This is a genomic window from Gemmata palustris (genome assembly GCF_017939745.1).
Taxonomy (GTDB): Bacteria; Planctomycetota; Planctomycetia; order Gemmatales; family Gemmataceae; genus Gemmata; species Gemmata palustris.
Genome location: NZ_JAGKQQ010000001.1, coordinates 632033 through 1093405, shown reverse-complemented (window position 1 = coordinate 1093405; position 461373 = coordinate 632033). Strand labels below are relative to the sequence as shown.

The 461373-nt window shown below is 64.9% G+C and carries 362 protein-coding genes, 6 tRNA genes and 17 pseudogenes (1 of these 385 running past the window's edge); 180 read left to right on the top strand and 205 right to left on the bottom strand.

What is annotated here, in order from left to right; translation table 11 throughout:
• Positions 1 to 3407, top strand: partial view of a hypothetical protein gene (locus J8F10_RS04470; protein WP_210652661.1) — the 3' portion only. It extends 2773 nt beyond the left edge of the window; only the last 3407 of its 6180 coding nucleotides appear in the window; the start codon falls outside the window, past its left edge; its stop codon occupies positions 3405 to 3407.
• A 1-nt stretch (position 3408) separates the two neighbouring features.
• Here J8F10_RS04470 and J8F10_RS04465 read toward each other — a convergent pair whose 3' ends face one another.
• Both J8F10_RS04465 and J8F10_RS04460 read right to left on the bottom strand, forming a co-directional pair.
• Entirely contained in the window at positions 3409 to 4689 is a 1281-nt protein-coding gene (locus J8F10_RS04465; protein WP_210652660.1) for a TIGR02996 domain-containing protein, read from the bottom strand.
• A gap of 83 nt (positions 4690 to 4772) precedes the next feature.
• Positions 4773 to 5861, bottom strand: a complete 1089-nt coding sequence (locus J8F10_RS04460; RefSeq protein WP_210652659.1) for a DUF3500 domain-containing protein — start codon at positions 5859 to 5861, stop codon at positions 4773 to 4775.
• A gap of 441 nt (positions 5862 to 6302) precedes the next feature.
• On the opposite strand from J8F10_RS04460, the gene J8F10_RS04455 reads away from it, so the two are divergent.
• Positions 6303 to 9182 carry a cadherin domain-containing protein gene (locus J8F10_RS04455; RefSeq protein WP_246522900.1) on the top strand — a complete coding sequence of 960 codons (2880 nt, stop codon included), beginning with the start codon at positions 6303 to 6305 and terminating at the stop codon, positions 9180 to 9182.
• A 301-nt stretch (positions 9183 to 9483) separates the two neighbouring features.
• Here J8F10_RS04455 and J8F10_RS04450 read toward each other — a convergent pair whose 3' ends face one another.
• Positions 9484 to 10401, bottom strand: a complete 918-nt coding sequence (locus J8F10_RS04450) for a transposase family protein (RefSeq protein ID WP_210652657.1) — start codon at positions 10399 to 10401, stop codon at positions 9484 to 9486.
• A 218-nt stretch (positions 10402 to 10619) separates the two neighbouring features.
• Between J8F10_RS04450 and hisH (J8F10_RS04445) the strand changes: the two genes are divergently transcribed.
• The 5 genes from hisH (J8F10_RS04445) to J8F10_RS04425 all read left to right on the top strand — a co-directional run bounded on the left by hisH (J8F10_RS04445) (position 10620) and on the right by J8F10_RS04425 (position 15897).
• Positions 10620 to 11315 (top strand): imidazole glycerol phosphate synthase subunit HisH, encoded by a 696-nt coding sequence (hisH, locus tag J8F10_RS04445; RefSeq protein WP_210652656.1) that lies wholly within the window; start codon positions 10620 to 10622, stop codon positions 11313 to 11315.
• Entirely contained in the window at positions 11293 to 12543 is a 1251-nt protein-coding gene (locus J8F10_RS04440) for an N-acetyl sugar amidotransferase (protein WP_261363042.1), read from the top strand. The genes hisH (J8F10_RS04445) and J8F10_RS04440 overlap by 23 nt, the downstream gene beginning before the upstream one ends.
• A 102-nt stretch (positions 12544 to 12645) precedes the next feature.
• Positions 12646 to 13740: a nucleotidyltransferase family protein gene (locus tag J8F10_RS04435; protein WP_210652654.1), complete on the top strand. Its 1095-nt coding sequence runs from the start codon at positions 12646 to 12648 to the stop codon at positions 13738 to 13740.
• Positions 13737 to 14720 carry an SDR family NAD(P)-dependent oxidoreductase gene (locus J8F10_RS04430; RefSeq protein ID WP_210652653.1) on the top strand — a complete coding sequence of 328 codons (984 nt, stop codon included), beginning with the start codon at positions 13737 to 13739 and terminating at the stop codon, positions 14718 to 14720. The genes J8F10_RS04435 and J8F10_RS04430 overlap by 4 nt, the downstream gene beginning before the upstream one ends.
• Entirely contained in the window at positions 14704 to 15897 is a 1194-nt protein-coding gene (locus tag J8F10_RS04425; RefSeq protein WP_210652652.1) for a LegC family aminotransferase, read from the top strand. Before J8F10_RS04430 ends, J8F10_RS04425 begins: the two co-directional genes overlap by 17 nt.
• A 908-nt stretch (positions 15898 to 16805) precedes the next feature.
• Here the strand turns inward: J8F10_RS04425 and J8F10_RS04420 are convergent.
• A tRNA-Lys gene (locus J8F10_RS04420) sits at positions 16806 to 16878 on the bottom strand.
• 182 nt (positions 16879 to 17060) lie between these two features.
• Between J8F10_RS04420 and pheT the strand changes: the two genes are divergently transcribed.
• Entirely contained in the window at positions 17061 to 19694 is a 2634-nt protein-coding gene (pheT, locus tag J8F10_RS04415; RefSeq protein ID WP_210652651.1) for a phenylalanine--tRNA ligase subunit beta, read from the top strand.
• 326 nt (positions 19695 to 20020) lie between these two features.
• Here the strand turns inward: pheT and fae are convergent, their stop codons facing one another.
• The 7 genes and pseudogenes from fae to J8F10_RS04380 all read right to left on the bottom strand — a co-directional run bounded on the left by fae (position 20021) and on the right by J8F10_RS04380 (position 26141).
• Positions 20021 to 20575 (bottom strand): formaldehyde-activating enzyme, encoded by a 555-nt coding sequence (gene fae, locus J8F10_RS04410; protein WP_210652650.1) that lies wholly within the window; start codon positions 20573 to 20575, stop codon positions 20021 to 20023.
• Positions 20484 to 21971, bottom strand: a complete 1488-nt coding sequence (locus J8F10_RS04405; protein ID WP_210652649.1) for a hypothetical protein — start codon at positions 21969 to 21971, stop codon at positions 20484 to 20486. Before J8F10_RS04405 ends, fae begins: the two co-directional genes overlap by 92 nt.
• A 56-nt stretch (positions 21972 to 22027) precedes the next feature.
• Positions 22028 to 23167 carry an SPFH domain-containing protein gene (locus tag J8F10_RS04400; RefSeq protein ID WP_210652648.1) on the bottom strand — a complete coding sequence of 380 codons (1140 nt, stop codon included), beginning with the start codon at positions 23165 to 23167 and terminating at the stop codon, positions 22028 to 22030.
• A 120-nt stretch (positions 23168 to 23287) separates the two neighbouring features.
• Positions 23288 to 24364 carry an ADP-ribosylglycohydrolase family protein gene (locus J8F10_RS04395; RefSeq protein ID WP_210652647.1) on the bottom strand — a complete coding sequence of 359 codons (1077 nt, stop codon included), beginning with the start codon at positions 24362 to 24364 and terminating at the stop codon, positions 23288 to 23290.
• 22 nt (positions 24365 to 24386) lie between these two features.
• Positions 24387 to 24620 carry a hypothetical protein gene (locus tag J8F10_RS04390; protein ID WP_210652646.1) on the bottom strand — a complete coding sequence of 78 codons (234 nt, stop codon included), beginning with the start codon at positions 24618 to 24620 and terminating at the stop codon, positions 24387 to 24389.
• Positions 24621 to 24837: 217 nt separating this feature from the next.
• A pseudogene (locus J8F10_RS04385) lies at positions 24838 to 25923 on the bottom strand (hypothetical protein); the annotation flags it as partial.
• The gene (locus J8F10_RS04380) at positions 25872 to 26141 is read right to left on the bottom strand and encodes a hypothetical protein (protein WP_210652645.1); all 270 of its coding nucleotides are present in this window, start codon (positions 26139 to 26141) and stop codon (positions 25872 to 25874) included. The gene J8F10_RS04380 and the pseudogene J8F10_RS04385, both read right to left, overlap by 52 nt.
• A 200-nt stretch (positions 26142 to 26341) precedes the next feature.
• Here J8F10_RS04380 and tatC point away from each other — a divergent pair, with 200 nt between their 5' ends.
• Positions 26342 to 27529, top strand: a complete 1188-nt coding sequence (gene tatC, locus J8F10_RS04375; protein ID WP_210652644.1) for a twin-arginine translocase subunit TatC — start codon at positions 26342 to 26344, stop codon at positions 27527 to 27529.
• A gap of 53 nt (positions 27530 to 27582) precedes the next feature.
• Positions 27583 to 29133: a uroporphyrinogen-III C-methyltransferase gene (gene cobA, locus J8F10_RS04370; protein WP_210652643.1), complete on the top strand. Its 1551-nt coding sequence runs from the start codon at positions 27583 to 27585 to the stop codon at positions 29131 to 29133.
• Between the two features lie 73 nt (positions 29134 to 29206).
• On the opposite strand, the gene J8F10_RS04365 is transcribed toward cobA, so the two are convergent.
• On the bottom strand, positions 29207 to 29437 hold the full coding sequence (locus J8F10_RS04365) for a hypothetical protein (RefSeq protein WP_210652642.1): 231 nt from the start codon (positions 29435 to 29437) through the stop codon (positions 29207 to 29209).
• Positions 29438 to 29757: 320 nt separating this feature from the next.
• On the opposite strand from J8F10_RS04365, the gene J8F10_RS04360 reads away from it, so the two are divergent.
• The 5 genes from J8F10_RS04360 to J8F10_RS04340 all read left to right on the top strand — a co-directional run bounded on the left by J8F10_RS04360 (position 29758) and on the right by J8F10_RS04340 (position 34382).
• Positions 29758 to 31326: a UxaA family hydrolase gene (locus J8F10_RS04360; RefSeq protein ID WP_210652641.1), complete on the top strand. Its 1569-nt coding sequence runs from the start codon at positions 29758 to 29760 to the stop codon at positions 31324 to 31326.
• Positions 31327 to 31336: 10 nt separating this feature from the next.
• Positions 31337 to 31600: an addiction module protein gene (locus J8F10_RS04355; protein WP_210652640.1), complete on the top strand. Its 264-nt coding sequence runs from the start codon at positions 31337 to 31339 to the stop codon at positions 31598 to 31600.
• Complete coding sequence (locus J8F10_RS04350) at positions 31597 to 31902, top strand: type II toxin-antitoxin system RelE/ParE family toxin (RefSeq protein WP_210652639.1); 306 nt, start codon at positions 31597 to 31599, stop codon at positions 31900 to 31902. The genes J8F10_RS04355 and J8F10_RS04350 overlap by 4 nt, the downstream gene beginning before the upstream one ends.
• Positions 31903 to 32020: 118 nt before the next feature.
• Entirely contained in the window at positions 32021 to 33391 is a 1371-nt protein-coding gene (locus J8F10_RS04345) for a DUF1501 domain-containing protein (protein ID WP_246522892.1), read from the top strand.
• Positions 33392 to 33440: 49 nt separating this feature from the next.
• Complete coding sequence (locus J8F10_RS04340) at positions 33441 to 34382, top strand: hypothetical protein (protein WP_210652637.1); 942 nt, start codon at positions 33441 to 33443, stop codon at positions 34380 to 34382.
• Between the two features lie 121 nt (positions 34383 to 34503).
• Here the strand turns inward: J8F10_RS04340 and J8F10_RS04335 are convergent, their stop codons facing one another.
• The 3 genes from J8F10_RS04335 to J8F10_RS04325 form a co-directional block, all read right to left on the bottom strand.
• Positions 34504 to 35697 carry a sensor histidine kinase gene (locus J8F10_RS04335; protein ID WP_210652636.1) on the bottom strand — a complete coding sequence of 398 codons (1194 nt, stop codon included), beginning with the start codon at positions 35695 to 35697 and terminating at the stop codon, positions 34504 to 34506.
• Positions 35698 to 35994: 297 nt separating this feature from the next.
• The gene (locus J8F10_RS04330) at positions 35995 to 37014 is read right to left on the bottom strand and encodes a hypothetical protein (RefSeq protein WP_210652635.1); all 1020 of its coding nucleotides are present in this window, start codon (positions 37012 to 37014) and stop codon (positions 35995 to 35997) included.
• Between the two features lie 217 nt (positions 37015 to 37231).
• Entirely contained in the window at positions 37232 to 39940 is a 2709-nt protein-coding gene (locus tag J8F10_RS04325; protein WP_210652634.1) for an ABC transporter substrate-binding protein, read from the bottom strand.
• 235 nt (positions 39941 to 40175) lie between these two features.
• Between J8F10_RS04325 and J8F10_RS04320 the strand changes: the two genes are divergently transcribed.
• A complete protein-coding gene (locus J8F10_RS04320; RefSeq protein WP_210652633.1) occupies positions 40176 to 40496 on the top strand; it encodes a hypothetical protein in 321 nt (106 codons plus the stop codon).
• A gap of 202 nt (positions 40497 to 40698) precedes the next feature.
• Positions 40699 to 41136 (top strand): hypothetical protein, encoded by a 438-nt coding sequence (locus J8F10_RS04315; RefSeq protein ID WP_210652632.1) that lies wholly within the window; start codon positions 40699 to 40701, stop codon positions 41134 to 41136.
• 132 nt (positions 41137 to 41268) lie between these two features.
• Here the strand turns inward: J8F10_RS04315 and J8F10_RS04310 are convergent, their stop codons facing one another.
• Positions 41269 to 41655, bottom strand: a complete 387-nt coding sequence (locus J8F10_RS04310) for a hypothetical protein (RefSeq protein WP_210652631.1) — start codon at positions 41653 to 41655, stop codon at positions 41269 to 41271.
• Between the two features lie 235 nt (positions 41656 to 41890).
• Between J8F10_RS04310 and purB the strand changes: the two genes are divergently transcribed.
• Entirely contained in the window at positions 41891 to 43381 is a 1491-nt protein-coding gene (gene purB, locus J8F10_RS04305) for an adenylosuccinate lyase (RefSeq protein WP_210652630.1), read from the top strand.
• Between the two features lie 305 nt (positions 43382 to 43686).
• Here purB and J8F10_RS04300 read toward each other — a convergent pair whose 3' ends face one another.
• The 4 genes from J8F10_RS04300 to proB all read right to left on the bottom strand — a co-directional run bounded on the left by J8F10_RS04300 (position 43687) and on the right by proB (position 47683).
• Positions 43687 to 45246 carry a DEAD/DEAH box helicase gene (locus tag J8F10_RS04300; protein WP_315854226.1) on the bottom strand — a complete coding sequence of 520 codons (1560 nt, stop codon included), beginning with the start codon at positions 45244 to 45246 and terminating at the stop codon, positions 43687 to 43689.
• A 176-nt stretch (positions 45247 to 45422) separates the two neighbouring features.
• Complete coding sequence (locus tag J8F10_RS04295) at positions 45423 to 45890, bottom strand: hypothetical protein (RefSeq protein ID WP_210652628.1); 468 nt, start codon at positions 45888 to 45890, stop codon at positions 45423 to 45425.
• The gene (locus J8F10_RS04290) at positions 45887 to 46477 is read right to left on the bottom strand and encodes an RNA polymerase sigma factor (RefSeq protein ID WP_210652627.1); all 591 of its coding nucleotides are present in this window, start codon (positions 46475 to 46477) and stop codon (positions 45887 to 45889) included. Before J8F10_RS04290 ends, J8F10_RS04295 begins: the two co-directional genes overlap by 4 nt.
• A gap of 72 nt (positions 46478 to 46549) precedes the next feature.
• Positions 46550 to 47683 carry a glutamate 5-kinase gene (proB, locus tag J8F10_RS04285; protein ID WP_210652626.1) on the bottom strand — a complete coding sequence of 378 codons (1134 nt, stop codon included), beginning with the start codon at positions 47681 to 47683 and terminating at the stop codon, positions 46550 to 46552.
• A 339-nt stretch (positions 47684 to 48022) separates the two neighbouring features.
• On the opposite strand from proB, the gene J8F10_RS04280 reads away from it, so the two are divergent.
• From J8F10_RS04280 to J8F10_RS04245, 8 genes are all read left to right on the top strand, one after another.
• Complete coding sequence (locus J8F10_RS04280) at positions 48023 to 49384, top strand: ABC transporter substrate-binding protein (RefSeq protein ID WP_210652625.1); 1362 nt, start codon at positions 48023 to 48025, stop codon at positions 49382 to 49384.
• Positions 49381 to 52527 carry a response regulator gene (locus J8F10_RS04275; RefSeq protein ID WP_210652624.1) on the top strand — a complete coding sequence of 1049 codons (3147 nt, stop codon included), beginning with the start codon at positions 49381 to 49383 and terminating at the stop codon, positions 52525 to 52527. The genes J8F10_RS04280 and J8F10_RS04275 overlap by 4 nt, the downstream gene beginning before the upstream one ends.
• A 48-nt stretch (positions 52528 to 52575) precedes the next feature.
• Positions 52576 to 53541: a response regulator gene (locus tag J8F10_RS04270; RefSeq protein WP_210652623.1), complete on the top strand. Its 966-nt coding sequence runs from the start codon at positions 52576 to 52578 to the stop codon at positions 53539 to 53541.
• Between the two features lie 515 nt (positions 53542 to 54056).
• Positions 54057 to 55730 (top strand): S41 family peptidase, encoded by a 1674-nt coding sequence (locus J8F10_RS04265; protein WP_210652622.1) that lies wholly within the window; start codon positions 54057 to 54059, stop codon positions 55728 to 55730.
• Positions 55731 to 56364: 634 nt separating this feature from the next.
• Positions 56365 to 57240, top strand: coding sequence for a carboxylating nicotinate-nucleotide diphosphorylase (gene nadC / locus J8F10_RS04260; protein ID WP_210652621.1), 876 nt, complete (start codon positions 56365 to 56367; stop codon positions 57238 to 57240).
• Positions 57237 to 58037 carry a biotin--[acetyl-CoA-carboxylase] ligase gene (locus J8F10_RS04255; RefSeq protein ID WP_210652620.1) on the top strand — a complete coding sequence of 267 codons (801 nt, stop codon included), beginning with the start codon at positions 57237 to 57239 and terminating at the stop codon, positions 58035 to 58037. The genes nadC and J8F10_RS04255 overlap by 4 nt, the downstream gene beginning before the upstream one ends.
• 153 nt (positions 58038 to 58190) lie before the next feature.
• Complete coding sequence (locus tag J8F10_RS04250) at positions 58191 to 59474, top strand: phenylacetate--CoA ligase family protein (RefSeq protein WP_210652619.1); 1284 nt, start codon at positions 58191 to 58193, stop codon at positions 59472 to 59474.
• A 164-nt stretch (positions 59475 to 59638) separates the two neighbouring features.
• On the top strand, positions 59639 to 60823 hold the full coding sequence (locus tag J8F10_RS04245; RefSeq protein WP_210652618.1) for a hypothetical protein: 1185 nt from the start codon (positions 59639 to 59641) through the stop codon (positions 60821 to 60823).
• A 173-nt stretch (positions 60824 to 60996) separates the two neighbouring features.
• On the opposite strand, the gene J8F10_RS04240 is transcribed toward J8F10_RS04245, so the two are convergent.
• Together J8F10_RS04240 and J8F10_RS04235 are read right to left on the bottom strand one after the other, a co-directional pair.
• Positions 60997 to 61167, bottom strand: a complete 171-nt coding sequence (locus tag J8F10_RS04240) for a hypothetical protein (RefSeq protein WP_210652617.1) — start codon at positions 61165 to 61167, stop codon at positions 60997 to 60999.
• 54 nt (positions 61168 to 61221) lie between these two features.
• Positions 61222 to 62100 carry a DUF1559 domain-containing protein gene (locus J8F10_RS04235; RefSeq protein ID WP_210652616.1) on the bottom strand — a complete coding sequence of 293 codons (879 nt, stop codon included), beginning with the start codon at positions 62098 to 62100 and terminating at the stop codon, positions 61222 to 61224.
• A gap of 416 nt (positions 62101 to 62516) precedes the next feature.
• Here J8F10_RS04235 and J8F10_RS04230 point away from each other — a divergent pair, with 416 nt between their 5' ends.
• The 9 genes from J8F10_RS04230 to J8F10_RS04190 all read left to right on the top strand — a co-directional run bounded on the left by J8F10_RS04230 (position 62517) and on the right by J8F10_RS04190 (position 74745).
• Positions 62517 to 63953, top strand: a complete 1437-nt coding sequence (locus tag J8F10_RS04230; RefSeq protein ID WP_210652615.1) for an aldehyde dehydrogenase family protein — start codon at positions 62517 to 62519, stop codon at positions 63951 to 63953.
• Positions 63954 to 63972: 19 nt separating this feature from the next.
• Positions 63973 to 65079 carry an iron-containing alcohol dehydrogenase gene (locus tag J8F10_RS04225; RefSeq protein ID WP_315854066.1) on the top strand — a complete coding sequence of 369 codons (1107 nt, stop codon included), beginning with the start codon at positions 63973 to 63975 and terminating at the stop codon, positions 65077 to 65079.
• A 17-nt stretch (positions 65080 to 65096) separates the two neighbouring features.
• Positions 65097 to 66209, top strand: a complete 1113-nt coding sequence (locus J8F10_RS04220) for an outer membrane protein assembly factor BamB family protein (RefSeq protein WP_210652613.1) — start codon at positions 65097 to 65099, stop codon at positions 66207 to 66209.
• Between the two features lie 30 nt (positions 66210 to 66239).
• On the top strand, positions 66240 to 67565 hold the full coding sequence (locus J8F10_RS04215; protein WP_210652612.1) for a coproporphyrinogen-III oxidase family protein: 1326 nt from the start codon (positions 66240 to 66242) through the stop codon (positions 67563 to 67565).
• Positions 67566 to 67865: 300 nt separating this feature from the next.
• Positions 67866 to 68330: a glycine cleavage system protein H gene (locus J8F10_RS04210; protein WP_210652611.1), complete on the top strand. Its 465-nt coding sequence runs from the start codon at positions 67866 to 67868 to the stop codon at positions 68328 to 68330.
• Positions 68331 to 68394: 64 nt separating this feature from the next.
• Positions 68395 to 70698: an NYN domain-containing protein gene (locus J8F10_RS04205; RefSeq protein WP_210652610.1), complete on the top strand. Its 2304-nt coding sequence runs from the start codon at positions 68395 to 68397 to the stop codon at positions 70696 to 70698.
• Positions 70695 to 71750, top strand: coding sequence for an ATP-binding protein (locus tag J8F10_RS04200; RefSeq protein WP_210652609.1), 1056 nt, complete (start codon positions 70695 to 70697; stop codon positions 71748 to 71750). Before J8F10_RS04205 ends, J8F10_RS04200 begins: the two co-directional genes overlap by 4 nt.
• A gap of 40 nt (positions 71751 to 71790) precedes the next feature.
• The gene (locus J8F10_RS04195; protein WP_210652608.1) at positions 71791 to 72741 is read left to right on the top strand and encodes an HDOD domain-containing protein; all 951 of its coding nucleotides are present in this window, start codon (positions 71791 to 71793) and stop codon (positions 72739 to 72741) included.
• A 141-nt stretch (positions 72742 to 72882) separates the two neighbouring features.
• Positions 72883 to 74745, top strand: a complete 1863-nt coding sequence (locus J8F10_RS04190; RefSeq protein ID WP_210652607.1) for a prenyltransferase/squalene oxidase repeat-containing protein — start codon at positions 72883 to 72885, stop codon at positions 74743 to 74745.
• Between the two features lie 253 nt (positions 74746 to 74998).
• On the opposite strand, the gene J8F10_RS04185 is transcribed toward J8F10_RS04190, so the two are convergent.
• Positions 74999 to 75955 (bottom strand): ThuA domain-containing protein, encoded by a 957-nt coding sequence (locus J8F10_RS04185; RefSeq protein ID WP_210652606.1) that lies wholly within the window; start codon positions 75953 to 75955, stop codon positions 74999 to 75001.
• A 220-nt stretch (positions 75956 to 76175) separates the two neighbouring features.
• Here J8F10_RS04185 and J8F10_RS04180 point away from each other — a divergent pair, with 220 nt between their 5' ends.
• Both J8F10_RS04180 and J8F10_RS04175 read left to right on the top strand, forming a co-directional pair.
• Positions 76176 to 77975, top strand: a complete 1800-nt coding sequence (locus J8F10_RS04180; protein ID WP_210652605.1) for a polyprenyl synthetase family protein — start codon at positions 76176 to 76178, stop codon at positions 77973 to 77975.
• 228 nt (positions 77976 to 78203) lie between these two features.
• Positions 78204 to 78752: a hypothetical protein gene (locus J8F10_RS04175; protein ID WP_210652604.1), complete on the top strand. Its 549-nt coding sequence runs from the start codon at positions 78204 to 78206 to the stop codon at positions 78750 to 78752.
• Positions 78753 to 78826: 74 nt separating this feature from the next.
• On the opposite strand, the gene J8F10_RS04170 is transcribed toward J8F10_RS04175, so the two are convergent.
• Positions 78827 to 79615 carry a PIG-L family deacetylase gene (locus tag J8F10_RS04170; RefSeq protein WP_210652603.1) on the bottom strand — a complete coding sequence of 263 codons (789 nt, stop codon included), beginning with the start codon at positions 79613 to 79615 and terminating at the stop codon, positions 78827 to 78829.
• A gap of 130 nt (positions 79616 to 79745) precedes the next feature.
• Here J8F10_RS04170 and J8F10_RS04165 point away from each other — a divergent pair.
• Positions 79746 to 79826, top strand: a tRNA-Leu gene (locus J8F10_RS04165).
• A 431-nt stretch (positions 79827 to 80257) separates the two neighbouring features.
• Positions 80258 to 80575, top strand: coding sequence for a hypothetical protein (locus J8F10_RS04160; protein WP_390891130.1), 318 nt, complete (start codon positions 80258 to 80260; stop codon positions 80573 to 80575).
• 17 nt (positions 80576 to 80592) lie between these two features.
• Here J8F10_RS04160 and J8F10_RS04155 read toward each other — a convergent pair whose 3' ends face one another.
• Positions 80593 to 80781 carry a hypothetical protein gene (locus J8F10_RS04155; RefSeq protein WP_210652602.1) on the bottom strand — a complete coding sequence of 63 codons (189 nt, stop codon included), beginning with the start codon at positions 80779 to 80781 and terminating at the stop codon, positions 80593 to 80595.
• A gap of 849 nt (positions 80782 to 81630) precedes the next feature.
• On the opposite strand from J8F10_RS04155, the gene J8F10_RS38405 reads away from it, so the two are divergent.
• The 3 genes from J8F10_RS38405 (at position 81631) to J8F10_RS04120 (ending at position 89735) form a co-directional block, all read left to right on the top strand.
• Entirely contained in the window at positions 81631 to 86346 is a 4716-nt protein-coding gene (locus tag J8F10_RS38405) for a PAS domain S-box protein (RefSeq protein WP_246522881.1), read from the top strand.
• A 687-nt stretch (positions 86347 to 87033) separates the two neighbouring features.
• Positions 87034 to 89103 carry a catalase gene (locus J8F10_RS04125; protein WP_315854065.1) on the top strand — a complete coding sequence of 690 codons (2070 nt, stop codon included), beginning with the start codon at positions 87034 to 87036 and terminating at the stop codon, positions 89101 to 89103.
• Positions 89104 to 89183: 80 nt separating this feature from the next.
• Positions 89184 to 89735, top strand: coding sequence for a hypothetical protein (locus J8F10_RS04120; protein ID WP_210652600.1), 552 nt, complete (start codon positions 89184 to 89186; stop codon positions 89733 to 89735).
• Here J8F10_RS04120 and J8F10_RS04115 read toward each other — a convergent pair.
• The 9 genes from J8F10_RS04115 to J8F10_RS04075 form a co-directional block, all read right to left on the bottom strand.
• The gene (locus tag J8F10_RS04115; RefSeq protein WP_210652599.1) at positions 89732 to 90016 is read right to left on the bottom strand and encodes an EF-hand domain-containing protein; all 285 of its coding nucleotides are present in this window, start codon (positions 90014 to 90016) and stop codon (positions 89732 to 89734) included. The genes J8F10_RS04120 and J8F10_RS04115 overlap by 4 nt on opposite strands.
• A gap of 381 nt (positions 90017 to 90397) precedes the next feature.
• The gene (locus J8F10_RS04110; protein ID WP_210652598.1) at positions 90398 to 92452 is read right to left on the bottom strand and encodes a hybrid sensor histidine kinase/response regulator; all 2055 of its coding nucleotides are present in this window, start codon (positions 92450 to 92452) and stop codon (positions 90398 to 90400) included.
• Positions 92453 to 92491: 39 nt separating this feature from the next.
• On the bottom strand, positions 92492 to 93112 hold the full coding sequence (locus J8F10_RS04105; protein ID WP_210652597.1) for a chemotaxis protein CheC: 621 nt from the start codon (positions 93110 to 93112) through the stop codon (positions 92492 to 92494).
• Positions 93109 to 93483 carry a response regulator gene (locus tag J8F10_RS04100; RefSeq protein WP_210652596.1) on the bottom strand — a complete coding sequence of 125 codons (375 nt, stop codon included), beginning with the start codon at positions 93481 to 93483 and terminating at the stop codon, positions 93109 to 93111. The genes J8F10_RS04105 and J8F10_RS04100 overlap by 4 nt, the downstream gene beginning before the upstream one ends.
• Positions 93483 to 94520 carry a chemotaxis-specific protein-glutamate methyltransferase CheB gene (cheB, locus tag J8F10_RS04095; protein ID WP_210652595.1) on the bottom strand — a complete coding sequence of 346 codons (1038 nt, stop codon included), beginning with the start codon at positions 94518 to 94520 and terminating at the stop codon, positions 93483 to 93485. Before cheB (J8F10_RS04095) ends, J8F10_RS04100 begins: the two co-directional genes overlap by 1 nt.
• 17 nt (positions 94521 to 94537) lie before the next feature.
• Positions 94538 to 95374, bottom strand: a complete 837-nt coding sequence (locus J8F10_RS04090) for a CheR family methyltransferase (RefSeq protein WP_210652594.1) — start codon at positions 95372 to 95374, stop codon at positions 94538 to 94540.
• Positions 95375 to 95426: 52 nt separating this feature from the next.
• The gene (locus tag J8F10_RS04085; protein WP_210652593.1) at positions 95427 to 97502 is read right to left on the bottom strand and encodes a methyl-accepting chemotaxis protein; all 2076 of its coding nucleotides are present in this window, start codon (positions 97500 to 97502) and stop codon (positions 95427 to 95429) included.
• A 49-nt stretch (positions 97503 to 97551) separates the two neighbouring features.
• On the bottom strand, positions 97552 to 98013 hold the full coding sequence (locus J8F10_RS04080) for a chemotaxis protein CheW (protein ID WP_210652592.1): 462 nt from the start codon (positions 98011 to 98013) through the stop codon (positions 97552 to 97554).
• A gap of 19 nt (positions 98014 to 98032) precedes the next feature.
• The gene (locus J8F10_RS04075; protein WP_210652591.1) at positions 98033 to 100003 is read right to left on the bottom strand and encodes a chemotaxis protein CheA; all 1971 of its coding nucleotides are present in this window, start codon (positions 100001 to 100003) and stop codon (positions 98033 to 98035) included.
• Positions 100004 to 100284: 281 nt separating this feature from the next.
• Here J8F10_RS04075 and J8F10_RS04070 point away from each other — a divergent pair, with 281 nt between their 5' ends.
• The 4 genes from J8F10_RS04070 to J8F10_RS04055 all read left to right on the top strand — a co-directional run bounded on the left by J8F10_RS04070 (position 100285) and on the right by J8F10_RS04055 (position 106125).
• Positions 100285 to 100866, top strand: coding sequence for an RNA polymerase sigma factor (locus tag J8F10_RS04070; RefSeq protein ID WP_210652590.1), 582 nt, complete (start codon positions 100285 to 100287; stop codon positions 100864 to 100866).
• Between the two features lie 83 nt (positions 100867 to 100949).
• Complete coding sequence (locus tag J8F10_RS04065) at positions 100950 to 103196, top strand: protein kinase domain-containing protein (protein WP_210652589.1); 2247 nt, start codon at positions 100950 to 100952, stop codon at positions 103194 to 103196.
• Positions 103197 to 103717: 521 nt separating this feature from the next.
• Complete coding sequence (locus J8F10_RS04060; protein ID WP_246522880.1) at positions 103718 to 105112, top strand: DUF1501 domain-containing protein; 1395 nt, start codon at positions 103718 to 103720, stop codon at positions 105110 to 105112.
• 158 nt (positions 105113 to 105270) lie between these two features.
• Positions 105271 to 106125: a fumarylacetoacetate hydrolase family protein gene (locus J8F10_RS04055; protein ID WP_210652588.1), complete on the top strand. Its 855-nt coding sequence runs from the start codon at positions 105271 to 105273 to the stop codon at positions 106123 to 106125.
• 97 nt (positions 106126 to 106222) lie between these two features.
• Here the strand turns inward: J8F10_RS04055 and J8F10_RS39705 are convergent, their stop codons facing one another.
• Entirely contained in the window at positions 106223 to 106600 is a 378-nt protein-coding gene (locus J8F10_RS39705; protein ID WP_210652587.1) for a response regulator, read from the bottom strand.
• A 317-nt stretch (positions 106601 to 106917) separates the two neighbouring features.
• The gene (locus tag J8F10_RS04045; protein ID WP_210652586.1) at positions 106918 to 107562 is read right to left on the bottom strand and encodes a response regulator; all 645 of its coding nucleotides are present in this window, start codon (positions 107560 to 107562) and stop codon (positions 106918 to 106920) included.
• A 1045-nt stretch (positions 107563 to 108607) separates the two neighbouring features.
• Here J8F10_RS04045 and J8F10_RS38400 point away from each other — a divergent pair.
• Positions 108608 to 109978 (top strand): CCA tRNA nucleotidyltransferase, encoded by a 1371-nt coding sequence (locus tag J8F10_RS38400; protein WP_246522877.1) that lies wholly within the window; start codon positions 108608 to 108610, stop codon positions 109976 to 109978.
• 226 nt (positions 109979 to 110204) lie between these two features.
• Here J8F10_RS38400 and J8F10_RS38395 read toward each other — a convergent pair.
• A pseudogene (locus J8F10_RS38395) lies at positions 110205 to 110696 on the bottom strand (glycosyltransferase family 2 protein); the annotation flags it as partial.
• Between the two features lie 179 nt (positions 110697 to 110875).
• On the opposite strand from J8F10_RS38395, the gene J8F10_RS04030 reads away from it, so the two are divergent.
• The 10 genes from J8F10_RS04030 (at position 110876) to iscX (ending at position 117661) form a co-directional block, all read left to right on the top strand.
• Positions 110876 to 111367, top strand: coding sequence for an RrF2 family transcriptional regulator (locus J8F10_RS04030; protein WP_246523909.1), 492 nt, complete (start codon positions 110876 to 110878; stop codon positions 111365 to 111367).
• A 64-nt stretch (positions 111368 to 111431) separates the two neighbouring features.
• On the top strand, positions 111432 to 112649 hold the full coding sequence (locus J8F10_RS04025; protein ID WP_210652583.1) for an IscS subfamily cysteine desulfurase: 1218 nt from the start codon (positions 111432 to 111434) through the stop codon (positions 112647 to 112649).
• A 50-nt stretch (positions 112650 to 112699) separates the two neighbouring features.
• Positions 112700 to 113134, top strand: a complete 435-nt coding sequence (gene iscU, locus J8F10_RS04020; RefSeq protein WP_210652582.1) for a Fe-S cluster assembly scaffold IscU — start codon at positions 112700 to 112702, stop codon at positions 113132 to 113134.
• Between the two features lie 74 nt (positions 113135 to 113208).
• The gene (locus J8F10_RS04015; protein ID WP_210652581.1) at positions 113209 to 113622 is read left to right on the top strand and encodes a HesB/IscA family protein; all 414 of its coding nucleotides are present in this window, start codon (positions 113209 to 113211) and stop codon (positions 113620 to 113622) included.
• Between the two features lie 80 nt (positions 113623 to 113702).
• Positions 113703 to 114227 carry a Fe-S protein assembly co-chaperone HscB gene (gene hscB, locus J8F10_RS04010; protein ID WP_210652580.1) on the top strand — a complete coding sequence of 175 codons (525 nt, stop codon included), beginning with the start codon at positions 113703 to 113705 and terminating at the stop codon, positions 114225 to 114227.
• Positions 114228 to 114239: 12 nt separating this feature from the next.
• Entirely contained in the window at positions 114240 to 114542 is a 303-nt protein-coding gene (locus J8F10_RS04005) for a carboxymuconolactone decarboxylase family protein (RefSeq protein WP_210652579.1), read from the top strand.
• 8 nt (positions 114543 to 114550) lie between these two features.
• Positions 114551 to 114623, top strand: a tRNA-Val gene (locus J8F10_RS04000).
• 31 nt (positions 114624 to 114654) lie between these two features.
• Complete coding sequence (locus J8F10_RS03995; RefSeq protein ID WP_210652578.1) at positions 114655 to 115365, top strand: DUF4282 domain-containing protein; 711 nt, start codon at positions 114655 to 114657, stop codon at positions 115363 to 115365.
• Between the two features lie 150 nt (positions 115366 to 115515).
• Positions 115516 to 117426 (top strand): molecular chaperone DnaK, encoded by a 1911-nt coding sequence (gene dnaK / locus J8F10_RS03990; protein WP_246522868.1) that lies wholly within the window; start codon positions 115516 to 115518, stop codon positions 117424 to 117426.
• A 19-nt stretch (positions 117427 to 117445) separates the two neighbouring features.
• The gene (gene iscX / locus J8F10_RS03985; RefSeq protein ID WP_210652577.1) at positions 117446 to 117661 is read left to right on the top strand and encodes a Fe-S cluster assembly protein IscX; all 216 of its coding nucleotides are present in this window, start codon (positions 117446 to 117448) and stop codon (positions 117659 to 117661) included.
• 3 nt (positions 117662 to 117664) lie between these two features.
• Here the strand turns inward: iscX and malQ are convergent, their stop codons facing one another.
• Positions 117665 to 119182, bottom strand: coding sequence for a 4-alpha-glucanotransferase (malQ, locus tag J8F10_RS03980; RefSeq protein ID WP_210652576.1), 1518 nt, complete (start codon positions 119180 to 119182; stop codon positions 117665 to 117667).
• A 176-nt stretch (positions 119183 to 119358) separates the two neighbouring features.
• On the opposite strand from malQ, the gene J8F10_RS03975 reads away from it, so the two are divergent.
• Both J8F10_RS03975 and J8F10_RS03970 read left to right on the top strand, forming a co-directional pair.
• Positions 119359 to 119631: an acylphosphatase gene (locus tag J8F10_RS03975; protein WP_210652575.1), complete on the top strand. Its 273-nt coding sequence runs from the start codon at positions 119359 to 119361 to the stop codon at positions 119629 to 119631.
• A gap of 178 nt (positions 119632 to 119809) precedes the next feature.
• On the top strand, positions 119810 to 121708 hold the full coding sequence (locus tag J8F10_RS03970; RefSeq protein WP_210652574.1) for a hypothetical protein: 1899 nt from the start codon (positions 119810 to 119812) through the stop codon (positions 121706 to 121708).
• Positions 121709 to 121774: 66 nt separating this feature from the next.
• Here J8F10_RS03970 and J8F10_RS03965 read toward each other — a convergent pair whose 3' ends face one another.
• The 3 genes from J8F10_RS03965 to J8F10_RS03955 all read right to left on the bottom strand — a co-directional run bounded on the left by J8F10_RS03965 (position 121775) and on the right by J8F10_RS03955 (position 128174).
• Positions 121775 to 123043, bottom strand: coding sequence for a Gfo/Idh/MocA family protein (locus tag J8F10_RS03965; RefSeq protein ID WP_210652573.1), 1269 nt, complete (start codon positions 123041 to 123043; stop codon positions 121775 to 121777).
• A 210-nt stretch (positions 123044 to 123253) separates the two neighbouring features.
• On the bottom strand, positions 123254 to 124738 hold the full coding sequence (locus J8F10_RS03960; RefSeq protein ID WP_210652572.1) for a DUF1501 domain-containing protein: 1485 nt from the start codon (positions 124736 to 124738) through the stop codon (positions 123254 to 123256).
• Between the two features lie 184 nt (positions 124739 to 124922).
• Positions 124923 to 128174, bottom strand: a complete 3252-nt coding sequence (locus tag J8F10_RS03955) for a DUF1553 domain-containing protein (protein ID WP_210652571.1) — start codon at positions 128172 to 128174, stop codon at positions 124923 to 124925.
• 198 nt (positions 128175 to 128372) lie between these two features.
• Here J8F10_RS03955 and J8F10_RS03950 point away from each other — a divergent pair, with 198 nt between their 5' ends.
• The 7 genes and pseudogenes from J8F10_RS03950 to J8F10_RS38385 all read left to right on the top strand — a co-directional run bounded on the left by J8F10_RS03950 (position 128373) and on the right by J8F10_RS38385 (position 135865).
• Positions 128373 to 129989 (top strand): NAD(P)/FAD-dependent oxidoreductase, encoded by a 1617-nt coding sequence (locus J8F10_RS03950; protein ID WP_210652570.1) that lies wholly within the window; start codon positions 128373 to 128375, stop codon positions 129987 to 129989.
• A 126-nt stretch (positions 129990 to 130115) separates the two neighbouring features.
• The gene (locus J8F10_RS03945; protein ID WP_210652569.1) at positions 130116 to 131066 is read left to right on the top strand and encodes a DUF1559 domain-containing protein; all 951 of its coding nucleotides are present in this window, start codon (positions 130116 to 130118) and stop codon (positions 131064 to 131066) included.
• Between the two features lie 87 nt (positions 131067 to 131153).
• Positions 131154 to 131594 (top strand): hypothetical protein, encoded by a 441-nt coding sequence (locus J8F10_RS03940; RefSeq protein ID WP_210652568.1) that lies wholly within the window; start codon positions 131154 to 131156, stop codon positions 131592 to 131594.
• Between the two features lie 132 nt (positions 131595 to 131726).
• A complete protein-coding gene (locus J8F10_RS03935) occupies positions 131727 to 133013 on the top strand; it encodes a metallophosphoesterase (RefSeq protein WP_210652567.1) in 1287 nt (428 codons plus the stop codon).
• A 79-nt stretch (positions 133014 to 133092) separates the two neighbouring features.
• A pseudogene (locus J8F10_RS38390) lies at positions 133093 to 134039 on the top strand (ISAs1 family transposase).
• 391 nt (positions 134040 to 134430) lie between these two features.
• A tRNA-Ser gene (locus J8F10_RS03920) sits at positions 134431 to 134519 on the top strand.
• 1133 nt (positions 134520 to 135652) lie between these two features.
• The gene (locus tag J8F10_RS38385; protein WP_246522865.1) at positions 135653 to 135865 is read left to right on the top strand and encodes a hypothetical protein; all 213 of its coding nucleotides are present in this window, start codon (positions 135653 to 135655) and stop codon (positions 135863 to 135865) included.
• Between the two features lie 370 nt (positions 135866 to 136235).
• Here the strand turns inward: J8F10_RS38385 and J8F10_RS03910 are convergent, their stop codons facing one another.
• From J8F10_RS03910 to J8F10_RS03805, 22 genes are all read right to left on the bottom strand, one after another.
• Entirely contained in the window at positions 136236 to 136604 is a 369-nt protein-coding gene (locus tag J8F10_RS03910) for a hypothetical protein (RefSeq protein WP_210652564.1), read from the bottom strand.
• Positions 136605 to 136607: 3 nt separating this feature from the next.
• Positions 136608 to 139094 carry a DUF3854 domain-containing protein gene (locus tag J8F10_RS03905; protein ID WP_210652563.1) on the bottom strand — a complete coding sequence of 829 codons (2487 nt, stop codon included), beginning with the start codon at positions 139092 to 139094 and terminating at the stop codon, positions 136608 to 136610.
• A gap of 80 nt (positions 139095 to 139174) precedes the next feature.
• Positions 139175 to 139489 (bottom strand): helix-turn-helix transcriptional regulator, encoded by a 315-nt coding sequence (locus J8F10_RS03900; RefSeq protein ID WP_210652562.1) that lies wholly within the window; start codon positions 139487 to 139489, stop codon positions 139175 to 139177.
• 2 nt (positions 139490 to 139491) lie between these two features.
• Entirely contained in the window at positions 139492 to 139752 is a 261-nt protein-coding gene (locus J8F10_RS03895; RefSeq protein ID WP_210652561.1) for a helix-turn-helix transcriptional regulator, read from the bottom strand.
• Between the two features lie 244 nt (positions 139753 to 139996).
• Positions 139997 to 141472: a hypothetical protein gene (locus tag J8F10_RS03890; RefSeq protein WP_210652560.1), complete on the bottom strand. Its 1476-nt coding sequence runs from the start codon at positions 141470 to 141472 to the stop codon at positions 139997 to 139999.
• Complete coding sequence (locus tag J8F10_RS03885; protein ID WP_210652559.1) at positions 141423 to 142643, bottom strand: hypothetical protein; 1221 nt, start codon at positions 142641 to 142643, stop codon at positions 141423 to 141425. Before J8F10_RS03885 ends, J8F10_RS03890 begins: the two co-directional genes overlap by 50 nt.
• 617 nt (positions 142644 to 143260) lie before the next feature.
• Positions 143261 to 144247, bottom strand: coding sequence for a redoxin domain-containing protein (locus J8F10_RS03880; RefSeq protein WP_210652558.1), 987 nt, complete (start codon positions 144245 to 144247; stop codon positions 143261 to 143263).
• On the bottom strand, positions 144244 to 145653 hold the full coding sequence (locus tag J8F10_RS03875) for a hypothetical protein (RefSeq protein WP_210652557.1): 1410 nt from the start codon (positions 145651 to 145653) through the stop codon (positions 144244 to 144246). Before J8F10_RS03875 ends, J8F10_RS03880 begins: the two co-directional genes overlap by 4 nt.
• A gap of 63 nt (positions 145654 to 145716) precedes the next feature.
• Positions 145717 to 146685, bottom strand: coding sequence for a DUF1559 domain-containing protein (locus tag J8F10_RS03870; RefSeq protein WP_210652556.1), 969 nt, complete (start codon positions 146683 to 146685; stop codon positions 145717 to 145719).
• A gap of 87 nt (positions 146686 to 146772) precedes the next feature.
• On the bottom strand, positions 146773 to 147780 hold the full coding sequence (locus tag J8F10_RS03865; protein ID WP_210652555.1) for a DJ-1/PfpI family protein: 1008 nt from the start codon (positions 147778 to 147780) through the stop codon (positions 146773 to 146775).
• A 97-nt stretch (positions 147781 to 147877) separates the two neighbouring features.
• The gene (locus tag J8F10_RS03860; protein WP_210652554.1) at positions 147878 to 148852 is read right to left on the bottom strand and encodes a DUF1559 domain-containing protein; all 975 of its coding nucleotides are present in this window, start codon (positions 148850 to 148852) and stop codon (positions 147878 to 147880) included.
• Positions 148853 to 148922: 70 nt separating this feature from the next.
• Positions 148923 to 149957: a DUF1559 domain-containing protein gene (locus J8F10_RS03855; protein WP_210652553.1), complete on the bottom strand. Its 1035-nt coding sequence runs from the start codon at positions 149955 to 149957 to the stop codon at positions 148923 to 148925.
• A 61-nt stretch (positions 149958 to 150018) separates the two neighbouring features.
• Positions 150019 to 150429, bottom strand: a complete 411-nt coding sequence (locus J8F10_RS03850) for a hypothetical protein (RefSeq protein ID WP_210652552.1) — start codon at positions 150427 to 150429, stop codon at positions 150019 to 150021.
• The gene (locus tag J8F10_RS03845; RefSeq protein ID WP_210652551.1) at positions 150426 to 151418 is read right to left on the bottom strand and encodes a DUF1559 domain-containing protein; all 993 of its coding nucleotides are present in this window, start codon (positions 151416 to 151418) and stop codon (positions 150426 to 150428) included. Before J8F10_RS03845 ends, J8F10_RS03850 begins: the two co-directional genes overlap by 4 nt.
• Before the next feature lie 18 nt (positions 151419 to 151436).
• Entirely contained in the window at positions 151437 to 152207 is a 771-nt protein-coding gene (locus tag J8F10_RS03840) for a DJ-1/PfpI family protein (RefSeq protein WP_210652550.1), read from the bottom strand.
• Positions 152204 to 153049: a hypothetical protein gene (locus J8F10_RS03835; RefSeq protein WP_210652549.1), complete on the bottom strand. Its 846-nt coding sequence runs from the start codon at positions 153047 to 153049 to the stop codon at positions 152204 to 152206. The genes J8F10_RS03840 and J8F10_RS03835 overlap by 4 nt, the downstream gene beginning before the upstream one ends.
• Positions 153046 to 153765 (bottom strand): redoxin domain-containing protein, encoded by a 720-nt coding sequence (locus J8F10_RS03830; protein ID WP_210652548.1) that lies wholly within the window; start codon positions 153763 to 153765, stop codon positions 153046 to 153048. The genes J8F10_RS03835 and J8F10_RS03830 overlap by 4 nt, the downstream gene beginning before the upstream one ends.
• Before the next feature lie 29 nt (positions 153766 to 153794).
• Positions 153795 to 154334 carry a hypothetical protein gene (locus J8F10_RS03825; RefSeq protein WP_210652547.1) on the bottom strand — a complete coding sequence of 180 codons (540 nt, stop codon included), beginning with the start codon at positions 154332 to 154334 and terminating at the stop codon, positions 153795 to 153797.
• Between the two features lie 35 nt (positions 154335 to 154369).
• Positions 154370 to 155242: a hypothetical protein gene (locus J8F10_RS03820; protein ID WP_210652546.1), complete on the bottom strand. Its 873-nt coding sequence runs from the start codon at positions 155240 to 155242 to the stop codon at positions 154370 to 154372.
• Positions 155243 to 155509: 267 nt separating this feature from the next.
• Positions 155510 to 156115, bottom strand: coding sequence for a hypothetical protein (locus J8F10_RS03815; RefSeq protein ID WP_210652545.1), 606 nt, complete (start codon positions 156113 to 156115; stop codon positions 155510 to 155512).
• A gap of 204 nt (positions 156116 to 156319) precedes the next feature.
• A complete protein-coding gene (locus J8F10_RS03810) occupies positions 156320 to 156898 on the bottom strand; it encodes a hypothetical protein (RefSeq protein WP_210652544.1) in 579 nt (192 codons plus the stop codon).
• Positions 156899 to 157103: 205 nt separating this feature from the next.
• Positions 157104 to 158018 (bottom strand): hypothetical protein, encoded by a 915-nt coding sequence (locus tag J8F10_RS03805; protein WP_210652543.1) that lies wholly within the window; start codon positions 158016 to 158018, stop codon positions 157104 to 157106.
• Between the two features lie 218 nt (positions 158019 to 158236).
• Between J8F10_RS03805 and J8F10_RS03800 the strand changes: the two genes are divergently transcribed.
• A tRNA-OTHER gene (locus tag J8F10_RS03800) sits at positions 158237 to 158328 on the top strand.
• A gap of 169 nt (positions 158329 to 158497) precedes the next feature.
• Positions 158498 to 159046 carry a hypothetical protein gene (locus J8F10_RS03795; protein ID WP_210652542.1) on the top strand — a complete coding sequence of 183 codons (549 nt, stop codon included), beginning with the start codon at positions 158498 to 158500 and terminating at the stop codon, positions 159044 to 159046.
• Positions 159047 to 159291: 245 nt separating this feature from the next.
• Here J8F10_RS03795 and J8F10_RS03790 read toward each other — a convergent pair whose 3' ends face one another.
• On the bottom strand, positions 159292 to 159477 hold the full coding sequence (locus J8F10_RS03790; RefSeq protein WP_210652541.1) for a hypothetical protein: 186 nt from the start codon (positions 159475 to 159477) through the stop codon (positions 159292 to 159294).
• Between the two features lie 253 nt (positions 159478 to 159730).
• Here J8F10_RS03790 and J8F10_RS03785 point away from each other — a divergent pair, with 253 nt between their 5' ends.
• Positions 159731 to 159883: a hypothetical protein gene (locus J8F10_RS03785; RefSeq protein WP_210652540.1), complete on the top strand. Its 153-nt coding sequence runs from the start codon at positions 159731 to 159733 to the stop codon at positions 159881 to 159883.
• Between the two features lie 179 nt (positions 159884 to 160062).
• Here J8F10_RS03785 and J8F10_RS03780 read toward each other — a convergent pair whose 3' ends face one another.
• The 6 genes from J8F10_RS03780 to J8F10_RS03755 form a co-directional block, all read right to left on the bottom strand.
• Positions 160063 to 160926 (bottom strand): CheR family methyltransferase, encoded by an 864-nt coding sequence (locus J8F10_RS03780; protein ID WP_210652539.1) that lies wholly within the window; start codon positions 160924 to 160926, stop codon positions 160063 to 160065.
• 1 nt (position 160927) lies between these two features.
• Positions 160928 to 161998: a chemotaxis-specific protein-glutamate methyltransferase CheB gene (gene cheB, locus J8F10_RS03775; RefSeq protein ID WP_210652538.1), complete on the bottom strand. Its 1071-nt coding sequence runs from the start codon at positions 161996 to 161998 to the stop codon at positions 160928 to 160930.
• A gap of 1 nt (position 161999) precedes the next feature.
• Positions 162000 to 164258 carry a HAMP domain-containing methyl-accepting chemotaxis protein gene (locus tag J8F10_RS03770; protein ID WP_210652537.1) on the bottom strand — a complete coding sequence of 753 codons (2259 nt, stop codon included), beginning with the start codon at positions 164256 to 164258 and terminating at the stop codon, positions 162000 to 162002.
• A gap of 91 nt (positions 164259 to 164349) precedes the next feature.
• Positions 164350 to 164826 carry a chemotaxis protein CheW gene (locus tag J8F10_RS03765; RefSeq protein WP_210652536.1) on the bottom strand — a complete coding sequence of 159 codons (477 nt, stop codon included), beginning with the start codon at positions 164824 to 164826 and terminating at the stop codon, positions 164350 to 164352.
• Complete coding sequence (locus J8F10_RS03760; RefSeq protein WP_210652535.1) at positions 164819 to 167713, bottom strand: hybrid sensor histidine kinase/response regulator; 2895 nt, start codon at positions 167711 to 167713, stop codon at positions 164819 to 164821. Before J8F10_RS03760 ends, J8F10_RS03765 begins: the two co-directional genes overlap by 8 nt.
• A gap of 2 nt (positions 167714 to 167715) precedes the next feature.
• Positions 167716 to 168426 carry an Hpt domain-containing protein gene (locus tag J8F10_RS03755; RefSeq protein ID WP_210652534.1) on the bottom strand — a complete coding sequence of 237 codons (711 nt, stop codon included), beginning with the start codon at positions 168424 to 168426 and terminating at the stop codon, positions 167716 to 167718.
• A 294-nt stretch (positions 168427 to 168720) separates the two neighbouring features.
• Between J8F10_RS03755 and J8F10_RS40225 the strand changes: the two genes are divergently transcribed.
• Positions 168721 to 169926 carry a fused response regulator/phosphatase gene (locus tag J8F10_RS40225; protein WP_315854063.1) on the top strand — a complete coding sequence of 402 codons (1206 nt, stop codon included), beginning with the start codon at positions 168721 to 168723 and terminating at the stop codon, positions 169924 to 169926.
• 190 nt (positions 169927 to 170116) lie between these two features.
• On the opposite strand, the gene J8F10_RS03745 is transcribed toward J8F10_RS40225, so the two are convergent.
• From J8F10_RS03745 to J8F10_RS03735, 4 genes and pseudogenes are all read right to left on the bottom strand, one after another.
• Entirely contained in the window at positions 170117 to 170407 is a 291-nt protein-coding gene (locus J8F10_RS03745) for a transposase family protein (protein ID WP_210652533.1), read from the bottom strand.
• A 153-nt stretch (positions 170408 to 170560) separates the two neighbouring features.
• Positions 170561 to 170665, bottom strand: a pseudogene (locus J8F10_RS41085) (transposase-like zinc-binding domain-containing protein); the annotation flags it as partial.
• Positions 170666 to 170767: 102 nt separating this feature from the next.
• Positions 170768 to 171928, bottom strand: a complete 1161-nt coding sequence (locus tag J8F10_RS03740) for a LysR family transcriptional regulator (RefSeq protein ID WP_210661683.1) — start codon at positions 171926 to 171928, stop codon at positions 170768 to 170770.
• A gap of 88 nt (positions 171929 to 172016) precedes the next feature.
• Entirely contained in the window at positions 172017 to 172397 is a 381-nt protein-coding gene (locus J8F10_RS03735) for a hypothetical protein (RefSeq protein WP_210651472.1), read from the bottom strand.
• 269 nt (positions 172398 to 172666) lie between these two features.
• Here J8F10_RS03735 and J8F10_RS03730 point away from each other — a divergent pair, with 269 nt between their 5' ends.
• Together J8F10_RS03730 and J8F10_RS03725 are read left to right on the top strand one after the other, a co-directional pair.
• The gene (locus J8F10_RS03730; protein WP_210652532.1) at positions 172667 to 173587 is read left to right on the top strand and encodes a DUF1559 domain-containing protein; all 921 of its coding nucleotides are present in this window, start codon (positions 172667 to 172669) and stop codon (positions 173585 to 173587) included.
• A gap of 27 nt (positions 173588 to 173614) precedes the next feature.
• Positions 173615 to 174139, top strand: a complete 525-nt coding sequence (locus J8F10_RS03725; RefSeq protein WP_210652531.1) for a hypothetical protein — start codon at positions 173615 to 173617, stop codon at positions 174137 to 174139.
• Between the two features lie 148 nt (positions 174140 to 174287).
• Here the strand turns inward: J8F10_RS03725 and J8F10_RS03720 are convergent, their stop codons facing one another.
• Entirely contained in the window at positions 174288 to 176777 is a 2490-nt protein-coding gene (locus J8F10_RS03720) for a hypothetical protein (RefSeq protein WP_210652530.1), read from the bottom strand.
• 215 nt (positions 176778 to 176992) lie between these two features.
• A complete protein-coding gene (locus tag J8F10_RS03715; RefSeq protein ID WP_210652529.1) occupies positions 176993 to 177733 on the bottom strand; it encodes a hypothetical protein in 741 nt (246 codons plus the stop codon).
• A gap of 314 nt (positions 177734 to 178047) precedes the next feature.
• On the opposite strand from J8F10_RS03715, the gene J8F10_RS03710 reads away from it, so the two are divergent.
• The gene (locus J8F10_RS03710; RefSeq protein ID WP_210652528.1) at positions 178048 to 179184 is read left to right on the top strand and encodes a sulfotransferase family protein; all 1137 of its coding nucleotides are present in this window, start codon (positions 178048 to 178050) and stop codon (positions 179182 to 179184) included.
• Positions 179185 to 179191: 7 nt separating this feature from the next.
• On the opposite strand, the gene J8F10_RS03705 is transcribed toward J8F10_RS03710, so the two are convergent.
• From J8F10_RS03705 to J8F10_RS03695, 3 genes are read right to left on the bottom strand one after another with little or no spacing between them, the layout of a single operon-like run.
• Positions 179192 to 179452 (bottom strand): acyl carrier protein, encoded by a 261-nt coding sequence (locus J8F10_RS03705; protein ID WP_210652527.1) that lies wholly within the window; start codon positions 179450 to 179452, stop codon positions 179192 to 179194.
• Entirely contained in the window at positions 179449 to 181185 is a 1737-nt protein-coding gene (locus J8F10_RS03700) for a fatty acyl-AMP ligase (protein WP_210652526.1), read from the bottom strand. Before J8F10_RS03700 ends, J8F10_RS03705 begins: the two co-directional genes overlap by 4 nt.
• A 12-nt stretch (positions 181186 to 181197) precedes the next feature.
• Complete coding sequence (locus J8F10_RS03695; RefSeq protein WP_210652525.1) at positions 181198 to 182466, bottom strand: SGNH/GDSL hydrolase family protein; 1269 nt, start codon at positions 182464 to 182466, stop codon at positions 181198 to 181200.
• A 1226-nt stretch (positions 182467 to 183692) separates the two neighbouring features.
• Here J8F10_RS03695 and J8F10_RS03690 point away from each other — a divergent pair.
• The 5 genes and pseudogenes from J8F10_RS03690 (at position 183693) to J8F10_RS40590 (ending at position 188787) form a co-directional block, all read left to right on the top strand.
• On the top strand, positions 183693 to 186389 hold the full coding sequence (locus J8F10_RS03690) for an SNF2-related protein (RefSeq protein ID WP_210652524.1): 2697 nt from the start codon (positions 183693 to 183695) through the stop codon (positions 186387 to 186389).
• 161 nt (positions 186390 to 186550) lie between these two features.
• Positions 186551 to 187930 carry an AIPR family protein gene (locus J8F10_RS03685; RefSeq protein ID WP_210652523.1) on the top strand — a complete coding sequence of 460 codons (1380 nt, stop codon included), beginning with the start codon at positions 186551 to 186553 and terminating at the stop codon, positions 187928 to 187930.
• 160 nt (positions 187931 to 188090) lie between these two features.
• Positions 188091 to 188411: pseudogene (locus tag J8F10_RS40600) on the top strand (transposase); the annotation flags it as partial.
• Positions 188412 to 188452: 41 nt separating this feature from the next.
• Complete coding sequence (locus J8F10_RS40595) at positions 188453 to 188596, top strand: hypothetical protein (RefSeq protein WP_390891092.1); 144 nt, start codon at positions 188453 to 188455, stop codon at positions 188594 to 188596.
• A complete protein-coding gene (locus J8F10_RS40590) occupies positions 188593 to 188787 on the top strand; it encodes a transposase (protein ID WP_246522963.1) in 195 nt (64 codons plus the stop codon). Before J8F10_RS40595 ends, J8F10_RS40590 begins: the two co-directional genes overlap by 4 nt.
• A 686-nt stretch (positions 188788 to 189473) precedes the next feature.
• On the opposite strand, the gene J8F10_RS40585 is transcribed toward J8F10_RS40590, so the two are convergent.
• Complete coding sequence (locus tag J8F10_RS40585) at positions 189474 to 189860, bottom strand: IS1 family transposase (RefSeq protein WP_210652522.1); 387 nt, start codon at positions 189858 to 189860, stop codon at positions 189474 to 189476.
• 452 nt (positions 189861 to 190312) lie between these two features.
• Between J8F10_RS40585 and J8F10_RS03670 the strand changes: the two are divergent.
• From J8F10_RS03670 to J8F10_RS38355, 8 genes and pseudogenes are all read left to right on the top strand, one after another.
• A pseudogene (locus J8F10_RS03670) lies at positions 190313 to 190989 on the top strand (DNA methyltransferase).
• A 63-nt stretch (positions 190990 to 191052) separates the two neighbouring features.
• Complete coding sequence (locus tag J8F10_RS03665) at positions 191053 to 191436, top strand: DNA methyltransferase (protein WP_210661734.1); 384 nt, start codon at positions 191053 to 191055, stop codon at positions 191434 to 191436.
• Between the two features lie 125 nt (positions 191437 to 191561).
• Positions 191562 to 191777, top strand: a complete 216-nt coding sequence (locus J8F10_RS03660; protein ID WP_210652520.1) for a hypothetical protein — start codon at positions 191562 to 191564, stop codon at positions 191775 to 191777.
• Positions 191774 to 194441 (top strand): annotated as a pseudogene (locus tag J8F10_RS40580) (DEAD/DEAH box helicase). Before J8F10_RS03660 ends, J8F10_RS40580 begins: the two are co-directional and overlap by 4 nt.
• A gap of 330 nt (positions 194442 to 194771) precedes the next feature.
• The gene (locus J8F10_RS40220; protein ID WP_210652515.1) at positions 194772 to 195440 is read left to right on the top strand and encodes a phosphatase domain-containing protein; all 669 of its coding nucleotides are present in this window, start codon (positions 194772 to 194774) and stop codon (positions 195438 to 195440) included.
• A gap of 174 nt (positions 195441 to 195614) precedes the next feature.
• Positions 195615 to 195920, top strand: a pseudogene (locus J8F10_RS40575) (2'-5' RNA ligase); the annotation flags it as partial.
• A gap of 8 nt (positions 195921 to 195928) precedes the next feature.
• Positions 195929 to 196294 carry a hypothetical protein gene (locus J8F10_RS38360; RefSeq protein ID WP_246522860.1) on the top strand — a complete coding sequence of 122 codons (366 nt, stop codon included), beginning with the start codon at positions 195929 to 195931 and terminating at the stop codon, positions 196292 to 196294.
• Positions 196258 to 196989, top strand: a complete 732-nt coding sequence (locus tag J8F10_RS38355) for a hypothetical protein (protein ID WP_246522858.1) — start codon at positions 196258 to 196260, stop codon at positions 196987 to 196989. The genes J8F10_RS38360 and J8F10_RS38355 overlap by 37 nt, the downstream gene beginning before the upstream one ends.
• Here the strand turns inward: J8F10_RS38355 and J8F10_RS03615 are convergent.
• From J8F10_RS03615 to J8F10_RS40570, 6 genes and pseudogenes are all read right to left on the bottom strand, one after another.
• Positions 196955 to 197305 (bottom strand): nuclear transport factor 2 family protein, encoded by a 351-nt coding sequence (locus J8F10_RS03615; RefSeq protein WP_210652513.1) that lies wholly within the window; start codon positions 197303 to 197305, stop codon positions 196955 to 196957. The genes J8F10_RS38355 and J8F10_RS03615 overlap by 35 nt on opposite strands.
• A 145-nt stretch (positions 197306 to 197450) precedes the next feature.
• On the bottom strand, positions 197451 to 197801 hold the full coding sequence (locus J8F10_RS03610; protein ID WP_246522856.1) for a hypothetical protein: 351 nt from the start codon (positions 197799 to 197801) through the stop codon (positions 197451 to 197453).
• A gap of 29 nt (positions 197802 to 197830) precedes the next feature.
• A pseudogene (locus tag J8F10_RS03605) lies at positions 197831 to 198584 on the bottom strand (SDR family NAD(P)-dependent oxidoreductase).
• A 12-nt stretch (positions 198585 to 198596) separates the two neighbouring features.
• Positions 198597 to 198935, bottom strand: a complete 339-nt coding sequence (locus tag J8F10_RS38350; RefSeq protein ID WP_246522854.1) for a hypothetical protein — start codon at positions 198933 to 198935, stop codon at positions 198597 to 198599.
• Positions 198922 to 199146: a hypothetical protein gene (locus tag J8F10_RS38345; RefSeq protein ID WP_246522852.1), complete on the bottom strand. Its 225-nt coding sequence runs from the start codon at positions 199144 to 199146 to the stop codon at positions 198922 to 198924. The genes J8F10_RS38350 and J8F10_RS38345 overlap by 14 nt, the downstream gene beginning before the upstream one ends.
• Before the next feature lie 140 nt (positions 199147 to 199286).
• Positions 199287 to 199388, bottom strand: a pseudogene (locus J8F10_RS40570) (RNA polymerase sigma factor); the annotation flags it as partial.
• Positions 199389 to 199670: 282 nt separating this feature from the next.
• On the opposite strand from J8F10_RS40570, the gene J8F10_RS03595 reads away from it, so the two are divergent.
• Positions 199671 to 199979, top strand: coding sequence for a thermonuclease family protein (locus J8F10_RS03595; protein WP_246522849.1), 309 nt, complete (start codon positions 199671 to 199673; stop codon positions 199977 to 199979).
• Here the strand turns inward: J8F10_RS03595 and J8F10_RS03590 are convergent.
• A pseudogene (locus J8F10_RS03590) lies at positions 199980 to 201106 on the bottom strand (IS3 family transposase).
• Between the two features lie 61 nt (positions 201107 to 201167).
• Here J8F10_RS03590 and J8F10_RS40565 point away from each other — a divergent pair.
• From J8F10_RS40565 to J8F10_RS38325, 4 genes and pseudogenes are all read left to right on the top strand, one after another.
• Positions 201168 to 201302 (top strand): annotated as a pseudogene (locus tag J8F10_RS40565) (transposase family protein); the annotation flags it as partial.
• 130 nt (positions 201303 to 201432) lie between these two features.
• Positions 201433 to 202344 carry an ISAs1 family transposase gene (locus J8F10_RS03580; protein ID WP_210652511.1) on the top strand — a complete coding sequence of 304 codons (912 nt, stop codon included), beginning with the start codon at positions 201433 to 201435 and terminating at the stop codon, positions 202342 to 202344.
• Positions 202345 to 203218: 874 nt separating this feature from the next.
• Positions 203219 to 204236: pseudogene (locus J8F10_RS40560) on the top strand (IS701 family transposase).
• A 258-nt stretch (positions 204237 to 204494) separates the two neighbouring features.
• On the top strand, positions 204495 to 205430 hold the full coding sequence (locus J8F10_RS38325; protein ID WP_315854062.1) for an IS701 family transposase: 936 nt from the start codon (positions 204495 to 204497) through the stop codon (positions 205428 to 205430).
• A 340-nt stretch (positions 205431 to 205770) separates the two neighbouring features.
• Here J8F10_RS38325 and J8F10_RS03565 read toward each other — a convergent pair whose 3' ends face one another.
• Positions 205771 to 206094 carry a hypothetical protein gene (locus tag J8F10_RS03565; RefSeq protein ID WP_210652510.1) on the bottom strand — a complete coding sequence of 108 codons (324 nt, stop codon included), beginning with the start codon at positions 206092 to 206094 and terminating at the stop codon, positions 205771 to 205773.
• 293 nt (positions 206095 to 206387) lie between these two features.
• A complete protein-coding gene (locus J8F10_RS03560) occupies positions 206388 to 206558 on the bottom strand; it encodes a hypothetical protein (RefSeq protein ID WP_210652509.1) in 171 nt (56 codons plus the stop codon).
• Positions 206559 to 206798: 240 nt separating this feature from the next.
• Between J8F10_RS03560 and J8F10_RS41080 the strand changes: the two are divergent.
• A pseudogene (locus J8F10_RS41080) lies at positions 206799 to 207430 on the top strand (GP88 family protein).
• A 184-nt stretch (positions 207431 to 207614) separates the two neighbouring features.
• Here J8F10_RS41080 and J8F10_RS41075 read toward each other — a convergent pair.
• From J8F10_RS41075 to J8F10_RS03530, 6 genes and pseudogenes are all read right to left on the bottom strand, one after another.
• Positions 207615 to 208942: pseudogene (locus J8F10_RS41075) on the bottom strand (IS701 family transposase).
• 97 nt (positions 208943 to 209039) lie between these two features.
• Positions 209040 to 209225: a hypothetical protein gene (locus tag J8F10_RS03550; protein ID WP_210652508.1), complete on the bottom strand. Its 186-nt coding sequence runs from the start codon at positions 209223 to 209225 to the stop codon at positions 209040 to 209042.
• Between the two features lie 78 nt (positions 209226 to 209303).
• On the bottom strand, positions 209304 to 214502 hold the full coding sequence (locus tag J8F10_RS03545; protein WP_210652507.1) for a DEAD/DEAH box helicase family protein: 5199 nt from the start codon (positions 214500 to 214502) through the stop codon (positions 209304 to 209306).
• 120 nt (positions 214503 to 214622) lie between these two features.
• On the bottom strand, positions 214623 to 215219 hold the full coding sequence (locus J8F10_RS03540) for a hypothetical protein (RefSeq protein WP_210652506.1): 597 nt from the start codon (positions 215217 to 215219) through the stop codon (positions 214623 to 214625).
• A gap of 736 nt (positions 215220 to 215955) precedes the next feature.
• Positions 215956 to 216492, bottom strand: coding sequence for an IS630 family transposase (locus J8F10_RS03535; protein ID WP_210652505.1), 537 nt, complete (start codon positions 216490 to 216492; stop codon positions 215956 to 215958).
• A 7-nt stretch (positions 216493 to 216499) separates the two neighbouring features.
• Positions 216500 to 217027, bottom strand: coding sequence for a helix-turn-helix domain-containing protein (locus J8F10_RS03530; RefSeq protein WP_210652504.1), 528 nt, complete (start codon positions 217025 to 217027; stop codon positions 216500 to 216502).
• A 451-nt stretch (positions 217028 to 217478) separates the two neighbouring features.
• On the opposite strand from J8F10_RS03530, the gene J8F10_RS03525 reads away from it, so the two are divergent.
• From J8F10_RS03525 to J8F10_RS03495, 7 genes are all read left to right on the top strand, one after another.
• On the top strand, positions 217479 to 217955 hold the full coding sequence (locus J8F10_RS03525; protein WP_210652503.1) for an RNA polymerase sigma factor: 477 nt from the start codon (positions 217479 to 217481) through the stop codon (positions 217953 to 217955).
• A 909-nt stretch (positions 217956 to 218864) separates the two neighbouring features.
• On the top strand, positions 218865 to 219110 hold the full coding sequence (locus tag J8F10_RS03520) for a hypothetical protein (RefSeq protein ID WP_210652502.1): 246 nt from the start codon (positions 218865 to 218867) through the stop codon (positions 219108 to 219110).
• 159 nt (positions 219111 to 219269) lie between these two features.
• On the top strand, positions 219270 to 219455 hold the full coding sequence (locus tag J8F10_RS03515; RefSeq protein WP_210652501.1) for a hypothetical protein: 186 nt from the start codon (positions 219270 to 219272) through the stop codon (positions 219453 to 219455).
• Positions 219452 to 219871, top strand: a complete 420-nt coding sequence (locus J8F10_RS03510; protein ID WP_210652500.1) for a hypothetical protein — start codon at positions 219452 to 219454, stop codon at positions 219869 to 219871. The genes J8F10_RS03515 and J8F10_RS03510 overlap by 4 nt, the downstream gene beginning before the upstream one ends.
• Positions 219872 to 220016: 145 nt before the next feature.
• Positions 220017 to 220346 carry a hypothetical protein gene (locus J8F10_RS03505; RefSeq protein WP_210652499.1) on the top strand — a complete coding sequence of 110 codons (330 nt, stop codon included), beginning with the start codon at positions 220017 to 220019 and terminating at the stop codon, positions 220344 to 220346.
• 79 nt (positions 220347 to 220425) lie between these two features.
• On the top strand, positions 220426 to 220617 hold the full coding sequence (locus J8F10_RS03500) for a hypothetical protein (RefSeq protein WP_210652498.1): 192 nt from the start codon (positions 220426 to 220428) through the stop codon (positions 220615 to 220617).
• 30 nt (positions 220618 to 220647) lie between these two features.
• Positions 220648 to 220845, top strand: a complete 198-nt coding sequence (locus J8F10_RS03495; RefSeq protein WP_210652497.1) for a hypothetical protein — start codon at positions 220648 to 220650, stop codon at positions 220843 to 220845.
• 6 nt (positions 220846 to 220851) lie between these two features.
• Here the strand turns inward: J8F10_RS03495 and J8F10_RS03490 are convergent, their stop codons facing one another.
• On the bottom strand, positions 220852 to 222186 hold the full coding sequence (locus tag J8F10_RS03490) for a tyrosine-type recombinase/integrase (RefSeq protein WP_210652496.1): 1335 nt from the start codon (positions 222184 to 222186) through the stop codon (positions 220852 to 220854).
• Between the two features lie 1457 nt (positions 222187 to 223643).
• Here J8F10_RS03490 and J8F10_RS03485 point away from each other — a divergent pair.
• Positions 223644 to 223877 carry a hypothetical protein gene (locus J8F10_RS03485; protein ID WP_210652495.1) on the top strand — a complete coding sequence of 78 codons (234 nt, stop codon included), beginning with the start codon at positions 223644 to 223646 and terminating at the stop codon, positions 223875 to 223877.
• A gap of 60 nt (positions 223878 to 223937) precedes the next feature.
• Here the strand turns inward: J8F10_RS03485 and J8F10_RS03480 are convergent, their stop codons facing one another.
• The 3 genes from J8F10_RS03480 to dapA form a co-directional block, all read right to left on the bottom strand.
• Complete coding sequence (locus J8F10_RS03480; protein ID WP_246522837.1) at positions 223938 to 224939, bottom strand: acyl-CoA desaturase; 1002 nt, start codon at positions 224937 to 224939, stop codon at positions 223938 to 223940.
• 159 nt (positions 224940 to 225098) lie between these two features.
• A complete protein-coding gene (locus tag J8F10_RS03475; RefSeq protein ID WP_210652493.1) occupies positions 225099 to 225479 on the bottom strand; it encodes an RNA recognition motif domain-containing protein in 381 nt (126 codons plus the stop codon).
• Positions 225480 to 225888: 409 nt separating this feature from the next.
• Complete coding sequence (gene dapA, locus J8F10_RS03470) at positions 225889 to 226776, bottom strand: 4-hydroxy-tetrahydrodipicolinate synthase (protein WP_210652492.1); 888 nt, start codon at positions 226774 to 226776, stop codon at positions 225889 to 225891.
• A gap of 284 nt (positions 226777 to 227060) precedes the next feature.
• Here dapA and J8F10_RS03465 point away from each other — a divergent pair, with 284 nt between their 5' ends.
• The 4 genes from J8F10_RS03465 to J8F10_RS03450 all read left to right on the top strand — a co-directional run bounded on the left by J8F10_RS03465 (position 227061) and on the right by J8F10_RS03450 (position 230008).
• Positions 227061 to 228215, top strand: a complete 1155-nt coding sequence (locus J8F10_RS03465) for a DNA cytosine methyltransferase (RefSeq protein ID WP_246523894.1) — start codon at positions 227061 to 227063, stop codon at positions 228213 to 228215.
• Between the two features lie 368 nt (positions 228216 to 228583).
• The gene (locus J8F10_RS40215) at positions 228584 to 228853 is read left to right on the top strand and encodes an IS1 family transposase (RefSeq protein WP_210652490.1); all 270 of its coding nucleotides are present in this window, start codon (positions 228584 to 228586) and stop codon (positions 228851 to 228853) included.
• Positions 228850 to 229257 carry an IS1 family transposase gene (locus J8F10_RS40210; protein WP_210652489.1) on the top strand — a complete coding sequence of 136 codons (408 nt, stop codon included), beginning with the start codon at positions 228850 to 228852 and terminating at the stop codon, positions 229255 to 229257. The genes J8F10_RS40215 and J8F10_RS40210 overlap by 4 nt, the downstream gene beginning before the upstream one ends.
• A gap of 181 nt (positions 229258 to 229438) precedes the next feature.
• A complete protein-coding gene (locus J8F10_RS03450) occupies positions 229439 to 230008 on the top strand; it encodes a hypothetical protein (RefSeq protein WP_210652488.1) in 570 nt (189 codons plus the stop codon).
• A 16-nt stretch (positions 230009 to 230024) separates the two neighbouring features.
• On the opposite strand, the gene J8F10_RS03445 is transcribed toward J8F10_RS03450, so the two are convergent.
• From J8F10_RS03445 to J8F10_RS03400, 10 genes are all read right to left on the bottom strand, one after another.
• On the bottom strand, positions 230025 to 230285 hold the full coding sequence (locus tag J8F10_RS03445; RefSeq protein ID WP_210652487.1) for a type II toxin-antitoxin system RelE/ParE family toxin: 261 nt from the start codon (positions 230283 to 230285) through the stop codon (positions 230025 to 230027).
• On the bottom strand, positions 230282 to 230638 hold the full coding sequence (locus J8F10_RS03440) for a ribbon-helix-helix domain-containing protein (protein ID WP_210652486.1): 357 nt from the start codon (positions 230636 to 230638) through the stop codon (positions 230282 to 230284). The genes J8F10_RS03445 and J8F10_RS03440 overlap by 4 nt, the downstream gene beginning before the upstream one ends.
• Positions 230639 to 232087: a (Fe-S)-binding protein gene (locus J8F10_RS03435; RefSeq protein ID WP_210652485.1), complete on the bottom strand. Its 1449-nt coding sequence runs from the start codon at positions 232085 to 232087 to the stop codon at positions 230639 to 230641.
• A gap of 186 nt (positions 232088 to 232273) precedes the next feature.
• Positions 232274 to 232675, bottom strand: coding sequence for an endonuclease domain-containing protein (locus tag J8F10_RS03430; protein WP_210652484.1), 402 nt, complete (start codon positions 232673 to 232675; stop codon positions 232274 to 232276).
• A complete protein-coding gene (locus J8F10_RS40205) occupies positions 232675 to 233844 on the bottom strand; it encodes an FAD-binding oxidoreductase (protein ID WP_210652483.1) in 1170 nt (389 codons plus the stop codon). Before J8F10_RS40205 ends, J8F10_RS03430 begins: the two co-directional genes overlap by 1 nt.
• A gap of 108 nt (positions 233845 to 233952) precedes the next feature.
• Positions 233953 to 235584 carry an HD domain-containing phosphohydrolase gene (locus tag J8F10_RS03420; RefSeq protein WP_210652482.1) on the bottom strand — a complete coding sequence of 544 codons (1632 nt, stop codon included), beginning with the start codon at positions 235582 to 235584 and terminating at the stop codon, positions 233953 to 233955.
• 328 nt (positions 235585 to 235912) lie between these two features.
• Positions 235913 to 236233: a hypothetical protein gene (locus J8F10_RS03415; protein WP_210652481.1), complete on the bottom strand. Its 321-nt coding sequence runs from the start codon at positions 236231 to 236233 to the stop codon at positions 235913 to 235915.
• A 73-nt stretch (positions 236234 to 236306) separates the two neighbouring features.
• Positions 236307 to 237797: an FAD-binding oxidoreductase gene (locus tag J8F10_RS03410; protein WP_210652480.1), complete on the bottom strand. Its 1491-nt coding sequence runs from the start codon at positions 237795 to 237797 to the stop codon at positions 236307 to 236309.
• A gap of 149 nt (positions 237798 to 237946) precedes the next feature.
• Positions 237947 to 238528: a hypothetical protein gene (locus tag J8F10_RS03405; RefSeq protein WP_210652479.1), complete on the bottom strand. Its 582-nt coding sequence runs from the start codon at positions 238526 to 238528 to the stop codon at positions 237947 to 237949.
• Between the two features lie 45 nt (positions 238529 to 238573).
• Entirely contained in the window at positions 238574 to 239896 is a 1323-nt protein-coding gene (locus J8F10_RS03400; RefSeq protein WP_210652478.1) for a purple acid phosphatase family protein, read from the bottom strand.
• A gap of 441 nt (positions 239897 to 240337) precedes the next feature.
• Here J8F10_RS03400 and J8F10_RS03395 point away from each other — a divergent pair, with 441 nt between their 5' ends.
• On the top strand, positions 240338 to 242050 hold the full coding sequence (locus tag J8F10_RS03395) for a hypothetical protein (RefSeq protein ID WP_210652477.1): 1713 nt from the start codon (positions 240338 to 240340) through the stop codon (positions 242048 to 242050).
• Between the two features lie 113 nt (positions 242051 to 242163).
• Here the strand turns inward: J8F10_RS03395 and J8F10_RS03390 are convergent, their stop codons facing one another.
• The 3 genes from J8F10_RS03390 to J8F10_RS03380 all read right to left on the bottom strand — a co-directional run bounded on the left by J8F10_RS03390 (position 242164) and on the right by J8F10_RS03380 (position 245043).
• A complete protein-coding gene (locus J8F10_RS03390) occupies positions 242164 to 243534 on the bottom strand; it encodes a fatty acid desaturase family protein (protein ID WP_210652476.1) in 1371 nt (456 codons plus the stop codon).
• A 7-nt stretch (positions 243535 to 243541) separates the two neighbouring features.
• Positions 243542 to 244024, bottom strand: a complete 483-nt coding sequence (locus J8F10_RS03385; RefSeq protein ID WP_210652475.1) for an HD domain-containing protein — start codon at positions 244022 to 244024, stop codon at positions 243542 to 243544.
• 221 nt (positions 244025 to 244245) lie between these two features.
• Positions 244246 to 245043, bottom strand: coding sequence for an SDR family NAD(P)-dependent oxidoreductase (locus J8F10_RS03380; protein WP_210652474.1), 798 nt, complete (start codon positions 245041 to 245043; stop codon positions 244246 to 244248).
• Positions 245044 to 245330: 287 nt separating this feature from the next.
• Between J8F10_RS03380 and J8F10_RS03375 the strand changes: the two genes are divergently transcribed.
• From J8F10_RS03375 to J8F10_RS03340, 8 genes are all read left to right on the top strand, one after another.
• Positions 245331 to 246602 carry an O-antigen ligase family protein gene (locus J8F10_RS03375; protein ID WP_210652473.1) on the top strand — a complete coding sequence of 424 codons (1272 nt, stop codon included), beginning with the start codon at positions 245331 to 245333 and terminating at the stop codon, positions 246600 to 246602.
• Positions 246603 to 246882: 280 nt separating this feature from the next.
• A complete protein-coding gene (locus tag J8F10_RS03370) occupies positions 246883 to 248442 on the top strand; it encodes a DUF4129 domain-containing protein (protein ID WP_210652472.1) in 1560 nt (519 codons plus the stop codon).
• Positions 248439 to 250016, top strand: a complete 1578-nt coding sequence (locus tag J8F10_RS03365; protein ID WP_210652471.1) for a hypothetical protein — start codon at positions 248439 to 248441, stop codon at positions 250014 to 250016. Before J8F10_RS03370 ends, J8F10_RS03365 begins: the two co-directional genes overlap by 4 nt.
• A gap of 261 nt (positions 250017 to 250277) precedes the next feature.
• Positions 250278 to 251288 (top strand): AAA family ATPase, encoded by a 1011-nt coding sequence (locus J8F10_RS03360; RefSeq protein ID WP_210652470.1) that lies wholly within the window; start codon positions 250278 to 250280, stop codon positions 251286 to 251288.
• Between the two features lie 701 nt (positions 251289 to 251989).
• Positions 251990 to 254059 (top strand): DUF58 domain-containing protein, encoded by a 2070-nt coding sequence (locus J8F10_RS03355; protein WP_210652469.1) that lies wholly within the window; start codon positions 251990 to 251992, stop codon positions 254057 to 254059.
• A complete protein-coding gene (locus J8F10_RS03350; RefSeq protein WP_210652468.1) occupies positions 254056 to 254982 on the top strand; it encodes a hypothetical protein in 927 nt (308 codons plus the stop codon). Before J8F10_RS03355 ends, J8F10_RS03350 begins: the two co-directional genes overlap by 4 nt.
• Before the next feature lie 18 nt (positions 254983 to 255000).
• Positions 255001 to 255342, top strand: coding sequence for a hypothetical protein (locus tag J8F10_RS03345; RefSeq protein WP_210652467.1), 342 nt, complete (start codon positions 255001 to 255003; stop codon positions 255340 to 255342).
• 1 nt (position 255343) lies between these two features.
• Positions 255344 to 256036: an HAD family hydrolase gene (locus J8F10_RS03340; RefSeq protein ID WP_210652466.1), complete on the top strand. Its 693-nt coding sequence runs from the start codon at positions 255344 to 255346 to the stop codon at positions 256034 to 256036.
• Here J8F10_RS03340 and J8F10_RS03335 read toward each other — a convergent pair.
• The 6 genes and pseudogenes from J8F10_RS03335 to J8F10_RS03310 form a co-directional block, all read right to left on the bottom strand.
• Positions 256008 to 256442: an alkyl hydroperoxide reductase gene (locus J8F10_RS03335; protein WP_210652465.1), complete on the bottom strand. Its 435-nt coding sequence runs from the start codon at positions 256440 to 256442 to the stop codon at positions 256008 to 256010. The two genes, J8F10_RS03340 and J8F10_RS03335, sit on opposite strands and share 29 nt — an antisense overlap.
• Before the next feature lie 2 nt (positions 256443 to 256444).
• A complete protein-coding gene (locus J8F10_RS03330) occupies positions 256445 to 257161 on the bottom strand; it encodes a Uma2 family endonuclease (RefSeq protein ID WP_210652464.1) in 717 nt (238 codons plus the stop codon).
• A 34-nt stretch (positions 257162 to 257195) separates the two neighbouring features.
• A complete protein-coding gene (locus J8F10_RS03325; RefSeq protein ID WP_210652463.1) occupies positions 257196 to 258782 on the bottom strand; it encodes a 2-isopropylmalate synthase in 1587 nt (528 codons plus the stop codon).
• Between the two features lie 433 nt (positions 258783 to 259215).
• A complete protein-coding gene (locus J8F10_RS03320; RefSeq protein WP_210652462.1) occupies positions 259216 to 260421 on the bottom strand; it encodes a hypothetical protein in 1206 nt (401 codons plus the stop codon).
• Positions 260422 to 260793: 372 nt separating this feature from the next.
• Positions 260794 to 262146 (bottom strand): annotated as a pseudogene (gene thiC / locus J8F10_RS03315) (phosphomethylpyrimidine synthase ThiC); the annotation flags it as partial.
• Between the two features lie 297 nt (positions 262147 to 262443).
• On the bottom strand, positions 262444 to 263466 hold the full coding sequence (locus J8F10_RS03310; protein WP_210652460.1) for a hypothetical protein: 1023 nt from the start codon (positions 263464 to 263466) through the stop codon (positions 262444 to 262446).
• 342 nt (positions 263467 to 263808) lie between these two features.
• Here J8F10_RS03310 and J8F10_RS03305 point away from each other — a divergent pair, with 342 nt between their 5' ends.
• The 7 genes from J8F10_RS03305 (at position 263809) to J8F10_RS03275 (ending at position 273196) form a co-directional block, all read left to right on the top strand.
• Positions 263809 to 265302 (top strand): hypothetical protein, encoded by a 1494-nt coding sequence (locus J8F10_RS03305; RefSeq protein WP_210652459.1) that lies wholly within the window; start codon positions 263809 to 263811, stop codon positions 265300 to 265302.
• 191 nt (positions 265303 to 265493) lie between these two features.
• Entirely contained in the window at positions 265494 to 266783 is a 1290-nt protein-coding gene (locus tag J8F10_RS03300; RefSeq protein ID WP_210652458.1) for an ABC transporter permease, read from the top strand.
• A gap of 164 nt (positions 266784 to 266947) precedes the next feature.
• Complete coding sequence (locus J8F10_RS03295) at positions 266948 to 269173, top strand: ABC transporter ATP-binding protein (RefSeq protein WP_210652457.1); 2226 nt, start codon at positions 266948 to 266950, stop codon at positions 269171 to 269173.
• 44 nt (positions 269174 to 269217) lie between these two features.
• Entirely contained in the window at positions 269218 to 270069 is an 852-nt protein-coding gene (locus J8F10_RS03290; RefSeq protein ID WP_246522835.1) for a 3'(2'),5'-bisphosphate nucleotidase CysQ family protein, read from the top strand.
• 147 nt (positions 270070 to 270216) lie between these two features.
• A complete protein-coding gene (locus J8F10_RS03285) occupies positions 270217 to 270975 on the top strand; it encodes an SIR2 family NAD-dependent protein deacylase (RefSeq protein WP_210652456.1) in 759 nt (252 codons plus the stop codon).
• Positions 270976 to 270982: 7 nt separating this feature from the next.
• Entirely contained in the window at positions 270983 to 271858 is an 876-nt protein-coding gene (locus J8F10_RS03280; protein WP_210652455.1) for a bifunctional 5,10-methylenetetrahydrofolate dehydrogenase/5,10-methenyltetrahydrofolate cyclohydrolase, read from the top strand.
• A 57-nt stretch (positions 271859 to 271915) separates the two neighbouring features.
• Complete coding sequence (locus tag J8F10_RS03275; RefSeq protein WP_210652454.1) at positions 271916 to 273196, top strand: AI-2E family transporter; 1281 nt, start codon at positions 271916 to 271918, stop codon at positions 273194 to 273196.
• A 300-nt stretch (positions 273197 to 273496) separates the two neighbouring features.
• Here the strand turns inward: J8F10_RS03275 and J8F10_RS03270 are convergent, their stop codons facing one another.
• A complete protein-coding gene (locus J8F10_RS03270) occupies positions 273497 to 276145 on the bottom strand; it encodes a tetratricopeptide repeat protein (RefSeq protein WP_210652453.1) in 2649 nt (882 codons plus the stop codon).
• A 1224-nt stretch (positions 276146 to 277369) separates the two neighbouring features.
• On the opposite strand from J8F10_RS03270, the gene J8F10_RS03265 reads away from it, so the two are divergent.
• Positions 277370 to 277786 carry a hypothetical protein gene (locus J8F10_RS03265; RefSeq protein ID WP_210652452.1) on the top strand — a complete coding sequence of 139 codons (417 nt, stop codon included), beginning with the start codon at positions 277370 to 277372 and terminating at the stop codon, positions 277784 to 277786.
• Positions 277787 to 278185: 399 nt separating this feature from the next.
• Positions 278186 to 279625 (top strand): type IV secretory system conjugative DNA transfer family protein, encoded by a 1440-nt coding sequence (locus J8F10_RS03260; protein ID WP_210652451.1) that lies wholly within the window; start codon positions 278186 to 278188, stop codon positions 279623 to 279625.
• A gap of 56 nt (positions 279626 to 279681) precedes the next feature.
• Here J8F10_RS03260 and J8F10_RS03255 read toward each other — a convergent pair whose 3' ends face one another.
• From J8F10_RS03255 to rlmN, 5 genes are all read right to left on the bottom strand, one after another.
• Positions 279682 to 281070 (bottom strand): patatin-like phospholipase family protein, encoded by a 1389-nt coding sequence (locus J8F10_RS03255; protein WP_210652450.1) that lies wholly within the window; start codon positions 281068 to 281070, stop codon positions 279682 to 279684.
• Positions 281071 to 281330: 260 nt separating this feature from the next.
• The gene (locus J8F10_RS03250) at positions 281331 to 281759 is read right to left on the bottom strand and encodes an EamA family transporter (RefSeq protein WP_210652449.1); all 429 of its coding nucleotides are present in this window, start codon (positions 281757 to 281759) and stop codon (positions 281331 to 281333) included.
• A gap of 10 nt (positions 281760 to 281769) precedes the next feature.
• On the bottom strand, positions 281770 to 283515 hold the full coding sequence (locus tag J8F10_RS03245; RefSeq protein ID WP_210652448.1) for a hypothetical protein: 1746 nt from the start codon (positions 283513 to 283515) through the stop codon (positions 281770 to 281772).
• 8 nt (positions 283516 to 283523) lie between these two features.
• Positions 283524 to 284207, bottom strand: a complete 684-nt coding sequence (locus J8F10_RS03240; protein ID WP_210652447.1) for an RNA polymerase sigma factor — start codon at positions 284205 to 284207, stop codon at positions 283524 to 283526.
• 87 nt (positions 284208 to 284294) lie between these two features.
• Entirely contained in the window at positions 284295 to 285419 is a 1125-nt protein-coding gene (gene rlmN, locus J8F10_RS03235) for a 23S rRNA (adenine(2503)-C(2))-methyltransferase RlmN (RefSeq protein WP_210652446.1), read from the bottom strand.
• 393 nt (positions 285420 to 285812) lie between these two features.
• Between rlmN and J8F10_RS03230 the strand changes: the two genes are divergently transcribed.
• Positions 285813 to 287078, top strand: coding sequence for a patatin-like phospholipase family protein (locus J8F10_RS03230; RefSeq protein WP_210652445.1), 1266 nt, complete (start codon positions 285813 to 285815; stop codon positions 287076 to 287078).
• 126 nt (positions 287079 to 287204) lie between these two features.
• Here J8F10_RS03230 and J8F10_RS03225 read toward each other — a convergent pair whose 3' ends face one another.
• Complete coding sequence (locus J8F10_RS03225) at positions 287205 to 287561, bottom strand: hypothetical protein (RefSeq protein ID WP_210652444.1); 357 nt, start codon at positions 287559 to 287561, stop codon at positions 287205 to 287207.
• 219 nt (positions 287562 to 287780) lie between these two features.
• On the opposite strand from J8F10_RS03225, the gene J8F10_RS03220 reads away from it, so the two are divergent.
• Complete coding sequence (locus J8F10_RS03220; RefSeq protein ID WP_210652443.1) at positions 287781 to 288470, top strand: cysteine peptidase family C39 domain-containing protein; 690 nt, start codon at positions 287781 to 287783, stop codon at positions 288468 to 288470.
• A gap of 351 nt (positions 288471 to 288821) precedes the next feature.
• Here J8F10_RS03220 and J8F10_RS40555 read toward each other — a convergent pair whose 3' ends face one another.
• Complete coding sequence (locus tag J8F10_RS40555) at positions 288822 to 289517, bottom strand: hypothetical protein (protein WP_390891129.1); 696 nt, start codon at positions 289515 to 289517, stop codon at positions 288822 to 288824.
• 564 nt (positions 289518 to 290081) lie between these two features.
• Here J8F10_RS40555 and J8F10_RS03210 point away from each other — a divergent pair.
• The 5 genes from J8F10_RS03210 (at position 290082) to J8F10_RS03190 (ending at position 295843) form a co-directional block, all read left to right on the top strand.
• Positions 290082 to 290675: a hypothetical protein gene (locus J8F10_RS03210; protein WP_210652441.1), complete on the top strand. Its 594-nt coding sequence runs from the start codon at positions 290082 to 290084 to the stop codon at positions 290673 to 290675.
• Between the two features lie 692 nt (positions 290676 to 291367).
• Positions 291368 to 292459: a hypothetical protein gene (locus tag J8F10_RS03205; protein WP_210652440.1), complete on the top strand. Its 1092-nt coding sequence runs from the start codon at positions 291368 to 291370 to the stop codon at positions 292457 to 292459.
• A 78-nt stretch (positions 292460 to 292537) separates the two neighbouring features.
• Positions 292538 to 293437: a DUF1559 family PulG-like putative transporter gene (locus tag J8F10_RS03200; protein ID WP_390891091.1), complete on the top strand. Its 900-nt coding sequence runs from the start codon at positions 292538 to 292540 to the stop codon at positions 293435 to 293437.
• Positions 293438 to 293862: 425 nt separating this feature from the next.
• Complete coding sequence (locus J8F10_RS03195) at positions 293863 to 294690, top strand: hypothetical protein (RefSeq protein ID WP_210652438.1); 828 nt, start codon at positions 293863 to 293865, stop codon at positions 294688 to 294690.
• Between the two features lie 46 nt (positions 294691 to 294736).
• Positions 294737 to 295843, top strand: a complete 1107-nt coding sequence (locus J8F10_RS03190; protein WP_210652437.1) for a tagatose 1,6-diphosphate aldolase — start codon at positions 294737 to 294739, stop codon at positions 295841 to 295843.
• A gap of 144 nt (positions 295844 to 295987) precedes the next feature.
• On the opposite strand, the gene J8F10_RS03185 is transcribed toward J8F10_RS03190, so the two are convergent.
• Positions 295988 to 297157, bottom strand: coding sequence for an FG-GAP-like repeat-containing protein (locus tag J8F10_RS03185; protein ID WP_210652436.1), 1170 nt, complete (start codon positions 297155 to 297157; stop codon positions 295988 to 295990).
• A gap of 429 nt (positions 297158 to 297586) precedes the next feature.
• On the opposite strand from J8F10_RS03185, the gene J8F10_RS03180 reads away from it, so the two are divergent.
• Complete coding sequence (locus J8F10_RS03180; RefSeq protein WP_210652435.1) at positions 297587 to 299365, top strand: hypothetical protein; 1779 nt, start codon at positions 297587 to 297589, stop codon at positions 299363 to 299365.
• Positions 299366 to 299412: 47 nt separating this feature from the next.
• On the opposite strand, the gene J8F10_RS03175 is transcribed toward J8F10_RS03180, so the two are convergent.
• The 5 genes from J8F10_RS03175 to J8F10_RS03155 form a co-directional block, all read right to left on the bottom strand.
• Positions 299413 to 300480: a S66 peptidase family protein gene (locus J8F10_RS03175; RefSeq protein ID WP_210652434.1), complete on the bottom strand. Its 1068-nt coding sequence runs from the start codon at positions 300478 to 300480 to the stop codon at positions 299413 to 299415.
• 35 nt (positions 300481 to 300515) lie between these two features.
• Positions 300516 to 301190, bottom strand: coding sequence for a M15 family metallopeptidase (locus J8F10_RS03170; RefSeq protein WP_210652433.1), 675 nt, complete (start codon positions 301188 to 301190; stop codon positions 300516 to 300518).
• A gap of 26 nt (positions 301191 to 301216) precedes the next feature.
• Positions 301217 to 301669, bottom strand: a complete 453-nt coding sequence (locus J8F10_RS03165; RefSeq protein WP_210652432.1) for a carboxypeptidase-like regulatory domain-containing protein — start codon at positions 301667 to 301669, stop codon at positions 301217 to 301219.
• Entirely contained in the window at positions 301666 to 302595 is a 930-nt protein-coding gene (locus J8F10_RS03160; protein WP_210652431.1) for a DUF1559 domain-containing protein, read from the bottom strand. Before J8F10_RS03160 ends, J8F10_RS03165 begins: the two co-directional genes overlap by 4 nt.
• A 370-nt stretch (positions 302596 to 302965) precedes the next feature.
• Complete coding sequence (locus tag J8F10_RS03155) at positions 302966 to 304381, bottom strand: serine/threonine protein kinase (protein WP_210652430.1); 1416 nt, start codon at positions 304379 to 304381, stop codon at positions 302966 to 302968.
• 316 nt (positions 304382 to 304697) lie between these two features.
• Between J8F10_RS03155 and J8F10_RS03150 the strand changes: the two genes are divergently transcribed.
• The 3 genes from J8F10_RS03150 to J8F10_RS03140 all read left to right on the top strand — a co-directional run bounded on the left by J8F10_RS03150 (position 304698) and on the right by J8F10_RS03140 (position 309930).
• The gene (locus J8F10_RS03150) at positions 304698 to 308369 is read left to right on the top strand and encodes a PVC-type heme-binding CxxCH protein (protein ID WP_210652429.1); all 3672 of its coding nucleotides are present in this window, start codon (positions 304698 to 304700) and stop codon (positions 308367 to 308369) included.
• A gap of 89 nt (positions 308370 to 308458) precedes the next feature.
• The gene (locus J8F10_RS03145; protein ID WP_210652428.1) at positions 308459 to 308995 is read left to right on the top strand and encodes a hypothetical protein; all 537 of its coding nucleotides are present in this window, start codon (positions 308459 to 308461) and stop codon (positions 308993 to 308995) included.
• Positions 308996 to 309261: 266 nt separating this feature from the next.
• Positions 309262 to 309930, top strand: a complete 669-nt coding sequence (locus tag J8F10_RS03140) for a hypothetical protein (protein WP_210652427.1) — start codon at positions 309262 to 309264, stop codon at positions 309928 to 309930.
• A gap of 447 nt (positions 309931 to 310377) precedes the next feature.
• Here the strand turns inward: J8F10_RS03140 and upp are convergent, their stop codons facing one another.
• From upp to J8F10_RS03115, 5 genes are all read right to left on the bottom strand, one after another.
• Positions 310378 to 311007 carry a uracil phosphoribosyltransferase gene (gene upp, locus J8F10_RS03135; protein ID WP_210652426.1) on the bottom strand — a complete coding sequence of 210 codons (630 nt, stop codon included), beginning with the start codon at positions 311005 to 311007 and terminating at the stop codon, positions 310378 to 310380.
• Between the two features lie 9 nt (positions 311008 to 311016).
• A complete protein-coding gene (locus J8F10_RS03130; protein ID WP_210652425.1) occupies positions 311017 to 311418 on the bottom strand; it encodes a cytidine deaminase in 402 nt (133 codons plus the stop codon).
• A complete protein-coding gene (locus J8F10_RS03125; protein ID WP_210652424.1) occupies positions 311415 to 312728 on the bottom strand; it encodes a thymidine phosphorylase in 1314 nt (437 codons plus the stop codon). Before J8F10_RS03125 ends, J8F10_RS03130 begins: the two co-directional genes overlap by 4 nt.
• A 373-nt stretch (positions 312729 to 313101) precedes the next feature.
• Complete coding sequence (locus J8F10_RS03120; RefSeq protein WP_210652423.1) at positions 313102 to 316023, bottom strand: aldolase/citrate lyase family protein; 2922 nt, start codon at positions 316021 to 316023, stop codon at positions 313102 to 313104.
• A gap of 100 nt (positions 316024 to 316123) precedes the next feature.
• Complete coding sequence (locus tag J8F10_RS03115) at positions 316124 to 316675, bottom strand: thioredoxin family protein (RefSeq protein WP_210652422.1); 552 nt, start codon at positions 316673 to 316675, stop codon at positions 316124 to 316126.
• Between the two features lie 132 nt (positions 316676 to 316807).
• Between J8F10_RS03115 and J8F10_RS03110 the strand changes: the two genes are divergently transcribed.
• Together J8F10_RS03110 and fdhD are read left to right on the top strand one after the other, a co-directional pair.
• Positions 316808 to 319156, top strand: a complete 2349-nt coding sequence (locus tag J8F10_RS03110) for an FdhF/YdeP family oxidoreductase (RefSeq protein ID WP_246522833.1) — start codon at positions 316808 to 316810, stop codon at positions 319154 to 319156.
• A gap of 155 nt (positions 319157 to 319311) precedes the next feature.
• Positions 319312 to 320142 (top strand): formate dehydrogenase accessory sulfurtransferase FdhD, encoded by an 831-nt coding sequence (gene fdhD, locus J8F10_RS03105; protein WP_210652421.1) that lies wholly within the window; start codon positions 319312 to 319314, stop codon positions 320140 to 320142.
• A 72-nt stretch (positions 320143 to 320214) separates the two neighbouring features.
• Here the strand turns inward: fdhD and J8F10_RS03100 are convergent, their stop codons facing one another.
• The 19 genes from J8F10_RS03100 to J8F10_RS03010 form a co-directional block, all read right to left on the bottom strand.
• Positions 320215 to 320556 carry a hypothetical protein gene (locus J8F10_RS03100; protein WP_210652420.1) on the bottom strand — a complete coding sequence of 114 codons (342 nt, stop codon included), beginning with the start codon at positions 320554 to 320556 and terminating at the stop codon, positions 320215 to 320217.
• 117 nt (positions 320557 to 320673) lie between these two features.
• Entirely contained in the window at positions 320674 to 321777 is a 1104-nt protein-coding gene (locus J8F10_RS03095; RefSeq protein ID WP_210652419.1) for a DUF2252 family protein, read from the bottom strand.
• 79 nt (positions 321778 to 321856) lie between these two features.
• Positions 321857 to 323182, bottom strand: coding sequence for a DUF1501 domain-containing protein (locus tag J8F10_RS03090; RefSeq protein WP_210652418.1), 1326 nt, complete (start codon positions 323180 to 323182; stop codon positions 321857 to 321859).
• Positions 323183 to 323473: 291 nt separating this feature from the next.
• The gene (locus tag J8F10_RS03085) at positions 323474 to 325048 is read right to left on the bottom strand and encodes an NADH-quinone oxidoreductase subunit N (RefSeq protein WP_210652417.1); all 1575 of its coding nucleotides are present in this window, start codon (positions 325046 to 325048) and stop codon (positions 323474 to 323476) included.
• Between the two features lie 138 nt (positions 325049 to 325186).
• Positions 325187 to 327094, bottom strand: a complete 1908-nt coding sequence (locus J8F10_RS03080; protein ID WP_210652416.1) for a complex I subunit 4 family protein — start codon at positions 327092 to 327094, stop codon at positions 325187 to 325189.
• A gap of 112 nt (positions 327095 to 327206) precedes the next feature.
• Entirely contained in the window at positions 327207 to 329168 is a 1962-nt protein-coding gene (gene nuoL / locus J8F10_RS03075) for an NADH-quinone oxidoreductase subunit L (RefSeq protein ID WP_210652415.1), read from the bottom strand.
• Positions 329161 to 329586 (bottom strand): NADH-quinone oxidoreductase subunit NuoK, encoded by a 426-nt coding sequence (gene nuoK, locus J8F10_RS03070; RefSeq protein WP_210652414.1) that lies wholly within the window; start codon positions 329584 to 329586, stop codon positions 329161 to 329163. Before nuoK ends, nuoL begins: the two co-directional genes overlap by 8 nt.
• Positions 329583 to 330815 carry an NADH-quinone oxidoreductase subunit J family protein gene (locus tag J8F10_RS03065; protein WP_210652413.1) on the bottom strand — a complete coding sequence of 411 codons (1233 nt, stop codon included), beginning with the start codon at positions 330813 to 330815 and terminating at the stop codon, positions 329583 to 329585. The genes nuoK and J8F10_RS03065 overlap by 4 nt, the downstream gene beginning before the upstream one ends.
• A 145-nt stretch (positions 330816 to 330960) precedes the next feature.
• On the bottom strand, positions 330961 to 331530 hold the full coding sequence (locus J8F10_RS03060; protein ID WP_210652412.1) for a NuoI/complex I 23 kDa subunit family protein: 570 nt from the start codon (positions 331528 to 331530) through the stop codon (positions 330961 to 330963).
• A gap of 74 nt (positions 331531 to 331604) precedes the next feature.
• Positions 331605 to 332846, bottom strand: coding sequence for an NADH-quinone oxidoreductase subunit NuoH (gene nuoH, locus J8F10_RS03055; protein WP_210652411.1), 1242 nt, complete (start codon positions 332844 to 332846; stop codon positions 331605 to 331607).
• A 50-nt stretch (positions 332847 to 332896) separates the two neighbouring features.
• Positions 332897 to 334594 carry a molybdopterin-dependent oxidoreductase gene (locus tag J8F10_RS03050; RefSeq protein ID WP_210652410.1) on the bottom strand — a complete coding sequence of 566 codons (1698 nt, stop codon included), beginning with the start codon at positions 334592 to 334594 and terminating at the stop codon, positions 332897 to 332899.
• A gap of 95 nt (positions 334595 to 334689) precedes the next feature.
• The gene (locus J8F10_RS03045) at positions 334690 to 335418 is read right to left on the bottom strand and encodes a hypothetical protein (RefSeq protein WP_210652409.1); all 729 of its coding nucleotides are present in this window, start codon (positions 335416 to 335418) and stop codon (positions 334690 to 334692) included.
• A 97-nt stretch (positions 335419 to 335515) separates the two neighbouring features.
• Positions 335516 to 336883: an NADH-quinone oxidoreductase subunit NuoF gene (gene nuoF, locus J8F10_RS03040; protein WP_210652408.1), complete on the bottom strand. Its 1368-nt coding sequence runs from the start codon at positions 336881 to 336883 to the stop codon at positions 335516 to 335518.
• Between the two features lie 99 nt (positions 336884 to 336982).
• Complete coding sequence (locus J8F10_RS03035) at positions 336983 to 337465, bottom strand: NADH-quinone oxidoreductase subunit NuoE family protein (protein ID WP_210652407.1); 483 nt, start codon at positions 337463 to 337465, stop codon at positions 336983 to 336985.
• A 133-nt stretch (positions 337466 to 337598) separates the two neighbouring features.
• Complete coding sequence (locus J8F10_RS03030; protein WP_210652406.1) at positions 337599 to 338828, bottom strand: NADH-quinone oxidoreductase subunit D; 1230 nt, start codon at positions 338826 to 338828, stop codon at positions 337599 to 337601.
• A 104-nt stretch (positions 338829 to 338932) separates the two neighbouring features.
• Positions 338933 to 339436: an NADH-quinone oxidoreductase subunit C gene (locus J8F10_RS03025; RefSeq protein WP_210652405.1), complete on the bottom strand. Its 504-nt coding sequence runs from the start codon at positions 339434 to 339436 to the stop codon at positions 338933 to 338935.
• Between the two features lie 69 nt (positions 339437 to 339505).
• Positions 339506 to 340111, bottom strand: coding sequence for an NADH-quinone oxidoreductase subunit B (locus J8F10_RS03020; RefSeq protein ID WP_390891090.1), 606 nt, complete (start codon positions 340109 to 340111; stop codon positions 339506 to 339508).
• Entirely contained in the window at positions 340102 to 340542 is a 441-nt protein-coding gene (locus J8F10_RS03015; RefSeq protein ID WP_210652404.1) for an NADH-quinone oxidoreductase subunit A, read from the bottom strand. The genes J8F10_RS03020 and J8F10_RS03015 overlap by 10 nt, the downstream gene beginning before the upstream one ends.
• Before the next feature lie 210 nt (positions 340543 to 340752).
• Complete coding sequence (locus tag J8F10_RS03010) at positions 340753 to 342714, bottom strand: hybrid sensor histidine kinase/response regulator (RefSeq protein ID WP_210652403.1); 1962 nt, start codon at positions 342712 to 342714, stop codon at positions 340753 to 340755.
• A 227-nt stretch (positions 342715 to 342941) separates the two neighbouring features.
• Here J8F10_RS03010 and J8F10_RS03005 point away from each other — a divergent pair, with 227 nt between their 5' ends.
• From J8F10_RS03005 to J8F10_RS02980, 6 genes are all read left to right on the top strand, one after another.
• Entirely contained in the window at positions 342942 to 344018 is a 1077-nt protein-coding gene (locus J8F10_RS03005) for a GHMP family kinase ATP-binding protein (protein ID WP_210652402.1), read from the top strand.
• Positions 344015 to 344995: a GDP-L-fucose synthase family protein gene (locus J8F10_RS03000; RefSeq protein ID WP_210652401.1), complete on the top strand. Its 981-nt coding sequence runs from the start codon at positions 344015 to 344017 to the stop codon at positions 344993 to 344995. Before J8F10_RS03005 ends, J8F10_RS03000 begins: the two co-directional genes overlap by 4 nt.
• A gap of 77 nt (positions 344996 to 345072) precedes the next feature.
• Positions 345073 to 346038 carry a thiamine pyrophosphate-dependent dehydrogenase E1 component subunit alpha gene (locus J8F10_RS02995; protein WP_162668930.1) on the top strand — a complete coding sequence of 322 codons (966 nt, stop codon included), beginning with the start codon at positions 345073 to 345075 and terminating at the stop codon, positions 346036 to 346038.
• The gene (locus tag J8F10_RS02990; RefSeq protein WP_210652400.1) at positions 346013 to 347119 is read left to right on the top strand and encodes an alpha-ketoacid dehydrogenase subunit beta; all 1107 of its coding nucleotides are present in this window, start codon (positions 346013 to 346015) and stop codon (positions 347117 to 347119) included. Before J8F10_RS02995 ends, J8F10_RS02990 begins: the two co-directional genes overlap by 26 nt.
• A gap of 210 nt (positions 347120 to 347329) precedes the next feature.
• A complete protein-coding gene (locus J8F10_RS02985; RefSeq protein WP_210652399.1) occupies positions 347330 to 348541 on the top strand; it encodes a DegT/DnrJ/EryC1/StrS family aminotransferase in 1212 nt (403 codons plus the stop codon).
• A gap of 23 nt (positions 348542 to 348564) precedes the next feature.
• Positions 348565 to 350160 (top strand): B12-binding domain-containing radical SAM protein, encoded by a 1596-nt coding sequence (locus tag J8F10_RS02980; protein ID WP_210652398.1) that lies wholly within the window; start codon positions 348565 to 348567, stop codon positions 350158 to 350160.
• Positions 350161 to 350333: 173 nt separating this feature from the next.
• On the opposite strand, the gene J8F10_RS02975 is transcribed toward J8F10_RS02980, so the two are convergent.
• From J8F10_RS02975 to lysA, 12 genes are all read right to left on the bottom strand, one after another.
• Entirely contained in the window at positions 350334 to 351863 is a 1530-nt protein-coding gene (locus J8F10_RS02975) for a glycosyltransferase family 2 protein (protein WP_210652397.1), read from the bottom strand.
• A complete protein-coding gene (locus tag J8F10_RS02970) occupies positions 351794 to 352948 on the bottom strand; it encodes a UDP-galactopyranose/dTDP-fucopyranose mutase family protein (RefSeq protein ID WP_210652396.1) in 1155 nt (384 codons plus the stop codon). Before J8F10_RS02970 ends, J8F10_RS02975 begins: the two co-directional genes overlap by 70 nt.
• A gap of 13 nt (positions 352949 to 352961) precedes the next feature.
• A complete protein-coding gene (locus J8F10_RS02965; RefSeq protein ID WP_210652395.1) occupies positions 352962 to 354098 on the bottom strand; it encodes a glycosyltransferase in 1137 nt (378 codons plus the stop codon).
• A gap of 334 nt (positions 354099 to 354432) precedes the next feature.
• Positions 354433 to 355374, bottom strand: a complete 942-nt coding sequence (locus J8F10_RS02960) for a glycosyltransferase family 2 protein (protein WP_210652394.1) — start codon at positions 355372 to 355374, stop codon at positions 354433 to 354435.
• A gap of 24 nt (positions 355375 to 355398) precedes the next feature.
• Complete coding sequence (locus J8F10_RS02955) at positions 355399 to 356370, bottom strand: glycosyltransferase family 2 protein (RefSeq protein WP_210652393.1); 972 nt, start codon at positions 356368 to 356370, stop codon at positions 355399 to 355401.
• Positions 356371 to 356383: 13 nt separating this feature from the next.
• Entirely contained in the window at positions 356384 to 357328 is a 945-nt protein-coding gene (locus J8F10_RS02950) for an NAD-dependent epimerase/dehydratase family protein (protein WP_210652392.1), read from the bottom strand.
• Between the two features lie 501 nt (positions 357329 to 357829).
• Positions 357830 to 358813, bottom strand: a complete 984-nt coding sequence (locus J8F10_RS02945) for a DUF1559 domain-containing protein (RefSeq protein WP_210652391.1) — start codon at positions 358811 to 358813, stop codon at positions 357830 to 357832.
• A 99-nt stretch (positions 358814 to 358912) separates the two neighbouring features.
• The gene (locus J8F10_RS02940; RefSeq protein WP_210652390.1) at positions 358913 to 359362 is read right to left on the bottom strand and encodes a hypothetical protein; all 450 of its coding nucleotides are present in this window, start codon (positions 359360 to 359362) and stop codon (positions 358913 to 358915) included.
• A 938-nt stretch (positions 359363 to 360300) separates the two neighbouring features.
• Positions 360301 to 360906 carry a hypothetical protein gene (locus J8F10_RS38305; RefSeq protein WP_246522828.1) on the bottom strand — a complete coding sequence of 202 codons (606 nt, stop codon included), beginning with the start codon at positions 360904 to 360906 and terminating at the stop codon, positions 360301 to 360303.
• 154 nt (positions 360907 to 361060) lie between these two features.
• On the bottom strand, positions 361061 to 361822 hold the full coding sequence (locus J8F10_RS02930) for a hypothetical protein (RefSeq protein WP_210652389.1): 762 nt from the start codon (positions 361820 to 361822) through the stop codon (positions 361061 to 361063).
• Positions 361823 to 362251: 429 nt separating this feature from the next.
• On the bottom strand, positions 362252 to 365191 hold the full coding sequence (locus J8F10_RS02925) for a response regulator (RefSeq protein ID WP_210652388.1): 2940 nt from the start codon (positions 365189 to 365191) through the stop codon (positions 362252 to 362254).
• Between the two features lie 243 nt (positions 365192 to 365434).
• The gene (gene lysA / locus J8F10_RS02920) at positions 365435 to 366748 is read right to left on the bottom strand and encodes a diaminopimelate decarboxylase (protein WP_210652387.1); all 1314 of its coding nucleotides are present in this window, start codon (positions 366746 to 366748) and stop codon (positions 365435 to 365437) included.
• A 110-nt stretch (positions 366749 to 366858) separates the two neighbouring features.
• Here lysA and J8F10_RS41070 point away from each other — a divergent pair, with 110 nt between their 5' ends.
• Entirely contained in the window at positions 366859 to 368061 is a 1203-nt protein-coding gene (locus J8F10_RS41070; protein WP_210652386.1) for a phosphodiester glycosidase family protein, read from the top strand.
• Positions 368062 to 368224: 163 nt separating this feature from the next.
• Here J8F10_RS41070 and J8F10_RS02910 read toward each other — a convergent pair whose 3' ends face one another.
• The 3 genes from J8F10_RS02910 to argH all read right to left on the bottom strand — a co-directional run bounded on the left by J8F10_RS02910 (position 368225) and on the right by argH (position 370415).
• Positions 368225 to 368575 (bottom strand): hypothetical protein, encoded by a 351-nt coding sequence (locus tag J8F10_RS02910; RefSeq protein ID WP_210652385.1) that lies wholly within the window; start codon positions 368573 to 368575, stop codon positions 368225 to 368227.
• A gap of 88 nt (positions 368576 to 368663) precedes the next feature.
• Positions 368664 to 369014 carry a hypothetical protein gene (locus tag J8F10_RS02905; protein ID WP_210652384.1) on the bottom strand — a complete coding sequence of 117 codons (351 nt, stop codon included), beginning with the start codon at positions 369012 to 369014 and terminating at the stop codon, positions 368664 to 368666.
• Positions 369015 to 369035: 21 nt separating this feature from the next.
• Positions 369036 to 370415, bottom strand: a complete 1380-nt coding sequence (gene argH / locus J8F10_RS02900) for an argininosuccinate lyase (RefSeq protein ID WP_210652383.1) — start codon at positions 370413 to 370415, stop codon at positions 369036 to 369038.
• A gap of 151 nt (positions 370416 to 370566) precedes the next feature.
• Here argH and J8F10_RS02895 point away from each other — a divergent pair, with 151 nt between their 5' ends.
• Complete coding sequence (locus J8F10_RS02895; protein ID WP_210652382.1) at positions 370567 to 372189, top strand: hypothetical protein; 1623 nt, start codon at positions 370567 to 370569, stop codon at positions 372187 to 372189.
• Between the two features lie 86 nt (positions 372190 to 372275).
• Here J8F10_RS02895 and J8F10_RS02890 read toward each other — a convergent pair whose 3' ends face one another.
• A complete protein-coding gene (locus J8F10_RS02890; RefSeq protein ID WP_210652381.1) occupies positions 372276 to 373031 on the bottom strand; it encodes a PP2C family protein-serine/threonine phosphatase in 756 nt (251 codons plus the stop codon).
• 344 nt (positions 373032 to 373375) lie between these two features.
• On the opposite strand from J8F10_RS02890, the gene J8F10_RS02885 reads away from it, so the two are divergent.
• The 13 genes from J8F10_RS02885 to J8F10_RS02825 all read left to right on the top strand — a co-directional run bounded on the left by J8F10_RS02885 (position 373376) and on the right by J8F10_RS02825 (position 390072).
• Positions 373376 to 374536 carry a glycosyltransferase gene (locus tag J8F10_RS02885; protein WP_210652380.1) on the top strand — a complete coding sequence of 387 codons (1161 nt, stop codon included), beginning with the start codon at positions 373376 to 373378 and terminating at the stop codon, positions 374534 to 374536.
• Between the two features lie 61 nt (positions 374537 to 374597).
• Positions 374598 to 374960 carry a PilZ domain-containing protein gene (locus J8F10_RS02880; protein ID WP_210652379.1) on the top strand — a complete coding sequence of 121 codons (363 nt, stop codon included), beginning with the start codon at positions 374598 to 374600 and terminating at the stop codon, positions 374958 to 374960.
• A gap of 209 nt (positions 374961 to 375169) precedes the next feature.
• On the top strand, positions 375170 to 376705 hold the full coding sequence (gene fumC, locus J8F10_RS02875; RefSeq protein WP_210652378.1) for a class II fumarate hydratase: 1536 nt from the start codon (positions 375170 to 375172) through the stop codon (positions 376703 to 376705).
• 550 nt (positions 376706 to 377255) lie between these two features.
• Entirely contained in the window at positions 377256 to 378305 is a 1050-nt protein-coding gene (locus J8F10_RS38290; protein ID WP_246522826.1) for a DUF1559 domain-containing protein, read from the top strand.
• A 41-nt stretch (positions 378306 to 378346) separates the two neighbouring features.
• Positions 378347 to 378556 (top strand): hypothetical protein, encoded by a 210-nt coding sequence (locus J8F10_RS02865; RefSeq protein ID WP_210652377.1) that lies wholly within the window; start codon positions 378347 to 378349, stop codon positions 378554 to 378556.
• A gap of 482 nt (positions 378557 to 379038) precedes the next feature.
• Positions 379039 to 379968: a hypothetical protein gene (locus J8F10_RS02860; protein ID WP_210652376.1), complete on the top strand. Its 930-nt coding sequence runs from the start codon at positions 379039 to 379041 to the stop codon at positions 379966 to 379968.
• A 121-nt stretch (positions 379969 to 380089) separates the two neighbouring features.
• Positions 380090 to 380929 (top strand): hypothetical protein, encoded by an 840-nt coding sequence (locus tag J8F10_RS02855; RefSeq protein ID WP_210652375.1) that lies wholly within the window; start codon positions 380090 to 380092, stop codon positions 380927 to 380929.
• Between the two features lie 179 nt (positions 380930 to 381108).
• Entirely contained in the window at positions 381109 to 381990 is an 882-nt protein-coding gene (locus J8F10_RS02850) for a hypothetical protein (RefSeq protein WP_210652374.1), read from the top strand.
• A gap of 224 nt (positions 381991 to 382214) precedes the next feature.
• Positions 382215 to 385703, top strand: a complete 3489-nt coding sequence (locus tag J8F10_RS38285) for a hypothetical protein (RefSeq protein ID WP_246522824.1) — start codon at positions 382215 to 382217, stop codon at positions 385701 to 385703.
• Positions 385704 to 385854: 151 nt separating this feature from the next.
• Complete coding sequence (locus tag J8F10_RS02840; protein WP_210652373.1) at positions 385855 to 386682, top strand: hypothetical protein; 828 nt, start codon at positions 385855 to 385857, stop codon at positions 386680 to 386682.
• 144 nt (positions 386683 to 386826) lie between these two features.
• Entirely contained in the window at positions 386827 to 387876 is a 1050-nt protein-coding gene (locus J8F10_RS02835) for a hypothetical protein (protein WP_210652372.1), read from the top strand.
• Positions 387877 to 388074: 198 nt separating this feature from the next.
• A complete protein-coding gene (locus J8F10_RS02830; RefSeq protein WP_210652371.1) occupies positions 388075 to 388896 on the top strand; it encodes a hypothetical protein in 822 nt (273 codons plus the stop codon).
• Positions 388897 to 389187: 291 nt separating this feature from the next.
• The gene (locus J8F10_RS02825; RefSeq protein WP_210652370.1) at positions 389188 to 390072 is read left to right on the top strand and encodes a hypothetical protein; all 885 of its coding nucleotides are present in this window, start codon (positions 389188 to 389190) and stop codon (positions 390070 to 390072) included.
• 343 nt (positions 390073 to 390415) lie between these two features.
• Here the strand turns inward: J8F10_RS02825 and J8F10_RS02820 are convergent, their stop codons facing one another.
• The 11 genes from J8F10_RS02820 to amt form a co-directional block, all read right to left on the bottom strand.
• On the bottom strand, positions 390416 to 392197 hold the full coding sequence (locus J8F10_RS02820) for an outer membrane protein assembly factor BamB family protein (protein ID WP_210652369.1): 1782 nt from the start codon (positions 392195 to 392197) through the stop codon (positions 390416 to 390418).
• 119 nt (positions 392198 to 392316) lie between these two features.
• Entirely contained in the window at positions 392317 to 394635 is a 2319-nt protein-coding gene (locus J8F10_RS02815; RefSeq protein WP_210652368.1) for a PQQ-binding-like beta-propeller repeat protein, read from the bottom strand.
• 291 nt (positions 394636 to 394926) lie between these two features.
• The gene (locus J8F10_RS02810; protein ID WP_210652367.1) at positions 394927 to 395388 is read right to left on the bottom strand and encodes a chemotaxis protein CheX; all 462 of its coding nucleotides are present in this window, start codon (positions 395386 to 395388) and stop codon (positions 394927 to 394929) included.
• On the bottom strand, positions 395385 to 396212 hold the full coding sequence (locus tag J8F10_RS02805; RefSeq protein ID WP_210652366.1) for a CheR family methyltransferase: 828 nt from the start codon (positions 396210 to 396212) through the stop codon (positions 395385 to 395387). The genes J8F10_RS02810 and J8F10_RS02805 overlap by 4 nt, the downstream gene beginning before the upstream one ends.
• Positions 396209 to 397312, bottom strand: a complete 1104-nt coding sequence (locus J8F10_RS02800) for a protein-glutamate methylesterase/protein-glutamine glutaminase (RefSeq protein ID WP_210652365.1) — start codon at positions 397310 to 397312, stop codon at positions 396209 to 396211. The genes J8F10_RS02805 and J8F10_RS02800 overlap by 4 nt, the downstream gene beginning before the upstream one ends.
• A 2-nt stretch (positions 397313 to 397314) precedes the next feature.
• Positions 397315 to 397689 carry a response regulator gene (locus J8F10_RS02795; protein ID WP_210652364.1) on the bottom strand — a complete coding sequence of 125 codons (375 nt, stop codon included), beginning with the start codon at positions 397687 to 397689 and terminating at the stop codon, positions 397315 to 397317.
• A 322-nt stretch (positions 397690 to 398011) separates the two neighbouring features.
• Positions 398012 to 399994, bottom strand: coding sequence for a methyl-accepting chemotaxis protein (locus J8F10_RS02790; protein WP_210652363.1), 1983 nt, complete (start codon positions 399992 to 399994; stop codon positions 398012 to 398014).
• A 22-nt stretch (positions 399995 to 400016) separates the two neighbouring features.
• The gene (locus J8F10_RS02785) at positions 400017 to 400448 is read right to left on the bottom strand and encodes a chemotaxis protein CheW (protein WP_210652362.1); all 432 of its coding nucleotides are present in this window, start codon (positions 400446 to 400448) and stop codon (positions 400017 to 400019) included.
• Between the two features lie 49 nt (positions 400449 to 400497).
• Positions 400498 to 402699, bottom strand: a complete 2202-nt coding sequence (locus J8F10_RS02780; RefSeq protein WP_210652361.1) for a chemotaxis protein CheA — start codon at positions 402697 to 402699, stop codon at positions 400498 to 400500.
• 187 nt (positions 402700 to 402886) lie between these two features.
• Positions 402887 to 403240, bottom strand: a complete 354-nt coding sequence (locus tag J8F10_RS02775; protein ID WP_052560035.1) for a P-II family nitrogen regulator — start codon at positions 403238 to 403240, stop codon at positions 402887 to 402889.
• Between the two features lie 119 nt (positions 403241 to 403359).
• The gene (amt, locus tag J8F10_RS02770) at positions 403360 to 405873 is read right to left on the bottom strand and encodes an ammonium transporter (protein ID WP_210652360.1); all 2514 of its coding nucleotides are present in this window, start codon (positions 405871 to 405873) and stop codon (positions 403360 to 403362) included.
• A gap of 482 nt (positions 405874 to 406355) precedes the next feature.
• Between amt and J8F10_RS02765 the strand changes: the two genes are divergently transcribed.
• A complete protein-coding gene (locus tag J8F10_RS02765; protein ID WP_210652359.1) occupies positions 406356 to 407750 on the top strand; it encodes an outer membrane beta-barrel protein in 1395 nt (464 codons plus the stop codon).
• 62 nt (positions 407751 to 407812) lie between these two features.
• Here the strand turns inward: J8F10_RS02765 and J8F10_RS02760 are convergent, their stop codons facing one another.
• Complete coding sequence (locus tag J8F10_RS02760; RefSeq protein WP_390891089.1) at positions 407813 to 408145, bottom strand: antibiotic biosynthesis monooxygenase family protein; 333 nt, start codon at positions 408143 to 408145, stop codon at positions 407813 to 407815.
• A gap of 471 nt (positions 408146 to 408616) precedes the next feature.
• On the opposite strand from J8F10_RS02760, the gene J8F10_RS02755 reads away from it, so the two are divergent.
• A complete protein-coding gene (locus J8F10_RS02755; RefSeq protein ID WP_210652357.1) occupies positions 408617 to 409576 on the top strand; it encodes a WD40 repeat domain-containing protein in 960 nt (319 codons plus the stop codon).
• On the opposite strand, the gene J8F10_RS02750 is transcribed toward J8F10_RS02755, so the two are convergent.
• Positions 409557 to 409772 carry a hypothetical protein gene (locus J8F10_RS02750; protein ID WP_210652356.1) on the bottom strand — a complete coding sequence of 72 codons (216 nt, stop codon included), beginning with the start codon at positions 409770 to 409772 and terminating at the stop codon, positions 409557 to 409559. The genes J8F10_RS02755 and J8F10_RS02750 overlap by 20 nt on opposite strands.
• 248 nt (positions 409773 to 410020) lie before the next feature.
• Between J8F10_RS02750 and J8F10_RS02745 the strand changes: the two genes are divergently transcribed.
• Positions 410021 to 410269, top strand: a complete 249-nt coding sequence (locus J8F10_RS02745; RefSeq protein ID WP_210652355.1) for a hypothetical protein — start codon at positions 410021 to 410023, stop codon at positions 410267 to 410269.
• Between the two features lie 142 nt (positions 410270 to 410411).
• On the opposite strand, the gene J8F10_RS40200 is transcribed toward J8F10_RS02745, so the two are convergent.
• From J8F10_RS40200 to J8F10_RS02720, 5 genes are all read right to left on the bottom strand, one after another.
• Positions 410412 to 410975, bottom strand: a complete 564-nt coding sequence (locus J8F10_RS40200) for a YcxB family protein (RefSeq protein ID WP_210652354.1) — start codon at positions 410973 to 410975, stop codon at positions 410412 to 410414.
• Positions 410976 to 411134: 159 nt separating this feature from the next.
• Entirely contained in the window at positions 411135 to 412661 is a 1527-nt protein-coding gene (locus J8F10_RS02735; RefSeq protein WP_210652353.1) for a HEAT repeat domain-containing protein, read from the bottom strand.
• 129 nt (positions 412662 to 412790) lie between these two features.
• Entirely contained in the window at positions 412791 to 414080 is a 1290-nt protein-coding gene (locus tag J8F10_RS02730; RefSeq protein ID WP_210652352.1) for a glutamate-5-semialdehyde dehydrogenase, read from the bottom strand.
• 9 nt (positions 414081 to 414089) lie between these two features.
• Complete coding sequence (folP, locus tag J8F10_RS02725) at positions 414090 to 414938, bottom strand: dihydropteroate synthase (RefSeq protein ID WP_210652351.1); 849 nt, start codon at positions 414936 to 414938, stop codon at positions 414090 to 414092.
• A gap of 68 nt (positions 414939 to 415006) precedes the next feature.
• Positions 415007 to 415582, bottom strand: a complete 576-nt coding sequence (locus tag J8F10_RS02720; RefSeq protein WP_210652350.1) for a glutathione peroxidase — start codon at positions 415580 to 415582, stop codon at positions 415007 to 415009.
• 135 nt (positions 415583 to 415717) lie between these two features.
• On the opposite strand from J8F10_RS02720, the gene J8F10_RS02715 reads away from it, so the two are divergent.
• Positions 415718 to 415945: a hypothetical protein gene (locus J8F10_RS02715; protein WP_210652349.1), complete on the top strand. Its 228-nt coding sequence runs from the start codon at positions 415718 to 415720 to the stop codon at positions 415943 to 415945.
• Here J8F10_RS02715 and J8F10_RS02710 read toward each other — a convergent pair.
• Complete coding sequence (locus J8F10_RS02710) at positions 415942 to 417744, bottom strand: outer membrane protein assembly factor BamB family protein (RefSeq protein WP_210652348.1); 1803 nt, start codon at positions 417742 to 417744, stop codon at positions 415942 to 415944. The genes J8F10_RS02715 and J8F10_RS02710 overlap by 4 nt on opposite strands.
• 158 nt (positions 417745 to 417902) lie before the next feature.
• Here J8F10_RS02710 and J8F10_RS02705 point away from each other — a divergent pair.
• The 7 genes and pseudogenes from J8F10_RS02705 to J8F10_RS02675 all read left to right on the top strand — a co-directional run bounded on the left by J8F10_RS02705 (position 417903) and on the right by J8F10_RS02675 (position 423628).
• Positions 417903 to 417973 (top strand) — tRNA-Gly (locus J8F10_RS02705).
• Positions 417974 to 418381: 408 nt separating this feature from the next.
• Entirely contained in the window at positions 418382 to 418741 is a 360-nt protein-coding gene (locus J8F10_RS02700; protein ID WP_210652347.1) for a cupin domain-containing protein, read from the top strand.
• A gap of 72 nt (positions 418742 to 418813) precedes the next feature.
• Positions 418814 to 419764, top strand: a pseudogene (locus tag J8F10_RS02695) (nitrilase-related carbon-nitrogen hydrolase); the annotation flags it as partial.
• Positions 419738 to 420184, top strand: coding sequence for an ACT domain-containing protein (locus J8F10_RS40540; protein ID WP_210661718.1), 447 nt, complete (start codon positions 419738 to 419740; stop codon positions 420182 to 420184). The pseudogene J8F10_RS02695 and the gene J8F10_RS40540, both read left to right, overlap by 27 nt.
• A complete protein-coding gene (locus J8F10_RS02685) occupies positions 420181 to 421251 on the top strand; it encodes a GNAT family N-acetyltransferase (RefSeq protein WP_210652346.1) in 1071 nt (356 codons plus the stop codon). Before J8F10_RS40540 ends, J8F10_RS02685 begins: the two co-directional genes overlap by 4 nt.
• A gap of 129 nt (positions 421252 to 421380) precedes the next feature.
• Positions 421381 to 422166 carry a hypothetical protein gene (locus J8F10_RS02680; RefSeq protein ID WP_210652345.1) on the top strand — a complete coding sequence of 262 codons (786 nt, stop codon included), beginning with the start codon at positions 421381 to 421383 and terminating at the stop codon, positions 422164 to 422166.
• A 151-nt stretch (positions 422167 to 422317) separates the two neighbouring features.
• Positions 422318 to 423628 carry a PKD domain-containing protein gene (locus J8F10_RS02675; RefSeq protein WP_210652344.1) on the top strand — a complete coding sequence of 437 codons (1311 nt, stop codon included), beginning with the start codon at positions 422318 to 422320 and terminating at the stop codon, positions 423626 to 423628.
• Between the two features lie 59 nt (positions 423629 to 423687).
• Here the strand turns inward: J8F10_RS02675 and J8F10_RS02670 are convergent, their stop codons facing one another.
• Together J8F10_RS02670 and J8F10_RS02665 are read right to left on the bottom strand one after the other, a co-directional pair.
• On the bottom strand, positions 423688 to 424812 hold the full coding sequence (locus J8F10_RS02670) for an ISAs1 family transposase (RefSeq protein WP_210652343.1): 1125 nt from the start codon (positions 424810 to 424812) through the stop codon (positions 423688 to 423690).
• Between the two features lie 39 nt (positions 424813 to 424851).
• The gene (locus J8F10_RS02665; protein WP_210652342.1) at positions 424852 to 427263 is read right to left on the bottom strand and encodes a sigma-70 family RNA polymerase sigma factor; all 2412 of its coding nucleotides are present in this window, start codon (positions 427261 to 427263) and stop codon (positions 424852 to 424854) included.
• A 179-nt stretch (positions 427264 to 427442) separates the two neighbouring features.
• On the opposite strand from J8F10_RS02665, the gene J8F10_RS02660 reads away from it, so the two are divergent.
• Both J8F10_RS02660 and J8F10_RS02655 read left to right on the top strand, forming a co-directional pair.
• Entirely contained in the window at positions 427443 to 427763 is a 321-nt protein-coding gene (locus tag J8F10_RS02660) for a DUF971 domain-containing protein (protein ID WP_210652341.1), read from the top strand.
• 68 nt (positions 427764 to 427831) lie between these two features.
• The gene (locus J8F10_RS02655; protein ID WP_210652340.1) at positions 427832 to 428641 is read left to right on the top strand and encodes an Mrp/NBP35 family ATP-binding protein; all 810 of its coding nucleotides are present in this window, start codon (positions 427832 to 427834) and stop codon (positions 428639 to 428641) included.
• Between the two features lie 528 nt (positions 428642 to 429169).
• On the opposite strand, the gene J8F10_RS02650 is transcribed toward J8F10_RS02655, so the two are convergent.
• Entirely contained in the window at positions 429170 to 431254 is a 2085-nt protein-coding gene (locus J8F10_RS02650) for a HEAT repeat domain-containing protein (RefSeq protein ID WP_210652339.1), read from the bottom strand.
• Between the two features lie 70 nt (positions 431255 to 431324).
• On the opposite strand from J8F10_RS02650, the gene J8F10_RS02645 reads away from it, so the two are divergent.
• Entirely contained in the window at positions 431325 to 432872 is a 1548-nt protein-coding gene (locus J8F10_RS02645) for a reverse transcriptase family protein (RefSeq protein WP_210652338.1), read from the top strand.
• Positions 432869 to 433849, top strand: coding sequence for a formylglycine-generating enzyme family protein (locus tag J8F10_RS02640; protein ID WP_210652337.1), 981 nt, complete (start codon positions 432869 to 432871; stop codon positions 433847 to 433849). Before J8F10_RS02645 ends, J8F10_RS02640 begins: the two co-directional genes overlap by 4 nt.
• Before the next feature lie 274 nt (positions 433850 to 434123).
• On the opposite strand, the gene J8F10_RS02635 is transcribed toward J8F10_RS02640, so the two are convergent.
• From J8F10_RS02635 to J8F10_RS02625, 3 genes are all read right to left on the bottom strand, one after another.
• A complete protein-coding gene (locus J8F10_RS02635) occupies positions 434124 to 435452 on the bottom strand; it encodes an outer membrane protein assembly factor BamB family protein (protein WP_210652336.1) in 1329 nt (442 codons plus the stop codon).
• Positions 435453 to 435504: 52 nt separating this feature from the next.
• On the bottom strand, positions 435505 to 436080 hold the full coding sequence (locus J8F10_RS02630) for an AAA family ATPase (RefSeq protein ID WP_210652335.1): 576 nt from the start codon (positions 436078 to 436080) through the stop codon (positions 435505 to 435507).
• 85 nt (positions 436081 to 436165) lie between these two features.
• Entirely contained in the window at positions 436166 to 437407 is a 1242-nt protein-coding gene (locus J8F10_RS02625) for a competence/damage-inducible protein A (protein ID WP_210652334.1), read from the bottom strand.
• 60 nt (positions 437408 to 437467) lie between these two features.
• On the opposite strand from J8F10_RS02625, the gene J8F10_RS02620 reads away from it, so the two are divergent.
• Entirely contained in the window at positions 437468 to 439735 is a 2268-nt protein-coding gene (locus J8F10_RS02620; protein ID WP_210652333.1) for a hypothetical protein, read from the top strand.
• Positions 439736 to 439837: 102 nt separating this feature from the next.
• Here the strand turns inward: J8F10_RS02620 and hisH (J8F10_RS02615) are convergent, their stop codons facing one another.
• Both hisH (J8F10_RS02615) and J8F10_RS02610 read right to left on the bottom strand, forming a co-directional pair.
• Positions 439838 to 440458 carry an imidazole glycerol phosphate synthase subunit HisH gene (gene hisH, locus J8F10_RS02615; RefSeq protein ID WP_210652332.1) on the bottom strand — a complete coding sequence of 207 codons (621 nt, stop codon included), beginning with the start codon at positions 440456 to 440458 and terminating at the stop codon, positions 439838 to 439840.
• 16 nt (positions 440459 to 440474) lie between these two features.
• Positions 440475 to 441656 carry a prepilin peptidase gene (locus tag J8F10_RS02610; RefSeq protein WP_210652331.1) on the bottom strand — a complete coding sequence of 394 codons (1182 nt, stop codon included), beginning with the start codon at positions 441654 to 441656 and terminating at the stop codon, positions 440475 to 440477.
• Positions 441657 to 442219: 563 nt separating this feature from the next.
• Here J8F10_RS02610 and J8F10_RS02605 point away from each other — a divergent pair.
• The 3 genes from J8F10_RS02605 (at position 442220) to J8F10_RS02595 (ending at position 447537) form a co-directional block, all read left to right on the top strand.
• Positions 442220 to 444187 carry a sigma-70 family RNA polymerase sigma factor gene (locus tag J8F10_RS02605; RefSeq protein WP_210652330.1) on the top strand — a complete coding sequence of 656 codons (1968 nt, stop codon included), beginning with the start codon at positions 442220 to 442222 and terminating at the stop codon, positions 444185 to 444187.
• A 264-nt stretch (positions 444188 to 444451) separates the two neighbouring features.
• Positions 444452 to 445879: a DUF1501 domain-containing protein gene (locus J8F10_RS02600; RefSeq protein ID WP_210652329.1), complete on the top strand. Its 1428-nt coding sequence runs from the start codon at positions 444452 to 444454 to the stop codon at positions 445877 to 445879.
• 263 nt (positions 445880 to 446142) lie between these two features.
• Positions 446143 to 447537: a DUF1501 domain-containing protein gene (locus tag J8F10_RS02595; protein ID WP_210652328.1), complete on the top strand. Its 1395-nt coding sequence runs from the start codon at positions 446143 to 446145 to the stop codon at positions 447535 to 447537.
• 32 nt (positions 447538 to 447569) lie between these two features.
• Here the strand turns inward: J8F10_RS02595 and J8F10_RS02590 are convergent, their stop codons facing one another.
• Positions 447570 to 448361, bottom strand: a complete 792-nt coding sequence (locus J8F10_RS02590; protein WP_210652327.1) for a 2-keto-4-pentenoate hydratase — start codon at positions 448359 to 448361, stop codon at positions 447570 to 447572.
• Positions 448362 to 448676: 315 nt separating this feature from the next.
• Entirely contained in the window at positions 448677 to 448826 is a 150-nt protein-coding gene (locus J8F10_RS02585; RefSeq protein ID WP_210652326.1) for a hypothetical protein, read from the bottom strand.
• Between the two features lie 493 nt (positions 448827 to 449319).
• On the opposite strand from J8F10_RS02585, the gene J8F10_RS02580 reads away from it, so the two are divergent.
• The 4 genes from J8F10_RS02580 to J8F10_RS02565 all read left to right on the top strand — a co-directional run bounded on the left by J8F10_RS02580 (position 449320) and on the right by J8F10_RS02565 (position 455562).
• Complete coding sequence (locus J8F10_RS02580) at positions 449320 to 451368, top strand: serine/threonine-protein kinase (RefSeq protein WP_210652325.1); 2049 nt, start codon at positions 449320 to 449322, stop codon at positions 451366 to 451368.
• Positions 451369 to 451452: 84 nt separating this feature from the next.
• Entirely contained in the window at positions 451453 to 451941 is a 489-nt protein-coding gene (locus J8F10_RS02575) for a hypothetical protein (protein WP_210652324.1), read from the top strand.
• Between the two features lie 82 nt (positions 451942 to 452023).
• Positions 452024 to 454552, top strand: a complete 2529-nt coding sequence (locus J8F10_RS02570; RefSeq protein ID WP_210652323.1) for a class I SAM-dependent methyltransferase — start codon at positions 452024 to 452026, stop codon at positions 454550 to 454552.
• A gap of 44 nt (positions 454553 to 454596) precedes the next feature.
• Positions 454597 to 455562 carry a C45 family autoproteolytic acyltransferase/hydolase gene (locus J8F10_RS02565; RefSeq protein ID WP_210652322.1) on the top strand — a complete coding sequence of 322 codons (966 nt, stop codon included), beginning with the start codon at positions 454597 to 454599 and terminating at the stop codon, positions 455560 to 455562.
• A gap of 15 nt (positions 455563 to 455577) precedes the next feature.
• Here the strand turns inward: J8F10_RS02565 and J8F10_RS02560 are convergent, their stop codons facing one another.
• Both J8F10_RS02560 and J8F10_RS02555 read right to left on the bottom strand, forming a co-directional pair.
• Complete coding sequence (locus J8F10_RS02560) at positions 455578 to 457227, bottom strand: ABC transporter permease subunit (RefSeq protein ID WP_210652321.1); 1650 nt, start codon at positions 457225 to 457227, stop codon at positions 455578 to 455580.
• Between the two features lies 1 nt (position 457228).
• On the bottom strand, positions 457229 to 459151 hold the full coding sequence (locus J8F10_RS02555) for a hypothetical protein (protein WP_210652320.1): 1923 nt from the start codon (positions 459149 to 459151) through the stop codon (positions 457229 to 457231).
• Between the two features lie 160 nt (positions 459152 to 459311).
• Here J8F10_RS02555 and J8F10_RS02550 point away from each other — a divergent pair, with 160 nt between their 5' ends.
• A complete protein-coding gene (locus tag J8F10_RS02550) occupies positions 459312 to 459569 on the top strand; it encodes a hypothetical protein (protein WP_210652319.1) in 258 nt (85 codons plus the stop codon).
• Positions 459570 to 459602: 33 nt separating this feature from the next.
• On the opposite strand, the gene J8F10_RS02545 is transcribed toward J8F10_RS02550, so the two are convergent.
• On the bottom strand, positions 459603 to 460616 hold the full coding sequence (locus J8F10_RS02545; protein WP_210652318.1) for a serine/threonine-protein kinase: 1014 nt from the start codon (positions 460614 to 460616) through the stop codon (positions 459603 to 459605).
• A gap of 168 nt (positions 460617 to 460784) precedes the next feature.
• A complete protein-coding gene (locus J8F10_RS02540) occupies positions 460785 to 461285 on the bottom strand; it encodes an NUDIX hydrolase (RefSeq protein ID WP_210652317.1) in 501 nt (166 codons plus the stop codon).
• Positions 461286 to 461373: the final 88 nt, after the last annotated feature.

Sequence of the window (461373 nt, the reverse complement as noted above, 5' to 3'; positions counted from 1 at the left end):
TCGTGCTCGGTACGGTCGTGGGCGCGTTCCTGATCCTCAATGTAGTCGCGGTGTTGCCGGATGTTCGTGCCGAACTGACGCCCATCGGGTGGCGCGCGTCCGTGATCCCGGCGTTCGTGCCGGTGCCGGAGTACGCTCACGCATTCGGACCAAGTGCGTGGGTACTGCTCGGATTACTTGTGAGCGCGGTGGCGCTCTCGTGGCGGCTGTCGAAACTGCCTTACGACACCGACGTTCACGCGATCGGCCTCGTGCTGCTCGCTCTCGCGGCCCCGGTCGTGTGGGCCGGGGGGTACGCGGTCGATGTCGCATCCGCGTCCGCACTGCGGTGGGGAACGGCGCTCGTGTTCGTCGCGGGTTCGGCACTCGTAGCGCTGCGCGTTCCGGCACGCCGAGGCGCGGAGGCACTCGGTTTCGTGGTACGGCCGGACCCGTGGACCAAGCTGTGGGTGCTCGGGTTGTTTGCGGCCGCGGCGGGTGTGGTGGTCGTCCTCTCCGCGAACGTTGCGGAACTGGGGCTGAATCGCTTGGTGCCCAGTGGCCCGCGCGCGGAATCCGTGTTCGCCCGGATGGGGGTGATGGCGTCGAACCTCGTGCCGCTTGCACTAGTCGTGACCGGCCTCGCAGCGACCGCCGGGCGCGAGCGCTCGTCCGGGTACGCGCTCTCCGGCGGGCTGGTGTTCGTGGCCACTCTCACCGCGGGGTACGCCCTGTCGGTCGTCACGGCCGGGAAACCGCTCGATGGCGCGGAGCAAATGCGGCTCCTACTCATCGTTGCGAGCAGCGCCGCAGTGTGGGCGCTCCTGTGGCTCGGGTGCGAGAAGCGCGTACCGGGCGGCGTTCCGCTCACACTCCAGGTGCTGATCGGAGGCAGCGCGCTCGCGTTCGCGTGTCTCGCGCCCGCTGCCTACTCTTTGGCGAAGCCTTACGATCAACTCCCGGCCGCATTTGCTCCACTTGAAATGTTCGGTTGGGGCGCGCTCGCGCTCGTCGCCGGTGCGAACTGTTGGCACGCCCGCCGGTTGGCGCCCAATCTGGAGTGGCTTGTCCTGGCGTCGGCGGGCGCGGTCGCGGGAGTTTTGGTCGCGGTCGGCGCGCGCGGTTGGGACGAACCCGGCCGGTGGGTTTCGTTCCACGCGATGGCGCTCGTGTGGGTCGCGGTGGGTTTTGGTTTTCTCGCGGTCCTGAATCGCGTGCGGTTCGGCCCCTGGATCGTCGGGAGCTTTGCATCAGTGCTGGTGCTGTGCGCGCTGCGCGCCGGGTGGCACGATCCGTGGCGGCCCTGGTTCCCGGCCGGGCTCGCGCTCGCGACGGCGCTGTTTTTCGGCGGAATCGCGCTGCGCACGCGGGCCGAAGGGTTCGCCATCATCTCCGGCTTGACGGTGAATCTCGCCGGCATCTTCGCGGGGATCGCATGGGGACCGGATTCGACCTCCGGGTTCGCACTTACGAACGCCGCGGGGATCGCGATCGCGGCAAGTTGCTGGACACTGGTTCGCATTCGGCAACAGAGGGCGCCGGTGGGCCGAACGTGGCTCGAGTCCCTCGACGTGGCGAGCATCCTGGCCCTGATCCTGCTGGCACTCGGTTTAGGCCCCACCTTCGACGACCCGCGCACCGACCCGCGCTTGCTGACGTGGGGCGCGCTGGTCGCCGTCGCGGTCGCGTGTGGAGTCGCGTTGTGGGACCGCGTTGCCGTGTTTTCGCGGCCCGGGCTATTCGGGGTCGGTGTACTCGCCGCGCTGCTCGTCATCGCGGAAGCCGATCCGCGAACCGTTTGGGACGTCCCCGCGACCTCCCTCGCACTCGCGGCTTATGCGTTAGGCGTCGCGTGCATCGCACTCGTGCATTCACGCCGCCCAACGCCACTCCTCGGAATGCCCGAGCGCGGCGATTTGTGGCCGTGGTTAATCGGGGGGTTAGCGATTCTCGCAGTGTTCGCGTGCGCGCTCGGGCTGCGTACCGAGTTGACCGCGCCCGACCTATGGGACCGACTCGCGAGCCCGGCCGGAGTCGCGCTCTTCGCGCTCGCATTCGCGGTAGTGGCCCGCGTGTACCCGGAGCCGGTCCGCGATTCTTTGCGCACGCTCAGCGCGACACTGGGAGTGCTTTCCCTCGCGACTCTGGCCTGGGCAGCCCCGGACCCGAACGACCCATTTGTCTGGTTGCACCGGAATGCGTGGCTGTTCGTCGCACTGGCCGCCGCTGCCATCGGTGGGAGTGAAGGCGCGCCGCGTTTTGGTGCCGACTGGCGCCGGTCCGTGCGCCGGGTCGCGGGTTGGACCTCGATCGCGGCCCTCGCGGTACTGTGCCTCAATCTGTTCCAGCAAGTCCCGGCGTTCAGCCCGGCCGACCGGCGCACGCCACTCACGCGCGTGGAATCGCTCTCGATGCTCGCGGGAATCGCGGGGCTGTTCGTGCTCGCGCTGCGGTTCGCACTCAAAGCCGATCGCGACCCGTTCCGACTGCGGCCCGCGCGCAAAACCGCTTACGTCTACCTCGCCGAAGTGCTGATCGTGCTGTTCTTCACGCAGGTCAAGTTCAACGTGCCGGAACTGTTCCGCGGCGACGTCGCGAAACTCTGGACGTTCGCGGTGATGGGCCTCGCGTATGCCGGCATCGGCCTCGCGGAACTGTTCGAGCGGAAGAAGATCGATGTGCTGGCCCTCCCGCTCCGGCGCACCGGGGTGCTGCTCCCGCTGATCCCGCTGATCGCGTTCTGGGCGAAGCCGCCAGTGTTCGTGAGCGAGTTCGCGCGCGACACGGCCCCCGGCCTGATTCCGCTCCTCGGCTACCTCGAGAAGTTGCCCCAGCACTTCGATGCGTATGCGTGGCTGTGGTTCCTCGCGGGCGGCGTGTACGGGCTGGTCGCGCTCTCGAAGAAGTCGTTCGGTTGGGCACTGCTCGCCGCACTCGCGACCAACGCGGCAATGTGGGCACTGCTCGTACACCACGAGGTACCGTTCTTCGTTCACCCGCAGGCGTGGGTGATCCCGCTCGCGCTCATTATTCTGGCGTCCGAGCACATCAACCGGAACCGGCTCTCCGCGGACGTTTCCAACGCGATGCGGTACGCGGGCGTTTCGATGATCTACGTCGCGTCGGCCGCGGACATGTTCATCGCGGGCGTCGGCGCGTCCACGTGGCTCCCGGTGGTGCTCGCCGTGTTCTGCGTGTGCGGCGTGCTGGCGGGGATTCTCCTGCGGGTGCGCGCGTTCATTTACCTCGGCGTCGGGTTCCTGCTACTGGACATCTTCTCGATGATCTGGCACGCGGCCGTGAACCTGGAGCAAACGTGGGTCTGGTACGCATCGGGGATCGTGCTGGGTGTGGTGGTGCTGGCGCTGTTCGCGTACCTGGAGAAGCGCCGTGGGCACCAACCGAAGGAACCGGCCGAGGGCGAGTAGGTCACAGGATCGCGTATTCGGGGTGAAGGATTTGATTCGTCTTCGGATCGCGGTTGGAATCCCGACCGAGATAGTGATACCCGCTACCGTCCATCAATCGGTAACGACCACGAATCCGATCCTCGACGCAGACCGGTGGCGGATCGTGAATCATCCCTTCCACGGTGAACGTTCCGAAACGATCCGCGAGCCTCTCGCTCAACTCCTCTGGCAACTGCTGTTCTTCTAAGCTGTGGATGTACAACTCGCGCAAACCGCGAAGATGCGGCGAGTCAAGCAGACGCGCGATTGCTTGCGGTTCGAGTTTATAACCTTCGATCACAAGCCGGCGGAGATTCGTGAGTTGGCGGCAGCGGCTTAATTCGAGCAACCCTTCCGCGCCAACTTGTGTTCGGGATATCTCAAGCACTTCGAGTTGTCCGATGTGGCCCCAATGCAGCAAGCGCCGCACTGCCTCGTCATCGAATAGAACTTGGCCGTTCAGAACGAGTTGGCGCAGATTCGTGAAGCACGGAGACTGAACCAGAGTCTGAATCTCGTCGGGCCCGATGAAACCTTCCACGTCGTTGGCCATACCGAAACGAAGAGCCACGAGCGATCGCAAATGTGCGGCCCCAACCAACGGACCGACCGTCGCTTTGCAGTCAAATTCCCACGCGGCAGAGCAATCCAGGACGAGGAGGCTCGTGAGATCTTTCGCGGTCGCGATCCGTTCACAGTCCCAAACGCCCGCGCACGGTCCAAAGTCGAGCATACGCAGAGCAGACGCGCGAGGCGACTGAAGAAGCTCTTCGGCAAAATCAGCGAGAACATAACGATTATCGGACGCGCCCAATCCAGTCAAGCCTCCGAGAATAGGAAGCAATTCTGCAAAGGCTTGGGCGCGCTCGTTGTCATCTTCTTCAGTCGTTAACCAGCCCTCGTCCAGATATAGAACTCGAACAGGTTTTGAGCCGAATACGCTCGCGCCGTGCTCGCGCAAGTCAGAACATTCTCTGAACGCCGCCACCGAATCGAAGCCGCGCTCGAAAATCGCGCCTTCTGTCTTCAACCCGGCGGCCTCCCACGCGGCGATCAACCTGCGCTTCAAGTCTTCGTTCGGAGGCGCGTAGTGCGGGCGCCGGTCCCATTCGATGTGGAGGCGGATGAACTCGGCGCGGGCGTCGTTGCCGTTCTCCTGGAGCCAGTCCGCGTACATCAGGCGCGGGGTGTCTTCGTCCGGGGTGGCAATGATCGCTGCCAGAAGTTCCGGGTTCTCCAACCGGGGTGCGTCCGCGGACATGCTCTGGTCCTCATGGGGCTGCGACCACAAACGACACGGGCCGCGCCACCATTGGCGCGGCCCGTGTTCGCGTTCCGAGTTGGTTAGCTCAATTTGCTGGTGACGTTCACGAACGTGTGGACGTGCGGCAGTGCGCGGAAGCTCCACACGAAGCCCGGGCCTTCCAGCCGCCAGTGGCTCCACGGCTCCTTGTCGTTCGTCTTCCCCTCCTGGTAGAAGGCCATCGCCAGCTTCTCCATCCCGCCGTTCGCCTTGATGATCTCCATCACCTCGTCGCCGTCTTCTTTGCGGTACGGGCCGACCAGTTCCGTCATCACCTTTTGGGTCAGTTCCTTCTGCTCCCGGCTCATGTCAGCGTAGCCGAGTCCCGGAACGGTCGAATTCTTGCCCGGTACCGGCACGCCGGTGTGCTCGTCCTTCCACTTACCCGGCATCACCGCGGTCTTGCGCTGCTCCGTGCTGAGGGCGCTGAACAGTTCGTTCGCGGTCTTGGTCTGCCGGTAGAACACGTTGGTGGTCGCGTACCCGCTCGGGCTGTGGCCGTAGTACAGCGGGCCGCCGAACGCGGTTTTCTCTTCGGAGTTACCGTCGCACCGGACCGTGAGGTGGTGCCCGCAGAACACCAGCGAGAACTTCTTGCCCTCGGCCGCTTCGCCGTAGATCAGCGCGCCGATGGTCTCGAAGTCGTTGCTCGCATCGAACCGCCCGTTGCGGCTCAGTTGCTTGTACCCCTCTTCCCCACTACCAATCGCCCGGAAGATCCGGTCGAGCAACTCGACCTGCTTCTTGGTGTACTCGTCGCCGATCCGGGATTTGCCGTCGGCGGCGTTGTGGGTCAGGAGCCGGGCGGGGGTGCCCTTCCCGTTCACCACGCCGTGGTCCCACGCGCGCACCAGTTTCTTCTTCTGGTCCGCGTCCATCGACTTGAACAGATCGAAGATCATCGCTTCGGCCTGGGCCTGCTTCTCGGCACGGGCGGCGCGGGCCTTTTGGAGCGGGGTCAGGCCACCGGTCACGGCAACAGCGGCCGTGGTACCGAGCACGCGGATGAAGTCGCGACGGGCCAGAAACGGGCCGCGGAGCGAAACGCTTGGTTCCGCAGAGCCCGGAGTTGAAGGAACGGGCGCGGATTCGCAATCGGGGCACGACGGGTTCTGTTCGGCGGGCATCATGGGGACGCGCTCCGGCAGGAGGGGAAAGGGACGGGCGAGGCCAAGGTGTCACTCGCGCCATTAGACCCGATCCGCGCGCGGTTGTCACGCGCGAAGGAGGCGAGCGTCGATAGCATGGCCCGACCGAATCGCGATCACAATGAGCGAATTTCCGAGCGAGTGCCCATCCGTGCGCCGTGTCGCGGCTCGGATCCTTGATTCCGCTAAACCCTCATTATTCCTACAGACTGTTAATATGGATATTTTGGGCAGTTTACGTCGAGATATGAATTGACTTAAGTCGTTGACGCCCTTAGATGTGGCTCAAGAGCACAGCGCGCCGAACCGCCGAGGGGGGTGCTGACCGCGCCCCGGGCGTTCTGGCTGTGCAGCTCCTCTGTTTACCCTCGTCGGCCCGGTCGAGCCCGCGAGAATATGCCCCCGCACCTAGTGGAAGCACCGATGCAACTCGCACGCTGGATGAAAAGCCTGCTCGCCAAACCCGCCCGCTCTCTCCGGAGCACAGCGCCCGCCGCGCCCCGCGGTAAGTTCTGGGTCGAGGTTCTGGAAGACCGACTCAACTTGGCGGCGAACTTCGCCACCGGGGTCGCGGTCGGGGACGCCCCGATCGTGCGCGTGTTCGACGCGGACACGCAACAACAGGTCGCGGCCATTACCGCTTACGGCGGCGGGTTCACCGGGGGCATCAACGTGGCCCTCGGGGACGTGACCGGGGACGGCGTCGCGGACATCATCACCGGAACCGCGACCGGAACCACGCACGTCAAAGTGTTCGACGGCTCGACGTTCCAGGAAGTCCGCAGCTTCCTCGCGTTCAGCGGGTTCCCCGGCGGCGTGAACGTGGCCGCGGGCGACATTGATGGCGACGGTAAGGCCGACATCGTGGCGGCCGTGGCGGGCGCGGGGGCTCCGCACGTGAAGGCGTTCAGCGGGGCCGACGGCACTCTGCTGAGCAGCTTCTTCGCCTACGACGCGGGGTTCACCGGGGGGGTCCGGGTCGCGGTCGGGGACGTGGACGGGGACGGCAAGGCCGACATCGTCACCGGCTCCGGGCCGGGTGCCGGCGGGCACGTGAAGGTGTTCAGCGGGGCCACCGGAGCCGAGACCCGCAGCTTCTTCGCCTACCCCGGGTTCAACGGCGGCGTTAATGTCGCGGTCGGGGACGTGGACGGGGACGGCAAGGCCGACATCGTCACCGGCTCCGGGCCGGGCGTTTCCCCGCACGTGAAGGCGTTCAGCGGCGCCGACGGGAGCCAGATCGCCAGCTTCTTCGCCTACGATCAGAACTTCAAGGGCGGGGTTCTGGTGGGCGTCAACGCGGACGGGGACATCGTAACGGGCGCCGTCGGCACCTCGCACGTCAAGACCTTCGATGGCACCACCCAGGCGCAACTGACCAGCACCGCGACCGGCCGGACGCTGAGCGCGATCGCCACCCCATCCAACCCCAATGAGGCGCCGGTCATCACCTCCAGCGCGACCGCCAGCGCCGCGGAGAACCAGACCGCGGCCTACACGGTCGTCGCTACCGACGCGGACCTGCCCGCGCAGACCCTCACCTACAGCATCACCGGCGGGGCCGACGCCGCCAAGTTCGCCATCGACGCCGCCACCGGTGTGGTCACGTTCCTCGCCGCGCCCGACGCCGAGACCCCGACCGACGCGAACACGAACAACGTCTACGAGATCACCGTCCGAGTGTCCGACGGGTTCCTCACCGCGACCAAGGACGTCTCGATCACGGTCACCGGCGTGAGCGAGTTCGCACCCGTAATCACGAGCAACGGCGGGGGCACGATCGCGCCGATCAACGCGGCCGAGAACCAGACCGCGGTTACCACCGTCACCGCCACCGACGCCGATACCGGTGCCGGCGGTACCCTGACCTACAGCATCACCGGCCCCGATGCCTCGAAGTTCGCCATCAACGCCACCACCGGCGTCCTGACCTTCCTGGTCGCCCCGAATTTCGAGGTTCCGGGCGACGTGGGCGGTAACAACGTCTACGACGTGACCGTCACGGTGTCCGACGGAACCATGACCGATACGCAGGATCTGAGTGTCACCGTCACCGACGCCAACGACGCGCCCGTAATCACGAGCGGCGGCACCGCGAACGCGGCCGAGAACCAGACCGCGGTCACCACCGTCACCGCCACCGACGAAGACGCGGGCGCCACTCAGGCCTACTCCATCACCGGCGGGGCGGATATGGCCCTGTTCACCATCAACCCCACTACGGGGGTTCTGACCTTCCTGGCCCCGCCCAACTTCGAGAGCCCGGCCGACGCGGGTGCCAATAACGTCTACGATGTCATCGTGCAGGTGTCCGACGGGACCGCGACCGCGACCAAAGCCATCGCCGTCACGGTGACCAACGTGAACGAGGCCCCGACCATCACTAGCGATAGCGGCGGGCCGACCGCCTCGGTGAACGCGGCCGAGAACCAGACCGCGGTCACCACCGTCACCGCCACCGACCCGGACGCCGGCACCACGCTGACCTACACCATCACCGGTGGGGCGGACATGGCCCTCTTCACCATCAATGGAGCGACCGGGGTGCTGACCTTCGTCAGTGCCCGCGACCGCGAAGTGCCGACCGACGCGGGCGCCGACAACGTCTACGACGTGATCGTCACGGTGTCCGACGGCACGCTCACCGACGCCCAAGCTATCGCCGTCACCATCACCGGTGTCAACGACAACAACCCCGTCATCACGAGCAACAGCGGCGGCGCGACCGCAACCGTTAGCGTTACCGAGAACCAGACCGCGGTCACCACCGTCACCGCCACCGACGCCGATCTGCCCGGGGACACGCTGGCGTACACCATTATTGGCGGGGCCGATGCCGCTCTGTTCAGCATCAACCCCACTACGGGAGTTCTGATCTTCCTGGCCGCGCCCAACTTCGAGAGCCCGACCGACGCGGGCGCCAACAACGTCTACGACGTCATCGTGCGCGCGTCCGACGGCACGCTCACCGACGTGCAAGCGATCGCGGTTACCGTTACGGACATCAACGACGCACCCACGATCACCAGCAACGGAGGAACGGGCACGGCCAACATCCCGCTCACGGCGGGCGGAACCGCGGTCACCACAGTTACCGCCACCGACGAAGACCTGCCCGCGCAAACGCTCACGTACAGCATCACCGGTGCAGACGCCGCCATGTTCGGCATTGGTTCCTCGACCGGGGTTCTGACCTTCAATTCGACCTCGACACCGGGCACGTACAACGTGACCGTGGTGGTGACCGACAACGGTACCGGCACCCTGACCGATAGCCAAGCCCTCACGATCGTCGTCACGTAAGTCCAGCCCCACCCCGATGGAACTGCCCAAGTCCCGTCGGGGGTCGGCATTGAACGAAATGTGAGGTTCTGCGCGGTCGTCGAACGAATAAAACGACCCGGGGCGCCCGATCAATCAAGTTGATCGGGCGCCCCGGGTCGTTTTTGATTTTCGCTTCTTACGCCGACCGGGCCCGTATGTGGGAACGCCCGACCCACGTCACTTCGTGAGTTTCTTGAAGTCAATAGACGCGCTGCGAAATAGTTATTAGACCTTATTCACGATAGCGGGTCGAGTGTTCTGCCCCTTCCCCAGAGCCGGTTCAGGAGGCTCGGTGTTTGAGCATCCGGTTGACCAACCCGGCAATGGCCCGGACCCGCATCGCGTGCCTCGGTCGCGGGTGTCGGTTTAAGTGCGCCACCGCCCGGAACCGGCGCAACCGCCCGATCGCGTGTTCCACTACGATCCGGCGCCGGCTGAACGCGCGGTTGTACTTCCGGTCTTCTGGCGGACGGTCCTTCCCGCGCGGCTTGCGTCGCGGGGCCGCGCCCAACCCCGTTGGGTGCAGTTCGCCCATCCCGACGTAACCCAGATCGCCGATCCCGCCGACCCCCTTCGGGAGCCGCTTCATGAGCCGCGACTTCTTGAGCCGTTTGATGTCCGCCCACGGCCCCGGCACCGAGTCCGAGACGTCCACGATGGCCCCGGACTCCTCATCTACGGCCACTTGGCTCTTGAGCGTGTGGGCCTTCTTCTTCCCCGAATAGTACGCCCGCGGACGGCGCTTCGGGCGCGGGGTCCTTTGCTCGAACGAGTCGATTACCACCGCCAGACCGGGCGTGCCGGCGAGCAACGCCGGCAACCGCTTGCGCCGGGCCGTGCCGGGGTCGGGCGTGCGCATCGTGTCCCGGCCCGCTTGCTCCAGTGCCGGCAGGCACCGGGTGCGGGCGCGGCTGGCCGTCGAGTCGGACACCCCGAACAGGAACCCGAGTACCTCATTGGTCGGGTACTGGCGCAGCCAGATGACCGTCAGCAGCACCTGATCGGCGGTCGACAGGTCGAAGTCGTCGCCTCCTCCGACCGCCCGTTGTCGGTTGGGCCGCTCGAGTGCCTTCTTGTGCGCGGCTTCAACGGCCGGGACCACATCAGCCGCCAACGCATCGAACGCGGCAACGGTCAACCCGGTCAGGTGACCAAAAACGACCGAGGACTTCCGCAGGTTCTCAAGGCGCGCGATCATCGGCATCATCCGACAGGGCAAGATTCGTCCCGACATCCTACGAATCAACTGCTATCGTGAATGAGGTCTATTGGGTGAGGAAGCAGCGTTCCACCCCGTCTGCCCGATCGATCACGCACACATGCGATTGTGGAATCCGGCGACGTTTTTCACCTTGCAACGATTCCGGGCGCGTGGTATCCACACGGCGAAACCGACACGCACGGCGGGCAGGAGAGATGAGCGTTCCGACACGACCCACGGTCGCCGTGGTCGATTACGGCATGGGCAACCTGTTCAGCGTGTGCCACGCCTGTGAGCGCGCCGAGATGGGCGCGTTCGTCACGGACCGCCCCGCCGACGTCGCGTCCGCCGACGCCGTCCTGCTACCGGGCGTCGGCGCGTTCGGCGACGCAATGGACCGCCTCCGGGAGCGCGGGCTGGTCGAGCCGCTCCGCGAGCGCTCGCGCGCGGGCCGGCTCGTGGTCGGGATCTGCCTGGGACAGCAGCTCCTGATGACCGAGAGCCACGAGTTCGGGCGGCACCGCGGGTTGGGCCTAATCGAGGGAGACGTGGTGCGGTTCGCCGAAACGGACCGCGCCGGCCGACCGGTGAAGGTACCGCACGTCGGCTGGGACCGCGTCCGGCGCCCCGCGGGCGCCGGCGACCCCTGGGCCGGGTCGCCGCTCGCCGGGCTGCCCGACGGGACCGCGATGTACTTCGTTCACTCGTTCTACGCGCGCCCCGCGGACCCGCGCGTGGTCCTCGCCTGGGGCCGGTACGGGGGCACCGAGTTCTGCTCCGCGCTCCGCGCCGGGAACACGTTCGCGTTCCAGTTCCACCCGGAGCGCAGCGGCCCGGAGGGGATGCGGGTTTATCACACTATTGCCGCGCTCGCGCGCGGCCGCTCCGATGAGGTGCCACGTGCCGCCTGAGAACCTGGAAGCGTACTACGGGCTGCCGGAGCAGGTGCGGTTCTGCGCGCGCTGCACGATGTCGAACCAGCGCCCCGCGTCGACCCCGGAGTTCCGGCACACCCCGGCCAGCAAGAAGGTCACCCTGCACCTCGACGCCGAGGGCGTCTGCGACGCCTGCCGGCACGCCGAGCACAAGTTCCGCATCGACTGGGGCGCGCGGGAGGCCGAACTGCTCCAACTGCTCGACGCCCACCGGAGCGCGGACGGCAGTTACGACTGTCTCGTGCCCGGCAGCGGCGGCAAGGACAGCGCGTACCAGGCGCACGTCCTCAAGTACAAGTACGGCATGCACCCGCTGACCTGCACGTGGCCGCCGATCCTGTACACCGACATCGGGTGGAAGAACTTCCGCAACTGGTGCGAGGTCGGCGGGTTCGACAACGTCACGTTCAAGCCGAACGGGCGCGTGATGCGGCTGCTCACGAAACTCGCCATCGAGAACCTGCTGCACCCGTTCCAGACGTTCATCCTGGGCCAGAAGAACCTCGCGCCGAAGGTCGCACTGCAGCACGACATCAAACTGATTTTCTACGGCGAGAACGAGGCCGAGTACGGCAACCCGCTGGCCGACAACAGCACCTCGCTCCGCGACCGGTCGTACTTCACCGCGCAGAACGTCGACGACATGTCCCTCGCCGGGCTGCCGGTGTCCGAGTTGATCGGGCGCTACGGGCTGAAGCGCGCCGACCTGCGCCCGTTCCTCCCGGCCGACCACAACGAACTGGAGCGGTCGAACATCGAGGTCCGCTACCTCGGCTACTACCTGAAGTGGACGCCCCAGGAGTGCTACTACTACGCGGCCGAGCACTGCGGGTTCGAGGCGAACGCCTTCCGCACGGAGGGGACGTACAGTAAATACAACAGCCTGGACGACAAGATCGACGGGTTCCACTATTACACGACGTTCATCAAGTTCGGGCTGGGGCGCGCGACCTACGACTCCAGTCAGGAGATCCGGAACCGCCACCTGACGCGCGAGGACGGCGTCGCCCTGGTGCGGAAGTTCGACGGAGAGTTCCCGAAGAAATACTTCCAGGAGATCATGGACGCGCTCGAAATGGAGCCCGACCACTTCCTCGGTTTGTGCGACCGGTTCCGCTCGCCCCACTTGTGGAAGAAGGACGGGGGAGAATGGAAGTTAAGACACGCGATCGGGGCGGTCGATGAAGAACACCGAGCGGCTTAATAGGGGTCCGCGCGCCGAAGCGGGGGCGCCGCGCACGGCCCCGGGTACCGACCGCGCGCACCGTGCCCTCCAGACTTGAGGCCCCAAAGGGGACGCACTCCCATGCCACCTCGGGACAGCGCAGCGCCCGCCCCCACAACGGACGGCCTGCGATTATCGGCGAACGTGTCCCTGCGGCAGGCGCTCGCGCAACTCGACCGGACCGGGAAGGGTATCGTTCTGGTCGTCGACACCGACGGGCGGCTCGAAGGCACCATCACCGACGGCGACATCCGCCGGGGCATCCTCGCGGGGCTGACGGTCGCGCACCCGGTGCGCGACCTGCTCGCGGGCAAGACCGCGGCCGCGCGCCCGGTCACCGCGCCCGCTGGCACCAGTTCCGACACGCTGCTGCGACTCATGCGGGAGCACGGCGTCCGGCAGGTTCCGCTACTCGATGCCGCCGGGCGCGTGACCGGGTTGACCACACTCGACGAGCTCCTGCCCAACGTACTGCCGGACGCGCAGGCGGTTATTATGGCCGGAGGGTTCGGCACGCGCCTGCGCCCGTACACCGACGACACGCCCAAGCCGATGCTCCCGGTCGGCGACACGCCGCTGCTGGAGCGCACCGTCCGGCAGCTCCGGGCGGCGGGCATCCGGCGCGTGAACATCAGCACGCACTACCTCGCAGAAAAGATCGTCGATCACTTCGGCGACGGGCGCGACTTCGGCGTAGAGTTCACTTACCTGCGCGAAGAAACGCCGCTCGGCACCGCCGGCGCGCTCGGGCTCATGGGGCCGCTGACCGAGCGGTGCCTGGTCATGAACGGCGACATCCTGACCCGGGTCGATTTCCGGGCGATGCTCGCGTACCACACGGAGCACGCCGCCGCGCTGACGGTGGGCGTCCGCGCTTACGAGATGAAGGTTCCTTACGGCGTCATCGAGGCCGACGGGCCGCTCGTGCGCCGCGTCGTGGAGAAGCCGGCCCTGCAGTTCTTCGTGAACGCCGGCATTTACGTACTGGAACCGTCGGCCCACCGGCTCATCCCCGCCGACCGCCGGTTCGACATGACCGACCTGATTACGATCCTCATCGCCGAGGGGCACTCGGTCGTCAGCTTCCCGATCGTCGAGTACTGGCTCGACATCGGCCAGCAACCGGACTACGAGCAGGCGCAGCAGGACGTTCGCACCGGGAGGTACGCGGCTTGAACTGGAACGGCAAGCGCGTGCTGGTCACCGGCGCGGGCGGGTTCATCGGCAGCCACCTCGTCGAGCGCCTGGTTAACGAGGGCGCCCGCGTCCGCGCACTGGTCCACTACAACGCGCTCGAGAGCCGCGGGTGGTTAAACGACGCCTCAGTGCGCGAAAACGTCGAAGTGGTCGCGGGCGACGTGACCGACCGCGACAGCGTGCGCCACGCGGTGACCGGGACCGAAGTCGTTTTCCACCTCGCGGCACTGATCGCCATCCCGTACTCGTACCAGGCGCCCGCGTCCTACGTGCGCACCAACGTGACCGGCACGCTGCACGTCCTCCAGGCCGCACACGAACTCGGCGTCGAGCGCGTCGTCCACACTTCGACGAGTGAAGTGTACGGCACCGCGCGCTACGTCCCGATCGATGAGGCGCACCCGTTACAAGGGCAGTCGCCGTACTCCGCTAGCAAAATCGGCGCGGACAAGATGGCGGAGGCGTTCGCCTGCTCTTTTGAAGTGCCGGTGGTGACCGTGCGCCCGTTCAACACGTTCGGGCCGCGGCAGTCGGCCCGCGCCGTGATCCCGACCGTCATCACGCAGTGCCTGACCGGGTCGGCGGTCCGTCTGGGGAGCCTGACACCGACGCGCGACCTGAACTTCGTTACCGATACGGTGGACGGGTTCGTGCGGGCCGCGTCCGCGCCCGGTGCGGTCGGGCAGACCATCAACCTCGGCAGCGGGCGCGAGATCAGCATCGGCGCGCTGGCACAACTCATCGGCGAACTCGCCGGGCGCCCGGTAACGGTCGAGTGCGACCCGCAGCGGTTGCGGCCCACCGGGAGCGAGGTCGAGCGCCTCCTGGCCGACAACCGCCGCGCTCGCGAGCTGCTCGATTGGGCGCCCGCGATCGGACTGGAAGAGGGCCTGCGGCGGACCATCGCGTGGGTCCGCGATCACATCGAGAGGTACCGGCCCGGTGTCTACGTCAAGTGAACCCGGCTCCGCGCCGACCGGCTTCGTCCCGCTCTGCGTACCGGAAATTCGCGGTAACGCCTGGGACTACGTCAAGCAGTGTCTCGACAGTAATTGGGTCTCGACCGCCGGACCGTTCGTGGACCGGTTCGAGCAAATGGTCGCGGGGAGCGCCGGCGCGAAGTACGGCGTCGCCACCGTAAACGGCACCGCGGCCCTGCACGTCGCGCTCCTCGCCGCGGGCGTCCGGCCCGACGACGAGGTGCTGGTCCCCGCGCTCACGTTCATCGCGACGGCGAACGCGGTCCGGTACGCCGGGGCGTGGCCCGTGTTCCTCGACGCCGAACCGGTCCACGGCCAACTCGACCCGCAAAAACTGACGGACTTCCTGGAACGCGAATGCACCTCCCGCGGGGGCGCTCTCGTCAACCGCACAACGGGGCGGACCGTTCGCGTGGTGCTGCCGGTTCACGTGCTCGGCCACCCGGTCGATATGGACCCGGTGTGCGAAGTGGCTGAGCGGTTCGGCCTCGCGATCATTGAGGACGCGGCGGAAGCGCTCGGCGCGAAATACAAGGGCCGGCCGGTCGGTCGGTTCGGCGCGGCCGCGTGCTTCAGTTTCAACGGGAACAAGCTGTTGACGTGCGGCGGCGGCGGAATGATCGTCACCGACGATCCCCGCCTGGCGGAGCGCGCGCGGTACCTGACCACGCAGGCAAAAGACGACCCCCTAGAGTACGTCCACGGAGAGGTCGGGTTCAACTACCGACTGACGAGCCTGCAGGCCGCTCTCGGCTGCGCCCAGATGGAACTGCTGGACCAGTTCGTCGGTGCAAAACGGGCGACCGCGGCGGTGTACGACGCGGCGTTCCGGGACGTACCGATGATCGAGCCGTTCGCGGAAGCGCCGTGGGCGTTCAGCACGTCCTGGATGTACACGGTGAGGGTCGGGAGAGATCAAAGTCGCCCGCTGATGCGCCACCTGGACGCGCACCGCATCCAGACGCGCCCGCTGTGGCAGCCGCTCCACTGCTCGCCGGCGCACGCGGGCCGCCAATCGTACCGCGTCGAGGTCGCGGACCGCTTGTACCGCGAATCGCTCAGCCTCCCGTGTTCGGTCGGTTTGACACCACAGCAGCGGGAGCAAGTGCTCGCCACAATAAGCGCGTTCTGGCGGAGCGAGCGAGCGACCGCATAAAATGCACCTCTTCCGCGTCAGGAAAACACAGCCCGGAATGAGGCGTTGTCGAACGTTTGAAACCTCGGTTGGCGTCCAGCAGCATCGGCTCCGCCTCCTTACCAGTGCGTTCGGGCTAAAATTCTCTAACATTTTCGGCCCGCGAGCGTTACAGTGGCAAATACCTCAGCGCGTGCCGACTCATTCTCACACTGAAAATCGCCGCACATCCTCGTTCTCCCGCGACGCGCGGCTAACATTCGCTGACATTTTGGCTCTCATCCGACTTCGCCTCGCGGAGTGTGCTACCGCGATCCCGGTGCCCGGAAATGCACAAATTCCGCCCGCTGACTTATATCGCGTTCCACTAGTGATCTAAGTGTCATTTCTGGGATTTGTGTAATGCCGCGCGCAGCGTTACGATTTGCCCAGTACCAACTCCAACGCGCGGCCCCGCGCATCGCAAGTGGTTCCGGAGGTTGTCGTTATCGCATTCGGCGCCCTGAATCGCGTCGGCCGGAATGGGAGGCGGCCGAACGCGCTCTCGCTGTAGATACCCGTCGCGAGGGCGCGGTGGCGGTAAGCCACACGGAGTCAAATGTGATGGGGCAGAGGGGATTGCCAAATATGTCTCGAAGTAAGTGGACTTACTTCATCTCTTCTTCAGCTCTCTGTGCCGACTCCGAAGCGGCAAGTTGTTCATCACAAGCAGCATACACGTTATGATCCCCACCACCTGACACTACCTCGACGCAGTGAGGGCGTCAGACCGGTGGGATACCCTCAAGGGGCCGCCTGTTTGCTATTTCCGCCAGAGCAGCCCCCACCGTCCGAAAAATAGTGTGGCGATAATGTGGCGATTCTGGGGATAAAAAAATGAGGGGTTCCGGTTTTCACCGGAACCCCTTGCTATTTCAGACCTTGCTAAGTGCCCCCTCTCGGGCTCGAACCGAGGACCCGCTGATTAAGAGTCAGCTGCTCTACCAACTGAGCTAAAGGGGCTAACTGCTTATTATCTTGGGAAATCCGACCCCGCCATTCAAGGGGGCTTCGCCGAAAACTTCACCTCTCGGACACACGATTTTGCGCCCCGGTTCGCGCCGGAGCCCGAACCACTGACGCCAACGGACCCGTCTCCATACGATGTCCGCATTCGATCTTCAGTGAAACACAAGGCTCCCGCCATGCTCGTTCCGCTGTCCTGGCTCAAAGATTATGTCCCGCTCCCGGCCGATCCGGGCGCGCTCGTCGAGCGACTGACCATCGCCGGGTTGGAATCTTCCGGGGTGAAAGTTTTTGGGCTGCCGGTGCGAGGAACGCTCCGGGTGAAACCGGAGGACGCGGGCCTGGTGTGGGAGCGCGACAAACTCGTGGTCGCGCAGGTGCTCGAGATCACCAAGCACCCGAACGCCGACACCCTCAAACTCGTCAAACTCGACCTCGGCACGGGCGAGCCGAAGACCGTGATTACCGGGGCCGAAAACATCGCTGTCGGTCAGAGCGGGATGAAGATCATCCTCGGGCTGTGCGGGTCGCAATATTTCTTCACCGGCAAGGACGGCAAGAAGACCGTCATGACGCTGGCGCCGAAGGAGTTGCGCGGCCTCCCGAACGACGCGATGTGCATGTCTGACTTCGAGTTGGGCATCGCGGAGGAGAGTGAGGGCATCATCATTCTCGACGACGCGGACGCGGTCCCGGGCACCCCGGCCCAGGACGTGCTCGGCGAGATCGTCGTCGAACTCGACATCCTGCCGAACATGGCCCGGTGCCTCTCGATGATCGGCATCGCGCGCGAGGTGGCCGCGCTCACCGGCGCGAACGCGACCATCGCCGAGCCGAAGGTGGAGACGGTCGCGGAGACGATCGACGGCAAAGTGCGCGTCGAGATCGCCGACCCCAAACTGTGTTCACGCTACACCGCGACCATCGTTCGCAACGTGACGCTCAAAGCGGCCCCGCGGTGGATGTGTTCGCGCCTGCACTACGCCGGGATGCGGCCCATCAGCAACGCGGTGGACATCACCAACTACGTGATGCTCGAACACGGGCAACCGCTGCACGCCTTTGACTACGACGTGCTCGTGAAGCGCGCCGGTGGTAAAGCCCCGACGATCCTCGTGCGCCCGGCGAAGGCCGGGGAGATGCTCAAAACGCTCGACGGCCAGGACCGCGAACTGTCGCCGGACAACCTCGTGATCGCGGACACGGCGGGACCGATCGCGCTGGCCGGCGTCATGGGCGGCGCGGAAACCGAAGTGAGCGCCGCGACCACGACGATTCTGCTCGAGAGCGCGTGCTTCGATTTCGTCAGCGTGCGCAAGACCGCCCGGCAGTTCAACCTGTTCAGCGAGGCGAGCACGCGGTTCAGCCGCGGCATTCACCCGGAACAGGCGCTGCCGGCCGCGGTTCGTGCCGCGCAACTGTTCCGCGACCACGCCGGGGGCGAAGTGCTGGCCGGGGTTGTAGATGCGTACCCCGCGCCGCTGCCGCCGCAAGTCATCGACCTGGACCAAGCGGAAATTCGGCGCCTTCTGGGTTTCGATATCCCGAGTGCCGAGGTCGTCCGCGTGCTGACCGCGCTCCAGTTTCAGGTGGAACCGGACGGCGAGGACGCATGGACCGTAACGACCCCGCAAACGCGGCTCGACATCCAGGCCGGCACCGCGGACCTCATTGAAGAACTGGCCCGTGTGTACGGGTACGACAACCTGAAAGAGCGCCTGCTCCCGCTCGAGCTACCGGAACCGAAGGGTAACCGCGATATCGAGGGCGAGGACCGCGTTCGCAACTTGCTCGCCGATCAGGGGTTGCAGGAAGCGATCACGTATTCGCTGAGTAGTGTGGAAGCGGAGACGAAACTGGCAGCAGAAAAGAACCCCTCCCCAACCCCTCCCCTAAACGGAGAGGGGCTTAAAACCGCCGATGGCTCTGCTCCCCCTTCCTTCCTAGGGAAGGGGGTTGGGGGGTTAGGTTCTTCCCCCGACGATTTCGTCGCCCTCATGAACCCGCTGTCGCCGGAACGCGCGGTAATGCGGCGCACGCTGCTTCCCGGCTTGCTCGCGGTGGTGCAGAAGAATCTCGAAGCGACCGACAGCGTAGCCATGTACGAACTCGGGTTCGTGTATTTGCCGAAGGCCGACGAGCGATTGCCGAGCGAACCGCGGAAGCTCGCACTCGTGCTGAGCGGTCGGCGGACGGGAGCCGCGTGGGACGACCCGCAGGGCGCGGCGCCGGCGCGCTACGACTTCTACGACCTCAAGGGCGTGGTGGAATCGCTCGCCGGTGACCTGCACCTGCCCGGCGTCACGTTCGCGGCCGTGCAAACCGTACCGTGGTTGCACCCGATGCGCGCCGCGGAACTGCGCGTGAACGGTACCGCGGTCGGCGTGTTCGGCGAACTGCACCCGAAGGTCGCGGCGAACTTCTTACTCGGGGACCGCGCCGTTCAGGTGGCGGAACTCGACCTCGAAGCGGTCCTCGCGGCCGTTCCCGCGCGCTACGGGTACAAGCCGTTCAGCACGTTCCCGCCCGCGAAGCGCGACGTGGCGGTCGTGGTCGCGGACGCGACGCCGGCGGAAGCGGTGCTGGCCGAGATCCGCGCCGGCGGGGGGGATCTGCTCACCGACGCGACCCTCTTCGACGTGTACCGCGGGACCGGCTTGCCGGACGGCACGAAGAGCCTCGCGTTCGCGCTGACGTATCAGGCCCCGGACCGCACGCTCGGCGAGAAGGAGATCGTGAAGGCCCACGAGAAGGTCGAGGGCCGGCTGCGCCACGTGCTGAAGGCGCAGATCCGCGGCAAAGACCTGGCGTGATGGGGAGGCGCCCGTGATCGGAGCCGAAAGGCCGACGTGCGAGGTAGCGGACCTAATGCCCGACGTGTTCGGGCATTAGGCCGGTTCAGGCTCTGGAACGAACCGCGACCACAGGGAGCGGTTCGTCCAACCCGTTAGGATAATCCCGAAACGAGGCGGGCGACAGAAGCCCGCGGCTATTCACTTGCGCGTGCGACAGACCCGTCCCACTCACAAAACCCTTCCGCGGGCTTCTTGGACATGGTGGCGGCGGCACGCTTCAACGAGCGAAAACCATCACACCCGGAGCGTGCAGCGCTCAGAAAATCCCCACCGATCCCTCGGGTTTACAGTTTCCCGTCGACCCCGAGTTGGTGGAAGTAGTGGGTCACTTTGTCCTGGTTTTCGAGGAGCCAATCGATGCTCGGTTCGTTTGCCAGCGCTTTGCGGATCGCCTTGACGGTCGCTTCCCGGTTGACATCGAAAAGCCCTTGATAATCGACCTCCTTGGGGTCGACGGCGAGGACCGCGGGGTCGAGCCAGACCGAGTAAATGATGCCCAGATCGTTGGCACTTTCCTTCGGAATGATCCCCGCGCGGACCGCGTCCAAAACGCCGTTGGCGATGCCCGCCTGGACGCTCCCCATGAGGATGTTCGTGTACCGCGAACTGGTCACCGTCACCTTGCTCACCATCAGCGTCGCGGGGCGCACCTGAACGTCGCTGTTCAGGATCGCGAACACCTTCGTGTGTCCCTTCGTCTGATCGCCGACGAGCGTGGCGAGTGCCGTTCCCACCGGGCCGTCTAATTCACCGATGACGATTTCCGGTTCGGCGCAGAGGTAATCCTTGTCGCCCTCGACCAGTGCCTCGCCCGTCCGCATCCCGATCCGCCCCGCCATGTCGCCTCCTCGAACTTGGTAAACTTCGGTGCCCGGTGTGCGCGTCAACAAGTGCGAACGCGGGCGGCAGTGTTTCCAGCGCTGCCTTCTGGTTTTGCAGGGCCTTTGGCGCGGGGTCGCGCCCGCCCTTCTTCGTCGCCATCACCACGGCGGCAATCACCCCGATGACGATCAAAATAGCCGCGACGAGCCGGAAGATCTTCCAGAAGCTCCACGGCCGTTCGCCAGAGACCTTGCCCGACCGCCCGTTAATGAGGATCTGGAACAGCTTCTGTTGGTAGTGGTAATTGGCCAACCACACGGGAAGCAGACAGTGCTTGAACGTGATACCGAGGTACCGCGTATCGGTCGTCTCGATGCGCTGGTGGTCGCCGCCAATGTCCCGCACGATGAGGTGGCGGATCTTCGGCTCCATCATCTCCTTCGCGACCACCAAGCCGGCCTTCAGATCCACCGCGTACCGTTCCGTCTTCAGACCCGCGAGGAACGAATCCTGAAAAGGCTCGAGTTCCCCCGTATCCCACGGTTCGAGCCCGCTGATGAGGTGCCCGGGAATGCTCTTCGACCCGCACACGAGCACGTCGTCGAAGAAGTGTTGCACCTCGCCGGTAACCGGGTACCAGTTCGTTTTCGTCACCGTGCGACTGCGCTCGACCTCGTTCCCGTTGTTATCTTTCTCGGTGTAATACTCCGTTTCCTGGTAGTTGTCGCCGCGCATCCCGCGGTACCGCGTGTACGTCATCGCGTCGTAAGTCCAGTACGGCAGGTACACGCCGGCGAGCTGACCGAGGTTCGCGAGCTTCTTCAGCTCCGTGGGGGCGAACCAGAGCCCGTGGAGCCACGTGTCGAACGACTCGCGGGCGGCCCGTAAGTCCACCGCGAACGGGATCACCGACTCCGGCGGGAGCATCCCTTCAACGACTTCGGGCTTGTTCTCCAGGTGCGTGCTGCAGAACGGACAGGTGTCCGTGACGACCTTGTCCTCGAGGAGCACCATCGCCCCGCACCCGCTGCACTTCGTCTGCGTGGAGCGCCCCGCGATCCCGCCGACGTTGCCCTTCACGAGCTTGCTGGCGTACTCGTTGAAGTCGCGCTCCTCGACCTCCGCCCCGCCCTCTTCGACGTCCGACGTGTGCCCGCAGTACGGGCACTTGAGCGCGCGCGAGCGCGGGTCGAACTCGACTTTCGCCCCGCAGTTCAAGCACGGAAAGAGTTTGCCCTTCGGGGGCGCGCTCGAAACCGTCGGCTCCTTGTCCACCTGCGGTTGGGTCGCGGGGGGCAGCGGGGGCGGATCGGACGACGGGAGCGGAGGAGGTTGGGACATGCGCAAGTCCAGGCGAACGGCCGGCGCGAGCCGGCTGGTGAGACGCTCGCGCCCCACGCCGCGAGCCGTCATGAGTATGAATTAACCGCTGGGGTCGGTCACCGGCCGGCTCACACCGGCCGTTCGCCTCAACTGGGAAGCGGCGGCGGTACCGCGGCGAAGAGTGATGCCAGTTCCGGCACGGTTTCGGCGGCGGCCCAGCCCGCCATGCCCGCCCTCCACACTAGCGAGGTGCGGTTGATAGTGCCCGAGTTGATGTGTGCCGCGAGCGCCGCCAGATCGAACGGCCCGGCCTGAGCGCCGTTGATCGCCGCGTGGAAGGTGACCGCGGTCGGGAGCGGCGGCGGCGCGCTCGCTCCGGCCGGCGGAGCGGTGTTCGCGGGGGTCACAACGCCCGGCGCCCCGGCCGCACCCGCGAACGCGCCACCCATTTGTTGACCTACGGCAAGCCCCGCACCGAGGCTCGCGCCCATTCCGGCCAGCCCGCCCGGGTTCGCCGCCGCTGTGGGAATGGCCTCCGCGGTCTGGAACTTCGTGTACTGGTCGAGGTTGCCGAGTACCGACATCTGCGAGCGCTTGTCGAGGGCCGCTTCGACTTCGGGCGGGAGCGAAATGTTCTCGACGAAGAACTGCGTGAGCGACACGCCCATCTTCGCCATTTCCGGCGCAATGCGCTCGAGCGCGATCTTCCCGACCTTCTCGTAGTTCCCCGCGAGGTCCAGCATCGGGATGCGCGACGCACCGAGCGCGTCAATGAAGCGCGACACGACCACGTTGCGGAACTGCGCGGAGATCTCGTACAGCTCGAACGACGGGTCGGTCGAGACGAGCTCTTTCAGGAACGTGCCCGGATCGGTGACCTTGAAGGCGTAGCTCCCGAACGCCCGCAGCCGCACCGGACCGAACTCCGGGTCGCGGTACATGATCGGGTTCTGCGTGCCCCACTTCTGGTTCGTCCACTGGCGCGTGGAGATGAAGTACACCTCGCACTTGAACGGCGACTCGAAGCCGTACTTCCAGCCGAGGATGGTCGAGAGGATGGGCATGTTCTTCGTGTCGAGCGTGTACATGCCCGGCACTTTCACGTCCGCGAGCTGCCCCTCCTTCACGAACCCGGCGGCCTGCCCCTCGCGCACGACGAGTTTGGCGCCGTTCTTGATCTCGTTCTTGTGGCGCGTGAACCGGTGCGCGAGGATCTCGTTCTGGCTCGGCTCGGTCCACTCGATGATGTCGATGAACTGACCCGACACCCAATCACGCAGCCCCATGACGGACCTCCGGCTAACGAGTGACGTGCAGCGGATACGCTCATGGTGCGCGCCGCACTGTAAGAAGGCAACGAAATCCTTGTCCGGGCCACATTTCTCCCGAGCGACCGAACCGGCCGGTCAATACGGGGGGAGCAGTCGTCGGGCGGCGTGAACGAGTACCCACGCGAAGAACGCCGCGTTCCGCGCCGGTAGCACCCACACGGCGAGCGGTTCGGCGCATTGGGGCGCACTCAGCCACGCTCCCTCGGCGACGCGCCCGGCGAGTTTCTCCACCCAGCGCACCGAGCGCGGCCAATCAATCGCACCGCGGAGCCACTCCGCCGGGATGCCCGCTTTGCCGACTCGCGCGCCGACGAGCGCGCCGGCAATCGCCGCAACCGTGTCCGTGTCCCCGCCGCATCGGATCGCTGACTGAACCGCCGTGCGGAAATTATCTGGGTACCGCAGCCACGCGTACAGCGATACCGGAACCGTGTGGTACATGTAGCCGGTGGCGCCGCGCTTTAATCCGAGATCGAGCGCGAACTCTTCTGTGGTTCGCTCTAAAAGCAGGCTCTTCACCGCACCTTCGAGCGTCTCGAGTAACGGCCCCGAGGCCGGCTCGGTACCGAGTAGTTCGCGGAGTTCCGCTAAGAATTGCGCAGGTTCTGGCAAAGTGCCCGTTCGCGTTTCGGCCGCACGATGAGCCGCCCACGCGACCGCAAGTGCGCCAACTTCGGCTTTGGGATCAGTGTGTGTGAGGCGAGTGGAAATGCGCGCGAAGTGCTTCAATCGCGCAGGATCGGAGCCGAAACAGAGGCCCAGAATCGGCGCGCGCATCGCGGGGCCGTTACCGGCGGAAAACACGCCGCTGTGCTCAGGCGACCAGCCGAGCCACAGCTTCGCGCACGCGCGGATCGTGGCGCGCCCGGTCCCCGCAGGAACCCCCGCAGACCACCAGCGAAGTCGGCGCGCGAGGTCGTGCTGAAATTCCGCTGCGTCGCCGCCGGAAACGAGCAGCGCCTGGCCGGTTAGACAGGCGTGCTCGGTGTCGTCGGAGAACAACCCGCGGCGAAAGAAAAATTGGTAACGATCGAGGTGCGGAAACAGCTTCTTCGCGCGCCGGGGAGACAAGTTCTCGCACGGCAAGCCCAGCGCGTCGCCGACCGCGAGTCCGAGCATGGAACCGGTAATTGCGTCGCGGTCGGGGGGCATGCGGCAATTCTACCAGCGCCGGTTAGCGCCCGATAGGGCTGGGGCGATCAATGTAACCCTTCGGCCCGATGCGGAAGTCATCTTCCGAGATCGAGAGCCGTTCGCGGCCGCGAACCTTTTGTTCTTCGATCGAGTAACGGGTACCGTCTGGCGCGCGCCCGTCGGCGCGGTCCAACTGACGGGTTTCCCGTGGTCCCGAGAACCGGTTACAGCCGGCCAACGCGATCAGTGACAACACGAGTAAGCGCCGGCGCATGAGAAGCTCCTGGAACGCACGAATCCGTTCGCAAGAGCATTATCGCACCCGGGTCCATAGCCACTCTACTCCGTGGTCGCGCCCCGCCCCCCACGGTACCGCACAGCGCCCGCGCGACCGGAACGACTCGCGCCGGTTACCCAGCGCACCTTCCCCATCTTCATTCGCGCCCTTTCAAGCCCGTCTTGTGGGGTGTCCCTGTAGATTTTGGCAACGCTCAAGCGGCGGTCCAGAAGTCGTGCCAGTCTGGGGTCTCGATGACGGCCGCCAGTTCCACCAGCGGCCCGACGTGTTCCACGCGCCACCGCGCGCCGGTTAGTTTCATCCGGCGATTCACCAACTGCTTCACCGAACCCTCGATTAACCCGCTGCCGATACTCCGACCATTTGCCAGCCGTTGCGCGTAGCCCAACCGCGTCGGGTGCGAGCCGAGGTAACGCGCCAACGCCCGCAACACGTCTCCGTTGGATTCCGACGGCAACGCGCCGAACGTATCGGCGATCCACCGCTCGATCCCGGCTTTCCCATCCGTCACCACGGCCAACAAGGCGCTCTGCCGACGAGCGGTCGCCTCCGCCGTCTCACCCCAGATCGCCTTCACCGCAGTCCCGATGTGCTCGATCGCGTGATACACGTCCAATACACCGGCGGCCTGGGGCAACACATCGGCCGCCAGATTCCAGATCCACTCCGCGCCGTCACCCAATACCGTCACGTCGCTGGCGGTGGTCACCTTCAGGCGATCCGCCTCCGCTCGCACGCGCTCCGCGAAAATGCTCGCGCCCTCGACGTTGGCCACCACGGTCCGAATCGTTGGGGGCGGCAACACGCGGTCGCTCCACTTTTCGGGCGTCGCGGACTTCCCCCGCTCTCGCTTGCAAACCACGCCCAACTTGATGTCCCGCCATCCGGTCGTGGTGTTCACCTTCCCGGCGTCGATTTGCACCTCGACGACTCCCCCGGCCGTTGCGAATCGTTCGGCGTCGGCGCGATGCTCGCGGGAGGCCCTCAGACTCTTCGCGGCGGCGTGTGTGAGTTGGCGAATCACCTCGTCGTCTAACTCCCAACCGGCCAACTCACGCAGCGTTACTTCCGCACGCGCAAAGGAATCCCTCGCACCGGCCAGAACCGCCATCCGCTGTGCGGCGGTCGTTACATACCCCTCGGCTCCCAGAACGGCATCGGCCGGGAACGCTCCGCCATCGGCGCGGATGGCGTACTGACGGCGGAGGCGGATGCGCCCGAGTGCCGTCAAGAGCCAGCGGGGGCGTCGTCCTTTGAGCCTGCTGCCCGACTTTTTTGGGAAGCATCGGTGGTGTCGGCGCGACTCTGGACGGCGGAAGCCAACGTGTCGCGGACGAGTTCGCGTCCGGAGTCGAGGGCGACTCGTTCACAAGCGGCCAGTACCGTACCATCGGGAGCGGTGGCACCGACGTGTCGCATCTGAGCGAAAAACGCCAGCGCCTGCTCCAAAATCAGTCGTTCCGCGTCGGTCTGGTACTCGATGGTTAGCGTCGGCATCCGTGCCTCCCAGAGTCAAAAAGTGCAAGGACCAACAGCCTAACCACTACCGCCTGCCAAAATCTACAGGGACACCCGTCTTGTGTACTCGTGCCGCGCTCCATACGATGATCCGTGACCTTCCGCATTCACCCACTTTTGCCAACCGGTCGGGCACCTTCGCCTCGGGTTGGGTTATCCCCAGCGCGGGGTTCGGCGTCATGCCCACCAAAGCGATTCAAACGCTCGCGAAAAAGTACGACGAGTACCCCGATGACATGTTCAAGGACACCCGGATGTCCCTGGGCGAGCACATCGAGGAACTTCGGTACCGGATGCTCAACGCGCTAAAGTGGCTGCTGGTGTTCTTGGTTCTGGGCTTCATCCTGGACGCCATCGGGGGCTCGATCGGGAACCCGAAGGTCGGCATCGGCAAACCGATGCTCAAGGTGATTACCGAACCGGTCGAGTCCCAGACGCGCGACTTCTACTACCGACGGGCGATGAAGATCGCCGACGAGAAGCTGGCAAAAATCACCAAGGGCGAGCCGACCGAAATTGCGCGCATTCGGCAAAAGCTGAAGGATAACGATAACAACCTGACGGCGCTGACATCGGAAGAGAGAGAGAGTTACCTCGGCGCGCCTGCCGACCTGCGCACGACGTTCAAGGTGAAACAGCTAGAAGCGGCTTTCGGACCGGCCAAGTCCGGCACGCCCGACGAAGTGTCGCTCGTGCTTCAGGTGTACCCCGCCGAGATCAGCTCGCTCAGCGACACGGGGCAAGCGCTGATCGAGAGTAAACAGTACCTCACCACGCTGAGCGCCCAAGAAGCGTTCGTGGTGTACTTTAAGGTCCAAATGCTGTGCGGGGTCGTGCTCGCGTGCCCGTTCATCTTGTACCAGTTCTGGGCGTTCGTCGGGGCCGGGTTGTACCCGCACGAGAAGCGGTACGCGTACCTCTTCTTCGGGCCGAGTGTGCTGCTCTTCATCGCCGGCGTGGTGCTCTGCCAGTTCATCGTCTTGCCCGGGGCGGTCAAAGCGCTGTTGATGTTCAACGAGGTGCTCGGGTTCGACCCGGACATTCGCCTCAACGAGTGGCTCAGCCTCGCGATCATTCTGCCGCTGGTGTTCGGGGTCTCGTTCCAGACCCCGCTCGTGATGGTGTTCCTGAACCGGATCGGGATCTTTAGCGCCGAGGACTACCTCACCAAGTGGCGGTACGCGTGCATCATCATCGCGTTCTTCGCCGCGATCATCACGCCCACGCCCGACGTCATCACGATGCTCTACCTGTTCGTACCGATGTTCGGGCTGTACATGGTGGGCATCCTCATCTGTCACCAGTTCCCCGGCTTCGACCCGAGCGAAGACACCGAGTCCGAAGCGGCCGAGGAAGTGGCCGTGTAATCGAAGGCGGAGAGCGACGGGGGCGACACGTCCCCGACCGCCTTCTGAGCGCTATGACCCAAGACCCTGCGAACCCGTTCGTGTTTCTCGTCGGCGCCGGCCCCGGCAGCCCCGGACTACTCACCGTCCGCGGGGCCGAGGTGCTGGGGCGCGCCGACCTCGTGCTCTACGACCAGCTCGTTCCCGAGCGCTTGCTCGACCTCGCGCCGGCGCACGCGGAGCGCATCTGCGTGCGCGACCTCCCCGGGAGCCACCCGGACAAGTACCCGCACATCCACAAGAAACTCATCGAGACCGCGAGCGCGGGCCGGACCGTCGTGCGGCTCAAGGGCGGCGACCCGCTCATCTTCGGGCGCGGGGGGGAAGAAGCCGAAGCGCTCCGCGCCGCGGGGCTCGCTTACGAGATCGTGCCCGGCATCACCGCGGCGCTCGCCGCCGGCGCGTACCTGGAGATCCCGCTCACGCACCGGATGTACGCGAGCAGTATCGCCCTCGTCACCGGGCACGAGTTGCCCAACAAGCCCGGCAACAAGCTCGATTGGAAGGCCCTCGCCGCGTTCCCCGGGACGCTCGCGATCTACATGGGGATCGCCCGGCTCCCGGTGATCGTCGGGGAGTTACTCAAATACGGGAAAGCTCCCGATACGCCCGCGGCGATCGTCGAGCGCGCGTCACTCGGCGAACAGAGATCGGTGTACGCGACGCTGGGCGCCCTCGAAGAAGCCCGGCGGCACGCGGGACTGGAGGCGCCGGGCCTCATCCTCATCGGCGAAACCGTCGCCCACCGCGCGGACCACCCGTGGTTCGAGGCCCGGCCGCTGTTCGGGCACCGGGTACTGGTCACGCGGCCCACGCACCAGGCCGGGGGAATGGTGCGGAAGCTCGAGCACCTCGGCGCGGTCGTTTCGCGCATGCCCGCCGTCGAGATCCGCGCCCGCGCGGACGCTGCTCCTATTGATCGGGGACTGGAGCAGCTCCGGCGCGGGGAATGGGACTGGCTCGTCTTCACCAGCGCGAACGGGGTCCACGCGCTCCTGCGGCGGTTGGACGCGCTCGGGCGCGACCTGCGAGACTGGGGTCATGTGAAACTCGCAGCGATCGGCCCAAAAACCGCCGACGCGCTCCGCGAATACCGGCTGCGTGCCGACCTCGTCCCGCCGGCCAGTTTTTCGTCCGAAGGGCTGGTCGAAGCACTGAAGCCGCACGTTGCCGGTCAGCGGGTGCTGCTCGCGCGAGCCAACCGCGGGCGCGAACTGTTGCGTGACGAACTCGCGAAAGTCGCGACCGTGGACCAGATCGCTGTGTACGATCAGGTGGACGTGACCGCACCCAGTACGACCGTTCTCGACGCACTACGGCGGGGAGAAATTCGATACATCACGCTGCCCAGCTCCAACATCGCGCGGGGGGTGATTAACAGCTTCGACGAAACGATTCGCGGGCGGGTCGAGCGCGGCGAAATCCATCTCGTCGCGATCAGCCCGGAAACCGGCAACGCGATCCGCGAACTGAGGCTCCCGGTCGCGGCCGAGGCGAAAATTTTCACCGAAGACGGGTTGATTCAAGCGGTTGTGGAACTGGCGCTCGCGGAAGGCAAGCGGTAAAAACGAAACAGGAAGCAGAGCCACTCGCGCTCTCTTCCTGTTAGGCCTTAACTCCAACCCGTCGGCGGTCCGGCTATTTCAAATCGCGTGCGGCGTTCCACCCGAGGTAGACCACGACCCCGGACGCGATGAGGCCGAAAATATCGACGATGACGAACGGCCCGCCGCCGAACGGAACCTTGGCGACAAGATCGAGCAGGAACACCAACAGCATGAGGGCACCAACACCAAGTGCCCCAAAGCAGAGTGCCTTGTCCATCGCCCGACCTTTCCGCGACCCGCGGCCGATTGATAATGCGCCCATGACAACTAACCCCGTGTTGGCCGTCAAGATAGAAAGACGCGCCGAGATCGGACACGGTGGGGGTTACGGAGTTTTGATATTCTACCCCCCGTCCGCCTTATCGCAACGCGCCCCCTCCCGCTCGGGTGTCACTGTTTTCTTTTCGCCGCCGGGCGAGCGCTACAACCGTTAGTCCCGACACAACGGGTAGATGCCCCACCGCGGGAACCTGAGCTGGAATCGCCCCGCGGTTCCATTTACACACCCGCTCGCGAACCGCTAAGTTGAACTCACACACCATTCGAGAATGTTCCCGGACGTTCTCCCCCCTGGAGCCGGAAATGGCCGTTCCGATCAGTGATTTCGCCGTTCACCTTCGCCCACAAGATAACGTCGCGGTCGCTCGCAAGCCGATCCCGTCCGGCACCACGTTCGCTTTCGATGGCGGTACGTTCACGCTCCCCAAGGGGATCGGGATGGGCCATAAGTTCGCGCTCGTGGCGATCAAAGAAGGCGACCCGATTCACAAGTACGGTCAGGTGATCGGGTTCGCGGGCCGAAACGTGGCGCCGGGCGAGCACGTCCACGTTCACAACGTCACCGCCGGCGCGTTCGAGCGCGACTACGCCTTCGCGAGCCAGATCCCCGCCCCGTTGCCACCGCCGGCCGAGTACCGCACGTTCATGGGTTTCGACCGCGGCGCGGGTAAAGCTCCGCACCAGCGCTACGGCACGCGCAACTACCTCGCGGTCATCAGCACCGTGAACTGCTCCGCCAGTACGAGCAAGTACATCGCGGACCGCGTCCGGTCGCTGGGGCTGCTGAAGGACTACCCGAACGTGGACGGCGTGATCGCGATCGTTCACCGGCAGGGCTGCGGGATGCAGTTCGACGGCCCGGACCACCAGCAACTCGACCGGACGCTCGCGGGCTTCGCCCGTCACCCTAACGTCGCGGCGTACCTGCTCGTTGGACTGGGGTGCGAAATCGTTCAGGCGTCCCACCTGATCGAAAACGAGAAGCTGAACCTGCTCCAGCTCGACGGTAAGAAGGGCACGCCGCTCGCGCTCTCGATCCAGGAGTGCGGCGGGATCGGCAAAACCGTCGAAGCGGGCGTTCAGGCGGTCGCGGAGATGCTGCCGCGCGTGAACGACGTGCGCCGCGTGCAGCTCCCCGCCAAGCACCTCATTTTGGGCACGAACTGCGGGGGCTCGGATGGCAACAGCGGCGTGACCGCGAACCCGGCCCTGGGCGTCGCCAGCGACATGATGGTTCAGCAGGGCGGCACGAGCGTTCTGGGCGAAACGACCGAAATCTACGGGGCCGAGCACATCCTCACGCGCCGGGCCGTATCGAAGGAGGTCGGCGAGAAGCTGGTCGAGCGCATCAAGTGGTGGGAGTGGTACACGTCGATGTTCGGGGCCGAGATCAACAACAACCCCAGCCCCGGCAACAAGGAAGGCGGCCTCACGACGATCTACGAGAAGTCGCTGGGCGCGATCGCGAAGGCCGGCGGTACCGCGATGGTGGACGTCTACCGCTACGCGGAACCGGTCACGGCGAAGGGGTTCGTGGTGATGGACACGCCGGGCTACGACCCGGTGAGCATGACCGGCATCGTGGCCGGCGGCGCGAACGTGTGCGTATTCACGACCGGGCGCGGAAGCGTGTTCGGGTGCAAACCTGCCCCGTGCGTTAAGGTCGCCACGAACACCCCGCTCTACACGCACATGATCGGCGACATGGACATCGACGCGGGCAAAGTTCTCACCGGCGTGTCGGTGGAGGCCGTGGGCCAAGAGATCTTTGAGAAGGTGCTGTCGGTCGCGAGCGGCGAGAAGACCAAGAGCGAACTCAACGGCGTCGGCGAAGAGGAGTTCGCCCCGTGGTCCATCGGCCCGACCCTGTAAGGAGAGCGCGATGAGCGAAACTGCGACCCGGTTGCTCGACCAACTCCTGCAACTCCCCGAATCCGATCGCGTCACAATCGCCGATCGGCTCTGGGAGAGTTTGAGCGAGGCCGCGCAGCAAAAGTTGGCTGCCGAGGAACCGGAAGATCCGGCGTTCGAGGTGGAACTCGAACGGCGACTGGAGTCCGTTGAAAACGGGACGGCCGAACTTCTCGAAGCGGACACCGTGTTCGCGGCCGTGCGGGAGCACCTGCGCCGGAAACGGCAGCAATGAGATACCGTTTTCTCGCCCTCGCTCTGTTGGATCTCCTGGATCTCGCTGATTTCTACGAAGATCGGCAACCCGGCTTGGGCGGCCGGGTCACCGACGCGGTCGAAGCCCGGGCGCGCGACATCGGGGCACAGCCCCACGCGGCAGCTCGGGTCCGCGCACCCCGGAACCGAGAAATCCGCGCGTGCCTGGTGAACCCGTACCTCGTCACAATCACCTACGAGGTCACCGCCACCGAGGTCGTGATCCTTTCTGTTCCGCACGCGCGGAGCGCCCGCCGGCCGTGGCGCCGGCGGTTGCCTTGAATTCTGTGAAACGCGGATGAGTCCCTGTGCCGATAACCGGGAACGGGCTTGCCCCCGCACGGGCACATGCTCTAATAGACTCATCCCGCCGAACCTCCGCGTTTCCGAGGGGTCACCCTTGCCCGTCACACACCGCCACACCATCGGCATCAACCGCCGCGAACTCCTCCAAGTCGGTTACTCCGGGCTGCTCGGGTTGGGCTTGTCGTCGTTCGCAGGCGCCCGCGCGAAAGATGCTCCCTCACTGGCACGAGGTAAGAAACCGAAGTCGGTTCTGATCGTGTTCCTCACCGGGGCGGCCAGTCACCACGAAACGTTCGACCCGAAGCCCGATGCGCCGCCGGAAATTCGCGGCGAATATAAGGCGATCCAGACCCAAACACCCGGGCTCCTCGCGAGCGAGCACATCCCCAAACTCGCCGCGCGCTCGAAACTGTACTCGGTCGTGCGCTCGCTCTCGCACCGGGAGAACAACCACCTCGTCGCGACGCACCACGTGCTCACCGGCCACGTGCAGCCGGGGGCGTTCTTCGACAAGATCGCGTCCCGCGACGACTTCCCGAACTACGCCGGCGGGTTGAGCTACCACCGCAGTCCGCCGGAGGGGACGCCGTGCGGCGTGAACCTGCCGACGTACCTGATGGAAGGCCCCCTGCTTTGGCCCGGTCAGTACGCCGGGTTCCTGGGGCCGAAGCACGACATCATGCAGATCACGCAAGACCCGAACCGCGCCGACTTCAAGGTCGAGAACCTGCGGCCGGCCTCGGGCATGGACGTGACGCAGATGAAGGACCGGATGGCGCTTCTCAGCGCGGTCAACGACCAGCGCAAGTGGCTCGCGGAGCAGTCCGAAACCAAGAAGATGACCGACCAGCAACAGCAGGCCCTCGCGGTGCTGACGTCGGGCCGGGTCGCGAAGGCGTTCGATATCGACAAGGAACCCGCGGCGGTCCGCGACAAGTACGGCCGGCACGCCTTCGGCCAGTCGTGTCTGCTCGCCCGGCGGCTCATCGAAGCGGGCGTGCCGGTCGTGCAGGCGAACATGGGGCGCGTCCAGAACTGGGACAGCCACGGCGGGCTGTTCAAGCGGTTGAAGAACGACCTGCTCCCGCCGCTCGATAGTGCCGTCTCCGCGCTCCTCGACGACATGAGCGACCGCGGGTTGCTCGAAGACACCTTCGTGATGGTGCTCGGCGAGTTCGGGCGCGAGCCGAAGATCAACAAGGAGGGCGGGCGCGAGCACTGGGCGCCGTGCTTCAGCGGGCTGTTCGCGGGCGCGGGCGTGCGGGGCGGTCAGGTCATCGGCAAGAGCGACAAGAATGCGGGCTACCCGACCACGACGCCGTACTCGCCCGACGACATCGGCGCGACGGTGTACTCGGTCCTCGGGGTCGATCCGCACGCCGAGGTCCGCGACCGCCTGGGCCGGCCGGTGCAGCTCAACCGCGGCCACGTGATCCGCCCGCTGTTCGATGGGACCGGTGACTGAGTCCCGCCCAACTTTTCGCTCCGTCGTTCCCCTACATTCGGACCCGGCTATGCGCCCCCGTTGCTCGCTGATGCTTCTGGCCCTCGTCGCGCTCGCGGCCGCTCCCGTGCGGGCCGACGATCCGACGTCGATCGATCTCGCCCCCAAGTGGAAAAAGGGCGACACGGTCCGGTACGAAATGCTCGGCACCCAGGTGCGCGAACGGGACGGTAAGGAGGTCCGCAACGTCTCGACGCGCACCCTGGTCGTCGTCGAGGTCGTCTCCGCCGGCCCCGATGGGTCCGTCCTGCGGTGGACCCAGGGCACCACGACCTTTGAAGACCCGGACCAGGACAACGAACCGCTCGCCAAGTCGATCAACATGATCCTGAAGAACAACGATCTCGATCTCGAACTCGACGAGGACGGCGACTACACCGGGGTGCGCAACTGGAAGGCGCTCCGCACCTCGGGGACCAAGGTCCGCGACGAGGTACTGAGCCAGATGAGCAAAGCGGGCACGCCCAAAGCCACGATCGAAATGGCCCGGCTCGCGACAGACAAAATGCTCGCCACGAAGGAAACGATCGAAGCGACCTTCACGCGCCAGCCGATGTTGATTCTCAAACCCTTCGGCAAGAGCTACGAACTTGGTACCCCCTTCGAGTACGAGGACGAGCTGCCCAACCCGCTCGGGGGCGACCCGTTCCCGGCCAAAGGCGTGTGCGTGGTCAAGTTCGACAAAGACAAGGGGATCGCACACATCTCGTTCAAGCAGACCCCGGACCCGAAGGACGTGACCCGCTACGTCCAGAAGTTCGTCGAGGATCTCGCCAAGAAAACCGGCGTACCCGCCCCGGACGAACTCCCGGAAGTCAAGGTGAACGACGCCACGGACTACGTGGTGGACGTAACCGCCGGGTGGATCACCTCGGTCAAGCACACGCGCGTCTTCACGATCGACAAAGTCACTCAGACCGAAACCACCACCCTCACGCGGCGCGAGAAGTAGCACCGATTCGTTCGGGCGGTCGGTTGCACTCCTGGGCGGGGCCGGACACCCAATTGTCTGGCGCCGCCCGTAGCATTTTGTGCCTACGATCCGCCGGGAATCGAGCTCACGTCGCCCCGCTCTACTTCGGCGGGAGCGTGAACGTGAACGTGGAGCCGACCCCGACCGCGCTCTCGACCGACACCGCACCGCCGTGCGCCTCGACGAACGTCTTCACGATGGCCAGCCCGAGCCCCATCCCGCCCTGTTTGTTGGGGTCCGTCTCGAAGTGGTCGAACACTTTGTCGATCCGGTCCGGCGCGATCCCCTCGCCGTTGTCGCGGACCGCGCACTCGTACCCGGTGTCCATTCGGCGGGCCGAAATCACGACCTCGCCGCGGGGCGTGTACTTGATCGCGTTCGCGATAAGGTTCTGGAACACGCGCTTCAGGAGCCCCGCGTCGGCGAAGACGACCAGGTCTTCGGGGATCGTGTTGACGAGCCTCGTACTGTCCGTGCCCGCGACCGGGTGGATGTCGTGAACGAGCGACTCCACGAGCGGCCACAGATCGAAGTCGCGCCGCTCCAGTTTAACCCCGACCTCGGTTTGAAGGTTGGTGTTCTCCTCGAGCACCTTGTTCACGAGCGCGCCGAGGTGCTGAACGTTCCGGCGCAGGGTTTTGACCATCCGGGCCGACGAGGAACCCGGATCCTCCCCCGCGTGCTTCACCTCCAAAACGCTCGCGGCGAGCGAGATCGCACTGAGCGGGGTTCGCAGGTCGTGGGCGACAAACGAGAGGTACTCTTCGCGCCGCCGCTGCACCTCGAGCGCCTTCTGTGTGGCGTAGGTCTTGACCGCCGAGCCGATGGCCCCGTCGAGCACGCGGTTCACGATGTGGAACGACCGGCCTTGCAGGGTCAGCTTGTTCGCGTCGGCGATGTCGTGAATGCACTCGCGGAGGATGTTGTACTCGGCGACCACTTCCACGATGTCGAAGCCGTCCTGGGCGCGCTGCAGTCCGTGGGCCGGCGGGGTGCCCTCGCACACCGCGTCCTGAATCGTTTCTTCGGACCGGGTTCGGAGCGCCTGTGCGAGTTCCTCGAAGAACGCGGGAATGTGGTCATTGAGCGTCGGCGTGTCGAGGTGGCGCGCGGACGGGAGTTTTCGGACCTGTTCGCGCCAGCGCGAGAGCAGAGTGTCCCGTTCCCGGATGACGAGCGCCGCGAGCTGATCGAGATTGTTGATCGCCTTTACCTCACCAAATGTCCAAATACTAGCTGTATCCGGTGCGTTCGGCCGTGCTCGTGAACGCCCCACGCTAACAATGGCTAACATTTCTGGCCACTGAGCCGGCACGGGCAGCGATGCGGGGGTCAAAACGCATCAACCACTGATATTTCAGAGGTTTTGATTCCTTACCCCCCGACAGTAATCCTTTGCAGACAGCTAACAACGGATAACATCTCGCTCACATCGTGCCAGCGCAGAAGTGCGCGTTTCCGTGGGAGCCCCGGCCTTCACTACCTAGCACGTGCCCTTGTATTGGAAAATGATATTCAGCGCTCACGTTTGTGTGGTAAATTATACTCCAGTGAACAGAAAGCCACAAACAATTCCGGCACGCGCGAGGAGTTACTTCCGGGCACGTTCGGCGGTGAGCGCGATGCAGAACGGCGTCGCCGCGGTGGTGCCCTCCGAAACGTAGTCGATGGACGCGATCTCGACCTCGGGGCGCGGGTTCGGCCACGTCGTGAGGTACACCCGCAGTGTGGTTCCCTCGCGCGTGGCAGACGTGTTCCTTCCGGTCCACGCGACCACCCCGCGGTTGGTAGCCCGCGACCGGTCCCAGTTCCACACGTCGCGCACGTCTTCGCCGTAAACGACGGGTATCACCTGCTCGCTCTTGTCGGCGAACTGCACGCGGTACTGGCCGATCTCCGTCCCATCGGGAACGTGAAAGCGGTGCGTGGCGTCGCCGAACGCACCGAACTCGGTCCCGTGGAAGATATGCAGTTTATCGAGCTTAAACCCGACACGGATGCCCTTCGCCTCACTCGGCAGTTCCGGGTGATTGTTCCCGCGGAGCCGAACGTAGCCCGGCCCGATCTGAAACGGCACGCCGCGAAGCTCCTGGCGCTTCTGCGGCATCGTCGCGAACGAGTGCCCCCGGTCGCCCTCAACTCCCGCGTTCAATCGCTGGTTCGCGACCGACTGCAGATCGAGGACCATCGCGTCCCCTCGAATCGGATCGACGTGTGCGCCCAACAGCGGATCTTCCAGATAAGGCTGCTGAGCGACGGGCGCGTGACGGACACTCGACCAGTACGCGGCCCCGTGAATCGCCCCGGCGATGCACGATACGCCCACAGTAAACGCGATGACGAAGCCCACAATGATCCCGGCCTTCGTTCCGCCGCTGAGTGCGCCGAACTGATCGATCAGTCCGCGGCGCACGGGCACGCGCGGGCTAACCGTGCGTTCGACTTCGGGGATCGGGAACCCCTGTTCGATGAGCCGCTGTTTGTACTCCAGTTCCTGCTCGGCGATCCGAATCTTCCGCCACTGCACGAGCCCGATCGCGGCCAGCGCGCCTACAACGAGTACCACCGCGGTACCGTTCGCGATCAGGAACGCGGAGACTTCGGGATTCATGGTCGGCCTCACTGCCGGACGTGGGTGTCACCGAACAGATTAACCGCAGCGAATCGAAGATGCAATTATTGCCAACCAAGGCGCGGGCAGCTCTTTCGGAGTTTTTGAGTGCGGTATCCGTTAACGTGCAATTCGCCAAAGACCGTGAAGTATTTGGCGAATTCGCGAAAAATGTTAAAGACGGGCCGATTCACGTGAATGAATCGCGCGATTGCCATCACTCCAGGCGCCAGCGTGCGATTCCCTGGAACAGCGTTGTCGGGTTGAGCACACGGGGGCTAACGGGGGTGTCGGAGTCGTCGATGTAGACCTTCACGCTCTCGTGGAACAGCATGTGGCGGTCGATTTGCCACAGCGGGATGAACGGCACGCACTCGTTGAACAGCTTGTGAACCTCACCCGTTTTCGAGGCGAGGGAGTTGAACTCCCGGTAGGCACGCAGTTCGTTGAGCAGTTGCCCCAGGCGCGTGTCTTCCGCATCAGCGGCGGTGTTCTTCGTTTGAAACCCGGTCCAGTTGCGCCCGCCGCGCTCCCCCGCGGCCGGATCGAGCATCGCTCCCAAGGCGAACGGGTACCAGTCGTCCGGGTAGTCGAACGGCACGTAGGCGAGGTCGAAGCGGTGCTCGTCCTCGACGCGGAGCATCAGTTCGCGGAACGCGAGGGGTTCGAGCTTGATTGTGAGCTTCCGGCCGGGGGCGTCCTTGAACAGCGACTCGACCTGCTCCTTGATCTTCGTACACGCCACGGCCGCCTGCGGGTCGTCGGTGGGGTACAGCAGTTCGATCTCGGCCTTCGCGCCCATATCGAAGAGGTAGTTCCTGAACCGCGTCAGCGCGAGGTCGCGGTTCAGGAGCGGCGCCCCCGGCCCGTTCGATCCCTTCGGAGTGGCCCAGCACTGCGACGGGAACGGCCCGGTCATCGCGCGGTGGAACTCAGTTTTTCCGGCCCGGTACACGTCGTTCAGAATCGCCTCGCGGTCGATCGCGAGCATCAGCCCCTGGCGCAGCAACTTGCTCTGGAGCGCGGGTCGGCGCTGGTTCACCGCCAGCATGTGAACGCGGCGGGAGTTGGTCGGGGTGTAGTCCTTCACCTTCCCGCCCAGCGCGGCGCGGTACTTCTCGACCTCGGCCGTGGGCACGTCCGTGAGCACGTGCAACCCGCCCTGCTGGAACGCCTCGATCACGTTGTGGACCTTCGCGACCTCGAGCAAGCGGACCTCTTTGATGAACGGCTGGTTGGCGCGGTCCCGCCAGCGCCCGTAGAGCGGGTTGTCGACGAACACCATTTCGCGCGGGCTGTTGCCGTCGGACCGCGGGTTCGCGTGCAGCTTGAACGGCCCGGTGCCGAGCGGCTGCTCCGCGAACCCGCGGTCGTCGAGCGCCATGTTCTTGGACTCCATCCAGCGCGCCGGGAGCAGCTTGAACGTGAGGGCCGCGCGCGGGTCCGGGTGGCCCTGTTTGAAGGCCATCCGCACAGTCGTGTTGTCCCGCGGCGTGGGCAGGTCGTCCAACCACGGCAGCGCGAACGCCCCCCACGTGTCCGGGCGCGTGGCGATCAACTTCATGGTCCCGACGACGTCGTGAGACTCGAACCCGTAGCGCCCGGTGGCCCCGGCGTCGAACGTCCGAAGGGCGAACTCCCGCGCCCCCGGCACCACGGCCGGCATCCCGATCGCGCCGGCGGGCCGGTACCGTGCCCCGCCCCCGTCGTCGGGCACTTCTGCGAGCAGTCCCTCGAAGATCAGCTCCACCGCCTGCTTCTCACTGTCCAGGCGGGCGGTGCTCGGCGACATCAGTTCCGGGTACTGCCGCACGCCGACGTAGAGCGTCTGGTAGCCGGTCTTTAGCTCGCGCTGCAGGTCGCGTGCGCCGGGGATCGTGGGATCGAGTGCAACGGCCCGCGTGAGCGCGTCGCGTGCGCCGGACGTGTCGTTGGCCGCTTTCCGCTCCTTCGCAAGTGCGAACGCCAGTCCCGCCCGGCGCGTCAATTCGACGCGGATCGCGCGCACCGGTTCACCGCCCCCGCCAGGGAAGCTCGCTTCAAACTCGTCGAGCAGTTCCCGCGCCTTCACGTGGTCGAAGTGCTTGTCGGACGCCAACAAGCGTTTGGACTCCAGCACGCGGGCGGTGGCCACCTCCGTCGAAACTTCCGCGTCCTTCGGGTACGCGAGGATGAGTCGGCTACCGAAGTCGCGCACCCGGAGCCAGTCGCTGATCGCGACCGCGCTCTTGAGTTGGAGCAGGCGCACTTCGCGCAAGCGGTCCACGAGCGGCTTCCGCATCTCGTCCCACCCCCGGCCCCGGCGGATGTTCCGCTCGCGCGCGTAATCGTGGAACCGGATCGCCGCACTCAAAAGGCGTTCCGCGGCGCCGAGCTGATCGAGCGCGGTCCACCCCTGCGGTCCGTTCGCGGTACCGAGCGGTTTGGCCATGAGCGCCTGGTTCGCCTCCGTGAGCGCGATTTCCTCGAAATAATCGATCCGCTTTACTTCGACCGCGTTGACCGCTTGGGGCGCGGTCGGGTTCCCCTCACGGTCGAGTTCCTGGATGCCGAATTGGGGCGGGAGCCGCTCGCCGCGTGCCAGCGGGATCGGCTTGATGCGCACGCTCCCCTTTGTGGTGAGCCGGTCGAACGGGACGAAGTGTTTGGACAACAGTTCCTTGACCCCGGCGTGGGTGGCCTCGTCCGCCGCGCGCACGAGTTCATCGAGGCGCACGTCGGGCGTCGAAGCGGCACCCGCGACCGGTCCCTTCGGCTTCACGACGGGATCGTCCTCGACCGTGATGCGCTTCTTGAGACCGGCCTTGGGGTCTTCGACTTCGACCGGCGGTTGCGCAACGACACCCAGAGCGAAGGCCGTGAGCAGGCCCGCGAGTGCGGCGGAAACGCGGTGCCACGAACGACAGGGGGGCGCGAGATCTGGCATCGAGTGCCTCGAAGTTGGCACGGAACTCTCTGTGGGCCGATGTGTTGATGATAACACGTTGGCGCGGAGAAGCGGCGCGAACCGCGCAAGGAGCACACGATTCCGGGTCCGGCCGCTTGACCCGCAGAATCTCTTAACGTTCAATACCAAGCGCCGTTGGTCGTCCGCTCGCTTCTCCGGGCTACGGTGCCGGACGAGGTGGGGCAGGTGCCCGTCGCTCTCCAGGAGTTTGTCGATGAGGAAGCTACTACTTTCGCTCGTTTTCCTATTCAGCATGACCGGACTGGTCACGGCCGTCGAAGTGACGCTCGTAAAGTTCGATAAGAATACGAAAGAGATCAAGGTCAAGGAAGGCGACAAGGAGAAGACCTACAAAATCACGGACAAAACAAAGTTCACCGGCGTGGACAAGAACGGTGACGCGAAGGAAATGACCTACGAGGACGCGGCGAAGGGTTTGGGGAACGCCAAATCCGAGGGCAAACTGAAATTCGACATCACGGTGAAGGAAAACGAGATTGTCGAAGCGAAGATGAAGGCCCGCAAGAAGAACTGACTCTTCCGCTCCATAGTCACAAGTCGTAAGGTCACAAGTCGTAAAGTCGAAGACCTCGTGTTTCTGGGTCTTCGACTTTACAACTTGTGACCTTACGACTTGTGACTACCGCCACGACTTTCAACCATCCACCGACCTTACGACTTGTGACTTTCGGGTGGTGAACGTAAGATGATGTAATACGACACACACGAGGCCCGTCATGGCGAAGGACAAGAAGGAGAAGACGGAGAAGTCACAGATCGTCGCCTTCAAAGTCGATGACGATTTGGCCAACTTCCTCGATAAGCTCCCGAACAAGAGCGAGTTCATTCGCCGGGCGATTCTGGCGCAGTTCAACATGACGTGCCCGCTCTGCACCGGCTCCGGGGTGGTACCCGCCGGGTTGCACACGCACTTCGAGCACGTGATCGAACACCACTCGGCGCGGCCGTGCGAGAAGTGTAAGACGCTGGTCGCGTTCCCGCTCTCGGCCGAAGGGGTCGTGCCCGCCGATAAGAGCCGCCTGGAGCAGTTCCTCAAGGGCGGCCCGCTGTACTGCACGAAGTGCTACCCGTCGATTCCGCCCTGCGACGACTGCGGCTGGCACGTCATGATGGAGAAGGTCGCCGAGCACTTCAAGAAGGTACACTCTCACTAATTCTTTGGTCGCAAGTCGTAAAGTCGCAGGGCATAAGGTCAGCGAAATAGTCGCAAGTCATAAGGTCGAAGACCACACCAGTGGAGTCTTCGACCTTATGACTTGCGACTTTACGACTTGCGACCAAAAATCTTAGAACTGATCCAGCCAGAAGTGGTTCCCGCGGTAGTACCGCATCGGGGTCCACAGTTCGTAGCGCCAGCCCGGTTCCTTGAACGCGGGGTAGGCCATGTACGCGGGTGGGCGGACGTAGGGCTGCCCCTTCGCTTCCGGCCACTGGGGGCTGTTCTGCGGCCAGTAGCTGTGCGGGTAGTAGTAGTACGGGTAGTAGGACATCCGCGGCAGCGACGATTCCGGTCCCTGCGGGAAGTCGGTCCGCTGCTGCGGGGTGGGCATCGTGTAGAACGCGGGGGGCGGGGGCTGAAGCCCCGGCTGTTGAGCAGACGCCGATTGCTCGGTGCCCATCCACAGGGCCACGCCCAGCGCCGCGAACCCGAGTCTCGGGAGCCATGTGCGCATCGATCGTCCTCCGTGTGCGCGAAATGCGACAGTCGGCCCAGTATGGGGCCGAACGTCCTGTCGAGGGAAGCATACCCCACCCTTCTCCGCCGGGTCCCCGCGCCGCCCCGACAGCGCGCAGAAATCGTACAACAAACAGCGCCCTGTGCCACTTCTGGCGGGCGTTCAACAAGCACCGAGTTGAGGTGCGGACCCCGGGCCGAATACCCGTTCCGCGCGAAGAATCATTCAAGTTATGACGCAACCCACCGACGTGTACGACAACCCGCTCATCGGCCGCTACGCATCCCCCGAGATGGCCGAGCGCTGGGGACCGCTGCGGAAGTTCCGCACCTGGCGCCGGCTCTGGCTGGCACTGGCGGAGGCGGAAGCCGAGTTAGGCCTCCTCGCCGACGACGGGAAATCCCCGCGCATCGCCCAGGCGCAACTCCAGGAACTCGCGAGCCACCTCGACGATATTGATCTGAAGCGCGCCGCGGCCCACGAGAAGCGCCTGCGACACGACGTGATGGCGCACATCCACGCGCTCGGCGACGTGGCCCCCGGGTGCAAGGAGATCGTTCACCTCGGCGCGACCTCGTGCTATGTCACCGACAACGCCGACCTCATTCTGATGCGCGAGAGCCTCGACCAGCTCTGTACGGCGCTGGCCAGCGTCATCGACGCGCTCGCGACGTTCTCGAAAACCTGGAAGGACGAGCCGACGCTCGGGTTCACGCACTTCCAGCCCGCGCAGCTCACCACCGTGGGGAAGCGCGCGACGCTGTGGCTGTTCGACTTTGTGCTCGACCTTCACGAACTGGAGCGCCGGCGCGACGAACTCCCGTTCCGTGGCGCGAAGGGCACGACCGGCACGCAGGCGAGCTTCCTCGCGCTCTTCCGGGGCGATCACGGGAAGGTAAAAGCGCTCGACGCGCTCGTTGCGAAGAAGATGGGCTTCAACAGCGTGTTCCCGGTCACCGGCCAGACGTACTCGCGGAAGATCGACACGCAGATCCTCGACGCACTCAACGGCCTCGCGCAGTCCGCGCACAAGTGGGGCACGGACCTGCGGTTGCTCGCACACCGCCAGGAAGTGGACGAACCGTTCGAGGCCGATCAGATCGGTTCGAGCGCGATGGCGTACAAGCGGAACCCGATGCGCGCCGAGCGCATGTGCAGCCTCGCACGTTTCATCTCGGGCCTACCCGCGATCGCCGCGAACACCGTTTCGACGCAGTGGTTCGAGCGCACACTCGACGACAGCGCGTGCCGCCGACTGTACATCCCGCAAGCGTTCCTCGCGACCGATGCGGTGCTTCGCATCGCGCTGAACTTGGTCACGCAGCGAACCGGACCAGAACATCGCGGGCTGATGGTCAACCGCCCGGTGATCGCGAAAAACGTGCGCGAGCACCTGCCCTACATGGTGACCGAGAACCTGATGATGGCCGCGGTCCAGGCGGGCGAAGACCGTCAGGAGGTCCACGAGGTGGTGCGCCTGCACAGCCACGCGGTCACCGCGCGCGTGAAGGCCGGTGAAGGCACCACCGCGGAACTGTTGGAGAATTTGAAGCGCGAAGCCGCGTTTCAGAAGGTGGACTTTGCCGCGATCGCGGGGCAGTCTTCGCGCGAGTTCGTCGGGCGCTCGCCGGAGCAGGTCGAAGAGTTCCTCGCGGACCACATCGAGCCGATCCGCAAGCGCTACGCGAACGTGCTCGGGAAGACAGCCGAACTGCACGTGTGAGCCGGCGTCACGAGCGTTTGAGAGCATCGTTTTGCGTTCCGAATGGCTCCGGTCTTGGGACCGGAGTCACGATTCGGTGCAAAACGATGTAAGCGCCCACGGCTGTCAAAAGAAGCACGGCGGGAATAACAGCGCGGTTGGTGAGGATCAACAAAACCGCGCCGACCGTGCAGCCAAGAACGGACCGCTTCGAGAGATCCGAAGCGGTGGGTGAGTGCCAGTGGCGCACGGCTAACCAACCGACCAGCGCCAGAAGAATGAGCCTGTACGGGATCTCTCGTACCCACTCCATTCGCGACCCCGAATCAGAGCCGCTGACTGTACCGCTTGTTCCGGCGCCCGAAGACCGGCTTCTTCGTCGGTTCTTCCGCGCCGCCCGTGCCCGCGTCGGGGTTGGCGGGGGGAGCGTCGTCGCCCCAGCCGTCGTCTTCGCCGTCGGGCTTCGGCGGAGGCTTCACTGAATCCAGGCCGGTGAAGATCACTTTCACGTCGCGGGCCGGGCCTTTCGCGCGGGGCGCAGCGGACTCGAACCCCTCGATGTTATCGGCCTCGATGAGCCGGTTAATCATCATCTCGATGTTGGTGAGCTGCTCGCCCTGCTCCGGCAGCGCGAACGAGATCGCGATCCCGTCCTTGCCGATGCGCCCGGTGCGCCCGATCCGGTGGACGTAGTTCTCGATGTCCATCGGCAGGTCGTAGTTGATGACGTGCGACAGGTTCGACACGTCGATGCCGCGGCTCATCACGTCGGTGGCGATCAGGTACTTGATCTCGCCCGTGCGGAACGCGGCCATGATCTTTTCGCGCTGCGATTGCGGCAGGTCGCCGTGGATCACCGCGGCCTTCGGGACCGCGCGCTTGAGGTCGCGGTACAAGTTGTCCGCCCAGCGCTTGCGCTCGACGAAGATGAGGCACTGGCGCGGCTTCTCGCGCTCGACGACGCGCTTCAGCAGCTCGAACTTGCGGTCCGCGTCCACCGTGAAATAGCTCTGGCGGATCTTGTCCACCGTCGGCGTGTTCGGCGTCATGTGCAGGTGAACCGGGTCCTTCATGTACCGGTTCACGAGGCGCTTGATCGAATCGGGCACGGTCGCCGACATGAGCAGCGTTTGGCGCTCGGTCGGGCACCGCTTCAGGATGCGCTCGATGTCGTCGCGGAACCCGATGTCGAGCATCCGGTCCGCTTCGTCCAGCACCGCGTAGCGGACCTGCGAGAGCGACATCGATCCGCGCTGCAGGTGATCGAGCATCCGGCCCGGCGTGCCCACGACCAAGTCGCACCCGCGGGCGAGGCCCGTCAGTTGCCGCTGCATCCCGGTGCCGCCGTAGACCGGCACGCACCGGAACCGGCTGCTCGGCGCGAGCTTCTCGGCCTCGGTCGCGATCTGGAGCGCGAGTTCGCGCGTCGGCGTCATCACGACGCCGATCGGCCCTTTGAGGGTGTGCGGGCGCCAGCGATTGAGGAACGGGATCAGGAACGCGGCCGTCTTCCCGGTGCCCGTTTGCGCCTGCCCGATCACGTCTTTGCCGCGCAGGGCCGGCGGAATGACCGCTTCCTGGATCGGCGTCGGGTGCTTGTACCCAGCCGAGTTGATGGCGTCCATAAGGGGGCGCATCAACTGCAGGTCCGCGAAGACCATCGCGGGGTCGGTTTCCGGCGGCGGGGCGGATTCGTGATCGGGGTCGTCCGCGGGATCGGCTTCGCCTTCGTCGCCTTCATCAGCGAAATCGTCGTCCGCGGTCGCGGCTTCGTCGGGCGGGGGGGCGTCAACCGGCTCGTCGGAAGGCGGCTCATCGGCGGGGACGTGAGTTTCTTCGGATTCGGGAACGGTCCAATCGTCCCCGTCAGTTGGGGGAATCAACACATACTCCATCAGTAAGAATGCGTGAATGTGCGGCGCAGCAACGCCGGGAGAAACGATTCTCTACCACACATGGTAAGCCAAAAGGTGCGGAATTGTCTACTCATCTTACGAAATGACCGGAAAAGCCGAACACCCGGCCACGCAATGTGGCCGGGCGTTCGTGTTGAAACTTCGGCTCACTCGCCCTTGTTGAGATCGAACTTGGTTCCGCCATCACCGCTCTTGGCCTTGTCTTCGCCCATTTTCTTGAGCGGAAGGTGAGTATCGCCATCGGCGCCACTGCCGGGCAACATCCCCGGTCCGTTCGTCGCCGGCACGGGGCACCCGATCGACCGGGTACCCGGTTCGTAACCGTTCGTCATCAGCCAGCCGGTGCCGAGCAGCAGCGCGACGGATGCGGCGAGTGTGAACCGGGCGCGAGCCGTATTGTCGCGGGGCTTCGCGGGCGCTGGCGGAGCGTTTCGCGGGGCTTCGGTGGCCCGCATCGCGATCAGCTCGGACGGCTCGGCCGTTGCGCGGGGCGCGGGGATCGGCGCCTTCGGCCACGGCTTCTTGAGCTGGGACTTGAAGAAGTCCGAAAACAGCCGGTCGAGTTCGTCCGCGGCGTGTTCGTGGTTGTCGTGTTTAGGAGAGGTCGTGTTCATGTGTTAGTTTCGCTCGCGGAATCACCGGAAGCGAAGTCTCCGTGAATCGAGAGCCGTTCGGCGAGCCGCTGGCGCGCCCGACTCAACCGCATGTGGACCGCCGTGACAGCCACGTTGAGCTGTTCGGCGATGGTGTTCGCATCGAAATCTAGGGCGTATCGGAGCGTCAATATTTCTCGGTCCGCGGGCGCGAGTTCGTCGAGAACCGCGCGCAACTGGGCGAACTGCTCCTGCCGTTCCAGTTCGTCGACCGGGAGCGGTTGCGAGGACCGCACCCCATTGAGTAGTTCCGGGGGCTGCGTTCCGTTCCGCCGAAACGCGCTTTTCGCATAATCTTCCGCAAGGTTACGCGCGACCCGCAACAGCCAGGCGCGCGGGTTTTGGATGTCCTCTCCGCCGGCCTCCCACTGCTTCCAGAGCCGCAGGAACGCCTCTTGGGTGATGTCCATCGCGAGATCGGAATCCATCCACCGGGCGTAAGCGAGCGCCCAGACTTCTCGACTGTATTGTTGGTGAAGCGCCTCAAACTCCGCCCGCCTGGTGGAGCCGCCGGGCGGGTCCGGGGGATTCGCTTCGCCTTTCGGCATCGTCACTTGTCAGCCGCGGGAATCGCGTTCAGCGGTCGTCCGTCCACATAAAGACGACCCCCAACCGGCATTCTAACTCGTCAGTACGAGATTGTCGCGATGAACCAGTTCCGGGTACGGGACGCTCCCCAAAACGGCCGCGATGCGTTCCGTGTGGAGCCCGCAAATGCGCTGGGCCGCGCTGGAGGAGTAGTTACTCAGCCCGCGCGCCACTTCGGTACCATTCGGAGCACAAATCGATACCACGTCACCTTTTCCGAACTCGCCTTCGACAGCCGTGACGCCGATCGGGAGTAAACTTCGCCCGTCGAGAACAGCTTGCCGCGCCCCCGCATCGAGCCGAAATACCCCCTTCGGGCGTACCGTCAGCCCGAACCACCGCTTTCGCGACGAAACCCCTTCCCCGTGGGGCAAAAACAGTGTCCCCACCGGCTCCCCGGCGAACACGCGGTCCAAAATGCCATCGAGGGAGCCGTTCGCCATGATGACGGCTTCGCCCGCGACCGTCACCAGGCGCGCCGCTTTCAGTTTGCTCTCCATTCCCCCCGTACCGAGGGCACTTTTCGTATCGGCCGCCAGCCCGGTCACGGATTGATCGATATTCGGCACGGTCGCGACGAGTTTGGCGTCCGGGTTCACCCGGGGGTCGTCCGAGTACAGACCGTCCACATTTGTTAAAAGCACCAGCAGAGGCGCGAGCAGAAGGTTCGTGACCATTGCGGCGAGGTGGTCGTTGTCGCCGAACTTGATCTCCGCGACCGAAACCGTGTCGTTCTCGTTGATGATCGGCAGCGCGCCGTACTCGAACAGCGTGACAATCGTGTTCCGGGCGTTCAGGTACCGGGCGCGGTTCTCGAAATCGCTCGCCGTCAGCAAAATCTGCGCGGTGTGGATGCCATACGGGGTGAGGCTCTCCTGGTAGAGCTGCATCAGTGTCGATTGCCCGACCGCGGCGCACGCTTGTAAGTGCGACAGGTCGGTGGGGCGCTTCCCGAGTGCCAGCTTCCCGACCCCCGCTCCGATGGCCCCGGACGTAACAAGTACGACCCTTCGTCCGCTCAGCCGAATACGGTGGAGCTGGTCCGCGAGCGACTGAATGCGGTGCCGGTCCAGGTGCCCGGTCGAATCGGCCAACACGTTCGTACCGACCTTGATGACGACCGTACTGGCCGCCGACACGACATCCTGGCGAACCGAATCGACCATTATCTGCCCCGCGCTGCAACCGAATGAAGTTGTCGTCTTGGTAACCGCAAGAGCGAAACCGGACAACGGGAATTCTTGAGGTGCGAGATCCCGGAAGCCCCGGCGCGTTCACGCGCATCAACACCCCTCTGTACGAAGGCGCGATTTTTTCCTTCTCGCACGCACCAAAGTGCGCCGATTCGGGTGGCGAACGGAAGTTGACGTCGGGAACTGAAGAGTTTTGCAGGGGGGCGAAAAAAAGGCCCGCACGCGCGCCCCACCCGAACTAGAGTCCTGTCGAGCACAGGCGAACGATCTCCACCCAATCAGATTCTCAAGAACAAACGCGGGGCACGAACCATGAACCAGGAGGCCCGCGAACGGACCGGAGCGGGCCGACTCCGCGCACTCCTGATCGCGGGAGCCCTGGCCCTGGGCGTCGGAGCGTCGGCGTGGTACGTATTTGTTGGCGCCGGGGAGTGGAGTTCTGCCGACGCGGGCCAGTCGGCGCCCGAAGAGGCGCAACTCGCCCCGCGCGGCCCTTCTGGTCCCGTGCGCGAGGACGAAATCGCGTTCGGCATGTCCGCCCCGTTCTCGGGTCCGAGCCGCGGACTGGGCATCGAACTGTACCGGGGATCGAAAGCGTACTTCGACCACACCAACGCCCGCGGCGGGGTCCACGGCCGAAAGATCGTCGTCCGGGCCTACGACGACGGGTACAACCCGGGGCCGGCGATCGATAACACGGTCCGGCTGATCGAGGAGGACGACGTGTTCCTCCTGTTCAATTACGTCGGCACCCCCACCACGACGCGCTGCCTCCCGCTCCTCAAACGCGACCGCGACCGGTCCGTCTTCCTCTTCTGCCCGTTCACGGGCGCGCAGCCCCAGCGCCAGCCGCCCTACGGCGAGTTCGCCTTCAACCTGCGGGCGTCGTACTACCAGGAAACCGCCGGGCTCGTGGACCACTTCGTCCAGGTGGGTCGGAAACGGATCGCGGTCTTCTACCAGATCGACGCCTACGGGCGCAACGGGTGGGAGGGCGTTCGGTCCGCGCTGGGTCGGCACGGGCTCAAGATGACCGGGGAAGCGACCTACCGGCGCGGCACGACCTTCGACGCGAGCCTCGCGCAACAAGTTGAGATCCTACGAGCGGGCGAACCGGACGCGGTCATTTGCATCGGCTCGTATGCGGCGTGTGCGGCTTTCGCCCGGGACGCGCGCGACACCGGCTGGGACGTCCCCATCGCGAACGTCTCCTTTGTCGGCAGCGAGAGCCTGCTCGCCCTGCTCCAGGAGGCGGGCCGCGCGAGCGGAACGGATTACACCCGCGGGCTGATTAACTCCCAGGTGGTGCCGAGCTACGACGACCTCACGCTGCCCGCGGTCCGCGAGTACCGGGAGCTGATGGCCCGCTACGAGCCGCGCCCCCCCGACCACCTGATGTCGAGCGATTACAAGCCGGTCCCGCACAGTTTTGTGAGCCTGGAGGGGTTCCTGAACGCCAAACTCCTCGTCGCCCTCCTGGAGAAAATGGGCGCCCCGCTCGAGCGCCAGCGGCTCCGGCAAGCGGCCGAATCCGTCCGCGCCCTCGACCTCGGCACCGGGGTGCCGTTCTCCTTCGGACCCGACCGCCACCAGGCGTCCGAGCGCGTCTACTACACGGTGGTGCGGGACGGGGCGTTCGAGCCGCTGACCGACTGGGGGGCGTGGCGCAAATGAAACTCTCCGGGCTGTTACCGCGGACGCTGCTCGTTCTGGTCGGGTTGTTCGGCGTCACCATGCTGGTCCTGGCCGTCTTCCTGGGCCGGAGCATCGACCGGACCCTGACGGCCGAGTTCGAGACGAAGGGGAAAGGGGTCGCCGAGAACATCGCCGGCGCCGGCACCGAAACCCTGCTCAACCACGACCCCGCCACCGTCCAGGCGATGATCGACGAGCGCCGGGACCGGACCCCGGGGCTCGCCTACGTCCTGGTCGTGGACGCCCGGCGCGAGGTCGTTGCCCACACGTTCGTGCCGAGCGTCCCGGAGCACGTGACACACCTCCCCGGCAACCCCCACCGGACCACCGTCCAGCGCACGCACGTCGCGGGCATTGGCGACTGCATCCACGTGTGCAGCCCCATCCTCGCGGGCCGGGCCGGGTACGTTCACGTCGGGATGGACCGCGCGCCGATCCGGGCCACCGTCTGGCGGAACATCCGGCAAATGGCCGCGGTGCTGTTCCTGTTGTTCATCACCAGCGCGCTGGCGACCGTCGCGCTCATGCAGCACGTCACGCACCCGCTGCGCCGGCTGACGACCAGTGCCCAGCGGCTCGCGTCGAGCGACGGCCTCGCCGCGAGCGCCCCGGGGACGCTCCCGGACTGGTTCCCGGCCGCCCGGGGCAACGGCGAGGTCGCCGAGCTCACCCAGGCGTTCCGCTCGATGGCGCTCGAGGTGACCGCGCGCGAGGTGGGACTCAAAGAGCAGTTCAAGCGACTGCTCGACTCGACCGTGGAAGCGATTTACGGGATCGATCTGGCGGGCACCTGCATCTTCTGCAACCCGGCGTGCGCCCGGCTCCTGGGGTACGCCAGTGCCGCGGACCTACTCGGCCGCAACATGCCCGAACTGCTCCACCACAGCCGCGCCGACGGCAGCCCCCGCTCAGCCCTGAAGTCCGCGATTTATCGCGCCCTCCAAATGGGCCAGGGGGCGCACGCCGACGACGAGGTCTTCTGGCGCGCGGACGGGACCAGTTTCCCGGTGGAATACTGGTCCAACCCCATGTACCGGGACGACGGTCAGATCGTCGGCTCGGTCGTGACCTTCGTGGAGATCAGCGAGCGCAAGCGCCTGAACGCCGAACTGCGCCAGGCGAAAGAGGCGGCAGAGGCGGCGAACCGCGCCAAGAGCGAGTTCCTGGCGAACATGAGCCACGAGATCCGCACACCGATGAACGGCATCATCGGGATGACGGAACTGGCCCTGGAGACCCGTTTGGCGCCCGCCCAGCGCGAGTACCTGGAGCTGGTGCGGTCCTCGGCCGACGCGCTCCTGACCGTCATCAACGACATCCTGGACTTCTCGAAGGTCGAGGCCGGGAAGCTGGACCTGGACCCGACCCCGTTCGCCCTGCGCGACGCCCTGGGGGACACGCTCAAGACCGTGGCCGCGCGCGCCCAGGGCAAGGGGCTCGAGCTCGCGTGCCAGATCGACGACGCGGTCCCCGACGGGCTCGTCGGGGACGTGGGGCGCGTGCGCCAGGTGGTCATCAACCTGGTGGGCAACGCGATCAAGTTCACGGACCGGGGCGAGGTCGTGGTGCGCGTGTCCCTGGAGGAACCGGGCGACGCGGCCCCGCTCCTCCACTTCGCGGTGACCGACACGGGGATCGGGATCCCCGCGAACAAACTCGGGGCCGTCTTCGAGCCGTTCGTGCAGGCCGACGGGTCCACCACGCGCAAGTACGGGGGCACCGGGCTCGGGCTCACGATCTCCGCGCGCCTGGTCGAACTCATGGGCGGGCGCATCTGGGCCGAGAGCGCACTCGGGCACGGGAGCACGTTCCACTTCACGGCCCGGTTCGGGCGCGCCCAGGGCGCCCCGTCGCGCGTGCGGCGCCTGGGCGGGGCGGCCCTGGACGGGCTCCCGGTGCTCATCGTGGACGACAACGGGACCAACCGGCGCATCCTGATCGAGATGCTCCGGAACTGGCGCATGCACCCGGTCGCGGTGGACGGGGGGCAACTGGCCCTGGACGCGCTGCGCGAGGCGGCCGGGCGCGGGGAGCCGTTCCCCTTAGTGCTCCTCGACGCGATGATGCCCGAGATGGACGGGTTCGCGGTCGCCGGCGCGATCCGCGCGGACCCGGCCCTGGGCGGCACGAGCGTGGTCATGCTCTCGTCGGCCGGCCCCCAAGAGGGCACCCGGTACCGGGAGTGCGGGATCGACCGGTACCTGATGAAGCCGGCCAAGCAGTCCGAGGTTCTGGACGCGATCGCGTGCGCGGTCGGGGGGCCTCCGGCCCGGACGGCGCACGCGATCGCGCCCCCGGGCGCGACCCCAGCGGTGCGGTTGCGCGCCCTGGACATCCTGCTCGCCGAGGACAACCCGGTGAACCAGAAGCTCGCGGTCACGGTACTCGAAAAGAGCGGGCACCGGGTGACCGTGGCCCCGAACGGGCGCATCGCGGTGGACCTGTCGGGCGCGCGCCGGTTCGACGTGATCCTGATGGACCTGCAGATGCCCGAGATGGGCGGGCTCGAGGCGACCGGGGCGATCCGCGCGCGGGAGGCCGGGACCGGGTGCCACCAGCCGATCGTGGCGATGACCGCGCACGCGATGAAGGGCGACGCGGAGCGGTGCCTCGCGGCGGGTATGGACGGGTACGTGTCCAAGCCGGTCCAGTTCGAGCACCTGAACCGGGTGCTCGCACAGGTACTCCCCGGGGCCGTCGTCGAGACCCAGCCGGGCGCGCCCCCGGAACCCGCGGCCCTCCCGTCACCGACGGACCCCACGCCGGCACCCGTGGCGCGGGCGCGCGGGGCCGTGGTGGACCGGGCCGCGGCGCTGCGGTGCATGGCCGGGGACGAGGACCTGTTGCGCGAGATCGCGGGGCTGTTCGTCCGGGAGTGCCCGCGCCAGCTCGGGGAGCTGCGCGCCGCGCTCGGGGCCGGGGACGCCCCCGGGGTCCGGCGCGCGGCCCACACGATCAAGGGCGCGGTCGGGAACTTCGGGGCCAAAGGCGCGGTCGAACTGGCCAACCGGATCGAGGCGCTGGCCAAGACCGGGGCACTGGACGAGGCCCACGGGCTGGTCCCGGGGCTCGAGCAGCAGCTCGGCTCGGTGACGGCCGAGCTCACCGTCTGGAGCGCGTGAGCACTGTTTATTACCTTCTTCTCCGATCCGAAATTGAGGGACGAACATATGGTGTCGGCACATTCGCCCACGGCACCCGAAACGGTATCCGACGCGGCACCGGTCGAGGGGTCCGAGGTTCCGACGGTTCTGGTCGTGGACGACTCGGCCATCGACCGCCGGGTCGCAGGGCGCCTGGTCGAAAAGGACTCGGGCCTGCGCGCCGTGTACGCCCCCGACGGGCTCGCGGCCCTGGACCTGATCGCACGGTCCGCGCCCACGGTGGTGCTCACGGACCTGCAGATGCCCGGGATGGACGGGCTCGAACTCGTGCGCACGATCCGGGACCGGTTCCCCACGATCCCGGTGGTCCTGATGACGGGCAACGGGAGCGAGGAGATCGCGATCGAGGCCCTGCGCAACGGGGCCGCGAGTTACGTGCCCAAGCGCACCCTGGCGAAGGACCTGGCGGCGACCATCGAGCAGGTGCTCAACGCGGCGCGCGGGGACCGGCGCCAGCAGAAGCTGTTCGGCTCGTTCGCGTCGGTCGAGAGCCGGCTGGAACTGGAGAACGACCCGGCGCTGGTGCCCGCACTGGTCACGTACCTGCAGGGCCAGGTGACCCAAATGGGCGCGTGCGCCGCGTCGGACCGGACCCGGGTCGGTGTGGCCCTGGAAGAAGCTCTGCTCAACGGGCTGTACCACGGGAACCTGGAACTGAGTTCGGACCTGCGCCAGGACGGGAGCGGGGAGTTCGAGCGCCGGGCCAAGGAGCGCCGGTACCAGCCCCCGTACCGGGACCGGCGCCTGCACGTGACGGCCCGGGTGCGCCCGGGCGAGGCCGTGTTCGTGATCCGGGACGAGGGGCCGGGGTTCGACCCGGGCACGCTGCCCGACCCCACGGACCCGGCCAACCTGGAGAAGGCCAGCGGGCGCGGGCTCCTGCTCATCCAGGCGTTCATGGACGCCGTCTCGCACAACGCCACCGGCAACGAAATCACACTCGTCAAACGGGCCGACCCGCAGCCCGCCTAGCGCAGGTGGCCAACGAATATTCCGCCCGAGGTCCGCTCTCGGACGGGGCTCTGAAAGTGGTTTCGGCCCCTGCCGTTTGAAGACCGCAGGCCGCCTTTTCGCCCTCCGAAAACGATCCGAGAACTTCGGTACGTGTGGCGCCGAGTTCAAGCTAGAACTCAGCGTTCCAAGAAAAAAAGGGAACAACCAAGCGTCGGCAATCGGCTCTTCTCGACGAACTTAAATCGCATCAGGTTTGCAATTTACGGCGATTCATGTGGATGCACGCGCCCTCAAATCGCGCGCCGCTGCCGGCGCACCACGGTACTACCGCAGACTAGCGACTCCGCGCTCAGTCAAAGGCAGGCGCTAGAATAAGAGCGTCGCACGTCACCCTTGTGTAACGTCATTCATAACTTTCGTTTGACGCGCCCACGGGCGTGTGGTTAATATCTTTCCACAGGTGGCCATTCGCTTCTCTCCTCGAATGTCGCGCCGTTGCGTTCTTCGCGAATCGACCATCGGAGATTACCGCAATGACCGCGTGGGCGACAATCCGCCGGTTCGGAGGGGCGTGCGTGCTCGTTCTGAGCGCGTTCGTGTTCACCTCCACCCCGGCCAGCGGTACACCGGAACCCAAAATAGCGCGCCCGACGAAACCCACCCCGGCCCAACTGCGCGAGATCGCAGAGAAGGCGGAGAAAGCTGGGGACTGGGAAGCCGCGTTCAACGCCTACTGCCACCTGTTCGTTTCCGACCGCAACTCGCCCGAGTTGCGCGAGAAGCTCAATGTCGCACTGCGCTACACGCAGCAACTCCGCCGGCACCGTGACCCCGGGTTCCAACAGTTCGTGAACGGGATGCAACTCGACAGCGGGTTGGATCTGTTCGTCGAAGTGTTCCAAAAGCTCCCGGCGGTCTACGCGGACCGCGAAAAAGCCGCGGTACAGAACTTGTGGGGCTTCGCGATCGAAGAAATCGACCGCGCGCTGGGCAACCCGGCGTTCAAGCGGGCTTTTCTCGACAACCCCCGAACCGACAAACTGGACCAGTTCCGCTTGGCCCTCCGTCAACAGTGGGCCAAGCGCACCGTTACCGACCACAAAGAAGCGCACAGCGGGCTGCGGCGCCTGATCGCGTCCGCACAGGACCATTTCACAGTGCGAATCCCGGCCGCGTTCGCGATCGAAGCCGCTTGCGGTGCGTGCAGCGGGTTGGACGAGTACACGGTCTTCCTCGCCCCGAGCGCCGATACCACTGCGGTTCCGGACCTTTCCTCGGCCGGTCTGTACCTCGGTATCGACAAAAACACCCTGGTGATCGAAGGGATCGTCCCGAATTCGTGGGTCGCGTTGACGTACCCACAACTGCGGCGCGGGGACCGCATCACGCGGTTGAACAATCGCACGATGGACGCGGCCGGGTTGTCCGGGGCGGCCGGGGCGCTCCGCACCCCGATCGAAGGGCTCCACCAACTCGACGTGAGGGGGGCCGGCGACGATGCGAAAATCGAAGTGCGCATTCCCCTCACGCTCCCGTCCGTCTACGGCACGCGCATGGTCCCGGACAAGTTCGTCGGCTACGTCCGCATCGGGAACTTCCAAACCAGTACCCCGCGCGAACTGGACGAAGCCATTTCTGGACTGAAGCTGAGCGGCGCGCGCGCGATCGTCATCGATTTGCGGGGCAATCACGGCGGATCGTTCTTGGCGGGTGTCGAGACCGCCCGGCGCCTGCTCCCCACCGGGTTGATCGTTACGACCCAGGGCCAGGTGAGCGAAGTCGCCAACCAGGTCTTCAGTTCCTCAACGGGAATGAGCGCACACGACATTCCCGTCGTGCTCCTGATCGACACCGAAACCGCGTCCGCGGCCGAAGTGCTCGCGGCGGCCCTGAAGGACAACAACCGCGCCACCCTCGTTGGGGTGCCGAGCTTCGGCAAGGGAACCATGCAGCACTCGCTGCGGCTCGTCACACTCGACGACCTCGACCCCGCGACCGGCAAGAAGGTGAGCAAAACGGGCAGCGTGCGCGTGACCATCGCGAAGCTGGTCGCCCCAACGAGCGGCCCGATCAGCGGGAGCGGCATCAGCCCGCACTTCCTGGAAGCGGACCCGACGCTCCAGCTCGAACTCGCCGCGGACAAGGCCCAGGAACTGGCGACCGGCCGGATGATGCAGCCGATCCCGGCCCCGCCCATGATTCCGTGAGGAACCGTGCCACTTAACCCTCCTCTGGATCTCATCAGCACAATTCCAGAGGACGCGCACCGTGTGATCGAGCGCTGGTGGGCAACTCTCGCCGAAACCGAACAGCGTGAGTTATCAGAGTTGTGGGACTCGCGCCGCGAATCGTATTTCTTTACCCCTCAATCCGCCGCCACCGATCGTCCCGACGACTGGGAACACCTCCCCACAGTGATTGGCGGGCGTTTCGTGCCGCACGATGATTCCGTGCGAATGGCCGACTGGATCGAGGACTGGACTACGTACCTATCGGGGCACGAAGAAGTTATTCTCCTGCCGCGAGTGGCCGCAGTATTTCGCACCTTCGGCATCTGCCAACTCGAACCATCGGCGCGGGCTGTCACGTCTTGCGGGTTCTTGCCCGCAAGTTTCCGTTGTCCCGCGGGGCGCCCCGAGTGCCCCATGAAACGGGTTCAATCGATCGCTCCCGCACAATCGCTCCACCTCGCTGCTGCCGCGTCCGGTGGGTGGTGGATCGTTGCTCCGTGGTCGCGCACCCAAAACTGAACGACGTGCGTTGCTCACCAAGTGCGGGGTCACCATCTCGTTTTTTCGCAGAAGGCTCGTCACCACAGGTCCGGCCGATTACCGTAACGGCATGAGCACGTCCTCTCTCACCGCCGCAGAAACGGATGCGGCGGACGCGATCATTCGGCTGGCGCTCGCGGAAGACCTGGGCACGACCGGCGACCGCACGAGCCTCGCCACGATCCCGGAAACAACGCGCGCGAAAGCCGCGTTCGTCGCGCGCTCGGTGGGCGTGGTCGCGGGTTTGCCCGTTGCGGAGCGCGTGTGCCGCGCGATCAGTGCGGACCTGGCCTTTGTTCAGGCGGTCCCCGACGGCACCGCCACGGAACGCGGAACGCTCCTCGCGACGATTTCCGGGCCGCTGCGCGCGGTCCTCGCGGCCGAGCGCACCGCACTGAACTTCCTGCAGCGTTTGAGTGGCGTGGCGACCCTGACGCGCCGGTACGTTGACGCCGCACGCGGGTTCCCCGCCCAAGTGCTCGACACGCGCAAAACGACACCGGGTTGGCGGCTCCTGGAAAAATACGCCGTTCGCGCGGGCGGGGGGACGAACCACCGGATCGGGTTGTTCGACGGCATTCTGATCAAGGACAACCACATCGCGGGTCTGCTCGGCGACGTGGGCAAGTCCGTTGAAGCAGCGCGGAACTACCCCGGGAACGCAGGGCTCCCCGTCGAGGTGGAAGTGGACACCCTCGAACAGCTCGAGCACGCGCTCGCGGTGAAAGCGGACATCGCGCTGCTCGACAACATGACCCTCGACCAACTGCGGTTGGCGATCGATCGGCGCAACGAGGTCAACCCGGCCACGCTGTTGGAAGCCTCGGGCAACGTGAATTTGACGACGATTCGCGACATCGCCGCCACCGGAGTGGACCGCATCAGCGTGGGCGCCCTCACGCACTCCGCCCCCGCCCTGGACATCGGACTGGACTACACGGCGTGAGCACTCCCCCCTTCGTTCCGCGCGAGACGTGGCGCTTCGACACCGAGCGCATCGGGCGGCGCGTATTGGTGTACGACTCCGTCGACAGCACCCTTTCGCTCGGCGCGGCCCTCGCCGCATCAGAGGAGAACACGGACGGGTTGGTACTGATCGCCGACCACCAGCGCGCGGGGCGCGGGCAGTACGGGCGCACGTGGACGAGCCGCCCCGGGAGTTCACTGCTGATGTCGGTCATCGTCCGCCCGCCCGCCGAACTGCAGCGCCCGGTCATCTTGACCGCGTGGGTCGCGGTCGCGATCGCGGACGCGGTCCGGGCGCTCACGGGCGCGCAAGCCCGCCTCAAGTGGCCCAACGACCTGCTCGTTTCCGAAAAGAAAATCTGCGGAATCCTCATCGAGCAGAGTAGCAGCGCGGGCGCCCTCACGACCGTCGCCGGGGTCGGCCTGAACCTCACGCAGACGGCCGAAGAGTTCGCGCGGGCGAACCTGCCCGCCGCGACCTCGCTGGGGATCGTCTCCGGGGGCACGATCGACGCGCGCGCGGCGGCCGGCGTGGTGATCCAGAAACTCGACCGGGAGTTCGCGCGCCTCTGTGCGGGCGAGCGCGGCGCCGTCGAAGCGGACTGGAAGTGGCGCATCGGCTTACTCGGCCGGCAGGTCGTCATCGAGCACCTCGGCGGCGCGAGCACCACGGGCCGGTTGCGCGACATGAGTTTCGACGGCCTGGAGGTGGAAGACGCGGAAGGTTTCGTGCGCGTTATTGCGCCGGAAGCCGTGGCGCACGTCCGCGCGGTCTGATCGCGCCGCGGTTCGCCCGGGTGCCGGGCGCTCACTGTAAGAGGCCCGACCAGTACCTGTATGCCCTGAAAATCCTGGGCGCCCGTCGAAGTCGACGCGCTCCGGTGCATGGCCCGCCCCACCGCCCGCCCGCTATCCGGCTCCGAGTGTCCGATGCCGACGGTTCCCCTCGATACCCCCGCCGATCAGCTCCGGGCCGCGCAACTCGCGGCGGTGCGCCGGCTCCTCGCGACCGTGCTCCCGGGGAACACGTTCTACGCCCGCAAATTCGCCCAGCGCGACCCGCGCGCGATCGATTCGCTCGAAACGTTCGCGCGGTTCCCGTTCACAACGAAAGCCGAACTGACGGCGGACCAGGCCGCGCACCCGCCCTACGGCACGAACCTGACCTTCCCGGTGGAGAGCTACACCCGGTTCCACCAGACCTCCGGCACCACCACGGGGCGCCCGCTCCACTGGCTCGACACGCTGGAGTCGTGGGAGTGGCTCATCGGGTGCTGGAACACGAACTTCGCGCTGATCGGGTTGAGTCAAAAGGACCGGCTGTTCTTCCCGTTCTCGTTCGGCCCGTTTCTCGGATTCTGGAGCGCGTTCGAGGCCGCGTCCCGGGCCGGCTTCCTCACGATGCCCGGCGGCGGGATGACCAGCACGGCCCGGCTCCGGTTCCTGCTCGAGCACCGCTGCACGGTGCTCTTCGCCACTCCCACCTACGCGCTGCACCTGGCCGAACTCGCGGCAAAAGACGGCATCGACTTGGCGAACAGCGCGGTTCGCGCGATCGTGGTCGCGGGCGAGCCGGGCGGCAACATCCCGGCGACGCGCCAGCGCCTCGAGGCCGTTTGGGGCGCGCGGGTCTTCGATCACTACGGCATGACGGAAATGGGGCCGGTCGCGGTGGGGGCGGACGGGCGGCCGGGCGAAATGTACCTTTTAGAATGTGACTACCTCGCGGAAGTGGTGAACGCGCAGACCGGCCTACCCGTTTCCGAGGGCGAGAGCGGCGAACTGGTGCTGACCAACCTCGGCCGCACGGGGAGCCCGCTGATCCGGTACCGGACCGGCGATATGGTCCGCGTCGTCGCCGCCCCCGACCCGACGGGGCGCTCGTGGCGCCGACTCGATGGCGGCATCTTGGGGCGCGCCGATGACATGATCCACGTGCGCGGGAACAACCTGTACCCGAGCGCGATCGAGGCCATTGTCCGCCGGTTCCCCGCCGTCGCCGAGTACCGGATTCACGTGGACCACACGAACCCGCTCGCCGACCTGCGATTGGAAGTAGAACCCACCAGTGGCGATGGCCCGAGCCTCGCTGACGCCGTGGGCCGAGCGATCCGCGACGAGCTGTTCTTCCGGGTCGATGTGACTGCGGCCGCCCCGGGCAGCCTTCCTCGATTCGAGATGAAGGCCGCCCGCGTTGTTCGCAGGGCGAAGTGAAAGATGGGATCGCGCGAGTTCACCGCGATCTTCGGACCCGCACACGCCCGCCTTTTGTATTCCCGCGGTAAAGACGTACCCGCCGCGATCGGGACGAGTAGCTTGATTCTTGTGGCACGGGAGTACGAGCCCGGTCCGCGAGACCACACTATCTGGGAGCTGATGTGAAAGACACGCCAGGTAAGCCGGCGCCCGTGACCGGCGCCACGCTCGAAGAGCGCATCAAGAACGCGCGGACCGCGCTCGACGCGCACATTCGCGAGATCGTGCGGTGGCACTTCGACCCCGCCACCGGTACCCCGTTCTGGCTCGAAAAGGCGCAGACGTTCACCTTCAACCCGCTCACCGACGTGAACGGGTGGGAGGACGTGAAGAAGTTCCCGATCTTCGAGGACGACTGGCTCCGGGGCGGCCCGGTGCGCCGGTGGGTGCCGAAGGGCCTCGCGGACCGCGGCGTGTACGTGTTCGAGACCGGCGGCACGACCGGGTTGCCGAAGTCGCGGATCGTGATCGACGACTTCAAGATCGATTACGAGATGATGTCCGACACGCTGCCGGACCAGTTCTTCCCGCGCGGCGCCAACTGGCTCATGCTCGGGCCGAGCGGCCCCCGGCGCCTCCGGCTCGCGATCGAGCACCTCGCGCAATACCGCGGCGGGATCTGCTTCGCGATCGACCTCGACCCGCGCTACGTCGTGAAGTGCCTGAAGGAGCGGAAGATCGCGGAAGCGCAAGCGTACAAGGACCACTGCATCGACCAGGCGCTCACGATTCTGGCCGGCGGCCACGACATCAAGTGCATGTTCACCACGCCGAAACTGCTCGCGGCCCTCGACGAAGCGATCCGCGGCGGGAAGCTCGAGGACAAGTTCCGGTCGCTCGGCAAGCCGGTCCCGCGGGGCGGCATCCGATCGATCAAGCAAGCGGGTCTCACGGGCATCTTCTCGGGCGGTACCGAGTTCACGCCGCAATTCACGCGCGAAGCCTACGAGGAAATGCTCGACAACGGCGACGTGTACATGACGCCGACCTACGGCAACACGCTGATGGGCCTCGCGTGCTCGAAGCCGATCGGCCCGGACGACGGCTTCAAGATCAGCTACTACGCGCCGCAACCGCGGGCCGTGATCGAGGTGGTGAACCCGAAGGACTACAATGAGGTGGTGCCCTACGGGGGCACCGGGCGCGTGCTCCTGAGCACGTTCACGAAGGAGTTCTTCGTTCCGCGGTTCCCGGAGCGCGACGAGGGCGAGCGCGAGAAGCCGTTCGACAAATACCCCTGGGACGGCGTGAGCGGCGTGCGCCCGTTCGCGGAACTCGCGGGCGGAACCGTTGTCGGCGTGTACTGATCGGGGCCGGTTCCTTGTAACGAGCCGCGACCGCTAGGGAGCGGGGACGATGTCGACCGAGCCGCGACCGCCAGGGAGCGGTTGTATTCCGCTCCCTGGCGGTCGCGGCTCGGTCGGCATCATCCTGGAGCCGAAACACCACCGCCCCGCCAATTGGCGGGGCGGTGGTGTTTTCAACCCTTCCTCGGCGGAGCCGGAGGGGGCGGAACCGGGGCCGCCTTTTGGGGCGCAGCACCCTTCCCCGGTGCGGGAGGAACTTCTTGAGGCGGCTGTGTCCCACCCCCGCACCCGGTCGCGAGAACGAGAACCAGTGCGGCCAGGACCACCGTGAGAGTTCGAGTCATTGTTTGTCTCCTGTCAGTATTCGCCCCAAAAAGAACGAGGGCAACGAGTACGGTTCAGTCCACGTTGGTCACGACGACCCCGTCGTTCATCCCGGACAGGAACACGAACGCGCTCGAATCCATACCGCGGCGGAGCGAACGAACGGAGCCATCGCAAAACGTGAACAGCACGCCGCCCGTGTGCCGACCACCGAACTGGTACCACTCGCTCGTTTCGGTCAGCCCCCATGCAGTCGGGAGCCCGCCGGTGCCCATCCACGTGCTCACATAGTCGCGGGTGCCGGGGTTGTGACCGCCGAGGTACTCCCCGAAACCGATGGTGTTAGAAGTACCGTCGGAAATCGCGGAGATCTTCGTTTTGGAGTTCGTGAAGAACGGGCCAGTCAATGACGTATTCGCTGACCCCAGGTACCCGGCGTTCGGAGCGTAGTTGGTCTTACCGAGCGTCGGGTACGCGGTCGGCGACCACGAACCGGCACTCGGCGCGGGACCGTTGACGTAAACATACGCCCAAACCCCGGTCGACGCGGTCACGTTGTCCGACCCGTCGGACGGGCACTGGAACATCTTGACCTTGTTGTTCGCGGCCGCCCACGAGCCGCCGGCGTACCAGACGCCGGTGCCCGGGATCGCGAGTTTCGCGGGCTCGATCAGTTGGTAAATGTTGTCCTGCTCCACGAACGGCAACAGGTAACCGAATGTGCCAATCGCGCTCACACTGTTGTTGCCGGGCGGGAGGTAGCCATACGAACTCTCGTAGTTGGCCGCCGCTAACCCGAGTTGCTTCATGTTGTTGCTGCACGACATACGGGCCGCCGCTTCACGGACTTTCTGCACCGCGGGGAGCAACAATCCGATGAGGATCGCAATAATGGCGATCACCACCAGCAACTCAATCAGGGTGAAACCTCGACGGGCGAAATTTGGGCGCATTGTGAGTCTCTTGGTTGATGTCAGCGAAAACACTCGGAAACGGCCCGGCCCCGGGAACCACGGGCTCCGTCGCCCCTCGCACTCGGTGCGATCGGGTCGAGCACGTTCCTGCTTGAAGAGCCGGCCAAAAGTTTGAGGTGAGAGGCGGGACTCACACTGAAACTTCAACGTCCGTTGGTGTGATTGGCGGATGGCGGGCGAACCACCTCGACTCTGGGACGGAAACGCGGTCGAGGCAAATTGAAAATTGCGTGAACCGTGTCTGCGCCCCCCGAACCCGTGATTCGGGCGCCCCACTGGAGCCGAAAGTGATCTGTCGCCATAATGTCGTTAGGGGGCGACCCGAATCCGGTATGTCTCCCTTGAGGCCCGCGCCCCGCCCGCCCGCGAAACACCTTCACCCCCGCTCGCACCCCATGATCCAGATTCCCGCTCTCCGCTTCGGCAAAAGTTACACCAGTCTGGAGAAGGCGACGCTCGTTCACCACGTCACCGGGGAACCGGTCGCGGAGGTGAGCCAGGTCACGGGTTCGATGATCGCCCGCGACCTCAGTAACATGGAGCGGGCGCACAAGGAACTGGCTGCGATCCCCGTGCGCGACATCCTCGCGATGTACAAGAAGGCGGCGGACTACTTCCTGAACGCCGCCCTGCCCTGCGGCGACACCGAACTCACGTTCGACCAGTACACGCGGAACCTCTCCGCCACCACCGGTAGCGCCCTCGTGTTCTGCGACCGGAACGCGCGGAAAGTGCATTACGTTCTCGACAACATCGAAGAAGTGATCGCGGGTTTGACGCGCGGGCTGCCCGTCGAGGCGCTCGACCAGGGCTACTCCACCGCGAGCGGGCGGATGCAGGCGTTCTACCCGACGACGAACGTCTTCGGGGCGGTGCTCCCGTCCAACTCGCCCGGCGTCCACTCGCTGTGGGTGCCGACGCTCGCGTTCAAGATCCCATTGCTGTTGAAGCCGGGGCGCGAGGAACCGTGGACGCCGTACCGCGTGCTGCAAGCGTTCATTAAGGCCGGCATACCCGCGAGTGTGATTGGGTTCCTCCCAACCGACCACGCGGGATCAGCAGACATCCTCCGGCTGTGCGGCCGAAGTATGGCGTTCGGCGACGACCGGAGCATGGCCCCGTACAAGAACGATCACCGCGTCGAGATCCACGGGACCGGGTACTCGAAGATCATTTTCGGCGAGGACCAGGCCGACAACTGGGAACAGCACCTCGACCTGTTGGTCGAAGCGGTCGCGGCGAACGGCGGGCGCGCGTGCGTGAACGCCAGTGCCATCTGGACGCCGCGCAACGGGGACGCTATTGCCACCGGGCTGGCGCAACGGCTCGCCGGGGTGAAAGCCCGCCCCTGGGACGATCCCAACTGCGAAATCAGCGCGTTCGCCAAGCCGGAAGTCGCCGAAGCGATCAGCGCAATGGTCGATGAAGGTTTGAAGACGCCCGGCGCGCGCGACGTGACGCAGGAACTGCGGGGCACGCCGCGGCTGGTGAAAGAGGGCCGGTCCGCGTGGCTCCTGCCGACGATCGTCCGGTGCGACGGCCCCGAGCACCCGCTGGCGAACAAGGAGTTCCTGTTCCCCTACGCCAGCGTGATAGAATACCCTCAGTATGACGTGCTAAAGCGCATCGGTTACACCCTCGCGGCCACGGCCCTGACCGACGACCCGGCGTTCATCGCGGAGTGCATGGCGTGCGCGAACATCGAGCGATTGAACATCGGGCCGCTACCTACCAACCGGTTGACCTGGGACCAGCCGCATGAAGGCAACCTCTTTACACACCTCTACAAACAGCGCGCCCTTCAGCACGCACGCAAGCGCGCCGCCGTTTGATTTCGAGCCGCTCGGCCGGGTGATCTTCGCGCCTGGCGCGCTCGCCCAGCTCGGCGAAGCGGTGCGGTCCGTCGGGGGCACGCGCGTGGTGCTCGTGACCGACCGCGGTCTCGAGCACGTCGGGCACCCGCAGCGCGCGCTAAAAGTCATGCGCGAGGCCGGGTTGGAGGTGTTTCTCTTCGACGGCGTGAAGGAGAACCCGACCGAGCGCGAGGTGGACGCGGGCGTCGTGTTCGCGCGCGCCCACCAAATCGATTGCATCGTCGCCGTCGGCGGCGGCAGTTCGATGGACTGCGCGAAGGGGATCAACTTCATCCTGACCAACGGCGGGCGGATGATCGACTACAAGGGCCACGGCAAGGCGACCAAGCCGATGCTGCCCTCGGTCGGCGTCCCCACCACCGCCGGAACGGGCAGCGAAGCGCAGAGCTACGCGCTCATCACCGACGAACGCAGTCACCTCAAGATGGCGTGCGGCGACAAAAAGGCCGCGTTCCGGGTCTCGATCCTCGATCCCGAACTGACGCTCTCCCAGCCGCGCTCCGTCACCGCGGTGACGGGCATTGATGCGGTCGCCCACGCGATCGAGTCTTACGTCTGCACCAAGCGGAACCCCGTCTCGGCAATGTGCGCGCGGGCCGCGTTCCAGCACCTCGAACCGAACTTCGAGACGGCCCTGCGATCCCCGCAAGACCTCGCCGCGCGGTCCGCAATGCAGATCGGATCGCACCTCGCGGGGATGGCGATCGAGAACGCGATGCTCGGTGTGTGCCACAGTTGCGCGAACCCGCTGACCGCGCACTACGGCATCACCCACGGTGTTGCGATCGGCGTCATGCTCCCGCACGTCATCCGCTTCAACGCCCCCGCCGCCGGGCACCTGTACGCAGAACTAGTCGCAGAGCGTGGCCTCACCAACGGTCAACCGGCCGCCGAAGTGCTGGCCGCCCGTGTATCGCAACTGACGGCCGCGGCCGGGTTGCCGCAATCACTGAAAGAGTGCGGGGTCAGCGACACTATCCTTCAATTGCTCGCCGAAGAAGCGAATCAGCAGTGGACGGCACGATTTAACCCCCGCCCGGTGACGGAAGCCGATATTCTCAGGGTGTATCAGGCCGCGTGGTAACTCGTGAGGTGCCCGCCATGTCTCGCGCTCTGTCCCTCGCCGCGCTCGCCGCGGTGGTACTCTCCCCCGCGTTCGTATCGGGCGACTGGCCCGTGTTTCGCGGCGACGCGCTCATGACCGGAGCGGGCACGTCAAAGCTCCCAGACCAACTCGAAGAGCGCTGGACGTTCAACACCGGCGACGCCAAGTCCGCCGGGGGCATTGAGGGCGCCCCGGCCATCGCCGGAGGATCGGTCTTCGTCGCGTCACTGGACAAGCACCTGTACGCCCTGGACCTCGCGACCGGCAAACAGAAGTGGAAGGTCAAACTCGGCGCGATGAAGGCGTCGCCGAGCGTTAAGGGCGACCGCGTGTACGTGGGCAACCTGGACGGCAAGTTCTTCTGCCTGAAGGCAAGCGACGGCTCGAAAGTGTGGGAGTTCGAGACGAACGGCGAGATCATGGCCGGGTGCAACTTCCACGGCACGAACGTTCTCATCGGCTCACACGACTCTACCCTCTACTGCGTCGATGAGAACGGCAAGAAGGTGTGGGAGGTGAAGACGGACGGCCCGGTGAACGGAGCCCCGGCAGTAATCGGCGACGTGACCTTCGTCGCGGGCTGCGACAGCATCCTTCACATGCTCGACGCGAAAACCGGCAAGGAACTCGGTACGGTCGATCTCGGCGGACAAGCGGCCGCGACCGCGGCTATCCTGAACGACGTCGCTTACGTGGGAACAATGGCGAACACGGTTGTCGCGGTCGATCTGAAGAAGAAGGAAAAGCTGTGGTCTTTCGAGGCGGCCACGCGGCAGCAGCCGTTTTATGCGTCCGCGGCGGCCGGAGAGGTCGTTGTTGCGGGGAGCCGCGACAAGAAGGTGTACGGCCTCAACCCGAAGACCGGTAAACAGGCATGGAGCTTCACCACCGAGGGCCAAGTAGACGCTTCACCGGTGATTGTGGGCGGGAAGGTGTTCGTCGGGTGCCTGAGTGACGAGGGGCACTTCTACGTTCTCGATCTGAAGACCGGCAAGAAGCTCCAGGAACTGACGCTGGATTCGGCCGTCTCCGGTTCCGTGGCCGTCGGACCGGATTGTCTCGTCGTGGGCACCGATAAGGGTGTCGTGTACTGCCTGGGGAAGAAGTAACCCGTTGTCGCCTGTGCGAGTGATTCCGCCATGACTGTCAGCGCTGCCGAACAAGAGAAGACCGGGCTGGGCAACTACTTCATCGCGAACTACCCGCAGTTCTCGTTCTGGAACAACTCGTACCTCCCGGACGCGCAGCGGGCGATCAACTCCCCGCCGCGCCCGGGCGTACCGCTCGGGTTGTACCTGCACATTCCGTTCTGCCGGAAGCGGTGCAAGTTCTGCTACTTCCGCGTCTACACCGACAAGAACGCCAGCGACATTTCGGTGTACCTCGACGCCATTACGAAAGAAGTCGAGCTGCTGAGCAAGACCGCGTGCGTCGGGGGCCGCCCGCTCGACTACGTCTACTTCGGCGGCGGAACGCCGTCGTACCTCAGCGCCACGCAACTCGACGGGTTGATGACCCGGCTCCGCGAGATCATGCCCTGGGATTCCGCACGCGAGATCACCTTCGAGTGCGAACCGGGTACGCTCCAGAAGCACAAACTGGAGATGCTCCGCAAGCACGGCATCACCCGGCTCAGCCTCGGCGTCGAGAACTTCAAGCCGGAGATCCTCCAGTACAACGGCCGCGCGCACTTGGAGGACGAGATCTACCGCGCGTTCGGTTGGGCGCGCGAACTCGGGTTCCCGCAAATCAACATCGACCTGATCGCGGGCATGGTCGGCGAGGACTGGGACAACTGGAAGCAGTGCATCGAGAAAACGATCAAGCTCGATCCCGACTGCGTGACGATCTACCAGATGGAACTGCCGTACAATACGGTGTTCTCCAAGGAACTCAAGGTACTCGGCAACGACGAACCGGGCCTCGCGGTCGCGGACTGGCCGACCAAGCGCGCCTGGACCCGGTACGCCTTCGACGAACTGGTGAAGGCCGGCTACGAGGTCTCCAGCGCCACGACGGTGGTGAAGAGCAAGGCGAAGACGCGGTTCGTGTACCGCGAGGCGCTCTGGCGCGGGGCGGACATGTTCGGGACCGGCGTCGCGTCGTTCGGGCACGTCAACGGCGTCCACATCCAGAACGTCGACACGTGGGAGGCTTACGTCGCGAGCCTCGACGCCGGCGAACTCCCACTGGGCCGCGCGTTCCCCACGGCCGAGCGCGACCGGCTCATCCGCGAAGTCGTGCTATTGCTGAAGACCGGGCACCTTGATGTCGGGTACTTCCGCGACAAGTACAAGGTGGACGTCCGCGACGAGTTCCGCGCCGCGTTCGAGAAACTGGAGCGCGACGGGTGGCTCAACGTGACCGGCGAGAGCATCGACTGCACGCCCGACGGCCTCATTCAGATCGACCGCCACCTCCCCGTGTTCTTCGACCCGCAGTACATTAGCTCGCGGTATACGTGAGCGCCAAAAGTAAGAGCGCCGCGGATAAACGCAGATAACGCGGATCAAGCAGAAGGCGGATTGGCCACAAAAAAGCACAAAGGGCACAAAAGAAGACCGAGATGTAGAAAGCAGAGAGAATAGGAATCAGAAAACGATTTGGGAATTTAGCTCTGATGGGATTTATCCTGCTCTCTGTCCTCTGTTTTCTTTTGTGCCCTTTGTGCTTTTTTGTGGCCAATCCGTCTTTCTGATCTGTGTTATTCGTGCCTGACTTCCTCTCCCACTTCCAGTTGTTCCGCTCCCTCGGTGAAGCGCCTCATGTCCGAACCGCTCACGTTCATGATGGGCAAGCACCCGGCCCCGGTGCCGGGCGACCTGCGCTACTGCAAGAACCACATGTGGTGCCGGCCCGGTGGGGACGGGGTCCACGCCTTCGGGTTCACCGCCTACGCGGTGCGGCTCATGCAGGACGTGTACTTCCTCGAATGGCGAATCGAACCGGGGCTCGTGACCGCGAAGCAGGAGATCGGGTTCATCGAGACGCAGAAGGCCACCTCCGGGCTGTACGCACCGGTCGCGGGCCGGATCGTGAGGTTCAATGCCGCGCTCTTGGAAGATCCCGGGACGATCAACCTCGACAATTACGGGCGCGGGTGGCTCTTTGAACTCGTCGGCGACCCGGCCGACACGCTCGACGCGGGCGCCTATTTCGCCCACCTGGAAGCGGGCTGGGAAACGACCCAGAGGGTACTCAAGGGGCAGATCAACGCGAGCGCCGACTGATTGGTTGTTCCGCGCCCCGGCGGGTGTTACGATCTACCCAGATCACCTGACGGACGAGGCGCCCATGAAGCCATCAGCCGTACTATTGATAGATCTTGAAAACTTCTACCTGAGCCGGATCGACTACTTCAACAACAGGGGCATCCGGGTCGAGGAGCGCCCGTCGTTCGCCGAGGACCTGAAAAACCTGGTGCGGCACGCGCACCGCATGGCCGGGCTCCCGTTCGCGGTCCGGCGCGCCTACGCGGACTTTGAATCGCTCCGCGTGGAGCCGCAGGATTTGATGCGCCAGGGCGTCGAGCCGGTCCAGGTGTTCCGCCTGTCCGGGAAGTCCGCGAATAAGAACGCCGCCGACATGAAGCTCGCGATGGACGCGGTCGCACTGCTCGGGGCCGGCGCCCCGGTCGAACACTTCGTCCTCGTTTCCGGCGACGCGGACTTCATCCCGGTGATTCTGGAACTGAAGCGCCGCGGGCACACGGTCTCGGTGATCGCGGTTACCGGGGCGACCAACGATTTGATTCAACGGTTCGCGGACAAGTTCGAGCTGTTCGAGAGCCTCGGGCGCGGGGCCGATCAGGTAACCAAAGTCAACGGTACCAACGGGTTCAAAAGCTCCTCGCGGTCCGCATCGGGTACGCGAGCAGTGCCGGTCGAGCGACTGGCGCTGCCCCAAACGCCGGAACCGCACACGGCTGGGCACTACAAGCACCTGCTCGCGAGCGGGCGCGCGGACGCGAACGAGGCCCGCGTACTGACCGTCCCGTGGGAGTCCCTCGTCTGGGTGTGCGACGCGGTCGTTCCCGCGCTCGCGCCCCCGACCGGCAGTCCCGCGACCTCAATGGACCTCATGTCCCGGCTCCAGACCGCCGCCCGCGCAACGGACGTTCCCGATCTCGCGTCCCATGTCGCGCTGGTCCACTCCGCCGTCCGCTGTTCGCTCCCGGTGCCATCGGTCCCGGGCGGTGTCTACGTGCTGTCGCCGGAAACGACCGGCGAACAGATCCGGCGGAAACTGCTCCGGTACGTCGTGTACGTGTTGAATTGTCGGCTCTCCGAGAACGGGGTGAAGGGGCCGATCCGCGCCGAGGCGGTCGCGGCGATGTTCGACCCCGGCCCCGCAGCCGAGCAGGTGACAGCCGAGGTCACTCAGGCGCTCGCGGAGCCGGAACTCGCTCCCCCCACCACAAGTTTGGGCGCATCACCCAAACCACCCGCGCGCGCGGACGACGTTCACACACCGGACGGGTACCGGAAGTTGCTCCAGAAGGGCGGAACGAAGGGTACCGACACGGAGCACATGCGCGTTCATCACACGCCCTGGCCGTCGGTCGAGCGCGTGTGCGCGGACACGTTCACCGCACTCTTCCCCGGAACGGGCGGCGCCGGAGCACTCCAGCGCGGGCAGTTCCTCGAACGCCTCTACGCGGCCGAAGAGGAAATGTGCCTCGACAACTATCGGTCGCACGTGCGCCGCGCGTTCGCCGTACTCGGGCTCTCGCACGCGATTCTAGAAGATGGCGAGCGCGTCACGCTCCACCCCGACGTCACGGAACCGGGCCACATCCGCTGGGCCGTACTGGGGATCATGCTCAAACTGCTCGCGATCCGGTTGGAAGAAAAGGGGCTCGCCGAACCGGTGCGGCCGGACACGTTCGTCGCGGCGATCGAAGCGGGGCCGTTCACCAATGAACTGCTTCCCGAGATCGCCAACACGATCTTGAGCATGTACCAGGCGCCCGACGATGACGAGTTGGTGCTGATTCCGGAGCCCGCTGCGAGCGCGGAGGAAACTGTCGAACTCGGTACCGTCGAACCCGCCAACGAAACCGAGCAACAAGACGCAGAACTGGCACCCGGCGCCGATCCGTTCGCCTTCGACGGCGCAATACTCGAACACGCGCCGACCACAACTGACTCCGAGGCCGTGTTGGAACTGGCCCCGGGAGTTTCTGAAGCCCCGACGTCCGAGGTCGTTGACGTATCGGCGATCACCAGTGAGGCGGTCGCAGCGGTCGTCGAGCCGGCCGTGCGTGTGTTCCCCGCCGCCGAACCGCCCGCGCCCGCCCCCTCCGTTCTGCTGCCCGTGCCGTCGGAGCCGGAACTGGTCGTGTTCGCTCCTTTGATCGAGGGCGGAGGCGCGCCCGAGGTGCCGGAAATCGTCCCGGTCGCGGACTGGGTGCCCGACGACGTGCTCTTCCCGGACCTGGAGTTCGGGGCCGAGCGCGTGACCGAGCGCCTCACCGGGGGATCATCGCCGCCGCACCCGTCCACTGAAATGCTCGCGCCGGCCGATAAGATAACACCTCCCCCCCAACCACCGTCCGCTCTATTACCGCTGCCGCCATTGCCACCGGAGTCCGCATGAGTCGTTCGCGCGTTACCGTCGTTCTCTCGCAAGCGCCGGGGAAGCACCCGGCGAAGCGGGCGCTCGAGGAGAGCGTTGTCGCAGCGCTCCTACTCGAACCGGATTTGGAAGTCTCGGTCGTTCCCAACCTGTATGACCTCGGTCCCGACCACAGCGGGCGCCTCTTCCTCGGGGGCGTCAAAGGCGACATGGTCGTGCTGTCGTGGTTGTACCCCCGCGCCGCGTTCTGGCTGCTCGACCGCGACGGCATCAAGGGGCACTTCGGCGAAACGCAACTGAAACCGCCGGCCGACGAGGACGACGACGAGGCGGAAACCGACACACCGGTCGAGAAGCCCGAAGCGATCGGCCCGAGCGGGGAGATCCCCGACCGGCACATTTATACGCTCGATTTGCGGGACTCGAACAAGCACGAGGCGTTCGTCGCGGAGATCAAGCGCGTCACCGCGGAGTGCCGCGATCGGCGCGAGACCAAAGCGCGAGCGAAGGCCGTAAGCAGCCCCGCGATCCTGCAACTCGGGCTCTCGCTCTCGAAGCCCGAACCGGAACTGCCGCCCGCCCAGCGCGCGTTCACGCCCGAGGCGATGCTCGCGCCCGCGGGGCGCCGGTGGTACCCGGTCATCGACTACAGCCGGTGTACGAACTGCCTGGAGTGCCTCGACTTCTGTCTGTTCGGGGTTTATGGGGTCGATTCCATCGAGCGCATCCTGGTGGAGAACCAGGACCAGTGCAAGAAGGGCTGCCCCGCGTGCAGCCGCGTGTGCCCGCAACAGGCGATCATCTTCCCCGAGTACAAGTCGCCCGCGATCGCCGGCGCGGAAACGGGCGCCGCGGTCGGCGGGTTGAAGATCGACCTGAGCCGGCTGTTCGGCGGCGACATGGGCGACGCCCTGAGTGCGGCCGTTCAGGAGCGCGACCGGGAACTGGTGAACGACGGACGCGACGCGGTCGGCGCGAGTGTGGGCATGCCGAAGCGCCAAGCGGACAAGCCCGCGGGACCGAAGGACGACCTGGACCGACTCGTGGACGACCTGGACAACCTGGGGCTGTGACCGAGCGCCTCCTGCATACCTGCCGCAACAAGGGGCCGGTGTGGCACTTCTGAAGCGATTCTCCGACGCGCTGCGCTCGATGTTCGCGTCGACCGCGCCCGCAGCGCCGTCGGCCGCGGAGCGCGCCGGGCGGCTCGAAACCCAGATCCGCCGACTCGTGGACGACATGCCGCCGCTGCCGGTCACGGCCACGCGGGCGCTCGCGCTGATGGAAGACCCCGATGTCTCGCTGGCCGCCATCGCCGACCTGATTCGGGAGGACGCGGCCCTGGCGACCGGCTTGTTGCGCGTCGCGAACAGCGCACTTTTCGCCGGCGGCGCACCGACGATCCGCCTCGATCAAGCAGTGGTCCGGCTCGGGCTGTGGACGTGCAAAAGCATGGTCACCGCGATCGGGCTGCGGGGACGGCTCCGCGGGCGGGCCGCAGCGGGCGAACCCCAGCGCCAAGCGCTGTGGCACCACGGCTTCGTCACCGCGTCCATCTGCGCGCAACTCAACCGCACGCACCGCCTCGGGTTCCACGGGGAAGAGTATTCGGCCGGGTTGCTCCACGACCTCGGGCGCGTCCTGATCGCTCTGGCCGACCCGGAGTGCCTCGCGCTCGCGGACGTCATGGACTTCCGGGAAGAGGGCGACGTGCTCGCGCGCGAGCGCGCGGCGATCGGGGCCGACCACTGCGCGCTGGGCGGGTGGTTCGCCGAACTGAGTAACTTGCCGCCGGAACTGGTCGAAGTGATCCGGCACCACCACACCCCGCGCGCACCCGGCGAGGGTCCGCGCCTCGTCGCTCTCGTGGCCGCGGCCGATCACATGGCCAACCACCTGCGCTGCGGCGGAACCGCCGAGAATTACGATCCGAAAACGAACCCGCGTCTCCCCGGCTTGTTCGCGGGGTGGACCGGGGCGCGGTTGGAGCGGCTGGTCGCGTCCCTTCCCGAACTCATGCGCGAAGCGGTCACTGCGGCCGAGCGCGAACTGGGCTCGCGCTAGCCGGTTCAGTGAGCCGCGAAGGAGTGGGAAGCCACCTTCATAGGATGAATCGCGGACACGGGCACCATCAACGTGCGAGGATTGTTCATCCCCTCACGATCAACGCAGCCGCCCTGCCCGTTTGAATCGAATGGATATTGCATGATTCCCCCGGACCGCCTCCGCGCCGCATACGTCACCGCACGCGACGCGCTCCTCGCGGAGCGCGTGCCGGAAGGTCACTGGGTCGGCGAACTTTCGACGTCCGCGCTCTCGACCGCGACCGCGGTGATGGCGCTGCACCTCGTGAACCCGTTCGAGCACCGCGCGCGCATTGATGCCGGCCTGAAGTGGCTCGCGGACCACCAGAACGCGGACGGCGGGTGGGGCGACACGGTTAAGAGTTTCTCGAACATCTCGACGACGATGTTGTGCCGGGCCGCGTTCAAGTTGGCCGGGGAAAAGGAACAGGGCGAGACGATCCGGCGCGTGGAAGAGTTTCTCACGCTGAGGGCCGGTGCCCTTCCCGCGCGCCGGGCCGCCGCGATCCGCCACCGTTACGGCAAAGATCACACGTTCTCGGTGCCGATCCTGATGACATGCGCACTGGCGAAGTTGGTTTCCTGGGACAAAGTGCCCCGGCTGCCGTTTGAAGCGGCATATTTACCGCAGAGCTGGTACCGGTTCGCGAAGATGCCGGTGGTGAGCTACGCCCTTCCCGCTCTCATCGCGATCGGTCAGTGTATCCACCACCACCGGCGCTCGCGCAACCCGATCCGCAACGCCGTGCGCCGGTTCGTCCGAAATCGCACCCTGAACGTACTGCGTCGCATTCAGCCGACGACCGGTGGGTATTTGGAAGCCACACCGCTGACGAGCTTCGTCGTGATGGCACTCGCCTCTATGCGCCGCAAGCGCACCGATTCCGAAAAGCAAGTGATCGATGAGGGCGTGCGGTTCATCGTGAACTCGGTGCGCCCCGACGGAAGCTGGCCGATTGATACGAACCTCGCGACGTGGGTCACGACGCTCTCTGTAAACGCGCTCGTTGCGGTTGGCGATGCAGCGTCGATACCGGCTCCTCCAAAGTGGGAAGGCGGCTCACTCTGGGACTGGCTAATGGGCCAACAGTACCGAGTGAGGCACCCGTACACTGGGGCCGACCCCGGAGGTTGGGCGTGGACCGATCTCCCCGGCGGAGTTCCTGACTGCGACGATACGCCCGGAGCAATTCTGGCGCTCTACCACCTCGGTTACAGTCACTATCCCACGGAGAGCGTCGGCTGGGTCATTCGATTACAAAACTCCGACGGCGGGTGGCCGACGTTTTGTCGGGGGTGGGGCACGCTCCCGTTCGATCGCAGCGGCGCGGATTTAACAGCACATGCCCTTCGTGCGCTCGCAGTTTGGTCCAAGCGTTTTAAAGATGACCCTCGCGGCTGGATCGGCAAACCAGAGAGCAAGTATCAATTTCTCATTGCTCACTTAGGTTTGACCTGGAAACAGTACCACGCGACGGTCTCTCGCGGCCTTGCCTACCTCACCAAGCAACAGCGCCCCGACGGATCATGGTTGCCGCTGTGGTTCGGCAACCAGCACGCTCCCGACGACACCAACCCCGTGTACGGCACCGCGCGCGTACTCGCTGCGTACCGCGATTTGGAACTAAAAGATTCGCCGGAGTGCCGGCGCGGGGTCGAGTTCCTGCTGTCCGTGCAGAACGCGGACGGCGGGTGGGGCGGGGCAAAGGATTGCCCGTCGAGCGCGGAGGAAACGGCGCTCGCAGTGGAAGTGTTGCTCGCCCTGGCGCCCGGTGACGCCGTTCAGCGCGGGGTCGCGTGGCTCGTGGACGCGGTCGAATCGGGCCGGTTCCGCGACGCCAGCCCGATCGGGTTCTACTTCGCGAAGCTGTGGTACTTCGAGAAACTGTACCCGCTCATCTTCACCGTCGCGGCGCTCGGTGTTGCTTGTAGGGTGGGTCAAGGCGAGGCTCCGCGAGCCGAAGGCCCACCACAGCCAGCATAGAGCGCACAGGGCGGAAGCCCTGTGCTACGAACGCCGGCCCCTCCGGGGCGGAAACACATTGGCCTTCATTGCCGCATCGAGAACGAGATGAAAGCGACCGGGCAGCAGATGGTTCTCTGTCTTCGCCCCGGAGGGGCCGGCGTTCGTAGCAGAAGCCCTGTGAACCTGGGACGGGGACCAATCCCCAATGCCTTTCCGCCCCGGAGGGGCCGGCGTTCGTAGCACAGGGCGGAAGCCCTGTGCTTACCCCACCCTACTTGCGCGGCGGAAGGATCGGCTTGAACGGCTCCTTGCCCTTCTTGTCGAGGTTCTTGTTCAAGTCCGCCGGGTCGAAGTCCACCTTCGCGCCCTTCTCGGGCACTTCGACCTTCGCACCCCAAAGGATCGCGTTCACCACCACGCGGCGGAAGTTCTCATCGCCCCAATTGCGGTGCGCGTGACCTCCGGTGAAGCCAAAACTGCGCCCCGCGTTCGCGCGCTCGAAGGCCCACGCCATCGTTTCGATTTCGCCCTTGCGCGCCTTCGTGTGCGGTGTGCGCCGCGAATCTTCTGGCGGAACGGCCTGCAGAATCGGCGTAACGCCCTTCATGTCATCGATCCAGCGCATCCCGAAGTACCACTCGTCGTTGAGAGTGAACGGCTTCACCCCGCGCGTGATCTCGTGCTTCGGTAAGCTCCGAATGTTCGCGTCCCAGTGCGGGTTGATCGAGTACCCGGTTTCGTAATAACCGCCCAGCCAGCCTTTCACCGGACCCGCGATGTCGCGGTCACCGGACTTCACCGGGTATTCGACCGCGTAGTGCATGTTGACCCACCCCGCCCCGCGATCGAGTTGTTTCTGGATGATCTTCATGCGTTCCGGCTTGATCGCGGGGTGCCCGCCCCCGCCGTCCATGTACATCACGATGCAATCGGCGGTGTCGAACAGCTTCTCGTTCTTCGGCCACCCGTTGCGGGCCATGATCGGGAACACACCATCCGTTTGTTTGAGCAGATTCATGAGAATCGCGCTTCCTGCGAAGAATTCGTGGTCGCCCGGTCCGTGACTGGCCTGACCCGCGACGATCAGAATTCGCTTCCCCTTAAAGTCGGCCGGCGGTTCGACTTCGAGCGGAACTTTCGATTGGTCATAGGGATCGGTCTTCGGCTCATCGGCCCGAAGAGCGGCAAATGGGGTTAAGAGCAGGAGCGCGGAGAGGAATCGCGTCATGGCGTGAAAGACTCCGAGTTGGGGTGAGGTATCTGGCGGATGGTACCGGGCGACTACACGAAAACGCGCCGCAAGTCGGAACGCAAGCGCTGTTTTCATTTGCGTCACCGGTGGGTTGTGACCAAACTGGTTCTGATACCCGCCGCCCCGTATCTTCTCTCTGCGCGCTCCCGCAAGAGCCGTAACTCGCTTTGCCCCTGCCGTTGCCAAGGGATCAACCGTGACGACTGTCGCCGAAGCCATTACGGAAGCTACGTCCGAACGCGCCCCGACCAAGCCCCCCAAGCTGAACTCCGCCGCGTTCAAAGAAGTCCCCCAATCGCGTGAGGTGCGGGACGCGATCCGCGCCGCGGTCGAGAAGTTCTGCAAGACGGTGGACAAGTCGAAGCCGCTCACGCGCGAATCGACCCGCGAGATGGCCGAAAAGGTGCTCGGCCCGCTCGGACTGGGCGAATCGTGTCTCGGCTTCACAATGGTGATGCTGACCAACGAGTTCTGGCGCGATCAGGTCGCCGCGATCCCGTTCCACCGCCGGCTGATGCTCCTCCCGCACTGTTTGAAGAACGCCGAGGGGTGCCCCGCCGAGTACGACGAACTCGGTTTGGACTGCAAGAAGTGCGGCGCGTGTGAGGTCGGTGATTTTCGCACGAAGGCGGAAGAACTCGGCTACAAGGTGCTCGTGAGCGAGGGCACGCCGATCGTTCTGAAGATCATCGTGAGCGGCCACATCGATGCCATCGTCGGCGTCGCGTGCCTCAACGTGCTGGAGAAGGCGTTCGACAAGGTGCTGCTCGCGGGCATCCCGTGCATCGCCACCCCGCTACTGTCGAGCAACTGCAAGAACACGTCGGTGGACAACGACTGGGTATTTGAGTCGATCGGCCTCCACACCCCCGCGCCGGGCACGAAGACCAAAACGTACATGCACCTGATGCGGGCCGCGAACGCGATGTTCGACGACCCGGAATTGTCGCGCTTGGTTCCGCGCCCCCGGGCGACGGCGCCGGAAACTGATCCGCTCCGCAAGCACGAAACGATCGCTTACGACTTCCTCGCCCGCGGCGGCAAGCGCTCGCGCCCGTTCATCACGCTCGCCAGCTACGATGCGCTCAAAGGCGCGCCGGCCACGCTCTCCGAAACCGGCTGGGAACTACCCGACTCGGTGAAGCGCGCGGCCATCGCGATCGAGACGTTCCACAAAGCGAGTCTTGTTCACGACGACATCGAGGACGACGACGCCTACCGCTACGGCGCCGAGACACTGCACCGCACCCACGGCGTCGGTACCGCAATCAACTTGGGCGACTACCTCATCGGCCTCGGCTACCGCAGTGTGTCACGCGAACGCAAAGTTCTGGGTGCCGAAGTCGCTGCGGATGTTCTCGACAAGCTCGCGGACGCGCACATCAAGCTGTCCGAGGGCCAAGGCGCGGAACTCCTCTGGCGCGACGCGAAGGACCAAGCGCTCACCACGCTCGACGCGCTGAAAATCTACGCACTGAAGACGTCGCCCGCGTTCGAGGCCGCCCTCTACACCGGCGTGCGACTGGCGGGCGAGGCGACCGCTTACGAGAAGATGATCGCGGACTTCAGCCGCAACGTCGGCGTCGCGTTCCAGATCCTCAACGACATCAAGGACTGGACTGGCGACGAGGACAACAAGCTCGTCTCGGGACAAGACGTGCTCGCGGCCCGACCCACCCTGCTCCTCGCACTCGCGCTCGAAGGCTCGTCGCCGGCCCAGCGCGAAGAGCTCCTCCACCTCATCGCCAGCACCCGAACCGCCGGTGCGGACACCGAAGAGATCGTGGCCCGGGTCCGGCACCTATACTTCGCAGCCAAAGTGTTCGAGAAGGCCGATAAGCTCGTGGACAAGTTCCGCGCGAAAGCCGAATCGCTTGCCGACGAAGTGCAGCCGACCGAGTTCCGCGAACTGCTCTACTACCTCATCGATAGTGTGCTGGAGAAGCCCGAACTCCCGCGCCAGGGCGTGGTACAATTTGTGGAATTGGGTAAATAGGCGAACGGCCGGTGTGAGCCGGCCGGTGCGTTCTCGACGCGAGTTCACCTCTGGTACGGCGCCCACAGTGTCAACCCGTTCGACAAGGTAAGCCGGCCGGTGCGTTCTCGACGCGGTTTCACCGGCCGGCTCACACCGGCCGTTCGCCTGAAAGCTCTCCCCGCCCGTGACGGTATCTCTCCGAGCCTGCCAACCACCCCGCCCGTGTTCCCGCTGCGAGGGGCCGATTTGCTCACAACTGCCCCGACTTTTGAGCACCTGTACCGGCTATTCCCCGACTCACCAGACCGCCCCGAAGCGGTCGAGGTACCGGCCAGCGAAGTGCCCGAGCCCTACCAAAAACTGCTCGTCCACACGCACCACATGACGGTCACGGTCGAAGAGTTTTACGGCTCTCCGGTCGATGTCCGCGTCCTGAATTGTCGCCGCGTTGGTAACGAGTACGCCCGGAAGATTCTGCTGTCACTCAAAGAGGACGCGGAGCGCGTGGTGCAGTTCGGCCTCGTGCGAATCAACCTGGGCGTCTGCCCGGAGGCCGTTCGCACCGCGATCATTGAAGGGAAGACCCCACTCGGGCGCGTGCTGATCCAGCACAACATGCTGCGCCGGATCGAACCGCTCGCCTACGTCCGGGTGACGCTCAGCGCTACGATGGCCGAATGGTTCCGCGTTCCTGCTGGGAGCGAAACGTATGGGCGCATCGGGGTCATCTACACGGGCGATCGTCCCGCAGTCGAGGTGCTGGAAATCCTGACGCCGGTCCCGGAGACGAACTGACCGCGTTGGTACAAAAGCTCACGGGCGGCGCGATCAATTCTCGCGCCGCCCGTGAGCTTTTTCGTAGCTCGCTTTCACCCCATCGGGGGGTGATCCTTACCGGGAATTTGCGGCGGAGCGAGCGCCCCCTTGCTGCCGTGAACCAGGGTCACCAAGTCGGGCGCCCCTACCGGAGTCGGAAGCGCGAACAGTTCGCCGTACATGTACCCGCAGCGGGCACCGTGGTAGCCATTCGTCGAGCGGATCAGGTGCTCGACGCGCGCGAACCGGGCCGCGTCGAACTGCGACTCGTAGGCCTTCACGGAGGCGATCTTCAAATCAATGGTGTCGCTAATGTCCACCACGAATTGGCTGTGCCAGTGCCGCTGTTCGGCGTCGAACGGGAACGGCACGTACACCAGGTGCGGTACGCGGTACGGGGACGTTCCCGCGAACCGCTCGTCCCACTTCGTGAGTTGTGAGTAGAACCGAGCCGCTTCCCCGATGAGACCGCCCTGGAGGTGATCTGGTGATGCCGCCGGAGTGCGCCCGGCCGCGATGATGATGATGCCGGGGCGGTAGCGGCGGAACTGTGTGGCGAGCGCGAAGCGAGCTTCGGGGCCGTCCATCAGCACGCGGTTCGGCAACTCGACGTTGACCCGCACCGGCACGTTCAGGACGCGCCGCGCGTCTTCGGCTTCTTTCTTCCGCGTTTCGAGTGACCCGCGCGGGGTCGGCTCGCCGCTCGTGAGGTCAAAGATGCCGACCTTGTACCCCTGTTTCACCAACTTCGCGAGCGTCCCCCCGCACAGGATTTCGAGGTCGTCGGGGTGCGGGGCGACGGCGATCACATCGAGCGATTCCGGCAACGGGTCTTCGGCCACGAGACGTTCTCCGCGGAGTAAAGTGAACACGGAAGTGAGTGTAGTGAGGAATACCCGCCCGGAGCGCACCACTTTCAGGCGGGCAGAAGGCTTGCTGCTCTCTGCTCGGCCGCTATTCTAATTGAGTCCCGGCCAAGTGGCGGAATGGCAGACGCACTCGATTCAAAATCGAGCGCCGCAAGGCGTGTGGGTTCGAGTCCCACCTTGGCCATTTGAACAGATTGTTAGATCAGGACTCCGGGCGACTGAAGTTGCCCGGAGTCCTGCATTTTCTGGGTTCTCGGACGCGCTCCTCTGTGCCAGACAAACAATGCCGGCTACTGACCGCACCGCCTTTTATTGACTTCTCAAAGTCCGCGTCGAAGGTTTGAAGGTAGTAGCCCAGCGCAATTTTCGGTGTTCCCGATCCAAACAGTCACGACATGGATCGGGGTATCAAGCTCGTTCACAATCTATCTCCAGAGCGATCTATTTCGGTCGCAGCTTGCACACAAATTTGATGCTCCTGGTGGGCCTGAATATTCGCCAGAATTTTGAAACATCACGGCCCGTGGCTCTCATCCGTGCCCCACGCGGAACGCAAATTGCTGTCGTGATGTGGACGGTGTCCTGTATTCGAGGGCAGGAGCGAGGCCGGAAATGATGTATCCCGTAACCCCGGACGGGCGGTACTTTGTCGTCCGTGGACGCCTCTGGCGGATGACTAACCCGGCACTCGCGGCGGACGAGCGCGAGCGCCTGATGGGAGACCTGGGACGAGCCCGCGCGGTACTGCGTAGGTCCGCCCACGCGCCGGAAGCGAACCGGCGCCGGGCGCGGCGCCAGGTTCAGACCGCGAAAGTGGGCCTCGGTGAGCGCGGGCCGGTTTGGTGGGCGGATGGCGCGCCGGACTACAACCGGCACATGGCGGTCAACACACCATACCGAGAGTGGTACCAGGGGTTAAAACTTGCCGTGTGAACGCGCCGTGTCCCGCCCTAAACGAACATGGAGCGGGGTGCGATTCCGACGTATCCCGGAGGTAATTGCGATTCAACCACGGCCGAGAGGTCCGAGCGCCAGCGCCCGAAGTTGTCGTTCGCGTACACTACCGGCGCGCCGGCCCGCTTCGCGTGCCGTTTCAGTTCGGCCAGCCGGTCGGCGGCGGAAGCCACGAACCGGAGCAATTGGTCGGCTTCCGGGAAATCAAGCGGGTTGATGACGTCGACCAGAACCAGGCCCCCGGACTGCGGTCCGGCGCGCTCCCGTTTAAATTCTCGCTCGTACCGGGCACAGCTCGCTCCTCGGGTAGCAAACCGCGTCCCCGCTCGGCGGCAGCAAAGTGGCCGTCACTACTGTCGAAGCCGGACGGCGCAGCGTTTGCCAAAGACCTCATGTCCGCATTCAACGCTGGGAGCAATGGCCCCTTCGGCGCCCAGCGCCCCCGCCACCGGGCCACATCGGGACCGACCGGGCTACTACCGAGCGATCGGCCGAGAGCGGGGACCGCGTGTTCGGAGCGAGCCGTAACCCGGTCGGGAAGGCGGGCACCGGCTGTTCCAGAGCAATTTCTTCTGCAAAAGGCTGGTGACTAACGCCTCGATCGTCCGCATGCGGACGATCGAGGCGCGGCGGCCGGGACGGTGTCAACGCGACGTCTTCTTTACCGTAGTAGCCCAGCGTCTTCACGGTCACTCTTTCGGCCTGGCCCGCGCTTCGCAGGAACGACCCACAGCCCGCCCGACCGGGGACAGCGGTCCACTTCTGCAACATTTGCGCCCCCGGCACGACATTGGCGGAAACGCGGTTCATCCCGACACCGCACGGATCAAATTGGTCCGCGGTGCCTCGAACCGGCGGCGCGTATCGATCGTTTGAGAAGTCGGGTTCCCGGAGAATGTGAACGGTGGGACGAAAACCAGTGCCCCCGCGCCGCACGGGCGCCCCACCCGGCGCACCGTTGAGTGGCCGCCACGAGCCAGTAAAATGCCCCCTCAGCACACCGATCACACGTTCGATCCCGTGACCGCACCGTAATGACCCGCCCGGTAGAGGATTCGGTGATTAACAGCGCCCCAGTCAACATCCTGCTCGTCGACGACCGGCCGGAAAACCTGCTCGCCCTGGAGACCGTGCTCAGCGCCCTCGGCCAGACGCTCGTCCGCGCCGGCTCCGGCGAAGAAGCACTCCAGCGGGTGCTCGAGACCGACTTCGCGGTCGTTCTCCTCGACGTCCAAATGCCCGATCTGTCCGGGTTCGAGGTGGCCGAGCGGATCCGCGCCCGCAGCCGGCACACGCCCATCATTTTCCTCGGCCCCGACACGGGCACCGACTTCCCGATCGAGAAAGCCTACGCGCTCGGGGCCGTGGACTACCTGGTCGCACCGCTCGTTCCCGTTATCCTGCGGGCGAAGGTGTCGGTGTTCGTCGAGCTGGCCCACCGCACCCGCGAGGCCCGCGGGGCCGAGCGGCTCCAGCTCTGGCAGACGACGCTGGCCAGCATCGGTGACGGTGTCATCGCCACCGACGCGGCCGGGCGCGTGACGTTCCTCAACCCGGTGGCCGAACACCTCACCGGGTGGCCGACCACCGACGCCCGCGGGCGCCCGCTCAACGAGGTGTTCCGCATCGTCAACGAGACGACCCGAAAGGAAGTCGAGAACCCGGCCCTCCGGGCGCTCCGAACCGGGACGATCGTCGGGCTGGCGAACCACACGATCCTCATCGCCCGCGACGGCACCGAGCGGCCGATCGACGACTCGGCGGCGCCCATCCGGTGGGAGGACGGGACCGTCGACGGCGCGGTGCTGGTGTTCCGCGACATCACCGAGCGCAAAAAGGCCGAGGGCGCCCGGGCGCGCCTGGCGGCCATCGTCGAGTCGTCCGACGACGCCATCGTCGGCATGGACCTGGACGGCACCATCCGCTCGTGGAACTACGGGGCCGAGCGGGTGTTCGGGTACCCCGCGGCCGAGGCCGTCGGGAAGTCGATCACCCTCGTCGTCCCACCCGACCGGCTCGACGAGGAGCGGGCCATCCTGGAGCGCCTGGACCGTGGGGAGCGGATCGAGCACTTCGAGACACAGCGGGTACGGAAGGGCGGCCGCCGGCTGGACGTGTCACTGACTCTCTCTCCCGTCCGGGACGCCGAGGGGCACATCATCGGGGTGTCCAAGATCGCCCGCGACGTGACCGCCGCCAAGCGGGTCGAGCGCGCCCGGGCGTCCGCGCTCCAGGCCGGTGAGGTCGGCACGTACCACTGGGACGTCACCGCCGACCGCGTCACGGGGGACCGCAACTTCGCCGCCCTCTTCGGGGTCGCCGCCGACGAACACGCCTCGGCCCCGGTGGGCGACTTCCTGGCCGCAATCCACCCCGACGACCGGGAGCGGGTGGGCGCGGAGATCCGGCGCACGCTCGATACCGACGCGCCGTTCCGCAGCGAGTACCGGGTGACCGGGCCGGGCGGGGAGCGGTGGCTGCTCGCGCGCGGGGCCGTCGAGCGGGCCGCGGGCGGTGGGGCCGTCGGGTGGGCCGGGGTGGTAGTAGACGTTACCGACCGGAAGCGGGCCGAGGGCGCCCTGGCCGCCAGCCGCGCGCGCCTCGATTACGCGGTCCGAGCGTCCGGGATCGGGTTCTGGTACTGCGACCTGCCGTTCGACGTCCTCCAGTGGGACGAGCGGGTCAAGGCGCACTTCTGGCTGCCGCCCGACGCCCGCGTCACGATCGACACGTTCTACGAGCGCATCCACCCGGACGACCGCGGGCCGACCCGGGCGGCCATCGAGCGCAGCGTGGCCGAGCGCACCGGCTACGACGTCCACTACCGCACGGTGGACCCGGAGACGGGGGCCGAGAAGTGGGTCCGGGCGATCGGGGGAACCTACTACGACGGGGCCGGCGCGCCGAAGCGGTTCGATGGAGTGACCCTGGACGTCACCGACCAGCGCCGGGCCGAGGCCGCGCTCCGCGAGAGCAACGACCGGTTCGCTATCGTCGCCCGCGCGACCAACGACGCGGTGTGGGACTGGGACATGCGGACCAACGCGGTCTGGTGGAACGAGGGCGCCGGCGCGCTGTTCGGGTACCGCCCGGGGGACGTGGGCGCGGACGCCACGTGGTGGTACGAGCACATCCACCCGGGCGACCGGGACCGGGTGGTCACCGGGATCCACGCGGTCATCGACCGCGGCGGCGCGAACTGGTCCGACGAGTACCGGTTCCGGCGGGCCGACGGCACCTACGCCGCCGTCCTCGACCGCGGGTACGCGATCCACGAGGACGGTAAGACGGTCCGCCTGGTCGGGGCGATGCAGGACATAACCGAGCGCCGCAGAGCCGAGGAGCAATTGCGCGAGAGCGAGCAGCGGTTCCGGTCCCTGTTCGAGTCGATGGACGAGGGGTACTGCGTGGTCGAACCGGTGCTCGACGGGGCGGGCCGGGCGGTCGACTACCGCTACCTGCTGGTCAACCCGGCCCTCGAAGCCCACACCGGGTTACGAAACGTCGTCGGCAAGACGGCGCGCGAGGTGATGCCCGCCCACGAGGGCCACTGGATCGAGGCCTACGCACGGGTGGCCGAGACCGGCGAGCCGTTCCGCCGGACCGACCGGGTGACCGACCTCGACCGGTGGTACGACGTGTCCGCGTTCCGGGTCGGCCGGCCCGGGGGCCGGCAGGTGGGCGTGCTGTTCACCGACATCTCGGACCGCAAGCGGTCCGAGGCGCAGTTGCGGGAGAAGGACGAGCGCTTTCAGCTCTTGATCGACCGGGCGCGGGACTACGCGGTGGTGGTCACCGACCGGGACGGGCGGTTGATCGAGTGGGCCGGCGGGGCCGAGGGCATCACCGGGTTCGCCCCCGCCGACGTGCTCGGGGGGCCGGCCGACGTGCTCTTCACCCCCGAGGACCGGGCGGCCGGGGCGCCCGCGCGGGAGATGGAGCAGGCGGCCCGCGAGGGGCGCGCGGAGGACAAGCGGTGGCACGCGCGCAAGGACGGGAGCCAGTTCTTCGCCGACGGGGTCATGGTTCCGCTACGAGGGGACGACGGGGCCCTGCACGGGTTCGGTAAGGTGTTCCGGGACGTGACCGCTCGCAAACGGGCGGAAGAGGCGGTGCAGTTCCTGGCCGATGCCAGCGCGAGTCTGGCCGAACTGGTGGACTACCAGAGCACCCTCAACCGGATCGCGAACCTGGCCGTCGCCGGGTTCGCCGACTGGTGCGTGGTCGACATGATCGGCGAGGACGGCACGCGCGAGCGCCTGGCGGTCACCGCCTCGGAACCCGAAGACGTGTCCGCCGCCCGAAACGCGGCGTTCCGACCGGACGGTGATGTGGCGGGTGTCGTCCCGCACGTGCTGCGAACGGGCGAACCGGAAGTGGTGCCCGACCTGGCCGAAATCGACCCGGCCACGGCCCCGCAGGGACCGGAGCGGGTCGCGAAACTACGAGAACTGGGGGTCCGCTCGTACCTGTGCGTGCCGCTCGTGTCCCGGGGCCGGGCGATCGGCGGGATGACGTTCCTCAGCTCGTCCCCCCGCCGCCGGTTCGGGCCGGAGGAGCTGCGCGTGGCCCAGAACCTGGCCGAGCGGGTGACCGTCGCGATCGAGAACGCCCGGCTCTACCGCACGCTCCAGGAACAGGACCGGCGCAAGGACGAGTTCCTCGCCACGCTCGCGCACGAGCTGCGGAACCCGCTCGCCCCGGTGCGCAACGGGGTGCAGATCCTGCGACTGGGCGGGGCGACCGGGGAGGCCGCCGGGCGCGCCCTGACCATGATGGACCGGCAGCTCGGGCACATGGCCCACCTAGTCGACGACCTGATGGACGTGGCCCGGGTGTCGAGCGGTAAGGTGGTACTGCGGAAGGAGCCGGTCCCCCTGCGGGCCGTGGTCGACGCCGCGGTGGAGACGAGCCGGCAAGCGGTGGAGGCCGGCGGGCACGAGTTGGCCCTGCGAATGCCGGCCGAGCCGCTCCCCTTGAACGTTGACCGCACTCGGCTGGTACAGGCGCTCGCGAACCTGCTGAACAACGCCGCCAAGTACACGCTCCCGGGCGGGCGGATCGTGCTGTCCGCCCAGCGCGACGGGGGCGACGCAGTGGTGCGGGTAGCGGACACCGGGGTGGGCATCCCGGCGGACATGCTCCCAAAGGTGTTCGAGATGTTCGCCCAAGTGGGTACGTCCCTTGAGCGGAGCCAGGGCGGGCTGGGGATCGGGCTGACGCTGGTCAAGCGGTTGGTCGAGATGCACGGCGGGAGCGTGCGTGCGGAGAGCCCCGGTCCCGGCCGCGGGAGCACGTTCACGGTCCGCCTGCCGCTGGCCCCCGCCCCTGCCCCGGCCCCCGCGGTCGCACAGGCGGCGGGAACCGGCGCAGCGGGGCGCCCGCTCGGCATTCTGGTGGTGGACGATAACCGGGACGCGGCAGACAGCATGGCCATGCTACTGGAGATGCGGGGGCACCAGGTGCGGACCGCGCACGACGGCCCCGACGCTCTGAAGGTGCTCGCCACCTTCCGGCCCCAACTCATTCTGCTCGACCTCGGGCTGCCGGGGATGAGCGGGTACGAGGTCGCGCGCCGCATCCGCGAGAGCGCCGAGTTGCAGGGCGTGACGCTCGCGGCACTCACCGGATGGGGGCAAGAGGAGGACCGGCGCCGGACCCGGGAGGCGGGGTTCGACCACCACCTGACGAAACCGGCCGACCCGGGCGAGCTGGATCGCATCGTGGCCGGGGCGCAGGCGAGGGGGTGACCCGGGCAACACAAGCATTTGCGTTCGACCACGGGATCAAAATCATCTTCAGAAACGCGCGCCCCAGGCAGCACAGATGACGCTCGCCCCTGGAGGGGCCGAAGGCGGGCCTGACAATCGCCACAAGGGGCGGATCGGTGCCCCGGGCCACGTGGCCCGCGGGACCGAGAAGCACACCGCTCAAAAGCCGTGGGGATCGGTTCCCGTGAACTAACCCCGGCCCATTCCTTCTTGCTCGACCGCGAGGACGGCGCGTAGCTCGTGAGCGGGTGGGGCGCCCCGTTCATGCCCCTCAAGGGGTACAACAAAAACACCCAAGCCGCGTGCTCGAACCGCGTTCGCACCCCTGATCCCATTAGCCCGGCCATTGATGCGTTATTAGCCCCGTTTCGCGATCCATGTCGCTACCAATCGAGCCGCGACCGCAAGGGCGTGGGGCTTCCCGTGCGTTGAACGCGACCACCAACGGGAGCCCCTCCCGCTCCCTCGCGGTCGCGGCCCGCGACCAGGAAACTGATGTGTCATTAGACCATCTGATTCGTCCACATCCCGTTCGGCTAAACCAATTTTTAAACATCTTTCCGCTCATAATTTCAATGCGATCAGCAGGTCATTTGGATCGCAATTTGCTCATGCCTAGCCGCCTGATTCACAACTCGCGTTAGCACCTCGAGCAGGATGGCCGATATGACCCAGCCGAAGAACCCTCCCGTCGAGAGTAGGGGCGGCGAAACGCACCAGACCGCGCAGGACGGCGCCCCGGTTCTCACCACCCAGCAAGGCGTCCCCGTTTCCGACGATCAGAACACGCTCCGGGCCGGCCCACGCGGGCCGGCGCTACTCGAGGACTTCCACTTCCGCGAGAAGATCTTCCACTTCGATCACGAGCGCATCCCCGAGCGCGTGGTCCACGCCCGCGGGTTCGGGGCGCACGGGTACTTCGAGAGCAACGGCGAACTGGAAGCGGTGAGCCGGGCCGCGGTGTTCAAGAAGGGCGAGAAGACGCCGACGTTTGTGCGGTTCTCGACCGTCGCCGGCAGCAAGGGCTCGGCCGACCTCGCGCGCGACGTCCGCGGGTTCGCCACCAAGTTCTACACGAAGGAGGGGAACTGGGATCTCGTCGGCAACAACATCCCGGTGTTCTTCATCCAGGACCCGATGAAGTTCCCGGACATGGTCCACGCCTTTAAGGAGGAGCCGGACCGCGGGTTCCCCCAAGCGGCCACCGCGCACGACAACGCCTGGGACTTCATCTCCCTCACGCCCGAGGCCATGCACATGGTCATGTGGGTCATGTCCGACCGGGGCATCCCGCGCTCGTTCCGGTTCATGGAAGGGTTCGGGGTCCACACGTTCCGCCTGGTAGACGCACAGGGCAAGTCCACGTTCGTGAAGTTCCACTGGAAGCCGAAACTGGGGTTGCAGTCGGTGGTGTGGAACGAGGCCGTGAAGATCAACGGGGCCGACCCGGACTTCCACCGCCGCGACCTGTGGAACGCGATCGAGGCGGGCGCCTTCCCGGAGTGGGAACTGGGGGTGCAACTGTTCGACGACGAGTTCGCCAAAGCGTTCGAGTTCGATGTCCTGGACCCGACCAAGATCATCCCCGAGGAGCAGGTGCCGGTGAAGATCGTGGGCCGCATGGTGCTTGACCGCCGGGTGGACAACTTCTTCGCCGAGACCGAGCAGGTCGCGTTCTGCACTCAGAACGTGGTGCCCGGGATCGACTTCAGCGACGACCCGCTCTTGCAGGGGCGCAACTTCTCGTACCTGGACACGCAACTGAAGCGGCTCGGGAGCCCCAACTTCACGCACATCCCGATCAACGCCCCGAAGTGCCCGGTGATGAACTTCCAGCAGGACGGGCACATGGCGATGCGCAACCCCAAAGGGCGCGCGAACTACGAGCCCAACTCGTGGGGCGCGGAGGGCGGCCCGCGCGAGTCACCCGAGAAGGGGTACAAGAGTTTCCCCGAGCCGGTCGGGGGGACCAAGGTGCGGGCGCGGTCGGAGACGTTTTCGGATCACTACAGCCAGGCCCGGCAGTTCTACATCAGTCAGACCCTGCTCGAGCAGACCCACATCGCCAGCGCGCTCGTGTTTGAACTGAGCAAGGTCGAGACCGTGGCCATCCGAGCGCGGATGGTCTCGCACCTGTTGAACATCGACGCCGGGCTCGCCGACGCGGTGGCCAAGGGGCTGCGGTTGAAGGAAATGCCGAAACCGGCCCCGGCCGCGAAGCCGACGCGCCGGGACCTGAAGCCGTCGGACAAGCTGAGCATCCTCAAGAACGGTCCCAAGAGTTTCGCCGGGCGCAAGGTCGGCGCGCTGGTCACCGACGGGGTCGATGCCGACGTCCTGGCGGCCCTCAGTAAGGCGCTGAAGGCCGAAGGCGCGACGCTGGTGCTCGTCGCCCCGGAGGTGGGCGGGGTCAAGGACTCGGCCGGCACCTGGCACGACGCGGACGAGAAACTCGAGGGCGGGCCGTCGGTCCTGTTCGACGCCGTCGCACTCTTACCGTCCACGGACGGGGCGACGGCACTGGCCCAGTTGCCGGCGGTCCGGGACTTCGTCGCGGACGCGACCGCCCACCGGAAGTTCATCGGCTACGCGGTGCCCGCCGCGGCGCTGTTCGAGAAGGTGGGGGTCGCGCGGGACGAGGGGTTCGTGCCATTGAATAAGGCAGGCGACTGCGATGCGTTCGTCGCGGCGTGCCGCAAACTCCGCTTCTGGGACCGCGCCGCCGCGCAACGGTAACCCGGTGCCTTCGGGCCGGGAGCCGTCCGCGCGCCCGGCCCTGTTTCGCCTTTCGTTTGGTACCTGTGAGAGCAACCACAATGACTCACGACCGACGCTCCGTCCTCGCCACCATCGGGCTGGCGCTCCCGTTCGGCATCGGCACCCGATTTGCCTCGGCCGTACCCCCACACGGACCGGCGCCCGTTCTCCGCCTGCGCCCCTTCGAGGAGGCCGTGCGCGAGGCGTTCGAGGTCGGCTCGCGTTCGCTACCCGTAGACGTTCCGGGCGAGGGGCGCCCGTGTCGCCGCATCGAGATCGGCCACTCCGAAGGGGTTCTTGCCGGCGTGCAAGGGTGCCACAACGACCGGCCCTTCGCGGGATTCCCGGTGGCGCACCTGCGGATCGTTCGGCTCGGCTCCGGTCCCGGACCGATCGTTCACGGCGTCCGCCTGTACGTGGCCACGGTCGATGTCGCCCTGACCGAGGGGCGGGAAGGCGCGCTCCCGAGTCGCCCACTGAACTTCGCGATACTTCCCCCCGCGCCGGTCCTCACCACGGGCAGCGCGTCAACCGATGAGTTCGCCCCGAAGCCCCGGCCCGGCCGCCCGAAGGGACAAGGAGCGGGCTCATCCCTCCGGACCGGTTGTTAAGACTTGTTGGCCCGGAACACGGTCTCGAACTCGGCCCACGAAATGGCCCCGTCACCGTCCCTGTCTACCTCGCCCATGATCCCCTTCGCCCACGCCCACCGGGTGAGCGCGCTGCCGATCCCGGCGTCCGATAGCAGCACCTTCAGCTCGTCTTTATCGATCGCGCCACTGTCGTTGGAGTCGTAATGTGCGAACGCGGCCCTGTAGTCACCACCGAACCGGCCGCGGACCAGGGTCGTCACCTTGTCGTCGATCTCCTGCTTCTGTTGCTCGCCGGCCATAGCCACCCCCGTTAGTGCGTTTCAAACAGACCGCGATTCGGTCAGAGGGTTTCGATTCCACGCAATCCGGGTGCCACGGCACGCGCCCTTCTACCCGCCTTCCCGTTCGCCACGCTCACCGCATTCCTGGGAACCGAAACACCCCGGTTGCCCCCCCCTCAATGCGATGCCTATCAGTCGTCGTTTCACGAGGCGTTCCGGGTGGAACTGTACGATGCGCTCCCTCCTCCTGGCGCAAACGTGCTCGACGTCCCCTGTGGGAACGGGTTCTACTCCCAGCGCCTGGTGTGCATCAGCGCCGTTTACCTCGCCCGCCCGCGAAGACCGAGGTACGAGATGATTGGATACGTGGCGTATTTCGTGGGATTAGTACGTGTCCGCTCAGCGAACAGATGAACTCAGCGGAATCGAGCCCAGCAACCGCCGGACCTCGTCGAGGTCCACGGGTTTGACGAGGTGATAGTTGAATCCCGCCTCTTGCGACTTTCGCCGGTCTTCTTCCTGACCGTACCCGGTCATCGCGATCAGCGTCGTGGTCCCGAGGTCCGGGAGTTGGCGCACCCGGCGCGCCACCTCGTACCCGTCCATGCGCGGGAGCCCGATGTCGAGGAGAATGATCTCCGGTGAATGGGCCTGTACCTCGCGCAGCGCGGCCGGTCCGTCGTGAGCCGTCCAGACGTTGTGACCCGCGAGGGCGAGCACTTCGGCCAAACTCTCGGCCGAATCGACATTATCATCCACGATCAGCAGCCGGCGCGCGGGTTCAACTGTGGAGCGCGGGGCGCCCCGTTCGTTGGCTCCCTTTGTACAGGTCGGCAGCGCGGGCAGGCGAACGACGAACTCGCTCCCGAGTCCCGGTCCGTCGCTGAACGCGCGGGCGGTGCCGCCGTGGAGCTCGACCAAGCTGCGGACCAACGTCAGTCCGATCCCGAGCCCGCCCTGCGCCCGATCGAGGGTCCGGTTCTCCTGGGTGAACAGGTCGAAGACGCGGAGCAGCATGTCCGGCGCCAGCCCGATCCCGGTGTCACGGACGCGGACCACGGCTTCGTCGCCCTCACGGGAAACGGAGAGCCAAATGCGCCCGCCGTCGTCCGTGTATTTCGCGGCGTTATTAAGCAGATTACCCAGAATCTGGGTGAGCCGCGTCGGGTCCGCGTCCAGGTGAATCGGTTCCGAAGGAACGGAAACGTTGATGTCGTGGCGCCGGGCGTCGATCAGCGGGCGCGCCATTTCGAGGGCGCGGTCGATCGCGTCCGCGAGGACCACCGGCTCCGTCCGCAGTTCAACCGTCCCACGGGTGAAGCGCGAGACGTCGAGCAGGTCGTCCACCATGTGAGCCATTTGCCCCACCTGGCGGCCCAGCATTTCGGTCAACCGCGTAACAACGGGGTCGTGGGTGTAAGTCGCCCGAAGGATCTGAACGGCGTTCCGCACGGGGGCGAGCGGGTTGCGTAGTTCGTGAGCCAACATTGCCAGGAACTCGTCCTTACGGCGATCGGCCTCGGCCAATTCCCCGACCCGCAAGCGCAGTTCCGCGTCCAGTTGCTTTCGCTCGGCCGCCGTCCCGATAATGTCGGCCAGTGCCCGGACGCACTGGATTTCGTCCGGGGTGAATCGGTGCGGGGCGCGCGTGTAGACGCCCAACAATCCGAACGGCCGGTTCCGTCGACCGGGGATTCGGACGACGAGCCCGCGCGCGACTTTTTGGTCCCGAAGGTACGCTTCGAGCGCGAACCGCGGGTCGCCATCGGGTTCCCCGAGAACGGCCGACTCGGAGTCGAGGACCGCGAGAATGCGCGGGGTCTCCGCGGCTTGAAAAACGGGTCCGGACGACTCCGGCCACCCGGTGCCCGCGAGCCTAGCCCACCCCGCGCCGCCCGGTTGGAGCTCAAGAACCTCGGCGCAGTCCGCTCCGATGGTTTCCGTCAGGTGGCCCACCGACTCGCCGCACAACACGGCAACGTCGTGGCCCGCGAGTGCCGAACGTGCCGAACTCGCGACCGCCGCTTGCTGGCGCCCGCGCGCCCGGAGCTCGGCGTCCCGAACCACCCGCTCCGTCACGTCTTCGATCAGCGTGAGCGTGCCGAGGACACTTCCGTCGGTCACGAGCGGGAGGATGCGCGCCGATTGCTGCATCCGCCCCCGTTCGGCCCCAACAATGGGCGTCGGCATCGGGAGCACGTAGGTGTGGAAGCGCTGAGAAAGGATGGCCGTTTGGCCCGCGAGAACCTGCCGAAAGTACCGGTCCAGCCCGCGCGCCGGCAAATCGGGAAAGAGGTCGAACAGCTTCCGGCCCAGAACCTCTTCGGCCGCCAGCCCGCTCTGGCGCTCGAGCCACCGGTTCCAACCGGTGACGGTCAGCTCCGTGTCGGTGGCGAGCAGCCCCCAATCGCCGACGGCATCGAGTTGGCTCAGAAATCCCGCCGAGAGCCCCATCGGTTCCCCTACACGTATTAGCCGCGCGCCCGACGCCCGCTAGGAATGAGTAACCCGCTCCGCCCACTCCTCGATCGCTTGGACGAACAGGTCCAGCGAACTCACCCCCAGCACCAGAACCATGCACCCGGTCACCTCGCTCGCGCGCACGCGGAACCGCGCACCGACGAGCAGCGCGTGCCGGATCTCGTCCTCCCCGATGACCAGGGAATCGAGCATCGAGCCGAGCGAATCCAGGTGGAGCCGCGGGACCGCGAACGTGAACCGCACCTGGAGCAGGTCACCGAACACGCCGAGGCACGCGTTGAGCAAGATGTTCCCGACCTCGGCAAGTACCTCGCGGGCCGAAGCGCCCATCTGCGTGGTCGGCGCGCCGGCGTCGGCCAGCAGCCCGACGAGTTTGGCCGCCCCTTCGATGTCCAGCAGGAGAAATGCGTCGCCCGAAACCGGCCCCCCGAAAATCTGGTGGACGGTCGCCACTTCCCCGCGGACGAACCGACCGAGTGCGGGGAGCAACCCACTAATCGGGTGCGCGGACACTTCCGGTACCGCGAGTTCGACCCGGTTCCCGGTGATCTCCGACAGTGCGGCCGCCGTCCGCGAGAAGGCAATGTTCACCAGCTCCGTCACGGCGTCTTTCTGGCCCTCGGTGAGCGTCACTTCGCGCCCCCCTGCCCGACCAGGGCGGCGTCGACGGCCCGGAGGACCGTTTCCGCGCTCAGCGGCTTCGACACGAACCCGGACGCGCCCCCGGTCTCGGCCAGCGCGCGCGTGGAGCTTTGAACGTCCGCGGTGGCCATTACGACCACGGCCGCGGAGTCCATCACCCTGAGCTGGCGGAGCACTTCCAGCCCGTCCATTTCGTTCATCGTCACGTCGAGCAGAACGAGGTCCGGCTTGTCGAGCGCGTACCGCTCCAGCGCGGTCAGCCCGTCCGCGACGTCGGCCACCGAGTGGCCCGCGCCTTCCAAGATGCGGCGGGACACGCGCCGCGACAGGGCGGAATCGTCCACGACCAGAATTCGTGCCATCAGAGCGCTCCCAGAATCACTTCGGTCATTCTATTCAGCGGGACGACGCGGTCACTCAACCCGGCCTCGGCCACCGAGCGCGGCATACCGTAAACGACGCACGTCTCCTCGGCCTCCGTGAACACGCGCCCGCCCTGGGCCTTGATCCACGCGGCGCCCTGGGTTCCGTCCGAACCCATTCCGGTGAGCACGACCGCGAGCACGCGGTCCCCGTACACTTCGGCGGCGGACCGGAACAGCACGTCCACGGCCGGCCGGTGGGTCGTGTCGAGGGGCCGTAGCCCGAGCCGGGCGACAACCGCCCCGTCCGCCCGGCGGACGCACGACAGGTGGTACCCGGCCGGGGCCAGGAGCGCGAGCCCGGGGCGAAACACGTCCCCCTCTTGCGCCTCGGCCACTTTCACTTGAGACACCTCACCCAAGCTCCGAGCAAAGAGCTCGGTGTACCCCACCGGCATGTGCAGAACCATCGCGATCGGGATCGGAAAATCGGTCGGGAATTGGGGAACGATCCGCTTCAGCGCCTGGGGGCCGCCGGTCGAAACACCGATCAGCAAAACGTCAGTTTTTCCGGCTTTTGGAGTCGCACGGGGTGCCGCGGTCTGGGGGCGCGATTCGTTCACCAGCGCGGGCACGCGCGCCGCGGCGACCGCTTTGACCGTTGCCACCAGGTCGTCGGCGATCTCAAACACCTTGTCGGTCGCGAGCGCGGTCGGCTTCTGCACGACGTCCACGGCCCCGGCGTCGAGTGCCTGCATGACCAACTCGCCGCTCTCGCTGGCGGCACTCAGGACGATCACGGGAACCGGGCGCCGGCTCATTTGCTTCTTCAGAAAGTCCAGCCCGTCGGACCTCGGCATGTGGAGGTCGAGGGTCACGACATCGGGCCGGAGCTGTTCGACCAGTTCCAGCGCCTCCTCCCCATCGCGTGCCGCGCCGACGACCTCGATGAAGGGGCTGCGCGACAGCATCTGGCGCACGGCCTTGCGGACGTAAGCCGAGTCGTCCACGATTAAAACCTTCACGACGTCGTTCACAAACTCCTCCGGTGCGATCAGCGCTTCACGTACACGAACGCCCGTCCAACTTCTTCCAGTTGAAAGGCGGTCGTCGCCCGGAGCAGCGATTCCGAGACGCCCGGGAACAAAAACCCGGGGCTCGGCATCCGATCCGCGAATCCGCGCACGACCCGCGCGACGGTCGCGGCCGAGAAGTAGATGAAAACGTTCCGACAAAAGATGAACGGCGCGGTCGCCAAGTTAGTTGTCGAAGCCGGGTCCAGCAAGTTCGCGGTGACGAACTTGATACGAGCGTGCAAATCCGGGGCCACTTTCGACCCACCGGCCGTGGGCGTGAAGTATTTCTCGCGGAGTTCGGGCGGCAATGCGCGAAACGACCGCTCACGATACACCCCCCCCGCGGCCTTCTCGAGTGCGGCCGGACTTATGTCGCTGGCCCACACTTCGATGTCCGCCCGGCCGAACCACCCGGCTTCGTTCAACGCGATCGCGATGCTGAGCGGCTCCTCCCCGGTCGCGCACGCGGCCGACCACACCCGCACCGGTCCGCGCCCGGCCGATACGTGTTGCGGAACGAGTACATCGACCAGCGCGCGGACCTGATCGAGTTCGCGCCAGAAATAGGTCTCTTGAACGGAGAGCGCGTCCGTGAGGCGCGGCCACTCCTCGTCCGAGCCGGGGCCGTACTTCAGCAAGTAGTAGTAGTCGAGGAACGACGTCAGGTTCAGCGCACGGAGCCGGTCCCCGACCTTCCCGGCCAACAGGCCGCGCTTGTCGTCGTCGAACGAAACGCCGATCCGGTCGCGGATGATGTCCCGCAGGATGATGAACGTGCCGACCGGTAAATCGATCTCGTCGCCCCCGGGCTTCATACCCCTCCCCACTTGACCCGCGGTCGGTGCCGCCCGTCCACATTAACAGATCCTACTTCGTTCCGCCCCTGCGCGGTCGGGGGGCGGGGGCGGTTCGTCCCAGTTTGTTCGTGAGTGCGGTCAGTGCAACCGTGCGCGCCCGCAAGCCGTCCGCGGCCCGGTGCGACTCCTGGACGCCCCGGGCCGTGCGCTCGGTGACGTCGCGGATCTCGACGAGCGCCCGCTGAATCGCCTCCCCCGCCGTCGAGTGCTCCCGGTTGGCGCGCGTGATGAGGGCCATCTGTTTGGAGACGTGTTCCGCAGCGACCGTCATGTCTTTCGTGGCCCGGCTCTGCTCGCCAATGGCCTGGGCCACTTGCCCGGACTGCCGGCGCATGTCTTCGACGGCCTTCGCCACCTGGTTCGAGGCGGTGGCCTGTTCACTCATGGCCCGCGTGACGTCCCCGATGAGCCGGACGAGCCGGTCCACCTCGCGCGCGACCTCGTCGGCGGCCGTGGCCTGCTCCGCGACCGCCCGGGCGGTATTGGCCGCGCCTTTTCTCATCGACATCAGGGCCTGCGTGAGCTGGCCGGCGCCCGCCGCCTGTTCGCCGGTCGCGTTGCGAACCTGCTGGGCCAGGGTGCGGGTCGCCTGACCGGATTTAATGATGTCGCGCGCCGCGCGCCCCTGCTCGCCCATCGCCTGGGACACTTGCCGCGCGATCTTCCGCATCTGCCCGGTCGCTTGAACGATCCCCTGCGCCGCGCGCGTCTGTTCCGCGGACGCGATCGCGGCTTGCCGGGCCTGGGTCACCGTCGTGTTAATTCCCGTAACGACCTGGTGCCCGGCCTGGAGCTGCTCGTCGGAGGCCCGCGCGATCTGGGCGACGAGTTGGCTCGTCCCCTGCACCCCGCCGAGAATCTTCTTCAGCCCGGCCATGCCGTCTTCGGCGAGCTGGCCGCTCTCCTGGGCCACTTTCGCGCCCTCGTTGGACGTGGCGACGGCGTCCTGGACCGCGTCCTGCAGCCCCCGGACGATCGCGGCGATGTCGGCGGTGGCCTGGGCCGCGCGGTTGGCGAGGTTCCGAATCTCCTCGGCGACAACGGCGAACCCGCGCCCGGCTTCGCCGGCCCGGGCGGCCTCGATCGATGCGTTCAGCGACAGGAGGTTGGTCCGCTCGGCGATCATGTTGATGGTCGACACGATCCCGCCGATCTCTCCCGCCCGTTTGCCCATTTCCTTGATCGCGCCCGCCGACTGGGTCATGGAGTCGCGGACCCGGCTCAACCCGTTGATCGACTTCTGCACCGCGGCGCCGCCGTCCTCGGCGTCCCGGGCGACCCGGCGCGTCACCTCGTCCGCCTGCTTCGCCAGCTCCGCGACGGCGTGGATGGACCGGTCGAGCTGGGTGGCGCTCGTCGCCGCCGCGCCCGCGACTTCCGTGATCTTCTCGGCGTTCTGGGCCACGACCGCGGCCGACCGCGCGACCTGTTCGATGCCGGTCGCGACCCCCTCGACCTCGGCGGTCAGGCTCTCGGCCGTGGCCGCCATCTGCTCCGTGGAGGACGCCATCTCGTTGATGGCCGACGCCGCGGTCTCGGCCGCGGTGGTCATCTCGTCGGCGCTCTTGGCCACGCCCTGAATCGACCGGGCCATCTCCTCGACGGCGGTCCCGCTCTCCTCGACGGACGCGGCCAGGGCACTCGTGTCGTCGCTGACGCCCTTGACCGACGCCGCCACTTCCACGACGGCGGCGCGCACCTCGGCCGCCGCCGTCGCCATCTCCTGGGCCTTTCCGGTCACCCCCTGAATGGACGCGGCCGTTTCTTCCATAGCGGCCGCGGTCTCGGTCAGGGCCGTGTTGAACTGCACGGTGTTGGCGTTCACCTGCTCGATGGACGCGGCCATTTCGTTGACGGACGAGGCCAGCTCCTCCATCGAATTGGCGACCGCGGCGGCCTGCCCCGCGGTTTCCTTGAGGGACGCCGCGGTCTCGTTCGCCGAACTGGTGGCGTCCCCGAGGGACTGAGTTTGGGCCGTCGTGCCACTCAGAGTTTGTGCGGCGATTCGCGTCAACTCGTCGATCGCGGAAACGACGCCCTCGGTCTCTTCTCGGAGGCGCCCGATATCGATGGACTCGGTGGCCATGTGGATCTCCGGTGTATCGGTTCGTGGGGAAGCCCGTGCGTGCGGGCCGTCAGTGTTCGGGGGGGGCGACCGCTGTTGGGCCGCCGGTGTGGTTCAGCACTTCCGCGACGTTCAGGATCAGCACCACGCGGGCGCCGACCGTGGCGATGCCGCTCAGATAGTTCCCGCTCGTCCCGGCCAGGCCCTCGGGCGGCGGTTGAATCGCGTCCAGTGGGATGTTCACGAACTCGCGGGCCGAATCGACGATCAGCCCCACCGCGCGGTCCGCGTGCGCGACCACGATCAGGCGCGTTTTCGGGTCGTAAGCCGCGCGCGCGAACCCGAACCGGCACCGGAGGTTGATCGCGGGGACCACGCGCCCGCGCGAGAACACGACCCCGTCCAGGAACGCCGGCGCGTTCGGAACCGGGGTGACGTGCTCGATCATTTCCATCCGCTGAACGCTGGCGCTCGGGACCGCATAAGCGGTTCCCGCCAGCTCGAACAGGATGTACGGTTCGGAGGTCGCCACGATCAAGGGCTCCAGCGAGTCAGTGGAGGCGCCGGCGCGCCCGGGCGTACCGGGCGAGGCCGACCGCGTCGAGAATCAGGATGGCCCGGCCGTCGCCGAGCTCGGTCGCCCCCGCCAGCCCGGGCACCTGCACCAGCGGGTCCGACAACTGGCGCACGACGATCTCGCGCAGTCCGACCACGCGATCGACGGCGAGGGCGATCGCGTGCCGCCCCTCGCCCACCACGAGCACCGGGAACTCGGTCGTCGGTCGGGGGGCGCGGAACATGTCGGTCAGGTGCAAGAGCGGGAGCACGCGCCCGTGGTGCCGGATCAGTTCGTTGTTTTCGAGTGCGGTGACGGCGCCCGGCTCGACCAACACGACCTCGCGCACGGCGGCCTGCGGCGCGGCATACGTTTGGGAACCAACGGTGACAATCAGGGCGTCGGCAATGGCCAGGGTTAATGGTAACCGGGCGGTGAACCGGGTTCCGCGCCCGGGGCGGGTCACCAAATCGAGCGCCCCGCCCAGTTCCTCGACCGCGCGCCGGACCACGTCCATCCCGACCCCGCGCCCGCTCACCCGGTCGGCCGCGTCTTGAGTCGAAAAACCGGGCGCGCAAATCAGGTCCAGCACCGCACCCGGATCGGCCCAGCCGCCGGGCGGTACGAGCCCCGCGGCCCGGGCACGCGCGAACACCCGCTCGGGGTCGATCCCGCGCCCGTCGTCTTCGACCTCGACCACGACCGCCCCGCCCGCCGCCGTTGCCCGTAAATCGATCCGCCCGCACGCGGGCTTCCCGGCCGCGATCCGGTCCGCGGTCGGCTCCAACCCGTGACTGACCGCGTTCCGCACCAGGTGCAGGAGCGGGTCGGCGAGCCGCTCGACCACGAACTTGTCGATCTCGGTCCCCTCGCCGGTCAAAACGAGTTCGATTTCCTGACCGGTTTCGCGGGTCAGATCGCGCACGACGAACCGCATCCGCGTGAACACGTCCCGCACGGGAACGAGTCGGACCCGCATCACCCCGTCGCGAAGCGCGCGCAACTGGCGCTCGACGGTCAGGCTGGTCTCTTGCAACTCGCGCCGCTCGGCCCCCGGGAGCAGCGCGGTGACCCGTTCCAGTGCGCTGTCGAGCCGAGCCCGCGTGATGACCAGTTCCCCGACCGTTCGCATCAGTTCGTCGAGTTTCCCCAAATCGACGCGGACGATGTTACTGGGCGCGAGGGGCGCGGAACGGGGCGGTTCGATAGCCGACTTGGGCTCCGGCTCGGGAGGAGCATGAGACTCCACACTCATCCCGTCGCCGACGAAGCGCGATGAGAATTCCGCGTCCGAACTGGCCACAAGGAAACGGAACGAGATCCCCCCGCCGGGAACGGTCACCGGTTCGGCGCGGACGATCTGCCCGGCGGCCCGCAGGCGCTCGCGGACCGTACCGACGTTGACCCCGCGCTCGGCCAAACCGGGTGTCGGGACAAACGTGACCCACCAAACTCGACTCCCCGCGCGAATCGCATCGCGCACGGGGTCCGGGTCGTCCGGGACCGAACGCGCGGGCGGTTGGTGCCCGGCGTCGCTCTGATTTCCGGTTGCTGTAGCCCCCTTCCCGGGGGCCGTGAGCGCCGTCACCCGTGCGATCAGCGGGCCGATCTCGGGCGGCGGGAACCCGTCCCTTCGGGCGCCGATCACCTCTTCGAGTGCTTTAACCCCGGCAACGAGGGCGTCCGCGCCCGTGGGGGTTAATGACACGAGGCTCTTGCGAATCGCCCCGAGGTATTCTTCCAGGTGGTGGGCGAGTTGCTCCGCCTCCCGTACCGCGGCGATCCCCGACAGCCCTTTAATTGTGTGGAAGTGTCGAAACAGACCGTCGAAGTCCTCGCGCCGGGCCGCGGCGGGGTTCGTTTCGAGCCGGAGCAACAGCCGGCGCGCCCCGGTCAGGTGCTCATCGCACTCGACCAAGTAGTCAGGGAACAGGTCATCTGTTTCGGTCCGGTCGTTCGTGGGCACAGAATTCTTGCCGCCGTGTGACCCCGGTCTCTGGACGCGACCCCGCCAGAAGCGAATGAGATAAAGGCTACTCCAAAGTGACTAATTTACCCAGGCGCCAAAGCCATAACCCGACACCACGCCCCGAGTCGAACCCACACGGCCTCTGCAATCGATTTAATCCGCACAGTCGAGGCTCACGACGACCGCGTGCGAGGCCATCGACACGTTCTCCAATAACTGTTAGGCTGATCCCTTTATCCGAGCGAGTGCCGAGCACGCAACGTCATCCGCGGGCGCCCGTGAACACAACTTCCACCAGCCTACTGGAGCGCCTCCGGCACCCCGCACCCGCCGACACCGACTGGCGCCGCCTGCACGATTTGTACCGCCCGTTGATTCGGGCGTGGCTCACCCGAATTCCGGGCCTCACACGCGAGATCGACGACCTGACCCAAGACGTGTTCGTCGTGGTCGTTCGGGAACTGCCCGAGTTCCACCGTCAGCGGCACGGGTCGTTCCGGGCGTGGCTCCGGCAGGTGACCGTCAACCGCGTGCGGGCGTGGCGGCGAACCTACCGGTCGGTGGCGCCGGACGATTTCCGCGGTGCGGACGGTTACCTGTCCCAACTCGAAGACCCGGCGAGCCCGCTCGCCCACCAGTGGGACCGGGAGCACGACCGGCACGTTTTCGACAGGCTCCTCGCCGCCGTTCGTCCCGATTTCACCCCGCCGACGTGGGAGGCGTTCCGCCTGTTTGCCCTGGGGGAGGGGACCGCAACAGAGGTCGCCGAGCAAACGGGCCTGTCCGTGAACGCTGTTATCGTAGCCAAATCGCGCGTCCTCAAGCGCTTGCGAGAAGAAGCGGCCGATCTCATCGATTGAGCCCGCGGATTCGCGACATGTTCGTACCCCTCCGCGCCTTTCCTCTTTGTTGGCCGATCTCTGCCCGGTACCGGAGCCCGACGATGGACGCCGAAGCTGCTCTTCACCCGACCGATGACACGCTGGCCGCGTTCGGGTTCGGGAAGTTAGCGGACGCCGATGCCGACACGATCGCGAACCACGTCGAGGGGTGTTCGACCTGCCGCGACCGGGTCGCGGGGCTCTCGGGCGACAGCTTCCTCGGTCGATTGAGGGCGGCCCAGGGGCGCGACGGAACCCCGGCCCCGAACGGGTCCTCAACGGTAGTCGCTCGGGACGGGCGCCCGACCCCGTGGCCGGGCGCGACGAGTGACGAAGCGGTCCCCTCGGAGCTCGCGAACCACCCGCAGTACGAAGACGTGCGGGAACTCGGGAAGGGCGGGATGGGGGTCGTCTACCTCGCGCGGAATCGGCTGCTGGACCGGATCGAGGTTCTCAAAGTGGCGAACCGGGCGCTGCTCGCGGCCCCCGGAGTGACCGAACGGTTCCTGCAAGAGATCCGGGCCGCCGCTCAGCTCCGGCACCCGAACGTGGTCGCCGCTTACGCGGCCCTGGAAATCGATCCGCTGCTCGTGTTCGCAATGGAGTACGTCGCGGGGGACGATCTGGACAAGGTGGTCAAAGCGGGCGGGCCGTTGCCGGTGGCGAGCGCCTGCTCCTACGCGCACCAGGTCGCTCTCGGGCTCCAGCACGCCCACGAAAAGGGGATGGTTCACCGCGACATTAAACCGCACAACCTGATCCTCGCTCAAGAGGGTAACACCGCGGTCGTAAAGATCCTCGACTTCGGGCTCGCCAAGGTGACGAGCGAGAAGGCCGACAGCGGGCTGACGGGCGACGGGAAGATGCTCGGCACCCCGCACTACATCGCCCCGGAGCAGACCCTCGATGCGAGCCGGGCCGATGTCCGGGCCGACGTCTACAGCCTCGGCTGCACGTTGTACTTTTTGCTCACGGGCAAGCCGCCGTTCAGCGGCACCAGTGTGTTCGAGGTGCTCCAGGCTCACCACTCAACAGAGGCGCATCCGGTCCACCATGTTCGGCCGGACGTGCCGGAGGGGGTGTCCGCGATCGTCGCGAAAATGATGCGCAAGAAACCGGTCGACCGGTACCAAACTCCGGTCGAGGTCGCGAACGCTCTCGTCCCGTTCTTCAACCCGGGCCGGCCCTCGATCTCACCGGACCGGTCCGGGTCGGCGGTTGGATTGGGGGTTCCGCCCACCGGTTCGTGGCCCGAACTAAATGTTGCTCCCACTCTGCCGGTCCCGTCCGTAGCCGAAGAACCCGACCCGGGCACGGCGGAGGCGCACGCGCTCAAGTCGGCGCGGCGGACCCCGTGGGTGTTGTGGGCCGCGATCGTCGCCGGGGGGCTATGTGCCGGGACGGTCGGCGCGTGGGGCGCGGGCTTGTTCAAAGTGAAGACGGCGGACGGGACGATCGTGCTGGAGAACCTGCCGGACGGGGCGGACGTGTTCGTGGACGGGGAGCGCGTGACGGTGACTTGGGGCGACGGCCAGAAAGCGGAGGTCCGCGTCCGCCCCGGCACACGAAAGGTGGAGATCAAGAAGGACGGCGTTACGGTCCGCGGGGAGGAGGTCGAGATCGAGGACGGGAAACGCCGTATCGTGACCGCGAAACTCGAGCCGGTGGCGCCACCCGTGCCACCGGAACAAGGGAAGCAAGTGCCGGTGGTGAAGGGGAAAGAGCCACCAGTTAAAGGTGACGGCTACGTCGCACTGTTCAATGGCAAGGATCTCACGGGCTGGGAGACCCGTAAATTTGGACCCGCAAACCGCCGCCCGCCGTGGGAGGTTGCGGACGGCGTACTGACCGCGCGCTTTGATGTCTTCGGTTCTTGGGGCGCCCTCCTCACCGAGAAGAGCGATTACCAGAACTTTCGATTCCGCGTGCAGATGACCACCATAGAGGGGGACGGGTGGGCCGGGTCCATGCTCTACCTGTGGCGCGAAAGGAATTGGTACCGCGCCCAGATCGGATCGGCTACGGGGCGCGACGTTGCGGAAACGGGAGTGATACAGCACGGGAACCTGCGCGTGACGCCCAAACTACCCGTGCGGTTCCGCACCGGCGAGTGGTTTACGCAGGAAGTCGTGGTCGAGGGCAAACACATCAGCGTGTACATCAACAACGTACTGACGACGGAACACGTGCTCGCTGAACAGCCGCAGCCCGGGCGCCTCGGGCTCTCAGTGTCCGGTATCGGAACGATGCGAATTCGTCGGATGGGGGTCAAGGAACTGCCCCCGCCGAAGACGAGCAATCAGAAGTGACCCTGCTGCGCGTGCCGGAGCCGAGAGTAGGAACTTTAACACAGTTCGTGTGCCGCGCAACTGGTTTCATAACCTCGGGCGAGATCGCTGATCCCGAACGCGACGGACGAATGATCGACCCTTTCAAGTTGCGACCGCGCTCGATACGTTTACCGCACTCCCACCGCACCACCTGTGGTATTCCCGCAAATCCGCGGCGATTCTCGCACGCGGTGAGCGGCCCTGCAACGGTGGTGAAGGGGCTTGAATGCGGGCGTTTCGGGACACATCGTCCGCCCCTTCGAGGCCCTCCCGTTAATCCCGAGGTGTCCGCTGACGCTCGCTTCGGATGTGCGCCGCTTGCAGCGGAACCCGCTCGCGGGCGCGCCCGTGTTTCAAGGGGAATTCCTGCTCCGATCAACACAACTCATCGCGACTGAAAACTGACCGAAATACGCTTCACTTCTCTGTTGCTGCGCGGCATACTGAGCCCCATCCTACCCGCCCGACTCGCAACCCTCCCACCCACGCGAGCCCGCCCGATGTTGTCCCTTTTTACGCGCGAGGCGTCACGCCTCTGCGATCGTGTTTCCCGTCGCGAAGCGCTCACCATCGGTTCCCTCGGCGCCTTCGGCCTCACGCTCCCGGGTCTGCTCCACGCCCGAGCAAAAGATGCGGATCGCGCGCGCGCCCCGGGTGCCAAAAAGAAGAGCGTCATTCTGCTGTTCCTGCTCGGCGCGCCCCCGCAACAAGAAACGTGGGACCCGAAGCCGGACGCGCCCGCGGAAGCGCGCGGGGACATGGGCGTGATCCGCACCGCGACGCCCGGCCTCGTCGTCGGCGAGACGATGGTGAAGACGAGTCGCCTCACGGAGAGGATCGCGGTCCTCCGCGCGTGTCAGACCAACGACAGCGCCCACAGCGCCAGCGGCTACTACATGACCACCGGCTACCCGCACCAGCCGATGCAGGTGGAGAACGCGAAGCCGGGCGCGCCCAACGACTGGCCGAGCATCGGGGGCGTGGTGCGGAAAATCTTGCAACCGCACTGCACGCTGCCCGCATCGGTCACGCTCCCGGAGCAGAGCGCGAACGACGGTAATCTCACGTGGCCCGGTCAAGACGGCGGGTTCCTCGGGCGCGGATCGGACCCGTGGCTCGTCACGTGCGCGCCCGAGTTGGGGAAATTCGAGGTGCCGGGTTTGTCGCTCCCGCCCGAGGTACCGACCGCGCGCTTTCACGGGCGCAAGGGGCTACTCGAAGCCCTGGGGCAAACGGTCGCTCACCGGCACACCGCACCGGGCGAGGTTGGCACGCACACGCAGCGCGCCTTCGAGATGATTTCGTCCCCCGCGGCGCGCAAGGCGTTCGACCTCGACTCCGAAGACGTGAAGACGCGCGACCGCTACGGGCGCTCGCGGTTCGGGCAGTCGTGCTTGCTAGCGCGCCGAATGGTCGAGTCCGGCGTGCCCCTCGTTCGCGTGAACTGGACGCGGGTGGCGAACGCCCCGAACAACGGGCACTGGGACACGCACACCAACAACTCCGAGGGCGTGCGCAAGCTGATGCCGGTGCTCGACACGGCGTACAGCGCCCTGCTCGAAGACCTGTCGGACCGCGGGATGCTCGAAGACACGCTGGTGGTGTGGATGGCCGAGTTCGGGCGCACCCCGAAAATTAATGGAGCCGGCGGACGCGACCACTGGGGGCCGTGCTTCTCGGTCGCGCTCGCGGGAGGTGGGGTGAAGGGAGGGGTCGTGTACGGCTCCAGCGACAAACTCGCGGCGTACCCGAAGGACGGCCGCGTGCTGCCGCAAGACCTGCACGCCACGATCTACCACTCACTGGGCATCCCGCTTGATACCGAGATTCAGGACGGTCTCGGGCGCCCGCTCGCGATCTGCCGCGGTGAACCGGTGAAGCAGATTCTGGGGTGACGCTCCAGCCGGGCGAAGCAGATCCGCGGCGCGGCGCCGCGCACCAGACGCCCGTGCGCGGGTGCTGGGTCGTCGATCTGCTGCTGGGTAAAGAGTGAACCGGGCGCGATTCGGCTCATACAACGACAGCACGAATCCTCTTCCGTTGGAGTTCGGTCATGCAATTCGGTAAGGTGCGGCGCGCGGGTCAGGAGACAGTTGTAGTGGTCGAACACGGGCTGGCGCGCCCGCTCGATATGGGGCGCAACCCCGCGATCAAGACGCTCGCGGATCTGCTCAACACCCCGGACCCGGTCAAGACCGCGGGCGAGCTACTCGACTCGCTGGCCACCGCGGACCGGCTCGAGGGCACCACCTTCCGCGCGCCGATCGACCAGCAGGAAATCTGGGCCGCGGGCGTCACCTACAAGCGGAGCAAGATCGCCCGCGAAGAGGAATCGGTGGGCGCGGCGCAGTTCTACGACAAGGTCTACTCCGCCCCGCGCCCGGAACTGTTCCTCAAAGCGACCCCGGCGCGGGTCGTCCACCCGGGCCAACCGGTGCGCGTCCGCGGCGACGCGACCTGGAGCGTTCCCGAGCCGGAACTCGCGCTGGTCATCTCGCCCGAGGGGAAGATCGTCGGGTACACGGTCGGCAACGACATGAGTTCGCGCGACATCGAGGGCGAGAACCCGCTGTACCTGCCGCAAGCGAAAATCTACAAGGGCTCGTGCGCGATCGGGCCGCTCATCACGCCCGTCGGCCACATGCCGGAACTCCCCGTGGTGGAAATCCGGCTCGTCATCACGCGGTCGAAGAAAATCGCGTTCGAGGGCACCACGACGCTCGCACAAATGGCCCGCACCGTGGAGAGCCTCGCGGAGTGGCTGTTTAAGGAGAACGAGTTCCCGAACGGCGCGATCCTGCTCACCGGGACCGGGATCGTTCCGCCCGACGACTTCACGCTCCAGTCGGGCGACGACGTGAGCATCACCATTACGGGCATCGGGACGCTGCGCAACCCGGTCGCGTGAGGCCAAGTAACAGGCACTTCCGTGCCGCGGTTTCGCACGCGCGGCAACGACGGCACACGGAAGTGCCTACCTTCGGCGATTCGTGAGCGCTCCGCTCTCACAGGCCGAACGCTGCGAGGGCCGATCCGAGGGCTTCTAGAAGTTCCGGCTTGTTCAGTACGACGACCGACCCGAACGCGAGCAACCGGTCGGCGCCGTAGTCCCCCGAACCACTGCTAACGAACACGCACGGTAGGCCGGGGTCGATCTCCCGAAGGGCCGCAAGGGTGGCCGGTCCGTCCATCTCCGGCATTTGCACATCAACCACCGCGGCGCGGACCTCGGCCCGTCGCGCCCGGTAGATTTCAGTGGCCCGGACCCCGCTCTCGGCCGGCAACGGAATGTACCCGTGGTACGCAACCATTGATGCCAGTACGTTCCGAACGGTCGCCATATCGTCCACGACCAGAACCGCCCCTTTCGGGTGCTTTTCCACAGCCCCTCTCCCGTCCCAGGCCGGCGCGTTGGTGTGTTCGATCTCTCGCTCACTTATCAGATTTGCAACCGAGACCCTGTCAGGAAAATGCGAAATCGGAAGAAACAACCCACCGGTTTGAGCCCTGCGGCTCGGATTTTGGTTCTCCTCGGCTCGTGAACCTCGATCCGATTGTGCGACACACGATCTCAACCGTCGAAGTTGAGCGCGGGTGAGAGATCTTTACTCGAGCGGGACGAGGGTGGGGCACGTCCGTCGGAAGCGCGGCGGGTCATAACGGCGCGAAAAACGATTGCGTCCCAACCAGCACGCATCGGTCACACATTTTCGAGCCACCCGCGTTTGGCGGCGTAGCGAACGATCTCCACGCGACTGCGGATATGGAGCTTCTCCATCGACCGCGTCTTGTACGTCTCGATCGTCTTGACCGAGAGCTTCAGTTGGGCCGCGATTTCCTTGTTGCTGTAGCCGAGCGCGATCAGGCGCACCACTTCCGCCTCGCGCTCGCTGAGTTCGACGGTCGCCGGTTCCCGCTCCGGGGCCGGCCGAACGAAGTCACCGACCGCGCCGAGCGCCGGGTCCAAATAGGTTCCGCCGCCCGCGACGGCGCGGATCGCCTGCACCAGTTCGGCCCCCGCCGCGCGTTTCAGAACGTAGCCCGATGCCCCGGCTTCGAGTAACAAGTTCAGGTAACTCTTGTCCTCGTGGACCGTCAGAACGAGAACCCGCCGGTCCGCACGGGCGGCCCGGACCCGTTGGGTCACTTGCGCGCCGGTCAACCCGGGCATCGACACGTCCACGACCACCACGTCCGGGTCGAGTTCGGCAGTGAGAGCCACCGCGAGGAGCCCGTCGGCCGCCTCGCCGACGACCTCCATCTCGGGCTGCAAGTTAATCAGCGCTTTCAGCCCCTCGCGGACGATGGCGTGGTCGTCCGCAAGCAGCACGCGGATCTTGTTCATGGAACCCCGGTCCTTGCGTCAACGAGAGAAAGGCGCCGGTGAAAGTGGACGAGGTAGGGAATACGATGTGGCGATTTGACTGGCGTCCGGGAAACTCCCGACAGACCCGAATGAGACGTCACTCGAGCACGGCGAACCGGCTCCCGGGCTAAAGGCGCTTCGGCGCCTCGGGAGTTTCAGTGGGCTCGAGTTCGTCCGCGGGAATCGTCGGTGAAAGGAGCCGGCGGAAGTGTTCCAGAACTCCGACCAAGATCCCCGGACCGTGCGAGAACGGAATGCACGGAAAAGTGGGGCCGGGGTTGAACCTTTTCTCCTCGTGGAGCATCATGTTATCCGCACAGGCGTGCAGACTGAGATTCAGGTTTCGGCTCATTGGGACAGCACACAGTGTGGGTTCGACTCCCACCCCCTTCACTCCCAACCTTGGAAGGGGTAGCCCAACGGTAGAGGCGGAACTGCTGCCCCGTAGGTTCAGGTTGTCACGCCAGGTTCAGCACCGTGCCGAGGTGTTCAATCGAACGAACGGCCCCAGCCAACACATAATGGTTCGATTCCATTCCCCCGCGCTTCGCCCAACTGTACGCGGGGGTCGCCTAACGGTAAGGCGGTTGGTTAACAAGGTTAAAGGCCGGCGACCGGAGATCGTGGACACTCCCTGAGACGGCACACCCGCAGGCGCGAGCTTGTAGGGCCAAGCCCCGGCGAGCCGGCGAAAGCTCGTCCGGGGCGCTTTTGTTTCTGGACACTTACCGGACATAAAATAAACACCCGTCCAGTATCGATTCCGATGTGACGCGACGGCCGAGTCCCGGAATGGTTCATGGGACGGCGTTTACCGACGAAATAGTCTGCGGATGTCAGCGAATGTTAGCCGCGCACTCGTGGAATTCTGCGTTTCGCCCGGAGAATTCGCGGTACACCGGCGCGGAGCCGAAAATGTTAGCAAATGTTAGCCGCGTGAGCGCCGACTCGGGTTTCGGGCCGCCGGGACCATAACATCAACTCGAAGCCGTGCCGCGAACCCCGAATCACCGTCTCGACAGATATGACCGACCGCGAATTCGCACTCGACGTCGTCCGCAAACTCCAGAGCGCCGGTTTCTCGGCACTCTGGGCCGGTGGGTGCGTGCGCGACGAGCTCCTCGGCCTCGTCCCCGCAGACTATGACGTTGCCACGTCTGCCCGTCCCGAACAACTGCGACCTCTATTCCGTCGGCGGAACGAGATCGGCGCACACTTCGGCGTCGTGCAGGTCATCGGGCCGAAGAGCGACGACGGCGAATGGCTCACGATCGAGGTCGCGAGCTTCCGCGCCGATGGCGTTTACATCGACGGTCGGCGCCCCGAGACGGTCCGGTTCTCGTCGCCCGAAGAAGACGCCCAGCGCCGCGACTTCACCATCAACGGCATGTTCTTCGACCCGGTGAGAGCGGAACTCATCGACTTCGTCGGCGGGCGCGGGGACCTCGACGCGAAGGTTCTGCGTGCGATCGGCGACCCGGTCGCGCGCTTCACCGAAGACAAGTTGCGCATCCTGCGTGCGGCGCGGATGGCCACGCGATTCGCGCTCGCCATCGACCCCGCCACGCACGCCGCCGCTCGAGCAATGGCACCACAAATCCAAGTGGTGTCCGCGGAGCGGATAGCAGAGGAATTACGCAAACTGCTCGTTCACCCGAACCGCGCACGCGGACTGGAACTGCTGCACGAACTGGGATTGGCTGCGGCGATACTTCCCGAGATCGCGGCCGCCGACGTGTGGGCGGACGCGGTCCGCGTGGTGGAGGGGTTGGGGGGAGGTCAAAACAACCCCTCCCCAACCCCTCCCCTAAACGGAGAGGGGCTTAATACCAGCGATGATTTTTCTCCCCCTTCCTTTTTAGGGAAGGGGGTTGGGGGGTTAGGTTCTTCAGTCGCCTCCTTCCCCCTCGTGTTCGCCGCGGTGCTGCACACTGTTGGCAAAGCGACCACCGAGCGCATCGCCGAACGGCTGAAACTGTCAAACGTCGAAACGGTGCGGTTGAGTTGGCTCGTGGAGAAACAGGGGTATCTCGTTGATGCGTCCACAATGCGCGCGAGCAAGCTGAAGACGATCCTCGTTCACCCCGGCATCGACGAATTGTTGGCACTGCACCGGGCCATCGCACTTGCGCGTGGAGGCAGTCTCGAACACGTCGAGTTCTGCGAGCGCGTGCTGAGAGACACGCCCCCGGAAGAATTGAACCCGCCACCGGTGCTGACCGGTGAAGACTTGATTGCCCGAGGATTGAAGCCCGGCCCCGCGTTCAAGCGGCTGCTCGATGCCGTGCGGGAGGCACAACTTGAGGGTCGCGCGACAACGAAGGAGCAGGCACACGCTCTAGTGCGTCAACTACTTGCGGAACCGGCACCTTCGTCTGGAACACCGCCGGCGTGAGTACGGGTGACGTTCCGCGAACCACTTCGCGCCACCAGAAAGAGAACAGCTTTCGGGCCGTTCGCGGAACTTCGCGCAGAGATACTTTGCTCTCGCCCCCAGCTCGGGGGCGGTGCGTGACGGGTATTTCGGTCACTGGCAGGTTCAGTTGTCGCGCGCGGGTCATCATCTCGGTGTTCACGAAGAACCCGCGCGACTCCGGCATCAGCCCCGCGAGGACGGTGCGCCGAAAAATCTTCAGCGCGCAATCGACGTCACGGACCCGCGTCCCGAGCAGCGCGCGGGCCATCACGTTGTACCCCCACGACAGGAACCGCCGGCGCCAGGGATCTTTTCGGTCGGCACGGTACCCGACCGCGACCGGCACCTCGGTCGCGAGGTCCACGAGCCGCGCCAAATCCGTGAGGTCGAACTGACAGTCCGCGTCCGTAAAAGCGACCAACTCGAACCGCGCGGCCTCGAACCCCGTGCGGAGCGCGGCACCGTACCCGCGATTCCCCTCGTGCCGCAGGAGTCGCGTGTGCGGCGCGCCCGGAAGGGCGTTGCGCACTTCCGCAGCGGTGTCGTCGGAACTGCCGTCATCGACGACCAGCAACTCGAACGCCTCAAAGTGCGCAGCGAGCGCAGTTTCCGCTTCGGCGATCGCACGCGCAATCACCGCGGCCTCGTTAAAGGCGGGGATCACGAGACTCAGTCCTGCGCGATTTGCCGCGTCCATGCGGGTGCTCCCAAGTTGGCCTGGCGCTCGCCATTTAGCAACTCCCCGAAGGTGCGTAAAGTGCGGTCGTTGGCGAAATAGCACTTGTCGGCTGCGGTTCCTCGGGTAGAAATGGAATAGCGGGAGTGCTGATTCCCGAAAGCACTGTTTCACTCGGGCGAGGGCGAGCCGTGACACTGATGAGTCGCAAGGCCGATTACGCCCTCCTCATACTCTCGTATCTTCACCAGCGGAAGGAAGGCGGGACCGCTCGCGCGATCGCGGAGCAGTTCGGCCTCAGCCGCTCGTTCGTGGCGAACATCCTCAAAGAACTGTGCCAGAACGGGTTCGTCGCGAGCCACCGCGGGGTCAAGGGCGGGTACGCACTCGCCCGCGACGCGGCCACCACCAGTCTCGCGGAACTGCTCGAAACGGTGGAAGACGGGTTCCAACTCACGGTATGTAACCACACCACCGACGCCCGGGCCGAAGCCTGTTCGCACGCGACCTCCTGCACGGTGAAAGGGCCGATGGCGGACGTCCATCAGCGACTGATGGGCGTGTTGCAAGGAGTCATGCTCGTCGAACTCTTCGACCCAAAAGCGAAACCGTCCGCGCTCCACGCGCTGCCCCTTTTGGCCGCGACCGGGTGCTGTTCGGCCAACACAGTTGAACAACCTTCCCCGGCGTGACGGCGGTAGCCCCCTGCCCCGCACCACAACAGCCGCCCAACGGCACCAGGACTCGGATACGATCATGACGAAGATGCCGGTTTACATGGACAACAACGCGACCACCCGCACCGACCCGCGCGTGGTGGAAGCGATGCTGCCCTACTTCACCGAAAAGTACGGGAACGCGGCCAGCCGCAACCACCCGTTCGGCTGGGAAGCCGAAGAAGCCGTCGAAACGGCCCGCGGACAGATCGCGGGGATCATCGGCGCGAGCGCGAAGGAAGTCATCTTCACGAGCGGCGCGACCGAGAGCAACAACCTTGCGATCAAGGGCGTTGCGGCGATGTACAAGAAAAAGGGCAACCACGTCGTCACGCAGGCGACCGAGCACAAGGCCACGCTCGACACCTGCAAGCGGCTCGAGCGCGACGGGTTCCGGGTCACGTACCTGCCGGTCGATAAGTACGGCCAGGTCCACGCCGAGCAGATCCGCGAGGTGCTCACCGACAAAACGGTGCTCGTGTCGATCATGGCCGCGAACAACGAGATCGGCAGCCTCCAACCGGTCCGCGACATCGGCCGGCTATGCAAAGAGAAAGGTATCCTCTTCCACACGGACGCGGTGCAAGCGGTCGGCAAGATCCCGCTCGACGTGGAAGACATGGGGATCGACCTGCTGAGCCTGACCGCGCACAAGATTTACGGGCCGAAGGGCATCGGCGCGCTGTACGTCCGCAAGAAAGACCCGCGCGTCCGTCTCGAACCGCAGATCGACGGCGGCGGGCACGAGCGCGGGATGCGATCCGGCACGCTCCCGGTTCCGCTGATCGTCGGCCTCGGCGTCGCGTGCGCGATCGCGAAGGCGGAAATGCCGGAAGAGACGCAGCGGACCTTCGCCCTCCGCGAGCGGCTCCGCAAGGGCATCATGGACAAGCTCCCCGAGAGCTACCTGAACGGGCACCCCACCGAGCGCCTCCCCGGCAGCGCGAACATCAGCTTCGCCTACGTCGAGGGCGAGGGGCTCATGATGGGCATCAAGGACGTGGCCGTGTCGAGCGGGTCCGCCTGCACGAGCGCGAGCCTCGAACCGAGCTACGTCCTCCGGGCACTGGGCGTGGGCGACGAGCTCGCGCACTCCAGCATCCGGTTCGGGCTGGGCCGCTTCAACACCGAGGCGGAAGTGGACTTCGTCGTCGAACTGGTCGTCCGCGAGGTCAACCGCCTCCGCGCGATGTCCCCGCTGTACGAAATGGTGCAAGCGGGCATCGACCTGAAGTCCATCGAGTGGGCCGGGCACTAATTCTGAACCTCCGCGGTCGTTGGCCGCATCATATTTTGTAGGAGAGCGACATGCCGTACAGCGAAAAGGTACTCGACCACTACAACAACCCGCGGAACGTCGGGAGCTTCGATATCGCGGACCCGAGCGTGGGCACGGGGCTCGTCGGCGCGCCGGAGTGCGGCGACGTGATGCGGCTCCAAATCAAGGTGAACCCGGACACGGGCGTCATTGAGGACGCGAAGTTCAAGACGTTCGGGTGCGGGTCGGCGATTGCGTCGAGTAGCCTCGCGACCGAATGGCTCAAGGGCAAGACGGTGGACGAAGCCCTCACGATCAAGAACACCGAGATCGTAGAAGAACTCGCGCTCCCGCCGGTCAAGGTCCACTGCTCCGTGCTGGCCGAGGACGCGATCAAAGCGGCCCTGAAGAACTACCACGAGAAGCAAGACACGACCGACGCGCCCGCTGAAAAAAGCGCGAAACCGGAACCGGCCGGGGTGTAACTCGGCACCCGGGCCGCGGTATAATCCCATAACAAATTCGACCCGATCCCTCGACCGAACGAAAGGTGATTACGATGTCCACCGCTGTTGCGACCGAAACTCAAGGGTTGGGCCTCAAGGACGCGCCTCCGGCCGCGCCGCCCGTCGTTGTGACGGAAAAGGCCGCGCTGGAAGTCAAGCGCCACATCGCCGAGATGACCGAGCGCAAGGAGATCGAGCCGGGCGGCACCCTGTACCTCCGCGTCCGCGTGCAGGGCGGTGGGTGCAGCGGGTTCCAGAACAAGCTCGACCTCGACGCCAAGTACGACGAGAAGTCGGACCACAAGTTCGAGTTCCACGGCATCGAAGTGGTTGTGGACAAGCGCTCGCTCCTGTACCTCAACGGCGCCACCGTGGACTTCCACGACGACCTCAACAAGCGCGGCTTCACGATCTCGAACCCGCAAGCCAAGAGCACCTGCGGGTGCGGTAGCTCGTACAGCATGTAAGGAGGTGTTTCGTTCTCGGTCGAACCAGTCCGCCGAGCGTTCTCGATTGATTGAACACTGAGAACTGAACACCGAACACTATGCTCGAAGACCACTTCCACCGCCTCGGCCTTCCGAGGCGGTTTACTGTTGATGCGGGCGAACTGGAGCGAGCGTACTTGGCGCGGTCGCGCGCGGTTCACCCCGACTTCCACCTCGCGGGCTCGTCGGCGGACCTAAACGCGAGTCTAGAACTGTCAGCCGCGGTCAACGAGGCATACAACACACTCCGCGATCCGTTCGCCCGCGCCGAACACCTGCTCGCGCTCGAAGGCGGCCCCAGTGCGGCGGAACACAAACAGGTGCCGCCCGCGTTCCTCGCGGAAATGCTCGACGCCCGCGAGGAGATCGAGACGGCCCGGGGAAAGCGGCCCGAAACGGAGCGCCTCGAACGGGCCTTCAGCGCCCGGTTCGACGGACTGATGAGTGACGCGGCGGGACTGTTCGAGCAACTCGCCGCGCTCCCGCCCGAAGACGCGCAGCGCGCGAACCTTCGGATTCGAGTGCGGGGTCTGTTGAACGCGGCGAAGTACGTTCGCGGATTGCTCCGCGACCTCCACGACTGAACGGGAGCCACGATGTACGACCCGGCGAACTTGAAGAAACTCAAGACGATGAAGGAGTTGGCCCCGGAGGGCATGGCGGCCTTTGATGCGCTGAACGCGGCGGTGTTCAAAGACGGCGCGCTGTCCGTAAAAGTCAAAGAGCTGATCGCCGTGGCGGTGGCCGTTACGACACAGTGCCTGTATTGCATCGACGTCCACGTCAAGAAGGCGAAGGCCGCCGGCGCAACGGAGGCCGAACTGACCGAGGCGACACTGGTGGCCGCGGCCCTTCGCGCGGGCGGAGCCGTGACCCACGGCACCCACGCCATCGGGTGATAGTTTTTGGGCGTGTAACTCAGCGGTTAGAGTGCCTCCCTTACAAGGAGGAAGTCGGGGGTTCGAGTCCCTCCACGCCCACTTTTCACACATTTCCCGCCCCGAGTTCTCCATGAAGAACGCCTGTCCCAAGTGCGGAACCGCGTACAACGTGAACGCATCGGTCATCGGCCGCAAATTCACGTGCAAGAACTGCGGCACCCCGGTCGTCGTGACCGAGGAAGGACTGGACTACCAAAACGCCGCACCCAAAGCGCCCCCGCCACCCGCGCCGGTGGCCCCCGCGTCATCGGTCGGCGGCGCCTTTGATTTCGATGCCGGAGGGGAAGAGGAACTGCGGCCATCTCGAGCCGCAAAAGCGCCGAAGCCCCCGAAGGGCCGCTCACGCGACGACGATGAAGAGGACGCACGGGACGTCAAGAAGAAGCGGAAGTACGAGGACGACGCCGAGGACGACATTCCCGCGCGCAAGCCAAAGAGGACCGGTAACGAAAAGAACATGGTGAAGGACTTTCTGTTCTTCAAGGAGTTCATCGCACCGGCTTTTGTCAAAGTGATCTTCATCCTGGCGGCCCTGATTATCATCGGTAGCGGGCTCATCGCGGTTCTCTACGGGTTGATTTCGGGGAAGGTTGAAATCATCTTGGCCGGGCTCGGGTATCTCGTCATCGGCGTTCCCTTCTACCTCCTGTTGGCTCGAATCTACTGCGAATTGATCCTCCTCGGGTTCGCGATCTATGACCGGATGGGTGAGGTGAAAGCGCTGTTAGAGAAGAACAACCCGCCCGCCCCGCCCGCCCCTCCAGCGCCGCCGGTGCCCTGATCTGGCGCGGGAAGAGCGCCCGCGTTGGCCGATCTGCTCCGCGACATTCCGAAAGGCGGAACGGGCGTGCGAGGTACATCCAGTTGCCTCTGTGTGTCGATCCGCCTCGTCTCCGTGCATTCGTCTCCGCGGGTTTAAGCCCGAGCTTCGATGCCCTCGCGCCCGCGGACACTTCGAGATTCAACCGGTAAGCACCGCAACATCATGATGAACCCGTCCGTTGTCGGTATCGATCTGGGAACGACTTTTAGCCTCGCCGCGTATGTCGAGAACGGGCGCCCGGTCGTCGTGCGCGACGCGGCCGGTGTCGCGCTCGTGCCGAGCTGTATTTCCTTTCACGACGACGGGTCCGTGCTCGTCGGGAGCGCGGCGAAAGAGCGGGCCCTGTCCGACCCGGAACACACCATCTTCAGCGTGAAGCGGCTTATGGGCCGCACGCTCGCGGACCTGAAAAAAGAACTCGAACTCATCCCGCACCAGATCGTCGAGCGGGAGACCGGGGACAATCGAAAGGTGCTCCGCGTCACTATTGGGGGGCACGAGTACACGCCGGAGGAGCTCTCCGCGCTGATCCTGAAGGAAGTCCGCAAGCGGGCCGGGAACCCGACGAAGGCGGTCATTACGGTCCCCGCGTACTTCGACGACTCGCAGCGCCAGGCCACGCGCGACGCCGGCCGAATCGCGGGGCTGGACGTGCTGCGCATCGTGAACGAGCCGACCGCCGCAGCGCTCGCCTACGGACTCGACCGGCGCGGGTCCGGCACGGTCGCCGTGTACGACCTCGGCGGCGGCACGTTCGATTGCTCGGTGCTGTCGCTCGCCGAAGGTGTATTCAAGGTACTCGCGACCAACGGCGACACGTACCTCGGCGGCGACGACTTCGACCGCTTGCTGATGCACCTCGCGGCCAAAGAGATGGGGATCGACCTTCAAGGGGTTGCGAAAGATCCCGAATTGCTCCAACACCTCCGCGACGCGGCCGAGCGCACGAAGATCGCCCTCAGCACCGCCGACGCCGTGGAGTTCGTGGTCGATCTGAGTTCTTCCGCGCGCGAGGTAATGATCGCGCCGTTCCGCCGAACCGTTACGCGGACCGAGTTCGAGGAACTGATTCGACCACTCATCGATCGCAGCCTGGATCGGTGCAAGGCCGCACTTCGCGATGCGAATCTCACCCCGGCGCAAGTCGATGAAGTCGTTCTCGTCGGTGGGTCGACGCGAATCCCGTATGTGCGCAAGCGCGTCGGCGAGTTCTTTGCCAAAACGCCGCACACCGGGCTGAACCCGGACGAGGTCGTGGCGCTGGGCGCTGCGGTGCAGGCCGACATCCTCACGAGCGGGCGCCGGGACATGCTCCTGCTCGACGTGGTGCCGCTCTCGCTCGGGATCGAAACACTGGGCGGTGTGGTGGACAAGCTGATTCACCGCAACACCACCGTACCGGCCCGCGCAACCACGCGGTACACGACCGGCGCCGACAACCAGACCGCGATCCTGGTCAACATCTATCAGGGCGAGCGCGAACTTACGAAGGATTGCCGGTTCCTCGGCACGTTCAAGCTGTCGGGCATCCCGCCGATGCCGGCGCAGTTCGCGCAGGTCGATGTCACGTTCCTGGTGAACCAGGACGGCATCCTCACCGTTTCCGCGAAGGAGCAGCGCAGCGGCGCGCAGGCACAAGTCACCGTGCAGCCGGCGCACGGGCTTTCGGCTGCGGAAGTCGATCAACTCGTCAACGAGAGCATCGAGAACGCACAAGAAGACTTCACCACGCGGCGGCTCATCGAGCTACGGAACAAGGCCGAAAACGACTTACGTCACACCAAGAAGGCGCTCGCACAGGCCGCGGACAAGCTCACACCGGATCAGCGCGCCGCGATCGCTTCGGCGAGCGAAACCCTGCGGGCCGCCATCACCGGGTCCGAGTTGAACGTACTCCAGCGCTCAATTGACGAATTCGGCGCGGCCACGAACCCCCTCGCGACTCTGGTAATGAACGAGGTACTTCGGCAATCACTCGGCGGCACCGACGCGGACGACCTGAACCCGGACAAGCTGTAAGCGGTTGGAGGATTCCCCCATGACGTGGACCGACGGGCGCGAAATCGGCGAAGCGCTGTTCGACCAGTTCGACACGATTAACCCGCTCTCGGTGCGGTTCACGGACCTGCACAAGCACGTGATGAACCTCGAAGGGTTCACCGGTAAGCCGAACGAGTCGAACGAAAAACTCCTCGAAGCCATCCAAATGGCGTGGTACGAGGAGTGGAAGGACGAGTACGGCGACGACAAGTAACGGTCACGGGCCGGGCTTCGGCTCCGACGGAACGCGGTTGTAGAGCGTCGTGAGGTCGGCCATCCGCTGAATCGCGTCCGGGCGGAACTGGTCGAGCCGGAACCGCCAGCGCCAGTTCCCGGCAGCGACGCCCGGCTTGTTCATCCGCGCGTCGCTGCCCATGCTCAACAGATCCTGAAGCGGCGCGATCGCGACCGTCGCGACCGATGCCCACGCCTCACGAATCAAGTCCCACGACACGTCCCCGATCCCCTTCCCCAGCGTCAGCGCGAGATAGTTCCGGTCACGATCGTTGAGGGTCGCGAACCAGCCGTGAACGGTGTCGTTGTCGTGTGTGCCGGTGTAGCACACGCAGTTGGGGACGTAGTTGTGCGGCCAGTGCAAGTTGGTCGGCCCTTCGAGTGCGAACTGAATCACGCGCATGCCCGGTAGCGCAAGCGCGTCGCGCAGTTCGACCACGTCGGGCGTAATCACCCCGAGGTCTTCCGCAATGATCGGCAACCCACCGAGTGCGGTCCGGAGCCGCTCGAACAGCTTCATACCGGGGCCGTCCACCCACTTCCCGACGCGCGCGGTCAGTTCCGTGGCCGGGATGTGCCACGCCTGCCGGAACCCGCGAAAGTGATCGAGCCGAATCAGATCGACCTGCTTCAACTGGCGCAGCACGCGGGCGCACCACCACGAGTAGCCGGTCGCCTCCATCCGGTCCCAGTCGTAGATCGGGTTCCCCCAGTGCTGCCCGTCCTCGCTGAAGTAGTCCGGCGGCACGCCCGCAACAACAGTCGGCTTCCGGTCGGGGTCCAGGAGGAACTCGTCCGGGTGTACCCACACGTCGGCCGAATCGAGCGCGACGAAGATGGGCGCGTCGCCGATGATCTTCACCTTCCGGTCGGCCGCGAACTTCTTCAGTGCGGTCCACTGTCGATCGAACAGGAACTGCCCGAACTTGTGCATCAACACTTCGCCCGAGATTTGTTTCTCCAGTTCCCCCAGTGCAACCGGATTCCGGCGCAGCAGGTCCGGCGGCCACGCGAGTAGCCCCGTGTTACCGAGCGCCTCGCGGATCGCAACGAACAGAGCGAACCCGTCGAGCCACCCGGCTTCGGCGGTGCAGTAGTTTTCAAAGTCGTGCTTGAGGTGCGCGGCCTTCCCACCTCGAAACGAGTCCCACGCGGTCCGGAGCATCTTCGTCTTGAACGGCGTGACGCGATCGAACTGAACGTCCCCGTCGGCGAAGTGCTCGTTCGCCCACAGATCAGCGCTAACGAGGCCGTCTTGCTGCAACAGTTCGGGGCTGAGCAGGTTGACGCTCCCCGCAAACGCGGAGAGCGACTGGTAGGGCGAGTCCCCCGCCCCGGTGGGACCGAGCGGGAGCACCTGCCACCACGACTGTCTCATCGCGGCGAGCGTCTCCACCCACCGGTACGCGACCGGCCCGAGATCGCCGATGCCGAACGGTCCCGGGAGACTCGTGGGGTGGAGCAGGATACCGGACGATCGCGGGAGTGACGATGTGGCCATACGGACCCTCGGCGCGGAAATGTCTCCATTTGGGGTATCAGATGAGAAGAGAAGAGAGAAGAGCCGCCGCGGATGAACACAGAAGAACACGGGTCAAAACAAAAAACGCGATCCGTGTCCCGGCCCAATCCACCACGTTAGGATGGTTGTGTTCGTGCCGCCAGTACGAGGAACCGATGATGGCGAAAGTCGTGTACTATTCGGGCCACGTTCAAGGCGTCGGGTTCCGCGCAACGACCGCGTGGATCGCGCGGACCCACCCACAAGTCCGCGGATGGGTACGGAACCTCGCGGACGGGCGCGTCGAGTTACTCGCAGACGGGGATGCGCGAGCAATTGCAGCGTTCCTGGCCGACGTCCGCCAGCGCATGGCGGACCACATCACAGCGGAAGAGATTTTCGAGCGCGAACCGGACCACGCACTCACCGGGTTTCTCATCAGCTACTGAGTTCGATGAACCAACGAATCCAATATAACTCAAATCGAAACACAACTTGCGCCAGCGGTCGCACATTACGTCCGCACACGAAAACCGATCGCTGAACGTTTTTTACCGACCGCGCCAACGTCCGCGCACCTCCGTCGTTGGGTTCAACAACACGCCCGTCCCCCGACCCGAGAGCGACATGAAAAAGGCATGCCCGTGCCTCACCGCGATCGCGCTGGCCCTTTCCGTTAGCGCGATCCCCGCCCCGAGCCCGGCCGCACCCACCAACCCGGGTCTGACCTTTGTCCCGGAAGTGGCGCCGCCCCCACACGACCGCGTGCCGCCGTATGCGCACACGGCCATCGGTGCGGTAATCGAAGCGAACGGGTGGAAGGTACCCGCAACCGGGACGGAACTTACCACCGCGCTCAGGAAGCTCGGCGACTTCGTGCAACTCCCGGTCACGTTCTCGGCCGTTGCACTAAACTCCGGTTTGTCGCACCCGCGAGTCGTCATCGCGACGCGCCCGTCATCGCACCCGGGGATGGTGGCGCAAGCGACCGGCGGATTCGGTGGGTGGGGCGGCTCGCGCGGACCGACGCGACTCGTCGCCGGCACGTCCGCACCGCTCGGGAGCGCCGCCGCGAACAGCACGTACCTCGAAGGTCGGCTGTTCCTCGCCGCGAACACAGAAGCGAGTGAGAACGGACCGGTCGTAAAAACCGTCGAATTTATTTCGTGGAACAGCCGGAAACAAAAGTTCGACTTCGGCGTGATCGAGGGCATGAGCGAGAAACCCGAACTAAAAATTCTCGACGGCGCCCGCTGCTTCAGTTGCCACAAGAACAAGGGGCCGATCCTGGGTGTCGCGCCGTGGTCGAACACCGCGTTTAACGAACTGGTGCGCACGACCTCTACCCCGCTGTTCAAGTTCACTTCACGACAAAACCAGGAAGGAAAAGAAGATTCGGCCCTTGGCCTCCGCGATGACATCGACGGACTGAAGCTCCTCGCGCCGAGCGGACCGGAAGTGGACGCCGCGGTGCGACAAGGCGCCGATGTACTCCGGGACCGCGCGCGGTACAAATTACTCGCGCAAACCGCCGAAGGGCGCAAGGCGCTCGTGCTGCTGCTCTCCGCGATCGCCGCGCAAGGGCCGCTCGAGAAATTCGACAAGCAATTGAAACTCGAACTCAACCAGCTCGATCTGGTCCCGTTCCTGCAACAAGCGCACGCCGCGAACAAGGCGCTCGCGCCTAGCGCGCTCGCGGACTTCAGCCCCGCCGGGCCCGCGAACAAGATAGTCGCCACGAAGGGACCGACGGGGACCAATCCGGTGACGAAGTACGATGCGCTCCGGGCGACCGGCGCGCACGGCCTGCCGTCCCTACACCAACCGAGTAACCCCAAAGCGTTCGTGCGCCCCAACACCCCCGCTCCCCAAAACCCTTCGCAACTCGTGAGCGCAGTGGCTCTCGCACGTGCCATCGGACTGAGTGAAGGCGATCGCACGTTCCTCGCGACAAACCTCTCCCTGGCCGTAACGCGAATCGGCCGCACCGACGTCACGCCCGCGACACTCGCAAAGACGGTCTTCACCGGACCGAGTTTCGCGGACGTGCTGAAGGACGGCGTGTTACCGGAGCGCGACGACTTCAAGGACCGGTTCGTCGCGGGCGTGGTCGAGGTGACCGCGCGCCACCAGGCGGGCGCGCGGTTCTGGGCGGCACGCACCACGTACACGAGTACGCCCCAGCGCGACCCGAGCGCGACGAACGAGAAGGAAATCGAAGTGCTGCCGTCGCACGCCTGTGCGACCTGTCACGACTTCCGCACGGGACCGAAGCCCGCCGCATTCAGCCCGATCCCGGTACTGGCGTTCGACCCACTCGACGCGACCACCCGGGACAACTGGCTGAAGACCGCGAGCCGCAAGCAAAGGCAGGACGTGCTCGGGCGGTTACTGAAGCGGATCGACAAGGACAAAGACATGCCGCCGGAAGACTCGGTCGAGGCGGAACTGTACCGCGTCAAAGACCCGACCGCGATCAGCGCCTTGAAGGAGTGGCTCGATGCCGAGTTGAAGAAGGCGAAATAGCTCACCCATAAAAAGCACCCGGCGCCGATTGCAATCGGCGCCGGGTGCTCGCCGTTCCCACAGGTCTCAACTGAACCGGTAAGTGCCGGGCATCGGGACCGGCGGCGTCGCGATCGGCCCCCAGGCGTATTCCTTCGGCGAGAGGTTCTGCTTCGCGTTAAGTGCATCGGCCCAGGTGATCTTCTTGCCGGTGTAGGCCGCTTCCCGGGCCATGATCGCCATCAGCGTGCTGTGCGCAGCGCTCTCGCCGTCGTTAATCAGCTTCCCGGAGCGGATGCCGGCGAACAGCTCGTCGTGCTCGACCTGGTACATGCTCCGCACCTTCGCGGCGCTGCCGAACGCCCACCCCTCCCCTCCGGTCGGGGTGACCGTGTGGTCCATCAGTTGCGCGGAGCCCTTGGTGCCCATGATGTGATCGTTGACGTCCCCGTCGCACCCGTCGGTCTGGCGGCAGAACGAGAACAACTTCGCGCCGTTATCGTATTCGAGCGTCGCGCCGAAGTGATCGTAGACGTACCCGAACTTCGGGTCGCGGCGTACCTGGCGCCCGCCCACGGCGGTCGCCGCCACCGGGAGCTTCCCGAACACCCAGTGCGCCTTATCGAAGTTGTGGCAGTGCTGCTCGACGATGAAGTCCCCGCTGAGCCACGTGTAGTAGTACCAGTTCCGCATCTGGAACTCCATCGGGGACCACTTCGGGTCGTTCCCGCGGTGCCAGATGGCCCCGGTGAGGTACGTGATGTGCATCGCGGCGACGTCGCCGATCATCTTGTCGTGGATGCGTTTTACGGTCTCGCGCTTGGCGAGATCGTACCGGTAACAGAACCCGGAGCACAGGCTGAGGTTCTTTTCCTTCGCGAGCCGCGAGGTGGCGATCACCGAGCGGACGCCGGCCGCGTCCACGGCCACGGGCTTCTCACAGAACACGTGCTTCCCGGCCTTGATCGCCGCTTCGAGGTGCAGCGGGCGGAAGCCCGGCGGGGTGGTGAGTAGCACCACGTCCACGTCGCTCTCGATGACCTTCTTGTACCCGTCGAAGCCGTCGAACCGGCGCTCCTTCGGAACGTCCACCTTACCGGCGATGCTCTTGATGCCGCTCAGGTTGGTGAGGCTGTCCTCCAGCCGGTCCATGAACGCATCGGCCATCGCGACCAGCTTGACCTTGGGATCGGACTGGAGCGCCTCGCGCGCCGCCCCGGTGCCGCGGTTACCGCACCCGATGAGGCCGACTTTGAGTATCCCGTCCCCCGCGGCAAACGCGCCGGGTAAGAGGGACACGGTGGCCGCTGTTGCGGCCGAAGTCTGAATGAAGGCGCGGCGCGTCGTGTCTGACATTTTTGGCTTCTCACTGATAACGGGAGAGGTTGGCAGGAGATGTTTATTGTGCGCGAAGACGAGGGCGGAGGCTACAGTTTTGCCCGGCAATCGAGGGCCAAGAGCTTTCGCCACAAAGGGCGATAGGAAGAATTATTGGACAGGATTCAAGCAGGTATTCCAATCCGGTTTATCCTGTTGATCCTGTCCAATAATTCTTCCCTCGTTCACTCAGGCGATCAGTTCCTTGATGACGTTCGCCTTCTCGACGCCGACGAGCTTCTGGTCGAGCCCCTGGTAGCGATAACTGAACTTGTCGTGGTCGAGCCCGAGCAGGCGCAGGATGGTCGCGTGCAGGTCGCGCACGTGAACCGGGTCTTTCGCGATGTTGTAGCTGAAGTCGTCGGTTTCGCCGTAGACGGTGCCGCCCTTCGACCCGCCGCCGGCCATCCACATCGTGAAGCAGCGCGGGTGGTGGTCGCGCCCGTAGTTCGTCTTCGAGAGCCCGCCCTGACTGTAGATGGTCCGGCCGAACTCGCCGCCCCAAATTACGAGCGTGCTATCGAACAGGCCCTGCCGCTTGAGGTCTTGAATGAGCCCCCAGCACGGCTGGTCCACGTCCTTACACTGGTCCGGCATGCGCCCGCCGAGGTTGCCGTGGTGGTCCCAGTTGTTGTGGTACACCTGCACGAACCGCACCCCGCGCTCGACGAGCCGGCGCGCGGTGAGTGCGGTATGCGCGAAGCTCCCGGACTTCTTCACGTCCGGCCCGTACAGGTCGAGGACGTTCTGCGGCTCCTTCGAGAGGTCCGCGAGGTCCGGCACGCTGGACTGCATCCGGTACGCCATCTCGTACTGCGCGATGCGGGTCTTCGTTTCCGGGTCGTTGAGCAACCCGTGGTTCAGTTCGTTCAGTTTGTTCAGGCCGTCGAGCGTGGTGCGGCGAACTTCGGGGGACACGCCCGGCGGGTTGTTGATGAACAGAATCGGGTCGTTCGCGGCGCGGAAACTCACCGCCGCGTGCTCGCCGGGCAGGTAGCCCGATTGCCACAGCCGGGCGGAGATGGCTTGCACCTGCTCCTGGTTGCTCGGTTTCGCGACCATCACCACGAACGTCGGCAGGTTTTGGTTGAGCGACCCCAGACCGTAACTGGCCCACGCGCCCAGGCACGGGCGCCCGGTGACCATGTTCCCGGTCTGCATGTGCGTGATGGCGGGCTCGTGGTTGATGGCCTCCGTGTGCATCGACCGGATGAACACGAGGTCGTCGGCCATCTTCGAGGTGTGGGGAAGCACCTCGCTGATCCACATCCCGCACTTGCCCTGTTGCGTGAACTTGTACTTGCTTGGCGCGATCGGGAACCGCGCCTGGCCGCTGGTCATCGTGGTGAGCCGCTGACCCTTGCGGACGCTCTCGGGCAGGTCCTTATCGTAAAAGTCCTGCATCTTCGGCTTGTAGTCATAGAGGTCCAGTTGCGACGGACCGCCGACCATGTGGAAGTAAATGATGTTCTTGCACTTCGTGGGGAAGTGCGTGTGCGGCAGCGCCGCGCCGATCCCTGTTTCGGTGCCAGCACCGGCTTTCGGCACCGGCGCCCGTTCGGCGCCGCTCCCGGTCATCGCAGCCAGCGCCGCAGCGCCGAGTGACAGCCCGCTGGACGCGAAGAAGTGGCGCCGCGTGAGTTCGAGTGCGCGCGGGTTATCGAAGAGGTTCATTGTGGGTCTCGTGTATTGGGATGAATTCGCGGACCGCAAATCGCCAGGGGTTTCGCGTTGCTCCACCCTGGCTACATTCTGACGCCCTTCCAGGGCTACAAAACGGTGTTGCCTTCAGCCCCGAAGGGCGCAGGCGAGTACCAGGGTTGGGCGTTGCTCCCCCCTGGCGATCTGGCTAAACCCACTACTTGTTCAGTACCTCGTCCAAGTTCAGTAATTGATTCGCGAGCATGGTCCACGCGGCCAGTTCGCTCGGGTCGAGTTTCGCATCGGCCTTCGATTCGCCGAACGCGATCAGCTTCTTCGCTTCGTCCGGCTTCGCCTTGTAGTGCGAGCGGAGGTTCGTGAGCACGTCCGTCACGATCGCGAGCTCCTCGGCCCGGAACGAGCGCGCCAGCAGGAGCTTCGCGATGAAGTCGATCCGCTTCTCGTCGCCTGTTGCGGAACCGATGGTTTTTTCCGCGAGCACGCGGGCCGCCTCCACGAACTGCACGTCGTTGAGCGTGAGCAGCGCGGCGAGCGGCGTGTTCGTGCGGTCGCGGCGCACGCTGCACGTCTCGCGATTAGGCGCGTTCAGCACCTCCATCGCGGCCGGCGGAGCGGAGCGCTTCCAGAACGTGTACATGCTCCTGCGGTACAGGTTCTCGCCCGTATCGCGCCGGTAGTCGCGGGTGTTCGAGCCGATCATCGCGACCGCTTCCCACACGCCCTCGGGTTGGTACGGCTTCACGCTCGCGCCGCCCAGCTTGCGGACGAGCAGCCCGCTCGCCGCGAGCGCCTGGTCGCGGATCATTTCGGCGTCCATGCGGAACCGCGGCCCGCGCGACATCAGCCGGTTGTCGCGGTCCTTGTCGAGTTTCTCCTGTGTCGCGATCGCGGCCTGCCGGTAGGTCGCCGAAGTCACTAGTAACTTGAAGAAGTGCTTCACGTCCCACGAGCTTTGGAACTCCAGAGCCATCCAGTCGAGCAGTTCCGGGTGACTCGGCAGCTCGCCCGCGATACCGAAGTCGCCACTCGTGCGAACCAGACCGGTGCCGTAGAGTTCTTGCCAGAAGCGGTTCACCGTGACCCGCGTCATCAGCGGGTGATCCTTCGACACGAGCCACTTCGCGAGCCCGAGCCGGTTGCGCGGCAAGTCGGTCGGCATCGGCGGCATGGCCTTCGGCGTGTCCGCCTTCACCGCGTCGCGGCGCTTGTCGTAGTCACCGCGGAACAGCACGAACGCACTCGGTTGCGCGTCCGTGCGCTCGTTCATCACGTGAGCGATCGTGCCGCGCGCCTTGATCGCCGCATCTTCGGCCCGCAGCTTCGCGCTTTCGGCTTCCAAGTCGCGCGTCGGCTTATCGAACGTCGCTAGCCACCAGTTGAACGCCACATCAGTGTCGGCCGGCGTGCGCTTGTCGGCCGCCTTCGCGAGCGCGTCGGCCGCGGCGCCGTAGCGCGCGAGTTGGTCAACTTCGTTCTTCGTCAGTTGGCGGTCGTAGAGACGGACATCTTCGATGCTCGCGCCGAGCAACCGTCCCTCTCCGGTGAACCGCTGACCGACGGTAAACGGCACCTCTGTCAGCGTCGTGGATTTCAGCGAGTTGTAGGGTACGGCCAGCGATTGCGGGCGCCCGTTCACGTAGATCGTGATCCCTTCCGGCGAAGGGGTGCCGGTGTAAACCAGCGCGACGTGGACCCACTGGTTCATCGGCACCGGCGTGTTGCTCACCACCTTCAGCGCGTTCTCCGGAAACTCGTTGATGATGTGCGCACCGATCTTGTCCCCCTCGACCCACAGATCCCAGCCGCGGTGCTTCTTCGCCGAGTTCATCCGGGCGACGATCGCCCCGTTCGCCCCGCGCGTGAGTTTCACCCACGCCGACGCGGTGAACGCTTCCTTCTGGCCGTCAAAGTTCCCCGCCTCGGGGATCGACACCGGCACACCAGCACCGGCGGGCTTCACCTGAAGGGCTTTCCCTCCACGCGGACCCGCGGCCCAAGCAAAGGCTTCGCCGAAGTTCGTGGAGCGAACCTGACCGTCCACCGCGAACCGCGTTTCGGTCCCCGCGCCGTCGGTCAGCGGGGCGTGTAGTCGCAGTCCCTTAACCGGGTTCTCACGCAGAACGTTCGCCGCGGTTGCCGTGGTCAGCCACTTGTCGAAATCCGGTCGAGCGGCAGCGCGCCGGGTCGCGATCTTCTGGGTCACCGAAGTGAGTTCTTTGACGACCGCGTCGAACCGGGCACGATCCTCGGATTTCGGCACCGAGATGATCGGCGGCGTGTTGTGGACGTTGCCGTCCATCACGTTCTGCGTGGTGTTGTTGAAGAACGCGGACAGCGCGTAGAAGTCCTTCTGCGAAACCGGGTCGTACTTGTGGTCGTGGCAGACCGCGCACCCGGTGGTGAGCCCCATCCACACTTGCGAAGTCGTTTCCGTCCGGTCGCGTGCGTACAGGACGACGTACTCTTCGGGGATCACGCCGCCTTCGTTCGTCGTGATGTTGCAGCGATTGAAGCCGGTCGCCACCCGCTGGTCAAGTGAGGGGTTCGGCAGCAAGTCGCCCGCGAGTTGATCGATCGTGAACTGGTCGAACTTCTGGTTCGCGTTGAACGCCTGGATGACCCAATCGCGATAAGCCCAGACCTCACGGAAGTTATCGAAGTGAATGCCGTGCGTGTCGGCGTAGCGGGCGTAGTCGAGCCAGTAGCGGCCGCGGTGCTCGCCCCAATGCGGCGACGCCATAAGTTTATCGACCAACTTCTCGTAGTAATTCGCGTCCTTGTCGTTCACGAACGCTTCGACGTCGGCCGGCACGGGTGGCAACCCGGTGAGGTCGAGTGCCAGTCGGCGGGCGAGTGTGCGGCGATCTGCTTCCGGGGCGGGCTTCAGCCCCGTGGCTTCGAGTCTCGCGAGCACGAACGCATCGATCGGATTCCGCACCCATTTCTTGTCTTTCACCGCGGGGATTTCGGGCCGCGCCGGGGTGATGAACGACCAGTGCGGCTGGTACTCCGCGCCGGCCGCGATCCACTTCTTGAGCAGCTCTCGCTGTTCCGGCTTCAGCACCTTATTCGACTTCGCCGGTGGCATCAGCCCCTCATCGCCGTCCGCGTGGATGCGGGCGATCAGGTCGCTCTTGTCGGGCTTACCCGGGACGATCGCCCCGCCCTCGATCGCGGCTTCGCGCAGGTCGAGTCGGAGCCCCCCTTTGCGGGCCGCGCTGTCCGGCCCGTGACACGCGAAGCAGTTCTCCGCGAGGATCGGCCGAATGTCGCGGTTGTATTCGATGCCGCTCGCGTTCGCCTTCGCCGGTTGAACGGGGGCGGCTGCGACTTTGGGCGCCGGGGATTCGGGCGGAGCCGCAGTTGCGGCCGGGCGAAACGGCGTGAACACCACCGCGCAGAGTGCAACGCACACCAGCGGTGGAATCGAGACGGAGGAACGAAGCATGGGAGCGGCCTCGCGGTCGGGTCGATTAATTCGAGAGAAAGATTACATTCGAGTGTGACCGCGTTCGTGAGATTCACGAAATCGGCGGCCGAAGGCGAGTGCGTTGGAGGGCTGCTTGTCAATCGGTATGATACACGGGCCGCTCCCGAAACGCGAGTGTTCGCTGCCCCAAATCGCCGCATTGTGTAAAATATCCGCATGTCTATTCGTGTCTCGAATCTGCGCTTGCCGGTCGAAGAACCGGAATCCGCTCTCCCGTCGCACTTGGCCCGCGCGCTCGGCGTGAGCGCGCCCGACCTCGGGCGGTGGAAGATCGTGCGCAAAGCCCTCGATCTCCGTGACAAGCGCCAACTCCGGTTCGTTTACAACTTCGAGGTCGATCTTCAGGCCGACGAGCAAGCCGTCGTCGCCCGCGCCCCGAGCGTTGCCCAGGTGGAACTCCACCAGGAGCCCGCGTTCTCGATGCCGGAATCGGGTTCCGCGCCTCTCCCGCACCGGCCGGTCGTGGTCGGGTCCGGTCCCGGCGGGTTGGTGTGTGCGTACTTCCTCGCGCACCTCGGGTACCGGCCGATCGTGCTCGAGCGCGGCACAAAAGTCAACGACCGCATTCGCGATGTGAAGGCATTCGACGAGGGCGGGACGTTCCACCCGGAGAGCAACTACCTCTTCGGCGAGGGCGGCGCGGGGACGTTCTCCGACGGCAAGTTGACGTGCCGGGGAACGGGACCGGACGTGCTCCGCGTGCTGGAACTGTTCGCGGAGTGCAAGGGCCAACAGCCCGGCAAGCCGAGCATCCTCTACTACCACCGCCCGCACCTGGGTAGCAACCGGCTCCCGGCCGTGGTGAAGGCGATCCGCCAGCGGATCGAAGACCTCGGCGGCGAGGTGCGGTTCCTGACCCGCGTCGAAGACCTGCACTTCGACGCGACTGGTCTCAAGGGTGTGAACACGTCCTCGGGCTTCATCCCGGCTTCCGTTGTTGCGCTGGCGGTCGGGCACAGCGCGCGCGACACGTACCGGATGCTGGCTCAACGCGGCGTACCGATGACTCCCAAACCGTTTCAATTCGGAGTGCGCATCGAGCACCGGCAAGATGTGGTCAACGCGGTGCAGTTCGGCCCGCGCCACGAGCGCTACGAGGAGTTGCTCGGGAACGCGGACTACTCGCTCGTCGCGAGCGGCGCGCACGACCTGTTCACGTTCTGCATGTGTGCGGGCGGGTACATCATCCCCAGCGTGTCGCAAGACGGCTATTTCGCGACCAACGGGATGAGCCTCTCGAAGCGCGACTCCGTGTTCGCGAACAGCGGCCTAGTTGTGACCGTGCCCGTCGAATCATTTGAAGGAACGGACGTGCTCGCCGGTATGCGCCTGCAAGAGAAGTACGAGGCGAAAGCGTTCGAGATCGGCGGGGGCCGCGACTATAAGGCTCCCGTTCAGCGCGCGCGGGACTTCGTTCGCGGAACGGCTCCGTCGTCCGCACCGGGGTCCAGTTACCCGCGGGGCGTGATCGGAACCGACCTGCGCGCGGTGCTCCCACCGGTCGTAGCCGAGGCCGTTGCGCACGGCCTGCCTCAAATGGACCGGCGCTGGCACGGCCGGTTCCTCGCGGACGCGGTCCTCGCCGGACCGGAATCCCGCGGGAGTTCACCGGTGCGCATCGATCGTACCAACGACACACGCGAATCGCCCGGCATCCCCGGGCTGTACCCGGTGGGAGAGGGTGCGGGCTATGCTGGGGGCATAATTTCTGCGGCAGTAGACGGGTTGCGCACAGCTCGCGCCATCGTCGCAAAATACGCGCGAATCGGGTGAGAAGATTCGCGCTATTTTTTTGAGCGCTCTTCCATTCAAGAAACAAATCCGCTCTACTACCCTCTACTGAGCGGTCGGCTTTCATATCGCTGCCATACTCCGGCCGCTCATCTCCGGAGAATCGTCATGTCTTTCGCTCAGCGTCGGCGTGGGTTTACGCTTATTGAATTGCTGGTGGTGATCGCGATTATCGCGATCCTAATCGGATTGTTGTTACCCGCTGTTCAAAAAGTGCGGGAAGCAGCGGCCCGAATGAAGTGCCAAAACAACCTGAAGCAACTCGGGCTCGCGTTCCACAATTACGCAGGAACCAACAACGACAAGTTCCCGAACTCGTACCTGTTCGTGACCAGCCCCTCGCCAAATGCTCACGCATGGGGCGTCTACCTTCTTCCGTACATTGAACAAGACAACTTGTTCAAGCAGTACAACCTGAACACCCTATTTCTCGCAGGATCGAACGCCACAGTGATCGCGACCCCGCTGAAAGCGTTTCAATGCCCATCGACCCCAACCGAGAATCGCATCTACACCTGCCCGGCCTCGCTCGCCGGAGCGGTTGGGCTGCCATCTTTCCAGGCCGCAGCCGGCGATTATCACGTCATCAGCGGTGTCATGAGCTCGCTCTGGAACGTTGTGGTAGACTCAAACTCAGGTGGTAGCCGTGATGGTGCGCTTTCTGTGAACGTGCCGACGAGCATCCTGAGCATCAGCGATGGAACCTCCAACACACTACTGCTGACAGAAATCGCTGGGAAAAATGACAAGTGGGTGAACGGTCAAAAGGTCAGTACCGGCACCGAACAGGGTGGTGGATGGGGCGACCCTTTCAGTGGAGAGAACTGGTTGAGTGGGTCAGACACGACTGGCTCGGTATCACCGGGGTCGTGCGTCATCGGCTGCACCAACAGCCAACCTGCACTGTCCACTGGGCGCGGCCTCTACAGTTTCCACACCGGCGGTGCGAACATATTGAACTGTGATGGCAGCGTGCGGTATCTGACCAGCGGTGCGTCTCCGAAGACTGTCGTCTTCCTAGTCACGCGCGCAAAGGGCGAAATCGTCCCGAACGACTAGAACCGTATCCGCCGGCCCCTCGTTCAATCCTAGTGCCCCGGGTCGGCCGTTTCCTTCTCTCCTTTTGGAACTTTCAAGGACGACCCCGTGAGCCTCTCGGCCCTCCTGCGGTGCGGCACTATCGCAATCCTGTTCGTTCTCGCGCTCTCGGCACTCTCGTGCAGCGGCCCGAAGCGAAAGCAGACGTACCCGGCCGAGGGCACGCTCCTAATCAACGGCCACCCCGCCGGGGGCGTGACGGTCTTTTTGTACTCTACGGACCCCAGCGAAACTGAGCCGACGCGACCGTTCGCGACGACGAACCCCGACGGCACGTTCGTGCTCACGACGAGCGCGGCGAACGACGGCGCCCCGGCCGGGGAGTACATCGTGACGCTCCTTTACGAACCGCTCGACTCCCCCCTCGCCCGCGCAAAGGGCAAGCCACCGACCTTCGATAAGAAATACGGCGATCCCAAAACCTCGCCGCTCCGCGCCACGATCGAGGCCAAGCCCGGCAACGTTCTCCAGCCGATTAAACTTCCGTGAACCGCGCCCGTCGATCGCGCGAAGCTTCCGTGAACAAGCGCAGTGCCCTCTTGCGGTCCACCACACCGGTCACATATCCTAGCCGCGCCCGGTGTACCGCTCGTAGCCCCGCTTGACTCGGAGCCGCTGCCAATGAAACAGTTCTTCCTCGGACTCGTCACCTGCGCCGCGATCGGCGGGGTGATCGCGCTGTCGCGGTCCGGAGCCGCCCCGGACCGGGAGCGCGACGGCGACCCCAACGTGCTGAAAATCGAAGCCGGGGAAAAGAACCCCTGGACCTCGCTGAAGCTGAACAACGACCCGAACCAGTTCACGTTCGCGGTGGTCTCGGACCGCACCGGCGGGCACCGCGACAAGGTGTTCTCGCGCGCCGTGCAACAGGTCAACTGGCTCCAACCGCAGTTCGTCATGTCGGTCGGCGACCTCATTGAGGGGTACACGACCAAGGAAGAGACGATCAAGAGCGAGTGGGACGAGTTCGACGGGTACGTGAAGCGGTTCGAGATGCCGTTCTTCTACGTCCCCGGGAACCACGACCTCACCAACAAGACCCAGGTCGCCAAGTGGGGCGAGCGGTACGGCAAGCGCTACTACCACTTCACGTACCGCGGCGCGCTGTTCCTCTGCCTGTGCTCGGAGAACCCGCCGGACATGGGAACCATCGACCGCGAGCAACAGGAGTGGGTCGCGAAGACCCTGGAGGCGAACAAGGACGTGAAGTGGACGTTCGTGTTCATGCACAAGCCCCTGTGGATCGCGAAGGATCTGGAGAAAAACGGGTGGGGCGCGGTCGAAAAGGCGCTCGCGGGCCGGAAGCACAACGTGTTCGTCGGGCACGTCCACCGCTACCAGGTCTTCGAGCGCAACGACACCCAATACTACCAGCTCGCGACCACCGGCGGCGGCAGCCGGATGCGCGGCCCGCAGTACGGCGAGTTCGACCAGGTGATGCTGGTCACCATGAAGAAAGACGCCCCGGTGCTGGTGAACGTGGACCTCGGCGGCGTCCTGCCGACGGACCTGAAACTGCCCGACAGCGACGAGAAGGCCCGCCCGTCGAAGAAGAAGGACACGTTCCCGGTAACCGGGAAGCTGAAGTTCGACGGCAAACCGCTCGCGGGCGCGACGCTCACGTTCCACACGTACAACAAGGAAACCGAGAAGTTCACCCAGGTCTGCGACGGGTTGACCGACGAGACGGGCAAGTTCACGGTCACGACGTACACGAAGTTCGACGGCGCCCCCGCGGGCGAGTTCGTGGTCACCGTGGTGAAGACCGCGAAGGGCGGGTACTACGACGGCGAGATCCCGGAAAAGAGCCAGCTCCCCGAACAGTACGCGACCCCGGGCAAGTCGCCGCTCAAGGTCACGATCAAGGAAGGGACCAACGACCTGAACCTCGAATTGGAAGGCACATAACGCACCGTTGTGTGCTACCGCGAACCGGAGCCGCGGCTCCGGTAGTGGCTCTACTGCAGGGTCAGCGCACTATGAACCGATGACGTTAACGGCACTTACGTCTATACCGGGGTTGTTATGGAGGAGCCCCGATGAGCATTGCGCTGCTGGCGGTGTTTGCGGATGTGCCGGCCCCCTACGTCGCGAAACGAAGAACAAGTTGCATGAGTTGGTGGACATCCTGATGCTGGCCACGTGTGCGGCGTTTGCGAGGGCCGATGGTTGGGACCAAGTGGCGGCATTCGGTCGCGCCAAGCAAACGTTCTCCGCCCCGTACCTGCGGTTACCCAACGGGGTTCCGAGCCCGGACACGTTCGAGCGCGTATTCGCCAAACTGGACCCGAACGCATTCGCGGACCGGTTCGGGCGCTGGATGGCGGCCGCATGCGAGAGCACCGGCCGGGTCCACGTGGCGATCGGCGGCAAGCGCGCGCCGTTCCACCGCGGACACGTTCACCGGGTGCTCGCACTGGTCGAGGCGTGGGCCGTGGAGAACCGATTGATCCTGGGGCGGCGGGCGGTGCGGGCGGGCACGAGATCACCACGGCCCCAGATCTGTTGGGCGCCCTGGACCTGAAGGGCGCGGTGGTGACCGCGGATGCGGCCTTTTGCCAGAAGGCGTTGGTATCCCAGATCCGGGGCCAGGGCGGGCATTACGTGGTGTGCGCGAAGGGGAACCAGAAGGGGTTGTGTGATGCCGTGGCGGACGTGTTCGCGCGGGCCGGGGAGCATGCGTTCGCCGGGTGTGACATGGGGTCCGCCGTCGAGGACGGGCACGGACGGAGCGAGGAGCGGTACGTGACGGTGGTTGCGGACCCGGAAGGGCTACCGGGCGGGTGGGCCGATGTTGGTGCCGTGGCCCTGGTGTGCCGGGAGCGGGCGGTGAACGGGAAGCCGAACGAGGGTACGGCCCATTACTACCTCACCAGTTTGCGGGTCCTGGAGACTCTTCATTATGGTTCAAGAACGCAATTCAGAGCAACTTGACCGTGACACGTTCTGACACCTCCCGTGGCTTCCGGCCGGCGTAGAGTGCCTCTATATCTCGGTGAAGTACCTTTTGAGGGGCTCCGTCGGGATTGTTCCAGGGACCAAAGTAGTGCATCTTCCCACGGATCTTCTTCGCCCGACGCTTCGTTGCGCGGGGAAACGAGGGAAAATCCTCATACAGTTTCTTCGGCTTGCCAGCGAACCCTTGCGCGGTAGAATCGCTCTCAGACATAGCTGCCGTTACTCGAAACGGTTGTTGTGGATACGACTGCAGACGTCACCACCGTCTTCGGTCTGGCGGGACGATACCGGGTGTCAGCTCTGGTATCAAATGCCGCAGAATGGATAGTCAGAAAAACAGCTGATACGCTTGAATTTCAAGCGTTTTGGAGAGGTGGCTGAGTGGTCGAAAGCACCGCTTTGCTAAAGCGGCGTGGGGGTAAAACCCCACCGCGGGTTCGAATCCCGCCCTCTCCGCTCCAGACGTAATCGGGAACCCTCGATTGCCCTCAACCCCTTGGTTTCCCAAGGGGTTGTGTATTTCTGGCCCATCCGCGCCGGCGATGCTCTCTTCCTCAATGATCTCCATGTTTCCTCCCCGACTACCACCTTCTGCTGCTCCCGGTGCTGCTCCCTGTTGTTCCTGGGCTGGCTCGGCAAAGTTATGCCCCGGTCCGCATACTGTGCTGCCGTCGAGCCCCGATACGGTCGGCTTCGGGAGTTTGTTGACCACAGAACCCAGATCGCTGAGCCGGGTGCGAGCATACCGCGAAGTCGTCAACCGCGGGTCACTGTGACGCGCGAGCGTCATCGCTTGTTTCAGGTCCGCACCAGTGCGAAGAACGTCCGAAATGTAACAGTTTCGCAAGGCGTGAAAATCCCTCACCTCGTCACCTTCCGGGCCATTGATCTGCACGGGAATGCCGGCGGCATCAAGGTCGAGTTTCAGCATGTCGGCGGAGCGGTCCACCCAAGTACCCGGCCAAAGCGGTTCTTTCCTCTTCTTCCCCTTGAGGAAGATCCGTAATTCGTCGGCCAATTCAACGGAGAGGGGCTGTACCGCGCCCTTGCGGTTCTTCGTAAATTCGGCGGGCAGGATCGCGGCCGGTGGGCTCGAGTCGAGATCGAAGTAGTCGGGAACCAGAGCGGCCAGTTCTGCGGCGCGGAAGCCCGTGCCAAGGGCAACACGGTAGAGTGTTCGCCGATCGCTTCCGGTGAGCCCGCGAAATGTTACGGTACTTGCCGCGGTCGTGTCGAGTAACGCCCCGATTTCCACGACCGTGAACTCCCCACGCCGGCGGCACGGGTTGAGTTTCGCGTTACCGGGCTTCAAGCGAGTGAACGGGTCGCGGTCGAATCGCTCATTAGCGACCATCCAACGAATGAACTGGCGGACCGCCTGCAGCCAGTCGTTCGAGGTCTGTACACTCCGTTGGTGTTTCTCCCGCAAGTCGAGGAGAAACGTTTCCAGCCCGTCCGCCGCCATATCGCCGGAGAGCACCCATGCACATCCGTCAAATGCGTTGCGCACCCGGGTCAGCTTTAGAGTGATGTACTCCTCGCTGCGCCCACTCGCCCCGAGAGATTTTTCCCAGTCGTTGAGGTGTTCGGTGAGGGGCCGCTTGCGGTGGTCGGCGAAGCGATCTACGACCCCGGCCTTTTCGTTCTCGATCTTCTTCAACAAGTCGGCGAGCATGACGGCGGAGGCGTCACGGTTGGGGCTGAACCGCACGCGCTTGCGCCGGCCGTCCGCGAACCGCACGTCCGCGGCCCACTTCGCGGCGGGCTTGAGGTACTGTTTCCCGCTCTCCGACACCGGGTAGAGCACGGACTTGCCGCGCTCCTTCAAGCGCACGTGCGGCTTGCCGTCCTTCTCGACGATCTCGGGGTTCGCGGGGAGCGGGTACGGGCGGGTGGGCTTGAACAGCGAGGCCATGTAGCGGGTACCTTTCTGAGAACGGGCGGCGCGGCGGGTGCGGTTCTCAGGTCGCACTCCACCGACGCCGACCAAAGGCGGTTGCAGTATACCCGACGCGCGCCGAGCGCGCCAGGGCGGTAGCGGTTCGCGGGTCCTTCCGCGGGGTGGCGCGACGGGCGCCCCACGGGGAACACTCGGGCTCGGGGACACAGTTTGTTTCGCGCGCCGCGCGGACCGTTACTGTGTCTCTAACCCCGCGTGCTCCCGGTACAGCGTCACCCGAGCCGGCGCCGGGAAGAACCTATCGACGCGGTCGGGGCGAACAGTTCGGGCGCGTCGATGCGGGCCGCCGGGCCGATCCGGTCCCAGCGCGCATCGCCCGCGACGCACAGGAGCGTGATCCCGTCCGGGATCGGTTGACCCGGGTTCAACTCGACCACGCGCCCCGTGTCGCCCGCGCACCCGTACCACGCGCGCCCGGCGAGTTGGGCGCGAACGCCCGTGTGGAGCAGACGCAACAGCGGTTCGAGTGCGTCTGGTGGGTCGAGCCCGAGCGCCAGGTCAGGTCCGTCGAGTGCTGGCGTACACGGCCCGAGCGATTCGAGCAGGGCGCGGGCCGTGCGCGCGGTTGTCGTGGTGCTCATGATTCAGCGCGCCTCGTGTGGGGTGTCGTTGTTCCGGTAGCGCCGCCCGGAGGGTGGGCGGGAAACATCGTCCCCCGCGTCCCCGGCGTCCCCGTGGGCGCGCGAAGTGCCGTAATCCTGTGCGTTCTCGCGGGGACGGTCCACGGGGACGGTGTCGGGCGATGGCGGGTCGTACCGTCCCCCGGGATCGTCCCCGCGAGAACGCTGCGAATCGCGGGCGCCCGCGCGTGCCGGGTCGATGGGGGACGCGGGGGACGGTGTTTCCCGCCCGCTTTCGGGAGCCCGGGTGACGTGGACGAACCGGGACCGCTTCCCGCCCGACGCGCCCCCGCTCGCGCGCCCGTCCTCGACACACAGCCCGTGGACCTTCCGCAGGTTCGGGGCGAGCCGGCGCAGCTTGTTGGTCATCACGTTCGGTTTCTTAGGCCAGTCCTTCGGGACCGGCACCGGCGCGAACCGGGACAGGTCCGCAAACAACTCGGCCGGGGTTCCCTCCCAACTCGTGCGCCCGTCCATAAGGGCCACGAGCGCGCCCGGCAGGGGCGAGGCGTCGAGCGCCTGCTCGTGTGCCCCGGCCTGGTTGTCCGCGTAGGCCCCGAGGAACCGGTCCGGCTCCCCGGTCCCGCGCTCGCACGCGACCGCGAATAAGGCGAAGTCGGCCATGCGCGGCAACCGGTCCAGCTTCACCCGCGGTAGTTCCCGCAGCCCCGCGGACACCCGGTCCAACAGCGCGCCGAGGAGCTTCGGGTGCGCGGCCTCGAACGCGGCCCAGAACTCCGATTCCGGGCGCCGCTTGTCCTCGGGGATCGGCGGGTGCCGGAGCAGCACGGACCGCTCCAACAGGTCCGCACGGGTGATGAAGTCCTCGATCCCGTTGACCACGAGCGGGCGCTTGGCGTCGAAGATGGTCTCGTCGTCGTTCGTGTACAGCTCCCGGGTCGAGAACCCGCCCCCGGTCGCGAGCCGGCACAGGGCGTCGCTGAGCCACCCGGGGAGCCCGGACAGGTTGTCGAACCCGAGCACCCAGGCGTTGCGCGCGTGGATCATCAGGTCCCGCGCCTCCTTGGGCTCGGACCGGACCGGGGCCGCGCTCGGGTCGATCAGGCGCTTGACCACGCGCCCGGTGGTGGTCTTGGCGCTCCCCTGCTCCCCGAGGAGCACCAGGGCCGGGAACGGGCCGTCGGGCCGGAAGCACCCGGTGAGCCACGCGAGCACCAGCGCGAACCCGCTCGCGTCCGGGACGTTGAGGAATTCACGCAACCGGTCCAGTGCGCCCCCGGGTTCGGGGTCGGGTAGAGGGAGCATCCCGGCCGGCTTGCGGAACCGGACCGGCGGGTCCGGGCACGCGCGCCACCCGTCCCCGTCGATCTCGATGACCGTCCCGGTGTCGTTGGCGAGGTGCAGGTACGCGCGGCCCGCGTGCCCCGCGAGGCGCACGTGGGCGGCGCGCTCGGGGCCGTCGAACAGGGCCGCGGCCTCGATCCCGGCCAGGGCCGCGGACAGGGCCTCGGCGTTGGGCACCTTGCCCGTGCGTGCCCGGTACGTGTGGACCAGCAGGTGCCGGAACCCCTTGGACCGGACCGCGTGGGAGTGCGGCCCGGCGCTCGCGAACGCGCTGCGGGTCGGGTCGTGCCACAACTCGAGCTCCAACCCGATCGCGGTCAGCACGTCGGCCGCGCTCGGGGGCTTGGTACCCTCGTCCTTCGTGGCGGTGGCGTCCGTGGTCGCGCGGGCACCTTCGATGAGGGCGCGGAGGGCGTCGGGGCCGTGGGCCACGAGGAAGTCGTCGAGTCCGACCTTGGCCCCGTGCGGGGCGCCCGGGAGCCGGGCGCCCCGCACGATGGCACCGACCGCGGTCAGGGCTTCGGCGAGGTGCCGCTCGGCCCGGGCCACGTCCGGGTTGGTCGCCCGGTCCGAGTCGAACGCGATCGTGACCGCGCGCCCGCGCCACGCGACCGCAGCGAGATCGGGGATCAGTTCCCGTGCCCCGGTCTTCTTCCCGTCCGGCCCGACCGTGCGCTTCCGGCACCACCCGTACACCCCGGCCAGCCCGACGCACGGGAACCCGTCCTGGTCCGCCTTGATCGCCTTCTTCATCCCTTCCGTCACCAGGAGCGGGGCCAAAGAATCGGTGAGCGCGGCGCGCGTGCTCGGTGGGAAATACGCCCGGAGCGGTTTCCCGAGCGGGGACTCGTACTTGATCGCCTTGCCGTTCTTCTGGCGCGGGTGGTCCGGCTTGACCATCACGTGCCCGACCGGTGCTCCGCTCGGGTCGAGGAACGGGAAGCACAGGCACGGGCCGAGCGCGGGCGCCGGGTGCTTCCACCCGAGGAGCGCGGCGACGGCCCCCGGGTCCGGTTCCGAGTACACCCCCGCGGCCCGGACCTGCGCGTCCGACAGCCCCGACGCGCGCAGGTCGTCGAGGTGTTGGGGGAGCAGCGCCGGGCACCCGGTCTCCCCAATGTCCCGATCGTTGGGTACACTATCCATAGTCGGTTCCTATCCAACGGGCCGGGGCGTCTTGGCGGGCACCCGGCCCGTTGTTGCTTCGTTGGGGTGAACGGTTCGGGTCAGGAGGCCCGGCGGGCGCGCAGGATCGTGGCCCAGACAGGCTCCCACTCGGCGCGCGGCGGGCATCCGTGGTCGATCCACCGCGCGAGCGCGCGCCGGGACCACCCGACGGACCCGCCCAGGCGGATCGGGGCCGGGGTCAAGCCGGCCGCGCTCAAGCGGTCCCAGGTCGAGGCCCCGACCCCACAGAACCGGGCCGCGGCGACGCGCCGGAGCAGGCCGGGGGGCCGGGGCTTCCGGCGCGCGGGTGTTGCGGGCGGTACGGTGTGCGGGCTCATCCGGTCCTCGTGGTTCGGTGTTGATTCGGCGGCCACGATTATTTCCCCCCCGCGATCCGCATCTCGTTCCAGCGGTCCCGGGGCGGGCACCCGGCCGCGACCCACGCCACGATTTCGGCCCGGCGCCAGCGCCGGGAGCCGCCCACGTACACCTGGGCCGGGAGGCGCCCGGCCGCCTGGTCGCGCTCGAGCGAGGCCACCGAGCGGCGCAACAGCACCGCCAGTTGGCCGATGTCGATCAACAGCCCCTCCGCGCCCGGCGTCGACGCTTCGGTTCCCGGGTCGGTCGCGTGCGTCATGGCTCAAAATTCCTCAAATGGAACCCGGTCCCGCGGCGGTACCCGGCATCCCGAGCGGTGGCGCGTGCCACCGGGTGGGGCCGCGTGCGGGCCGGTGCGTATTACCGGTGATCAATCACGCACGGCGCAAAAAAAGCCGCCCGGGGCCGCGGGCGGGGGCGAAAAAGCCGGGGGAAAGTGCGAAATCAGCCGGCGGAGAAATGGGGAAAATGCGGCGGGACGCGGACCGGCCGTCGGTAATTGATTACCGATCGAACGGTGGCACGAGTGACGCGGCCTCGAACCGGGCGGTCCACTGGTGCCGCTTCCGATCGAACGTGAGCGGCGGGCCGTCGAACCGGAAGAATCGGGCCAGGGCGTCCCCGAGGGCACTCAGGCTCTCGTCCCCGGCCGGCCGCGGTAACCGCCCGCGGCCGCGCACAAGTTCTAACAGTGCTTCGCCGGCCGGTTCCACGGTATCGCCGGGACCAGTGAGCCCGAGATCCGCGAGGGTGTAGTGGATCTGGTGGTCGCGCGCGCCGGTCGTGCCTTCCCACCGGCCGGGATCGCCGTCTTCTTCGCCCCGGACGTACTCGGCCCCGCGCGCCTCAACTGCCACCGCGATCGCGAGGATTCCGGGTTCCACTTCCGTTACGGTGACGTCGTCCCAGGTCGCGCCGGGCGGGGCGGGGAACGTGGCCGCCCCGGCGCTGCGGATCGCGAACCGGGCGCGGTACGGGCGCCCGCGGGGCGTCCGGTGAAACGGGTCGCCGTCGAGCCCCACGAGCGCCCGCAGGCGCTCGCGCAGAGTGCTCACCTTCTGTTTGAGGTCGTTGCCCTTGGTGGTGATTTGGTCCCCGGTCCCCAGCGCCCCGCCGAGCCGCGCGAGCACCCGGAGCACGGCCCACACGTCATCGGGCACGTCACGCTTGCGCCCGTCCTCGAACCCGGCTTCGGCGAACCCGAACCGCTCGACGGTGGCGCCGGCCCGGACCCGGACGTCGTGCTCCCCGACGAGCAGTTCGACCCGGTCCCAGGTGGTGCCGGGCGGCGCGACGAACGTGCGCGCCGGCCCCTTCGATTTGGACCGTTCGCCGGGCGGAAGGGCCGCTGTGAACGTATCCCGATCGAGTGCGAACGGGTCCGTTCCGGGGGCGAGTAGATCGCACAGGGCCAGCACCGTGGGTTTGGGATCGGGTGCCCACAGCGAAGAAGCGGGAACGGCTGATGGGACGAATACAAGAGCGTTTGGGGACCGCAGCTCCGGCACGGACTCGATGACCGCCGCGGCGTCGGGGCGGGTGAGCCCAACGGCCAGGAACCCGGTCCAAGACCGCCCACTCGCGCGCACCGTTCCGAGCTTCCACACCCGGCCCGGAACCCGCTCGACGACCTCACCCGACGCACGGAGCGCTCCCGTGACGAGCCGCGCCAGGGTCCGGAGCCGAACGACCCACCGGCGCAGGTCGGCCGGGTCGAGCCAGACCACACCGAACTCCGGGCACGAAATGCACGCGCGCGGAGGAAGTTGGGGCTCCCGCACCCAGCGCACGGGCTCGACGTGATCGCCGGCGCACGCGTCGCAAGCCGCGGCCCCGGCCGGTCCGACTTCGGCGAGCAACCCGCGCGCGACCAGCTCATCGAATGTGCCCGCGGGCCACCACGCCACCGCCCGCGCGTCGAGGGTCGGGTCAGGCCACTCGGCCCGGGCGAGCATCGCCGTCGTCGGACTCGTCGTCACGGCCGTCCCCCAGAATACCCCATTGCCGCAGGCACCGCTCCCCGATCGCACGCTGGTCGTCGGGCATGCTCTTCAGGTTGCACGCGTCCGGGGCCGACACGTCGAACGTCAGGGACCGCTCGCGCTCCGCACCGGCCGGAACGTACCGGACCGTGAACGTCACCTGGCTCACCCGCAACTCGTCGCGCGGGAACCGGTCGATCGGGAAGTGCAGGTCGAGCATGTCGTACACGTCCCCCGCGCGGCTCGGGTCGGCCTCGAGTACCACGCGCCGCTCCGGGGTCCACATGGAGCCGACGCGCAGGCGCCGGATCGTGACCCCGTTGATCCCGTTGGCCGGGTCCGGTGCCACCGGAAACGTGCGGTCGATAAGCCCGTTGAGCTGGTACGAGCGGCGCCCGGGTGCGGCGAGCGGCGGGTCGCGGTGGAGCACGTGCTCGCAGAACAGGTCGCGCACCGTGTGGCGCCAGCGCCGGTCCCCGTGCGTGTACTGGTCCAGCGTCCCCTCGGCCCGGTCGTACACGTACACGACCTCGAAGGCGGGGCGCAGAGGGTACCGGACCAAGTGCCCGCGCTCGTTGTGCCCGATGTGGGTCTGGGTGTAGTCGTCCAGGTACAGGAACAGGTACAGCGACCCGTGGCGCTCGTACCGGTCCAGGGAGCACTGGTGCCCGCGCCCCTGCTCCCGGTACAGGCGCGCGACCGCAAGCCGGAGCTGCTGGACCGCCTGGGGGGACGCATCATACGGGTGCCCGCCGAACCCGGTGGTCAGGTTCCAGTACCGCCCGAGTGGGGACGCGGCCGCGAGCAGTTGGCGCGCGGTGTGGAACGCGGGTCCGTGGTTCAGGAGCACCCACAGGGCGCGGGCGTGGTGCCCGGGGAGTTGGGCCACGTCCTCGGTGACGTCCCGGCCCCGGTACCGGACCTCGGCGATGAGCGCGCGGACGCCCGCGTCGGACGCCATGTCGTGGACGTGGCGCAGCATCTCTTCGACGCGCTCTCGCGCTCCCGGCGCGAGGTCCAGCCACGCCTGGCACAGGGCGCGCGTGTCGCCCTCGACCAGGCACGCCCAATCGGTCCCGGTGGCGATGTCACTCTGGGTGAGGAACGTGCGGATCAGGTCGAGCGGGAGGTGCCGCAGAACGGCCTTCGGAGCGTACTGGCGCGCCATGTCGTCTCGTCCCGAGAACCGGATTTAATCGACTTGCGTCCATGTTAGTGTACTTATTTCAATTATCCAAGCGCATTCGCGGTATTTTCCCCTCAATTCCTCTCACCGGACTTTCAGCTTCGAACCTCCATATGCTTCATGTCGTCACGCAACGAGTGCTGCACCACCTTTGCTGCATTTCGGGTCGAATGATGATTTATCGGTACCACATGGTTAGCGCTTCGACTCTGGCGCCCAATGGTGTTGGTCGTTGCCGTCATGTTTGTGACCGGTGTACTGCGCGCGGTGACCGCTTGGCTCGCCGGATGATTATTGTGACACTTGAAATTCAAGTTGTCGACAGATTTAATGTGCTTATGGCGACCGGAGCCGCACATCGGCTCGGCACTCGTGACCTTACTGTATCCGTCTAACGAGATACGTTCCCAGCGCGCAGCTTCCTCGACTCGCTCTTCTAGTCCCATGAACGTCAACTTGTAATCTGAGCCGCCCAGCAAGTTCACCGAGCGGCTCTGGTTTCCACTTGCAGTTGTGCGGCGTCGCTTTCTTCGCCGCAATGGTTAGTCCATCTCCGCCTCGCACGAAGTGGACTCACTGTCCGCTGGTTTGAAATCGATCTATGTTTGACTGAACATATAGCCGTGTATCTGCAAGATCCACGAACGCGATCGATGAAGCTTCATGGGCTCTTCTTTGGGTACAGGCGGGAGCCAGCGCGAAATTAATTTAGTCTGAGCCTCAGCGGTCCAATCCCGCGCACCACAGCTGCGCCCGATAGCGGTTCCGTCCGGGGCGATTAGCCAGACGGTGGGGAGCGCCTGCACTTCGTAGCGCGCCAACCCCAACCCCGTTGCTTCGGTCAAGGCCGTTGCACCGGGCGTCACGCGGTCGAGGAACTTCTGCGCGGTTGTCGGGTCGTCCTCATCCGTGCAGACGTGTAGCACTTTCAACCGCCCGTTGTATTGGCGTTCCAACCGTTCGAGGGCCGGGATTTCCTTAATGCAGTGCGTGCAAGTGGTGCCCCAGAAGTGTACAAGCACCAGTTGGCCAGCGTACTCCGAAGGTTTCACGGTCCGACCGGACGAGTTGGTCAGGACGAGCGGGGGCGGGGAGGTGCCCTTCAGGTCCGTGAACCCGACGGACGCCAGGAGCCGCTCGTCCTCGGTAGGTACCCGCTGGACGAGGGGGCCGCTCGTTGCCAGTCGGTGAACGTGTGCGACGACCGCATCAAGGTCCGCCGTGGGCAGCGTGCGGAAGGATGCCATCCCGGTACCGGGGATGCCGTCGAGGGTCACCCGACGGATGACATCCACCGTCGGCTCGAACCGCCACGGGCGCGCGGCAAAGTCACGGGGCGGGGGCTTCAACGTCGCGGCGGAACTTCCATCTCCGTGGCCGTCCGGTCCGTGACACGACGCGCAGTACACCTGGTACACTACAGGGCCACGGTTCGCGCTTGCACTCGCGGACAGGGCCGACGAAGGGGCGGACTGCTCGGCTCGTGAAATCGGCTGTCGCCGCCAAGTACCTAACCCCCAACCGATGCCGACCATCACGACCACCACGGCGGCCGCCGCCAATGGGAACGAGAGCCGCCTCATCATTTCCCTCCAATCGCGCCGAGCCGGGTCACGATCACGGCTTTGCCGGCTTCGTCGAGTTCGTTCCAGGCCACTAGGACGTCCCCTTGGGACGTGACCGCAACAGCCGGACGTGTTTGAAACGCCCCCGGTTTCGGAGCTACTGCACGGGCTTCGCCAAATTGTGTCGCTCCGGTCGGGAGGGCGCGGTACATGACCGCCCGGCCACCGCCACCGCCGGGCTTCGGAGCAACCGGTTCGTGCCGGTGACCGCCCTCCGGCGGTGCTTCTTGACCCATACTCTCCTCCCAAACCGCGTGCAACGTCCCGGCGGCGTCCAAGAAAAGTTTGGCGTTCCCCTGCGTGCCGATCGCGCCGGGATGGAGCTCCCGCGCGGTGAACACCATATCTGCTAGTTTGGCCGAAGCGTGATAGCACCGTTGCGAGCCCGTGCGTGCGTCCATCCAAACGACGTGCAGTGTGTCGCCGACGCGGGCCAATGACGGCCCGTCGTGCGGGCACCCGTTGAACTCCCAAGTCGGCGGCACCACAAGGTGCAAATCGAACCCGGTCGCCCCCGCCTTCTTTACTCCAATAGCGATGTCGCGGAACCCGTTCGCCACATTACGGAAGGCAACATAGGCCGTGCCGTCCGTGGTCAAGAGAGCCGCCGTTGGGCAGCACGGGCAGACCCCTTTGGCGTCGTCACCGGAGTGGACCACAAGTTCGGGGTCGAAGGTCGTTTGCCCCGGGCGCCGAACCGCCGCGTAGCACTGCTGCGCGCCGTTCCGGTTGTCCAACCACGATCCCAAGAGCGCCCCGTCAGGACCGGACGTAAAGGCTGTGAAAGTGGGCCGCGCGCCGGTTCCTTGATGGAGCGGGATCAGCGGAGCAAAGGTGCCACCGTTGTCTTCTGATTTGGTCGCCACCGTTCGCACGCCCGTGCCGCCGGGGAGCGTTTCGGTCCAAGCGAGTTGGAGCGTTTGGCCGAACGCCGATAGATGGGGCACCATCCGAAGCTCGCGCGTCACCGTTTTCCCCTTCATTTGCGACACGCTTTTGAAGACACCGGACCGTGCTACGATCTTGGGAGCGTCGAAAGCGCGGCCGGGTTCAGAGCGGGCGAGGAACAACGTGCGCTCGTTGTCGCCGGTTCGTGACGCCCACGCAGCATACGCGCGCCCCGTCGCGTCGGCTGCCAGGACCGGAGCCTCAAGGGTGTCGGGCGCGTCGGCTGCAGTAAGTGGGAATCGCTGCGGGGACGTCTGGGCCGACCCGTCGGTAGGCGATTGTTCGGCCGAAGACCCGGGCGGCGGATTCGGGGATTGACCTGCTAGGAACAATCCGCCGCCGAGACCTCCGGCCGCCAAAACGAGCAGAGCCAAGTATTTCACCCAACCGGAGCGGGTAGAAGTCGAAGTGGCACTCATGGTGAAATCGCCTCCGTCAAAGTTGTGCGAGAACAAGGGACATCTTGGAGCCCCCAAATAGGGTTAAAAGTTGCCCGGCACTTCCCCACCCGTGCGGGTCGAAGCCGCGCGCCAGGTGTTGAGGTCAATGGCTTCCTGAACAAATCGGACGCTGCCGTCGCACAGGAGCACGTTCACCCCACCGGAGTGGAAACTTGCGGCCTTGTAGAATCCCGCCCCGCTGCGGGCGCAGTCGGTGGTCCGTTGGTTCGGTTTATGGGTGGTGGTGAAACAGACGTTAAATTCTCGACCCCACAGCCAACTGCTACCACGGTTTCCGGCCCACCGCGTACTGGTGGCACAGGTGGCGTCATCGAGTAATGCTCCTTGGCCGCCGAAACTGGCGTACTGGCGGATCGGATCGACCGGGACCGAGGCCGGTTCAGTCTGGACGTTGTTCCCGCGGATCGCTTCGGCCATGAGGAGGGTGTTCGACGTACCGTCGGTGACGTCGGTGATACGGAGCTTGGCCGTGTACCAGACGAGGCCGTCGTTCGGGTTGGCCAGCGACTGGATCGTGATACCGGTCCCCATGTTCACCATATAGTTGTTGGGCGTCCAGTCCGCCGCGTTGTTCTGGTACACCGGCGGGCCGGAGTCGGACGGGCAGAGGAACAGGGTGACCGGTGACTTAGCGGCCGTCTGGTGTACCGGATTGAGGGTCTGCGAGCCCCCGGACCCGAGCGTCAGGGGGAGGGTGAAATCAACGAGCCGGCGGAGGTTATCTTGCTCGACGTAGGGCAGTAGTTGGGCCTGGTACGAGAACGCCCACTGGCTGAGGTTTTGGGTCGCCCCGGCCGGGAATTGACCCATCGCCCCCTCATAGTTGTGGGCAGCGAGACCGAGCTGCTTGAGGTTATTTTGGCACTTCATGCGGGCCGCGGCCTCCCGAACCTTCTGTACGGCCGGCAGGAGCAGCCCGATGAGGATCGCGATAATTGCGATCACCACCAACAGCTCGATCAGCGTGAAACCGTTGCGTCGGATCTTCATAGGTGTGCGTCTCTGGGGATGAATCGAGAACCGCTCCACAGTGGAGCGGGAGCAGTACGGGCGATGGGTGGGTTTCCGCCGGCCGAATCATTTCGCGCCGGGTGCTTCGCGCCGGTACTGCATGTAGCGCGCAGTTTTCTCGGCCTCTTCCTTTCCGTGTAACTTCTCGACCACGTGAAGCGACGCATCGATACCGGCCGACACACCGGCCGAGGTCACGATCTTGCCGTTGTCCACGAATCTCTTGTCTGCGTGAACGGTCGTCTTGGGGTATTCTTTCTTGAGGCGCTCGATCGAGGCCCAGTGCGTGGTTGCGTTCTTGCCGTCAAGGAGCCCGGCCCGGCCCAGGATGAACGCACCAGTACAGACCGAGAGCGTCACCTCGGCGTTCGAGGACGCTTTTTTCACCCACTCGACGACCCGCTCATCCTTGAGCGCGTTCCCGGTCGCACCGCCGGGGAGCACAATAATGTCGGGCTTTGGACAGTCGGCGAATGTGTAACTCGGCGTGACCTTGAGGAACCCCTGACTCGTAATCGGGCCGGCCCCGGCCGCGACGGTAAATACCTTGAACGCCCGGCCCGATCCTGCCGCGGCGAATACCTCTCCGGGACCAGCGAAGTCGAGCAACTCCACCCCGTCGTGAACGAAAATCGCCACGTTCTTTCGCGGCTTCGTGTACTCGTCCGGGGCCTTCAAAAAACCGGCCCGGCAGTGCTCGCAAAAGAACACGTAGATCTTCCCCTTGTGAACCGCAAACACACTCGGGTCGCCCTTCGTCACGGGCGAGGACGTACACTGGCCGTCGTTCTGGATCTCATACCGCTCGGGCTCCTTCTCGAACGCGGCCCGGTTCTGTTCGTTCGCGAACAGGTAGCGCAGCCCCTTACGAACGACCACGAACTTTGCGTCCCCTTTGATCTCCTGGCCCCGTGTGAGTGGCACCGGGTCGAGTCCGGTCAGGGCCAGTTCGCCCGCGTCTTTCGCGGGTTGCACCTTTTCATCAGCGCGACTGGGGCGGTCCGGGAGCGCGAGCCAGCTCGGGGCCATCACGACGAGGGCCGTAAGAGCGGGAACGATGCGTGGCAGGATCATCGAACATCTCCTTGGTAGGGTTTGGGTCAGAAACGGGTGATCTAGGGCTTACCCCAGTTACGACGTTTTCAACGGCCCGGGGCGATCCGGAACCGTGTCAGAAGTCTCCGAGTACCTCGCCGCCGGCGCGCGTGGACAGCGCCCGCCAAGTGTCGATCTGGACCGAGTCGCGGACGAGCCGCACGCTCCCATCACACAGGGCGATCTGTACGCCGCCGACGTGTGCGCTCCTGGCGCTCGTAAGGAAATAGCCTCGAGAACTGGTGTGGCAGTCGGGGGATTTGGCGTTCGGCCCGTAATAGTGGTTGTAGAGCGTGTTTGCGTGCCAGATCCACTTGTCGCCCCGCCCGCCCGACCAGGTCGCACCGGCCGCACAGTTCGTGGGATTAGTTTGTGCCCCACCACTCAACAGGAGCACCCGACGGCGATAGTCGTTGGCTGTTGGAGCGGCATCGGCACCATCACCCAGTAACTGCTCGCCAAAGACGACGGTATTGCTGAGCCCGTCGGTAATGTCCGCAAAGCGATAGGACTGTCGAGAAACGATGACCCCGTCCGCGCCATCTCTCGGCCGGGCAAAAGCGGCGTCACTTTCGGACGTGGTCCCGTTGATTGCGGAGCCATAGCACGCGGGGTAGCTGATGCCTCCATAGTCGGACCCCGTGACGCGCTGACCGTCACTCGGGCAGAGCAGTATCGGGAGCTTTTGTTTCGCGGCGTTGTCGTTCTGAGTGATCGCTGTTAAGTCGTACCCCGACGAACTTACAGATAACAGCGGCGGGACGGAGAAGTTCAGCAGGTTCTGAAGGTTGGCTTGTTCCAAGTAGGGGAGTAGCCTCGATTGGGCGGAAAACACTAAAGGATTTGCCGAACTGCCCGGTGGCAGCATTGAGTAACTCGACTCGTAGTTGTGAAGGGCAAGTCCCAGTTGTTTGAGGTTGTTCTGGCACTTCATACGGGCCGCGGCCTCCCGCACCTTCTGCACGGCCGGCAGGAGCAGCCCGATGAGGATCGCGATAATTGCGATCACCACCAACAGCTCGATCAGCGTGAAACCCGTTCGTTTCGTCATGGTGTGACTCTTCGGTGTGAGTGAAAGGGGCGGGCCGGGGCCACGTAGCTCCCGGCCCGCTCGCTCGCGGTCAGTAATCCCCGAGCACTTCGCTGCCGGCGCGCGTGGACAACCCACGCCAGGTATCGAGTGAGATCGAGTCGCGCACGAACCGCACGCTCCCGTCCCCCAGGCACACGTTCACCCCACCGGTATGGGCGCTGCGGGCCGCGAACCACCCGCGGTTGTGCGCGAGCCCGTCCGGTGACGGGCTGTTCGGCAACAGGTACGCGTTGAACAGGGTGGCGCTCGCTTGCCCCCAGATCCACGGGAACCCCCGCGTCCCGTCCCAGGACGTGGCCCCTTGGATGTCGCCCTCGGTGAACATCGGGCTCACCCCGCCCGGGGCCGTCCCGACGCGACTGCGACCGGCGCTCAAGGCGGCCGCCACGCGATATGGCTTCGGCAGGCCGCTCATCGGCCCGGTTGCCGCGGTACCCCCCGGGCCGAGCAGGGATTCGGACAAGATCACGGTGTTCGAGGTGCCGTCGGTAATGTCAGTGATTCGGACGGAGGAGTCGAACCAGAACACACCGTCGGTAGGGAACGCCGGGTCGTAGTAAGCCCGGGTCGTCCCGTCCGTGGTACCGGAACCGGTGTTCGCCATGTAGTTGGTCCCGGCCAGGTTGGTCCCGAACGATCCGACCGTTCCAAGGGGGGCTTGCGAATCACTCGGGCAGATGAGCAATGAGACGACCACCTTGGCCGCCGGATTGGTGAAGCCGAGCGGTGAGCCGCCGAGTACCGGCTGCGTAAAGTCGATCAGCTTCTGCAGGTTCTCTTGTTCGACGAACGGCAGGCACCGGGCCTGGACCGAGAACGCATATGTGCTGGCCGTTAGCCCGGCGGACGCCCCGCCCCGGGTCCCGGCGCTCGGGAGCTTCTGATAGGTACTATCGTGGTTGTATAGCGCCAAACCCAACTGCTTGAGGTTGTTCTGGCACTTCATACGTGCGGCCGCGGCGCGGACCTTCTGGACCGCGGGTAACAGCAGGCCGATGAGTATGGCGATGATGGCAATCACCACGAGCAGCTCAATCAATGTGAATGCGGATCGAAGGCGCATCGTGTATCCCTGGTGTGAGTCGGGGCATCAAAACCGCGGGCGGCGCGCCGCCCGCGCCGCGCTACTTCAGACGGATCGCCGGGATGACGCTCTCCCCCGGCCCGACCGTCACCCGGGCGACCGGCCTGGCGGGGTCAGCGTGCTTTCCCTTGAGCCGGTCGGGCGACATCCCAATCGGAGCCTCCCGCCAGGTGACGGTCAGGACGTATTCCCCGGCGGGTATGCCCTCGGTGTCGTCGCGGAACTGTGGGCGGAACGCGCCGTCGGCGGCGACGGTCGCCCGCGGGCGCGGGGCGGCCGGATCGCCCGTCGGGTGAAAGACGATGACCGCTCCGGCGGCCGGTTTGCCACCGACGAACAGCTCCCCGCGAACCGGATACACCGCGACGCGCGGCGGCTCGCCCGGTCCGCACCCGCACACGACCGCGGCGCACGTGAGGGCCGCGCCCACCGCTCCGAGTGTGCGGGTCACAGGTCCCCCCCGGACAGAACTTCGCCGGCCGCCGGGCTCATCGCCGCGAGCAAGAGTTGTCGGTCGAGGCCCTCGCGGACGAACCGGACCGAGCCGTCCAGGAACGCCACGTTCGCCCCGCCGGTGTGGAAGCCGTAGACGCCGTTGGCGTTGTTGCAGTTGACCGTGCAGGTGGCGAGCGGGTCGTCCGCGGCGACTTCGGTGGTCCCGTCGGCGCGGTACACGGCCCAGTCGCAACCGCCGAAGCTGGCCCACGGAGCGTACAGGCTCGTCATCCGGGCGTCGGTGGGGTCGCCGTCGGCCACCATCCGCCCCTTGACCCAGTGCTGGGCTCCGCCGGCCCGCTCGTAGAACGCGACGGTGTTCGAGGTGCCGTCGGTGACCGCCGCCAGAGTGGGCTTGCGCACCGCGAAGAAGGAGTTGATGGGCGACAGCGCGCCGACCACATACGGGTCGCCCTGGTACACCGGGAGGGAGACCGCCACCCGCGTGTAAAACGGGGGCGCGTAGTCGCCGACGCCGCCCACGTTGTCGTCCCGCGACGGGTTGTACGGCACCAGGAACGGGGTCCGTGCCAGCCCCGTAATCGTCCGTGGTCCGACGGCCGCCGGGCACTGGTACGTCTTCACCGGCACCGAGGCGACTTGTTGGTTGACCCCGTCGTCGCACCAGTGCTGGTTCCAGTCGTACCGCCGGGCGAGCGCGTCCTGTTCGACATAGGGGAGCAGTTTGGTGAACGGGCTGCCGCTCTTCTCGCCCGCGGCGTCGGCCGGCGGGTGGCCGTAGATCGCCTTCGGGTACTCGCTCAGAGCCGCCTCGTAGTTCGCCAGCCCCAGGGCGATCTGCTTGAGGTTGTTGGAGCAGCTCATCCGCGCGGCCGCGGCCCGGACCTTCTGGACCGCGGGCAGGAGGAGCCCGATCAGGACCGCGATGATCGCGATCACGACGAGCAATTCGATGAGCGTAAAGCCCGTGCGTGTGACTTTCATGGTGCCTCCTCGTGTGGGTCACTTGCCGAGCCGCTTGATGGCGGCGTCGAGCTTGGTGTTGAACGGGACGGTCATGGCGCGGAGCAACTTCACGTTGTCCGCGTCGGCGGACAACGGGTTGCCGTCCTTCGGGAACGGCGGCTGCGGGTCGTACTCACTCATGAGCTGGATCGCCTTCGCGTACTTCTCGTCTTTGAGCTTGGCGGCCAGGGTCAGCGCGAAGTCGATGCCGGCGGTCACCCCGGCCCCGGTCACCCGGTTGCGGTCGGTCACCACCCGCTCGGCCACTGGCACGGCCCCGAACCCCCTCAGCGCGTCCAGCGCCAGCCAGTGCGTCGTCGCCTTGTAACCCGTGAGCAGCCCGGCGGCCCCCAGGACTAGCGCCCCGGTGCAGACGCTGGTCACGAACGTGGCCTTCGCCCCGCGCGCCGCCACGAACTCGCGCACCGCTTTATCCTCCATCGCGGCCAGAGTGCCATCGGTGCCGCCCGGCACGAACACCACCGCCGGTTCCTCCGCGCATTCCTTGAAGGTCGCGGTCGGGCGAACCGGGATGCCGGTGTCCGACACCACCTCCTTGGTGTCTTTCCACACCAGGCGGGTTTTGAACTCCGGTCCGAGCAGCGAGAACACGTGCTGCGGGCCGACCAGATCCAGTGCGGTGAACTTCGGGTACACGAGCATCAGGATCTCGCGCGGCTTCTTCGCGTCGGCCGCACGGACCGGCGCCGCGGCCGCGGGCGCAACGACCGCGGTGCCCAGAACCTTCATCGCGTCACGTCGGGTCATGCGAGGGCTCCTGTGGAACGGGCTGACGGGCGCGAGCGGCCGCGGGTTGCGGGTTCGCGCGCGGGCGGAATGCGCATCGCGATCCGCTTCGAGATCACGGCGACGACGGTGCGCCCGAGAGCGGTCGCGACCGCTTCGTCCACATCGGTGCCCAGTCGGGCGACTTCATTTGCCGCCCACGGCCTGGGCCGCACGGCCGCACGGAGGAACGGTGGAATGCCCCGGGCGCACCGCTGCCGTCTCACGGCCGCAGCGGTGCGCCCGAGAGCGGCCGCGACCACTTCGTCCATATCGGTACCCAACCGGTCGATTTCGGCCGCGCTCCACGCGCGCTTGCCAAAATGCCCGATCGGCCCCGGTCGGGTCGAGTGCGGCTCGGGCCGAGGGGATTCGGTACTCGCGACACGTGCCCCGCCGGCCCCCACTCGTGCCCCCTCCGGCCGGGGCCGGATCACTGTGGAGCGCGCCCCTCGTTTCTGGCACTGGAGCTCGCGCGTTCCCGGCGTCCCGACGTGCCCCGCGACCCCGAACGCCCGGCGCCACCACGTCACCGGCTTCGGGCTCAGGCCGAGCCAATGGGCCAGGGCCAGGGCCGATTCGGTGCGGATCGCGCGCTCCAGGGTCACATCGACGAGCAAGCCCGGGCGCCCCCGGACCCCGATCTGCTGAACCCGGGGCCACCGGATCGGCCCGGGGCTCCACCCCGTGACCCGGCACCACCCCTTGCGAAACCGGCAGTACACCCGGTCCCCTTCGCGCACGTCCGGGGGCACGTAGGTGCCGATCAGTGGCGGGGCCGGGAGCGAACCGCCGCCGGCCGCGTTGTGCTGGTGCGTGCTCACGGCGTCCCTCCCTTCGGCGGCGCGGCGGCGTACCGCCCCTCACTCGCGGCGAGTTCGCGGAGCAGCGTGGTCGTGTCGGTGAACGGCTCGTCCCCGGTGCTCGCCCACCGCACCCGCCGGTCCCGGCCGACCACGAACGTTCCGTGGGCCTGCCACTTCGGTAAATCACCGGCGGCCGGTCGGAACACCCCGTACTTGCTGGCCACGGCCCGTTCGGGGTCGCTCAGCACCGAGAAGTGGAACGCCCCGTACTCGGCGTACCGCTTGAGGGTCCGCGCCGGCGGGTCCGGGCTCACGGCGACGACCGTTGCGCCCACTTCGGTGAAGTACGGCAGGTCCTTCTCGATGCCGAACAGTTGGGCGACGCAGTGGTCGCACGAGTACCCGTAATAGAAGACCAGGACCGCGGGGCCGCGGGCGAGCACGTCTCCCAGATCGACCGGGCGATCGTCCGAACCGGTCAGCACGAAAGTCGGGGCGGTCTGGTTCAGGAGCGCGTGGGGGGCGGTCGGAACCGACTTTTTCTCCGGGTCCGCGAGCAGCGCCTGGAGCGGCCCGGAGAGGGGCTCGACGCGCTTCGCGCGCAGGTACTCGGCCGCTTCGCGCGCGACGTCCGGGTCGGCCCCGGTCCCGTGCGTCGGGTGCGCGCGATCCGCGCACCCGGTGACCAGTGCGAGGGCCGCGATCAACGCGACAGACGTCGCGAAGCGGGGCAACGGGTGAATCGGTCCTGTAACAAAAGGGGTCATTTTGTATTTCCGTGTTGGGGATAGTTCCGGGTCGGCCGCCGCGCACGGCACCAAACGACTACCAAGCACACGCTCCCGAGTACCGCAATCGCGCCGGCGCCGGCGAGCCGGAGGTGCCACGGCACTACGGGAGCGGATCGGTCTGAAGGCGGCGGCGGTGGCGTGCGCTCCGGGGGCTGACAGCACTCGGCGGCACCCAGCACCGGGGCGCGGGGCGGGGTTACGGTGCCGTCAGCGGAGAACGTCAGCGGGACCGGGGCGGACGGCCCCAGGCCCAGGTTGAACACGACCTGACAGTCGCCCCGCCCGACCGGGAGCGGGAACGTGCCGCCCCCGGCCGGGCCGGTCTCGCCGGACGCCCAGACCCTGGCACCGGTGAGAACCGTGACGCGCGCCCCGACGACGGGCGCGCCGTTCCGCTCCAGGGTGAAGTTCACCCACCCGTCGGCGCGCGTGAACGACGCCGTCGGCGGGTCGGCCGCGCGGACCGGACCGGCACTGAGTACCATCGCTAAGACCAGGGCCGTGCGACACATGGTGGCTCCGGGGAACGGGTCGGGCACGCACGGGGTCAGACCGGCTTCACCTTCAGATCACCGAGGTCGAGTGTCGCCCCGGCCTCGACGGTAACCTGTTGACCGAACCGGCCCGCGGTCCCGCCCTTGAACCCGAGCGTCTCCTGCCACACTGTGAGGCGCCGTTTGCCCGCGGGGGCGAGCTTGATCTCGAACCTCCCGTCCGGCCCGGTGAGCGCGAAGTACGGGTGGTCGAACACCCGTACCCACGCCTTCTCCCAGGGGTGCGGGGCGCACGAGAACGGCATCGGGATGCGCTCCGCCTTGAGCTTCTCGAACTTGACCTCCGAGTCCTTCGGCATGGCCCGGTTCCCGTCCCCGTTGTTGTCGCTGGTCCACACGAGCGAGTGGAAGATCGGGGACGTGTTCTTGACCACCAGCGTTTGCCCGGCGCGCAGGGCCAGCGCGTGGGGCCGGTAGCCCATCGGCTCCTGGTCCATCACCACCTCGACCGCCTTCGCTTCCTTGAGATCGGCGTGAACCGGGAGCGGGTCCGGGTTCCGGTCGGTGGAGTCCGGGCGGAGCCAGACGAAGACGTGTTGGAGGGCCTTCGATTTGGGGTCGATGATCCAGTCCTCGTAAGACACCTTGCCCTTTGAGGTGAAGAACTTGAGGTCGTCGCCCCCCACCTTTGCCTTCTCGAAATCCACCTCCCGCACTTCGGGCAGCTTGGCCGAGTCGTCCCAGACGATCCGACCCTTGACGGTGCCCCAGTCACCGGCCGGCGCCTTCGGGTCGGCGGCCAGAGCGCCCCGGTCGGGCCAAAGCACCTCGTGGGTGAGCAGCGCGCCGAGTGACGAAGCCAGCGCGAGCTCGCGCAGCGCCTGTCGGCGGTCGGGGAAATAGTCCTGCGGTTTTGCGGTGTTCATGTGTATTTCCGTGCTTTGTCGTATGCGTGTGCGCATGGAGATCGACCCGACGCGCCGCGCGGGCGGATCGGGACGGTCACGGTGACGACGCGGGAACCCGGGACGCCGACGGACGGGCGCGGAAGCACCTCGGGCCGCGTCCGTGCGGGAACGCGGTGCGGGTGCGATTACCGGCCCGCGGACGCGGCGGCGCGAGGACGCACCGCCGGTCCGACGACGGACGATGGCCCGGCGGGGTTCGTGGCGTGTGAGTTCGGTTTGATGGGGCTAGAACGGTCGCGGTGGCGGTGTCGGCGGGCGGTGGGACGTGGGGCCGGCGCGGTCCGAACGCGGGGCGGGGTGAACGGAGCGTTCGGGTTCGGGGAAGACGGGCAGGGCCGGATCGGAGGCGATGCCGGGGTCGAGCAGGAACAACCCCGCCGGGCCATCGCCCCGGCACTTCTTGGCGTGGACGCCGATCACCCACCGAACGCCGGAGGCGCGGTCTTCGCTAGGCGCCTTTCGTTCGCGGCAATTCGATGAGGGCTTGGCGGCGCACTGAGAACAATCGGCAACAGTTTCTGCCGCGCACGCGCCGGGTACTTCGGGCGGGGATGCGGCTTCCGAACAGCACGACTTCTTCTTTTTCAGGGGCGGCGCCGGTCGCGCCTTGCGGGCCTCGACCAGCGGACGAACGTGAGCGGGCGGAACAATGCCGTTCTCCCCGGCCCAGTGCAGCTTTTCCTCAAGGGTGAAGCAACAGCAGTCGCCCTTCCAGCACTCATCGGCCGTGAGGCACCCGCACGGACGAGACTGGCACGGGAAGGGAACGTCACCCTTTTTCGGAGACGACCCAAGCAACGGGAAGCCAAACGCGGAAAGCAGATGACACATGAGTGTCACAACTGCTAGTCCGCGCCTCCCGCCGCCCGTTCGCATCGCGTCGCCTCGCGCTTAATACATCAAGCGTCAGTCTTACAATGCGGACTGCCGAGCGGCTAGTTCCGCTGAACCTCACTTCTTTTCCGCTGGAGTGTCGGTGGGCGTCTCTCCCACGATTTTCACACCCGATTAACGCCCAATAATTCACTATTTCAGTCACCGGCGGATGAACCGCTCAAGGCGCTTCTGCCCGGCGGTCAGCACCTTGAGCGCGAGCCCGAGCTGCGAAACCGACATTCCGCGAACGTCCCCGAACTCGTGGAGGTGTGCCCCGCGCCGCAGAGCCGCGTACACCCGACTGTCGCTCTCTTGAGTGCTCCGGTACGCGAGGCTGTGGCAGTGCCGGCACCCGAAGTATTTCCCGCGCCGGTACAACTTCCGGACCCGGCGCCCGCATGCCACACCGTCCCTCACCAGTGGGCATATAAACCACCAGCGCACCCCACCCAGGTGGCACCCCGTCGTCACCAACCGGATCGCGTAATCGAGGGACTCCGCGGGCGGGCCGATCTGGTACTGCAACCGGAGCACGCCGTTTTCTGCTCCGGCCGCGAGCACGTAAGCGACGGAGGACGACGGCTTCTCCTCACCGCCGCGCCGCCAGTCCAGAACACCGGCCCGGTCCGTTCCCCGAACCAGCATCCCCCAGCGCTTGAGGTCGGCGGTATCGAGCGCGTCGCAGGACTCGACCACGCGCTTCTTCGACCCGCGGTACCCGCTGAACGTTCCGCCCATCGCCCGCCCTCCGCTCGTGCTCGGATTCTCCGAAATCAATTGCGGGCTGAGCACCAATCCATCGCCCCGCGCCGCCACCAAGTCCAATTCAGCATGCAGGTTCCGTCGATTCCACGGGGTGCGATTGTGTGCGTCGTCTTGCTCCCGAAAGGCCCAAACGCACTCCGTTACCGTGTCGAAACCCCGAGAATCGAGCGCGGATCACTCACCCGCGCGCATCCGGCGCATGATTCACCACCGTTTGGGTCGTGGCGACGTTCAGTTGCGCGAGGATCGCCGGGGCACGGAGCCGACGGACCCGGGCCAACTCGCGCACGGCCTCGGCGAACCGCTTCTGTGCGCGGCCCAGGGCGCGGTCCAGGTACTCGCACTCCTTCGCATTCGCCGGCGGGCGAACCGTGAGTTCCAGCTCCAGCGTGTGCGTCGCGATCCATCCGTTGACCACGCGGCGCACCAGCAGTTCCTCCAACACGGTCGGGGTCGCGCCCAACAACTCGGCGCGCATGGCACTGACCTTCTCGGTGATCCCGGCCTCCCACACGGGATCTCCGCCCGAGGCCCGGCGGATCAGTTGCCGGGTCGCCTGACGCCCGAGGTTCCCGAACGAGTCCACCCACTGGCGCTCGCGCAGGTGTGCGCCGACGCACTTCTTGGCCTCGGTGTCCCCGGCCCGAGCCCGCGCGAACAACTCGACCGCTTCGGTGTCGCTGGCGGGCGCCTCGTACCGGACGAGCGGCTTCGGCTCCGCGGTGTCGTGTTTCAACTTCTCGATCGCACTTCTCAGGTGCATGAGTTCGCGCGTCATTCGCCATTCCCCCCGGTTGTGCTTGTGGTACCCCAGCGCGTAAAGCGTTCCGTCCGCCAGTGTGCGGAGGTCGGCATTCGCGGCCTCGGTCGCAGCGATCAGGGCGTCGATTCGTTCCCGGAACGCGGCACCGGCCTCCCGGGACAGCCGGCGCAGGTCGGCCGCGCGATTCTGGAGCCGCTCCAGTGCGTGTGCGAGTAGTACACCCGTTCCGAACCGGTCATCGGCACCGAGGTACTCCTTGACCGGCTTCCCGTTGACGCGGCGGTTGCGGTACAGGTACCGACGCCCGCCGTGGCGCACCTCCCAGCCCATTGTTCACTCCCGGCGTGTACTACGTTCCGCACCACTGCCCCGCTCGGCGGACGTTACCGCGGTCCTTTCGGTGATTCGGTTGTCGTGGCGACGAGAGCGAGAATGGCGCGGCGGATGGGGTCCGGCATGTCGGGCCAAGCCGTAACGACGAGAGCGAGGTCTGGGTCGGCGGCTGCTCCCGGTGCTGCTCCGAGATGAGTGAATGCCGCAGAAACGCTGGAATTGCCAGTCAATTTAGAATCGGCACACCGCTTTGCTAAAGCGGCGTGGGGGTAAAACCCCACCGCGGGTTCGAATCCCGCCCTCTCCGCTCAAGCAGTGAAGAACTGCGACGAAACCCCCTGGGAAACCAGGTTTTTTCGTGTCCACACGTCCGTTTTTGGCCGCCACTGCGAGACACTCCGGGACGCTCCCTGCCCCTCCGAGACCGGGTCTGCTAGACCGAATAATGGGTCTCCACCCGCCGAAAAGGAGCCCCGATGTCGCTGTTCACCCTCATCAAAATCACCCGGACCCGCCACCTGCTGGGCAAAAAGCAGGTCGCCCCCGGCACGCCCGGTTCCGTGAAGGTGAAGGAAGAATCGGCCAACTGGTACGCCTACCGCCGCGACGGCTCGAAGCAGATCAAGGTGAAGCTGTTCACCGACAAGGCCGCGTCGGTCTCGAAACTCGCGAAAATGAACACTGCCCTCGAGCGGGGGCAGGCGGAGATGACCGACCCCCGCAAGGAGCACCTCAAACGGGGCGCGGCCGAACACCTCGACGAGTTCCTCCCGGTCATGCGGGCGAAGGGGAAGTCGGAGAAAGACAAGGACCGGAAGGAAGCCGTCCTGCGGGCGTTCGCGGGGACGCTGAAGTCCGCGAGAACCCGCCGGGTGCCCGCGTCCCGGGCCACCCAGACCCACCGCACGTCGCCCTTGGAACCCACGAAACTCCATATCTCGTTGGCCTCGATCACCACGACCGGACCGACTTTTTGGGGTCCGGACCGGGGCCGTGCGGGGTGTCCTCTCGGTACAAGGTGTTGACGAACCGCTGGACCCAGGATCGGGCTCGACCGGTGGCTCAAGCGCTGTCCCGCACCCCGAGTCGATCGGCCAACAACCGGCTCACTCGGGCCTGATCCTCGGGGCTCAGCGGGGCCTACTTCGGGGCCGCCACAACTCGCCGGACGCACCCGCGGCACCGGGACGTCGGGGGGCCCGACTCGTTCGCACCGTTACGCACCACATGCTCACCGGCGCAACGCGAGCACGGTAGGGTCGGGTCCGAACTAGGTAACTTCACTCATCCCGTTAGCCCAGGGACGTGCTGTCAGTGGGGCCACTACCCACTCCGACTCGTACACGAGCAGCACCCGGGCGCGTACCCGGACCGACTTGCTCCCGGCCACCGGCGAGCAGATCCTGGACGCACTCGATGCCGTGATGCGCCGGGTCTGAGCGAGAGCGAACGTCATGCGGCGGTCGGCGCGGGTACAGAAGTTGGAGGACACCGACCCCTGGCACGGGTCGCGCCGGTTCCGGCTCGCGCCCGAAGGGCACGTACCGAGTGACGCGGGTCGCACTGGGGCTCGGTGCGGTTGGTGCCACGTGCTCGTCATCGTAGAGCGACGGAATCACTTGAGAACGAGCCGGAGGTGCGGTCGTGAACCGGAATCGCGTGGTCAAACTCGGGCGCGTGCGACGCGCTCGCCCGTGCCCGAGATGCGGGTGGGTCGACAAGCCGCTGCACACGCGCTGCGGCTTGTCGACTTCCGCCGATTGAGCCGGTCCGAACTGAAGGAGTTGGGCACGCTGGTCCGAGGAATGGCTGCGCCGCCGTGCCCCGGTGCGGGCGAAGCGCTCACGACTTCGCGCACGTGACCGATGAGCAACTGCATCGAACGCTCGCGCTTTTGCGGAAACTGTTAAGCAAGGAATCCAAAGGAGCAATCCCATCCGGATCGGCGCGCCCGACGAACCCGCTGGGGCGGTTCGGCGCGGAGGCGCCGGGGGAACATCGGACAGAGGTTCACCCAACTGGTTCTGATCTCGAAACGCGATCAGTCCGACACGCCCTTGCGATAGAAGAACGCGGAACCGTGCTGTTCCGAAGTGAAGCCCTCGGAAACACCGTAGAGGTTCTCCGCCGCCCCGAGCACCAGCGCCCCACCGGGGCGTACCACCGCGTGAAACCGACGGCAGATGCGGCGCCGGGTCTCTTCATCGAAGTAAATCAGCACATTGCGGCACAGGACGAGATCGAACAGGCCGGCGCTCGGCGTACCATCCAGGAGGTTGGCGCGGCGGAAGTCGATGAAGCGGCGCAGCGGCTCAACGACCTGCCAGTCGTTGAGTTGTTGCTTGAAGTAGCGGCGCAGGTACGGGGACCGGACCCGCGCGACGTTACGGTCGCTGTAGACGCCGGCACGGGCCACGTCCAAAACGCCGGGGGAAATGTCGGTGGCAAGGAAGGCGAAATCACCGAGGCCGAGGTCGCGCCGAGGTCGGCCCTGTACCAGTTCATCGAGTAAAATGGCCACACTGTAAGCTTCCTCACCGGTCGAGGCGCCCGCGCACCAGATCCGACCGTGCGGGCGGACGCCCAGCGCCCGTTTCCGCTGCCCCGCCGCCTCGACCAGTTCGGGCAAAAGAACTTGCCGCAGCGCCTCAAATGATTGGCCGTCGCGAAAGAAGGAGGTTTCGTGCGTCGTGATCGCTTCGATGACCTGTTCGTGAAGGGGCGACAAGGTGGGAGAGCGGAGCCGATCGCACAGTTCGTCGTAGTCTCGCAGACCGGACTGAGTGACGATGGGCTCCAGGCGATGATGAATCAGGTACGCTTTGTCGTTGGTAAGCACCAGGCCGCACAACCCGTAAATGAGCTGTGCGAGCCGATCAAAGGTGACCTGCGGCAGCGGCAACATGTCAGGGGGACCGCTTTTTGCAAAGAGAATTGATGCGCGCCGCTATCTGATTTAGAGGTAACACCTCGTCCACGTGTCCGGTCGCCACGGCGCTGCCCGGCATGCCCCAGACGACGCTGGACGCCTCATCCTGAACGAGGACCAGACCGCCCGCCCGTTTGATTGGCTCAATTCCCTCACTGCCGTCGTTGCCCATGCCCGTGAGCACGACCGCGACGACATCCCCGCCGTAAGCCAGAGGCGCCGAGCGGAACAGCACGTTGGCGGAGGGGCGGAACCCGTTCTCCGGCGGTTGCTGATTGAGTACGATGCGCACGCCCTCGCGAACCGTCCGCAGCAGCATGTGTTGGCCGCCCGGTGCAATGTAGATCGTGCGCGGCTGCACCAAGTCGCCTTGAACGCCTTCAACGACGCGCCGGCCCGACTGCCGGGCCAGGCTCTCGGCCAACGGTTTCGTAAATTCCGGCGGGATGTGCTGCACGATGAACACCGGCTGGTCGAGCTGTGGGTCCAACTCGGTGACCAACTGTGATAAGGCTCGCGGCCCTCCCGTCGAGACCGCAACAACTACGGCCCGCACCGCGCGCCGCGGAGGCGCTGCGGGTCGAGGGGGCACTGCGACCGGTTGCGACCCGTTCCGGCGGTGACGTTGCTGAAAAGCGCGAATCTTGCCCGTCAACTGCTGCCGGAGCGATTGCACGTTCTGTGCGTGGCTCGCTTCCTTGGGCTTTTCGATGAAATCGAAGGCCCCGGCTTGCAGCGCTTGAAGGGTCGCCTCGGCGCCCCGACTGGTGTAGGCGCTGACCATGATGACGCCGACTTCCGGTTGGCCCGGCCGGGTGGCGTTGAACGCCTGGATCGCTTGCAGCGCGTCCAGACCGTTCATGCCCGGCATCTCGACGTCGAGGGTGACCAGGTCCGGCGGTTGGGCGCGAACGTGCTCCAGCGCCTTGGGACCGCTCCAGACCGATCCGCAGACGACGATACCGTCCTGGCCGGTCAGCGCTTCTTCGATGGCCGCGCGGTAGATGCGCGAGTCATCGACAATCAGCACCCGGACCGGGAGGCTCATCTCACTTCTCCAGCCGGAACTGGCCGACGGCCTTGATGAGCTCGGCGGCAATGTTGTGCAGATCCTTGGCGGACTGGTTGACCTTGGAGGCACTGGCCGTGCTCTCCTTGGTCGCCTGGCTGACGTCGTGGATGTTGGCCGCGACCTGCTCGGCCGCCCGAGCCGCCTCGGTACTGTTGCGCGACACGTCGGTCGCCCCCTTCGAGGCCTCGCCGGTGTTGCGCGACATGTCGGTCGCTCCCTTCGAGACTTCGGCGATCGACTTCGCGATGTTCGCCACGCGGCGGCTGGCTTCCCCGACGTTATTGAAGATATTCTGTGCGACCTGAGTCTGATTGGCCACGGCCTCGGAAATGCGCCCGGCCGAAGAGTTGATGGTGTCGATGGTCTGGGCCACCCCGTCGATCACCTTGACCGCGTCGCGCGTGCTCCCCTGAATGCCTTCGATTTTCCGGGCGATCTCTTCCGCCGCGCGGGCACTTTGACCCGCCAGTTCCTTGATTTCGCCGGCCACCACAGCGAAGCCCTTACCCGCTTCCCCGGCCGAAGTCGCCTCGATCGTGGCGTTCAGGGCCAACAGGTTCGTTTGCAAGGCGATCATTTTGATCACCTCGGTTACTTTGTTGATCTCGCTGGCCGACGCATCGAGGGCGTTCATCGTCTCCGTCGCGCGGGCGGCCATTTGACGCGCCCGGTCTGTAACATGGGCACCCTCTCGGGCGTCGCCCGCGATGGTTTGGAACGCCCGGGTGATACCGTCAATGGCCGAGTTCACGGCTTCGACGTTCTTGGCGGTGTCGTCGGCGGCCTGGGCGATGGTGCCGACGTTGACGCTGATTTCTTCGCTCGCCGACGAGATCGACGACATGTTAACGCTCATTTCTTCGGCGGTGGCGGCCATCGTGGTGATGTTGGTCGCCATCTGCTCGGTGCCGCTGGCCACCGAGACCGCTTGCACGCTCATTTCCTCGCTCTGCGTCAACAGCCCGTGTGAAACACGCGACAGGTCATCGGAGGACGCCGATATCGCCTGCGACACGCCGCGGATCTGACCGACGACCCCGTGAAGCGTCTCGCTCACCTTATCCATCGCTCGGGCGAGTTGGCCGATCTCGTCTTTTTGGTCGAGATTCATTCGGCAGGTAAGATCCCCTTTGGCAACCCCGTTGAAGAGATCGGCGCACTGACCGAGCGACCGGGTCATCGACCGGCTGATCCAAACGGCCAGCGCCAGGCTGAACGAGATGCCGGCGGTGGCGCCGCAAACCATCCACCACTTGTTCGATTGGTAGGCGCGCTCCGCGTCCTGTTTGTCCTCGTCCATTGCCTGCGTCAGGTTTTCGACCAACTTGTCGAGGTCGGCAATGGCGGCAAGGTTCGCCTGACGCGACGGCCCCAGCAGAATCTCGCTCGCCCGGCCCGAACTGTTTTCGTGCGACAGGGCCTGCGCGTCTCGGCCGATGGCCTCGATCTCGGCTACCGTCCGGACGACGCGGGCCAACTCGAGCCGCTCGCGGTCGTCGGCGCCGGCGCGCAATTCGCTCAAGTCGGCCCGGATCTTCGCATTGATGTCCTTGAGGAGCCCGTCGATGCGCGTTTTTTCCTTGTCGTTTGGTGCCACGACGTGCAAGTTCGATTGGACGTTCAGTTCGCGCAGTTCATCGAGCAGGTCGCGGAGCACGCGGGCCTTCTTCCACAGCGTGCCGGACCGCTTGGCGTCCTTGGGCACGTCCGCGGCGGCCAACTCGCGGTCAATCGGGTCGAGCAATGTTTGAAGGTTCGCGACGGCCTCGGCGGTCCGGTCCTGGAGGCGGCCGGACACCAAGTTCGCGGCCTTAATGTTCGTGTGTTGGATCGACAGTTGCAGTGGCTCTTTCTGAATTTTTTTGAACTCCTCCCAACTGCGGCCGAATTCGTTCACCACCGCGCGCTCTTCGCTCCGATTACCGAGGAGCTTGAGGAGCGCGTCGCGTTTACGATCGGCGCGGTCATTCGCCTGTCGCGCCGCGTCGACATATTTCTTGGACTCCTCGTCCTCGGAGGAGATGACCGCGTTCCGCTCGTAGCGGATCGACTCGAGCATATCGATCCGGATTTCGTGCGCGGTCTGCACGCTCTTGGCCGAGACGTCGACGAGGCGCCGCACCTCGTTGTTGAGCGAGCCGAGTTGCGTGACCGCGACCACAGTAATGGCGATGGCCGTCAGAGCCAACACCCCGATCATGATCGACATCTTGTAGCTGAACTTCAGGTTGTTCATGGGTGCAAATCCCGGAGCCAAATTGGGTGTGTCTCACCGGTCGGGAGAACGTCGGTACCTCCGGATGCGGAGCCCCCGTCCCCGTTCCCCGTCACATACTTTTTGCCACCGCACGCAGCAACTTTTCGGCCTGTACGAGGATCACCAACTCGCCTTGTAGTTTGCCAACGCCCCCGATCAATTCGCTGACCCGCGGCGCGCCCGTGGCCCCTTCCAGTTCCGGGCGGCAGTCCTCCGTCTGGCCGGCGTCCAGCGTGACGATCTCGCCAATGGCGTCGACGAGCACGCCGAACGATTCGCCCACTGCGGCTTTGAAAATGATCAATCGGCTCTCGGGGGTCCGCGCGGCCGGCTCCATGCCGAGTAAGAGCCGCAGGTCGAGTGCCAGCACGATGTTGCCGCGCAGGTTCACGTAGCCGCAGACCTCGGGCGGCGCGTGTGGGATCGGGGTGAACGTCGCCTGCGTGTTGACTTCCTTGACCGCGAGAATGTTGAATCCGAACAACCGCCGGGCCAGACGAAACGTGCAGTAATGGCCGGTACCGGCCTTCTCCGTGGTCTTATCCATGCTTACCTTCCTCGCCCGCTGTGGCCCCACCCGGCGCGAGCAAACGGGCCACGGTCGCTAAAAAGCTCTCACGCGCCAGTTTCACCTCGTGGGCGTTGAAGCCACTTTCCAGGGCGCGGTTCCGGTCGCGGTCGCTGCTGAGTGTGGTCAGCGCCAGCATGGGAAGCTCGTGGTTGCCGAGCTGCTCGCGAACCGCCCGCGCCATGTCCCAGCCGTCCATCTCGGGCATGTTGATGTCCGAAACCACGAGGTCGTACTGGTTCCGACTGATCTCGCGGAGGCCCAGCGCGCCGTTGACCGCGGTGAGCACTTCGTACCCCTCGTCCTCCAGAGTGCTCTTGACGACCTGGCGAAAGAACTGCGTGTCCTCGACGAGGAGTATGCGCTTGCGCCGCGCGGGCGCCTTCCGGTTCTGCGTCTCGCTGGCGGCGCGATCCTCCGCTTCCATGCGCTCGCCCAGTCGGTACAGGTGCGGGAAGAGGGTCATACGGTCGTGGATGATCGCCGTGCCCATGAGCCCGTCCTGGTGGTGGCTCTCGGTGTCGATCTGGATCGCCAGCGACTGGGTGTCGAGGATCCGGCTCAACAGGATTCCCATCGGCTGGCGCAAGTTCTTCGGCAGGAGCAGGTACATCGTGTCCGACTCGACCGGCGGCGAGACCTTCAGATAATTATCGAGCCGGAGCACGCGGACCGCCTGCCCGTGGAGGTTCCAAAATTCGCGGTCGCCGACGCGCTCGATCCGCGAAACTCGAATCTCTTCGATGCGCCGGATCATGACGACGGGGATAGCGAACTGTTCGCGCGGACCGTACTGGAAGAGCAGAACCGTCTGCGACTCCGTCCCGCCGGCGCCCCGCACCGGCGGCGCCTGGCGCGCGTCCTCGAAGGACACCCCGGCGTGTCGGGCGACGCCCTCGATATCGAGAATCAGCACCACGCGCCCGTCGCCCATAATCGTCGAACCCGAATAACAGCGCAGCGGTTTGAGGAGCGGGTGGATCGACTTGACGACGATCTCTTCGGTGTTGAGCAAGCGGTCGACCACCAGCCCGAAGCGCGCGCTCCCCACCTTGACGACGGCGATGTACGTCAGCCCCGGTGTCTGGTCCCGGTGCCGGTTCATGATCTCCGCCCGGGTCGCGGCCGTGAACGGCTCGGGCCGCGCCAGCACCTCGCCGAGACGAACGAGCGGCAAGAGCCGACCGCGGAGGCGATAAACCTCCTGGTCGTGCGTGCGTTCGACCTTTCCGGTTCCGACCCGGCCGCTCAGACAAACGAGTTCTTCCAGATCCTTCTGCGCGATGGCGTAGCGCTGGTCGCCGACCACCACGGTCAGGCACGGGATGATGGCCAGGGTCAACGGCAGGCGCAAGTGCATGCAAGTGCCCGTGCCGGGCGCCGATTCGATCTGCAGGTTGCCGCCGAGGTGTTCGATGTTGGTGCGCACGACGTCCATGCCGACGCCGCGCCCGGACAATTCGGTGACGTTGTCCGCGGTGGAGAAGCCGGGCAAGAGGACGAGTGCTTGTAACTCCGTGTCGCTAAGGGCGCCCAACTCGGCCGCGGATTTCAGCCCGCGCTCGAGGGCCTTGTGGCGCACGCGCTGCGGATCGATGCCGCGGCCGTCGTCGCGGACCTCGATGCGGATCTGCCCGCCCTCGTGGTGGGCGTGGAGCAGGACGTGCCCTTGGGGGACCTTCCCGGCGGCGATGCGCTCGGCCGGTTTCTCGATGCCGTGGTCACAGCAGTTGCGGACCAGGTGCGTCAGCGGGTCGGCGAGTTCTTCCAGAATAGCTTTGTCCAGTTCAACTTCCGTGCCGCGCGTGGTCAACTCGATCTGCTTGCCCAGTTTGCGGGACACGTCCCGAACGAGCCGGGAGAACTTGGAGAAGAGGTTGCCGACCGGTTGCATCCGCGTGAGCATGACGACCTGTTGGACGTCGGTCGTCACGCCGTTGAGGCGCTGGACGATTTGCCGCATTTGCGAGTCGGTCGGGTCGGCCGCTTGCATGGCCTGGTTGCGAACCAGGACCAGCTCGCCGGCCAGATTCATCAGGCGATCCAGGATTTGCACGCTGATGCGCACGCTGCTCGGCCGCTCGGTTTCGGGCCTACTGGCCGGCTCCGTGCGGGCAATAACCTGTGGCTCTGCGTCTTCTGCGGCAGGCGGTTCGGGTTCCGCGGGTTCGGGCTCTGCTGGTTTTGGCTCCGTGGGTTCTGGTGCTGCGGCATTGAACTCTGTCAATTGCAACCGGAGTTGCTCGGCTAGAAGTTCGAGCGGAACCGTCGAGGTGTACTGGCACTCGTAGCGAACGGGGCCGCCCGGCAATCCCTTGCCGATGTCGTGTTCGGGAAGAAGCAGGCACGGCTCTCGCACCTGACCGTTTGCTTCCAGATCGGCAAAAAAACGAGTGAGCGAGCGACCCGTTCGGCGGACGTAAGCGTCCAGATCGATCCGAAGCGCGTGCGTGGGCGCAACTTCCGAGTGCGGTGCGGGTGATTCGGCGAGCAAGCCCTCCAGCCGCGCAATCGCATCGCCAATGTCTACGTCGTTGCTGTTGGCCGCGTCGTCGAGTAGCGCGCGGATCAGATCCGCGCCGGTCAGCAAACCGTCCGTCAGATGCGCGGTCTGCGCGAGTGTGCCCTGGCGGACGCGGTCGAAAATCGTTTCCAGCGAGTGAGCCAGGTCCGCAATCTGGTGGCAGCCGACCAAACTGGCAGATCCTTTGACGGAATGCACGGCGCGAAACAACCGGTCGAGCCGCTGCTGCCGGTCCGCCCCGCTCGCCTTTTCGAGCGCTAGCAGTTCCTCAGCAACGGTGGTGAGGTGCTCACGTGACTCGCCGACGAATTCGTTCAGAAGTTCCTGATTTGTCGAAATCATGCTCATCGCTCCTGCCCCGGGAGCACCGTCCAAGATGTGTCGAGACCGGTGAGGTGCAGCACGCGGCTCACCTCGGGTCGCACACGTGTCACCTCAATGCGCGGCGCAGACCCGTCGCGGCACGGCACGCAAGCAAAGAGCGCGAGCACCGTCAGAGCGGCCGGTTCGATCTCGCGAACGTGGTCGAAGTCGAGGCAGTAAGACGTGGCCCCGCGCTGTCGGTGCTCAACGAGCTGCTGGCGCAGGTGCTCGCAGCCGGTCGCGACCAGGTCCGGCAACCGCAACAAAGCGGAACCCGTTGACGGCGCAAGTTCAGGCTCCTTTTGCTGGCGCAGGGCCGCAATCGCAGCGACGACTTCGCCGAGCCCCGCGTCCGTAAGCGGCGGCGCACTGGTCCGTGAAAAGCTCCCGAGCACATCGACCCCGCGGAGCAACACGTCGACCGCGCCGGGGCCGAGGCGAATGTCCCGTTGCTGAGCGGCGACGAAGCAATCTTCCAGAACGTGTGCGACCCGCACCGCCCCTTCGACGCCGACGATACGGGCGGCGCCCTTGATGGAATGGGCCGCGCGCATCAGCGCCTCGAACCACTTGGGCTGGTCACTGTTCTTTTCAAGGGCCAGCAACCCCTCGCTGAGAACGGGCAAATGGCTGTCCAACTCTGCCCGGAACAACTCGAGCATCGCGAGATCGCCCGTGTCCTCGCCGCCCATTGCGATCGTCTCCCGAGAGAATCAGCGCCCGTGGATATTCCTTGAAGTGTTACATTGTCCCAAAGGTAACATGGAATGCGCAAGAGAAAGCCTCCCAGATTATCCATTTTACCAGGTCGTCACTCTTGAGGCACTAGAACCGCTACAATCCAACAACAATGCAGCCGAAGCGTAGTTGTGGCAGTCTCAGCTCGAATTCGCGCCGCCGGGCGATCGCGAAATTCGTCGCGTGCGGCATATGCCTCCACAGTTCAATCTTCGGACTACTTCTAATAAGTGGTAGGCGGTGGCTAAATGGAATTGACGATGAAATCGCAAATAAAAGAAGCAACAATCGATCGCGCCATAAGGGTACTACTGGTTGACGATCAGACTATTATCGGCGAATCCGTTCGACGAATGCTGGCCACGGAAACCGACATCGAGCTGCACTTTTGTCAGGACCCCCTCAAGGCGCTGGAGATGGCGCGCGCGGTGCGGCCGACCGTGATCCTCCAAGATCTGGTGATGCCGGATGTTGACGGACTCATGTTGGTCAAGTTCTTTCGGGTCAACCCGTTGACGCGCGAAACGCCGATGATCGTGCTTTCGAGCAAAGAAGAAGCCGCCGTCAAGGCGCAGGCCTTCGCACTGGGCGCCAATGATTATCTTGTCAAATTACCGGACAAAGTTGAGCTGATCGCCCGCATCCGTTACCACTCGCGCGCCTACCTGACGCTGCTGGAACGCAACGAGGCGGCCCGCCTCTTGCAGGAGAGCCAGCGCTTGTTGGCGCAAGAGATCCGGCGGGCCGCGGAGTACGTGCAATCGCTCCTGCCGGCGAAACTCAAGGCGCCCGTCCGGACCGATTGGCGCTTCGTGCCGTCGATGCACCTCGGCGGCGACATGTTCGGTCACCACTGGCTCGATCCCGACCACCTGGCCATCTATTTGTTGGACGTCAGCGGTCACGGCGTCGGTTCGTCCTTGATGGCGGTGTCCGCGATGAACGTCCTGGCGGGGCAGTCCCTGCCGAACACGGACTTCCGTGACCCCGTCGCCGTGCTGAAGGGGCTGAATCAGATCTTCCAGATGGAGAAGCACAACGAGAAGTATTTCACCCTCTGGTACGGCGTGTATCGTCGGGCTTCGCGCGAACTGGTTTTCGGCAACGCGGGGCACCCGGCGACGCTGCTGTTTACGGGGCCATCGGAGGACCAAGCGCGGCGCCAGGAACTCGCATCCCACGGGTTCGCCATCGGCATGGTGCCGGAATTCGAGTACGAGTCCGAGGTCGTCAAACTGGATGCCTACGCCCGGTTGCTGATCTACAGTGACGGCGTGTTCGAGATCGAACTACCGCAAGGCGGCATGTGGACGTTTGAAGAGTTCGTCGAGCACGTATCGGGGCTCTCGCCGGCGGGCGGGTCGATCATCGATCAACTCTTGGCACACGTTCGGGCACTGCACGGTTCCGAAACGCTGGGCGACGACTTTTCGATGGTCGAGATCCACTTTTGAATACGCCGGTGACGTGAAACGAACGGAACTGTGGTCGTGTTTGTACGGGTGTCGACGGCGGAGTAAAAGTGTGGCGCGCAACGGGAGCGTCGGGGCCAGGATGATGGAAGGTCCAGTCATCCTGGCCCCGACGCTCCGAGGTGCTCGTCAACATGGAACTCTGGGCTGAGATTCGCCGGCGTGTGCTGACTCACGAGATCAGCACGCGCGAGGTCCACCGGCGAATGGTCGTCGGTCCGTCATAACCGCACACCAGGCCACACACCGCGATCACCATGATGTCGATGAACAAGTGATTGCGGTGCTGAGCATGCCGAGGGTCGGTCAGGGACTCGAAATAGGAACCGATCGATTCAACGGTGATCCGCTTGGTTGCAATAGGGCGCACCAGGCTTCCGACGGAGAACGGACCCACGCGTGCGGGCGGCGTGAGAACCACTGCCCAAGTGGTAGAACGGCGCGGCACCGCGCGCAAGTCCACGCAACGTCCCCGGCCGCGCGCGTTGGCCGTGCGCGAGCGATGGCCCGAACCCCGAGGCGCTCGGCCAGCAGCCGACGGACCAGATCTTTGGTGGCCTCCGGGACCGGTCCGGCCTTCGGGCGGCGACGAATTGCCGGTCGCACCCCGGCACCGGAACCCGGGCGTGCCCGAGTGGGTGAGCCCGTTGCGGACCACGTGGGTCGCACCGCAGCGGGGGCACGGCGGAATCGGGGGTTGAGGGGGTGTTGCGTCCGGCATCCCAACGCTTTAGAGCAATCCCAACCGGTGGGCCACTACCGAAAATCGCGCCCGCACCGCAGGGCTCCGACAAATGAAAAGTGATGATTTCTGTCGTGGAGGTCACGCCGCGGTTTGCGTGTTTGGGGTGTCGTCTTTCTCCACTGGCTGCCGTTTCCGGAACGGGCTTCCGGATCGGTCAGTGAAGTACCGACTCAAGCGATCGTCCTCGCTCAGAACGGCCGCCCGGAGTTGCAGGATGGATTCGGCCCCGTCCGGGCGGTTCCAGTGCTTCTGCTTCCCTTTCACACGAGCGCTGAACTCACCCACCAGCGACTCCACCAGGCTGCTCGTCGTCGGCAACCCCTCACGCCGGTATCTCGGGTAGTCCATCCGCTTCTCGTTGTTCCTCAGGTAGCACCTCGCCTCGGCCACCAACCGACGTGGGTCACGGCGGTCCTCCGCCGTCCTTGCCTCACCCGCCGGCGACTCTCCCAGGCGTTCGTGCCACCCGTCCAACTCCACCAGCACCTCGGCGACCCGGCCCTTCCAACACGAACGCATCCACGCCTCGTACTGTCGCCACCCGCCCGACTCGTCCCCGCCCACCGCACGCGCCGACGAGTACACGTAGCACAGCACGTGCAACAGGTCCACGACCGGCTCGAAGTCCCGGAAGTACCCCTCGTGGATCGACCAGTTGTACGCCGCCCCGTCGGCCACGAACGCCCGGCGCCTCGCCTCGTAGAAGTGCCGCTCTTGGGCCTCCGCCGCCACCAACGGGCCGAACGAACAACTCGATCCCAGGCTCGCCACACACGTCCGCACCAACTTCTCCGGTGACCACCGCCCGGCCGACCCGGTCGCGATCGGCTCGACTCCGGCCGTGGTCGATTCGTCCGGGGTTTCTTGGGTATCGTCCCGACCCGAGTGCCCCTTCATCTGGCTCACCAGACGTTGCACCCGGCGGGGGCAGAGGAACGACTCCGGCGGTTCGGGGCACGGGTCGGCGGCGAACGTCGGACCCTTCAACGTGGCCAGACCGGCGATCTTGTCCTCCTTGTTCTGGGCTTCGTGGACACCAGGGGCCGCCCCCGCCGCGCGGGTACGGATGCGCCCCCCATCGACCTCCACCACGACGACCTCGGGAACCACCCCCGTCCGCGAGGCCAGTTGCCGGCGGCGGTGCTCGACCGCCTTCCGGTCCCGTTCGGCGACCAGTTCCGCCCCGACCTTGTGGGCCAGCCGGCGGACCTGGCTCTCGCTGATGCCGACCCGCGACATCTGCACGGCGAAGGTGGCATCGCGGAACGACGCGAACCGGGCGGCGGCGGTGACGATACGCTCGAGGACGGAGGAACTGTACCCGTGCTCATCCAGGCCCAGAGCCGTCCGCAGGGGGGAAAAAGTCCCGGCGGCAGTCGGGACAGTGGGCCTTGCGTTCCGTCTGCTCGACCTCGGCTCCGTCCGCGGTGAGCGGTCGGGTGTGCGGCGTCGTGGGACAGAGCGTGCCGCACGCCGGACACGGCTGTTCGGTGGAGAGCTTGTCGGCCTGCTGTTGGAGCAGCAGTTCGAGTGTGCCCTCGGTGAGTCCCCGGGCCGCGGCGGTGGCGATCTGCTCCATGGCTCGGAAGTCCACGTCGAGTCCGGGGCCGTCGTCGCCGAAGGCCCGCTTGGAGACGATCTTGGCCCACTGCCGGGCGAGGTCGTGGAGTTGGCGGAGTTCCTCGGGCGTGAAGCGGGGCGTCGGCATGGCTCGTCCTGCCTTGAGGTTGCGTCGACGACGGGTTGGGGATTTCCTATCCCGCCCTCGAAACACTGCTAGCCCCCAACAAACCGTGAACTGACCTCTCTGTCGTGACATTTCTCACAAGAGCTTTACGGCTGTTTCCGGCGCTGGTAGCATCAACGGTTCTCCGCGATCAGGTCCGGAAGTTGCGTTCATACGCCCAATTTACGGCCATCATTTGGAGGCAGGTCGTTCCTCTCCCTACGCGGGGACACAACCCGGAGTGTGAGCCGATGTCCTTTCCCAAACATCGTCGTTCGGCGTTTACGCTGATCGAACTGTTAGTCGTCATTGCGATCATCGCGATCCTGATCGGCCTGCTACTACCCGCGGTCCAGAAGGTCCGCGAAGCGGCCGCGCGCATGAAATGTTCTAACAACCTCAAACAGCTCGGGCTGGCGCTCCACGCCCACCACGACGCGGCGAACGGCTTCCCGGCCGGTTGGAAGACGACGGGCAACTCCTCAACGGGGTACTGGGGCTGGAGCGTTTGGGTGCTCCCGTACCTGGAACAACAGAACCTTTACAACCAACTGAGCCCGACCACCCGCACGTTTCAAGCGGCGTTCCAGAGCAACCTCACACTCTTTCAGACCCCGCTCTCCGTGTACATGTGCCCGTCGGACACCGTGGCCCCTCTGAACACCAACCGCCAGTTTTTGGTGATGACCGGTACGAAGACGCCCGTCGCCATCTCCAACTACCCCGGTAGCGGCGGCAACGACGGGGACACCGGGCTGTTTCAGGGCGACAAGCAGATCCGGATCGGCGACGTCAGCGACGGGACGAGCAACACGCTGGCGGTCGGCGAGCGGAAGAGCAAGGACAACGGGTTCGCGGCTCTGTGGGCCGGGTTCAGCGAGGCGTCCGGCGAGACCGTCGGCGGGTCGGGCGGCGCGCAGGGGTGCGTCCGCGCGTACACCTACTACCGGATGCCGGACGGGGTGACCAACACCGGCGTCACGTACCCGGACCTGGCTTACAGCAGCCAGCACACGGGCGGGACCAACTTCGCCCTGTGCGACGGTTCAGTTCGGTTCATCAGTACCGGCATCGCCTGGACCGACCCCAACACCCCCAAGACGTCCTCGGCGTTCGGGACGTTCAACCGGCTCGGCGACCGGGCCGACGGGCTGCCGGTGTCCGATTTTTGACACCGAACCAACCCGGAGGACGCACTCATGCACGTTGGACGAACGAAGCTTTTCGCCCTCGCGGGCGCAATTGCGGTCGCGCTGGCCGGCTGCTCGAAGAACGACGGCGGGAACGATTACGACCGCATGATGGAGCAGAAGCAAGGCGCGGCGACCTCGCTCGCCGGGTCCGGGGCGAAGACCCACGAGAAACAGTACACGCTCGGCAAGGCGTGGGTGGTCGATTTGCGCGGGTTGACGATCACCGACGGCCTCATCCAAGAGGTCAAAAAGTTGGGTAACGTCGCCGAACTCGACATGGGTCGATCGACGGTGACCGACGACCAACTCAAGTTGATGCACGAGCTGGGGCTTCACACGCTCCTGGTCAAGCTCGATCTGAGCCAGACCGCGGTGACCGACACCGGGCTGGGCCATCTGGAGGGAAGCATTTTCCTGGCGGAGTTGAACTTGACGGGAACGAAGGTCACTCCGGCAGCCGCTCAGCGGTTTAAGAAGACCCGCGAGGCGGACCCCAAGTCCAGGGTGAAGGTGACGAACGTCAAGTTGTGAGCGGCTCACCGCCCCCAACCTCAACCGCCCCCGCACGACCACGATCGCGCGGGGGCGGTTCGTTTTCGGAGAAGCGGTTCGAGGATCTCGCGCCGGATCGTGGTATTCGATAGTTGAGGTGCGTAGCGCACACGATCATCACCCCACACTACGGAGCGCCTCCCAGAAGTTCCGGTCGGCGACGGACGGCGTCGAGCAACCGGTCGGCGATGAGCCGTTGCCCCAGCGCGTTGGGATGGCGATCCGCTTCGCTCAATTTCACTTCGGCCGGCTTTCGGCCGTCCGCCCAGTCCGACAGATCGACGACGACCAGCCCGGCGCGCTCGGCCGTCCGCACCAGTTCCGCTTTCAAGCCGGCCGGTTCCGCGACGCCCGGCATCGGGACGTAGACCCACGCCGCGAAGATCCCCCGCCGCCGGCACTCGTCGGCCAGATCCCGATAGACGGCGAGCACGATCTCCGGTGCGAGTGGCTGAAATTTGGCTTGGGCCTCGCCCGGCGGGGTCTCTGCTGTGACACCAGCTTTCCGCACCACCTCCCGCAAACCCGGGTACGGCAGCTCGGTGCCGTTGGCAACGAGTTTCGTCAGGTGGGGGACCGGGCCGAGGAACTCGTCCTGGTGGGCGACGATGTAAACGACGTCCGGGTCGAACCCGATCACCTTGCGGTCCAGGAGCACGCGGCGGTGGATGGCGAAGCTCTTTCCCGTCCCGAAGTTGAGCACCTCGTACCGCGGAGCGCCGGGCGCCCGCCGCGCGTTCAGGCCGGCCTCTGACAGGTGCGGAAACGTCTCGTCGTCGGCCACCCCGTAGCCCATCACCACGCTCGACCCGACGACCACGATCCGGCGCACGCCCGGCGCCTTTTCTCGAACGCGGTCGGGCCGGTCCCGCATCCCGAATTGATTGACGGAGATCGGGCGACCGGCCAGTTCGCCGCGCCAGCCGGGGATGAGTTCCTGTTCGAGCAGGTCGTCGGCGGGTCGGGTCATGTCGGTGTACTGGGTCTGTCGGGGCGGCGCCCGACCCTCGATCTCCTCCAGCCACGCCCCGGCCCGCACCGGCGTGTCGGCAATTTCCTCGTAATAACCCTGAACCGCGCGGGCCGCTTCGACCGGCGTCACCGATTCGCGCTGGAGTTCGCCGATCTTGCGCGCGGTCGTCGCGCCTAGTTCTTCCGCGACTTCGGGCCTACCTACCGCGACGACCGCTGCGAGGATCACGAACTGCGCGACCGCCACCCGCACCGGAGGGGCCTCGAAGTTCGCGAGGCGCGGGCGGGCGGCGATCCACTTGGCGACCGCGCCGACGGCGATCAGCCCGGCCGCCACGACCGCGACGGGCCACGCCGTCGCGAGCCACTCGGCGTTCGTGACCTGCGTTCGCAATAGGAAGAGGAAACTGGGGGTGCTCCAACACGCCCAGAAGAAGCTCACCAAAGCGAACATCCCGACGACGCGGGCCGCGTGGAGCGCTGCGGCGCGGGCCGACGTGTCCGGTGCGGGCCGGGGCTCGCGGGCGCGGGCTAGATCGCGCCGGATGTTCCACGCGACCAGCGCCCCGACGACCAGCCACAAAACCGCGTCGGCCCCGCGCACCGGGAGCCGACCAGTGAGCCAGAACACCTGATAGGCGTGCAGCGCCCACGTCACCGCGAACGCCCACAGTGCCGCCACGACGACCGCGGTCCGCGTGCCCAGGCGCCGGGCCGCGAAGAACGCGGGGAAGAAGAACAGCTTCGCGACGAACTCCTTCCAGGGGATGTTGATCCGCCGCCAGATGTCGGTAAAGCTCGACGCCAGGAAGTAATTGTGGTGGGTCCGCGGCAACCCGAACCCGAACAGGCGGAACAGCCCCGTAATGATGTGGAAGTACCCGGAAACGTGCAGGTATAGCGCGTAGTTGGCAGCGAGGAACAGCGCCGCGGTCGGCGCGTCGCCGAGTTGGTGCGGCGAAGGCAGTACGTAGTATTTGACGACGCGGTACGCGAGTAGGTGTGACAACCCGCGGACGACGTACACGAGCCCGCCTTGGGCGAACCGCCAGTCCGCGTCCGGGCGATAAGTGTCGCGGAGGGTGCGGAAATCGACGATCGGAAAGAACAGGAAGCACACGTTCTGGAACGGGAAGAAGTACGCCGCGGTGATCGCGAGCGGCGGCCGTCGGGCCTCGCGCCTCAGTTCGTGGAGGTAGACGATCAGCCGGAACATGAACATCGACCCGAGAACCGGCCAGAACGTCTGGCTCACGTCGAGCCGGAACAGCGCGAGCGCGCCCCCGACGAACGCGACCGCGGACGCCCGCAGCGCGAACGGGGCCGGCAGGTGGCAGAGCGCGATCAGTCCGCTGCCGATACCGATGACGATCGCGCCGTCGGCCCACCCGAGTACGAAACAGATCGTCACCAGCGACAGGAGGCAGAAGAACGCGAGGCGGAACCGGGGCGGCAGGGCCGCGTGAACGAGCCACCCGCCGGCCGCGACGCACAGGACCGGGAAGAGGTGGAGCCGGTACCCGACCTCGTAGTCACGGACGACGAGCAGGACGAGCACGAGCTGCGCCGCGACGAGGGCCAAGCCCCCGACCGCCGCGGCGCGGGTCGAATCGCCCGCCGCAGCGGTTGCGTCTGGCTCTCCCATCTCGCCCCCCGCACGAACCCCGAACGTGTCCCGCGAGTGTATCGAGCGTCGCGGCGCGCCGCCACCCGCTCTCAAACGCACCGGCATGGCCGTGGCCAGCTTCAGAACAGAGGCGTGCGTTCGGTTTATATTTAATCTGTACTTTCCGCATCTTTATGTGTCTGCGACAACTGATGGCGTCGTCTTTCGTAGCCAACTATGCCAGTCCAGAATTGTCACCTCGCTCGCCAGCCCTCGATAAGGGCAGTGAGCCGCACCAGCGATTCGCGAACCCGCGCCTCCTCTCCGTGTTGTAATCGGAAATACGCTGCTTCCGCGGCGCGCTTCAGTCCGAGGTAGTTCGCAACATTTGAGGGCTGGGAGCCGCTCCCGGGCGTGGAATCCCATTCCCTCAGCACCAGTTCGCGATCGAGGCCGGAGAGCTCGACGTCGGCTGTATCCAGTCGCTCTTGTGTCGCGACCCAGTCAAGAACGCCCTCCCTGGAGGGGTGCCCTCGTCCCCCTCTGAGCAATGCGATGGCGTCGGCGTGCAGGTTCCACAGGCACGCACCAGGGGCGTTGAAATCGCTGGACAGGAAGGGGTACAGGGTCACCCGCGTTGCGGCGACGAGGTCCGCCGGGAGATCAAGCCGCGGTCCCGCGTCGCGGCCGAGCGGCTCACCGGGTTGACCCCGGTACATGTAGTCGAGGAAGCCGTACTGCTGCCGGTACTCTTCCGTCGTCTTCCAGCCGTAGTGCAGGCGGGGGTGCTCGGGCGTGTACCCGGCGCCGGCGTCCGCCGCCAAGAAGAAGACGAACTCCCCGCCGCTCAGCAGGGGCAGGTGCTTGTACCAACTGTGTGCCCAGCTAACGTGGGCCACGAACTGGGCAAGTTGCTCATCCGACGGTGGCCGGAGGGACAGGATCTCGTCCCGTGTCACCACACGTCTGCCGCTGTTGTCGCCAACCAATTCCATTGGCTTCCCTACTCGCCCGGATCGCCCCGCCTCTGTGCCCGGGTTGAAGGCGGATAGCATGACCGACTCCGTCCTGAACGGAGTCGGTCATGCTATCATCGCACCTGCTCCCCTCGCCGTGCCACTGGTTTTCCCGCCCGGCGTCGGCCCTCGATCCGCGCTCGGTTCCGCGTCTGGCGTGGCTACTCGTCGGGGCCGTTCTGGTGCGAGGCCTTCGTAGTGCGGCAGCCCTACGGTAAGACGTTCCACATAGAACAATTGGACGAACCCGCGCACCTGACTCGTAGCGTGAACCGGACACGCGAGGCCCTGACGTGACTGCTACCGGCGGAAGAGCCGATTGCTCGCGAAGCGCCGATCGCGTGCCGCCGTTCTGGGCCGGGTGTGGGGCCGTAGCGTGGTGGCGGCTGCTGCGGCGCGGGCGGTTCGCGGTCGATCGATCGCGGGTGCGGCGCGCGGCATTCATTTCGGCGTCGAGTCTCGCGCAGACCGCGCTCGGGTTCGCGCAGGGCGTACTGCACGGTCGCGAAATTGCCGAAACGGAGGCGCGGGCCCCGGTGTTCGTGCTCGGCCACTGGCGCACCGGCACCACGCTGCTCCACGAACTGCTCGCGTGCGACCCGCGGTTCGCGGCGCCGACGACCTACGACTGCTTCAACCCGCACCACTTCCTGCTCACGCGGTCGTGGCTGCCACCCCTACTCCGACGGTTCTCACCGACGCGCCGGCCGATGGACGCCGTGCTCGCGGGGTGGGAGCGCCCGCAAGAGGACGAGTTCGCGCTGGTGCTGTTGGGGCAGCCGTCACCATACGAGCGGATCGCGTTCCCCAACGAACCCGAAGCCGGTACTGCGGCGCTGGACCTGCACAATTTGCCGACGAGATCGCGGGCCGAATGGGAGCGCACCTTCCGGCGCTTCGTGCAGGCGCTGACGCTCGCGAACCGTGGCCGGCAGCTCGTCCTCAAGTCGCCGCCCCACACCGCGCGGGTGCCGACGCTGCTGAAGCTGTTCCCGCAATCGCGGCTCGTCCATCTGGTCCGTGACCCATACGCGGTGTACGCCTCGACCCTCAACCTCTGGCGCGTGCTTGGCGCTGCGCACGGCCTCCAAACCCCGCTGTGGGAAGGACTACCCGAATACGTCCTGAGCACGTTCGAGCGGATGTACCGCGCGTTCGATAGCGCCCGCGAGCTGATCCCGCACGGGCACCTTCACGAACTTCGGTACGAGGATCTGGTTCGAGAACCTGTGGCACGATTAGAGGAAATGTACCGCGCGTTGGGCCTGGGCGACTTCGAGCCGGCGCGGGGGCCGGTCTCGGACTATTTGTCGCGGGTGGCCGGCCACGAGAGCGCCGCTCATGTCGTGACCGCGGACGAGCGCCGCGCGATCAACGACCGCTGGGGCGATTATTGCCGGCGGTACGGCTATCCGCTTCGGGCGAGTTGAACGTCGGTCACGGCTTCTTTTGCCGCGCGACCTCTTCCGCGAGGTAGCGGGCGAGCGAGTCGATGGTGGGATGAGCGACCAGCGGGTTCGTGCGGAACCGGTAGCCGAGCCACTTCTCCAGGTCCGCGGCGAGTGCGATCAGCGCGACCGAGTCCAGCCCGTGGCGCGTCAGCGGCGCGCCCGCGTCCACCTCGTCGGTCGGAATGTTCGTCAAGTGACTCACCCGCGTGACGATCCAGGTTCGGATTTCTTCCGCAGTCGGCGTCATGTCGGCTTGACCCTCCACGTCCTCAACTCGCCGCACTCATACGCGGCCCGGCAACTCGCCCTGCGGACCTTTCCGCTCGATGTCTTCGGTACGCTGCCGGCCTCAACCAGTACGACATCGTACACCTGCAACTCGTGCCGTTCGGCCACGGCCTGGCGCACGTCACCGGCCAGTTGCGCCCCGTCCGCGGACCGGAACCGGCGCTCGACCTCTTGAACGACGACCAGCCGCGGTTGCCCGTCGCGGGCCACCTCGAATGCGGCGCCGCACCCGGGTCGGAACGCCGCGTTCGAGGCCTGTACCGTCGCCTCGATGTCGTGCGGGTAATGGTTCCGCCCGCGGATCACGATTACGTCCTTCGTCCGCCCGGTGACGAACAGTTCGCCGTCCCGCAGGAAGCCGAGGTCGCCGGTGCGCAGGTACGGGCCGCTGCCGTCCGCGAGCCGCGCGCGGAACGTTTCCTCTGTCAGGTCGGGGCGGTTCCAGTAGCCGCGCGCGACCGACGGTCCGCGAACCCAGATCTCGCCGATCGCGCCGGCCGGCACCTGTGCCCGCGACTCCGGCCCCACGACGCAGACTTCCTGATCGAGCCACGGACCCCCGCACCCAACGACCGGCACCGCGCCCTCGCTCGCGGCGTCGAGGGCGCGCCCCTGTTCGAGCGCACGCGGATCGAGACGGCGCACGACGGGCGGGGCCGTCCGCCCACCGCCGGTTACGAACACGGTCGATTCGGCCAGCCCGTAGCACGGGTAGAATGCCGCGGGCGCGAAGCCGGCCGGCGCGAACGCCGCCGCGAACCGCTCCATCGTTTCCGGATTGATGGGTTCCGACCCGATCGCCGCGACGCTCCAGGCGCTGAGGTCGAGCGCGGCCCGCTCTTCAGGGCTGCTGCGCTGCACGCACGCGTCGTAGCCGAAGTTCGGGCCGCCACTGGTGTCGGCCCGGTAGCGGCTGATCGCACGCAGCCAGTTGAGCGGGTTCTGGAGGAACGCGAGCGGCGACATGAGCACCAGCGCCGCGCCGAGGTAGACGGTTTGCAGCACGCCGCCGACCAGCCCGAGGTCGTGGTACGGTGGCAGCCAGTTCACGCCCACCCCGACGTGCCGAAAGTGCTCCAGGGCCGTCGCGATCACGCGCTGGTTGTGCATCAGGTTCCGGTGCGCGATCATCACGCCCTTCGGCTCGGACGTCGAGCCGGACGTGTACTGGAGCAGCGCCAGCGCGTCGGGATCGAACCGCGGCTCGCGCCACCGGTTCGCGCCGGCGGGGTCGAGGTCGTCGGTAACGATACAGGGCAGTTGTGCGAGCGCGGGAGCTGCGCCCCCGGTGGGGATGTACGGCGCGACGACCCGGTCCGCCAAGATCACCCGGGGCGCGCAGTCGGCCGCGACGTGACTGAGGGCGCGCCAGCCCTCGGCGATCTGTCCCGGCCGCGGGGGGTACGCGGGCACCGGGACGACGCCCGCGTACTGACAGCCGAAGAACGCGGACACGAACGCCAGCCCCGGCGCGAACACGAGCAGCGCCCGGTCGCCGGGTTCGCACACGTCCCGGAGGGCCGCGGCGACTGTGCGGGCTTCGCGGTCGAGGGTCGCGTAGTCGAGCCACGGCCCCTCGTGCTCGCCGTCGGTCAGGAAGCAGTACGCGCGGGCGCCGGGCGTTCGCGCCGCCCGGATCAGCAGCACCTCGGCCATCGTGCCCGCGGCGTGCGCGGAGTCGTTCGCGAACAAGGCAGCCTCCGGTTACTTGCCGTCCTTCTTCGCGGGCGGTTCGTATTTTTTAACCACGAACTGGTACGGCTGCGGCTTTGCCACGTTGCGCTGCATCTCGACGATCTTCGTGTCGAACTCGCCGGACTGTTTTCCGAGTTGCCCGGCCGCCGGGGAGCCCGGGATGGCCGCGCGGAGCTGCGCCCCTGCGGAAAGCACCTCGTACCGGGCGTCGGTGAGCGCCTTCAGCGCGTTGGCCTGCGCGTTCCACGGCCCGCCGGGTTGCCACGGGTCGGCCGTCGCGGACGCGAGGTCCACCCCGCCCGCCAACTGCTCTGCGGTGAACACCCCGAGCCCGCGCCCGTCCGCGGTCACCTCGTATCGGCCCTTCGGCAGGCTCTTCACCGTGAGGAGGTAGCGGTTCAGTTCGGAGGGCACGGGAACGTAGCGGTAGTTGAGCGCGTAAAAGATGCCGTAGTTGAACGGCAGCCCCTCGTCGAGCCGGGTGAACTCCAGGGCGCCGTCCCGCGACGTGAGATCCTTGACGGCGCAGCCCTTCGCGGCGACGAGCTTCGCTCCGTCGGCGTCGACCGTGACGGCCGAGACGTCGGCGGGCGCGCCCAGCCCCTTGAGAATCGCATACGCCATCGCGAGCTGGCCGAGGTCGTTCAGGTGGACCCCGTCGGGCGCGTGCAGCGTGTCGTGCTTGGCCTTGTCCGCGACCTTGGCGTTCGCAGCCCAGATCGACTTCTGGACGCCGCGCATGGCGCGCTGAATGTCGATCGCGTGTCCGCCGAGCGACCGCGACAGCTCCATCCCGTCGTCGCACATCTTCTGGAGGTACCCGGCCTCGGACTTCGCCGGGTCTTCGGCCGTGGCTGCCGCCGAACAGATGTAAACGCGAACCTCGCGCTTCTTGCACGCCTCCACGATGCCGCGGATGCCGTCCAGATACGCCTTCTTGTGTTCGGCGTCGGCCTTGGTGCCCCAGCCGATGTCGTTGATGCCGTATGCAACGGTAACGACCGTCGGTTTGTGTGCGAGGACGTCGCGCTCGAGGCGCTTCAGCCCGCCGGCAGCGGTGTCGCCCCCGACCCCGGCGTTGACGAACCGCACCTTTCGGTCGGGGTAGCGCAGCAGCGTGTAGTTCTCGACGATCTTTCCATACGTTTGGGCCGCGGTGATACTGTCGCCCAGGAACACGACCGTGTCGCCGTCGCGCAGGGCGAACTCGTCCGCTCGGATCGCGGAGATCGGAAGGAGAACTGTAAGAACGGCCAGGAGGTATCTCGGGGATCGCATGAGTTGTCCCGGAAGAAGTATGAAGGTGCCGTTCAAGCTAATATAGGCTAATTGACCGTCCCATAGGGCCATGAGGCCTTGCGGTAACGAAACGGGGCATCGTCGTTGGTCGGGCGGAGGCGCCAGAGCATGAGCCGAATCATGTCCTCGGACATGCGGGCATCGCGTCCGAGGACGGGCTGCGACAGATCGATCCGCCCTCCGATGGGATCAGTTTCGATCAGCCCCTTCTTCCGCGCCCACGGTACGGCGGCGAGGATCAGTGTCCCGGCGTGGGCCTTGCTGGTGTTGTTCCAGTTGTCCTGCTTGCCGAGCTACTCTTCCACCGCGAGCGGCTCAGGTCTCGCACCCGGAGTTTCCCGAACTTCGCCGTGAACCCGCGGGCCATGACCTCGAACACTCCCGGTGCGCCGCTCTTGCGGGCCGCCTTCAGGTGCGCGCGGTACTGGTTCATCAGGGCGGAAACGAGATAATCATCTGTGCCCTTCCCGTCGTCCTGGGCGACGAGCCTGCGGAACCTGTCGAGTGCTTCACGGTAAGTCGAGCCGGCCCGCGGGCGAGGAAGTGCTGGTCACCTGCGATCGAGCAACCGTAGGCTTTCTTCGACTTCAGTACCGCACCGACGGTTTCGGGCCGGGCTTCATGGTGATATCCTGAAAGGTCCGGGATGTTGGCGGGAGGGAGAGCACATACTGAACGTTGTCACACACAGAACAGCAAGCCGTGACCGAATTCATGATAATCAAGACGCAAAATGCTGGCAAATAAGGAGATAAAACCACCATGAACTACATCGACCCGCATGATTTATTGCCGACTTGATCATATCTAAGGTGCTGACGAAGCAAGGACTTGGGTCGATCATGTGGATGTGCTGAACGCGCGCTTTTTGGCTACCGTTTCCACTGTTTCCAGCTTATTCGGCACATCCCGGCATCAGGACGCACGGGCGAAGAAAACGCAGCGGCACCGCAGTCCGGGGTTTGACTCGGAACGCCGTGTCCGTCCGTTACCTCCGGGTAAGCTGCTTGAGAGGGTCGTGCGCTCGGCAATCCGAGTCAGCGGAACCGGCGATGGCCACGCAGGTTGCTACCCCCTCCCCCGCGCGGTAAACTCACCCTCAAACTCTGCCCCCGAGGAACAGCTCATCATGGGTGACTTCGACGGTTTGGTCCTCGTCGGGCGGAGCGCTCTGTTTCGAGCAGTGTGTCTTTGACGGCAGGTCCATGACGCTGACTGACTTCCACAGCGCGTTCTTCGCCCACGAACTGACTAAACGATGCCCCTCCGACAGCATCGAGAAGTTCGCCGGTGCCCTCGTTGATGCTCAGGTCAAGCTCCATCCCCACCAAGTCGAGGCCGCGCTATTCGCGTTCCGCTCCCCGCTCTCCCGAGGGGCGATGCTCGCAGACGAAGTCGGGCTCGGGAAGACGATCGAGGCCGGGCTGGTGATCTCCCAGAAGTGGGCAGAGCGTAAGCGAAAGCTCCTGGTCATCACCCCGTCGAACCTCCGCAAGCAGTGGCACCAGGAAATGCAGGAGAAGTTCTCCCTGCCCTGTCGCATCCTGGAAGCCAGGTCGTATAAGGCGGCAGTCAGGAGCGGCACGCCCTCTCCGTTTGAGCCTGCCGACGCAGTGGTTATCTGCTCTTACCAGTTCGCGAAGACAAAGGCCGCCGACCTTACCGCCGTGCTGTGGGACCTCGTGGTCATCGACGAAGCCCACCGGCTCAGAAACGTCTACAAGCCGTCGAATGTGATCGCCAACGTCCTGAAGAACGCACTCGCCGCCGCTCCAAAGCTCCTGCTGACTGCTACGCCGCTTCAGAACTCGCTGCTCGAGCTGTTCGGGCTGGTGAGCTTTATCGACGAGCACGCTTTCGGAGATCTGAAGAGCTTCCGGGAACAGTTCGCCAACCTGAGCGAGGAGGAAGTATTCGAGGCGCTCAAGGCTCGGCTCCGGCCGATCTGCCACCGTAGCCTACGGAGGCAGGTGGTCGAATACGTTCCGTTCACGAAACGTCACGCGATGGTCGAGGAGTTCACGCCTGCGGACAGTGAGGATCTACTTTACAACGAGGTTTCCGCGTACCTGCGCCGTGACAACCTGCAGGCGCTCCCGACCAGCCAGCGATCCCTGATGACAATGGTGCTCCGCAAGCTGCTCGCGTCATCCACGTTTGCCATCGCTGGCGCGCTGGAGACGCTGATTGCCCGACTCAAAGGTAAGCTTGTCACAAAGGCTCCAGTGACGTCCCTCGAAGAGGAGTTCGAGGAAGAATACGAAGGGCTTGACGAGACGGCAGAAGAGTGGGGGGAGGAGGAAGACGACGAGCCCCCGCTCTCTGACAGTGACCAGGCTGCGATCGATCAAGAGGTTCGCGACCTCGAAGGATTCCGTGACCTCGCGATGAACATCACTCAGAACGCGAAAGGCTTCGCGCTGCTGACCGCGCTCGGCAAGGCCTTCGAAGAGGCGGATCGCCTCGGAGCCGCCCGCAAGGCGATCATCTTCACGGAGTCCCGAAAGACTCAGGACTACATTCTGCGGCTTCTGGGCAACAGCCCCTATCGCGACGGAATTGTCCTCTTCAACGGCTCGAACACGGACATCGGATCGAAGGCGATCTACGCCGAATGGGTGAAAAAGCACGCCAACACGGAGAAGGTGTCCGGCTCACGCACGGCCGACATGCGGTCTGCCCTCGTGGACTACTTCCGCGACACTGGCTCAATCATGATCGCCACTGAGGCAGGGGCGGAGGGTATCAACCTCCAATTCTGCTCCCTGGTAGTGAACTACGACCTGCCGTGGAACCCGCAGCGGATCGAGCAGCGGATCGGGCGATGCCACCGCTACGGCCAGAAGTTCGACGTAGTGGTCGTGAACTTTATCAACCTGAAAAATGATGCCGACCGACGCGTGTTCGAGCTGCTGGACGAGAAGTTCAAGCTCTTTGAGGGCGTTTTCGGGGCGAGCGACGAGGTGCTTGGGGCGATCGAGTCGGGCGTTGATTTCGAGAAACGGATCGCAGAAATCTATCAAGGATGCCGCACAGCGCAGGAAATTTCCGAGTCGTTCGTCCACCTCCAGCGGGAGTTGACCTTACAGATAAACGAGGCGATGACAAAAACCCGCCGTCAGCTTCTGGAGAATTTCGACGATGAGGTTCACGAAAAGCTGAGGATCAGCAAGAGCGAGAGCGACGGTTATCAATCCGGCTACGAGCGGATGCTGATGCGGATGACCCGCCACGAGCTGAACGGCCATGCGCAGTTCAACACTGACGACACGGCTTTCGAGCTTCGGGCAAACCCGTTTCCCGACTTGCACATGCCGATGGGGCGATACGAACTCCCTCGGCGAAGTGGCGAATCGCATCTGTACCGAATCGGGCACACGCTTGCACAACGCCTGCTTCACCAAGCGCGAGAGAAAGTGCTTCCTCCAGCCGAAATCGTATTCGATTACGCGGGGGTATTTCCGCGAGTCGCGGCTTTTCAGGCGTACAGAAACCTGTCCGGGGAGTTGCTCGTTCAGCGGCTTAGCATCGAATCGATGGACCAGGGTGAAGACCACATGATGGTCGCCGCGATCACCGACAACGGAAAAATTCTGCCCTCCGATTTTGCTTGCAAGTTTTTCCTCATGGCGGCTTCAGCGGTCAATGACCTGTCGGCATTTCCCCCAGACGAGCGACTCGTCGCCGAAATCGAGCGTCAACAGGCTGCTATCCGACGAACGATTTCCGAGCGGAACGGCAAGCTGTTCGAGGAAGAAGCCTCGAAGCTTGATGGGTGGGCTGACGACCTGAAGGTAGGACTGGAACGGGAAATCAGGGATCTGGACAGGCAACTGAAGGAAGCCAAGAGGGCTGCTTCGGCAGCTCTGACGCTTGAGGAGAAGCTGGCCGGGCAGAGGTAGGTCAGAACGCTCGAATCGCTAAGGAATGCAAAGCGCAAGTCGCTGTTCGCCGCGCAGGACGAGGTTGAAGCTCGACGTGACGCGCTCATCAGGAAGGTGGAAGGCAAGCTGGAGCAAACCGTCAGTCAGCGAACAATATTCTCGGCGCGGTGGAGACTGATATGAGCGTCGTCGAAAAGCCTTACGAGATCAACCACGTTCCCCCTCGCTTACACAGGGATTTCGAGGGGCGCGTACCTCCCGCGAAAAGCGGTAAGACTGATCGCGAAAAAGAGAACAACTTCCTCTCCCGAGCGCTTGCCGCGTTTGCCGTGCACCGACTGAGCGGCTGCGGTCTGGACGAAGCTGCGGCATCGGTAGTCGATGGCGGTGGCGATGCCGGCATTGACGCGGTGTATCACACATCGACCTCGAACACGCTCTATGTGGTGCAGTCAAAGTTCATCGAATCCGGACGGGGAGAACCCGAACTGGGCGATGTCAGCAAGTTCCGCGATGGGGTCGATAACCTGTTGCGCGGCATTTGGACGGCATTCGAGACGAACGCGGCGTGGGTCGCGATCCTGCCGAGGGTCAAGCAATACTTCGACGACGCAAGCCTTCGTGTCCGGGCGATCCTTGTCTACTCAGGCATCAACACCGTATCCGAGGCACGCCTGCACCTGTTCGAAGCACTCGAAGCGCGGGTGAATCACGGCGAAGAGTATTTCCGTTTCGCGAGCTACGGCCTTTCAAGCGTTCACGGGTGGATCACTGGCGCAGACGAAGCTGCGGGTGTGGATAAAGTCGAACTTGAAGTGCTGAAGCCGGGGATGGTTACTGAACCGTTCCAGACGGTGTACGGGCAGGTTCGCATCGCCGATATTGCCGCTCTGTACGCGACTCACGGCGCGAAGCTTGTCGCCGCCAATATCCGGCGGTACAAGGGGCTGACCGAGGTTAACGAGCGAATTCGGGAGACGCTTCAAGGCGAACCCGCGAATTTCTTTTACCTGAACAACGGCTTGACCGCGTACTGCCAGAAGCTCGATGTTGCGCGCACTGATCTGGCAAATCACGAGAAAAAACGTGTCACGGCGAAGGGTTTCTCCATCGTGAACGGCGCGCAAACGCTCGGTACGATCCACGCCGCGGACGCCACGAGCGAAGGCTACGTGTTCCTGAAGATCATCTCCCTCGAAAGGTGCGAGGACGAGACAACTTTCGCGCGGCGGATCACCGAATCGACGAACTTCCAGAACCAGATTGGCGCGCGGGATTTCGTTTCCCTCGACACACAGCACGAGCGCATCGCGCTCCAGCTTGGGATGGACGGCATCAGCTACCACTACAAAGAGGGCGACGACATTCCCGAGTCCGACGCAACCAACTTTAACCTCGAAGACGCCGCAACGGCCTTGGTGTGCTTGGAAGGTGATAGCGATTGCGAACTATGCGCGATGCTGCTGAGTAATCGGAAAGCTGTCTGGTCTCCCGATCAGGTTTACCCGAAAGAGCAGCCAGAACAGACGCTATGCCAGAGGTTGTTCCGCCCTGAGTGACTGTCCCATAAGGGGCAGTTGGGGTGGGTAAAATGGTTCATGAGAACCCAATCCTACCCGAGCGATGTAAGCGACGAGCAGTGGAGGTTAATCGAGCCTCACATCCCGGTCTATCCGGGCGGTCGGCCCCGCGACCGACCTGCGGGATGTCGTCGATGCCGTGTTCTACATCTTGCGCACCGGGTGCCAGTGGCGCTACTTGCCCAAGGACTTCCCGCCCAAGTCCACGGTCTGGCGGTACTTCGACGAGTGGCGTCACAACGGTACCCTCGACACCATACACGACCTGCTCCGCAAGAAGGTCCGCACCCAGGAGAAGCCGTGCGCGCGCACCACGGCGAGCGTCGATAGCCAGTCGGTGGACACGACCTCCGGCGGCGAGCAGCGGGGCCGGGACAACGCCAAGAACGTCGACGGGCGGAAGCGCCACATCGTCGTGGATTCCTTGGGGTTGCTGCTGGCCGTGCTGGTGACCGCCGCGAGCGTGGACGATGCCCAAGCCGCGCAGGAACTGTTCCCCGCTTGGAGGGACAGCCGGTCGGCAAGGTGGTGCGGATGTACGCGGACAGCAAGTACCACAACTTCGCCCTCTACGCGTGGGTCGAGGACAACGCCCGGTGGGATCTGGTCATCGTGCGCCCCCGGAGGGGTCGAAGGGGTGGGTGAAGCTGCCGATCCGGTGGACCGTGGAGCGCACGTTCGCGTGGCTGGGCACGTGCCGGCGGCTCACCAAGGACCGGGAGGAAAGCGTGATGTCAGCGGAGGCGTTCATCAAACTGGCCATGATCCACCTCATGCTCAACCGACTCGAACCCAAATATGCCGACCCCGAATTCCAATATCACAAAGCCGCGTGACAACCCCTTATGGGACAGTCACTGAGCGCTCGGCCAGAACCGTTTGGCGGGCGGTTCAGACCCGGAAAATCGTCATCGAACGCCTCCGCGAGGAGATGGACGGCGACGGGCGTGCGAAAGGTGTTCTTGGAAAATGTCCGTTGGCTAGTGTTGAACCTTCTTGCTTCGGGAACGTCTTGAACAGGGGAACGCATTGGAACTGTCTGAGTGACTGTCCCATATGTGCGAAAAAGCCTGAGAAATCGTGGGTGACAACTCGAAAATACGGCGATTTCGAGGCATATGGGACAGTCACTGAGCCTGAGAAGGTGAAGGCGAGTGAGCAAACTCTTGTTATCACCGAGACGATTTGGACGGTAGCGGGGAAACTGGCTACGTAACAGGGAGCGGAGATACCGCGCAGTCCCAAAAGCACTTTCGCTCCGTCTTCTGCAATGCTGGCGACTGCCGCAGACTGCGAAACGTGGCGCTCGCCAAGTTGAACGCTCCACCGCCCAGGCCGGCAGGCAACACGACGGAAGGAGTCCCGTCTTGAACGCGCGCAAACAGAAGCTCGAACTGATGTGGATTGGGAAAGAGCATCGGCCTCGCCTCGAACCACGAATCCTGCTCGAAGACGCCGCACGTAGCTACGCCGCCGCGAAACGGGTTGCCGAGACTGACGTGTTCGATAATGGGTAGTGGCCCTAATGTCGGGATTCGTTGTACAGGCGTATGAAATACCACAAGGCGCCGAGGTGGTTCCTGGGGCACTTGGAGAACGTGAGAGTCTTGCGCACGAGTCGGGCGCATCGTTGTCTCAGGGTAAGCCAGAACCGTTCGATGTGGGCGGTGAGGCCCGTGTCCTGCCCACGGGTCGATGCCGGGCGCGTGGGATCACGCCACGGTACGAGGCGAGGAAGTCGGTGTACACGGTGACCCCGGTCCGGTACCCGCGCGGGCGCGTCCCAGAGCCGTTGGGCCGTGGCTGCGGACCGGTCCCCGAGAACCATTGCGAGCACCCGCCGGGTGCCCAAGTCCAGGGCTACCCAGACCCAATGGACATCACCCTTGGAACCCACGAAGCTCCACATTCGTTCGGGCCTCGATCACGACCGGGCCGCACTTTTTGGGGCGGTCCCGGCTCGTGTGGGGTCTCCTGTCGATACAGCTCGTTGACGAACCCTTGGAGCCACGACCGGGACACCCCGACGGCCCGCGCGATGGCCCGGATTCCCATGCTCGGCCAACAGGCGCCGCACCAGATCCTTCGTGGCCTCCGGGACCGGTCCGGTCTTCGGGTCCGCAACGAACGCCGGTCGCACCCCGGCACCGGAACCCCGGAGTGCCCGAGTGGGTGAGACCGTTGCACACCACATGGGTCGCACCGCACCGGGGGCACGGCGGAATCGGGGACGAGGGGTGTTGCGTCCAGCATCCCAACACTTTAGAGCAATCCCAACCGGTGGGCCACTACCCGATAATCGCCTTATCTTCGGCGACAACCTGCTTGCTCTGAAGGCTGGAAGCGGAGTTCACGGGAAAGGTGAAGTGCATATACATCGACCCTCCCTACAACACGGGGTCTGCTTTTGAGCAGTACGACGACGGCATCGAGCATTCGCTGTGGCTCGGACTAATGCGAGATCGGCTGGAGCTGCTGAAAAGATGCTCTGCAAAGATGGAAGCATCTGGATTTCGGTCGATGACAATGAAGCCCATTACCTCAAAGTGGTTTGCGATGAAATCTTTGGGAGGGAATGCTTCATTTCCGACATCACATGGAAAAAGCGCGACGGCGCGCCGAACGACCGGAAGATAGGCTCTGTGCATGAGCACATCCTCGTATTTGGGAAGCACCGGTCGGGCAGCAGCAAGAAGACTGACGCAGAAGAGAGCTTCAACCTGATGCCCAGAACCGAAAAGGCGGACGCCGAGTATCGGGTGTTCGATGAGCCGGACGGTCCGGACGAACGCGGCCCGTTTAGGAAGATTGATACGACCGCGAACGGAAAAGGCGGGCGGCACGTCGAATCGCTGATGTTCGCGATTACCAACCCCTACACCAAGCAGGATGTGTTCCCAAGGAAAGGTACGTGCTGGCGGCACAACAAAGAAGAGATGCAGCGCCTTCAGGATGATCGGAGGCTTTACTGGGGGTCAACGGCAAGTCAACGACGCCGATGCGTAAGTTGTTCCTGTCGGAGGCGAAGCAGGGGATGACGACGCCGACGATTTGGGACAATGTCGCACTGAACCAGCACGCCAGCAGGAAATGGAGCTTCTATTCGGCGAAAAGGCGGCATTCAAACGCCAAAGCCCGAGGCACTCATCGAGCGCATCATTCACATCGCCTCGAATCCGGGCGAGATAGTACTCGATTCATTCGCGGGCTCGGGCACGACGGGGGCGGTTGCACACAAAATGGGGCGGCGGTGGATCATGGTCGAGCTGGGAGCATTGCCATACGCACATCATTCCCCGCCTCACCAAAGTTGTCGATGGCCAAGACTCGGGAGGCGTTACAGATCTCACTGGTTGGAAAGGCGGGGGCGGTTTCCGCTATTACCGACTCGCCCCTCGCTACTCATGAAGGACAAGTGGAGCCAGTGGGTCATTAGCAAGGAGTATAACGCGGCAATGCTGTCTGAGGCCCTGCTGCAAGCTTGAAGGGTTCACGTACTCCCCGAGTGATTCGGTGTACTGGCAGCAAGGGCAAAGTACGGGCGCGACTTCATCTACGTCACCACCCAGTCGCTTGGCGCGCAGAGCAGCTTCAGCAACTGTCGGATGACGTGGGCGAAGACCGCACCCTACTGATCCTCTGCACCGCTTTCCGCGGCAAGAACGATCGCTGGCCGAGGCTGACGGTCAAGAAGATCCCGAAGGCCGTGCTAGACAAGTGCGAGTGGGGTCACGATGACTACTCGCTGAAAGTTGAGAACCTGCCGAAAGCGGCAAAGAAGCCGAAGCAGGTGACACTGTTCGATGTCGAAGGGGAAGGCACATGAACCGGCAGGTCAACAGCCTCGCGGGCCGGCTCAGCCTTCGCCCGCCGCAGCGCACATCCTTGGAAATACTGGACCGCATTTGCGAGATCGCGTACCCCTCGAAGGGGCGGATCGGGCGGCGTCCCTCGCCGCCATTCAGTCGAATAATACTCCAGCGTCACCGATTTCGAGCGGGAGTTCCCATCGATCTGCTTCGCGCTCGCAACGGGGGTCGGAAAAACGCGGCTGATGGGAGCCTTCATCGGCTACCTGTACCTGGCGCATGGGATCAAGAATTTTCTTGTCCTCGCACCAAATTTGACCATCTACAACAAGCTTGTCGCGGACTTCACGCCTAACACCAAGAAGTATGTATTCAGGGGCATTGCGGAGTTCGCAATCGATCCGCCGTCCATCATTACTGGGGACAACTACCAATCGCAGGCCACGTCGCTTTTCGACACCCCGACGACTGCAAGGTCAATATCTTCAATATCTCGAAGATCAACAGTGAGGTTCGCGGTGGCAAGCAGGCGCGAATCAAGAAGATGGTGGAGTACCTCGGCGAACCCTACTTCGACTACCTCGCCGGCCTGAGCGACCTCGTCCTTTAATGGACGAGTCGCACCGGTACCGCGCGCCCGGTGTGAAGGCGATCAACGATCTGAGGCCGATCCTCGGCCTGGAGCTTACCGCGACGCCGTTCGTCGAAGGCCCGCGCGGCGGTGCCGTTCAAAATGTCATTTTCGACTACTCCCTCGCAAAGGCGATGGAGGACGGATTCGTGAAGGAGCCGGCGGTCGTCACCCGCAAGGACTTCACCCCCGCCGGGAAGACGACGGAGAACATCGAGCAGATCAAGCTAGAGGACGGGGTTCGCCTCCATGAGAGCGTGAAGGTCGAACTGGAAACTTACGCCGTTCAGACTGGCCAGCCCGTGGTCAAGCCGTTCGTGTTGGTAATCGCCCGCGACACCACGCACTCGAAGCAGCTTCTCGAACTCATTCAAGGGGACGGCTTCTTCGAGGGCCGCTACAAGCAGCGGGTGATTCAGGTCGATTCGAGCAAGACAGGCAAGGAAGAGGACGAGATGATCGAGCGACTCCTGGGGTGGAGAGCACCGAGGAGCCGACAGAAATCGTTATACACGTCAACATGCTCAAGGAAGGCTGGGACGTAACCAACCTCTACACCATCGTCCCGTTGCGTGCGGCGAACGCGCGCATCCTAATCGAGCAGAGCATCGGGCGGGGCTGCGGCTTCCCTACGGGAAGCGGACGGGCGTGAACGCGGTGGACCGGCTGAACATCGTCGCGCACGACAAGTTCCAGGAGATTGTTGACGACGCCAAACGTCCGGACTCGCCAATCCAGCTACAGCATATCGTTCTCGACCCATCGACGGGCATACAGAAACTCGTCACCGTCATTTCAAAGTCCACCGTGTCCGAGCTGCTCTTCCCTGACAAGGCGGCGGAAGCGGCCGGTCCAACGGAACAGCCACCCGCCCCGCTGTTTGCTACGGAATCGGAGCGCAAGGTTGCCCAAATCGCCTACAGATAATCCGGACTCTGGAGGGCAAGCCGGGCACTGTTCCGACCGTCTCGCACCTTCAGAGCAAGGACGTGCAGGCTAAGGTTGTTGAGGAAGTCCGCCGTCGAATCGGCCCGAAGCAAGCCGAGATGTTTAGCACCACGGATGCAATTGCCGAGGTTGTAGCGAAGACAACCGAGCAGATCGTTCTTGGTACGATTGACATTCCCCGTATTATCGTCGTGCCCAACGGCGAGGTACGCAGCGGCTACAAGCAGTTCAAGCTCAACGTGACCAGCATCCGCTACCCGGTGCCATCCGATGAACTGTGGGCACAGAACCTTCGGAGCGGCCAGCGGGAGGTGATCAACCTCGGCCGGGGCGGTATCGAAGAACAGCGGCTGGAAGATTACGTCGTCGGCGGGCTTGTGGACTTCGACGACGTGTCCTATGACGACCACGCCGACATGCTCTACGACCTCGCCACCCTGACGGTTAACCACCTGCGCGGCTATCTCGTTGATGAGATGGATGTGCGGAAAGTCCTGCGCGTCTACCAGAAGCAGATTGCGGAGCTGATCCATTCGCAAATGCAGCAGAACTATTGGGAAGAGGCGACCGGGTACGAGATTGTCGTCAGCAAGGGCTTTACAGAGCTAAAGGACAGTGCCTTCACCGCTTCGGCAACCGACACCGTTCTCGACTACCGCCAGCCGCCCGCCGACAAAGGCAAGATCGGGCAGTTGGTCTACGCAGGCTTTACGAAGTGCCTGTACCGGCTTCAGAAGTTCCAATCGGATACCGAGCGCAAGATGGCGGTCATTCTGGAGCGGGACTCCTGCGGTGGTTCCGGCCGGCGAAAGGGCAGTTTCAAATCTTCTACCGGATTTCACACGATCAGCAGGAATACCAGCCTGACTTCGTCGCCGAAGCCGATGATTGCATTTACATGATCGAGACGAAGGCCGCTTCTGCGATGGCCGATGCGGATGTTGTTGCGAAGCGGGATGCCGGTGCGAACTGGTGCTTGAACGCGTCAAACTACTCGAAGAAGCACCGCGGAAAGGTGTGGAAGTACCTGCTGATACCTCACGACGTGGTTGCGGACAACATGACCCTGAGAGGCTTGGCGGAGGCTTACTCGGGCAGTTGACTTTGATGGATTTGGTGCGCCGCTTCACACTTTACCCCGTATCGCGATCCGAGCAGAATCGCGATGTCGGTAGGTGAAAAAATGGTTGCGCGAGCAAGACGACTCGTCTACGGTCGGTCGCGTAACGGCCCCTTGGTCTAACGGTTCAGGATGCGTCTCTTTCAAGGACGAGGAGCTGGGTTCGATTCCGCAGGGGCTACCAAATTGACAGTGAGGTGGGATGACTAAAGCGGTAATCTTCGACATTGACGGTACTTTGGCCGACGCGACACATCGACTGCATCACATCCAAAACGGCTCCCACAATTAGACGCCTTCTTCACCGAGTGCGTGAACGATCCGGTTATCGAGCCGATCCGCGAGTTGGCGGTTCTCGTCGCCCAACAGGGCCACAAGATCATCCTCGTCTCCGGCCGCAGCGACGCGGTTCAGCAAGAAACGAAAGAGTGGCTCGGCCGCAACGGAGTGCCGTACTCCGAGCTACACATGCGGCCCGCGGGCGACTACCGGCAGGACTTCATCATCAAGTCCGAGATACTCGACAATCTCCTCGCCGCAGGTAACGAGATCGCCTTCGTGGTGGACGACCGTCCCAGCGTGGTCGCCATGTGGCGCGAGCGCGGGCTGACGTGTTTACAGTGTCGCGATTGGGACGAAGCCAAGCCGGCGAAGCCCGGCATCCTCACGCTGATGGTCGGCACGTCGGGCGCAGGTAAGACGACGTGGCTGCAAAGCGAGGAGGCCGAAGGCGATTACGGCATAGACCCATCGCATGTGATCAGCAGCGACCAATTCCGACGCGAACTGTGCGGCGATTTCCGCGACCAGACCAAGAACGATGCAGTGTTCGCTGCCGTTCACGCGGTCGCCAAGACACGTCTCGGGCACGGACTGCCGACAGTGATCGACGCAACCCACCTTCGCCGCAAGGACCGAATGGAGTCTGTTCGCCTCGCCAACGGCGGGCCGGTGCTACGTCTTGATCGACCGCCCGATTGAAGTGAAGCGACGCGACGCGGGATGGCGAGCTGAGCTGCCATTCGACCTGTTCGCAAAACATGAGCAGACTCTTCGCAGTCAGCTCAAGGACATTCTCCGTGGTGACGCACAGCCCAACGTCCAGGTCATCGACCTGCGGAGGGCCGTGTGACCGGGTCGGTGCATCCGGCACGGATGATGGCATTCAACGATCTGTGGTGCGGCTTGCAGCGGGCGGTGGCCGAGAAGCGGGTGAAAGAGAACGTCGGGGCCGACGGGCTGCGGCTGTACTGCTACGCCGAGTCGACGGTGTACGACCGCGCGTGGGACGAGTTCACCATGTTGGCACGAGGGATCATTCTCGATCCAGTGGCCAAGCGGGTGGTCGCTACCCCGTTTCCAAAGTTCTTCAACGTCGGCGAGAGGTTGGACTCGATCCCCGATCTGCCGTTCGAGACGTTCGAGAAGCTCGACGGCAGCCTGATCATCCTGTTTCACCACGGCGGCGAGTGGCGTACCGCGACCAAGGGCAGTCTCGGCCCGATCAAGCGAAGTGGGCGGCGGCGCAGATCCGCGACCACGACCTGTCGCCCCTTGACACGGAGACGACCTACCTCGCCGAGGCCGTGTACCCCGAGAACCGTATCGTCGTTCATTACAGCTACACCGGTCTGGTGCTCTTGGCCGCGTACAGCGGCGAGGGCGCGGAGGTGGGGTTCGACGATTTGCTGACGGTCGGGGATCGCCTCGGGTGGAGGGTGGCCAAGCGTCACTCGTTCGCGTCCGTCTCGGAACTGCTGGCGCTGGCGAAGACGCTGCCCCTTCGGAGGAAGGGTTCGTGCTGCGATTCTCCAGCGGCTTGCGACTCAAGGTGAAGGGTGACGAGTATTGCCGAATCCACCGCTTAGTATCACGACTCACGCCTTTGGCCATGTGGGAAGCGATGCAGGCTGACGACGACCTCGAAGCCATTCGCGCCCAACTGCCGGAAGAGTTCTGGCTGGATTTCGACAACATTATCGCGATTCTGCAACGACACGTCGTTGAACTTGTCGCGGCCGTGAAGGCACAGGCGGGCCTCGTCGCCGAATTGTCGGACAAGGAGGTGGGGCTGCGACTCGACTCGTTCCCCGCTGAAGTGAGGCGGTTCATCTTCCCGTACCGGAAGGCCGGCGGAGACTTGCTGACCGGTCGCACACGCGATCTTGTGTTCCGTAGCATCCGCCCTGACGGGAATCGCTTAGTGACTGTCCCATATGCCTCGAAATCGCCGTATTTTCGAGTTGTCACCCACGATTTCTCAGGCTTTTTCGCACATATGGGACAGTCACTTAGCCGGTTACGCGCCATCGACGGCGGTGAACCGTGTCATGGACGAGGCGGCATGACACCCGCCGAACTCCGCCGCATCGCCGACGGGTTCGGCAAGAAGCCTCTTGCTGATGCTCTTGGCTGGACCGTGCGCACGCTGGACAGGAAAATCACCGGCCAGCATGCTATCACGAAGGCCGATGCCATCGCAGTCCGGGCCGTCATCACCCAGCCGCCAGCCGACACGTCAGCCCGCTGATCTTGCCGCGGTCGACCGCCACGCGGAATGTCATGATGAGCGGGTCGGGTAGCCCAGTCCGATCGAACGTGCCATCCACCTTCCCCGTGATCGTGGCGTCGCCGTCGGTGCCGCTCACGTTACGCACCTCAAGGGTGACGTTCGCTGCGAAGATGTCGTGGGCGGCCCACTCCCGGATTGCCTCGCGGCCTCGGATCTCCCGCCCGGCGTCGTCCACCACCGCGTCCTCTGCAAACAGGGCGATGAACCCGTCCGGGTCACGCTCGTTGATCGTTCGGACGTAGGCCGCTGCCGCCGTGGGTAATTGCGCGGTCATGCTCGTCTCCTTGGTTCGGTTTGGTTCCTTCACTTCGCCCGCTTCAGTTCGATCACCACGTCCGCGTGCTTCGGGTCGAAGGTCTTCGGGCGGTCTTTACCGACCCACTTCTTGCCCTTCCACTGCCCGACCACGCAAGCCACCTTCAAGGTGTCGGCGTCGAGTTCGTAGATGCCGAGGACATCGTCACCCGTTTTCTTCCCGCTGTCCGCCCGGTGGTCCCACACCTTCGATTGGCCGTCGGGTCGATCTCGAACGTCCCGGCCCACAGCTCTTTCCCTTCCTTGTCCAGCGCCGCGTAGGTGCCGTCCTTCCTGAACAGCAGCTCGGCAGCCTTCGTCGCGCCGTCGGGCGACACCTTCACGATCTCCCAAGAACCGGAGAACGACTCCAGGGCTTTTGCCGCGGTCTGTTGCTTGTCGCCCTTCGGCTCGTCGGCTGTGGCCGTGAAGCCCAGACCCATCATCAACGCCATCAACAGAATGATCCGTTTCATCTCGAGCTCCTTTGCTGGGTTGAGCCGCTCTACCGCAGTCCGCCGGAAGCGAGGAGGATCTCGCCGGTGAGCCAGCCGGAATCGTCGGATGCGAGGAACGCAACGACCTTGGCGATGTCGGCCGGCGTGCCGACGCGGCCGAGCGGCGTCATGGCGACCAACTGCTTCTCGAACTCACTGTCCACGCCGTACAGCCCGGCCGCCCGCGTGCCCTCGCTCAGCGTGGCTCCGGGATTCACGGAATTCACCCGGATGCGGCGGGCCGCGAGCTCCTAGCCAGCACTCCGGTGATTCCGTCGAGAGCCGCCTTGCTTGCCGTGTACACCGCGAAGCCGGGCGCGAACATCCGCGACGCGGCAGACCCGACGTTGATGATGCTCCCGCCCGCCGGCCCGAAGTGCTTCAGCGATTCCCGCATGACCAGCAGCGGCCCGAGCACGTTTGTGTTGATCTGGCGGTGGAACTCGTCCTCAGTTACCGACTCTAGCGGTGTCGGCGAGTACACCCCGGCGTTATTGACCACCACGTCGAGTGCTCCCAGCGTGCGTGCCGTCTCGGCGAGGAGCCGGGCTACGTCGTCCGCCTTCGACACGTTGCCGGGAAGTGCGACGGCCCGGCCGCCAGACGCTGTGATCGCGCTGACCACCGCCTCCGCTCCGGCCCGGTCGGACGCGTAGTTCACCGCGACCGCCGCGCCGCACGCGGCGAGCTCCGGGCGATCCCGGCCCCGATCCCCTTGGAAGCCCCGGTGACCAGGGCGTTCTTTCCGTTCAGCTTTGTCATGATTTGACCTCCTTACCCCCGTAGACACGGTGGGAGGCCGAATGTGACAGAAGTGACGAGATTATTTAGGGTAGCGCAGCGCGCGGTGCGAACGGCGGGTTGGTCCAGGAGCTGGCGCAGCCAAGCGACCTGGTCGGGCGGCTGGTGGAACGGGTGGTCGCGGAAGATGTCCGCGTATTGGCGGTCGAGCGTATCCTCGATCTCACGGACCGTGTCGCCGGCGGCGTTCCGAACCTGCAGGGCGTGACGCGAGGCGAACAGCAGGCGGTCGGGATCGACGTGGCCGGCTTCGATGAACCCCTTGGTCTTCTTCGGGCACCGGCAGGGTTGTCCGCGTTCACCAGACCGCATCGGTCGTGCATAAACTCGTACAGGTCGCGGCGGGCGCGAGGCACTGCCGGAAGTTGTCGCCCGACATTTCGAGGACGTCGCCACCGATTGTGTCGCTGACGCCCATGATCTCGCCCAGCGTGAACACCAACCGCTGTCGGCGGTCAAGGCAGAGCAGCATCCCGGTCGTACAGGTGAGTTTGGCCTCCTCGACCAGGAGCGGCACGTCCACCGGGACGGTGTTCGGGTCGGCAGGTCCAGGTCGGTGACGCCTGTCACCGCGGCGGCGTACTCCGCGAACGTGTGCGGATGAAGTTCCGCCCGCGCGCGCTTCATGTTCAGGACGTGGTTGGCGGCGATGCGGTAGAGCCAGGTTCGGAACTGACTGTTGCCTTGAAATGTGCTGAGTCGTGTGACGGCTTTGATCAGAACTTCTTGGGTGACTTCTTCCGCGTCCTGCGGCTGAAAGACCATGCGGACGGCGATGTTGTACACCCACGCCTGGTGACGCAGGACCAACTGCTCGAGCGCGGCACGGTCGCCGCTTTGGCTTTCTCAACCAGTTCGATATCGGTCGGCCCGCTCGCGGACTGCTCGCTGAAAGGATTAAACACGCGTCCCCGCTTTGCCAAATGAAAACATTGTGGTAGGTACGGAACTCTCCGAGGGCTTTGACACCGCAGGGCTATGTCTGTGACAAGTCGGGCAGAAGAATTTTAGAAACCCTTTGTGTCGAAGGTATAACTTCAGTGGCCCATGTCTTTTACGTCTTTGCGCTTTGCGCCGCCATCGACGGCGATACTCTCCGCTGCGGCGACGAGCGTGTTCGCCTCGCTCGCATCGATACCCCGAAAAGGCGAGGCCGGGTTCTACGAAGCGAGAGACGCCATGCAGATGCTTATCAAGGGCAAAGAGGTCAGATGTGTCGTGCGGAAGCGTGAGAAGTACGGCCGCCTGCTGGGCGAGTGTTCGACGGCCGACTCAGCTTCGCTCTCCGACGCGATGCTGGCAAACAAGTTGGCTGTAGTGGACCCCATTGTCGAGACCAAAACCGGCGATTCTTAGCTACTTTCTCGCCGGCTCTTTAGACCTTCCCGCCCGGTACACTTCGACCGGGGTTTTGTACCCGAGCGACTGATGCAGCCGGGCTCGTTGTAGAAGGCGAAGTACGCCCGCAGCCCCGCTCCAACTCGGGCACCGACTCGTACCCCGCAGGAACACGTCCTCGTACTTCACCGTCCGCCACAGCCGCTCGACGAACACGTTGTCCAGGCACCGCCCCCGCCCGTCCATGCTCACCCGCACCCCGGCCGCCTCCCCCGCTCGACCCACGCCCCGGCCGTGAACTGCACCCCCTGGTCGGTGTTGAACACCTCCGGCGTCCCGGTCGCCAACGCCTCGTCCAGCATGTCTCGGCAGAACGCCCCGTCCAGCGTGTTCGACAGCCGCCACGCCACCACATACCGACTGAACCAGTCGATCGTGGCCGCCAGGTACATGAACCCGGAGGCCATCGGCAGGTATGTGATGTCGGCCGACCACACCTGCCCGACCCGGTCGATCGGCACGTCCCGGAGCAGGTACGGGTACACCTTGTGGCCCCGCCCGGCCGACAGCTTCGGCTTCGGGTGGATGGCCTCCAGCCCCATCACCCGCAGCAGCCGCTGGACCCGCTTCCGGTTCACCTCGTGGCCCTGGGTCGCCAGCCACCGAGTGATCCGCCGGCTCCCGTAGAACGGGCACGCCGTGTATTGCTCGTCGATCAACCGCATCAGTGCTAGGTTCTCGGCCGACTCCCCGGTCGGCTCCCGGTAGTAGGTCGCCCGACCCAGCCCGATCAACTGGCACCGCCGACGGACGCTCAGTTCGGCGTGCCCGTCGTCGATCATGGCCCGCTTGGCGTCAGCCGAGGGCGGCAGATTTTTTTTCACCCAGTCGAGTTCGACCTTGAGTCGCCCGATCTGCTCGTACAACTCGGCGGTCTTGTCCTCCGGCGGTCCGGTGGCCTTCGCCCCGGAGGCGAACACCGCCTCGGCCCCGGCCAGGAGCTTCTTCTTCCAGTCGTGGATCAGGGTCGGGTGGACCCCGAACTGGGCGGCCACCTCGTTGACTGTCTTGTCACCCTTGAGAGCACGGCCAACGCGCGCGACTGGGGAAGTTGCGTGGACTTGCGCGGTGCCGCGCCGTTCTATCACTTGGGCAGTGGTTCTCACGCCCGCCCGCGGGCCCGTTGTCTGAAGTCCGGTGCGACCTATGGCCACCAAGCGGGTTACCATTGAATCGATCGGTTCCTATTTCGAGTCCCTGCCCGACCCCCGCCATCCCCAGAACCGCAAGCACCTGTTCGTCGACATTGTCGTGATTGCGGTGTGTGGCCTGGTGTGCGGGTGTGACGGTCCGACCGCGATTCACCGATGGGCCACCAATCGCCGGGATTGGCTTAGTGACTGTCCCATATGTGCGAAAAAGCCTGAGAAATCGTGGGTGACAACTCGAAAATACGGCGATTTCGAGGCATATGGGACAGTCACTTACCCGGTTCCTTACGCTCCCCAACGGCATCCCGTCCCGCGACTGCATCCGCCGGTTGCTCATCGCCCTTCAACCCGAGGCCTTTCAGCGGTGCTTCCGGGATTGGATCGCCGACGCCCTGGAGCCCGACGGGATCGGCCCGGCCCGCCTGATCGCCATCGACGGCAAGACGTGTCGGCGGTCCCACGACGCGGTCCACGGGCTCGGGCCGCTGCACATCGTCAGCGCGTGGGCGAGCGAACACGGGATCGCCTTGGGCCAAGTGGCGGCCGAAGAGAAGTCCAACGAGATCACGGCTATTCCCCTCCTGCTGAAGCAGATCGAGTTTCACAAGGCGCTGATCACGATCGACGCGATGGGATGCCAGAAGGACATCGCCCGTGACATCGTTACGGGCGGCGGGGACTTCGTGATCGCCGTGAAGGACAACCAGCCGAAGCTGTCCGAGGCTATCGGGGCTCTGGTCCTGAAGCACCTGGAAGGCGAGTTGAAAGCCCTCAAGCACCGGACCCGAGAGACCGACGAGCGGGCACGGTCGGCGCGACGAGCTCTCCTACTTCGTGGCCCAGGTGCCCACGGATTTTGCGGCCCAGGGGAGTGGCCGTGGATCAAGGCCATCGGCACCGCGGTGCGGATCACCACGCACGCCAACGGGAGTCAGAGTGACGAGGTGCGGTTCTACATGCTGAGCCGGTTCCTGAGTGGCAAGCGGTTCGGCGAGGCGGTTCGTGGGCACTGGGGCATCGAGTCCATGCACTGGGTTCTGGACGTCACGTTCCGTGAGGACGAGAGCCGCACGCGACAGCGCGTTCTGGCCAACAACCTGAGCTGGCTCCGACGGTTCGCCGTCACCCTACTGAAGCGCCATCCCATCAAGGACAGTATCCGGGTAAGATGATCCGCCCCTCATGAACACACAGTTCCTCGACGAAGTCCTGACTTTACAAGGCGATTAGTACGCGCTGGCCGTGCCCTTGAGAGCGGCCAGTGCGACCTGGGCCTTGAATGCTGCCGAGTGACTCTTTCGCTTGCCCGCCATTGGTTCCCCTTTCCTGGGCCTCCGGTGTAGCTTAACCGGCGGTCCAGTTTTCGGGGTCCACTATAATGCTCACCTTCTCGCCTTCGCGATTGCGGTAGGTCTTGCCCACTTCTATCAGCATAACCATGAACTGTCCTTCCTTGGTTTAATTCGTTCTTGCCCGGTTCCGTTGTTTCTGCGATGCCCGCTGCTGCTTGCGCGCTCCAGTCTTCTTCTTTGACCGGGGAGCGGCTTATGCTCTCGAAGTGAAGGTGGCCCGCTAGGCAGTTCGTGCAGGAAACGGGACAGCGCAAACGCCGCCGATAGTGATAGCAAAGACTTCATTCATCCTCTTTTCCGCCTCGTGAGGCTTTGGTTATTTCGTTTCTTCTCGATTAGGTCCACGAACCCTGGCTTCTTCTGTTCTCCCGCCAGCGCCTGCAGGCGGTCGATCTCCCCGGTACACGGCTGCAATGGCCAGCAAATCGTTCACCTGCTTCCGAGGTTGCCCTGCAGCAGAAAGCCAGGGAGCGAGTTGAGAGGGCGTGCGTCGGCTTCGGCGACAGTGTTGATGCGGGTACGGCGGGTCATGGTTCTATAAACAGCAGGTTGGTGCTCATGCTGTTATCGTTTCGATCTTGCGGTGCTCGGCGTGGTTGCATCCTTCGCAAACCCGAATCTGATAGAGCTAGATGTTACGCAGTGCGGCATTTTGGGCCTTGCGCGGGTGTGGGTGTGGGTCTACGATCGTGTCATGAGCGTGCCCAAGGTGTTCCCGCAGGACTACATCGACTTCTTGATCGCGACCCCGAAGGGGTACTCGGGTACGGAGGCAGCTCGGGTACAACCGAGCCAACCCGACCCGCCGGCCCACGATGCGTTTACCCGTCTGCTCGCGCGCGTGGAACCCGATCCCGACACCCTTTGGGCCGAAGCACGAACCCAGGTCCGGCGACGACGGGGTGCTGGTCGTGGACGATTCGACCCTGGACAAGCCCTACGCCCGAGCCATCGAACTGGTCACCCGGCACTGGTCCGGCAAGCACCACGCGGTCGTTCGGGGATCAACCTAGTGTCCCTGCTGTGGACCGACGGGGACCGACACATCCCGTGCGACTACCGGATCTACAACAAGCCGACGCGACGACGCGCACCAAGAACGACCACTTCGGGGACATGATCCGGGGCGCTATGCCCGGGGCTTCAAGCCCCGGGGCGTCGTGTTCGACGGGTGGTACAGCAGCCTGGACAATCTGAAACTGATCCGCAACTGCGGGTGGGTGTGGCTCACCCGGCTCAAGTCGAACCGGCTCGTGAACAAGGATCGAGAGGGCACACGGGCGGCTGGAGCACGACCATCGCGGCGACCGGCGGACGTGTGGCTCACCGGATTCGGGTTGGTCAAGGTATTCGGGATTGCCACCCCAGACGGGGCACCGCGTATTGGGCCACCAACGATCTGGGGATGACGGACCTGACCCGGGTGCAACTCGCCGAGTTCAGTTGGGCCATCGAGCACTACCACCGGGGATCAAGCAATGCACCGGGATCGAGCGGTGTCAGTGCCGAACGGCCCGCGCCCAGCCGCAACCACATCGGGTTGGCCCTTGCGCGCGTTCCTACGGTTCGAGGCGCATTGTTTTGCGACGGGCATCAGTTGGGTCGAAGCCAAAACCGCGATCATTCGTGAGGCCGTGCGAGACTACCTGACACGACCCCACATTGGCTTCCCAAACTGTACTTTGCGCGACTTCCTGTATTCGAGCGGCTGAGGCTTAGCGTGTAGACAGGCGCCGGCCCGTCCGAGACGATGGGGTTACCACACCACCCTCGCCCCGGACGGACGCGGCCATGCCATCATCGCATCCGCTACCCTCGTCGTGCCACTGGTTTTCGGTTCTCGCGGCGGCGTTAGACCCACGATCGGCTCCGCGGCTGGCATGGTTGCTGGTCGGAGCCGTTCTGGCTCGGGGCCGGCGCACCGTTACGACCTGGATTCGGTCCGCCGGGCTGAGCGATGAGTATCGCCCGTGCTACACCACGGTGGCCGCGCTTGGGGCCGGACCGACCGCGCGGCGTCACACCTGCTGCGGGAGGTCGTGAGGCCCCTGGCGGCGGAGGCCAGACGGCTCACGTTGGCCCTGGATGACACCCCAACGGAACGATACGGGGCAACGGTACAAGGGGCCGGGGTGCACCACAACCCGACGCCCGGGCCGGCCGGCGGACCGTTCGTGTACGGGCACGTGTGGGTGGTCCTCGGGCTCCTGGCCCGGCACCCCTCTTGGGGCATCGTTGCGCTCCCGCTGCTGGCCCGGTTGTACGTGCGCCGCAAGGACCTTCCGGGGATCCCGGCGAGGACCCGGCCCGGGTTCCGGACCAAGCTGGAACTGGCCGTCGAGTTGGTGCGGTGGGCCGCCTCGTGGCTCGGGCACCTGGGCAAGCCCCTCTGGGTGGTGGCCGACGGGGCGTACGCCAAGGCCCCGGTACTCAAGCCCCTGCGGGAGCTCGGGGTGACGGTGGTGAGCCGACTGAGGAAGGACTCGGCCCTGTGGTCCGTGCCCGGCCCGCGGGCGCCCCACCAGCGCGGACCGAACCGGACCTATGGGGACCAGCGAATCGAGTTGGCCAAGCGAGCCGGACAGACCCGCGGGTGGGCCACCGGGACGTTCGACTTGTACGGGAAACCGACGGAGAAGAAGTACAAGACGTTCGTGGCCACCTGGCGCCCGGCCGGTGGGGCGATTCGCGTCGTTCTGGTGGACGAGCCCACCGGGTGGGTGGCGTTCTTCTGCACCGACACCGCCGCGCCGGTGGGCGACATCCTCGGAAGTGTCGCGAGTCGCTTCAGCCTGGAGATCGCGTTCCGCGATCTGAAAGAAGTTGTCGGGGCGGGTCAGCAGCAGGTGCGCTCGTGCGGGCCAACGTCGGGGCGTTCCACGTGTGCCTGTGGGCGCTCACGATGACCGAAGCTTGGGCCTGGAATCGGGATGCCAGGCGTTGGCCGGGCACCGGCCGCAAGTCCATGGGACGACGGGGAACGGCGACCGAGTCACGCGGATAAGCGCCGCGCCTGGCGCCGTGAGCTACTGCGGAACGAAATTCAGGCGGTTCTGCGGCCCGGGATCAACGAGGCCGAATTACAAGTCGCCGCCGAACGACTACTCGACTTGGCCGCTTAATGGTGATGAAGTTGCGCAAAGAGCAGTTCCCAAACCACCGCACTGCGTAACACCTAAGAGCATCTTGGCTGAGCTGCCGCGATTGATGGTTTCAAGCGTCTCTGGCTCACACCACTTGCCCCATTTATGCTTGCAGTCCCGAGTGCATTATCACCAATGCCATGCAGCCGGTTATGCAGAACCCCACCAAGGGCATAATCAGGAAGGTTAAAAGCATCGCTTCAGACTGATCGAGGGCGCACACGACTGCCGTATTCATGCTTTTGCCTCCGGAGTAGTCCAGCAATGCTTGCAACGCAAAATGGTGGGGACGCGGGGTGTTGCCGCCCGCAGTTATCCATTCGTGGCGACCCGCCTCACAGTTCAGGCGTACCACGTTGCTTTGCAGAAGGCGCATCTCGCATTCTAAATCAATCAATCTCTGTCGGTGTTTACTGGTGAAAATCATTCTGTATCCCTCTCATCTGCCTGTTCGATATGTGATTTCGCCTCCTGCTGCTTCTCCACCAGACCAGCTTCAAATTCCTGCCGAATCAGCCTCTCCATCTGCGGGGTGATGCGGTTCCGCCCCGAAGCCCAGCTCCGCACGGTGCGTGAGTTCACGCCGAGGCAGCGCGCGGGCGGGACTGCCAACCGGGGAACGGTTCACCGAGGGAGCGGAGTTCGGACGGGGTCATGCTGCCTGTTCGACAACAATGACTGTGAAATGCCACTGGCCTTTACCTGAAACGGGCTCGACGGTCATGAAGTCGAAGCCCAGCTTTTCACCAAGGCGATGCCACGCGCGGTTAGCATTTTCTTGCGGCGTGCCGCCCATAGGCGTGCCACCACCAGGAGCATTGCTGGTGTGGGCTTGCAGGCTTCAAGCAATTCGCCAAGCTCTTGCTCGGTCATTTCAAACTCTTTCCTCATACGCGTTCCTCTATGTCTCGCCGGGCTTCATTGCCCTTGCGTGATTTACACCCTAGGGCATCGCGCCCCAATTCTCAATCAATTTAATCGCACGACTGTCAAATAAACCGCTTGCGCGAATCTCAAATCTGTGTGCCAACTCGCCGGGTTTCTCCCAAAGGCTTGTGAAGTGTTTTCACACGCCTACGGGATTACCCGTGTGGACTTTCCCCGTGGAAACCAAACGAGGGCTCTTGGTCGCTGGTAACGAAAAACTCGGTATGTCGGTGTTTCACTTCGACGTGCCGCCGGTGTCACCTGCCCCGGACGGAGCAAGCGGTGCGAATCGCTTTGCTACTGTCGCCGGGGCCGGTTCGTGTTCCCCAGGTGATCGAACGCCTGGAGTGGTGCTACGAACAAAGCAAGCGCGATGACTTCGCCAGTCGCATGACGGCAGAGATCCATCGCAAAGGCTGTCTGGCTGTGCGTCCCCACGTAAGTGGTGACATGTATAGCCCTGGATACGCGCGAAGTGGCTGGAAATCGTTTCCAACTGCCCGCACACGAAGTTCTGGCTTTACAGCCGGAGCTGGCGAATTCCCGGCATTCTGGAGGTGTTGGCAGAACTGGCCAAGCTCCCGAACCTCTCCGTGTGGTTCTCAGCGGATGAGGAGACCGGATACCCGCTGACCGTCCCGGAAGGGGTGCGGGTCGCGTGGCTGATGGATTCTGACGAAGAGCCCGAGGCTGCGGATCTGATCTTCCTGAACCACCCATTGCGGTATCAGGACAACAAGCGGATCAAGCTCGACTTGATTTGCCCGACTGAGACAGAGTCTGGTCGGAAGAAGGGTACGTCCTGTTCTACTTGCCAGTTTTGCTGGCCTGATTGATCTTTGACCGGCTCCGCTCAACCCGTATGGGCAGAAGCAGGGCCGGTCCTTTTATCTCGTATCGAGTGCGAGCGAAGCCGCGATTTGCTATGTCGTCGGCGCAGCAATGTTGCACCGGTCCATCTCTATCCCCTTGTAATTTTCCCACTTCCACAGCACTGTACTTTCCGCGAACTTATAGCGTTTAAGCAGCCAGATCCAGGCACCGGTGCGCGAGGGCGCGGATTCTCGCGGGGTCGTGGTGCTCGCCCACAACGGCCTGAATTTCCTCGGCCAGCAGCTCCTGTTGCCAGGCCCGGCGCTTGTCCGCGTGGCTCGGGCGCCGGTTCGGATCGTCCCACGGGGCCGCCGCCCGATGGGCCACCAGTTCATCCGCCTTCTGGTTCCAGGCCCACACCTCGGTGAGCGTGAGGGACCACGCACACAGGTGGAAGCATCCCACGTTCGACGCGACCCCGCGTACCTGCTGGTGACCGGCGCCCGCGACCTGTTTGAGATCTCGAAAACAGGTTTCCAACGAGAACCGGTCCGCGATCAGGCCCAGGATGTCGGCCACGGAGGCCGTGGGGTCCGTGCAGAAGAACGCGACCCACCCCTTGGGTTCGTCCACCAGGACGACCCGGATCGTGCCCCGGCCGGCCGCCACGTGGCCTCGAACGTCTTGTACCGCTTCTCCACGGGCTTCCCATACAGGGTGAACGTGCCCGTGGTCCACCCGCCCTTGTGCCCGGCCCGCTTGGCGAGCGACACCCGCTGCTCCCCGTACACGCGGGGCCGCCCGCGGGCGCTCGGATCGCGGGCCGGGGGCACCGTCCACAGGGCCGCGTCCTTGCGGAGCCGGCTCACCATGGTCACCCGGAGCGCGAGTAGGGCCTTGAGCACCGGGGCCTTGGCGCACGCCCCGTCGGCCACCACCCACACGGCCCGGCCCCACGTCTTCAGCCACCCGTGGGCCCACCGGACCAGGTCCACGGCCATCACCAACTTGGTTGCGAACTCGGGCCGGTCCGGCCCGGGATGGCCCCGAGATCTTTGCGGCGGATGTACAGGCGGGCCAACAGGGGAGGGCCACAATCCCCCGAGGGGTGTCCCACCAACAACCCGAGGACCACCCACACGTGCCCGTACACGAACGGGCCCCGGCCGGCCCGGGTGTCGGGTTGTGGTGCCCCGGCCCCTCGAACCTTGGGCCCGTACCGCTCCGTCGGGGTGTCGTCGTCGAGGGCCAGCACCACCCGAGCGCACCGGCCACCATGGGCTTGAGAACCTCGACCAACAACCGCATGGCGATACGCTCGGTGCGGCGCCCCACGGCCGCGGCCGTGGCGTAGCACCGGCGGTACTGGGGCGACAGCCCGGCGGCCCGGATCCAACCCGCGAGGGTGCGGCGCCCGCGGGTCAGGATGATCCCGAGGAACAGGACCGCGAGCCGCCGCCCGGACCGCGGGTCCAGAGCCTTGGCCAGGGTTGAAAACCAGTGGCACCGAGGGCCGGAGTATGCGAAGATGGCATGGCCGCGTCCGTTCGGGTCGGGAGGTCGTGTGGTAACGCCATCCTCCCGGACGGGCCGGCACTCGTCTACCCCGACCCCACAACTTACGCCAACCGCCTATAACTTCGCGGAAAGTACAGACAGCACCGAGGGCAGGCCCTCTTCGCGGCGGCGGTCGAACTCGGTTTGTGCGGTCGGGCTCCCATCGCTGCTCTCGTACCGATACGAAAAGTGCGGCAGGCTCTCCCAAAGCCCTTCCGTCCACTCCACGTCCGGCGAATCAGTGATGACGTAAACGGCCATCGGGTGCTCCGAATTCAGCGTCGATAAGACCAAGCGGAAATTATCTCGCGCTCACCGGCACGGTCAAGACGCTCCCCCCTAAAACAGCGACCGCTGCTGGAGCTTCTTCACCCGGACTGCGAACGCCGGAACGGTTCCATGCGTTCCCGGACCACCCTCAGGCTTATCGTCCGCAGGCTTCGTCTCTTCCGGCTTCGGCTCCTCGACGGGCTTCGCCTCTTCAGCCGCCGGTATGATCCGCTCGACGCGCCGACGTTCTGCTTTGGGCTTCTCGCGGACGCGGGCAGGCACCGCTTCCACGAGGTGGCCCGCTTTCAGCGATTTGATCCGCTCCGCCAGCTCCGCCGACGTGGATTCCCCCTCCGCCGGGGTGCCCGAGAGTGACACCTTCAGCCGGTCGCGCAGGCCCGTGAGTTCCTCCATGTAGGCCGCATGCGTGAACACGCGCCCAATCCGTGCCTGGTAATCCGCAACCTGCCGCTGTGCGAGGTCGCGGTCCTGCTTGGCCCGGTCGATCAGTTCTCCGTAGGAATCCGCCACCCGCCCGAGCGCGTTCAACACGGCGCGGGGGCCGTGCGACGACAACAGCCCCGTCTGCGAGGCTTGCCCTTCGAGATACACGTCCGATCCCCCGACGGGATGGCTCTCGATTCCGAAGGTGAGACCGCGGTACTTTCCGATGGGAAACCGGCGGGTGTAGCTCACTGTCTCGGGGATGCGGTCCAGGGCGATCGCCAGAGCAGGGTCTTGGGGCGTCACGCTCCGGCCTCCCACGATCAGAACCCCGGCGTCACCGCCCGCGAGCGTTTTCGCGTCCGTCTCCAGTGCCGCAAGTCGCTTTTCTGTCCGGTCGATGGTCTGGGGCAGCTCGCGGAGGTTCTTCCGCGCGAGGTACTGCTCGTCGGCGTGGTTTCGCTTCAGTACCCCGAGCCGCTGCAATTCGGCGTCCGCTTCCGCGAGTGTGAGCACGGCGGGGTTCCCGGATGCGATGGCCTTCACCTCAGCGTAACTCAGTTCCTGCCCACCCACGTCCTCGGCCTTCCGGAGGCCGGATTCACCCGTCATGATCTGCCCGATAAATTTCGCCTTCGTCTCCAGAGCCTGCCACATGTACGCGTCGAAGCTGCCCTCGGTGACGTAGCGGTAGATCGCCACCTCCTCGTTCTGGTTCCCCTGGCGGAGGATGCGACCGTCACGCTGTTCTACCTCGGCCGGTTTCCACGGTGCATCGAGATGGTGCATCGCCGCGAGACGTTTCTGCACGTTGGTGCCCGTGCCCATCTTCGACGTCGAGCCGATCAGCACCCGCACCGCGCCGTTGCGGACCTTCTCGAACAGCGCCTGCTTTTTGGCATCGGAATCGGCGTCACCCATCACGGCGATTTGGTCGCGCGGGATGCCGTGGGCGGAGAGCTTCTCCACGATCTCGTCGTAGGGGCAGTACCCCCACGAGGTAGGGTTCACGCCCATGTCGCAGAAGACCATCTGCGTGCCCTTGGTCACGGCGGTCTTGCGCCAGATGCCGACAACGTTCTCCACCATCCGGTTGACCTTCGAGCCCTCGAACTCCCTGCCACCGGCGGTAAGCATGCGCGCGTCCAGCGCCAGCTTCCGCCCGTCGGTCGTGATGGCGAGCGCGTTGTCCTCGCGGGGATCGACCCCGCCGTTGCGAATGCGCTCATACCGCTCGACCAGCTTCTGCTGCAATTCAACCTGCTCATCGGACATCGAGCACGCGACGACATGGGGCTTCCCGCCTTCCAGCTTCGGCCGGGGCAGGTTCAGCATCTCGGCGGTCTGCACGTCGGAGAACGCGCGGAACATCTGCTGGAGTTCGGGCAGGTTCACGAACCTCGAGAACCGGGCGCGGGGCTTCAGGGACTTGCCGTCCGGGGAGATTTCCATCGCCTCAACGACCTCGCCGAAAGTCGAGGCCCAGGCGTCGAAGTGCTCGATGCCGCGCGATTTCAGTCCGATAGGGTCGAGGAACCGTTGCATCGTGTAGAGTTCGACCAGCGAGTTGCTGATCGGGGTGCCGGTCGCAAAAGTAACGCCGTGGCCGGGTTGCTGGTCGTGCAGGTAGCGGCACTTCATGTAGAGGTCGAACGCCCGCTCGGAGCCGCCGGTCTGGATGCCCGCGACGCGGTCCATCTTGGTCGCCACCTCCATGTTTTTGAAGTAATGCGCTTCGTCGATCATGATGTGGTCGACGCCGAGTTCGTCGAACACCAGCCCGTCGTCCTTCTTGTCCCGGGCGAGGAGGTCTTTCAGTTTGGCCTCGCGCGCCGCTTTCTGCTTCTCGATCGTCTTGATCATGTTGCGGTTGGACTTCGAGAACTTTTCCGCCGCCCGGTCGGCCAGAAGCTCGTCGTACTCGGCGATCTGCTCTCGCAGGAACCGCTCCTGGTAATCCCGCGACATGCCCATTCGCTCGAAGCTGGAGTGGGTCACAATGATCGCGTCCCATTCGCCCGAAGCGATCTTCGCGGTGAGTACCTTGCGCCGCTCCTTGGTAAAGTCCTCCTTCGAGGCGATGAGGATCTTCGCGTTCGGATAGAGTTGGAGGAATTCGCGGCCGAACTGCTCAAGCATGTGATTGGGCACACAGATAAGCGGCTTCTTGGCCAGCCCCGCCTGCCGCAGCTTCATCGCCGTCGCGGCCTGGACCATGGTTTTGCCTGCACCAACCGTGTGTGCGAGCAGCGTGTTGCCGCCGGACATCCCGCGCCAGATGGCGTCGATCTGGTGAGGTCGCAACTTGACCCCATCGGACATCCCTGGAAATTCGAGGTGTGACCCGTCGAACTGGCGAGGGCGCAGGTTGTTGAAGGCGTCGTTGTAGGTCCGCACCAGCCGCTCGGTACGGTCGGGATCAGCGAACACCCACGAGCGGAACTGCTCCTTGATCTGCTTCTGCTTCTCCTTCGCTCGCAGCGTCTCTTCCTGGTTAACCATTCGTTTGTCGGGATCGCCCGGAACCGGGTCGTAAATCACGGGCGTCTTCATGTTCAACGCGAGTTCAAACAGCCACAACCCGCTCGCGCGTGACGTGCCGTAGTCGGAAGTGACGGCTACGGACCGCTCGGCCGTGTAATCTCCCTCCACGCTCCACACCGCGTCCTTGGCCATGTGGGCGATACTGATCGAGGACGGCGCGACGTGGAAGAGTTCCGAGGCGAACTTCTGGACGTCACTCACCGGCACCCACGGCGCACCGAGGTTGGCGTCGATGTCACCCGGCAGCACGTCCTCGGGCTGGACAGTCTTCAGGGCATCAACGTTCCGAGCGGCTCCGGCCCGCTCGGCAGCCGAGAGCTTCGCGCGAACGTTTCCCGACAGGTACGCGTCGGCTGTCTCCCACCGCTTCGATTCGGGGTCGAGGTAAATCAGATCGCCGAGTTCGGCGACGACTTTCTCCTCGGGCTTGCCATAAAGCTTCGCGATCAGGAGCAGGTCGACGCCACCGGTGCGGTCGAGCGAAACGAGCAACCCTTCTTCTGCCGTCGCGACGTGCGTGACCGGCGGCGTCTTGCCCACCACGTCCTTGAGCAGGATCGGGGACTTCTTCGCCTCGCCCGTCTGTTCGTCGTATTCCTCCAAGGCCATCACCAGCATGGCGTCCGGGTCTTCGCGGAACTTCACCAGGTTCGGCATCCGGCGGTTCGAGGTGCCGTCCGCGGTATCCGAGATAGTGGTCTTGTTGATCGGGCCGTAGGCGGACTTGAAGATGTCGTAGGCGGCGTTCAGTTTCCGGCGGGCGTCGTCGCGGGCCGATTCCGGCCAGCCCTCGTTCTGTGACTGAAGCACCCTGCGAGCGTTATCGCGGAGTTCGATCAGCGAGCCCATCCGACGACCGACCAGCGCGCCGTTGGCCCACAGCTCCCCGCCCCCATACACGACGGGCGCGGCGGTGCCATCGACCATCTGATGGATGCGCCCCTCGTGGACGAAAAAGCTGCCCTCGGTGATGTGGCGTTCGGGCGAGGGAGGGACAAAAGAAGGGGCTACTTGATGAGTTACGCCGCTTACTTGAAGAGTTTGGCCTGATACTTGAAGCTTACGGGGCAGTCTTCCCACCGCAGCCTTCAACTGCTCCGCAAGATCGCCACGCGACAGGACGCTGTACCCCTCGCCGTAGAGCGAGTCCTTTCCCGAGTACGTGCCCAGAACCATCTCGGGATGCGTCTTGAAGTAGTGGTTAATCGGTAGCGCGCGACCGTCGATCTCGGTGGGCTCGGTCTTCAGCCACTGCGGGTCGGCGTGGTGCGCCGATTCGCCCGGTGCCCGCTTCCGCAGGAACACGATGTCGGTAACGACCGCCGTGCCCTCGCGCTTGAACGCATCCGACGGCAGCCGGATCGCCCCGAGGAAGTCGGCCTTATCGCCCAGGTACTCTCGGATCGAGGCGTTCTGCTTGTCCAGGGTGTAGTGCGACGTGACCAGCGCCAGTACGCCGCCAGGCTTCAGGGCATCAACTGACTTGGCGAAGAAGTAATCGTGGAGCGCGAACTTCTGTCCGTGGTGGTCGAGCTTCAGGTCGGCAAACGGGACGTTCCCGATGACGGCGTCGAGTTCGGGCAGCTTGGTCTGCTGAAAGTCCTCGTTGCGGATGTCCTGGCTGGGGTGCAGCGCCTTCGCGATCCGCGCGGAGATGCTGTCGAGTTCGACCCCGATGTACCGCTTGCCGGGCCGCAGGAACGTGCCAGGCCCGCAGCCCGGTTCCAACACCAGGCCACCATCCGGCACTCCGAGCTGCGTCAGCGCGGCGTGCATCGCGTCGACGACGGCGGGTGAGGTGTAAAACGCGTTAAATGTGGTCCGGCGAGCAGAGGCGTACTCGTCCGGCGTGAGGAGTGCTTTCAATTCCTCGCCGAGAGAGCGCCACGAATCGTCCTTGTACTGGCCGTTCGCGGGATTCGGGAAGATGGAGAGGGCGACTGGCCCCACGCCTGGGTATCTGGCAAGTGCCTCGCGTTCTTCGGGTGTAGCGGGTGTGCCGCGCCTCTCGACCTGGTGAAGAGTCTTGATCGCCGTGATGATGTCGCGGGCCTTGCCCTTTTCCCCGCTCGAAAGCGGAGGGCCTCGCACTACTTCAGGAACGGGATCGACGGGCGGGATGCTCTGCGCGGGGACTGCCGGCGGCTGTGGCCGCACACGCTCGGCGAACGTCGCTGCTGGCGGTTTCTCCCCGACACGTTCGGCGAACGTGGCTGGCGGTTCGTCGTCGAGGTAGTCGAACAGGGATGGGCCGGACTTCTTCTTGGGCTTCGGGGGCATCTCGAGACGGGACGTGGGGTTGCTGTGGCCACAGTTTGTAAGGCGGATTGGCGGCAGGCGCAAGAAAAAGACCGCGACCACGGGTGCGATCACGGTCTGTTCAGTACGGTAATGCCCGGGTTACGACGCGCCGCCAAAATCGTGCGTAATTCCGCGTTCTTTGCGGGTCATTTGGCACACTTCCTCGAACACGCGGTCGGCATGCACGCGATCCTGAACGCGGGTTTCAAAGTTGATCGGGCGCGTCCACTCGCGGTTTTCGCTTCGGAAGGTGAACCCCGCCTCGCGCATCTTCCCGCGCACGGCGTCGCTTGGCTTCTCGTCGAATTTGATGATGGACAGGTAGGGGTCGTGGTGCTCGAACACTCGGACACCGACCACGTAATCGGTTTTGCCCTGCTCGTTGTAGCGCGGCTGGCGCTTGCCCACTGCTTCCGCGTGGCTCTTGCTGGGTTCCCGGTGCTGTGGGTGGCGGGAATGGTGCGCATGCTCGTGGTGCGGCGATTGGCCGTTTTCGTGAGCTGCATGCCGCTCGGCTTCAACTGAACGGGATTGCTCGGCTGCGGCAGGCTCCGTCGCTGGGGCGTGAACGATGTTTTCGGGTTGGATGCTGATCCGAGGCGACTCGACGGGTGCCGGTTCGGTGGCGACGGGTTGCGGTTGCTCGGTGGGCGTTTCAGCGGCGGTGGGTTCCTTTGCTTTCTTGCGACGTGCCATGGGCGAATCCTTTCTCTCGGTTAAACGCCTGCCCACGACCGAGAGGACGAGAGCAGGCCCGACTAGAAGTGCCAGAATTGAAAGGCGTTGGCAAGAAGAACGTGCGGATCGGCTAACCACTTCAAAACTCAGGCAATACTCCGCCTTCCGCAGACATCCGGTAACCCCTCTGGGCACCGATGCGGTGTGAATGCCTGCTCTGCCGCCTGCGTATCCCCCGGCTCGCTGTTTGTTCTCGCGGTGCGCCTCCGCGCCGGTGCTGGTACGTCGCCTCCAGCAGGCTAAAATGTCGTCACCGTCGTGTGGCCGGGTTCTGCCCACGCGCTGCAGGGCAACGTGAGCGGTGCGGAAGTCCAAATGGCGAAGACACCCGCAGGCCGTCGCCCCTTTTAGAGGGAGGGGCTACCTTGGGCGGAACATTCATATACTGGTTGATCTTTAGTGCCGGATGTGGCACAAGGAAGGGGTATACCACACAGGGCTTCCACCAAAGACTGTGTGCCGCCCTCCAGGTTTCCAAGACTTGGGGGGCATTTTATTTGTAGCGTAGTTCAGAGCTGTAGGGAAGCATTTCAACATGCACTGAAGTGCGTCACCAGTGACGTATGCCAGACTAGTAAAAAGCGTCGGTGGACACCTAGATTTAAAGACGCTGCAAAAGACGCTCATTCGGTAGATTCGGAACGAAATGTCTACATTTTGTACATTTGATCAGTATGTTTATGTAATTTATGCTTTACGCATTCAGGAGTGACACATTGCCCCAGGTCTGGAAGTTGTGCGTCAACAGAGTGGCCAGCTTCTGGCGGTGTTTGGTCGTCAGATCAGCCAGGCACCCGTCGATGGCGTCCTGAAACTTTTTGAAATCCTGATGGTGGCGGCTGTTCAGAACTTCCATCTTGACGAACTTCCACAGTCGCTCGATCAGGTTCAGGTTGGGCGAGTAACTCGGCAGGAACAGCAACTCGATACCCAACTCCTTGGCCGCGCCCTGCACCAACGCGCACCGCTGGTACCGGGCGTTGTCCATCACCAACGTGACCGGTATCGGCATCCCTCGGTTCGCGATCGTGCGGAGCAACGCACACACCGAGGTCGCCGTGATGTAGGTCGTGTTGATCTCCGTCACCAGTTCGTGCGTGACCGCGTTGAGCGCGCCCAGCACGTTGTACCGCTGCCGGCCACTCGCCGCCCGCACATACAGCCGCACGAAGCACCACACCCACCCCAGGAACGACGCCAACACGAAGTGCGACGCGTCTACGAAATACACGGTCCGGTTACCGCCCCGAGCCTGCGCCAGCTTCGGTTCCAGTTCCGCCTTTTAAAAAGTCCGCCTGCGTTCGGGCGTGTTCCACGACGGTCTTCTTCGGTGGGACCGGGATTGGGGCCACCTTCAGGCACTTCATCCCCAGGTCGTCCTTCAGGAACTTACGGACCCGTGATGGCTTCCGTCGGACGCCGGTCCGCTCCTCGATCCGCCGCGCCGCGTCGTGAGCCGTGTGCGGCGGACGCGCGCGGAACTCCTCTTCGATCGTGGCCCGGTGCGGCGTCAGGGCGCTGGGCTGGCCTTTCCAACCGAACGACCGGACGCCGTCCAGACCTTTGACCGCGAAGATCCGCAGCACCCGCTGGACCGTGGACCGCGACACATTGGCCAGCTCGGCGATGCACCCGTGGGTCTGGTTCTTGCTCTTGAGCCAAAGGATCTCCATGCGCTCCTGAACGCGCGGGTCCGGGTGCCCATACCGATCACGCGCGATCGCTTCGACCACGGCCTCGGGAAACGAATATGTGGGGCGCATCATCGGCCTCCCGAATACGGATTACGGCGACAGGCCTATCCTCTGCTGACGAGCGCTGACCCGCAAGGACGACTTGTGTCACTTCAGGGGACGCCGAGAATAATTATCGAAACAATTTGGCGCGGAGTATCTCGCCAACACATCAAGAATGCACCCCTTACCCAAGCTGGAGCAAATCACCGAGGGTGAAAAACGCAGAAAAAATGACGGATGAGTCGGTATAACAGCACCCCATTCGCCATTTCCTGAGATTCAGCTTCGGAGGCGCACTGCAAGCTTACCATTTCCTCAGTTTGCCCGCCTCAGACGCATGCTGCAAACGACAGCCAAGCTTGGTTGGAAGTCATCGGTTTGCGTCCTTGTTGTCACAAAGCTAGCCACAGTTTTTGCACGGCGTCGGCCCGCTCTGTGAGCGATGCCGCTAGGCACCTGCGTACCCTTACGGAGTTTTCCGGTGGACGAGCCTGACCCGCTCCCTGGGCTCTTGCGCTCACTGAGGCGAATTACCCTCCCTGTCGAGGACAAGGAAGACGCCGCTCAAGATGCCGAGGTTGCGCTTCTGATGCACAAGGGAGAGCCACCGAACAACACGCTCGCATGGAAGGTCACCGCCGCTCGCCGGAGGGCATTCAAAATCGCTCGAAAGAAGCGTGCGTGCGACACGTGCGATCTCTGCGGGGTCGAGCTAGCCGAAGCCGACTCGGCCAGAGAGGTGGAGCAGCGAGACTGTGCCCGGGCCGTAAGGGAAGCCGTTGCAGCCCTCCCGGAAGATCTCCGTGTGGTAGTGGTCATCTGCTACCTCGAAGAGAAGACTGGAATTGAAGCCGCCTGTGCGTGTGGGGTGCGGCCAAGCACCGTCTGTCGACGCCTCCAGCAAGCCCTCGAGATGCTCCGCAGCACTATGACCGCGCGAGGGTTGGGGCCGAGCTAACGAACTGCAACGCAATTCCTCTGCCGCCCGGGGCACTCTATCGGTGAAGCCTCGCAGCTACTCGCCGCAACTCGCCCAGAACGTTCCAAGACCCACCAAAATTTAACCAAGCAACCGGCTGCACGTTGTGCAGACGACAAGGGAGCCACGTTATGTCAGAAGTATCCAGCAGCGTGGGGAGGTCCCCGCTGCTGATCGCTGGTGGGCAGAACCCGTCAGCTTTAAACCTGACACCTGCCGATCCGGCCGAGATGGAACGCCAAGCCTTCGAGTTCTTCGCGCGGAATCACTCTGCGAAGCAGTACCAGCCACTGCTGACTCAGCTGTACTCGCTTTGCCACGAGTACAACAGTCGATTCTTTGGCAGCCAGCTACTCGTCCCGCACATCGGCGTCGGGCGGACGTGCCCCCGGCGGTTCAGTCAGTGCTGGCTGACGACCAGCTACGGCGCGACGATTGACATCATGCTGAGCGAACGAATCGCATTCGGGACGGATGCTCGGATCGTCCGCGATCCTTGGCCTGCCGAAGGCACAAGACGATTCCTTGCTGACCTACTGCTCGCAGAAACCGTGAAACAGTCGATCTTTCAACTGAAGGGTAGCACCGAGAAGGGTTACGGAGGGTACGGCCCCTTGTTCGCGGCGGAAGCGACGCGTATCGGACCGGAGATCGGACTGCCCGTAGAGGTTTTGGCCCGGCGGCGCGGGACTCGAGGGCGCGGGGAATCTGTCGCTGCCACGTGGCCGTGGGCCTTCCGGAATGAAAGTTACTACCTCGGGCACATCCGGTTTGCACAGCTTACTGGCTGCAAGAAACCTAGCCGTTCACAGATCCAGTCCGTCGTTCCGGGTGTGTACATATACCCACGGCGAGTATCGCTTTACCGCCCGCCGGGGGCGAAAAACCGTGGGCATGATCCGCCTTTCTTACGGCGGGGCCGCGCCGCTCACGGCAGATCAGTGGGTGGAAGGCGTCGTCAAAGGTTACGTCGAGGCTAACGCGCTGGAAGACATGGTGGAACAACTACCGGCCTACCGCGTGGAGGCCGAAAAGTGCGGCGGCCAACTCTTGGAAGTCGTGAAACATCTGGCACGCCGGGGAGGTGATCTCGACGCGCTAAGAGTGGTGCTCGGTATGAAGTCAGAGGCCTGACGCCCCTGCAATCAGTTGTTGCGCGAGCGCTCGAGGTGTGGCATGGTCGGAGAATGCAAGCGACGTTCATTTCCCATTCGTGCCACTTTTCCGCAGCAGGCGTTGTCGCTTGCAACCCGTCGCGTCTGCTGCGGAAAGCTGGTAGAGAGTGAGGCAAATGTGACCATCTGGACCTTCTTCGACAGCCACTGTTTTCTGGCCTTCCTGGCATTGTGCTCCACGTACTATTTGTGCGTGCGTCTGATTCGAATGGTCATGGTGTTGGCTCGTGGTTGGCCCACACCACCGCTTGACGCTGACGGCGAAGTTGTGCGTCCCGAGAAGCCAGAAGGCGAGGCGGCATGATACCGACGGTTACGGTTCTCGCCACCGGGTACGCAAAGGGGTATTCGCCCAACCAGTGCGTTCATTCCACTGCCCGAGAGGTCTTTTACTGGGATGAAGAGCGGGCGATCAATCGGCTGGTCAGTGAGCATCCACTCTGCGCGTCCATCATTGCCCTTGCCCGTGCCAAAATACTTCAGGCCCTGCTTGATATCGGCTACCGGGGTACGAAGTCGGAGATGATTGCGGAACGGAACCGGGCATGGGCCTGGCTGTTCGCCGAGCAGAGTGATTTTCGGGAATTCTGTTCTGACGCCGGATACTCGCCACGCATCGTTCGAGCAAAAGCAATTGAAATTTCTCAGCACGGCCTCCAATGGCGGGCCGCAGCCGGAACGGGGAAGCGATATCGGAACAAAGTAAGCGAGGCAGCATGATCTGCGGCGTCTGCGAGGGAGCCGGTTACCTACTGTTCCTCAAGCTGCGGGAATACTGGCACTGCCCGTGTTGCGGTGGAGCTGGTGTGAGCGTTCAGCACGGCCCGTCGTTGATCGGCCCCGGGACCAGAAGGCGGAAGAAGTCGTGACCCCGCTCGCGCAAATCGCCATCGACTTCGCGCGAGAGTGCCTCAAGTGGCGGAAGGCGGAGTTCTCAGGAACATCCCTCACGGAATTGATGTGGTTCAACGCCCCAGGCGGAATTCGCTTCCTGCGCTTTGGCGACCTGAGCGCTGTGATGAGTGCCGTCCGCGAATGGTGCGATCGGACGGGATGCCGAATTGAGATGCACTACTCGCCCGATCAGAACGGCTTCGGTGTGCTGTGTGAGGGCGTTGACACCTGGGATGCCGATCCCTGCCACGCGCTCCTCGAAGCTTGCGTTGAAGCCAGTCGAAAACTGAAGACCGCGTAACCGCCCGACAACCTGAACCCCGCCAGCAGAGGCATCATGCCGTCTGCCCAGGACACCACGCGCCTAAAAGGAGACTCCGATGAGCTTCGATTCGAGACTCGCCGAGGACGTGATGTACGCATCGGCGTTTTGCCTCTGCGATGGATGGCCGGAACTGGTTGACCTGACCCCGGCCGAACGGCTGGATAGCATCGTCGCGTACTTTGAAGCGGCGTTCATGGCCTACCGCGACGGGCTTGCGGGGTGGGTGCCCGAGCCGAGCGCGAATTGACCGTTCACCGAACTCACACCTGGGGACACCGTGACTGAAACGCTCCTGACCAAAGCCGAGACCTGCGCGATACTCCGCTGTTCCTCCCGCACCCTCGACCGGTGGCGGTCGATCTGGCGGGCGAAGAAGCAGAACCCGCTTGGCGAGGTGAAGATCCGGAAGCGGGCATGCTTTCAACGAGCAGCCGTGGAGAAATTGTTCAGCCAGCCGAAACTGTGGCTGGCGTGAACAGCATCACACGGCATCGGATGGGGCGTCCTTGCTCTCTGCCTCGCCGCCGACCACGAATCGCCACAGGCGGCTCAGCTCCCGGACCACATCGGCCATGTCGCCGGTGCGTTCGTCGTCGTATCGCTGTGTGGCGAGATCGGCCGCCGAGTGCCGCAGGAACCGCTGCCGCTGTCGGAGCGGGACTTCTCGCCGGCGGAGGAACGTGTTCACCGTCTTGCGGAGGCTGTGCCAGTCGGCATGGCCTTTGTCCGTTTGGTACGGGATGTTCGCCATCTTGAGGTGGGCCAGGTGCGGCCGTCGGAGGTTGTGCCGGTCCGGAATGGCGATCAGCGGCGCTTCGCTGTCCTTTTCGGCAACCCACGCCTTCAACTCGGTGACCAATCTCTTCACGAGTGGGATGACGGCCCGACGGCCGTTCTTCGTCTTGAGCCCCGGCAGGTCGATCACCCCCTTCTTCAGCTTCACCTCTTTCACCTGCACCCGCGACAGCTCGCCCCGCCTCAACCCGGTGAACGTGGCCAGAAGGTACATCATCCGCCGCTCGCGTCCCTGCTCCTCCAGTTTGGCGACTGTTTCCGGTTTCATCTTGGTGGTGCTCGCCGCACGTGGGGAGCCGTCGCTCTTCGGTCGGCCGCCGCGGTTCAGCTTCCTCGATTCGACCGGGTACGAGCCAGCCGTGCGGATCAGGGTCCGCAGGTCGGCCGTCTTGAGTGCCCGCCGCTTGCGCGCGGCTACCGGCTCACCCTTTGGGGGCTCGGCACGGGGGACGCGCTCGACGACGTTCTCGGGGTGCCGCTGGCCCTTTCGGAGCCACTGGAAGAACGTGTACACCGCCGCCCGGTGGTCGCTCTTGGTCGTCACGCTGACGGGGACCGGGTCGCTCCCCTCCTTCACGCGGGCGTCGGTCATCGTCCGGAAGAACGCCTTGAGCTTGTCCGCCGTCACGTCGCGGAGGGTCTTCGCCCCGATGCCGTCGAAGGTGCGAGCAAGGCGGGCGGCCACCGCGCCGTGGTACTGGGTGGAGGTGCCACCGTGGCGGACGTCTTCGAGGTAGTCGCCGATGTGCTCCCTGAGCGGCCGGTCGAGGTGGATCTTGAACGGGTCGGTCAGCTTGGCGTCCCCGCGCTCCAGGGCGGCCACGATGTCGGCCAGCTTCTTCTGAGAAGCGGCCTTGTCGGTGTACGCGGGCACGCGGTTCAGCTTCCCCTCGTGTTTGTAGACGACGTACCACTTCGCAGACTCCACCCGCACCTTCTTGGCCCCGGGCGTGCCGGGCTTCACCCGCGTTCCGGTTCGGTCCTCCCAATGCGTAGTGACCACCTTTTTCAGCGTCGCCATGGTGTGCCGCCCTCCGTTTTTGTTTGTCACTCCGTTTGTCACCGAATTATGCTCGACGTGTCTCGGCGTGACGAGGTCCGACGGAGTGAATCGAGAGGGGAACCATTACGAAACGCTATAAATCGCAGTAAATAACGCGATACGGCGGGCAATGTCCCGATGTGGCTGGAAGTGGCTCGGAAACCCTCTTCTACATTGACATTGTGGGGGTCACTAGTTCAAGTCCAGTAACGCGCACTCAACAAACCGGCCGCAAACCCAAGCGAAACAAGGGTTTGCGGCCGGTTCTTTTTTGTCCCGCCCTACCCCTCATGTTTGTCACCTGGCTCGTCGTCAGTTTCGCCCGCGCCTATCTCGGACCGCGACAGCAGGTGCCAGCACAAGAGCGGATCTGCCGTCCAGATTGACCGCAGATACCAAGCGGCAGAAGGATAACGAAGTTTACAGAGTAAAGGCACAAGCAACGAACCCCGCGAACCACCGCACAGAAAGTGACTCTGGTCCGCGCGGCTCAGGGTCAATCGTCCACCTCATTGCGCGCGGTATGTAGCTCTTTTCCGTCACCGTGGCGTGCCCGGCCTGCGTGAATTCCACGGGGTCAAGCCGACCAGCGCACTGGACAAGTATCGCTCGGCACTGGAGAACGAGTTCCGGGACGGTGGTCGTGTGCCCCCCACTACTTCACCGGGGCGGAAGCCCCCGGATTGGGAGTGCGGGGGCGCACCGAGACTTCGCCCCCCGGTGAACCGTGTTCTACCCCACACAGCGCCCGCCCGGATGCCGAACTGACCCGGAAGGCAAAGGGGGCGATCTGGTCCGACGACAGCCCCGCGCTCCGCACCCCGACCGAGATCCGGGACGCGGCCCGGCACGCGCGTCGGTACCGAGGCAAAGAGGAGCCGTTCGCCGGGCTATACGACCGGCGAAGTGGGCGGTTGACGGGTGGGCCGGCGACGCTGCGAAGTTGCTCGACCCGTGATCCGAGACCTACCCCGGTCAAGACCGGTGCGCGTGCTGGAGGTCTGTGGGGCAGCACTGAAGAGCACCCGCGGCGATCCTCGAACTCCCGGCCCGCGACCGGTAAGTTCGTCCGAATTGAGTATCGAACGCATCCTGCCCCGGGCTTTGGTGACGCAGTACCCAGTTGCTCCGCCACGTACAGAGCCGGCGCTCATTTCGGAATCTCCCCACCGCCCTGCGCGATCGTGCCGGGGAGTTCGCCTTCGCGAACCATCCCCCTCCACATCCGTTTGCCCCACACCAAGAAACGCCTACGCGCTCCGGGCACCGGTCGAAGCTCACCGGCGGAGATCGGGTAGCCACCGATTCGGTACGAGTCTCACAGTCCGTGCCCGAATCAACTCTTCTAATTCGTTTCCTTCACATTTCCATTTTCTCGTATTAGGATTGGTGAATCTCCCGCAAGATCGCGCCTTCCGTTCCGACCAGCGCCCACCATGCCCGACCCATTTGCCACTCTCACGGAACGCCGCGCGGCGGTTCTGAGAATCCTGTCGAGTCGAGGACCGCTCACGATTCAGCAACTCGCGCTCGAAACGGGTTCGTCGCGACACGCGATCGAACGGGTACTGAATTGCGAGTGGTTCGAGCGCCTCAATGGGGGGCGCGCGTCGCCCTTCGGGCTGTCCGCCGCGGGGAAAGAGAAAGCCGACGAGTACGGGGGCGTTTAAACGCAAAAGCCCCGCGGTACCTCCGCGGGGCTTCGGAAATCGTGATTCGGCCACGTGATACTACGACGCGGTCCCGGTCGCGGGCATCGAGCGTTCGCCGTCCGCGGCACGGGCGATGAGTTCGCCGCGCGAGGGCAGCCGGACCCGCCACGCGAGCCCGCAGAGGGCCAGCCCCCGGATCACCAGCCAGCTCAGGTCGAACTGCCACCACTGGAGCCCGTGCCGGGCCGACGACGGAAAGGCGTGGTGGTTGTTGTGCCACCCCTCGCCCAGCGCCACCACACCGACCAGCACGTTGTTGCGGCTCTCGTCGCCGGCCGCGTAGGGCTTGCTGCCCCACAAGTGGCAGATCGAGTTCACGCTCCAGGTGGCGTGGTGCCCGAGCAGAATGCGAACGAGCCCGCCCCACACGAACCCGGTGAGGGCACCGTGCCACCCGCCGAAGGCGTACCCGATCGCGGCCGGGATCAGGACGCCGAGGAGCGCCCACAGCGGGAACAGCGCGCTGACCGTGCGGATCACCGGGTCGCGGCGCCAGTCCCCGGCGTAACGGTCCAGGCCGTCGGGCATGGGGGAAAACGCCCAGCCGATGTGCGAGTGCCAGAAGCCCTGGAGCCAGCCCTTGAGCCCGCGGGTGTGCGGGTACGGGGAGTGCGGGTCGCCGTCCTTGTCGCTGTGCTGGTGGTGGAGCCGGTGCCGCCCGACCCAGTCGAGCAGCGGCCCCTGGAAGGACATCGACCCGAGCACGCCGAAGAGAACCTGGATCGGGCGCACGGTTTGAAACGAGCGGTGCGTGAAGAGCCGGTGGAACCCGACCGTGACGCCGAGCATGGACATCAGGTACATGCCGACCAACAGCGCGAAATCGACCCACCCGAAGTAGCCCCAGCCCACCGCCAGAACGATGCCCGCGGCCAACCCCACCAGGGGGACCGAGACGCCGACGAACGTCGTGACCCACGACAACACCTTCCGGCCGGTGCTAAACACCTGCTGCGGCGGCGGGAGGATGGCCTCGGGAACCGACTCGTTCGGTTCGGTTGCGGGCGGGGCACTAGGCAAGCTGGTGCTTGACAGAGTAGGCAAGCTGAGGGTTCCTGACTTAAAAGTGACAGGCGCGTGCCGTCGGGAGCGAGAATCCCGGCCGCCAGCACCTGAAAAGGAGGGCGAGGGGCGGCGACACTCGCCGCCCCACAGAGAGTTTAGCTTATATTCGGAACTTTAGTAGCGACGGCCACCGCCGCCGCCACCGCCGTAACCACCACCGCCACCGCCGTAACCACCACCGCCACCGCCGTAACCACCACCGCCGCCACCCCGACGGCCGCCGCCACCACCGCCGCCACCGCCACCTTCCTTCGGACGGGCTTCATTCACCGTCAGCGGGCGGCCCTCGATGACCTGCCCGTGCATCCCGGTGATGGCGGCTTGCGCCTCCTGGTCGGTCCCCATCTCGACGAACCCGAAGCCCTTCGAGCGGCCGGTGTCGCGGTCCATGATCACCTGGGCCGAAACGACGGACCCGTAAGGGGTGAACATGTCTTGCAGCTGCGAGTCGGTAACGCCCCAACTCAAGTTGCCGACGTACAATTTCTTACCCACAACGAACTCTCCCGCGGCCCGGTCCCCGGCCGCTGCTTGGATCAACTTCCCGCGCGGGACCGCGCGGCGGGGACGAACGAACTGGCAAGTGGGTGAACCACCGCTAGCCACACCTGTCGGGCGATCCTGGCATTTCGGAGCCGCCTCCGATAATCGATCCAGGACTCTTCGAGCGGGAGAAGCGAGCGTTCGGCGTCGGTCAACGGGACAACTCCGTTGGTTGTGGTAGACTTTATCAAGAGGAATGTCCCCCCGCGCTAGGATTTTTCGCAGATTCTTTCGTCCCCGCTTCTGAACTACACTGGTACCGCGTAGGTAATTTAGGTAAGCACCAATTCCCGCGCGAACCTCGCGAACCCTCCGTTAATGGACCGCGACCATTTCACTTCTCGCTCCAAATTGTCCCACATCACCCAAGTAGCCCGGCCTTTTCCAAAATGGCTTTCAGTTTGGCCCTCTGTGCGTCACCGAACGGCGCAACCGGGGCGCGCATCGGCCCGGCGCTGCGCCCCAACAGCGTCATCGCTTCTTTCACGGCGCTGTTACCGGTGCCCAAACTCATTGCCATCCGCACGCCGTGTAGTCGCGACTGAAACACCTTCGCGCCTTCGACATCTCCCTTACTAAAGGACTCGTAAATCCCCACGCACAGTTCGGGCGCGATGTTGCACGACGCCGGTATCGCCCCTTGTGCGCCGGCCTGAAGCGCGGCGAGGATGAGCGTGTCGCGCCCGTTCAGAACACTGAACGTGTCGCGCGGCGTTTGGCGAATGATCTCGATTGTGTTCTGCAAGTCGCCGGACGAATCTTTGATCCCAATGATGTTGGGCACTTCGGCGAGCTTCGCGACCGTTTCGGGCTCGATGCTGAGCCCGCCGCACGTTGCCGGGTTGTTGTACAGCACAACGGGCACCGACGTGCTCTCCGCGACGCGGCGGAAGTGATCGAAGAGTTCGGCCTGGTTGGGCTTGATGAAGTACGGCGTGATAACGGACACGCCCGCGGCCCCTTCCTTCTCCGCCATCTTCGTGAGTCGAATGACTTCGCGCGTGGTCTCCGCGCCGGTGCCCGCGTACACGGGCGCCCGCCCCCCGACGTGTGCGATCGCGTCCGCGACGATCTGTTGCTTCTCGTGTTCGTCGAGCGCGTAGAACTCGCCCGTCGTTCCGAGTACGAAGATTCCGTGAACGCCCCGCGCGAGCATCAGGTCGATGTGCTTGCGGAGGCCGGGGAGATCGACGGCTTGGTCCGCGGTCAGCGGCGTAACGACGGGCGGGATGATACCTGCGAGTTTCATGGCTGATACCTGTTCGGTTGGGTTGTTGTTTGCCTAGCCCGCGCCCAGGCGATGGGTATACTGTTCTTTTGCTCACATTTCACTCAATGACTTCACTGACACGACCGAACTGTCTTTGACAACTCAGTCGTGCCGGTGGCTGCCGCCGTTCGGCCGATACGGGAGAAATGAACGGGTGTCCCCGGCGGCAGCCAGAACTGTTGAAGTTGGGAGTAGCAGAGTGCCGATGTCTAACCGAATCAATATGGGGCAGTGCAACCGGATTAGGTGGTATCTTGAACGTCATGCGAACGGTTGAACTCTTCGCTGGTATCGGTGGGTTCCGCATCGCTGCTGACCGCTTGGGCTGGGAAACCGTCTGGGCGAACGACAGTAGCGAGAAGGCGTGTATCGTCTACCACGACCGCTTCGGGCCGAAAGAACTACATCAAGGTGACTTCACCGAACTAAAAGCGGTTGTGCCGGACCATGACGTGCTGACCGGTGGATTCCCGTGTCAGCCGTTCAGCAGCGCCGGGAAGAAGGAAGGGACGCGGGACGCAAGGGGCACGCTCTTCGAGTTGATCGTTGATGTGCTGAAGATGCGCCGCCCGAAGTTCTTCGTTCTCGAAAACGTGAAGCGGCTGCTGACGATGGAAAACGGCGGCCACTTCGCCACCATCCTGGGTTCGCTCGCGGAACTCGACTACGCGCTCGAATGGCGTCTGCTGAACGCGATGCACTTCGGGCTGCCACAGAACCGCGAGCGCGTTGTCATCTTGGGAGTGAGGAAGACGCGGGAACAGCTAGACCCTCGAATCCGGCTGGCACTGCCCGAAGACTTCAGCACGATCAAAGGGCGACAGCGTGACCGGCTCGCAGAACCCGCGACGTGGAACACGATCCCCGAACATAAGGCACGGTTCCCTGATTGGGGGCTGGCATCAGCCGGGCGGTTCTTCGGGTTGGATTTGGAGAAGTTCACGACTGCCTGTCCACTGGTGAGGCTGGCAGCCGTGCTTCAAGACACCGTGCCCGCCGAGTTCGACTTCACCGAAGCAACGCTGAAGTGGGCCCACGAAAATGATCCGGTGAACCGCTTCATTCACGGTGTCGAAATCCTGAGCAACCAACGCGGCGGCGCAAGGATGGGCTACACCATCTTCGGCACCAACGGTGTTGCCCCGACGCTGACATCGACAACCAGCCGCCACTACGAACGGTACAAGATCGGTGAGCGTTACCGCCGGCTGACGAACATCGAGTATGCACGCATTCAAGGCTTCCCCGATGAACACTGCAAAGCAGTGTCGGTTTATGACCAGTACCAGTTGTTCGGTAACGCGGTGCCGCCGCCGCTCGTTGAATGGGTGCTGAGCCGGTTGTCGGATGACGGTATTACACGGCACGCATTACCCCGCCGCAAAGAACCCGCAACCCTCTTTGACGATGCCAACTAAAGAAGAACTCCGCGCCGTCGTCCGCGACAAACTCAATGCAGCCATTGCGGGCGTAAACGCTGCGCTGAGTGGCAAGAATCTTGATGTCGTCGAAGCCGTGTTGAAGAGGCTTGGGCGCGGCGGACTTCTTCCGCACTGGTATGAGAAGCTGAAGAGTGACGCTACCTTGCCGAATCTCGATGGCAAGACAATAGGCAGTGTGGTGGAGATGCTCCTCGTTGCCGTGCTGGAAACCACCACACTTGCCGGGTTAGGGTTACCGGGTAGTGGCCCACCGGTTGGGATTGCTCTAAAGTGTTGGGATGCTGGACGCAACACCCCCTCGTCCCCCGATTCCGCCGTGCCCCCGGTGCGGTGCGACCCATGTGGTGCGCAACGGTCTCACCCACTCGGGCACTCCGGGGTTCCGGTGCCGGGGGTGCGACCGGCGGTTCGTTGCGGACCCGAAGACCGGACCGGTCCCGGAGGCCACGAAGGATCTGGTGCGGCGCCTGTTGGCCGAGCGCATGGGAATCCGGGCCATCGCGCGGGCCGTCGGGGTGTCCCGGTCGTGGCTCCAAGGGTTCGTCAACGAGCTGTATCGACAGGAGACCCCACACGAGCCGGGACCGCCCCCAAAAAGTGCGGCCCGGTCGTGATCGAGGCCGACGAATTGTGGAGCTTCGTGGGTTCCAAGGGTGATGTCCATTGGGTCTGGGTAGCCCTGGACTTGGGCACCCGGCGGGTGCTCGCAATGGTTCTCGGGGACCGGTCCGCAGCCACGGCCCAACGGCTCTGGGACGCGCTCCCGCGCGGGTACCGGACCGGGGTCACCGTGTACACCGACTTCCTCGCCTCGTACCGTGGCGTGATCCCACGCGCCCGGCATCGACCCGTGGGCAAGGACACGGGCCTCACCGCCCACATCGAACGGTTCTGGCTTACCCTGAGACAACGATGCGCCCGACTCGTGCGCAAGACTCTCACGTTCTCCAAGTGCCCCAGGAACCACCTCGGCGCCTTGTGGTATTTCATACGCCTGTACAACGAATCCCGACATTAGGGCCACTACCGGGTTACCGAACCTCAAGATCAACCCGGCGCGTGGTGTCGATCTCCCGGACTTGGATTTGGGGGTCAAGTCGCCCTCAGAGAACTACTGCACCAGTGAGCCGTTCTTCTCCGGGTATGAGCGGTTGCTGGGGAGCGAGCATGATGCCGTGGTCCTTTTGACGGACTACCAAGTGGCAAAGAAGAAGCCCCCGCTGCGGCTGCAAATCACGAAGTGGTCGTACCTCACCAAGTCGCAAATCGCGGATGAAAACCTTTGCAAATTGGCGAAGGCTCAGCGGGAATGGCTACTTGAGAAGAACCAGTCATGGGCGAAGAAAGCCTTCCGCTTTTTGGCGTTCGTCAACCAGAGTGATTGGCGTGCAAAGATCTTGGTGCGACTGATTGCTCACTTACAAGATGATGCCCAAATCAAAACTATCATCGCTGAGGCGGAAACTGATTTCAAAACGAAGAACATCCAGAAGGCGAAGACGGACAAGCCGCTCATCCCTGATTCCGAAGTCGATGCGATCAAGGGCATCTTGAAGATTACGCCGCTTCACATGGGCGTGATCGATGCCGCTGACAGTTGGGTCATTGAGGTGCAGAAGGATTTCGGGCGGTTCCCGAATGACAACGAATGGAACAGGTTCCTTGCTAGCCCGCTCGATGGCAGGATCGGGATGAGCTACGCGCTTCAGTGGCGGTACAACTTCGGCAAGGTGTTTGGCGTTAGAGTGGAAGAGGAGTCGGAAGAATAGATCCGAAGCTTCAGCCCTACGTAAAGCATACCCAAACACAAGGAGAAGGTATGTCGAGAGGTGGTGAACTGAACGAAGCGGATTTCGTCGGGCGGTGACAGACGTGGCAGCAAAGAGGAGTTGGTATGGCTTGCTGGAATGGTTTGGGATACGCCCGGCACCGGGCGGTGAGTTGATCGAGCAGGCGAATCCCCGCGTCCGGGTTGTTGGCCGCGTAGTAATCGGTGATCGCGTCGAGATCGGCTTCCGCTTGGGGCGTGTTGCGAAAGCGCTTCATGTCGGCTGTTTCCGCGCGGCTTCGAGTTTGTCCCGCAACCGCTTCATCACGACCTCGCCGTCCACCAGTTCACCGCGGTCGGCCTGGTCGATGCCGACTTGCACGGCCTTTCGGAGCGCGTCAATTTCCGTGTCCGCGTCACTTTCCAGTTCGGTCCCGACGGTTCCCAGCGCGTACATCACGAGGTCATCGAGCGTGCCCCACTTCTTCTCGGCCAATACGCGGTCCACGAACGCGGCGACATCGTCCGGTAGTGTGATCTGGTACGTCTTCATGCGTGCCTCCGGTGATACCGCATCGTACCACGACCCACTCTCGCTCACCCAGACGAGTTGCCCCACCCGCGGTCCCACTCACCCTTCCAGTTCCTTCGGCATTTCGCCGCTGTAGCTCGCCCACAGCGCATCGACCGGGTGCGCGCACCACACGTCCGGGTCGAGTGCCTTTAAGTGCCGCGTGATCTGCATCAGGCAGCCGACGTTACCCGTGAACAGCGCCTTCGCGCCGGTCGCGGCAATGTTCGAGGTCTTCCTCTTACCGAGGCGGTCGGCCATTTCGGGCTGCGTCAGGTTGTAGCTCCCCGCCGCGCCGCAACAGAGTTCGCTTTCCGGGAGCGGAATCAGTTCCAGCCCCGGGATCATTTCGAGCAGCGCGCGGGGTTGTTTGAAGATCTGCTGCGCGTGCCGCAAGTGGCAGGCGTCGTGGTACGTCGCCTTGATGTTCAGCGGGTGCGTGGGCTGGACCGGGCCGAGCTCCATCAGGAACTCGCTCACGTCGCGCACCTTGCTCTGGAACCGCGCGGCGGATTCCGCCTCGGGCGTGTTGTGCATCATGTGGGCGTAATCTTTGAGCTGGTACCCGCAGCCGGCCGCGTTGGTGATGATCGCGTCGAGCGACTTGAACTTTTCCGCGTCGTTCGCACCGAACGTTTCGCAGTTCGCGGCCGCAAACGCACGGGCCGGGGCTTCTTCCGCCGAGTGATAGTGCAGCGCGCCGCAACAGCCCTGGCTCCGCGGAATCCACACCTCGCAGCCGTTCGCCTGGAGTACCTTCGCGGTCGCGTAGTTCGTGTCGGGGTAGAGCGAGTCCGCGACGCACCCCAGGAAGAGCGCGACGCGGGCGCGCGGCTTGCCGATCGGCTCCAGCACTTCCGGCAGTTGCCCGTAGTGCGGCTTCAACACGGGAAGCATCTGCTTCATGCTGCGGAGCGATTGTGGTACCAGCCCCATCAGGCCGCTCTTTTCCGTCAGCCAGTCGAGCCCGGTCCACTGCATCAACCGCGCCGGTGCGAGCGACACGCGGTTGCGCCACCGGTACGGGAACACGTGGAACAGCAAGAACTTCTGGAGCGCGTTGAGCGACTGAACCTGGCGCCCCGGTTCGAGTTCGTTCATGAACTCGCGGAACGGTTCGATGAGCCGACCGTACTGCACCCCGGACGGGCACGCGGTTTCGCACGCGCGGCAATTGAGGCACAGGTCGAGGTGCTGCTTCACGTCGTTGTCGAGTTCGAGCGTGCCGTCGATCACGCTCCGCATCAGGTAGATGCGGCCGCGCGGCGAGTCCGCCTCGTTCGACGTTTCCACGTAGGTCGGGCAACTCGCGGTGCAGAGCCCGCAGTGGACGCAATCGAGAACGAGTTCGTAATCGATGTTCGGCCCGTGCGCCCCCGAACCGCACGTGTGCGGCGGCGCGGGGATCGGCCCGCCGGTCGCGGTCGCGGCGGGCACGTTCGCGGAGAGAATGGGCAGCGACTTCCGCTGCGCTTCGGAGTCGGCCAGGTCGGGAGTGGTCGCGGCCATGTGAAGTTTACAGTGGTTGGTGTCGTCGGGGGTCTTCGGTTTTTTGCCCTCTCCCCTTGCGGGAGAGGGTGTCGAGGCTTTGCGAGACGGGTGAGGGGTGGTCGCCGTACTCGGGAAGCAACCCCTCACCCGGTCGGCGAAGCGCCGACCACCCTCTCCCGCAAGGGGAGAGGGCAAGAAGAACGTCTACCTCGGCTTCAAACTCACTTCTTGTGAACTCGACGATGCGGCTTGATCGATTGCAAGGGCGATGCAATCGAGAACCCATTCTAACTCGTCGTATACTTCCGAGTTCCAGAAGCGGATCACGCGGATGCCGTGAGACTCGATGTACAACTGGCGCACGGCGTCACGGTCTTCTTTGCCCATGTGAGAATCGCCGTCCAACTCGATCACAAGACGGCTCGCCGCACAAAAGAAATCGGCAACGTACCAATCGAGCGGCTGTTGCCGACGGAACTTCGCTCGGGCAAAGCGCCGGTTCCGCAACTCGTTCCACAGAATCCGCTCCGCCGAGTTCATATCGCCCCGGAGCCGACGCGCCCGGGCGTACAAGAGCGGAATCCGGGTCGAGGTCGCGAGGTTCATCACACGTCCCCGAATAGACGGCCGGGGTTGAACACGTTATCCGGATCGAGGGTCCGCTTGACGTGCCGCATCAGTTCCCAACTCGAAGGCTCCTGCCCTCCGTCGGGAAGTGACTTTTTGCGTTCCGTGGGGCACCGCCGAACGGTTGTGCCCTCGGGGAGCGTTTCGGCACCGTGTACCCACGCGACGCCGCTCAGTGCGTGGGCGTGAACCAGCGATTCGCTCGGCAGTTTGACGACCGCATCGGCCAGATTGCTCGGCAAGACGGAGAGCTTCCCGATGAACCGCGACTCGGCCCTCAGTTGTAACGCCGTCAGTGTGTCGAAGATGGACATATCGGGCAATTCGATCGCGTCGCCCACCGCAACGGCCTTCAGTTCGTCGATCAGCATCGCGACTTGCCAGCGAACCGCCGCGGTCTTTTCCTCGAAGCCGACCACGATTCGCCATTGCGCGGTTGTGGGGACAGTGACGCGCGCTTCGCGCCACGCGGCGGAATTCAAGAGTTCGACCGCGACGGGGCGCGTTTTGGATGCGGCGAGGCGATCGAGTACCGCGCTGAGCGAAGCGGAATCGCAACCAAAAATCACCGCGGCGGAGGCGTCCGGCTTCGGCTTCACTTTGAACGTGAGTTGCGTGACAACCCCGAGCGTACCGAGGGCACCAATTTGCAGCTTCATCAGGTCGTAGCCGGCCACGTTCTTCACCACGCGACCGCCGGCCTTCACCTCCACGCCGTCGTCGCTCACGAAGCTGATGCCGATCACGTAGTCGCGGAGCGTGCCGTAGCCGAAGCGCCGCGGGCCGCTGGCGTTCACCGCGACCGCCCCCCCGAGCGTGGCCCTTTCAGGCGCCGCCACATCAACCGGGAGCCACTGCCCTTCCCTACCCAGTTCCGCCTGCAGTGCCGCGACCGTGGTCCCGGCGCGGGCGGTGATCGTCATGTCGCGCGCGGGGTAATCGATTACGCCGGAAAGGGCGGTCGTGTCGCACACAACGCCGGGCTTCGTCGGTGGGAGCCCGATGTCGAGGGTCGTGCGCCCGCCGACGGGGTACAGCCCGTGTTTCGCGGCGCGCGCGTGCGTCACGAGCGCGCACAGGTCCGCGACGCTCGCGGGGCGCTCGACGGGTAGCGGGCCGAATGAATCGAGGGTAATGGAATTTGCCACGGTTGCGGGAACGCCCGGGAGGGTGGGAAGGCAACCGTAGTGTTGTATGAACCGCGCCACGCGCGGGCGTCAAACGACCCGAAGTCGGGTCGTCCGACGGGTGCGGGTTCAGAGCCGGTCCGTCGGGGCCTTGTCCGCGAACGCATTGCGGAGCGTGGACGCGGTGGGGTCCGCGAACACCGCGGCGCGCTCGCGCTCGAGTTCCTGGCGCGAGAGCGTGTGATCACCGCTGGCCGCGTTCCGGCGCTCGGCGGCCTCGCGCTCGAGGAGCACCTCGAGTTGCGGCCGAATCCGCACGAACGCCTCCACGCACCGCGGGTCGAAGTGCGTCCCGGACCCGGACTGCAGCTCGGCGAACGCGCGGGCCGCGGGCATCCCGGCGCGGTACGGGCGGTCCGAGGTCATCGCGTCGAACGCATCGGCGACCGAGACCACGCGCGCCGGGAGCGGGATCGCCTCGCCCCTCAGACCGTCCGGGTACCCGCGCCCGTCCCAGCGCTCGTGGTGCCCGCGCACGACCGGCAGCGCCCACGACAGCCCGGGGATCATCTGCACGATCTCGGCCCCGCGGAGCACGTGCGTCTTCATCGTGGCGAACTCGTGGTCCGACAACCGGCCGGGCTTCCGCAGCACCTGGTCGTCGATCGCGATCTTGCCGATGTCGTGCAGCAGCGTCGCCACCTGCAGCTGCCGGCGCTCGTCCTCGGGCAGCCCCATTTCCTCGGCCAGCATGAGCGCGTAGGTGGTCACGCGCTGGGTGTGGTTCCCCGTGTACTCGTCGCGCATTTCCACGGCCTGCGCGAGCGCGGTCACGGTCTGCACGAACAGCGCCCGGTTCCGCTCGACGAGCTGCTGCCGGTCCACCCCCAGCGCGACGGCGTCGGCCAGGGTGTCGGCGAGGTTCAGGTCGGCCTCGGTGAACGGGTCGGAGTCGGTCCCGCGGTCGAAGTGGAGCACCCCGAACTCGCGGTCCGGCGCGCGGAGGACCAGGCACATGATCGAGTTCATGTCCCCGCGGACGGCGCTCTCGGCCTGGTACTTCGCGGCCTCGCTCTGGTCCGCGAACAGGAGCGACTGGCGGCGCCGGAACGCGAGCGTGGCCAGCGTCTTGCCCGGCGCCCGGGCGGGAACGAGCCCGCCCGACGTCGCCGAGAAGCACCGGACCGCGAGGTTCCCGGTCACCTCGTCGAGCAGGAACAGCCCCCCGCGCCGCGCGCCGAAGAACGCGACCGCGCCGTCGAGCACCTCCTGGAGCGCGTCGCTCATGCGCGCCGATTCCGACAACCGGTGCGCGGCGCGCACGAGCCGGAAGAAGCTCTTCAGGTCGCGCGACATTTGGTTCTGCGGCGGGTCGAACTCCGCCGGCCCCAACTGGCGCCGGGCCGCGGCCTCGACCTGGACCGTTTTGTTACCGAGCCGGACCGTGACCGGGCGCACGTGAACGTGTTCGACTTTGAAGCGCAGGTTCCCGATCTGGATCGCGTCGCCCGCCTTCACCGGTTGCGGGGTCCGCCCGATCCGCACGCCGTTCAAAATGGTCCCGTTGGAGCTCCCGCGGTCGCGGACCACCCACCCCTCGTCGGCCAGGTAGATTTCGGCGTGGAGCCGACTCACCGAGAGGTCGTCGAGTGAGACCTCCAGTTCCGGCAACCGGCCGATGCGCAACTGAGACGCGGACGCCCACGTGCGCGGGGCCGCACCACTCTCCGAAAGTGAAAGAACGACGCGCGGCGACTCCATGCGTGACTCTCAACACGAGGGGCGAACCGGAAGAAAACTTCCAGCTGGGTTGGGTCTTCGCGGAACCGGGGAGCGGGGTTCGCGCGCCGTAACAAAAATCAATCGTGTGCAAGTATAGAACACGAATAATAATGAGAATTCGCGCACCCGACCGTTTCACACCGACCCACCGAGCGATCCCCGTTCGCGCCGAGCACGAGCGCGGAAATCCTGATTCATCCGTCAGTTAGAGATCAACACTTCTGGATCGAGGCGGGGCCAATCGCCCGCTCGCGATCTCATAACGCCAGACAGTCAAAAATAAATCATAAATACAAATTCACAATCGTCACCGGCATTCCGCTTCGTTCGAGCGGACCGCAACGAGGGCACCAACACCAAACACGATACCCGCGACACACAGCGAAGTCCCCAACTCGATCCCCATAAGGAGCCAAATGATTCGCGCCGGCGGGGTCGGTTCTGTCGAATTCTCGGACATCGCACACAGGGCGCCGGCGAGCACCGCCAGAGGGAGCGGGGTCAGTGCCACCAACCCGAGTAACTGTGCCGGCGTGCCAATAACCACCCTCGTCCGGGTGACGGGCAATCTCCGGCGCGTCAGCGCTAACACGCCCACAATGACGAGTGCGACCTCAATTCCGAACATGCCCATCCTCAACCAAGAACGGGGCATTGAACCGGGAAAATCAAACGGCAACAACAATCTCGCGCATTCAACCTCACACCGCGGCGCGACGAGCCGGTTTCGTTTGCGTGATGCCCATTGAGGGTTCCGAGCACCCCCCCGCGGTCGGGAGCATCTTCCCCGGGCTGCACCGCCCGTCGGGGTTGAACGCGGTGCGCAACCGCACCATGTAGTGCAAGTCGTCGGGGGTGAACATCAGCGGCATGAAGTCGATCTTCTCGACGCCGATCCCGTGTTCGCCGGTCACACTGCCGCCGAGGTTGATGCACTCCGCGAGGATCTCGTGACTCGCGTCCAGTACCTTTTGTACCTGCGCCGGGTCGCGCTCGTCGAACATCAAAATGGGGTGAACGTTCCCGTCGCCCGCGTGGAACACGTTACAGATACCCAGGCCATATTTTTTCGCCGTCGCCTGAATGTGCCGCATGATCTCGGGGAGCTTCGTCCGCGGTACCACACCGTCTTGCGTGCAATAACTCGGGTATCCGAGGCGCCCGATCGTGCCGAACGCCTGTTTGCGAGCCTTCCACAGCGCCATGCGTTCGGGCTCGGTGTTCGCCTTCCGCACCTCGCGTGCCCGGTTCTTCTTCGCGATGGCCTCGATCCGGTCCGCCTCTTCCTGCAAGCCCGCGGCGAGCCCATCGACCTCCATAATGACGACCGCTTCCGCGTCGAGCGGGAACCCGAACCGGAACGCGGCCTCGACCGCGGACAGCATCGTCTTGTCGAGCAGTTCGAGCGCGGCGGGAACGATCCCGGCGCCGATGATGTCACTGATGGTGTTCGTGGCGTCATCGATGGTCTCGAAGATGCCGAGTAGCGTGCGGTACGCTTCGGGGTTCTTCGTGAGCCGCACCCACACCTTTGACACCACGCCGAACGTCCCCTCGCTCCCGACGATCGCGCCGGTCAGGTCGTACCCGGGGCCGTCCTCGGTCGGCCCGCCACACGTCACCACGCGCCCGTCCGGGAGCACGAGTTCGACGCCGAGGATGTGATTGACCGTGACCCCGTACTTGAGCGTGTGTGGTCCGCCGGAGTTGGTCGCGACGTTCCCGCCGATGGTACACGCGCCCTGGCTAGAAGGATCGGGCGCGTAGTGGAGCCCGTGCGGTTTGAGGGCGTTGGTGAGCCACACGTTCACGACGCCCGGTTCGACGACCGCGTACCGGTCGCGGACGTTGACTTCGAGGATGCGCTTCATGCGCGCGAGCGCGATCATCACGCCGCCACCGACGAGCACGCACCCGCCCGCGAGACTCGTCCCGGCCCCGCGCGCGAGGAACGACACGCCGAGTTCGTTGCACGCCTTCACGATGCCGACGATGTGTTCGGTGGACGTCGGGAACACAACGACATTGGGCTTGGTCTTCGCAATGGTGAAGCCGTCGCACTCATACGCGGCCATGTCCGCGGCCGCGGTGAGCACGTTGTCGTTCCCGACAATGGCCTTCATGCGCGCGACGAGTGCGACGTGGTTAAAGGACGGAGTTGCGGCGGGGACGGGAGGGGTGAGGGTGTTCATACAGGTAGTGTAGCGGCGAATTGATACAGCGAAACACGGCGAAGAACGGAATCGGGCCGCCACCGGCGAGAGCGGGCCGTTCACCGTCGCGGTTACGGAACTGGTCCGCCTCCCCAGTTCTGGCAGTGAACCCACCCACACGAATTGGATTAGTTGGTCCGCCCATCCATAAACAGCATCAGCAGATCGAACTGTTCCGAATAGTTGTCCCTTTCGTCGAGGTGCTGGTACCACGCACACAGTTGATCGAAATGGTGGAAGCCGGTGAGTTCGGCCATTGGCCGCAGGCGCGATACGCTCTCTGGGTGATGCCAATCCGCGGATTCTAACAGCCTTATAAAGAGGTGCGCGAGTAATCCCTGTTCGGTTCGCGCCAAGAAACGTACTGTCGGGTCGTCGTGGTACAACTGAACGAACTCGATCCGTCCGCGTCGCATCCAGAGCACCGTCGGGTCCGAGCCACAACACCAGAGCGGGTAAACTCCGCTCACTTCCCGAGGAATGGCACAAGCCCACCCCGCGTGAGGCGAGTCGCACCAATAATCGAACGGTTTGGGCTTTGATTCGAGAAAAATGAACGTGACGAACCTCGGCGACAAGCCGAGGTCGAGTAACTCCTGCGGCTCGTAGCCCGCGCGGTAGACGATTTCTTCCTTCAGACGGTGGCCGCACTGAGGGCAGATCAACTCCACCGCGTCCATTAACGCTTCACAGCGCGGGCACTGCGGCATCTAACCGACTCCAAAGTAACCGGGCACCTGTACTCGGAAACCCGTTCACCCCCGCTTCGCCGGGCGCTTGCCGCAGGTGCCGTACACGTCCGCCACCCGTCCGCTCTCTTCGAGCGCGACGTGGTAGCGCTGCTCGCCTTCCAGCCGGTGAACGGTCATGTGATAGGCGTGGCCCACCGAGGCCAGGTACGGGCGCTTCTCCGGTGTCCCCGGCTTCCGCAACTGCCCCCACGAGCCGTCACCCAGGTAGGGCACCCCGTACTTGTCCTTCAGCCCGTCCTTGAGCGGGTGGGTGCGCTTGAACGTGTGGTCGTGGTGCTCCAGGACCGCGTCCACGCCGTACTTCTCGAACAGCGGGCACCAGTGGATGCGGTTCGCCTCGCCCGTGCCGAACGCGCCGGCCTTGCCGGTCGCGGGGTCGCGGAATGATGGGTACGCCGGGACGTGGTTCGCGACGATCAGGTGCGGGCGCCCCTCCCGTTCCGCCAGCGCGGACGCGAGCCAGTCGGTTTGTTCGCCGCCGATCGGCGAAACGTGCCCGCTGTCGAGCGTCACGAGGCTCAGGTAGTCGCCGAAGTCGAGCGCGCCGTAGGTGGTGTCCTTGTACAGCCCGTCGAACAGCGGGAGGTAGTACGTCGCGTCGGAGCGCTTGCCCTTGTAACCGCCACGCACCTCGTGGTTCCCGAGGCACGACACCATCGGAATGAGCCGCCCCTTCGGGTCGACCATGTGCTTCGCGTAGTTCTGGAGGAACTGGATCGCGGTCTTCGCGGAGGTCCCGTTGTCGTACCCGAGGTCGCCGCCGATGAACGCGAAGTACGGCTCCTGCTTGGCCGCGATGATGTTCGTGCCGATCGCGTGCGGCCCCGTGCCGCAATCGCCGCCGGACACCCACTGGAACGTGTCCGTGGCCTTCGCCGGCATCGTGCGGAACCGGTACGATTCCGTCCGCCAGCCGATCTGGTACGCGAGCGCGTTCTTGCCGACCTGGAGCAGGTACTCCGTACCGGGTTGAAGCCCGGTAAACTCGCACCGGTGAACCTTCAGGTCCGTGGGGCCGAACGGTTTCTGCTCCGTCGCGCCCGTTTTCCACAGATCCCCGTCGCGCGGCACGACCCGAAGCGGCGTCGGTTCTTGTGTCTCTGGCCCGACCCACTGCACGGTGATCGTCGTCGTCGGGTCGCGCTGCCACGTCAGGAACAGCGTGTCTTGGGGCGTGAGATTCGTGGGAACGGGTCCGCCGACCCGTCTCGGGGGCGGCGCGACATCAACGTTGGCGGCGGAGGGCAAACTGTGTCCGGCGACGAGCGCGGACGTCAGCCCGCCGGCGGATGATCGCAGGAAGGCGCGACGACTGAACGGCGTCATGTGGCAGCGTTTGGGTTCGGGGTTTTGGCAGGAAAGCGTGGGGAGGCAGCTATTTACCATCGTGCGCCGGCGCGCGGAGAAAAGCGAGAGGGGAATTCAAACTTTCGCACCTCCTTCGCGCATCGTACTCGCGTATTCGGAGGTGATGAACTGCGACGGGGCCAAGCCGAAAGCCAAGGAAGAGCCACGGATCACGCGGACAACGCGGATCAAGCAAACACCACCCGCTCGTTGACACTCGCGATTCGCAAAACAGAGCCTAATCCAACCGCACCCGAGGAACCGATCCGCGCGCACCGCCGGGTAGGATTTCAACACAAGACAAGCCACTGCGAAATACCCACGGACACGGTGGGGCGGGCGTTCCCCGGGCGAAGTCCGGCGCACGCGGCCGCGGTCGACCGGTTACAATGCAGCGTCGCCACCGATTCGAGGACCGCGATGGACCCCCAAGAAGCACAAACGCCGGGCGGGATCGTTCACACGTACCAGGGGTACGACCCGGTGAACTTCCCCAGCCCCACCGCCCCCCCGCCGGACATGGTTTCGCCGCTCATGGAGCACATGCTCCGGTTCGGCGACGTCGACGAGTTCACCGAAGAACAGTTGGCCAACGCGATTCACCTCGATGCGTCACAAATCGCGGGACTGGGGCCGAGCATTGATGCGCTGAAGGAAATGCTCCTCGAACGCAAGCGCAAGATCCTCGCGACCTACGAGACGAAGGCCGCACAAAAGGCCGCCGCGACCGCGTTCCGCAGTGCCGCACAGGACGTGAACCCGCCCAAGAAACTCGCGGCCGATTTCCGAAAGGCCGTCAAGGACGAGCAGCTCGCGGACCTCGAATCGCTGTACTTCCGCGCGGGGGACGACAACTCGCCCTTTGCAAAGGGGCTGGTGCCGCTCGTTGAGCGCCTCGGCGACAAGTACCAGGTGGACGAACTCGCGGGGAAATACGAGTTCACCGGTCGCGAAAAGATGAGCGTCCCCACCGCGCTCGAAGTGAAAGAGGAACTGGAAACGATCGACGAGTTGCTGAAGCAACTCGAAGAGGCGAAGAAGTCACCGGCGCAACTCGCCATCATCGACCTGGAAGAACTCGAAAAATTCGCCGAGCCGGGGGAAATTGAAAAGCTCCAGGCGCTCCAGCAGCAGGTCGAAGACTACATTCGCGAGCAGGCCGAAAAGCAGGGTTTGGAAGGTGACGGGAGCGGCAAGTTCAAGCTCACACCCAAAGCGCTCCGGCTGTTCCAGTCGAAAGTCCTCACGCAAATCTTTAGCGAACTCCAGGCATCGCGGAGCGGCCGCCACCCCGATGCGGTGACGGGAGAGGGGGCCGTCGAGTCGCCCAAAACGAAGCCCTACGAGTTCGGCGACTCCGTCTCGCAAATGGACATCCCGGCCAGCATGGTGAATGCGCTCTTACGCGCCGGACCGGGACTACCTGTCCGAATGAAGCCCGACGACATCGTGATTCACCACACGCGCGTGAACCCGAAGGCCGCGACCTGCGTGCTGCTCGATATGAGCGGCTCGATGCGCTACGACGGTCTGTACGCCAACGTGAAGCGCATGGGGTTGGCCCTCGACGGGCTCATTCGGAGCGAGTACCCGGGCGACTTCCTCCAGTTCATTGAGATGTACACGTTCGCGAGACCGCGGCACCTGTCGGAAGTTGCGGGGCTGATGCCGAAACCGGTCACGATCTTCAGCCCGGTGGTGCGACTCAAGGCCGATATGAGCAACCCGGAGATCAGCGAGTTCCGCGTCCCGCACCACTTCACGAACATCCAACACTCGCTCCAGACCGCGCGCCGGTTCCTCGCGAACCAGGACACCCCGAACCGGCAGGTGGTGCTCATTACCGACGGCCTACCCACCGCGCACTTCGAGGGGGGCACGTTGTACATGCTCTACCCGCCGGACCCGCGCACCGAAGAGGCGACCATGCGCGAGGCCCTGCTCTGCGCTCGCGAGGGGATCACGATCAACATTTTCCTGCTCTCGAACTGGAACCAGTCGCAAGAAGACGTGCAGTTCGCGTACAAGATGGCGCAGGCGACGAAGGGCCGCGTCGTGTTCACCGCGGGCCGCGACCTCGATCGTTACGTGATCTGGGATTACATCAAGCGGCGCAAGCAGATCATCAGCTAAAGGCGAACGGCCGACCATCGGAACGGCCGGTGTAAGCCGGCCGGTAAACGCTCCCGAGGTAGTTTGTCGCCCGGGGCGCGGAAAAGGCCGAGAGCAGGGGCGCACCGGCCGGCTCACACCGGCCGTTCGCCCAGCGATTTCGACATCTCCACTTCCTTCGCCAACCCTTCCTTGTCGTTGAACTCGACGACCGACACCGCTTCCGCGTCGATATGAACGTCCGCGGTTCGCGGCGCGTATTCCAGTCCGAGCACGTCCACGACCGTGGGGTGAACCTGCGGGCGCTCCGGCGACACGAAGTAGCCGTGGACCTCGAGTGCTTCGGCCCGGTACTCGTCGTATCGCATTAGCAGCGTGTGGAGCTTCTTGAGGCGGTAGTGCGGGACGGTCGCGTACATGTGGTGCGGCAGGTGGTAATCCTGGCCGAACGGGAACACCGCGAAGCGGATCACCGGCGCGACGAGAAACGTCCGCGTGTTGTTGATCCACCCGCGCCCTCCGTTCCCGTGCTGCACCAGTTGGCGCAGGATCATGAAGAACGCGAACGCGGTGAACAGCGGCGCCACCCACAGTAGCAGGAAGTACGGCACGGCCGGCGCGCCGGTCAGTTTGGTAGCGACCGCGAGTGACGTGAGCAACAGCGTGATGAACCCGACCCGCAGCGCGGAAGTGTACCGCGCGTGGATCACGGGGCGGAGCTTGCTCTGGTGGTACTTGTGGTCCGGGAGTTTCAGGAACACCGCGACAACAATGACCCACATCGCGAACGTCGCCGCCGGCATCACCCACCAGTCTTGCGCGAGGTAGAAGAGCGCGGTGAGCGTCGCCACCATCGCGAGCAGGTACAGGATGCCAACTCGCACCGCTCCCTTCGAGGGCTTCTGTCCCTTAATCATGTAGGGGTTCTTGTCGGTACCGGTCGCGTTGTACTGTGCCCGGATTCGCATGAACCGGATCAACCGAAACGGCGACAGTTGCCGCCTGAATGCCCGGATCACCTCGCGCCGGGCGAGCGGGAACCCGAGCCAGTGACCGCTCGTTTTGAGTTGCGACACGTCTGGGTCGCGGTCCGGGTCGTTGACGAACTGGTGGTGCGCGAGGTGCTGGAGCCGATAGTGGTAGATGCTCGCGAACAGCGGGAACATAGTAAATAGGTCGGACGCCAGATCGTTCACGAACCGGTTGCGGAACAGGATGTAGTGCGAGCCCTCGTGCGCGAGGCCGCTCAGTTGGTGCTGTCCGGCCCCCACGAGCACGATCGCGAGTAGCGCAACGGGAACGTTCGCCCACCAGGAAACGTCAAAGGATTCGCGGTTCTCAAAGAACCACACCGCCCCGCCAATCACGAGCGCGAGGTACAGATACGTCCGAACGACGAACCACCAGTTCCGGACGTTGTCCGTTCGGCGCAGCTCCTGGAGCGCGGCTTTCAGCTCCGGATCGGAGAGCGTTTTTGCGGGCGCGTCGATGGTGCTCGTGCTCATAAGGCGGTCACTTCGGGTCTTCGAGGCTCGTCATCAGTGTGCGGTACGTCACCTCGTCGATCTGGTCGGCGAGGAACTTGTACGTCACCAGGTACTTCACGATGCGCCGTTGATCCCAGTCGAAGCGCGCCGGGTCGATCACGTTGCGGTCGAGCCGGGAGTTGTCGGCCAGGTCCGAGAGCTTCACTTGCCGGGCGATCGCATTACCCTTCAACCGCACCACGTAATCGGCATATTGCGCGCCGTGTGGTCGCGTCAGGCACTCCACTGCTTCCAGAATCGGTGCCGCGAACCCTTCGACTTGCAGGTGGGCGAGCGTAACGCTGGTGTCTTCGACGAGGTCGTGCAGCACGGCCGCGATGCGCGCGTTCGGATCGTTGACCGCGAGCGCCACCCGGAGCACGTGCAGTAAATACGGCTGCCCCTCTTTATCGACCTGCCCGGCGTGCGCGGAAGCCGCGAGTTGCACCGCTCGGTCGAACGTGGCCATCCGTAGTCCCCTGTGCGAACGCCTCTTCACCGTGCGCGAGAAGCCAATTCGTGAGGCTTTTGTAGGGTGGGTCAAGGCTTTGCGCAGGCCCACCAGCCGGTCTTCGGTCGGCCGATAAACGGCGGGCCGTGTCGCGCGGGCTCTGATTACATTCGCGCTCATGATACCCTGGGGGCTGGTGGGCCTGCGCAAAGCCTTGACCCACCCTACAAAAGCGCATCCTACGAGTACAGCTTCTTCACCTTGCGCGCGAGGAGCCAGTTCGTGAGCCGCGGGAAGTAGCGGTTGAATCGCAGCAGGCGTTTGGCCTCCGAACCCAACACCGTCTCGGTGCGGTTCTTCTGGACCGCGTCGATGATCTTCGCTGCGAGATATTCCGGGGTCATGCCCTCCTGGAACCGCAAATCCGCCTTGCCGTCGTTGCGAAGCCAGTTCCGATCGAACCCGCTGTTCGTCATCCCGGGGACGATCGTGAGTACATCAATATCGAAGCGCTCGAACTCGCCGCGCCACGCCTCGGACATTCCGACCAGTGCGAACTTGGACGCGGAATACTCGGGCCACGCGGGCATCCCCTTCCGGCCGCACATGGACGTGACGTTCACCACCGCGGACTGATTACCCCGCATCAGGTGCGGCACGGCCAGTCGCGTTAACTCGATGGGGGCGAAGAAGTTCACTTCCATCACGGTGCGGCAAATCGCTTCCGTCGAGTCGGCGAAGTGCCCCCAACTCCCGACGCCCGCGTTGTTCACGAGTAGATCGAGCCCACCGAACGCACCCAGTGCGCTTTCGACCAACCGCTGTCGGTCGTCCGCTCGGGTGAGGTCAGTCGGTACCGTGATCGCCTCGCCGCCCGCGGAACGAATCGCGGTGGCCAGTTCGTTCAATTTATCGGTGTTGCGCCCCGCGAGCGCGACGCGCGCACCCGCTTTTGCCAGCGCGGTCGCGACCGCGAAGCCGATCCCGCCACTCGCGCCCGTCAGAATTGCTCGTTTGCCCGTCAGTTCGCGCCGCATTTTAGCCCCCCTCGCCTTTCCATCACTTTAAAGGGTGCGGGGTTCTCGGGCGCTAACTCGGGACAAAGCACAAGCACGGAATCTCTTGGCTCGCCCTCTCAAATTGCGCTGGCGGTACAACCGGAACCGGATTGGGCTTCCCAAGCCGCTTTTCGACCCGGTACTATTCCTGTTCTATCTCGGGGGCGCGGGCCTATTGCCCGCAGAGCTATTTTGGGGGTCGGCAGACCGAGTCTGCCGAAGCGGGCGGGACGCTCGCGCTCCGGGGACGCACCAGGGACGGTGTCATGCGCTGGCTGCTCATCGGCTACATGTTCCTGTTCATCGAGCGCCCGTTTGAAGTGTGGACGTGGCTCGGCGACATGCACATCGAGCGCATCTACATGCTGTTCATGCTCGGCGTGTGGGTCATCTACCCGAACAAGCGGTTCCTGCCAAACATTCAACACGGCGCTTACGTCGCGTTCGTAAGTGCGGTGCTGTTCGCGTGGGCGCTTAGCCCGTGGTCGGCTTACGGCCAGCCCGTGGTCGAGGACTGGCTCAAGATCGTCGTCTTCTACGTGCTGCTCGTGACGTGCATACACGACGAAGAGGGGCTCAAACACATCGCAGTGGGCTTCCTCGCGGTAATGAGTTTTTACCTGCTCCACTCGTTCCGCGAGTACCTGGCGGGTCGGCACACGTACCGCATGGGCATCTCGCGCATGATCGGCGTCGACACCACGCTCGGCGACCCCAACAGTTTCGGGGCGAGCATCGTCTTCGCGCTGCCGCTGGTGGTCGCGCTGTGGAAATCCGGGATCGGCGGGCGCCTCGGCCGCTGGGCGCTACTCAGCTACGTCGGACTGTCCTCGCTGTGCATCCTGCTCACGGGCTCCCGGTCGTCGCTGCTCGGACTGCTCCTCTGGTTCACGATCATCATTTGGGGCACGAAGTACCGCATCAAAGCCCTGGTCGGGTTCGCGCTGATGGCCCCGGTCGCGTTCGTGGCACTGCCGGAGTCGCTCCAAACGCGGTTCGAGACGATCATCAATCCAGAAGTCGGCCCCGCGAACGCCCGCGAGTCTGGCGAGGGGCGGTACCAGGGCCTCGTCATGGGCTTCCAGCAGTGGGCGAACAACCCGCTCACGGGGATCGGCCCCGGCGCGTGGCGCCCGGCCAATCACACCAAGATCGAGTCGCACAACCTCTACGGCCAGCTCTTCGGCGAAACCGGGTCGCTCGGTGGGGGAGCGTTTATTGCACTGCTCCTGTGTTTCTGGATCAACCTGCGAATGGTTCGGCGCATCCGAAAAGAAGTCCCGGCCTGGGAGCACGACCTCGTCTTTACGCTCCCGAGTGCGATCGGGATGGCGGTGTTTCTTCTGCTGTTCATGGGCAACTTCGGGCACAACCTGTTCCGGTTCACGTGGCTCTGGTACGGCGGGTTCCTCATCATCGCGCGGTACTGCGTCGAACGGCGCCTCGCGGCCTGGGACCCGGAAGCAGAACCCGAGTTCGAGGAAGAAATGGAACCCGAACTCCCACCGGGGTGGATTCTCCACGGCCCACACGGGTGAGACGACGCGGTACCACCCGCTCGTTCGCGGTTCGCCCAAGTCTTTTGGCGAACCGCGCGTGCTAACGAGCGGGTGGTACAATCGCCCTATTCTTAATGAAGGGTGCCGAGGCGAAGCGTACTACCCACTTCTTCCGCTATTCGCGTCTATTGCTTGCTTCAGACATCCGGTTCCGCCACAATGGGTGAGTTGCGCTCCGAACCGACTGATCGCGGCCCGTTCCGGCCGCACCTATCTCATTGCGGGTTCGGCGCTGAACGCTGTTCGGAGGCGACCCCTCATGTCCGCCGGCCGCCGCGGTTTGCTGCTCTCGGTCACGTTCTTCGGCCTCGTGCTGTGGGTGAGCCCCACCAAACAGGCCCGCGCGCAACCCCTCAAACCCCAGCCGGGGAACGATCAGCAACACTTCCAATTAATACTGGGACACGACCCGCACGCCGGGCGCCACACCATCTGGCAGCGGGACCTCCGCCCCGATCAGATCCGCGACCTGCTGGCCAAATTCGGCCAGGGCGACGGCGGCGCGAACAAACAACTCGAAGACGTCATCCGCGACTCGGTGAAAAAGCGGAACCCGAGGGCGAACGACGAGCAAGTGGACGCGGCCATCAAACGCATGATGGCCGACAAAGAGTTCATGAACCGGATGATGGACCTGGCGCAAAAGCACAAGAACGAGAACCCCAACCGCAACCCGGGAGATTTACCCCGGCTCACGCCCGAAGACCTCGAGAAACTCAAGAGCCTGCGGCCGAACGGCGACAACGGCGGCGACCCTTTCAAATTGCCGAAGATCGATCCCAACACCGTCAATCCGAACCCCCCGCCGCGCATCGATCCCAACACCGGGCGGCCGGTCGATCCCCCGATCCCGCCGAATATCGGTCAGGGGCCGCCGAACGCGGGCGGCCCGCCCGTGCCCCAACCAATAATTGACCCGAAGACCGGTCAACCGCTGGACCCGAACCCGGACGGGCGGCGGAAGTTCGACCCCGAGAACCCGCTCGGCACGCCGAACGACTCGCCCGAGAAAATGGCGAAGACCAAGACCATCGAGACCGCGACCGCCCTCTGGGAGAAGAACGTCGGCCCCATCGACGAATCGCCCGCGGTCAGGCGCGCACTCATCGACCTCGTGAGCGACCCGGACGCGATGAACGCGCTCTCCGACGGCAAGGGGAACAGCATCTTCGACATGTTCAAGGACACCGGCGGCGGCGAGAGCATGAAGGATCTGTTCGGTGGCGGTGACGGGAAGGGGTTCGAGTGGCCCAAACTCGACTTCAACATGAACTGGGGTCGAAACGATCGCAACATCGACATCCCGGACAGCAACAGCCGCAGCCGGTGGCCCGACGTGTCCATGCCCGACCGGCGCGGGGGTTCGGGTTCGTCAATGGGCGGCATGGGCTCGTTCAACTTCGGCGGAACGCAGGTCCCCTGGCTCGTGATCCTCATCCTGTTGGCGCTGATCCTCACCGCGGTGCTGTGGTGGAAGTGGGCCGTGATCTTCTCGCCCGGCGCCGGAGCCGCTCGGTCCGCCAACGGTCCCGGCCCGTGGCCGATCGACCCGCGCGCGATCAACACCCGGGAAGATGTCGTGAAAGCGTTCGAGTACCTGAGCGTCTTGATCTGTGGGCCGGGCGCGAAGACGTGGACGCACTCCACGATCGCCGACGAGTTGACGGAACTGGCCGCGACCCACGGCGGTGCGGCGCTGAAGCTCGCCCGACTTTACGAACTGGCCCGGTACGCACCGATCGACGAACCGCTGACGCGGGCCGAGGTGCTCGAAGCCCGGCGCCTCGTGTGCGACCTCGCGGGAGTGGACGAGGCATGAAATCGCCGACCCGTTTTCACGGTTGGTCGTTGGTTCTCGGCGGGGCGCTGACGGCGGCCCTGCTCACGGTGCCGGCCGCGAGCGCGCAGCCGAACCGGTTCCCCGAGCCGCAGCCCCCGCAGGTTCAGATCCCCGGCGGCGGAACCGAACTCCTTCGCGCGCTCCTGGACCGCGAGGGCATCGAGCCGATCCGAGAGTTTGACGCTAACAAACCCCTCGATCGCAACACGATCGTCATTTCGATCGGCCTCCTGGACGGAACGGACTGGAACGATCCCCTTCAGCACGTGCGCCGGGTGATCGCGGTCGGCGGGGCGGCACTGATTGCGACCGATAGCTTCTCGCGGGTCCACGAACACGACCGCGACCCCCGGACGAACAACCCGGTCGGCTGGTTCCACCGCGGCACCGTCACGGCCGACTGGCAAAATCCCCAACACACTTACAATTCGCGCCCCGATTGCCCCATCGTCGTACCGGTTTCACCGGACGAAGTGGGCGACGCGCCCGAGCGCCCGGGCCGGGTCTGGAACGTGTTCCGGGGGTTAAAGCGCGTCGTCACCAATCAGCCCACGTACTTCCAAGAGAGGCGCTTCCGGCAAGAGTACCAGTACCCGCTCGCGCGGCTTCCCAAATCGTCGCGTGCGAGCGCGGACGAAAATCCCAATGTCAGCCGGGCCATCAATTCGCCCCTGTTCGCGGTCGGTGGGGACGGTCCCGACTGGTTCGGGAACCCCGGCTTCTCGTTCCTCGCGATGGCCGATTCGAGCGTGTTCATCAACCAGATGTTGATGGAGCAGAACACGGACAATCTCGAATTGACGCTGCGCGCCATCGAGTACCTACAAGGGCCGGACAAGACGCGGACCAAGTGCCTCTTCTACGAGAACGGCCGCGTCGTCGAAAAGTTCGACGGGCTGCGCAACGCAATGGCCAAACCGCGGCCGAAGATTCCGCCCGAAGCGATGCCGAACCTGGGCGGCGTGCTCGGAAAGAACCAGGACAAGCTCATCGACGCGGCGAACGGGTTCGCCGACCAGTTGCAGAACCGCGACGCGATCCACAAAATGCTGGTCGGCGAGCCCGGCTCAGAACGGGAGCGCAACTCCGCGGCGAACTGGATCGAGCGCACCGCGATCGTCGCGTCGGTCGCCGTAATACTGTTCCTGCTCCGGCGGTTGTGGCGCGCGAAGCACCCGCAGGACATTCCGCCCGCACCCGTCACCGGGGCCGGGGCCGCGTCCACCGGGCCGCCCGGGGTGTTCGATCGCCGGCAAAAGGAACTGGTCCGCCGGAACAACGTGTACGAGCCGGTGCGCCAATTGACGCGCGAGTTCTTTGCCACCGCGGGCGCGCCGGAGAACCCGGGGCCGCAGATGCCGGACCTCGAAATCTCCGACGCGGTGCGCAAGCCGAACTCGCTCCGCCAGGCGCTCCGCGACATGTGGCGCCTGGCCTACGGCCCCCCCACGCCCATGAGCGCGCAGCGCTGGTTCGAGTTAGAACCGTACTTCGAGCGATTGAAACTGGCCCACACCGAGGACAAATGGCGCTTCGTCCGAAACGAAGTGTAATACGGAGTCCCCGGGTGCGGACTTTTGCTCGTCGGCCGCGGTTCGGCTTTCCTATGGAGCCGCACCGTTGACGGTTGGCGCGGATCGACGACATGCAAAACATCATCCACGAGCCCGAAACACCAGCAGTTGGTGCAGTTCCCACCCGGCTAATCGTCCCCGAAAGCCAGAAAGTTAGCGAATGTGAGTGAGCGCCCCGCGCCCTTTGCGGGTGAGAGACTGTAGACTGCGATTCGTGATCGACACCGACGGGAGTACGGCATGAGTTTGGCCTCGACATCGAACCCCGGCACCCTGGCCCCGCCGACCGACCCGCGCGCCGCGGCCCACGAACTGGCCCAGGAAGCGAAGCAACTCAGCCACAAGGTTACGGCCGAGGTCGCCCGCGTGGTGGTCGGGGCCGAGGACGTGACGCGGCAGTTGCTCATCGCCCTGCTCGCGGGCGGCCACGTGCTGCTCGAAGGGGTCCCGGGCGTCGCGAAAACGACGCTCTCCAAAGTCTTCTCCCGGCTCCTGGGGTGCCAGTACCAGCGCGTGCAGTTCACACCGGACCTGCTCCCCTCGGACGTCACCGGGACGTCCATCTTCGACCGCAACAAGAACGACTTCGTGCTCCGCAAGGGGCCGATCTTCACGCAAGTGCTCCTCGCCGACGAGATCAACCGCGCCCCCGCGAAAACGCAATCCGCGCTCCTCGAAGCGATGCAGGAGTACCAGGTCACGGTCGACGGCGTTTCGCTGCCGCTCGCCCTGCCCTTCCTCGTTCTGGCGACGCAGAACCCCATCGAACAAGAGGGCGTGTACCGGTTGCCGGAAGCGCAACTCGACCGGTTCCTGCTCCGCGTCGAGATGGGGTACCCGGGCTTCAAACACGAGGTGGGGTTGCTGAAGCTCTACAGCAAACCGATCGTCGAAGTGCAGCCGATGTTCACGCCGGAAATGATTATCGGCCTCCAGCGGAAGCTGCCCGGTGTGTACGGCGCGGAATCGCTCTACGAGTACATCGTGCAACTCGCCGAGGAGAGCCGCAAGCACCCGGACGTGGCGCTCGGGGCGAGCCCGCGTGCCGCGCTCAACTTGCTCCGCTGCGCCCGCGCGCGGGCGGTACTGGAGGGGCGCCACTTCTTCACGCACGAAGACGTGCAAGCGGTCGCGTTCGGCGTCCTGGGCCACCGGCTCATCCTGCGCCCGGAGGCCGAAATCGAGGGCAAGCACGTGGCCGAAATCGTCCGCGAGATCCTGGACGCCGTTCCCGTTTTGGAAACGGTCTAGCGTGACGTTTACTCGCGCGAGCACACGTCGGCCGATGTCCCAGGTGTCTCAACGAGTAAGTGTCGTTTCATGATCGCCCCGGTTAGGTCGGACGAGCCGCGACCGCAAGGGAGCGGAAGCGCCTCCCGCCCTTGCGGTTACGGCTCACTAAAATGAGCCCGAAAACGGGTTAATATCGCTCGAAATATTGTCACCGCATCTAAGTCAGTGTGTTTATGGTAGTGGGGCACGAAACTGCCTCTTGGCATTGCGAACACTAGTATACAATCGATTTACGGCAACTTATTGGCGGACATCACCCGCAAAGGTACGAGAGGGGTTGTTGAAGGCGCGTGCTCTCCTGTTAGTGGTACAGGCCTCTGGCCTGTGAAAGCACTACACAGGCCAGAGGCCTGTACCACGAAATCAAACTCGAATCCATCGTTTCAGAAGAGCAGTGTTGAGAGCTAATTTGGGGTCGAATGTTAGCCGGATCGAGTCGAATGAGGACCGGCAATCGCGGATTGTTAGCGTTTGTTAGCCGCGTTGAGTGCCCCGTGGAGCACGGCACGGTCAGAAGTTGTGCCGAAAGTCTTGGACCATCAGTAGTTGCGCGTCGCCCGCCGGTTCTCCGTCGGTGGGTACGCCCCGCAGAGCCGAAAATGTTAGCAATTGTTAGCCCGGCCGGGGCCACCAGACCCACAACAAAGGATCGATGACGAATGCTTACCGCTCGGGGCTGGTGGTTCGTCCTGATCGTCAGCTTCATCCTGGTGTTCGGGGCGTTCGTCGTCCCCAATTACACCGCGGTGCCGGCCATTCTCGCGGTCACACTGTTCGTGTGGTTCGTGTGGGAGTGGGTGCAGTTCCATTTCAAGTCGAACGCGGCCGTGTCCCGGTTGCGCGTGCGCCGGTGGGTCATGCAGGGCGGGCGCGACGCCCCCATGTTGTGGGCCAACGTGCCGTTCGAGGTGCGCGTGCGCGTCCGGCACGACGGGTTCGCGACCATAGACTACGCGGTGGTCGAGGACCGGCTCCCCTCGGGCGCGGACATCATTGAGGGCGAAACCGGGGACCACGCCACGATCGCGCCGGGCCAACCGGCCGACGTGATCTACACGCTCAAGTGCCCCGCGCCCGGCGTGCTCCGGTTCGAGGGCGTGAAGGTGCGGGTCGCCGACCTCCAGGGGTTCTTCTACCGCCGGGTGTTCCTGCGTGAAGCGATCGAGTTCCTCGTGCTCCCCCCACTGGTGAACGAGGAGGGCAAGCAGCGCGCCGATAAGCGGTTCAACACGCTGCCGCCCCCCGGGATTCACCGCTTGCGCCGGCCCGGTTCGGGCGACGAACTACTGGACCTGCGGGACTACCGGCCCGGCGACGCGCCGAAAATGATCGCGTGGAAGGCGTCGGCCCGCAAAGACAAGCTCATCACGAAGGAGTACGAGAGCGACGTGCCCGTGCGGTGCGTGCTGTTCCTCGACACCAGCGAGGGCGTGCGCCTGGGGCCGCCGGGCAACACGCTGCTCACGCGCATGGCCGGGGTCGCGGCCGTCGTGGCGCAAGCGTCCACGGCGAACCGCGACCTCGTGGGGCTCACCACCTTCGACGACCAGACGGCACAACCGATCGCACCGGCCCGCACGCAGACGCACATGATTAACGTGTTGCGCCGGTTGGCGGAAGTGTCCGCGCTGCAACCCGGAACGAAGGGCGTGCCGGCCGAGCACCTCACGCGCCGCGCGTACCCGCTCGCGCACGAACTGTACCCGGAACTGATGGCGAAATCGGCGAACTCGATGCCGCTGGGCCGATTGTGGATCCCGCTGCTCGACAAATGGTGGGGCTGGATCGTCCTGTTTTTCGTGGTCGCGCCACCGTGTTTGCTGGCGTACCGGCTCGGCGGGATGTTCAGCCCCGGCAGCGCCCCGCTCCCGGGGTGGCTCCAGAAGGTTTACGCGAGCTGGATGAGCGGCACGTTCGAGTTCGCGGTGCAGCGCACCCGCGGGATGCAGTGGGCCGTTCGCATCGCGCTCACGCTCTTCATCTGGATCAACTTGCTGATCCTCCCCTCGGTCATCGCCGGGTTGTTCTGGCTCATCCACGGGGTCCGCGGGTGGTTCGGGCCGAGCGCGGGCGAACTCACGCGGCGGAAGCGCCTGGCCGCGCTATTTTCGCTCCAGGACGGCACCGGCCCGGACGCCATCGAGCGCTACGTTCACGACGACGAAGTTTATGCCGAGCGCGTGGCACAGTTCCTCCAGCACCACCAACTGCGCTGCCCGATCCCGCTGTACGACGAACAGGGCCGGTACCGGTTCCGGTGCGCGGAGAAGGCCGAGGTACTCGCGGGCGCGATCGTCCGCGCGGTGAGCCGCGCCCGCGACAACGAGCTCTACGTGCTGCTCGCTGACATCGCGGAACTCGGCCCCGAGCTGGAACCGCTCGTGAAGGCGTGCCGCGTGGCCCGCGCGCGCCGGCACCACGTCATGGTGATCGTTCCCTGGCCCGCGGACGTGCCCTCACCCGATGACGTTCCCGGGCCGGTGGCCGCGGCCCCGGACAAGAAGAAAAAGAAGCGCCGCCCGGACGACTTCGACCACGCGGCGCGGCAAAAGAAGATCACGAAGATCGTGCAGGACAATCTCACGCGGCAGTACCACGAAACGTTCCGCAAAATGCGGCGCGCCCTCGGCGGCGTCGGCGCCACGGTCATGCGCGTGAACGACGGCGACGCGGTGCGCCTCGTGCTCGACCGCCTCGACCGACTCCGCGGGATGAGGAGCCGCCGATGAGCCGCCCCAACGAGATCCAAAATGCGGCCGACCCGACGCAGCGGCAGGTGCTCGACCTCCTGTTCCGCGACCGGGCCGTGCGCGCGTACACGTTCACCACACTCGGCGCACTGGCCGTGATCTTCGTGGTCATGTTCATGAACGGGAGCGACTTAGGCGGCGCGCTCGTCGCGATCTTCGGGTGCGCGGCACTGGCGCTCCGGTGGACCGCAGTGCCCCCGTTCCTGCTGCTCGTCATCGGGTACTTTCTGGTGTTCCCGTTCGGCATCCCGGACCCCGGCACCGAGAACCCGTTCGAGATCCGCGAAACCCACTTCCGCGTAACGGACGCGGTACTCGTGATGGCGGTTCTCGTGTACCTCCGCGCGCAGTACCGCGTCTTCGGGTTCGTCCACCAGATCGTGCCGTTCGAGAACGTGCTGCGGCGCAAGGGCGACGTGCCCACGCGCCGCCCGCCGAGTCACATCCGCTCCGACGAAATCGCGTGGCTCATTGGGATCGCGGCCGGCATCGTGATCGTCGGCCAGATGGTGTGGTGGCTGGTGAACTCACTCGAATTCGCGCCACTGGAGGATTTCCCGCTCCGCTGGGCCGACAAGACCTCCATGACCTCGTACCGGCGCGCACTGGCACCCGGTGAATTTCGGCCCGGCCAGAACCGGTTCTTCATCCTGATCGGCGTGCTGTTCTTCGGGGCGCTCCTCTTGCGCCTCGTGTTCGGCTACTGGCGGCTCCGGGTCATGAATCCGGCCGAGGGCGCGATGGTGCTGACCGACACGAGTTGGGCGGAGTCGCACCGCGAGCGCGTCCGCGTGGAGAAGTGGCGCATCTGGGGCCGCCAGCGCGCCGGAGAAGAAGCGAAGCGGCCCGAGGCGCAAGCGAAACGGGCGAACGCACCCAAGAGCACGAAGCGGCGAAACTGAGTACCAAAAGGGTTCGTCATGAGATTCGCATACTGGAGCCGCGAACTGGCCGGGTGGGGGCTGATCGCGGTCGGACTGTGGCAGTTCTGGAACACCTATACCCTGCTCACGAACCGGCGCATCTTCGAGGCCGGGCCGTCCGCGTTCATCGCGTTCATCATTTTCCGCGGCGGGTTGCACCTGCTGAAAGTCGCGGTCGCGGCGCAGGCGGCACGGTCGCTCGCGGACCCGGCGCAACCACACACGCGCAAGGCGAGTCGCATGGCAACGCGATCGGTCGCGCCCACCCCGGTGAAGACAGTGGTGCCGGGACCGAAGAGCCGCGCAGCGGCTGCGGCCGCGAACGGGATGGCGGATTAACGTGCCGATCATTCCCGTTCACGCACGCGCCATCTTTTTCGACGCGGTCGGCACCCTGCTCTTCCCCGAGCCGTCGGCCCCGGCGGTCTATGCCGACACTGCCCGGCGCTACGGCCTCCAACTCGCTCCCGGCGAAGTGCGGAGCCGCTTCGTTGCCGCGTACCGCGTCGAAGAAGCCGCGGACGTCGCAACATCGTGGGCCACGAGCGAAGCCCGCGAGCGCGAGCGCTGGCACCGTATCGTGACGCAAACACTGACCGGAGTTTCCGACCCGGAAGCGTGCTACCGCGACCTCTTCGACCACTTCGCACTGCCGGCCGCGTGGCGCGTCGCGCCCGATGCCGCAGAAGTGCTCACGGCGCTTCAGTCACGCGGCCTGATGCTGGGAATGGGTTCCAACTACGACGCCCGACTGTGGCCCGTGTTGGGCGGCTTCCCAGAACTCGCCGCGCGGCTCGATCATGTGGTCATCAGTGCCGCGGTGGGTGTGCGAAAACCGGGCGGAGGGTTCTTCCGGGAAGTTACGCGCGTCGCGAACTGCGCGCTGAACGAAGTGCTGTTTGTGGGCGACGATTTGGAGAACGACTACACCGGCGCGACCGCCGCCGGGATGCACGCGGTGCTCCTCGACCCGCGTGCGGACCACGCCCACATCCCGCACCGCATCACGGACTTGGGTGAGTTGCTTCACTGACGTGCGATTCGCGATATGCGTACCACAAAATGAGCACGAACGGAACCCACCAGATCAAGTCGTTCGTGAGGCAGGTTATCAACCCCTCCGGTCGCGCCTGTCCGGTGGCGACACCGAACGCCAATCCCACCGGTCCGAAGAGTTTGCCCAACAAACCGACGAGAATTACGGGCCAGTGGCGCGCCGGGTCACGGGCGGCAAGAATGTACGCGACGCCATAAACACCGACGATCATCCCGATGCACTGCCACAGTTGTGGGTAGTAGAGCGGCTTGTCCGGGTCTCGCATCCCCGAGTTGGCGAACGACAGTGTCGGAAACAGCACCGCCCACGCGCCCCACGCGAGGTTGTACACCCCCGCGAGGATCAACACGAAGTACATCCACTTGGGCGCGCGGCGCGGCATGGTCACTTCCGCTTCTTGGGCTTCTTCGTGCCACCGGATTTCGGCGGCTTGGTGGGCTTGGGTGCGGGCCGGAGTTGCTCGAACAATTGCCCCACCCCGACCTCGAACCCCGGCAGCACGTCACCCCCATCGAGCGCGTCCGTTTCGCTCAATTCGGTCACGTCGTCGGGTGATGTGTAGACCCGCACCGTGCGCTTTCGCGGATCAATGAACCACACCAGCGCGACTTCGGAGAGGAAGTATTCCTTGAGCTTGCGGTCCATTTCCTCGCGCGTATTGCCCTCGCTGATGACCTCTGCGGCAAGATCGGGCGCGAGTTCGGGAACCGGTTCGTCGGGCACGCGGCGCTCGGGAACGCGGTCCCAGTTCGTGAACGACACGTCCGGCATGCGGACCAACTTGTCCATCAGTTTAACCGGCCCGTCCGCGCCGAGTACCATGCCCAAGTTGCCGTTTTCCGCGTTCCACATCTTCAGAGCGAAAACGAGTTCGAGGGCGACGAACGACTCCTTCGCCCCCATGATTTTCTCCACGAGGGTGCCGTCGATCAGCTCGAACTTCCGTTTGTACAGGTTGAGTAACCGGACCACGTCGCCAACAGTTGCTGTACCCGGCGCGGGGTACAGCCGGACGCGATCCGGGGAAACCCCGCCCAAGTTGACCAGCAGTTGGCCCATCGACTCGGACCCGAATTCGAGTTCCGCGAGTTTCGTACTCACCGCGAGCCCTCCTTTGCGCCAGTCATACCACAACTCAGCTCGCGGGGACAACTTCGGTCGGCACGTCGTCGGTCGGCTTGAGGCGGTCGCGGAGCAGGCGCGACGCGACGCGGTTCACCACTTCGAGGTACGCCAGCGCGCTCGCTTCCACCACATCGAGGCTCACCGCACGGGCGCGCGACCGCTTGCCGGCGTGCTCGATCTCGATGTTCACCTCGCCCAGCGCGTCCATGTCCTGACTCACCGACCGCACGCGGTAATCCACCACCTTCACCACCGCGCCGGTGATGCGGTTGATCGCCTTGATGAGCGCGTCAATCGGGCCGTTGCCGATGGCGGCGTCGCGGCGCACGGTGCCATCAAGGTGCTTCAGCGTGACCGCGGCGGAAGTCTGAGAGCCGGTTCCCGCGGTGCTGGTGAAGCCGACGAGGGTCCACAGGTTCCCCGTGCCCGCTTGGAGCAGGTTCTCCGCCAGCGCCTCAATGTCGCCGTCGTAGATCTCTTTCTTCTTGTCCGCGAGCTTCTTGAACTCCTCGAACACGCGGTTCAGTTGTTCATCGGTGAGCCGGTACCCGAGATCGGTGACCCGCTGTTTGAGGGCGTGCCGCCCGCTGTGCTTGCCCAGCACCAGTTCCGTCTGCGGAATGCCCACGTCTTCGGGCTTCATGATCTCGTAAGTGCTGCGCTCCTTCAGCATCCCGTCCTGGTGAATACCGGCTTCGTGTGCGAAGGCGTTCTGGCCGACGATGGCCTTGTTCCGCTGGACCTGTTGGCCGGTGACGTGCGCCAGTTTCCGGCTCACGGGGTACAGGTGCCGGGTGTTGATCCCGGTCGTGAGCTTGTAGAAGTCGGAGCGCGTGTGCAGCGCCATCACCACTTCTTCGAGCGAGGTGTTGCCGGCCCGCTCGCCGATGCCGTTGACGGTGCATTCCACTTGCCGCGCGCCCTCGCCCAGCGCCGCGAGGCTGTTCGCGACCGCGAGGCCCAGGTCGTTGTGGCAGTGGACCGAGAGCACGCACTTGTCGATCCCGCGCACGTGCTGCTTCAGGTGCCGGATGATGGCGGCGTAGTGCGTGGGGACCGCGTAGCCGACCGTGTCGGGGATGTTGAGCGTGGTCGCGCCGGCCTCGATCGCGCGCTCGACCACTTCGGCCAGGAAGTCGAGTTCGGTGCGCGCGGCGTCCTCGGGCGAGAACTCCACGTCCGCGCACCGGTCGCGGGCGCGCTTCACGCCCTCGACGGCGCGCTTCGCGACCTCTTCCGAGGTCATGCGGAGCTTGAACTCCCGGTGAATCGCACTGGTCGCGAGGAACACGTGGATGCGCGGCTTCGGGGCGTCTTTTACCGCGTCGGCGGCGCGGTCGATGTCGGCCGGGTTACACCGCGCCAGCCCCGCGATGATCGGACCGTGGATTTGCCGCGCGATGGCTTGTACGCTCTCGAAGTCGCCGGGCGACGCGATCGGGAACCCGGCCTCGATCACGTCCACGCCGAGGTCCGCGAGCGCGCGGGCCATCTCGAGCTTCTCGGGAAGGTTCATGCTGCACCCGGGGCTCTGCTCCCCGTCGCGCAGCGTGGTGTCGAAGATGATGACGCGGTTCGGGTCGGTCGGCACAGGCATGAGTAGCTCCAGAAACAGAGACGGCCCCGGAACTGAGTTCCGGGGCCGCTGCAACCTCGTGGATCGAATCACCTCGGATCGAAACGCGAAGAAGACCGGCCCCGCGGCGGTCCAAGAAGTCGAATATCGAGGAGCAGCGGCAGAACGGTCATCGGGGTCACGTCTCTTTCGGGTTGATCTCCCCAAAGTGTACGGCGCGAAACGCTACGGATCAACAGGAAGTGAGGGCACAATCTTAGCCGCGTGCCCATTGGCAAAGATTACTTGATGCCATCCAGAGCCTTAGTGACGGCCTCGCGCACGAATTCTGATTTGTCGGAGAGGAGGGTTCCTGCTCGCCAAGAGGTGCTCGAAATTTGGGTGCGGAAATGACCCACCGAGCGCGTGGCGACCCAACCAAGCGCCCGACCCACTACAGTCGTCAGACGGAAAATCACTCAGCGCCCAAAGTCGGGTCGAACGCGCGTGCGACGCGGACGAACACGCCCGCTAACACCCCCAAGCCCGACATGACCACCAGAGCGGAGATCGTTCCGGGCTGGAGCAAAAACGCGAGCAGCTCCACCGACCACACGACCTTCGGCGGCTTCGGCGCGTCCCGGCGATCAAGAAGCGCCATTTCATCGGCGCGCGGTTTCACGACCTCGGCCGGAATGCGCTCGTCTTCCTTCACCTCCGACGGGTTCACGCCGTAGGGTGTCGAATCATCGTCGTCATCGGTCCACGTGCGGGCGCGTTCGAGCGGGCGGTCGGACTTCGGGCGCCGCGGGGGTGATTGCAGTGGTGGAAGTGGCGGAGGCTCGGGCGCAAATCGCAGCGGCGGCTCCAATTCCGGCGGCGGATCGTCCTCCACGATCACCGCTTTCACGCGCTTCTTCGGCGCGGGCGGGTCGTCCGCCATCAATACGTTGTAACCGGCCAACTCACCGTCCGGCGTGTTGATCGGCGCCATCTCGCTGGGTTGAATCGGTGCGAGGGGCGCCTCGTCAAACTCGGTGTCCGCGTCCGATTTCGCGGGCTCATTCTTCGGCTTCTTCTTTTTCTTCCGCTTGAAGAGATTTTTGGTGAACATCAGCGCGAACGCGAGTCTTCCAAGTAGTCGGGCGTAAAGAAGTACGGCGAAGCACAGAAGCGGCACGCCCGCGAACAGGAGCGGGAACTCCCCTCGCGTCATGTACGCCCATTTGAACGCGATCCCGATCAGCGCGAACACTGGCAGCGTGAGGGCGAAGAACCCGATCGTCACGAGAGGCTTTTGCGCGAGTCGAGCGAACACGTCCAAATTCATGGGCACCCACACGCTCGACGCGCTGAGTGAAGCCAACTGGCTCAAGGGGTACACTACCCAGATCACCAATAACGGTGCCGCGAGTTTGATCCACGCGGCGTCGCTCCCACTCGCGATCGCGCGCCCCACGAAGTACGCGGGGCCGGCCCACAGCCCCATCAGCCACGCGAGGTAGAACACCTTCGTGAAGTTGTTGGTGATCGCGTCCCCCTCCCAGGGGATCTCCCTCGCGCCGGCCGCGGTGCCCTCCAAAACGCTGAGGTAGTAGTGTGCGGCGAACATGAGGAACACGAACCCGACGATCACGCTCCCGGTCAGCGCGGGAACGAAAATGACGGCGTCAAGATTCATGAAAGTACCCGAGGGTGTGATTCCCCAACAGGATACAGACGCGGCGCGGCGGACGCGATTTCAAGAGTGCGGTCATAAAGCCGCCGCGGATAACGCAGATAACGCGGATCAAGACAAGAGATCGCGTTTTAGCCCCGTCAGGAGCGACAGCGCGTAGCCAGGGGTGAAGCGCAACCCCTGGCGGACTCCGCGTGAGAAGCCGGAAAATCCGCCGCGGATGAACGCAGGTAACGCGGATCAAAACCGCAGAATTTTTGGACAGGATTAACATTCGGAATCCTGCCGATCCTGTTAATCCTGTCAAATGCTCTTCTGCTTCTTGTCTTGATCCGCGTTATCTGCGTTCATCCGCGGCGGATTTTCAAACAGGAGCTACACCACGGCCAGTTCCAGGCTCAGTTTCTTCGCGTCGGCGGCGAGCTTGCGCACGTCCTGCGTGATCCGCATCGAGCAGAACTTCGGGCCGCACATCGAGCAGAACTTCGCGCTCTTGAACACGTCCTGCGGGAGCGTCTCGTCGTGCATCCGGCGCGCGGTTTCCGGGTCCAGCGAGAGCTCGAACTGGCGGTTCCAGTCGAACTCGAACCGGGCTTTCGAGAGATCATCGTCCCGCTGGCGGACGTTCTTGCGCCCCCGGGCGATGTCGCCGGCGTGGGCCGCGATCTTGTACGCGATCACCCCCTGGCGCACGTCGTCCTTGTTCGGCAGCCCGAGGTGCTCTTTCGGCGTGACGTAGCACAGCATGCTCGCCCCGGCCTCGGCCGCGAGCGCCGCGCCGATCGCGCTGGTGATGTGGTCGTAGCCCGGCGCGATGTCCGTCACGAGCGGCCCGAGCACGTAGAACGGCGCGTCGTGGCAGAGCTCGCGCTCCTTCTCGATGTTCATCTTCACGAGGTGCATCGGGATGTGCCCCGGCCCCTCGATCATCACCTGGCACCCCATCTCCCACGCCTTCAGCGTCAGGTCGCCGAGCGTCTTCAGTTCCGCGAACTGCGCCTTGTCGTTCGCGTCCGCGAGGCAGCCCGGGCGCATCCCGTCGCCGAGCGAGAACGTCACGTCGTACCTGCGCATGATCTCGCACAGCTCGCCGAAGTGCGTGAACCACGGGTTCTGCTGGTGGTGCGCGACCATCCAGCCGGCCATCAGCGACCCGCCGCGGCTCACGATCCCCGTCACGCGCTCGCTCGTGAGCGCGACGTACTCGAGCAGCACGCCCGCGTGGATGGTCATGTAGTCCACGCCCTGCTTCGCCTGGTGCTCCACCATGTCGAGGAGCTGGCGCGGCGTGATGTCGCGCGGGTCCTTCACGTTCTGAATGATCTGGTACGCGGGCACGGTGCCGATCGGTACGGGAGAGGCGTCGATGATCGCCTGGCGGATGCCGTCGATGTTCCCGCCGGTGGACAGGTCCATCACCGTGTCGGACCCGAGTTCGACCGCGGTGCGGAGCTTCTCCAGTTCGTCGTCGGCCTTGCCGGTCACGGCGGAGTTGCCGATGTTCGCGTTGATCTTGCACTTCGCCGCGACGCCGATGCACATCGGCTGGAGCTTCTTCGAGAGGTGGACCGTGTTCGCGGGGATGACCATGCGCCCGCGCGCGACTTCGGCGCGAATGAGCTCCGGGTGCAGGTCCTCGCGCTGCGCGACGAACTCCATCTCCGGCGTAACGATGCCCTTGCGGGCGGATTCGAGCTGAGTCATTGGGGTCTCAGAAGTGCGGAGCGCGGGACTCGGAACGCCGGAACCGTCAGAAACGAAACCCGGCGGGTTTCCCTTCGCGTTCCGCGTTCCGCACCCCGCGCTTTGAGTGGGGTCGCCTTCTTGGGCGGCATAACCCGCTCAAGTTCCGAGGGTGTGTTCTCAGCCCGCGCAGCCGGCGCGAGCACCCCTGGCGATACCGCCTTTGTACGCGGGCACAGCGCCCGCTTCAATGAGAACGACCCCGCGATGCGTCGCATCGCGGGGTCGCGCCGGAGCGTCCCCCAAACACCCCGGCTTTGATCGCACTCACGGGAACCGCTGTTAGTACCGAATCCCCGTCGTGAACTGGAGGTTAATGTTGTGCAGGTTCCCCTGCACCGGCGGCACCAGGTTCGTCCAGTCGTAGCCGTACTCGACCCGGATGCCGTTCGTCCAGATCCACGAACCCATCGGGACGTCGAAGGTCGTGTGCGCCCCGACGAAGATCCCGTGGTACACGTTCTGGCGGCGGGAGTACCCGTTGGTCTCGTCGAGCGGAACCATGTCCACGTGCGAGGTACCGTAGCGCCCGCCGACCCAACCGCCGATGCGCCAGTTGGTCCCGTTCTGCCCGCCGGTGCTCCCGTCGCCCAGGAGCCACACGTCGCGGCCGAAGGCGTAGTTGAAGCTCGACCGGCTCACCCCGCGCACCGCGGTCAGTACGAACCGGTCCGGTTGGACCTGGAACCCGCCGTTCTGCTGGTTCTGTACGGGCTGGCTCCGCAGAAACAGGTTGGTCGGCTCGTTCTCGCCCTGTCCGCGGTTGTACGTGTAGCTCCCGCCGAGATCGACGGTCCACGCGGCCGTGTGGGTCGGGTTGAAGAACAGCGTGCGAACGCCGCCCCCAACGGTCCACCCCGGGGTCTTCAGCAGGTCCGGGAGCCCGTTCCCGATCGTGAAGTTCAGCCCGGCGTAGCTGTAGACATCGTACCCGATGCGCCCGTCGCGCCCGAGCGGCCCACAGCACCCCGGTCCGTCCGTGTAGTACGGACTGGAATAGCTCCCGGGTGGCAGCCCGCCCGGTCCCGGCTGCGTCGGTTGCCCCGTGAGCGTGCCCACGGGATCGCCCCTCCCGTAACCGGGGGGTACGTTCATTTGCTCCAGACTCGTGACCGCGGCCGGCGGGCGCCCCGGGGGCATGGGCGGCCCCGGCAGCCCCGGCTCCTCGGCCCCAACCGGCCTCACGTTCGGTACAAAGTCGGGAGAATCCGACCAGGCCCCGCCGCGAGGTTGAGGTTGGGCCAGAGCCGGCCCGACACCCAACGCCACCACGAATCCGGGAAGAAGGAATCGCGTGATCCTCATGCGCCCCTCGCCCGGCCACCGCGAACACCGCCACGCGACAGCCGTAAACAGTTCGATCCCAATCCACGTCGCTTTTCTGATCGGCATCGAGCGCGGGAAACTTTAACGACCTGCGCGATTGTTTCGATTGGGGCAGTCGCACCTCGAATTCTGCAATTGTGTTCTGGAGCACCGATCTGAAGAAACCCGCGATTCGTCGCTCTCTGCCCGCATCAGACCGCGGACGGCCGGTGGAACGTGCAAACACGCCGGCGCGCAACACCCGTCGCAGTAACGGGGTTTGGTGCAACGCGGCGCACGCGGTATAAGTGAGGGGGAGAAACTGCGAACTCTGGAAGGCCAATGGACCCGATCGAACTGCGCGACCTCGACGCGGCCCGCCGATACATACTCGACGGGTTGCTGCTCCAGCGCGCCCTCAAACCCACCGCGAAAACCGTCAAACCGGCCCTCGAATGGGCGATGGAAATCGCGTCCGGGGGGCACCCGCTCCCGCCCATCGGGTTCGTCGCGGACGTGGGTAACGTGGCTCTGGGAGTCGATGCCGAACAGCGCGTGCGCGAAGCGCAGCCGGTTCCGGGTTGGCCCCCCGCGCTCGGGCGCAGTTACGAGGACCACGTCCTCGGCAAACTCTACGCCGACTGGACCTTCGAGCGCGCCGGGGACGCGCTGCGTAAGTACAAGGAAAAGGACCGCGTGCGCGGGTTGGCGTACATCGTGAACCAAATTTGCGAGCGCGCGGGGATCTCGGGCGTGCTACTCCCGCCCGCGGTGATCCGCGCGCTGCAAACGACCAACCCCGACGAGGTGATTCAAACCGGCTACGACGGGCTCGTGCGAGATGGCCCGTCCCCGCTGCTCGTGCAGATGTACGAGGCTCTGGTGTCCGCCGGGCGCCGGATCGCGGAGGTTCTCGCGCCCGAAGACGTGATCGCGCTCGAACAGGGAACCGCGCTCGCCGACATGGGCCAGTACGTTGCGCACCGGCAAATCCTGCAAACCACGGCGCGGATCGAGTCCCGGCTCCCCGCGCGCCCGGTGAAGCCGCTCGTCGGGCGCAAGGAAGTCCCCACGCGCGTGCTCGACGAGGACCAGTACCCGGTCGGCGGGTACACGTCGATCTCCACGAAGGGCTCGATCGAGAGTTTGTTGCACTCGCAGCTCGCGTACATGGAGGACGAGAGCCCGGACCTCTTCGACATGAAGTTCGTGCGCGACGAACTGTTCTACTACTCGCGCGACGAGAACCAGTTCCTCCGGCGCCGGCGGGCGTTCGTGTTCGTCATCTTCCCGGACCTGATCGCGGCGCGGTTCAAGGACGGCGAGTTGCCCTACCAGCGCATCGTGCTGCTCCAGTCCACAATTCTCGCGCTCGTTCGCAAGTTGACCGACTGGCTGAGTACCGACGCGATCCGGTTCGAGGTGCTGTTCGTACAGGACGGCGGAAAAGCTCCGCTCGCAGAAGAGGCCGCACTCTTGCGTCTGCTGCTCCGCGAGCCGATCGAGCGCGGCGACGGGTTGGTGGCGACCGGCGACCGGACCGCATCGGGCAAGAGCACTCAGGAACAAGAGGCCGCGGAGCGGGCCACCGAGAGCCGGGAAGCGGTGATGACCTACCTCAACCGGTTGTCACGGAACTCCCAGGTTCACTGCCTCGCGTCCGCGACCGAGCCGTTTGATATGGAGATGGACAACGTGGTGGTCACGGAACTGATCGTGGGTGGTCCGCGCCCGGAGATCGGTGCGGGCGACGGCGCGGTCGCGGCCCTCGACGGCGAAGACCCGTTCGACGTGTGGCAGGAAACCGTGATGCGCGTGCTGCAACTGTGGGTTTAGCGCGCTGCGGAGCGTTCTCCCTGTCTCGGGAGTTCCGAAGAAGAGGTCGGTCCCGGCTCGCGTTCGTTCGCCTTCGGCGCGAAACTCTGGAAGTTAGAACCGGGAACTCCTAAACAGAGTGCGAACCGCCGGGCCGGGGACGGCGTATGGCGGGTAACGTCTCGATTCGCACCGACTCCCGGACCCCGCGCATGTTTTCGACGTTGACCAACGATCCGACCGTGCTGTTGGCCGGCGTGGTACTCGCCACCTTACAGTTCGTCGCCGCCCTTCCGTGGCTCTGGGCCATCGACCCGAAGGGCTTCAAGTCCGCCGCGTCCAGTCCCGCGTCGCTCGTCTACGCGATCCTGGGGCTACTCGTGGCCGGGGTCGCGGCGGGCGCGTACCTGGTTTACAAGGGCGACGCCTCGAACCTCTCGGTGAACGGGCGCTACATTTACGGCGGCCTGCTCCACCTGCAACTCATCGTGGACCTGTTCCTGCTCCTGCCGCAAGTCGTGATGCTGGTGTGGCCGAAGGGCGGGGTGGTCGCGTTCGCCGCGTTCCGCGAGAGCTGTCGGCAGCCCATGTTCTGGCTCATTACCGGCGGCGCCACGGTCGCCATCTGGATCTCGGTCGCGATCCCGTACTTCACGTTCGGCGACGACTACAAGTTCATGAAGCAGATCGGGTTCGACATGGTGATGCTGGCCGCGACCCTGTTCGGGGTGCTGGCCGCGAGCATGTCGATCAGCGAGGAAATCGAGGGGCGCACGGCGGTCACGCTGATGAGCAAGCCGGTGAACCGGCGCCAGTTCCTCATCGGCAAGTTCCTCGGCATCGTGATGGCGTGTCTGGTCATGTCGATGCTCCTCAACTGGACGCTGACCTACGCGCTGCGGGCGAACCGCGAGTACGATTCGATCAACAACGCCGCGGACCCGACGGACCCGCTCGCCACGCCCACGGAAAAGATCGTCGACCCGATGACCTATCAGGCGCAGAAGACCGTGGTCCCGCCGTTCAAGCGGGTCGTGCCGAGTGTGCAAGGGAAAGCCGTCGCCGCTGGTGCCGGGTTGTGGTTCTCCGACGCTGTTGCGCACACGTTCGGCGTCATGCTCGGTTTCGGGCAGGTCATGATCTTGGTCGCGGTCGCGTCGGCCCTGGCGACGCGACTGGCGTTCATCGTGAACCTCGTTCTGTGCCTGCTCGTGTTTTTCTTGGGCCACCTCGCGCCCGTCGTGGTGCAGGTGACCCAGCGCGCACAAACACAGGGCGGGGGCACGGGCGTCAGACTCGTCGGCTTCCTCGGGCGGCTGTTCGACGCGCTGCTCCCGTCGCTCGAGTCGTTCAACATGAGCCGCGCCATCATCCGCGAAACCGAACTCGACCTGTGGCAGTTCGGCACTTATGTGCTGACCGTGACCGGTTACTCGCTGATTTACACCGTCATCGCGCTCCTCGTCGGGCTACTCCTGTTTGAAGACCGGGACTTGGCGTAACGCAGGTAGGTGGGGTGGAAACGGGGCCGGGTGACGTTTTCTCCGGCTTCGCTCGTACTCCCGCTCACACGCGCCCCGGTTCTCTGCTAGTCTGAACTTCGTGGCCCCACGAGCGTCGCGGGGCCGCGGTCCCGACCCGCCCATTCCCTGCACCGAGGGCGCACGTGGGCAGCACTGCACTCGCGCAAATCCACAAAAGCTTCGTCAAATCGCCCAGCGCTCGCTGGGCGGCACTCGTCAGTTCCATTGGGGCGGCCGTTACCTACGCGCTGCTCCTACTGCTCCTGTACCTCTTCGTCGATCTTCTCGTCTGGCGCGGCGAAATCCCGACCTACGCGCAACTCTCGGCCACGCGGAAGCGCGAGTTCGCCGACGAATGGGCCGGGCGCTCGGACGCGGACCGAGCCGAGGCGGTCGCGCGCCTGGGGTGGCCGGTGCTCCGCGCCAAGCGGCTCGAAGCCCGCACGGACGAAGACCTGAAACCGCTCGCGAAGGCGCAGGGCGAGGAGCACCTCTTTGCAGACGAGTGGGAAGCGCGCTGGCAGTCGGGCGTGTACCTCGCGCTCCGCGACCGCGTGAACCAAGCCGCGGCCGATAACTACTTGCCGCCCCCGGGCTGGGAACGCACGGACAAGTCCGAGAACGTCGACCCGGAGGCGCGCCCGCAGTTCGGAATTCTGAGTCTCGTTGTGCGCGAACGCAACCGGTGGACCGGTCCGGTCCTCGGCTGGCTCGCGTCGTGGAACAAATGGACCTGGGCGCCGGGGCCGAAGGGTTCGGCCAACGTCCCCTATCTGACAGGGCTGTTCGTCCTGGCGTTCGGCCTCGCCGCGGTGCGCGGGGTACTCGTGAACGCGCTGGCGTACCTTTCGGCCGCGGTTACGCTCGACGCCGTCACCCGGCTCCGGCGGGCCGTCTACTTCCATACGTACCGGCTCGGGTCGCTCACGATGCAGACCCTGGGCACGGCCGAGGTCGCGGACCTGCTGACCCGGCGCGTCGAGGAGATCGGCGACGCGATCCAGGCGCGGTTCACGTCCGCGGTCCGGTACCGGTTGCTCGTGGTCTTCTTGGTCGGGTTGATCGTACTGGTGAACTTCTGGTTGGCGCTCAGTTTCCTGGCACTCGCCGCACTGGTGTGGTTGGTCGGGGGACAGGTGGCGGCACACTTCCGGCGCGAGGGGCGGATCGGCGAGCGCCAGGCAGCGGCCACGCTCGCGCTTTTAAGTGAAAGCATGGCGCTGTTCCGACTGGTGAAGTGCTTCCAGATGGAGCGGTTCAACCAGGCGCGGGTCGAGCGGCAGTTGACGGAATCGGGCCGCGCGAACTGGCGCCGGCTGCGGGGCACCTCAATGGCCGCCCCGTTGCTCGGCTCGGTCGTGCTCGTTACCGGGGTCGCGCTACTTTATCTTGCCGCCCGCGGGGTACTCGCGGGGGGGTTCTCGGTCGCGGGGCTCGCGGTTATGGCCGTTGCGCTCGTGTCGCTCGCCGTACCGATCGCTAGGCTGTTCGATCACGCACTGAAGGTCCGGCGCGGGCACGAGGCCGCGGACGCGATCCTCGAGTTCCTCGAACGGCGCGGCGAAGCGGCCGAGGCCGCGGACGCGGAGTTCCTACCGGGGCTGACGACCCGGATGGAGTTCCGGCACGTCACGCTCAACGACCCGGCGACCGGGCGGCGGATTCTGGAGGACGTGACGTTCGCGGTGCCCGCCGGCGCGAGCATCGCCATTGTGGGGCAGAACGCCGCAGAAAAGCACGCGCTCGTGTCCATGATCCCGCGGTTCCTCGATCCGACGTCCGGCGAGGTCCGAATCGAGGACAAGAACATTCGCTGGGTGACGCACGAATCGCTCCGCACCCAGGTCGCCCTCGTGATGCAGGACGACCTCACGTTCACCGACACCGCGGCGAACAACATCGGCGTCGGCGACCCGTCGCACAACCTCCCGCAAATCATTGAGGCCGCAAAACTCGCCCACGCCCACCAGTTCATCGAGAAGTTGCCGTTCGGCTACGAAACGCTCGTCGGGAACGGCGGGCACTCGCTCACCCCGGGCGAGCGGTTCCGGATCGCACTGGCGCGTGCCCTGCTCCGCGACCCGTCGATTCTCATCATCGAGGAGCCGACCGGCCCCGTGGACGAGGACACGCTCGCGCTGTTCGACGACACGCTCGCGCGCGTGTCCGGGGGCCGCACGGTCATCTTCCTCGCGCAGCGGCTCTCGACGCTCCGCAACGTGGACCGCGTGTTCCTCTTGAAGAACGGCCAGGTCGAAGCGGACGGCGCGCACGACGAACTCTGGAAATCCAACGACAGTTACCGCCGGCTGCAAATTCTCGCCGACGCGACGGCGACCGAGCACCCCGCACTGAAGACCGATTCGTAAGGAAGTCCACCCGCTCGCGAACACGCGGTTCGCCCGGAAGTTTCTTGGCGAACCGCGTGTTCGCGAGCGGGTGGTACAACTTCGGAGTGATGATGACGTTTCAGGACGAACTGTCCGCGGCGCGCGAAGCGGCAGCACGGGCGAGCGATTTACTCCGGCGCGAGTACGAGCAGTTCACCGCGATCCCCGACGCACCGGTGACGATCAGTACCCACGCGGACAAGGCGTCCCAAGAACTGATTCTGGGGTTCCTCCACGACCGCTTCCCGGCGGATGCACTGTGCGCGGAAGAATCCACCCCCGCGTTCGATTCGCTCCCGAAAATCGGGCGCCGGGCGTGGGTGGTCGACCCGATCGACGGCACCCGCGGGTTCGCGAAGAAGGTCGGGCAGTTCTCGGTGATGATCGGTTTCCTTGTCGACGGACAGCCGGTCGTGGGAGTCGTGGCGGAACCCGCCCAGAACCGGACGACGTTCGCATCCGTTGGAGGCGGGTGCTGGACCCACACGGGCGACGCGGAGCCGACCCGCTGCCGGGTGTCGGCTCACGGGTTCAGCGAGTTAGTTTTGGTTCAAAGCTGGTCGAAAACGGGCATGTCGCCGAAGCCGGTTCAAGCTCTCACACCGGTTCGAGTGGTCGAGACGTATTCCGGCGGAGTGAAACTCGCACACGTCGCACGCGGAGAAGCCGACGTGTACGCGAACACTTATGAGGCGTTCGCCGACTGGGACATCTGCGCGGGGCACTTGCTCGTGACCGAGGCCGGCGGTGTGGTCACCGATCTGAGAGGCAATTCGATCGTCTACCAGGGCGAGAACTTCAAACAAACACGCGGACTGATCGCGACCAACGGTTCCATCCATGCCGAAGCCGTCTCGCGACTCGCCACAGTGTGACGAGCCGGCGCCCCCCACCACAACGAGACGAAAAAAGCCTCGCGCATCGGGAACTTTCGCCACCGTGCCGGTTCATACCACGTTGCCCAGAGCGCGCAAATCCGTTATTCTCATGGCGTCCCGGTCGGCCACCGGAGAAATTGCCCGATGACTGACACAGAACTGAGCGCTGCGCTCGATGAGGCGGCGGATTGGCTCCGTATCGCGGAGCGCGTGTGCGTGCTGAGCGGCGCGGGAGTGTCCGCCGAAAGTGGAGTGCCCACGTTCCGCGCGAGTGACGGCTTGTGGGAAGGGCACCGCATCGAAGACGTGGCCAGCCCCGACGGGTGGGACCGCAATCCCTTATTGGTGTGGCAGTTTTACAACGCCCGCCGCGCGAACGTGGCGACCGTGAAACCCAACCCCGGGCACCACGCGCTCGTGGAGATGGAGAAGCGGTGGGGCGACCGCTTCACCCTGGTCACGCAGAACGTTGACGGGTTGCACCTTGAAGCCGGCAGCGTGAACGTGTTGGAGATTCACGGCAGCCTTCGACAGACCCGCTGTACGGCGTGTGAATCCGTCGCGAATCGCGGATTAGAGCCGCTCGGTGACGCGCCCGAATGCCCGCAGTGCCACGGCCGGTTGCGCCCGCACATCGTGTGGTTCGGTGAGGGTCTGCCCGACGACGTCTGGAGCGCGGCGATGGTCGCGGCACACGAGTGCAACGTGCTCCTCGTTGTGGGAACGTCGGCGGTCGTCCACCCGGCCGCGTCGCTGATCCCGATCTCCAAGCGACACAAAGCGGTACCCGCGAAGGTGATCGAAGTGAACCTGACGCCCACCGAGGCCAGCGCCTACGCGGACGTCGGGTTGTACGGGCCGTCCGGCGAAATACTACCGAAACTGATGCAGCGGTTGGGGTGAAGACGATATGGCGGCTCAACGACTCGATGGAAAAGCTCTGGCCGCAACGATGCGGTCGGAGATCGCCGCGCGCGTGGCCGAACGCGCGCGGGCCGGGAAGCGCGTGCCCGGGTTGGCGGCCGTGCTCGTCGGCGAAGACCCGGCCAGTCAGCAGTACGTGAAGAACAAGCACAAGGCGTGTCAGGACGCGGGGCTCGCCACCACCGTTCACCGGCTCCCCGCCTCCACGACACAAGCGGAGTTACTCGAACTCGTCGCGCGCCTGAACGCGGACCCGGCCGTTCACGGCATCCTGGTGCAGCTCCCGCTCCCGAAGCAGATCGACGACGGCGCGATCATCCGCGCGGTGTCCCCCAGTAAGGACGTGGACTGTTTCCACCCCGAAAACGTGGGCCTCCTCGCCGCCGGGCACCCGCGGTTCTACCCCTGCACGCCGCACGGCGTGTTACAGTTGCTGGAGCGCAACGGCATCGCGACCGCGGGGAAAGAAGTCGTCGTGGTCGGGCGCAGTAACATCGTCGGCAAGCCGCTCGCGGTTATGTTGATGCAGAAACCGACCGCGACGAACCCCGCGGCCGGCGACGCGACGGTGACCGTGGCGCACACTCGCACCCGGGGCCTCGCCGACGTGTGCCGGCGTGCCGATATCCTCATTGCGGCGGCCGGTGTCCCCGGAATCGTCACCGCGGAGATGGTGAAACCGGGCGCCGCGGTGGTCGATGTGGGTACGAACAACGTGGACGGCCGCTGGCTCGGGGACGTTCACAAGGATGTTGAATCCGTAGCCGGGTGGCTCTCGCCGGTGCCCGGCGGCGTCGGACCGATGACGATCACGATGCTGCTCTACAACACGCTGGACGCGGCCAAGCAAATTGACGGGTAACGTGAACTCGGCCCGGCGCTCGTGCCCGGGAGTGACCTCTGCGGGTACGAACTCACGATGAATCTAAACATCACGCTCGCGACCCGCATCGGGCTGAACCTGTGTGCCATTTTCGGCATCACCGCCGCGCTGTTCCTCGGCAGTAGTATCTTCATCCCGATCGTGTTCTCGGTGCTGCTCGCCTCGGTGCTGTTCCCGTTCGCGAAGTTCATGCACGAGCGCCTGCACCTGCCCTGGTTCTTCGCGTGCCTCACCGCGCTGTTGGGGCTGGTCGCACTCCACCTGGTCGTGATCGGCGCGTTCGCGTGGGCGATCCCAAAAACCATCGTCGGGCTGCCGCAAGACGAGCAGGCGTGGATCGCCCAGTACAACACGATCCAGTCGAACCTGAGTCAGCTCTTCCCCATTAAGGACAACGACGAGTTCTTCGGCCGGTACGACCTGAACCGAACGCCCCCGAAGGCGGTCAGTCTGGTCCGCAAGCAACTGACCGAGGAGCAACTTTCGAGCGGGCTCGTCAAGCTGTCCGTGCTGGGCCTCGACCACCTGTGGCAAGCGATCCTGGTCCTGTTCGTCACGCTGTTCCTGCTGCTCGAAGGGCAGATGCTGGCCGACAAGGTGAAGGCCATTTTCGGCCCGTCGCTGGAGATCCGCGGGCGCGTGACCGTCGCGCTGGCGGAGATGTCCGAGGCGATCCGCACGTACCTCGTGTGGCGCACGATCGTGAACCTCGGTCTGGCGCTGGTGCTGGGCAGCGTGTACTGGTACCTGGGGCTGAAGCACTGGTACCTGTGGGCGCTGCTGGTCGCGGTTCTCAGTTACGTGCCGTACATCGGTACGATCGCGGCCGGCATCCCGCCGCTCGTGGACGCGCTACTGTTCGTCGACCCGTACACCGCGCCGATGGGCAGCGCACTACTCACCGCGTTCGGCATCGCGGTCTTCTACACGTGCGTGGTCACCTTCGAGGGCTACATTATCGTGCCGTGGGTGATGGGGCGGAGCATGGACTTGAACGCCACGACGGTCCTGCTCGCGTGCCTCTACTGGCACCAGGTTTGGGGCGTCGCGGGGCTGTTCCTGGCGATGCCACTTATGGCGGCGCTCAAAGCGATCTGTATGCAGGTGGAGGGGTGGCAGGGGTGGGGCCACCTCATGGGATCCGGCCCCGCGGTCGAACTGAAGCTCGACAACTCGGCGACGGAAAAAGCGCGGCTCGAAGCCATCGAACAAGCGATGGGGGGCAACGGCGAGCAGACGGTCGTAATGGACCCGAACGACGATCGGAAAGGCGCAGCCCAGCCGGGCGACACCAAAAGCGGCGGGTACGCCCCCTGAGATCGTCCGCGGCGCCCGCGCTGTGAAGCGCGGGCTCACATGGGCTTCGGCCGGGATCGCGCTCCTGCTCGGCGACGCACTCGCGACCGACCGCAAGGGTCGGCAGGAGAAGCGACAGAACCGCGCGTAGGTTTCGTGTCGGGGCTGTAAGTGACTGTCCCATATGCCTCGAAATCGCCGTATTTTCGAGTTGTCACCCACGATTTCTCAGGCTTTTTCGCACATATGGGACAGTCACTAAGAGGTTAGTGGGCCAGCCCAGCGCCCGGGCCCACCCGACACGAACTACAAGAACGCCGATCACTCCTTGCCCAAGCGCCGGAGCGCTTCCTTCGCGTCCCAATACTTCGGGTGCTCTTCGTACACCGTGACCGCGTTGTAATACTTGATCGCGTTCGCGGGCTCGTTCATCGCCTCGTAGCACTTCGCGATGTTGAACAGCGTGTCCGCGCCGCTCTTGTGATAGTCCTTGTAGTCCAGGTAGGCGCGCACCGCGAGGTCCGGGCGGCTCAGTTCCTCGAGGTACAACTGACCCAGGAGCCGCGTCGCGTTGTACCACGCCTCTTCTTCGTCCCCCGAACCCTTCGGCCCCTCGCGCACGTCTTCCAAAAGCTGGAGCCCCCCGTCGCGCTCCCCGCGCCGCAGCAGGCACCGCGCTTCCAGCATCCGCACGCGGTTACTGGTCGGTTCGATCACCTTGGCCAGCCGCGCGAGGTGCGTGGCCCAGTCGAGCAGGTCCGCGTCCGCGTCGGAGCGGTTCAGGATGCTCATCGCCTTCTTCACGCAGTACCCCACGTCGAACCACTTCCCGACGCTCTCCTTCGCCCGGGTCAGGCGCTCGATGGTCACCGAGTAGTAGTAGCTGTCGCGCTTCTGGAGCAGGTCCGGGTCGCTGCTGCTGTACTCCAGTGCCGCGGCCGTGTTGATGACCGCGTTCAGCGCGTCGCGCGTCTTGCCGTACAGTTCGGCGATCTTGCGGTACGCTTCCAGAACGGCCCCGCCGCCGTCGTCGCGGTACAACTGGAGGTCGGTGATCGCGGACTCGTAATAGGGCCTGGCCTCCGCGTCCTTCTTCTCGCGCCCGACCGCGTCACCGTTCGCATCGGCCGCGTCCGCTTCCGCCTTGATGACGTCGCCTTCGGCCTCCGCAAGTGCCGCGAGTTTGCGGAGCGCGTTGAGGTAGATTTCCTTCTGGTCCTTCGCGAAGTTCCGCGGGCCGAACGTCCGCCCGGCGAGCTTGATCTGCTCCGAGTAGCCGCGCGCGGTGTGAGCGTCCCCGTATTTTTCACTCGCGTCCGCGAGCTTCTTGAAGATCCCGGGGGCACGCGCAAGTAGCCCGCGCCCGGCAATACGGAGGTACCCCAACCCGCGCTCCCGGCGCTCCGGGTCGTTGTCGTCCGCGAGTTGGTAGCCCAGTTGCTCGACGTAATCGTAGTTGAAGTCCTTCGGTGCCCCGCCGACCGCCACGGCCGCGACGAACTCCCCTTCCTGCAAGCCGGAATAGAGCACGTTGCGGTACTCTTTCGCCTTCTCGTTGTTCGCATCGGCCGCGAGCTTCCGCTCGACGGCGCCGATCGCTTCCATCCGCCGGCCGGGTTTGTTGAGTTCGGGCCAGCCCATCCGGTCGGTCAGCCCCTTCGGGCCGTCAATCGCCAGGAACCACGCATCGAACAGCACCTGGTTGCGCACGGTCGGGTGGTACCCGGGGGTCTCCGGGCTGAGGAGCCGTGCGAGCGCCTCGCTCGCGAACTCGTACTGCTTCGCGTGAACCAAGGAGATCACGCGCAGGTAATCGACCCGCGCGAGGTAAACCGGCTTCTTCTTCTCCACCAAGTCGAGGAACCGCGCGGCTTCATCACGCGCCGCCTGCGTCGGCGGGACCATGAGAAGCGCCGTGGAGCGATCGAGGCAGAGTTTGAAATCGAGTTCTTCGATCAGGTCCGGGTGCCGCTCGAGCGTCGCCAGTGTGAGATTGTTGTGGAGCCGGTGCATCCCCTCGAGCGCGAGTTCGCTGTTCGGGTTCAGTTCGAGCGCACGGCGGAAGAACCGGATGGCGAGCGCGAGTTGCCCCAAGTTCATGTAACTGAACCCGCGGAGGACGTGTTTGAACACCCGCAGGCCGGGTAAGACGCGCGTCGCGTACACGAAGTACAACACGATCGGAATCAGAAACGGGGCCGCGGCGCCGACACCGGGAACCGCCGTGGCGAACCCGACCAGGTGGAGCGCGATCCCGAGAACGCCGCAGAACGTCATGATCTCGACCTCGGACTCTTCCGCCTCGCCGCAGAAGGTGAGCAGGTAGAAGAACGGCAGCCCGAGGAGCAGGTAAATGCCCAGGTTGACGCGCGACGCAGCGCTCTCGAACAGCGACACGCTCTTTGTCGCGTCAGTCGGGTCCGGCACCTTGATTTCGAGGATGTACTCGGACGCGAGGTACACGAACGCCGCAGCGACGCCAATGCCGGTCAGGAACCGCCACCGGCCGTCTTCGATCTGCCGCATGCGGTACAAACCGAAACCCAGGACCGCCCCGCCGAACGCGCAGAACGAGAGCCATTCGCTGACGGGCGGTGTGTGCTTGATGTCGTCCCATGTGAGGCCGAAAAGTTGAGCGAGCGGTCGCGCCCACGGCTCGGCGAGTTCGCGGCCGGACAAGATGCCGCACATCAAGCCGGTCATGATCCCGGCATAGATGAACACCGAGCTCTCGAGCAGAACCAGCAGCGGGAACGCTTTCCAGTTGGCCCACGGTTTCACGCCGCGGCGCACGAGCCGGCCGACGCCGAGCACCAAGCCGACGGCGAGCCCGGTCCCGACCCAGCCGAGTACCCAGAAGATGTCCTTCCAGGCGTCTTGGGACGTGGGGGGAACTTGGAGTGCGAAGAAGGCCCACAACCCGAAGAACAAGCCCTTCAGGATGTATTCGTTACGGTGCCAGGGGGTCATGCGGGTAACCCGGATAGATGGGGATTGTGTCCCGCCGGGTCGCCGGAAGGTCGGCGCGGGACCGGAGTCGATTCCTCCCAGCGCCGCGCCCCGGAAGGTCGAGAGCAGCAGAAGGGACCGAAGGCATGGCAAGCCACACCTAACAATATCGCGCCGCCCGCGCCTCTGGTAGGGGTGTGCGCAACGCGAATCGGTGCTTGACTCTGCTTCCGACGGTGCCTAAGCTCGCTTCGTTGCGTCATTCCGGGGAGCGTCGTGTTCGCACGGGCCGCCACACTCCGATTCGCGGTCGCGGTCCTGGCCCTTTTCGGCCAGTTGACGCCCGTTGTCGCGTTGCCGGTGGGTGCCGCTCTCCGACCAAAAGCGGGCTCTTCGCTTCTCGGCTGTGCCCCGCTCTCGTGCGATTGCGCGCCGATCAAGAAAGCCCTCATGGGCTGTTGCTGCAGCAAACCGGAACAGTCTCCGCCCAAGAGCGCGGAACCGAAGAGTTGTTGCAAAGCGCCTCCGGCGGCAAAGCCGCCCACTTCGAGTTGTGAATCCGAAGACCGCCAACACCCTCAAACCGTCGCCACACTTCCGCACGGAGCAACCGGCGCGAAGCTCGCTCCCGGCGGTAAGTGCCGGTGCGACAAAACGAGCAACACAGTGACTGCGGAACCAGCGGTTCCGGCCGTGGTCGTACCTGTGGTAGTGCGCGATCACGCCTCGCGCCCCGAACGGCCCCGCTTGTTCCCGCTCGCCGCGATCAATCCTCTCCCCCCACCCTCCCCACCACCACGAATTGACCGCCCCTCCGCCGACCCACTCGCCACCGCACCCTAATCCGATGCGGCGCGAGTCGTTTGCGCAGGTTCGCGTGAATATCGTTCGCACGGCTCGCGTCTCAACCGGCGAGAGGCCGATGTTCACGACCTTCGTCAGCGCGCCCGAACCGCGAGAGGTGATTCTGTGAGAGGAACCCCACGCTCTCGGTGATTGGCAACGATCCGGCCGGGCGCTCCGGCGGCGGTCCAGTCGGCGGCGGGTTCGATCCCCGCCGCGAGCCACTGCCCCAAACACACCACGCGCGAACCACTCGAAAACTCGACGGAGGGTTCGCGAACGGGATTCTGTCGAAAGCTAACAATTTTCCGCCCGGCCCGCACCGGACGGACTGAGATAGGCCGCCCCAGGAGCGTTTGACGGTCACTCGCTCCGAAGGGCGGTCTGTGTTGAGGAGTTTCCATGTTTCGTAAGCTCATTCGGGCGAGTTTGTTCGCGGCTTTGGGAATGACGGCGGTTCTGCTCGCCTACGGGAGCGTCACGGCGTCCCCGGCGGCCGACGAAAAGCTGCCCGACATTTCTGAAATCATGAAGAAGGGCCACAATAAGACCGAAGGCTACGTGGCCAAGATCAACGCGGCGGTGAAGGACGGGAAGTGGGAAGACGCCCAGAAATACGCCAAGACGCTGGCGTTCTTCGGCGAGAACCTGGGCAAGAACAAGCCGCCGAAAGGCGACGCCGCGTCGTGGAAGAAGTTGACCGACAAGTACGCGGAGAGCACCAAGGCCGCGCTCAAGGCAACCGACGACAAGGACGCCAAGGCCCTGAAAGCGGCGCTCAACATCAACTGCAAGGCCTGCCACGACGCGCACAAATAAGCACGTGGTGAACGGCGAGATGCCCCGGGACCGTGAGTTCATCGGCCCGGGGTATTTCACATCTGGCCTCGCGGGTGCATCGCGGGCGAGTTATCATCACATCAACCCAAAATCGATTCGGTTTGTTTTCTTGTGGCCCCATCTCAAACAGTAGCCCACCACGCCACAAAACAGCAAACGGAAAGCGCGCGGCCCGGTTTACCGGTCTGGGACCGGTGCCCCAAAAAGATGCTAATAAACGTAACGTGAGTTAGGCACAAAAGAAACGTCCACCCGGGTCGTCCCGCTGTAAGTTCGGGGCGAGTCGCGAAATCCGAGCAAAGTGAGACCGGCTTTCGCGTATTATGGGTGAGCGATTCGTGTACGAGTTCCGCCGTCACTGGGACCAGGAGACTCGTCTTGCCGCTCACGCAGGAGCAGCCCATGTTCGACCCGGCCGAAGTACCGACCGATGGCCCCAAACAGGCCGCGCCGCGCGCGGCCAAGAAGCCGTCGCGCGCACGCGGCCCGGTCAAGAAGCAGCCCCGGCCTGAACCGGCCACGAAGCTCCCGGACGACGGCTCCGCCCTCTTTCTCGGCTGGGAAGGCACGGCGCACAAAGCCACCCTCGGCTTCCGGTCCGCGCACATCGACGCGGCCGAAGCGCCCGCGCTCACATACGGGGGCGACGGGCACCTGCTCACGATCGCGCCCACCGGCGCGGGCAAGGGCGTCGGCGCGATCATCCCGGCGCTGTTGACGTACCCCGGCTCGGTCATCGTCACCGACGTCAAGGGCGAGAACTACCAGGTCACGGCCCGGCGCCGGCGCGAGATGGGCCAGCAGGTGGTCGTCCTCGACCCGTTCGGGCTGGTCACGGGAAAGGACAAGGGCGACAAGCTCAACCCCTTTGATTTGTTCCACGTTCCGGGATCGGACCCGGAATCGGACGCCGAAATGCTCGCGGCGCAACTCGCGGTGGGCCACGAGTTCAGCACCGACCGGTACTGGGAAGACACGGGCCGCGGGCTGGTGTCGGGCCTCATCGCGGACGTCGCGACCAGCTCCCCGCCGGACAAGCGGAACCTCTGCACGCTCCGCGAACTGCTCTACAACGACGACCTCGACTACACGCTCGCGGTCGCGCTCGACACGCGGAAGAAAACGATGTCGCCGCTGGCGCGCGACGAGTTCATCGCGTACCTCGCGGCCCCGTCCGACAAGACGCGCCCGTGCATCCGCACCACCGCGACCACGTTCGTAAAGTGCTTGGGCAGCACCGCCGTCGGGCGGTGCCTGGAGCGGTCCACGTTCGACCTGAACGACCTCCTCCACAACAAGCCGATGACGATTTACCTCGTGCTCCCACCGGAAAAACTGCACAGCCACCGGGCGCTACTGCGGTTGTGGGTGGTCACGCTTTTAACAGTAGTGATGCGCCGCACCAAGCTCCCGAAACAGCGCACCCTCTTTTTGTTGGACGAAGCGGCGCAACTCGGATCGCTCGACTTGCTGCCCCAAGCCGTCTCGCTGCTCCGCGGGTACGGGCTCCAGTTGTGGACGTTCTGGCAGGACCTCAGCCAGATGATGAAGCTCTACCCGAACAACTGGGAAGCGCTCGTAAACAATGCGGCGGTGCTCCAGGCGTTCGGCGTACCGGGTCACGCATCGCGCCACAGTTGGCGCGTGATTCTCGGTGAGGCGGACGCGCAACTCGCCTCCGAACTGCACCCCGAGGAGATGCTCGTCGCGATCACGGGCAGGGGCATCGTCCGGCACACGCGCGCGAACTACCTGAAGGACAAGCCGTTCACGGGCCGATTCGACTCCAACCAGCGGTTCCTGGGCTTGGAGAAGTAGCACTTCGCAACATCCACCCCGCGCGTTTCTGGATCACAGCGCGGGGTGCGAACCGATCATTTCTCCGGCGGTTGGAGCGGACCGGTCGGGATGCTCCCGCGATCCGAGACCGGGTACCGCGGCGAAATCGATAGCCCCTTCCGCCCGCCGATCGGCAGTAGCGGCCCCCGCTGCTGGAACTCCAACCACGGTCCGGCCCGACTCAGCGTACTTTCCCCCGGGCCGACCCCGGGCGGTAGCGTGCGCCACGGTTCCTGGGAAGCGATCACCCGCCGCCCCTCCTCGAACATGGCGGTCATCACGACCGGTTTGAACTCCGTGCTCGACAGCGGGGCCGGGTACGCCTGGGGAATGGCCGAGACGTAGTAATCCATTCCCGTGAGTAAACAGACCGTGTACAGGCGCTGGAGGTCGCCGCGCGTCTGCGCGTAGATCAGCGTGGAAACGCTTTTCCCGGCTTGAGCCAGGGACCACGGCCGAATCACTTCCGGGTCCGCATACATCTTCCCGGCCACGATCACGTACACTTTGGTGCCCGCCAGATCCCGCGCAGCCACGTCCGACCGCTCCGACGGGGGCACATACGGGGGGCGGAAGAACACGGACTGCGACACCCCGCCGTCCACGTGCCGCTCGGTGTACAGGGCACCGTTCACGGACACCTCGATCTTGGCCGCGGGGAAGAACCCCGCCGGGGCCGCAGAACCGAGGAGCACTTTTTTCATCAGCGCGCGATCCCCGGGACCGTTCCGGACGGCCATCGCGCCGAGGTCCCAGACGACGAACTGCTTGCCCTCTTCCTCGGTCGTCCCCACGTACAGGCGCCGACCTTTGCGGTGCGCGTCCGCCAGATCCGCCATTGCTTCGGGCGTCAGGAAGGCATCGATCTGCGCGGCCATCGGCGCGGTGTCGGCGAACGACTCGCTAAAAAGTGCGCGCAGCGGGCGCAGTCGGTACAAGTCGCGGCTCTCGAGCTCCGTGTAAAACCGCTTCAGTTGCCCGTCGTACTTCGGCCCCAAGAACGCGAACGGGGCAATGAGAGCGCCGGTGCTGATCCCGGTCACCACGTCAAATTGCGGGCGGTCCCCGCGCTCCGACCACCCCACCAAAACGCCCGCCGAGTACGCCCCGAACGACCCGCCACCGGACAGGCAGAGGACGTTGCGGTTCGGCTTCGTGGTGGCCGTTCCGCCCTCCTTCTTGGACTGCTCTTCGAGCTTCTTCTGGCGATCTTTGCGCAGCCGTTCGGCCGTCTCAGCGAGTTGGCCCGTGGGCGTGAGTTCTTCGGCCTCGGCCTGGGAAGCGGGGTCGATCAAATCGCGCGTGTTGATCCCGGCGGCCGCTGGTGAAGGCTCCATCGCCTTGTACTGGCACCCGAAAGACGGGCCGAGCACCAGGCTCAGAATGGCGGCGAACAGTAGCCCGCCGGCGAACGTGCGGACCATACGCGACTTCCGAAAGACTGGGTGCAAAACTTCGCGACGGAATCGGGCCACAACCGCACCGATCGCGCCGCGCCGACGCCTTCGCCCTGCCCCCTTGCCCACGCCGTCGGGTGCAATTCGGCTCAGGAGAACATCGGGAACAAGGGGCACTTAACGCCGATGCCCTTCGAGAGCAAGAGGAAACCGCTCGAATTCAACCGAGGAAATGGTCCGCGGCCGGCCGGCGCGGAGCGAACCCGGCGGGCGGCTGGCAACACGTGTCACCGCTTCAGCACGAGCACAACGACGCCGGCGGTAACCAGTCCGATGCCGGTCCACTCGCGAACGCCCAACCGCTCGCGCAAGAACACCACCGCGAACACCGCGACCAGCACCACGCTCAGTTTGTCCACCGGCGCAACCTTCGATACTTCACCGGCCTTCAGCGCGCGGAAGTAGCACACCCACGACGCGCCCGTTGCGAAACCGGACAGCACCAGCAGCGCCACCGTGCGCCGGGGCAACGGTTCGGACGTGTTCCACTTCCCGGTGGCTGTGACGAGGACGAGCAAACAGACGAGCACAACCGCGGTGCGAACGAGCGTGGCGAGGTCGGGATCGATGCCGTCGGAACCGGCCTTCGCGAGAACGGCCGTCGCTGCCGCGAACGCGGCGGAGAGAAGTGCCCAGAACACCCACGAGTCACTCATCGCGCGCCCATCAATGAGAGGGGCGCGCAATGGCAGGCGCGCCGTAAGTCGCGTCCCACTTCTTCGGGGAACCCGGGAGCGTGACACCGGGCACGGAGAGGTCGTATTTGGTCGCGTAGCGCACGAGTTCGCGCGGGTACTCGGGCCACTTGCCTTCAAAGAACCGCAGCGCCCCCCTCTCCTCGCTGGTCAGTTTGGGGAACAGTTCCTTCGTCGCAAAGGTTCGCACAGGTTCTTTGAACTCACTGAGTCGGGCCGGGCCGAGTTGCGGGAAGTTGGGCGGTCCGAACTTACCCAGCGGCACGTCCTTCAGCACTTCCAGTGGGAACTCGGGCCACTTCCCGAACGTGTTCGGTTTGAGCCGGCTCGCGCCCCCCTTCTTCGTCGTCGCGCGCGCGTATAATTCCGGCAAGTCGTTCGGCTCGGTAATCATCTGTTTCGCTTCTGCCGGTTCGGGCAGGTACGGGTGCAGCCGACTGAGTTCGTAAACGGTCAACCCGTACCAGGCCCAAGTGCCGTCGCGCCGGGCGAGTTCGAGCGTGCGCCGGTACTCGGCCAGTTGATCGGGCGACAACCGGCCGCGCTTTGTGTCGTCCACGCGGAAAACCGACTGCGCGAATTCCATCACCTCTTTGCGCCCGGCCTCGGTGTCGAACGGCCACGGCGACTTGTTCGCCGCGAACGCCTCTGCGTGCTGGCGCACGAACGCGAGCCGGTCGCGGCGCACCGCCTCGTCATCCTTCCACTGCTTGATGAGTTCGGCCTTCTCGTTCGCGCTCGTCAGCGTGTCCACTTTCTTGCGCAGTGCCGTTGGGAGCGCGTCCAGCCACTGCTGCTCACGCAGATCGCGGACCACCTCGCGCCGGAGGTGCGGGGTGGCAGCGCCCAGCACGCCGCGCCGGTCCGCGTCCGGGAGCCGATCGAGCCACACGGCGAACGCTTCCAGCGCGCGGAACAGGCGGTCGCGCTCCCGCGGCTCTTTCGCGTAAAGCTCCTGATCGAGCTTCACGATCTCGGCCTGGCGGGTTGGTGGGAGCGCGCGGAACGACTTGGCGAGCGCCTCGAACTGCTTGCCGGTCGGCTTGTCGGCCGTGTCACCGTGCGGGATTTTGAGGCTCACGTCGTAAACGACCGCCGGTTCGTCGCCGAACAGTTCCGGCTTCGCGAGGTCCTGAACGAACGCGATGTCGTCGGCCACCGCAAACAGTGGGAGGTTCTCGATTACGCGCGCGTCGGGGTCGTGCTTCGTGCCCTCGTCGCGTGCGGGGAAGAAAAAGGGCCGCGCCGCCGCGGTTGCGAAGTACCCCAGCACGGCGAACACCACGATCGCGGCGGTTACCCCCGCCGCGCGCAGTAGTGGGCGCGAGCGCCGACCAGTTGCCGGCGCTTCATCATCAAAGAGCACGACCGGCATTGAAGTGGAAACGTTCGCGGTCGGACCGAATTTTGAACCGACCGCCCGGACGGAGGTGGTTCCGGCCGTGCGCGACGCGGGGGACTTGACCGGGGGAAGCAGTTCGAGCGTGCGCGTCGTAAAGTTCGCCGACGGCTCGGGTTTAGGAAGGTAATCGAGTAAATCAAAGGACTTCTTCAGCGCCGCGGCTCGGGCACGCGCCTCCGGGTCCGCCGCGAGCCGCGCTTCGACCTTGCGCGCGGCGGGCGCGTCCAGTTCGCCGTCCAGGTACGCGACCAACTCGGCCTCGAACGGATCGGGCGCGGGGCCGTCTTCAATTTCCGTGTTCTCGGAAGCCATCATCGCCCCCGCTACTGGTCCGCGTCCCCGGTCACGCTCTCCCCCGGTACCTCGGCATCTTCGGCCGGAGGTACTTCCCCGTCCATGTAAATATAACCCTGAAGGGCCTCGCGCAGCTTGCTCCGGGCGCGACTTAATAACGATTTCACCGCTTTCGTGGTCAGCCCCATAACGTCCGCGATGTCGGAATAGTTCATGTCCTCGAACTTGTTGAGGACGATCGCCATCCGCTGGCGCTCGTTGAGGCCGTCGAGCGCGGTCCGAATCACGTCGGCGAGTTCCTGCTGCTGAAGGTTGTGGGCGGGCGGGTCGTCGCGCGTGGGGGCGAGGGCCTCGGTGGGGCGCGGGCCGAGCGGCCCCGAGTCCCGCACTTCTAACGGCATGACGGGCCGGCGCTTCCGGTCGCGAAGGGTGTTTAGCGCGAGGTTATTGGCGATGGTGAACAGCCAGGTCGAGAACTTGGCTTTTGGCGTGTACTTCTTGCGCGTGCGATAGACCCGGAGGAAGACTTCTTGCGCGAGGTCTTCGGCCTCCTCCGCACTGCCCACGATGTGGTGCATAACCGCCACGAGGCGATGTTGGAACCGCTCCACCAGTTCACCGAACGCGGATGTGTCGTCGTCCCGGACCAGCAGCATGAGCCGGATGTCCGGGTCGCGGAGCGCCATCTGCGCGCTGGTGTGACCGATCGCCATCCGCCCCCCGCGCCCGGCGGTTGATACCGGCCGGTCCTTGACTACTGGGCCGAGCGGCCCGTTCGTGTCCGATAAGAGCCGGTTCACTCACACCGGCTGGCCGCTCTCGACTTTCCGGCGCAGTTGGCCGCACGCGGCGTCGATCTCGGACCCTTTGCGCTTGCGAACCTTCACACTGATGCCCCCCTTGCGGAGCGTATCGATCAGGTACTGAAGGTCCGCGTCCTGCGGGCGGCGGTACGGCAGCCCCTCCACGTCGTTCCACGGGATCAGGTTCACGTGCGCCTTGCGCCGCGTGAGCAGCCCCGCGAGTTGCCGCGCGTGTTGGGCCTGGTCGTTCAGCCCACCGAGAACAACGTATTCATAGGTCACTTGCCGGCCGGTTTTCTCATAGAACTCGTCGGCCGCGGCGAGGATCGCGTCCAGGCCCGTTTTGTCATTAGTCGGCACGATCCGCGTGCGGAGGTCGTCGGTCGGGGCGTGCAGCGACACCGCGAGGCTGTACTGTTTACCGCTCTCCGCGAGCTTGCGAATCTTGGCGGGCAATCCCACGGTCGAGATCGTGACGTGCCGGGCGCCGATGCCCAGCCCGTTCTTGTCGCCCGCGACCGCGAGCGCGTCGAGCAGGTTCTCCAGATTTGCGAGCGGCTCGCCCATGCCCATCACGACGACGTTCGTTAATCGCGGCGCCCGGTCCGGGTTCGTGCTGTTCGCGTCCGTCAGGTTGCGGAGCATCACGAGTTGTTCGAGCATCTCGCCGGTCGTTAAGTTCCGCACAACGCCGTTTAATCCGCTGGCACAGAACACGCAACCCATCCCGCAGCCGACTTGCGTGCTGATACACGCGGTCGCGCGGCCGTCGTCCTGGATGAGGACCGCTTCGATCATCCGATCGTCGGCGAGCCGCAGGACGAGTTTGTGCGTGTCGTCCTTGGCGAACAGGTGCCGCTCGACGCGCATGGAGAACGCGCTGAAGGATTCGGCCAGTTCCGCCCGCAACTGTTTGGGCAGATCGGACATAGCTTCAAACGTCGTCGCCCGGCTCGCGAGGACTTGGCGCCGAATTTGGCCCACGCGCATGAGCGGCTGTCCGCGCTCCTGGAGCCACGCGCGCAGCGTGTCGGTCGGCACATCGAGGATGCCGGGTTTGAGGGGCGCGGGGCTGGCGCCCGCGGGCACATCGGAGGCAAGAAGCGGTAGCGTTGCAGACATAGCTGTTATTCTAGCGCGCCGAGCGGAATCGGGGAAGCAAATCGGGCAAGACGTCTCAGCAGTGCCCTTCCGCACATCCGTCACGGAGGCAGTTCGGCGGTCGAGCATCCGGTTGACCAATTCGGCGGTGGCCCGGAACCGGATCTCGCTCCCTCATCCGCGCGTGCCGGTTGACGTGTATCACGGCCCGGAACCGGCGCAACCGACCGATCGCGTGCTCGGCCACGGCCCGGCGAAACGCTCGACGGCTGTGAGATTGGTGAAGGGGTGCAAAATCGGTGGGGAACACGTGCGTGAAGAAATGGCGCCAGGGGGCCGATAAGTAGCGTTACGGGCCGGTCGATCACTCCCCGTCGAACTGCCGCGCGACCACCGCCCCGTGAAGTGAGTGCAATGCCGTTTTTCGCAGCCCGGACCACAATCGTGGCACTCGCCGCCGTTATTGCGTTGGTCGGGTGCCAGTCCCCGTCCGGCGGACCCACACCAACGAGCGCCGGAATCCCGCCGGCCGAATTGATCGACCCAACCGGGTACGGCGACAGCCCCTCTCTGCCCGTGGACCGTGACATTTTTCGCGTGGGCGAGCGCATCCGCGCGGCCCAACGCCCGACCAAACTGCCGGGGCGCAAGACCTGCCTGGCCCTGTCCGGGGGTGGGGCATACGGGGCGTACCAGGCGGGGCTCCTGGTCGGTTGGAGCGAGGGCGGCACGCGCCCCGCGTTCGATGCGGTGACGGGCGTGAGTACCGGCGCGCTGGTCGCGGTCCTGGCGTTCCTGGGTCCGGAGTTCGACGGCGAACTGCGGCGCGTCTACACGAGCCTCCGCACCGAGGACATCTACACCCGCCGGCGCGGGGTGCGGAGCCTTTGGTCCGATGCGCTCGCCGACAACGCGCCGTTGGCCCGGCAGATCGACCGCGTGCTCACCCCCGAAGCGGTGTCCCGGTTGGCCGCCGAGCACCAAAAGGGGCGCCGACTCTACATCGGCACGACCGATCTGGAGGGGCGCCGACCCGTCGTCTGGGATCTCGGGGCCATCGCCGCGCGGGGCGAACCGTGGTGCCGGGATTTGATCGCCAAACTGCTCCTGGCGTCGGCCGCAATTCCCGCCTTCTTCCCGCCGGTCGAAGTCCCGGTGGACGTGGACGGCCGGCGCCTGGTCGAGCGCCACGTGGACGGCGGGGTGACGCAGAACGTGTTCTTCCGCCCGCCACAGGTGCCTCCCGAACTGCGGCTCCGGCCCCCGGCCGAGTTCCTGTATGGATCGGACCTGTATGTGATTGTGGCCGGTAAGTTGTTTGCCGACGCAGAAGTGGTCCGGCCGCGGGTGCTGAAGATCGCCGCCGGAAGCGTGTCCACCCTGATTTACGCCGAAACGCGTGCCGAATTAACCAAGCTGTACATGACTGCGATGGTAGCCGGGATGAACTACCATTTGGCGGCACTCCCGGCAGATTTTCCCGCCCCCTCGTCGAGCACCGAGTTCGATCCGTCCGAGATGACGCGGATGTTCAAGGAGGGGCGCCGACAAGTGCTCGCGGGGACCGCGTGGCGCCCGGGTCCGCCCGGAACCGCCGACGGCGAGACCCTGGCCCAACGGGCGGGCACGCGGCTGACGCGCGCCCCGCACGAAAAGCCCCCAGCCCCCGTGGACCGATAGACCGCGCGAACGGCACACTAAACCTTCTCGAACTGAACCACGTCCCCAATGTCACCGCCGAAAATTCAATTCCCCTAAGCTATTGAATCAGCAGGCACTTGCGTCATCGCACGGATCGCACATTTGTCACGGAATGGCCCGTTTCACACCCTTTTCCGTGACGGATTCCGTGACAGCAACGCAGCCGGAATCACCCGGCGACACGAGTGCAGATTCGAGCCCGACGCCAGCGGTTTCTTTGTGTCCGTCTTCTCTGCCAAGATCTGCCCAGAAACGGGCCGCACATCCCTTTCCCGCAGGATCGCGCAACGGTGCTCGCAGTGGAAACACCGCGATCCTTAAGCAGTTGAAATTGGTGGCCGAGATTTTAACGTCCGGTGCGGAGGTGCGAGAGCCGAATCCACACCGGCGTTCCTGACAAAGTTTTGGGGAAATCATCCGGTGCAGCCCGAGTTGAAAGTGTACCAGCAGGTATTGAGACACCACAGCCATTCCGGCGGGCTGAATTCGGTGCGCCTGCACTTTACTGCACACGTTGCCAGCACATTTTGCGCGACAAATATGCTGCGGCGCGTGGTAAAAAATCGATTCCGTGAAAAAGCGTAGGAAAACCCTTGACAGCACAAGCTCGCATGAACAAGATGCTGGCGAGGATGATCGGTAGTCTAATCAATCGACCAACCCACCAATGCAACTGCACTAATGCGTAATCAGAAAATTGGCTTGTTCGCCCTATTAAGTGGCGCCGGAATAATTGTCGCATGCTCGCTCGCCTTTAACCGCAATGGCCGAGCCGCAAACGCACCGGCAGACTGTGGGGCCAGATCACTCGCCCGTGTGTGCGAGGCCGATGAGCGGCCGGTCGATCTCGATACACTTCGTCAATTAACCAAAACGACATCGGAAGGCACGACGCTACTTGAAATCAAGAACGCCGCCGAGTCCTTAGGATTCGAGGCCAGAGGGGTGAAAATCGCGCACGAGGACCTCGTCCAATGTTTAGGAAAAAAAAGGAGCTACGCGATCCTTCACCTAAACAGAGGGCACTTTGTTGCCGCCATAGGCGTTGCGGAAGACGGTCGATTAAACCTAACGGACGCGCCGGAAGGGTCACAATTCTTTAGCGAACTAGAGCTACGAGACCGTGGGTGGTCCGGGTATGCCTTGTTGCTCAATCCAAAGCCAGATGACAAAAGCACATTGAAGCTTGAATCAGATCACCTCGATCTTGGCAAATTGCGAATTGGCGAGGAAAAGGCGTTTCAGGTCCAAGTGCATAATAATGGTGATCGCGAAGCAAGAATCGAGTCAATTGAGGCGGGATGTGGCTGTATAAATATTGGGGCAAAAAACCCCGCCATTGGATCACCTGTACTTTCCGCGAACTTATAGCGTTTAAGCAGCCAGATCCAGGCACCGGTGCGCGAGGGCGCGGATTCTCGCGGGGTCGTGGTGCTCGCCCACAACGGCCTGAATTTCCTCGGCCAGCAGCTCCCGTTGCCAGGCCCGGCGCTTGTCCGCGTGGCTCGGGCGCCGGTTCGGATCGTCCCACGGGAGGCCGCCCGATGGGCCACCAGTTCATCCGCCTTCTGGTTCCAGGCCCACACCTCGGTGAGCGTGAGGGACCACGCACACAGGTGGAAGCATCCCACGTTCGACGCGACCCCGCGTACCTGCTGGTGACCGGCGCCCGCGACCTGTTTGAGATCTCGAAACAGGTTTCCAACGAGAACCGGTCCGCGATCAGGCCCAGGATGTCGGCCACGGAGGCCGTGGGGTCCGTGCAGAAGAACGCGACCCACCCCTTGGGTTCGTCCACCAGGACGACCCGGATCGTGCCCCCGGCCGGCCGCCACGTGGCCTCGAACGTCTTGTACCGCTTCTCCACGGGCTTCCCATACAGGGTGAACGTGCCCGTGGTCCACCCGCCCTTGTGCGGGCCCGCTTGGCGAGCGACACCCGCTGCTCCCCGTACACGCGGGGCCGCCCGCGGGCGCTCGGATCGCGGGCCGGGGGCACCGTCCACAGGGCCGCGTCCTTGCGGAGCCGGCTCACCATGGTCACCCGGAGCGCGAGTAGGGCCTTGAGCACCGGGGCCTTGGCGTGCGCCCCGTCGGCCACCACCCACACGGCCCGGCCCCACGTCTTCAGCCACCCGTGGGCCCACCGGACCAGGTCCACGGCCATCACCAACTTGGTTGCGAACTCGGGCCGGTCCGGCCCGGGATGGCCCTGAGATCTTTGCGGCGGATGTACAGGCGGGCCAACAGGGGAGGGCCACAATCCCCCGAGGGGGTGTCCCACCAACAACCCGAGGACCACCCACGTGCCCGTACACGAACGGGCCCCGGCCGGCCCGGGTGTCGGGTTGTGGTGCGCCCCGGCCCCTCGAACCTTGGGCCCGTACCGCTCCGTCGGGGTGTCGTCGAGGGCCAGCACCACCCGAGGCAACGGCCACCATGGGCTTGAGAACCTCGACCAACAACCGCATGGCGATACGCTCGGTGCGGCCCCACGGCCGCGGCCGTGGCGTAGCACCGGCGGTACTGGGGCGACAGCCCGGCGGCCCGGATCCAACCCGCGAGGGTGCGGCGCCCGCGGTCAGGATGATCCCGAGGAACAGGACCGCGAGCCGCCGCCCGGACCGCGGGTCCAGAGCCTTGGCCAGGGTTGAAAACCAGTGGCACCGAGGGGCCGGAGTATGCGAAGATGGCATGGCCGCGTCCGTTCGGGTCGGGAGGTCGTGTGTAACGCCATCCTCCCGGACGGGCCGGCACTCGTCTACTCCCGGCCCCACAACTTACGCCAACCGCCTATAACTTCGCGGAAAGTACAGGATCACGGCAGTCCACAGTAATTTCTGGCACATTTCGCGCCGGGGATAATGCCGGCACGTTCCGAAAGCGCATCCAAATTAACATGGCCCCCCCACATGCGGCCACCTCGTTTGAAATCTCCGGCACCGTAGCCGCGTCAATACAAGTGGAGCCAAGAACCGCATCCGTGTCCCCGGACTGGAAAACCAACAAGGCCGCATCCACAACAATTAAAATAAGCAATCTATCAAGCGAAACTGTCGCGATGCTGATCGAAGAGTCGGCCAAGAACATTGAAGCTGCGTTCGATCGCTCTCAATTGCCCCCGGGGGGCACGTGCAACCTGACACTGACGGCTGGGCCTAAATGGGCATCGAATGCCCGGGAAGTTATAAAAATTAGAACAACACATATTCGCGAATCGCTAATCGAATTACCGATTGATATTTTACCACTCGATCCACTAAAGATTGAACCGCCGTCGATTCGATTCGGAGTGGCTTCAAGAAAAGAGGTGCAATCACGCCGCCTCCCGCCGTTAACGATTTCTGGCAATCGCGCAGATTCGATCGAAGTAAGCAAGATCGAATTTCCGGACTTTCTCACAGTATCCGAATTCAAAAGAATAAATGATGGAATTCTATCAGCAACAATAGAGTGCCACGGTCCAATAAAAGGCCTGACCGTAGACGGGAGTATTACTTTGCACCTGTCAACAAAAGGCGGAGCACCGATTGTGCACACCATCCCAATCACTGGTTTGCTACGGGGCGAGCCGTGAGGCACGAGGCGGCCGAAAAGCTGCCAACTTTTTTTTGGAGATGCGACGATGCCTGCATGGCGACGCGGACTGTCACGTGGATTTACGCGAACGGCTCTGGCGCTACTCGTATTCTGTGGCGCGTATCTTCTGACTCAAAAAGAGGTTAGTACCGCATCCACCGGGTTCCTTGATGATGCACAGCTGTCCGGCCTAAGGGGTGGCGAGCCAGCCACACCTGGTACACCTGGGGGGAATAGCTGGTGCGTCCCCTACTCAGACTGCATTGGAGTCAGCACCTTATGCGTCGATAACCCGGTCGCCGGAAAGCAACCCGGCGACTCCTGCGGAACCATGATTACATACTATAATTTGATGCACTGCGACAGTATCTCGGGATCATATCCTGTTTGCGATAGCCCACAAACCCTCTATGAGGATCGCCTCTACTATTGGACACACGATTGCATAGTGCAAAAAGCCGAGAACGTGAACTTCTGTTTTATAGTACAGCCGGCAACCTCCAAAATTAAGAAAACAGGCTTAATCTCTTTAACCTGCTACTGACAGATGCCGGGTCGTCAAGATATTTTCTTATTTTTTGGAATCTCAGCCTAGGCTTAGGAGCCCGTGCGGCCCAACTTGGCTGCACGGGCATTAATTTTCGAGTCAAATGTCCGGCACGAGTAAACCACCTTGGGGAGCAAGGCGAAATGAGCCATTTCCGCACTGGCCGCACACTCATACGCAATACCATCATTTCCTCTCTAGCTATGATCATCTCGGTAAATTCCTCAAATGGCCAAGAATTAAATAAACCGATCGAGAAGCGAGATCTAATTAAAATGTGCCGCGAGGCATGGATGGCCAGTTTTTCCTCGCCCAAGGGCGTAATAGGTTCGGGCGAATTTACGGTACAAGCAGACGGAAAGTCGATTGTTGCAGCGGGATTTCGTGTTGAAATGTCAGAAGAAAAATATCGAATTGATTTAGATTATACAAAAAATCATGATGACGCAATTACCAGCCAAGCAATTATTCGCGAGCCAGGCACGCTGTTTATACGAGACGCTCTTAGAGCAGGCGCGCAACAAAAAATAGTAACCAGAGGATTCATACTTAAAGAGGATCATCCACTTATTCTGCCACCATTCACTGCGTTTACTATTAATTCAATTAGATTTATAAAAGCAATAAATATTGAAAAAATGAAAGATGGAGACATTGACAAAATATCAACACTAGAAAATGGAGATATTGAAATATTATTTTCAAAAGATTGTAAAATAATATGTTCTAGAAAATACGAATTCAATGTTTCACTCGTCGAATGTTATAGGGGCGGATTTAATGGAATAGTAGTTGATTCAGAATCGCTCCAATGGAAGAAACACGATTCAACTTGGTTCCCGACTGAAATAACGCGGGTTCACAAAAAGTTGCGCGACGGAAAGCCGATTGGAACCGTTCAAGAGCGACTAACTTACAAAAAAGTCGACTTCGGTATGGTCCCACTAAATCGCTTCTCCCCGGATGAAGCCGGTTTGCTACCTGGATCAAGGATTCAAGATCGCCGCCCTGATGCCAAGCAAAAAGATTATTACTGGCGTCAATCCGAGGACAGCAAGCCTTCGCCCTCATTACCCGAGGCGATGGACCGATTACCGACTACTCCTCCCGGTCAGTCATCACGTTTCCGTTCAACTTGGATGATTCTTGCCTATTCCGCTGGGGGAATTCTGCTCCTGTCGGGGGCCGCGATTGTTTGGAGAAGTCGGCACAGCAAGATCGAGCAACCCGGCTAACAACGTCAGCCATGCGATCCTCCAACGACTCTTAATCGCACGCAAACGGCCACATAGATTTTAACTTGTGTTGAAACTATGCTTATGCAATCTACCAGGCGCCGACGGGTAGGATTTTCATTGGTCGAGATTTTGGTCACCATTTTTATCATAGCGACGCTAATTGGATTATTGATTCCGGCGGTTCAAAAAATCCGCATGAGCGCGGCCGCGACCAAATGCCAAAACAATCTCCGTCAGATCGGACTTTCGCTCCACCAGTATGAGAACACCCACAAACAGTTCCCCCCGGGCGTAAGTTGGGAGTCTGGGCGTGCGCCGTACCCGCACATGAGCTGGCTGACGCGCTTACTGCCCTACATCGAACAAGATCACCTCTGGGCGATGAGCACTCAAGCATATGAGAAGCAGAAATTCTTTGAATCCCCCCCGCATTTGCCCCTACTGGGACACGTCGTCCCCGCTTTCATCTGCCCGACCGATTCTCGGTGCTCTCAGCCCCACGATTTTGGAGATTTTAAAGCGGCGTTTACCACGTACCTCGGGGTCGAAGGAACGAATCAACGGTTACAGGATGGCATTCTGTATCTCGACTCGAGAGTGCGGCCGACCGACGTGCGTGACGGCCTGAGTAATACGCTGCTTGTGGGCGAGCGGCCGCCGAGTTCGGGACTGACTATGGGCTGGTGGTACGCGGGTTGGGGACAAGATAAAGAAGGTTCGTGCGATATGCTTCTGGGGGCGAGAGAAATCCTCACCGCCTCTAGGTATTTGAGCTGCCCCGCCGAGAATAACCGCTTCGTGCGCGGTTACCCAGATGCGCGATGCGATTTTCTTCATTTCTGGAGCCTCCACTCCGGGGGGAGCCATTTTTTGCTCGCAGACGGCGCGGTCCGATTTCTCCGCTACGAGGCCGATTCGATCATCCCCGCACTCGCTACCCGTGCAGGTGGCGAAATGGTCGCCGTTCCAGACTGATTCGCCGGCATGTCTCCAAAATGCCAGTGAACGTTTGATGACAAACAGCCAGCAGGTACGCTCACTCCGAACCGGCCTCGGTCACTGAGGTGTTTTGGGCGACGCCTCGCTGATTCGCGGCCGGTTCTTTTGTACCCCAGAAACAACAAGAAGGCCCCGAGGCGAATAATCGCTTCGGGGCCTTCTGCTTTGGCTTCACCGTGATCCGCGGATTGCGCGTGAGTCCGCCCTGCTGGACGCCCACGGCTCCGCCCGCGCGAACTCGTGCGCCCGCGGTCCCTCCTTGTTGCTGTCGTCAGAGCCGTCGCCGCCCGTTACGGGCGCAAGCGTCTGGCGGCACGCGGACGTGCCCGGCGCAATGCGCGCTGGGTTTGAGTCCGGGTCACGACCGAGCGCCGGAACCGCGAGCACCAGGGAACCACCTCATGTCTACCGAAACCGTCGGCCTGATCGGACTGGAACGCGCAGAAGTGAACGAACTCGAGCCGCGGGTCGCGTGCCGCTTCGCCGCCTTCGAGATGATGCCGAAGGTGCAGGTCCGCGACCAACGGCTCTACCTCGCGCGCTTCGGCGCCTGGGACTGGACCGGGCCGGTGGACAAAGTCATCTTTCACGGGATCTTCGAGAACGATTTGCCCGGAATTGCCGCGCTCGCGCTGTGGGGCGGGCCGTGCTTGCCGAGCGCGTCCGGGTTGCTCGATTGCCGCCCGCGCATCGCGAACCTGGCCCGCGTCCGAAAGGTGTCGCGGTTCGCCGCCCTGCCCCGCTCGTACACCGATGCCGGAACCGCATTCACCACGGAAGTGCCGTCGGTCGCGAAGTGGGGCGAGTGGCACTGTGGCGAGGGGAAAGAACGGTTCGCCGACAAATGGACCCCGAGCGAACCGTCACTCATCGAGCCGTTCCTGGGGGGCGAAGCCGTGCGCGTAACGGCCATCGGCGATGCGCTGTTTCAACTGCGGCTCGGAGGGGACGACTGGAAGAAATCCATCCACCATTCGACCGCGGCGCACATGCCACTGGACGAGTCACTCGCGGGGGACGTGTGCGCCCTTCGCGACCATTTCGACCTCGCCGTGTGCGCGGCCGATTACATCGTTTCCCCCGACGGCACACCAAACCTTCTCGAACTGAACCACGTCCCCAACGTGACGCAGTTCCCGGAAATTCGTGCGGCTTATCTCGATTTTACCGCGAAGTGGATCAACGAGAGCCCGCGCGCGCAACCTGTCCGTAAGGTGCCTCGCTCCTAAGATGTCAAGCGATTACTCAAATTTTGCAAAGAGGAGAATCGCTCCGATGGCCACAACTTCGATTACGCGCCTCTACGGACTCGGTCTCACGCCCGGCAAACTCCGCGGGTTGCAGCGCATCAGCAACGCGAACGGCACGCTAACGATGGTCGCCACCGACCAGAACAGCTCCATGATCTCGATGATGAAGAAGGCGACGAAAGAGGCCACCGGCGCCGACCGCGAGCCGACCTACGCCGAGATCGCGGACGCGAAGGTGATGCTGTCGCGGGCGCTCGCCCCGCACTGCTCGGGCCTGCTCGTGGACGGGTTTTACGGCTACGCCAGCACCGTCTCGGCGTTCGCGGTGCCGCCCAGCACGGGGCTGCTCATCCGCGTCGAGAAGTCCGGGGCCGACAAGAACGCGGCCGGCGCGCCGTGCGGCGAGGTCGAGCCGGGCTGGAGCGTCGCGAAGATCAAGCGCTGCGGCGCCGACGCGGTGAAGCTGCTCGCGCAGTTCGAGCCCGACGAACTCGATTCGGCCGAGCGGAACTTCGCGTTCACGCAGCACGTTTACGACGAGTGCGTCAAGCACGACATCCTGTTCCTGCTGGAACCGCTGCACTTCGCGTACAAGATCAACGGCGTCGAGGAGGCGAAGGACAAGGTCGCGGCGCGGAAGGCCAAGACCGTCATCGACACCGCGAAGTACCTGAGCCGCTACTGCGACATCTACAAGGCCGAGTTCCCCGGCACGTTCGGCGTCGAGTCGGACGCGCAACTGGTGGACAACCTGAAGCGGCTCAACGACGCCTGCGTGAAGCCGTGGGTGCTGCTGTCCGCCGGCGTCGATTACGACAAGTACAAGAAGCAAGTGGACATGGCGATGAAGGCCGGGGCGAGCGGCATCCTCGGCGGCCGGGCGTTCTGGAAGGAATTCTTCACCTACGCGTCGCCGGCCGACCGCCAGAAGTTCGCCGAAACCGAGTGCGTGAAGCGGGTTCAGGAAACGGACGCGATCGTGAAGAGCGGCACGCCGTGGTTCGCGAAGTACGGTCTCACGATGGAAGACCTGCACGGCATCCGCACGACGGACGGCTGGCACGCCCGCTACGGCGGCGGCACGGCCGCCAAGGGCGCGAGCGGCCCGTCCGACCCCAACGCGGTCTATTGATCTCGACTGCATTTGTGGCGGGATCGCGATCGTAATAGCGTAAGAACGCCCGGCTGGTTCAGGGAGTAGCGTTAGCTGCTCCCTGAACCAGCCGGGCGTTCGACATTCTATCGCTCATCACACCGCAGCGGGTACCCGAATCACTCACCCGACCGCGATCCCGCCCAGAATGTCCCCGGGCAGCGCGTACGCGAGCTCGATCGGGCTCGCATCGATCCCACGGAACGCACGCAGTTGCGGCGCCCCATTGGTCAGCCCGGTCGTCACGATGTCCGCGATCCCGTCCCGGTTCACATCCGCCGTTGCGAGCCCGAAACCCGAATATCCCGACGACGGGTACGCTTGGAAGCTCACACGGGTCGAACCATCCACACTGAACACTTTCACGTGCGAGGTTCCCACTGCTTGCGTCACGATCTCGGACACACCGTCCCCGTTCACATCTGCCGCCGAAACTCGCACGCCCCCGGTGAACCCGTTGTACGCTGAGAAACTCGCCAACTGCTCCCGCGTTCGACCGGAGAACGCCTTGACGTGCCCACCCGGAGCCCCAGCCCCTGCCCCCGTGATGATGTCCGCGAACCCGTCGCGGTCCACGTCCCCAACGGCAACCGACACGCCACCACGGAACGCACTGTCGTAGGTCAAGAACGATGTGATCCCTTGTCCCGGGGAAAGATAAGCTCCCGGGAGATCTGGGTAGGGGGGAACAGTACCTTCAACATAAAGGGCCACGGGAGGTACTCGCATGGCCAGATAAAATACCTTGACGTGCCCGCCGGCGCTACCCTCCCCCGCTCCGGTCACAACGTCGTCGAACCCGTTCACGTCGCCAACCGCGACCGAAACGGCCCCGTTAAAGCCCTCATACGCCAAAAAGTTCGCGCGCTCCGCGCCCGTCGCCCCGTCGAACGCGCGCACGTTCGAGCTACCACCCGCGCCGGCGGCAACCACCAAATCCGCAATCCCGTCACCGTTCACATCGCCCGCCGCGACCGAGATGCTCCCGCGAAACCCGGCGAACGGTTCGACACGCAGTACCTCCGCACCCGTGCGCGAGTCGATGAGCCGGGCCAGGGCCGGAGCACCCGCGGGGCTGCCAACCGCGATCACCGTTCGCGCCCCAATGCCCGGGGCGACCATCAGAGAAGGCGGTAGAGTATCGCCCAGAAGAGATATTTCAGTGGGGGGAGGGTACAGAGTCGACGGGTCGTCATACGGAACGGCGATGCTTAGGTTCGCGGGCGTCAGGCGGTTTTCGAGGGACTCGATCCCGAGGCGCGTCTTCGGCCGTGACGGGTTGAAACGAGACAAGGCGACCTCACTTGGCTAACTGGTGACTAAGAGAGACACTACTGTAGATTCGGACATATTCGAGCACAAGATCAGTAGTGCGTTCATCGACTTTCAAATCCGCCAATTGTGGCACCTTACTCCCGATCGATTACAAGATCGAAATTGTATTAATCACAATTCCCGGTGGAACTCGGTACGAAACACCTGTCGCTGCGGTTTGAGATAATGCCCGGGTACGGGGAACTTGCGCTGCGCAAAACGAAGTGTGCCATGAATCAGACGCGAAACCGAGCGCCGTCCCACACGGTAATCCGACGTTTCGCGTGCGCCGAATTAAACGCGCGCGACGATTTTTACCGAATGTGGCGGGTTCCCTGCGGAAGCTCGGGGTTCCGCCCACTCGGGGCCGGGTGCTATCATTGAAGACCGTGACACCCTGGAGCCGAGATGCGCCATCGACTCTTCGCCCCGCTCGTCGTCTTGTTGTTTGCCCCGCACCCGGCCCGCGCCGCGGTGGTCGTGATCGGGAATTACACGGACGCGGAAATCGCGTTCCGCATCGCCGAGCCGAACGAGAAAGCGCGCGCGCACAAATTGCCATCCAACACGGTCGCGCCCGTGTACGTCACCGGACCGGCCGACATCACCTTTACCGCGAAGGGGCGCGAGACGAAGTTGCGCCTCGATGTGTACAACGCCTACCTATTCCTGCCCGACCCGGTGACGACCGTCCGGCTGGAAGGGCTGGAACTGCCCGGCCCCGCGCTCGAGCGCGACGCGCGCGCGGAAGCGAACCCGGTCCCGCGCGACCCGCCGGTAAAAGTGCCCGTAACACTGCTCGTGGACGACGCGGACCCGCGCGCGGACAAGCTCTGGCAGGCCGAGCTGCGCAAGCGCTTCGACGGGGCCGCGGGCGTGATCGAGAAGGCGACGAGTGTGCGGTTCATGTTGGCGGGCTTCGACACCTGGAAATCGGACCCGGGCGCGCAGAGCACGACCGACTTGCTTGACGGACTCGAAAAGGCAGTACCGGCGAAAGAGGGGACGCTCGTCGTCGGTTATTCGAGCCGCAAGATCGATGAAAAGGCCGACCCCACGTTCGGGGTCGGTCGCGGTCTGAACGGGCGCCACGTTCTCATTCGCGAATGGAAGCCGCGCGGCGAGACCGAGCGCGGCGAGGTGCTGGTTCACTTTCTCGCACAGGCGCTCGGCGGAGTGGGCACCCCGGACCCCGGTTCGGCGCTGCGGGAGAAACTCGGCAACGGCTACGCGCTCTACCCGGGCGCGGTGGTCCGGCTCGATCCACTCAACGCGCTCCTACTCAACCTGTGGGCCGACGAGCGCCGGCGCGAGCCCGGGGCTAACCTGAGTTCGCTCACGGTCTCGAACCGCGCGCGCATGACGCGGCTCTACAAGGCGCTCCTGAAGGCCGCCCCGGGCGATGCGCTCGCGCTCGCGTACCTCAACGAACTCGACCGCGACGTGGCGAAGATCCCGGACCCGCCACTCAAGAACCCGGACCGCCCGCCGGTGAAATCGAACGTGCGCGACGAGATCGTGCGAAAGGTGGTGAGGGCGGTGACGGCCCGCGCGAAGCTCAACGCCGAGGCCGGCGCAAGTGCTTTAAAGGGCGACGAACTCACGGCCGCCTACGTACACGCGGCCGCGGATTCGGCGATCCGTTCGCGCGGCCCGGAAATGGTGTCCGCGTTCCTGATCGCGCTCGGGGCCGCGCTGGACGAAACCGGCGCCCTCGCGGACGACGCGGCGACCGCCGGCGCCGTGGCGGGCGCCGAAACGCCCGAAGAGCGCAAGGAGCGGATCGCGGTGCTGGGCAACCCCACGCTCGCGGGGCGCCGCGACCTGTGCCGCCGATTCTTCCTCGGCTGCGCGCTCGGGGAACTGCTGCGCGACGCGGCCGAAGACGCCGCGGTCGGCCGGGCGCTGTTCGACTTCCACAAGCCCGCGAACCTGTGTTTCCCCGCACTCGCGGCCGAGTTCGCGGGGATCGCTTTTGCCCGTGCCGCGCAACAGGACGTGGAAATGGTCCACGACGTACACCGCGCGTTCGCTGCGGCCGATTACGTGCCGCCGATGAAGGGCCTACGCGACTGCCTCTCCAGGGAGAAGTTCGAGGAACTGTACGGCGACTCCAGCGACGCACGGTTCCTCGCCGTGCTCACCGACATCCGCAAGCGTCTGAAGGAAATGAAGGCGTACAAGTGAGCCGTGCGGCCGTCGGGCACGTCCCCCGCCGGCGACCGGGCCGCGACTCACGGGCGCGCGCCCAGAGCAACGGGGGCCTCGAGCACCCGGAGCGTTCGAGCGTCCGCGTCGATCTCGACGACTTCCCCGTGCGGGAGCGTGGCGTTGAACGGCGTGTGCCCGACCGGGTAATTGGTAATCACGGGCACCTTCCGGTGCCCGAGGTATTCGCGGATCACGGTATCGAGTTCTTTCTCGTCCGCCCCGTCAAACGTGCCCAACACGAACCCGGCGAACTTGTCCAACAGTCCGGCCAGTTGCAACTGAGAAAATACCCGGTCGATGCGGTACGCCTTCTCGCCGGTGTCCTCGAGGAGCAGGATGTTCCCGTCCGCTTCGATCTCGTAGGGGGTGCCCATCGTCGCCCCGACCAGGGTCATGTTCCCGCCCACCAGCCGACCCTTCGCTTTGCCGGTCACGAGGCCCTGGGGCTTCGGCCCGGTCGGGGGCAGAGGGACCGTGAACCCGCTATCCCCCTTCGGGTACTTGTCCGCGCGCACGGTCCGCCAGAACACCTCGGACGAGTACCCGAACCCGTCGTCGTCGCGGTACAAACCGTACTGCGGCATCGGGGCGTGGAACGTGACCAGCCGGCACTTCTTGGCCACCGCGAGGTGGAGCGCGGTGAGGTCGGAGAACCCGGCGATGATCTTCGGGTTCTCGCGGATCGCGGGGTAATCGATGCGGTCCAGGATGCGCGTCAGCCCGTACCCACCCTTGATCGCGAACACGGCTCGTACCGTCTTGTCCTTGATCGCGGTGTTGAACTCGGCGGCCCGGTCCTCGTCGGACCCTGCTAAATACCGATCCCTGCGCGTGGTCAGGGTCGGGGGCACTTTTACCTTGAATCCCATTTTCTCGAACCGCTCCTTCGCCTTCGCGACCTTCTCGGCGTCGGCCGGCCCCGCGGGCGCAACGAACGCGATCGTGTCGCCGGCGCGGAGGGCCGCCGGGCGGAGCCACTCCGGGCGCTCCGTCGCGGGTGCGTTTTTTTGGGGCGCAAGCGGGAGCGCCGGGGAACCGGCGAGCGCAACGAGCGCCAGAACCGGCAGAGAGCGGATCACGGTGGCGATCATGATTGTTTGGTCTCGGATTTCAGTGAGCCGGCGCGTCACTTTGCGGGCGGGACGGGCTTCTCGAAGTGCTGATAGTCCTTGAGCGATTTCCAGTTCCCGCCCCACTCCCACCCGCGTGCGAGGAACGCCTTGGTGACCGGATGGTCGGCGGTGAGTGTGCCGGGGGCCTTGGGGTCATATTTCGCGTCGGGCGGGAGGGTGATTTTGCCCTTGATGTACGGGTTCTGTACCGGGTTGATGTCGATCGCGCGCCCGAGGGCGTGCTTCGACAGTGACGAGCCGCCGGTCACCTCGCGGTAGTTGAACGCGGACGTGTTGTTCGCAGCCATCGAAAGGTCGTCGTCCCACTTCTCGTTCTTGCGGAATTTCGCGTGCGCGACCGGGACCACGGATCGGATCGGGAACTTCTCCTTCAGCGCGACCTCGAACACCTCCACAACGTCTTTTTCCAGTTCCTTGTCCACGACGAGTTGCCCGCGGTGGACCTTATCATCGAACCCCCAGTACGTCACGGCAACGACCTTTTGCCGCGCGCGGAGCTCCTTCGGGCACCGGCGGTCGAGGCCCTCGAGCGCCTCGTCTGCGGTCATCTTGCTGTCGACGATCGGGTCGGGAACGGTGCCCGCCGCCGGGTCCACGGGGGCGGGGCGCCCAATAACGGGCGCCAGCACCAGGGCGGCCCACGCGAGTACGAGTCCCGTTCTGCTCATCCGACGTCCTCGCGCGCGTACCGCGGTCACTTCAGGTCGATGTCGATCGGCTGGCCGGATTTCGCCTCGGCGGTGAGCGCCGATTTGTTCGGGTCGCCGTACTTGTCCGGGATCGGGAACCAGCTCTTGAGAACCTCCGGTGCGGCCGGGGGCATATTGGGCGGCGGCTTGTCGTCGTCGCTGTCCCGGCCGTCCCGCCCGCCGGCGGACTTGCGGGTCGGTTCGGACCCGGGCGGCGGCGGACTGGACACGGCCACCTTGACCGGCCCCGGGCGCACCCCGCTGACCCGGTACGTTCCGTCGGGCTGGATCGCGCCCGATTTCGGCGCCCCGGCGGCGTCCAGAACAACAACCGTTCCGTAGGCCACCGGTTTGCCCTGGTACGTCACCTTGCCGGAGACCTCGGTCGTCGGGTCACCGCACCCGGTCAGCGCGAGTAGTACCGCCATCAGAACAGTGGGTCGGATGAATCGAGTCATTCGGAGATCACCTCACTCATCGCGCGGGTGGACATCGCGGTGATGATCGTCGGGCCGGCAGAGTACTGGAAGAACCGGACCGAGCCGTCCGCGAGGGCGAAGTTCCCCCCGCCGGTGTGGTACGACCAGAAGTGGTACCCGTCGCACTGGCGCGGGGGCGAGGCCGGGGCCTGGAAGTACATCGGGAACGGGCACGGCCCGACCGCGTCGCTGGTCCCGAGGGAGGCCGTGTCAGCCGACGTGTACTGCGCCCAACCAATGCTGTCGAGGTTCGGCGAACCGCGCAGCACCCACCCCCACTGCAAGTCCGCGGTCGGGGGGCGCTCGGCGAACGCGATCGTGTTACTCAGCCCGTCGGTCACCGCCGAAAAGTTGATCTTCACCGGCTTCCCGGTCACGTCCGTCACGGCCACGATCCCGGTGTCCATGCTGAACCCGGCTGGTGACGCCTTCCAGTCGCTCCTCTGGCGCCCGGTGACGCCCAAGTAGCTGCCGAGTGCGGTCACAGTGGCCCCACTGGTGAGGGTCGTAGGCAGCGGATTACTCGGACAATTGTACGTCGAGATCACCCGCGGGCGGACGAGTGCGTCATACACGACCCGAGTGGGAATCGTCTGGTTAGAGATGTTGCCCTGTTCGATGTAGGGGAGCAGAACGAACGACCAGTTCTCGGTGTACCGGCGCGGGTCCGTGGACGCTAACCCGGCCGAGTAGTACGGCGGAAAGCGGTCGTTGGCATCGTGGTAGGTGTGTAGCGCGAGCCCGAGCTGTTTGAGGTTGTTACTGCACTTCATTCGGGCAGCCGCTTCACGAACCTTTTGCACAGCGGGGAGCAGGAGCCCGATGAGGATCGCAATAATCGCAATAACAACGAGCAGTTCAATCAGCGTAAATCCCGAGCGGGATCGCGGTGAGCGAGGTCGCATGGTGCGTACAGCCCCAGATGATGGGTTGAATTGGAGAGGCGGTTGGCTACTCAAAGCAAGTCTGATGCCACTGCCCTCTGATCCAATTACGGCCCAAAAATCTGGCTGCTTTTCAGCTAAACTTCACTGTCGAAGTGTCGAAGCGTCGGGAAATCGACACCCTTGCGTCGGCATTTCGTCACTCCTGAATGACGCGAGCTTCTTTGGCGGTTTATGAGATTATGATTTGATGATCGTTAGACTGCTCGTTCGCGTGGGATACGTACCCAACGGGGCGATGCAAGTCGTTCACCAATTGATGTTTACTCGGTTTATTCTCGATCTGCGCTGTCCGCGTAATCTGCGGTTCTTCGTTATTACTGTTCCCCGATCACTCCGGGGAACGGCCCATCAGGTACGAGCGGAGCTCGATGAACACCTGCGTGCATCGCTGGCGCCAGTTGCGGTCGGTGAGTAGCGCCGGGTGCGACGGGCGAAACAGGACGTGAACGGTGAGTTGGTTGTCCTTCGTCGGGTCGAGGTGGTGCAGGTGCAGTTCCACATCGATCGGGTTGGACGCGCGGCGCAGCCCGAGCCACGACAGCGCGCCGCCGGCCGGGGCCTTCTGCCCGCCGAGCCGGACCTTGATGAGCCCCGGCACGCTCTCCACCACTTCCCCGCCGGCGTCGTGGACGAACCCGCGGAGCTTCACAATTGCGATCCCCTCCGGCATCCACGCTTCCATGTGAAACGGGAGCGCGGCCTGTTCCCGCGACCCACCGGATTGAGTCAGTGACGCGGACGATGAAGGTGGAGGTGTGGTGATCGCGGACGCCGGCAGCCCGGGGCGCGAGGGCGTGGAACCGGGCATCGCCCCGGGCGCCTTGACGCCCGATCCGGGGGCCGGAATCGATACGAGGCGCGACCCGCGCGATTCCGCCTTCACTTGTGCCCGGTTCAGTGCCGTATCGAACCGTTCTGCAAGGGCGCGGGCCGTTTGCGGGCGGTCGTCGGGGTCTTTGGCGAGCGTGTCGAAAACCAGTTCCTCGATCTCGCTCGGAACCCACCCGCCCAGCCCCAGTTCCGCGAACGTGGGCGCGTACTCGGTCGCGTGCGCGAGCAGGATGTCCATGCTCGTCGGCCCGTTGAACGGGAGCCGCCCGGTGAGCAGTTCGTACATCATCACGCCGACGCTGTACAGGTCGCCGCGGTGGTCCATCTCCTCGCCGCGCACCTGTTCCGGGCAGATGTAGCCGGGCGTGCCGACGGCGAAGTCCACGTTCGTATCGGTCACCTTACGCGCGGTCGGTTCGCCCTCGACCAGCTTTGCGAGGCCGAAGTCCATGACCTTGATGCGCTCGCGCGGGGTGTCCGCGTCCACGATCATCAGGTTCGCGGGCTTCAGGTCGCGGTGGATGATCCCCTCTTCGTGCGCGGCCTGGAGCACCTCGCACAGTTCGCCGATGATCCGGCCGACGCGCGGGGCGCTCATGCGCTTGTTTTTCGCGAGCAGCGATTCGAGGTTCAGGCCCTTCACGTATTCCATCACGATGCACGGGCCGAGCGGGTCTTCGAGGGTCGCGTCGTAGAGCGTGACCGCGCCGGGGTGCTGGAAGCGAGCCATTAAGAGCGTTTCGCGCAGGAACCGGTCGCGAAACTTGGGATCGGCAGCGATCTGCTCGTGCATCACCTTGACGACGACCTCGCGGCCCAGATCGATCTGGCGCGCGAGGTACACCTTCCCCATGCCGCCCTCGCCGAGCTGCCTCCTGGTCTCGTAGCGACCCATGAATACGCGGCCGATCATTGATTGCGCTCGCTCGACGTCCTGGCAGGGACGGGGTGTGGCACGGAACTCTAGGTCGAAAACTCGGTACAGGCCAACGCAGTTGTCACATCCGCGCGATCGACTGATTCAGGCACGGGCGGAAGTGAGGGGACGCGCGAAGAATTGAGGGCGGGTCACGGGTTCCGCACAACTATAAATTCGTCCGATCTTCCAAATGTAGCACGAGCATTCACAGCGTGCGAGGCATTCAGCAGGCCGTTCCACTCGCCCCCGGTTCGCGGTACACTGTCCCCACCTGCCTCGAACTCTCCCTCGCTCCCGGAGCCCCCCGCGTATGCCCCGCCTCATTTCGCTGGCCGCGTTTCTCGCGTTCGCTGCACCCGCGTTCGCGCAGCCGAAGGGCGGCGGGCCGCTCCCGCCCGAGAAGGCCCTTGCCGCGCTCAAGATCGCGGACGGTTTCCAGGTGGAACTGTTCGCCGCGGAACCGATGCTGATTAACCCCACGAGCATCGACGTTGACCACAAGGGCCGCGTGTGGGTCGCGGAGGCGGTGAACTATCGGCGCAAAAACTTCGGCCGGCCGATCATCCGTAAGGAGGGCGACCGGATCGTTGTGTTGGTCGACGCGAACGGCGGCGGCAAAGCGACGGAGGCGAAGACGTTCTACCAGGGCGAAGAGCTGTACGGCCCGCTCGGTGTGTGCGTCGCGCCCTACGCGGACGGCAAGGGGCAGCGCGTGTTCGTGTGCCAGTCACCCGACATCCTCGTGTTCGAGGACAAGGACGGCGACCTGAAGGCCGACGGCCCGCCGAAGAAGTTCCTCACCGGCTTCGGTGGGTTCGACCACGACCACGGCGTTCACGGGCTGAACATCGGGCCGGACGGCAAGTTGTACTTCACCGTCGGCGACGGCGGCCTGACCGGGTTGCAGGCCAGCGACGGGAAGGGCAAAAAGTGGGTGACCAACACCACCGACTGCCAGAAGGGGACCGTGTGGCGCTGCGACGCGGACGGTACCAACCTGGAACTGATTGCGCACAACTTCCGCAACAACTACGAGTGCTGCGTCAACAGTTTTGGCGAAGTGTGGCTCTCGGACAATGACGACGACGGCAACCAGCAAACGCGCATCTGCTTCGTGATGCCGGGCGGTAACTACGGCTACGGCCCGCGCGGTCCCGGCCAGTCGCACTGGCACGAGGAGCAACCCGGGATCGTTCACAAGACGCTCCGGGTGGGACAGGGCAGCCCGACCGGGATCACATTTTACGAAGGCGCGCTGTTCCCCAAGAAGTACCAGGGCGCGCTGTTGCACTGTGACTGTGCGCCAGCGGAAGTGCGGTGGTTCTTCCCGAAGGCGAAGGGCGCGGGGTACGAGCTCACCAAGGAACTCCTCCTGTCGAGCAGCGACCCGTGGTTCCGACCCTCGGACGTGTGCGTCGCCCCGGACGGGAGCATCTTCGTGGCCGACTGGTACGACCGCGGCGTCGGCGGACACGGCATGGGGGACCCCACCGACGGCCGCATTTATCGCATCACCCCCAAGGGCCACACGGGGTACAAGGTGCCGGAGGTGAAACTCGACACGTCGGAAGAGATCGCCACGGCACTGTGCTCGCCGAATCTCGCGGTCCGAGCGACGACGTTCGCGAAGCTTCGCAACATGCCGCAGCTTCAAGTGAATACCATTCTCTCCTCTGCAATGCTCAACTCAAACAGCAACAGCACTTTATATTTGATCGCAGGTAAGCACTTGCGTGGAATCGTGGAAGTCGAGGATGTTGCGAAAGAAATGAACCTAAAAGCCGATGATTTTCTGAAGAAACTCACTGGAATTGGAGAAGGGTTCATCAAGAGTTCCGCGACATTCCGAGCGGGTGACACTCGAACCATTCCGTTTGCTGCAGGCAAATATGCGGCACCTGGTACGGTCGATTTTGAGGACCGCGTTCGAGAAATGCTTGTGGCAATGGCCGGCCAAGAAGAGAATCAGGGCTGGAAAAGCCCCGCCGTCTATCGTGAGTGCCTGATACAACTGCGATTTCTCAAGCCCAACGAAAAAGTTGTTACGTTCTTCTACACTCTCGCTGAATCCTACGACGGCCAGGACCACTTCTACCGCGCCGCCCTCAACATCGCGTGTGGAACCGATCCGAATCGGCGCGACGCGATCCTCGCGGACTTCGACAAGCACTTCCCGGAGTGGAACGATAAGGTCGCGGACCTCGTGTGGGAACTGCGGCCGAAGTCTGTTCTCCCGAGGCTCGGCAAACTGCTCGCCGATCCCAAGCTAACTGCCGCACAGAAGGCCCGCGTGGTCGATATCCTCGCCACGAGCGACGAACTCGCGGCCGGCGTCACGATGCTGGACGTGCTGAAGAGCGACGCGGCCCCGGAGATGAAGGCCCGCGCCATTGAGAGTCTGAAACTCTTCCTGCCGACAAAGTGGAAGACGCTGCAAACCGGCAAGGAACTCGCTTCGGCGCTCGACGCACTGCTCGCGAACGAAAAAACGACCGCCACCGGTCTCCAACTCATCGCTGCCGCGAACGCCGTGGACCGCGTCGACGCGGTGGCCGCGATCGCAAAGAACAAGGACGCCGCGTTCGACTTGCGCAAAGAAGCGGTTCGCACGCTCGGTAAACTACCGGACGATAAGAGCGTGTCCGCACTCATCGAGGCCGGCAGCCCGGAGAACCCTCTCTCGGTCGCGTGCATTCAGGCGCTCGGCGAGCTGCTCCCGAAGGGTCAGAAGGCGCCGAAGTACGCGACGGTTGCTCTCGATTCGCTCGTGCGTGGCATCAACGCGGGCGACCGCGGAACGCCCGAACTCAAGTCCGCGTGCCTGACGACGCTGGCCGGCAACCGCGCCGGCACAACGTGGTTGCTCGACGCACACGCGAAGGGCGATCTCCCGAAGGAACTGCTCGCCGAAGCCGGGCGCCTATTGCGGAACTCGCCCTACGCGGACCTCGCGAATCGCGCGAAACTCGCGTTCCCGGCGCCGGGCAAATTGAACCCCAAGAGCCTCCCCGCGGTCGCGGAACTGGCTCGGCGCGCCGGTGATGTGGCGCGCGGTAAAGCCGTCTGGAACGCGACCCTTACGGGAGCCGCCCAGTGCGCGAAGTGCCACATGGTTCGCGGGATCGGCGGGCAAGTCGGCCCGGACCTGTCGATGATCGGCAAGAAGGTGAGCCGCGAGAACCTGTACGAATCGCTGCTGACGCCATCGAAGGCGATCGCGGACCAGTACATTCAGCATTCCGTCACCACCAACGCGGACGTTACCGTCAGTGGGCTGCTCGTTTCGGATACGCCCACCGCGATCACGCTCCGCGACGCGAACGGCAAGGACACGACCGTTCTCAAGAAAGACGTCGAAGGACAAGTGCGCAAGCTGAAGACGTCCATCATGCCCGATGACATCATCGCGGCACTAAACGAAGACGAGTTGGTGGACCTCGTCGCGTACCTCGAAACGCTGAAGACTGCGGCACTTACGCCGGACAGTTTCCAGATCGTCGGTCCGTTCCCGGCGAAGAACATGGACGAGGCGCTCGATGCGGAGTACGGCCCAGAGAAGAGCGAATTCGACGCGAAAGCTGTGTTCCGGCTGCAACTCCCGAAGACGATCGGCGAGGCCGTCACCGGCGAGTGGAAGACCATCCGCCCGGACGGGAAGGGATACTTCGACCTCGCCGCGTACCACGGGAACCGCTCGACCAATTCGGCCTCGTACATGCACGTGGAGATCGAATCACCGAGCGACCAGGCCGCCGAGATCCTGCTCGGGCCGGACGACGGTGCGCGACTCTGGGTGAACGGCAAGGACGTGTTTTCTTCACGCGAATCAAAAGCTGCGGCGCCGGAATCGCAGAAGGTTTCCGTGAAGCTCGTGAAAGGCAAGAACACTGTGTTGCTGAAGGTCGCTAACGGCAACAACCCACACGGATTCTATTTCAGCCTCACCTCGGCGGAAGAAACGAAGGTCGTGCCGAGGAAGTAAAACGCGACCACCAATCTTTCTGGTCCGTCCCACAGGCCCGCGGGCCTGTGGGATGGTTCAAATACGCAATCACACCCTAGAGGCTCATCATGCGCTGTGCCACATACAGTCTCGCTGCCATATTCGCGCTCGCCGGAGGCGCCCGCGCCGAAGACAAGCCCGTTGTGGTGAAACTCAACAAGCTCTCCGCGCCCGCTCCGGCCGACTGGAAGAGCGAAAAGCCATCAAACCGGCTCCGCACCTACCAGTTCAAGTTACCGGGAGCGAAGGACCACCCGGCAGCGGAACTGAGCATTATGAACGAGAGCTTGCCGGGCACCGATAAGAACTTTCCCAAGTGGAAAAACACGTTCGTGGCCCCGGAGGGCAAGACGGTCGATGACCTCAGCAAGACCGCGAAGTGGGAGGTACCCGGCGCGACCGTGAACGTGCTCGACGTGACCGGTACGTGGAAGTTCAAGGAGCGCCCGCTAGACAAGAAGGAGACGCTACTCGAAGACTGGCGCGTGATCTGGGTGATCGTCGAGGAGAAGGACGAAACGCACCACATCCGCCTCAACGGACCGGCCGTCACGGTGGCAGAGCACGCGAAGGCGCTCGAGAAGTGGGTGAAGTCGCTGCGCTAGTGGGTAGCTGTTGGGCCGGTTCCAGTCCGGTATTGCAAGCAGGCATATGTGCCTGCTTTTTTGTTTTTGTGGGATCGAGTTGAGGTCTTCGTGGCGGTACTGTTGCGATCGAAAAGAAATGAAGAAGATTCGCAGAATGTGACCGATTGCCGGGCGGTCGCTGTGGATAATCCCACATCGAGCGGTACAAGATTGGTCCGCCCTGAAATCAAGAGGCGCGGTCGACCGCACTTTGAGGGCACAGTTCCAGGAACGAGGGGACTTCAATGAGTCGGGTTGTGTGGTACTCGGCGGTCGGTTCGGTCGCCCTTTTCGCGGTGGGTTGGTTCATAGTTGGAACCGCAACTCCGGCCCCCGTTCCGGCTCGCGCCGAGCCGGACTTCGCCAAGGTCGCTCAGGAACTTCGTAAGGATCGGCGCCAGTTGGCCGAGCGACTCATTGTTGTCATTGAAGACGTGTCGCTGCCCGAGGGGAAGCGGTGGCAGGCCGCCGTGACCCTGGGCGATGTGGGCGGGCGGACTGCCAACGAATACCTGATTGAACATATTCGGCTGCGACTGAGAAATCCCAACCCGTTCCAGAGCGAAGTTCTCGGTTTGGACGAGCCGTGCTACTGGGCACTGAGGACGTACCAGCCAGGGCGGGATGTGGACGGCGACGACTGGAACCTGGCCCAGGCAGTCCTTCGAGCGGTCGGGAAGCCGCGGACCGAGAGCGAATTAGTAGCCTTCGCGACCGTTCTCGAAGGCTCACTCGGGCACGGTCGTTACAGCGACAAACTGGTGCCGAACCGGAGTCGGGCGCTGGCCCTTGTGGAAGCCGAACTGGTGGCCGAGCAACTGCCCACGCAGGTGCCCGGCGGCAAGGACGAGGACCGTGCCGACCGGCTGAAAAACCTGAAGGAACTTCAGCGCATGCTCTCCAAGCCGCGCTGATCGGCTGCCCCCAACATGCACCGTGGTGCCGGGCTTCTGTAACTTCTTGGCGACGCGGATCAAATCATTTGTATCCGCTTGTTCACTTGCGTATAATTGGGGTGGCTATTGAGCTAAACAAACCGTGGAGCACTTTGTGTTTTTGGACCGAGTAGTGGTTGGAGACCTTGGGTGCCGTTCGGAACCACACTAGAACGGCAAATTGTTAGCCGCGTGTGGCTATCCGAGTGGCCGGGAGGAACAGCGTGTTCCCCGGAAGTCCAGAAACATCAACAACTTGTGCGTTGATTGCCCGGTGCCGCCCCGCGCGGATCGCGGAAGCTCCCAAAATGTTAGCATCTGTTAGCCGGGCGGTCACACGAAGACCCAATGAACCGCTTGGGGATGCCGGAAAGCGTTTGATTTCCGGGGTGTCCCTTCACTAGCCCAGCTATCTGTTTGAATGATTCAAGCGGTCCCGAACTGTCGATCGCCCGCGTCGCCGAGGCCGGGCACGATGTAACCAACTTCGTTCAGTCTGGAATCGAGGGCGGCGAGAAAGAGGGGGACATCGGGGTGCGCGGCTTGCAACGCGGCCACGCCCTCGGGCGCAGCAATAAGTCCAACGAACATCAGGCGTGGGGTACCGGTCTTCCTCAAAATATCGAGCGCCGCGATCGCGCTCCCACCGGTCGCGAGCATCGGGTCGAGCACGATGCCGACGTCCATGTCCGGCTTCGGCGGCAGCTTGTTGTAGTACGTCACCGGCTTGAGTGTCGCGTGGTCGCGGTAAAGGCCCAGGTGCCACACGGCCGCTTCCGGGAGCGCTTCGAGCATCGCTTCGGCCATTCCAAGCCCGGCCCGCAGAACCGGAATGAAGCCCACGCGGTCCGCGATCCGGTGGCACGTCGTTTCCGTGAGCGGCGTTTGTACGCTCACCGGCGCGAGGCGCAGGTCGCGCGTCGCCTCGAAGAGCAGCCCGCGCGAGATCGACGCGACCAGCTCGCGGAACTCCGGCGGCCGCGTGTCCGCGTCCCGGAGGCGCGCGAGTTTGTGTTGGATCAGCGGGTGCGTCGAAACATAAACGGGTGCGGGCATCAGAACGCCTCAAGCTCCGGGTTCGCCGAGTTGCTTTGCATCAAACGCGCCGGGGATCAGGTCGCGCACGGTCCACGTCACGACGTCGCCCTTGAGGTTGGCCAGGAGCACCTCGGCGCCCGGCGCGAACTCCCAAAGTAACTGGCGGCACGCGCCGCACGGGGGCGTCGGTGTCGCGGTGTCGGTGACGACGGCCACGCGCGTGAAGCACTGAAAGCCGTCGGCCACGCCGCGGAAGATCGCGACCCGTTCCGCGCACATCGTGAGCCCGTAGCTCGCGCTCTCGACGTTGCACCCGCGAACGATCGTACCGTCTGGAGTTTCGAGTGCGGCACCCACCCGGAACTTCGAGAACGGCGCGAACGCTTTTTCGCGCGCGGCAGTTGCGGCCGCGACCAGCGGATCGGTCACGCGAGTTCCTCTAAAATCAGCGGCTCGTCCGCCGGTGGCGCATCACCCACTTGGAACGCTTCTGCCAGGAGCGGGAGCGAGAGAGCGAGCTTCGCGTCGTCACGATAGTGGACATCGAACACCGCGTCTCGGGACGTGACGCGCTCGCCGAGCTTCGCTCGCACGATGATTCCGACCGCAGGGTCGATGGCGTCTTCCGCGCGGCTGCGTCCGCCGCCGAGCACCCGCGCCGCGATCCCGACCTTCTCCGCATCGATGGCGGTGATGTAACCGGTCCGGGCCGTGTTCACGTGAACGGTCGCATCGGTCGAAGGGAGGCGCGAATAGTCATCGATCACCCGAGGATCGCCGCCCTGTTGCTCGATGCACTTGCGGAACACGTCGAGTCCCGTACCGGTCGCGAGCGCCTCGCGCACCAGCGCTTCCGGCTTTGTGTCGTCGGGCGCACCAAAAGCGATCCGCACCATGCGCGCGGCGAGTTTCACCGAGAGTTCGGTCAAGTCCTTCGGGCCGTTGCCCTTCAGTGTTTCGATGGATTCGACCACTTCGAGCGCGTTGCCCACGAACCTGCCCAACGGGGCGTCCATTGCGGTGATAAAGGCGCTCACCTTCAGTCCGTTCGCGGTGCCGACCTTCACGATGGAATCGGCGAGCGCTCGTGCCCGAGCGCGGGTCTTCATGAACGCTCCGCGCCCGCTCTTCACATCCATCACCAAGCCCGAAATGCCTTCCGACAGCTTCTTACTCAGGATGGACGCGGTAATTAGGGGAATGCTCTCCACGGTCGCGGTCACGTCGCGCAGCGCGTACAGCGTTTTGTCGGCCGGCGCGACGTCCGCGGTCTGCCCGATCATGCCCAGGCCCACGTTCTTGAGCGCGGCGCGGAACTCAGTTTCACTCAGGTGGACGTTGAAACCGGGGATCGATTCGAGCTTGTCGAGCGTACCGCCGGAGTGCCCCAATCCGCGCCCGGACATCATCGGCACGATCACCCCGCACGCCGCCGCGAGCGGACCGAGTATCAGCGACGTTTTATCGCCGACCCCGCCCGTACTGTGCTTATCGACCTTCGGCCCCTCAATGTCGGAAAGATCGAGGCGCTTGCCCGAATCGGCCATCGCCCGCGTGAGGTGAGCCGCCTCACCGGGCGTCATGTCGTTCAAGTAGATCGCCATCAGGAGTGCGGTGAGGTGGTACTTCTCCCACCCGCTCCCTTCGAGCCGGGCGGCCGCGCTCACGAATGCGTCGATTTGCTCCGGCGACAGTGTACCGCCGTCGCGCTTCGTTTGAATTACATCGCCGGGTCGCATGGGCTCTCCTCGCGGCTCCGTGCAGCGAAGACAAGCATACCCCTTTCGCACTGGTGGGGCCAACACTTCACGTTCGGGTTGCCGGGCGCGTTCGGCGCCCCAGGTTCAGAGGGAACGCGAACGGTCCGGGATCACTCCCGGACCGCGTTGTTTTGCGCTTACCGTCAAGTTCGGACGGGTGACGAATAATAGACAGACGAGGGGTGGCGTGGACACGTTTGAGTCCGCTTGACCTCGGACACTCGGGGGCACATACTACCCCCACCCAAGCTGATAGTTCGGAAGTTGCGCCGAGCACGAAGCGCCGCGGTCTGAAGCCCCGCGGCGTTCCCGTTTCCTGGTGCGAGTGGCACGCGGAGCGCCACACGCTGAGTTACTTCTTCGGCGGAAGGTGATAGCCCTCCGTGTTCAGTTTCATGCGGTACACGCTCTTTCCGGCCGTGATGTACAGCACGTTCGCATCGGCCCCGCGTGCGAAACCGACGTTCGTGGGCACCTCGGTCTTGATGTACCCGATCTCTTTACCCTCGGGCGAGTACACGTAAATACCGGGTCGCGTCACGTCGCGCACTGCCACGAAAAGGTTACCGGCCTTATCGCAAATCAACCCGTCCGGGCCGTCTTGTGGGGCGTAGTCAACCAGTGTTTTGCGGAACTTGGCGGTGCCGTCAGAAGCGAGATCGTATGCCATCAGCGCCATCGCGCCCTTCTTCGCCGGCTCCTTCTTCTCGTCCAGCCGGCCGATGCCAGTGGTGCCGTTGTCGTTGCTCACGACGTACAGCGTCTTCTGATCGGGCGAAATCGCCACACCGTTCGGCTTGCCCGCGTCCGTGATGATGCGGTGAATCGTGCCATCGGTATCGACGCGGTAAACGGCCTGAATCGGCTGGTCCACGGGCTCGTTACCGACGTACCGCGGGTCACTGAAGTAGATGCGGCCCTTCTCGTCGATCGTGATGTCGTTCGGCGAGTTCAGCGGCTTGTCGTCGAACTCCCCCGCGACGATGTATGCCTTTCCGGTCTTCATATCGGTGCGCGTCAGTCGGCGCCCGCCGAAGTCCGCGCCCTCGGCCGCGAGCAAGTGGCCCTCCGCATCGAACTTCAGCCCGTTCGACATGCCGCTCGGCGACCGGAAGATTTCCGTTTTGCCGGTCTTGGGGTTGTACTTCCAGATGTGTCCGGCTTCGAGCGGCTGCTTGGCCGCCTTCGCGACGGGCGTGAACGTGATGTCGCTGAAGTACACCATCCCGTCGGGCGCGACCGCGACGCCCTCCGCAAGAACAAACCCACCGTCGAAAACCTTCTCCAGTTTCGCGTCCGGCGGCACGATCGGATCGGCCGCGCTTGCAGGGTTCGCTAGGAGCAGGAGCAGCAAAACGGTTCGTCGCATGGGGAGGCTCCGATGGGAGAGGGCCGAACTAACTGATGATCCGCTTCCACTTCGCTTGAAAACTGGGGCGCTCGAGCACCTCGCGGTTGACCACACCGCGCGGCACGCGCCCCTCGGCCAGCGCGCGCATACCGTCACAGACCACGCGCCCGATGTCGCGAAAGAGCTCATCCGTCCACGCGATGCTGTGCGGCGCGAGTAGCACGTTATCGAGATGTGCGAACGGGGGGGTGCGGTGAGCGGTTCGTTGACGAAGCAATCGAGGGCAGCGCCCGCAATTCGGTTCTCGCGGAGAGCGGCTTCAAGCGCCGATTCGTCTACGATTCCGCCGCGCGCGGTGTTGAGCAGGTACGCGGTCGGCTTCATGAGCGCGAGTTCGCGTGCGCCGATCAAGTTCCGCGTGCCGTCGGTGAGCGGGCAGTGAACCGAAACGAAATCGGCTTCCGCGAGGAGTTCGTCCAGGCCGACCGACCGCGCGCCGTGTTTCGCCGCGTCCACGGGGTTCACGAACGGGTCGAACACGAGCGGCGCGTTCATCCCGAAGCCCGCGAGCAACTTCACCAGCGCCCGGCCAATGCCGCCGAAGCCGATTATGCCGACCGTGCGGTCGCGGAGTTCGCTCCCCATGTACCCGCTACGGGCGTCCCACGACGCTTCGCGAACCAATCGGTCCTTCGTGCGGACGTGGTGACAAAGGGCCAGCATCCAGCCGACGGTCGCCTCGGCCACGGGGCGATCGACCGCGCCGGTCGCGATGAACAGCAGCACGTCGGCCGCAGTGCAAGCACCCACATCCACGCTGTCGTAGCCGACCCCGAACCGCCCCACCGCAAGCAAGTCGGGCGTATTGAGTAAGCTCGCAACGGTCACGCGCGGGGTCAGCACGATCACGCCGTTCGCGCCGGCGAGTTGATTCGCCCCGACCTCCGCGCGGTGTTCCGCGAACGATTCGACTTCAACGGCCGTTCCGCGGAACCGATCGAGCCCGATGTCACGGTACTTCGTGCTGCCGTCCGCATTGAAGAAGTCGCCCGTGAGCGCCACGCGGAACGGCTTCGCGTTTGAGTGCGGACCAAGCGCTCCTCGGACGGGTTCGGGGGTATGCGCGTCACACGAAAGGTCCGCACGTATCGCGCGGTCGCGCCCCACGGCCGCAAGTGACGCGCGCAGCGAACGCAGCAATAGTCCCGCGTCCATACCGAGGCCGACCGCGCGAAAGCCCTGTTGCACGCGCAGTTGAACATTCTCATCACTGGTGCCGACCACCCCGCAGTGCTTCCCCGCAGCACGGAGCACGTCCTTCATGCGAAGGATTTCGTCGGCGACCCCTGGCCCTTCCCACTGCCCGCGGTGCCCCGCCGATGCCGAATAGTCCGCGGGGCCGAACCAGAAGAGATCAACACCATCAACCGCACTCATGGCCTGAACGTTCTGTCCCCCTCTCACCGTCTCGATAATGGGCACAACGAAGACGTGCTCGTTCGCCTCGCCCGCGTGTTCGGCGAGCGCCTGTCCCCACGCGGTCGCGCGTTCCGCACCGATCCCGCGTACCCCGTCGAGCGGGTACCGCGCGAAACGCACGGCCTCGGTCAGTTGCTCCGCACTTTCAACCCACGGAATCACGACGCCATCGGCACCGATATCGAGGGCGCGCTTGATGAGCCCGCCATTGAGTTCCGCGAGGCGCACGAGCGCGACGGTTTCGCTCCGCACGGTCGCGCGGACGTGTTCTGCGATCTCTTTCCAGTCGAGGTGCCCGTGTTCCGCATCAATGACGACCCAATCCATTCCGAGCGCAACGGCCATCTCGGTGACTGCGGGTGAATCGAGCGTGACCCACAACCCGAACGTGGGTCGGTCGGAAGCGAGCGCGTTGCGAAGTGTGCGGCAGGCCGCGGTCTTCATGGTGCATCATCAGTGCGCGCGGGAGAGATGGGAGAGTGATATCCGCGCGCGGAGTGAGACGCAAGAAAGTAATGTGCGGAGCAATAACGAACCGGAACATTCAGCGATCGAGGGCCGCAGTGATCCCCGGAAGAATTGCGGCTAGACCCGTGTCGATTTCCTCTTTCGTCCGCCGTTGTTTGTCCGCGTCGGTCAACGGTGCCATAGCCGCAACGGGAACAGGGGCCGGAGCCGGCGCCTTGTTCAACAGCGCGGTGAGTTGCGCCACGTCCGCGTAGCCGACGTGCCGACCGATCACCTTTCCCTCGGCGGACGCAAGAACCAGCGTCGGGTAGCTCTCGATTCCGAGTGCGTCGGTCAATTGTCGGTGCTTCTGGGCATCAACTTTCACCGGGATGAATCGCTCGTTGAGCAGTTTGGCCACCTTCGGATCGCGGAACGTGGTCGCGTCAAGTTTCTTGCACCAGAAACAGGCTTCGGTGCCGAAATCGAGCAACAGGGCGCGCCCGGTTTCGGTCGCTTCCTTCCGCGCCGCCGTGTAATCGGTGCGCCATTTCACGTCCTGCGCGGACGCTGTACCACACGAACCGAAGAGGCATGCGACCGGCACGAGAACCAGGACGATGGGGGTGGAAAACAGCGTTCGCGACATGTGCGGCATCCTTGCTCGCGTTCCGAATGCGCGGGGGATACCCGCCCCACCATAAGCGCGTCAACCCGAACTACCGAGTCCCCGCGCATTCCCATCGGCGCGCGGACCGGTTACAAAGAAAGGTAGCTCTCCATGCCCGAAGGGACCGACATGGACCACGAACCGAACCCCTCCGCAAGTGGCGGCCCCGCGGACCAGCCGCCGCAGCCCGCACCGGAGGCCCTGTGCCCCGAAGAGTTTACCGGACTCAAACTCTCGAAGCCGAAAACGGCGGCGGCCGGGGCCACGGCTGTGGTCGTGTCGCTCGGGCACGTCTTCGGAACCGCCGGCATTCGGCAAGGGCTACGCGCGCTCACCACTCTGAACCAAGCGCAGGGCCTGGATTGCCCGAGTTGCGCGTGGCCGGACCCGGACGCCCACCGCTCGTTCACCGAGTTCTGCGAGAATGGCGCGAAAGCCGTCGCGTGGGAAGCGGACACTCGGCGCCTGACTTCCGAGTTCTTCCGCACGCACTCCATTGATGAACTGGCGAAGGAGTCCGACTACTGGCACGGGCAACAGGGGCGGCTCACCGAACCGCTCGTACTGCGCCCCGGCACTCGACACTACGAACCGATCAGTTGGGACGAGGCGTTCAAGCTCGTCGCGGAGGAACTCAACGCGCTCGCGTCGCCGGACGAAGCCCTCTTCTACACGTCGGGCCGCACGTCCAACGAGGCCGCGTTCCTGTACCAGCTCTTCGTCCGGCAGTTCGGCACGAACAACCTGCCCGACTGCTCGAACATGTGCCACGAGTCGTCGGGCAGCGCGCTCGTGCCCTCGGTCGGCATTGGTAAGGGCACGGTGAAACTCGAAGACTTCGAGAAGTCGCAACTCATTCTCATCCTGGGCCAGAACCCGGGCACGAATCACCCGCGGATGCTCACCGCGCTCCAAGCCGCGAAGCGCGCGGGCTCGAAGATCGTCGCGATTAACCCTCTAAAAGAAGCCGGGCTCCTGGCGTTCAGGAACCCGCAAGAAGTCCGAGGGATGCTCGGGTTCGGCACCCCGCTCGCCGATCTCTACCTCCAAGTCCGCATCGGCGGCGACCAGGCGCTACTCAAGGGAGTGATGAAGGCCCTCGTCGAGCGCGGAACGGCACTCGACCGGGTGTTCATCGCAGAAAAGACGGACGGCTTCGATGCCTTCGCCGCGACCCTCACCGAAGCGTCGTGGGAGCAGATCACCGCGCAGAGTGGCATCGCGCGCGATGCAATCGAGCAGTTCGCGGACCTAGTCGCGGCGAACGAACGGATCATCGCGTGCTGGGCGATGGGTCTGACCCAGCACAAGCACGCGGTCGCAACGATTCAGGAGGTCGTCAATCTGCTGCTGATGCGCGGGAGCATCGGCAAGCCGGGCGCCGGGTTGTGTCCCGTGCGCGGGCACTCGAACGTGCAGGGCGACCGCACGATGGGTATTTTCGAGAAACCGGCCGTGTGGTTTCTCGACGCACTCGGCCAGGAATTCAACTTCACGCCGCCACCGAAGCACGGCTTCGACACCGTCGAAGCGATCCACGCGATGCGCGACGGGCGCGCGAAGGTGTTCTTCGCGATGGGCGGGAACTTCCTCTCGGCCACGCCCGACACCGAAGTGACCGGCGCGGCGCTGAAGAACTGCCGGCTGACGGTTCACGTCTCGATCAAACTGAACCGTTCGCACCTCGTCACCGGACGCACGGCCCTCATCCTGCCGTGTCTGGGACGCACCGAGCGCGACACGCAGAACGGTAAAGAGCAGTTCGTCACCACCGAGAACTCGATGGGCGTGGTGCAGATGTCGCGCGGGTCGCTCGTGCCGGCATCGCCCCACTTACTCAGCGAAGTAGCGGTCATCGCCCGGCTCGCGGAAGCGACCCTCGGGGAGCACTCGTCCGTACCGTGGCGCGAACTCGCGGCCGATTACGACCTGATCCGGGAGCGGATCGAGCGCGTGATTCCCGGGTTCCAGGACTACAACGCCCGTGCGCGGCAACCGGGCGGGTTCTATCTGCCGAACAGCCCCCGCGAAGGTTCGTTCCCCACGGATACGGGCAAGGCGCGGTTCACCTCGCACCCGTTGCACGAGGTGGGCGTCGAACCGGGCCAACTGGTGATGATGACGATCCGCACGCACGATCAGTTCAACACGACGGTTTACGGGCTTGATGACCGGTACCGCGGTATCAAAAACGAGCGCCGGGTCGTACTCATGAACACGGCTGATATTCGTGCAGCCGATCTCACCGCGGGCGCCGTGGTGGACCTGACCAGTCACTTCCACGGCGACCAGCGGGTCGCCCGACACTTCATCGTGGTGGAGTACGACATACCGCCGGGCTGCTGCGCGACGTACTTCCCCGAAACGAACGTACTGGTGCCACTCAACAGCACCGCCGACATCAGCAACACCCCGACCTCGAAGTTCGTCGCGGTTACAGTCGCCCGCAGCGCGAATTGATTCCGGGCGAGGCCGCACTTGTTATTTCCGTCTGTAGCCGGCCTCTGTGGGGCCGGGCGCCACAACCGGCAGGGCTGGCCCCACAGAGGCCGGCTACAGAAGACAAATAAGTAACACAAGCGCACCCCGACGCGCCTGGGAGCGAGGGCGATTTGATGCAAACGCGGGACGCAGACATCCGCGCAGCGTGCGCGCCCGTTCGCGTTCTCACGCTGCGCAGCGACAGCGCGGGGACCGAGCGCGCCGACGCGGTCGCGGTTGAAGCGCCCCTCGAAGTGCGCATCGGTGGCAAGCCGGTGACCGTGCTGATGCGCACCCCCGGGCACGACGAGGAACTGGTCACAGGCTTCCTGTTCGGCGAAGGCGTGATCGCCGACGCGGACGACATCATCTCGATTCAGCGCCCGGCGGTCGCGAGCGACAGAGAGCGCGGGAACGTGGTAGAAGTGCAGTTGATGGTCTCGCGGCGCGTGTTCGACGGCGACCGCCTGTTCTACAGCAGTTCCAGTTGCGGCATCTGCGGGAAGAAATCGATCGCGTCTATTGAAGTGCGCGGAACCCCAACGCACTCGCCTCTCACCGTTTCCTCTGCTACCCTGACGGCCCTCCCGGATCGCTTGCGCGCCGCCCAGCCCGCGTTCGCGCGCACGGGTGGCGTTCACGCTTCCGGGCTGTTCACGGCGGACGGGGCGCTCATCGAGGTGCGCGAAGACGTGGGTCGGCACAACGCGCTGGACAAGCTCGTCGGCTGGGCGCTGGACCGCGGGGACGTGCCGCTCGCGGACCGCGTGCTGCTCGTGTCGGGGCGCGTCAGCTACGAGTTGGTACAGAAAGCGATCGCCGCGGGAATTCCGATCGTGGCCGCGGTCGGGGCACCGTCCTCGTTCGCGGTGGACCTCGCCGAACAGTTCGGCATCACGCTGATCGGCTTTCTCCGCGCTTCGGGCATGAACATTTACGCGAACCCGGACCGCGTCACCGCGTGAGAGTCGAGGGGAGCCGAACCGCCTCGCGCCCGTGGCCGAGGTCGGTCCGGCACCCCGGATTGAAACTCCGTGCTACTTGCTCCCGCGCCCGGCGCTTTTGACCTTCTTGGTCTTCTTCGGCCGCTCGGCCGCGACCGGTTCCACGGCCCTCGGCTTCACGGGCATCTCGCACTCGCCGTACTCGGCCGCGTACTCGCCCTGTTCCGTGAGCAAATAGGTCGCGTCAAAGGGCGCGGCGGCGGTCCCGGCCGCGCGCGTCAACAACCCCAGTTCAACCATTTCGGTCAAAAACGTTCCGTCCTTGGTTCGGCGGCTGGGGACCAACCGCAGCGCGCGCCCGGTCAGGGGCTTCTTGCTCCGCTTGACCGTTCGGAGGCACTGCCAAGTGAAGTGATTCACGGGAAGAAGGGGCATGAGGAGATACCGTATTAAGGGAATCGCTCGGCGCGGGGCACGAGCGACGAGTCGAGGAGTATTTGAACAAGCGGAACGCGGCGAAGCAAGAGCGTGTTGGAAATGGTTGTGGTTCCGTTACGTTTTCGGGCGCCGGGCGGACCGCCACGCCTGCCAGTCGCGCTCCACCGCGCTCGCCATGTCTTTCGCGGCCCTCTCGAACCACCCGCTCGGGAGCCGTACCACGTGCCGCAGCACCTCGGCCCCGGCCCCGGGCGCGCCCAGGTGGACGTTCGCCGTCTCCGCTCCCATCGCCGCTAGTACGCGCCCCGCGTCGACCTTCTTCAAGTGGTCGAGTTCGATCCGGGAGCACCGGGGCGCGAGCCGGCGAATCACCCACCCCCCTTCGACCCGGTAGAACGGGTCCGGCGCGCGGACCGCCTTCTCGACAACTTCGGCCAGTTTGGACGAACCGGTTCCCCGCGACCCCGATGCCCACTCGGTCGCCGGCGGGGCGAGCGCTTTTGCCTCGCGACACATCCACCCGCCGCGCCACTCCAAAAGTGCGACGAAGCGCGGGCGCCCCAGACTGCCCATCCCGGCGCGGGCACGGAAGCGAAACGCGGGCGCCCGGCCGTCCGACGGGAGCTCGCGAACCAGCGCGTCGCGGGCCGCGGCCGGGGGATCAACGACCGGTTCATCGAGCAACTTCGTGAGTTTGGCCCAGAAGCGAACCGGGGCACGTTCGCTCGCCATCCCCATCGTGCGGATGGCCGGGTGGTGTTCCTCGAGTACGAACGGGGTTCCGCCGGCCGCGAGCGCGTCGCGGTACCCGTCCAAAATTACGCGACAGGCGTCACTCGTTTTCATGTCGAGGGCGCCGGACCGGCGCGCGAGTCGGGCGCTGGTCGCGAGCCGAACGAGGTCGCTCGTGTACGGCAACGTATCGGCCTCGTCGAAATCGTTCACTCCCCAACACAACCGCCCGTCCACGTCCCGCCAGGTGCCGAAGTTCTCGACGTGGAGGTCGCCCGCGGCGGGGACGCGCGGGGCGCTCACTAGTTCCGGACACGTCGCGGCCCACACCACGGGCCAGCGGTAATAAGTGCCGCGGAAAAATGGGAACGGGTCGTCGGGATCGGCCATCCGCTCGCGCTTGTACGCGAGGTCCGGGGCGAAGAGCGGAAAGAACCGGGCGAGCCAGGCTTCGTAATCCTGCGTCGCGGTGACGATGTTAATCAACGGGGCCTCACTTTCCCTGGTGCGACGCGCTCACGGTACCCCGGGCGCTGGGGAGCACACGATTGCACCGCGCCCCGCGCTACCCTCCGAACAGGGTCCGGACCGGTTCCCCTTCGCTCAAGCGGAACGGGCGCGCGGTCTGGTCGCGCACCTCGGTCGCGGGGTCGATCCCGAACCGCCAGAAGACCGTCGCAGCGAGATCGGCGGGCGTCACCGGATCGGTCGCCGGGTACGCTCCGATCTTGTCGCTCGAACCGAGCACCGCGCCGCCGGTCACCCCGCCGCCGGCCACGAGCGCGGTGTAGCAGTCGGGCCAGTGGTCGCGCCCGGCACTGCCGTTGATCTTCGGCGTGCGCCCGAACTCGCTCAGCGCCAGCACCAGCGTCGAGTCGAGCAGCCCGCGCGCTCCCAGGTCCTCGATTAAAGCCGACAGCGCTTGATCGGCCGGCGGAATCAACTGACGGTGCCGCGGGAACAGTTTCTCGTGGCTGTCCCAGTTCGCGTCCTGGCCGTTGGTCCGCCCGTCGAACGCCGTGACGAAGTTCACCCCGCCCTCGACCAGTCGGCGCGCGAGCAGGAGACTTTGCCCCAACAGGTGCCGCCCGTAGCGGTCGCGCACGCGCTGGGGTTCTTTGTGGATGTCGAACAGGCGCCGAACGTCCGGGTTCGCGAGTAGGCGCACGGCGCGGTCGCGGCTGACCGCGGCCTGCGCGACGGGACCGGGCAGCGCGGACCGGTCGAGCCCGCGCAACAGTTCGGCGCGGGCACCCAGTTCGGTCGCGTTCTCGAAGGCGGCGATGCGAAAGTCGGGCGCGTTCGGGTCGCCGGTCACCTGGAACCGGTCGAACGCCCCGCCGAGCAGCCCGGGCGTCTGCCCCGGCAGTTGCACGACGTTGTAAATCGTGTAGGGGAGCGCGACGTAAGGCAGGCTACCGGCCCGCGCGCCGAGTGCGAAACTCACGGCCGAGCCGAGCGTCGGGATGCCGCGCGGGTCGTCGGCGAGTAGTTCCTGGTCGCCGCCCGCCGGGGTGCGCCCGGTGAGCGCTTCGGCCGCCGCGGAGTTGTGGTTCCGCATCGGGTGGTGCAACCCGCGAACCAGGGCGACGCGGTCCAGAACGCGCGCCATGCGCGGCAAGTGCTCGCTCACCCGGACGCCGGGAACGGCGGTACCGATCGTGCGGTACTCGCCGCGCACCTCCGCCGGGGCGTTGGGTTTCGGGTCGAACGTGTCGAGGTGGCTCGGACCGCCGTAGAAGAAAACCAGGATGCACGAGCGGATGGTGCGTTTCGGCGCAATCGCAACGGGCGGGTCCGCGGCCCGCACGCGCGCCAAACCCGCGAAGCGGGTGCCCAGCGCGCCGAGTTCCAGCAATCGCCGCCGAGTGAACCCGTGTTCGACGTTCATCGCGTCGGTCCCCTGGCATCCCGTTTCGGTTCGAGGTCGGTTCCGATCCCCCCGACCATATGGTTTGCCAATTGGTCCCTCGCGTCAAACAATAATGGAACTAATATCTCCGCGATTGAAGAAACACCGATCCGCGTCGCTGAGAAATGCTTCGGTGCGGGTAGTGGGAGAATTGGGGCCGCAAAACAGCAACGCCCGTCAACAATGTGTTGACGGGCGTTGCTCTGCGGTCGGGAAAGCTCCGGGCTGTTACAGCGCGGCCCGAGCAAGCGCTTTCGGAACCGCTGAATGCTACTTCGTACCGAGTTCTGCGGTCGCCTTTTGTGCCGGAGCGACGGGAACGGGCGCGGCCTTTCGTGCCGCACGCACGATCGGTTCGGGGTAGATGCCGAAGAAGAGAGTTGCGGCCGCGAGCGTGACCGCGGCCACGAACGTGGGGACCGCCCGTGCCCGGGTCGCGGGGCGGAGCGGCGTCCGCAGGTACATCACCCCCACCACGCGGAGGTAGTAATACGCGCCGACGGCCGCGTTGATTGCGGCAATCACGGCCATAACCTGGTACAGGTTCCGCATCGCCGGTGTGTGTGTCGGAGCGCTGAAGGCACCAACGAACAGCAGGAACTTCCCAGTAAAACCGGCCGTAAGTGGCAACCCGATTAGGCTGAACAGGAACACGGTCATCGCGCCGGCCGAGACCGGGTGCGACTGCCCCGCGCCCGCGAGGTCGTCGATGGATTCGACCGGCCGCTCGGGGGTGCCGAGGAACAGAATCACCGCGAACGACCCGATCGTCATCATGCCGTAGGCGACGAGGTAAACGAGGAGCGCGTCCATTCCGCCCACACCGGGTTGCCCGGTCGCGTCCGGGAGCGAACTCGCGATCACGATGCCCATGAGCATGTACCCGCCGTGCGCGACGCTCGAGTACGCGAGCATCCGGCGCACGTTGTCCTGCAAGAGGGCCAGCACGTTGCCGATGCACATCGTCATCGCGGCCAGAATCCAGAGCAGTAGCGGCAGTTGCGTGTTCGCATCGAACGGGATGTGCCGCACGTCAGCGCCGACCAGCCCCAGGAGGCGGGCCAGGGCGATGAACCCGGCCAGCTTCGGGAAGAACGCGAGTTGCGCCACCACGCCCGCCGGCGCCCCCTCGTACACGTCCGGGGCGTAGAAGTGGAACGGCACCGCGGTGATGCGGAACCCGATCGCGGCGATCACCAGTACCGCGCCGACGAGCGCCATCGGGTTCAGCGCGTCGGTGTGCGCCTTGGTCAGCGCGTCAGTAATTACCGTGAGGTTCGTGCTCCCGGTCAGCCCGTAGAGGTAGCTGAAGCCGAACAGCATGACGGCCGACGACATCACGCTCAGGAGGAAATACTTCGCGGCGGCTTCCTGGTTCAGTTTGTTGCGCGCCGGGAGGTACAGCAGGATGTACGTCGGGATCGAGAGCAGTTCGAGCGAGAGGAACAGCGTAATGAGATCGTTCGCGCGCCCGACGAGCGACACCCCGGCCGCGGCGACGAGCAGACAGCCGTAATATTCGGCCGCGTTCGTGCGGTCCACTTCCGCCCACGACACGAAGAGGAGCACCGCGACCGTAATCAGAGTGACCCAGCGAACGAACGCCGCGGTCCCGTCCGGGACGAGGGGCGCGACGGTGAGGAGCGGCGGTACTTCCGTCTGGACTGTCGCGGCGAGGACCGCGGCCGCGACGACGCCGATCAGCGACACCGTGAACCACAACCACCGCCGGTTGTGCAGGCAGCCGAACAGGAACACGACGCACGCCGTACCGATGAGCGCGATCTCGGGCACGGCGAGTCGGAACACGCCCTTCAGTGTCTGTTGCAGAAGCGGGTCGGTCATGAGGGGTACCGCAGTTCAGGGAGCAGAAATCAGGGGTCCGCGCCGAGCGTGTCCGCCTTCTGGTCCCTGTCTTTTCGTCCTCGGGTGTGTCTGCTGATCCGGGGCGCCCGGGGCTCAATGTCGCCCCGAACCGGTCCGCTATTCGAGGGAAGCACCTTTGCCTTTGCCACCCTTCCCACCGCCTTTAGCTCCACCGCCGGGCGGGATCGCACCTTTCCCCCCACCGAGCGGCGGAGCGCCTTTCCCACCTTTATCAATGTCAATGGGGGCGATTGGTGCGGGAGGGAGCGGCGGTTGCTCGTCAATGTACACGTAGGGCACACCTTGAACACGGGCACGGGCGGTGTCGCCGATGATCGACAGCACGCGGACGTCCTGTTTCATCGTGTCGAGGAGCGGGAGCGGGAACAGCCCGAGGACCAAACACAGCCCGGCGAGCGAGCCGAACGCGAAGAACTCGCGCCGGCTCACATCGTGCGCGGCCGCGCCGGGCACCAGTTCCGGCTCCTTCGACGGGTTGAAGAACACCTTCTGGAGCATCGTGAACGTGTACCACGCGCTCAGGAAGACGCCGAACGCCGCGATGACGGCGAGCCCGAGGCGGTGAACGCCCGGGTTGCGGGCGTCGAACAGCCCGCCGAGCATCAGCATTTCGCTCACGAAGTTGTTCAAGCCTGGGAGCCCGACGCTCGCTAGGCAGAGCACGAACACGAGGACCGCGTAGTTCGGGTACCGGCCCATGAGCCCACCGAACTTCGCGATCTCAGTCGTCTTGTAGCGGTCGACCAGGAACGCGAGCGCGGCGAACAGTGCCCCCGTGCTCAGCCCGTGGTTCACCATGTGCAGCACCGCTCCCGACAGCCCCTCTTTGTTGAACGCGAACAGTCCCAGCACCAGGAACCCCAGGTGCGACACGGAGCTGTACGCGATCACCATCTTGATGTCTTTGGAGGCGTAGGCGCACAGCGCCGCGTACACAATACCGAACGCCGCGAACCCGCCGATCGCGGGCAACCCGTAGGCGATCGCCGCGTCCGGCACGAGGGGCAGCACGAGCCGCAGGATGCCGAACGTGCCGAGCTTCGCCATGAGCGCCGAGAGCATCACCGTCACGCCGATCGGGGCCTCGCCGTAGGCCGAGGGCAGCCACGTGTGGAACGGCCAGATCGGAACCTTCACCATGAACCCGGCCATCAGCGCAATAAAGAGCCAGAACTGCGTGCCCTGCTTCGCGGCCAGATCCGCGCCGTCACCGGCGAGCGCCTTCTGGTGCGCGTCGTGCAACCCGTGCTGGACGTTCAGCATCAGTTGCGGGATCGAGAACGTGATGGTCCCGTCCGGGCTCGGGTTCGTAAGAACGACGCCGATCACCCCGACGAGTGTGAGCAAGCTCCCGGCGAGGGTGTACAGGAAGAACTTGCGGGCCGCGTCGCGCCGCCCGGACCCCACGCCCCACTTCCCGATGAGGAAGAACGACGGAATCAGCGTCAACTCGAAGAAGATGTAGAAGAGCACCACGTCGAACGAGAGGAACGCGCCGATCACGCCCGCCTGGAGCAAGAAGAGCCACCCGAAGAAGGCCCCCGGTTTCTCCTTTACGGACTCCCACGACACCAGGATGACCGGGATCAGCATGAGGCTGGCGAGCACCACGAGCCACAAGTTGAGCCCGTCGATGCCGATGTAGAGCTGCACGTTCGGGCCGGGTTTACCGGGCGCGAGTTTCTTGTTTGAAAGGCTGAACAGCGTCCACGTCGTGCGAGCTTCCGCGCTATCGTTTTTGGCCCCGGGGTCGCCGGGTACGAACTCGGGATGGAACTGCGGCGCGAACACGTCGCCCCGCTGCGAGCTCTCGCGTTTGGCGTGCTCGTCGAGGAACGGGATCGCGATCGTGACCACGGCCGCGGTCAAACCGAGGTGGACCAGCGCGAGCACGAGTGCAACCCGGCGCGCGAACCGCCCGAACGCCGGCACGATCACCGCCGACGCGAGCGGCAGCACCACCAGCAGCAGAACCAGCACGCGGATGACGGCGTAAGTGGACATCTCGTTAGTCCCAGATCCCCGGTTCCGGTGCCAAGTCAAGAGAGCGAGCCGCCCACGGGCCGGACCCATCAATCTTCCACTTGAAACTCGGAACCCGGAACCCGGTAATTTCCTATCGGGTGATGCGGAACACAACGAACGTCAGAAACACGGCGACGCCCAGGGCCATCGACAGCGCGTAGAACTGGACCAGGCCGTTCTGGATCGGCCGAACCCAGCTCCCGATGAACCGCGGGACCGCGGAGATCAGGCGCGCGAGTCCGTCGAGGAACCCGTCGAACACGCGGGCCAGGAACGCGAGCACCTCCGCCGGCTTCACCAGCAGCGCGCCGTAAATCTCGTCCACGAACAGTTTGTTGCGCGACAACTCGAACACCCCGGCCATGCCCGCGGGCGCCTTCTCCGCGCCGCCCTTGCGGTAGAGCGCGAAGGCGAGGCCGATGCCCCCCAGGGCCAGAACCGCGCTCACGCCGGCAATCGTCCAGTTAAAGTGGTGCTCGACCTCTTTCGCCGGGGTCGCGCCCCTGGCCTGGCCGAGCGACGGGGTGCCGCCGAGGAAATCGCTGAACCAGTGGGTGAACGGTTCTACCACGACACCCACGAACAGCGCCCCCACCGCGAGCACCAAGAGCGGGATCGTCATAGAGGGCGGGGACTCGTGCGCGTGGTGCCCGGCCTCGTGCGGGATGCGTTCCGGCCCCCAGAACGTGAGGAAGTACGCGCGGAACGTGTAGAACGCGGTCAGGAACGCGGTCACGCAGGCGACAAGGAGGAGCGCGAAGTACCCCGCGGTATAGGGGCTGTTCGACTCACTCGCGGCCGTGAGCGATTCCAGGATGAGATCCTTGCTCCAGAAGCCGGACAGTAACGGAACGCCCGCGAGGGCCGCGGCCCCGCACAAGAACGTCAGGTGCGTGGTCGGCAGCACCTTCCGCAGTCCGCTGAACTGGCGCACGTCGATCACCCCGCCCATCGCGTGCATCACGCTGCCGGCGGAGAGGAACAACAGGGCCTTAAAGAAGGCGTGAGTGAACAGGTGGAACATCGCCGCGCCGACGGCGAACGCCGGGCTGATCGTACCACTCGTCCCGAGTGCCAGGAACATGAACCCGAGCTGGCTCACCGTGGAATACGCCAGCACGCGCTTCAGGTCGGTTTGCGCCAACGCGATGAACGCGGCGAGCAGTGCCGTGATCCCGCCGATCCACGAAACGACGATTTGGGCATCGGGTGCCATCGCGAATATCGGCGCACACCGCGCGAGCAGGTACACACCCGCGGTGACCATCGTGGCCGCGTGGATGAGCGCGGAGACCGGCGTCGGGCCTTCCATCGCGTCCGGCAACCACACGTACAGCGGGAACTGGGCGCTCTTGCCCACCGCGCCGCAGAACAACAACAGACACGCGAGCGTCAGCGACCACTGGTCGGGCGGGAACTTCTGAATGTGATCGAACAACAGGTTCAGGTCGGTGTTCCACCCGCCGAGCTTCCACAGCATGAATATGCCGAGCAGGAACCCGGTGTCACCGATGCGCGTGTAGAGGAACGCCTTCCGTGCCGCGGCCGCGGCCGACGGTTTCTCGAAGTAGTAGCCCACGAGCAAATACGAGCAGACGCCGACCCCCTCCCAGAACGCGACCAGCAGGAGGAAGTTGTTCGCGAGCACCAGCCCGCACATGCTGAAGACGAACAGGGCCATCACCGCGAAGAACCGCGGGAACCCCTTATCGCCGCGCATGTACCCGCCGGCGAAGAGCGCGATCCACGTGGCGATGAACGTAATCATCACCAACATGATCGACGAGAGCGGGTCCACGGCCAGGGTGAACCGAATGTTCAAGTGCCCCGCGGCGAACCACGTAATCGGCCCGGAAATTCGGCGCCCGTTGTCGAGGTCCAGCACCTGCAAGAGCAACAGGATCGCAACCACGGCCGCACTCGCGCACGCGAGGATCAGCGGAACGTGCGCCAGTTTCTTCAGGGGCGAAATGTACGCGAAGAGCGTTGCTAGTAGGCTCGCACTGAGAGGCAGCGCGAGTACGACGAGCGCGAGCGTGATCGGGTCAGACACGGACGGCCTCCTCCGCGATCGGTTGGGGCCGCGCCCCGGCCGGCGTGAGCGTCGGTTCCGGTTCCGCCGTGACCTGTACGAGCGGGTCTTCGTCCACGGCCGCCGGGACACCGAGTTCCCGCAACTCTTGCCAGTCGGACACGTCGAGCGAGCGCCGGCGCCGGTACAGGCTCAGGAACAGCGCCAGCGCGATCCCGGCCTCGCACGCGGCGACCGCCAGGATGAACAGCACGAACACCTGCCCCTGCAAGTTGCCGTGGAACCGGGCGAACGCGACGAAGTTGATCGCGACGCCCTGGAGCATCATCTCGGCGCACAGGAACATCGTGATGAGGTTGCGCCGGGTCAGGAACCCGACCAGCCCGATGCCGAAGAGCGCCGCGGCGACCGCGAGGAAGTGCCAGAGCGTGAGGATCACTTGGCGCCCCCCTTCCGGTGTGTGACCGCGACCGCGCCGATGACGGCGACGAGCAACAGTGTACCCGCCAGTTCGATCGCCAGCAGGTGTTCCGAGTAGAGCACGAATCCCAACCCCCGCACGTTGCTCGCGGGCAGGTCGCCGCTGCCGCGGAGGAGCACGACTTCGTCCCGAAGTTCCCGCACCGCGGCTTTCGCGGCGGCGGGGTCCGGCTTCTCGTTGTTCATCAGTTGGCGAACGGTTTTGAAAGTCTTCGCGCTGGTTTCGCGAACACCGGCGGCCCGCTTGACGCCCGCCCGCGCCTGTTCGTCCTCGCGGAACAGCGACGCACCGTCGCCGTTCGGATGGCCCGAGAGCCGCACGAGCCGGGCGTGAATCGAACCGTTCGTGTGCTGGTCCGCGATCGCGTCGAGTTCCGAAAAGTCGCGAACCGGGGCACTGTCGCGCGAGTACGCGCCGCCCACGACTTGAGCCAGATCGTTCTTAATGGGTCGGTAAGCGTCCTCGAACGCCACCAATCGCTCGGCCCGCGCGGTGTGCGTGCTCGCGTCGCCGTCGAGCAGCTTTTCCGCGTCCTCGAGCCGCGTCGCGATGCCGGCGAGCGACGTCCGCTCCTCCGCGGTGACGACCTGTGCGAGCAAATGTGTTTGAGCACCGGGGGCGCTCGTATCGGCCGCCCTCGAGGTCTGGGCCGTTTGGTAGAGCGTGAACAGCACCAAGCCGACGAACGCGAATCCGGCGAACGCGCCGTAGAGCGGCTCGCGGCTCCGGTCGTTCTCGTTCGACGCCCCGTCCGCGTGCGACAGCATCAGCACGAAAAGGAACGTCACGATGATCGCGCCGGCGTAAATGATGATGGTCGCGGCCATCAGGAACGGGGCGGCGAGCAGCAGGAACAGCCCGCACGTGCTGAGGACGACGAACGCGAACGCGATCGCACCGCGTGCGGGGTTCTTCTGGGCCACCAGGACCGCACCAAAAACCAGTGCCCCGGTCGAGAACAGCCCGAACAGCGCGGTCCCAATGATGTCGGGGAGCGGGCGACCGAACGTGGTACACACCCACGCCCCGAAGACCGCGGCGGACGCGACGAGGGCCGCGATTCCGCCCGGTACGAACCGCCCGCGCGGGCGCGGGAGGAGGAAAAAGAACCCGACGGCGCCGAGCACGGCGGCCAGGGCGATTTGCCCGCCGGCTTCCTGCGTCGGTGAGAGCGCGAACAGGTTCATGCGGACTTCGTGAAGGTTGTCACAAGCGAGACGACGATGGTATATAAGGCGGACTGTGATCGGCGAACCCCGCCCCCGAACGGCAAGGCCTTTTTCTTCCCCACACACCCTTACGGGCGGCGCGCACCGACACGCGGCGGCAAAATTAGTGCGCCGGCGGCGCTTCGCTCGCGGGTCCGAGTTTGCCGGACTGCGTGCGAACCGGATCGGTGCCGGCTTTTGTGGTGGTGTCGAACACGCTCAGGAGCTTTTCCTTGTCGAACACCATTTGTTCGCGGCTTAATCCGGTGAGGTCGTAGAGTGTCGTCAGTTCGATCGCGTCCACCGGGCACGCCTCTTCGCACATGCCGCAATAAATGCAGCGCAGTTCGTCGATGACGAACGTTTCCGGGTACTTCTCGCGGCCGTCCTTTTGCCACTCGGTCGGGGCGGGCGCGGCCACGATGTCGATGCAGTGGGCCGGGCACGCGGTCGCACACATGTAGCACGCGACGCACTTCACGCGCCCCGCTTCGTCCCGGTTGAGCCGGTGGACGCCGCGGTAGTTCAGCGGCATCTTCGGTTCTTGTTCCGGGTACTGCTCGGTGATCTTCCGGCTGACCATGTGACCGAGCGTGGTCTTCAACCCGTCGATGAGCGCGGGGATGTAGAGCTGCTCCCACAGCCCCAACTTGGTTTCTTCCACCCACGACACTTCGGATTCGGTAATCGGCATGAACCACCCACCCGTGCTTACTGTTTCCGCGTTTGTGGTGACACAGGCACGCACGCCCGGCGCCACGCACGTACCTATTTTCCAGCGTATGTGACGCCCGCGGGCAGGCCCGGCGGGAGCTTCTTGACCGCGCGCTTGGGGTTCGTGATTGTGCCGCGGGTCCGCGCCCCGAGCACCCCCGCGCCGAAGAACAACAACGCACTCACCCCGGTCAGGACGATCAGCGTGACGCCGAACTGCTTCACGATCATTACCGCGAGCAGGTTCAGCAGCGCGAGCGGGATCATCACCTTCCACGCGAGGTTCATCAGTTGGTCGAAGCGGAACCGGGGGATCGTCCAGCGCACGAACTGGGCGAAGATGCACAGCGCGACCATTTTCCCGCTCAGCACGAGTAACTTCACGACCGCGCCGAGGATCGGGTTTTCAATCAGTGACTCCAGCCCGAACAGGCTCCACCCGCCGAGGAACAGCACCGACAACATGAAGCTCGCGGTGACGAGGTGGATGTACTCGGTGAGGAGCATCAGACCGAGCTTCAGCGAGCTGTACTCGGTGTGGTACCCGCCGACGAGTTCCTGTTCCGCTTCCGGCAAGTCAAAGGGCAACCGGCTGCTCTCTGCGTAGGTGCTCACCATGAACAGCAGGAGCGCGAGCGGCTGGAACAGAATGAACCACCCGTGCGACAGTTGCCACGCGATGATCTTTTCGGGGTTCAGTGACCCGACCACGATGAACACGCCGAGTACCGACATTCCGAGCGGGATCTCGTAACTCACGATCTGCGCCGAGGAGCGCAGCGAGCCGAGCAGCGAGTATTTGTTGTTCGCACTCCAGCCGGCGAGGATCACACCGTACACCGCCAGCGAGCCGAGCGCGAAGATGTACAGGACGCCAATGTCCAACCCCGGCGCGAGCACGAAGTTGAAAGTGTCCGCGTAGGCCTTCTGCTGCGTCTCGAACGTCTCGACGGCACCCGGTTGGGTCACGGCGACCGGGTCCGGGACGGGCGTAGTCGCGCCGAACGGCACGATCGCGAGTGCCAAGAGCGCGGTGCCCACCGCGACGGCCGGCGCGAGCAGATAAAAGACCCGATCGACGTGGTCCGGGATCACTTCTTCTTTGAGGAAGAACTTCCCGCCGTCCGCGAGCGGCTGGAGCAGCCCGCCGGGACCGACGCGGTTCGGCCCCACGCGGTCCTGCATCCAGGCCGAGATCTTGCGCTCGCCGAGCGTGAGGTAACCGCACACGCTCAGCACGCCGGCGATGAGGCCGACGATGACGATCGCGGTGATAATGGGGTCGAAGGTCGGCATGGGTCTCGTCGTGTGGGTTCGTCGGCAATGTCTTTCGCGGGCGGCGCGGCTCAAGCCGTTGCGGTTTCCAGGGCGATGCGCGTTTCCGGGGCCAGCCCTCCGAAGAACGGCACCGCCTTCGCGAGTTCCTTCCGCACCGCGTCGGGCTGCACGAGCCCCTTACGCCCCAACAGGTCGAACGCCAGTTGCAACTCGGTCCGGGCCTCTTGCGGCGGACGGGCGGCGCGGCCGAACGTCTGAACGTAGTTCGCGTGGTTCACGAACGTGCCGTCCTTCTCGAAGCCGGTCGTGCCGGGGAGAATGTACTTGGCCGACGCGGTGACGACCGTCGGCAGGATGTCCTGCGCCACGAGCAGCGCGGGCGCCTTCCAGTCGGTCGGGACGATCGCATCGAGCTGAGACTTGTCGGGGTAGCCGCCGCTGAACCACATCGCCGCGAGCGATTCCTTCGAGACGCTCGCGAACGGGATGACTTCGCCCTGGAGTTGCTTCAGCACTTCTTCGACGCCGAGACGATTCGGAGCCTTCTCCGCACGGATGGTGAACTTCACCGGTTCGACGGGTTCGCCCTTCGCGTTCTTGGGATAAGTATCGTCCACACCCACGACCGGAACCGGGCCGAGCACCAGCCGGACGTTCTTGGAGAGCGACTTGAAGTAGCTCCCGAGCAAGTACGCTTCTTCCACCGTAAGGAACGGCGACAGCACCGCGACCACGCTCGCCGCGTTCGCTTGCACGGCCGCCGAGAACGCTTGCTTGAGTTCCGGGATCAGCGCGTTCCACACGACCGGCTTGAACTTACCATCGACCTTCGCCACGGGGCGGACGAAGCGCTCGCCCGAGTTGGCGTGGTGGTACCCGTAGCGCCCCTCGTCGCAGATGAAGTGCCCCTGCGCCTGGGGGTTGTTCCGCGCCCGAACGCGGTACACGATGTCCTTGTTCGCGTCCACATACGTGCTGCACCCGGTCGAGCACCGGTTGCACACGCCGTCAGTCGTCTTCAGGTACCAAACGCGCTGCTTGTAGAGGAAGTCCTTGCTGCCGAGCGCCCCGACCGGGCACAGGTCGACGACGTTGCCGGCGAGTTTGTTCTCGAGCGGCCGCCCGGGGAACACGTCGATCTCTTCGTGGTGCCCGCGCCCGACGATTTGGAGTTCCGCGGTGCCCGAGATCTCGCGCGTGAACCGCACGCACCGCGTACACATGATGCAGCGGTCGGTGAACAGCGTGATCTTGCTCGACAGGTGCGGCTTGTTCGCGGGAGTGTTCTTCACGTCCACCATGCGAGACTCGGACCGACCGTACTTGTACGAGAAGTCCTGGAGCTTGCACTCGCCGGCCTTGTCGCACACCGGGCAGTCGAGCGGGTGGTTGATGAGCAGGCCTTCGAGCGTGTCCGCTTGGCTCTTCTTCGCGCGGTCGCCGAGCGCCGCGGCCTTCGTGTAGCCCGGGTCGTAGGGCAGAGCCGACAACCCCTTGTCGCGCTTGTCGTACTCGCCGGTGACGATGACGGTGCCGTCTTTGACCGGAGTTTGGCACCCGGGCAGCACCTTCGGCTGCATCGTCACCTTGCCGTCCTTCAGGTCGCCGACCTCGACCAAACACATGCGGCACGACGCCACGACCGACAGCGCCTCGTGCCAGCAGTAGTGCGGCACGAACACGCCGGCGAGTTCCGCCGCCTGCACGCAGTTGAGCCGCTTGGTGCCGATCTCGACCGGCTTGTCGTTCACGTAAACCGTCGGCATTGCAAGTCGTCCGTATGTTCCCAGAACCGCGGGTGCCAGCCCGACCGGTCTCGAGCCGGAAAAAGAGCGGGCGGGCGCCCGCGGTCCCGGGATCGTTACTTCCCCAATCGCGCTTTCAGTTCCACAGCAGTGAGCGTTTCGACCCCGTTCTGGCTCACGACCAGTCCGCCGTTCAGGTACGCCCGCGCCTCGAACGCCCACACGCTCTCGCGCTGGTTGGCGCCGGTGAGGATGATCGCCCCATCCTTCACCAGTGCCGCCGCGGGCGATTTCGCTTCAACGAGCGCCGCGAAGGTCGTGGCGGCGGCGGGCATCTTTCCGCTCGCGCCCGAAGCGTTCTCGATGAAGACCCAAACTTCCCGCATGTCGGCCATCGCGACGAGCTTGTTCGCGGCGCCGATCGGAGTCCCACCACCGACCGCAATCGGCGGCGGGTTCACAGGCACAGGCTGGAGCACGCCCGCGGCCGGCGGCTTGCCCCCTCCGATCGGTTGAACCCCGGGCACCGGGGCCGCGAACCCGCCCGGCGGCGCGGCTCCGACGTTTACCGGGGACGGCGGCTTTGAAGCGACCGGCCCATTTTCAACTGGGAGCTGCTGGTCATTCTTCTTGTTCTGGAACCGGTCGTCCTTCAACCAGTTCGGCTCGTCCTCTTTGTCAGTTTTCTCGGCCTTCTTGTCGTTCTTCGCGGCCGGCGATGCACTCGCGCGGGCCTGTTCGTTGTTGCTGTTGTTGTTCGCAGGGGCCGTGTTCTTCGCGCCCCGCTTCGCGCAACCAATCATGAGCAGCAAACACAGTCCGGCGACCAGGATTCGCGTACCCATTGGCGAAACCTCACGGTTAACCGAGGTTGTGGTTCCCGACGGGAACAAATGGGCGATTACGACCCAACACAGCCGGTCAACCGGTCCCGCCATCAATTCAGTGTGAACCGGCTAGGGCGAGCGACTTCGCGTACTTGCTCTTCGCGCCGCTCTTGATCGCGGCCTCGAACTCCGCGCGGAACTTACGGATCGCGGTCTTCACGGGCCACCCGGCGCCGTCGGAGAGCCCGCAAATCGTCGTACCGGGCATGATGCCGATTCGGTCGCCGACGTCAATCAGGATGTCCAGATCTTCCTTGCGCCCGAGCCCGCGCCGGAGCCGGTCGGTGATCTTCAGCATCCAGCCGGTCCCCTCGCGGCACGGGGTACACTGCCCGCAGCTCTCGTGGCTGAAGAACTGGCAGACGTTGTGCAACACGTCGATCATGCTGGTCTGGTCATCGATGACGGTGACCGCGGCGGTACCGAGCCCGAGGCACCCGACGCGCCCGGGACCGTTGAAGTCGAGGGGAATGTCGTACTCGGTCTTCCCATCTTCGCCCTTGAGCGGCGCGTTCACGTCCACGAACCCCATGCTCAACCCGCCGGGGTTCACGGCCTTCGCCTTGCGGCCCTTCCACACGCCACCGCCGTGCTTCTCCACGAGATCGCGGAGCGTGATGCCCATTGGCACCTCGACGCACACCGGCTTCTCAACGTGGCCCGCGAGCGTGTACAGCTTGGGACCGTAGCTCCCGGCGTCGCGCGGGTTCTTCGGGTCGGGCGGCACGCCGAACGACTTGAACCAATCGATCCCGCGCTTCATGATCTGCGTGACGCACGCGAGCGTTTCGACGTTGTTCACGATCGTCGGCTTGCGGAACGCGCCCTCGATCGCCGGGAAGGGCGGCTTGATACGCGGCCACGCGCGTTTTCCTTCCAGACTCTCGATGAGCCCGGTCTCTTCCCCGCAGATGTACGCCCCGGCGCCGCGGTGCAGCACGATGTCGAGGTTGAACCCGCTGCCCAGAATGTTCTGGCCGAGCAGTTTGGCCGCGTACAGTTCGTCGATGGCAGCCTGGAGCGAGCGGAACGAGTCCCCGTACTCGTAGCGGACGTAGTAGAACGCCTTCTGGGACCGGATGGCGTAGCACGCCAGCATGATCCCTTCGAGTACCTGGTGGGGGTCTTTCTCCATCAGGATGCGGTTGTTGTACGTACACGGCTCGGACTCATCCGCGTTGACGCACAGGTAGATCGGTCCCGGGTGGTCCTTCGGCAAGAAGGTCCACTTGAGCCCACAGGGGAAGCCCGCGCCGCCGCGCCCGCGCAGCCCGGAGTCCTTCACCTGCGTGGTGACATCGATCGGCTGCTTTTCCTTCAGGGCGCGTTCGATGGTGGCGTACCCGCCGTCGGCGCGGTACCCCTCCAGCTTGCCGCTGTTGGGCTTGTTAATGCGGGCCAGGAGTACGGGTTCGTATGGCATAGCAAGTTCCGGGCGAACGGCCGGCGTGAGCCGGCTGGTGAAACCAATGAGTTTAAGAGGCTCGCACCTCTCACCAGCCGGCTCACGCCGGCCGTTCGCCTATTTGAGCTTCAGCTCCGTAATCAACTGGTCGGCCTTTTCGGGCGTCAGATTCATGGCGTGGACGTCGTTCACCAGGCAGGCCGGGGCACCGTCGCACGCCCCGATGCACTCCGCGAACTCCAGCGTGATCTTGCCGTCGGCCGTCGCGTGACCGCACGACACGCCGAGCTTGTGTTCGCAGTGCTCGATGAGTTCGTAAGCCCCGCGGAGCATGCACGCCAGCCCGCGACACACCCACAACCGCGTCGTACCGAGCTTCTGGCCCTCGCCCTTGAAGAACTCGTAGAAGGTCATCGCGTCGTGAACTTCCGACGGGTGCAGCTCGAGGATCTCAGCGATCTCGACGATGGCCTCGTTCGACACCGTGCGCATCTCGTCGTGAACGAGGTGCAGCGCCGGCAGCGTCACCGCCTGCTTTCGCGGGTACTTCGGAATGTACGCCTTGATCTTCTCGCGAAGCTCAGGACTCAGCGCCGGCATTGTAAGGCCCCGGAAATCAAGCAGTGAAATCAGCCGCAGATAACGCGGATAACACAGATCAGAGAAAATAATTGCATTCTGTTCTTAATCTGCGTTCTCTGCGCCGATCTGCGGCTCCTCTTCTGTATTCCTCTTACCGATCCAACTCGGCCGCGATGATGTTCAGGCTGCCGAGCACAGCGGGCACGTCCGAAATCTGGTGCCCCTCCATCATCATCGGGAACACCGCGAAGTGGATGAACGACGGCGGGCGCGTCCGCGCACGGAACGCCTTCCCTCCCCCATCCGCAACCACGTAGAACCCGAGTTCACCGTTCGCGGTTTCGTGTGCCCCGTATACCTCTTCCGTCGGGGTCTCCCACCGGCGGTTCCACATGAACAGCTCGAAGTGCTGGATCAGCCCCTCAATGCTGCGGTAGGTCGCGCTCTTGTCCGGGATCGTGAGCTTGTCGTTGAGATCGACGTTCACGGGACCGGTCGGGAGGTTCTCGACGGCCGCGTGGATGATCTTCCACGACTCCAGCATTTCGCCCATGCGCACCAGGTAGCGGTTGTAGCAGTCCCCGCCCTTCCCGCACACGATCTTGAACGAACCCGCGAGCTCCTTGTACGCGAGGTACGGCTCGTCTTTGCGTAAGTCTCGCACCACGCCACTAGCCCGGGCCACGGGGCCGGAGCAACTCGTGTTGATCGCGTCTTCCTTCGATAGTACGCCAATACCCTTCGTGCGGTCGATGAAGATGCGGTTGCGGTTCAGGAGCCGGACGATGTCCGCGTGGACTTTGGGGAACGTCTTCACGAAGTCGCGGATCAGGTCAACGACGTCGTCGGAGATGTCGGCCATCAACCCACCGACGCGCGTATAGCTCGGGTGGAACCGCTGCCCGGCGGTCGACTCGATGATGTTGTAGACCTTCTCGCGGGCGTTGAAGGCGTACAGGAACGCGGTCAGCGCCCCGAGGTCGAGAGCGGCCGCGCCCACGCACAGCAGGTGATCGCTGATGCGAGCCAGTTCCGCCAGAATGGTGCGGATGTACTTGCACCGCGGCGTGATCTCGATCCCGATCAGCTTTTCGATCGTGTGGTGCCACGCGACCTCATTCGCGACCGGGGAGATGTAGTTCATCCGGTCGACGATGGTCACGTACTGGTTGAAGTCGAGGTCTTCGCCGAGTTTCTCGAAGCCACTATGCAGGTACCCGATGTCGGGCACGGCCTTAACGATGGTCTCGCCGTCGAGCGTGAGAATGAGGCGCAGTGTAGTGTGCGTGGCCGGGTGCTGCGGCCCGAAGTTTAGGGTGTAGAGGAACTCCTGGTCCGCACCAGCGAGGTCTTCAACGGGAGCGGCGGCTTCGATCGGCATCACGCACCTCGTGGCGAACGGCCGGTGTTAGCCGGCCGGTGACTCGCCCACGCCTCATACTTCGCACACTGACTGATACCGGCCGGCTAACACCGGCCGTTCGCCTAACTGTCCGCCCGGGTCACGGTCGGAAAGTTGTGTCGCTCGCCGTGCCCGCGGAGCGGGTAATCCTTACGGAGCGGGTGCGCGGTGTACTCCGACGGCATCAGAATCCGGCGCAGGTCCGGGTGCCCCGGGAACCGCACGCCGTACATGTCGTAGACCTCGCGCTCCATCCAGTCGGCGCCGCGCCACAACTCCACCACCGACGGCAACTCCGGGCCCGGGTCGTTGGCGAACGCCTTCACGAAGAGGCGCTCGCCGGTTGTCGTGTTCGTCAGACCGTACACGACGCAGAACCGGTCGGTCGCGTCGGGGTAGCCCAGGTAGTCGATGCCGCCGAGTTCCGCAAGGAAATCGAATCCCAGCTCGTCTTTCAGGCACTTCAGGAGCGGGAACAGCACCACGGGCGTTTTCTCGGCGCTCACGAGTACGCGATGATTGTCGCGGAACGCGGACGTGGTGAACGCCCCGGCGAACTTCGCGTTGAGTGTGTCGAGGACCGGCATGATCGCGTTTCCCGACCTCCCCCCAATCTTCCCTGCGGAGGGAGGAATTGAGGAGAGATGTTCGTGTTCTCAGTTCACCAGTGGGAGCGAGCGCAGTCGCGTCGCGGTGTTGTAATCACCCGGGGCGACAATGGCCTCTTCCGCTCCGAGTTCGCGGGCGAGCGCGGTCGGCCCTTCGTAGGCGGTGCGCGACGCGAACTCGCGCGCGTCAATGGTGCCGGTGCGCTGGATCTTCTCTTGCAGGTCGATGATCGAGCGGATCAACTGTTCGGGCCGCGGCGGGCACCCCGGCACGTACACGTCCACGGGAATGAACCGGTCGATCCCCTGAACCACCGCGTAAGTATCGAACACGCCGCCACTAGAGGCACAGGCCCCCATACTGATACACCACTTCGGCTCCGGCATTTGCAGCCAGATGCGCTGCATCACCGGCACCATCTTCATCGCCACGCGACCCGCGACGATCATCACGTCACACTGGCGCGGGCTGAACCGCATGGCTTCGGAGCCGAACCGGGCGATGTCGTAGCGACTGCTCGCGGTCGCCATCAGCTCGATCCCGCAGCACGCGGTCGCGAACGGCATGGGCCACAGGCTGTGCTTGCGGGCCATGTTCGCGAGGTAGTCGAGCGGGGCGATCATGAAGTCCGGCAGCAGGTTCGTTAGCGCCACTGGAACACCCCCTTCTTCCACGCATAGACGTAGGCAATCACAAACGTGACCAGAAACACCATGATTTCGAGGAACACCACGGTGCCGAACACGGCCCGCCACGTCTGGTCGCCGCCCTCGCCGTAGGCGATCACCGCCCACGGGTAGAGGAACAGCAGTTCCACGTCGAACACGAGGAACAGGATCGCGATCAGGTAGAACTTGATGTCGAACTGCATCCGCGCCGACCCGATCGGGTCCATGCCCGATTCGTAGGGCATCTGCTTGATCTTCGTCGGTTTGCGCGGCTTGAACGGGAACAGGTGAGTTCCGGCAATCGCGCCGACCGCGAACAGGATGCACACGATCGCGTAAATCAGGATCGGATAATACGCGGTGAGGTCGAACGCCGGTTCGATGCCGCCGGGGGTTTGAACGGGGGTGACTGACATGCCTTCCCCTGTCGTGCGGGCAACTATGGCTTCTTTGTGAAGGATTTCACAAGGGTGACCAAAAAACAACCTCGACGGGGCGGTCGAGGCGTGCATTTCGTTCCTTGTGATAGTACGGAGACGGGTTGCGCCGTCAAGAAAGGCGCGCGGTTGGGTGCCCGCGTTGGGCGTTCGTAGGCGGCAAACTCACCCGAACCGGACCGCGAGAATCTACGGAAGCGTTCGCGTGCTCTCTGCAAGAGGCAGCTTTACAGTGAACGTGCTCCCGTGCCCGAGTCCGGGGCTTTCAGCCGTAATGGTCCCACCGTGCATCTCGACTAAGCGTTTGACCAGCGCAAGCCCAATGCCGAGTCCGCCCTGCGCGCGGTCGAGCGTTTTGCCGGCTTGGGTGAACATCTCGAACACTTTGGGCAGCATTTCGGCCTCAAGGCCCACACCTGTGTCAGAAATTCGGATAACGGCCGTGTCCCCCTCCCGTTCGACTACCAACTCGACGCGCCCACCGGGGGGCGTGTATTTGGCCGCGTTGTTCAACAGGTTCGACACGATCTGAGTGATCCGGACCGCGTCGGCGTGAAGAACGAGTGGCTCGCTCGGGATGGTCACGCTGATTTGGTGGCCGGCCGATTCCAGCAGCGGCGCACCGGCGTCCAGAGCGTTCTCGATCACCATCCGGACGGTAACGCGGTCCTTGCGAAGTTCGAGTTTCCCGCGACTCACGCGCGAAATGTCCATCAGGTCGTCGATGAGTCGAATCAGGTGCGCGAGCTGCCGGTCCATCCGCGTGCGGGCTTTCTCGGCCGCAGGGCCGCCGGCCGGGTACATCTTCAAAAGTTCCAGGCCGTTACTGATCGGAGCGAGCGGGTTCCGAAGTTCGTGGGCCAGGATCGCCAGGAACTCGTCCTTGCGCCGGCTCTCTTCCGCGAGAGCAGCTTCGGCCCGTTTCCGGGCCGTGATGTCTTCGATGATGGCGCACGCCCGAATCGGCACACCGGCCGGGGTCCGCACGACGGTCGCCGTCACCCGAACCCAAATGGTAGCCCCGTCCTTGCGCACGTACCGCTTCTCGACCGCATATTGCGGTACGACTCCGCGCATTAGCGCCCCGAATCGCTCGTCGCTCGCGTCCCGCTCATCTGGGTGGGTTACGTCGCGAATGGTCAATTTGAGAAGCTCGTCGGTTGTGTACCCCATGAGCGCACAAAACGCGGGATTCACACGCACCAGTTGGCCGGTAGTCGGATCGGCATGCGCCTTTCCCACGCCCGCTCGCTCAAAATTCGTGCGAAATTCTTCCTCACTCGCACGCAGCGCTTCCTCAGACTGCTTCGCCTCCGTCACATCAAGAAAGGCGCCCAAGCACCGCATTGCCTTCCGCGCGGAACCCACACCTGTGAAGAACGTTTGCCCCCGAACCCGGAGCCAGCGTTCCTCGCCGTTGGGTCGAATAATGCGGTGTTCGAGTTCAAACGTTCCCGCCCCGGTCGGCTCGAACGCGGCCAACACCCGGCTCATCACCCCATCCCGGTCGTCCGGGTGGAAGTGTTCCTGAACTCGGGCGAACGTGGTTCGCGTGCTCGCGAACCCGAGCAGCACGCGCCCCGGTTCGTTCATCACCACGACATCGGTCAGGAGCTCGATGTCGAACGTGCCCATCCGGGCAATATCCACGGCCAGTTTGAGCCGCTCCTCGCTCTCCTGAACGGCCACTGCCGCCCGCTCGCGCTCGGCCGCTTTGAGGGCCTCGGTCTTCTGGTACAGTTCGACGAAAACGGCGACCTTCGCCCGAAGAATCATCGGGACGAGCGGCTTAGTCAGGTAGTCGACGGCCCCGAGCGCGTAGGCTTCGGTGGCCGAGAACCCGTCCCCGTCCGCGGCTGTGAGGAAGATAATGGGGGTGGTCCGGGACCGCGCACGTGTGCGGATGAGCTGCGCGGCCTCGAAGCCGCTCAGCCCCGGCATCCGCAGGTCCATGATGATGACCGCGAAGTCGGTTTCCAGAACCCGACGTAAGGCTTCGTCCCCGGACCCGGCCCGGATGATGTTCTGGCCCAAATCGGCGAGCACCGCTTCGAGCGCAAGCAAGTTCGCTGGTTCGTCATCAACGACCAGAATATCTACCCGCCCCACTTCACGCGACAACTGCCAGCCCTCTTTGGTGTTAGCGAGCATTTTGAAGAATTATCACCGGTGAGTCGAGGGGGCGTCTATCGTGCTACGGAAATAGCCACACGTGACCGCGGAACGACTCTAATGATCGCAAAAAATCGCGCCGGCGCCCTGGGGTTGACATTGTCACTCCGAGTATGGGAACCTGTGCCCGTTAGCTCCAAAATTCGCGCTGACGAGAACGGCTCTTGGGACCGAGGGCCGCGCATTTACCGCGCAAGGATCATGGAATGATCATCTGCCGGACGCCATACCGCATTTCCTTCTTCGGCGGCGGGACCGACTACCCGGGCTGGTACCGTCAGCACGGCGGTACCGTGCTCGCTACCGGCATCGACAAATACTGTTACCTCACGTGCCGGCACCTGCCGCCGTTCTTCGAGCACCGCATCCGCATCGTTTACCGGCAAATCGAAACGTGCTCCGCGGTGGACGAGATCAACCACCCGGTGGTCCGCGAAGCGCTCAAGTTCCTCGAAATCGATCGCGGCGTCGAGATCCACCACGACGGCGACCTGCCCGCGCGCAGCGGAATGGGGTCGAGTTCCGCGTTCACCGTGGGCCTGCTCCACGCGCTCCACGCGCTCCGCGGGGAGATGCCGACCAAGCACCAGCTCACCAAGGAAGCGATCCACCTCGAACAGAACGTTCTGGGCGAAACGGTCGGGTCGCAGGACCAGACCATCGCCGCCTACGGCGGGCTGCGCCACATCCGGTTCCAGACCGACGGCGAAATCGAAGTGTCGCCGGTGGTGCTCCCGGCCGGGCGCATCGCGGAACTGAAGTCGAACCTGATGCTCGTCTACACCGGCATCGCCCGCACCGCGGCCGACGTCGCCCGGAGCTACGTCCCGGGGCTGGAGAGCCGCCGGCGCCAGTTGCGGATCATGAAGGAGATGGTGGACGAGGCCATCGAGATCCTGACCGGCGGGGTGAACCTGATCGCGTTCGGCGAACTGCTGCACGAAGCGTGGCTCGCCAAGCGCAGCCTCAGCGCGGAAGTCTCGAACGCCGAGGTGGACGGACTGTACTCCGCGGCACTCGAGGCCGGGGCCATCGGCGGGAAACTCACGGGGGCGGGCGGCGGCGGGTTCCTGTTGTTGTTCGTCCCTCCGGAACGCCAAGCCGATGTACTCGAAGCGCTGAACGGCTGCGTTCACGTCCCGTTCGAGTTCGAGTCGGCCGGTAGCCAGATCATCTTTTACGAACCCGGCACGGACTACGAAGCCGCCGACCGTGCACGCGGCCAGCGCCGGCGCACGTTCAAAGAACTGACCCGCCCCGCACTCAGCGCGGAGGCACAATGAACCGCGACGCTCGTATTTTCGTCGCCGGTGGCGACACGCTCCCGGGACGCGCGCTGATTGATCTGCTGCGTGCGGAGGGGTTCACGAATCTGGTCGGCGCCGGGGCGGACGAGCCGAACCCGACGCGGCCCGCGGCCGTTGAATCGTTCTTCGCCGCTGCGAAGCCGGAGGTCGTGTTCCTCTGTGCCGGCAAGTCCGGCGGGATCGGGCTGAACCGCTCGCATCCCGTCGAACTGATGCGCGACAACCTGCTCACGACCACAACCGTCCTCGATGCCGCGCACCGGTACGGCGTGTCGAAGCTCCTGTACCTCGCGAGTTCGTGTGCGTACCCGAAACACGCGCCGCAACCGCTCGCGGTGGAGTCACTCGGCACGGGACCGATGGAGCCAACGAGCGAAGCCTATTCGACCGCCAAATTCGCCGGCTGGAAGCTGTGCGAAGCGTACCGCCGGGAGTACGGGTGCCGGTTCATCACCGGGTTCCCGGCGAACGCCTTCGGGCCGAACGACGATTTCAGCGCGGACGGTGGACACGTCATCCCGGCCCTCATTCGCCGGGCACACGACGCGAAGAAGCAAAACGCGCCGGAACTCGTGGTGTGGGGGAGCGGAACCCCGCGCCGGGAGTTCGTGTATTCGCGTGACCTCGCCCGAGCATGCCTCTTTGTCACGGAGAACTATGAGGGCGTGGAGCCGATCAACCTCGGCGGCGGCACGGACGTGAGCATCGCGGACGTGGCCCGAGCGGTCGCGGACGTGGTCGGGTTCCGCGGGCAACTCCGGTTCGACGCGACGCAACCGGACGGCGCCCCGCTCAAAGCACTGAACTCGGCACCGCTCCTGGAAATGGGCTGGCGACCGGAAACAGAGTTCCGCGCCGCTCTCGCTGAAACTTACGCCTGGTTCCTGCGCCACCACACCACGGAAATCAGTTCCAAGTTCCACGTTTCAAGTTCCGTGTCGAGAGGGCGCTGAGAACGTCTGCTTGAACTGTGATTAGTTGACTTGAAACTTGGAACACGGAACTTGGAACTCACGAGAGGACACCGGACATGCACGCCAGGCTATTTCGATCGCTGTACCGCATTCGCCGGGTCGAGGAGGAAGTCGCGCGCGTCTACGCGACGGACAAGATCAAAAGTCCGGTCCACCTCTCCATCGGTCAGGAAGCCGTTTCGGTCGGCGTGTGCGACGCCCTTCGCGCGGACGACGTGGTGTTCGGCACCTACCGCGGGCACGCACTGTACCTCGCCAAAGGCGGGGACATGAACGCGATGGTCGCGGAACTGTACGGCAAGGTGACCGGCTGCACCCGCGGTAAGGGCGGGTCGATGCACCTGATCGACACCGAGTGCGGGGTGATGGGCACGTCCGCGGTGGTCGGCACGACGATCGCGAACGCCGCCGGGTACGCCTACTCGCTGAAGCTCCGCCGATCGGACGCGGTCGTGGTGTGCTTCTTCGGCGACGGCGCCACGGAAGAGGGCGTGTTCGCGGAAACGCTGAACTTCGCCGTTCTGAAGCGCCTGCCGCTGCTGTTCGTGTGCGAAAACAACGGCTACGCGATTCACACGTCCCAGGCCAAGCGCCAGGGGCTGCCCGACATCTGCGCCCGCGCACGGGCTTACGGCATGCCGGCTGAACGGCTCGACGGTAACGATGTACTGACTCTTCGCGACAAAGCCGAAAGTGCCATCGCCAAACTGCGAGCCGGCGAAGGGCCGCAATTCATCGAAGCCACGACGTACCGGTGGCGCGAGCACGTCGGCCCGGGCGCGGACTACCACCTCGGCTACCGAGAGAAGAGCGAATGCGCGCCGTGGGAAGAGAATGATGCGGTTCGCGTACTGGCCGAACAGATCCCGACCGAACAGCGCGCCGTAATCGAGGCCGCGGTGGAGCGCGAGATCACAACGGCGTTTGAATTCGCGGAAACCAGCCCGTTCCCGCACCCGTCCGAACTCATGACCGACATCTTCACGGAGGACGCCAATGATTTCGCCGCTTGCCAAAGCTAAATCGCCCCAGGCTCTCCGCGAGAGCATCAAGACGACCGAGCGCACGCGGACGTTCGTGGAAGCCGTCCGCGAGGCGACCGACGAGGAAATGGGCCTCGACCCGAACGTCGTGCTGTTCGGCCTGGACGTGGACGACCCGAAGGCCATTCAGGGGACGACCCAGGGGCTCGTGGAGAAGTACGGCGCGGAGCGCGTCTTCGGCACGCCGCTCTCGGAAGACGCGATGACCGGCGCGGCCATCGGGATGGCCCTCGCCGGGCTGCGACCGATCCACGTCCACATCCGCATGGACTTCCTGTTGCTCGCGGTGAACCAGCTCCTCAACGTGGCCGCGAAGAGCCGGTACACCTACGGCGGGCGCGTGAACGTGCCGCTCGTGGTCCGGGCGATGATCGGCAAGAGTTGGGGCCAGGGGGCGCAGCACTCGCAGGGGCTGCACAGCTTCTTCATGCACGTCCCGGGGATCAAGGTTGTGGCGCCGTCCACCCCCTACGACGCGAAGGGCTGCCTCACGGCCGCGATCCGCGACGACGACCCCGTGCTGTACGTCGAGCACCGGCTGCTGCACTTCCAAAAGGGACCGGTGCCGACCGAGTCGTACACCGTTGAGCCGGGCAAGGCCCGCATCGCGGTGGCCGGCGACGACGTGACGATCGTCGGCATCTCCTACATGCAGGTGGAAGCTCTGCGTGCCGCGAAGTACCTGGAAGACGTGGGCATCCGGGCAGAAGTCATTGACCCGATTTGGCTGAACCCGTTAGACACCGACACCATCGCGGAGTCGGTGCGGCGCACCGGGCGGCTCCTCGTTGTGGACACCGGGTGGACGAATTGCGGCGCGGCCGCAGAAATCGTCAGCCGCGTGGCCGAACGGTTGCAAGGCGAGCGCGCTTTCCGTTTCAAACGTATGGGGTTCGCTCCGACAACGTGCCCGACGACGCCGGGACTCGAAGACCTGTTCTACCCGAACGCCCGGACCGTCGCCGCTGCTGCCCGCGATCTGGTCGAGGGTCGTGCGTGCAACTGGCTCCCGACCGAGCGCGCGGACCTGCGGAGCATCGAGTTCAAGGGACCGTTCTAACCGACCTGTCGTAGCGAGCTGACGAGCCGCGACCGCAAGGGAGCGGTGGCGCATCCCGCTCCCTTGCGGTCGCGGCTCGTCAGAGCGTTGATGGCCTTGCCGCTCCCTTGCGGTCGCGGCTCGCTACGAGAAACAAAACAATCCCCGGCACGGGCAAGAAGGTCCGTGCCACATGCAGCCGAATGTAGTCGAACATCACGGAGGATCAGCGTGCCGACGACCAAATCCGCCACCGCTCCGGCCAAACTGAACTGGCCGTTGATGAAGAACAACATCGCCCGCGAAGACCTGAACGCGGTCATCGACCTGCTCCAGCAGGACGATCCGATCCTCACGCAATCGAAAAACGTGCGGGCCTTCGAGGAAGAGTGGTCCCAGTGGCTCGGAGTGAAGCACAGCGTCTTCGTGAACTCCGGGTCGTCGGCGAACCTCGTCACGATCGCGGCGCTGAAAGAGCTTCACCCCGAGGGGGGCGAGGTGATCGTCCCCGCGATTACCTGGGTGTCGGACATCGCGGCCGTGTTGCACTGCGGGTTCACGCCGGTGTTCGCGGACATTGACCCCCGCACCCTGGGCATGGACCCCGACCAGATCCTGGCAAAAATCACCTCGCGCACGCGGGCCGTGTTCCTCACACACGTGCTCGGGTACAACGCGCTGACGCGCCCGCTCCTGGACCAACTGAAGACCCGCGGCGTCCCGCTCATCGAAGACGTGTGCGAGTCGCACGGGGCGACGTTCGAGGACCAGAAGCTCGGCACCTTCGGGTGGGCGTCCAACTTCTCCTTCTACTACGCGCACCACCTCAGCACCATCGAAGGCGGGATGGTCTGTACGGACGACGAGAACCTGTACGAAGCGGTGCGGATGTTCCGGGGTCACGGAATGGTCCGCGAGCTGAGCAGCGACAGCCGGAAGCGGGACTTTGTGGAGCAGTTCCCGGACCTGAACCCGGACTTCATCTTCGCGTTCCCCGCGTATAACGTTCGCAGCACCGAAGTCAACGCGGTCATCGGGCGCTCGCAGTTGCGCCGGCTCGACGACAACAACCAGCGCCGCACCGCGAACTTCATGCTGTTCCTGCGGAACCTCGACCCCACGCTGTACCGCACCGACTTCCGCACCGAGGGGAGCAGCAACTACGCCTTCACGCTCGTTCTTAGGGAACCGGACCAAGCCCTGTGCGACCGGGTGACGACCGCGCTCCGCGCGAGCGGCGTGGAGTTCCGGCGCGGCACGGCCGGGGGCGGTAACCAGCTCCGCCAGCCGTACCTGCGCCGGCTCCTGGGTGACGACGCCTGGAAGCAGTGCCCCCTGGCGGACCACGTTCACTTCTTCGGCTTCTACATCGGCAACTACCCGACCCTGGAAGCGGACCGCATCCTCCGGCTGTGCGACCTGCTGAACGGCCTCGCGCGCTGAACACCCTCAAACGCGGAACCACCATGACGGCGAACCGACTCGATATCGTTCTGATCAACCCGAGCAGCCGAACGCAGGTGTACCAGTCGCTCGGCACCGACCTCGCGGCCGTGGAGAACCCGGTGTGGGCCGGGCTGATGGCGACGTTCTGCCGCCAGCGCGGGCTGTCGGTCGAAATCATCGACGCGGAAGCCGAGTGCCTGTCCGCGTCGGAAGTCGCGGACCGCGTCGCGTACCTCAAGCCGGTACTCGCGGCGGTGGTGGCCTACGGGCACCAGCCGTCGGCTTCCACGCAGATCATGACCGCGGTGGGCCGCGCCTGCTCCGCGATCAAAGTGACCGCACCGGACCAGCCGGTGTTGCTGTTGGGCGGCCACGTCGCGGCCCTGCCCGAACGAACGCTCCGAGAAGAGGAAGCCGACTTCGTCGCGGCCGGCGAGGGGCTTTACACGCTCGTCGGGCTCGTGGAATCACTGAAGTCCCCCGCGCCCGATTTGAGTGCGGTCCCCGGACTTTGGTACCGCGACGGCACGCGCCTCTGCAAGACCGCGCAAGCCCCGCTGCTCACTCGGCTCGATGCGGAGATGCCGGGCATCGCGTGGGACTTGCTCCCGATGAGCCGGTACCGCGCGCACAACTGGCACTGCCTCGGCGGACAAGAACGCCAGCCCTACGCGGCGATCTACACCACTCTGGGTTGCCCCTACCAGTGCTCGTTCTGCTGCATCCAGGCGCCGTTCAAGAACGGCGAGGTCGGCGCGCCCGGTGAAAAACAGCCGCCGAACAGCTACCGCTTCTGGAGCGTCGACCACGTCCTGGCGCAGATCGACACACTCGTGAACAAGCACGGCGTGCGGAACATCAAGATCGCCGACGAGATGTTCGTGCTGAACAAGCGACACGTCGTCGGCATCTGCGACGGCATCATCGCCCGCGGCTACGATCTGAACATCTGGGCGTACACCCGTGTGGACACGATCAAGGACGGGATGCTCGACAAGCTGAAGGCGGCCGGGTTCAACTGGCTCGCGGTCGGCATCGAGGCCGGGGCCGACCGGGTGCGCACCGATGTGGATAAGGCGTTCACGCAAGAGCAGGTGTACGGGATCGTGCGCCAGATCCAATCGGCCGGAATCAGCGTCATCGGGAACTACATCTTCGGCTTGCCGGAAGACGACCACGCGACCATGCGGGCGACGCTCGATCTCGCGCTCGATCTGAAGTGCGAGTTCGCCAATTTCTACTCGGCGATGGCGTACCCCGGTTCGCCGCTGTACGCGCTCGCGCTGCGGCGCGGGGTGCCGCTGCCGCAACGGTGGACCGGCTACTCGCAGCACTCGCGCGACTGCCTGCCCCTCCCGACACGATACCTGCCGGCGCGCGAGGTGCTCAAGTTCCGCGACGCGGCTTTCTTGAAGCACTACACGGACCCGGGGTACTTGCAGTTGATCGAGAACCGGTTCGGTACGAAGTCGGTGGAGGACATTCGCCGCATGACGGCCCACCGGCTCGAACGCGACCTGCTCACCGGTGCGCTCGACGTTCCGCCGACGCTCCTCCCGGCAGACAACACGGTCAGTGCTCCCGCACCTGAAGTGCTCCAACTCACCCGGCGCTAGGCTCGTTCGGACCGGCACTGGGCGAACGGCCGGTGTAAGCCGGCCGGTGAGGACGCCAACCCACCCGCGAGTGTTAACGAGCGGGCGGTACTTTCAGATCTTGATCGTGTCGATCCTGTCAAAAACTCTTCGCGGCTCTCACCAGCCGGCTCACGCCGGCCGTTCACCCGGACTCATCTCCGTCCGATTCGGCGCACCCATTTGAGCGGTTTGCCCAGCACCGAGTACGCGCGATCGGCGAGCTTATGGCGGCGCGGAGGCTGTGCGTTCTGCATGTACTCGAGCTGCTGGTGAAACCCAAGGAGCGCCGTCCACAGCGCGAGCGCATCGGCAGGAGGAAGTGTGCCCGGGTTCGCGAACTGACGCAGCACCCGCTGGTGGTTCGCGAACCAGTTCGTGCTGCGCGAGAACCCGCCCGGGCGGTGCCGGTAGTAGAACAGATGCTCCGGCACAACGCCGATCTTGTGCCCCGCGTGGACCAGTTTCACGAACGCTTCCCAGTCCTCGCACGACGTTCCGCGATCGGTTTCGTACCCGCCCACAGCCTTCAACGCAGCGGTACGGAAGATCGCGTTCGCGTCGCCGTACACGTTGCGGATACCGGCCAGAGCGTGCGGCCCGCCCACCGGTCGGTGCGCGTAGAGGTAACGTTCGGGGTGCAGGTTGGGTGCGTCGACATCGAACGCGAGGAAGTAACACGTCATCGCTGACAGCCCCGGATTGCGCTGCATCCCGGTGACGAACCGCGCGATCATGTCTGGGCGCGCGAGATTGTCTGCGTCGACGGGTACGAAGAATTCGCCGGTGGCGAGTTCGAGGCACCGGTTCCGAGTTGCTCCGATGCCGGCATTCTCTTGGCGGAGGAACCGGTACGCCGGGTACCGCGCCCGCATCGACTCGAACACTTCGACCGAAGCCACGTCCGTCGAACCGTCGTCGATGGCGATGACTTCGATGTTCGGGTACGTTTGAGCCGCAAGCGTGGCGAGCGTGTCCGGAAAGTAGCGACCGAGGTTGTGGTGCGCGATCGCGATCGTCACGAGCGGTAAGGCGCTCGCGTTGGGATTAGCAACCGCGGGCGACCGGCTGTACCCAACCGCAGAAGTCACGGCATCTGGTCGAATGGCCCACCCGTTCCGTCGCACAAACGCAGCCAGTGCATCGTCCGGCACGCACTGAATATCGGCACCCTCGAAGGCGAATCGTTCGAGATAATCGCCCTCCACCGCAGCGAAGTCCGAGGGCCAACGCTGACGACTTTCGCGATCGCGTTGTGTGCTCCCGTCGAGCCGCACGGCCAGCGCCACGTCCGTGAGCGCCAGCCCCGCACACTTCGCCTGAACCGCTCTCGCGCCCAATCCACCGCGAGCGCTGAACTCGATGACATCGAAGTTGTGTTCGCGATGCAGCCCTTCGACCGCGTGGCGCGCCAACTCCGAGCGCTCCGCGGGTCCGTCGCCGTGAAGTTCGTGTACACGAAAATCAGCCGGTGGCTCGATCGCGGTGAGGTCGGTGTAGCCGATACCAGCCGCGCGCAGGCGCGTTGCAACACCAGCTTCAGTTCCCGCACACGCGAGGACGTGAACAGTCCAACCGTTTTGAAGCAAATCGCGCAGAGCCGGGGCGTCGGTAATCAGGCCGCTCGGGTCGTCGACGACGAGGCAGGCGCGCCCGCGAACCGGCGGCGAATCGTTTGGAAACACGCCAGAGACTCCTGAATCACCTCGTCGGTGTTGAAGTATCGGTACTGCGCGAGCCGCCCGCAGAAATACACGCCGTTCCGCGCCGTTTCCGCTTCCGCCAGTTCGCGATACCGGGCGTACAGGGCCGCACTCTCGCGGCGCGGAACGGGGTAGAACGGCTCGCCCGTCGACGCGGACGTTTCATAACTCACTACCGTTTCCGAATGCCGCTGACCGGTAACGTGTTTAATTTCCACCGACCGCGTGTAATCGAAGTCGTTCGGGTAGTTGATCTGCACACAGGGCTGCCGCCATTCGGTGGCGTGCGGCACGAACTCGAACCGGAGCGAGCGGTACGGCAACTTGCCGAGCCGGTTCCCGAAGTATTCGTCGACGGGACCGCAATACACGGTCGCGCACCGCGGGCGGATCAGGTCACGCACTTCGGTGAAATCACAGTTCAACAGCGTGCGGATTTTGCGGTGCCGCAACATGCGCGCGAACAGTGCGGTGAACCCACCCTTTGGCATCATCTGGAACCGGTGCCCAACGTATCGGGCGTCGCGGTCCAGGCGCACCGGGACGCGCCCGCACACTTGCGGGTCGAGGTCGCGCGGGTGAACGCCCCACTGTTTCAGCGTGTAGTTCAGGTAGAACGCTTCGTACAACTCGCGACCGACGCGACTCAGTACGAATTCTTCGGAGTTCGCCGGGTTCGCGATCGGCACGCGCCGGGCGGCCAGGAGTTGCTCCGCGGCTTCCGCATCGAGCGGCTGACCGAAGAACTGCTCCAGCGTGGTGAGGTTGATCGGAAACGGGAATGATTCCCCGCGAACGTGTGAGCGCACCTCGTAATTCGCGGGGATGAACTCCGTGAACCGGGATAGGTAGCGGAGCAGTTCTTCGTCGTTCGTGCGGAAGTAGTGCGGGCCGTAATTGTGAACGAGAACCCCGTTGGACGCCGGTGAATCGTGGCAGTTTCCCGCAATGTGCGCGCGCCGATCCACGACGAGCACCTTCCAGCCGAGCACCGTGGCCGCGCGCTCCGCGATCACGCACCCGACCGGCCCCGCCCCGCACACCAGAAGGTCCACATCATCGAGCACAGCGATCCCTCGTTCACCCGCGGGCCTTATCGAAGGCGTTTTTGAGAGCGGTGTTCCACTGATGGGGGGTGAATCGCGTCTGCACGTCCGCGCGGGCCGCGTGTCCGAGCCGCCGGCGTACCGCGCGCTGCTCGATCAACAGCGACACCGATTCGATCAACCCGTCGACCACTTTCTTGTCCGCTGTGTACATCGGACCGTAGTTCTCGCGGAGCACACCGGCCTCGTGGTCGGCCCACGATACCTGCCCGTATCGACCGGGAACGATCAGCCCCGTGCGCCCGTGCTCGACGTACTCGTCCATTCCCCATCCGTCGGAAACCACCACCGCCTGCCCGTAAGACATTGCTTGGAGAACCGACACGATGTGAATGCGCGCGGCCGGGAGCAAATAGATGTGCGATTCGCGCTGAAGCTCTGTCATCCGCTCGACGGGGAGGAACCGGTCGATCACTCGAACCCAGCCCGATTCCAGAATGCGGTAGTAGCGCTCGTCGAGCCGCGGAAGGCCGGAACGGATCGTGAGCCGAAGTTGCGGGTAGCGTCTGCGAAGCACGTCGAACGCTTCCAGCACATCCAACCCACCGCGAAGGAAGAAGCTGTCACGATTCTGGTGCCAGGAATTGGTGAACAGTAGGTTCACCGTGCCGTCTTCGTCGTGCGTTTGCCACTCGTCCGGCAGTTGGACGCCGAGCGGAGCATACGTCACCTTCCGGGCGATCGTTTCGCTACGGAACAGCGCGGGAATCATGTCCGCCGTGGACCGCATGTGCGTCACGATCCCGCGGCAGTTCTCTGCTTCGAGCAGCGCCTTGACGGTAGCGAAGTACGGCGATCGCTGGACATCCAGCCCGGCCGTCTGGCCGTTCTGAATGAACGGGTAGAACAGCGTCGTCGCGTCCTCGATTTCGATCACCCACGGGTTCTGACCATAGGTGAAGGGCACGCTCGTCAGAAAGGCGAGTTCCGCCCGCCGCGGCGCCATGACCTGTGACTGGAAGTTCCGGGAGTGCGCGAACCGCACCGCCGGCATCACGCGACCCGTTTGGCGAATCAGCCCGACAATCAGCCGCACGCACCAAAACAGCGTAACGAGACTGCGAATCGCCCCGAACCGGAATGCCGTCTGTGCGAACACGGTCACCGACATGCCGAGAGTAGAGAACGTCCGCGTGATTCGCTGACCGCGAGTTAGCGGTAGTGTCTCGTCGTCGGCTGTGGCGCGACCGGAATGAACGAACTTGTAGCCTGCTGGGGGAGCCTCTGTGTGTCCGAAGAGTGGATGCGTTCCGCAATTCCCGAACCGCTTGAAGACCGGCAGCCACCCGAGAAACTCGACCGGTGTGGCGGCTCGCGTCGCACGAACGGAGTCGATTGTTTCTTCCGGCGGCGGGGGCACGGACTTGTGCGAGGTGGCGCTCACGGAGTTCCTTCTCCCGCGCGGGGTGCCCATCACGATGATTGAATCACTCGGGACGGAGAGCCTAGCCCGGTTGTTCGCGCGGTGTCAAGATCGGCCGGCCGGGGAGTCGCTTCCGGAGCGCCTGAATGATTCCTCGTGCGCTCTTGTGTCGGGCGCGTCCGAGCGCGGCCAAAGCGTTTCGCACAGCTTCCCAAGATGCCATCCACCAAGGGGTTCGCACGACGAGTTGCCGGCCGGGGGTGCGAATATCGAACGACAACGTCACGGCCTCGAGTGTCGCGCGTCGCACCCGTTCACTCTCGGGATCGGTCCGCGCTTCAATCGCCGCACGCACGCGAAGCGCGAGTTCTTTACGCTTCGGAAGCAGCGTATCGAACCGCGGCGCGTCCAGAGCCAGAATCACGGGATCGGACATGTACACCAAACCGGCTTCGGGGTGGTGAACCGCGTTGTCGTGCTCGAACACCACGTCCGGCAAATACACGACGCGCTGGGTACCGAGCACGGCCAACAGGTTGAACACATCTTCAATATGGTCGTCGATCCGGTAACGCGCGTACTCGGGCGGGCAAATCCCCCCGACCAGTTCGCAAAATGCACGCGAGGTGAGCGGGAACGTGCAAAGGTGGTCCCGCATCAGCGTATCGTTGACGTGGACCAACACGAACGGATCGGGGAACCGGTGGAAACAGTTCAACGCGATCGCGTCCCATCCGGGGGTCCGCACAATCACGTCGTCGTTGAGCAGCATCACATAGTCGCCGGTGGTCGCCTCGAACCCGGCACTGTTCAGCGCGCCCATCGTTAAGCCCGGTGGCACAACGACGGGGCGCACGCTCAGTTTAGGATGCTCAACGAGGCTCGCCGGGTCGTCCGCGTCCACCACGAGCACGACTTCGATCCGCTCCGGGTGGTACGCGGTCCGCGCCACGCTGTCGAGGAACCGGCGAAGCTTTTCGCCGCGCCCGCGGGTCGGGACGATGAGTGAGAAACTCGGTCGCATGCGGTTCCCGTTACGCAGTTCTCGTCAGGCCATCGTCGGGTCGACGGTGAACCCGCGGCTCAGCCCCTCGTAGTGGAACATCCGCACGTGCGGGGTCACAACAATCGACCGCCCCTTCGCGCGAATCCGGCGGCACAGGTCCGCGTCGTTGAGCGAGAGCGGGAGGTTCTCGTCGAACCCGCCCACGTCCTCGAACACATCTCGGCGCACGAGCATACAGGCAGCCGTCACCGCGGGAACGGTCCGCACGATCCGCAGTTCGCCGTCCGCACCGGGTTCATCTTCCGGGTGGCCACGGTAGGGGTGAACCCAGGTGCCGTCGCTGCGTGGGAACAGGCCCGCGTGCTGAATGGTGCGGTCCGGATACAGCAGCGTCGCACCCACAGCGCCCACCGCGGGATCGGCCGCCAACAGCAGGAGGCGCTCGATCCAGTCGCGCGTGAACACCTCGGTGTCGTTGTTGAGGAACAGGAGGTGATCGCCGGTCGCCCGCGCGACACCCGCGTTACACAGGAGCGAGAAGTTGAACGGCCCGGGACAGCTCACGAGGCGCACGTTCTGGCGCGCCCCGATGCTGGCCAGCAAGCGCCCGGTCCGCGGGCTTTCGCTCCCGTTATCGACGAGCACGATCTCGGTGTTGCGGAACGTGCTCCGGCGCAGGCTCCGCAAGCAGTTCCGCAGCAATTCGGGGCGATCGCGGAACGGGATGATGAGGCTCACCCGGGCGTCCGGCACCGTCGTTTCCGGCCCGCGGTACGGCTCGGCCTTCTCGGTGATGAACTTCGGAACGATCGCGGGGTGCGGGATGAACCGCCGCAGTTGCACGCGGAGCCACTCCGCGGCCTTCGCGAACTTGGACCCCTGCAACCCGTTCAGGTCGTTCTGAAGGAGTTCCGCGCGCTGCCACTCGTCGTGGTACCGCTTGTTCAGCAGGTGGATCAGCCCGGCATACGGGTTCCGCCGCCGGCGCCGCCGACGGGATACGCGATCGTGCATCGGTCGTGCTCCTTCACCCGGCGTTCTGGTACGGCCCCCGGCCCATCATCCGGTAGCCCTTAATCAGTTCGCGAATGCCGTCTTCCAGCGAGCGCTTGGCCTCGAACCCGGCCTCCTTGAGCCGCGCGCTCGACACGATGTAGTTGCGCTTGTCCGGGTCTTCGCCGATCGCCGCGAAGTGGATGTAGAACTTGGGCACCTGCTTCTTCACGGCAAGTGCGAGTTGCTCTTTCGAGAGGTTCGCGGAGTCCAGCCCGAGGTTGTAGGGTCGGCCGGACATTTTCGAGCCGTTCACCAGTGCGTGCAGGAAGCAGTCAGCCACGTCCCGGACGTGAACGAAGTTGCGCTTGAAGTCCTTCTCGAAGAGGACGATGTAGCCATCCTTGACGGCCGAATACACGAAGTGGTTGACGAGCAGATCGAGCCGCATGCGCGGCGAGAGCCCGAAAACGGTCGCGAGCCGGAACGTCACGGCGTTCGGGCTGTCGAGCAGCGTGCGTTCGGCCTCACACTTCGTTCGGCCGTACAGCGAGATCGGTTCGAGCGGTGTGTCTTCGGTGCAGAGCGCGGACCCGGTGGTGGCGCCGTACCCGCTGTTCGTGTTGGGGAACACGACGAGCTGGTTCGGGCTGCGGAGGCGGTTCAGGAGCCGCACCGATTCCAGGTTCACGGACTTGGCCAATGCCGGATCGCGGTCGCACGCCGAAGCGCCCACGATCCCCGCCAGGTGAACGATCGCGTCCACGCCTTTAATGGCGTTGCGCATCACGCTCTCGTCGCGGACGTCGCCCTTGATGAAATCGAACGCGGGGTTGGCGCAGAGGTGAAACAACCCCTGCCCCGCTCCGTACATGAGGTTATCGAGGGCGGTCACCTCGTACCCGGCCGCGAGGAAGTGTTCGCACGCGACACTGCCGAGGTAGCCGAGTCCGCCGGTTACGAGAACGCGCTGCGGCACGATGCAGTCTCCTGAAGTTTCGCGGAACAAAAGAGTTCCAGTCGAACGCTCCGCGCCGCGAACCGGTCCGTCCGCCGGTCCCCTGTTGGCGGTTGTGTCGCGACCCGAGTGTTGGGTGGGAAGTGTAATGGGCCGAATCGTCGCGAATCAAGCCCACTCGTCGCGAGGCCCCTTTGCCCAGCACCGTCACGTCGTTGCCGGTCGTCACGCCCGTCCGGTCCAATTCGATTCTTCACGCAGGCGCGTCACACGAAATGGCTCGGCCGCGTCCGGGTGGCTCGGTCGTGGCACCTGAAGAGAGAATCCCTACTGCACCGGCCCGCGCCACCCGGTCTCGGGACGAACGCCGGTCTGCCACCGCTGACGGCTGGAACCGCAGGCTTTCGGCCTGCGAAAAGATCGATCCCCAATCCGGGGCACTTCATTGGGGCGAAGCCCTGGAAAGCTCTCAGCCCAAAGGAGGCGCCGTGGGGCACGGCGCCATCCCACCAAACATTCCACTTACTGCAACGGCAGCGTTTCGCCCCCTTGCGAAGTTCCGGCGGCGCGCCAGGTCGGCAGGTCAATGCTGTTGCTCACCATGCGCACGCTGCCGTCGCAGAGTGCCACGTTTACGCCGCCCGTGTGCCGCGAGCGGGCGACGAGTTGCCGGGGGAGCGTGCCGGAGCTCGTCGTGGTGCAAGGGTAGAGGGCCGTGTTGTTGCTGCCGCAGGCGCCGCCGGCGACGACGTCGGTGGAACTGCTGCTGTTCGGCAGTTGAAACGTGGTGAAGCCCGCAGAGCCGCCCCACCAGACGTAACCACGGATGTCCGCCCCTTGGGTCGGTGCTTGCAGAATTTCGGCCACCGCGAGCGTGTTGCTGGTACCGTCGGAGATGCTGGCGATGGTGTATTGCTGCCCGGTTTTGGCATAGCCGGCGTCGTTGTCATTGGTGACGTTGGAGGCGTCGCCATAGAAACCGAAGGGCGCGCCACCGAAGCTGACGCAACTTCCGGAGCCGATGGTGGTGCCGCCGGTGCAGTTGTAGGGGATGTTCTGCTGGTACAGGCTCGTGTTACCGGCATTGAGAACGTAATTGTGCAGGACACCGGACCCGCCGTTCCAGGTGGTGGCGGTGTCGCTGGGGCAGGTCATCATTTTGAGGCGGGTGGCAATGACAGTGGGATTGGACCCGTAGTTGGCGGCCCCAAAAGTGGGCGCGATGCTGAACAGGCTCTGCTGTTCGAGGTACGGCAGTATCGGGATGATCCAAGTGCCGGCGCAACACCCACCGGCCTGGCTGACTCCGGGTAGGAACTTCTGGTTGGCGCTTTCGTAGTTCATGTTCGCCAGTCCGATCTGCTTGAGGTTGTTCTGGCAACTCATGCGGGCGGCGGCCTCGCGGACCTTCTGCACGGCCGGCAGAAGCAGCCCGATCAGGATGGCGATGATGGCGATGACCACGAGCAGTTCGATCAGCGTGAACGCACTTCGATGAGAACGCATCGGGGACCTCAGGGGAAAATGGGAAAACGAAGGCGAGAGGAAGGGAGTGGGCGCACTTTGCCGCGCGTCCCGGCGGCCGGCCGGGAGCCGGTGAACGAATCACTTGATTTCAAAGTCGAACTTGTTTGTTCCTGCGGCCTTCACTTCGACCTGTTGCTTCGACTTTTCGCCCCATTCCGCGGGAATGGTCGGTTTCTTCACTTCGGTCTTGTGGCTGCCGGGGAGGTTGTTGCCGCTGGGCGTGAGCGGGGTGTTCGGATCGAGCGGCTTGCTTTGCCCTTCGTTGGTCGAGACGCGCACCAAGTACATCCCCGGCTGGAGGCCGTTCGCGGCGCTGATGGAGTAATTACCGCCGACCAGGACCACCGAGGCGGAGGTGTTTTGCTTCTCCAACGGCTCGAATTGGATCACTCCTTCCGCAAGAGGAGTACCCTTGAGCGAGACGCTTCCGGTAATGGACACCCTCCCGGAAGTCTTGTCGTTGCCGGAACACCCGACGAACACGGACAGGCCGAGGAGGAGGGGACCGACGAAATAACGGTGCTGCATGGGACTCTCAGAAGAACGAGTCGGTGGCACGGGGTAACAGAGACCGCTTGCGGCTTCTGACAAAACCCCTGGATGGGGCCGTTTTTAAGGTGATTTCGGGGGGAGACGGAGCCTGTCATCACCTGGGCGTGGAATTCGATCACGTGTGGACACGGGTGCGCGCCGGACGCCGCGCGCTCGTCGCGCCTCACTTCCCGAGCGAATTAGCATTGTACGACGCGGGCGGTGAGAAAATAAGGATAAAGGGAATTGCCTTCTTGAATCCCTATTGCACGAAGCAGATTAACAAAAAATGACGTCGATTCACTAGAATATCCACACTAGTCCGAGCCGGTCGAGAAAATCGATTCCAAGGTTGCCATTAGTCCGGCACCGGGCCGTGAACCAGACCCGGCTCCGTGCGCGTCGGCACTGGCCCTTAGCTGTTGGTTCGCACCGACGGAGCCCGCACTTCGGCCAGGTCGCCAGTCCCGTCGGGGTGTCCGATGAAACCGAAGATACCTCACAGTCACTACAATCGTACAATTTCGTGCTAAATTAATCTCGTTAATAATGCCACATCTATACAGCCACGAATGAGGCCTTGCCGAACGTCTGGAACTCCAGGGTTCACTCCAGGCGCCATCTGTTCGCGTCCCGCACTCGGGCATTTGGGCTAACATTCGCTAACAATTTCAGCCCGGAAGCGTCGCGTGGGTGCGATTCTCAGCGAGTGCCGACTCGCTCCGCGCACAGTAAATCACTGGATATTCTCGTTCTCCCTCGAAGCGCAGCTAACATTTTGGCCCCACCCGGTTTTGCCCCGGCGGAGCGTGCTCTCGCGGTTCCGACGCCCGTAAATGCGCAGGTGACGCCACCTGAATTATATCGCTTCAGATAGTGAACTAAGTATAATTTATTACAATTTGTACACATCGAACACTACTTTGCGTCCTGCATTACGATTTGCCCAGCACCAAGTCCAACGCCCAGCACCCTTTGACGTGCGGCCCGTCGCCTCGCAGGTGATTCAGGATGTCGTCGTTATCGCACCCGGCGTCCTGAAGGGCGTCCGCCAGGATGGGAAGGCGGTCAAAGGCGCGTTCGACGTAAATTCCTGTGGCAAGGGCGATGACATCGGACGTGAGCCAAGAGGGATCAACGGCGACTGGACAGAAGGGGTTGCCGAAGATGTCTCGAACGAAGGAGATCATCTTCGGTTTAGCGTCGGCGCTCGGCCTGCCGTTGTCGTCCGTAGCCCATGCCGCTACCTCGACCGCTCTCGTCGCTTCGAGCCAGGCGTCGTTCTCCTTCCAGGGATAGAAATGGTCCTGTTCCCGTGTCACCGTCCACCATTCTTCGTGGGTCGCCAGTCCGTCCGCATAGCGCTCGCAGAGTTCGATCCGCTCTAGAGGGAAGTCCAGACCTGGACCCATGATTTCCCGATACTTCCGAACACACTCGCAGGCGAACAGCCGCAACTTCCGGTCGCTCGACTTACCTCGCAGGAAGTCTAGCATCGGCGTCGGATCATTCGTCGCAACAAGCCATTCCTCTTCGGTCATCACTTACCCCCGATTTTGTGTCACCGCGATGATGCCGGGTTCTCGGATAGCGCGAAACGGCCGTGGAACTTCCGCGGTGTGCAGTTAAACGCGCAACGCCCCGCGGCCGGAAGCTTCCGGCCGCGGGGCGCGTGTTTCGGACGTTATCGGTGATTTAGCCGTGGATCTCGGCGACCGCGAGGTACAGCCGGGCGAGGGTGTGCCAGCCGCTCGTTTCAGGGATCGCGTCCACCGCTTTTTGCAGCAGCAGGCGGGCGTCGGCGATCTGGCCCAGGAACAACCGACCCATCCCACGGTTGAACAGCACCGCGGCCGATTCCGGCAGCGCGTCCCACGCGGCGAGGGCTTCCGCACACTTGCCCCGCTGCCACAGCAGCGCGGCCTTCTCGTTCTCGGCGCCGGTCGCACCGGCGAGGAGCTTCGCGGCGATATCGAAATCGCCCAGCGTTCGTGCGAGGCCCGCGGCCACGAGCGGGTTCGTCGGGCCGTTCTTGGCGATCCAGGTCCTTAGCCCCGCAAACGCGGGCGACGCGCCCTGGGTGCCGGTCGGCCGCAGTTCGGCCGGACTGAACTTCGTGAGCAGCGGTTGCAGGTCTTTCACCCGCTGCGGGAAGTGCCCGGCCGCCATCGGCAGAGCGAACGCGGACGACGGCTGGCCGACGAGCGCGGCCCATTCGTTCGGGAGCTGGCCCGCGGGGGCGGGGGCGTTCCCCCCCATTGTGAGCGGCGAAGTTGCGTCGAGCCATGCTGCCCGCGGGTCTACTCGGAACCCGGCCGCGACCTCGTGCGGTTCAACCTCGCTCTCCCCCGTCTCGACTGCCGAAGAAGCGGCGTCTGAGCGGTTGGCGAGAAAGCGCATCATCAGGGCTTCGATGGTCGGTTGATTCGACGGGTTGCTGGCGGTCGAGCGGGGCATGGTTTCACTCCTCACGGTCCCGGTCTGTCCCGCCGGGTTCACTGCTCGAACGCCGAGTTCTGTGGGGCTTGCGCAGTGACCCCAGAATATTCACGGGGATCGGCCAAATAAAGTATATCCCGCCGGAGTGGGCAGAGGCTTTCAAAGAATTTGAGCGTGACGTGTTCGCGACCGGATAGGGAAGCTGGGTAATTTGCATTATGCAGAAAGGACGCACAAAGATGCACAGGGCTTCCACCCTGTGCTACAAAAGTCGGCCCCTCCGGGGCGGAAACGCATTGAGAGTATTGGCCTTCGTTCCAGGAGAGTTTGGCGGCCTGGTGTAAAGCACCGGCTCCGCGGCGAAGGCGGCTTTAGTTTTCGCCCCGGAGGGGCCGACTTTCGTAGCACAGGGCGGAAGCCCTGTGCGCTCCCGCCTGTGTTCTTTTGTCACTGTGGGGGTGGGTTCTGGTCGGGGTCTTTCTTTTCAGGTTCCTTTTGCTCCTGTTCTTTCTTCTCGGGCTCCTTTTTCGGCTCCGCGGGGACGATCGGCGGGTTGTAGCCCTTCAATTGGTTGGTGAAGTCCTCACCCTTAAACGCGATCATACCCTTCAGCGTCAAGAATTTGGCACGAAGCTCGGCGTCCGGGGTGATGTCCGCGTTCGACTGATCGGTCACCTCGGCGATCAGTTCGGGCGTCGCGGCGTTGCCGTTCGTGCGAACGTGGCGAATCACTGCGTCGGCGGCTTTCCGGCGCAGAGCGATCGGGGTGGTACCGATTTTCTTGGTCGCGAGTTGGAGCAGCGCCTGCTGCGCGGTGGCCGATTTGAAGCGCTCCAGGGCATCGATCGCGGCGGAAGCGAGGTCCGGGTCGGGGTTGAGGACCACCGCGTCTCGGAGTTCCCCTTCGACCGTTTTGATTTCGTAGCCGGGCAGGTCGCCGACTGCCATTTGCCGGATGAAGTCGATCGCGGTCCGCGCATCGGCCTTTTTCACGGCGGCGTCGCGCGGGACCATCATCGGGTCGGCGAAGAGCGTTTTGAATTCCGCTTCGAGCGCGAGCCGCGAGTACGGTTCCGGGATGATCTTCACCGCGGGGTAGCTCTTCAGTGTGCGCGCGAGGCGGGCCTCGATCGCCGGGTCGCGGAACGTTTCAAAGGTGATGCCGACGTCCTCGGAATCGACCCGCGAGCGGAAGAAGTCGTAGCGCTCCTGCGCGATCTTGGATTTCGCGACGTCCAACTCGAACCGCTCGATCAGCTTCATGAGATCCCGCGTCGCCAGGGTGGTCCCATACGCCGCGGACGGCGGTTGGAGGTCGATCTGCTTGCGGATGCGTTCGAGTTCCGCGACCGTTTCCGGTGTGGATTCGGGCGAGATCGGGAACTCGGCCGCCAGGATCGCGTAGGTCATGAGCTGAATGCGGAGGTCCATCAGCCGCTTCTGGCTCTCGGTGAGTGTGAGCGGGAGCGTGTCCGTGACGCGCTGGAGGCGGGACGTGCGGACGGCCGCGGCACTGCGGAACACTTTGTCACGGGACTCCTGGCTCTTCTTTCGCATGTCGGCTTGTTCGATCGCGGTGTACCGCGGGTCGACCACGAACGGCGCCGGCATCGCGATGATGTCGTTCTCGGTCGCGGCGATGAGGGCCGAGGTGCGGAGCAGGAGTTGGTCGAACGTCGGCACTTTCGGCTTGTCCGCGGACGCGATCACGAACGTCGGCCGCGCGGCGGTGCGGGTGTCGGTCGCGAGCTGCGACACTAGATCGATCAGTTCCGGGTTCGGCGTGTGGTGGTCGATGAAGATCAGGTCGAAGTCCGAGGCGCGGGCGATCCGCCGGATCAGGTCGCGCCCGGTGGTGAAGTGTTCCACCTCGTAGCCCAAGCCTCGCAGGAGGACAGTATTAGCATCAGCCCGGAACTTGCTGGAATCGGCCATCAGCACGGTGCCCTTCGACTCGCCCACTTTCCCTGGGTCGGTCGCGGCCGCACGTCGCAGTGCTTCAACAATGGCGGGTTTCGTCGCGGCCGGGACTGGAACCGGCGAACGGAGCAGCGCGGTGGCCGCCGCGAACTGGACCGCGTGGTCCGGGTAGCCCAATGCACGGACGAGGAGCGAGGGCTTGTTCCCGGCCCCGGCGGGCGCGGTCGCGGCCTCGCGGTCGGCCCGGTCGCCCAGCACCTGAACCATCGCGAGCACGAGTGCCGTGCGCTTCTCGGTCAGCCCGTTCGAGAGCAGTTCAATGAGTACCTGTGAGGGGGCATCGGCGAGCAGTTTGTACGCGGCCGGTTCCGCGACCGCGAGGTTGCCCCCCTTCGCCCGTTCCACGGCGCGTTCGGACGCGAGCGCCAGTACCAACCCCTGAGCGGGGGCGTAGTCGGGCTTCGCGTCCAGCGCCCAGCGCGCGTACCGCAGCCCGAAATACTCTTCCGCTTGGCCGATGGGGACTTCCGGCAACTTGGTGAGTTCCGGCACCGCGCCGCGCTGAACGATCACCCAAAGTGGCACCCGCGCCGGGGTGCCATCGGAGTTCGTTCGCGCGCCCGAGTAGCGCGCCTTGTGGTCGTAGAACTTGCGGGCGAGCGCGGTGAGTTCCGCTTCCGGGCGCTTCGTGTCCGCTTTGGTGCCCGGGACGATCTTGTTGACGAGTTGTTCCGCGAGATCGTACAGCGTCGGGTTCGCGGACCGGGGCCGCGACAGGATGCGCCACAGGTGCGGCGTGAAGTCCGTTTGCGCGACCTGGAGCAGGCTCAGCACGTCGCGGCGCTTGGCCATTTCGGTGAGCACGCCGTACTGCCGGTCCGGGGCGAGCCCGTCGAGGGCCGCGACCCATCCGGCCATCGTTGCACCCTCGAGGACCGGAATGGTCTCGAGGATGCCGGTGTACAGGTCCGGACCGGGGTTGGTGCGGATCGCGTCCACCAGGAACGGGATCGCGTAGTCGCCCGTGCGCTTCAACTCTTGCTGGGCGAACACCTTCTCTTCGTAAGTCTTGCCCAGGTTGTTGATGTACTTGAAGACGCGCTCTTTAGAGTAGAGCTGCTTGGTGGCGACCGCCTGCCCGCGCTTGTTCAGTTCTTCGATGTTGGCCCGGATCTTCTTCTCGGTCGCGGGGTCGTCGGAGTATTTGGGCACGGTTCGGAGCGTCTGGAACACGGTCGTCCCGTACTTGCGCTCGATTTCGAGGAGGTCCGCGTCGGTCGGGTTGCTCTTGAGAAACTCGTCGAGGAAAATCCCCGCGACGTCGAACTTCCCTTCGTCCATCGTGGTGCGGAACCGCTCGTAGAGTTCGAGCGGTTTGAGCACTGGGCCTTTGGGCTGCGCGACCGCGCGCCCGTCGAGCACCAGCGCGAGAACCAAGGCGAGTGCGAGGAACGAAGCGGTTCTCACCGGGTGTCTCCTCAAGCGGTCGGGCGCGAGTAAGAACTGATGGCAACAACAGAACCACACCTTTCACGCTAACCGGCGTAAAAGGTGTGGTAAAGTGGGTAACCTCGGTCGGCGGGGCACAATTCACGAGCTTTCGGACCGGTTACACCGCCACACGCTGTTCACGTGAGAGGGCCAACACACGTCCGAATCACCGCGCCTGCGCAGACCGGGATCATCTGATGTGCATTCTGGAAGCGCCCGTCACGTTAAGCAATCCTCTTCACACGCGACGAGGTCCGCGAACGTCTCGCGGCGGCGGATCAGTCGATGTGTGCGGCCTGTAACGAGGACTTCGGCCGCCCGAACGCGCGAATTGTAGTTCGAGGCCATCGCCATGCCGTAAGCGCCGGCCGAGAAGACCGCGAGCAGATCGCCGCGCTTCATGGTCGGTAGCGGCCGGTCCTTCGCGAGGTAGTCTCCGCTCTCGCACACCGGCCCGACCACGTCCTGCGTGAAGCAGCCGGACATGGAGCGGAACGGGTTCGGGTCGTCCGGGTCGCCGTTCACATCGGGCCGCACGGGGACATCGGTCGCCGGGTTCACCGGCCACACGCGGTGGAACGAGCCGTACAGCGTGGGGCGGATGAGGTCGTTCATCGCCGCGTCCTGAATGATGTAGTGCTTCCCGCCGGTGGACTTGGTGAACACCACCCGGCTGAGCAGGATCGCCGCGTTGCCGGCGATGAAGCGGCCCGGTTCGAGGATGAGCTGGCACCCCGATTCCTTCACCGCGGGGATGATGACCTCGGCGAACGCGCTGGCGGGCTTGGCCTCGTCCTTGCGGTAATTGATCCCGAACCCGCCGCCCATGTTCAGGTACTTGATGTCGTGACCCTGAGCGCGGAACTGCTTGATGAGCGCCACGCCCTTCTCGGCGCCCATGCGGTACGGCTCGGCCTTCAGAATGGGCGAGCCGAGGTGCATGTGCAGCCCGACCACGGCGAGCCCCGGGTGCCCGACCACGCCCTTCGCGACGTCCACGATGGTTTCGATGTCGAGGCCGAACTTGACGCCCTTGACGGACGTGTCGGTTTTAACGTGCGTCTTCGGCGGCAGGTCGGGGTTCACGCGGAGCGCGACGGGGGCCTTCACGCCGAGCTTCTGAGCGACCGCACCAATGGTGTGCAGTTCCTGCTCGCTCTCCACGTCGAAGAGGAACACGTTGTTCTTCAGGGCGAACTCGATCTCGGCGTCGGACTTCCCCACGCCCGCGAACACGATCTTCGACCCGGCCGGTCCCGCTTTGAGGGCGCGCTGGAACTCGCCCTGGGACGTGACATCGAACCCGGCCCCGTTCTGGCCCATGAGCCGGCCGATACTAAGGTTCCCGTTGGCCTTCACGCTGTAACAGATGACCGGGGCGGCTTCCGCGAACGCGGTCTGCACTTCTTTCAAGCGGTCGAGGAGTGTGGCCTGTGAGTACACGTACAGCGGCGTGCCGTACTTCTCGGCCAACTCGGGAACGGGAACGTCCTCGCAGAACAGCGTGCGGTCGCGGTAATCGAAGTGGTCCATGACGGGTCCGTGAAGGCTCTGTGAGTTCCCTCTGAGTTCGTTTCAAAAGGAACGGGGAAGGTATCATAACCGTCGAACCCTGTTACGTCTTGAGCACACGAGACCGAGAAATGCGATCCGTCCTTTTGGCGGCGTTTCTAATTGGCGCTGCCGGCTTTTCTGCGGGCGCCGACGAGCCGTTCGCGAACCCGCCTTCGTGGAAGCCGCTCTTCGTTGGAGTCGAGCAGACCGATTTGGCCGCCGAAAAGCCCCGGCTGATGAAGGGGCACGCGGTCCGCATCGATCTCACCGCGCCCGGGATCGAGTTTCTGGCCACGCCCGGCAACGGGGACCGGCCCGGCGAAACAGATGGGCTGAAGACCAGCACGTTCCTGAAGCGGCACAAGCTGCAACTCGCGATCAACGCCGCGCCGTTCGCGCCGATCCACAAGGACGAGGAGAAGGAACAGGACGTGGTCGGAGTTCAGGTCAGCCGCGGGAAGTTGGTTTCGCCCGGTCAGCAGAAATTGCCCGCCCTGTTGCTCACGAAGGACAACAAGGCAACGATCGCGGCCCCGCCGTTCAACTTTGAAGGGATCGAGAACGCGGTCGGCGGGTTCCACATCGTTCTAAAGAAGGGTGAAGTAATTACGGGCGACAAATCGATCCACCCGCGCACCGCCGCGGGCGTTACCGCGGACGGCAAAACACTCATCTTCCTCGTGATCGACGGGCGCCAGAAAGAGTTCAGCGACGGCGCGATGACGAGCGAGGTCGGCGAATGGCTCAAGGCGCTCGGCTGCACGGAGGGAATCAACCTCGACGGCGGCGGGACGACCGCGCTCGTGGTGGAAGGCGCGGACGGGGTGCCGACTGTCGTGAACCGCCCGATCCACGCGAACAAACCCGGAACGGAACGGAGCGGGTCGCGGCGAGCCACCTCGCGGTTTACGCCCGCCCGCTGCCGAAAAAGTGACCGCGTGTCGTTACGTCACCGGCGCGGTGGGGGCGTTGGCGTCTTCAAACGCCTTCAGTTTGCGGTCGATGACGAACGGCCCGAACGGGACGATCGACGCGACCGCGGCCATCCCGACGTGCTTCGCCCGCAGCGCGCCCTGCCCCCACGCGGTGAACGTGATAAGCGCGTAGGCGACGAACAGCCCGCCGTGGATCGCGCCCACCCAGAACACCACTTCTTTGCCCAACTCCGGCATCCCGGAGAGGTACTTCAGCGGCATCGCGATGAAAAACAGGATCAGTGCCGAGACGCCTTCAACGAGGCCCGCGGCGCGGACCCGCCCGACCGGAGTTTGAAACACGGACTACCTCTGTAACGGTGCGAATTAGCTGCTCTGAATGGTATAGCGGTGCGGAGGGCAGATGAGGCAGATCGTATTACCGGGGCGGTCCACGATCAGCGAGAACAGGTGGAGAACGTCGTAGCCGAGAACAGAAATTTCTATCGCGTGTTCGACCTGAAACGCAGAGTACGCGCCCTCAATGTTTGCTGCACGTTTCGTTGGTCGTGCGCCATTCACGGCGAGGCGATACAATCTTTGGCCCCCGGTGAGTCGAGAGACGCAAACTTACGAAACCGTAACCCGGGTACGGGTGCGCGGCCGTTGCTCGTGCCATGACTTCGATGGAGTCGTCCCCGACAAACAATTCTTGACCCGCGACGCACACGAACTTACCCGTGTGGGCGTCGCGGATCTCCTTCACGTGCGCGTTCCACCACGCGACGTTCTTTTTGAACTCTTCGTTCGCGGCGATCCCGGCGGCGCGCTCCTCGTCCGAAACTTCCGGGAACTCGATTACGAGCGGCGTGGGCTGAAGGGCACGGATCATGGTTCGGCCTCGTGAGTCTGTACACACCTACGATAACCGCTTCAGCCGCACTCGCAACGGCTGCTTGTCCTCGGTGCAGTTTGATCGCTCACTTGAGCCAGGGCTTCGTCGGATCGCGTTGCGGCTCGCTCGCGACCGGTTCGGGTGGAGGTGACGGGTTGCGTTGGGCGCGCCACTCGCTCCATTCGGTGCGCATGATCGCGACCGCGTAGCACCAGAGCGTCGCAACTGTCGCGAACACGACCAGGGCACCGAAAACCAGGACCGCCGGCCCTGCGGGGTCGATGAACGCGACGCTCGCCGCCCCAATTGCGGCCGCGAGCACGAACGTGACCCAGAACGGCTTGCGCGCCCGGCGCCAGTTCGGGGTGCGCGGTGGGAATAATGCGAGCACAACCGGCGGGAGGAAACACGCGAGAATCGCGATCCAGGCTTCCATAAGGCGCCTCGAATAGCCGGGCTACAGTTCGAGCTTTTGCTTCCACTCGTCGAGTCGTTTAGCCACCTCGGTCGGTGCCGTCGATCCGTAGCTCTTGAACGCCTCCAGTGCGTTCTCCACTCCCAGTGATGCTTTGACCGCGGTACCGTGCGCGGGCGCCACGTTCTCGAACATCGAGTCGGGCAAGTCTTTGAGCCGGCACTTGCGCTGCTCGCACGCGCGGACCAGATTGCCGACCGCTTCGTGGGCGGAGCGCATCGGTACGCCCCGAGCGATGAGCGCTTCCATGAGCGTGGTCGCGTCGAGGAACCCCGCGTCCAGGCGCGACGCAATGACTTCGCGCCGGAGCTTGGTCTGGCGCACGAGCGGGGCCGCGACCGCGAGGCACCCGCCCACGGTGTCCATCGCGTCGAAGATCGCGGTTTTGTCTTCCTGAAGGTCGCGGTTGTACGCCAGCGGGAGCCCCTTCACCAGCACGAAGAGGTGCTGGAGCGCGCCGATCACGCGCCCGGACTTCCCGCGCGTGAGTTCCAGTACATCCGGGTTCTTCTTGTGCGGCATGATGCTCGACCCGGTGCAGAACGCATCCGGCAAGTCGAGGAAATTGAACTCGGTGGTGCTCCAGATGACCCATTCTTCTGCCCACCCGCTCAGGTGCGTGGCGATCACTGAGAGACAGAACACGAACTCCAGCGCGAAGTCGCGGTCACTGGACACGTCCAAACTGTTGCGCGCGACCGAATCGAAGCCGAGTTTCGCGCGGACGGATTCGCGATCGATCGGCAGGGACGTCCCCGCGAGTGCCGCGGCCCCCAGCGGAAGGACATTCAATCGCGCGCGGCAATCGCGTAGTCGCTCGCGGTCGCGCTGGAATTTTTCGACGTAGGCCAGGAAGTAGTGCGCTGCGAGTACCGGTTGCGCGCGCTGCAAGTGCGTGTAGCCGGGGATGATGACGTTGTGCTCGCGCTCGGCCGACTCGACGAACGCTCTCTGGAGATCGAGTAGCAAGCCGTCGAGTTGGTCGATCGCGTCGCGGGTCCACAGCTTCAAGTCCGTAATCACCTGATCGTTACGGCTTCGGCCCGTGTGCAACTTACGACCGGTGTCCCCGAGTTTCGCGATCAGGGCCTTTTCGATGTGCGTGTGAATGTCTTCGAGCGAGATGGTGAATTCCATCTTGCCGTCTACGATCTCTTGGCCGATTTCGTCCAGCGACGTAACGATTTGATCCGCTTCGTCCGCGGTAATCAGCCCGACTTCTGCCAACATGCGGGCGTGGGCCTGACTGCCCACAATGTCATGTCGGAACAGGCGCTGATCGATGTTAATCGACTCCGTGAACGCTTCCACGCGGGAGTCGGTGCTGCCCGTAAATCGCCCGCCCCATGTCTTCTGGCTCATGTCGGTTCCTATGATAACGCACCTCGCTGTGCCGATACCGGCTCCGCGAATCGGCGCGACGAAGTGGTTTTAGGATTTCCCAACTCCGCTGACACTTTCGGGCGCCCGGTAAGGTACAGTCACTCGCCAGTTACTCGAAGGAGATTTCCCAATGCGATTTCGCTGGTTGGCCGCGTTCGCGGCCGCACTGTTCTCGTCCGGTCTCGCGTCCGCACAAAAGGCCACCGAACCCACGGTCGAGATCCGGCTCCGCTCCGTGAACGATCTGGTGGACAAGTTCGAGTACCTCGCGGGCCTGGCCGGTAAAGAGGACGCCGCGAAACAGGGGCGCGAGCTGATTAAGGCGCTCAGCGCCGACGGAAAGGGGATCGAGGGCATCGATCCGAAGCAGCCGATCGGAGCGTATGCCGCGCTCGAAAAGGACGTTGCGACCAGCCCGTTCGTCCTCCTGCTCCCCATCGCCGATCAGGACCAGTTCCTGAAGGCGCTGAAGACCCGGCTCGATGTGACGCCGGAAAAGGGTGACGACGGCACCCTGAAGGTTGCCGTGCCACTCATCAACGAACTGCACCTCCGGTTCGCCAACGGGTACCTCTTCGTTTCGCAGAAGGCCAAAGACCTCGATCCGAAGGGGCTCGTTTCGCCCAAGGCCTACTTCGCGAAGGATGATGGGTCGGTCGCGTCGGTGATCGTCCACATCGATCGCATCCCCGCGGACCTGCGGACGTTCCTGTTCGGCCAGTTCGAGCTCGGGGTCAACGAGGAGCGCAAGAAGAACGCGGACAACGAAACCGCCGCGGAGAAGCAGCTCAAGAACCTCCTCTTCGACTCGATCCTGTCCGGCGTGAAGGGGCTCACCGAAGACGGCGAGCGTCTGAGCGTGCGGCTGTTCGCCGACGCGAAGACGGACGACATTAGCGCCGAGGTCACGCTGACTGCGAAGGGCGGTTCGGCGATGGCAAAGAACTTCACCGCGCTCGGCAGCAAGACCAGCCTGCCCGCCGGGATCGTCGCCTCCGCGGACGCCGCCGCTCGCGGGAACGTGAAGGTCGGGGTGACGGATGGCTCCAAGAAAGAGTTCGCTGCGGCCGTTGATGCACTGCTCGCGGACGGGCTGAAGAACGCCCCGGAAGACCAAAAGGACGTTGTGAAGGCGCTCATCGCGGCCGTCGGGCCGACGCTGAAGGCCGGCGAACTCGACGCCGCCGTATCGCTGATCGGCCCGAACGCCAAGGGCACGTATCAGCTCATCGGCGCGGGCGCGGTGAAGGACGGCAAGGAGATCGAGAAGTTCGTGAAGAAGGTCGTCGAGGACTACGGGGCGTTCATCGGCGACTTCGTCGAGTTCAAGTTCGACGTGGAGAAGATCGGCGACTTCGCGCTCCACCAGATCAACTTGAAGCAGGTGGACGACAAGCTCGAAAAACTGTTCGGCACGAAGACGATTTGGCTCGCCACCTCGGACAAGACCATTGCCGTGAGCATCGAGGCGGACGGTGCCGCGATCCGCAAGGGTCTGAAGGCGAAGGCGGTTCCCGTAGCGGTCGTGTCGAGCGAATCCGCACTCGCCAAGCTCCTGCCGCTGGCGCAACCGGACCTGAAGGCGGACGAACTGAAGGCGCTGCTCAAGGACGCATTCGGCGACGGCTCGACGAGCGGCAAGGACACGGCCACCTTCAGCGTGGAGGGCGGGAGCCAACTGACGGTGAAGTTCAAGGTGAAGGGGAAGGCGATTCGCGCGGGCGCGGCGCTGGGTACGCTGAAGGGGAAGTAATCGCGATTTGATGCTGTCACCGCGACTGCAAGGGGAACGATTGGCGTTCCCCTTGCGGCCGCGGTTCGCTTTGAGAGGCTGAAAACTTAACCTTCGACGACTTCGATCACGACGCAGGACACGTTGTCGCGCGAATTCTGGTCGAGCGCGAGTTGTCCGAGCCCTTCCGCACACTGCTGCATGTCGGTCGCGGCGGTAACGAACGCGGCAAGGTCGTCGTCGGTGACGACCCCGGTGAGGCCATCGGTGCAGAGCAGAAACCGGTCGTTGGCCTGGAGCTGTACGACCGCCACTTCCGGCCCCTCGCCCACTTCCTTGCTGCCGAGGTACTTCCAGAGCACGTTGCGGAACCGGTGGTCCTTCGCCTCGGCCGGGCTGATCGTCTTGGCTTCCACGAGGGCTTGGGCGAGGGAATGGTCGACGGTGAGTTGGGAAATGCGCTTGTTGCGAACCAAATAGCACCGGCTGTCACCAACCCCCGCGACGAACATCTCGCCACCCTTCCGCCACACCGCCATCACCACCGTCGTGCCCATGTTCTTCATGTCTTTGTCGAGGGCACCCATCGCCATGATTTCTTCGTTGGCCTGCACGATGGCCCGGCGGATCGTGGTCTTCACCCCTTCGGTGTTCAGGTGCGGGGTGAGGTTCTTCCGCAGTTCGCGCGGAATGATGTCCACGGCCTTGCGACTCGCGATCTCGCCCGCCGCCTGCCCGCCCATCCCGTCGGCCACGATATTGACCGTCAGGTCCGGGAAAATCTTGACGTCGATGGAGTCTTCGTTGTTTTCGCGGTAATTGCCCAGCAAGCTGCACTTACCGATGTTCAGTGTAAAAGCCATCTGACGCCTCCCAGACAGGTACCGGTCGGAGCCTTCCGCCGCCCTGTGCGTGTCCGTTGGGATTGGTAAACCGCCCCAAATCCCGCGACGGACTGTCTTCAACTTACAACGCTACCACACGTGACGCAACGCGGGAGGTGCGATTCGGCGTTTTCCAACGAAACGCACAACCCGCGCCGCTATCACCGGTTCCGTCGGCCGAAACCGGCTCCCCGCGCCACTCCCGGCCCCACACGATCGGCACACCAGGCCGCCTTCCGCGGGTCCGCACCTCACGCTACACTCTACCACCCTTGAATCTTTCAAACGGGCCGCCCGGACGGGCAAAGACATTGAGGCCGCGCATGGATGCCGCCCCGCGACGCGAACGTGTGGTTCTGGTTCACGACTGGCTGACCGGTACGCGGGGCGGCGAAAAGTGCCTCGAACCCCTGTGCCGCCGCTGGCCGGACGCGAAACTGCTCACGCTCCTTCATAAACGCGGCAGCGTCCCCGCCACCATCGAAGGCACCCGCATTCACCCCAGTTTTCTGAACGCGCTGCCAAAGGTCGAGAAATACTACCGCTACCTCCTGCCGCTGATGCCGTTCGCCGCGGGCTGGGCCGTCACCGACGCGGACCTCGTCGTGAGCCTGAGTCACGCGGTGGCGAAGTCGGCCCGGCCGCCGAAGGGCGTTCCGCACGTCTGCTACTGCTTCACACCGATGCGGTACGCCTGGCACATGCAGGACTCGTACTTCCGAGAAACGGGTTTCGTTGGCAAACTCAAGGCCAAAGCCGTCGATACACTCCTCGGGCGCATTCGCGAGTGGGACCGCCGGACCGCGAGCCGGGTGACGCACTTCGTGGCGATCAGTAACACCGTGCGCGACCGCATCCGCGACTGCTACGACCGCGACGCGACCGTGATCTACCCGCCCGTGGACACGGACTTCTACACGCCCTCGGGTGAACCGCGCGAGGACTTCTACCTCGTGGTGTCCGCGCTCGCGCCCTACAAGCGGTTCGATCTCGCGATCGACGCCTGCGCGCGCCTCGGGAAGAAGCTCGTCGTGATCGGCAGTGGTCAGCACGCGGCCAAACTGAAAGCAACTGCCGGGCCGAACGTAAGTTTTTTGGGTTGGCAGTCCGACGAGGTGATTCGCGCCCACTTGCGCCGCGCGAAAGGCCTGTTGTTCCCGGGCGAAGAGGATTTCGGCATCGTACCGCTCGAAGCGCAAGCGTGCGGGTGCCCGGTCATCGGGTTCGCGCGCGGCGGGTTGGCGGAAACGGTTCGACCACTGGGCGAAGCGAGCGAGCCGACGGGCGCGTTTTTTGCTGAGCAAACGGTCGACGCGGTGTGCGAAGCGGTCGAGCGCTTTGAACGCGCGATTGATCGCTTCGATCCGCGCGCGGCCCGGCGCCAGGCGGCGCTTTTCCGCAAGGACCGGTTCGAGCAGGAGTTGTTTTCGTACCTCACTGCAATTCTGCGAGGTTCGCCCACAGAAGTGCGCAAGGCGGCATAATCGGCACTAGACCACGGCCCGGTGCAACGGGATAATGGAGGTTACTATTATGAGGGTCTCCATGAGTAGCGCGCCCACTCCCGCCGTAGCCCCCAACCCGTCCAGCGAGCGCCGCGTAGCCCCGCGCCGCCAGCCCGCGATGGGCACTGTGTGCCGGCTCGACTCGCCCGACGGCGGACCGTCCGCGCTGGCCCTGGTTTGGAACATCTCTCAGTCCGGCATTAGCATGCTGTTGAACGCCCCACAGCCCGCGGGCACCGTGCTCGCGGGCTACCTGGAGTCGATGGTCAGCGACGCGATGCTGCGGATCGCGATGAAAGTGGTCCACGTCAAGCCACTGGACACGGGCGACTACTTCATCGGCGCGCACTTCGAGAACCCGATCGCCGCGGACGACATGAAGCCGTTCATCGCCGAAGAGTGAACGCGATTAATTACAACGAGCGCGTCCGACCACCGAGCGCGGGTGCTCGGACGCGCTGATCCCTTGTTCCGAGCGCCCCGCCCTTCCCCGTGCAATTCGCTCACGCCGGCTCTGCGCCCTCAGTCGATGCCCCCGACCGTGGGCTTTCGCGCACCTCACCTTACAATACCCGCACTTCCCTCCCCTCTCCGTTGCAGGAACGGTTACCGATGCCCGAATACCGCACAGAAACCGACAGCATGGGGCCGATCCGCGTACCGGCGGATCGCTACTACGGCGCGCAGACGGCCCGGTCGCTCACGCACTTCGCGATCGGCGCGGACACCATGCCGCGCGCCGTGATCCGCGCGTTCGGCACGCTCAAGAAGGCCGCAGCGCTCACCAACAAATCGCTCGGGCTCATGTCCGCAGACAAGTGCGACCTCGTGTGCAAGGCCGCGGACGAAGTCATCGCCGGGCACCTGGACGATCACTTCCCGCTCCGCGTGTGGCAGACCGGGAGCGGCACGCAGACCAACATGAACGTGAACGAGGTGATCTCGAACCGCGCGATCCAGATCGCCGGCGGCGCGATGGGGTCGAAGAAGCCGGTCCACCCCAACGACGACGTGAACATGTCACAGTCGTCCAACGACACGTTCCCGACCGCGATGCACATCGCCGCCGCGGAAGAGATCGTTCACCAACTCGTGCCCAGCGTTCAGCAACTGCGCGACACGTTCGCCGCGAAAGCCAAAGAGTTCGCGGACATCGTGAAGATCGGGCGCACGCACCTGATGGACGCGGTGCCGCTCACGCTCGGCCAGGAGTTCGGCGGCTACGTCGCGCAGCTCGATTACGGCATCACCGCGCTCAAGGCGACACTGCCGATGCTGTACGAACTCGCGCTCGGCGGCACGGCCGTGGGTACGGGCCTGAACGCGCACCCGGAGTTCGCGGTCAAAGTGGCGAAGCAGATCGCGGACCTCACCGGCCAACCGTTCGTCACCGCGCCGAACAAGTTCCAGGCGCTCGCGGGCCACGAGCCGCTGGCGTTCGCGAGCGGGGCGCTCAAGGCGCTCGCCGCGGGGCTCATGAAGATCGCCAACGACGTGCGCTGGCTCGCGAGCGGCCCCCGGTGCGGGCTGGGCGAGCTCACGATTCCCGAGAACGAGCCCGGTTCCTCGATCATGCCGGGCAAAGTGAACCCGACGCAGTCCGAAGCGATGACGATGGTGTGCGTACAGGTGATGGCGAACGACGTCGCGGTGGGCATCGCGGCGTCGCAGGGCAACTTCGAGCTGAACGTGTTCAAGCCGGTGCTGATCCACAACTTCCTGCACTCGGTCCGGTTGCTCACGGATGCGTGCCGTAGCTTCCGCGAGCACTGCGCGGCCGACATGCCCGAAACGGACTACGAGGCGCTCGAGTACGGCGTCGGCAAGGACAGCGGCATGGTGGAAGTGGACCAGTCCAAACTCAAGCCGAAGACCGGCGGGAAGACGCGCAAGGGCATCGACGCGGAGCGCAAGCAGATCGCGGCGTACCTGAACAACTCGCTGATGCTCGTCACCGCGCTGAACCGGCACATCGGGTACGACGCGGCCGCGAAGATCGCGAAGACCGCGCACCACAATGGCACCACGCTCCGCGAAGAGGCGATCAACCTCGCCCCTCCGCTCAAGGACGGAAGCGGTCCCCTCACCGCCGAGAAGTTCGACCAGATCGTGCGCCCGGAGAAGATGACCGGACCGGGAGCGGATTAAGCGAACGGCCGGTCTTTTGGGCGCTCCCGCCCACAATGCGAGTCACAGCAAGTAGTCACGAGAGGTGAACCCCGCCCGCAAGGGCGGTGGGTCGCAGCCATGTGCGGCAAGCCGCAACTGTGTGCCGCGGGCCGCAGTCACCAACACGTTGCTATCGTCCCCTTGTCTGCGATCACCACATCGGCCTCGCGTTCGTCCAGCGCCCCAATCCCGGTGGCGCCGAGGGATATTTCTGCCGACCTGTCATTGGCTAACATTCGCCAACACTTCACTTCCTAATCACCTCCGTCCCTCGAAACGCTTTTATGTTGACGTGCGATTCGGTCGGTGTGCAGTTGAGCTGACAAAGTAGGTAGTCGTCAGCCTCAACTTCCGCCTCTCGATCTTGTCTTCAAATCGATTATCGACGACAATAGCCATCGACATAGTAGTGTTTGTTCCCACCTTCCGACCGCTCCGAGACTTGGCCAGCGGTTGTCGCTGACGCGAAGTTGACTGAGCTACTACGTCGACCTCTCCAATTTCTTGCCCACGCCATGCAGAGGATCGTATGTATCGCCACATTAATGATTTACGGAGAGCATTTACGCTCATCGAATTACTCGTCGTCATCGCGATCATCGCGATCTTGATCGGATTATTGCTGCCGGCCGTGCAAAAGGTCCGTGAGGCGGCCGCCCGGATGACCTGTGCCAACAATCTCAAGCAAATCGGACTCGCAGCCCATAACTACCATGCGTCCTACGAACGACTGCCGCCGGGGTACTACGGCGGTAACCCGGGCAACCTCAACGTCAACGACACCGGGTACTCGAGCGCAATGCTCACCGGGACCGGCACCCTGCCCGTACTGTTGCCCTACATCGAGCAGGACAACATCTACAAGCAGATCAACCCGCTGATGTTCACCGATTCTAATTTTCCCGCCACGACTCTGCCGGGGTACTGGGAGACGGACGCCAACACCTGGAACATGGCCCAAGTTAAGATCAAAACCTACCTTTGCCCGTCCGACTCCGACGTGCGGGCCAAGTACACGATGGCGTACTGGTACTACACGAGCCTGACCGCGAACCTCGGTGCCGACTCGGTGGGGTTCTCCTACTGGACCAGCGACCAGAACTTGGCCAAGTCGAACTACGCCCCGGTCGGCGGCGGTTACGGTCAGAACGGCAGCACCAGTTCCCGGTTCGGCCCCGGGGCCAACCTCCGCAAGTACGCCGCCACCTATGGCAACCGTTCCAAGACCACGCTCCAGGGCATCACGGACGGCACGAGCAACACGCTCGCGTTCGGCGAAGGCACCGCCACTGGTAACGGCAATTTCATGTGGCACTGGTACAACGTGACCGCCATCCCCACTACGGCGGGCCTCAGCAACGATCCGAACGCCGCGAGCGCCCAGTTCCGCTTCGCCAGCCGACACACGGGAATCGTTCAGTTCGCCCTGGGTGACGGGTCGGTCCGTGGCATACGGCCTGGGGCGACCACCACGAACGGGACGGTCGCCGGTACCCCGGCCTCAAGCGACTGGTGGGTACTCATGCGTCTGGCGGGCACGGCGGACGGAGAGGTTCTCGACAACTCATTCGGGGGTTGACCCGCGACGCGACCGATTCATACCAAACCCAAGAGGTTCCAATGACATACGCACTCAAGAAGAAGTTCCGTCCGACCGGCTGGCTCGTCGCCGGCTTCCTGGCCGCGATCGCCGCCGCCGGATGCGGTAACGGGAACAAATCAGAAACGCCCGCGCAGTTCTCCCCGCAGCCGACCACTCCGCCTAACGGCGGCCTCCCAAAGAAGGCGGGTGACAAGACGAGGGGACCGGGGGACAAGAGCAGCGATTAATGATCGGGCCAATCGAGATGAAGCCCTTCGGGGCCGTAGGCCGGCCCCAATTTCTCACCTGAGTAGGCGAACGGCCGGTGTCAGCCGGCCGGTGTTTTTGGGTGAACCCGCCCGCCAGGGCGGTGGGTCACAGCCACCATCACTGCAAGCGGCCCGCGCTCTCGAATACCACCGCCCTGGTGAGCAGTGTTCGCCTTGTTGCGCTCACTGACCATCGCCCAAATAGTACCGCCCGGAGGTGCGGGGACACCACCGGGCGGCCGGGAGATCGGACCCACGCTGGGGTACGATCTTAGTATTAACGTAAACGTATTACGCTCCTGGTTCAATGGGCAAGGAGCATTTTTCGGCCGGTGCGACTCGACACACGTCTAACGCGGTAAGAAAATTCGCGCGCGGCACAACTATTTGTTAAGACGCCTCGTCTTGACTGAACCGGGGCACCCCGCGTCGCCTGCCACCATTTCCTGGAGCAATCTCGCATGCGTCACCTGATGACGGCGGTCGTCGCCGCCCTCGCGCTCGCGGTTTCAACGAGTTCGGCCTTTGCCCTGCGGATCGCAGCGCCGCCGCCGCCCGCACAAATGGCACTCACCGCGCCCGTCGTCGTGACCGGCAAAATCACGGCCATCGAGAAAGACACCGTTGACGGCACCTCGCCCTACGCCGGAGCGAACGACAAGGTCGCGTACAAGGTCGCGGTGGTGAAGATCGACAGCGCTCTCGTGGGCGCGAACAACCTCACGCACATCAAGATCGGCTTCATCCCGCCCGCCAAAGCGGACCCGAACGTGAAGCCGCCCGTCGGTGGCGGCCGGCCCGGGATCGGGCGCCCCGTGTTTCAGGCGCCGGAGCTGAAGGAAGGCCAACAGATGGCGTTCTTCCTCACGAAGCACCCGACCGCCGACTTCTACGTCATGCCCGGTATGTACCACCCGGTGGATATCACCACGGATGCCGGCAAGAAGGCACTGGAAGAGGTCAAGAAGGCCACGGCCGTGCTCGCCGACCCGATGAAGGGCCTGAAGAGCGACAAGGCCAACGTGCGCACCGAAACCGCCATGATTATGGTGACGAAGTACCGCGCCTACCCGCTCACCGGTGGCGACGTCAATGAGGTCGCGATCCCGGCCGAGGAGAGCAAGCTCATCCTCAAAGGCATCGCGGAAGGCGACTGGACGAACAAGCCGCGCCCCGGCGCCGCGTTCACCCCGAACGCGCTGAATGCCTTCTACCAACTCGGACTCACCGACAAGGACGGCTGGACGGAGCCGATGTTCCCTCAACAACAGCCGGGCCAACCGCCGATCGATTTCGGCGCCATCACGAAGGACGCCTTCGTCAAGTGGCTCGCCGGTGCCGGCAAGGACTACCAGATCAAGAAGGTCGTGCCGAAGACGACCGAGAAGTAAGGGACCAGACGCGGACAACTGGGGTCGAGGAGCGGGGCACTTGATTGGCCCGTTTCCCGACCCTGCTCCTTAAAAATCGACTCCTCTGGCACTGATCCCGACCTTTTACACCGGGTGCCCCGTGATCCGCACTGCGCTCGTCGCGCTCGCAGTATTCGCATTCGCCGCCCCCGTCCGTGCCGATCGGGTCGCACCGATCGCGTCCCCCGTTCAGCGCGCGCTGCGCTCACCGGTCGTCGTCATCGGTAAGGTGACGTCCGTCGAGAAGGACGTCGTAGACGCCCCGCTGTACCCCGGCGCTACGAACAAGGTCGCGCACAAGATCGCGGTCGTGAAGGTCGAGACCGGTCTCGCAGGTGCCGCGAACCTCACGCACCTCAAGATCGGTTTCGTCCCCCCCGCGGCCGGGTTGCGGCGCGGCCCGGACAACCCGGAACTCAAAGAGGGCCAGGAGTGGCTGTTCTTCGTCACCAAGCACGCGGACGGCGGGTTCTACGCGATCCCGTACCTGACGCCGCCGGTGGAGTCGAAGGCCGCCGACTACAAGGCCCAGGTCGAGAGCATAAAGAAGGCGCTCGCCGCCATCGCGGACCCAGCCAAGGCCATGAAAGCGGAAAAGGCCGAGGACCGGTACAACGCGGCCGTCGCGGTCGTCTACAATCTCCGCTCCGTGCCCGAAGGCACGCGCGGTGAGATCGAGAACGTTCCGCTCACGGCCGAGGAGAGCCGCCCGATTCTCAAGGCTCTGGCCGAAGGGAAGTGGAAGGCCGAGATCGCGTCGCAAGCGTTCAACGGGTTCAGCGTGTTCTCGATGCTCGGACTGGAAGAAGCCGACGGCTGGAAACCGCCCGAACCGCAACCCGGCCAGGAGTTCACCGAGCAAACCCGCGAGGTCTTCGCCAAATGGCTCGACGGCGCCGGCAAGGACTACCGAATCAAGAAGATCGTACCCAAGAAGTGATTTTGTTAGGTGGGTCAAGGCTTTGCGCAGGACACCGTCTGATATCGTCTCGAGTTGATTTCTGGCTGTAGCCGACCTCGTAGAGACCGGGGAGCCACTACCAAAGGGTGGCCCGGCCTCGCAGAGGCCGGCTACAGAAAACCATTCACCCACAGTTGAGTGTTACTCGAAAGGTTTTCATGACTCGCAAACTGCTCGTTGCGACCGTGGCCGCGCTCGTTTTGGTGGCACCGGTCGAAGCCAAGCGCATCGCTCGCAACTTCTCGCCGACCGAGAAACTCGTCCGCGCGGACGCGGTCGTGATCGGTAAAGTGTCCGCGATCGAAAAAGAGCTCGTGAACGCGACCCCGGTACCGGACGCGCCCGATAAGCTCTCGTACAAGGTCGCGGTCATCAAGATCGAATCCGGCCTCCACGGGGCCGCGAACGCCACCCACATCAAGGTCGGGTTCCTGCCGCCCCCACCGGCTGCGCCGGCCGCAGCCGGCGCCCCGCCGGGCCGCCCCATTCGCGGCGGGCTGCCGCCGATCAATCTCACCGAGGGGCAAGAGGGGCTGTTCTACCTCACCAAGCACCACTCGGGCGACTTCTACACGATCAGCCCGATGATGCCCCCCACCGACGCCAAGGCCGAAGATTACAAGGCGCAAGTCGAGCAGGTCAAGAAGGGGCTCGCGGTCCTCGCCGACCCGGTGAAGGCGCTCAAGAGCGAGAAGGCCGACGATCGGGCCTTTGCCGCGCACGTGCTCGTCAACAAGTACCGCGCGTACCCGGAGGGCGGAGGTGAGGTCGAAGACGCGAAGGTCCCCGCAGAGGAGAGCCAACTCGTTCTGAAGGCCATCGCCGCGGGCGACTGGAAGCCCGACCCGAACGCGAAGGATGCCATCAACTTCTACCAGGCGTTCGGCATGCTCGGGCTGAACGACGACCAGGACGGCTGGAAGTACCCGATGGTGAAGCCCGGCGAGGACTTCACCGACAAGACCAAGGAAGCGTTCGTTAAGTGGCTCGACGGCCCCGGTAAGAGCTACCAGATCAACAAATTCGTGAAGAAGAAGTAGCGCACCGGCGACAAGTTTGAGGTGGGAATCGGAACCCGCTGCGATCGATCGCAGCGGGTTCCGTGCTTTTTACCCCCGCACGCGCTACTTGCGGCACACGAGGTACTTGCGAATAACACGCGCACCGGCCAGAATTCATCCAGGGGAACTAAACCGCCCGCCCGCCCGTCCGAACCGGTAGGTCCACACCGCTGGCACTCGCATTTGGTGAACTGGGAGCCCTCATGTTGTTTCGCGGACGATCCTTCAACCCGTGGCTCTGGGCCGTCGTGATAGCGGGATTGTCCGTCGCGCAGGGCGCGGCCCAACCGCCCTCCCCGCTCGACCTGGTGCGCGGGTTGCGCGAGAACGGGCAAGTCGATCTCGCGATGGAGTACCTCAAGCAGTTCGAGGGCAAACCGCTCGCCGGTGCCGACAAAGGCGCGTTCCTATTGGAGCGCGCCAAGTGCCTGCTCGAGGTGTCCGAGTACGAACCGGACGAGGGCACCCGCCTGGGCATGATCGCCGAAGCGAAGGAGGGGCTGAACACGTTCGTGCAGGACTACCCGGACCACCCCCGCGCGGTGGAGGGGTTACTCTCCGTTGCCAAGCTCACGTCGCTCGACGCGAAAGAGATCCTGAGCCGGGCGCGGAAGATGGACGTCCCGCCGCCCAGCGACGACGCGGACGAGCGCCAGGCGCGCGAACAGGCCCAACATAAACAGGCCAAGGAAGCCGAGAAAGCGCGCCCGCTGTTCCAGCTCGCGTCGAGCCGGTTCGCGAGCGCCTCCGCGAAACTGAAGGCCCGACTGGACGACCCGGCACTCGACCCGGGCGCCAAGAAGGGCCTAGAGAACGAGGCGTTCGAGGCGGAACTCGCCAGCGGCATCAACCAGTTCAGCATCGCCGAAACGTTCATGCCCGAAGAGATCCTGGACGGCCCCCAAAAGGAGCAGCGGAACAAGTTCCTCGAACAAGCGCGGAGCAAATTCGACAAACTGGACCAGGGCCCGCCCACGAGCCGGTCCGTCTGGGTCGCCCGCGCCTGGGTCGCGGAGGTCATTTACGAGCAGAACGACTTCGGCACCGCCACCACCAAGGTCGGAAACATTCTGAGGGCGACGGCGCCCGAGGCCGAGGACGGTAAGCGGCTCGCCCGGTTCTTCCAGCTCCGCCGCAACGTGCGGGCCGCACTCGCCGAGCGCGTGGCGGCGAAAATCACCACCAGCGAGAACGAAATGCGCCGGTGGTTGACGGAGTTCGGGCGCGCGCAGAAGCCCACGCCCGAGGTGTACGCGGTCCGCTACTACCTCGCCCGCTCGCTCCACTTCCAGGCCGACGTCGCGACGCCCCAGCCCAAGCCACCCGCGGTCCTCGCGATCGGGGCGGCGGCCCGCAAGCAGTTGGAAGAGGCCGAAAAACTCTACCGCGGGCTGGCCCAAACCGACCACGAGTACACCGCCCGCGCCGCCCGCTACCGCACCGCCGTCGTGCGCAAACTGCTGGGCACCGCGGACCAGAACCCGCTCAGCTACGAGTCGTTCGAGAAGGCGCAAATGGCCTCGCTCATCCAGTTGAGCAACTTGGTCTCGGCCGAATCTAAAGAGGCCAAACTCGGCGCCGATCCGAAAGCGGACCCGAAGAAGGTCGAAGAGGCCAAGTCCGAAGCCCGGTCCGCGCGCCACCGGGTCATCGCCCTACTGGAACGCGCCCGCGAACTGGCGACCCCGCAGGACAGCCTCGCCGACGTCACCGACGTGCAACTGCGGCTGATCTACTTCTACCAGCAGAACGAGCAGTTCTACCAGGCCGCGGTGCTCGGCGATTTCGTGGCCCGCACGGTGAAGACCACGGGCGGCAAGTCGGCCCTCGCCGGGCTCCTCGGGCTCAACGGCTACCTCACCGCGAGCCGGGTCATCAAGGCCGAGGAGCGCGACGCCCTCGCCGCCGCGCGCCAGTGCGACCGCGACCGCGCTGTTGCACTGGCCCGGTTCCTGGACGAAAAATTCCCCAACGACACCGCCACGGACTCCGCGCGCCACCAGCTCGCCGGGCTCTTGACCGACGACAAGAAGTACATGGAGGCGTTCGACGTTCTGGTGAAGGTGCGCCCCAGCTACGCGCAACTCACCAACGCCCGGTTGCTCGAGGGCTTCGTGGTGTCGCAACTCGTTGTGCCCCTCGACTCGAAGTTGTCAAAGGACGACAAGGCGCGCCTGTTCCGCCGGGCCACAAGCGACCTCGCGAAGATCCCTCAACCCGCGCCCGTCGCGACCGTCGACGAGGTGCGCAGCTACCTGTCGGCCCGGTGCCGGCTCGCGGCAATGATGCTCGCCCAGGACCGCGCCGACGGGGAAACGGAGCGGACCAACGCCGGGTTCAACCAGGCGCTCGACCTCGCCGGGAAAATTCTCGCCGAGGTGCCCGCGTTCGAGTGCATGGTCGGCGAAGAGAAGAAACTCAATCTCGACGGCCAAGAGATGCACCTCCTCGCCCTCGATACTTACACCCGCGCGCTCTACCTCCGCGCCCGGGCGATGACCGCCAACAACCAGTTCGAGGGGGCACTGGCCCTGGTCAAGCCCGTACTCGATCAGGTGCAGGCCGGCGGACCGCTGTTCACCGGCGAGATGAAAACGTGGGCCGCGGGCGCCGGGAACCCGGAACCGGAGGCCAAGTCGAAGGCCCGGAGCGCTCAGCTCGCGGCGAACATCGATAAGAACCGCGTGGACGTGATCCTGGCCGCGTTCCGCGTTCAGGTGCGGCAGGGGAAGGCGGCCGAGGCCTCCAAGCTCCTCGACCTCATGGTGCGTGCCGGCGGTACCGTGGACGAGAGCCTCCCGCTCCTCGAGCCCGTCGGCCGCGAACTGGCGGCCCTCATGGTGACCCGCCAGAAGGAGGGCAAGGCCGAAGAAGCCAAGAACCTCGGTGCGGGCCTCGGCGTGCTGCTCGAGAAGATTCGCGCGGTGAAAACCCTTCCCGTACCGTCGCTCCTATTCGTCGGCCAGACGCTCCAGTCCATCGGCAAGAACGCCGAGGCCCTCGAGACGCTCAAAAAGGTACCCGCCCCGACCTACCCGGATTGGGACAAGAAGAAGCCCGAAGAGTTCCCGGAAGCGGACCGCGGAAAGGTGCTCAACCAGGTCCGCGACCACGCGCTCGCCCAGCACTCCATCGCGAAAGCGCAGATCGAGTTGAAGCAGTTCGCCGAGGCCGAAAAGTTGCTGAAGGGGGTCGTCGGCACGCCCGACAAACCCGGTTGGGGGGCGAACCGGCTCTACTTCCGCAAGGCGCTGGCCGAGCTGTTCGAGGCCAAAGGCGCGGCCGAACCGGACCCGAAAAAGGCGAACGCCGAGTGGGGGCAGGCCGTCCGCGAGTGGGGCGCCCAGGTCGGGATGCAGCGCAACCGGCTCTCCAACCCGCCGAAGGACGCGACGCCCGATCAACTGGCACAGTTCCGCAACGCATTCGCGGATGCGTTTTTCGACGTCCAGCGTTGCACCGTGACCGCGAACCAGCAGCTCCAGAAGAGCCAGCCGGACAAGCTCCAGAAGACCTACGACGACGTGGGCAAACGGCTCACGGAGATGGAAAAGCAGATCGTCGCGGCCGACTGGCAGCCGGAAGTGCAAAACCGGTACTTCGAGTTCATCAAGGCTAACCCGCCCCTCCTGAATGCGTACAAGGCGTCCGGTGGGAAACTGTTCCTGGAGAAGATGCCCCCGCGCCCGTAATTCGCGAATCGGGCACTGATCGGGCGCCGTTGGTGATTCCGGGTTTTCGGACCCGGGTCGCCAACGGCGCCGGTGTTCATTCCGTTAGGGCTGCGCCGGGGCATCGCCCGCCCCTTCAAACTGTCGCGTCCCTCAAAAGTCGAGGCTCCTCATGTCCCGAATCGCGTGGCTCGTGGCCGTATGCGGGTTGGCACTCGCACCCACTCCACTGTTCGCCGCGGACAACAAGCCCCGGGACCAAGTCGAGAAAAGCCTGGGTATTCTCCTGGACCAGAAAGTCGACCTGGGTGACAAGAACGTCAGCGAAATCCCGATCTTCGAGCTGCTCTCGTTACTCTCAAAGCAACACGATCTGAGCTTCGTCATTAGCGAAGAACGGTTCAAAGAAATCGGCCGCCCGTACATCAAAGAAGAGAAGCCGAAGCTCGCGGCGACGCGGCTCAAAGGGGTATCACTCTACCAGTTCCTCACGGTGGTACTCGACAGCGCAGACGCGACGTTCCTGATCAAACAGAGCGGGATCGAAATCGTGCCGGTCGAGTACGCGGCGCGCGTCACAAAGGCGCCCGTGAGCGACGGCGCAGGCAACCCGCGGCTCGACGAGCCACTGGTAAGCGCGATCGTGAAAGAGAAGCCGCTGAACGAAGCGGTTGCGAAGATCGCCGAGCAGTACGACCTGACGGTAATCGTCTCACCCCAAGCGGGCGACGCCAAGACCGGTTTCGTTACGGCCCGGCTCCTGAACGTGCCCGCCAACAAAGCGCTCGAACTGCTCGCGGTGCAGTGCGACCTCCGCGTGGTCCGAAGGGGCGCCGCGTTCCTCATCACGAGCAAGGACCAGGCGAACGAATTGTTCAACGAGAAGTTGGACAAGGAGCGGCAAAAGATCGAGGTCGAGAAGTTGCGCGAAGCGCCCGCCAAGTCCCCCGCGCCGCCCGCTCCCCCGGAGAAACCGTCGGAAAAGCCGGTCCCAAATTAAGGTGCGACGTAAGCCCCGGTGTCGTTGGCGCGTCGGATTTTTGGCCCCGAACCACCAACGGCGCCGGTGCCGTTTCCGTTAGGGCTGCACCGGGGCCGCGCCCGCCCCTATTAAGTGTCGCGTCCCTCAAAGTCGAGGCTCCCCATGTCCCGAATCGCGTGGCTCGTGGCCGTCTGTGGGTTAGCACTGGCGCCCACTCCACTGTTCGCCGCGGACACCAAGCCCGCGAGTAAGGCGAGCACGGCCGAAACACTTCGTGCCGCGCTGCAAAAGCAAAAGGTCGAGATCGACGGCACGAAGATCGGCGACCTGACGCTGGTCGACGGTCTCAAGCAACTCTCGAAACAACACACCGTCTCGTTCGTCGTTCTGGAAGAAGAGTTCAAAGCCCAGAAAGTGACTGATATCAAGGACAAGAAATCGTTTCTCAAGACGCTGGACACAAAAGACTTGTCCGTTTCCCAGTTCCTCAACGTGTGGCTGACGACCCTCGGTGCGACCTACAACGTGGCTCCCGATTACGTCGAGATCGTCCCAATCAGTCGCGTGAACAACGACGCGGCGAAGACGGTCGAGAGAGATCAGGCCGAGAGAGATCTCAACACCCTACTCACCCGGGAGATCGACCTGGGCGAGAAGAACATCAACGAAATCCCGATCTTCGAGCTGCTCTCGTTCCTCTCGAAGCAACACGATTTGAGCTTCGTCATTAACGAGGAGCGGTTCAAAGAGGTTGGCAGCCCGAACTTCAAAGAGGAGAAACCGAAACTCACGGCAACGCAATTCCGTGGGGTATCGCTCTACCAGTTTCTCACGGCGGTGCTCGACAGCCTGGGCTCGACGTTCCTGGTGAAGCAGAGCGGGATCGAAATCGTACCCACCGCGTTCGCGGCCGAAGTCACCAAATCCACCACCACCAAAATCACCGAAGTGCGCGTGCGCCTGAACGAGCCCCTCGTGTCGGTAATCGTGAAGGATAAGCCACTGAAAGAGGTTGTTACCAAGCTCGCCAAGGATTTCGATCTGAACATTGTTATCCTGCCCCGAGCCTGCAACGGGGACGTGAAACCCGCAACGATCCGCCTGTTGAACGTGCCCGCGGACAAGGCGATCGAGGTAATTGCACTTCAATATGATCTTCAAGTCGTGCGAAAGGGTACCACGTTCCTGCTCACCCGAGAAGACGGTAACTAGCGGACCGGCGCGCACGCGCCGTGAAACACGTTGGGGATGACGTGTCTCCTGTAGCCGACTGTTCGAGGTCGGCTGCAGGAGACACTCAAAACAAGAGCACATCATATCGCGTCACAAATCCTCAAGTTTTTGCTTGTCCGATCCGAGGCCCACGCTATAGTCCCGCCCGCCGGTACCCCCTTACCGCGGAGGACACTTATGTCGTCTCGTTTCCCCGCCTTCTTGGTCGTGCTCGTTCTCGCCGCCGTCTCTTCTGCCGAACCGCCGGCGCGCGAGTACCGCGTCACCACTCCCCCCGCCCCGGACACCGAGACACAAATCGCCTGTCAGGTCCGGGTACTGACCGTGCGAGACGACCTCTTCGAGCGCCTGGGGCTCGATTTCAAACCGACAGATTCGCTTTCCGACGCGCAACTCCGCTCGCTGTTGGAAGCGGCCCAGGGCGACCGGCTCTCCAATGTGAGCCAGACCCCGAAAGTCACCACGTTTGACGGCCAGGAGGCCGTCGTTCGGGCCACGCAGCAACAGCTCTTCGTCACCGGGGTAGAGGTGACACTGGTCAAAGGGAAGACCGTCCTGGTCCCGAAGAACACCCCGATTGAGACCGGTACCACTCTGACCCTGTGCGGTCGGGCGTCCGCGGACCGAAAAACCGTCACCATGCGGGTGGGCTACAAGGACGCGCGGGTCGAGGGGCCGGTCGAACTGATCCCGGTTACGACCCAGATCACCCCCGTCTTCGAGGGCGGCTCCCAGGGCAAGCCGATCCCGTTCACACAGTACCTCCAGGCGCCGAAGGTCGAGACCCTGACCGTCGAGAAGCGGGATTTAACCGTCCCGTCCGGCGGACACGTGATCGTCGCCGGGCCGACCCGGACGCAGGAGGATCGCTATGAGTTCGGCCCGCCGGTTCTATCGAAGATCCCGTACATCAACCGGATGTACAAGAACGTGGGCGTCACGCGGACGACCGTGCGGACGTACCTGATCGTCTCGCCGCTCGTGCTCCACGTGCCCTAGGAACCGGCGCGCCGATAAGTGGGAAAGCGGGGGCACGAGCGGGGTCGAACCGCCGTGCCGTTCCCGTCCACATCGAAGTAACGTGAACGAGCGGAGCTACACAGATACCAGAACTCAAAGCTCTTGGAGCAAGGGACGGCCCTTCACACGCGACACCGCACCGACGCCGGACCGACTTTTTATTAAAGCGGTCCAATCTTGTTCGCGGGGTGTCGCGTCTGGTAGGGTGCGTGAGTTCGTTCCGGCCCCGGCGCGCACGCCGGGGTCGTCACATCTGTGGAGCCGTGTTCAATGCGCTCGACCCTGTGTCGGATGTTCGCGGTCGCCGTGTTCACCGCGACCCCGGTGGTGACTCCGTCGCTCGCGCGCGGGGCCGCCCCCGCGCCGGCGGCCACCGCCAAGACCACTTCCCCGATGGACGCCGCGCGCAAAGCGCTCGACGAGGTCGGGGACATGAACTACCAGGGCAAGTCTCTCAACGAGGTGATGGGCGACCTCAAGGAGAGGGCCAAGGTCAGCGTGACCATCGACCCGGCCGTGTACCAGTTCGGGCTCGACCCGAACCAGCCGAATGTCACGGTCGTGCTGAAACAGGTCAAGTTGAAGGACGGGCTCCAGCAGGCCCTGGCCCCCTTCAATTTGAAGTGCGGGCTGACGAAGGACGGGTTGTACATCTCTACCGAAGAGGGGCTGGTTACCAAACAGTTCCGCCAGCGCGTGAGCGTGAACTGCGAGGGCACCGCGTTCGGCGCGGCCGTGAAGCAGCTCTCGGCCGATTGCGGCGCGAACATCGTGCTCGACCCGCGCCTGAAGGACAAGGTCAACGCCGCCGTCACGCTGAAATTGGACGACGTACCGCTGGAAACGGCCATCCGGCTCCTGGCCGAGGTCGCGGACTTGGGCGCGGTGCGGATGAGTAACGTGCTGTTCGTCACCACAACGGAGCGCGCGGAAAAGTTGCGGCCGAACGCCGACGGGCCGACGCAGCCCGCGCCGGGTAACCCCGTGTTCCCCTTCCCCGCCGGTGGCCCCGGCGGTCCGGTTCCGTTGCCCGGCATCGGTGTCCCGGGAATAGTGCTGCCGGCTAACCCGGCTCCGGCGCAGGATCTGCCGGCAGTTGCACCGCCCGCGCCCGCTACTCCGCCCCCGGCCCCACCCGCGCCCGGAAAGCCATAAGCTGGGGCCTCTGCCACCTGTTTGTCGAGTTCCGTTTCCTTCCCGTGCAGTTCCAGTTCGATCCGCTTGCCCAGAAATTCGACGAGCACGCGACGACCAAGATCAAGCTGCAACAGCGGTCGGGGGTCGTGCCGAAGCTGAATTCGGCCGGAACAAATCGAGGTGCAACTGAGGGCGCCGAGTAGTGCACCGACGCCCGGCTCCCAGCTGCAGAATGCGGTGGTGTGAAGCACGGAGGTAGTCCGAAGCCATCGGCAGTTTACCGTGGCCTTATCGACCTACACCCGCGAGATGTGTCGGGCAGTAAGCACTGGGGCCGGCACTTGGCCGGCCCCGGTGATTGTCACTTCTTTCCCTTGAAGGCGTACAGCGTTTTCTCGGTCATCACGTACAGCACGCCGTTGGTCACGTGCGCGGTCGAGCGGATGGGGGCGTCGAGTTCGATCTTGGCGATCAGGTACTTGTCGGCCACCTCTTTCTGCCGCGCCTTGATCTGCTTCCGCGCCTCCTTCAGTTCGGTCGCGGTGATACCCTCCAATTCGTCGATCTTCGCCGGTGTCTTCTCGTGTTTGAACACGAACAGGTCGCCGGAGTCGGTCGCGAGGTACACCTTGCCGTCGACGAAGTAGGCCGATCCCCAGATCGACGCCTTCGTGTCGTACTTCCAGTAGTGCTCCCCGGTCTTCGCGTTCATGCAGTGGATCTGCCCGGCCAGTTCGGAGATGTACAGGATGTCGTCCACGATGCACGCGGTGGACATCGTGCGCCCGAACTTGAAGTCCCGCAGCGCGAACTTGCGCGCCTCCTCCCCGCCGAAGTGCCAAACGACGCACGAGTTCGGGTTCGGCTTCTCGCCGATCACGTCCTTGCCGTCCGCGCCCTTGGTCTTCACCTCCAGCACCCCCGAGATGTCGCCCTTCTTGTCCTTCTTCGGGGCGATGCAGAAGAAGTGCGAGATCCCGGTGCTGTGCTCCGGGTCCTGGCCGAGCCCGATGTAGATCTTGTTGTCGTAGATGACCGGGGTGCCGATGTAGTCGCTCCGGGTGCCGGTGCCGCCCAGTTCGTACACGGAGTCCTTCGGGTTCCCGTCGAACTTCCAGATGAGCTCGCCCGTCTCGGGGACGAAGCTGTAGACCCACCCGTCGCCGCCGGGGAAGATCACCTGTTTGACGCCGTCGATCTCGGCGTAGGTCGGGTTCGACCACTGACCGTGCATGATGTTTTTGCCGGGCAGACTGTTCTTCCACAGGAGCTTGCCGGTCTTCTTATCGAGCGCGATGAAACTCGGGGCGTTCGGACTGGGCAGGTTCAAGTGCCCGTCGTCCACGCCGTTGGCTGTGTGAACGAAGAGGATGTCGCCGACAATGAGCGGGCACCCGGCCGACATGTTGTGCGGGAACACGTTGAGTTCCTTCATCATGTCGTACTGCCAGACGACGTCGGCGTCGGTCTTCTCCTTGTACTTCTCGCCCTGGAACCCCTGGTTGCCGTCCGCGAACCCGTTGGCGTCCAGGCACATCACGGTGCAGCGGTTGCTGACGTAATACACCCGGTCGCCCTCGACCGTCGGCGTGGCGCACACGCCCTCTTCGGGCCAGTCGTTCACGCGCCCGGATTCCAGTTTATCGTGGACCGCTTGCCAGAGGAACTTCCCCGTCTTTTCGTCGAAGCACATCAGCACGCCCTTGTCGAGCGGCTCGACCATGCCGTCCTTGGTGCGGTGGATGTCGCGGTCGTTGCGCGGGCGCTGGTTGTTGGTCCCGACGTAGATGCGCCCGCCGGCCACGGTCGGCCCGCCATAGGCCTTCGACCCGAGGTCGGCCTTCCACAACAGAACTTCCTTGTCCTCGGGCTCGAACTTGCCGGGAATGTTCTTGTCGGTCAGGTTCACCATGTTGCGGGCCACGGTCCCGCCGAACATGGCGCTGCCGCCCTTGTCGTTCTTGGGCTGGCCCGGGGGCGGATCGACCGCCACCAGTGCGGAGCCCCCGGAGACCACGTAGCGCGCGCCCGCCGGAGGACACGCGCCCTCTGAGCCCCCAGCGGCCAAGAACAGTGCCCCCGCGGCCAGCGCGACGAGGGCGACGAACCGGGTCGGCCGCGATCGGAGTTGGTGCATCATCATTCGCTCCTTGGATCGGAGGGTGAGTTTGATCGAGTCATCCGAGTCGTGTTGATTGATTTCAGCAACCGGCCCGTCGCACGGGCCGGCCGCTTACCGAAACGAACCCACGCGAGTCGGCGTCACTTCTTGGCGTTGGGGGTAATCGTGATGTTGTCGTAGTAACAGTTCGCCCCGGTCTCGACGGCGGTGCTGTTGGTCACGTACCCGTACAAGCCGGCAGCGCCCACACGGTTCGGGCTGGGGTCTTCGAGTTCGACGGTCCACGCCTCCGGTTCCGGGTCGCCCTTCTTCCACACCTTCCCGCGAACGATCGCCGTCTTCTCCTTGTGCTCGATGGCGAGTTTGGCCGTGTACCACACGCCGGGCTGCCAGTCGAAGTCCTCGACCCGCGTGATCCGCGGGCGGGCCTCCCAGGACACCAATCGGAGCTGGCGCTTCTTGCTATCCGGGTCGGTCTTGCCGTCGAGAACGAGCGTGTAGCGCGAGTTAATGAGACCGAAGTCGCCCATGCCGCCGCGGATCTGCGTGCCCATGAGGTCCGCCTGGATCGTGTAGTTCGCGGCGTCCGGCAGGGTGATAAAGGCGTTCGCCTTGGCCAGCGGCGGGCGCGGGTCGTTGTTGCTCTTCATCAGCACCTGGTTCCCGTCCGGGAGCTTCACAACGGAGAATTTACCGTTGGCGTTCACCCACCCGCTCGGGGACGAACCCGCCGGGGTTTTCTCGAAGTCCTGCTTCCAGGGGACCAGTGCAGCAACCCGGACCCGAGCCCGGGCCTTGATGCCGCCGCTATCGAACTCGACGTACCCCTGTTGCGAGGGGATCGGAGCAACAGTCAGTTCCCCGTTCGCGACGGTGCCCTGCAGCGCGGGCGGTTGGGCGCCGGTGGGCGTCTTGGCCGGGAGCGGGAGCGACCACACTGCCGCGGGCGACGGGCGGTTGTCTTTCACTTCGCGGCCGTTCGCGTCCACGAACACTACCTGGAACTGGACCTTCTCGCCGGGCTTCAGCACCACGTCCGCCGGGAACAGGCGCGCCCCGGCGATGGCGCTCTCCTGGAACGGGGTCTCGGCGGGCGGCGCGGGGTACTTGGCGGTTTCGGGCTTCGTGTCTGGTGAACCCAGGCACCAGAGGCTCGCCGCCGAGACAAAATAGACGTGCCCGTTCACGGCGATGGGGGTACCGTTGGTCTCGGAGTAAATCCCCTTCGGCTCCTTGAACCGGTACTCGAACGTGTCCAGCTCGTCGGGCTTCTCGTTGCCCTTCAGCGTGAGGATGAGCATCCGGCGCTGAACGTCGTTGATGTAGACCTTGCCGTCGGCGATGAGCGGCGACCCGCGGACCTCGTTCGCGTAGCGGTACTTCCACAGAGGCTTACCGGTTTTCGCGTTGAAACAGTGCAAGTCACCGACGTCGTCCGGGGCGTACAGCCGACCCTCCGCCAGCGCGGGGGACGCGAGCCCGAACCGCACCGACTTCTTGAACTCCCACACGAGCGTCGGCTTCCCGTCCTTGTCGAGCTTCGAGGTGTCCAGGCAGATGATGCGCCCGTATGGGCCGCCCTCCGGGTTCTCGTCGCCGTGGACGGCGTAAATGAGGTTGCCGTCCGCGATCGGGGCCGGGTTCGCCGCCCCCGCACAGTATTGATAACTCCACACGCGCTCGCCGGTTCGCACCTTGACCGCGTGCAGGTAACCGTCCCCGCCCCCGGTTACGAGGACGCGCTGACCGTTCAACACGGCCACGATCGGGTGCGAGCAGTAGGTCTCCTTGCTCGGGAACCCCGCGTCGAACCACCACACCACTTGCCCGGTCTTGCCGTCGAACGCAACGAACCGGTTGGTCCCGCGGGCGAAGTCCCCCCAGCTCGAACTAATCATCCCGACGATGACCAGGCCGCTGTCGAAGATCGGGGACGGGATGCGCCCGCCGTACCCGCTCGCCCGGCCGTACTCTTCGGTGAGGCTGTGTTGCCAAACGAGTTTGCCGTCCTTGTCGACGCAGAGCATCAGCCCGCCGGTCGTCTGCGCGTAGACGTACCCGGTGGCCGGGTCGCCGGTGAGCGGCGCCCACGCGAGCCGGGTGGACACGATGTCCGTGTGGAACACGTTGACCCGGTAGGTCCAGAGCAATTTCCCCGTCTTCTCGTCCACGCAGACCATTTGTTCAGATTCTTCGAGGCCGGTGCCGGTCCCCTGGAGCACGTACACGCGGCCGCCCATCACCAGCGGCGCGCACCGGCCGCCGTAGGGGGCGGACCAGATCACGTTGCCCTTGGCGCCCGTCGCCGGGTTGAACTCGGCGGGCAGATTCTTCTCGCGCGAGAACCCGTTCTGCTCCGGCCCGCGCCAGTGGATCCAGTCCGCGGCGCGAGCCGAAGACCCGTCTGTAACGAACGCGAGCGAGAGCAAGAGGAAGGGGAGGGTTCGCGAGAGGGACATAGATACTCCTCACGGGTGGCGGGTACTGGTCCTCGTGTCGCCTTTGGCACGGCGCCGGACGAGGAGACGCGGTCTCAGAGCGTTCGCGTCCTCAGTGGGGTAATAAGGTACGAATGAGACCGTGTTGTGGTGAAAACAGGAAGGTTCATTCCCGACGGGCTTCTCGACCGTACCGTGCTGCGCGCCTGCGCTTACACGCGGCTCAAGGAATTGTACAATGTGGCCGACCGAGCCGGTACCCGGCCCCAGAACGGAATGTGCCCCACGAGCCGCCTCACGCGAATGGCTCGGTCAGGCCGGTAAGCGGACGTGAAGAGTGAATTCGCCGATGTCGCTGGTGAACGCGACGAGTACGCGCGATAGAACCGCGAGCGCGGGCGGGCCGGTCGCGACGGTCGGGGTACCGAGCACGAAGTGAAGCGGTGTGCCGACGAGGAGCGTTTTCGCCTGACCCGCGATGACGTTGACGACCTCACCGAGGCAGTCGCGCATCATCTCCGGGTCCGGCGCGGCGGTGACGTCGGCCAAAATCAACTTCGCGAGCGCGGTCCCAACGGCCCCGGTGAAACTCAGCACGAAGTACCCTTCCCCGGCCCGCGTCGTCACGACCAGAACCGCGGAAACGTCCGCGAACCCTTCGAGTGCGGACGCGGCTCCCGCGGTGCGCACCGCGGACTCGACGCCGACCAGCGCGCGCAACGCGCCCGTAACGGCCTCGTCGAGCGTCGCGACCAGTTCGTCCGACGTGGTCACCGGGTCACCTGCTTCGCGAGTTGATGGAACCCGCCCTTAATGTTCTCGACGCGCTGGAACGGGGTATCGAGATTGAGAGTCGTTTCGGCCCCGCCCAACAGTAAGTAACCGTCCGGGCACAGTACGCGAGCCGCGCGCTGGAGGACGGCCTTTTTCGTGTCCACATCGAAGTAGATCATCACGTTCCGCAAGAACACGAGATCCATTCTCGGCAACGCGGGCCAGGGCTTGGTCAGATTGAGTGCGCGGAACTCGACCGCCCGGCGCACGTCATCGGCCAGTTGCCAGGTGGTCCCGGTCTGTTTGAAATAGCGCACCATCAGAGCGGCCGGCAGCCCGCGGTTGATCTCGACCTGGTTGTACCGCCCCGCTCGGGCCTTCGCGAGCACTTCCTCGGACAAATCGGTCGCCAGTACACTTACGTTCCAGTCGGCCAGTTCCGGGAAGTGCTGGCGGACCAGCATCACGAAACTGTACGCCTCCTGCCCCGTCGAACACGCCGCCGACCACACGTTCAACTGGCGCTCGCCCGCGCGGCGCCGGATCAGGTCCGGGAGCACCGTGGTTCGCAGGCTCTCGAACGGGTCGCGGTCGCGGAAGAACAGCGTCTCGGTCGTGACCATCGCCTCGACGACGCGGGTCTGGAGGTCCGCGTCGCGCGTCGCACGCAGCTTCGCGATCAGCGCGCTCACGGACTCGAGTTGGAACTGCCGCGCGACCGGCGCGAGCCGGGTATCAACGAGGTACTCCTTGCCCGAATCGAGGACGATCGAGCTGCGCTCGCGCACGAACTTGCACACGAACTCGTATTCTCCGGGGGTCATCGCGCCTCCCGACCGGCGCGGAGCCGGCGCACGATCTCGGGCGCGATCAGCGCGAGGGGGAGAACTTTGTCGGCCAGCCCCGCGCGCGCCACGAACCCCGGCATCCCCCAAACGACCGATGTGGCTTCGTCCTGTACGACGACCTGCCCGCCGGCCGCCTTCACCGCTTCGCACCCGCGCAGCCCGTCCTGGCCCATTCCCGTGAGCACCACCGCGAGCACGTTCGGCCCGTAGACCCGTGCGACCGAGCGGAACAGCACGTCGGCGGCCGGGCGGCACGAGTTCTCCTGCGCGCTGCGCTCGATGACGAGTTTTACACCGGTCGCGTTGCGCTCCACACCCATGTGATAATCACCGGGGGCGAGCCACGCCCGCCCGGGAGCGAGCGGTTCGTCCGCCAGCCCTTCTGCGATCGGCAGTGGGTTCTGCGCGGAGAGCCGTTGGGCCAGCAGTCCGGTGAACACCGGGGGCATGTGTTGGACGATAAGCACTGGAACGGCGAGGTCCGCTGGGAGGCCCGCGAACAGAGTGGTGAGAGCGCTCGGGCCACCGGTCGAGGCCGCGACCGCGACGACATCGACGCGCGCCGGCAGCGCCGCGAATGCCCCAGAAGGGCCGGCCCCGGGGCGCCTGGTGCTCGGCGGTGTCAGGCCCGCGGACCGGTGCAGGCCCGGCGGCGCGAGTTGCACCCGGGAGCCGCAAATCGCTTTAATTTCGGGAATCAGTTCGTCACGGATGATGCGGAGCGAGTCGCCCAAACCGCCCGTCGCGGCGGGCTTCGTGAAGTACTCTGTCGCGCCCAGCGAGAGCGCCTCGAGGGTCTCGGTCGCGCCGCGCTCGGTGAGCGCGCTGAACATGATGACCGGGAGCCGCGGATCTTTCTTGCGGATCTCGCGGAGGGTGGCGAGGCCGTCGAGTTCCGGCATCTCGACGTCCAGGAGCACGACGTCGGGTTTCACCTGTGAGAGTTTGGTGAGCGCGATTTTGCCGTTGGCCGCGGTGCCCACGACTTCCAGTGCCGGGTCCGCGGAGAGCTCCTCCGTGACCATGCGCCGGAACAGGGCGGAATCGTCCACGACGAGGACGCGGATCTTGGACACGCTCACGACTCCCCGAAGACGTCGAGGAGGCTCAGTTTGGCGACCAGGATCTCTTTGGTGAAGGGCTTCATCACGTACTCGTTGGCCCCCGCATCGAGCGCCCGGACGACCTGCTCCTGCTCGGTCTCCGTGGTCACCATCACGAGCCGGACCGGGTCATAGGCGCGGGTCGCGCGCACGGCCTTGATGAACTCGAGCCCGTTCAGTTCGGGCATGTTCCAGTCCACGAGAACGAGCCCCAGATCGGGGTTCGCGCGCATCCGGTCCAAGCCCTCGCGCCCGTTCCCGGCCTCGATCACCTCGATCCCCATTTCCGTGAGGATCTTGCCAATAATGAGGCGGACCGTTCGGGAGTCGTCGAGAACCATCGCGCGCATTCGTCACTCTCCCGTAAACCAAGTCCGGTGGGTGGCTCGTCCCGGTTGCCCATCTGACCGGGCAGACGATCTTGCAACCATCGCACCGAATTACTCAGTTTGGAACGGGTTCGTTGCGTGAACAGGGACCGATCACCGCGCGGGTGCGGCTTCAGATTACTAGGACGCGATTCCGGGTGCTGTACGCCGGCGCGAACGGAAGGGTCCAAACGCCCACCACGAGAGAACTGGCCCTGTGCCCTCGTGATAAATTTCGCGCCGCAGAGGCGCTCCAAAAGCGCCGTGCGTACCTTCTACTCGCTCCGACGAACCAGCGGCACCACTACATCTTGAGCTGCGCAACGAGCTGTTGGAGCCCAACGGCCATACGAGCCAGTTCGTCGGCCGCGAGTTTGGTGTCGTTGGCCCCTTCGGTCGTGCTCCGGGCGGCTTGAGCCACGCCCGTGATGTTCAGCGCGATTTCCCCACTCCCGTGTGCGGCTTCAGCCACGTTGCGGCTCATCTCACCCGTCGTGGCCGTTTGTTGTTCGACCGCGGACGCGATGCTGTTCTGGATGTCGTTAATCTGATTAATGATCTTACCGATCTGGCCAATGGCCTCGACCGCCCCTCGGGTGTCGGTCTGAATGGCCTCGATCTTACGGCTAATGTCTTCGGTCGCGCGGGCGGTTTGCTTGGCGAGTTCCTTGACCTCGTTGGCGACGACCGCGAACCCCTTGCCCGCTTCACCGGCTCGAGCGGCCTCAATGGTCGCGTTCAGTGCCAAGAGGTTCGTCTGTTGGGCGATCGAGGTGATGACCTTCACCACGTTACCGATTTCCGTACTGCTCTCCCCGAGTTTCGCGATCATGATATTGGTCCTCTCCGCGACTTTAACCGCGGCCGTCGCGACCTTCGCGGCATCGGTCGCGTTCTTCGCGATCTCCTTAATACTGGCGCCCATTTCCTCGGTACCCGCGGCGACGGTGCCGATGTGCTCGCTCACGTCCTCGGCGGCACCGGACGCGACGTTCGCCTGGGTCGCGGTCTCCTCGGCGTTCGCCGCCATTTGTTGGCTCACGGCCGTCAGCTCGCGGGCAGAACCGGCCAACGATTCCACAGTTTGTTCCAGGGTCGCTTCGATCTTTTTGAGGTGCGTTACGTCGGTCGCGTACTTGACAACCTTGTACGGCTTGCCGTTCAAGTCGATGATGGGGAAGTACGCCCCCCGGGTCCAGACTTCCTTGCCGCCCTTGCCGAGCTGCCGGAACTCGCCCGTCTGATATTCCCCGCGGACCAGGCGCGCCCAGAGATCTCGGTACGCCGGGCTGTTGCGCTCGGCCTCCGCTACAAACATGCCGTGGTGGTGCCCGCGGACCTCTTCCAAAGAGTAGCCCATCATGTGAAGGAAGTTCGGGTTGGCGCTCACGATGGTGCCGTCCAACTCGAATTCGACCACCGCCTGGACCCGGCTGAAGGCCGTGATCTGGCCCGCGTAATATGCGTCCCGCTCGCGCGCCGCCTGGAGCGTGCCGATGGCGGTGTCCAGTGCCTCACCGACGCGGCCGACCTCGTCGCGCGACCGGATCTCGGCCCGTTGAGTCAGGTCGCCCTTAGCGACGGCTTCGAGGACCGTCATTGCCCGACTGAGGGGGCGGGTCACCGATACGGTGAGTACCACGCCCAGCGCAATCGCACTGAGTACCCCGACCGCACTGATGCCCCAAAGAGTGGCCCGTGCCTCCGCGTGTAAAGCAACGGCCTGTTCTTGCTGTACTTTCGCTTGTTCGTTCTGGTTCTCGATCAGCTCGTTGAGCAGCTCGTTCAGCCGGCCCGCGTTCGGGATCGCGGAATAAATGATCCGCTCGGCCCGGTCCAACTCGCCGGCCCGGACCGCGGTCTCCCCGGCCTCAAAATCCCGCTTCCACTCGTCGAACCGGGGCAAGAACTGAGCCCACAAGTGCTTCTCGCGGTCGGTCATCGGTAGGGATTCGTACTCGGCCGTCCCCTCGCGGATGTACCGCCAAGCGTTCTCTTTAACCAAAACGGTCGTGGCCCGCACCGGTTCGTCTTTGGCCCGCAGCGCCATCAGATTAGTGCGCTCGGCCCGCTGTGCGGCGAGCACCCCGCTCCTCACCTTCGCGAGCGCGTAGAGGGACGGGACGAGGTTGGTGCTGGAGTTCGTCATCAGCACGTTGACCTTGTTAATCGAGCGAACGCCCCAGTAGCCAACGAGCGCACAGACCAGGGCAATGAGAACGAACCCGCCGACGAGTCGGGGACCGATCGGAACGTTCGTGAGTAGCGCGAGAGCGGAGCGGGTCATGGCGGACTCGTGTGTTCGGGTCTCAGTTCGGCTCGGCGGTGACGCGGGCGGGGTCGAGAACCAGGAGCAAGCGCCCGTCGAGCGGGTACGCGCCGCGGATCAGCTCGCGGACCGCACCCACCAGCGTTTCGGGCACCGGTTCGAGAACGGCCCCCGTGACGTCCAGAACGTCCCCGACCTCGTCCACGAGCAGGCTCACCGCGCCGTCGTCGGTCGGTACAACGACGTTCACCGGGGGCCGGTCCGCCGGGCGGTCGGGCAGTTCCAGTCGGCGCCGCAAGTCGATCGCGGTCACGATCCGCCCGCGCAAGTTAATCAGCCCGCGCACCGCGGCGGGCGCGAGCGGCACCCGCGTCATTTCCTGGGGGCGGAGCACCTCTTGCACCTTCAGTACGTCGATGCCGAAATAATGCCCGTCGAGGTAGAACGTGCAAACCTGGCGCGACTCGGTCACGGTGTCCTCCGGGCGCTCGCGCCGGTCGGTCCCTGTGGGAAAAGCGCGATCATCCCCGGGCCTGCTGAACGAGCGCGTCCACGTCGAGGAACTCGGTGATGCGGTCGTGGACCACCGCGTTAAACAGCACCCCGGGGCGCGCCGCCTTCGACCGGTTCACGGCCGGGCTTTCAACGATGTCGAGGACGCGCTCGACCACCAGCCCGAAGTGCGCGCCCGCTCCCGTGAACACCACGACCTGAACCGGGGCGCCCGCATCGCGGGGGACCGCGTCGGTTGCGTGAAGCAGCGGCAAAATCGTGCCCCGGTACTGCACCATGATCGCGCCGCCGACCGTTTCGATGGCACCACGGTCGAACTCCTCGAGGCGCGCAACTTGGTCCAATGGCACGGCCACGCGCCCGTCGCCCGGGGTCGCAAACAGGAGGAGCAGCTGACGCGCCTCGGGGCCGGTGGCGGCGCCCCTGTTACCGAGCGCCCGTTCGCGCGCCCCGCGAACCACGTTCGCCCGTTGCGCCAGCCCCACAACATCGAGGATCAGTGCGACCCGCCCGTCGTCCATGATGGTCGCGCCCGCGAACACCGCGGCGCCTTTAAGCAGCTTCTGCAGCGGCTTGACCACGATCTCGACGGAGTCGCGGATCTCGTCAACGACCAGCCCGAAGCGCCGATCGTCGGCCTGGAGGATGACGATGTTCACTTCACTGTCGGGGGGCTGAAGGGACTCGACCCGCAGCTCGCGTGCGAGGTAGACCAGTGGAAGCAGGCTCCCGCGGAGCCGGTACACCGGCGCACCGTGGACGAACTCGATCGCACTGCGAACCTGATCGGCTTCGAGTCTCACCAGTTCGAGCAGGTTCACTTGTGGGATCGCGTACCGATCCCCGCCGGTGACGACGGTGAGCGCCGGGACGATCGCGAGCGTGAGCGGGATCTTCATTTTGATGGTGGTGCCGCGCCCGAGTCGGCTCTGCACGTCCACCACACCGCCGATCTTCTCGACGTTGGTTCGCACCACGTCCATGCCCACGCCGCGCCCGGAGAAGTGGGTCACACGGTCGGTGGTCGAGAACCCCGGCAGGAAGATCAGGTTCAATAACTCCACTTCGGTCATGCGGGCGGCGCCTTCGGGCGTAACGATCTTGGCCGAAACCGCCTTGTCGCGTACCCGTTGCGGGTCGATCCCGCCGCCGTCGTCACCGATCTCGATGACGACCTTGCCGCTCTCGTGATAAGCGTGGAGCAGCAGTCGGCCCTCGGGCGGCTTCCCGCTCTCGGTGCGGGCGCGCGGGAACTCGATCCCGTGGTCAATCGCGTTGCGGACGATGTGCGTGAGCGGGTCGCGGATGGCTTCGATAATGGTGCGATCGAGTTCCGTTTCCTGACCGTCCATCTCGAGTCGAACCTGTTTACCGCACGCAATGGCCAGGTCGCGCACGACCCGCGGGAACTTCGCCCACACGTTCCCGATGGGCTGCATGCGCGTTTTCATCACGCCGGCTTGTAGTTCCGTCGTGAGCCCGTTCAACCGCTGAACCGCTCCCAGAAACCCGGAATCTTCCTGCGTCCCGCTGTATTGCACGATCTGGTTGCGCGCGAGGACCAGTTCGCCCACGAGCGTCATAAGTTTGTCGAGTAAGCCAACGTCTACGCGGATGCTGGAGTCGGACACGGCCGGCCCCCGGCCCTCGCCGGATTCTGGTGCGGGCAGTTTCGGCTTGAGGGCTGGCGGGGGCATTTCCAACCCACTCGGCGCTTGTGCGGCCGGAGGGGGTGGAGGCGGAGGCACGCCCCCCGGCGGTGGGGGCGAAGGCGGCGGAGTTACTGGAGCCTCTCGGACTACGGGCGGCGAATGTGCGAGCGAGCGCGCGGCAGTGGCAGGGATGAGTCGTTCGAGAGCTTGAATGACTGAGGAATAATCGCCGTCGCCCTCGGTCTCGTTCGCTTCGAGCGCGGCGAGGATTTTCCGAACGGCATCCACCACACCCAACAGTGCGGTCGCGATGTCGGCGTTAAACGTGAGTACGCCAGAGCGAACCTTACTCAGGAGCGTTTCACCGGCGTGACCGACGGCCTGGAGCTTCGCCAGCCCGAGGAACCCGGCCGTGCCCTTTACCGTGTGAATGACGCGGAATACCCGCGCCAGCGTCTCCCGTTCCCCCGGCTCTTTTTCGAGGGTGACGAGGTCGAGGTCGAGCTGCGCGAGGCTCTCGTGGCTTTCGACCAGGAACTCGCGGATGATGTCATTCACGGCGCGTCGCGGACGGAAAATGGCCCTTCGGCACGAAATTTTCGTGCCGAGGGGAAGTACCGGTATTCTTGGTAACTTGGGATAACTATGCAAGCAGATGGGATTTAATGACTTGCACTTTGCCGCGCGAAGCGGCCCTACAATCACACCGCGCCGATCCGCCGAAGGGACCGGCGCGAACCTGGGATCACGGCCCGATCGCTTCGGACCCGCGCTCGCCGGTACGGATGCGAACGCAATCTTCGAGCGAGAGCACGAAAATCTTCCCGTCGCCGATGGTGCCCGTATCGCCGGTGCGCGCCGCGTGGATGATGGCTTCGACCGTCGCTTCGACGAACGCCTCGTTGACGGCGATCTCCAGTTTCAGCTTCGGAATGAGCCGAATTTGCACTTCCGTGGTGCGGTACACTTCGGTGTAGCCGCGCTGGCGCCCGCACCCGCGGACGTCGCTCACCGTCATCAGGTAGACGTCGCGCTCCGCGAGCGCCTTCTGTACATCTTCGAGCTTTTCTGGACGAATGATCGCAACAATGAGTTTCATGGGAGTGAATGGTAGTGTGAGTTTGTGGGGAAGGAACGAGCGTGAGAAGCGCGCGGGTGAGCGGAAGGCGAAGAGCTCCTCGAGCGGCCCTTCGCTCCCACTCACGCGCGTGCCCGCACTCACACTTTCGTGGCCGTCACGGGCTTCTTCGCGAGGCGGGTGAACAGCGACGCCAGGCGCTTCGTGATCGCGGCCGGGTCACCGTCACGGCACCGGAACGTGGTCCCGCGGATCGTGGTCACGTGCGGGTACACCGCGATGAAGTCCTTGTCCGGCGCCCCATCGGTCGGCTTGCACAGTTCGGACCAGATCGCCATGAGTTCCTTCGAGTCGGCGCCGGCGATTTGCACGTCGAAGCGGCCGTTCCCGCGCGGGGCGCTCGCGGCCCGCGGTTCGGTGGAAACGACCGTGGCCGATTCCGTAGCACCGCTGAAGTCGAACCCGACTTCGCCGTGCTCCGTCCGGTCCAGGCCCTCGGCCTCCGACTTCGCATCGGTCTTAAAGTTCCCGAGCGTAATCGCTTGCGTGAGGAGCACCAGACCCAAACTCAGCACGAACGCGAACACGACCGAGAACACCGCGGCCTTGATCTGGATGAACAGTTGCGAGAGCCCGGACTTGCCGTCGACGTCCTGCTTGTCGGCAGTCGCTTGCAGCGCGGTTTGATCGTCTTCCATCTTCTTTGCTGCGTCGGCCTTCAGCGTGGCCTCGTCCTTGAGCTTGTCCAGCGGGTCGGTCGCTTCCTTCAGCTTCTCTTTGGCTTCGGTGAGCGCCTTGGCTTCGGCTTCGCGCTTTCCGATCGTCGCTTCGGTGAACTTCTTCTCGGCTTCGTCCTTGGCCTTGGTCAGCGCTTCGATCTGCGTCGCGGACTCGGTTTCTTTGGCTTTCGCGTCGGCAGCGGCCTTGTCCGCCTCGGCCTTCGCGTCCTTAATCATCTTGCCCTCGTCCTTCTTCAGCGCTTCCAACCGGCTGCGGTGCGCGGAAAACGCGAACGGGCCGTCGGTGCCGGCAGAGTTGACGAGCGTGGAGCAGAACACCCCGGTCAGGATGGCCCCGACGAACCCGCCGACCCCGTGGACGCCGAAAGCGTCGAGCGAGTCGTCGTACCCGAGCACGTTTTTCAGTGCGACCGCGAGATAACAGAGAACGGCCGCGGCCAACCCGATCAGGACCGCGCCCCACATGTACACGAACCCGCTCGCGGGCGTGACAGCGACCAGCCCCGCGACGATACCGGACGCCAAGCCCAGCGCGGTCGGCTTGCCCTTGTGGAGCCATTCGACCAACATCCAGCCCAACCCGGCGGCAGCAGCAGCAGCTTGGGTCGCGGCGAACGCGGACCCGGCCAAGCTGTCACCCCGAACCGAGCTACCGCCGTTGAACCCGAACCACCCGAACCACAGCAGGCCCGCACCCAAGAGCGTCAGCACCATGCTGTTCGGGTGCGCGATCTGCTTCGGGTACCCGGCCCGCTTCCCGAGAACCAGGCAGCACGCCAAACCCGCCATACCCGCGGCAATGTGAACGACGGTACCACCAGCGAAGTCGAGCGCGCCCATTTTCCCGAGGAGTCCGATCGCCGCACCGCCGCGCTTGGCCAGAGGGATACCGTTGTCGAACCAGTCGAACGCCCAAACCATGTGAGCCAGCGGGCAGTACACGAACGTGACCCACAGCACCATGAAGAGGCAGAACGGCCAGAACCGAATGCGTTCCGCGATCGCCCCACTAATCAGGGCCGGGGTGATGATGGCGAACATGCCCTGGAACATGACGTGAACGTAAACCGGGATGTCGTAGCCACCGAGCTTCGCGCCCGGCTCGATGCCCTTCAGGAACAACAGATCCCAGCTCCACCCGAACAGTCCACCGTCCGTGACACCAGCCACGTCGATTTTGATGACCGAGGGGCCGAACGCGATCGCGTACCCAATCGCGACCCAGTAAACACCGACCACTGCGAGGGCAGCCATGCTGTGCATCATCGTGGCCAGCACGTTCTTGCGCCGCACCATACCGCCGTAGAAGAGCGCCAGACCCGGCACCATGAACAGCACGAACGCACTGGAGGTCAGCATCCAGGCGGTGTCGCCGCGCTCTTTGCCCGTTGTTGCAGCAGCGCCGGCATCGGCCACGCCCTTCTCGGCCGCCTTCTTGATCTCTTCCGCGGCTTTCTTGCTCTCTTCTGCACCCTTTTCGATCGCCGCGAGCTTTTCCGCGGCAGCCTTCGGGTCACCCCCAGCGGCTTTGACGGTTTCGAGCTCCTTGGTGAGCGCGTTGGCCTTCACCGTGAGTGCAGCCAGCTCGTCCTTCGTGGTCGTCGCGGATTTCGTTGCCGCATCGATTTCCTTCTTGAGCGCATCGACCTTCGCGGTCGCGGCCTTCGTGTCGGCGGTCGAACTGGTCTTCAGATCGCCGAGGGCTTTCTTCGTCTCAGCGAGTTCCTTCTGTGTGGCTTCAAACGCCTTCTTCAGATCCGCGATCGCTTTCTCGGCTGCCTCCAAGTCGGGCTTGGCTGCAGATTTCTTCTCGTCTTGGGCGGAGGCGATCCCTCCCAATGGTGCCCACAGACCGGGCATCATACTGCAGCCCGTGAAGAGGAGGAGGGCCAACAAGAGGCGACGAACTTGCATTACGCACCTTGGTTACGCACATTTAGGCGGGAGAAAGCCAATTCTTCAGCACAACTCACGAACGATAAGTTCGGCGATACATCTGGTGCGAGCAAGCAGGACGGGTGCCACGTTCTGCAAAGTGCCGAAATAATTTTAACTCCTGTAGAATCATAATCTTCCGTCGTGAGATTGATGTAGACACGAAATGCACAACCTCTTTGCATGCTTAATTCATGTGCATCTGTGCCTTACCAGTGACGGGCCACTTGAAGTGCCTTTCGTGCAATTGAGAACTCTTCCTCGGCATAGCCGGAATAACCGGTACTTTCAGCGGTCAATTTGCACTGAGATTATTGATTCCCCTCCTACTTCCGTTCCAGTGGTGCCGATCCGTACTCTCGCTGGAGTCACACTAAACGTTCCTTCCGGTTCACGGACGAATCGGGGGGGAATCCACACGGCTTAATCCCGCTACTCCAGCGGCTTCAAGGAAGGATTCCATGAATTCGCTCATCCTGTTTACCGCCCTCGCCACCGGCCAGCTCCCGGATACGCCCCCGCCCGCTGGTGTTTACCTTCCCCCGGTCCCGCAAGTGGGAGCCCCGGGCCGCTTTGTCGGAGCACAACAGCCGGCCGCACAGCCGGTGCCTGTGAAACCGATGCCCCCCGCCGGAATGCCTCCTGCGGGTATGCCGCCCGCCGGGATGCCCCCCGCGAACGGGAACGGCAACGGTGAGAAAAAGGAAGAAGAAAAGAAGGAAGACGACCAACCGCCGCCCCCGGAGCCCTACGCTCTGATGCGCATCCTCTCGACCACCCGGTTCGGCCCGCGGCTCGAGGAGAGCGGGATCACGATCTCCGGTTGGTTGCAGGGGAACTACTCGACCAGCACCGCGCACCGGAGCAACCAGCCGGTGACGTTCAACGACCGCTCCGACTTCTGGCAGTTCAACCAGAACTACCTCAAGATCGAGAAGACCGTTGACACGAGCAAGAGCGAGTTCCAGTTGGGCTTCCGCACGGACTGGATTCTGCCCGGTACCGACGCCCGGTACTCGATCTCCCGCGGCCTGCTCTCGAACCAGAACGGGGTCGGTGCTCCGGGCGCGAAGGACGCCTACCCGGTCGACCTGTTCCAGGCCTATGTCGATGCGTTCCTGCCGAACGTCGGGCCGAAGGGTACCACCCTCCGTGTCGGTAAGTTCGCCACGCACATCGGGTACGAACTCGTTCAAGGTGCCGAAACGCCGTTCCTGCAACGCGCTTACCTGTTCCAGTACAACCCCTTTACTCACACCGGTGCGTGGGCGATTACCCCGCTCAACGACACCTGGACCGTGAGCAACGGGCTCGTGATGGGGGCGGATAACTTCTTCGGCGTCGCGCAGCCCACCTACATCGGCCAGTTGAAGTGGGCGCCGAAGGAGGGGAAGACCACCGCGTTGTTGAACGTGATGGCGACCGACCCGCGGTTCTCGACCAGTGGCTCGTACCCGTTCTACAACGTGTACAACTTCCAGGTGTCGCACAACTTCACCGACAAGCTGACCTACGTCTTCGACTCCTCGTTCTCGCACATCGACGGGGCGCCGCTCCCGAGCGAGGGCGGGGCGTCCGGCTCGGCGACGTGGTACGGGGCCGCGAACTACCTCCTTTACAAGCACACGGACCAGGTGACGAGCAACTTCCGCGTGGAACTGTTCGAGGACACCAAGGGGTTCCGCACCGGGTCGAAGGGCCTGTACACCGAAGTGACCTACGGGCTCGCGTACTCGCCCACGCGGTCGCTGATGTTCCGCCCCACCGTGCGGTACGACCACAACAACTCGAGCCGGCCGTTCGATGGTAGCTCGAACCTGTTCACCGCGGCGATGGACGTCATCCTTCGGTACTGATCTGAGTGACCGCGATTCGTTCGCACGCGACGGCCGGGGAAACCCGGCCGTTGTTCGTTTGGTTACGCTTCGTCCACATGGGTGAATTCGGTCGCGCGTTCGACGCGACAGATCCGAAGTGCGAACCACTGGTACCACTTCTCGCGCCCGAACTTCTGTGCCAGTAAGTGTTCGGCGTTCCGGCCCCACGCGCGCACGTCCTCGAGCGTGGCCCAGTACGAAACCGTGATCCCCAAACCGTCCGCGCCGCGGGCGGATTCGACGCCCAAGAAACCGGGCTGTTGAGCCGCGAGTTCTTCCATGCGGTCCGCGGTCGCGCCGTACCCGCCACCGGGTTCGGCCCGGCGCCGCGAGGTGAAGAGGACCGCGTAATACGGTGGTTCGGGCACGCTCATCCTCCGAGTTGGACCACGCGACACAGGGGGGGCGAACCGTTCCGGGCTAACAATTGCTAACATTTTGGCCCGTGCGGGCGGCCGGTCGATTGTATTGCAGGGCGAATGATGCCGAAATGCTGGTATTTCAAGTCTGTTCGCCACTCTTCCCTCTTTGCCGCCCGTCGTTGCGGGTCGGGCGCGGCTAACATTCGCTACAACTCAACCAGAATCCGCGATTCCTGGCTAACATCTCGACCAGCATTCCCCCAATTCGACTAACAATCACATTCAAAACCCGGCTTCCGCAATCACTCAACCAGCATCGCGTGACGACATCTGCACTGACTCCATACAGCCAATTCTAAGCAAGTGGACACAAGAACACAAGTAATTTCACGCGCGCGGGTGCCGGCTGATTTGGGAGTTGTCTTCCGCGGGGCCGGCGCCCACAATGTCGGTCCTGCCCGAAATACTTCCGAGACTCCTCCCATGACCCGCCTCCGCTCCGCACTCTTCCTCCTCGGCATCATCTCCGTCACGCCCGCGGTCGGCGCCCAACCGACCCCTCTTAAAGCCCACGGCGCGCTCGTTCACTCGGTCGCGGTATCGCCGGACGGCAAGACCCTGGCGACCGCCGGGTTCGATAACGTGGTGAAACTCTGGGATCTCGCGCCGGACGGGGCGCTCAAAGAGAAAAAGGCGCTCACCGGGCACACCGGCCCCGTGTACGCGGTCGCGTTCCACCCCACCGACGCGAAACTCGTCGCCACCGCCAGCCAGGACAAGACCGCGCGGATCTGGGACGTCACCGACGGTAAGACCAAGTTCGAGCTCAAGGGCCACACCGACATCGTGGACGCGATCGCGTTCAGCCCGGACGGGAAGTCGCTCGCCACCGCCGGCGCGGACAAGTCGGTGCGCCTGTGGAACCCGGCCGACGGCAAGGAGGTCAAGAACCTCGGCGCGCACGACGGGTCCGTGTACGTCGTCGCGTTCAGCCCGGACGGGAAGACACTCGCGTCCGCGGGCGCGGGGAAAGACAACCTCATCAAGCTGTGGAGCGTGAAAGACCTGAAGGAGCTGAAGCAACTCAAGGGGCACGAGCAGCCGGTCACGTCCATCGCATTCACGGGCGACGACAAGGTGCTGGTGTCCGCGTCGATGGACCGGACCATTCGTGTATGGAACGTGGTCGACGCGAAGGAAACTAAGAAGCTCGGCCCGACCACCGACGACCCCTACGCGCTCGCGTGGTCCGAGAAGGCGAAGACGGCCGCGGTGTGCGGCTACTCGGGGCTGATTACGGTGTGGGCGCTCGACGCGGACAAGCCGAAGTTCACGAAAGCGATCAAGAACCCGGGCTACTGCGTGGCGTTCGCGGCCGACGGGACGTTCGTCGTGACCGGCCACGACAACGGAACGGTCGCGGTCACTCCAATTGGGAAGTGACGGGTTCAACGGGCGGTTGCGGCGGTTCGATCACGGACGGCAGGAACGGCGCGGGCGGGGACACGGGGTCGCGCGAGAGCCACACGGCCCGCCCCCGGCGCAAGAGCGGGTCGCCCGCGTAGGGTTTGTGGGCGAACCCGCACCCGACGAGTGAGAGACCGGCGCAGAGCATCGCGAGGCGTACCGCGAATCGCATTCAGCACCCCGCCCAGTGGACCGCCCTTCTTTATCGGCGCGCGGGGTTAGGGGAGTTGAGAAAGAAAGCACCGGGCTTCCCCTCTGTGCTTCGGAAGACCAAAACGTTCCACGTGTCGCGCTACTGCAGGTAGGTCTTGGCGCGCTCGCCCCCGAGCACGCCGACGTAAACGGCGCTGGGGCTAGTAGGCTGGCGCGGTACGGGTTCATAGAGAACGGACTGTCCTTTAGCGAAGCGGGTACGGCGCAATGACACTTGAAGACTTCGCCAAAATGATGTCGATCACGCCCGTTCTCGCCGAGGATGTTCCTGGGAAGTCGTCAACGGGTATCTTCCGAAAGCTGCGCGACGAGTTCGTCGACAGCCTGCTGCCGGGTGACACCGTGTATTTTTACGACTCGAACGAAGCCGATTGGCAGAAGACGATGGGGCGCGAGGGTTACATTCTTGTGCGGCAAGGAGTCATTGTGGCGGACCTGATGACAAAAATGAACTGAGGACACGAGGCGCGCACTCACTGTGGCGCGAATCACATCTCGGGATGTCGCCTAACCGCGTCCCGTAACTCGCTTCGCGGCGCCCCGGGGCAGACGCTTACGACACGACAACCGCCGGTTATGTGGGGAGGAACTCAATTCACTAAAGTGCCGGAGGGATTCGGCTATTGATCGCCTCGGCGAATCTCTCGGGGTCGCCCTCCGACACCGCATCGTGGGGAATAATGTGTGCCGTCGTGGCGCTGATGAAGATGAGTGTGTAGCCGTCATACGTGACCACGCGCTCGACCGCCTCTATCCGCAACCGCGACTCGGCGTAGGAGGATCGGGAGATCAACTCGCTCCCGATCAGTTCAAGTTCGCGAGTCCCGAGCACACTCTTATTCGTTGCTTCCGCGTACATCCGGCGGGCCTGGCGCTCGGCCTGGCGCCGAAATCCGCCCGGCATACGGAGGAGGGATATGATGAGGGAAATCAAAATAATCGATGCAAATATTAAAGGGGCGACCCATGCCTCGGTCCCCTCTCCGCGCGCGTGCCGGGCCTCCCACATCTTGAAGGTAACCCCGGCGGTGATCGCCGAAACACCGACGGCAAACAGCCACGTCGCGCGCACACGTACCCGACGGGCCGCAGGCGAGTGATCGTTGTGAAAGCGGGCCAGCGCAACGAAATCGTCGATGGTGTTCTCGTAGCGGATTCTCACACCCACTCCCTTCGGGGCCGTGACCCGAGTCAATCGCTGTCTGTTGAAATGATCCGCCAGCGATCATCCACACTCGGTCGTCGCAGTCAACTACCCCCTCCTCAAAAATGTACCCGCCGGGTCGAAGGCGGATACGCTCCCCACCGCGAAGGCTCCGCGCTACCGCGCGAACCCGAACAGCCGTTCGCGGAGGCACTCGAGCGCCTCGGCCGCGGCGAGCGCGGTGTCCGGGTCGGTCGATTCGGCCGCAGTTTCCAGGTCCGGCCACGCCCATGACAGTTCTTCCGTCGCGATTCGCCCCGCAGCGCCTTGGCGGATCGCGGGTTCCTCGCTGCTCAAGCCGGCCGTGACTTCCGCGAGCGCGGAGCGCTCGCCCAACCGGGCCAGCGCGGACACCGCGGCACTGCGCGTTTCCGTGTCCGAATCGGTACGGGCGACGCGAAGTGTGCGCACCACGTGGTTCGCGTCGAACGGCGGCCACCAGCCCAGCGAACCGATGGCCGCGTGCCGCAGGGCCGGGTTCGTGGCGGTCGCGTTCCGCACCAGCACGCGCTCGACCTCGTAACAGGCGTGGCCGCGTAGCGTCGCGAGGACGACCGCGGCGCGCCCGTGGTGCCGCGTTTTGCGCGCGAAGCGCGCCGCCTGCCCCGCCAGTACGGGGCCGACGACGGACGAGCGTGCCCACTGCAGTGCGCGAACCGCGTCCGTCCACCAGGGCTCCCGGCGGTCCGGCAAATACGGGAACAGTTTCGTCACGTCCGCGCGTAAATCGAACAGGCACCGGAGCGCGGCCCCCTGCTCGTCCGCCCCTGCCACCGGGAAGCGCGCGAGTAAGCGACCGGGCGCGCCCCCGAGCCAGTTCAACCGGTGATCCGCGGTGGCCCCGAGGCGCACTTCCTGGCGCGCGGCCAGTGCGCGAACGTCGGGCGGCACGAACCGCGCCCAGTGTCCAAGTCGGCGGAAGTGGCGCTCGGCCTCGATCAGCGCGCTGGTCAACCACGGGTCAGCGCACAGGTCCGCGCGGCTCGTGAGTTCGGCGAGCGTGTCCCCCAACCCGGCGCGGATCAGCGGCGCGGCATCAACGGTGCCCGTCCGCGCGGCACGAGCGGCGGCAACCAGCGCCCGCAGCGCCCGACGGCTCAAGGTGCGGCTCGGGTGACGCAACAGCGTGGAGAAATTGGCGAAGCAAACCGCCTCGGCCGCGAGCACCGCGCCTTGCGGCGAATCACCGGCCACCTCGGCACAGTGGAGCACCGCTGGGAGCGCTTCGGCGAAGTTCAGCCGGCGCAACCCGGACGCGACGTCCACCCAGTACCACGCCCGTTCGACGGGATCGGTCGTCAGTACGCGGGTGAGTTGGCGCTCGAGCAGGCGGGCGGCGGCGGGCGTGCCGAGATCGGTGAGCGCGCGGACTTGCACGGCAAAGTCTAAACCCGCGTGTAGTTCGCGCTCGACCAGATCGGCGCGCCCGGCGTCGAGCAGTTCGCGGAAGTGGGCTTTCGTCCGCTCGCAGGTCGACTCGCCGAGCAGTCCGCCGGCCTGGAGGTGCCGGTGCTGGCGGTCCACGGCGGCCACAGCGCGCGGCATCGCCCGGGTCGGCAACAGCCACCGCCGCGGGCGCGGGTGCCGGTACGCGAGCCAGAACAGCCCACACGCCACGACCAGGATAAACGCGCCGTAGATCATCGGTCACGTCCAGTGGAGTCGGCACAACTCGTGCGCCGGAGCAGTAGCGGCCACGACCCGGCCCGCTACCACAGTCGAACGGGCCGGCGCCGCCACCGCGCCGCACCCTTTCAACAGAACATAGCACCGTTACTCGCGCACGTGCCCGTCGCCGGTCACGATGAACTTGTACGTCGTCAGTTCGCGCAGCCCGCACGGTCCGCGCGCGTGGAATCGGTCCGTGCTGATACCAATTTCGGCGCCCAGGCCAAGCTCGAATCCGTCGTTGAACCGGGTGCTCGCGTTGACCATCACCGCGGCGGAATCCACGCGCTGCGTGAAGAGGCGCGCGCTGTTGATGTCGCGCGTGACGATCGCGTCCGTGTGATGCGAGCCGAACGTCTCGATGTGCCGAACGGCTTCATCGAGGTCCGCGACCACCTTGATCGACAGAATCAGGTCGAGATATTCGGTGCGGTAATCGTCGTCGGCCGCGTGTTTCGCACCGGGGAGCCGGCGGCGCGTTTGCTCGCACCCCCGCAGTTCGACGCCCTTCGCCACAAGCGATGCACCGACAACGGGTAAGAACTCGTCCGCGACCGCGGCGTGAACGAGCAGGCACTCGGCCGCGTTGCACGTGCCCGGGCGCTGGCACTTCGCGTTCACCACGATGCGCTCGGCCACCTTCAAGTCGGCCGCGGCGTCGACGAACACGTGGCACACACCGTCAAAGTGCTTGATGACGGGCATCCGCGCTTCCGACGCGACCCGCTGGATCAGCGACTTTCCGCCGCGCGGGATCGCTAGGTCGATGAACTCGCTCATGGCGAGCAGGTGCCCGACCGCCTGCCGGTCGGTTGTGGGAACGAGTTGAACCGCGTCGGCGGGGAGCCCGCAGCGCGCGAGTTCCGCACTTAATAATCGGTGCAGAACCGTGTTCGAGTGGATCGCTTCTTTTCCGCCGCGAAGAATGACCGCGTTGCCGCTCTTCACGCATAAGGCAGCGGCGTCCGCCGTCACATTAGGCCGCGATTCGTAGATGAAGAACACGACCCCCAGCGGCACACCGACCTTCAATATCTGGAGCCCGTTGGGGCGCTGGGTCGCTTCGCGCACTTCCCCCACGGGGTCGGGCAGTGCGGTAACTTGACGCAACCCCTCGGCCGCAGCCTTGATGCGCTTCGGGTTCAGTGTTAGGCGATCGATGGCCGCGGCGTTCAGCCCGAAGCCGGGCGCGGCCGCCACGTCGCGCGCGTTCGCGGCGAGGAGTTCGTCCTGATGTGCTTCAAGCGCATCCGCGGCGGCGAGCAGCCACTGGTTCTTCGCCGCGGTCGCTACCGTTGCGAGGGCGCGGGCGGCGGCCTTCGCGCGTTGGGCCAACCCCAAACACAATGTGCCCAGATCATCCTGGGGAACGAAACTCGGCGGGAGAGCGGACACGGGAGAGCCTCAGCGACGGTGTTGATCGATGGCTTCGAGCAGGATCGCGGCGTCGCGCGCCCCAGCCACGTCGTGGACGCGCAACACGTGTGCGGTTCCGCGTGCGGCAGCGACGGACGCGACAGCCAGCGACCCGGGGTCGCGCGCGGCCAGTTCGCGCCCGCAGAGTTTGCCGATAAACCCCTTGCGCGACACGCCCAAACAGACGGGCCGCCCCAGCGCCGCGACGGCGTTCAGGTTCGCGAGCAGGTCCAGGTTGTGTTCGAGCGCCTTCCCGAAGCCGATACCGGGATCGAGGCACACGGCTTCCGGTGGGATACCGGATTCCCCCAGAACCCGCAACCTCTCTTGGAGGTAGTCCGTCACTTCAGTGACAACGTCCGCGTACTGCGGGTTCAGTTGCATCGTTGCGGGGTCGCCGCGCATGTGCATGACGATCACCCCCGCGCGGAACGCGCTCACGACTTCGATCATGGCCGCGGCGCGGAACCCGGACACGTCGTTGATGATCGCGGCGCCGGCTTCGAGACAAGCTAACGCGACCTCGGACTTCATCGTGTCCACGGAAATCGGCACGCGGGTGCGCGCCGCCAGTTCCCTCACCACGGGAACCACCCGGCGCAGCTCGTCGGCGAGCGCAACCGGGTCCGCGCCGGGCCGCGTGGACTCGCCACCGATGTCGAGGATGTCGGCCCCTTCCGCCACGAGCCGCAGCGCGTGTTCGGTCGCGGCGCTCGCGTCGGCGAACTTCCCGCCGTCGGAAAAACTGTCCGGGGTGACGTTGACGATGCCCATCACCAGCGGGCGCGGGCCGATGTGGAGCGTGCGATCGCGGAGGTGCCAGATGAGAGGGGCCATACCAACGGCTCGGGAAGTCACAAACCATTTGCGGCCCGCGACTTCCCGGCCTCGAATCTCCTGATGACCTACTTGGCCGGCTTCTCGAGTTCGGCCTTGATCGCCTTCGCCAGTTCGGGCGCGTTCGGCTCGACCGTCGGCTTGAACCGCGCGATCACCTTGCCGTCCCGCCCGACCAGGAACTTCTCGAAGTTCCAGCTCACCTGTTCGACCTTGCCGTTGTTCGGGGTGGCTTCGACCAGCGTCTTGTAGAGCGGCACCTGGCCGTCGCCCTTCACGACCACCTTCGACAGCATCGGGAACGTGACCTTGTACTCGGTGCTGCAGAACTTCTTGATCTCTTCGTCCGAACCCGGCTCCTGCTTGCCGAACTCGTTGGCAGGCACGCCGACCAGCACGAAGCCGTCCTTCTCGTACTTTTTGTACAGTTCCTGCAGCCCGGCGTACTGCTTCGTGAGGCCGCACTCGCTGGCGACGTTCACGAACAGCACGACCTTGCCCTTGTACTTCGACAGTTCGAGGTCCTTGCCGTCAATGTCCTTCATCTTGTATTGGAGCGGGCCGGTCACCTTCTTGTCCTCCGCGTGGCCGACGGCCGTGAGGCTCGCGAGAGCGGCCACGGCCGCGACGAACAGCACCTTCATGTTGTGATCCTTCGGATGGGAGCGGGATACGGAAACGGGATGGCACTTCTGTAGATGCCGGAACGGGCCGGGGTATTCACCGGTCCCGGAACGAGTCGGGTTGCTCGGCCCCCGGCCCGACGCTATGGCCGGGGCATGAAACGGTTCATCTTACTCGCGGCGCTCGCACCCCTGACCGGGTGTACCAACGCCCCGGGTGCGGGATTTTTGGACAGTTGCTTCCCGAGCCGGGCGAAGAGCGACGCTCCCCCGCCGGCCCCGGGTCCGCGTCCGGTCGGTGACCCGGTCGGCCCCGGACCGGGTCCGAAGCCCGATAAGGCGCTCCCGCCCCCGGACTTCGGAGCGGACCCGCGCAACAACTAGCGGCGGAACGCGCGGATCGCTTGCAGGCTGTCCTTCGACCGGTACTCCCACACGATCTCGCCCGACGGGTCCACTTCGATCGCGCGACCGGCGGTCCCGTTGTACTCCAGGAACCCGATCAGCGTGTTGCCGTTCGGCAGGCGCTGGCACGACGACGCACTGTTGACGTCGAACTTCCAGCCCTCCTTGCTGGTCTTCAGGTCGTACTCGACCACGCGGTTGCCCTCGCACACCATGATCTTGTCCTCGCCCACCACGTCGATGGACTGGTACTGCTGGACCCGGCCCAGCGTGAGGGGCTTACCGATCTCTTTCCCGTCCTTGGCGCCGAGCCGGTAAATGTTGGGCTGGTTGTTACCGTTGAACTGCGTGACGAACACGATGTCGCCGTTGGGCAGCCGGCGCCCGCCCATGATGTCGTACTGCTGGCGCGAGTACATCCAGACCTGCTTCATGGCCTTGTCGTACTGGACCACCTGGTTGCGGCACACCACGACCATCCCGCCGTCCGCGAGCAGGTCGATCGTGAGCGGCTGGCTGACGCTCGTGCTCTTCACGATGCGCCCGGTGCTGTCGCGCTCGGTGACCCGGCTCCCGTTCTGCTCGGCGATCAGGTAGTTCCCGTTGGGCAGCTTCTTCACGTCCGACGGCCAGCTCAACTGGTTGACGCCGACCGCGCCCATCTTCACCTTCACCTTCTCGTCCGGCCCCAGCGTGATGAGCTGGCAGCGGCCGGAGTTCGGGTCGAACTCGATGATGTCCGTGTGCCCCGTGATCCGCGGGGTGAACGCGAATTTCACGAGATCGAACTCGGCGCCCTTCTTCTCCCACCACGCGGCCCACGCAGCTTTGGCCTTCGCCAGCGACTCTTCCGACTTGCCGAACCGGGCGCCGGGCTTGTCCGCGCCGGCCACCTGGAGGAGGAACTCTTCGAGCTGCCAGATGCGGCCGCGCGGCAACTTGGGGATCAGGTCGATCAGCGCGGGCACGAACTCCTTTTCGCGGCTCGTGAGGAGCAGCGCCCACATCCCGCGGAACTTGGCGTCCACGTCGGGCTCCTTCGCCACGGCCGCTTTCACGAGCGGGAACGCATCTTTAATGCGGATGCGCTCCGTGGTCGGGCCGCCCTCAATGAGCGCGACGTAGGCCGCGGACCGGCGCAGGACCGACTTGTCGTCGAGCGCCTTGATGAGTGCGGGTTCGGCCTTGCCGTCCGCGACGGCCAGCGCGACCAGCGCGGCCCCGATCTCCTCGGCCACTTCGTCCGAGTCGGCCATCGGGAGGAACCCGATCAGGGCGGCCGCGGCCCCGCTCGGCTTCAGCTTCGCGAGCGTGCGGGCGGCGGCCGCGGCGACCGCGGCGTGCGGCACCTTCTCCATGCGCTTGAGCGCCTGCCGCGCCCGGTACGCGATTTCGGGGTCCGTGTTCTTTTCGGCGGTCTTCAGCGGCCCGATCGCCGCGGACCCGAACTTCTCGACCTCTTCGGTCGCCTTCACCCGCTCCTCGTAATCGTCGCCCCCGAACCGCGCGATGACCTCGCCGATCTTGCTCTGGTCCGCGTCGGTGAGCGTGCGCAGTTTCAGGTAGTCGATGAGCGGCCCCGCCTCGGTCGCGGACAGCCCGGCTTCCTTGAGCGCGCCCTCGTCGGTCAGTTGTGCGTTGGCGGCGGTTGTGCCGCCTACGGGCGGGCGGGCCGGGCGCTTGATCGGCACCGGTATCGGGTCGTCCCCAAAAACCGGAACCAGCAGCAGCGCAACGAGCGGCAGCGCGACGACGAACAACATCCCGTGGCGACGCATAGCGATCTCCGGGGGTGGACGGGGAACGACGCTTTAACTAATCTACGCACTCACCCGGATGAGGGGAACGTGTTTTCCGGCACGTGCGAAGCGCGACCCGAACGAGAAACGAAAAGTAGACTTGCCCGCAGCGGAACGCGGGGTAAAATCTGAGTGACGCGGGATTGGTATATCGGTTGTGCCCAGCCTTCCCAAGGCTGTGAGACGAGTTCGACTCTCGTATCCCGCTCTTTTAAATCTCTGAAAGATCAAGACTTACAACACGTCTCGTTACTGTCATTTTGCGGACAAATCTGCGAACAAATTCGGGAAGAACCTCAAGAATCTCGGTACACTTCGCCACCCCAAACCAACTCCGTTAGTCGCGGTTCCCCCTTCACAACATCACCTGTCGACACCTGCCACCGCTAAATCTGAGGTCGTTCGAGTCGAACCGGGCCGGTTCGACGGACCCGCCGGCGAAAACGTCCTCGATCTCCTTATCGGGATACCCTTCTTGGTCACTGCTCGACCGTCTCTTCCGCCCGCTGGTCGCGGCCCGAACCGTTGACAACGACCGCCGCCCGGACTGCCGAACAACCTTCGACTATCTTATCCCCGGTCGAATACGGTGCCGGTGCGGGCGGAGACGGTCAGCATGGAGAAGGTGAACCTGCGGGACAAGTTGGCCCTGTTCTCGGACCACTGGAGTCCGAAAGTAGTCGGCGACTTGAACGGCCAACACGTCAAACTGGTGAAGTTTCGGGGCGAGTTCGTCTGGCACCACCACGACCACGAGGACGAGTTGTTCCTGGTTGTCCGCGGCCGGTTCCGCATGGAGTTCCGGGACCGCCACGTCTGGCTGGAGGAGGGCGAGTTCCTGATCGTCCCGAGGGGCGTCGAACACCGACCGGTGGCCGAGGACGAAGTTCACGTCCTGCTGTTCGAGCCGGCTACGACGCTGAACACGGGTGACGTGCGGGACGTGCGGACGGTGGACCGGCCCGACCGCATCTGACACACGGAGGGGATCGCGCTCCCGCTATACCACGACCCGCACGTGACTTTTCGGACCGAAGGAGGGTGACGCATGACGAACGACGCTCGTGCCGCTCGCACTGTTCGTGTGGCGGTCGTGCAGTCGGCCCCGGTGCTGTTCGACACGCCCCGGACGCTCGATAAACTCGCCGACCTGACGGCCGACGCCGCCCGGAAGAAGGCCGAACTCGTTGTGTTCCCGGAGGCGTTCGTCGGCGGCTACCCGAAGGGGTACGACTTCGGGGTCAGCCTCGGCGTGCGGACGCCCGAGGGTCGGGACGACTTCCGCCGCTACTTCGAGAGCGCCATTGATGTGCCGGGACCGGCAACCGAGCGGATCGGCTCCATTGCCAGGCAGCACGCCACGTACCTTGTCGTCGGGGTGATCGAGCGGAAGGGCGGCACTCTGTACTGCTCGGCGCTCACGTTCGGACCCGACGGCGCTCTCCTCGGCACGCACCGGAAGCTGGTGCCAACGGCACTGGAGCGGGTGGTCTGGGGGACCGGAGACGGGTCCACCCTGCCTGTCATTGATACACCGCTGGGTAAGGTCGGGTCGGTCATCTGCTGGGAAAACTACATGCCCCTGCTGCGGACCGCGATGTACGCCAAAGGTGTGGAACTGTACTGTGCGATCACCGTGGACGACCGGGAGACGTGGGTGCCCACGGTGCGGCACATCGCCCTTGAAGGTCGGTGCTTCGTCCTGTCGGCGTGTCAGGTGTTGCGGCGAACCGACCTGCCGCCCGGCTACCCGACCGGGCGGTTCCCGGCCGACCAGGACTGGCTGATTCGGGGCGGCAGTTGTGTCGTCGGCCCGCTCGGGCAACTGCTCGCCGGACCAGTGTACGGCGAGGAGGCGGTGCTGGTCGCCGACCTGGACCGGGCCGACCTCGTGCGCGCCAAGTTCGACTTCGACGTGGTGGGCCACTACGCCCGGCCGGACGTGTTCCGGCTGACCGTCAACGAAACTGCGATGAAGCCGGTGACGTTCACGACCGATGCCGCCGCGCTGAGCCACGGGGCGACCCCACCCCCGCTCACACTGCTCGAAGTGGCCGGGCGGTTCGCCGTCTGCAAGCTGCCGCCCGGTTCGGCGGCCCCGGCCTGGGCGACGGCGGGTGACGTGTTCAACCTCAGCCGGACGGCCGACGAGTTATCGGTGGTGTGTCGGCAGGAACTGGTCCCCGAGGGTACGCACTGTGATCGCGGATGGCGGTGCCTCCGTGTGGCCGGGGCAATGCCGTTCACCCTCGTCGGCGTGCTGGCGTCACTCACCGCGCCGATCGCGAGGGCCGGGATCGGAGTGTTCGCGTTCTCGACGTTCGACACGGACTACTTGCTGGTGAAGGCCGAGCGGTTCCCGGAGGCAGTCGCCGCCCTACGAGCAGCCGGACATACAGTGGAGCTGTTGAGCACATGACTCCCGAACAAGTCGCCGCCAGCTACGACCAGATCGCCGACCAGTGGCTCGACGTCTCGACCTACGGGTTCGCCCAGATCGAGCGGGCCGTCGGTTTCGTGAAGCATAGGGGCGCCGCCCTCGATGTGGGGTGCGGCACGGGGCGGTTGATGGGGCTGTTGGGCGGGCACGGGTTCCGCACGGACGGCCTCGACGTGTCCCCGGCGATGCTCGCCCTCGCCCGGGACCGCCACCCCGACGCCCGGCTGTTCCACGCCGACATTTGCGGGTGGGAACTGCCTCGGTCATATGACCTGATCGTGGCGTGGGACAGCGTGTGGCACGTCCCGCTGGCCGAGCAGGAAGCGGTTCTGACGAAGCTGTGCCGGGGGCTGTCTGCGAGCGGGGTGCTCGTCTTCACGATGGGCGGGACGGACACACCGGACGAGAAGCAGAACTCGTACATGGGACCGCCCATGTACCACGCCACGCTCGGCGTCCCCAAGACCCTGCGAGTCCTCGCCGAAGCGGGCTGCGTCTGCCGCCACCTGGAATACGACCAGTACCCCGAGGGCCACGTCTATCTCATTGCTCAGAAGTTGGGGAACGACGCCCCGCCGGTGGATGACCGGGTTCGACTCCGCCCGGTCGAGTCGGGCGACCTGCCCCGGATGTACGACCTGCAGCTCGACCCGGACTCGAACCGGATGGCGGCCACGATTCCTCGAACCCGGGAGGCGTTCGACTCACATTGGGCGAAGTCCCTGGACGACCCGAACATCACCGCCCGGGCGATCCTCGTCGGTGGAGAGTTCATCGGGATCATCTCGTGCTTCCCAATGGACGGCGAGGATCACGTCGGGTACTGGATCGACCGGGCGCATTGGGGAAAGGGAGTTGCAAGCCGGGCGTTGCACCTGCTGCTGGACGGGGTCACGAAACGGCCGCTCGTTGCCACCGCCGCCACGAGTAACGAGGCGTCCCTTCGAGTCCTCCAGAAGTGCGGGTTCGTTGTCACACAGGTCCGGCGCGACCCGGCCACCGACCGCTACCCCGAGTGCGAGGTCGCCGTTCATGTGCTGAGGTAGGCGGACCGGGCGAACGGCCAAAGTGGTACCGGTCCACCCCGACTACGTGGTAAGCTGACCGAACGACCATCGACCAACGATAAACGACATTACCCAGAGTTCCGGCGCGGTCATTTCGGAGAGACTTGGATGGGCAACGCATGGATTCTCCACCTCGTCATATTAACGCTGGTCTCCTCGTTCATCGGCGCGATCGTCCTTCGTGCCTCGCTCCGCGCTGCGAACGTCATGATCCGGGGCGGGCGCCGGCGCGTGGCCGCGGTCCCGCTCCCGTCTCTCGATTGGTCGATCACCCTCCTGATGATCGCGAACGTGCTCAACTTCGTAATCAACTGGGGCGTGACACAGTTCGTCACCGACCTCGCCTTCATCAACCCGGCTGACATAATCGACACGGCGTTCGCCAGCGCGCTGGTTTCGTTGCCGTTCAACGTGCTGGTTCTCGTACTGGTGCTGATGGGTGGGTTACCGACTACTTTTCCTCGGGCCTGCCTGATCGTGCTGTTTCAAGTGCTGTTCAGTGTTATTTTTGGCGTCGTGGCCGTCGCACTCGCTCTCGGAGTTGTGTTTTTGGCTTGGTCGCTGGGTGTGGGCGGCGGTCCGAACGCGGTCAAAGATCTCGCTCAGAATCCGGTCGTGATCGCGGGAATCATCGCGGGTGTCGTCCTGACCGGGATCGGCCTCGCCGTCGGTTTGGCTCAACTGGAAGAACGCGGCGACCGGAACACCCGCGCGCCGAGGGGCGCCGAGCCGACCCGCGCACAAGCAGTCCCTGTCGCGCCCGCGCGAGTACACCTCGCCCCGGAGACCGGGTCCGAACCCGATCGCGGCCAGACACAACCAGTCACGGTGCTCATGCTCCTGGCGATGGTGTTCGGGATGCTGATTTTCGGCTTGACGAAATTCCGATCGTAGACGTCACCGCGGCACCACAACGGTGCCCGTTCGTTGTCATTACAAGCTATTGCCACGTGACGAACGTGTTTCCGGTTCGTCTTGCTCTAATTTTCCCTTCCGGCGTATCCTCCGTAATCCGAAATTCTTCCCGGTCACGGAGGGCCGCGCGATGTCCGATACTGCTCACGCCCCGACACCCGCACCCACTTCACACTCGACGCCCGCGAAGTCGGGTTCGAGCGGCTGGCTCAAGGCCGCGCTCCTCGGTTTCCTCGGTCTCGGGGGCGGCGCAGCCGGGACCTACGCGACCGCGGTCGTTGATCGCGTGGTGAAGCCGACCAAACCGGTCGCGAACTTCGCCGTCAACCCCGACGGGTTGACCCTGGCCTGCGACAACCGCGCCAGCGGCGAGAGCGGCTGGTGGGACTTCGGCGACGGCACCCCCCTCGAACCCTACGCCGCCGACCAGCACGTTTCGCACACGTATGCCAAACCGGGCAGTTACACGGTCAAGCTCACGGTCCGCAACTACCTGGGCGACGAGAACGAGCGCACGGTTCCGATCGACGTAGCCGCGGCGACACAAAATGGCCCTCCACCGAGCATTAACGCATTCGCGGTGCAGCCCGTGTCCGGTACGACCGCACCGGCAACGTTCCGCCTCACCGCCGACGTTGCCAATGCGAGTACATGTGTGTGGGACTTTGGCGAAAACGGCGTAGAAGTGACCGCGGGGGGCAAAATCGACCGACTCGTGACGTTCGAGAAGTCGGGCACATTCCCCATTTCGCTCGTTGCGCACAACGGGAAACAGGCCGCGAAGCAATCCGGGTCCGCGACGGTCGAAAAACCGCGCGAGGGCACGACGATGGCCGTCCTGAAAGTGACCGACTCCGGGACCAAAGTGGACCGCGCCACGACGGTCGAATCGGTCGCGGTCCCGGTTCCCGGCGACAAGGGCGCGACCACGTTCACCAAGTACATCGCGGCCCGGCCCGGGCACAGTATCACGGAAGCGGCGCTCGGCACCTCCCCGGCCAGCGCGAAGAACGTCAAAGTGGAAGTGGCCCCGGACAAGCGCGCGGTGAAGGTAACCGGCGAATGGGCCGGTGACACCAAGGCGACGAACAAGGCCGCAGGCGGGTCCGACGCGCTCGTCCGCGTGAAGGTGACCCAGGAACGCACGACGCCGCTCCCCGCGAGTGTGACGATGGTGACGGGTACGTTCGCGATGGTCGGCCAAACGATCCGCGCCGACCTGCCCCTCCCGCCCGCGCCGCTCGGGCTCAGCGGGAGTAAGCGCGAATACCAGCTCGAAATTCGCAGCGTCCGCGACGGCAAACCGGCCACGCTGCTGCAAGCACCTCAAGCCGGCAAAAAGCCGCTCAGTTTCCCCTGGTCGGAAACGCAGCAAGGGCCGGGATATAGCGCGAAGCTCGAAGGCGAAACGGTGGTCGTCACTTGGGTGACGACGAAGTAACTGACCGAACGAGATTGCCGCCCGTGCGCCTACTTTTGTGGCACGGGCGATCGCAGGGCTCACGCACTATATTCGGCGTTGATGCCTTGTAGCACTTTGAGCAAGTAATCGTCGTCCCACCCGGCCCTCATGCGCCGGGTTTGAATGCTGCCCTTGGTCCCGGCGCACTTGAGCAGCGACACCGCGACGCGACGGAGCATCCCCAGGTTGGCACCCGCGTGGCCGGCCCGGGCGCGGCTCTCGTCTTCTCGGAACGACACATCGAGCACCCAGTGGAGCCCGTTCTCGATGCCCCAGTGATTGCGGATGTAACCGGCCAACACGTCCGCGCCCACGTGCAGACTCGTCAGGTAGTAGTGGGCGGTGCTTTCGGCCCGCGCCCCGCTCACCGACCGCTCCCGGCACACCAATGCCACCGCCCCGACATCGGTCCACCCGTCCGGCAACCCATCCGGGGCCTGGACCACCGTCACATACCGCTCCTCGTCGCGCCCGTGCCCCGCACTCACCTCCGAGGCCATGTCACACCCGGCGAACTCGGCCTCACCGGCCCGCGCGAACACATCCGCCACTGCGTCCCGCAACCCCTTCTGGTTCCCCTTCACGCACACCAGGTAATCCCCGCCCTGCTCGCGGATCTGGGCCACCGTCGCCTTCTGACACCCGGCCGCGTCGATGGTCACCAACGCCCCGGCCAGGTCCAGCGCCCCCAGTAGGTCCGGGATCGTGGTGATCTCGTGTCCGCCCTCGGGCACCGACCGCATCCCCAGGATCAACCGGTTCTCGACCGCCCACGCCTCGACCAAGTGCAGGCACCCGGTGAACGTGCCCGTGGGTGAGTGCCGGGCGCTCTTGCCGTCGATGGCCACCTGAACCAGTCCGGTGGCTTCACACGCCGAAGCCATCCACCGCCCGAACCGGTCGGCGAACGCATCCGGGTCGAGCTTGGCGAACACCCGACCGAACGTGTCGTGACTCGGGATCCCGTTGGGTAGTTCGAGGAACCGCCCGAAGAACTCCTCCTTGGCCTCGCCGTAGGCGGCGATCTGCTCCCACCCGTCGGCCCCGGCGATGATCGCGCACGTTGCGATGGTCAGGATGTCGGTCAACAGGTGCAGCTTGTTCTCGGTATCACGGCGCGGGTCCGGTACGTCGGCAAGCACAGTAGCGAGCGGCAACGGCATCGGGCATCCTCCTGATGACCTCGGTGTAGCCGTAAGCCCTCACCACGTCACGAGTTCATAGTGCGTGCACCCTGCGGGCGATCGTGTGGAAGCGGCACTCCGTTTAGCCAGCCGGTCGGCGGACGCCTTCGCCTCCTGCGCCAGGCGCATTTCAGAAGGCCCCGCCGCGAGTACATCGAGCAACTTCCGGGCATCCGCGGTCCCGATGGCTTCGAGCGCTTCCACCGCTCGTATCTCGCGAAGCGTTTCCACGGACGGTTCCGCGCCGTCGATTCGAGCCAGTAGTGCGTTCAGCCGCTGCCGAGCTTCTGGAGACGGGTTGCCGGCCAGCGCCTTTCGGAGCGAATGGGCCACACGATCCCCGAGAGCCGTCAGTTCCTTCGTGGCTCGCTCACGAACCGCGAACGTTTCGTTGTCCAGATCCCCGATCAGGCGCTCAATCGGTTTGGGGTCCGCGTTCGACGCGGTCCGGAGCCGTTCGGCCAGAAACGGCGCTCCACTTTGGGGCGAAAGAACCAACCGGCCCAGCGCCGCGAACCCTTTTGCCGCGTCGCCCGCGAGATCCTTCCAGTCCGCTTCGAGTTCGGTTGCAGACCGCTCGACCGGTGCCCGCACCCGACCCGTGATCCGGCCCACGTCCCAGACATCGCCAGTTTTGTTGAGCCCGCCCGCTACCAGTGACCGCCCGTCAGGAGAAAACGCAACGGACAGTACCCAACCACCTTTGGTCGGATCGACCTCCTGACCGAAACGGCCGAGTTCCTTGCCCGAGGGCAGATCCCAGAGGCGCACGGTGCCGTCCATGCTTCCCGTTGCGAGTGTCCGACCATCGGGCGAGAAGGCAAAATCACAGATCGCGTCCTTGTGCCCGGTCAGTTTGGCGCGATCCCGCCCCGTCGCGGTGTCCCGCAAGATAATATTCTTGTCACTCGAATGAACGAGAGTACGCCCGTCGGTCGACAGAGCCACGTGCTGACCGAGGCGCCCCACCACCTGCCCGTTCATAGGGGACGGGTGCTCCTTCCCGGTCGCCACGTCCCAAACGCGGACGACGTCCGGCATGATGGTGAGCCGTGTAATTCCGTCTCCCCGCTGAGGGGTGGGCGGGTGCCCGGTGGAGAGGAGCGTCTTGCCGTCGGGCGCGAACGTGAGCGATTCGATACGCAATTGCTTCTCGCCGCCGTGAATTTCGCGGACCAACTTGCCGGTAGCGGTCTCGTAGAACCCGACGTGTTGATAGCCCCCGCACGCGATCAGTTTTCCGTCCGGTGAAATCGCGACGCTGCCGGTTTCGGCCGGGAGCGATCGTACTTTTTCGCCGGTGCGCTGATCCCAGACCACCACGACCCACTTGTCTTGTGATTCCCGCACCGAAGTCACAATAAGCGTGCCGTCTGGCGAAAAGGCAATGTGGCCGAACTCGTTGTTACCCTTCGTGGCGGGGAACTCCAATTTGCGCGTTTCCTTCCCCGTCGTCGCGTCCCAGAGGCGTGCCGTGCCGTCCCACGCAGCGGTGGCGATCCACCGACCATCGGGAGAGAATGCGACCGATGTCACGCGGTCCGTGTGGCCCGCCAGCACCTGTGCCGGCTTCGGTTCTCCTTCGGCTGGTTCGGGCGGCTTCGCACCAGCAGGCGCGGGTGTTGCAGGCACCGCGGGCGGAGGGCCGAACCCGGCTGCCACAACGCTGGCAATCAGCCCAACCGTCACCGCGACGACAGCGAGAATCAACTTGGTACTCAATGCGGTCATGTCCGTTGCTCCTTTCGCGAGCCACAGAACGGCGGGCGACGCATTGGCCCGCGTGAGATTCAACACGTGCCCCACCACACCCGGTGGAACGGCACCCGCGACTGAAGCGATCCCCAGCGCGGCCAGTCCGGGCACGACGCCGCGCTCGGTGAGCCGGGCGACCAACCGCTTCTTCGCGCGAGCAACGTGCCCGGCGACCGCGCCCGGTGTGGACCCGAGCCGGCGCGCGGTTTCGGCCTGGGTTAATCCTTCCAACACGCACAAAATAAACGCCGTGCGATCGGCTTCGGGTAGGGCGGCCACCTCCCGGTGGACGGCCGCCATCGTGTTCTCCCAATCGTCTGGCAGTGACGGCGCAGCCGGCTCGGGCGCGGCCGCGTCCCGCTCGTGAGTCCGTCGGCGCCCGGCGGCCCGGCGCGCGGCGAGCGAAACCCGCAGGGCCACGCCGTGAAGCCACGAAGCCAAAACCGTCCCGTCACGGACGGAGGAGCGGAGGAGAACCAGAAACGTCGCTTGAAATGCGTCCTCGGCGTCGGCCTCTCCGAGCAGGTGCCGACACACGCCCCACACCAGCGGCCCGTGCCGCGAGAGCAGTTCGGCAGTCGCAGTTTGATCGTCCCGGATCAGCGCCAGCAACTCGGCGTCGGGGCGCACGTCCCCGACCGTGCGCTGGATGATCGAATGTAAGCCGTGGTCCACAGCGCCTCCCTCTCGCGTCGCCCTCGATATAGTTGCCGGCCGGCGCCCGGTTCTGCGCGCGGAAAACACGATTCCCCGGATCGTGACCCGTTGCGGGTGCCTCCCCGCACGCGGCGCGGGTGGGCCGCTTCGTTCGGCCCACTATAATCAAGTGCGTTACTTCGCAGTGGAGCACGCATATGGCCGACGAACTCCGCCCGCTCTCCCTCAAGCGCGAGGGCGACGGGCTGAAGATCGAATGGAGCGACGGCGCAACGACGACCGCGTCGTGGAAGACGCTCCGCGCGAAGTGCCCGTGCGCCACGTGCAACGAGGAGCGCGGGAAGCCGGTCGACCCGTTCCGCATCCTGTCGCCGCAAGAGGTCGCGGCCGGCGCACCGGTCCCCGTCGCGATGACGCCCGTCGGCCACTATGCCTACCAGATCAAGTGGAACGACGGCCACGATACGGGCATTTACCCGCTCACCTTACTTCGCGAATTGAGCGAACGCTCGGCGTAAGTTGGTCGGAGAACACCCGCGAATTGCGGAACACCGACCCGTGCCGACCGTTCGCCCGGAGATAATTCATGAACCCGCAGATGCCCCCGAAAGTCTCGTTGCCCGGTGTGAAGCAAGTCATCGCGGTCGCGAGCGGTAAGGGCGGCGTGGGCAAGTCCACCGTCGCGGCGAACCTCGCGATGGCGCTGCACATGTCCGGCAAAGCGGTCGGGCTGATGGACGCGGACATCTACGGCCCGTCGGTGCCGATCATGTTCGGCCTCGGAATGGTCGATCCGAAAACGACCGCGTTCCCGATCGAGAGGTACGGCATCCGGTTGATGAGCATGGGGTTCCTCGTCGACGTGAACCAGGCCGTGATCTGGCGCGGCCCGAAGGTCGCGCAAGCGGTGCAATCGTTCCTCACGCAGATCGATTGGGGCCAACTCGACTACCTCATCATCGACCTGCCGCCGGGCACCGGTGACGCGCAACTGACGCTCAGCCAAAGTGCCCCACTGACGGGCGCGGTGGTGGTCACGACACCGGGTGAGGTGAGCCTCATCGACGCGCGCAAGGGCGTGAAAATGTTCGGCGAGGTGCGCGTGCCGATCCTCGGCATCGTCGAGAACATGAGCTACTTCGAGGACGCGGCCGGGAACAAGACCCCGATCTTCGGCGTGGGCGGCGGATCGAAGCTCGCGGAGGAAAGCGGCGTCCCGTTCCTGGGCGAACTCCCGATCGACCCGCGCGTCGCGCAGTGCGGCGATCACGGCGAACCGATCGTGCGGAAGTACCCGGATTCGGCCGTCGCGAAGGCGTACCTGGCGCTCGCAAGGACCGTCGCGGACGTGGCGAATAAACCGGCCGCCCCCGCGCTGCCGCACGTCCAGTTGTAAGCGCTGCGATGAAGAGGACAGAGGACAGAGGACAGAGGACAGAGGACAGAGGACAGAGGACAGAGGACAGAGGACAGAGGACAGAGATCAGAAGGCAGAGATCAGAAGGCAGAAGACAGAGAACCGGGCGCCTGAGTTTTGTAGCCCCGGATGGGGCGACCGATTGTAGCCAGGGGTGGAGCGAGCAACGCGAGCGCAACCCCTGGAACCGGGCACAAAAAAGAACCAGCCCCGTAGGGGCGACAGCGCCTCTAGTTGGTGCTGCCGCCCCTACGGGGCTGGTTCTTTTCGCGTTGGTTCGCTCGTTCGGGTTGGTGCGAGCCCGCCAGGGGTGAAGCGCAGCGCAACCCCTGGCTACGATCGGTCGCCCCATCCGGGGCTACAAAATAACGCGATCTGTCTTCTGTCTTCTGTCCTCTGTCCTCTGTCCTCTTTTGTGCCCTTTGTGCGTTTTTGTGGCCAATCTGTCTTCCGCCTTTGATCCGTGTGATCTGCGTTTATCTGCGGCGGCTTCTGTTTTCTGCTGCCTCACACCTCGGCCCGCACCGTTTTGCGGAAGACGGTATCTTCGCGGTACATCCACTCGCCGCGCTTGAGGAGCCTGTCCCGCACGTCGTCGGGCAGTTCCGGGTTCTGGAGTGCATCGAGGTTTTCTTCCAAATACTCCAGCGTCGATGGTGCAGTAAAGCACGCCGACACGCCGGGTGTGTTCAGCGTGTACCGGAAGCAATCGCTCGGCCGGAACGACGGGTCGAGTAGCCGTCCGTAACACGTGTTGTTGAAGGTGAAGATCGACGTCCCGCGTTCGCGCGCGAACGGGAGCACTTCGGTTTCCGCTTTGCGGTGGGCGGCACTGTGGCGCACCATCACCGGGTTCCAGCCCTCAATGATCGCGTCGCGGGCGATGCCCCGGTTGTGCGTCGAGAGCCCGAACATTTGTACCAAGCCGTCCCGTTTGAGCGATTCAAGTTCTTCGCGCACGTCCGGCGTGATGCGCTGCCACGACTGAGTCCAGAAGATCAGGAAGATACTCAGGCGCTCCAATTTCATGTTGCGCAGGGCACGCTCCACGTCCTTGCGGATCTTCGCCGGGTCCGCCTCGAAGGTGCCCACCAACATGTGAACCTCGCGTCGGTCACTCGGCGAGAGCCGCGTCACGAACCGCGTGAGCGTTGCGTAGTTCGGCTCCCAGAAGAACAGGTTCACCCCTCGCTCCGCCGCCCGCACGTAACCCTCCACCGGCAAGCCGTAATGCCCCGACACCCCGAGCGGCGACACGATCGGCCCATCGGGTCCGATTTGTCGCGGTCGCACGAGTGCGATTCGTGGAAGTTCAAGCGGTTCCGCTGGCGCACGCGGTGTTGCGGGAAGCTTCCACGGCGTTTCGGGCGCGAGTTTCCACACCGGTACGCGACACATCTTCGCGGCACGCGACAGCACGAACCAGGACGTTTCGCGGGTGGGATTCTCGACCAATTCCTTCGCGCGGTCAGACGTTAGTGCTGCGGCCCGCGCGTGCGGGTGATCGGGCGCGAACAGTGAGGGAGCGATGGTGTTCGAGTCGGGGAGATCGGGTTTTAGGCGCTCCAACTCGGCTCGAACGTCCTCCACTGGGAACGCTTCGCCGGCTTGCGCGGCGGCCCACGACTTTGCCGTGATTGAGGAGTAACCCGGAAGCGTTTCGAGTAGGGGAGGTAATGTTGGTGGGCGGCAAAGAATGAATTTCGCGACCTCCTCGATACGATCGAGTTCGATCCCGCGCGTGAGCGCTTCGAGTACGGGGGCGGTATCCTCACGCGGGTCGCCGAGCAAGCCGATCGCGCCCTCCCACTGCTCGGGGGTACCATCCTCACGGAGCGCGAGAATCACCCACGCACGCACGCGCTCGTCGGGGTGATTTATGAGGCGCACGAGGACGTTGAGTGCCTCGCGCCGACCACTGCGGCCGAGTAGTTCCAGGTTGCGTGCCAGCACCGCGGGGTCCCAGTCCCAGAACGGGCACCACGATTGCGGGTCGTTCGCGGTTCGCTCCGCGGGCGCGTTCCCGGTCCAGCGGTAGAACAGGTAATCGCGGAGCCGGGCGGAGTGTGGAGCTGGCGTAAGTAGCAGCTCCAACACGTTGTCGCGCGCGGTGAGATCGCGCCCCCATTCTTCGAGCCACTGCCCGAGTGCGTAGCGAACCCGCCAGTGTGGGTCGTTTGACGCCGGGGCCAGTAGCTCGCGCGGTGCGCCCTCCGCAAGCGCGTTGACGGCGGCCCGGCGCACTTGCCAAAACGGGTCCGTCGTGAGCAACTGAAACAGATCCGTGGCTGTGCCCGGTACCATCTTCCGCCGAACCATCTCACCCGTCGCCAGGATGCGGATACTCGGATGTGGGCTACGCAATGCGCGTGCGAGCGCATTGCGCGTGAGTGGCGATTCGTCGTGTTCGAGGCTACGAATCGCGGCGCTCGCGGCGCTCGCGCTCGTTTCGCGGTTCAGCAGTAGTTCGACAAGCCCTTCCCGTTCGGCCACCTCCACCGTGCCGCGAAACGATTCGGCGGCGCCGGTATTCAGATCCGGGTCGAGGAGGACGTAGGTGCGGGCCAGGGGGTGGTCGTTCGGAACGCGCATCGGTGCTTGTGATATTGCGGGGAGTGGGCTACCTTCTATGCACTTATCGAGGGTACGAAGAGGATTTGCAATGTCCGCTCCACGATCCGCCCCGGCGTGGCTGCTCTTGCCGCTACCCGCGAACGCGGACACCGACGCCGGCCTGATCGCTACCGTCGAGCAATACTGCGCCACGTTACCCGAAGCGTTCAAGAAACTCCACGACGCACTCGATCACGTTCGGGCGCTCGCGAGCTACGAGCCGGCCGTGAACCGCGCGAACGTGTTGATCTGGGAGCACCTCGAAGCGCTCCTCAGTGCCACCGAAAAGAAGGCGCGACTGGAACTCATCCGCTACGCCCGCGACCACTTTCCCGAGCGCGCCTGTTCCCGCGTCCTGCGGCGCTTCGCAAAAGACCCGGACATGGAAGTGCGCCGGGTCGTGGCCCGCGCCGTGCGCAAAGCGAAAATCGAAGAGGTCGCGATCCCCGCACAAAAGGACGGTGACTGGAACCCGACGGGGTGGCTCCTCCCGAGCGAGGGGTTGAAGATCACCCGGCACAAGCCCGGCACGCGCACCCAGGAACGGAGCGGGGTTCCGATCCTCGGCAAACTCAAGGACGTGCGAAAGCTACTGAACATCAAGTCGCCGAACCAGCTCGGGTTCTTCCTGCTCGCGAGCGATCACAAGAACGGCCCGTACACCACACACACGATCCCCAAACGCGACGGCTCCGAACGAAAGATTTGTGCTCCCAAGAAACAGTTGAAGTGGGTGCAGAAGCAGATTTTGAAGCACATTCTGAGTAAGGTTCCGCCGCACCCGGCCGCGCACGGCTTCGTTAACGGGCGCTCCACCGTGAGCAATGCCACGCCCCACGTCGGCGCGGAACTGATCGTAAAATTCGACCTCAAGGACTTCTTCCCCACGATCCACTACTTCCGCGTGATGGGGCTGTTTGCAAGTTTCGGCTATCAAGTCGACAACTGCATGTTTGGTACGAAGGACGACGCCAAGCAGATCGCCCCCGTACTCGCACGGTTGTGCTGTTACACGCCCGACCCCACCCAATGGGGCACCGCGACACTCCCGCAAGGCGCGCCGACCTCCCCTGCGATCTCGAACCTCGTCTGTCGGCGGCTCGACGCGCGCCTCATGGGGCTCGCGAAAGCCAATAAGGGCACGTTCACGCGCTACGCGGACGACCTCACCTTTTCGTTCCCGAAGGCCGAGGGGATGAACTTGGGCCGGTTCCGCTGGTGGGTCGATCAGGTGTGCCAGCGAGAAGGGTTCGTGGTGAACCAGGAGAAGTTCCGCGTCATCCGCGATTCTCAGCGCCAAGTTGTCACCGGAATCGTGGTGAACGACGCCCTTCGAGTGCCCCGGGAGCTCCGGCGCGAGTTACGCGCGATCCTCCACAATTGCACAACGCACGACATCGAATCGCAGGCGAAACGGCACCCGAAGTTCAACGGCAACGTGCCCGCGTTCACGCAATATCTGCGTGGAATCGCGGCTTATCTGAACATGGTGCAACCCGAACACGGTGGTGCCCTGCTCCGCCGCGTTAACGAACTGCTCGGCGGACCTATTGAGGGCGCGGACGAAACACCGGATGTGAAAGCGGGTGACGAATGAACCCCGACGACGAAGACGAAACCCCGCGCGCGGATGATGGCACGCGGTTCCCGTCCACGAAGGCCATCGGCGAACTGGAAGCTCTCACCAAGAAGAAAGCGACCGCGGCCCGCGCACTGGCAGCGTGGAAGATCGTCACGGCCGCGTCCACCAATTCCGACGCGCACGCGGTCATGGACTTCGCCCGCGACCACGAGCTGGTGCTCCCGTGCGAGCACACCGACCCCACCACGCGCGCGAACTTGAGCTGGGTGAACCCGATCGACGGCTCCCAGATGATCTGGATACCCGCGGGCAAATTCACTTACGGCACGGGGAGCGAATCCGCCTACTGCGCCGGGTTCTCGCTCGCGCGGTGGCCCGTCACCAACGAGCAGTACGCACAATTCATCGCCGAGACCGGCTACGAACCCGACCCGACGCACCCGGACTACGATGCGTACCTCTCGAACTGGAGCAGCACCGGCCCGCCGAAGGGTAAGGACAAGCACCCGGTCACGTTCGTGTCACTGTTCGATGCGTTCGCGTACTGCAAATGGGCCGGACTGGTGATACCGACGGAGTGGATGTGGGAGAAGGCCGCACGCGGAACCGACGGGCGCCTGTGCCCGTGGGGTCAGGGCATAAGCGGGAGCAAGAAACTCGCCCACGTCGAAGCCGCCTCCACGTGCGCGGTGGGGAAGTTCTCGCACGTCCGCTCCCCTTACGGGTGCGAAGATTTAACCGGGAACGTCTCGGAGTGGTGCCAGCCCGCAGCGCCGAAAGCCGCGATCGGTGATTTCCCACCGCTGGAGCCGATCGTCTCTATTCCCGGTTCTGGTGAGACGGTGGAGACCGTTGTCCGCGGCGCGTGCTACATGCGCACGTCGGCGGAATCGATGAAGAGCACCCACCGCCGGAACCTGTCCGTTGCCCGGCGCAACCAGTGGGTCGGCTTCCGGCCCGCGTGCGTGCTCCCCGTGCGCCCTGCGGTGTGATGCCTGGTGAACCCCGCCCGCAAGGGCGGCGGGTAATTCGAGCAACTGTGGCCCCCAAGCAAATGCACGATCGAGTTGCACCCACCGCCCTTGCGGGTTGCCCCGGCCGCCCTCACAGGCTGCACCCACCGCCCTTGCGGGCGGGGTTCACCGAGCTACCTGTCGCCGGAATCGAGGCCAATACCCTCGCAGGCTGCACCCACCGCCCTTGCGGGCGGGGTTCACCAAACCACTACCCGTGGCCGGAATCGGGGCCAACAACTCGGTTTTCGGGTCACTTCCCTTCGATGCAGTACAGGCACTTTTCGCCCCGCAGGAACAACTGCTTGCCGACCGCAACGGGTGTGGCATCAATGGGTTCGTTGAGTTTGTTCACCGATAGCACGTCCAGTGTATCGCCCGCCTTGAGGACGACCGTGGTTCCGCTGCGGTCAACGAAATACACGCGCCCCGCGGCGGTGATCGGCGACGCATAGAAGCTCTTCGCGGACGGGAGTTGCTCCTTCTCGATGACGGCCTTCCCGGTTTTTGCGTCGATTACAGTAAGCAAAGCGTCGTTCGCTTGCGTGAAGTAAAGTGAATCTCCGACGAGCACGGGCGACGGCACGTAGGGCGTTCCGGCCGGGTAGCGCCAGTTCACTTTGCCCTTCGCGCCGAGATCGCCGGTGGAGCCGAGCGGCACCGAGAGGGCCATCGCGCCGCGGTACCCGCTCACGCAGATGATCGAATCGCCGAACCGAATCGGGGACGGGATCGGGTTCACGGTCATGCCCCCGCACTCCCAGATGACCCCACCAGTAGCGAGGTCGTAGCTGCGGACGCGCGTCGTGCCGTTCGTAATGACCTGCGACTTGCCACCGTGCTCCACGACGACGGGCGTGGACCACGTGGTCTTCTCGTCGCGATTGATGACCCACTTCGTTTTGCCGGTCGCCGTGTCGAGGCGGTACAGTTTGGAATCGACCTCCTGATCGAAATTCAGGAGCAGCGCGTCCCCGTGAACGACCGGCGAAACGGCCTCGCCCCACCCGAGCCGCGTGTGCATGCGCCCCAAGTCCGTGCGCGCCCACTTCACGGTGCCGTCGAAGTCCAGACAGTACGTTCCGAACGACCCGAACGACACGTACAGGAACTTGCCGTCGGTGGTCGGCGACCCGGCCGCGTAGGAGTGGCTCGCGTGGTGCCCCTCGTGCGGCACCATCTCGGCAACCACCTGCTCCCAGCGCTTTTTCCCGCTGGTGCGATCGAAGCACAGCACGACGAACTTGTGAAAGTGCGTCGGCGGATCGGTCTTCACGTCGAAGCGCGGGTCCGGCTTCGGCATCTCTTCGGGCTTCGCCTTGCGGTCCGTCTTGATCGAGGTCAGAACAAACACGCGGTCGCCCCACACGATCGGCGTGGCCGACCCGCGCCCGGTCAGCTCCGCCTTCCACGCGACATTGGTCTTCGCGTCCCACTTGGTGGGCGGATCGGCCTTCGGCGCGGAGCCGTCCGCGTTCGGCCCGCGCCACTGGTGCCAGTTCTGTTCCTTCTCCTTCTCGAAATCCGCAGCGCGCGCGGCCGGGACCGACAGAACCAGGGCGATGGCAGCGAAACGATACACGTGAACCTCCGGGTTGGAGTCGGCGCAACGTAGTGGGAGTGTACGCCGGTGGTTAGAGGCGAGAAAGGTACGCGAGCGCTCGACTCACACAATCTTCAAGGGCGAGCGCGCCGGTATCGAGCGTGAGGCGCGGAACGGCGAGCGGCACGGCCGCGGCCCTCACGCGCGCGTACATGTCCGGCGTGCGGTTCCCCGCGAGGTGTGCGCCCGCGGTGTGATCGGCTTCGAGCCGGGCGCGGGCGACCTCGTCCGAACACACGCACTCAATCACCTGAAGGCGTTGGTTGAGTGACACAGCCAGCGCGAGCGGGGAATCGAGTTGCCCCAACTTGCTGAACGTGCGCCCGTCGAGAAACACGGCGCGCCCGGGATCGGCGGTGAGGATGTAGCGCGCGGCTTCGTAGACCGCGGATATCGCGATTTCGTCTTGCGCGGTTGAATAATCGAGCACACTCGGCGCGAAGAGTGCCGACCGCACCACGTCCTTGCTCAGCACAACACCACGGAAGGTATCAGCGAGGCGCGAAGCGAGTGTGCTCTTCCCGCTCCCGGGTAGCCCGGCCATTGCAATCAGCACCCCGCGCCCCCACGTGGATTCGTCGCTCCCATCGGCCGAAACCGACCGCACCGAGTAATAGACGGTTCCACCGGTCCCGAAATTCCTACATTTTCGGGCAGTGTCCTGTAAAGCCTCGGACAACAACTCGGCGCCATTACTTCTTCATCAACTCCAGACGCACCGCGTTGAGAGCCAGTTTCGCGGTGCGACTCATGATCTCGTAGCGCGTGCCGATCCAGCCCCAGCGGATGACTTCGCACCCGCCCGCGTGGGCCAGCCCGACGAACGCGGTGCCAACCGGGTTTTCGTCGGTCCCGCCGCCCGGACCGGCGAAGCCCGTCGTCGATACACCCAGATCGGTGCCGAACTTCGCGCGAGCGCCCTCGGCCATTGCCCGCGCGACGGGCTCGCTCACGGCGCCGTATTGCTCCAGTAGAGCAGAAGGGACGCCGAGTTCGCGGGCCTTCACTTCGTCCGTGTAACTCACGACGCCGCCGCGAAAGTAGTCACTCGCTCCGGGTACCAGGCAGATGCGGTGGGCCACCAACCCGCCCGTGATGCTCTCCGCGGTCGCGAGCGTCTTGCGCTTCTCGTGGAGCAACCGCACCACCACGTCCTGGAGCTCTTCCTCTTCGGCCCCGAAGACAAGTTCGGCCAGGCGCTCGCGGATGATCGCTTCGATGGGGGCAATCTGTGCTTGTGCGTCGGCGAGCGTTGGAGCGTGGGCCAGGACGCGGAGCGAAATGACCGCGTCGCTCACGGTGATGCCCACTTCCGGGACGTGTCCGCGGCGCGTGAGGTCGAGCAACTTCGCCTCGACCGCCGATTCGCCTGTACCGAACGTGTTGATCTTCCGCTGAATGAACACGCCCCCGCCCACTCCCATCGCGAGGAGCCGCGGTTGCACCTGCTCCGCGTACATCCGGTACATTTCGGACGGCACCCCCGGCATCGCGATGATGGTGGCCGTTCCCACTTGCGCCCAGACACCGGGCGCGGTGCCGCACACGTTGAAGATCGGCTCCGCGCCGGTGGGGATGAGCGCCTGCACGTGGTTGCGGTCCGGCATCACGCGCCCGCGCTTCGCGAACATGTCCGCGATGTGCGCGAGCGACGCCGCGTGCTCCACCAGGTCCACGCCCGCGACGGCCGCGATCACCTCGCGCGTGAGGTCGTCCTGTGTCGGCCCGAGTCCGCCGGTGCTGATGACGAGGTCCGCGCGCGCGGCCGCGATCCGGAAGCACGCGACATTGTCCGCGAAGTCGTCGGCGACGGTGGTGTGGAACGCGACCGGGACGCCGATCTCCGCCAGGCGCCGGCTCAGCCACTGCGAGTTGGTGTCGAGGTTCTGTCCGCTCGTGATTTCGCTACCGATGGAGACGATCTCGACCTTCATACGGAACTCCGAGAAGTGGGCTTGCCCACAAATTGGCACCACGGTATGGCGGGCGGCACTATGAGAACAAACTATTGGCTCGTCACTGCTGCGGCTGTCGCCGTGGCCGCGCTAGTCGTGTACGCGCAGCTCCCGAATTTGAACGGGCCGCTGCCGAGTAGTACCGCGAATGCGGCGCCAATGGGCGACGACGTTCCGCGGCTCGCACTGCCGCCGATCACCAGTCCGCCCGATGAACCGCTCGTGATGCCCGGCACCCTGCCTGCACTACCGGTGGGATCGCCCGAGAAGCCGCTCGTTCCGCCGGTCCCGGCCTCGTACACGGAACCGGCCCTTCCGCCGGTTCCGTCGACCGGTCCCGCGCCGAGCCTTCCACCGTTGCCGTCGGCCCCGGTCATCCCGCCGGTTCTTCCCGATCTGCCGCCCGCGGCCGGCCCTGCGACCCCGCTGCCGGGGTTGTCGAGCATTCCGCCGATTCCGGTGACTCCCGCCGCGCCTTCGGCTCCGCCGGTTGTGCCTGCGCCCCCCGGTCCGTCGGACGTACCGTCCGCGCCCCTGATTCCACCGCTTCCGGTCTCGGCCCCCTCGCTTCCGCCAATCGTGCCCGCCGCGCCTTCGCTTCCGCCCGTCGTGCCGGCACTGCCTTCTGATCCACTCGTGGTTCCTCCCGGCCCGACCACCCCGCCGGCGCTCCCGGTTCCGTCGCCCGCGCCCGCGATTCCGTCCAAGCCCCCGGCCCCAATCGTCCCGGAGTTGCCCGCAGTACCCGTGAGCCCGTCCGCGCCGGTGCTTCCTCCCGCTTCACCGAAGGCGCCCACCACCGAACCGCTGCTCCCGCCGCCCGCGGGGACGAAGCCGGCGAAGCCCACGCCCCCGCCCGCAGCGCCGCTCCCGGCTCAACCTTCGGTGCTCCAGCCGCCCGTGCAACCGGTCCCCAAGCCCGGTACCCCGACCGCGGGCGGAAACACTGCGATCGCGCAACCGGAACCGGTCGCGGTCGGTGGAAAGTACGTTGTGCTCAAGGACGACAAGCTGATCGAGGGCTCGGTGACGGTTCGCGGGGACGTCGTGATCGTGCGCCACGGGGCGCTCGATCGGGCGTTCACGAAGAGCCAGGTCCAGTTCGTCGGCGAGACGAAGGACGAGGTGTACCAGTTCATGCTCGCGAAGGTGCCCGCGGCGGACGCCGCGGCCCGACTCAAAGTCGCGCGGTGGTGCATGTTCAGCGGGATGCGCGAACAGGCCCTCGCCGAAGCCCGCGCGGTGCAGAAGTTCCAGCCGAACAACTCGGACGCGGCCGCTCTCACGGCGTCGCTGGAACGATCGCTCCAGCGGGACCCGCCGGAAGGCGCGCCGAAGATGACCGCCCCGCAAACGCCGACGCTCCCGGCCGAACTCAACAGCCGGCCGACTTTGCCGGCCACCGAACCCGAAGCGGACGTGACGCCCGAAGCCGCGAACCTGTTCGCCACACGGGTGCAGCCGTTCCTCGCGAACCAGTGCGTCGAGTGCCACGCGAACCCCGCCCACAAGGGGAAGTTCAAACTGGCACGGGTCGCGCCGGGCGAATCGGCGCAACAACCCACGCGGGCCAACCTCCGCGCGGTCGCGGGCCAGTTGCGCAAGGACGACCCGGGCGCAAGCCCGCTGCTCGTGAAGACGCTCACCGCGCACGGCGGTCAGAAGCAGCCGTCGGTCGCGTCGCGTCAGGCGGTCGCGTACTTCACGCTCGAAGCGTGGACCGCGCTGGCCATCGGAACGCCGGTCGCAGCCCCGACCTTCACCCCGCCGCCGCCGGTCGTGCCGGCGCCGGGGACTTCGACCGCTCCGGCACTTCCCCTGCCGAGCGCGGATCCCGTGCTCCCGCCCGCGCCGCCGAGTTCGGACGCGCTCCCGCGGACGCCGCCCGTCGTCCCGACACAGCCGATCGTCCCGACCCCGGGAGTCGAGCCGATCCTTCCGCCGGTTCCCACTCCGGCACCGACGTTCCCGCCGCCCCCAGCTTTTCCGGCTCCCACCGTGCCGGCGCCAGTGCCGACCCCCAGCGCACCGCTGATTCCGCCGATCCCGGCGGCCGATCCGCTAGTTCCGGTCGTTCCGGCTCCCGTAGTTCCCGCTCCGAAGCCGGCGGTTCCGCCGATTCCGCCCGCGAGCGCGGGTGCCCCGGCTCCGCTCCCGCCTCTCCCGGGCGCGCCGACGCAGCCGGTTCAGCCGGTGGGTGGAACGCAGTTCGGCTCGACGCTCCCGCCGAAGCCGCCGGTGAGTGGACCGGTCGGGGGGGATGAGTTCGATCCGGCCGGTTTCAACCAGGGAATGCCGCGGAAGTAGGCACGAAGCCGTCGGAAGTCGTCAGGTCGAAAGTCATAACGTCGAAGACACCCATTCTGGAAGTCTTCGACGTTATGACTTTCGACCTGACGACTTTACAACTCACAATTGCGCGAAGTTGCGGAGCATCTGCAACCCGATGCGCTGGCTCTTTTCCGGGTGGAACTGCGTAGCGAAGATGTTGTCCTTCCACACTGCGGCACAGAACGGCGTGGGGTAGTCGGCTTCCGCGGAAACAATGCCGCTCACGACCGGCGTCGGTTGCGCGAAGTACGAGTGAACGAAGTATACCGCGGGGTCGGCCGGCAGCCCCGCAAACAGTGGGCACCCCTGCCGTGCAAAGCGGAGCGTGTTCCAGCCCATGTGCGGCACTTTCAGGCCCGGCGCTGAGGGGAAACGCACCACGTCGCCGGGGAACACTCCCAAGCCCGTGTGCGTGCCGTCTTCGTGGCTGCGTGCGAAGAGCATCTGCATCCCGAGGCAGATGCCCAGGAAGGGCCGGCCCGTATCGATGTGCCGGCGCACGACGTCGTCGATACCGGTTTCGCGCACCCGCGCGATCGCGTCGCGGAACGCCCCGACGCCCGGCAGCACGATCTTCGCGGCACGCGCCAGGTGCTTCGGGTCGCTCGTGATAGTGGCGGAATGCCCGACCTGCTCGAACGCCTTCTGGACGCTCCGCAGGTTCGCCATGCCGTAATCCACGATCACCGTTTCGCTCACGTCAGCACCTCAAGGGTTATTTTGCCGCCACGGGTTGTTGTACTTCGGCCGGTCGGCGCAGCAGGAGCGCTGCGGCGAGCAGGCCCACGCCCATTACAGCAGCCAGGAACGTCAATGTAAACGCATCGAAGAACGCGGACTGCAACCGCGGACCGAGCCACGGCCACGCGAACCACGTCACCACGACCCCGATCGCCAGCCCCGGACCGAACGGCAGTTCGCGCGGGTTCTCGTTACTGGCCATCGAAGGCAGAGGGGCGGGCGTTCCCGGTGTTGCGGGGGCGTCATCGGGGCGGAGGACCGCTTCCAGCACTTTCAACACGAGCGCAGCGACCGCACCTACGAACAGCGACAGCACCGGGATCTGCCAGCCGAGGAACGCCCCGGCCATCATGAGCAGGTCGGCGTCCCCGAGGCCCAGGGCTTCGCGCCCGAAGCCGGTCTCGAACAGCCACTTCGTCACCCGGATCACGAGCGACCCGACCAGCGCGCCGATGACGCTGGTGAGCAAACCGAGTTTCCAACTCCCCGGCGGGGCGAACGCGAACGTCGGCCCCCAGAACGGCCACGGTTGCACGCCGGTGGGGATCTTGCCAATGTAGTCGGGGTGGTTCCAGAGCGTGATTTCGGGCGGGATCGCGTTCACGACGGCCGCCGCTTGCGGCCACGGCCAGGGCATCAGCGCGCCGCCGATCACGCCCACGACCATCGCCGTGTACGTGATCGGGGTCGGGATGATCCGGTGCTCCGCATCGACCGCGGCAGCGGCGATCAGCCCGCTGAGCAGGACCGCGTGGTACAGGAACAGTGCCCAACACTGGAGCGGCGGAACGGACCCGTTAATGCCGAGGTAGTCGTACTTGATGCCCGGAATGCCGTGCCAGTTGAACACGATTTCGGCGAGGAACAGCGCGAGGAACGCCACGCCCGTGCCGACCTCGACCCACAGGTAGCGCGCCGAGTACGGCGTACCGCACTTGCGGCACTTCCCCCGGAGCCGGAGGTACCCGAGAATCGGGACGTTATCGAACGAGCGAATCTTCGTGTAACAGACGAAGCAGCGCGACGACGGCCAAATGAGGCTCTTCTCGTAGGGCAGGCGCGCGACGACGACGTTGAGGAACGAGCCGACGATCAGCCCGAGGGCGGAGATCGTGAGGCACCAGAAGACGATCGGGAAGTGGAACCACCATTCCATGACTTGTGAACAGCCCAGATGGGTTCGCGAGGTACCGTGACACTCGCCTTCGGTGGCGCCGCTCCGACACTATACCAAAGGCGCCGGACGTCGGCCAAGAATGATGCCGGCGCACGCGGCGACTCATCAAAGCGACCGAGCGGGTGCAAAGTACGTTCGCGCCCCCAGGCCGGGTTGCAACTCGATGAAGCGACTCTTCAGTTGAAGAATTGCCTTTCGGATCACAATTGCGACGAACACAACAAATAACGGGTGGTTCTGGACACATCATCACACCACAGCGCGTTTGCTGGCGGTGCAAGGGTGTTCGACCGCACTTCGCCGAACCCACGCCTGCCGCTCCCGTAGGGCGGTGGACGCCGAGGAGGTTGTGAACGCCAACTCCGCTTTCGCCACGCAAGCCCTTATTTTTCAATGGCTTGGTAGATCTCGATTCACCACCTCTCGGCGGAAAGCGCATCCGCTTGCCCTCGAACTGCCCACCGCACGGACAGAAAATCCGTGCCGCCGGGCAGCGGTCGGGCTCTAACTGTGTGGAGGCCCACACTCACGGACGACCCGACATGCAGATCCCGATCGTCGCGACCGCGGCGCGCCTCGCCCTGGCCCACGTTCCGGACGCCGAACTCCTCGGTCGGTTCACCGCCGACGCCGACGGGCCGGCGTTTACCGAACTCGTCCGGCGGTACGGCCCGCTCGTCTGGCGGGTCGCCCGCGGCGGAACTCGTCACAGCCCGGCCGCCGAGGACGTGTTCCAGGCGACGTTCCTCGCCCTCGTCCGCCACGCTGCTGCCGTCCGCCGGGCCGACGCCCTGGCCGGATGGCTGCACCGCACGGCCTACCGGCTCGCACTACGTGCGCGGCGGGCCGAGGCCGGCCGGCTCCCGCCCCCCGCGCCGGACGAACCTCACGCCCCGGACGACCCGCTGGACCGGATGACTGCCCGGGAGCTGCTCGCCGCTGTGGACGAGGAGATCCAGGCGCTGCCGGCCGCGTACCGGGCAGCGGTCGTGCTGTGCGGGGTGCAGGGCTTGTCCCACACGGAGGCGGCGGCCCGGCTCGGCTGGTCGGCGGGGTCGGTGAAGGGCCGACTGGAGCGGGCGCGCGCCAGGCTCCGCGTCCGACTGGAGGCCCGCGGACTGGCAGCCCCGGCGGCCCTCCTCGGACTGGTCGGCGGGACCAACGGGTCCTATGCCGTGCCGCCCCGCCTGAGCGAAGCCGTCCTCGCTGCGGTCCGGGGCGGCACCGTCTCCCCGGCACTCGACCGACTCGCGGCGGGGGCGGGCGGATCGGCCGCCCGCCCGTGGTTGGCTGCTGCGGCCGCAATAGTTTGTGTTGCCGGGCTGGGAATCGCCTTCGCATCCCGGCCGGGTAGCGACCCGTCCGCCGGCCCACCGGGTACGGGCGGGCGACCAGCGGACGGGTCGGTGATGTGGTCGGCCCCACTGGACACCGACCCCGACCGGCCGACCGCCACGGCCGGGGTGTGGGCGCCGGATGGCAAGCACGTCCTGACCGCCGGCTCCGCTACCCGGGGTAAAGGAGGGCCGCGCGTGGGCGAAGTGCGAGTGTGGGACGCCGGCACCGGGGCGGTGGTCCACACCTTCCGCGGTACGGCCACCGGGTACGACACCGGCGCCCCGTCGCTCGCCGTCCGCCCGGACGGGAAGGCGGTCGCCGCCGGCGGAGCGCGGACCGGCTCCGGGTCGGCCGAGTTCTTCGTCGAGGAGTGGGGCTGGGGCGAGGCGCAACCGCGGGCCAAACTGGGGCCGGACCTGGATGCGCTGCCGCCCAACCAGCCGGACTTGAACGCCGCGCCCCCCGGTGGACCGGGTTCACTCATCGGGACAGGTAACAGCCCGAGCGGGTTCGTCGGGGCGGTAGCGGGCCTATCCTACTCGCCGGACGGGAAACTGCTCGCGGCCGCCAGCGCCGACCATTACCTGCGGGTCTGGGATCGAGCGAAGGGAACGTTCGTCCTCTCTCACCGCGCCGAACGGCCGCTCCGGTGCGTGGCGTTCCACCCGACCGGTGCCGTGGCGGTGACCGACGACCGGACCGGCGTTCACTTCTACAACCCCCGAACCGGCGACACCGCGAACGGGTGGTCGTCGTCCGGCCAACCGCCGGGGCCACCCATGTCAGTCGCGTTCTCCCCGGACGGCAAGTACGTCGCGGCCGCCGGCGGGGTGGGCGGCCACAGTCTGCTGGCCCAGGTCAAGCAGATCAGCCCGCAACCGCGCGGCTACCTCGAGATCGGGCTGACGGCGGGGATGCCGACCGCCCCGGCCGACCTCGGTGGGGTCGAGCAGGTGGCCTGGTCACCCGACGGCAACGCCCTGGCACTCGCCTGCCGGGACGGAACGGTTCGCCTCATCCCGTTCGGCGGCGGGGCACTACGGGCGGTGATCCCGGCGGACAACGGCCGGGTGTACGCGGCTCAGTTCTCGCCGGACGGAACGCGGCTGCTAACGGTCGGCCGGGACGCGGTGAAGGTGTGGTCGGTCGCCGACCTCGTCAAGGCGAAGTGACCCCGGACGGCTGAGCCGTTGAGTTCTCGAAGATGGAAGATCCACCCGCTCGTTGACACGCGCGGTTCGCCGGAGCCTCTTGGCAAGCCGCGCGTGTCAACGAGCGGGTGGGCCACCACCTACAGCCGCCCTCCCATCACGCCCGCGATTCCCCCAGTGGGCCGCGCGACATTCCGATTTATTCTTGAAGCTCGCGCGAAGTGCGGGTACGCTCCCAATATCCGCCAGAATGCCCGCCTCAATCCTCCCCCACCGGCCCCTCCCATGCTTAGGGTTCTCGGCCACTCCACTGCCGCGTGCGACGGCATCAGCCGACGCGATCTCCTGCGCGCCGGCTCCCTTGCCGCGTTCCTTCCCGGAACAGCGGGGGCCGCACTCGCGGGTTCACGAAAAACGAATGAGGCGCCCACCGCGGCCGCGCGGAAGAATCCGCACGCGAAGGCGGTCATCCTCATCGACCTGTTCGGCGGGCCGAGCCACATCGACACGTTCGACATGAAGCCGGATGCGCCGCCGGAGATCCGCGGGGAGTTCAAGTCGATCCCCACCGTATTGCCGGGCGTGCGCGTCTGCGAACACCTACCGCTGCTCGCGCGCCGGCTCGATCGGCTCGCGGTGGTGCGGTCGGTGACGCACAAGTACAACTCGCACAACCCGTATGGCGTGATGACCGGTTACGACGGCGGTCACGACCAAACCGACTACTTCGCGCGCCCGACGAACCACCCCAGCGTGCCGAGCGTGTGCCAGTTCTTCGGCATCGGGCGCGGGCGCGACCTGCCCGGCTACGTCATGCTGCCCGCGGCGCCCGGCTACACGCAGGGGCTGCGCCGGGCCGGACCATACGGCGGTTACCTCGGTCCCAAGTTCGACCCGGTGTCCAGTACCGCCGACGCGCACGCGAGCGAATCGATCACCGAGAGCAAGGACTTTTACAGCCACACGATCACGCCACTCGGCGAACCGCGGCTCCCGAAAATCGATGGCGGGATGACGCTCGACGCCCTGAACACGCGCCGGTCGCTCGTCCAGCAACTCGATGCGCGCGCGGCGCAACTCGATGCCCACCACGGAACCCGGCGCGACGCCGCGTTCGACCTGCTGCTCTCGCCGAAAGCGAAGACCGCGTTCGCCCTGGACCGCGAGCCGCACAAGCTCCGCGACCGGTACGGCGCCGACCTGTTCGGCCAGAGCGTTCTGCTCGCGCGGCGGCTCGTGGAGGCCGGTGTCACGTTCGTCACCGTTCACACCGAAGCGCGGCCCAACGGCCACTGGGACACGCACGAGAACAATTTCAACATGTTGAAGGGGCTCCTCCTGCCGTTCCTCGACCGCGCTCTATCCGCGCTCCTCGACGACCTCAGCGAGCGCGGGCTGCTCGCGAGCACACTGGTGGTGGTGACCGGCGATATGGGGCGCACGCCCCGGGTGAACGGCAAAGCGGGCCGCGACCACTGGCCGCAGTGCGGGTTCTGCCTGTTCACGGGCGGCGGAACGAAGCCCGGCGTGGTCCACGGCACCACGGACAAGATCGCGGCGTTCCCTGCCGACCACCCGGTCTCGGCGGGGGATCTCGTCGCGACCGTGTACGAACTGGTCGGCGTGGACCCCGAGGGCATGGTGCCCGACCACACCAACCGGCCCCAACACATTTCCCACGGCGGGAAACCGATCCGCGGAGTGTTGAAGTAAGGCGAACTCCGCCCGCAAGGGCGGTGTGCCTCGTCCGCTTTGGTTTTTTGCCCTCTCCCCTTGCGGGAGAGGGTCGCCGCGCTTCGCGGCGGGGTGAGGGGTTGCTTCCCGTATGTGGCGACGACCCCTCACCCGGTTCGCAAAGCCTCACCACCCTCTCCCGCAAGGGGAGAGGGCACAACCAAAAACGCGGGCGCCCCCACGTTTGCAATTCGTTGCCTGTGGGCGGGGTTCACCCGGCTCGAGTCGATCTGGAGAGACCCATGCTGCGTTTCGGTGATTCGGCCCGGCTCGGTCGGCGGGACTTCCTCCGCGTCGGGTCGCTCGCGCTCGGCGGGCTCTCGCTGGCCGATTGCATCCCCGCCGCGCGAGCCGGCACCAAGCTCTCCGAGGCGGGCAAACCGGTCACGGACAAGTCGGTCGTGTTCCTCTTCCTCCACGGCGGCCCGAGCCAGTTCGAGACGTTCGACCCGAAGATGAGCGCGCCGGCCGAGATCCGCAGCGCGACCGGCGAGATCAAGACCGCGCTCCCGGGTGTCACATTCGGGGGCACGTTCCCGAAGCTCGCGAAAATGGCCGATCGGTTGTGCGTCGTCCGGTCGTTCGTCCCGGGCGACGCGAACCACGACATCAAGACCATCGTCGGCAAGGACTCGTTCGGCGCGAACCTCGGCAGCGCCTACGCGAGCACCGCGGGTAGCAACAATCCCGCCACGGGAATGCCGCTCAACTGCGTGCTGTTCCCGCGCGCGGTCGATCCGAAAGCGGGGCCGGAACAAAGCGGCTTCGGCAAGTTCGCCGCACACGGGCCGTTCCCCGCGAGCACTGCGCCGTTCCAGCCGGACGGGAACGGTGCGCTCAAGAGCGACATGAAACTGAACCTACCGCTGGACCGGCTCGACGACCGGCGCACGCTGCTCGCCGGGTTCGATCGCCTCAAAAAGAGTGCGGAAACGGAAGCGGACCCGGTGGACGCGGCCCGGCAGAAGGCGTTCAGCATCCTCCTCGGCGGCGTCGGTGAGGCGTTCGACATCGGCAAGGAGGACGCGAAAACGGTCGACAAGTACGACACCGCGCGGCTGTTCGACGTGACGAAGATCGACAAGAAGTGGAACAACCACCAGCACTACGCGGACAACGCCAAATCGCTCGGCAAGCTCATGCTGCTCGCGCGCCGGCTGGTCGAGCGCGGGGCGGGGTTCGTCACGGTCACCACGAACTTCGTGTGGGACATGCACGCGGACCAGAACAACGCTCACATGACCGAGGGCATGGGCTACATGGGTCCGTCGCTCGATCACGCGGTCAGCACGTTCCTCGACGACCTCCGCGCGCGGGGGCTCGGAGACAAGGTGCTGCTCGTGGTGTGCGGAGAAATGGGGCGCTCGCCGCGCCTCAACGCGAAGGGCGGGCGCGACCACTGGGGCAACCTGGGGCCGCTGCTGCTCGCCGGCGGGGGGGTGCCCGAAGGGGCCGTGATCGGCAAGTCGTCCGCGAACGGCGGCGACCCGAACTCGGAGCCCGTGCGGGTCCAGAACCTGATCGGCACCGTCATGCACACGCTGTTCGATGTGGGCAAGCTCCGCGTCGCGCGCGGCGCCAGCCGGGAGCTGCTCGCGATGGCGGATTACGCGCCGATCCGCGGGCTGAACGGCTGACAGATCACTACTGCCGGGCGCGCCCGGTTCGTTCAGTCGGCCGTGAAGGTCAGGCTCACCCGACCGAGTACACCGAAGTCCGCGGTGAGCTGGTCGCCGGGGCGCGCGAGGTAAATGTCGGTCGTGATCCCGGTCGTAACTCGATCCCCGCGACTCAACCGGCGCCCGAACTTCGGTAACTCGTTGGCCAGCCACGCGACCACGTTCAGCGGGTTGCCCAGAACGGCCGCGCCCGAGCCGGTGAAGGTCTGCTCGCCGTTGACCACGAGGGAAACCGGGTGCCGGGCGAAATCCAGGTCGCGCCAGCCGGCACACGGTTCGCCCGCAACCCACGCCCCGTGAATGGCGTTGTCGGCGAGCAGCGACGGCGCGCCGACCGCCTGCCAGTTGTGGTAACGGTGGTCCACGATCTCGATCGACGGGAGCGCGAACCCGATGAACTCGCGGATCGTGTCGGCCGTATAAACCGGTCCGGGCCGCACGTCGGCGGCCATCTCGAACCCGAACTCGGCCTCGGCACAGCGAACGGTGAAGTCCGACCCCAGAAGTGTTGCGGGAGAGTTGTGTGACGAGTGCGTCATGAGGACGCCGAAGAACGGCGCGTCCACACCGAGCGCCTTTTGAGCCAGTTCGTTCGTGCAGGCGATCTTGTACCCGATGGGCCGGCTCCCGAACCGGTCCAGGATCTTCCGCACGAGGCGCTCCTGGACCAAATACCCTTCGGCGAGCGCGCGGGGTACGATGTCCGCGGGCAGCGCCGCGACCTGGCGCTGTTCCGAGCGCATATCGAAGAGGTACTCGCACGCAGCGTTCACACGATCCATTTCCGCGCCCCCGACACAAATGGAGAGAAGTCGTTGGCGGCAGAATACCACGCAGGCGCGCTTCCGGCGCGAGGAATCGCGGCACGCGCAGAGCCGCTTTGTTTACGGGTAGCGCCCGAAAAAATCCAACTATTGAGCGATCGAACGTCCGCCCCGTGCGGCGTCTTTCGGAATCGCACTTCGAGCGGTGTGTAGGTTGGGGGGCCGGAGCGGGTGGGGAATTTTGAACTGCGGACGGGCGGTCGTCGGTTCGGCTTCCCCGCCGGAGCGTCAGCGGGGACTTGAGCCCTTCTTTTCAATCACTCCTGGGAAGATTTACTCGGCCCCTCGGTCGTCTTTACCGAGTGCGGCCCACAGCGCGCTGAGGTCGTGGGCGCTGGTGTCGCCGGGCGCCGGGCTGTGGGGGCAGCCGTCGTCCGCCAAACGGTACAGATCGTTGCGGTCAATGCTGTCGGCTTGCATCACTCGGCCCTCGGAAGTGGAAGGTTCGATGCCCGGGCAGCGTGTCCTTGCGTCCCCGGCGCGTAACACTTCGCAACCGCCGTGCCGCGGCGCGCGCGAATCGTGCCCCGCTCCGAGGCGGGCACTGGCGCGGCGTTTCGACCGCGCCAATTCGCACAACCGCTCTAATTTTGCGCTCATGCGCAGTATCTATACGATGCCCATATCGGGCTCCTTCGCTCCCTCGCGTGATTCGTCTATCTTCCAGAAACCGTTCGGTGTTTCAGGGCCGTGTTTCCCGTGACCGAGCGGAGTTATTTTCCGGGCGCTGCAGACGGTCGGTGTTTGCGCGCCCGCCCGTGGAGTAAAGTGGAGTAAACTAGATTCGCTCCTCGCGATGAACCGGACGCCCGCCCCGACCCGCGCGCAAACTGGCGCGGGTCGGGTGTTCTGTTAGGCCCGGCGTCGGGGCCGTGGTGGTACTGGGACCGATGATTCCGTTCCAAGGGGATCGTTGATGGACGGCACACCTGAGGCACCCCAAATCGATCCGCCCGCGTGCCCCACCCCGGCCGCGCTCGCCGCGTTCCTCTCTGACGGGTTACCGCCCCCCGAAATGGACGAGATCGGGGCGCACGTATCGAGCTGCGCCTCCTGCGACGCGGTGGTGCGCCGAATGGACAAGGTGACGGACAACTACTGGCGGAGCCGACGCGCCCCCGAGAACGAGGTCGGCCCGCACGACCCCACTCAAGCCGAGTACCCGCACCAGACGCCGGCGGGCCGCGCGCTCCCGGCGACCCAAATCCACTACTTCGTTCCCAAGCCCCCGGAGCAACTGGGGCAGTACCGGATCGGGGAGCGCCTCGGCCAGGGCGGGATGGGAACGGTGTACCGCGCCGAGCACGTGCGCCTGAAGAAATACTTCGCCGTCAAGGTTCTGTCCGCGAGCCAGATGTGGGACCACCGCGCGGTGGCGCGGTTCCAACTGGAAATGGAAGTGATCGGGCGCCTCGACCACCCGAACATCGTCCGGGCCACGGACGCCGGCGACGCGGACGGGATGCACTTCCTGGTGATGGAGCTGATCGAGGGCTCGAACCTCGCCAAGCTGGTCGGCCGGGGCGGGCCGCTCCCGGTCCCCGTGGCGTGCGAACTCGTGCGCCAGGCCGCGCTCGGGCTCCAGCACGCGCACGAGCACGGCCTGGTTCACCGGGACGTCAAGCCGTCCAACCTGATGCTGTCCGCGAGCGGGCAGGTCAAGGTGCTGGACCTCGGGCTGGCGCTGCTCCGCTCGAACGACCCCGCCCCGGACGACGACCTGACCGGGATCGGCGAGGTCATGGGCACGGCCGAGTACATGGCCCCGGAACAGTGGGCGAACACGCACGCGGTGGACATCCGCGCCGACATTTATTCGCTCGGCTGCACCCTGTACGCCCTGCTCACGGGCGACCCGCCGTTCGCCGGGACCGGGCGCAAGTCGTTCATGCGCCTCATGGCCGCGCACCAGACCGAGCCCGCGCCGCCGATCACAACACGCCGCCCGGAAATCCCCCCCGCGCTCGCCGCCCTCCTCGAGCGCATGCTGGCGAAGAACCCCGATCTTCGACCGGCCACGCCGGGCGAGGTCGCCGACGAACTGAAGAACCTGTCGGACGAAAAGGGGCTGCCCGACCTGTCCGCCGTGGCCGGCGCCGACACCGATGCGGAGCCGGACGCGAACCGCCTCCCCCCGGCATCTGACGCTCCGACGCCGACGCCGGTCTACCCCGCGACACTGAAACTCCACCCGCGCCCGAACCGCACCCGGCGCCGGTGGATCGCGGCGCTGGTGCTCGCCCTCGTTGCGGGCGGAATCGGGGCGTACACCGCACTCGCGCCCGCACCGGTACCCGCCCAGGCGAAACAGAAGCCGGAGGAGAAAGAAGAACCGCACGATCCGAAAAAGTGGCGGAACCTGCTGACCGCGCGACCCGGCGAGCGCTTGTGGCGCCCCAGCGCGATATCCACGATCGACCACAACCCCAAAACGGAAATCCTCACGGTCCGGTCCCAGGGCAAGGCCCTACTCCGTCTCGGGGAAACGAAGGCGAAGGGGTACAAGCTCCAGATCGGGCTCCAACAGATCCGGTGGGTGGGCGGGATCGGAATCTACTTCGGCGGCGGAAGCCCCTCAAAAGAACCGAACGAGTTTCGGTGCCAGCTCATTCACCTCGTCAACGTCGGGCTGCCCGGTGACGCCCCCAAGTATTCGCTCGATCGCTCGCGCGGGGATCTTATGGTGCCCCCCGGGGCGAAGCCAGACCTGGGCGTTCTCGGGTTCTTCGGGGCGTTTGTCGAGCCCCCGGTCAACAAGGAACACCTTCTGGAATTGGAGGTGCGCCCGGACTGCGTGTGGAGCATCCGGTGGAACGGAATCGAGTGCCAGGAGTTGGTGAGCGAGAAGGCTTTCACCAAGGAGCGGCAGAGGCTCCCCGACCCGCACCTCACCGGCGAGTTCGGGATCTACTGTAATGGGGCCGACCTGTCGGTTTTGACCGCCCGGTACGTAGAAACTGAGTGAGTCGAACCCGGCCCCGGCGCGGTTCGCTTCTTGTCAATACATCGTGTTCGTACTGCCCCGTTTGGTCCGAAATTCGGAGAGATCGTGGAGATTCAGTGCCCAACAAACAACATGTACGTCCGGGTCGCGGGGTCCGGGTCCGGGTCGAGTTCCAGCGGGACGATCTGCGTGCGCGGGGACACCGGTGACGGGGACGACGGGGTGGGACTCCCGCTGTTAGTTCGGGTTCGCGTGCTCTCCGGTCACGTTCCACCGACGGGACCGGCAGAACCGAAACTGCCCTACGATGTGGACGTTGTTCCGGTCGGCACGCAGTGGTGCGCGACCAACGTGCCGGTCTCCGCTTCGAGCTACGCGGGGGTACCGTTTACCGTGCTCGCTTGGCTCCGAACCGGAACGACTTGGAGCGCGCCAGCGAGCGCGTGGTTCTACGCCGGTGGCCAGAACCCGACGAGTTGCTGCCCGACTTCCCCTTCCGAACAGGCCGCTCCCGGCGCGATCGCCGGGGCCTTCCAGGGCTGGCCCCCGCCGCCCCCTCCGCTCCCCGCGAACGTCACGGGTCAGCAGAGCTGATTTTCTTGTCGCTTGGTGTCCCGCCCCTACTGCTGCGCCCCCAGTTAGAGCGCTGCGGCCCGTTCCCCTTTTTGCCCGAACAATGTCAACGCTGCCGCACTTCGGTTTGTACGTCGTCACGTGCCCCGGGCGCGAGGCCGTTCTCGATCGGACACTCGCGTCGATTCGCGCGAGCGACTGGCCCGGCGCGCCCGCCGTGCTGCGCCAGCCCGCGGACTGGCCGATCGGGTGGGACAGCACCTCCCGGATGTACCGCACGGTCCTCCAGCGCGCGTGGGAGGACGGGTGCTGGTGGGCGGTCGTGCTCGAAGACGACGTGCTCGTGAACCGCTACCTGTGGGCGAACCTCACGCGCTGGCACCCGATCACGACGGGACAGCTCCACTGGGGGAGCTTGTTTATACCCGACACGATTCAAGACCCGTGGGCGCGCGCGTGCCCGGAACTCGGCTACCGGCTCGCGCGACCGGCACTCACGACCGGACCGCACGCGCAGTGGCAAAAGGCCCGCTTGTGGGGTTCGCAGGCTTACGTTTTCAGCCGCGGCGGGTTGGGGGTCATGCTCGACCAGTGGGACAGGCACGAGGGCGGACAGGACGCGCGGGTGGTCGGGATCGCGGGCGGCGCGGGTTGGCCGCTGTGGTTCGCGGACCCGTGTCTCGCGGAGCACATCCCGGTCGTCAGCGCGTTCGGCACCCCGCCGGCCTACGCCCCGGACTTCGTTCCCGACTTCCGATTCGCCCGGGAACCTGCGGGCACGTACCGGCACGCCGAGGGTGTCCCGGGGTGGCTGAGTTGCGCCGAGGGGCGGGCGCTCTGGGAACTCGCGCGCGACAAGCGGGTGCTCGAACTCGGCCGGTTCCACGGCCGCAGTACGGTCGCGCTGGCGCAATCGGCGCGCGCCGTGGTGTCCGTCGATGTTCTCGATCCCGCGCACGCGGCGGGGTGGCTCGAACGGTTCGGTGTGAGTGGAAACGTCACGCTACTCCAAAGCAAATTCGCTGAAATCGACCCGCGCCTCGGCCCCTTCGATCTGATCTTCGTGGACGGGGAGCACGATGAGGCGAACGTTCGCGCGGACGTCGAACTCGCGCTGTCGCTACTCGCGCCGGGTGGGTGCCTCGCGTTCCACGACTACCCGGACCCGAGCTGGCCCGACGTGCGCCGGGTCGTGGACGCGATCGCCGCGGAGCGCGGGCTGGTGCGCGTCCGACAAGCCGATTACCTCGGGGCCTTTCAGCTCTCGGCACCCGCGCATCCCCAAGAAGCTCTGACTCCAGAACCCGAGCCCATTATTGCAACATCGGTCGGCACGCCCCCGACGACTGGCGCCACCCCCCGAACCGTGTGGGTGTACTGGGAAGGGCCGGTGCCGGGGTACATCGAACTGTGTTGCGAAACGGTCCGCGTCCACAACCGAAACGCGCGCGTCGAAGTGCTCGACCGGGCGGGGTTCGAGGCCCTGTTCCGCCACGACCGCGACCTACCAATCGATGCGCTGATCCTCCCGCACAAGGCGGACTTCATCCGCGCGTACCTGCTCGCGCATTACGGCGGCATCTATCTCGATGCCGATTGCGTCCTACTCGGCAACCTGGATTTCGTGTTCGATCTGGTCGACACCACCGAGTTCGTCGGGTACCGCGACCCGCTCGGGTACATGAGCGCCAGTTTCATGGCATCGGCGCCCAATGGCGCGGTCATTCGGGACCACTATCAGCGCGTGTGTGCGACCCTTCGTTCCAATCGCGAACGAGAGTGGCTCGACCTGTCGTCGGTGCCCCTGGACCACGCGCTCGCCGCGCACCTCGACCGGGCGCACGTCTTGCCCACGGAGCGCATCATGCCCCTCTCCTGGCAAGCGAGCGAGCGCCTCGCCGAGCGCCATTCGGACGCCGTTCACGCGCTCTCATTCCGCTCGGATGCCGCGATGTACATGCTCTCGAACAACACGATCAAGAGCCGGCCCGCGACCCGCGTTCTCGCACACGTGCCGGCCGACGATCTCCTGACCGATGCCTACTTCCTCTCGTTCTTGTTTCGCCGCGCGCTGGGACGCGACCCGTTAAATCCGCAAACCGGACACGCACCCTTCGACCACAACGAACCCCAAACGCACTCCGATGAGGGCGCGCTCGACTACCTCGCGACCCGGTTCGGGGTGCGGACGATGATCGACGTCGGGTGCGGTTCGCCCGAAACGGTCTACCGCGCCAAGCAGAAGGGCATCCGGGCCACCGGCGTAAACGGTGATCCGCGCATCGCGCGCGACAGCCGGGTCATCATCGAGCACGACTACACCCGTAAGCCGCTGTTCGCGGGCGAGTTCGATTTGGGCTGGTCGGTGGGGTTCGTCGAACACGTCGAAGAGCGATTCGTTCCAAACGTGATGGCGACGTTTCGAGGCTGTCGCGCCGTCTTTCTAGCCCCGACCGTTTCGGGACTCGCCCCCAACGATCGCACAGTGGAGTACTGGGCCGAACAGTTCGGAGCCGCGGGTTTTGTTCTCGATGCCGAGGCCACAGAGGGCGTGCGCCGGCACTCGACGACGGAGAGTGCCGGCGCGCGGCCCGCGGCCCGCGTGTTTCGCCGGAGCGAGAGCGAGCGGTAAGAGCGTCCAATCGGAGCGAAGTCACATCGCACCCGGAGGCGCTCATGCGAACCACGAACAGTGAGGGTTACAGCTACGAGTCCGTGCCCACCGTCAGCGGCACCCCGCCCTACCCCGTTGACCTGATCGCCAAGTCGAAGAACCTGCTCACCGCGACGTGCGGGCTCTTCAAAAAGTTGGGGCCGGCGGTACACGTCGCCCCGCACGTGTTCGCGAAATACAAGGTCCACGCGGAACGCGCCCGGGCCGCCGCCACGGTGATCGGGGTCGACCCGGTCGATCTCCTGGCCGCGAACTTGTGCTACGACCTGCTCATGGGCGCCAGCGCGATGGGGTGTTCGACGCTTGCACTCGCGGGACCAGACGGGCCGGTGCTCGCGCGAAACATGGACTGGTTCCCGGCCGAGAAGGTCGCGAAGGCGAGCTGCTTGGTCACCGAAGATTACGGCGTCAACGCGGGCTTTCTTGGAATGTTGGGCACCGTTACGGGCTTGTCGCGACACAAGTTCTGCGTGTGCCTGAACGCCGCGTTCGGGGGCTCGGACCCGGACGGGTACCCGATGCTCCTGTTCCTCCGGCACGTCCTCGACACCGCCCCGGACTATCGCGCGGCCCTCGAAATGGTGAGCAACGAACCCCTCATGTCCGGTGGAATCATCACCGTCGTGGGGGCGCGGAACGAGGAGCGCGCGGTCGTCGAGCGCGCCCCGCGCCGCGCGACCGTGCGTACCGCGCGCGGGAACGAACCGCTCTTGGCGACCAACCACTTCCGCGATCTCGCGGAACCCGAAGAGTGTTCGCGCTACGCGCACATGGCCGAGTTCGCGGGCCGGGCACCCGCGCGGGACATCTTGACGAGCCGACACGTCCTGCAAGAGATCACCGCGCAGCACGTCGTGATGTGCCCGGCCGCGCAGACCGCGGAAATGTTCGTTCCCAGTCACCTGCTCCCGGACACCGTGCGCGAGGAAATGACGCTCTCCGACCTGTACCGCTACTTCCTGAATTGAACCCCGCGCCCGCGGTCACTCCCCGCGCGCCAGCACGTGAGCGGCGTGCGCCCACAGTACCGCGCTCGCAGCGCCGCACGCACCTCCGGCGCTCAACAAGCCCCAAAACATCATTTGCGGCGGAACCGGTACGTCCCCGCGCAACAGGTTCCACGCGAGCACCGGCCACCCCACGACGAGCATCGTGATCGGGAGCGACAGCCGGAACGCGCGCGAGTCGCTGGGGCAGCGCACCGTGAGCCACGCCCCCAGCGCGATTACCAACACGATCGCGAGCGCGGCCAGCCCCGCGGCCGCCAGCCCCACGCGAATGCCCGCGTCCGCGATGAACGCCATGCCCACCGCGGCCACCGCGATCGCCGCGAACGCGGTCCCGCGCTCGGCGTGCGCCTGCACCTTCGCGCGCAACACCGTGCGCCGGTCGAGCGTGGTCGCGAGCAGCACGTCGAGCGTGCCGCGGAACCGCTCGCCCGCGATCGCCCCGCTCAGCCCCACGGCGAGCGGCAACAGGTACCGCCCCGCGGCCAGCACGCCCGCGATCGTCAGCAACCACCCGCCGGTCTCCAACCCGCCCGGCTGTTGAGAGAGGCGCTCGATCTCGGACGGGTCGAAGGTCCGCCCCAGGCGCGCGAGGAACGTCCACGCGCCCCACGCGAACAGTACGAGCGCGCCGGCACCGGCACCGGTCCCGAGCACCGTCGAGAGCGTCGGCAGCGCCCACTCCGGGCGCCAGCCCACGCACCGCTCCTTCCACAGCACCGGGTCCGCCGCATCAATCGGCGGGAGGTCGGGCGGAACCTCGTCCTCCGGTTGGAGCAGCGGCGGCTCGGCGGGCTTGGGCGGCTCGGGGTACGCGGTCACGGGCGGCGGACCCGCGGTCGCGTCGCGCAGGCGCAGCGCGCGGACCGCACGCGCGAGAAAAATCCAGCCGACGAGAACTTGGAGGAGCGGGGACCCGAACCCCACCGCGCAGAACTCGGGATCGGTCAGCGGCTCGTGCGCGAGTACGACCAGTACCGCGAAGGGGCTCGCGAGCACGAGCGGCGGAACGAACGCGCCGCACACGAAGACGGCGACCCGGGCATACGCGCGGAGCACGGCCGAGCGCAAATCCGGCGCGTAGCACGCGGCGCTCACCCCGAGCGCCGCACACAACACGACGGTGCCGGTGGTGACCGCGTAGGCCGCGGCGAGAAAGCCGACGCTCACGCCCCCGAAGAGCTGCGTAATCATGAGTACCGGGAGCCCCGCGAAGAGCGCGGAGAGCACGAACACGATCCGCGCCGCGGCCTTACCGAACACGATCTCGCGGTCCGTCAGGAGCGTGGTGAGCAGCAGCGGGAGCGTCTGCCGGTACTTCTCTTCGGACACCGCGGACGCCGCGAGCGCGGGCGTGAGGGCGACGACCGCCACGAGTTGCACTTCGAGTAGCGTCAGCGCGAAGGAATCGGCGAACCGCGCGAGTTCGGCCGGCGAGAGCACCCCGGGCCGGCCGAAGAACACGTCGCGCGTGGGGAGGTGGTGGAACCAGTACGTCGCGAACGCGAGGAACGCGACGAAGAGCGCGTAGAGCAGGACGAGCCGGACGCGCGTGGCGAGCCCGCGCCGGGCGATCCGGCGCAGTTCCCAGGCGGCGAGTGAACCGAACAGTCCGAACGGCCACACGCTATTTGTCCTGCAGTCCGAGCGCGATGCCGGCCTTGCCGAACGGACCGCCGACCGTCGGCCACCCGGTCACGGCCTTGAGTTCGGCGCTGCGGTCGCCGGACAGCCGCGTGTTCTGCCGGGCCACCCACAGGAGCCCCCAGGCGTGCCCGGCGCGCACGTCCTTCGGCTTATCGGCTGGGGGCAGTTCCGCCCACGCTTCGTCGGCCTTGTCTTTCGGTGCGGCCCCGGCCCGGGCCTGAATCAGGGTGCCCTTCGCCCACGCCTTCAGCCCGTCGTCCGTGATGAGGTTGGCGAATTCTTTGGCCTGGTCGTGCTTGTTCTTCTCGGCCGCGATCTGCGCGAGCCGGAGCACGGAGTAGGGCGAAATCTCGCGCCGCCCCTTGTTCGCCGACACGATCCCGAAGGCCGTATCGAGCGCGGCCCCCGGATCGGCGGACCAGTCGGCGCACAGCACGAGCGCCCGCACCTGGCCCTCCGGCGACCCGCGCCGCTGCGCCAGTTGGAGCGCGGCATCGGGCTGGCTCTCCATCAGCGCCTTGCCCGCATACGCGAGCCGGCCGGATTCCGAGACCGGGTCGCCCGCGGGCGGCGCGATGATGCGCGGGGCCTTCTCGCTATCGACCGCGAGGAAGAGCGTCTGGGCCGACGCCGGAGTCGGGACGCTCTTCATGAGTTCCGCCCCGCGGCCCTTCAGGTCGTCCATCACGCGACGCGGTTGGTCGCTCCCCTTGTCGGTCCGCATCACCTCCAGCGCGATAAGGGACTTCCCCTCGTCCTGTTCCTTCTCGGTAAAGAGCGCGAGCGGGATCATTTCGACGGCGAGCAACCCCTGCCCCTGCTTGGCGAGTTCGCGCGCGAGCCGACGGGCGAGGTGGTTCTTGAACTCGAACTCGGCCGCCCGGAGCAGTTCGAGCGACTGGCGCAGTTCGTCGAGCACGGTATAGAGCCGTTCGTTGGGGCGGGTCTTCAGGTCGTTACCCGGGGTCCAGCGGATGCGGATCTGGTCGCGCGCTTGCTGTTCACTGCCCCCCAGGATGAGGAGCGCAACGGCCAATTCGCCACCCACCGCGTTGCGGGCCAAACTCGGTGGCGCTTTGCGAATCGCGTCGCGTGCCTTCGCGAACTGCTCGAGCGCGTCCTTGATTTTCGGTTCTTTGTGCCGGATGGCGTGCTCCCCGCCGGCAATGTACAGGAGCGCGGAGCACAACTGCGTTTCGGGCGGCGCCTCGTTCGCCGGCAGCGCACCGGTCGATTTGGCGAACTCCTCCTGCCCCTCCTGCATTAGCCGGTCTTCGCGGTTCTCGACGCGCCCCATGTAACACGAACGGACTCCGAGCGTCGTTCCGAGCAGAGCCCCCACAATCACGAGGGCGAACGTCACCTTCTGCTTCAGCGGGCGCGGCTCATACTCGATGCCGTCGGCCCCGGCTTGTGTCAGGGCCTTACCAGACACAAGTTTAGTGTCCGCCATGTCCTGCACGTTATCCAACTTCAGTTGATTCTGGACCGCCCCTTCAGGGCCTTTGGTCTTCTTGTGGCGCCAGTCGTAGGGAGCATCATTCTTCGGTTCGGGGATCTTGACGCGCTGGCGGCACTCCGGGTTCGGGCAGAGGGTGTTCTTGCCGGCCCGCGCCAGCGGTTCGGTCCACTTGTGATTGCAGTGCTGACACTCCACTGGGACGAGCTGCGCGGCCGTGTCCTTTTCGATCTGGGCCTGTTCGTCGGCGAGGGCCGCGATCGCTTTAGTCTCGGCCTCCGCGATCTCCGCAGCCGTCAACCGCGGCGCGCCGCCCGGCACCGTCATCGGCTGCGGGATCAGGATCGTGGCGCGACACGATTTGCACTTCGCCGACTTCCCGGCCATCTCGTCCTTGAGCCGGTACGCATACTGACAGTGCGGGCAGTTGAACTCGATCGCCATGTTCGGTGGTCCCGCTGCGGGAATCGGAGAACGGGAGACTTGCAGACCCATTATCCGGTGAATCGGGAACGGAGGCAATCGCGCATTGGCGAAGTGGTTCGGCTTGTTCGTGCTCCCGCGCGTGGTATTAACGCCACGGCCTGTTCGGGAGAAACACGAAATGAAGTCGCGCGCGTGGTGGGTGGGTCTCGTCGCACTGGTGGTTCTGGCACAAGCGACGGGGTGCTGCCGGCACTGCTGCTGTTGCACCAGCGACCGCGATTCCCGGCTCCCGTCACGCGACACGTTCCGCGACGAGCGCCCGGCGCCGCGCGCGGGCGAGGTCGAGACCCTGCCGCCCGCGAACGTCCCCACCGGATCGAGCGCCGTGCCCCCACCGGGGCCACCGAAGGTGACGGGCGCTTACGGCGGAAGTTAAGTGGCTGCAGTGCGGTACGAAGATCAAAGAGCTTTACGCACCGGGATTCGTGAAGGGCGGGCGGCGGAGCGTGCCAGAGTGTGAGATCGGAGGACCAGCGGGCCGGCGGAACACGCTCGACCCGCCCCGGATCGCGCCGGTCACGACCTTCATGCGACTGGTTTCATCGCCGAATTCGACGCGTAGGTTGAGCGCCTTCAAAATCGCCGCCATGAACTCGCAACAATTCGGGAACCGGTCCTGCGGGATCGGTGACAGTGCCTTCAGCAACGGGGCGCGTTCCGGTTCCGTGACACCGCTGAGGTCCGCGAACGGCCGCAGTGCCGACCGCGATGCGTTCTTCACGGGCGGCGGGAACGGGAACCGCCCGCACCGGAGCGCGTAGTACGTGATGGCGAGGCTGTACTGGTCCGACCAGTCGGTGATGGAGCCGAGGAACACTTCCGGGGCCGCGTACTCGCGCGTCCCCTGGCGCGAACAGGGCGTGCTCGGGCCGAACGTGGCGGTCGCCAGCCCGTGGTCGGTGAGCTTCGCGGTGTCGCCGAACAGCAGAATGTTATTGGGCTTCACGTCGCCGTGCTGGAACCCGACCTTGCGCCCGTCGCGTGTGTGCTGGCGCGCGTTCAGGAAGTCGAGTGCTTCGGCCACCTGCCACAAATAGAGGCACAGCGTGGCCGGTTCGAGCTCCTGACCCAAGTCGTCGCGGTAGAGCTGCATCAGGTCGAGGAGCGTCGCCTCGGCCAGTTCCATGTTCACGACGAGGTACCCGGGCACCGACCAGACGTCGTAGGTCTTGACGATGTAGGGGTGCTCGAGGCTCTGGAACGACTGCACCGACCGCAGCTCGCGGGCCGTGGTGCTCGTGTTCGAGGTGGGCATGAACTTGAGCGCGACCGGCGGGCCGGAAGGCGCTTCGGCTTCCCACACTTCGGCGAAGCCCCCGCGCCCGCGCACGCACCGCAATCGGTAGCCGGGAGAGGGTTCCGCGCCGACGGCGAACGCGAACGCTCCGGGCGTGGTCGAACGGATGTTGGGAAGGGTCGACAACACCACATCCCCTGTCGGGCGGAATCGCCCGCGAGCAAATTGCACGCGGTACGATGCAGGTGCATTGATATTCAGCGGAACTGTAGCACACGAAGGCGGTGTGAAGACGCTGTAAACCGGTTTCGTTTCGGATCGAGCGAAAATATCCGCCCCGGCGCCAACGGTTAATTATACACCGGCGCGGACCGTGCTGTAACTCCAGCTCACCGGCCTCCCGTCGCGGTACGGCATGACCCCGTGGAACTGAGGGGCGGTGGGGTCGAATACGAGTGGCAAAAAGTACCGGTCGCCGTCCCACAACGGAAGTGTCGAAACGTGATCGACCTCGACCCACTCGAGCGCCCCCTCCGCGTTCGCAGTGAACGGCACGCCGGAAAACCGCTCGATGCGGAAAATGAACCCGAACCAGTCTTCCCCGCGCTTCCCGAACCCGGGCCAGGAGATCGTACCGGCCAACGTGACCGCGTCACATTCGATCCCGGCCTCTTCGCGGATCTCTCGCTTCAGGCCCGCGACCACGTCTTCGCCGGGTTCAAGCTTCCCGCCCAAGCCGTTGTATTTGCCGAAATGCGCGTCTTCGGCGCGCGCGTTGCGGTGGATCATGAGCACCCGCCGACCGTCCGGCGAGAAGACGTAACCGAGGGTCGCGAGAATGGGCGTGTACGGCATGTGTTTTTGGCGCACGACCGGTGTGAAAGAGTCGTTGAATGTGTGGGTGAGGCACGGGTTTTGGCACCACCCGCTCGTTGGCACTCGC

Excerpts from the sequence above, each read along its gene's own strand:
- J8F10_RS03705 (WP_210652527.1), bottom strand. The coding sequence starts at position 179,452 with ATGACGCCGACTGCGGAAGAAATCCGAACCTGGATCGTCACGCGGGTG.
- J8F10_RS03180 (WP_210652435.1), top strand. The coding sequence starts at position 297,587 with ATGCGCCATCGACTCTTCGCCCCGCTCGTCGTCTTGTTGTTTGCCCCG.
- J8F10_RS02600 (WP_210652329.1), top strand. The coding sequence starts at position 444,452 with ATGCTTAGGGTTCTCGGCCACTCCACTGCCGCGTGCGACGGCATCAGC.
- J8F10_RS04405 (WP_210652649.1), bottom strand. The coding sequence starts at position 21,971 with ATGACGGCTCGCGGCGTGGGGCGCGAGCGTCTCACCAGCCGGCTCGCG.
- upp (WP_210652426.1), bottom strand. The coding sequence starts at position 311,007 with ATGCCCGCACCCGTTTATGTTTCGACGCACCCGCTGATCCAACACAAA.
- J8F10_RS03030 (WP_210652406.1), bottom strand. The coding sequence starts at position 338,828 with ATGCCGATCGAAGCCGCCGCTCCCGTTGAAGACCTCGCTGGTGCGGAC.
- J8F10_RS03045 (WP_210652409.1), bottom strand. The coding sequence starts at position 335,418 with ATGGGTACGCGAATCCTGGTCGCCGGACTGTGTTTGCTGCTCATGATT.
- J8F10_RS03595 (WP_246522849.1), top strand. The coding sequence starts at position 199,671 with ATGTCTTTTACGTCTTTGCGCTTTGCGCCGCCATCGACGGCGATACTC.
- proB (WP_210652626.1), bottom strand. The coding sequence starts at position 47,683 with ATGGTCGATTCGGTTCGCCAGGATGTCGTGTCGGCGGCCAGTACGGTC.
- J8F10_RS04215 (WP_210652612.1), top strand. The coding sequence starts at position 66,240 with ATGACTGTCAGCGCTGCCGAACAAGAGAAGACCGGGCTGGGCAACTAC.
- J8F10_RS02620 (WP_210652333.1), top strand. The coding sequence starts at position 437,468 with ATGAGAACAAACTATTGGCTCGTCACTGCTGCGGCTGTCGCCGTGGCC.
- J8F10_RS03145 (WP_210652428.1), top strand. The coding sequence starts at position 308,459 with ATGCGCTGTGCCACATACAGTCTCGCTGCCATATTCGCGCTCGCCGGA.
- J8F10_RS03270 (WP_210652453.1), bottom strand. The coding sequence starts at position 276,145 with ATGACCCCCTGGCACCGTAACGAATACATCCTGAAGGGCTTGTTCTTC.
- nadC (WP_210652621.1), top strand. The coding sequence starts at position 56,365 with ATGAGCACGTCCTCTCTCACCGCCGCAGAAACGGATGCGGCGGACGCG.
- J8F10_RS02745 (WP_210652355.1), top strand. The coding sequence starts at position 410,021 with ATGACACTTGAAGACTTCGCCAAAATGATGTCGATCACGCCCGTTCTC.
- J8F10_RS03485 (WP_210652495.1), top strand. The coding sequence starts at position 223,644 with ATGCCCGACCCATTTGCCACTCTCACGGAACGCCGCGCGGCGGTTCTG.
- J8F10_RS04360 (WP_210652641.1), top strand. The coding sequence starts at position 29,758 with ATGGCCGTTCCGATCAGTGATTTCGCCGTTCACCTTCGCCCACAAGAT.
- J8F10_RS04015 (WP_210652581.1), top strand. The coding sequence starts at position 113,209 with ATGTCCACCGCTGTTGCGACCGAAACTCAAGGGTTGGGCCTCAAGGAC.
- J8F10_RS04005 (WP_210652579.1), top strand. The coding sequence starts at position 114,240 with ATGTACGACCCGGCGAACTTGAAGAAACTCAAGACGATGAAGGAGTTG.
- J8F10_RS03125 (WP_210652424.1), bottom strand. The coding sequence starts at position 312,728 with ATGCGACCCGGCGATGTAATTCAAACGAAGCGCGACGGCGGTACACTG.
- J8F10_RS04455 (WP_246522900.1), top strand. The coding sequence starts at position 6,303 with ATGCAACTCGCACGCTGGATGAAAAGCCTGCTCGCCAAACCCGCCCGC.
- J8F10_RS41070 (WP_210652386.1), top strand. The coding sequence starts at position 366,859 with ATGCGATCCGTCCTTTTGGCGGCGTTTCTAATTGGCGCTGCCGGCTTT.
- J8F10_RS03880 (WP_210652558.1), bottom strand. The coding sequence starts at position 144,247 with ATGATGAGGCGGCTCTCGTTCCCATTGGCGGCGGCCGCCGTGGTGGTC.
- J8F10_RS03405 (WP_210652479.1), bottom strand. The coding sequence starts at position 238,528 with ATGCCGCAGTGCCCGCGCTGTGAAGCGTTAATGGACGCGGTGGAGTTG.
- J8F10_RS02595 (WP_210652328.1), top strand. The coding sequence starts at position 446,143 with ATGCTGCGTTTCGGTGATTCGGCCCGGCTCGGTCGGCGGGACTTCCTC.
- J8F10_RS02650 (WP_210652339.1), bottom strand. The coding sequence starts at position 431,254 with ATGCGCGTTCCGAACGACCACCCCCTGGCCCGCACCTACGTCCTCCTC.
- J8F10_RS03240 (WP_210652447.1), bottom strand. The coding sequence starts at position 284,207 with ATGGCGATCGGTCACACCAGCGCGCAGATGGCGCTCCGCGACCCGGAC.
- J8F10_RS03795 (WP_210652542.1), top strand. The coding sequence starts at position 158,498 with ATGTCGCTGTTCACCCTCATCAAAATCACCCGGACCCGCCACCTGCTG.
- J8F10_RS03300 (WP_210652458.1), top strand. The coding sequence starts at position 265,494 with ATGTTTTCGACGTTGACCAACGATCCGACCGTGCTGTTGGCCGGCGTG.
- J8F10_RS02640 (WP_210652337.1), top strand. The coding sequence starts at position 432,869 with ATGAACCCCGACGACGAAGACGAAACCCCGCGCGCGGATGATGGCACG.
- J8F10_RS02565 (WP_210652322.1), top strand. The coding sequence starts at position 454,597 with ATGCGAACCACGAACAGTGAGGGTTACAGCTACGAGTCCGTGCCCACC.
- fdhD (WP_210652421.1), top strand. The coding sequence starts at position 319,312 with ATGCAAACGCGGGACGCAGACATCCGCGCAGCGTGCGCGCCCGTTCGC.
- J8F10_RS04085 (WP_210652593.1), bottom strand. The coding sequence starts at position 97,502 with ATGGCCACCGAGTCCATCGATATCGGGCGCCTCCGAGAAGAGACCGAG.
- J8F10_RS04440 (WP_261363042.1), top strand. The coding sequence starts at position 11,293 with ATGAGGTGCCACGTGCCGCCTGAGAACCTGGAAGCGTACTACGGGCTG.
- J8F10_RS04295 (WP_210652628.1), bottom strand. The coding sequence starts at position 45,890 with ATGAACACGACCTCTCCTAAACACGACAACCACGAACACGCCGCGGAC.
- J8F10_RS04395 (WP_210652647.1), bottom strand. The coding sequence starts at position 24,364 with ATGCCCCCCGACCGCGACGCAATTACCGGTTCCATGCTCGGACTCGCG.
- cobA (WP_210652643.1), top strand. The coding sequence starts at position 27,583 with ATGACCCAAGACCCTGCGAACCCGTTCGTGTTTCTCGTCGGCGCCGGC.
- J8F10_RS02570 (WP_210652323.1), top strand. The coding sequence starts at position 452,024 with ATGTCAACGCTGCCGCACTTCGGTTTGTACGTCGTCACGTGCCCCGGG.
- J8F10_RS03245 (WP_210652448.1), bottom strand. The coding sequence starts at position 283,515 with ATGATGGCTTCCGAGAACACGGAAATTGAAGACGGCCCCGCGCCCGAT.
- J8F10_RS03110 (WP_246522833.1), top strand. The coding sequence starts at position 316,808 with ATGCCCGAAGGGACCGACATGGACCACGAACCGAACCCCTCCGCAAGT.
- J8F10_RS02605 (WP_210652330.1), top strand. The coding sequence starts at position 442,220 with ATGCAGATCCCGATCGTCGCGACCGCGGCGCGCCTCGCCCTGGCCCAC.
- J8F10_RS02580 (WP_210652325.1), top strand. The coding sequence starts at position 449,320 with ATGGACGGCACACCTGAGGCACCCCAAATCGATCCGCCCGCGTGCCCC.
- J8F10_RS40225 (WP_315854063.1), top strand. The coding sequence starts at position 168,721 with ATGGAATTGACGATGAAATCGCAAATAAAAGAAGCAACAATCGATCGC.
- J8F10_RS02825 (WP_210652370.1), top strand. The coding sequence starts at position 389,188 with ATGCGCTCGACCCTGTGTCGGATGTTCGCGGTCGCCGTGTTCACCGCG.
- J8F10_RS03855 (WP_210652553.1), bottom strand. The coding sequence starts at position 149,957 with ATGCGCCTTCGATCCGCATTCACATTGATTGAGCTGCTCGTGGTGATT.
- J8F10_RS03840 (WP_210652550.1), bottom strand. The coding sequence starts at position 152,207 with ATGACCCGACGTGACGCGATGAAGGTTCTGGGCACCGCGGTCGTTGCG.
- J8F10_RS03875 (WP_210652557.1), bottom strand. The coding sequence starts at position 145,653 with ATGAGTGCCACTTCGACTTCTACCCGCTCCGGTTGGGTGAAATACTTG.
- J8F10_RS03395 (WP_210652477.1), top strand. The coding sequence starts at position 240,338 with ATGGACCCCCAAGAAGCACAAACGCCGGGCGGGATCGTTCACACGTAC.
- J8F10_RS03910 (WP_210652564.1), bottom strand. The coding sequence starts at position 136,604 with ATGAGCACCACGACAACCGCGCGCACGGCCCGCGCCCTGCTCGAATCG.
- J8F10_RS04240 (WP_210652617.1), bottom strand. The coding sequence starts at position 61,167 with ATGACTCGAACTCTCACGGTGGTCCTGGCCGCACTGGTTCTCGTTCTC.
- J8F10_RS02850 (WP_210652374.1), top strand. The coding sequence starts at position 381,109 with ATGACTCGCAAACTGCTCGTTGCGACCGTGGCCGCGCTCGTTTTGGTG.
- J8F10_RS03695 (WP_210652525.1), bottom strand. The coding sequence starts at position 182,466 with ATGCGATCCCCGAGATACCTCCTGGCCGTTCTTACAGTTCTCCTTCCG.
- J8F10_RS03150 (WP_210652429.1), top strand. The coding sequence starts at position 304,698 with ATGCCCCGCCTCATTTCGCTGGCCGCGTTTCTCGCGTTCGCTGCACCC.
- argH (WP_210652383.1), bottom strand. The coding sequence starts at position 370,415 with ATGAGCCAGAAGACATGGGGCGGGCGATTTACGGGCAGCACCGACTCC.
- J8F10_RS04460 (WP_210652659.1), bottom strand. The coding sequence starts at position 5,861 with ATGATGCCCGCCGAACAGAACCCGTCGTGCCCCGATTGCGAATCCGCG.
- J8F10_RS03050 (WP_210652410.1), bottom strand. The coding sequence starts at position 334,594 with ATGCCGACGGTTTACGTGAACGACAAGCCGGTCGAGATCGGCACCAAG.
- J8F10_RS04350 (WP_210652639.1), top strand. The coding sequence starts at position 31,597 with ATGAGATACCGTTTTCTCGCCCTCGCTCTGTTGGATCTCCTGGATCTC.
- J8F10_RS03400 (WP_210652478.1), bottom strand. The coding sequence starts at position 239,896 with ATGACGCCGTTCAGTCGTCGCGCCTTCCTGCGATCATCCGCCGGCGGG.
- J8F10_RS03200 (WP_390891091.1), top strand. The coding sequence starts at position 292,538 with ATGCTTATGCAATCTACCAGGCGCCGACGGGTAGGATTTTCATTGGTC.
- J8F10_RS03945 (WP_210652569.1), top strand. The coding sequence starts at position 130,116 with ATGTCTTTCGCTCAGCGTCGGCGTGGGTTTACGCTTATTGAATTGCTG.
- J8F10_RS03510 (WP_210652500.1), top strand. The coding sequence starts at position 219,452 with ATGATACCGACGGTTACGGTTCTCGCCACCGGGTACGCAAAGGGGTAT.
- J8F10_RS04115 (WP_210652599.1), bottom strand. The coding sequence starts at position 90,016 with ATGGCCGGCGAGCAACAGAAGCAGGAGATCGACGACAAGGTGACGACC.
- J8F10_RS03025 (WP_210652405.1), bottom strand. The coding sequence starts at position 339,436 with ATGCCGGTCCTCGACACACTCAACGCGAAGTTCGCCGGGGCGTTCACC.
- J8F10_RS03810 (WP_210652544.1), bottom strand. The coding sequence starts at position 156,898 with ATGGGCGGAACGTTCAGCGGGTACCGCGGGTCGAAGAAGCGCGTGGTC.
- J8F10_RS04210 (WP_210652611.1), top strand. The coding sequence starts at position 67,866 with ATGTCCGAACCGCTCACGTTCATGATGGGCAAGCACCCGGCCCCGGTG.
- J8F10_RS02830 (WP_210652371.1), top strand. The coding sequence starts at position 388,075 with ATGTCGTCTCGTTTCCCCGCCTTCTTGGTCGTGCTCGTTCTCGCCGCC.
- J8F10_RS03375 (WP_210652473.1), top strand. The coding sequence starts at position 245,331 with ATGCGCTGGCTGCTCATCGGCTACATGTTCCTGTTCATCGAGCGCCCG.
- J8F10_RS03280 (WP_210652455.1), top strand. The coding sequence starts at position 270,983 with ATGGCGGCTCAACGACTCGATGGAAAAGCTCTGGCCGCAACGATGCGG.
- J8F10_RS03100 (WP_210652420.1), bottom strand. The coding sequence starts at position 320,556 with ATGCCCCTTCTTCCCGTGAATCACTTCACTTGGCAGTGCCTCCGAACG.
- J8F10_RS02980 (WP_210652398.1), top strand. The coding sequence starts at position 348,565 with ATGACGGCGAACCGACTCGATATCGTTCTGATCAACCCGAGCAGCCGA.
- dnaK (WP_246522868.1), top strand. The coding sequence starts at position 115,516 with ATGCCCTCGCGCCCGCGGACACTTCGAGATTCAACCGGTAAGCACCGC.
- J8F10_RS04435 (WP_210652654.1), top strand. The coding sequence starts at position 12,646 with ATGCCACCTCGGGACAGCGCAGCGCCCGCCCCCACAACGGACGGCCTG.
- J8F10_RS02670 (WP_210652343.1), bottom strand. The coding sequence starts at position 424,812 with ATGCCGTTGCCGCTCGCTACTGTGCTTGCCGACGTACCGGACCCGCGC.
- J8F10_RS02750 (WP_210652356.1), bottom strand. The coding sequence starts at position 409,772 with ATGCGATTCGCGGTACGCCTCGCGATGCTCTGCGCCGGTCTCTCACTC.
- J8F10_RS03365 (WP_210652471.1), top strand. The coding sequence starts at position 248,439 with ATGAAATCGCCGACCCGTTTTCACGGTTGGTCGTTGGTTCTCGGCGGG.
- J8F10_RS03725 (WP_210652531.1), top strand. The coding sequence starts at position 173,615 with ATGCACGTTGGACGAACGAAGCTTTTCGCCCTCGCGGGCGCAATTGCG.
- J8F10_RS03970 (WP_210652574.1), top strand. The coding sequence starts at position 119,810 with ATGAAAAAGGCATGCCCGTGCCTCACCGCGATCGCGCTGGCCCTTTCC.
- J8F10_RS38305 (WP_246522828.1), bottom strand. The coding sequence starts at position 360,906 with ATGACCGAAGAGGAATGGCTTGTTGCGACGAATGATCCGACGCCGATG.
- J8F10_RS03825 (WP_210652547.1), bottom strand. The coding sequence starts at position 154,334 with ATGTGTCGCACGGCCCTGGTCTTAGCGATGGTACTCAGTGCCGGTCCG.
- J8F10_RS03490 (WP_210652496.1), bottom strand. The coding sequence starts at position 222,186 with ATGGCGACGCTGAAAAAGGTGGTCACTACGCATTGGGAGGACCGAACC.
- J8F10_RS02945 (WP_210652391.1), bottom strand. The coding sequence starts at position 358,813 with ATGCGTTCTCATCGAAGTGCGTTCACGCTGATCGAACTGCTCGTGGTC.
- J8F10_RS03160 (WP_210652431.1), bottom strand. The coding sequence starts at position 302,595 with ATGCGACCTCGCTCACCGCGATCCCGCTCGGGATTTACGCTGATTGAA.
- J8F10_RS03720 (WP_210652530.1), bottom strand. The coding sequence starts at position 176,777 with ATGGGAGAGCCAGACGCAACCGCTGCGGCGGGCGATTCGACCCGCGCC.
- nuoF (WP_210652408.1), bottom strand. The coding sequence starts at position 336,883 with ATGCCATACGAACCCGTACTCCTGGCCCGCATTAACAAGCCCAACAGC.
- J8F10_RS02860 (WP_210652376.1), top strand. The coding sequence starts at position 379,039 with ATGCGTCACCTGATGACGGCGGTCGTCGCCGCCCTCGCGCTCGCGGTT.
- J8F10_RS03120 (WP_210652423.1), bottom strand. The coding sequence starts at position 316,023 with ATGAAGACCGCGGCCTGCCGCACACTTCGCAACGCGCTCGCTTCCGAC.
- J8F10_RS02910 (WP_210652385.1), bottom strand. The coding sequence starts at position 368,575 with ATGATCCGTGCCCTTCAGCCCACGCCGCTCGTAATCGAGTTCCCGGAA.
- J8F10_RS04235 (WP_210652616.1), bottom strand. The coding sequence starts at position 62,100 with ATGCGCCCAAATTTCGCCCGTCGAGGTTTCACCCTGATTGAGTTGCTG.
- J8F10_RS03005 (WP_210652402.1), top strand. The coding sequence starts at position 342,942 with ATGATCATCTGCCGGACGCCATACCGCATTTCCTTCTTCGGCGGCGGG.
- nuoH (WP_210652411.1), bottom strand. The coding sequence starts at position 332,846 with ATGCCGACCTTCGACCCCATTATCACCGCGATCGTCATCGTCGGCCTC.
- J8F10_RS38290 (WP_246522826.1), top strand. The coding sequence starts at position 377,256 with ATGTATCGCCACATTAATGATTTACGGAGAGCATTTACGCTCATCGAA.
- J8F10_RS03170 (WP_210652433.1), bottom strand. The coding sequence starts at position 301,190 with ATGAGCAGAACGGGACTCGTACTCGCGTGGGCCGCCCTGGTGCTGGCG.
- J8F10_RS03435 (WP_210652485.1), bottom strand. The coding sequence starts at position 232,087 with ATGGCCGCGACCACTCCCGACCTGGCCGACTCCGAAGCGCAGCGGAAG.
- J8F10_RS03870 (WP_210652556.1), bottom strand. The coding sequence starts at position 146,685 with ATGAAGATCCGACGCAACGGTTTCACGCTGATCGAGCTGTTGGTGGTG.
- J8F10_RS03820 (WP_210652546.1), bottom strand. The coding sequence starts at position 155,242 with ATGAACACCGCAAAACCGCAGGACTATTTCCCCGACCGCCGACAGGCG.
- J8F10_RS04275 (WP_210652624.1), top strand. The coding sequence starts at position 49,381 with ATGAAACTCTCCGGGCTGTTACCGCGGACGCTGCTCGTTCTGGTCGGG.
- J8F10_RS02765 (WP_210652359.1), top strand. The coding sequence starts at position 406,356 with ATGAATTCGCTCATCCTGTTTACCGCCCTCGCCACCGGCCAGCTCCCG.
- J8F10_RS04270 (WP_210652623.1), top strand. The coding sequence starts at position 52,576 with ATGGTGTCGGCACATTCGCCCACGGCACCCGAAACGGTATCCGACGCG.
- pheT (WP_210652651.1), top strand. The coding sequence starts at position 17,061 with ATGCTCGTTCCGCTGTCCTGGCTCAAAGATTATGTCCCGCTCCCGGCC.
- J8F10_RS03000 (WP_210652401.1), top strand. The coding sequence starts at position 344,015 with ATGAACCGCGACGCTCGTATTTTCGTCGCCGGTGGCGACACGCTCCCG.
- J8F10_RS40585 (WP_210652522.1), bottom strand. The coding sequence starts at position 189,860 with ATGTGGAGCTTCGTGGGTTCCAAGGGTGATGTCCATTGGGTCTGGGTA.
- J8F10_RS04450 (WP_210652657.1), bottom strand. The coding sequence starts at position 10,401 with ATGATCGCGCGCCTTGAGAACCTGCGGAAGTCCTCGGTCGTTTTTGGT.
- J8F10_RS04065 (WP_210652589.1), top strand. The coding sequence starts at position 100,950 with ATGGACGCCGAAGCTGCTCTTCACCCGACCGATGACACGCTGGCCGCG.
- J8F10_RS03415 (WP_210652481.1), bottom strand. The coding sequence starts at position 236,233 with ATGTTCGGAATTGAGGTCGCACTCGTCATTGTGGGCGTGTTAGCGCTG.
- J8F10_RS03445 (WP_210652487.1), bottom strand. The coding sequence starts at position 230,285 with ATGAAGCGCTTTCGCAACACGCCCCAAGCGGAAGCCGATCTCGACGCG.
- J8F10_RS03560 (WP_210652509.1), bottom strand. The coding sequence starts at position 206,558 with ATGAGGAAAGAGTTTGAAATGACCGAGCAAGAGCTTGGCGAATTGCTT.
- J8F10_RS03010 (WP_210652403.1), bottom strand. The coding sequence starts at position 342,714 with ATGCTCGCTAACACCAAAGAGGGCTGGCAGTTGTCGCGTGAAGTGGGG.
- J8F10_RS04335 (WP_210652636.1), bottom strand. The coding sequence starts at position 35,697 with ATGTTAGCCATTGTTAGCGTGGGGCGTTCACGAGCACGGCCGAACGCA.
- J8F10_RS03220 (WP_210652443.1), top strand. The coding sequence starts at position 287,781 with ATGCGTAATCAGAAAATTGGCTTGTTCGCCCTATTAAGTGGCGCCGGA.
- J8F10_RS02540 (WP_210652317.1), bottom strand. The coding sequence starts at position 461,285 with ATGCCGTACACGCCCATTCTCGCGACCCTCGGTTACGTCTTCTCGCCG.
- J8F10_RS04265 (WP_210652622.1), top strand. The coding sequence starts at position 54,057 with ATGACCGCGTGGGCGACAATCCGCCGGTTCGGAGGGGCGTGCGTGCTC.
- J8F10_RS04310 (WP_210652631.1), bottom strand. The coding sequence starts at position 41,655 with ATGCGCACATGGCTCCCGAGACTCGGGTTCGCGGCGCTGGGCGTGGCC.
- J8F10_RS03015 (WP_210652404.1), bottom strand. The coding sequence starts at position 340,542 with ATGTCAGTCACCCCCGTTCAAACCCCCGGCGGCATCGAACCGGCGTTC.
- hisH (WP_210652656.1), top strand. The coding sequence starts at position 10,620 with ATGAGCGTTCCGACACGACCCACGGTCGCCGTGGTCGATTACGGCATG.
- J8F10_RS03080 (WP_210652416.1), bottom strand. The coding sequence starts at position 327,094 with ATGTCCACTTACGCCGTCATCCGCGTGCTGGTTCTGCTGCTGGTGGTG.
- J8F10_RS03230 (WP_210652445.1), top strand. The coding sequence starts at position 285,813 with ATGCCGTTTTTCGCAGCCCGGACCACAATCGTGGCACTCGCCGCCGTT.
- J8F10_RS03960 (WP_210652572.1), bottom strand. The coding sequence starts at position 124,738 with ATGAACCTCTTCGATAACCCGCGCGCACTCGAACTCACGCGGCGCCAC.
- J8F10_RS03950 (WP_210652570.1), top strand. The coding sequence starts at position 128,373 with ATGTCTATTCGTGTCTCGAATCTGCGCTTGCCGGTCGAAGAACCGGAA.
- J8F10_RS03255 (WP_210652450.1), bottom strand. The coding sequence starts at position 281,070 with ATGGTCCGCACGTTCGCCGGCGGGCTACTGTTCGCCGCCATTCTGAGC.
- J8F10_RS02735 (WP_210652353.1), bottom strand. The coding sequence starts at position 412,661 with ATGATCTACGGCGCGTTTATCCTGGTCGTGGCGTGTGGGCTGTTCTGG.
- J8F10_RS38350 (WP_246522854.1), bottom strand. The coding sequence starts at position 198,935 with ATGCGGTCTGGTGAACGCGGACAACCCTGCCGGTGCCCGAAGAAGACC.
- J8F10_RS38285 (WP_246522824.1), top strand. The coding sequence starts at position 382,215 with ATGTTGTTTCGCGGACGATCCTTCAACCCGTGGCTCTGGGCCGTCGTG.
- J8F10_RS02820 (WP_210652369.1), bottom strand. The coding sequence starts at position 392,197 with ATGATGATGCACCAACTCCGATCGCGGCCGACCCGGTTCGTCGCCCTC.
- J8F10_RS03805 (WP_210652543.1), bottom strand. The coding sequence starts at position 158,018 with ATGGGCTGGGAGGTGCGCCACGGCGGGCGTCGGTACCTGTACCGCAAC.
- J8F10_RS02930 (WP_210652389.1), bottom strand. The coding sequence starts at position 361,822 with ATGCCCCGCTCGACCGCCAGCAACCCGTCGAATCAACCGACCATCGAA.
- J8F10_RS03545 (WP_210652507.1), bottom strand. The coding sequence starts at position 214,502 with ATGCCCCCGAAGCCCAAGAAGAAGTCCGGCCCATCCCTGTTCGACTAC.
- J8F10_RS03190 (WP_210652437.1), top strand. The coding sequence starts at position 294,737 with ATGGCCACAACTTCGATTACGCGCCTCTACGGACTCGGTCTCACGCCC.
- fumC (WP_210652378.1), top strand. The coding sequence starts at position 375,170 with ATGCCCGAATACCGCACAGAAACCGACAGCATGGGGCCGATCCGCGTA.
- J8F10_RS02700 (WP_210652347.1), top strand. The coding sequence starts at position 418,382 with ATGGAGAAGGTGAACCTGCGGGACAAGTTGGCCCTGTTCTCGGACCAC.
- J8F10_RS02720 (WP_210652350.1), bottom strand. The coding sequence starts at position 415,582 with ATGAAGGTGCTGTTCGTCGCGGCCGTGGCCGCTCTCGCGAGCCTCACG.
- J8F10_RS03380 (WP_210652474.1), bottom strand. The coding sequence starts at position 245,043 with ATGCGGCGCGAACTGACGGGCAAACGAGCAATTCTGACGGGCGCGAGT.
- J8F10_RS03790 (WP_210652541.1), bottom strand. The coding sequence starts at position 159,477 with ATGACGTTCGCTCTCGCTCAGACCCGGCGCATCACGGCATCGAGTGCG.
- J8F10_RS02715 (WP_210652349.1), top strand. The coding sequence starts at position 415,718 with ATGAAACGGTTCATCTTACTCGCGGCGCTCGCACCCCTGACCGGGTGT.
- J8F10_RS04200 (WP_210652609.1), top strand. The coding sequence starts at position 70,695 with ATGAGTCGTTCGCGCGTTACCGTCGTTCTCTCGCAAGCGCCGGGGAAG.
- J8F10_RS03845 (WP_210652551.1), bottom strand. The coding sequence starts at position 151,418 with ATGAAAGTCACACGCACGGGCTTTACGCTCATCGAATTGCTCGTCGTG.
- dapA (WP_210652492.1), bottom strand. The coding sequence starts at position 226,776 with ATGAAACTCGCAGGTATCATCCCGCCCGTCGTTACGCCGCTGACCGCG.
- iscU (WP_210652582.1), top strand. The coding sequence starts at position 112,700 with ATGCCGTACAGCGAAAAGGTACTCGACCACTACAACAACCCGCGGAAC.
- J8F10_RS03035 (WP_210652407.1), bottom strand. The coding sequence starts at position 337,465 with ATGCCGGCGCTGAGTCCTGAGCTTCGCGAGAAGATCAAGGCGTACATT.
- J8F10_RS04280 (WP_210652625.1), top strand. The coding sequence starts at position 48,023 with ATGAACCAGGAGGCCCGCGAACGGACCGGAGCGGGCCGACTCCGCGCA.
- J8F10_RS04230 (WP_210652615.1), top strand. The coding sequence starts at position 62,517 with ATGATCCAGATTCCCGCTCTCCGCTTCGGCAAAAGTTACACCAGTCTG.
- J8F10_RS04045 (WP_210652586.1), bottom strand. The coding sequence starts at position 107,562 with ATGAACAAGATCCGCGTGCTGCTTGCGGACGACCACGCCATCGTCCGC.
- J8F10_RS02805 (WP_210652366.1), bottom strand. The coding sequence starts at position 396,212 with ATGACCCCCGGAGAATACGAGTTCGTGTGCAAGTTCGTGCGCGAGCGC.
- J8F10_RS04320 (WP_210652633.1), top strand. The coding sequence starts at position 40,176 with ATGAGGAAGCTACTACTTTCGCTCGTTTTCCTATTCAGCATGACCGGA.
- J8F10_RS04315 (WP_210652632.1), top strand. The coding sequence starts at position 40,699 with ATGGCGAAGGACAAGAAGGAGAAGACGGAGAAGTCACAGATCGTCGCC.
- J8F10_RS02865 (WP_210652377.1), top strand. The coding sequence starts at position 378,347 with ATGACATACGCACTCAAGAAGAAGTTCCGTCCGACCGGCTGGCTCGTC.
- J8F10_RS03740 (WP_210661683.1), bottom strand. The coding sequence starts at position 171,928 with ATGTCGCGGGTCGGCATCAGCGAGAGCCAGGTCCGCCGGCTGGCCCAC.
- J8F10_RS40540 (WP_210661718.1), top strand. The coding sequence starts at position 419,738 with ATGAAGCCGGTGACGTTCACGACCGATGCCGCCGCGCTGAGCCACGGG.
- amt (WP_210652360.1), bottom strand. The coding sequence starts at position 405,873 with ATGCAAGTTCGTCGCCTCTTGTTGGCCCTCCTCCTCTTCACGGGCTGC.
- J8F10_RS03175 (WP_210652434.1), bottom strand. The coding sequence starts at position 300,480 with ATGATCGCCACCGTGATCCGCTCTCTGCCGGTTCTGGCGCTCGTTGCG.
- J8F10_RS04110 (WP_210652598.1), bottom strand. The coding sequence starts at position 92,452 with ATGGGGCTCTCGGCGGGATTTCTGAGCCAACTCGATGCCGTCGGCGAT.
- J8F10_RS03325 (WP_210652463.1), bottom strand. The coding sequence starts at position 258,782 with ATGCCTGTGCCGACCGACCCGAACCGCGTCATCATCTTCGACACCACG.
- J8F10_RS02775 (WP_052560035.1), bottom strand. The coding sequence starts at position 403,240 with ATGAAACTCATTGTTGCGATCATTCGTCCAGAAAAGCTCGAAGATGTA.
- J8F10_RS02755 (WP_210652357.1), top strand. The coding sequence starts at position 408,617 with ATGACCCGCCTCCGCTCCGCACTCTTCCTCCTCGGCATCATCTCCGTC.
- J8F10_RS04220 (WP_210652613.1), top strand. The coding sequence starts at position 65,097 with ATGTCTCGCGCTCTGTCCCTCGCCGCGCTCGCCGCGGTGGTACTCTCC.
- J8F10_RS03815 (WP_210652545.1), bottom strand. The coding sequence starts at position 156,115 with ATGTGTCATCTGCTTTCCGCGTTTGGCTTCCCGTTGCTTGGGTCGTCT.
- J8F10_RS03955 (WP_210652571.1), bottom strand. The coding sequence starts at position 128,174 with ATGCTTCGTTCCTCCGTCTCGATTCCACCGCTGGTGTGCGTTGCACTC.
- J8F10_RS03430 (WP_210652484.1), bottom strand. The coding sequence starts at position 232,675 with ATGAACCTCGCGACCTCGACCCGGATTCCGCTCTTGTACGCCCGGGCG.
- J8F10_RS03085 (WP_210652417.1), bottom strand. The coding sequence starts at position 325,048 with ATGACCGACCCGCTTCTGCAACAGACACTGAAGGGCGTGTTCCGACTC.
- J8F10_RS04250 (WP_210652619.1), top strand. The coding sequence starts at position 58,191 with ATGCCGACGGTTCCCCTCGATACCCCCGCCGATCAGCTCCGGGCCGCG.
- J8F10_RS03165 (WP_210652432.1), bottom strand. The coding sequence starts at position 301,669 with ATGACTCGATTCATCCGACCCACTGTTCTGATGGCGGTACTACTCGCG.
- J8F10_RS04090 (WP_210652594.1), bottom strand. The coding sequence starts at position 95,374 with ATGAAGCCCGGGGGCGACGAGATCGATTTACCGGTCGGCACGTTCATC.
- J8F10_RS03420 (WP_210652482.1), bottom strand. The coding sequence starts at position 235,584 with ATGGAGTCGCCGCGCGTCGTTCTTTCACTTTCGGAGAGTGGTGCGGCC.
- J8F10_RS03155 (WP_210652430.1), bottom strand. The coding sequence starts at position 304,381 with ATGATCGGCCGCGTATTCATGGGTCGCTACGAGACCAGGAGGCAGCTC.
- J8F10_RS02675 (WP_210652344.1), top strand. The coding sequence starts at position 422,318 with ATGTCCGATACTGCTCACGCCCCGACACCCGCACCCACTTCACACTCG.
- J8F10_RS03140 (WP_210652427.1), top strand. The coding sequence starts at position 309,262 with ATGAGTCGGGTTGTGTGGTACTCGGCGGTCGGTTCGGTCGCCCTTTTC.
- J8F10_RS03905 (WP_210652563.1), bottom strand. The coding sequence starts at position 139,094 with ATGGATAGTGTACCCAACGATCGGGACATTGGGGAGACCGGGTGCCCG.
- J8F10_RS04400 (WP_210652648.1), bottom strand. The coding sequence starts at position 23,167 with ATGGGGCTGCGTGATTGGGTGTCGGGTCAGTTCATCGACATCATCGAG.
- J8F10_RS04025 (WP_210652583.1), top strand. The coding sequence starts at position 111,432 with ATGACGAAGATGCCGGTTTACATGGACAACAACGCGACCACCCGCACC.
- J8F10_RS04160 (WP_390891130.1), top strand. The coding sequence starts at position 80,258 with ATGTATCCCGTAACCCCGGACGGGCGGTACTTTGTCGTCCGTGGACGC.
- folP (WP_210652351.1), bottom strand. The coding sequence starts at position 414,938 with ATGGCCCCTCTCATCTGGCACCTCCGCGATCGCACGCTCCACATCGGC.
- J8F10_RS03065 (WP_210652413.1), bottom strand. The coding sequence starts at position 330,815 with ATGAACCTGTTCGCGCTCTCACCGACGCAGGAAGCCGGCGGGCAAATC.
- J8F10_RS03310 (WP_210652460.1), bottom strand. The coding sequence starts at position 263,466 with ATGAGGATCACGCGATTCCTTCTTCCCGGATTCGTGGTGGCGTTGGGT.
- J8F10_RS03355 (WP_210652469.1), top strand. The coding sequence starts at position 251,990 with ATGCTTACCGCTCGGGGCTGGTGGTTCGTCCTGATCGTCAGCTTCATC.
- J8F10_RS03205 (WP_210652440.1), top strand. The coding sequence starts at position 291,368 with ATGAGCCATTTCCGCACTGGCCGCACACTCATACGCAATACCATCATT.
- J8F10_RS03285 (WP_210652456.1), top strand. The coding sequence starts at position 270,217 with ATGACTGACACAGAACTGAGCGCTGCGCTCGATGAGGCGGCGGATTGG.
- J8F10_RS03540 (WP_210652506.1), bottom strand. The coding sequence starts at position 215,219 with ATGGCACGTCGCAAGAAAGCAAAGGAACCCACCGCCGCTGAAACGCCC.
- J8F10_RS02990 (WP_210652400.1), top strand. The coding sequence starts at position 346,013 with ATGATTTCGCCGCTTGCCAAAGCTAAATCGCCCCAGGCTCTCCGCGAG.
- J8F10_RS03550 (WP_210652508.1), bottom strand. The coding sequence starts at position 209,225 with ATGGCCGTTTACGTCATCACTGATTCGCCGGACGTGGAGTGGACGGAA.
- J8F10_RS03530 (WP_210652504.1), bottom strand. The coding sequence starts at position 217,027 with ATGATGCGCCCCACATATTCGTTTCCCGAGGCCGTGGTCGAAGCGATC.
- J8F10_RS03730 (WP_210652532.1), top strand. The coding sequence starts at position 172,667 with ATGTCCTTTCCCAAACATCGTCGTTCGGCGTTTACGCTGATCGAACTG.
- J8F10_RS03780 (WP_210652539.1), bottom strand. The coding sequence starts at position 160,926 with ATGTTGCCGCTGCCGCAGGTCACCTTTGATCGGCTCGCACAGCTCATT.
- J8F10_RS03250 (WP_210652449.1), bottom strand. The coding sequence starts at position 281,759 with ATGAGTGACTCGTGGGTGTTCTGGGCACTTCTCTCCGCCGCGTTCGCG.
- J8F10_RS04340 (WP_210652637.1), top strand. The coding sequence starts at position 33,441 with ATGCGCCCCCGTTGCTCGCTGATGCTTCTGGCCCTCGTCGCGCTCGCG.
- J8F10_RS03995 (WP_210652578.1), top strand. The coding sequence starts at position 114,655 with ATGAAGAACGCCTGTCCCAAGTGCGGAACCGCGTACAACGTGAACGCA.
- J8F10_RS04185 (WP_210652606.1), bottom strand. The coding sequence starts at position 75,955 with ATGACGCGATTCCTCTCCGCGCTCCTGCTCTTAACCCCATTTGCCGCT.
- J8F10_RS02680 (WP_210652345.1), top strand. The coding sequence starts at position 421,381 with ATGGGCAACGCATGGATTCTCCACCTCGTCATATTAACGCTGGTCTCC.
- J8F10_RS03860 (WP_210652554.1), bottom strand. The coding sequence starts at position 148,852 with ATGACGAAACGAACGGGTTTCACGCTGATCGAGCTGTTGGTGGTGATC.
- J8F10_RS03865 (WP_210652555.1), bottom strand. The coding sequence starts at position 147,780 with ATGATCCTGCCACGCATCGTTCCCGCTCTTACGGCCCTCGTCGTGATG.
- J8F10_RS04060 (WP_246522880.1), top strand. The coding sequence starts at position 103,718 with ATGTTGTCCCTTTTTACGCGCGAGGCGTCACGCCTCTGCGATCGTGTT.
- J8F10_RS02590 (WP_210652327.1), bottom strand. The coding sequence starts at position 448,361 with ATGGATCGTGTGAACGCTGCGTGCGAGTACCTCTTCGATATGCGCTCG.
- J8F10_RS03500 (WP_210652498.1), top strand. The coding sequence starts at position 220,426 with ATGAGCTTCGATTCGAGACTCGCCGAGGACGTGATGTACGCATCGGCG.
- J8F10_RS02795 (WP_210652364.1), bottom strand. The coding sequence starts at position 397,689 with ATGCGCGCGATGGTTCTCGACGACTCCCGAACGGTCCGCCTCATTATT.
- J8F10_RS03265 (WP_210652452.1), top strand. The coding sequence starts at position 277,370 with ATGTTTCGTAAGCTCATTCGGGCGAGTTTGTTCGCGGCTTTGGGAATG.
- J8F10_RS03690 (WP_210652524.1), top strand. The coding sequence starts at position 183,693 with ATGACGCTGACTGACTTCCACAGCGCGTTCTTCGCCCACGAACTGACT.
- J8F10_RS03195 (WP_210652438.1), top strand. The coding sequence starts at position 293,863 with ATGTCTACCGAAACCGTCGGCCTGATCGGACTGGAACGCGCAGAAGTG.
- lysA (WP_210652387.1), bottom strand. The coding sequence starts at position 366,748 with ATGGACCACTTCGATTACCGCGACCGCACGCTGTTCTGCGAGGACGTT.
- J8F10_RS02955 (WP_210652393.1), bottom strand. The coding sequence starts at position 356,370 with ATGCACGATCGCGTATCCCGTCGGCGGCGCCGGCGGCGGAACCCGTAT.
- J8F10_RS04125 (WP_315854065.1), top strand. The coding sequence starts at position 87,034 with ATGACCCAGCCGAAGAACCCTCCCGTCGAGAGTAGGGGCGGCGAAACG.
- J8F10_RS03345 (WP_210652467.1), top strand. The coding sequence starts at position 255,001 with ATGAGATTCGCATACTGGAGCCGCGAACTGGCCGGGTGGGGGCTGATC.
- J8F10_RS03115 (WP_210652422.1), bottom strand. The coding sequence starts at position 316,675 with ATGTCGCGAACGCTGTTTTCCACCCCCATCGTCCTGGTTCTCGTGCCG.
- J8F10_RS03735 (WP_210651472.1), bottom strand. The coding sequence starts at position 172,397 with ATGCCGACGCCCCGCTTCACGCCCGAGGAACTCCGCCAACTCCACGAC.
- J8F10_RS03320 (WP_210652462.1), bottom strand. The coding sequence starts at position 260,421 with ATGAATCTTGACGCCGTCATTTTCGTTCCCGCGCTGACCGGGAGCGTG.
- J8F10_RS03565 (WP_210652510.1), bottom strand. The coding sequence starts at position 206,094 with ATGATTTTCACCAGTAAACACCGACAGAGATTGATTGATTTAGAATGC.
- J8F10_RS04100 (WP_210652596.1), bottom strand. The coding sequence starts at position 93,483 with ATGGCACGAATTCTGGTCGTGGACGATTCCGCCCTGTCGCGGCGCGTG.
- purB (WP_210652630.1), top strand. The coding sequence starts at position 41,891 with ATGACGCAACCCACCGACGTGTACGACAACCCGCTCATCGGCCGCTAC.
- J8F10_RS03975 (WP_210652575.1), top strand. The coding sequence starts at position 119,359 with ATGATGGCGAAAGTCGTGTACTATTCGGGCCACGTTCAAGGCGTCGGG.
- J8F10_RS04325 (WP_210652634.1), bottom strand. The coding sequence starts at position 39,940 with ATGCCAGATCTCGCGCCCCCCTGTCGTTCGTGGCACCGCGTTTCCGCC.
- J8F10_RS02995 (WP_162668930.1), top strand. The coding sequence starts at position 345,073 with ATGCACGCCAGGCTATTTCGATCGCTGTACCGCATTCGCCGGGTCGAG.
- J8F10_RS04365 (WP_210652642.1), bottom strand. The coding sequence starts at position 29,437 with ATGGGCGCATTATCAATCGGCCGCGGGTCGCGGAAAGGTCGGGCGATG.
- J8F10_RS03305 (WP_210652459.1), top strand. The coding sequence starts at position 263,809 with ATGGACCCGATCGAACTGCGCGACCTCGACGCGGCCCGCCGATACATA.
- malQ (WP_210652576.1), bottom strand. The coding sequence starts at position 119,182 with ATGGCCACATCGTCACTCCCGCGATCGTCCGGTATCCTGCTCCACCCC.
- J8F10_RS03610 (WP_246522856.1), bottom strand. The coding sequence starts at position 197,801 with ATGAAACGGATCATTCTGTTGATGGCGTTGATGATGGGTCTGGGCTTC.
- J8F10_RS03410 (WP_210652480.1), bottom strand. The coding sequence starts at position 237,797 with ATGAACACCCTCACCCCTCCCGTCCCCGCCGCAACTCCGTCCTTTAAC.
- hscB (WP_210652580.1), top strand. The coding sequence starts at position 113,703 with ATGCTCGAAGACCACTTCCACCGCCTCGGCCTTCCGAGGCGGTTTACT.
- J8F10_RS04205 (WP_210652610.1), top strand. The coding sequence starts at position 68,395 with ATGAAGCCATCAGCCGTACTATTGATAGATCTTGAAAACTTCTACCTG.
- J8F10_RS03885 (WP_210652559.1), bottom strand. The coding sequence starts at position 142,643 with ATGGCGCGCCAGTACGCTCCGAAGGCCGTTCTGCGGCACCTCCCGCTC.
- J8F10_RS03685 (WP_210652523.1), top strand. The coding sequence starts at position 186,551 with ATGAGCGTCGTCGAAAAGCCTTACGAGATCAACCACGTTCCCCCTCGC.
- J8F10_RS04380 (WP_210652645.1), bottom strand. The coding sequence starts at position 26,141 with ATGCCGACGCTAACCATCGAGTACCAGACCGACGCGGAACGACTGATT.
- J8F10_RS03090 (WP_210652418.1), bottom strand. The coding sequence starts at position 323,182 with ATGAACGTCGAACACGGGTTCACTCGGCGGCGATTGCTGGAACTCGGC.
- J8F10_RS04190 (WP_210652607.1), top strand. The coding sequence starts at position 72,883 with ATGATTCCCCCGGACCGCCTCCGCGCCGCATACGTCACCGCACGCGAC.
- J8F10_RS03770 (WP_210652537.1), bottom strand. The coding sequence starts at position 164,258 with ATGAACAACCTGAAGTTCAGCTACAAGATGTCGATCATGATCGGGGTG.
- J8F10_RS02660 (WP_210652341.1), top strand. The coding sequence starts at position 427,443 with ATGGCCGACGAACTCCGCCCGCTCTCCCTCAAGCGCGAGGGCGACGGG.
- J8F10_RS02555 (WP_210652320.1), bottom strand. The coding sequence starts at position 459,151 with ATGGCGATCGAGTTCAACTGCCCGCACTGTCAGTATGCGTACCGGCTC.
- J8F10_RS02645 (WP_210652338.1), top strand. The coding sequence starts at position 431,325 with ATGTCCGCTCCACGATCCGCCCCGGCGTGGCTGCTCTTGCCGCTACCC.
- J8F10_RS02905 (WP_210652384.1), bottom strand. The coding sequence starts at position 369,014 with ATGGAAGCCTGGATCGCGATTCTCGCGTGTTTCCTCCCGCCGGTTGTG.
- J8F10_RS04290 (WP_210652627.1), bottom strand. The coding sequence starts at position 46,477 with ATGCCGAAAGGCGAAGCGAATCCCCCGGACCCGCCCGGCGGCTCCACC.
- J8F10_RS02815 (WP_210652368.1), bottom strand. The coding sequence starts at position 394,635 with ATGTCCCTCTCGCGAACCCTCCCCTTCCTCTTGCTCTCGCTCGCGTTC.
- J8F10_RS02760 (WP_390891089.1), bottom strand. The coding sequence starts at position 408,145 with ATGAGCGTGCCCGAACCACCGTATTACGCGGTCCTCTTCACCTCGCGG.
- J8F10_RS38400 (WP_246522877.1), top strand. The coding sequence starts at position 108,608 with ATGACCGACCGCGAATTCGCACTCGACGTCGTCCGCAAACTCCAGAGC.
- J8F10_RS04120 (WP_210652600.1), top strand. The coding sequence starts at position 89,184 with ATGACTCACGACCGACGCTCCGTCCTCGCCACCATCGGGCTGGCGCTC.
- J8F10_RS04355 (WP_210652640.1), top strand. The coding sequence starts at position 31,337 with ATGAGCGAAACTGCGACCCGGTTGCTCGACCAACTCCTGCAACTCCCC.
- fae (WP_210652650.1), bottom strand. The coding sequence starts at position 20,575 with ATGGCGGGGCGGATCGGGATGCGGACGGGCGAGGCACTGGTCGAGGGC.
- J8F10_RS02965 (WP_210652395.1), bottom strand. The coding sequence starts at position 354,098 with ATGTCGGTGACCGTGTTCGCACAGACGGCATTCCGGTTCGGGGCGATT.
- tatC (WP_210652644.1), top strand. The coding sequence starts at position 26,342 with ATGCCCACCAAAGCGATTCAAACGCTCGCGAAAAAGTACGACGAGTAC.
- J8F10_RS03390 (WP_210652476.1), bottom strand. The coding sequence starts at position 243,534 with ATGAGCACGAGCACCATCGACGCGCCCGCAAAAACGCTCTCCGATCCG.
- J8F10_RS03370 (WP_210652472.1), top strand. The coding sequence starts at position 246,883 with ATGTCCGCCGGCCGCCGCGGTTTGCTGCTCTCGGTCACGTTCTTCGGC.
- J8F10_RS02790 (WP_210652363.1), bottom strand. The coding sequence starts at position 399,994 with ATGACCCGCTCCGCTCTCGCGCTACTCACGAACGTTCCGATCGGTCCC.
- J8F10_RS02835 (WP_210652372.1), top strand. The coding sequence starts at position 386,827 with ATGTCCCGAATCGCGTGGCTCGTGGCCGTCTGTGGGTTAGCACTGGCG.
- J8F10_RS02880 (WP_210652379.1), top strand. The coding sequence starts at position 374,598 with ATGAGTAGCGCGCCCACTCCCGCCGTAGCCCCCAACCCGTCCAGCGAG.
- J8F10_RS02685 (WP_210652346.1), top strand. The coding sequence starts at position 420,181 with ATGACTCCCGAACAAGTCGCCGCCAGCTACGACCAGATCGCCGACCAG.
- J8F10_RS03755 (WP_210652534.1), bottom strand. The coding sequence starts at position 168,426 with ATGGGCGGCGAGGACACGGGCGATCTCGCGATGCTCGAGTTGTTCCGG.
- J8F10_RS02655 (WP_210652340.1), top strand. The coding sequence starts at position 427,832 with ATGAACCCGCAGATGCCCCCGAAAGTCTCGTTGCCCGGTGTGAAGCAA.
- J8F10_RS03335 (WP_210652465.1), bottom strand. The coding sequence starts at position 256,442 with ATGCCGCGCCGCGCGCCCAAGTGGATGTACTTCGTGTTGATCCTCGCG.
- J8F10_RS03765 (WP_210652536.1), bottom strand. The coding sequence starts at position 164,826 with ATGGATAAGACCACGGAGAAGGCCGGTACCGGCCATTACTGCACGTTT.
- J8F10_RS04465 (WP_210652660.1), bottom strand. The coding sequence starts at position 4,689 with ATGTCCGCGGACGCACCCCGGTTGGAGAACCCGGAACTTCTGGCAGCG.
- J8F10_RS03965 (WP_210652573.1), bottom strand. The coding sequence starts at position 123,043 with ATGTCAGACACGACGCGCCGCGCCTTCATTCAGACTTCGGCCGCAACA.
- J8F10_RS02895 (WP_210652382.1), top strand. The coding sequence starts at position 370,567 with ATGCGATTTCGCTGGTTGGCCGCGTTCGCGGCCGCACTGTTCTCGTCC.
- J8F10_RS02885 (WP_210652380.1), top strand. The coding sequence starts at position 373,376 with ATGGATGCCGCCCCGCGACGCGAACGTGTGGTTCTGGTTCACGACTGG.
- J8F10_RS38405 (WP_246522881.1), top strand. The coding sequence starts at position 81,631 with ATGACCCGCCCGGTAGAGGATTCGGTGATTAACAGCGCCCCAGTCAAC.
- J8F10_RS02960 (WP_210652394.1), bottom strand. The coding sequence starts at position 355,374 with ATGCGACCGAGTTTCTCACTCATCGTCCCGACCCGCGGGCGCGGCGAA.
- J8F10_RS03275 (WP_210652454.1), top strand. The coding sequence starts at position 271,916 with ATGAATCTAAACATCACGCTCGCGACCCGCATCGGGCTGAACCTGTGT.
- J8F10_RS02890 (WP_210652381.1), bottom strand. The coding sequence starts at position 373,031 with ATGGCTTTTACACTGAACATCGGTAAGTGCAGCTTGCTGGGCAATTAC.
- J8F10_RS03895 (WP_210652561.1), bottom strand. The coding sequence starts at position 139,752 with ATGACGCACGCGACCGACCCGGGAACCGAAGCGTCGACGCCGGGCGCG.
- J8F10_RS03760 (WP_210652535.1), bottom strand. The coding sequence starts at position 167,713 with ATGATTTCGACAAATCAGGAACTTCTGAACGAATTCGTCGGCGAGTCA.
- J8F10_RS04030 (WP_246523909.1), top strand. The coding sequence starts at position 110,876 with ATGAGTCGCAAGGCCGATTACGCCCTCCTCATACTCTCGTATCTTCAC.
- J8F10_RS02940 (WP_210652390.1), bottom strand. The coding sequence starts at position 359,362 with ATGCAGCACCGTTATTTCGTCGGTCCCCTCCTCCTCGGCCTGTCCGTG.
- J8F10_RS03615 (WP_210652513.1), bottom strand. The coding sequence starts at position 197,305 with ATGACCGCGCAATTACCCACGGCGGCAGCGGCCTACGTCCGAACGATC.
- J8F10_RS03465 (WP_246523894.1), top strand. The coding sequence starts at position 227,061 with ATGCGAACGGTTGAACTCTTCGCTGGTATCGGTGGGTTCCGCATCGCT.
- J8F10_RS04055 (WP_210652588.1), top strand. The coding sequence starts at position 105,271 with ATGCAATTCGGTAAGGTGCGGCGCGCGGGTCAGGAGACAGTTGTAGTG.
- J8F10_RS03385 (WP_210652475.1), bottom strand. The coding sequence starts at position 244,024 with ATGGCCACGTTCGACCGAGCGGTGCAACTCGCGGCTTCCGCGCACGCC.
- J8F10_RS02840 (WP_210652373.1), top strand. The coding sequence starts at position 385,855 with ATGTCCCGAATCGCGTGGCTCGTGGCCGTATGCGGGTTGGCACTCGCA.
- J8F10_RS02625 (WP_210652334.1), bottom strand. The coding sequence starts at position 437,407 with ATGAAGGTCGAGATCGTCTCCATCGGTAGCGAAATCACGAGCGGACAG.
- J8F10_RS03360 (WP_210652470.1), top strand. The coding sequence starts at position 250,278 with ATGAGTTTGGCCTCGACATCGAACCCCGGCACCCTGGCCCCGCCGACC.
- J8F10_RS02550 (WP_210652319.1), top strand. The coding sequence starts at position 459,312 with ATGAAGTCGCGCGCGTGGTGGGTGGGTCTCGTCGCACTGGTGGTTCTG.
- J8F10_RS04330 (WP_210652635.1), bottom strand. The coding sequence starts at position 37,014 with ATGAATCCCGAAGTCTCCGCGTTCCTGATCGCGAACGGTACCGCGGTG.
- cheB (WP_210652538.1), bottom strand. The coding sequence starts at position 161,998 with ATGAGCCTCCCGGTCCGGGTGCTGATTGTCGATGACTCGCGCATCTAC.
- J8F10_RS04390 (WP_210652646.1), bottom strand. The coding sequence starts at position 24,620 with ATGCGCCGGCGCTTACTCGTGTTGTCACTGATCGCGTTGGCCGGCTGT.
- J8F10_RS02710 (WP_210652348.1), bottom strand. The coding sequence starts at position 417,744 with ATGCGTCGCCACGGGATGTTGTTCGTCGTCGCGCTGCCGCTCGTTGCG.
- J8F10_RS03350 (WP_210652468.1), top strand. The coding sequence starts at position 254,056 with ATGAGCCGCCCCAACGAGATCCAAAATGCGGCCGACCCGACGCAGCGG.
- J8F10_RS02610 (WP_210652331.1), bottom strand. The coding sequence starts at position 441,656 with ATGGAATGGTGGTTCCACTTCCCGATCGTCTTCTGGTGCCTCACGATC.
- J8F10_RS03060 (WP_210652412.1), bottom strand. The coding sequence starts at position 331,530 with ATGCCGATTACCGAATCCGAAGTGTCGTGGGTGGAAGAAACCAAGTTG.
- J8F10_RS03935 (WP_210652567.1), top strand. The coding sequence starts at position 131,727 with ATGAAACAGTTCTTCCTCGGACTCGTCACCTGCGCCGCGATCGGCGGG.
- iscX (WP_210652577.1), top strand. The coding sequence starts at position 117,446 with ATGACGTGGACCGACGGGCGCGAAATCGGCGAAGCGCTGTTCGACCAG.
- J8F10_RS03715 (WP_210652529.1), bottom strand. The coding sequence starts at position 177,733 with ATGGAATTGGTTGGCGACAACAGCGGCAGACGTGTGGTGACACGGGAC.
- J8F10_RS03580 (WP_210652511.1), top strand. The coding sequence starts at position 201,433 with ATGGGACAGTCACTTACCCGGTTCCTTACGCTCCCCAACGGCATCCCG.
- rlmN (WP_210652446.1), bottom strand. The coding sequence starts at position 285,419 with ATGTCTGCAACGCTACCGCTTCTTGCCTCCGATGTGCCCGCGGGCGCC.